Origin of the sequence: Rhizobium sp. NLR16a, assembly GCF_017948245.1 — a bacterium.
GTDB lineage: Bacteria > Pseudomonadota > Alphaproteobacteria > Rhizobiales > Rhizobiaceae > Rhizobium.
Map to the genome: position 1 here is coordinate 1,082,261 of NZ_CP072865.1, position 447,343 is coordinate 1,529,603.

General features: G+C 61.5%; 446 protein-coding genes, 1 tRNA gene, 19 pseudogenes and 3 riboswitches (2 of these 469 cut by a window edge). Of the genes and pseudogenes, 255 read left to right on the forward strand and 211 right to left on the reverse strand.

What is annotated here, in order from left to right:
• Positions 1–255: the 5' portion of an SDR family oxidoreductase gene (locus tag J7U39_RS04980; protein WP_210630671.1), read on the reverse strand. 1,017 nt of this gene lie to the left of the window's left edge; only the first 255 of its 1,272 coding nucleotides appear in the window; it begins with the start codon at positions 253–255; its stop codon lies beyond the left edge, outside the window.
• Positions 256–463: 208 nt separating this feature from the next.
• Here J7U39_RS04980 and nthA point away from each other — a divergent pair, with 208 nt between their 5' ends.
• From nthA to J7U39_RS04995, 3 genes are read left to right on the forward strand one after another with little or no spacing between them, the layout of a single operon-like run.
• Positions 464–1,111 carry a nitrile hydratase subunit alpha gene (gene nthA / locus J7U39_RS04985; protein WP_210630672.1) on the forward strand — a complete coding sequence of 216 codons (648 nt, stop codon included), beginning with the start codon at positions 464–466 and terminating at the stop codon, positions 1,109–1,111.
• Positions 1,108–1,767, forward strand: a complete 660-nt coding sequence (gene nthB, locus J7U39_RS04990) for a nitrile hydratase subunit beta (RefSeq protein WP_210630673.1) — start codon at positions 1,108–1,110, stop codon at positions 1,765–1,767. Before nthA ends, nthB begins: the two co-directional genes overlap by 4 nt.
• Positions 1,754–2,125 carry a nitrile hydratase accessory protein gene (locus tag J7U39_RS04995; protein ID WP_210630674.1) on the forward strand — a complete coding sequence of 124 codons (372 nt, stop codon included), beginning with the start codon at positions 1,754–1,756 and terminating at the stop codon, positions 2,123–2,125. Before nthB ends, J7U39_RS04995 begins: the two co-directional genes overlap by 14 nt.
• A gap of 3 nt (positions 2,126–2,128) precedes the next feature.
• Here the strand turns inward: J7U39_RS04995 and J7U39_RS05000 are convergent, their stop codons facing one another.
• From J7U39_RS05000 to J7U39_RS05010, 3 genes are read right to left on the reverse strand one after another with little or no spacing between them, the layout of a single operon-like run.
• Positions 2,129–2,911: an anti-sigma factor gene (locus tag J7U39_RS05000; RefSeq protein ID WP_210630676.1), complete on the reverse strand. Its 783-nt coding sequence runs from the start codon at positions 2,909–2,911 to the stop codon at positions 2,129–2,131.
• On the reverse strand, positions 2,908–3,423 hold the full coding sequence (locus tag J7U39_RS05005; protein WP_210630677.1) for an RNA polymerase sigma factor: 516 nt from the start codon (positions 3,421–3,423) through the stop codon (positions 2,908–2,910). Before J7U39_RS05005 ends, J7U39_RS05000 begins: the two co-directional genes overlap by 4 nt.
• Positions 3,424–3,454: 31 nt before the next feature.
• Positions 3,455–3,835 carry a hypothetical protein gene (locus J7U39_RS05010; RefSeq protein WP_210630679.1) on the reverse strand — a complete coding sequence of 127 codons (381 nt, stop codon included), beginning with the start codon at positions 3,833–3,835 and terminating at the stop codon, positions 3,455–3,457.
• Positions 3,836–4,071: 236 nt separating this feature from the next.
• Between J7U39_RS05010 and J7U39_RS05015 the strand changes: the two genes are divergently transcribed.
• A complete protein-coding gene (locus tag J7U39_RS05015) occupies positions 4,072–4,560 on the forward strand; it encodes an Rrf2 family transcriptional regulator (protein ID WP_210630681.1) in 489 nt (162 codons plus the stop codon).
• Here the strand turns inward: J7U39_RS05015 and J7U39_RS05020 are convergent, their stop codons facing one another.
• The 4 genes from J7U39_RS05020 to J7U39_RS05035 all read right to left on the reverse strand — a co-directional run bounded on the left by J7U39_RS05020 (position 4,561) and on the right by J7U39_RS05035 (position 7,922).
• Complete coding sequence (locus tag J7U39_RS05020) at positions 4,561–6,042, reverse strand: cyclic nucleotide-binding domain-containing protein (protein ID WP_210630683.1); 1,482 nt, start codon at positions 6,040–6,042, stop codon at positions 4,561–4,563.
• A 95-nt stretch (positions 6,043–6,137) separates the two neighbouring features.
• Complete coding sequence (locus J7U39_RS05025) at positions 6,138–6,554, reverse strand: cupin domain-containing protein (protein WP_210630685.1); 417 nt, start codon at positions 6,552–6,554, stop codon at positions 6,138–6,140.
• 66 nt (positions 6,555–6,620) lie between these two features.
• Positions 6,621–7,376: an SDR family oxidoreductase gene (locus tag J7U39_RS05030; RefSeq protein ID WP_210630687.1), complete on the reverse strand. Its 756-nt coding sequence runs from the start codon at positions 7,374–7,376 to the stop codon at positions 6,621–6,623.
• 66 nt (positions 7,377–7,442) lie between these two features.
• On the reverse strand, positions 7,443–7,922 hold the full coding sequence (locus J7U39_RS05035) for a carboxymuconolactone decarboxylase family protein (protein ID WP_210630689.1): 480 nt from the start codon (positions 7,920–7,922) through the stop codon (positions 7,443–7,445).
• 131 nt (positions 7,923–8,053) lie between these two features.
• On the opposite strand from J7U39_RS05035, the gene J7U39_RS05040 reads away from it, so the two are divergent.
• Together J7U39_RS05040 and J7U39_RS05045 are read left to right on the forward strand one after the other, a co-directional pair.
• Entirely contained in the window at positions 8,054–8,980 is a 927-nt protein-coding gene (locus tag J7U39_RS05040; protein ID WP_210630691.1) for a LysR family transcriptional regulator, read from the forward strand.
• An 84-nt stretch (positions 8,981–9,064) separates the two neighbouring features.
• A complete protein-coding gene (locus J7U39_RS05045) occupies positions 9,065–10,192 on the forward strand; it encodes an ATP-dependent RecD-like DNA helicase (protein WP_210630692.1) in 1,128 nt (375 codons plus the stop codon).
• A 53-nt stretch (positions 10,193–10,245) separates the two neighbouring features.
• Here J7U39_RS05045 and J7U39_RS05050 read toward each other — a convergent pair whose 3' ends face one another.
• Positions 10,246–10,938, reverse strand: a complete 693-nt coding sequence (locus J7U39_RS05050; protein WP_210630694.1) for a MerR family transcriptional regulator — start codon at positions 10,936–10,938, stop codon at positions 10,246–10,248.
• Positions 10,939–11,368: 430 nt separating this feature from the next.
• Between J7U39_RS05050 and J7U39_RS05055 the strand changes: the two genes are divergently transcribed.
• Complete coding sequence (locus tag J7U39_RS05055; protein WP_210630696.1) at positions 11,369–12,121, forward strand: pyridoxine 5'-phosphate synthase; 753 nt, start codon at positions 11,369–11,371, stop codon at positions 12,119–12,121.
• A 349-nt stretch (positions 12,122–12,470) separates the two neighbouring features.
• Here the strand turns inward: J7U39_RS05055 and J7U39_RS05060 are convergent, their stop codons facing one another.
• On the reverse strand, positions 12,471–13,376 hold the full coding sequence (locus tag J7U39_RS05060; protein WP_210630697.1) for an SDR family oxidoreductase: 906 nt from the start codon (positions 13,374–13,376) through the stop codon (positions 12,471–12,473).
• A 122-nt stretch (positions 13,377–13,498) separates the two neighbouring features.
• Between J7U39_RS05060 and J7U39_RS05065 the strand changes: the two genes are divergently transcribed.
• Positions 13,499–13,915 (forward strand): helix-turn-helix domain-containing protein, encoded by a 417-nt coding sequence (locus J7U39_RS05065; RefSeq protein ID WP_210630699.1) that lies wholly within the window; start codon positions 13,499–13,501, stop codon positions 13,913–13,915.
• Positions 13,916–14,014: 99 nt separating this feature from the next.
• Here J7U39_RS05065 and J7U39_RS05070 read toward each other — a convergent pair whose 3' ends face one another.
• The 4 genes from J7U39_RS05070 to J7U39_RS05085 form a co-directional block, all read right to left on the reverse strand.
• On the reverse strand, positions 14,015–15,229 hold the full coding sequence (locus J7U39_RS05070; RefSeq protein WP_210630701.1) for an MFS transporter: 1,215 nt from the start codon (positions 15,227–15,229) through the stop codon (positions 14,015–14,017).
• Between the two features lie 108 nt (positions 15,230–15,337).
• The gene (locus J7U39_RS05075; RefSeq protein ID WP_210630703.1) at positions 15,338–15,961 is read right to left on the reverse strand and encodes a TetR/AcrR family transcriptional regulator; all 624 of its coding nucleotides are present in this window, start codon (positions 15,959–15,961) and stop codon (positions 15,338–15,340) included.
• 61 nt (positions 15,962–16,022) lie between these two features.
• Positions 16,023–16,940: a helix-turn-helix domain-containing GNAT family N-acetyltransferase gene (locus tag J7U39_RS05080; RefSeq protein ID WP_210630705.1), complete on the reverse strand. Its 918-nt coding sequence runs from the start codon at positions 16,938–16,940 to the stop codon at positions 16,023–16,025.
• A gap of 237 nt (positions 16,941–17,177) precedes the next feature.
• The gene (locus J7U39_RS05085; protein WP_210630706.1) at positions 17,178–17,897 is read right to left on the reverse strand and encodes an aspartate/glutamate racemase family protein; all 720 of its coding nucleotides are present in this window, start codon (positions 17,895–17,897) and stop codon (positions 17,178–17,180) included.
• A gap of 155 nt (positions 17,898–18,052) precedes the next feature.
• Here J7U39_RS05085 and J7U39_RS05090 point away from each other — a divergent pair, with 155 nt between their 5' ends.
• The 5 genes from J7U39_RS05090 to J7U39_RS32165 all read left to right on the forward strand — a co-directional run bounded on the left by J7U39_RS05090 (position 18,053) and on the right by J7U39_RS32165 (position 21,209).
• Positions 18,053–18,517, forward strand: a complete 465-nt coding sequence (locus J7U39_RS05090) for an Lrp/AsnC family transcriptional regulator (protein WP_210630708.1) — start codon at positions 18,053–18,055, stop codon at positions 18,515–18,517.
• A gap of 173 nt (positions 18,518–18,690) precedes the next feature.
• Positions 18,691–19,230: a BA14K family protein gene (locus tag J7U39_RS05095; protein ID WP_210630710.1), complete on the forward strand. Its 540-nt coding sequence runs from the start codon at positions 18,691–18,693 to the stop codon at positions 19,228–19,230.
• A 178-nt stretch (positions 19,231–19,408) separates the two neighbouring features.
• Positions 19,409–20,674, forward strand: coding sequence for an NAD(P)/FAD-dependent oxidoreductase (locus tag J7U39_RS05100; RefSeq protein ID WP_210631593.1), 1,266 nt, complete (start codon positions 19,409–19,411; stop codon positions 20,672–20,674).
• Entirely contained in the window at positions 20,602–21,033 is a 432-nt protein-coding gene (locus J7U39_RS32160) for a LysE family transporter (RefSeq protein WP_282615032.1), read from the forward strand. Before J7U39_RS05100 ends, J7U39_RS32160 begins: the two co-directional genes overlap by 73 nt.
• Positions 20,916–21,209: a LysE family transporter gene (locus J7U39_RS32165; RefSeq protein WP_282615061.1), complete on the forward strand. Its 294-nt coding sequence runs from the start codon at positions 20,916–20,918 to the stop codon at positions 21,207–21,209. Before J7U39_RS32160 ends, J7U39_RS32165 begins: the two co-directional genes overlap by 118 nt.
• Before the next feature lie 112 nt (positions 21,210–21,321).
• Here the strand turns inward: J7U39_RS32165 and J7U39_RS05110 are convergent, their stop codons facing one another.
• Positions 21,322–22,368: an NAD(P)-dependent alcohol dehydrogenase gene (locus J7U39_RS05110; RefSeq protein ID WP_210630712.1), complete on the reverse strand. Its 1,047-nt coding sequence runs from the start codon at positions 22,366–22,368 to the stop codon at positions 21,322–21,324.
• Positions 22,369–22,570: 202 nt separating this feature from the next.
• Here J7U39_RS05110 and J7U39_RS05115 point away from each other — a divergent pair, with 202 nt between their 5' ends.
• The 3 genes from J7U39_RS05115 to J7U39_RS05125 all read left to right on the forward strand — a co-directional run bounded on the left by J7U39_RS05115 (position 22,571) and on the right by J7U39_RS05125 (position 26,320).
• Positions 22,571–23,479, forward strand: coding sequence for an AraC family transcriptional regulator (locus tag J7U39_RS05115; RefSeq protein ID WP_210630714.1), 909 nt, complete (start codon positions 22,571–22,573; stop codon positions 23,477–23,479).
• A 100-nt stretch (positions 23,480–23,579) separates the two neighbouring features.
• The gene (locus J7U39_RS05120; protein ID WP_210630715.1) at positions 23,580–24,638 is read left to right on the forward strand and encodes a glycosyltransferase family 2 protein; all 1,059 of its coding nucleotides are present in this window, start codon (positions 23,580–23,582) and stop codon (positions 24,636–24,638) included.
• The gene (locus J7U39_RS05125; RefSeq protein WP_210630717.1) at positions 24,638–26,320 is read left to right on the forward strand and encodes a hypothetical protein; all 1,683 of its coding nucleotides are present in this window, start codon (positions 24,638–24,640) and stop codon (positions 26,318–26,320) included. The genes J7U39_RS05120 and J7U39_RS05125 overlap by 1 nt, the downstream gene beginning before the upstream one ends.
• 31 nt (positions 26,321–26,351) lie before the next feature.
• Here J7U39_RS05125 and J7U39_RS05130 read toward each other — a convergent pair whose 3' ends face one another.
• Together J7U39_RS05130 and ugpC are read right to left on the reverse strand one after the other, a co-directional pair.
• Entirely contained in the window at positions 26,352–27,356 is a 1,005-nt protein-coding gene (locus tag J7U39_RS05130; protein ID WP_210630719.1) for a sugar-binding transcriptional regulator, read from the reverse strand.
• 91 nt (positions 27,357–27,447) lie between these two features.
• Positions 27,448–28,482, reverse strand: coding sequence for a sn-glycerol-3-phosphate ABC transporter ATP-binding protein UgpC (gene ugpC / locus J7U39_RS05135; protein WP_210630721.1), 1,035 nt, complete (start codon positions 28,480–28,482; stop codon positions 27,448–27,450).
• A 150-nt stretch (positions 28,483–28,632) separates the two neighbouring features.
• Here ugpC and J7U39_RS05140 point away from each other — a divergent pair, with 150 nt between their 5' ends.
• From J7U39_RS05140 to J7U39_RS05165, 6 genes are all read left to right on the forward strand, one after another.
• Positions 28,633–29,991 carry an extracellular solute-binding protein gene (locus J7U39_RS05140; RefSeq protein WP_210630722.1) on the forward strand — a complete coding sequence of 453 codons (1,359 nt, stop codon included), beginning with the start codon at positions 28,633–28,635 and terminating at the stop codon, positions 29,989–29,991.
• Positions 29,992–30,004: 13 nt separating this feature from the next.
• A complete protein-coding gene (locus J7U39_RS05145; RefSeq protein ID WP_210631594.1) occupies positions 30,005–30,970 on the forward strand; it encodes an ABC transporter permease subunit in 966 nt (321 codons plus the stop codon).
• 2 nt (positions 30,971–30,972) lie between these two features.
• Entirely contained in the window at positions 30,973–31,893 is a 921-nt protein-coding gene (locus J7U39_RS05150; protein ID WP_210630724.1) for an ABC transporter permease subunit, read from the forward strand.
• 27 nt (positions 31,894–31,920) lie between these two features.
• Positions 31,921–32,649: a glycerophosphodiester phosphodiesterase family protein gene (locus J7U39_RS05155; RefSeq protein WP_210630726.1), complete on the forward strand. Its 729-nt coding sequence runs from the start codon at positions 31,921–31,923 to the stop codon at positions 32,647–32,649.
• A 3-nt stretch (positions 32,650–32,652) separates the two neighbouring features.
• Entirely contained in the window at positions 32,653–33,369 is a 717-nt protein-coding gene (locus J7U39_RS05160) for an HAD family hydrolase (protein WP_210630728.1), read from the forward strand.
• 166 nt (positions 33,370–33,535) lie between these two features.
• A complete protein-coding gene (locus J7U39_RS05165) occupies positions 33,536–35,167 on the forward strand; it encodes an FGGY-family carbohydrate kinase (RefSeq protein WP_210630730.1) in 1,632 nt (543 codons plus the stop codon).
• A gap of 26 nt (positions 35,168–35,193) precedes the next feature.
• On the opposite strand, the gene J7U39_RS05170 is transcribed toward J7U39_RS05165, so the two are convergent.
• Entirely contained in the window at positions 35,194–35,685 is a 492-nt protein-coding gene (locus J7U39_RS05170; RefSeq protein WP_210630732.1) for a hypothetical protein, read from the reverse strand.
• Positions 35,686–35,840: 155 nt separating this feature from the next.
• On the opposite strand from J7U39_RS05170, the gene J7U39_RS05175 reads away from it, so the two are divergent.
• The 4 genes from J7U39_RS05175 to J7U39_RS05190 all read left to right on the forward strand — a co-directional run bounded on the left by J7U39_RS05175 (position 35,841) and on the right by J7U39_RS05190 (position 40,235).
• Complete coding sequence (locus J7U39_RS05175) at positions 35,841–36,491, forward strand: TetR/AcrR family transcriptional regulator C-terminal domain-containing protein (RefSeq protein WP_210630733.1); 651 nt, start codon at positions 35,841–35,843, stop codon at positions 36,489–36,491.
• Between the two features lie 50 nt (positions 36,492–36,541).
• Positions 36,542–37,561 (forward strand): ketol-acid reductoisomerase, encoded by a 1,020-nt coding sequence (gene ilvC, locus J7U39_RS05180; protein WP_210630735.1) that lies wholly within the window; start codon positions 36,542–36,544, stop codon positions 37,559–37,561.
• A 195-nt stretch (positions 37,562–37,756) separates the two neighbouring features.
• The gene (locus tag J7U39_RS05185; protein ID WP_210630737.1) at positions 37,757–38,818 is read left to right on the forward strand and encodes a polysaccharide pyruvyl transferase family protein; all 1,062 of its coding nucleotides are present in this window, start codon (positions 37,757–37,759) and stop codon (positions 38,816–38,818) included.
• Positions 38,819–38,933: 115 nt separating this feature from the next.
• On the forward strand, positions 38,934–40,235 hold the full coding sequence (locus J7U39_RS05190; RefSeq protein ID WP_210630738.1) for a Coenzyme F420 hydrogenase/dehydrogenase, beta subunit C-terminal domain: 1,302 nt from the start codon (positions 38,934–38,936) through the stop codon (positions 40,233–40,235).
• Here J7U39_RS05190 and J7U39_RS05195 read toward each other — a convergent pair.
• Genes J7U39_RS05195 through J7U39_RS05205 form a run of 3 tightly spaced genes read right to left on the reverse strand, consistent with a single transcriptional unit; the run spans position 40,209 to position 42,915 of the window.
• Positions 40,209–41,183: a beta-xylosidase gene (locus J7U39_RS05195; protein ID WP_210630740.1), complete on the reverse strand. Its 975-nt coding sequence runs from the start codon at positions 41,181–41,183 to the stop codon at positions 40,209–40,211. The genes J7U39_RS05190 and J7U39_RS05195 overlap by 27 nt on opposite strands.
• Before the next feature lie 32 nt (positions 41,184–41,215).
• Positions 41,216–41,815 (reverse strand): histidine phosphatase family protein, encoded by a 600-nt coding sequence (locus J7U39_RS05200; protein WP_210630742.1) that lies wholly within the window; start codon positions 41,813–41,815, stop codon positions 41,216–41,218.
• On the reverse strand, positions 41,812–42,915 hold the full coding sequence (locus J7U39_RS05205; protein ID WP_210630743.1) for an inositol-3-phosphate synthase: 1,104 nt from the start codon (positions 42,913–42,915) through the stop codon (positions 41,812–41,814). Before J7U39_RS05205 ends, J7U39_RS05200 begins: the two co-directional genes overlap by 4 nt.
• A 142-nt stretch (positions 42,916–43,057) precedes the next feature.
• Between J7U39_RS05205 and J7U39_RS05210 the strand changes: the two genes are divergently transcribed.
• Complete coding sequence (locus tag J7U39_RS05210) at positions 43,058–44,809, forward strand: hypothetical protein (RefSeq protein WP_210630745.1); 1,752 nt, start codon at positions 43,058–43,060, stop codon at positions 44,807–44,809.
• Here the strand turns inward: J7U39_RS05210 and J7U39_RS05215 are convergent.
• The 9 genes from J7U39_RS05215 to J7U39_RS05255 form a co-directional block, all read right to left on the reverse strand.
• A complete protein-coding gene (locus J7U39_RS05215) occupies positions 44,773–45,573 on the reverse strand; it encodes a TIGR04290 family methyltransferase (protein ID WP_247241718.1) in 801 nt (266 codons plus the stop codon). The genes J7U39_RS05210 and J7U39_RS05215 overlap by 37 nt on opposite strands.
• Positions 45,574–45,598: 25 nt before the next feature.
• A complete protein-coding gene (locus tag J7U39_RS32170) occupies positions 45,599–45,862 on the reverse strand; it encodes a DNA-directed RNA polymerase subunit alpha C-terminal domain-containing protein (RefSeq protein WP_210630747.1) in 264 nt (87 codons plus the stop codon).
• A gap of 136 nt (positions 45,863–45,998) precedes the next feature.
• Complete coding sequence (locus J7U39_RS05225) at positions 45,999–46,322, reverse strand: hypothetical protein (RefSeq protein WP_210630749.1); 324 nt, start codon at positions 46,320–46,322, stop codon at positions 45,999–46,001.
• A 73-nt stretch (positions 46,323–46,395) separates the two neighbouring features.
• Complete coding sequence (locus J7U39_RS05230) at positions 46,396–47,967, reverse strand: sorbosone dehydrogenase family protein (protein WP_210630750.1); 1,572 nt, start codon at positions 47,965–47,967, stop codon at positions 46,396–46,398.
• Complete coding sequence (locus tag J7U39_RS05235) at positions 47,967–48,404, reverse strand: DUF2231 domain-containing protein (protein ID WP_210630752.1); 438 nt, start codon at positions 48,402–48,404, stop codon at positions 47,967–47,969. The genes J7U39_RS05230 and J7U39_RS05235 overlap by 1 nt, the downstream gene beginning before the upstream one ends.
• Before the next feature lie 278 nt (positions 48,405–48,682).
• Positions 48,683–49,270, reverse strand: coding sequence for a class I SAM-dependent methyltransferase (locus tag J7U39_RS05240; protein WP_210630754.1), 588 nt, complete (start codon positions 49,268–49,270; stop codon positions 48,683–48,685).
• Positions 49,260–49,595: a type II toxin-antitoxin system RelE/ParE family toxin gene (locus J7U39_RS05245; RefSeq protein ID WP_210630756.1), complete on the reverse strand. Its 336-nt coding sequence runs from the start codon at positions 49,593–49,595 to the stop codon at positions 49,260–49,262. Before J7U39_RS05245 ends, J7U39_RS05240 begins: the two co-directional genes overlap by 11 nt.
• Positions 49,579–49,830, reverse strand: a complete 252-nt coding sequence (locus J7U39_RS05250; protein WP_210630758.1) for a transcriptional regulator — start codon at positions 49,828–49,830, stop codon at positions 49,579–49,581. Before J7U39_RS05250 ends, J7U39_RS05245 begins: the two co-directional genes overlap by 17 nt.
• Positions 49,831–50,140: 310 nt before the next feature.
• Positions 50,141–51,241, reverse strand: a complete 1,101-nt coding sequence (locus J7U39_RS05255) for a branched-chain amino acid aminotransferase (protein ID WP_210630759.1) — start codon at positions 51,239–51,241, stop codon at positions 50,141–50,143.
• Positions 51,242–51,629: 388 nt separating this feature from the next.
• On the opposite strand from J7U39_RS05255, the gene J7U39_RS05260 reads away from it, so the two are divergent.
• Positions 51,630–52,850: a PLP-dependent aminotransferase family protein gene (locus tag J7U39_RS05260; protein ID WP_210630761.1), complete on the forward strand. Its 1,221-nt coding sequence runs from the start codon at positions 51,630–51,632 to the stop codon at positions 52,848–52,850.
• Positions 52,851–53,127: 277 nt separating this feature from the next.
• On the opposite strand, the gene J7U39_RS05265 is transcribed toward J7U39_RS05260, so the two are convergent.
• From J7U39_RS05265 to J7U39_RS05275, 3 genes are all read right to left on the reverse strand, one after another.
• Entirely contained in the window at positions 53,128–54,171 is a 1,044-nt protein-coding gene (locus tag J7U39_RS05265; RefSeq protein WP_210630763.1) for a DUF2278 family protein, read from the reverse strand.
• Between the two features lie 204 nt (positions 54,172–54,375).
• Positions 54,376–55,434 carry an aldo/keto reductase gene (locus J7U39_RS05270; RefSeq protein ID WP_210630764.1) on the reverse strand — a complete coding sequence of 353 codons (1,059 nt, stop codon included), beginning with the start codon at positions 55,432–55,434 and terminating at the stop codon, positions 54,376–54,378.
• A 220-nt stretch (positions 55,435–55,654) separates the two neighbouring features.
• Positions 55,655–56,125 carry a MarR family winged helix-turn-helix transcriptional regulator gene (locus J7U39_RS05275; protein ID WP_210630766.1) on the reverse strand — a complete coding sequence of 157 codons (471 nt, stop codon included), beginning with the start codon at positions 56,123–56,125 and terminating at the stop codon, positions 55,655–55,657.
• Positions 56,126–56,318: 193 nt separating this feature from the next.
• Here J7U39_RS05275 and J7U39_RS05280 point away from each other — a divergent pair, with 193 nt between their 5' ends.
• From J7U39_RS05280 to J7U39_RS05325, 10 genes are all read left to right on the forward strand, one after another.
• Entirely contained in the window at positions 56,319–57,086 is a 768-nt protein-coding gene (locus tag J7U39_RS05280) for an alpha/beta hydrolase (protein WP_210630768.1), read from the forward strand.
• A gap of 122 nt (positions 57,087–57,208) precedes the next feature.
• Entirely contained in the window at positions 57,209–58,186 is a 978-nt protein-coding gene (locus J7U39_RS05285) for an ABC transporter substrate-binding protein (protein ID WP_210630770.1), read from the forward strand.
• 7 nt (positions 58,187–58,193) lie between these two features.
• The gene (locus J7U39_RS05290) at positions 58,194–59,888 is read left to right on the forward strand and encodes an iron ABC transporter permease (RefSeq protein ID WP_210630772.1); all 1,695 of its coding nucleotides are present in this window, start codon (positions 58,194–58,196) and stop codon (positions 59,886–59,888) included.
• Positions 59,876–60,895 carry an ABC transporter ATP-binding protein gene (locus tag J7U39_RS05295; protein ID WP_210630774.1) on the forward strand — a complete coding sequence of 340 codons (1,020 nt, stop codon included), beginning with the start codon at positions 59,876–59,878 and terminating at the stop codon, positions 60,893–60,895. Before J7U39_RS05290 ends, J7U39_RS05295 begins: the two co-directional genes overlap by 13 nt.
• A gap of 117 nt (positions 60,896–61,012) precedes the next feature.
• Entirely contained in the window at positions 61,013–62,122 is a 1,110-nt protein-coding gene (locus J7U39_RS05300) for an endonuclease/exonuclease/phosphatase family protein (protein ID WP_210630775.1), read from the forward strand.
• Between the two features lie 8 nt (positions 62,123–62,130).
• Positions 62,131–62,901: an NUDIX hydrolase gene (locus tag J7U39_RS05305; protein WP_210630777.1), complete on the forward strand. Its 771-nt coding sequence runs from the start codon at positions 62,131–62,133 to the stop codon at positions 62,899–62,901.
• Between the two features lie 227 nt (positions 62,902–63,128).
• Positions 63,129–64,040, forward strand: a complete 912-nt coding sequence (locus J7U39_RS05310; RefSeq protein ID WP_210630779.1) for a PhzF family phenazine biosynthesis protein — start codon at positions 63,129–63,131, stop codon at positions 64,038–64,040.
• Between the two features lie 219 nt (positions 64,041–64,259).
• Positions 64,260–64,335: transfer RNA gene (locus J7U39_RS05315), tRNA-Lys, on the forward strand.
• 141 nt (positions 64,336–64,476) lie between these two features.
• Positions 64,477–64,773: a hypothetical protein gene (locus tag J7U39_RS05320; protein WP_210631595.1), complete on the forward strand. Its 297-nt coding sequence runs from the start codon at positions 64,477–64,479 to the stop codon at positions 64,771–64,773.
• 804 nt (positions 64,774–65,577) lie between these two features.
• Positions 65,578–65,880 carry an acid shock protein gene (locus J7U39_RS05325; protein ID WP_210630781.1) on the forward strand — a complete coding sequence of 101 codons (303 nt, stop codon included), beginning with the start codon at positions 65,578–65,580 and terminating at the stop codon, positions 65,878–65,880.
• Between the two features lie 513 nt (positions 65,881–66,393).
• Here J7U39_RS05325 and J7U39_RS05330 read toward each other — a convergent pair.
• A complete protein-coding gene (locus J7U39_RS05330) occupies positions 66,394–66,708 on the reverse strand; it encodes a hypothetical protein (RefSeq protein ID WP_210630783.1) in 315 nt (104 codons plus the stop codon).
• A 332-nt stretch (positions 66,709–67,040) separates the two neighbouring features.
• On the opposite strand from J7U39_RS05330, the gene J7U39_RS05335 reads away from it, so the two are divergent.
• Positions 67,041–67,856 carry a sulfurtransferase/chromate resistance protein gene (locus J7U39_RS05335; protein WP_210630785.1) on the forward strand — a complete coding sequence of 272 codons (816 nt, stop codon included), beginning with the start codon at positions 67,041–67,043 and terminating at the stop codon, positions 67,854–67,856.
• A 1-nt stretch (position 67,857) separates the two neighbouring features.
• Positions 67,858–69,279 carry a chromate efflux transporter gene (gene chrA, locus J7U39_RS05340; protein ID WP_210630786.1) on the forward strand — a complete coding sequence of 474 codons (1,422 nt, stop codon included), beginning with the start codon at positions 67,858–67,860 and terminating at the stop codon, positions 69,277–69,279.
• On the opposite strand, the gene J7U39_RS05345 is transcribed toward chrA, so the two are convergent.
• The 4 genes from J7U39_RS05345 to znuA all read right to left on the reverse strand — a co-directional run bounded on the left by J7U39_RS05345 (position 69,280) and on the right by znuA (position 73,996).
• Positions 69,280–70,611: a hemolysin family protein gene (locus J7U39_RS05345; RefSeq protein ID WP_210630788.1), complete on the reverse strand. Its 1,332-nt coding sequence runs from the start codon at positions 70,609–70,611 to the stop codon at positions 69,280–69,282.
• A gap of 93 nt (positions 70,612–70,704) precedes the next feature.
• On the reverse strand, positions 70,705–71,088 hold the full coding sequence (locus tag J7U39_RS05350; RefSeq protein ID WP_210630789.1) for a VOC family protein: 384 nt from the start codon (positions 71,086–71,088) through the stop codon (positions 70,705–70,707).
• 475 nt (positions 71,089–71,563) lie between these two features.
• Positions 71,564–72,769 carry a zinc metallochaperone GTPase ZigA gene (gene zigA, locus J7U39_RS05355; protein WP_210630791.1) on the reverse strand — a complete coding sequence of 402 codons (1,206 nt, stop codon included), beginning with the start codon at positions 72,767–72,769 and terminating at the stop codon, positions 71,564–71,566.
• Positions 72,770–72,913: 144 nt separating this feature from the next.
• Entirely contained in the window at positions 72,914–73,996 is a 1,083-nt protein-coding gene (znuA, locus tag J7U39_RS05360) for a zinc ABC transporter substrate-binding protein ZnuA (protein WP_210630793.1), read from the reverse strand.
• 101 nt (positions 73,997–74,097) lie between these two features.
• Here znuA and J7U39_RS05365 point away from each other — a divergent pair, with 101 nt between their 5' ends.
• The 3 genes from J7U39_RS05365 to J7U39_RS05375 are packed head-to-tail and all read left to right on the forward strand — an operon-like array spanning position 74,098 to position 76,248.
• On the forward strand, positions 74,098–75,048 hold the full coding sequence (locus tag J7U39_RS05365; RefSeq protein WP_210630810.1) for a metal ABC transporter ATP-binding protein: 951 nt from the start codon (positions 74,098–74,100) through the stop codon (positions 75,046–75,048).
• The gene (locus J7U39_RS05370) at positions 75,041–75,853 is read left to right on the forward strand and encodes an iron chelate uptake ABC transporter family permease subunit (protein ID WP_210630811.1); all 813 of its coding nucleotides are present in this window, start codon (positions 75,041–75,043) and stop codon (positions 75,851–75,853) included. The genes J7U39_RS05365 and J7U39_RS05370 overlap by 8 nt, the downstream gene beginning before the upstream one ends.
• A complete protein-coding gene (locus tag J7U39_RS05375; protein ID WP_210630812.1) occupies positions 75,850–76,248 on the forward strand; it encodes a Fur family transcriptional regulator in 399 nt (132 codons plus the stop codon). The genes J7U39_RS05370 and J7U39_RS05375 overlap by 4 nt, the downstream gene beginning before the upstream one ends.
• Positions 76,249–76,484: 236 nt before the next feature.
• On the opposite strand, the gene J7U39_RS05380 is transcribed toward J7U39_RS05375, so the two are convergent.
• The gene (locus tag J7U39_RS05380; RefSeq protein WP_210630813.1) at positions 76,485–77,870 is read right to left on the reverse strand and encodes a hypothetical protein; all 1,386 of its coding nucleotides are present in this window, start codon (positions 77,868–77,870) and stop codon (positions 76,485–76,487) included.
• 191 nt (positions 77,871–78,061) lie between these two features.
• Between J7U39_RS05380 and J7U39_RS05385 the strand changes: the two genes are divergently transcribed.
• Together J7U39_RS05385 and J7U39_RS05390 are read left to right on the forward strand one after the other, a co-directional pair.
• A complete protein-coding gene (locus tag J7U39_RS05385; RefSeq protein ID WP_210630814.1) occupies positions 78,062–78,637 on the forward strand; it encodes a transglutaminase-like cysteine peptidase in 576 nt (191 codons plus the stop codon).
• 68 nt (positions 78,638–78,705) lie between these two features.
• Positions 78,706–79,104: an ester cyclase gene (locus tag J7U39_RS05390; RefSeq protein ID WP_210630815.1), complete on the forward strand. Its 399-nt coding sequence runs from the start codon at positions 78,706–78,708 to the stop codon at positions 79,102–79,104.
• Positions 79,105–79,124: 20 nt separating this feature from the next.
• Here J7U39_RS05390 and J7U39_RS05395 read toward each other — a convergent pair whose 3' ends face one another.
• Positions 79,125–79,496 carry a hypothetical protein gene (locus tag J7U39_RS05395; protein WP_210630816.1) on the reverse strand — a complete coding sequence of 124 codons (372 nt, stop codon included), beginning with the start codon at positions 79,494–79,496 and terminating at the stop codon, positions 79,125–79,127.
• A 311-nt stretch (positions 79,497–79,807) separates the two neighbouring features.
• On the opposite strand from J7U39_RS05395, the gene J7U39_RS05400 reads away from it, so the two are divergent.
• On the forward strand, positions 79,808–80,209 hold the full coding sequence (locus J7U39_RS05400; protein ID WP_210630817.1) for a hypothetical protein: 402 nt from the start codon (positions 79,808–79,810) through the stop codon (positions 80,207–80,209).
• A 214-nt stretch (positions 80,210–80,423) separates the two neighbouring features.
• Entirely contained in the window at positions 80,424–81,131 is a 708-nt protein-coding gene (locus tag J7U39_RS05405; protein WP_210630818.1) for an isoprenylcysteine carboxylmethyltransferase family protein, read from the forward strand.
• Positions 81,132–81,309: 178 nt separating this feature from the next.
• On the opposite strand, the gene J7U39_RS05410 is transcribed toward J7U39_RS05405, so the two are convergent.
• Together J7U39_RS05410 and J7U39_RS05415 are read right to left on the reverse strand one after the other, a co-directional pair.
• Complete coding sequence (locus J7U39_RS05410; protein WP_210630819.1) at positions 81,310–81,840, reverse strand: gamma carbonic anhydrase family protein; 531 nt, start codon at positions 81,838–81,840, stop codon at positions 81,310–81,312.
• Between the two features lie 10 nt (positions 81,841–81,850).
• A complete protein-coding gene (locus J7U39_RS05415) occupies positions 81,851–82,546 on the reverse strand; it encodes a fumarylacetoacetate hydrolase family protein (protein ID WP_210630820.1) in 696 nt (231 codons plus the stop codon).
• Between the two features lie 272 nt (positions 82,547–82,818).
• On the opposite strand from J7U39_RS05415, the gene J7U39_RS05420 reads away from it, so the two are divergent.
• The gene (locus tag J7U39_RS05420; RefSeq protein ID WP_210630821.1) at positions 82,819–83,571 is read left to right on the forward strand and encodes a nucleotidyltransferase domain-containing protein; all 753 of its coding nucleotides are present in this window, start codon (positions 82,819–82,821) and stop codon (positions 83,569–83,571) included.
• Positions 83,572–84,137: 566 nt separating this feature from the next.
• On the opposite strand, the gene J7U39_RS05425 is transcribed toward J7U39_RS05420, so the two are convergent.
• From J7U39_RS05425 to J7U39_RS05440, 4 genes are all read right to left on the reverse strand, one after another.
• Positions 84,138–85,118, reverse strand: coding sequence for an SDR family oxidoreductase (locus J7U39_RS05425; RefSeq protein WP_210630822.1), 981 nt, complete (start codon positions 85,116–85,118; stop codon positions 84,138–84,140).
• Between the two features lie 171 nt (positions 85,119–85,289).
• Positions 85,290–85,847, reverse strand: a complete 558-nt coding sequence (locus tag J7U39_RS05430; protein WP_210630823.1) for a DUF308 domain-containing protein — start codon at positions 85,845–85,847, stop codon at positions 85,290–85,292.
• Positions 85,848–86,400: 553 nt separating this feature from the next.
• The gene (locus J7U39_RS05435) at positions 86,401–88,368 is read right to left on the reverse strand and encodes an adenylate/guanylate cyclase domain-containing protein (RefSeq protein ID WP_210630824.1); all 1,968 of its coding nucleotides are present in this window, start codon (positions 88,366–88,368) and stop codon (positions 86,401–86,403) included.
• Positions 88,368–92,084: a FecR domain-containing protein gene (locus J7U39_RS05440; RefSeq protein ID WP_210630825.1), complete on the reverse strand. Its 3,717-nt coding sequence runs from the start codon at positions 92,082–92,084 to the stop codon at positions 88,368–88,370. The genes J7U39_RS05435 and J7U39_RS05440 overlap by 1 nt, the downstream gene beginning before the upstream one ends.
• Before the next feature lie 130 nt (positions 92,085–92,214).
• Between J7U39_RS05440 and J7U39_RS05445 the strand changes: the two genes are divergently transcribed.
• Positions 92,215–92,754: a Pycsar system effector family protein gene (locus J7U39_RS05445; protein WP_210631596.1), complete on the forward strand. Its 540-nt coding sequence runs from the start codon at positions 92,215–92,217 to the stop codon at positions 92,752–92,754.
• A 54-nt stretch (positions 92,755–92,808) separates the two neighbouring features.
• Here the strand turns inward: J7U39_RS05445 and J7U39_RS05450 are convergent, their stop codons facing one another.
• Both J7U39_RS05450 and J7U39_RS05455 read right to left on the reverse strand, forming a co-directional pair.
• Positions 92,809–93,297, reverse strand: a complete 489-nt coding sequence (locus tag J7U39_RS05450; RefSeq protein ID WP_210630826.1) for a RidA family protein — start codon at positions 93,295–93,297, stop codon at positions 92,809–92,811.
• Positions 93,291–94,016 carry an SDR family oxidoreductase gene (locus J7U39_RS05455; protein ID WP_210630827.1) on the reverse strand — a complete coding sequence of 242 codons (726 nt, stop codon included), beginning with the start codon at positions 94,014–94,016 and terminating at the stop codon, positions 93,291–93,293. The genes J7U39_RS05450 and J7U39_RS05455 overlap by 7 nt, the downstream gene beginning before the upstream one ends.
• A 186-nt stretch (positions 94,017–94,202) precedes the next feature.
• Here J7U39_RS05455 and J7U39_RS05460 point away from each other — a divergent pair, with 186 nt between their 5' ends.
• Positions 94,203–95,105, forward strand: a complete 903-nt coding sequence (locus tag J7U39_RS05460) for a LysR family transcriptional regulator (RefSeq protein WP_210630828.1) — start codon at positions 94,203–94,205, stop codon at positions 95,103–95,105.
• A gap of 219 nt (positions 95,106–95,324) precedes the next feature.
• Positions 95,325–96,101, forward strand: a complete 777-nt coding sequence (locus J7U39_RS05465) for a DUF1194 domain-containing protein (RefSeq protein WP_210630829.1) — start codon at positions 95,325–95,327, stop codon at positions 96,099–96,101.
• 132 nt (positions 96,102–96,233) lie between these two features.
• Here the strand turns inward: J7U39_RS05465 and J7U39_RS05470 are convergent, their stop codons facing one another.
• Together J7U39_RS05470 and J7U39_RS05475 are read right to left on the reverse strand one after the other, a co-directional pair.
• Positions 96,234–96,923 (reverse strand): VOC family protein, encoded by a 690-nt coding sequence (locus tag J7U39_RS05470; protein ID WP_210630830.1) that lies wholly within the window; start codon positions 96,921–96,923, stop codon positions 96,234–96,236.
• A 300-nt stretch (positions 96,924–97,223) separates the two neighbouring features.
• Positions 97,224–97,658, reverse strand: a complete 435-nt coding sequence (locus J7U39_RS05475) for a 6,7-dimethyl-8-ribityllumazine synthase (RefSeq protein ID WP_210630831.1) — start codon at positions 97,656–97,658, stop codon at positions 97,224–97,226.
• Between the two features lie 79 nt (positions 97,659–97,737).
• Positions 97,738–97,880, reverse strand: a riboswitch (FMN riboswitch).
• Positions 97,881–98,343: 463 nt separating this feature from the next.
• Between J7U39_RS05475 and J7U39_RS05480 the strand changes: the two genes are divergently transcribed.
• Together J7U39_RS05480 and J7U39_RS05485 are read left to right on the forward strand one after the other, a co-directional pair.
• Positions 98,344–98,790, forward strand: coding sequence for an SRPBCC family protein (locus J7U39_RS05480; RefSeq protein WP_210630832.1), 447 nt, complete (start codon positions 98,344–98,346; stop codon positions 98,788–98,790).
• Positions 98,791–98,963: 173 nt separating this feature from the next.
• Entirely contained in the window at positions 98,964–99,272 is a 309-nt protein-coding gene (locus J7U39_RS05485; protein ID WP_210630833.1) for a hypothetical protein, read from the forward strand.
• Between the two features lie 80 nt (positions 99,273–99,352).
• Here J7U39_RS05485 and J7U39_RS05490 read toward each other — a convergent pair whose 3' ends face one another.
• A complete protein-coding gene (locus J7U39_RS05490) occupies positions 99,353–99,577 on the reverse strand; it encodes a hypothetical protein (RefSeq protein ID WP_210630834.1) in 225 nt (74 codons plus the stop codon).
• Positions 99,578–100,033: 456 nt separating this feature from the next.
• On the opposite strand from J7U39_RS05490, the gene J7U39_RS05495 reads away from it, so the two are divergent.
• The 3 genes from J7U39_RS05495 to J7U39_RS05505 all read left to right on the forward strand — a co-directional run bounded on the left by J7U39_RS05495 (position 100,034) and on the right by J7U39_RS05505 (position 103,197).
• Complete coding sequence (locus J7U39_RS05495; protein WP_210630835.1) at positions 100,034–101,131, forward strand: adenylate/guanylate cyclase domain-containing protein; 1,098 nt, start codon at positions 100,034–100,036, stop codon at positions 101,129–101,131.
• A gap of 186 nt (positions 101,132–101,317) precedes the next feature.
• Positions 101,318–101,968: a helix-turn-helix domain-containing protein gene (locus tag J7U39_RS05500; RefSeq protein ID WP_210630836.1), complete on the forward strand. Its 651-nt coding sequence runs from the start codon at positions 101,318–101,320 to the stop codon at positions 101,966–101,968.
• Complete coding sequence (locus J7U39_RS05505; RefSeq protein WP_210630837.1) at positions 101,965–103,197, forward strand: MFS transporter; 1,233 nt, start codon at positions 101,965–101,967, stop codon at positions 103,195–103,197. Before J7U39_RS05500 ends, J7U39_RS05505 begins: the two co-directional genes overlap by 4 nt.
• Before the next feature lie 14 nt (positions 103,198–103,211).
• Here the strand turns inward: J7U39_RS05505 and J7U39_RS05510 are convergent, their stop codons facing one another.
• The 4 genes from J7U39_RS05510 to J7U39_RS05525 form a co-directional block, all read right to left on the reverse strand.
• On the reverse strand, positions 103,212–104,117 hold the full coding sequence (locus J7U39_RS05510) for a LysR family transcriptional regulator (protein ID WP_210630838.1): 906 nt from the start codon (positions 104,115–104,117) through the stop codon (positions 103,212–103,214).
• A gap of 182 nt (positions 104,118–104,299) precedes the next feature.
• Complete coding sequence (locus tag J7U39_RS05515; protein WP_210630839.1) at positions 104,300–105,322, reverse strand: LLM class flavin-dependent oxidoreductase; 1,023 nt, start codon at positions 105,320–105,322, stop codon at positions 104,300–104,302.
• A 145-nt stretch (positions 105,323–105,467) separates the two neighbouring features.
• Complete coding sequence (locus J7U39_RS05520) at positions 105,468–105,803, reverse strand: hypothetical protein (protein WP_210630840.1); 336 nt, start codon at positions 105,801–105,803, stop codon at positions 105,468–105,470.
• Between the two features lie 5 nt (positions 105,804–105,808).
• Positions 105,809–106,606 carry a DUF899 family protein gene (locus tag J7U39_RS05525; RefSeq protein ID WP_210630841.1) on the reverse strand — a complete coding sequence of 266 codons (798 nt, stop codon included), beginning with the start codon at positions 106,604–106,606 and terminating at the stop codon, positions 105,809–105,811.
• Between the two features lie 115 nt (positions 106,607–106,721).
• Between J7U39_RS05525 and J7U39_RS05530 the strand changes: the two genes are divergently transcribed.
• The 4 genes from J7U39_RS05530 (at position 106,722) to J7U39_RS05545 (ending at position 110,921) form a co-directional block, all read left to right on the forward strand.
• Positions 106,722–107,942, forward strand: coding sequence for a helix-turn-helix domain-containing protein (locus J7U39_RS05530; protein ID WP_210630842.1), 1,221 nt, complete (start codon positions 106,722–106,724; stop codon positions 107,940–107,942).
• Between the two features lie 27 nt (positions 107,943–107,969).
• The gene (locus J7U39_RS05535) at positions 107,970–108,599 is read left to right on the forward strand and encodes a PQQ-binding-like beta-propeller repeat protein (protein ID WP_210630843.1); all 630 of its coding nucleotides are present in this window, start codon (positions 107,970–107,972) and stop codon (positions 108,597–108,599) included.
• Between the two features lie 167 nt (positions 108,600–108,766).
• Positions 108,767–110,509 carry an ATP-binding protein gene (locus J7U39_RS05540; RefSeq protein WP_210631597.1) on the forward strand — a complete coding sequence of 581 codons (1,743 nt, stop codon included), beginning with the start codon at positions 108,767–108,769 and terminating at the stop codon, positions 110,507–110,509.
• Between the two features lie 10 nt (positions 110,510–110,519).
• The gene (locus J7U39_RS05545) at positions 110,520–110,921 is read left to right on the forward strand and encodes a response regulator (protein WP_210630844.1); all 402 of its coding nucleotides are present in this window, start codon (positions 110,520–110,522) and stop codon (positions 110,919–110,921) included.
• A 131-nt stretch (positions 110,922–111,052) separates the two neighbouring features.
• Here J7U39_RS05545 and J7U39_RS05550 read toward each other — a convergent pair whose 3' ends face one another.
• Complete coding sequence (locus tag J7U39_RS05550; RefSeq protein WP_210630845.1) at positions 111,053–112,474, reverse strand: PLP-dependent aminotransferase family protein; 1,422 nt, start codon at positions 112,472–112,474, stop codon at positions 111,053–111,055.
• 181 nt (positions 112,475–112,655) lie between these two features.
• On the opposite strand from J7U39_RS05550, the gene J7U39_RS05555 reads away from it, so the two are divergent.
• Together J7U39_RS05555 and J7U39_RS05560 are read left to right on the forward strand one after the other, a co-directional pair.
• Positions 112,656–113,519, forward strand: coding sequence for a DMT family transporter (locus J7U39_RS05555; RefSeq protein ID WP_210631598.1), 864 nt, complete (start codon positions 112,656–112,658; stop codon positions 113,517–113,519).
• 174 nt (positions 113,520–113,693) lie between these two features.
• Positions 113,694–114,140 (forward strand): DUF4168 domain-containing protein, encoded by a 447-nt coding sequence (locus J7U39_RS05560; protein WP_210631599.1) that lies wholly within the window; start codon positions 113,694–113,696, stop codon positions 114,138–114,140.
• A gap of 72 nt (positions 114,141–114,212) precedes the next feature.
• Here the strand turns inward: J7U39_RS05560 and J7U39_RS05565 are convergent, their stop codons facing one another.
• The 3 genes from J7U39_RS05565 to J7U39_RS05575 all read right to left on the reverse strand — a co-directional run bounded on the left by J7U39_RS05565 (position 114,213) and on the right by J7U39_RS05575 (position 115,983).
• Positions 114,213–114,599: a cupin domain-containing protein gene (locus J7U39_RS05565; RefSeq protein WP_210630846.1), complete on the reverse strand. Its 387-nt coding sequence runs from the start codon at positions 114,597–114,599 to the stop codon at positions 114,213–114,215.
• A 154-nt stretch (positions 114,600–114,753) separates the two neighbouring features.
• Positions 114,754–115,020, reverse strand: a complete 267-nt coding sequence (locus J7U39_RS05570; protein ID WP_210631600.1) for a DUF2277 domain-containing protein — start codon at positions 115,018–115,020, stop codon at positions 114,754–114,756.
• A 360-nt stretch (positions 115,021–115,380) separates the two neighbouring features.
• Positions 115,381–115,983 carry a hypothetical protein gene (locus J7U39_RS05575; RefSeq protein ID WP_210630847.1) on the reverse strand — a complete coding sequence of 201 codons (603 nt, stop codon included), beginning with the start codon at positions 115,981–115,983 and terminating at the stop codon, positions 115,381–115,383.
• Between the two features lie 49 nt (positions 115,984–116,032).
• Between J7U39_RS05575 and J7U39_RS31680 the strand changes: the two are divergent.
• Positions 116,033–116,143 (forward strand): annotated as a pseudogene (locus J7U39_RS31680) (dihydrofolate reductase); the annotation flags it as partial.
• Here J7U39_RS31680 and J7U39_RS05580 read toward each other — a convergent pair.
• Both J7U39_RS05580 and J7U39_RS05585 read right to left on the reverse strand, forming a co-directional pair.
• Positions 116,143–116,592 carry a DUF6130 family protein gene (locus tag J7U39_RS05580; RefSeq protein WP_210630848.1) on the reverse strand — a complete coding sequence of 150 codons (450 nt, stop codon included), beginning with the start codon at positions 116,590–116,592 and terminating at the stop codon, positions 116,143–116,145. The pseudogene J7U39_RS31680 and the gene J7U39_RS05580 sit on opposite strands and share 1 nt — an antisense overlap.
• A gap of 75 nt (positions 116,593–116,667) precedes the next feature.
• Positions 116,668–117,078, reverse strand: a complete 411-nt coding sequence (locus J7U39_RS05585) for an organic hydroperoxide resistance protein (RefSeq protein ID WP_210630849.1) — start codon at positions 117,076–117,078, stop codon at positions 116,668–116,670.
• A 405-nt stretch (positions 117,079–117,483) separates the two neighbouring features.
• On the opposite strand from J7U39_RS05585, the gene J7U39_RS05590 reads away from it, so the two are divergent.
• Positions 117,484–117,705 (forward strand): DUF2798 domain-containing protein, encoded by a 222-nt coding sequence (locus J7U39_RS05590; RefSeq protein WP_210630850.1) that lies wholly within the window; start codon positions 117,484–117,486, stop codon positions 117,703–117,705.
• 95 nt (positions 117,706–117,800) lie between these two features.
• Here the strand turns inward: J7U39_RS05590 and J7U39_RS05595 are convergent, their stop codons facing one another.
• Positions 117,801–118,715, reverse strand: a complete 915-nt coding sequence (locus J7U39_RS05595; RefSeq protein WP_210630851.1) for a LysR family transcriptional regulator — start codon at positions 118,713–118,715, stop codon at positions 117,801–117,803.
• Positions 118,716–119,033: 318 nt separating this feature from the next.
• Between J7U39_RS05595 and J7U39_RS05600 the strand changes: the two genes are divergently transcribed.
• Positions 119,034–120,002 carry a DMT family transporter gene (locus tag J7U39_RS05600; RefSeq protein WP_210630852.1) on the forward strand — a complete coding sequence of 323 codons (969 nt, stop codon included), beginning with the start codon at positions 119,034–119,036 and terminating at the stop codon, positions 120,000–120,002.
• A gap of 330 nt (positions 120,003–120,332) precedes the next feature.
• On the opposite strand, the gene J7U39_RS05605 is transcribed toward J7U39_RS05600, so the two are convergent.
• From J7U39_RS05605 to J7U39_RS05665, 13 genes are all read right to left on the reverse strand, one after another.
• Positions 120,333–120,977: a hypothetical protein gene (locus J7U39_RS05605; RefSeq protein ID WP_210630853.1), complete on the reverse strand. Its 645-nt coding sequence runs from the start codon at positions 120,975–120,977 to the stop codon at positions 120,333–120,335.
• A 174-nt stretch (positions 120,978–121,151) separates the two neighbouring features.
• Positions 121,152–122,090 (reverse strand): sialate O-acetylesterase, encoded by a 939-nt coding sequence (locus J7U39_RS05610; protein ID WP_210630854.1) that lies wholly within the window; start codon positions 122,088–122,090, stop codon positions 121,152–121,154.
• A gap of 423 nt (positions 122,091–122,513) precedes the next feature.
• Positions 122,514–122,852: a hypothetical protein gene (locus J7U39_RS05615; protein ID WP_210630855.1), complete on the reverse strand. Its 339-nt coding sequence runs from the start codon at positions 122,850–122,852 to the stop codon at positions 122,514–122,516.
• 7 nt (positions 122,853–122,859) lie between these two features.
• On the reverse strand, positions 122,860–123,420 hold the full coding sequence (locus tag J7U39_RS05620) for a hypothetical protein (protein WP_210630856.1): 561 nt from the start codon (positions 123,418–123,420) through the stop codon (positions 122,860–122,862).
• A 3-nt stretch (positions 123,421–123,423) separates the two neighbouring features.
• Complete coding sequence (locus tag J7U39_RS05625; RefSeq protein WP_247241719.1) at positions 123,424–125,781, reverse strand: SpoIIE family protein phosphatase; 2,358 nt, start codon at positions 125,779–125,781, stop codon at positions 123,424–123,426.
• Positions 125,781–126,953: a class I SAM-dependent methyltransferase gene (locus J7U39_RS05630; RefSeq protein ID WP_210630858.1), complete on the reverse strand. Its 1,173-nt coding sequence runs from the start codon at positions 126,951–126,953 to the stop codon at positions 125,781–125,783. The genes J7U39_RS05625 and J7U39_RS05630 overlap by 1 nt, the downstream gene beginning before the upstream one ends.
• Complete coding sequence (locus tag J7U39_RS05635; protein ID WP_210630859.1) at positions 126,950–127,459, reverse strand: hypothetical protein; 510 nt, start codon at positions 127,457–127,459, stop codon at positions 126,950–126,952. The genes J7U39_RS05630 and J7U39_RS05635 overlap by 4 nt, the downstream gene beginning before the upstream one ends.
• A 72-nt stretch (positions 127,460–127,531) precedes the next feature.
• Positions 127,532–129,175: an EAL domain-containing protein gene (locus J7U39_RS05640; RefSeq protein ID WP_210630860.1), complete on the reverse strand. Its 1,644-nt coding sequence runs from the start codon at positions 129,173–129,175 to the stop codon at positions 127,532–127,534.
• A 239-nt stretch (positions 129,176–129,414) separates the two neighbouring features.
• The gene (locus J7U39_RS05645) at positions 129,415–130,248 is read right to left on the reverse strand and encodes a sugar phosphate isomerase/epimerase (RefSeq protein WP_210630861.1); all 834 of its coding nucleotides are present in this window, start codon (positions 130,246–130,248) and stop codon (positions 129,415–129,417) included.
• Positions 130,245–131,450: an FAD-dependent oxidoreductase gene (locus tag J7U39_RS05650; protein WP_210630862.1), complete on the reverse strand. Its 1,206-nt coding sequence runs from the start codon at positions 131,448–131,450 to the stop codon at positions 130,245–130,247. Before J7U39_RS05650 ends, J7U39_RS05645 begins: the two co-directional genes overlap by 4 nt.
• 101 nt (positions 131,451–131,551) lie before the next feature.
• Entirely contained in the window at positions 131,552–131,863 is a 312-nt protein-coding gene (locus tag J7U39_RS05655; RefSeq protein ID WP_210630863.1) for a MocE family 2Fe-2S type ferredoxin, read from the reverse strand.
• Entirely contained in the window at positions 131,860–132,894 is a 1,035-nt protein-coding gene (locus tag J7U39_RS05660; RefSeq protein ID WP_210630864.1) for a sterol desaturase family protein, read from the reverse strand. Before J7U39_RS05660 ends, J7U39_RS05655 begins: the two co-directional genes overlap by 4 nt.
• Positions 132,895–133,063: 169 nt before the next feature.
• On the reverse strand, positions 133,064–134,065 hold the full coding sequence (locus tag J7U39_RS05665) for a LacI family DNA-binding transcriptional regulator (protein WP_210630865.1): 1,002 nt from the start codon (positions 134,063–134,065) through the stop codon (positions 133,064–133,066).
• A gap of 268 nt (positions 134,066–134,333) precedes the next feature.
• On the opposite strand from J7U39_RS05665, the gene J7U39_RS05670 reads away from it, so the two are divergent.
• From J7U39_RS05670 to J7U39_RS05680, 3 genes are all read left to right on the forward strand, one after another.
• Positions 134,334–135,026, forward strand: coding sequence for a type 1 glutamine amidotransferase domain-containing protein (locus tag J7U39_RS05670; protein WP_210630866.1), 693 nt, complete (start codon positions 134,334–134,336; stop codon positions 135,024–135,026).
• 57 nt (positions 135,027–135,083) lie between these two features.
• Entirely contained in the window at positions 135,084–135,497 is a 414-nt protein-coding gene (locus J7U39_RS05675) for a GFA family protein (RefSeq protein WP_210630867.1), read from the forward strand.
• A 112-nt stretch (positions 135,498–135,609) separates the two neighbouring features.
• A complete protein-coding gene (locus J7U39_RS05680; protein WP_210630868.1) occupies positions 135,610–136,053 on the forward strand; it encodes an SRPBCC family protein in 444 nt (147 codons plus the stop codon).
• Between the two features lie 144 nt (positions 136,054–136,197).
• Here J7U39_RS05680 and J7U39_RS05685 read toward each other — a convergent pair whose 3' ends face one another.
• The 4 genes and pseudogenes from J7U39_RS05685 to J7U39_RS05700 form a co-directional block, all read right to left on the reverse strand.
• Positions 136,198–136,629, reverse strand: coding sequence for a hypothetical protein (locus J7U39_RS05685; RefSeq protein ID WP_247241751.1), 432 nt, complete (start codon positions 136,627–136,629; stop codon positions 136,198–136,200).
• Positions 136,606–137,190 (reverse strand): annotated as a pseudogene (locus J7U39_RS05690) (hypothetical protein); the annotation flags it as partial. The pseudogene J7U39_RS05690 and the gene J7U39_RS05685, both read right to left, overlap by 24 nt.
• Before the next feature lie 39 nt (positions 137,191–137,229).
• Complete coding sequence (locus tag J7U39_RS05695; RefSeq protein WP_097593426.1) at positions 137,230–137,403, reverse strand: hypothetical protein; 174 nt, start codon at positions 137,401–137,403, stop codon at positions 137,230–137,232.
• A 98-nt stretch (positions 137,404–137,501) separates the two neighbouring features.
• Positions 137,502–137,870, reverse strand: a complete 369-nt coding sequence (locus J7U39_RS05700) for a hypothetical protein (protein ID WP_210630869.1) — start codon at positions 137,868–137,870, stop codon at positions 137,502–137,504.
• Here J7U39_RS05700 and J7U39_RS05705 point away from each other — a divergent pair.
• Together J7U39_RS05705 and J7U39_RS05710 are read left to right on the forward strand one after the other, a co-directional pair.
• On the forward strand, positions 137,863–138,063 hold the full coding sequence (locus J7U39_RS05705) for a hypothetical protein (protein WP_210630870.1): 201 nt from the start codon (positions 137,863–137,865) through the stop codon (positions 138,061–138,063). The genes J7U39_RS05700 and J7U39_RS05705 overlap by 8 nt on opposite strands.
• 1 nt (position 138,064) lies before the next feature.
• Positions 138,065–138,274 carry a hypothetical protein gene (locus J7U39_RS05710; RefSeq protein WP_210630871.1) on the forward strand — a complete coding sequence of 70 codons (210 nt, stop codon included), beginning with the start codon at positions 138,065–138,067 and terminating at the stop codon, positions 138,272–138,274.
• 271 nt (positions 138,275–138,545) lie between these two features.
• On the opposite strand, the gene J7U39_RS05715 is transcribed toward J7U39_RS05710, so the two are convergent.
• A complete protein-coding gene (locus J7U39_RS05715; protein ID WP_210630872.1) occupies positions 138,546–139,436 on the reverse strand; it encodes an SDR family oxidoreductase in 891 nt (296 codons plus the stop codon).
• Between the two features lie 90 nt (positions 139,437–139,526).
• Here J7U39_RS05715 and J7U39_RS05720 point away from each other — a divergent pair, with 90 nt between their 5' ends.
• Positions 139,527–140,351, forward strand: a complete 825-nt coding sequence (locus J7U39_RS05720; RefSeq protein WP_210630873.1) for a helix-turn-helix transcriptional regulator — start codon at positions 139,527–139,529, stop codon at positions 140,349–140,351.
• 27 nt (positions 140,352–140,378) lie between these two features.
• On the opposite strand, the gene J7U39_RS05725 is transcribed toward J7U39_RS05720, so the two are convergent.
• Positions 140,379–140,858 (reverse strand): hypothetical protein, encoded by a 480-nt coding sequence (locus tag J7U39_RS05725; RefSeq protein ID WP_247241720.1) that lies wholly within the window; start codon positions 140,856–140,858, stop codon positions 140,379–140,381.
• Between the two features lie 122 nt (positions 140,859–140,980).
• Positions 140,981–142,003, reverse strand: coding sequence for a cell division protein FtsZ (ftsZ, locus tag J7U39_RS05730; RefSeq protein ID WP_210630874.1), 1,023 nt, complete (start codon positions 142,001–142,003; stop codon positions 140,981–140,983).
• A 318-nt stretch (positions 142,004–142,321) separates the two neighbouring features.
• Between ftsZ and J7U39_RS31685 the strand changes: the two genes are divergently transcribed.
• Entirely contained in the window at positions 142,322–142,717 is a 396-nt protein-coding gene (locus J7U39_RS31685) for a hypothetical protein (RefSeq protein WP_247241721.1), read from the forward strand.
• Positions 142,718–142,904: 187 nt separating this feature from the next.
• Here the strand turns inward: J7U39_RS31685 and J7U39_RS05740 are convergent, their stop codons facing one another.
• Entirely contained in the window at positions 142,905–143,312 is a 408-nt protein-coding gene (locus J7U39_RS05740; protein WP_349239622.1) for a 2'-5' RNA ligase family protein, read from the reverse strand.
• 33 nt (positions 143,313–143,345) lie between these two features.
• Here J7U39_RS05740 and J7U39_RS05745 point away from each other — a divergent pair.
• The 18 genes and pseudogenes from J7U39_RS05745 to J7U39_RS05830 all read left to right on the forward strand — a co-directional run.
• Positions 143,346–143,462 (forward strand): annotated as a pseudogene (locus J7U39_RS05745) (peroxiredoxin); the annotation flags it as partial.
• Positions 143,463–143,576: 114 nt separating this feature from the next.
• On the forward strand, positions 143,577–144,857 hold the full coding sequence (gene blh / locus J7U39_RS05750; RefSeq protein WP_210630876.1) for a bifunctional sulfur transferase/dioxygenase Blh: 1,281 nt from the start codon (positions 143,577–143,579) through the stop codon (positions 144,855–144,857).
• Between the two features lie 105 nt (positions 144,858–144,962).
• Entirely contained in the window at positions 144,963–145,526 is a 564-nt protein-coding gene (locus J7U39_RS05755; protein ID WP_210630877.1) for a hypothetical protein, read from the forward strand.
• Positions 145,527–145,681: 155 nt separating this feature from the next.
• On the forward strand, positions 145,682–146,605 hold the full coding sequence (locus J7U39_RS05760) for an MYG1 family protein (RefSeq protein WP_210630878.1): 924 nt from the start codon (positions 145,682–145,684) through the stop codon (positions 146,603–146,605).
• A gap of 232 nt (positions 146,606–146,837) precedes the next feature.
• Complete coding sequence (locus tag J7U39_RS05765; RefSeq protein ID WP_221153477.1) at positions 146,838–147,227, forward strand: cytochrome c family protein; 390 nt, start codon at positions 146,838–146,840, stop codon at positions 147,225–147,227.
• Positions 147,228–147,370: 143 nt separating this feature from the next.
• Positions 147,371–148,189, forward strand: a complete 819-nt coding sequence (locus J7U39_RS05770; RefSeq protein ID WP_210630880.1) for a cytochrome c oxidase subunit II — start codon at positions 147,371–147,373, stop codon at positions 148,187–148,189.
• A 51-nt stretch (positions 148,190–148,240) separates the two neighbouring features.
• The gene (ctaD, locus tag J7U39_RS05775) at positions 148,241–150,019 is read left to right on the forward strand and encodes a cytochrome c oxidase subunit I (RefSeq protein WP_210630881.1); all 1,779 of its coding nucleotides are present in this window, start codon (positions 148,241–148,243) and stop codon (positions 150,017–150,019) included.
• The gene (locus tag J7U39_RS05780) at positions 150,016–150,729 is read left to right on the forward strand and encodes a cytochrome c oxidase subunit 3 (protein ID WP_210630882.1); all 714 of its coding nucleotides are present in this window, start codon (positions 150,016–150,018) and stop codon (positions 150,727–150,729) included. Before ctaD ends, J7U39_RS05780 begins: the two co-directional genes overlap by 4 nt.
• A gap of 23 nt (positions 150,730–150,752) precedes the next feature.
• Positions 150,753–151,472 (forward strand): heme-copper oxidase subunit III family protein, encoded by a 720-nt coding sequence (locus J7U39_RS05785; RefSeq protein WP_210630883.1) that lies wholly within the window; start codon positions 150,753–150,755, stop codon positions 151,470–151,472.
• Positions 151,473–151,496: 24 nt separating this feature from the next.
• A complete protein-coding gene (locus J7U39_RS05790) occupies positions 151,497–151,862 on the forward strand; it encodes a cytochrome C oxidase subunit IV family protein (protein ID WP_210630884.1) in 366 nt (121 codons plus the stop codon).
• Between the two features lie 109 nt (positions 151,863–151,971).
• On the forward strand, positions 151,972–152,553 hold the full coding sequence (locus tag J7U39_RS05795) for a dienelactone hydrolase family protein (protein ID WP_210630885.1): 582 nt from the start codon (positions 151,972–151,974) through the stop codon (positions 152,551–152,553).
• Positions 152,554–152,696: 143 nt separating this feature from the next.
• Positions 152,697–153,704, forward strand: coding sequence for an AraC family transcriptional regulator (locus tag J7U39_RS05800; protein ID WP_210630886.1), 1,008 nt, complete (start codon positions 152,697–152,699; stop codon positions 153,702–153,704).
• 366 nt (positions 153,705–154,070) lie between these two features.
• Positions 154,071–155,249, forward strand: coding sequence for an efflux RND transporter periplasmic adaptor subunit (locus tag J7U39_RS05805; protein WP_247241723.1), 1,179 nt, complete (start codon positions 154,071–154,073; stop codon positions 155,247–155,249).
• Between the two features lie 56 nt (positions 155,250–155,305).
• The gene (locus J7U39_RS05810) at positions 155,306–156,010 is read left to right on the forward strand and encodes an ABC transporter ATP-binding protein (RefSeq protein WP_210630887.1); all 705 of its coding nucleotides are present in this window, start codon (positions 155,306–155,308) and stop codon (positions 156,008–156,010) included.
• Complete coding sequence (locus J7U39_RS05815) at positions 156,007–157,146, forward strand: ABC transporter permease (protein WP_210630888.1); 1,140 nt, start codon at positions 156,007–156,009, stop codon at positions 157,144–157,146. The genes J7U39_RS05810 and J7U39_RS05815 overlap by 4 nt, the downstream gene beginning before the upstream one ends.
• 4 nt (positions 157,147–157,150) lie before the next feature.
• Positions 157,151–158,371 carry an ABC transporter permease gene (locus tag J7U39_RS05820; protein WP_210630889.1) on the forward strand — a complete coding sequence of 407 codons (1,221 nt, stop codon included), beginning with the start codon at positions 157,151–157,153 and terminating at the stop codon, positions 158,369–158,371.
• Positions 158,372–158,756: 385 nt separating this feature from the next.
• On the forward strand, positions 158,757–160,247 hold the full coding sequence (locus tag J7U39_RS05825; protein WP_210630890.1) for a right-handed parallel beta-helix repeat-containing protein: 1,491 nt from the start codon (positions 158,757–158,759) through the stop codon (positions 160,245–160,247).
• 386 nt (positions 160,248–160,633) lie between these two features.
• Positions 160,634–162,103 (forward strand): right-handed parallel beta-helix repeat-containing protein, encoded by a 1,470-nt coding sequence (locus J7U39_RS05830; RefSeq protein WP_210630891.1) that lies wholly within the window; start codon positions 160,634–160,636, stop codon positions 162,101–162,103.
• Positions 162,104–162,154: 51 nt separating this feature from the next.
• Here J7U39_RS05830 and J7U39_RS31690 read toward each other — a convergent pair.
• The 3 genes and pseudogenes from J7U39_RS31690 to J7U39_RS05840 all read right to left on the reverse strand — a co-directional run bounded on the left by J7U39_RS31690 (position 162,155) and on the right by J7U39_RS05840 (position 165,345).
• Positions 162,155–162,434 (reverse strand): annotated as a pseudogene (locus J7U39_RS31690) (nodulation protein).
• Positions 162,435–162,548: 114 nt separating this feature from the next.
• Positions 162,549–163,321: pseudogene (locus J7U39_RS05835) on the reverse strand (protocatechuate 3,4-dioxygenase).
• 122 nt (positions 163,322–163,443) lie between these two features.
• Positions 163,444–165,345, reverse strand: coding sequence for a potassium transporter Kup (locus tag J7U39_RS05840; RefSeq protein ID WP_210630892.1), 1,902 nt, complete (start codon positions 165,343–165,345; stop codon positions 163,444–163,446).
• 213 nt (positions 165,346–165,558) lie between these two features.
• On the opposite strand from J7U39_RS05840, the gene J7U39_RS05845 reads away from it, so the two are divergent.
• From J7U39_RS05845 to J7U39_RS05855, 3 genes are all read left to right on the forward strand, one after another.
• Positions 165,559–167,142, forward strand: coding sequence for a Na+/H+ antiporter (locus J7U39_RS05845; RefSeq protein ID WP_210630893.1), 1,584 nt, complete (start codon positions 165,559–165,561; stop codon positions 167,140–167,142).
• A gap of 299 nt (positions 167,143–167,441) precedes the next feature.
• Positions 167,442–167,699: a hypothetical protein gene (locus J7U39_RS05850; protein WP_210630894.1), complete on the forward strand. Its 258-nt coding sequence runs from the start codon at positions 167,442–167,444 to the stop codon at positions 167,697–167,699.
• Between the two features lie 76 nt (positions 167,700–167,775).
• Positions 167,776–168,198, forward strand: a complete 423-nt coding sequence (locus J7U39_RS05855; RefSeq protein ID WP_210630895.1) for a TIGR02594 family protein — start codon at positions 167,776–167,778, stop codon at positions 168,196–168,198.
• Positions 168,199–168,434: 236 nt separating this feature from the next.
• On the opposite strand, the gene J7U39_RS05860 is transcribed toward J7U39_RS05855, so the two are convergent.
• The 3 genes from J7U39_RS05860 to J7U39_RS05870 all read right to left on the reverse strand — a co-directional run bounded on the left by J7U39_RS05860 (position 168,435) and on the right by J7U39_RS05870 (position 171,683).
• The gene (locus tag J7U39_RS05860; RefSeq protein ID WP_247241724.1) at positions 168,435–168,923 is read right to left on the reverse strand and encodes a hypothetical protein; all 489 of its coding nucleotides are present in this window, start codon (positions 168,921–168,923) and stop codon (positions 168,435–168,437) included.
• 276 nt (positions 168,924–169,199) lie between these two features.
• Complete coding sequence (locus J7U39_RS05865; RefSeq protein ID WP_210630896.1) at positions 169,200–170,603, reverse strand: pyridoxal-dependent decarboxylase; 1,404 nt, start codon at positions 170,601–170,603, stop codon at positions 169,200–169,202.
• Between the two features lie 165 nt (positions 170,604–170,768).
• On the reverse strand, positions 170,769–171,683 hold the full coding sequence (locus tag J7U39_RS05870; RefSeq protein WP_210630897.1) for a phytanoyl-CoA dioxygenase family protein: 915 nt from the start codon (positions 171,681–171,683) through the stop codon (positions 170,769–170,771).
• A 93-nt stretch (positions 171,684–171,776) separates the two neighbouring features.
• Here J7U39_RS05870 and J7U39_RS05875 point away from each other — a divergent pair, with 93 nt between their 5' ends.
• From J7U39_RS05875 to J7U39_RS05880, 3 genes and pseudogenes are all read left to right on the forward strand, one after another.
• The gene (locus J7U39_RS05875; protein WP_210630898.1) at positions 171,777–172,544 is read left to right on the forward strand and encodes an AraC family transcriptional regulator; all 768 of its coding nucleotides are present in this window, start codon (positions 171,777–171,779) and stop codon (positions 172,542–172,544) included.
• Positions 172,545–172,782: 238 nt separating this feature from the next.
• Positions 172,783–173,112 carry a hypothetical protein gene (locus tag J7U39_RS31695; RefSeq protein WP_311043516.1) on the forward strand — a complete coding sequence of 110 codons (330 nt, stop codon included), beginning with the start codon at positions 172,783–172,785 and terminating at the stop codon, positions 173,110–173,112.
• A 309-nt stretch (positions 173,113–173,421) separates the two neighbouring features.
• Positions 173,422–173,932: pseudogene (locus J7U39_RS05880) on the forward strand (GNAT family N-acetyltransferase).
• A 140-nt stretch (positions 173,933–174,072) separates the two neighbouring features.
• On the opposite strand, the gene dapB reads toward J7U39_RS05880, so the two are convergent.
• Positions 174,073–174,876, reverse strand: a complete 804-nt coding sequence (gene dapB / locus J7U39_RS05885; RefSeq protein ID WP_210630899.1) for a 4-hydroxy-tetrahydrodipicolinate reductase — start codon at positions 174,874–174,876, stop codon at positions 174,073–174,075.
• Between the two features lie 144 nt (positions 174,877–175,020).
• Positions 175,021–175,236, reverse strand: coding sequence for a hypothetical protein (locus J7U39_RS05890; protein WP_210630900.1), 216 nt, complete (start codon positions 175,234–175,236; stop codon positions 175,021–175,023).
• 306 nt (positions 175,237–175,542) lie between these two features.
• Between J7U39_RS05890 and J7U39_RS05895 the strand changes: the two genes are divergently transcribed.
• Complete coding sequence (locus J7U39_RS05895) at positions 175,543–176,016, forward strand: VOC family protein (RefSeq protein ID WP_210630901.1); 474 nt, start codon at positions 175,543–175,545, stop codon at positions 176,014–176,016.
• A 39-nt stretch (positions 176,017–176,055) separates the two neighbouring features.
• Here J7U39_RS05895 and J7U39_RS32240 read toward each other — a convergent pair.
• From J7U39_RS32240 to J7U39_RS05915, 6 genes and pseudogenes are all read right to left on the reverse strand, one after another.
• Positions 176,056–176,145: pseudogene (locus tag J7U39_RS32240) on the reverse strand (GFA family protein); the annotation flags it as partial.
• On the reverse strand, positions 176,146–176,922 hold the full coding sequence (locus J7U39_RS05900; protein WP_210630902.1) for a phosphodiester glycosidase family protein: 777 nt from the start codon (positions 176,920–176,922) through the stop codon (positions 176,146–176,148).
• Between the two features lie 22 nt (positions 176,923–176,944).
• A pseudogene (locus J7U39_RS31700) lies at positions 176,945–177,165 on the reverse strand (4-hydroxybenzoate octaprenyltransferase); the annotation flags it as partial.
• Between the two features lie 367 nt (positions 177,166–177,532).
• Entirely contained in the window at positions 177,533–177,706 is a 174-nt protein-coding gene (locus J7U39_RS05905) for a hypothetical protein (protein WP_210630903.1), read from the reverse strand.
• 513 nt (positions 177,707–178,219) lie between these two features.
• The gene (locus J7U39_RS05910) at positions 178,220–179,218 is read right to left on the reverse strand and encodes a DUF808 domain-containing protein (protein ID WP_210630904.1); all 999 of its coding nucleotides are present in this window, start codon (positions 179,216–179,218) and stop codon (positions 178,220–178,222) included.
• A gap of 171 nt (positions 179,219–179,389) precedes the next feature.
• A complete protein-coding gene (locus J7U39_RS05915; RefSeq protein WP_210630905.1) occupies positions 179,390–180,202 on the reverse strand; it encodes a hypothetical protein in 813 nt (270 codons plus the stop codon).
• Positions 180,203–180,356: 154 nt separating this feature from the next.
• Between J7U39_RS05915 and J7U39_RS05920 the strand changes: the two genes are divergently transcribed.
• A complete protein-coding gene (locus J7U39_RS05920) occupies positions 180,357–181,232 on the forward strand; it encodes a bifunctional helix-turn-helix transcriptional regulator/GNAT family N-acetyltransferase (RefSeq protein ID WP_210630906.1) in 876 nt (291 codons plus the stop codon).
• Between the two features lie 130 nt (positions 181,233–181,362).
• Here the strand turns inward: J7U39_RS05920 and J7U39_RS05925 are convergent, their stop codons facing one another.
• The gene (locus J7U39_RS05925) at positions 181,363–182,016 is read right to left on the reverse strand and encodes a class I SAM-dependent methyltransferase (RefSeq protein ID WP_210630907.1); all 654 of its coding nucleotides are present in this window, start codon (positions 182,014–182,016) and stop codon (positions 181,363–181,365) included.
• Between the two features lie 583 nt (positions 182,017–182,599).
• Between J7U39_RS05925 and J7U39_RS05930 the strand changes: the two genes are divergently transcribed.
• Together J7U39_RS05930 and J7U39_RS05935 are read left to right on the forward strand one after the other, a co-directional pair.
• Positions 182,600–184,045: an adenylate/guanylate cyclase domain-containing protein gene (locus tag J7U39_RS05930; protein ID WP_210630908.1), complete on the forward strand. Its 1,446-nt coding sequence runs from the start codon at positions 182,600–182,602 to the stop codon at positions 184,043–184,045.
• 17 nt (positions 184,046–184,062) lie between these two features.
• Complete coding sequence (locus tag J7U39_RS05935) at positions 184,063–184,422, forward strand: hypothetical protein (protein ID WP_247241725.1); 360 nt, start codon at positions 184,063–184,065, stop codon at positions 184,420–184,422.
• A 116-nt stretch (positions 184,423–184,538) separates the two neighbouring features.
• On the opposite strand, the gene J7U39_RS05940 is transcribed toward J7U39_RS05935, so the two are convergent.
• On the reverse strand, positions 184,539–185,180 hold the full coding sequence (locus J7U39_RS05940) for a dihydrofolate reductase family protein (RefSeq protein WP_210630909.1): 642 nt from the start codon (positions 185,178–185,180) through the stop codon (positions 184,539–184,541).
• 89 nt (positions 185,181–185,269) lie between these two features.
• Here J7U39_RS05940 and J7U39_RS05945 point away from each other — a divergent pair, with 89 nt between their 5' ends.
• Entirely contained in the window at positions 185,270–185,791 is a 522-nt protein-coding gene (locus J7U39_RS05945) for a helix-turn-helix domain-containing protein (RefSeq protein WP_210630910.1), read from the forward strand.
• Between the two features lie 13 nt (positions 185,792–185,804).
• Here the strand turns inward: J7U39_RS05945 and J7U39_RS05950 are convergent.
• Together J7U39_RS05950 and J7U39_RS05955 are read right to left on the reverse strand one after the other, a co-directional pair.
• Positions 185,805–186,092, reverse strand: a pseudogene (locus tag J7U39_RS05950) (GNAT family N-acetyltransferase); the annotation flags it as partial.
• 139 nt (positions 186,093–186,231) lie between these two features.
• A complete protein-coding gene (locus J7U39_RS05955) occupies positions 186,232–186,720 on the reverse strand; it encodes a BA14K family protein (RefSeq protein WP_210631606.1) in 489 nt (162 codons plus the stop codon).
• A gap of 386 nt (positions 186,721–187,106) precedes the next feature.
• On the opposite strand from J7U39_RS05955, the gene J7U39_RS05960 reads away from it, so the two are divergent.
• Positions 187,107–188,084 (forward strand): hypothetical protein, encoded by a 978-nt coding sequence (locus J7U39_RS05960; RefSeq protein ID WP_210630912.1) that lies wholly within the window; start codon positions 187,107–187,109, stop codon positions 188,082–188,084.
• A 143-nt stretch (positions 188,085–188,227) separates the two neighbouring features.
• Here the strand turns inward: J7U39_RS05960 and J7U39_RS05965 are convergent, their stop codons facing one another.
• Together J7U39_RS05965 and J7U39_RS05970 are read right to left on the reverse strand one after the other, a co-directional pair.
• Positions 188,228–188,443, reverse strand: a complete 216-nt coding sequence (locus J7U39_RS05965; protein WP_210630913.1) for a hypothetical protein — start codon at positions 188,441–188,443, stop codon at positions 188,228–188,230.
• A 470-nt stretch (positions 188,444–188,913) separates the two neighbouring features.
• Entirely contained in the window at positions 188,914–189,750 is an 837-nt protein-coding gene (locus J7U39_RS05970) for an alpha/beta hydrolase (protein WP_210630914.1), read from the reverse strand.
• 544 nt (positions 189,751–190,294) lie between these two features.
• Here J7U39_RS05970 and J7U39_RS05975 point away from each other — a divergent pair.
• A complete protein-coding gene (locus tag J7U39_RS05975) occupies positions 190,295–191,251 on the forward strand; it encodes a trypsin-like peptidase domain-containing protein (RefSeq protein ID WP_210630915.1) in 957 nt (318 codons plus the stop codon).
• 135 nt (positions 191,252–191,386) lie between these two features.
• On the opposite strand, the gene dusA is transcribed toward J7U39_RS05975, so the two are convergent.
• The 4 genes from dusA to J7U39_RS05995 all read right to left on the reverse strand — a co-directional run bounded on the left by dusA (position 191,387) and on the right by J7U39_RS05995 (position 194,425).
• A complete protein-coding gene (dusA, locus tag J7U39_RS05980) occupies positions 191,387–192,388 on the reverse strand; it encodes a tRNA dihydrouridine(20/20a) synthase DusA (protein ID WP_210630916.1) in 1,002 nt (333 codons plus the stop codon).
• A gap of 184 nt (positions 192,389–192,572) precedes the next feature.
• Entirely contained in the window at positions 192,573–192,785 is a 213-nt protein-coding gene (locus tag J7U39_RS05985) for a cold-shock protein (protein WP_003540801.1), read from the reverse strand.
• A gap of 667 nt (positions 192,786–193,452) precedes the next feature.
• A complete protein-coding gene (locus tag J7U39_RS05990) occupies positions 193,453–193,920 on the reverse strand; it encodes a DUF3828 domain-containing protein (RefSeq protein WP_210630917.1) in 468 nt (155 codons plus the stop codon).
• Between the two features lie 118 nt (positions 193,921–194,038).
• The gene (locus tag J7U39_RS05995) at positions 194,039–194,425 is read right to left on the reverse strand and encodes a GNAT family N-acetyltransferase (RefSeq protein ID WP_210630918.1); all 387 of its coding nucleotides are present in this window, start codon (positions 194,423–194,425) and stop codon (positions 194,039–194,041) included.
• Positions 194,426–194,821: 396 nt separating this feature from the next.
• On the opposite strand from J7U39_RS05995, the gene J7U39_RS06005 reads away from it, so the two are divergent.
• A complete protein-coding gene (locus J7U39_RS06005; RefSeq protein ID WP_210630919.1) occupies positions 194,822–195,514 on the forward strand; it encodes a hypothetical protein in 693 nt (230 codons plus the stop codon).
• 307 nt (positions 195,515–195,821) lie between these two features.
• Here J7U39_RS06005 and uvrB read toward each other — a convergent pair whose 3' ends face one another.
• Complete coding sequence (gene uvrB / locus J7U39_RS06010) at positions 195,822–198,833, reverse strand: excinuclease ABC subunit UvrB (RefSeq protein ID WP_210630920.1); 3,012 nt, start codon at positions 198,831–198,833, stop codon at positions 195,822–195,824.
• Between the two features lie 328 nt (positions 198,834–199,161).
• Between uvrB and J7U39_RS06015 the strand changes: the two genes are divergently transcribed.
• The 4 genes from J7U39_RS06015 (at position 199,162) to J7U39_RS06025 (ending at position 201,062) form a co-directional block, all read left to right on the forward strand.
• Positions 199,162–199,395, forward strand: coding sequence for a DUF982 domain-containing protein (locus tag J7U39_RS06015; RefSeq protein ID WP_246717823.1), 234 nt, complete (start codon positions 199,162–199,164; stop codon positions 199,393–199,395).
• 147 nt (positions 199,396–199,542) lie between these two features.
• Complete coding sequence (locus tag J7U39_RS06020; protein WP_210630921.1) at positions 199,543–199,932, forward strand: hypothetical protein; 390 nt, start codon at positions 199,543–199,545, stop codon at positions 199,930–199,932.
• Positions 199,933–200,008: 76 nt separating this feature from the next.
• Entirely contained in the window at positions 200,009–200,386 is a 378-nt protein-coding gene (locus J7U39_RS31705; protein ID WP_221153503.1) for a hypothetical protein, read from the forward strand.
• 334 nt (positions 200,387–200,720) lie between these two features.
• Positions 200,721–201,062 (forward strand): lipoprotein, encoded by a 342-nt coding sequence (locus tag J7U39_RS06025; RefSeq protein ID WP_210630922.1) that lies wholly within the window; start codon positions 200,721–200,723, stop codon positions 201,060–201,062.
• A 149-nt stretch (positions 201,063–201,211) separates the two neighbouring features.
• Here the strand turns inward: J7U39_RS06025 and J7U39_RS31710 are convergent.
• Both J7U39_RS31710 and J7U39_RS06030 read right to left on the reverse strand, forming a co-directional pair.
• Positions 201,212–201,378: pseudogene (locus J7U39_RS31710) on the reverse strand (DUF805 domain-containing protein); the annotation flags it as partial.
• Between the two features lie 80 nt (positions 201,379–201,458).
• Positions 201,459–202,229 carry an adenylate/guanylate cyclase domain-containing protein gene (locus J7U39_RS06030; protein WP_210630923.1) on the reverse strand — a complete coding sequence of 257 codons (771 nt, stop codon included), beginning with the start codon at positions 202,227–202,229 and terminating at the stop codon, positions 201,459–201,461.
• A 261-nt stretch (positions 202,230–202,490) separates the two neighbouring features.
• On the opposite strand from J7U39_RS06030, the gene J7U39_RS06035 reads away from it, so the two are divergent.
• The 5 genes from J7U39_RS06035 to J7U39_RS06055 all read left to right on the forward strand — a co-directional run bounded on the left by J7U39_RS06035 (position 202,491) and on the right by J7U39_RS06055 (position 205,286).
• Positions 202,491–203,279 (forward strand): DUF899 domain-containing protein, encoded by a 789-nt coding sequence (locus J7U39_RS06035; protein WP_210630924.1) that lies wholly within the window; start codon positions 202,491–202,493, stop codon positions 203,277–203,279.
• Between the two features lie 126 nt (positions 203,280–203,405).
• Entirely contained in the window at positions 203,406–203,774 is a 369-nt protein-coding gene (locus J7U39_RS06040) for a DUF4087 domain-containing protein (RefSeq protein WP_210630925.1), read from the forward strand.
• Between the two features lie 131 nt (positions 203,775–203,905).
• Complete coding sequence (locus tag J7U39_RS06045) at positions 203,906–204,466, forward strand: NADH-quinone oxidoreductase subunit B (protein WP_282615039.1); 561 nt, start codon at positions 203,906–203,908, stop codon at positions 204,464–204,466.
• A 139-nt stretch (positions 204,467–204,605) separates the two neighbouring features.
• On the forward strand, positions 204,606–204,983 hold the full coding sequence (locus tag J7U39_RS06050; RefSeq protein WP_210630926.1) for a response regulator: 378 nt from the start codon (positions 204,606–204,608) through the stop codon (positions 204,981–204,983).
• Positions 204,984–205,031: 48 nt separating this feature from the next.
• Positions 205,032–205,286 carry a hypothetical protein gene (locus J7U39_RS06055; RefSeq protein ID WP_210630927.1) on the forward strand — a complete coding sequence of 85 codons (255 nt, stop codon included), beginning with the start codon at positions 205,032–205,034 and terminating at the stop codon, positions 205,284–205,286.
• A gap of 30 nt (positions 205,287–205,316) precedes the next feature.
• On the opposite strand, the gene J7U39_RS06060 is transcribed toward J7U39_RS06055, so the two are convergent.
• Positions 205,317–206,240, reverse strand: a complete 924-nt coding sequence (locus tag J7U39_RS06060; protein WP_210631609.1) for a LysR family transcriptional regulator — start codon at positions 206,238–206,240, stop codon at positions 205,317–205,319.
• 100 nt (positions 206,241–206,340) lie between these two features.
• On the opposite strand from J7U39_RS06060, the gene J7U39_RS06065 reads away from it, so the two are divergent.
• From J7U39_RS06065 to J7U39_RS06080, 4 genes are all read left to right on the forward strand, one after another.
• Positions 206,341–207,222, forward strand: coding sequence for an NmrA/HSCARG family protein (locus J7U39_RS06065; RefSeq protein ID WP_210630928.1), 882 nt, complete (start codon positions 206,341–206,343; stop codon positions 207,220–207,222).
• A gap of 151 nt (positions 207,223–207,373) precedes the next feature.
• Positions 207,374–208,174: a class I SAM-dependent methyltransferase gene (locus tag J7U39_RS06070; protein ID WP_210630929.1), complete on the forward strand. Its 801-nt coding sequence runs from the start codon at positions 207,374–207,376 to the stop codon at positions 208,172–208,174.
• A gap of 472 nt (positions 208,175–208,646) precedes the next feature.
• Positions 208,647–210,158: a DUF1800 domain-containing protein gene (locus tag J7U39_RS06075; RefSeq protein WP_210630930.1), complete on the forward strand. Its 1,512-nt coding sequence runs from the start codon at positions 208,647–208,649 to the stop codon at positions 210,156–210,158.
• A 10-nt stretch (positions 210,159–210,168) separates the two neighbouring features.
• Positions 210,169–211,341 (forward strand): DUF1501 domain-containing protein, encoded by a 1,173-nt coding sequence (locus J7U39_RS06080; protein ID WP_210630931.1) that lies wholly within the window; start codon positions 210,169–210,171, stop codon positions 211,339–211,341.
• Between the two features lie 211 nt (positions 211,342–211,552).
• On the opposite strand, the gene J7U39_RS06085 is transcribed toward J7U39_RS06080, so the two are convergent.
• Positions 211,553–212,140 (reverse strand): hypothetical protein, encoded by a 588-nt coding sequence (locus J7U39_RS06085; RefSeq protein WP_210630932.1) that lies wholly within the window; start codon positions 212,138–212,140, stop codon positions 211,553–211,555.
• A gap of 18 nt (positions 212,141–212,158) precedes the next feature.
• On the reverse strand, positions 212,159–212,545 hold the full coding sequence (locus J7U39_RS06090; protein WP_064803309.1) for an acyl-CoA thioesterase: 387 nt from the start codon (positions 212,543–212,545) through the stop codon (positions 212,159–212,161).
• Positions 212,546–212,818: 273 nt separating this feature from the next.
• On the opposite strand from J7U39_RS06090, the gene J7U39_RS06095 reads away from it, so the two are divergent.
• The 3 genes from J7U39_RS06095 (at position 212,819) to J7U39_RS06105 (ending at position 216,600) form a co-directional block, all read left to right on the forward strand.
• Positions 212,819–214,639 (forward strand): methyl-accepting chemotaxis protein, encoded by a 1,821-nt coding sequence (locus J7U39_RS06095; RefSeq protein ID WP_210630933.1) that lies wholly within the window; start codon positions 212,819–212,821, stop codon positions 214,637–214,639.
• Between the two features lie 151 nt (positions 214,640–214,790).
• On the forward strand, positions 214,791–216,137 hold the full coding sequence (locus J7U39_RS06100; RefSeq protein WP_210630934.1) for an extensin family protein: 1,347 nt from the start codon (positions 214,791–214,793) through the stop codon (positions 216,135–216,137).
• A gap of 115 nt (positions 216,138–216,252) precedes the next feature.
• Positions 216,253–216,600, forward strand: coding sequence for a CAP-Gly domain protein (locus J7U39_RS06105; protein ID WP_210630935.1), 348 nt, complete (start codon positions 216,253–216,255; stop codon positions 216,598–216,600).
• A gap of 77 nt (positions 216,601–216,677) precedes the next feature.
• On the opposite strand, the pseudogene J7U39_RS31715 reads toward J7U39_RS06105, so the two are convergent.
• Positions 216,678–216,987 (reverse strand): annotated as a pseudogene (locus tag J7U39_RS31715) (DNA mismatch repair protein MutT).
• A 97-nt stretch (positions 216,988–217,084) separates the two neighbouring features.
• Complete coding sequence (locus J7U39_RS31720; protein WP_349239623.1) at positions 217,085–217,276, reverse strand: SIP domain-containing protein; 192 nt, start codon at positions 217,274–217,276, stop codon at positions 217,085–217,087.
• A 29-nt stretch (positions 217,277–217,305) separates the two neighbouring features.
• Here J7U39_RS31720 and J7U39_RS06110 point away from each other — a divergent pair, with 29 nt between their 5' ends.
• Positions 217,306–218,265 (forward strand): acetylxylan esterase, encoded by a 960-nt coding sequence (locus J7U39_RS06110; RefSeq protein WP_210630936.1) that lies wholly within the window; start codon positions 217,306–217,308, stop codon positions 218,263–218,265.
• Positions 218,262–218,988: pseudogene (locus J7U39_RS06115) on the forward strand (alpha/beta hydrolase-fold protein). Before J7U39_RS06110 ends, J7U39_RS06115 begins: the two are co-directional and overlap by 4 nt.
• Before the next feature lie 48 nt (positions 218,989–219,036).
• Here the strand turns inward: J7U39_RS06115 and J7U39_RS06120 are convergent.
• Both J7U39_RS06120 and J7U39_RS06125 read right to left on the reverse strand, forming a co-directional pair.
• Entirely contained in the window at positions 219,037–219,462 is a 426-nt protein-coding gene (locus tag J7U39_RS06120; protein WP_210630937.1) for a type II toxin-antitoxin system VapC family toxin, read from the reverse strand.
• A pseudogene (locus J7U39_RS06125) lies at positions 219,459–219,660 on the reverse strand (plasmid stability protein stbC). Before J7U39_RS06125 ends, J7U39_RS06120 begins: the two are co-directional and overlap by 4 nt.
• Positions 219,661–220,020: 360 nt before the next feature.
• Here J7U39_RS06125 and J7U39_RS06130 point away from each other — a divergent pair.
• The 5 genes from J7U39_RS06130 (at position 220,021) to J7U39_RS06150 (ending at position 226,448) form a co-directional block, all read left to right on the forward strand.
• A complete protein-coding gene (locus J7U39_RS06130) occupies positions 220,021–221,466 on the forward strand; it encodes an MFS transporter (RefSeq protein ID WP_210630938.1) in 1,446 nt (481 codons plus the stop codon).
• Positions 221,467–221,593: 127 nt separating this feature from the next.
• Positions 221,594–222,658, forward strand: a complete 1,065-nt coding sequence (locus J7U39_RS06135) for a histidine kinase dimerization/phosphoacceptor domain -containing protein (RefSeq protein ID WP_210630939.1) — start codon at positions 221,594–221,596, stop codon at positions 222,656–222,658.
• Positions 222,659–222,859: 201 nt separating this feature from the next.
• A complete protein-coding gene (locus J7U39_RS06140; RefSeq protein WP_210630940.1) occupies positions 222,860–223,411 on the forward strand; it encodes a DUF924 family protein in 552 nt (183 codons plus the stop codon).
• Between the two features lie 135 nt (positions 223,412–223,546).
• Positions 223,547–226,069: a mechanosensitive ion channel family protein gene (locus J7U39_RS06145; RefSeq protein ID WP_210630941.1), complete on the forward strand. Its 2,523-nt coding sequence runs from the start codon at positions 223,547–223,549 to the stop codon at positions 226,067–226,069.
• Positions 226,070–226,181: 112 nt separating this feature from the next.
• Positions 226,182–226,448, forward strand: a complete 267-nt coding sequence (locus J7U39_RS06150) for a hypothetical protein (RefSeq protein WP_210630942.1) — start codon at positions 226,182–226,184, stop codon at positions 226,446–226,448.
• 27 nt (positions 226,449–226,475) lie between these two features.
• Here the strand turns inward: J7U39_RS06150 and arsC are convergent, their stop codons facing one another.
• Genes arsC through J7U39_RS06170 form a run of 4 tightly spaced genes read right to left on the reverse strand, consistent with a single transcriptional unit; the run spans position 226,476 to position 228,473 of the window.
• A complete protein-coding gene (gene arsC, locus J7U39_RS06155) occupies positions 226,476–226,898 on the reverse strand; it encodes an arsenate reductase (glutaredoxin) (RefSeq protein WP_210630943.1) in 423 nt (140 codons plus the stop codon).
• On the reverse strand, positions 226,895–227,590 hold the full coding sequence (locus J7U39_RS06160) for an MIP/aquaporin family protein (protein WP_210630944.1): 696 nt from the start codon (positions 227,588–227,590) through the stop codon (positions 226,895–226,897). Before J7U39_RS06160 ends, arsC begins: the two co-directional genes overlap by 4 nt.
• Entirely contained in the window at positions 227,590–228,120 is a 531-nt protein-coding gene (locus J7U39_RS06165) for an arsenate reductase ArsC (protein WP_210630945.1), read from the reverse strand. Before J7U39_RS06165 ends, J7U39_RS06160 begins: the two co-directional genes overlap by 1 nt.
• The gene (locus tag J7U39_RS06170; RefSeq protein WP_210630946.1) at positions 228,117–228,473 is read right to left on the reverse strand and encodes a metalloregulator ArsR/SmtB family transcription factor; all 357 of its coding nucleotides are present in this window, start codon (positions 228,471–228,473) and stop codon (positions 228,117–228,119) included. Before J7U39_RS06170 ends, J7U39_RS06165 begins: the two co-directional genes overlap by 4 nt.
• A 351-nt stretch (positions 228,474–228,824) precedes the next feature.
• On the opposite strand from J7U39_RS06170, the gene J7U39_RS06175 reads away from it, so the two are divergent.
• From J7U39_RS06175 to J7U39_RS06185, 3 genes are all read left to right on the forward strand, one after another.
• The gene (locus tag J7U39_RS06175) at positions 228,825–229,061 is read left to right on the forward strand and encodes a hypothetical protein (protein ID WP_210630947.1); all 237 of its coding nucleotides are present in this window, start codon (positions 228,825–228,827) and stop codon (positions 229,059–229,061) included.
• Positions 229,049–229,879 carry a response regulator gene (locus tag J7U39_RS06180; protein WP_210630948.1) on the forward strand — a complete coding sequence of 277 codons (831 nt, stop codon included), beginning with the start codon at positions 229,049–229,051 and terminating at the stop codon, positions 229,877–229,879. The genes J7U39_RS06175 and J7U39_RS06180 overlap by 13 nt, the downstream gene beginning before the upstream one ends.
• A 186-nt stretch (positions 229,880–230,065) precedes the next feature.
• Positions 230,066–231,397, forward strand: coding sequence for a diguanylate cyclase (locus J7U39_RS06185; protein WP_210630949.1), 1,332 nt, complete (start codon positions 230,066–230,068; stop codon positions 231,395–231,397).
• A gap of 227 nt (positions 231,398–231,624) precedes the next feature.
• On the opposite strand, the gene J7U39_RS32245 is transcribed toward J7U39_RS06185, so the two are convergent.
• The 4 genes and pseudogenes from J7U39_RS32245 to J7U39_RS06205 form a co-directional block, all read right to left on the reverse strand.
• Positions 231,625–232,644, reverse strand: coding sequence for a GlxA family transcriptional regulator (locus tag J7U39_RS32245; RefSeq protein WP_041678677.1), 1,020 nt, complete (start codon positions 232,642–232,644; stop codon positions 231,625–231,627).
• 282 nt (positions 232,645–232,926) lie between these two features.
• Complete coding sequence (locus J7U39_RS06195) at positions 232,927–233,127, reverse strand: hypothetical protein (protein ID WP_064803254.1); 201 nt, start codon at positions 233,125–233,127, stop codon at positions 232,927–232,929.
• Between the two features lie 446 nt (positions 233,128–233,573).
• The gene (locus tag J7U39_RS06200) at positions 233,574–234,095 is read right to left on the reverse strand and encodes a TetR/AcrR family transcriptional regulator (protein WP_210630950.1); all 522 of its coding nucleotides are present in this window, start codon (positions 234,093–234,095) and stop codon (positions 233,574–233,576) included.
• Positions 234,058–234,663: pseudogene (locus J7U39_RS06205) on the reverse strand (alpha/beta hydrolase); the annotation flags it as partial. The pseudogene J7U39_RS06205 and the gene J7U39_RS06200, both read right to left, overlap by 38 nt.
• Positions 234,664–234,666: 3 nt before the next feature.
• Here J7U39_RS06205 and J7U39_RS06210 point away from each other — a divergent pair.
• The 7 genes from J7U39_RS06210 to J7U39_RS06240 all read left to right on the forward strand — a co-directional run bounded on the left by J7U39_RS06210 (position 234,667) and on the right by J7U39_RS06240 (position 239,165).
• Positions 234,667–235,065 (forward strand): TetR-like C-terminal domain-containing protein, encoded by a 399-nt coding sequence (locus J7U39_RS06210; RefSeq protein WP_247241726.1) that lies wholly within the window; start codon positions 234,667–234,669, stop codon positions 235,063–235,065.
• 115 nt (positions 235,066–235,180) lie between these two features.
• Entirely contained in the window at positions 235,181–235,627 is a 447-nt protein-coding gene (locus tag J7U39_RS06215; protein ID WP_210630951.1) for a DUF1184 domain-containing protein, read from the forward strand.
• Between the two features lie 304 nt (positions 235,628–235,931).
• On the forward strand, positions 235,932–237,326 hold the full coding sequence (locus J7U39_RS06220) for a selenium-binding family protein (RefSeq protein ID WP_210630952.1): 1,395 nt from the start codon (positions 235,932–235,934) through the stop codon (positions 237,324–237,326).
• A gap of 36 nt (positions 237,327–237,362) precedes the next feature.
• Positions 237,363–237,989, forward strand: coding sequence for a hypothetical protein (locus J7U39_RS06225; RefSeq protein WP_210630953.1), 627 nt, complete (start codon positions 237,363–237,365; stop codon positions 237,987–237,989).
• A gap of 460 nt (positions 237,990–238,449) precedes the next feature.
• Positions 238,450–238,683 carry a DUF2171 domain-containing protein gene (locus tag J7U39_RS06230; protein WP_210630954.1) on the forward strand — a complete coding sequence of 78 codons (234 nt, stop codon included), beginning with the start codon at positions 238,450–238,452 and terminating at the stop codon, positions 238,681–238,683.
• A 50-nt stretch (positions 238,684–238,733) separates the two neighbouring features.
• Complete coding sequence (locus J7U39_RS06235; protein WP_210630955.1) at positions 238,734–238,895, forward strand: DUF2945 domain-containing protein; 162 nt, start codon at positions 238,734–238,736, stop codon at positions 238,893–238,895.
• An 84-nt stretch (positions 238,896–238,979) separates the two neighbouring features.
• Positions 238,980–239,165 carry a DUF3008 family protein gene (locus J7U39_RS06240; protein WP_210630956.1) on the forward strand — a complete coding sequence of 62 codons (186 nt, stop codon included), beginning with the start codon at positions 238,980–238,982 and terminating at the stop codon, positions 239,163–239,165.
• 23 nt (positions 239,166–239,188) lie between these two features.
• Here the strand turns inward: J7U39_RS06240 and J7U39_RS06245 are convergent, their stop codons facing one another.
• On the reverse strand, positions 239,189–239,908 hold the full coding sequence (locus J7U39_RS06245; RefSeq protein WP_210630957.1) for an MgtC/SapB family protein: 720 nt from the start codon (positions 239,906–239,908) through the stop codon (positions 239,189–239,191).
• A 242-nt stretch (positions 239,909–240,150) separates the two neighbouring features.
• Between J7U39_RS06245 and greA the strand changes: the two genes are divergently transcribed.
• On the forward strand, positions 240,151–240,633 hold the full coding sequence (gene greA, locus J7U39_RS06250) for a transcription elongation factor GreA (RefSeq protein WP_210630958.1): 483 nt from the start codon (positions 240,151–240,153) through the stop codon (positions 240,631–240,633).
• A 137-nt stretch (positions 240,634–240,770) separates the two neighbouring features.
• Here greA and J7U39_RS06255 read toward each other — a convergent pair whose 3' ends face one another.
• Positions 240,771–241,664, reverse strand: a complete 894-nt coding sequence (locus J7U39_RS06255) for a LysR family transcriptional regulator ArgP (RefSeq protein WP_210630959.1) — start codon at positions 241,662–241,664, stop codon at positions 240,771–240,773.
• A 100-nt stretch (positions 241,665–241,764) separates the two neighbouring features.
• On the opposite strand from J7U39_RS06255, the gene J7U39_RS06260 reads away from it, so the two are divergent.
• Entirely contained in the window at positions 241,765–242,373 is a 609-nt protein-coding gene (locus J7U39_RS06260) for a LysE/ArgO family amino acid transporter (protein ID WP_210630960.1), read from the forward strand.
• Between the two features lie 100 nt (positions 242,374–242,473).
• On the opposite strand, the gene J7U39_RS06265 is transcribed toward J7U39_RS06260, so the two are convergent.
• On the reverse strand, positions 242,474–242,686 hold the full coding sequence (locus J7U39_RS06265) for a hypothetical protein (protein ID WP_210630961.1): 213 nt from the start codon (positions 242,684–242,686) through the stop codon (positions 242,474–242,476).
• 114 nt (positions 242,687–242,800) lie between these two features.
• Between J7U39_RS06265 and J7U39_RS06270 the strand changes: the two genes are divergently transcribed.
• Positions 242,801–243,700 carry a LysR family transcriptional regulator gene (locus J7U39_RS06270; RefSeq protein WP_210630962.1) on the forward strand — a complete coding sequence of 300 codons (900 nt, stop codon included), beginning with the start codon at positions 242,801–242,803 and terminating at the stop codon, positions 243,698–243,700.
• 99 nt (positions 243,701–243,799) lie between these two features.
• Positions 243,800–243,955 (forward strand): entericidin A/B family lipoprotein, encoded by a 156-nt coding sequence (locus J7U39_RS06275; protein ID WP_011425752.1) that lies wholly within the window; start codon positions 243,800–243,802, stop codon positions 243,953–243,955.
• A gap of 45 nt (positions 243,956–244,000) precedes the next feature.
• Here the strand turns inward: J7U39_RS06275 and J7U39_RS06280 are convergent, their stop codons facing one another.
• Together J7U39_RS06280 and J7U39_RS06285 are read right to left on the reverse strand one after the other, a co-directional pair.
• Entirely contained in the window at positions 244,001–244,348 is a 348-nt protein-coding gene (locus tag J7U39_RS06280) for a hypothetical protein (protein WP_210630963.1), read from the reverse strand.
• A gap of 32 nt (positions 244,349–244,380) precedes the next feature.
• Entirely contained in the window at positions 244,381–245,379 is a 999-nt protein-coding gene (locus J7U39_RS06285) for a glycine betaine ABC transporter substrate-binding protein (RefSeq protein ID WP_210630964.1), read from the reverse strand.
• Between the two features lie 645 nt (positions 245,380–246,024).
• Between J7U39_RS06285 and J7U39_RS06290 the strand changes: the two genes are divergently transcribed.
• Together J7U39_RS06290 and J7U39_RS06295 are read left to right on the forward strand one after the other, a co-directional pair.
• Positions 246,025–247,479, forward strand: a complete 1,455-nt coding sequence (locus tag J7U39_RS06290) for a cobyric acid synthase (protein ID WP_210630965.1) — start codon at positions 246,025–246,027, stop codon at positions 247,477–247,479.
• Positions 247,480–247,834: 355 nt separating this feature from the next.
• Entirely contained in the window at positions 247,835–248,923 is a 1,089-nt protein-coding gene (locus J7U39_RS06295; RefSeq protein WP_210631610.1) for an adenylate/guanylate cyclase domain-containing protein, read from the forward strand.
• 6 nt (positions 248,924–248,929) lie between these two features.
• Here the strand turns inward: J7U39_RS06295 and J7U39_RS06300 are convergent, their stop codons facing one another.
• A complete protein-coding gene (locus J7U39_RS06300; protein WP_210630966.1) occupies positions 248,930–250,720 on the reverse strand; it encodes a chloride channel protein in 1,791 nt (596 codons plus the stop codon).
• 226 nt (positions 250,721–250,946) lie between these two features.
• A riboswitch (cobalamin riboswitch) is annotated at positions 250,947–251,344 on the forward strand.
• Positions 251,345–251,675: 331 nt separating this feature from the next.
• On the opposite strand from J7U39_RS06300, the gene cobU reads away from it, so the two are divergent.
• Genes cobU through cobO form a run of 4 tightly spaced genes read left to right on the forward strand, consistent with a single transcriptional unit; the run spans position 251,676 to position 258,058 of the window.
• On the forward strand, positions 251,676–252,197 hold the full coding sequence (gene cobU / locus J7U39_RS06305; RefSeq protein WP_210630967.1) for a bifunctional adenosylcobinamide kinase/adenosylcobinamide-phosphate guanylyltransferase: 522 nt from the start codon (positions 251,676–251,678) through the stop codon (positions 252,195–252,197).
• Positions 252,198–252,203: 6 nt separating this feature from the next.
• On the forward strand, positions 252,204–253,259 hold the full coding sequence (gene cobW / locus J7U39_RS06310) for a cobalamin biosynthesis protein CobW (RefSeq protein ID WP_210630968.1): 1,056 nt from the start codon (positions 252,204–252,206) through the stop codon (positions 253,257–253,259).
• 3 nt (positions 253,260–253,262) lie between these two features.
• Positions 253,263–257,423: a cobaltochelatase subunit CobN gene (cobN, locus tag J7U39_RS06315; protein ID WP_210630969.1), complete on the forward strand. Its 4,161-nt coding sequence runs from the start codon at positions 253,263–253,265 to the stop codon at positions 257,421–257,423.
• A complete protein-coding gene (gene cobO / locus J7U39_RS06320; RefSeq protein ID WP_210630970.1) occupies positions 257,423–258,058 on the forward strand; it encodes a cob(I)yrinic acid a,c-diamide adenosyltransferase in 636 nt (211 codons plus the stop codon). The genes cobN and cobO overlap by 1 nt, the downstream gene beginning before the upstream one ends.
• A 5-nt stretch (positions 258,059–258,063) precedes the next feature.
• Here cobO and J7U39_RS06325 read toward each other — a convergent pair whose 3' ends face one another.
• The 3 genes from J7U39_RS06325 to J7U39_RS06335 form a co-directional block, all read right to left on the reverse strand.
• Entirely contained in the window at positions 258,064–258,858 is a 795-nt protein-coding gene (locus tag J7U39_RS06325) for a helix-turn-helix transcriptional regulator (protein WP_210630971.1), read from the reverse strand.
• Positions 258,858–259,223 carry a nuclear transport factor 2 family protein gene (locus tag J7U39_RS06330; protein WP_247241727.1) on the reverse strand — a complete coding sequence of 122 codons (366 nt, stop codon included), beginning with the start codon at positions 259,221–259,223 and terminating at the stop codon, positions 258,858–258,860. Before J7U39_RS06330 ends, J7U39_RS06325 begins: the two co-directional genes overlap by 1 nt.
• A 73-nt stretch (positions 259,224–259,296) precedes the next feature.
• The gene (locus J7U39_RS06335; protein ID WP_210630973.1) at positions 259,297–260,106 is read right to left on the reverse strand and encodes a TSUP family transporter; all 810 of its coding nucleotides are present in this window, start codon (positions 260,104–260,106) and stop codon (positions 259,297–259,299) included.
• A 99-nt stretch (positions 260,107–260,205) separates the two neighbouring features.
• Between J7U39_RS06335 and J7U39_RS06340 the strand changes: the two genes are divergently transcribed.
• Both J7U39_RS06340 and J7U39_RS06345 read left to right on the forward strand, forming a co-directional pair.
• Entirely contained in the window at positions 260,206–260,625 is a 420-nt protein-coding gene (locus tag J7U39_RS06340) for a cobalamin biosynthesis protein (protein ID WP_210630974.1), read from the forward strand.
• Between the two features lie 71 nt (positions 260,626–260,696).
• Positions 260,697–261,647 (forward strand): nucleoside hydrolase, encoded by a 951-nt coding sequence (locus J7U39_RS06345; protein WP_210630975.1) that lies wholly within the window; start codon positions 260,697–260,699, stop codon positions 261,645–261,647.
• Positions 261,648–261,761: 114 nt separating this feature from the next.
• Here the strand turns inward: J7U39_RS06345 and J7U39_RS06350 are convergent, their stop codons facing one another.
• On the reverse strand, positions 261,762–262,205 hold the full coding sequence (locus J7U39_RS06350; protein WP_210630976.1) for a DUF805 domain-containing protein: 444 nt from the start codon (positions 262,203–262,205) through the stop codon (positions 261,762–261,764).
• Between the two features lie 286 nt (positions 262,206–262,491).
• Here J7U39_RS06350 and cobA point away from each other — a divergent pair, with 286 nt between their 5' ends.
• The 6 genes from cobA (at position 262,492) to J7U39_RS06380 (ending at position 267,487) form a co-directional block, all read left to right on the forward strand.
• Complete coding sequence (gene cobA, locus J7U39_RS06355) at positions 262,492–263,331, forward strand: uroporphyrinogen-III C-methyltransferase (protein ID WP_210630977.1); 840 nt, start codon at positions 262,492–262,494, stop codon at positions 263,329–263,331.
• Complete coding sequence (locus J7U39_RS06360) at positions 263,328–264,635, forward strand: cobyrinate a,c-diamide synthase (protein ID WP_210630978.1); 1,308 nt, start codon at positions 263,328–263,330, stop codon at positions 264,633–264,635. The genes cobA and J7U39_RS06360 overlap by 4 nt, the downstream gene beginning before the upstream one ends.
• Complete coding sequence (gene cobD, locus J7U39_RS06365) at positions 264,632–265,639, forward strand: threonine-phosphate decarboxylase CobD (RefSeq protein WP_210630979.1); 1,008 nt, start codon at positions 264,632–264,634, stop codon at positions 265,637–265,639. Before J7U39_RS06360 ends, cobD begins: the two co-directional genes overlap by 4 nt.
• Positions 265,636–266,616 (forward strand): adenosylcobinamide-phosphate synthase CbiB, encoded by a 981-nt coding sequence (cbiB, locus tag J7U39_RS06370; RefSeq protein WP_210630980.1) that lies wholly within the window; start codon positions 265,636–265,638, stop codon positions 266,614–266,616. Before cobD ends, cbiB begins: the two co-directional genes overlap by 4 nt.
• A gap of 92 nt (positions 266,617–266,708) precedes the next feature.
• Positions 266,709–266,909 (forward strand): hypothetical protein, encoded by a 201-nt coding sequence (locus tag J7U39_RS06375; RefSeq protein ID WP_210630981.1) that lies wholly within the window; start codon positions 266,709–266,711, stop codon positions 266,907–266,909.
• A gap of 149 nt (positions 266,910–267,058) precedes the next feature.
• Positions 267,059–267,487, forward strand: a complete 429-nt coding sequence (locus J7U39_RS06380) for a L,D-transpeptidase (protein WP_210630982.1) — start codon at positions 267,059–267,061, stop codon at positions 267,485–267,487.
• 42 nt (positions 267,488–267,529) lie between these two features.
• On the opposite strand, the gene J7U39_RS06385 is transcribed toward J7U39_RS06380, so the two are convergent.
• Entirely contained in the window at positions 267,530–268,249 is a 720-nt protein-coding gene (locus J7U39_RS06385; RefSeq protein ID WP_210630983.1) for a Crp/Fnr family transcriptional regulator, read from the reverse strand.
• Between the two features lie 287 nt (positions 268,250–268,536).
• Here J7U39_RS06385 and J7U39_RS06390 point away from each other — a divergent pair, with 287 nt between their 5' ends.
• The 7 genes from J7U39_RS06390 (at position 268,537) to J7U39_RS06420 (ending at position 274,814) form a co-directional block, all read left to right on the forward strand.
• Positions 268,537–268,815: an acyl carrier protein gene (locus J7U39_RS06390; RefSeq protein WP_003540486.1), complete on the forward strand. Its 279-nt coding sequence runs from the start codon at positions 268,537–268,539 to the stop codon at positions 268,813–268,815.
• A 117-nt stretch (positions 268,816–268,932) separates the two neighbouring features.
• Complete coding sequence (locus J7U39_RS06395; protein ID WP_210630984.1) at positions 268,933–269,415, forward strand: 3-hydroxyacyl-ACP dehydratase FabZ family protein; 483 nt, start codon at positions 268,933–268,935, stop codon at positions 269,413–269,415.
• Positions 269,412–270,617, forward strand: coding sequence for a beta-ketoacyl-ACP synthase (locus J7U39_RS06400; RefSeq protein WP_210630985.1), 1,206 nt, complete (start codon positions 269,412–269,414; stop codon positions 270,615–270,617). The genes J7U39_RS06395 and J7U39_RS06400 overlap by 4 nt, the downstream gene beginning before the upstream one ends.
• Before the next feature lie 10 nt (positions 270,618–270,627).
• A complete protein-coding gene (locus J7U39_RS06405) occupies positions 270,628–271,914 on the forward strand; it encodes a beta-ketoacyl-ACP synthase (protein ID WP_210630986.1) in 1,287 nt (428 codons plus the stop codon).
• Between the two features lie 56 nt (positions 271,915–271,970).
• Positions 271,971–272,999, forward strand: coding sequence for a zinc-binding dehydrogenase (locus tag J7U39_RS06410; RefSeq protein WP_210630987.1), 1,029 nt, complete (start codon positions 271,971–271,973; stop codon positions 272,997–272,999).
• Between the two features lie 6 nt (positions 273,000–273,005).
• Positions 273,006–273,941: a lipid A biosynthesis lauroyl acyltransferase gene (locus J7U39_RS06415; RefSeq protein ID WP_210630988.1), complete on the forward strand. Its 936-nt coding sequence runs from the start codon at positions 273,006–273,008 to the stop codon at positions 273,939–273,941.
• 180 nt (positions 273,942–274,121) lie between these two features.
• Positions 274,122–274,814, forward strand: a complete 693-nt coding sequence (locus tag J7U39_RS06420; RefSeq protein WP_210630989.1) for a PAS domain-containing protein — start codon at positions 274,122–274,124, stop codon at positions 274,812–274,814.
• A gap of 108 nt (positions 274,815–274,922) precedes the next feature.
• Here J7U39_RS06420 and J7U39_RS06425 read toward each other — a convergent pair whose 3' ends face one another.
• From J7U39_RS06425 to J7U39_RS06435, 3 genes are all read right to left on the reverse strand, one after another.
• Complete coding sequence (locus J7U39_RS06425) at positions 274,923–275,282, reverse strand: VOC family protein (RefSeq protein ID WP_210630990.1); 360 nt, start codon at positions 275,280–275,282, stop codon at positions 274,923–274,925.
• Positions 275,283–275,681 (reverse strand): SRPBCC family protein, encoded by a 399-nt coding sequence (locus tag J7U39_RS06430; protein ID WP_210630991.1) that lies wholly within the window; start codon positions 275,679–275,681, stop codon positions 275,283–275,285.
• 69 nt (positions 275,682–275,750) lie between these two features.
• Positions 275,751–276,542: a helix-turn-helix domain-containing protein gene (locus J7U39_RS06435; RefSeq protein ID WP_210630992.1), complete on the reverse strand. Its 792-nt coding sequence runs from the start codon at positions 276,540–276,542 to the stop codon at positions 275,751–275,753.
• A gap of 204 nt (positions 276,543–276,746) precedes the next feature.
• Here J7U39_RS06435 and gndA point away from each other — a divergent pair, with 204 nt between their 5' ends.
• From gndA to J7U39_RS06455, 4 genes and pseudogenes are all read left to right on the forward strand, one after another.
• The gene (gene gndA / locus J7U39_RS06440) at positions 276,747–278,198 is read left to right on the forward strand and encodes an NADP-dependent phosphogluconate dehydrogenase (RefSeq protein ID WP_210630993.1); all 1,452 of its coding nucleotides are present in this window, start codon (positions 276,747–276,749) and stop codon (positions 278,196–278,198) included.
• A 181-nt stretch (positions 278,199–278,379) separates the two neighbouring features.
• Entirely contained in the window at positions 278,380–278,874 is a 495-nt protein-coding gene (locus J7U39_RS06445) for an N-acetyltransferase (RefSeq protein ID WP_210630994.1), read from the forward strand.
• A gap of 23 nt (positions 278,875–278,897) precedes the next feature.
• Positions 278,898–279,405 (forward strand): annotated as a pseudogene (locus tag J7U39_RS06450) (GNAT family N-acetyltransferase).
• A gap of 98 nt (positions 279,406–279,503) precedes the next feature.
• On the forward strand, positions 279,504–280,121 hold the full coding sequence (locus tag J7U39_RS06455) for a class I SAM-dependent methyltransferase (RefSeq protein WP_210630995.1): 618 nt from the start codon (positions 279,504–279,506) through the stop codon (positions 280,119–280,121).
• Between the two features lie 11 nt (positions 280,122–280,132).
• On the opposite strand, the gene J7U39_RS06460 is transcribed toward J7U39_RS06455, so the two are convergent.
• The 3 genes from J7U39_RS06460 to J7U39_RS06470 all read right to left on the reverse strand — a co-directional run bounded on the left by J7U39_RS06460 (position 280,133) and on the right by J7U39_RS06470 (position 283,436).
• Positions 280,133–281,209 carry a D-alanine--D-alanine ligase family protein gene (locus tag J7U39_RS06460; protein WP_210630996.1) on the reverse strand — a complete coding sequence of 359 codons (1,077 nt, stop codon included), beginning with the start codon at positions 281,207–281,209 and terminating at the stop codon, positions 280,133–280,135.
• Between the two features lie 33 nt (positions 281,210–281,242).
• Positions 281,243–281,857, reverse strand: coding sequence for a C39 family peptidase (locus J7U39_RS06465; RefSeq protein ID WP_210630997.1), 615 nt, complete (start codon positions 281,855–281,857; stop codon positions 281,243–281,245).
• A gap of 535 nt (positions 281,858–282,392) precedes the next feature.
• Positions 282,393–283,436, reverse strand: a complete 1,044-nt coding sequence (locus tag J7U39_RS06470; protein WP_210630998.1) for a LacI family transcriptional regulator — start codon at positions 283,434–283,436, stop codon at positions 282,393–282,395.
• Between the two features lie 453 nt (positions 283,437–283,889).
• Between J7U39_RS06470 and J7U39_RS06475 the strand changes: the two genes are divergently transcribed.
• From J7U39_RS06475 to J7U39_RS06530, 12 genes are all read left to right on the forward strand, one after another.
• Positions 283,890–285,122 carry an ABC transporter substrate-binding protein gene (locus J7U39_RS06475; protein WP_210630999.1) on the forward strand — a complete coding sequence of 411 codons (1,233 nt, stop codon included), beginning with the start codon at positions 283,890–283,892 and terminating at the stop codon, positions 285,120–285,122.
• A 149-nt stretch (positions 285,123–285,271) separates the two neighbouring features.
• On the forward strand, positions 285,272–286,177 hold the full coding sequence (locus J7U39_RS06480) for a sugar ABC transporter permease (protein ID WP_097599962.1): 906 nt from the start codon (positions 285,272–285,274) through the stop codon (positions 286,175–286,177).
• Complete coding sequence (locus J7U39_RS06485) at positions 286,170–287,114, forward strand: carbohydrate ABC transporter permease (protein WP_210631000.1); 945 nt, start codon at positions 286,170–286,172, stop codon at positions 287,112–287,114. Before J7U39_RS06480 ends, J7U39_RS06485 begins: the two co-directional genes overlap by 8 nt.
• Before the next feature lie 4 nt (positions 287,115–287,118).
• Positions 287,119–288,225 carry an ABC transporter ATP-binding protein gene (locus J7U39_RS06490; protein WP_210631001.1) on the forward strand — a complete coding sequence of 369 codons (1,107 nt, stop codon included), beginning with the start codon at positions 287,119–287,121 and terminating at the stop codon, positions 288,223–288,225.
• 326 nt (positions 288,226–288,551) lie between these two features.
• Entirely contained in the window at positions 288,552–291,011 is a 2,460-nt protein-coding gene (locus tag J7U39_RS06495; protein ID WP_210631002.1) for a glycoside hydrolase family 2 protein, read from the forward strand.
• Between the two features lie 39 nt (positions 291,012–291,050).
• A complete protein-coding gene (locus J7U39_RS06500) occupies positions 291,051–291,812 on the forward strand; it encodes a sugar phosphate isomerase/epimerase (protein WP_210631003.1) in 762 nt (253 codons plus the stop codon).
• An 8-nt stretch (positions 291,813–291,820) separates the two neighbouring features.
• The gene (locus tag J7U39_RS06505; RefSeq protein ID WP_210631004.1) at positions 291,821–292,954 is read left to right on the forward strand and encodes a Gfo/Idh/MocA family oxidoreductase; all 1,134 of its coding nucleotides are present in this window, start codon (positions 291,821–291,823) and stop codon (positions 292,952–292,954) included.
• A gap of 295 nt (positions 292,955–293,249) precedes the next feature.
• Positions 293,250–294,281 (forward strand): L-glyceraldehyde 3-phosphate reductase, encoded by a 1,032-nt coding sequence (gene mgrA, locus J7U39_RS06510; protein ID WP_210631005.1) that lies wholly within the window; start codon positions 293,250–293,252, stop codon positions 294,279–294,281.
• 228 nt (positions 294,282–294,509) lie between these two features.
• Positions 294,510–296,123 (forward strand): glycoside hydrolase family 43 protein, encoded by a 1,614-nt coding sequence (locus tag J7U39_RS06515; protein ID WP_210631006.1) that lies wholly within the window; start codon positions 294,510–294,512, stop codon positions 296,121–296,123.
• A 654-nt stretch (positions 296,124–296,777) separates the two neighbouring features.
• On the forward strand, positions 296,778–297,704 hold the full coding sequence (locus tag J7U39_RS06520; protein WP_210631007.1) for an ABC transporter ATP-binding protein: 927 nt from the start codon (positions 296,778–296,780) through the stop codon (positions 297,702–297,704).
• A complete protein-coding gene (locus tag J7U39_RS06525) occupies positions 297,701–298,462 on the forward strand; it encodes an ABC transporter permease (protein WP_210631008.1) in 762 nt (253 codons plus the stop codon). The genes J7U39_RS06520 and J7U39_RS06525 overlap by 4 nt, the downstream gene beginning before the upstream one ends.
• Positions 298,463–298,579: 117 nt before the next feature.
• Entirely contained in the window at positions 298,580–299,308 is a 729-nt protein-coding gene (locus tag J7U39_RS06530; protein ID WP_210631009.1) for an SDR family oxidoreductase, read from the forward strand.
• Here the strand turns inward: J7U39_RS06530 and J7U39_RS06535 are convergent.
• Together J7U39_RS06535 and J7U39_RS06540 are read right to left on the reverse strand one after the other, a co-directional pair.
• Positions 299,271–300,194 (reverse strand): LysR family transcriptional regulator, encoded by a 924-nt coding sequence (locus tag J7U39_RS06535; protein WP_210631010.1) that lies wholly within the window; start codon positions 300,192–300,194, stop codon positions 299,271–299,273. The genes J7U39_RS06530 and J7U39_RS06535 overlap by 38 nt on opposite strands.
• Before the next feature lie 63 nt (positions 300,195–300,257).
• Entirely contained in the window at positions 300,258–300,491 is a 234-nt protein-coding gene (locus J7U39_RS06540) for a hypothetical protein (protein ID WP_210631719.1), read from the reverse strand.
• Positions 300,492–300,718: 227 nt separating this feature from the next.
• Here J7U39_RS06540 and J7U39_RS06545 point away from each other — a divergent pair, with 227 nt between their 5' ends.
• The gene (locus J7U39_RS06545; RefSeq protein WP_210631011.1) at positions 300,719–302,002 is read left to right on the forward strand and encodes an MFS transporter; all 1,284 of its coding nucleotides are present in this window, start codon (positions 300,719–300,721) and stop codon (positions 302,000–302,002) included.
• A gap of 14 nt (positions 302,003–302,016) precedes the next feature.
• Here J7U39_RS06545 and J7U39_RS06550 read toward each other — a convergent pair whose 3' ends face one another.
• Genes J7U39_RS06550 through J7U39_RS06560 form a run of 3 tightly spaced genes read right to left on the reverse strand, consistent with a single transcriptional unit; the run spans position 302,017 to position 303,734 of the window.
• Positions 302,017–302,718 (reverse strand): TIGR02281 family clan AA aspartic protease, encoded by a 702-nt coding sequence (locus J7U39_RS06550; protein ID WP_210631012.1) that lies wholly within the window; start codon positions 302,716–302,718, stop codon positions 302,017–302,019.
• Positions 302,715–302,933 (reverse strand): DUF1289 domain-containing protein, encoded by a 219-nt coding sequence (locus J7U39_RS06555; protein ID WP_210631013.1) that lies wholly within the window; start codon positions 302,931–302,933, stop codon positions 302,715–302,717. Before J7U39_RS06555 ends, J7U39_RS06550 begins: the two co-directional genes overlap by 4 nt.
• Positions 302,934–302,951: 18 nt before the next feature.
• Positions 302,952–303,734, reverse strand: coding sequence for an adenosylcobinamide-GDP ribazoletransferase (locus tag J7U39_RS06560; RefSeq protein ID WP_210631014.1), 783 nt, complete (start codon positions 303,732–303,734; stop codon positions 302,952–302,954).
• A gap of 138 nt (positions 303,735–303,872) precedes the next feature.
• Between J7U39_RS06560 and cobT the strand changes: the two genes are divergently transcribed.
• Both cobT and J7U39_RS06570 read left to right on the forward strand, forming a co-directional pair.
• Complete coding sequence (gene cobT, locus J7U39_RS06565; RefSeq protein ID WP_210631015.1) at positions 303,873–304,889, forward strand: nicotinate-nucleotide--dimethylbenzimidazole phosphoribosyltransferase; 1,017 nt, start codon at positions 303,873–303,875, stop codon at positions 304,887–304,889.
• 114 nt (positions 304,890–305,003) lie between these two features.
• Positions 305,004–305,387, forward strand: a complete 384-nt coding sequence (locus J7U39_RS06570) for a diacylglycerol kinase (protein ID WP_210631016.1) — start codon at positions 305,004–305,006, stop codon at positions 305,385–305,387.
• A 104-nt stretch (positions 305,388–305,491) separates the two neighbouring features.
• Here J7U39_RS06570 and J7U39_RS06575 read toward each other — a convergent pair whose 3' ends face one another.
• Positions 305,492–307,027, reverse strand: a complete 1,536-nt coding sequence (locus tag J7U39_RS06575; protein ID WP_210631017.1) for a HAMP domain-containing sensor histidine kinase — start codon at positions 307,025–307,027, stop codon at positions 305,492–305,494.
• Between the two features lie 106 nt (positions 307,028–307,133).
• Between J7U39_RS06575 and J7U39_RS06580 the strand changes: the two genes are divergently transcribed.
• From J7U39_RS06580 to J7U39_RS06600, 5 genes and pseudogenes are all read left to right on the forward strand, one after another.
• Complete coding sequence (locus J7U39_RS06580; RefSeq protein ID WP_210631018.1) at positions 307,134–307,691, forward strand: thermonuclease family protein; 558 nt, start codon at positions 307,134–307,136, stop codon at positions 307,689–307,691.
• A gap of 4 nt (positions 307,692–307,695) precedes the next feature.
• A complete protein-coding gene (locus J7U39_RS06585; RefSeq protein ID WP_210631019.1) occupies positions 307,696–308,328 on the forward strand; it encodes a uracil-DNA glycosylase family protein in 633 nt (210 codons plus the stop codon).
• 69 nt (positions 308,329–308,397) lie between these two features.
• The gene (locus J7U39_RS06590; RefSeq protein ID WP_004678404.1) at positions 308,398–308,886 is read left to right on the forward strand and encodes an Lrp/AsnC family transcriptional regulator; all 489 of its coding nucleotides are present in this window, start codon (positions 308,398–308,400) and stop codon (positions 308,884–308,886) included.
• Between the two features lie 694 nt (positions 308,887–309,580).
• Entirely contained in the window at positions 309,581–310,603 is a 1,023-nt protein-coding gene (locus J7U39_RS06595) for a porin (RefSeq protein WP_210631020.1), read from the forward strand.
• A gap of 400 nt (positions 310,604–311,003) precedes the next feature.
• Positions 311,004–311,896 (forward strand): annotated as a pseudogene (locus J7U39_RS06600) (LysR substrate-binding domain-containing protein).
• A 36-nt stretch (positions 311,897–311,932) separates the two neighbouring features.
• Here J7U39_RS06600 and J7U39_RS06605 read toward each other — a convergent pair.
• Together J7U39_RS06605 and J7U39_RS06610 are read right to left on the reverse strand one after the other, a co-directional pair.
• On the reverse strand, positions 311,933–312,616 hold the full coding sequence (locus tag J7U39_RS06605; protein WP_210631021.1) for a DNA alkylation repair protein: 684 nt from the start codon (positions 312,614–312,616) through the stop codon (positions 311,933–311,935).
• On the reverse strand, positions 312,613–313,482 hold the full coding sequence (locus J7U39_RS06610; RefSeq protein ID WP_210631022.1) for an NAD(P)-dependent oxidoreductase: 870 nt from the start codon (positions 313,480–313,482) through the stop codon (positions 312,613–312,615). The genes J7U39_RS06605 and J7U39_RS06610 overlap by 4 nt, the downstream gene beginning before the upstream one ends.
• Positions 313,483–313,643: 161 nt before the next feature.
• On the opposite strand from J7U39_RS06610, the gene J7U39_RS06615 reads away from it, so the two are divergent.
• The 6 genes from J7U39_RS06615 to J7U39_RS06640 all read left to right on the forward strand — a co-directional run bounded on the left by J7U39_RS06615 (position 313,644) and on the right by J7U39_RS06640 (position 316,431).
• Positions 313,644–314,015: a hypothetical protein gene (locus tag J7U39_RS06615; protein WP_210631023.1), complete on the forward strand. Its 372-nt coding sequence runs from the start codon at positions 313,644–313,646 to the stop codon at positions 314,013–314,015.
• A 480-nt stretch (positions 314,016–314,495) separates the two neighbouring features.
• The gene (locus J7U39_RS06620; RefSeq protein ID WP_011425688.1) at positions 314,496–314,819 is read left to right on the forward strand and encodes a metalloregulator ArsR/SmtB family transcription factor; all 324 of its coding nucleotides are present in this window, start codon (positions 314,496–314,498) and stop codon (positions 314,817–314,819) included.
• Positions 314,816–315,226 (forward strand): SRPBCC domain-containing protein, encoded by a 411-nt coding sequence (locus tag J7U39_RS06625; RefSeq protein WP_210631024.1) that lies wholly within the window; start codon positions 314,816–314,818, stop codon positions 315,224–315,226. The genes J7U39_RS06620 and J7U39_RS06625 overlap by 4 nt, the downstream gene beginning before the upstream one ends.
• Positions 315,227–315,268: 42 nt before the next feature.
• Positions 315,269–315,463 carry a hypothetical protein gene (locus J7U39_RS06630; protein WP_210631025.1) on the forward strand — a complete coding sequence of 65 codons (195 nt, stop codon included), beginning with the start codon at positions 315,269–315,271 and terminating at the stop codon, positions 315,461–315,463.
• A gap of 10 nt (positions 315,464–315,473) precedes the next feature.
• Positions 315,474–315,941, forward strand: coding sequence for a DUF1801 domain-containing protein (locus tag J7U39_RS06635; RefSeq protein ID WP_210631026.1), 468 nt, complete (start codon positions 315,474–315,476; stop codon positions 315,939–315,941).
• 34 nt (positions 315,942–315,975) lie between these two features.
• Complete coding sequence (locus J7U39_RS06640) at positions 315,976–316,431, forward strand: DUF1801 domain-containing protein (RefSeq protein WP_210631611.1); 456 nt, start codon at positions 315,976–315,978, stop codon at positions 316,429–316,431.
• Between the two features lie 17 nt (positions 316,432–316,448).
• On the opposite strand, the gene J7U39_RS06645 is transcribed toward J7U39_RS06640, so the two are convergent.
• From J7U39_RS06645 to J7U39_RS06660, 4 genes are all read right to left on the reverse strand, one after another.
• Positions 316,449–316,925, reverse strand: coding sequence for an SRPBCC family protein (locus J7U39_RS06645; protein WP_210631027.1), 477 nt, complete (start codon positions 316,923–316,925; stop codon positions 316,449–316,451).
• On the reverse strand, positions 316,922–317,263 hold the full coding sequence (locus tag J7U39_RS06650) for a metalloregulator ArsR/SmtB family transcription factor (RefSeq protein WP_210631028.1): 342 nt from the start codon (positions 317,261–317,263) through the stop codon (positions 316,922–316,924). The genes J7U39_RS06645 and J7U39_RS06650 overlap by 4 nt, the downstream gene beginning before the upstream one ends.
• The gene (locus J7U39_RS06655; protein ID WP_210631029.1) at positions 317,260–317,946 is read right to left on the reverse strand and encodes a glutathione S-transferase family protein; all 687 of its coding nucleotides are present in this window, start codon (positions 317,944–317,946) and stop codon (positions 317,260–317,262) included. The genes J7U39_RS06650 and J7U39_RS06655 overlap by 4 nt, the downstream gene beginning before the upstream one ends.
• Positions 317,947–318,049: 103 nt before the next feature.
• Positions 318,050–318,868, reverse strand: coding sequence for a methyltransferase (locus J7U39_RS06660; protein WP_210631030.1), 819 nt, complete (start codon positions 318,866–318,868; stop codon positions 318,050–318,052).
• 113 nt (positions 318,869–318,981) lie between these two features.
• Between J7U39_RS06660 and J7U39_RS06665 the strand changes: the two genes are divergently transcribed.
• Complete coding sequence (locus tag J7U39_RS06665) at positions 318,982–319,707, forward strand: DUF2270 domain-containing protein (protein ID WP_210631031.1); 726 nt, start codon at positions 318,982–318,984, stop codon at positions 319,705–319,707.
• Here J7U39_RS06665 and J7U39_RS06670 read toward each other — a convergent pair whose 3' ends face one another.
• The 4 genes from J7U39_RS06670 to J7U39_RS06685 all read right to left on the reverse strand — a co-directional run bounded on the left by J7U39_RS06670 (position 319,708) and on the right by J7U39_RS06685 (position 322,699).
• A complete protein-coding gene (locus tag J7U39_RS06670; RefSeq protein ID WP_011425678.1) occupies positions 319,708–319,974 on the reverse strand; it encodes an usg protein in 267 nt (88 codons plus the stop codon).
• 204 nt (positions 319,975–320,178) lie between these two features.
• Positions 320,179–321,009, reverse strand: coding sequence for an ABC transporter permease (locus J7U39_RS06675; protein WP_210631032.1), 831 nt, complete (start codon positions 321,007–321,009; stop codon positions 320,179–320,181).
• Positions 321,006–321,812, reverse strand: a complete 807-nt coding sequence (locus tag J7U39_RS06680) for an ABC transporter permease (protein ID WP_210631033.1) — start codon at positions 321,810–321,812, stop codon at positions 321,006–321,008. Before J7U39_RS06680 ends, J7U39_RS06675 begins: the two co-directional genes overlap by 4 nt.
• Before the next feature lie 113 nt (positions 321,813–321,925).
• Entirely contained in the window at positions 321,926–322,699 is a 774-nt protein-coding gene (locus J7U39_RS06685; RefSeq protein ID WP_210631034.1) for a transporter substrate-binding domain-containing protein, read from the reverse strand.
• A 332-nt stretch (positions 322,700–323,031) separates the two neighbouring features.
• Between J7U39_RS06685 and J7U39_RS06690 the strand changes: the two genes are divergently transcribed.
• Positions 323,032–325,239 carry an OmpA family protein gene (locus tag J7U39_RS06690; protein WP_210631035.1) on the forward strand — a complete coding sequence of 736 codons (2,208 nt, stop codon included), beginning with the start codon at positions 323,032–323,034 and terminating at the stop codon, positions 325,237–325,239.
• Between the two features lie 90 nt (positions 325,240–325,329).
• On the opposite strand, the gene J7U39_RS06695 is transcribed toward J7U39_RS06690, so the two are convergent.
• Both J7U39_RS06695 and J7U39_RS06700 read right to left on the reverse strand, forming a co-directional pair.
• The gene (locus J7U39_RS06695; RefSeq protein ID WP_210631036.1) at positions 325,330–326,088 is read right to left on the reverse strand and encodes an alpha/beta hydrolase; all 759 of its coding nucleotides are present in this window, start codon (positions 326,086–326,088) and stop codon (positions 325,330–325,332) included.
• Between the two features lie 46 nt (positions 326,089–326,134).
• Positions 326,135–327,910 (reverse strand): cytochrome c biogenesis protein DipZ, encoded by a 1,776-nt coding sequence (locus J7U39_RS06700; RefSeq protein WP_210631037.1) that lies wholly within the window; start codon positions 327,908–327,910, stop codon positions 326,135–326,137.
• A gap of 356 nt (positions 327,911–328,266) precedes the next feature.
• On the opposite strand from J7U39_RS06700, the gene J7U39_RS06705 reads away from it, so the two are divergent.
• The 5 genes from J7U39_RS06705 to maiA all read left to right on the forward strand — a co-directional run bounded on the left by J7U39_RS06705 (position 328,267) and on the right by maiA (position 332,952).
• Positions 328,267–329,319, forward strand: a complete 1,053-nt coding sequence (locus J7U39_RS06705) for an alpha/beta hydrolase (RefSeq protein WP_210631038.1) — start codon at positions 328,267–328,269, stop codon at positions 329,317–329,319.
• Positions 329,320–329,430: 111 nt separating this feature from the next.
• Positions 329,431–330,171, forward strand: a complete 741-nt coding sequence (locus J7U39_RS06710) for a response regulator (RefSeq protein ID WP_210631039.1) — start codon at positions 329,431–329,433, stop codon at positions 330,169–330,171.
• The gene (locus tag J7U39_RS06715) at positions 330,168–331,490 is read left to right on the forward strand and encodes an ATP-binding protein (protein ID WP_210631040.1); all 1,323 of its coding nucleotides are present in this window, start codon (positions 330,168–330,170) and stop codon (positions 331,488–331,490) included. Before J7U39_RS06710 ends, J7U39_RS06715 begins: the two co-directional genes overlap by 4 nt.
• A 178-nt stretch (positions 331,491–331,668) precedes the next feature.
• Positions 331,669–332,085 (forward strand): organic hydroperoxide resistance protein, encoded by a 417-nt coding sequence (locus J7U39_RS06720; RefSeq protein ID WP_210631041.1) that lies wholly within the window; start codon positions 331,669–331,671, stop codon positions 332,083–332,085.
• A gap of 231 nt (positions 332,086–332,316) precedes the next feature.
• Positions 332,317–332,952 carry a maleylacetoacetate isomerase gene (gene maiA / locus J7U39_RS06725; protein ID WP_210631042.1) on the forward strand — a complete coding sequence of 212 codons (636 nt, stop codon included), beginning with the start codon at positions 332,317–332,319 and terminating at the stop codon, positions 332,950–332,952.
• A 144-nt stretch (positions 332,953–333,096) separates the two neighbouring features.
• Here maiA and J7U39_RS06730 read toward each other — a convergent pair.
• Both J7U39_RS06730 and J7U39_RS06735 read right to left on the reverse strand, forming a co-directional pair.
• Positions 333,097–333,450 (reverse strand): annotated as a pseudogene (locus tag J7U39_RS06730) (aldo/keto reductase); the annotation flags it as partial.
• The gene (locus J7U39_RS06735) at positions 333,437–333,859 is read right to left on the reverse strand and encodes a cupin domain-containing protein (protein WP_210631043.1); all 423 of its coding nucleotides are present in this window, start codon (positions 333,857–333,859) and stop codon (positions 333,437–333,439) included. The pseudogene J7U39_RS06730 and the gene J7U39_RS06735, both read right to left, overlap by 14 nt.
• A gap of 147 nt (positions 333,860–334,006) precedes the next feature.
• Here J7U39_RS06735 and J7U39_RS06740 point away from each other — a divergent pair, with 147 nt between their 5' ends.
• The 3 genes from J7U39_RS06740 to J7U39_RS06750 all read left to right on the forward strand — a co-directional run bounded on the left by J7U39_RS06740 (position 334,007) and on the right by J7U39_RS06750 (position 338,702).
• On the forward strand, positions 334,007–334,900 hold the full coding sequence (locus tag J7U39_RS06740; protein WP_210631044.1) for a LysR family transcriptional regulator: 894 nt from the start codon (positions 334,007–334,009) through the stop codon (positions 334,898–334,900).
• A 150-nt stretch (positions 334,901–335,050) separates the two neighbouring features.
• Complete coding sequence (locus J7U39_RS06745; RefSeq protein ID WP_210631045.1) at positions 335,051–336,562, forward strand: ATPase domain-containing protein; 1,512 nt, start codon at positions 335,051–335,053, stop codon at positions 336,560–336,562.
• Entirely contained in the window at positions 336,537–338,702 is a 2,166-nt protein-coding gene (locus J7U39_RS06750; RefSeq protein ID WP_210631612.1) for a hybrid sensor histidine kinase/response regulator, read from the forward strand. The genes J7U39_RS06745 and J7U39_RS06750 overlap by 26 nt, the downstream gene beginning before the upstream one ends.
• Here J7U39_RS06750 and mobB read toward each other — a convergent pair.
• From mobB to J7U39_RS06765, 3 genes are read right to left on the reverse strand one after another with little or no spacing between them, the layout of a single operon-like run.
• Positions 338,634–339,155 carry a molybdopterin-guanine dinucleotide biosynthesis protein B gene (mobB, locus tag J7U39_RS06755; RefSeq protein ID WP_210631046.1) on the reverse strand — a complete coding sequence of 174 codons (522 nt, stop codon included), beginning with the start codon at positions 339,153–339,155 and terminating at the stop codon, positions 338,634–338,636. The genes J7U39_RS06750 and mobB overlap by 69 nt on opposite strands.
• On the reverse strand, positions 339,152–339,781 hold the full coding sequence (gene mobA / locus J7U39_RS06760) for a molybdenum cofactor guanylyltransferase MobA (RefSeq protein WP_210631047.1): 630 nt from the start codon (positions 339,779–339,781) through the stop codon (positions 339,152–339,154). The genes mobB and mobA overlap by 4 nt, the downstream gene beginning before the upstream one ends.
• A 9-nt stretch (positions 339,782–339,790) precedes the next feature.
• Positions 339,791–340,699, reverse strand: a complete 909-nt coding sequence (locus J7U39_RS06765) for a DMT family transporter (protein ID WP_210631048.1) — start codon at positions 340,697–340,699, stop codon at positions 339,791–339,793.
• A 316-nt stretch (positions 340,700–341,015) separates the two neighbouring features.
• Here J7U39_RS06765 and J7U39_RS06770 point away from each other — a divergent pair, with 316 nt between their 5' ends.
• Positions 341,016–341,783 (forward strand): SDR family oxidoreductase, encoded by a 768-nt coding sequence (locus tag J7U39_RS06770; RefSeq protein ID WP_210631049.1) that lies wholly within the window; start codon positions 341,016–341,018, stop codon positions 341,781–341,783.
• Positions 341,784–342,071: 288 nt separating this feature from the next.
• Here the strand turns inward: J7U39_RS06770 and J7U39_RS06775 are convergent, their stop codons facing one another.
• The 6 genes from J7U39_RS06775 to J7U39_RS06800 all read right to left on the reverse strand — a co-directional run bounded on the left by J7U39_RS06775 (position 342,072) and on the right by J7U39_RS06800 (position 347,476).
• A complete protein-coding gene (locus tag J7U39_RS06775; RefSeq protein ID WP_210631050.1) occupies positions 342,072–342,854 on the reverse strand; it encodes a glucose 1-dehydrogenase in 783 nt (260 codons plus the stop codon).
• Positions 342,841–343,005, reverse strand: a complete 165-nt coding sequence (locus J7U39_RS06780) for a hypothetical protein (protein WP_210631720.1) — start codon at positions 343,003–343,005, stop codon at positions 342,841–342,843. The genes J7U39_RS06775 and J7U39_RS06780 overlap by 14 nt, the downstream gene beginning before the upstream one ends.
• Positions 343,006–343,031: 26 nt before the next feature.
• Positions 343,032–343,820 carry an SDR family oxidoreductase gene (locus J7U39_RS06785; protein WP_210631051.1) on the reverse strand — a complete coding sequence of 263 codons (789 nt, stop codon included), beginning with the start codon at positions 343,818–343,820 and terminating at the stop codon, positions 343,032–343,034.
• A gap of 124 nt (positions 343,821–343,944) precedes the next feature.
• Positions 343,945–345,423, reverse strand: coding sequence for a sugar ABC transporter ATP-binding protein (locus J7U39_RS06790; protein WP_210631052.1), 1,479 nt, complete (start codon positions 345,421–345,423; stop codon positions 343,945–343,947).
• A gap of 26 nt (positions 345,424–345,449) precedes the next feature.
• Positions 345,450–346,379 carry a sugar ABC transporter substrate-binding protein gene (locus tag J7U39_RS06795; protein WP_003540275.1) on the reverse strand — a complete coding sequence of 310 codons (930 nt, stop codon included), beginning with the start codon at positions 346,377–346,379 and terminating at the stop codon, positions 345,450–345,452.
• A 116-nt stretch (positions 346,380–346,495) separates the two neighbouring features.
• Positions 346,496–347,476 carry an ABC transporter permease gene (locus tag J7U39_RS06800; RefSeq protein WP_097612907.1) on the reverse strand — a complete coding sequence of 327 codons (981 nt, stop codon included), beginning with the start codon at positions 347,474–347,476 and terminating at the stop codon, positions 346,496–346,498.
• 211 nt (positions 347,477–347,687) lie between these two features.
• On the opposite strand from J7U39_RS06800, the gene J7U39_RS06805 reads away from it, so the two are divergent.
• The 4 genes from J7U39_RS06805 to J7U39_RS06820 all read left to right on the forward strand — a co-directional run bounded on the left by J7U39_RS06805 (position 347,688) and on the right by J7U39_RS06820 (position 351,958).
• On the forward strand, positions 347,688–348,497 hold the full coding sequence (locus J7U39_RS06805) for a transketolase (protein WP_210631053.1): 810 nt from the start codon (positions 347,688–347,690) through the stop codon (positions 348,495–348,497).
• Positions 348,497–349,453: a transketolase family protein gene (locus tag J7U39_RS06810; RefSeq protein ID WP_210631054.1), complete on the forward strand. Its 957-nt coding sequence runs from the start codon at positions 348,497–348,499 to the stop codon at positions 349,451–349,453. Before J7U39_RS06805 ends, J7U39_RS06810 begins: the two co-directional genes overlap by 1 nt.
• Before the next feature lie 66 nt (positions 349,454–349,519).
• A complete protein-coding gene (locus tag J7U39_RS06815) occupies positions 349,520–350,986 on the forward strand; it encodes an FGGY-family carbohydrate kinase (protein ID WP_210631055.1) in 1,467 nt (488 codons plus the stop codon).
• Between the two features lie 21 nt (positions 350,987–351,007).
• Complete coding sequence (locus J7U39_RS06820; protein ID WP_210631056.1) at positions 351,008–351,958, forward strand: sugar-binding transcriptional regulator; 951 nt, start codon at positions 351,008–351,010, stop codon at positions 351,956–351,958.
• 51 nt (positions 351,959–352,009) lie between these two features.
• Here J7U39_RS06820 and J7U39_RS06825 read toward each other — a convergent pair whose 3' ends face one another.
• Genes J7U39_RS06825 through J7U39_RS06835 form a run of 3 tightly spaced genes read right to left on the reverse strand, consistent with a single transcriptional unit; the run spans position 352,010 to position 354,969 of the window.
• Positions 352,010–352,762 carry an ABC transporter ATP-binding protein gene (locus tag J7U39_RS06825; protein WP_210631057.1) on the reverse strand — a complete coding sequence of 251 codons (753 nt, stop codon included), beginning with the start codon at positions 352,760–352,762 and terminating at the stop codon, positions 352,010–352,012.
• Positions 352,756–353,826, reverse strand: coding sequence for an iron ABC transporter permease (locus tag J7U39_RS06830; protein WP_210631058.1), 1,071 nt, complete (start codon positions 353,824–353,826; stop codon positions 352,756–352,758). The genes J7U39_RS06825 and J7U39_RS06830 overlap by 7 nt, the downstream gene beginning before the upstream one ends.
• A 6-nt stretch (positions 353,827–353,832) precedes the next feature.
• Positions 353,833–354,969, reverse strand: a complete 1,137-nt coding sequence (locus tag J7U39_RS06835; RefSeq protein WP_210631059.1) for an ABC transporter substrate-binding protein — start codon at positions 354,967–354,969, stop codon at positions 353,833–353,835.
• 115 nt (positions 354,970–355,084) lie between these two features.
• On the opposite strand from J7U39_RS06835, the gene J7U39_RS06840 reads away from it, so the two are divergent.
• The gene (locus tag J7U39_RS06840) at positions 355,085–355,870 is read left to right on the forward strand and encodes a methyltransferase domain-containing protein (protein ID WP_210631060.1); all 786 of its coding nucleotides are present in this window, start codon (positions 355,085–355,087) and stop codon (positions 355,868–355,870) included.
• A 142-nt stretch (positions 355,871–356,012) separates the two neighbouring features.
• Here J7U39_RS06840 and moaA read toward each other — a convergent pair whose 3' ends face one another.
• Entirely contained in the window at positions 356,013–357,059 is a 1,047-nt protein-coding gene (gene moaA, locus J7U39_RS06845) for a GTP 3',8-cyclase MoaA (RefSeq protein ID WP_210631061.1), read from the reverse strand.
• A gap of 181 nt (positions 357,060–357,240) precedes the next feature.
• On the opposite strand from moaA, the gene J7U39_RS06850 reads away from it, so the two are divergent.
• Both J7U39_RS06850 and J7U39_RS06855 read left to right on the forward strand, forming a co-directional pair.
• A complete protein-coding gene (locus J7U39_RS06850; protein WP_210631062.1) occupies positions 357,241–357,615 on the forward strand; it encodes a DUF971 domain-containing protein in 375 nt (124 codons plus the stop codon).
• A 28-nt stretch (positions 357,616–357,643) separates the two neighbouring features.
• The gene (locus J7U39_RS06855; protein WP_210631063.1) at positions 357,644–358,834 is read left to right on the forward strand and encodes a low temperature requirement protein A; all 1,191 of its coding nucleotides are present in this window, start codon (positions 357,644–357,646) and stop codon (positions 358,832–358,834) included.
• Between the two features lie 3 nt (positions 358,835–358,837).
• On the opposite strand, the gene J7U39_RS06860 is transcribed toward J7U39_RS06855, so the two are convergent.
• Positions 358,838–359,305: a MarR family transcriptional regulator gene (locus J7U39_RS06860; RefSeq protein ID WP_210631064.1), complete on the reverse strand. Its 468-nt coding sequence runs from the start codon at positions 359,303–359,305 to the stop codon at positions 358,838–358,840.
• Positions 359,306–359,352: 47 nt separating this feature from the next.
• Between J7U39_RS06860 and J7U39_RS06865 the strand changes: the two genes are divergently transcribed.
• Together J7U39_RS06865 and J7U39_RS06870 are read left to right on the forward strand one after the other, a co-directional pair.
• Entirely contained in the window at positions 359,353–360,327 is a 975-nt protein-coding gene (locus tag J7U39_RS06865) for an alpha/beta fold hydrolase (RefSeq protein WP_210631065.1), read from the forward strand.
• Positions 360,328–360,363: 36 nt separating this feature from the next.
• Entirely contained in the window at positions 360,364–360,975 is a 612-nt protein-coding gene (locus J7U39_RS06870) for a pyridoxamine 5'-phosphate oxidase family protein (protein WP_210631066.1), read from the forward strand.
• A 180-nt stretch (positions 360,976–361,155) separates the two neighbouring features.
• Here the strand turns inward: J7U39_RS06870 and J7U39_RS06875 are convergent, their stop codons facing one another.
• Both J7U39_RS06875 and J7U39_RS06880 read right to left on the reverse strand, forming a co-directional pair.
• Positions 361,156–362,223 (reverse strand): GGDEF domain-containing protein, encoded by a 1,068-nt coding sequence (locus J7U39_RS06875; RefSeq protein ID WP_210631067.1) that lies wholly within the window; start codon positions 362,221–362,223, stop codon positions 361,156–361,158.
• Between the two features lie 615 nt (positions 362,224–362,838).
• The gene (locus J7U39_RS06880) at positions 362,839–364,446 is read right to left on the reverse strand and encodes a fumarate hydratase (protein WP_210631068.1); all 1,608 of its coding nucleotides are present in this window, start codon (positions 364,444–364,446) and stop codon (positions 362,839–362,841) included.
• Between the two features lie 257 nt (positions 364,447–364,703).
• Between J7U39_RS06880 and J7U39_RS06885 the strand changes: the two genes are divergently transcribed.
• Positions 364,704–365,531 (forward strand): VCBS domain-containing protein, encoded by an 828-nt coding sequence (locus J7U39_RS06885; protein ID WP_210631613.1) that lies wholly within the window; start codon positions 364,704–364,706, stop codon positions 365,529–365,531.
• A 208-nt stretch (positions 365,532–365,739) separates the two neighbouring features.
• On the opposite strand, the gene fumC is transcribed toward J7U39_RS06885, so the two are convergent.
• Positions 365,740–367,131 carry a class II fumarate hydratase gene (gene fumC, locus J7U39_RS06890; RefSeq protein WP_210631069.1) on the reverse strand — a complete coding sequence of 464 codons (1,392 nt, stop codon included), beginning with the start codon at positions 367,129–367,131 and terminating at the stop codon, positions 365,740–365,742.
• On the opposite strand from fumC, the gene J7U39_RS06895 reads away from it, so the two are divergent.
• A complete protein-coding gene (locus tag J7U39_RS06895) occupies positions 367,130–367,459 on the forward strand; it encodes a hypothetical protein (RefSeq protein WP_210631721.1) in 330 nt (109 codons plus the stop codon). The genes fumC and J7U39_RS06895 overlap by 2 nt on opposite strands.
• Before the next feature lie 75 nt (positions 367,460–367,534).
• Entirely contained in the window at positions 367,535–369,436 is a 1,902-nt protein-coding gene (locus J7U39_RS06900; RefSeq protein WP_210631070.1) for a murein L,D-transpeptidase, read from the forward strand.
• Positions 369,437–369,754: 318 nt separating this feature from the next.
• On the opposite strand, the gene J7U39_RS06905 is transcribed toward J7U39_RS06900, so the two are convergent.
• Complete coding sequence (locus tag J7U39_RS06905; protein WP_210631071.1) at positions 369,755–370,459, reverse strand: HAD family hydrolase; 705 nt, start codon at positions 370,457–370,459, stop codon at positions 369,755–369,757.
• A 267-nt stretch (positions 370,460–370,726) separates the two neighbouring features.
• Here J7U39_RS06905 and rpiA point away from each other — a divergent pair, with 267 nt between their 5' ends.
• The 3 genes from rpiA (at position 370,727) to J7U39_RS06920 (ending at position 372,377) form a co-directional block, all read left to right on the forward strand.
• Positions 370,727–371,425 (forward strand): ribose-5-phosphate isomerase RpiA, encoded by a 699-nt coding sequence (gene rpiA, locus J7U39_RS06910; RefSeq protein WP_210631072.1) that lies wholly within the window; start codon positions 370,727–370,729, stop codon positions 371,423–371,425.
• Between the two features lie 15 nt (positions 371,426–371,440).
• A complete protein-coding gene (locus tag J7U39_RS06915; RefSeq protein ID WP_210631073.1) occupies positions 371,441–371,998 on the forward strand; it encodes a DUF2059 domain-containing protein in 558 nt (185 codons plus the stop codon).
• Positions 371,999–372,092: 94 nt separating this feature from the next.
• Positions 372,093–372,377, forward strand: a complete 285-nt coding sequence (locus J7U39_RS06920) for an acylphosphatase (protein WP_210631074.1) — start codon at positions 372,093–372,095, stop codon at positions 372,375–372,377.
• A 39-nt stretch (positions 372,378–372,416) separates the two neighbouring features.
• Here J7U39_RS06920 and J7U39_RS06925 read toward each other — a convergent pair whose 3' ends face one another.
• Entirely contained in the window at positions 372,417–372,650 is a 234-nt protein-coding gene (locus J7U39_RS06925; RefSeq protein ID WP_210631075.1) for a hypothetical protein, read from the reverse strand.
• Positions 372,651–372,837: 187 nt separating this feature from the next.
• On the opposite strand from J7U39_RS06925, the gene gor reads away from it, so the two are divergent.
• Complete coding sequence (gor, locus tag J7U39_RS06930; protein ID WP_210631076.1) at positions 372,838–374,223, forward strand: glutathione-disulfide reductase; 1,386 nt, start codon at positions 372,838–372,840, stop codon at positions 374,221–374,223.
• A 9-nt stretch (positions 374,224–374,232) separates the two neighbouring features.
• Here gor and J7U39_RS06935 read toward each other — a convergent pair whose 3' ends face one another.
• Positions 374,233–375,522, reverse strand: coding sequence for a VWA domain-containing protein (locus J7U39_RS06935; RefSeq protein WP_210631077.1), 1,290 nt, complete (start codon positions 375,520–375,522; stop codon positions 374,233–374,235).
• A gap of 188 nt (positions 375,523–375,710) precedes the next feature.
• Between J7U39_RS06935 and J7U39_RS06940 the strand changes: the two genes are divergently transcribed.
• The gene (locus J7U39_RS06940; protein WP_210631078.1) at positions 375,711–377,084 is read left to right on the forward strand and encodes a 3-deoxy-7-phosphoheptulonate synthase class II; all 1,374 of its coding nucleotides are present in this window, start codon (positions 375,711–375,713) and stop codon (positions 377,082–377,084) included.
• A 54-nt stretch (positions 377,085–377,138) separates the two neighbouring features.
• Here the strand turns inward: J7U39_RS06940 and J7U39_RS06945 are convergent, their stop codons facing one another.
• Positions 377,139–378,977: an ABC transporter ATP-binding protein gene (locus J7U39_RS06945; RefSeq protein WP_210631079.1), complete on the reverse strand. Its 1,839-nt coding sequence runs from the start codon at positions 378,975–378,977 to the stop codon at positions 377,139–377,141.
• Positions 378,978–379,283: 306 nt separating this feature from the next.
• Here J7U39_RS06945 and J7U39_RS06950 point away from each other — a divergent pair, with 306 nt between their 5' ends.
• Positions 379,284–379,685, forward strand: a complete 402-nt coding sequence (locus J7U39_RS06950) for a GFA family protein (protein WP_210631080.1) — start codon at positions 379,284–379,286, stop codon at positions 379,683–379,685.
• 17 nt (positions 379,686–379,702) lie between these two features.
• On the opposite strand, the gene J7U39_RS06955 is transcribed toward J7U39_RS06950, so the two are convergent.
• Complete coding sequence (locus J7U39_RS06955) at positions 379,703–380,233, reverse strand: DUF1003 domain-containing protein (protein WP_210631081.1); 531 nt, start codon at positions 380,231–380,233, stop codon at positions 379,703–379,705.
• Positions 380,234–380,422: 189 nt separating this feature from the next.
• On the opposite strand from J7U39_RS06955, the gene J7U39_RS06960 reads away from it, so the two are divergent.
• The 5 genes from J7U39_RS06960 to J7U39_RS06980 all read left to right on the forward strand — a co-directional run bounded on the left by J7U39_RS06960 (position 380,423) and on the right by J7U39_RS06980 (position 384,140).
• Positions 380,423–382,102: an NAD+ synthase gene (locus tag J7U39_RS06960; protein ID WP_210631082.1), complete on the forward strand. Its 1,680-nt coding sequence runs from the start codon at positions 380,423–380,425 to the stop codon at positions 382,100–382,102.
• A 26-nt stretch (positions 382,103–382,128) separates the two neighbouring features.
• Positions 382,129–382,959 (forward strand): PD40 domain-containing protein, encoded by an 831-nt coding sequence (locus tag J7U39_RS06965; protein ID WP_210631083.1) that lies wholly within the window; start codon positions 382,129–382,131, stop codon positions 382,957–382,959.
• A gap of 74 nt (positions 382,960–383,033) precedes the next feature.
• Positions 383,034–383,564, forward strand: a complete 531-nt coding sequence (locus tag J7U39_RS06970) for a hypothetical protein (protein ID WP_210631084.1) — start codon at positions 383,034–383,036, stop codon at positions 383,562–383,564.
• Between the two features lie 31 nt (positions 383,565–383,595).
• Positions 383,596–383,997: a hypothetical protein gene (locus tag J7U39_RS06975; protein ID WP_210631085.1), complete on the forward strand. Its 402-nt coding sequence runs from the start codon at positions 383,596–383,598 to the stop codon at positions 383,995–383,997.
• Complete coding sequence (locus J7U39_RS06980; protein WP_210631722.1) at positions 383,994–384,140, forward strand: hypothetical protein; 147 nt, start codon at positions 383,994–383,996, stop codon at positions 384,138–384,140. The genes J7U39_RS06975 and J7U39_RS06980 overlap by 4 nt, the downstream gene beginning before the upstream one ends.
• Positions 384,141–384,189: 49 nt before the next feature.
• Here J7U39_RS06980 and J7U39_RS06985 read toward each other — a convergent pair whose 3' ends face one another.
• The 3 genes from J7U39_RS06985 to J7U39_RS06995 form a co-directional block, all read right to left on the reverse strand.
• Complete coding sequence (locus tag J7U39_RS06985; RefSeq protein ID WP_210631086.1) at positions 384,190–385,257, reverse strand: 3-deoxy-7-phosphoheptulonate synthase; 1,068 nt, start codon at positions 385,255–385,257, stop codon at positions 384,190–384,192.
• A gap of 331 nt (positions 385,258–385,588) precedes the next feature.
• Positions 385,589–386,170, reverse strand: a complete 582-nt coding sequence (locus J7U39_RS06990) for a hypothetical protein (protein WP_210631087.1) — start codon at positions 386,168–386,170, stop codon at positions 385,589–385,591.
• A gap of 58 nt (positions 386,171–386,228) precedes the next feature.
• A complete protein-coding gene (locus J7U39_RS06995; protein ID WP_210631614.1) occupies positions 386,229–388,106 on the reverse strand; it encodes a HAMP domain-containing methyl-accepting chemotaxis protein in 1,878 nt (625 codons plus the stop codon).
• Positions 388,107–388,427: 321 nt separating this feature from the next.
• Positions 388,428–388,615: riboswitch (cobalamin riboswitch) on the forward strand.
• A gap of 41 nt (positions 388,616–388,656) precedes the next feature.
• On the opposite strand from J7U39_RS06995, the gene bluB reads away from it, so the two are divergent.
• The gene (bluB, locus tag J7U39_RS07000; RefSeq protein ID WP_210631088.1) at positions 388,657–389,346 is read left to right on the forward strand and encodes a 5,6-dimethylbenzimidazole synthase; all 690 of its coding nucleotides are present in this window, start codon (positions 388,657–388,659) and stop codon (positions 389,344–389,346) included.
• 3 nt (positions 389,347–389,349) lie between these two features.
• On the opposite strand, the gene J7U39_RS07005 is transcribed toward bluB, so the two are convergent.
• A complete protein-coding gene (locus J7U39_RS07005) occupies positions 389,350–390,447 on the reverse strand; it encodes a DUF2865 domain-containing protein (RefSeq protein WP_210631089.1) in 1,098 nt (365 codons plus the stop codon).
• Positions 390,448–390,706: 259 nt separating this feature from the next.
• On the opposite strand from J7U39_RS07005, the gene J7U39_RS07010 reads away from it, so the two are divergent.
• From J7U39_RS07010 to J7U39_RS07020, 3 genes are all read left to right on the forward strand, one after another.
• Complete coding sequence (locus J7U39_RS07010; protein WP_210631090.1) at positions 390,707–391,069, forward strand: YciI family protein; 363 nt, start codon at positions 390,707–390,709, stop codon at positions 391,067–391,069.
• Positions 391,066–392,301, forward strand: a complete 1,236-nt coding sequence (locus tag J7U39_RS07015) for a DUF6596 domain-containing protein (protein ID WP_210631091.1) — start codon at positions 391,066–391,068, stop codon at positions 392,299–392,301. The genes J7U39_RS07010 and J7U39_RS07015 overlap by 4 nt, the downstream gene beginning before the upstream one ends.
• Positions 392,302–392,380: 79 nt before the next feature.
• On the forward strand, positions 392,381–392,752 hold the full coding sequence (locus J7U39_RS07020; protein WP_210631092.1) for a VOC family protein: 372 nt from the start codon (positions 392,381–392,383) through the stop codon (positions 392,750–392,752).
• A 102-nt stretch (positions 392,753–392,854) separates the two neighbouring features.
• Here J7U39_RS07020 and J7U39_RS07025 read toward each other — a convergent pair whose 3' ends face one another.
• Positions 392,855–393,451, reverse strand: a complete 597-nt coding sequence (locus J7U39_RS07025) for a demethoxyubiquinone hydroxylase family protein (RefSeq protein ID WP_210631093.1) — start codon at positions 393,449–393,451, stop codon at positions 392,855–392,857.
• Between the two features lie 151 nt (positions 393,452–393,602).
• Between J7U39_RS07025 and J7U39_RS07030 the strand changes: the two genes are divergently transcribed.
• Positions 393,603–394,133 (forward strand): ribonuclease H, encoded by a 531-nt coding sequence (locus J7U39_RS07030; RefSeq protein WP_210631094.1) that lies wholly within the window; start codon positions 393,603–393,605, stop codon positions 394,131–394,133.
• Positions 394,134–394,304: 171 nt separating this feature from the next.
• On the opposite strand, the gene J7U39_RS07035 is transcribed toward J7U39_RS07030, so the two are convergent.
• Positions 394,305–394,946, reverse strand: a complete 642-nt coding sequence (locus J7U39_RS07035; RefSeq protein WP_210631095.1) for a GntR family transcriptional regulator — start codon at positions 394,944–394,946, stop codon at positions 394,305–394,307.
• 175 nt (positions 394,947–395,121) lie between these two features.
• Between J7U39_RS07035 and J7U39_RS07040 the strand changes: the two genes are divergently transcribed.
• From J7U39_RS07040 to J7U39_RS07065, 6 genes are read left to right on the forward strand one after another with little or no spacing between them, the layout of a single operon-like run.
• Entirely contained in the window at positions 395,122–396,546 is a 1,425-nt protein-coding gene (locus J7U39_RS07040) for a M20 family metallopeptidase (RefSeq protein WP_210631096.1), read from the forward strand.
• Positions 396,539–396,850 carry a hypothetical protein gene (locus J7U39_RS07045; protein WP_210631097.1) on the forward strand — a complete coding sequence of 104 codons (312 nt, stop codon included), beginning with the start codon at positions 396,539–396,541 and terminating at the stop codon, positions 396,848–396,850. The genes J7U39_RS07040 and J7U39_RS07045 overlap by 8 nt, the downstream gene beginning before the upstream one ends.
• Complete coding sequence (locus J7U39_RS07050) at positions 396,847–397,566, forward strand: ABC transporter permease subunit (protein ID WP_210631098.1); 720 nt, start codon at positions 396,847–396,849, stop codon at positions 397,564–397,566. The genes J7U39_RS07045 and J7U39_RS07050 overlap by 4 nt, the downstream gene beginning before the upstream one ends.
• Positions 397,566–398,306, forward strand: a complete 741-nt coding sequence (locus tag J7U39_RS07055; RefSeq protein WP_210631099.1) for an ABC transporter permease — start codon at positions 397,566–397,568, stop codon at positions 398,304–398,306. The genes J7U39_RS07050 and J7U39_RS07055 overlap by 1 nt, the downstream gene beginning before the upstream one ends.
• On the forward strand, positions 398,303–399,070 hold the full coding sequence (locus J7U39_RS07060; protein WP_210631100.1) for an ATP-binding cassette domain-containing protein: 768 nt from the start codon (positions 398,303–398,305) through the stop codon (positions 399,068–399,070). The genes J7U39_RS07055 and J7U39_RS07060 overlap by 4 nt, the downstream gene beginning before the upstream one ends.
• Positions 399,071–399,104: 34 nt before the next feature.
• Positions 399,105–399,962 carry a transporter substrate-binding domain-containing protein gene (locus tag J7U39_RS07065; protein WP_210631101.1) on the forward strand — a complete coding sequence of 286 codons (858 nt, stop codon included), beginning with the start codon at positions 399,105–399,107 and terminating at the stop codon, positions 399,960–399,962.
• A gap of 79 nt (positions 399,963–400,041) precedes the next feature.
• Here the strand turns inward: J7U39_RS07065 and J7U39_RS07070 are convergent, their stop codons facing one another.
• On the reverse strand, positions 400,042–402,354 hold the full coding sequence (locus tag J7U39_RS07070; protein ID WP_210631102.1) for an NADP-dependent malic enzyme: 2,313 nt from the start codon (positions 402,352–402,354) through the stop codon (positions 400,042–400,044).
• A 240-nt stretch (positions 402,355–402,594) separates the two neighbouring features.
• On the opposite strand from J7U39_RS07070, the gene J7U39_RS07075 reads away from it, so the two are divergent.
• Entirely contained in the window at positions 402,595–404,034 is a 1,440-nt protein-coding gene (locus J7U39_RS07075; RefSeq protein WP_210631103.1) for an FAD-binding oxidoreductase, read from the forward strand.
• A gap of 202 nt (positions 404,035–404,236) precedes the next feature.
• Here the strand turns inward: J7U39_RS07075 and J7U39_RS07080 are convergent, their stop codons facing one another.
• From J7U39_RS07080 to J7U39_RS07090, 3 genes are all read right to left on the reverse strand, one after another.
• On the reverse strand, positions 404,237–405,061 hold the full coding sequence (locus J7U39_RS07080) for an SAM-dependent methyltransferase (RefSeq protein ID WP_259671505.1): 825 nt from the start codon (positions 405,059–405,061) through the stop codon (positions 404,237–404,239).
• Between the two features lie 271 nt (positions 405,062–405,332).
• Positions 405,333–406,082: a phosphoglycerate mutase family protein gene (locus J7U39_RS07085; RefSeq protein WP_210631615.1), complete on the reverse strand. Its 750-nt coding sequence runs from the start codon at positions 406,080–406,082 to the stop codon at positions 405,333–405,335.
• 184 nt (positions 406,083–406,266) lie between these two features.
• Positions 406,267–406,599, reverse strand: coding sequence for a hypothetical protein (locus J7U39_RS07090; RefSeq protein WP_210631616.1), 333 nt, complete (start codon positions 406,597–406,599; stop codon positions 406,267–406,269).
• Between the two features lie 273 nt (positions 406,600–406,872).
• Here J7U39_RS07090 and J7U39_RS07095 point away from each other — a divergent pair, with 273 nt between their 5' ends.
• Entirely contained in the window at positions 406,873–407,685 is an 813-nt protein-coding gene (locus J7U39_RS07095) for a UDP-2,3-diacylglucosamine diphosphatase (protein ID WP_210631617.1), read from the forward strand.
• 164 nt (positions 407,686–407,849) lie between these two features.
• Positions 407,850–409,067 (forward strand): MFS transporter, encoded by a 1,218-nt coding sequence (locus J7U39_RS07100; RefSeq protein ID WP_210631105.1) that lies wholly within the window; start codon positions 407,850–407,852, stop codon positions 409,065–409,067.
• On the opposite strand, the gene dgcA is transcribed toward J7U39_RS07100, so the two are convergent.
• Entirely contained in the window at positions 409,019–410,002 is a 984-nt protein-coding gene (gene dgcA / locus J7U39_RS07105) for an N-acetyl-D-Glu racemase DgcA (protein ID WP_210631106.1), read from the reverse strand. The genes J7U39_RS07100 and dgcA overlap by 49 nt on opposite strands.
• A gap of 97 nt (positions 410,003–410,099) precedes the next feature.
• Between dgcA and J7U39_RS07110 the strand changes: the two genes are divergently transcribed.
• The 5 genes from J7U39_RS07110 (at position 410,100) to J7U39_RS07130 (ending at position 415,532) form a co-directional block, all read left to right on the forward strand.
• Positions 410,100–411,269 (forward strand): MlaE family lipid ABC transporter permease subunit, encoded by a 1,170-nt coding sequence (locus J7U39_RS07110; RefSeq protein WP_210631107.1) that lies wholly within the window; start codon positions 410,100–410,102, stop codon positions 411,267–411,269.
• Between the two features lies 1 nt (position 411,270).
• A complete protein-coding gene (locus tag J7U39_RS07115) occupies positions 411,271–412,116 on the forward strand; it encodes an ABC transporter ATP-binding protein (protein ID WP_210631108.1) in 846 nt (281 codons plus the stop codon).
• 8 nt (positions 412,117–412,124) lie between these two features.
• The gene (locus J7U39_RS07120) at positions 412,125–413,495 is read left to right on the forward strand and encodes an MlaD family protein (RefSeq protein ID WP_210631109.1); all 1,371 of its coding nucleotides are present in this window, start codon (positions 412,125–412,127) and stop codon (positions 413,493–413,495) included.
• A 25-nt stretch (positions 413,496–413,520) separates the two neighbouring features.
• A complete protein-coding gene (locus tag J7U39_RS07125; protein WP_210631110.1) occupies positions 413,521–414,132 on the forward strand; it encodes an ABC-type transport auxiliary lipoprotein family protein in 612 nt (203 codons plus the stop codon).
• Between the two features lie 146 nt (positions 414,133–414,278).
• Complete coding sequence (locus J7U39_RS07130) at positions 414,279–415,532, forward strand: sensor domain-containing diguanylate cyclase (protein ID WP_210631111.1); 1,254 nt, start codon at positions 414,279–414,281, stop codon at positions 415,530–415,532.
• A 37-nt stretch (positions 415,533–415,569) separates the two neighbouring features.
• On the opposite strand, the gene J7U39_RS07135 is transcribed toward J7U39_RS07130, so the two are convergent.
• The 3 genes from J7U39_RS07135 to J7U39_RS07145 all read right to left on the reverse strand — a co-directional run bounded on the left by J7U39_RS07135 (position 415,570) and on the right by J7U39_RS07145 (position 424,574).
• On the reverse strand, positions 415,570–416,445 hold the full coding sequence (locus J7U39_RS07135; RefSeq protein ID WP_210631112.1) for a D-alanyl-D-alanine carboxypeptidase family protein: 876 nt from the start codon (positions 416,443–416,445) through the stop codon (positions 415,570–415,572).
• A gap of 357 nt (positions 416,446–416,802) precedes the next feature.
• Positions 416,803–417,363: a cysteine hydrolase family protein gene (locus tag J7U39_RS07140; RefSeq protein WP_210631113.1), complete on the reverse strand. Its 561-nt coding sequence runs from the start codon at positions 417,361–417,363 to the stop codon at positions 416,803–416,805.
• 104 nt (positions 417,364–417,467) lie between these two features.
• Positions 417,468–424,574, reverse strand: coding sequence for a hypothetical protein (locus J7U39_RS07145; protein ID WP_210631114.1), 7,107 nt, complete (start codon positions 424,572–424,574; stop codon positions 417,468–417,470).
• A gap of 463 nt (positions 424,575–425,037) precedes the next feature.
• Here J7U39_RS07145 and J7U39_RS07150 point away from each other — a divergent pair, with 463 nt between their 5' ends.
• On the forward strand, positions 425,038–425,421 hold the full coding sequence (locus tag J7U39_RS07150; RefSeq protein ID WP_210631115.1) for an Hpt domain-containing protein: 384 nt from the start codon (positions 425,038–425,040) through the stop codon (positions 425,419–425,421).
• Positions 425,422–425,627: 206 nt separating this feature from the next.
• Complete coding sequence (locus J7U39_RS07155) at positions 425,628–425,948, forward strand: 2Fe-2S iron-sulfur cluster-binding protein (protein ID WP_011425597.1); 321 nt, start codon at positions 425,628–425,630, stop codon at positions 425,946–425,948.
• A 357-nt stretch (positions 425,949–426,305) separates the two neighbouring features.
• Here the strand turns inward: J7U39_RS07155 and J7U39_RS07160 are convergent, their stop codons facing one another.
• A complete protein-coding gene (locus J7U39_RS07160; protein WP_210631116.1) occupies positions 426,306–426,932 on the reverse strand; it encodes a DUF922 domain-containing protein in 627 nt (208 codons plus the stop codon).
• A gap of 102 nt (positions 426,933–427,034) precedes the next feature.
• Between J7U39_RS07160 and folP the strand changes: the two genes are divergently transcribed.
• From folP to folK, 3 genes are read left to right on the forward strand one after another with little or no spacing between them, the layout of a single operon-like run.
• Entirely contained in the window at positions 427,035–427,904 is an 870-nt protein-coding gene (folP, locus tag J7U39_RS07165) for a dihydropteroate synthase (protein ID WP_210631117.1), read from the forward strand.
• Entirely contained in the window at positions 427,901–428,266 is a 366-nt protein-coding gene (gene folB / locus J7U39_RS07170) for a dihydroneopterin aldolase (protein ID WP_008525873.1), read from the forward strand. Before folP ends, folB begins: the two co-directional genes overlap by 4 nt.
• Entirely contained in the window at positions 428,259–428,777 is a 519-nt protein-coding gene (gene folK / locus J7U39_RS07175; RefSeq protein WP_210631618.1) for a 2-amino-4-hydroxy-6-hydroxymethyldihydropteridine diphosphokinase, read from the forward strand. Before folB ends, folK begins: the two co-directional genes overlap by 8 nt.
• A 61-nt stretch (positions 428,778–428,838) precedes the next feature.
• On the opposite strand, the gene J7U39_RS07180 is transcribed toward folK, so the two are convergent.
• The 4 genes from J7U39_RS07180 to J7U39_RS07195 form a co-directional block, all read right to left on the reverse strand.
• Positions 428,839–429,390, reverse strand: coding sequence for a hypothetical protein (locus J7U39_RS07180; protein ID WP_011425593.1), 552 nt, complete (start codon positions 429,388–429,390; stop codon positions 428,839–428,841).
• 209 nt (positions 429,391–429,599) lie between these two features.
• Positions 429,600–430,679: a TIGR01620 family protein gene (locus J7U39_RS07185; protein ID WP_210631118.1), complete on the reverse strand. Its 1,080-nt coding sequence runs from the start codon at positions 430,677–430,679 to the stop codon at positions 429,600–429,602.
• Positions 430,676–432,151: a YcjX family protein gene (locus J7U39_RS07190; RefSeq protein WP_210631119.1), complete on the reverse strand. Its 1,476-nt coding sequence runs from the start codon at positions 432,149–432,151 to the stop codon at positions 430,676–430,678. The genes J7U39_RS07185 and J7U39_RS07190 overlap by 4 nt, the downstream gene beginning before the upstream one ends.
• A gap of 75 nt (positions 432,152–432,226) precedes the next feature.
• Complete coding sequence (locus J7U39_RS07195) at positions 432,227–432,721, reverse strand: histidine phosphatase family protein (protein ID WP_210631120.1); 495 nt, start codon at positions 432,719–432,721, stop codon at positions 432,227–432,229.
• A 275-nt stretch (positions 432,722–432,996) separates the two neighbouring features.
• On the opposite strand from J7U39_RS07195, the gene dksA reads away from it, so the two are divergent.
• Positions 432,997–433,416 (forward strand): RNA polymerase-binding protein DksA, encoded by a 420-nt coding sequence (dksA, locus tag J7U39_RS07200; protein WP_008525884.1) that lies wholly within the window; start codon positions 432,997–432,999, stop codon positions 433,414–433,416.
• Positions 433,417–433,507: 91 nt separating this feature from the next.
• Here the strand turns inward: dksA and J7U39_RS07205 are convergent, their stop codons facing one another.
• Positions 433,508–434,143: a DUF1062 domain-containing protein gene (locus tag J7U39_RS07205; RefSeq protein ID WP_210631121.1), complete on the reverse strand. Its 636-nt coding sequence runs from the start codon at positions 434,141–434,143 to the stop codon at positions 433,508–433,510.
• Positions 434,144–434,547: 404 nt separating this feature from the next.
• Positions 434,548–435,576: a flagellar biosynthetic protein FliO gene (locus tag J7U39_RS07210; RefSeq protein ID WP_210631122.1), complete on the reverse strand. Its 1,029-nt coding sequence runs from the start codon at positions 435,574–435,576 to the stop codon at positions 434,548–434,550.
• A gap of 305 nt (positions 435,577–435,881) precedes the next feature.
• Here J7U39_RS07210 and J7U39_RS07215 point away from each other — a divergent pair, with 305 nt between their 5' ends.
• Positions 435,882–438,482, forward strand: a complete 2,601-nt coding sequence (locus J7U39_RS07215; protein WP_210631123.1) for a cell cycle histidine kinase CckA — start codon at positions 435,882–435,884, stop codon at positions 438,480–438,482.
• A 262-nt stretch (positions 438,483–438,744) separates the two neighbouring features.
• Here J7U39_RS07215 and J7U39_RS07220 read toward each other — a convergent pair whose 3' ends face one another.
• Together J7U39_RS07220 and J7U39_RS07225 are read right to left on the reverse strand one after the other, a co-directional pair.
• The gene (locus J7U39_RS07220) at positions 438,745–439,671 is read right to left on the reverse strand and encodes a pseudouridine-5'-phosphate glycosidase (protein ID WP_064806159.1); all 927 of its coding nucleotides are present in this window, start codon (positions 439,669–439,671) and stop codon (positions 438,745–438,747) included.
• Between the two features lie 89 nt (positions 439,672–439,760).
• Positions 439,761–440,705 (reverse strand): carbohydrate kinase family protein, encoded by a 945-nt coding sequence (locus J7U39_RS07225; RefSeq protein ID WP_210631124.1) that lies wholly within the window; start codon positions 440,703–440,705, stop codon positions 439,761–439,763.
• A gap of 230 nt (positions 440,706–440,935) precedes the next feature.
• Here J7U39_RS07225 and recA point away from each other — a divergent pair, with 230 nt between their 5' ends.
• Positions 440,936–442,024 carry a recombinase RecA gene (gene recA / locus J7U39_RS07230; RefSeq protein ID WP_011425583.1) on the forward strand — a complete coding sequence of 363 codons (1,089 nt, stop codon included), beginning with the start codon at positions 440,936–440,938 and terminating at the stop codon, positions 442,022–442,024.
• Positions 442,025–442,179: 155 nt separating this feature from the next.
• Positions 442,180–444,834 (forward strand): alanine--tRNA ligase, encoded by a 2,655-nt coding sequence (alaS, locus tag J7U39_RS07235; protein WP_210631125.1) that lies wholly within the window; start codon positions 442,180–442,182, stop codon positions 444,832–444,834.
• A gap of 91 nt (positions 444,835–444,925) precedes the next feature.
• On the opposite strand, the pseudogene J7U39_RS31740 reads toward alaS, so the two are convergent.
• Positions 444,926–445,036, reverse strand: a pseudogene (locus tag J7U39_RS31740) (LysE family translocator); the annotation flags it as partial.
• Between the two features lies 1 nt (position 445,037).
• Between J7U39_RS31740 and J7U39_RS07240 the strand changes: the two are divergent.
• Positions 445,038–445,436 (forward strand): annotated as a pseudogene (locus J7U39_RS07240) (GyrI-like domain-containing protein); the annotation flags it as partial.
• Between the two features lie 49 nt (positions 445,437–445,485).
• On the opposite strand, the gene J7U39_RS07245 reads toward J7U39_RS07240, so the two are convergent.
• The 3 genes from J7U39_RS07245 to J7U39_RS07255 form a co-directional block, all read right to left on the reverse strand.
• On the reverse strand, positions 445,486–446,112 hold the full coding sequence (locus tag J7U39_RS07245) for a glutathione S-transferase family protein (RefSeq protein ID WP_210631126.1): 627 nt from the start codon (positions 446,110–446,112) through the stop codon (positions 445,486–445,488).
• A gap of 88 nt (positions 446,113–446,200) precedes the next feature.
• On the reverse strand, positions 446,201–446,647 hold the full coding sequence (locus tag J7U39_RS07250) for a GNAT family N-acetyltransferase (RefSeq protein WP_210631127.1): 447 nt from the start codon (positions 446,645–446,647) through the stop codon (positions 446,201–446,203).
• Between the two features lie 69 nt (positions 446,648–446,716).
• Positions 446,717–447,343, reverse strand: partial view of an NADP-dependent isocitrate dehydrogenase gene (locus tag J7U39_RS07255; protein ID WP_210631128.1) — the 3' portion only. 585 nt of this gene lie beyond the right edge of the window; the window shows 627 of its 1,212 coding nt (coding positions 586–1,212); its start codon lies off the right edge, out of view; it ends in the stop codon at positions 446,717–446,719.

The following is a 447,343-nucleotide window of genomic DNA, read 5'->3' on the forward strand; positions in this document are numbered from 1 at the left end:
CAGATCGTCCGATAGGCCGTCCTGCAGCGCGCCGGCGCAATTGACGACGACATGCTGGTCCTTAAGAATATCCTCCCAATCCTCAGCCTTCGTCATGCGCGAGAGATCAGCCCGCCGCCAGTTTATCGCCGGCTGCTTCAAGCGCGCTCGTGCGGGATTGCGGCCGAGCCCGGTCACGGCATCCCCATCAGCCGCAAGCCGGGCCGCGACGACGGAGCCTATGAAGCCGGTTGCGCCGAGAATCAGGATGTTCATGGCAGGAGATTAGCGGAAAAGTTCGAGGGGGATAGGAGGGCTTGGCGGGGTTTTGGGGTGTGATAGAAAGAGAAGAGATGTTTATGCGAGAATGCTTTGAGGAAGGGCCGGGCCTTGCCGCGAGTCCCCTTCTCCCCGCTGGGTGGAAGGGGTGTCCGGGCTACCGCCGAGATAAGAAACGGACGCTCCGTTCTGGGAGGACATTGCCTTGCACGACCATGACCACGACGATCTCCATCGTCATGCCCATGGGCATGACGGAGACAATCACTATTCCGACATGCAGGCGCGCGTCAAAGCGCTGGAGACGCTGCTGACGGAGAAGGGGTTGATCGATCCGGCGGCGATCGATGCGATTGTCGAGACTTATGAGACGAAGGTGGGGCCGCGAAATGGTGCGCGTGTCGTCGCCAAGGCCTGGAGCGATCCGGAATTCGCGGACTGGCTGAAGCGCGATGCGACGGCGGCGATTGCGAGCCTTGGGTTTACCGGCCGGCAGGGCGAGCATATGCGCGCCGTCTTCAATACGCCCGACACCCATAACCTCATCGTCTGCACGCTCTGCTCCTGTTATCCCTGGTCGGTGCTCGGCCTGCCGCCGGTCTGGTACAAGGCGCCGGCCTATCGCTCGCGCGCCGTCATCGATCCGCGCGGCGTGCTGGCCGAGTTCGGGCTGACGCTGCCTGAGGGGAAAAAGATCCGCGTCTGGGATTCGACGGCGGAGCTGCGTTATCTCGTCATCCCCGAGCGGCCCAAAGGTACGGAGGGCATGGACGAGGCCGCGTTGGCTGGTCTCGTCAGCCGCGATGCGATGATCGGGACGGCTGTTGCAGGCAGCCCGGAGGCTCTGTCATGAACGGACCGCACGATCTCGGCGGGCAGATGGGTTTCGGGCCGGTCGCGCCTGAAAAGGACGAGCCTTATTTCCATATGGAATGGGAAAAGCGGGCGCTCGGCATCACGCTTTCCTGCGGCGCTTTCGGGGCCTGGACGATCGATGAAAGCCGGCATGCGCGCGAAAACATTCCGCCGGCCGATTATCTCGCGGCGAGCTATTACGAGATCTGGATACGCGGCGTCGAGACCCTGCTCGAACGGCACGGTTTTGTGACGCGCGAGGAGCTGTTGTCCGGGCATAGGCTGCAGGATGGGGCGGCGCCCAAACGGGTGCTGAAGGCAGAGATGGTGCCGGCAGTTCTCGCGAAAGGCGGGCCATGCGATCGTCCTGTCGAGGCCGCGCCGATCTTTGCGGTCGGCGAGACGGTGCGGACGAGGAATTTCAATCCGGCGACCCATACGCGCCTGCCGCGTTATGCCAGGGCCAAGACCGGTATCGTCGAAGCGGTGCAGGGTTCCTTCGTCTTTCCCGACGACAATGCGCATGGCAGGGGCGAGAACCCGCAATGGCTTTATACCGTCGTCTTCGACGGCACTGAGGTCTGGGGCGAGGGCGCCGACCCGTCGCTCACGGTCTCGATCGATGCGTGGGAGAGCTATCTTGAGCGCGTGTGAAAACCCCTCTCAGCTCTCGCAATCTCCGGGCCTGCCGAAGTCGCCGGAGGGTGATCCCGTCTTCCCCGAACCCTGGGCGGCCGAAGCTTTCGCCATGACCGTGCATCTGCATGAGAAGGGGCTGTTTTCCTGGAGCGAGTGGGCGGCGGCTCTCTCAAACGAATTGCATCAGCCCGGCCGGGCCGAGGACGGCAGCGACTATTTCGACTGCTGGGTGGCGGCGCTTTCGGGCATGCTGGTCAGTCGTGGCGTGGTGGATGCCTCCGCCATCCTTGATCTGCAAAAGAGCTGGCAGCGGGCGGCGGAAGCGACGCCGCATGGCAAGCCGATCGAGCTTGGCAACGATCCGCTGCGCTGAGCGTCACGACGGAAACTGCCGGTAGCACTCCTCGGCCACCGCGCGCAGCGCTTCGCGCGAGATTTCGCCGGTGACCGCATAGCCGAGCTCTCCGTCGATCCAGTAAAAGGTTTCGAGATTACCTGACGAGGCGAAGCGGAAGCTGGTCGTGCGGTTTTCCCGATGGCGCCCGACCATGACGGTCAGGCGCTCGCCGGCCTGGTTCTCGTACATGAACATCGCCCCCGGCTTGCCGTCGACCGGCAGCAGGCGGCCGCCGACCAGCTTGAAGCCGAGCGGCTGCAGGTTCGGGATCTTGAGGTTTTCGATCGCCAGGCGCTTGCCGAGCCAGGTGGCGAGATGAGCCTCCTCGTCGGCGAAGACCTCGACGGGATGGCGGACCTCGGCGGCATAGACGGTAAAGGCGGTCTCGGCCTGTTTCGGAAAGGTTTCGGAGCCGGTAAGCTGCAGATCCGGCTTTTCCAGAAGGCCCGGGCCGTAATGGCCGCTGACGGCGCCGAGGACGAAGACGACGAGGGTTGCGGCGGCGAGTGCCCAGCGATTTCGCGTGGGCGAGACTGCGCGCGGGAGCGCGACCAGCAGAGGATCGGTCTTCCTGGCCTTCTCGTAGCCTGAAAACAGCGAGCGGATGCCGGCATTCTGCGCCTGCCATTCGGCGACCATCGCCGCTTCGTCCGAATTGTCGGCGAGGTAGGCTTCGATGCGCGCGCGGGCCATTTCAGGCAGTTGCCCGTCGGCATAGGCGTGGAGATCGGCTTCGGTGACGATCGGGTTGGTCTCGTTCATTTCGGCCTCCGAAGCGTAATGACGTTGTCGGCCTTCAGGTGCTCGGCGACGCGCCGGCGGGCGCGCGACAGGCGCGACATGACGGTGCCGATCGGGATATCGAGGGCGGCGGCGATCTCGCTGTAGCTATATCCCTCGATGACGACGAGCATCAGCACGGCGCGGTGCTCCTCCGAAAGGCTGTTCAGCGCATCGTTGAGCCGGGCGCGCTCCAGCGGATCGGCCGGCGGTTCGGGCGCTGCCATATCCTCCGCGGCATCAAGCTCGACCATGCCGGCGCGTGCCTTGCCGCGCCGGCCGTTGCGGTAGAGATTGGTCATGATGGTCAGGACCCAGCCGCGCAGATTGAGGCCGCGCCATTGGCCGCGGCGCGTCAGAATCTTCTCGACGCAATCCTGAAGCAGGTCCTCGCCATCGGCATCCGAGCGCGTCAGGCTGCGCGAATAGCGCCTGAGCGAGGGGAGGAGGGCCAGGATCTGGCCCTCGAATGTTTCGGGTGCGGGTGTCTTCACGCCGGTTCTCTTGTGATCAGGGCCTCTACGATCAAGGTTTGGCGAGATCCCAGTTGCCGCCGACGCCGTCGCCGGTGATGTCGCCGGCCTTCTTGTCCTTGACCCAGTAATAGAGCGGCATCCCGTCCTTGGCCCATTGCTTGGTGCCGTCCTTGCGTTCGATGATCGAATATGGACCATCGGCCTTGGCATCGGAAGCCGCCATCAGCGGAGGCCAGTTCTTGGCGCAATCGTCGTAGCAGTTGGAAACGCCCTTGGCGTCCTTCTTGAAGGTGTAGAGGGTCATGCCGTTTTCGCCGGCAAGCACCTTGCCCTTGGTGGATTCGACTTCCTTGACAGGAGGGGCGGCGAAAGTAGCACTCGCGGCAAGGGCGGCTGCCGCCGCGACGGACAGGAATTTCACGGATGTCATGATGTCTCTCCTCAGGTTGGGCTCGCAATGCTGCGATACCTGAGATGAGACACGGGACGACGCAAATTTATTCCCGGCTGAGCGAAAGTTTTTCGCGGAAAATGGCGGTTGCGGGACGATCTGCTCGGCGAAGGTGGATGTCTTCACTATCATCGCCGGTCATTTACATCATGCCCTCTTGCGGATATTCTATGTCCTTAATTTGGTTCGCGGAACCAGCCATTGCGAGTTGCTGAATGATCCTGAAAAGCCAGGTCGAGTGGGCGCTGCATTGCTGCGCCATTCTCGCGGGCCTGCCCGAGGGCAGGTATCTCTCCACCAAGGCGCTCGCCGAGCTTCATGGTCTGCCGAAGGAATATCTCTCCAAGGCGCTGCAAAGCCTTTCGCAAGCCTCGCTCGTCAATACCACGCTTGGCCCGAGCGGCGGCTACAGGCTTGCGAGATCCCCGTCCGAGATCAATTTCCTCGACATCGTCGAAGCGGTCGAGGGAAAGGCGCGCAGCTTCACCTGCACGAATATCCGGGAGAACAATCCGTGCCGGCCCGCCGGCTACTGCGACAGCAAGCCTTGCGCGGTCGCGCGCATCATGTGGGAAGCCGACGAGGCCTGGCGAAATACGCTGAGAGCCGTCCGGCTTTCCGATCTCGTCGGCACCTTATCCGAGGAGGTGCCGGCGGACATCTGGCAGAATACGTTTCAATGGGTCCTCCAGCGCGCCGGCTGATCATGCCCTGAAAATGGTTCTGATGGTGTTCAGGATGGCATGCGCGTTGCGGACCTGTTCCGGAGGCAGGGCGGCGCCGTCGCGCAAGCGTTCGGCGCGGCCTGCGAGGGCTTCGGCGATCTCTTCGGCCAAAGCGGGGCGTTCGGTGAGCAGCGGCGCGAAGGCCTCTTGGTCGATTTCATAGACCGTCACCGGGGTCAGGGCCTCCAAGGCGCAGATCTCCAGCATGCCGGCGAGCAGGCCGGTCTCGCCGAAGAAATCGCCCGGCGCAAACCGCCCGCGCTCTTCGCCTTCGCGCCGCGCCACGATGATGCCGGCGCGCACCATCATCAGCGCGGGCAGCATCTCGCCCTCCCGCACGATCACATCGCCCCTGCGGAACTGCCGGACAGCGGTGGTTTCGGCGAGTTTCTGCTTTTCATTTGATGTCAGCGTCGCAAAGACCGGAATGGCTTCGATCAGCGCAAGCGGTGTGACGCTCGGCGGCTTGGCGTTTTCTTCCGTGGGCAGGTCGGCCGCGAGGACATTGGCCGCGGGTGGGACGGCGAGAAGCAGGCCGGCGGATTTGCAATAGCGATAGACGAGATCGAGCACCTCGTTTCGCGCCGGCACGCGCTGGCTGGGGCTCGTCACCCGGAACTGCAGCTCGACTTCGAGCGCGGTGGCATCCAGCCCCTTCAACGCGACGACCGGCGGCGGCTCGCGCACGATCGTATTGCAGCTCGTGAGCGCGGAGAGCATGACCTGGCGGACCGATGCCGGCATCCGTGTCGGGGCGATGCGGATGGTGAGGATCAGGAGATGGGTCTCGTCCGGCCGACTCACATTGGTCAGGCCGAGTTTCGCGAGAAAGCTGTTCGGCAGGACGACGACATTGTTTGCGCCGGTCAGAATGTGCGTCGCGCGCCAGTTGCTTTCGGCGACGCGCCCTTCCGTGCCGTCGCTCAAAAGGATCCAGTCGCCGATGACATAGGGCCGTCCGAGCGTGAGCGCGATGCCGGAAAAGACGTCGGCGAGCGTGTTCTGGAGCGCCAGACCGAGAATGATGGCGACCACGCCCGACGTCGCGACGAGGGTGCCGATCGGCACCCCGAAGACGAAGGCGAGGATCGAGAGCGCCATGCCGATATAGACGACGCCGATGACGAGATCCTGAAGCAGCCGGGCCTCCCGCGGACTGCCCTCCAGCACCAGATAAAGCCTGATGAAACCGATGACGGCCCATGCCAGGTGGACCCACCAGAGCGATTTGGCGACGATGACGAGCAGGGCCTGCGGGTCTTCGGACTGATATCCCTGGAAACGGTGTGGTTCGATGCCGCTGCCGACGAGGATCAGCGTCATCACCGCAAAAAAGAGGATCTGCACCACCAGCCGCGTCGTCGGCCGCTGGCTGGAGAGGAAGTACCAGACGAAGATACCGGCAAAGCCGACCACGATCAGGGATATCAGCGGCTTGCCGAAGAGCGCGTCGTAGATCATCTCTGTCTGTCTCCGGAAGGGGCGGCGGCACCTGATTCAGCATGTCGGCCGCCCGCGCAAGCGCGGGATTTGCGCGGATAGCCAATGGCGGGTCGTCAGTTCTGCAGCGGGAAGGTCAATTCCTTCTGGTTGGTGTCGACGACGAAGACGGCGAGCAGGCGGGCGGGCTCGGTCTCGCTGCCGTTGGCGCTGACGCCATGGCGGTCGCCCGGCATTTCGGAAAAGCTCTCCCCGGCCTGATAGACCTTGGCCGGGCCGTCATTGACCTGGCTGCGGATCGATCCTTCGAGCACGGTGGCGTAGATGAAGGCCGAATCCGGGTGGGTATGGCCTTCGGAAAAGCCGCCCGGGCCGTATTCGACCAGCACGCCCTTGATGCTCTTGCCCGGCACGTTCGGCAGTTCGTGCTCATAGACGAGCGTCACCTTCGCGGATTTGCTGCTGTCGTGGGCGGCGGCACCGGTCGCGGCGAGAAAGGCGAGCGCGGCGGCGATGATTGATGCTCTGATCATGGGAATCTCCTTTGTTGCTGAGGTGGAGAGGACGCGTCCGAGCGGCCGCGTCCTGAGGCAGGCCAATCACTTCGACCGGGCTGATTTGGCGAACCACTCTTCGAAGGTGATCGTGCCGAGCCGCGGATTATCATCGGAGACGAGCGACTGATCGTTCAGCCTTGCGCCGAAATATCGCGCCTCTGCATCGGCCTCGACGGTCCTCGGGTCTTTCACCGCCGTCAGGTAGCGGGCGACGAGCTCGCTGAGGCGGGCGCGCTCGGGACCTGCGATCTCGACCGTCGCATTGGCCGGGGCTGAAAGCGCCACATCGGTCATGGCGTCGGCAACATCATCGGACGCGATCGGCTGCACATAGGCGGGCGACAGCCGAACCGTCTGGCCGACCGTGCCGGATTGGGCGATGCCGTTCAGGAATTCCATGAACTGCGTCGAATGCACAATGGTATAGGGAATGCCCGAGGACTCGATCAGCTTTTCCTGGGCGAGCTTGCCGCGGAAATAGCCGCTTTCCTGCAGGCGCTCGGTGCCCACGACCGAAAGGGCGATATGGTGCTTGACGCCTGCGGCCTTTTCGGCGGCGAGAAGATTGCGTCCCGAGGTCTCAAAGAATTCGAGCACGGCCTGGTCCTCGAAGGAGGGTGAATTTGCAAGGTCGAGCACGACCTGGGCGCCCGCAAGCGCTTCCGCCAGCCCTTCTCCGGAGATCGTGTTGACGCCTGAGTTCGGCGAGGCGGCAATCACCTCATGCCCGCGTTTGCGCAGGCGCTCGACAGTCTTCGAACCGATGAGGCCGGTCCCGCCGATGACGACGATTTTCATAAGGGATCTCCTTTCGCTGCCGCGGCGCGGCAGCGTCAAAATTGAATCTTCTATGAATTGCGAGGCTTAGTTCAGGCCTGCCTTATCGAGGCCATAGGCTTTGTCGGCCGTGCCGGGCACGGTCTTGAAGCCGACATTGACGCGGTTCCAGGCATTGATGGCCATGACAACGAAGGTCAGGTCGGAGATTTCCTTTTCGGAAAGCTGGCCGCGAACCCGCTCATAGATCTCGTCGGGCACGCCGCCCTCGGGAAGTTTCGTCAGCGCTTCGGTCCAGGCCAGCGCTGCGCGCTCGCGGGGAATGAACAGGTTCGATTCCCGCCAGATGGCGACGTGATAGATCCGCAGCTCGCTCTCGCCGAGGATTTTGGCCTGCTTCACATGCATGTCGAGGCAGAAGCCGCATCCGTTGATTTGCGAAGCGCGGATCTCGACCAGGGCCTGCAGCTTCTCGTTGATCACGCTGCTGCGGAGCGCCATGCTGAATTCCATGAATTTCTTGAAAAGTTCGGGGGACTGCTGGGCGTAGTTCAATCGCTGGGTCATGTCTTTTTCCTCTAATTAAGGATATTTTGCATCCTTATGGATAAACGATATCCTTAATTGCTGGACTGTAAAGCCATTCTCGCCTAGTCTGGCGGCATAAAGCCTATGCGCAAAAGTATGAGGGGGCTGTCATGGATATCGTTTCGGCATTGCAGAGCTTTCAACGCGTCGTGGAGACGGGCTCGTTTTCAGCGGCAGCACACGATCTCGACGTGACCCAGCCAGCGGTCTCGCGGCAGGTTGCCGCACTCGAAGGTCATTTCAACACGCGCCTCCTGCATCGCACGACGAGCGGCCTGTCACTGACGGCGGAAGGGGAACGGATGCTGCCGATGGCGCTCAGGATTCTCGAAGCGGTGGAGGAGCTCGGCGATGCCGCCGGATCGGATGGAGTGGTCGCTTCGGGCAAGGTCCGGCTGAGCGTTCCGGCACCGCTCGGCCTCTATCTCAGCGAGCGGCTGGGCGATCTTCTCGCCGCCCATCCGAAGCTGTTGGTCGAGCTGCTTTTCAGGGAGCAGAGCTCGGATATGATCGAGGAGCGCCTGGATCTCGAAGTGCGCCTTGGCCCGGTCGCCGACAGCAGCCTCGTCTGCCGGCGGATCGGCTGGACGACGGCTTTCCTCGTCGCTTCTCCCGCCTATCTCGCACGCAGGGCGGCGCCGCGCGCCCCGAAGGACATCAAGGACCATGAATGCCTGTGCTACAGCAGGGCAGGCGAGGCCAACATATGGTCCTTCTCGAATGGCTCGGAGGACATATCCGTCAGGATATCGCCGCGGCTGACGGCCTGTAACGCCGTCGCCATTCACAGGGCGGTCCTTGCCGGCGCGGGGCTTGCGGTGCTCTCCCACGTCATCGCCATGCCCGACATTGCCGCCGGGCGGCTGATCCCGGTGATGAAGGATTTTCAGCCGAGCCGGCTGCCGGTTACCGTCGTCTATCCCTCGCGACGCAACATGCCGCTGCGCGTCAAGACTGTTCTGGATTTTCTGATGGATGCGATGGCGCAGGACCCGTCGATGTGCGCAGGCGGCGTGGACCGGGGCTGGGACGGGTGATTTGGCAGGATCTGCCGCCATCGGCCATGCGGTGTCAGTTTCCGCCTTGCCTAATAGCGGCGAATCCTGCCAAGTCGTCCGATCATGCAATTTGCGCCGCAACAAGACGAAGCCCTGAAGGCTGTTTCGAAATGGCTGAACGAAGGGCGCTCGCCGCTCTTTCGCCTGTTCGGCTATGCCGGAACGGGCAAGACGACGCTTGCCCGGCATTTTGCCGAGAATGTCGACGGCGACGTGCTGTTTGCCGCCTTTACGGGCAAGGCCGCGCAGGTGCTGCGTTCGCGCGGCGCCTCCAACGCCAAGACCATTCATTCGCTGATCTATCGCCCGCGTGGCGAGGAGGCGGTGGAGGACGAGGAAACCGGCAAGACTTCGATTGCGCCGATGTTTGCGATCAACCGGCAGAGCCCGGTGGCGAAAGCGGCACTGATCATCGTCGACGAATGCTCGATGGTGGACGAGGCGCTCGGCAAGGACCTGATGAGCTTCGGCACGCCGATCCTGGTGCTTGGCGATCCCGGCCAGCTGCCGCCCGTCAGCGGCGGCGGCTACTTCACCAACCAGGACCCGGATTATCTTCTGACCGATATCCACCGGCAGGCGCGCGACAATCCGATCATCAAGCTCGCCATGCAGGTGCGCGAAGGCAATGAGATCATGTATGGCGACTACGGCACCGCCAAGGTGATTTCGAAGAATGAGGTGACGCAGCAGCTCGTGCTCGATGCCGACCAGGTGCTCGTCGGTACCAACCGCACGCGGCGGCGCTATAATCAGCGGCTGCGCGAATTGAAGGGTTTTTCCGCCGATTATCCGCAGACCGGCGACAAGCTCGTCTGCCTCCGGAACGATCCGGCCAAGGGCCTGCTCAACGGCTCGCTCTGGCAGGTGATGACCTCGTCGAAGGAAACGACGAAGCCCGGCATCAATCTGCTCGTCCGTCCCGAGGACGACGACATGGATCGCGGGGCGGCCAAGATCAAGCTGCTGAAACAAGCCTTCGAGGATGTCGAAGGCGAGATTCCTTGGAACACCCGCAAGCGCTATGACGAGTTCGACTACGGTTATGCCCTGACCGTCCACAAGGCGCAGGGCTCGCAATGGAATGACGTCGTGCTCTTCGATGAGAGCTGGGCTTTTCGCGATACGAGGGAACGCTGGCTCTATACCGCGATCACGCGCGCGGCGGAGACGCTGACGATCGTTCGCTGACAGCGCTCGGCCGGGGGAAGGGGACGGTGGCGAACGTCCGGGCACGACCCGGGCTAAGCTTGCACGATGCCGAGCAGGACCGCCTTGGCGATTGCCTGGAAGCGATTGTTGGCACGGAATTTCAGGATGATGCCGGCTTCGAGATCGCGGGTCTCGTCATGCTTCAGGTCGAGCGCCCGGGCGATGCGCTGGGTGGAATAGCCCTCTGCCATCAGTTCCAGGCAACGCAGTTCCTGCGCGGTCAGGCTGGAACTGTCCTGATTGTCGTTGAGCGGCGGCGTCTCCATGCCGTCGTCGAAATCCAGGAGATCGCCGACCTGTTGGAGCTGGCGGTGCAGCGTCGACATTTCGGCCGTCAGTTCGCGCTTGCGCACCTGCAAGGCCTCGCGAAACATCGCCTCGGCTGTTTCCTGCGAATCGGCCTTGCGAAGCTCGTCCATCAACTCCTGGATAACCGCGATCGGCATTCCTGTCTCGCGGCAGACTGTGATGACGGCCATGCGCATCACGTCGTCCTGGCCATAGACCCGCATCAGGCCGATGCGATTGGCCGAGATCAGTCCCTTTTCTTCGTAGAAATGCAATGTCCTGTGCGTAACGCCGAATGCGTCGGCCATATCGGCGATAGGCACCGGACCTCCCGGTAGATCCGGCGGCAGCGCGGCCGAAGGCAGGAACCGGTATTTCGACCGGGCCTCCGAAACGATACCGGCGGCAGCAAACAGGCGTTTGGAACCGTCTGGCATGAACCCTCCTAGGGCATCTTGTTGCACCTCATGCGGATTTGCCAGTTGCTTCCCGGTCGCGGCGAGTGGGGTTTCCTCTGAGCGTCTTACATGGGGAAAGAAGCAGTACGCGGCCTACGTTTACGCGACACAATGTCCACGTTATGCGTGAACGATCTTTTTTAGAAGTGCTAAAAATAATCTCTTTTAAATGGGATAGCAACGCGACGGCGTGCTTTGCAGGCTTTGCGCGAAGGTTCTGGCAAAACACGTGCCGCACCCGCCGCATCTTCGCAGCGGCGGGAACTGCTATTCCTGGTAGCTCCTCACTGTTGTAATGCCGATCCATCAATGATCGGCGTCGCATTCATCTGCGATTCTCGTTGGCCATCGCCGGACACTTGGCTTAAAAGCGGGGCCACCCGTTTCCGAGACCGATGGATATCCCGCCATGCCAGCCAAGCTCTCCGTGAACCTCAACGCTATTGCCATGCTGCGCAACCGGCGTGATCTGCCCTGGCCGAGTGTCGAAGTCCTGGGGCGCATAGCCCTTGCATCAGGCGCCAGCGGCCTGACGGTGCATCCGCGCCCCGATCAGCGGCATATCCGTTTTTCCGACCTGCCCGTTATCCGCAACCTGATCGACGATGAATTCCCCAAGGCCGAGTTCAACATCGAGGGATACCCGACTGACGAATTCCTCAATCTCTGCGCCGGCGCTGCACCCGAGCAGGTGACGTTGGTGCCCGACGATCCCTCCCAGGCGACCTCCGATCACGGCTGGGATTTCCGCAAACATCAGGCGTTCCTCACCGATGTCGTCGCCCGGCTGAAGAAGATGGGATGCCGGGTCTCGCTCTTTGCTGACGGCGACGGCGATGCGGAAGCGGTCAAGATCGCCAAGGCGGTCGGCGCCGACCGAATCGAACTCTATACCGGCCCCTATGGCGGCTGCTACGACGCGCCCGAACGGGCGGCTCCCATCCTCGAAGCGCTGGGAAAGACTGCAGACGCGGCGCTGGCGATCGGCCTTGGCGTCAATGCCGGGCACGATCTGACGGTCGCAAACCTGCCTGATCTGGTGAAGCGCATTCCAGCGCTTGCCGAGGTTTCCATTGGCCATGGACTGACTGCCGATGCGCTGGAATATGGCATGGCGGAAACGGTGAGGCGTTTTTGCAGGGCATGCGGGCAGAAGGTTTGAGGAAGGCCGTTGCCTCTGTGTTTTGACCGGAATCGAGTCATGACGTTTCTGGCGGCAGGCGCAGTGGGCGTATTGGGTCGTCAGCGCCCAAGGACTTGGGCGCACTGGATTCCTGCGACAAGCACAGGAATGAGGGAGATCAAAATAAGCGCTGTTGCCAGAATTTCCGGTCGTCATCGAGACAGCGGGTAACGGGAAGCGTTACCTTTCCGCCCCTCATTCCTGTGCTTGTCACAGGAATCCAGCCACGGCGCGTCCGCGCCGTGAATGACTCGTTTGCAGCAACGAGGTTTTCTCATTCAAAACCTGACCGCTCATCCTGCGACACGCGCAGGGATGAGCGGAATGTTCAATGGGCATCGGCGCCAGCAGCCGTCAACGCAGCCTTATGCGCCACGAAGAAATCCTTCAGCGGCTGCGGCTGTTTACCCGTCAGCTTGATGAAGTCTTCGGTCATGATCTCGAACTTGCCGGCGCGGATGTTGGCGTCGGCGGAGACCAGCATGTCGGCGATGAAGCCGGGGAGGCCGGCGCCGCGGATGCCCTGGCCGAGCTGCTCGTCATTGACGTCGACCACGTCGAGCGGCTTGCCGGCGGCCCCGGAGACGGTGGCGGCGACCTGCCGGTTGGTCAGCAGTTCAGTGCCGGTTAGGGTATAGGTGGCGCTTTCGGAGGTGCCGGAGGCAAGCGCTGCGGCGATCGCCAGGGCGCAGTCGTCGCGTGCAATAGTCGAGATCTTGCCGTCGCCCGTGGCGCTGTACCATTTGCCGCCTTGCAGGTTGTGCGGCATGCCGTGCAGGTAATTGTCGTGATACCAGGCGTTGCGGAAGATCGTATAGGCGATGCCGCTCGCCTTGATAGCGTTTTCGGTGCCGAGGTGGTCGGGTGCGAAGATGACGAGCGAATTGTCCGGGGACGGCATCGAAGTATAGGCAATGTGTTTGACGCCTGCCTTGGCGGCGGCAGCGACGGCAGCCTTGTGCTGGGTGAGGCGCTTGCCGGGGGTATCGAGCGCGTCGGTGCTGATGATCAGCAGCCGGTCGACGCCGGCGAAGGCCTTCTCCAGGCTGGCCGCATCATCGAAATCGGCCTTGTGGGTGGCGACGCCCTTGTTCGCCAGCTCAACGAGCTTTTCCGGGCTGCGCGTTGCCGCGACGATCCTGCCTGGGGCGACCTTGTAGGTGTCGATGAGGTGATGGATGACACGCTGGCCGAGCTGTCCGGCGGCGCCGGTGACCAGGATGGTTTCGCTCATACGTCATTTCCTTCTGCGTTTGATGACAGTCTCAAAAAGAGACTAACACTAGAATAGGAATTGACTTGGCGGTGTAAAGCAGGCAGTTTTTCGGCTCTACGTTACCAAAAGGGAACCAGCAGATGAGCGGCGAGGTCCTCAGTTTGAAGAACAGGATGCCGGAGATGCGGCGCGAGATCGATCTCGCTGGTCTCGATTTTTCCAACTGCCCAGTCAGGGACATGATGCAGCATATCGGCGGCAAATGGTCGACGTTGCTGCTTGAGATATTGGCGGCTCGGCCTTGCCGGTTTGGCGAGTTGCGGCGGATGCTCCCCGATATCTCACAGCGCATGCTGACGCAGACGCTGCGCGACCTGCAGAGGGACGGTTATGTCAATCGCGAAGTCTTCCCCACCAAGCCGCCGAGCGTCGAATATTCGATGACCGATCTCGGCCGTTCGCTCTACCAGCCGCTGTCGCAGCTCTTGAATTGGGCGGAAGCGAACCACGAAGCGGTTCGTGACGCTCGCTTGCGCTTCGATTCTGCAGAGAGCTAAAGCATGTCGCGATCTTTCAGATTCGCTATCATGCTTTAGGTCTTTGTTTTTCCGCATGTCTTAATCGCAAAACCGCTGCACGCTTTTGCGAGACATGCTCTAGGCTTTGTTGCCACGCCCTTCCGTCAGGAACAGCAGGAAGGCCAGCGCAGGGAAGGCGAAGCCGATCCACGACGTCATCGTCCAGCCGCCGGTCGCATAGGCCCAGCCGCCGAGCGCCGAGCCGAGCGCGCCGCCGCCAAAGAAGGTGGCCATGAAGAGGCCGTTCAGTCGGCTGCGATGTTCCGGGTTAAGGCCGTAAATGGCGCGCTGGCCGCAGACGAGATTGGTCGTGACGCCGAAATCGAGCATGATCGCGGCAACGGTGAGAAGGATCAGGGCGGCGAGCGAACCGTCGCTTGCGAAGTGGCTGATCAGGAAGGAGGCCATGCCGAGCAGCATGGCAATCGTCGAGGCGATTCTGGTCATGCCGCGGTCGGCAAGGCGGCCGGCGATTGGCGAGGCGACGGCGCCGGCGGCACCGGCAAGCGCAAAGAGGGCGATGCCGTTCTGCGTCAAGCCAAAAGCCGGGCTCGCGAGCAGCAGCGGCGTCGTCGTCCAGAACAGGCTGAAGGCGCCGAACATGCCGGCCTGGTAAAGGGCGCGGCGCTGCAGCACCCGCGAGGTCAGGGCCAGATGGGCCATGGAGGCCAGCAGTTCGCCATAGCCGAGCCTCGTCTTCGGCACACGGACCGGCAGGTTGGCGCGCAGCACGATGGCGAGCACGAGCATCAACGCTGCCGTGACGTAATAGACCATGTGCCAGGAGGAGGCCTCGGCGACGAAGCTCGCGAAGGGCCGCGCCAACATGATGCCGCAGAGCAGGCCGCTCATGACATTGCCGACGACCTGGCCGCGTGTGGCATCCGGCGCCATGTTCGCGGCAAAGGGTACGAGCACCTGGACGGCGACGGAGGCGAGGCCAATGGAGAGCGAGGCGGTGAGAAACATCGCAGGCGTCGTCGACAGGGCGGCGCCGATCAGTGCCACGGCAGAGACGGCGATCAGCAGCAGCACCAGCCGGCGGTTTTCCGTGAGGTCGCCGAGTGGCACGATCAGCAGCAGGCCGAGGCCGTAGCCGATCTGCGTCAGCGTGACGATCAGGCCGGTTGCGGCAGGGGAGAAGCCGAGATCGGCACTGATCGGGCCGGCAAGCGGCTGGCCGTAATAGAGATTGGCGGCGACCAGCCCGCAGGCGGCGGCGAAAAGGAAGGTGAGCCAGGGGGATAGTGCGCGTGGAATGGCTTTATCCGGCGTAGTGGCTGAAATGCTCATCAGAAACTCCGGTATTCAAAGATCGTGAAAGTTGAATGCAAAAATGCTGGCTGCGGCCACCCGATCCTTGAGCGGATGCCACTATTTCGATCGTCTGGACGTACCCGTTCAGGTCACGAGCTTCATCGCCGCTTCGGCTGCGGCAACCATCTCCTGCCTGCTGCGTCCTGTTTTGCCGATGACGCGCAAGCCCTTGGTAAAGCAGAGAAAGGCGAGGGCGGCGGCATCAGGGTCCACCGTCTGCGGGATGGTGTGGTCGGCCTGGCCGATGCGGATGAGATCGGCCATCAGCTTCTCGTCAGCGGCAAAGGCAGTGGCGACATGGGCGGCCGTTTCATCGTCGAGCAGGGCGAAGTCATTGGCACCGCCGACGACGAGGCAGCCTTTGCGGCCGGCCTCGCCATGGGAGAGCTCCGTATAATACATCACCATCTGGAAGACCTTTTCGCGGCTTGTTTCCGCAGACGCGATCATGGCTTCCAGGCGCCGCCGGCCGAGTTGGCGATAACGGGAAAAAGCGGCGACAAAGATACCGCGCTTGTCCTTGAACGCCTTGTAGATGCTGCCCGAGGCAAGGCCCATCCCCTCGGCCAGATCGCTGATGGAGGTGGCGTGATAGCCGCGTTCGGAAAAGACCCGCAGGGCCGCATCCAGGGCCGCGTCCATATCGAACTCCCGCGGACGGCCACGGCTGCGGGTTTTTTGATCTGATGTGAGGTCGGCGATGGTCATGGCCCCTAATTAGGGAACGATCATTTCCAAATCAAGCGGAATTTTCTGCTATGCAGCAAATTCAGAGATCGAGTACCCATGTCTGCCCGTTCGCCTCCGGGCCGAACATCCGATGTCTCTCCTCGGAGACAAGTCGGAAGCCGGCCTTGACGTAGATCGCGCGGGCCGTATCCAGCATGTCGTTCGTCCAGAGCGAAAGCTGGCGATAGCCCTTGTGTCTGGCGAATCGGATGCATTCCTCGACCAGTAGCTTGCCGAGCCCGAGCCCGCGGGCGGATTTGTCGACATAGAGCAGGCGCAGCTTGGCGATGCCGTCGCCGCCATTGGTGACGAGGACCGAGCCGATATTGACGCCGCCGCGCTCGGCGATCCAGCAATATTCCTTCTCGGGATCGAAATTGGCGAGGAATTTGCCGGCGACCTCGGCGATCAGCGCCTCGAAGCGCAGGTCCCAGCCATATTCGTCGGTATAGAAGCGGCTCTGGCTCTCGACGATCCAGCCGATATCGCCGGCGCGATGGGCACGGATGATCGCCGGCACGGGCTTTGCCGCCGGGTCGAGCAGGGCGCGGATCGTGTTCATGGCCGAGACGACCGCCTGCGGCTCGCTGGCTGCAAGCGTGTCGAAACGGGCGGCGATCTGCGCATTGGCGCGTCGGCCGAGTTCTTCGAACTCTTTGCGTCCCCGGTCGGTGATAGTGATGATCTGGCTGCGCAGATCGGCTGGATCGGCGCTGTTATCGATCAGCCCTTCGGCGCGGAAACGCTTGAGGATGCGGCTGAGATAGGCCGGATCGAGATGCAGGTCGCGGGCGAGTGCGGTGGCGCTGACGCCCGCATGCGAGCCGATCTCGAAAAGGATGCGGGCATCCGTCAGTGTGTAGGGCGAGTCGAGATAGGCCTTGTTCAGGAGGCCGAGGAAATTCGTGTAAAAGCGGTTGAAGTCGCGGGCGGTTTCGATGAGGGCGATGTCGGACATGGTGATCTCCAGGGGGAGATCTCGCCAGACTGCTGACAAGGCCCGCTCCTCGCTCGCCGTCATCCTCGGCCTTGTGCCGAGATCTGCTGGCCTATCGACCGGAAGCAGACGCTCGGGACAAGCCCGAGCATGTCGAAAGAAGGGTTGGCCGACTGAGTCAACACACTGACAATAGTCTCCGTATGACGACCATTGTCATGCATTTAGTTGACTGAGTCAACTACATGTCGACGCGCATCAAGCGGCTTCCTCTTCCACATCTTCCTCTGCGCCAAGGACGAATTCGACCGCAGCCCGGGCATGGATCGCCGTGGTGTCGAAGCCCGGCAGCGGCAGACGGTCGGGATCGAGGATCAGACAAATCTCGGTGCAGCCGAGGATGATACTGTCGGCGCCGTTTTCCACGGCGTGGTCGATGATATCGATGAGCTTCTCGCGCGAGCGGTCATGCACCTTGCCGGCGCACAGTTCGTTGAAGATGATGTCGTGCACAGTGGTGCGGTCGGCGGCGTTGGGCACCATGATGTCGATGCCAAGGTTCTTCATGCGGTCGGCGTAGAAGCCGTGCTCCATCGTGTAGCGGGTGGCAAGCAGCAGCGGGCGCTTGCGGCCGGCGGCATGCAGCGATTTCGCCGTTTCGTCGATGATGTGGATCAGCGGCACGGAAATCCTTGCCGCGACTTCCTCGGCGATCAGGTGCATGGTATTGGTGCAGATGAGGACGCAATTGGCGCCGGCGATCTGCAGGCGCAAGGCCACGTCGGCGAGGCGGCGGGCGGCTCCATCCCAGTTGCCGGCCTTCTGAAGCGCGACGATCTCTTCAAAATTGACGGAATGCATTATGACCTCGGCCGAGGCGAGGCCGCCCTTGCGGGTGCGCACCATCTCGTTGACCAGCCGGTAATAGACCGCCGAACTTTCGAAACTCATGCCGCCGATCAGGCCGATCGTTTCCATCTCTTCATGCTCCCATGCTTCAACTTTCGGAAATGATGCCGCAATGCCGGCGCGACGTGTTTGCGTTGTTTGTCCTGCGCGTCTAATGTGTGCTATTATTTTGCGCGGTTTGGAGGGGTGGCGCAAAATTAAGGCGGAGGGTTCACTTCTCACACATGCTGGATGATCGCGACAGACGTATTCTCGATATGCTGCAGAAGGATGCGGGCATCTCCGTAACCAACCTTGCCGAGCGCGTAGCGCTTTCGGTGTCGGCCTGCTCGCGGCGCATCCAGCGGCTGGAGGAAAGCGGCCATATCGCCCGGCGCATCGTCGTGCTCGACCGCGAAAGGATGGGCGTTCCGACGACGGTCTTCGCGCTGGTGAAGACGGCGCATCATTCCGATGAATGGACGGAAAGCTTCCGCCGGATCATCAGCGACATTCCCGAGATCGTCGAGGCCCACCGGTTGACCGGCAATCACGATTACATCCTGAAGATCGTCCTGCCGCGCGTCGAGCACTACGACGTGATCTACAAGCAGATCGTGCGCAAGCTGGAACTCTTCGACGTCTCGGCGTCGATCTCCATGGAAGAATTGAAACATGGAATGGCGATACCCGTGGGTTACGCCCGGTGAACCGTGCCATGCGGAAAAAATAAGGTCGGAATGCAGGAGGAGCCGATAATCCTCAGTGCCATCGGCAGCGATTAATTTGTCTCGATACGGAACGTTTTTCGTTATATTATGTTCACCTTTGGTTCAGGAGGAGGGGAGGATATTCCTCCTCTTGGAGGAAGAGGAGAACAGTCATGAGAAAGCTGGCAATCGTCACGTTGGCCTTGATCGTGGGTGCCCCCGGCGTCACGCCGGCTCAGGCGTTTCCGGCTATCAACCCACCCAGGATCGAAGCACAGCAGCAAATCGAGCAAGTGCAGTGGCGTGGCCACGGCGGTCATTGGGGTGGCGGTTATCATGGAGGCGGGTATCACGGCCATCATCACCACAATGGATCGGGCTGGGGCTGGGCCTTGGGCGGTCTGGCCGTTGGCACCATCATTGGCGGCGCGTTGGCGCAGCCCTATTACGGCTCGTACTACGGTTCACCCTACGGCTATTACGGTTCGCCTTACCGCTATTATGGCTCGCCCTACGGCTACTACCGCCGGCCTTTCGGGTATTACGGCGGCTATTATGGCCGGCCCTATCGGGCCTATGCGTCGTCTGCCTACTATGGAGGGGGCGGCAGCCACGAGAGCTGGTGCTATGCCCGGTATCGTTCGTACAGAGCGTATGACAATACCTTCCAGCCCTATTCTGGCCCCCGTCGTCAGTGCATTGGTCCCTATTGATCGGCACTGACGCCATCTGCGTTATGAACTGGTTTCAGGCCGCCCAACTTCTTCGGATCCGTCGGGCGGCCTTTTCGGCTGCGATCGGCGCAGGGGAGACATGCCGAAACGGCGGTTGGCAAGCTTTGCGCCGAGGCCCACATTGTCTTTCAGCGAAATGGCGCAAAAGGGGCAGGTCATGGGCGATCATCACGTCGTCGTTGTCGGCGGCGGATTCGGCGGGCTGCAGCTCGTCAACGGGTTGAGAGACGCAGGCGTGAAGATCACGCTCGTCGACCGGCGCAACCACCATCTCTTCCAGCCGCTGCTCTATCAGGTGGCGACGACCATTCTATCCACCTCGGAAATCGCCTGGCCGATTCGCCGCCTCTATGCCGATCGGCCCGACGTGACGGTGCTGCTCGGCGAAGTCACCGATGTCGACAGTGGCGCAAAGACGGTCTCGTTACGCAGCGGCATGACTCTGGGTTACGACACGCTGGTGCTGGCGACCGGGGCGACACATGCCTATTTCGGCCATGACGAATGGGAGCCGGTGGCGCCCGGCCTCAAGACGCTGGAGGACGCGACGACGATCCGCCGGCGGGTGCTGCTCGCCTTCGAGAAGGCGGAGATGGAGGCCGATCCGGCGATACGCGATGCGCTGCTGACCTTCACCATCGTCGGCGCCGGGCCAACCGGGGTCGAGCTTGCCGGCATTATCGCCGAGCTCGCGCATTTCACGCTGCCGGACGAATTCCGCAACATCGATACGCGCAAGACCCGCGTCGTGCTGGTCGAGGCCGGCCCGCGGGTGCTGCCGACCTTCGCCCAGGAGCTTTCGGCTTATGCACAAAAGGCGCTGGAGAAACTCGGGGTCGAGGTCCTCCTCGGCAAGCCGGTGACGGAGTGCGGCGCCGACGGCGTGCAGATCGGGGAGACCTTCATCCCTAGCCGGACGATCGTCTGGGCCGCCGGCGTTACGGCTTCGCCGGCCGCCCGGTGGCTTGACGTGCCGGCCGACCGGGCGGGGCGTGTGGTTGTCGAAAAGGATCTGAGCGCGCCCGGCCTGCCCGATGTCTTCGTCATCGGCGACACGGCCTCCGTGATGCGCGAGGACGGCAAACCGGTGCCGGGTATCGCACCCGCCGCCAAGCAACAGGGCGCTTATGTCGCCAAGGTCATCCGCGCGCGTCTTTCGGGCAAGCCGGCACCGGCGCCCTTCAAATACTGGCACCAGGGCAGTCTGGCGACGATCGGCAAGAGTGCCGCGATCATCGATTTCGGCCGGATCAAGCTCAAAGGCTGGATTGCCTGGTGGATCTGGGGCCTTGCCCATATCTACTTCCTGATCGGCACCCGCTCGCGCTTCTCCGTCGCCTGGAGCTGGCTGTGGATTTATCTGAGCGGCCAGCACAGCGCCCGGCTGATCACTCAGCGGGAGACGATGCGGGAGGAGGGGTAGGCTGCTTCTTGGGGCAAGTCACAACCGTCCTTGCCGGGGCCATCCAGGTCTCGTTGCTGATCCTGGGCGTTGCCTCGCTGCTTCAAGCCTCGCCGCTTGCTTTCGACATTCTGCGCTGGGCGGGAGCCGCCTATTTGGCCTGGCTGGGCGCCAACCTTATTGCGGAGCAGGCCGACACGGCGCCGGCGCAAGGGCGGCGGCGCGGTCCGTCTCGACTGCGGCAGCGCTTCGCGAGGGCACGATCAACAATCTCACCAATCCGAAGGCGCTCGTCTTTCTCTTTGCCTTCCTTCCGCAATTCGTCAATCCTGAGAGTTCCTGGCCGGTGGCGGTTCAGCTTCTTGTTTTCGGGGCGGTGACGAAACTTTCAAATTTCGTCATCCTCAGTTCCGTCGCATTCGGCGCGAGCACGCTCGGCGGCTGGCTCTCGCGCCGTCCGATGCCGATCGTATGGCAGGAGAGGTTCGCCGGTATCATGATGGTCCTCCTCGGCCTCCGGCTCGCCTTTTCAGGGGATGCCCGAGTTGCCCGATAGCCGTCATCTTCAGCAGACACGAAGACCGCCGCCGAAGTCGAGCTTTCCGACTTCGGCGGCTGCCGGCATGTCACATTGGCGCGGCTGTCGGAGCAGCCGCCTCCCCCTATCTTCAGGCCGCCAGCGAGGCGATGTCGATGACGAAGCGGTAGCGGACGTCGCTCTTCAGGACGCGTTCATAGGCTTCGTTGACCTGGTCGATGTCGATCTTCTCGATCTCGGAGACGATGTTGTGCTTGCCGCAGAAATCCAGCATTTCCTGGGTCTCCTTGATCGAGCCGATCATCGAGCCGGAGATACTCTTGCGGCCGGGGATAATCGAGAAGGCATGCACCGGGATCGGATTCTCCGGCGCCCCGACGACCACGAAGGAGCCGTCCACCTTGAGAAGGCCGAGATAGGCGTTCCAGTCGATCTCGGCGCTGACGGTGCAGATGATCAGATCGAACGTGCCGGCAAGCTTCTTGAAGGTTTCCGGGTCGTTGGTGGCGTAATATTCCTTGGCGCCGAGCTTCAGCCCGTCTTCCTTCTTGGAAAGGCTCTGGGAGAGAACGGTGATATCGGCGCCCATGGCCGAACCCAGTTTTACGCCCATATGGCCGAGGCCGCCCATGCCGACGATCGCGACCTTCTTGCCGGGGCCGGCATTCCAGTGGCGCAGCGGCGAATAGAGGGTGATGCCGGCGCAGAGCAGCGGCGCGGAGGCGTCGAGCGGCAGGTTGTCGGGGATGGACATGACATAGCCCTCCTTGACGACGATCGAGTCGGAGTAACCGCCCTGGGTGCGCGTCTTGCCGTCGGCTTCGAAGTCATTGTAGGTGCCGCTGAGACCCGGCATGTACTGTTCGCGATCGAGGTCGCGCTCGGCGCAGCCGATGCAGGAATCGACGAAGCAGCCGACGCCGACGCGGTCGCCGACCTTGAACTTGGTGACAGCGGAGCCGATGGCCGTGACGATGCCGGCGATCTCATGGCCGGGCACGATCGGATAGACGGCGTTCTTCCATTCGTTGCGGACGGTGTGGATGTCTGAATGGCAGATACCGGCAAACTTGATGTCGATGACGACATCATCTGGTCTGGGGTCGCGGCGCTCGAAGGTGAAAGGAGTCAGCGGCTTGGAAGCGTCGGTGGCGGCGTAGCCTCTTGCAATCGGCATGGGAACCTTCCTTTTCGTTTTGGGAGGGGTTGAATGGGATGGCGGACTATTGCCCGGAACGACGGGAGAGGGTTAGAGCGATCCTCTCAGCTTTTTGCACGATCCTGCAAAAGTGAGGCGCCTATCTGTTTGCGAAACGGCCGTGGCACTCTAGATAGAGACGGTATCGCCGGCTCAGACAGTTGACAGAAAGAGTTGCCGCATGACTTTGCCCTTCAGCCCCTATCAGGAAATCGTCGACATCGCGATGCGCTTTGCGCCCAGCGACGGCGAGTTCTCGACTGCCATCGGCAATCTTCATGTCAGTCGCCGGTCCAAGCCGAGCGATCCCTTGCACAGCAGTTATCGGCCCTGTTTCGCCTTCGTGCTGCAGGGCGCCAAGAGCCTGCAGCTTGGGACGGAGCAGATCAGCTACGGGACCGGCGATTATCTCCTGACCTCGCTCGACCTGCCGGTCGCTTGGCGGGTCACGGAGGCGAGCCCCGAGGTGCCGCATCTCTGTCTTGGGCTGGCAATCGATTCCGAGAAGCTGCTGGAGTTGCTCAGCCGCATCGACGTTCCGCGCCCGGCCGCCCATACCGATGGGCAGCGCGGGATGGTGGTGAACGTCGCGCCGCCGGAGCTGATGGATGCCGCCGTCCGCCTGCTGCGCTTGCTCGATCGTCCAGGTGACATTCCGGCCATGGCGCCGCTGATCGAGCAGGAAATCCTTTACCGGGTGCTGACCGGGCCGCACGGCGCGCGGCTGATCAACATCGCCACGGCAGACAGCCACAGCAACCGGATTGCGCGCGCCGTTGCCTGGCTGAAAGAGAATTTCGCGCGGCCGCTGCGCATCGAAGACCTTGCCGAGCGCGTCAATATGAGCGTGTCGTCCTTCCATCACCATTTCAAGTCGGTGACGGCGATGACGCCCGTCCAGTATCAGAAGCAGCTTCGTCTGCACGAGGCGCGCCGGCTGATGCTCGTCGAGCGGCTCGACGCGGGCACGGCTGGCCACCGCGTCGGTTATCAGAGCCCGTCGCAATTCAGCCGCGAATATAGCCGCCTCTATGGCGCGTCGCCGGCCCGCGATGTCGACGGCGTGCGCGAGATCATCGCGGCGGAATAGCGCTGAGGGGCGTCGGCGCGGCTGCCGGCCAGCCATTAAAGGATGTTTGACCTTTCCCGGCTAGGCTGGCGCCATCAAACAAGCAGGCACCGCCGTCCGCATGACGCAAGCACCGTTACTTTCCATCGTCGCGCCTTGTCATAACGAGGAAGACGGCCTGCGCGAATTCTGCCGCCGCGCCGCCGCCGCTGCGCAGAGCGTCGCCGGCGACGCCTTCGAGCTCATTTTGGTCGATGACGGCTCGTCGGACGGCACCTGGGAGATCATTTCGGATCTGGCGGCAAAAGTGCCGCAGGTGCTCGGCGTCCGTCTCCTGCGCAATCACGGCCATCAGCTGGCATCGACGGCCGGCCTTTCGGCGTCGCGGGGCGAGCGCGTGCTTTTGATCGACGCCGATCTTCAGGACCCGCCCGAACTGCTGTTGATGATGATGCCGATCATGGAGCGCGGCGCCGATGTCGTTTACGGCCAGCGCACGCGTCGCGAGGGCGAAACCTGGTTCAAGCTCGCCTCCGCGTCGCTCTTCTATCGCACGCTCTCGAGACTCGCTTCCGTGACCATTCCGCGTGACACCGGCGATTTCCGGCTGATGCGCCGGCGCGTCGTCGATATCCTGCTGGCGATGCCGGAGCGCGATCGTTTCATCCGCGGCATGGTCAGCTGGATCGGCGGCCGGCAGGTGGCTCTGCCTTACGAGCGGGACGCCCGTTTTGCCGGCACTACGAAATATCCACTGCGCAAGATGATCAATTTCGCGCTCGATGCGATCACCAGCTTTTCAACGACGCCGCTGCGCATCGCCACATGGCTCGGCATGATCAGCGCCGGTGTGGCGGTGGCGCTGCTCGTCTATACCCTTGTTCGCTGGCTGCAGGGCGAGACCGTCACCGGCTGGTCGTCGATCATGGCCGCCGTCAGCGTATTCAGCGCCATCCAGCTGATCTGCATCGGCATCATCGGCGAGTATCTTGGTCGTCTCGTCCAGGAGAGCAAGCGGCGGCCGATGTTCATCGTCGAGACGATCCTGCGGGGCAGCTACCATGCCGAACTGCCGACGGCTTTTTCGGAAATGAGCGCCGGCGACCGGCGCGCGGCGCTGGATTCGGCCTTCGCGCCGACAGAGCCGCCGCGGCCGCAAAGGAGCAACCGGACCAAATAATGAATCGAATTGCTGCGCCTATTCATGCCGCGGCCGGGCCGGAGGATTTGATCGCCCGGCAAGACTCCACCATAGCGATCGCCGTGTTCGTCACGCTTGCGGCTGCATTGGTCGGCCTGTTTCACTTCCCGCCGGTTCTCGACTACGCCAATCACTACGCCCGGATCTGGCTGCTTTCGGGCGGCATCGGCGAACAGCCGTTCCCTGAGATCTATGCGATCGATTGGAACCGCACCTTCACCAATGTCGGAATCGATCTTGTCGCCGTCTGGCTGGGGCCGCTCGTCGGCGCCGACAGGCTGGCGCGGGCATTGCTTTTTCTGGCGATCGTGTTGCCGCCGCTTGGTGCGATCGGGCTGCACCGCGCGCTGTTCGGCGGCCGGCACTACTGGCAGATCGCCATGCTCTCGTTTAGCTGGTGCGCCACGATGATCGGCGGCTTCATCAATTTTCAGATCGGCCTCGGCATGGCCTTGTTCTTCTCGTGCATCGATCTGCGGCTGCAGGGCGGAAATCCGGTCTGGATTTTTGCCTGGCGCCTCGCCGCCGCATTGCTGCTGACAGTGATGCACATCTTCTCGCTCGGGTTCTATATCGCCATCGTCTGCGGCCTCGAATTTTCCTGGCGCATCGACATATTGCGATCGAGGGTGGGGTTGGCAAGGCTTGCCGGCCGCTTGGCGCTCGTGGTCAGTGTCTGCGCCCTACCGCCGCTCGCTTTGTACCTCCGTACTGCTGCTTTACCGGATGCCGGCGGGAGCGGCCTTGGACTTGCCTGGAACGATGGCGTCATCCTGATCCTGATAAACATTGTCTCCGCCATCACGACTTATCTTCCGTTGGTTGACGTCGTGCTGATTCTGCCACTGATCCTCATCTGCACGCGGGCCGCACGGACGGGCGACATTCAGGTGCATGCAGGGCTCGCGGTCACCGCCTGCGGATTGTTGCTTCTTTCCTGTATTTCGCCGCGACACGCTCTCGGCACCGGCTGGATCAGCTGGCGCTTTCCGATCATGACAGCACTCGTGGCCATGGCGATGGTGTGCCCGTTTGCCAATTTGACGCGCCGGCAGGCGCTGTCGCTGGCGCTGATCATCAACCTTGCGGTCTTCGGCCGAGCCGCCTGGATCGGCTGGAATTGGTGGCTGGCGCAGAAAGATGTCGCGGCTGTCGAGACTGCGCTGAGAAAGATGCCTGCCGGCGCGGCCGTGCTGCCCCTGGGGCATGAACCGGAGACCGCCAGCAGCCTTGCCCATTCCAATCGGCACTTCGCCTGGGGATTGGATACCTTCCGGCATCTGCCGACGCTCGCCGTGCCGTTCTCGCATGCTTTCGTGCCGACGCTCTTCACGGCAAAAGGCAAGCAGCCGCTTTCCGTCCTGCCGCCATGGTCTCATATCGCGGTTCCCGAGGGCAATCTGGTGTCGATCGGCGTACTTTCATGCCCGGCAATGATGCGGGAGTATGAGGGCTTTACGCCCTATCTTTCGGATTGGCGCAGGCGTTTCGATTTCATCCTCGTCGCCAATGCCGATATCCCTGACCGCTACGTCGGTAACTCAATGCCGGCGGGGCTGACGCTTATCGAGGATGCCGGTTTCGCCAAGCTTTATGCGATCGACAAGGTAACGCCGGCGGAGCCTCTCTCGCTCCCGGCCGGTTGCGCCAGGGCGTCTTAGACTTAGCTGCCGATGCCGTGCATGTCCGGCTCTACGAACTGCCGCTCGTCCTGAGCTCGCCAGCAAGCTGTTGTGCCTGTCGTGCAGTGTCTTCATCGCAAATCAACACGTTGCCGAGGCCGGACAGCAGCACGGCTGCGATAGCCTGCGCCTTGTTCCAGCCGCCTGACGCGAAGACGACATTGGGAATGGAGCGCAGAGCTTCCAACTCGGGAGCGATCGCGCACCTGTTTATCGCATGGTCGATCGGCCGCCCGATCTTATCGACGAACTGGCCGAGCACGTCACCACAGGCACCGGCTGCGAGCAATTCCTCAATGTTGATGTTGCGCGGCAAGCCGTAGCGCATCAGCAGCGAACGCTCGGTCATGTCGCCGATGCTGAGCACGATGACGTCATTGGTCTCGATCTGTCGAAAGGCCGATTCAAAAACATCCTGTTGGATGATTGCCGTCCGCGATTCCGGGCTGCCGGCGTAGATCGGCGCAGCAAGATAGGAGCATTCGGCATTGAGCTGGCGAGCAAGGTCGCTCGCAATGTCAAAGGTATTGATTTCGATGCCGTGCGTCAGCCCGCCCATGACCGAATTGACGCAGATATCAGGCCGTTTGAGGGAGGGCATATGACGCACCATCTCGCGGAGCGTCGCTCCCCACCCGACGCCAACGCCGCGGATATTGCCGCCGTTCAGCAACTGGACGAGATAATCGGCGGCCGCCTGGCCGAGCAGGACGGGGATCAGTTCCGCATCCTCCGGCGTCGGTACGATAATTGCCCGATTGAGGTTGAATTCTGCCGCCAGCTGCTGCTCCAGGGCGATACAGGAGGTCAGCCGGGAATTGAGGGTGATCGTCACAAGGCCGGATCGGCGCGCCTCGGCGATGATCTTGTTGACGCGAAGCCTGTTGGTCGAAAGCGCTTCGGCGATTTCACCCTGGGTGCGTCCCTCCATGTAATAGAGCCAGACGACGCGCACCTGCATCTGCTCGTCCGGCAGCGCAACGGGCGCGGAAGAAGCACTTCTGTTCTGTGACATGCAATAATCTGCGCCTCCGTTCGACGCCATGGATCTCAAATCCCCGGCGCTTGTCAATCGCAGGGGCCCGTCGTCGGCCGCTTCACCGCGGTCAGTCGGTTCGCCGGCCGGTCGACTTGCTGAAGGGATGCAAACCTTCCATGCGTACATGGCACGAAATGCGGTCGTGTTCCTGCAGACGCCGATCGCTAGGCACGCTCGCGACGATGTGCTTCCGGCTGTCGTCGATGCGCAGATGCACGTTGTTCTCATCGCCAACGGTTTCGATCAATTCGACATAGGCGTCGAACCGGAGATCATGCGCCGATCCGACCCCGAGGTTGATCGAACCAGGTCTGACGCCGACGAGATCGGTGTCTTTCGGAAGCGCGATGTCGCTGAGGCCGAGTTCATCCAGTTCGATCAGATTCATCGGCGGCGAACCGATGAAGCCGGCAACGAAGACGGTTTCGGGACGGCGATACACCTCGATCGGTGTCCCGATCTGCTCGATTCGGCCGCCGTTCATGACGACGAGCCTGTCGGCGAGGGTCATCGCCTCGAGTTGGTCGTGCGTCACATAGAGGCTGGTCGTCTCGAGCTGCCGCTGCAACCTGCGGATTTCGACGCGCATTTGCACGCGAAGCTTCGCATCCAGATTGGACAACGGTTCGTCAAAGAGGAAGGCGGCTGGATCGCGGACGATGGCGCGGCCCATGGCAACGCGTTGGCGCTGTCCGCCTGAGAGCTGACGAGGGCGGCGCTCGAGGAATTCGCCGATTTCCAGAATGTCGGCGGCGTCAGCGATCCGCCGGTCGATCTCGTGGCGAGGAACGCGGCGGTTCTTGAGTCCATATTCGAGATTCTGCCGAACGGTCATATGAGGATAGAGCGCGTAGTTCTGGAAGACCATCGCAATGTTGCGGTCGGCCGGATCGACACGGCCAACGTCGTTGCCTGATATCCTGAGGTGCCCGGAGCTTATGGCTTCGAGCCCCGCGATCATCCGCAGCAAGGTCGATTTCCCACATCCTGATGGCCCGACCAATACGATCATTTCGCCGTCCGCGACGGTCAGATTGATCCCTTTTACCGCGGGAACCGGTCCGTAATTCTTCCTCAGGTCGATCAGTTCGATAGCGGCCATGGCATCCTTCCTCCTGGATCGTCATACATTTGTAACATGCTATTGACATTTGTAACAAGTGACCCCAACCTTGTTTTATCGCCACTCTGGGAGGGGTTGACCGACGCTCGACGCCCGGTCGGCGAACAAGGCAATGGAGAGGAAAACCAAATGACGGCAATGTCTTCGATAAGGTCCCGCATGGGGCTGACGATCCGGTCATTCGCGGCGGGCGCTGCACTGATGACGCTCGGATTGGCAAATGCGGGCGACGCCAGCGCAGCCGATCGCGTCAAGATCGAATGGTGGAATGCGGCAGGCGGCCGCCTGGCTGAAATCACCAATCAGTTGATTAAGGACTTCAACGCCTCGCAGGACAAATACGAGGTCGTCGGCATCGGCAAAGGCAATTATGAAGAGACCATGGCGGCAATGGTGGCAGCCTACCGCGTCCATCAGCAACCGGTGCTGATCCAGGCGGCCGAGCGCGGCTTTCTGACCATGTACAATTCCGGCGCGATCATTCCGGTGCCGGAGCTGATGGAGAAGGAAGACTACAAGATCGACTGGAACGATTTCGTCGCTCCGGTCGCCGGTTTTTATCTCGTCGACGGCAAGCCGGCGGCAATGCCCTTCAACAGCTCGACGCCGATCTTCTGGTACAATGCCGATCACTTCAAGGCAGCCGGGTTCGACAAGCCGGGCGAGACCTGGCAGGAGCTCGACAAGCAGCTGCGCGCCATCAAGGACAAAGGCGTTTCAAAATGCCAGATGGCGCTTGCGAACGACTTCTACTGGAGCCTGATCGAGAACTATGCCGCGATCCAGGATCAGCCTTACGGCACCAAGGCGAATGGTTTCGGCGGCCTCGACACCGAATTCATCTTCAACAAGAGCCCCTTGCTGGTGGGTCAGGTGACGCGCCTCAAGACGTGGATGGACGCCGGCATCCTGCAGATCGCGGGGCAGGGCCTCTCGCCAGACCAACTGTTCACCTCTGGAACCTGCTCGACCTATGTGGCCTCCACCGCGGCGCATGCCGCCGTCGAGAGCGGCGCGAAATTCAATTGGAGCGCAACGTTCCTGCCGCATGAGGAAGGCGTCGAGCCGAAAAACAGCACCATTGGCGGCGGTGCGCTCTGGGTTCTCAAAGGCAAGACCGAGGAAGAATACGCCGGCGCGGCCGCCTTCCTGAATTTCGTCGCCTCGCCGAAGACGCAGGTCTGGTGGAGCAAGCAGACAGGCTACGTCCCGGTTACGAATGCCGCCTATGAGCAGGCCAAGTCCGAGGGCTACTTCAAGGACCACCCGACCCGCGAGATCGCCATTCTCCAGCTCACGCGCGGCACCCCGACCGATAATTCGCGCGGCTTCCGCTTCGGCAATCATAATCAGGCGATGGCGCTTCTGGTGGAAGAGATCCAGGGTGTGTGGACCGGCCAGAAGACACCACAGCAGGCGCTGGATGCCGCGGCGGCCCGCGGAAACCAGATCCTCCGCCAGTATGAGCAGCTTCATGCAGCAAAGTAGAACCCTGGGAAAGATGGAAGGCGCCGCCCGGCGCCTTCGTATCCCCGATCTTCTGTCGACGGGCCGCTCGGTTGCGCAGCCGGCGGAGGCCGGGTTGAAGTCCGCCCACTTCAGCAAGCCGTGGCTCGCCTTCGGCCTGGTTGCGCCGCAACTGGTGATCCTGCTGTTCTTCTTTTTCATCCCATCCTACAAGGCGCTGTCGCTGGCTTTCGTTCAGGTCGATCCCTTCGGCGGCACGCAGATTTTCGTCGGGCTGGAAAATTTCCACAATCTGTTCACAAGCCCGGAATATCGCGCCAGCGCGCTGTTCACGCTCTGGTTCACCGTCGCACAGAACGCCGCAACGCTTCTGCTTGCCGGGCTCTTTGCCTTCGCGACCGATTTCGTGATCAGAGGTAGGGGGATCTACAAGAGCATCATCCTGCTTCCCTATGCGATCGCGCCTGTCATATCGGGCGTGATCTGGGCCTTCCTGTTCAATCCGGCGGTGGGGCCGATCGCGCAGCTTCTGCACGGGTTCGGCTTCGAATGGGATCCGAACCGGCGGCCTTTCGATGCGCAGCTTCTGGTGACCATCGCTTCCGTCTGGAAGAATGTCTGCTACGACTACATCTTTCTCGTCGCCGCATTGCTCGCCGTGCCGGTCTCGATTCTGGAAGCGGCAAAGCTCGACGGCGCAAGACCCGTCCGGCGCTTTTTCACGATTTCGCTTCCGCTGATCTCGCCGACGATCTTCTTCCTCGTGGTGATGAACTTCGTCTACGGCTTGTTTGAAACCTTCGGCATCATCGATGCCGTCACGCGCGGCGGCCCAGCGGGGGCGACGAACAGCCTGGTCTACAAGGTCTATCAGGACGGCTTCGTGCAACTGGATCTCGGCGCGTCGGCCGCCCAGTCGGTGCTTTTGATGCTGATCGCCGTCCTGTTCACCATCGTTCAATTCCGCGCCCTCGAGCGCAAGGTCAATTACCAGGTGTAGTCATGCCCGAACGTCATCTCGGTCTGTCGATCTTCTGCCACGCGATCTTGCTCGTCGGCGCGGTTTTCGTCTGCCTGCCTCTTTATTTTGCCTTCGTCGCCGGGTCGCTCACCTTGCAGGAGGTTCAGCAGGCGCCGTTCCCGGTGGTGCCGGGCAGGCATTTCTTTGAAAACCTGGCAGCGGCCTGGCAACAGGGCGAATTCTCCCAGCTGTTCCTGAATTCGATCATCGTCACCGCCGGCATCGTCATCGGCAAGCTGGCGATCTCGCTGATCGCCGCATTCGGCGTGACCTATTTCCGCTTCCCATTTCGCATGACGGCCTTCTGGCTCATCTTCGTGTCGCTGATGCTTCCGGTCGAGGTCCGCATCATTCCGACCTACGAGGCGGTCGCCGATGCCGCCGGCCCGATCCGCTGGCTGGTCGGGACCGTCGGGCTTTCCGGCGTCGTGGAACGGCTGACAGGATACAGCATCGAAGCCTCGTTGAAATGGAACATGGTCAACAGCTATGCCGGCCTGATCCTGCCGCTGATTGCCTCCGCCTCCGCAACATTCCTGTTCCGACAGTTCTTCCTGACAGTTCCGGATGAACTTTGCGAGGCGGCCAAGCTCGACGGCGCCGGTCCGCTGAAATTTTTCAAGGATATCCTTCTTCCGCTGTCGAGCGCCAACATCGCGGCCTTGTCGATCATCCTGTTCCTCTATGGCTGGAACCAGTATTTGTGGCCGCTGCTCTTCACCACGGACAAAGAGATGGGAACAGCGGTGCTCGGGCTGAAGCAACTCGTTCCGGTCTCCGACTCCGCACCCGCCTGGAACATTGCGATGAGTGCTGCGCTGCTCGTCATGCTTCCGCCGGCAGCCGTCATTCTCTTCATGCAACGCTGGTTCACCAAGGGGCTGGTGGACTCCGGGAAGTAAACGCCGAATCTCAAGGATATTCAGACGATGGTGCATATCATCGGCCACCGCGGTGGCCGCAATCTCTGGCCCGAGAACAGCCTCTCGGGCTTCCGTAAACTTGCGCAAATGCCGGTGGATGGCGTGGAATTCGACATCCACCTGACACGATCGGGAGAAATGCTGGTCATTCATGATCCGACGCTCGATCGCACGACCGATGCGCAGGGCATGGTCGCCGATCTCGGCCCCCGACAACATCGCGAAATCCGTCTCAAGGAAAGCGTTGGGGAAACGATCCCGGCGCTGGAAGAGGTCCTCGCCGTCTTCAAGAACACGCCCCTCGAGCTTCATATCGAGCTGAAGACCCAGGCCGATGGGACGCCTTACGAGGGGCTCGCCGCCACGGCATTTGCCGCCGTCGAGCGGCTTGGTCTTGTGGAGCGCTCGATCCTGACGAGCTTTCATCCCGATGTGCTTGCCGATATTCGCAAGGTCGCTCCTGGAATTCGCATCTTGTCGTCCTTCGACACCAAGTCCGCCGAACGCCTCGGCCTTGCGAGCGGCCTCAGCCTGATGAAGCGATGCTCGGATATCATCGCCGTCGAAAAATCTCTCCTGCAGGCGAAGTGGGACGAGATCACCCAAATTGTGCCGCTGGACCGCCTCGGCGCCTGGGTTCCGAACGAACTGAGCGATCTCGACTATTGGCTTGCCAAACCGATCCGGCAGATCACGACGGACCGTCCGGATCTCGCCTTGCAGGCGCGGGGTTGAGACATGCTCAATAGCCGCATCGATTATCCCGGCATCCCAGGCGCCGTGGACAGCATCGACCTCGTGATCTTCGATTGCGACGGCGTGCTGATCGACAGCGAGCCGATCGCCAGCCGCACACTGGCAGATACGCTCCAGGGCGCAGGCATTGCGATCACCGCAGCCGAGGCGCATGTCAAATTCACCGGAAATTCGGAAAGCATCATCGCCGAGATGTGCCGGCGTGAATACGGGATCATCGACGTCGCCGCGCTGTTCGAGAAATGGCATCTTCACCTGTTCGAGGAATTCGCGCGCTCGCTGACGCCCATTGCCGGCATCGCCGAGGTCGTCAACAGTCTCGACCGCCCTAAATGCGTCGCATCGAACAGCACGATGCGGCGGTTGCGCAACAGCCTGGGCAAACTCGATCTCTGGAGCGCCTTCGGCGAAGACGTGTTCAGCGCCGAATTCGTCTCCCGGCCGAAGCCGGCGCCCGATCTGCTGCTATATTGCGCCGAGCGTTTTCGGGCCCGGCCGGCGAGATGCATCATGATCGACGACAGCGTTCATGGTGTGACGGCGGCAATCGCCGCAGGCATGACGGCCATCGGATTCGTCGATCCGGCCGATCCGAGGCCCGGCCGCCGCGCCGTGCTCGATGCCGCCGGAGCCACCGCCGTTGCGACAGGGGCAGGGGAGCTTACCGCCATTCTGGAAAATGTCGGAGGGAGGCTGTGAGGCGCCCCGGGCGGTGGGCGCGCTCGGTGCCCAGCCTCCTTGCCATGTCGCCGTGACCGCGTAATGTCAGCCTCCCTGGAGGCGGGACTCTTTCCAGACAACAGACTTCGAAATTCGACCCCAGCCGCTAATCAACCCGATCCTTGGCGATCTGAAACGAGAGACCATGAGCGACACATCTCATACAGCGGAAGCCGGCGCTAAATATGTCATCGGCGTCGATGTCGGCACCGGCAGCGCTCGAGCCGGCCTGTTCGATATGGCCGGCCGCATGCTTGCCTCCGCCAAGCGAAATATCAGCCTGTTTCATGAAGCCGGTTCCATCGTCGAACAATCGAGCAGCGAAATCTGGAGCGCCGTTTGCGCGGCCGTGCGAGAGGCGGTTGCCGCAGCCGGCGTCGACCCGGCTTCCGTGGTCGGGCTCGGATTCGACGCCACCTGCTCGCTCGTCGTCCTCGGCGAAGGCGGCAAGTCGCTTCCCATCGGGCCTTCGGAAGATCCGGACCGGGACATCATCGTCTGGATGGACCATCGCGCCGTCTCGCAGGCGGAGCGCATCAATGCGTTTGGGCATGAGGTGCTGCGTTATGTCGGCGGTCGTATTTCGCCCGAAATGGAAACACCCAAACTTCTCTGGCTCAGGGAAAACCGCCCTGGCGTCTTTGATGCTGCCTGGCAGTTTTTCGATCTTGCGGATTTCCTTACCTGGCGGGCGACTGGCGATCTGTCGCGCTCGACCTGTACAGTCACCTGCAAATGGACCTATCTCGCTCATGAAAAGCGGTGGGACAGCGGTTATTTTCATCAGATCGGTCTCGGCGTGCTGGCAGACGAAGGGTTTGCCCGCATCGGAAAAGTCATTGTCGAGCCCGGTTCGGCACTCGGCCAAGGACTGACTGCGGCAGCGGCGAAGGAGCTCGGCCTGACGCCGGGCACGGCCGTAGCAGCCGGGCTGATCGATGCCCATGCCGGCGGTGTCGGAACCGTCGGTGCCGATCCGGAAGCAAATCTTGCTTATGTTTTCGGGACCTCTTCCTGCACGATGACGTCGACGGCAGAACCGTCTTTCGTGCCCGGTGTCTGGGGACCTTACTATTCGGCGATGGTGCCGGGCCTGTGGCTAAACGAAGGCGGCCAGAGTGCCGCCGGCGCGGCGATAGACCACCTCCTCTCCTTCCACCCGGCGGCCGGCGAGGCGAAGGAGCTTGCAAAGAGCGCCGGTATTGCTCTGCCGGTCTTGCTTGCCGACATGGCCGCCCGCAAGGCGGGGCGTTCTTCCGGCGCCGTCAAGCTGGTGGCCGGGCTGCACGTCGTACCCGAATTCCTCGGCAACCGTGCGCCCTTTGCTGATCCGCATGCCCGCGCGGTCATTGTCGGTCTCGGCATGGAGCGGGATGTCGACAACCTGGTCGCGCTTTATATCGCGGGGCTTTGCGGCATTGGCTACGGCCTCAGGCAGATCATCGAAACGCAGGGCGAGGCGGGGGTGACCATCGAGAACATCGTCATCAGCGGCGGGGCCGGCCAGCACGATTTCGTCCGCCAATTGCTCGCCGATGCGAGCGGCAAGCCGGTGGTGGCGACGAAGGCCGAGGAGCCGGTATTGCTGGGAGCGGCCATTCTCGGCGCCGTCGCCGGCCGGCAGTTTGCGGATGTCCGAGCAGCGATGAGCGAACTCACCCGGGCGGAAACACGGTTTCAGCCATCGGGGGGCGAAATTTCCAATCTCCACCGCAAGCGTTACCAGGCGTTCAAGGAGCTTCAGACGTTGGCGCGCAAGCTTCGCAGCGATGGCTGACATCGCTGTGCGACAAATGCCGCGGGCTAATTATTGATGGCGATGATCGCCCAATGGCTCTCCTCGCAGGCGTTGTCGTCACAGACTGCACCCATCCAGACGGCGCCATTTGCGAGCATCACTCCTTCGCTGCTGACGAAGAGATCCTCATACTGCTGGCGGCCGACAGCGCGGCGGGTCTCCTGGGTCACCAGATCGTCGAAATTCTCGATGAAATCCTCGGCGTTTTCGACATCATAGGTTTCGCCATCTGCCTTTACGCTCAGCGGATATTCGGCAAGGCCTGCGATGGTTTCTGCATCGCCGGCGCGCATCGCCTGGACGAGTTGGCGCAGCGGCCGGTCGAACCCGGCGGCATCGCCGTGCAATTCCTCGATGCGATTATAGACCTCACTATCCGACTGCGCGGCGGCGCGGCCGGTGAAGGACGTCGTTGCCAGGAGCATCGCTCCCGTCAGGAGAAGGGCGGCAGATGGACGCAACATGGAAGACTCCCGGCAAATGATTTTGCGCGGCATTATGCAATCTGCATCCGGTGTCCGCCTATCCAATTCTGGTGCAGCGCCGGCCTTTCCCGTATAAAAATCTGCCTGGACCTGCTTGACGGCCCGATCGGATTGTCGCATAAAGCTCGCGAACCGTACCGTACGGTACGTATAGGGGAGCCTTGACCGTGTCCGTCGATACTGCAGAGCCGAACGAATTTTCGTCGCGCCAGAACGCCGTTCTGGAGCAGGCGCTGCGGCTGCTCGTTGATGGCGGCGAGAAGGCGCTGACGACCTCCGGTGTTGCGCGCGCCGCCAATTGCTCCAAGGAAAGCCTCTACAAGTGGTTCGGCGATCGCGACGGCCTCTTGTCGGCGATGATCGCCTATCAGGCGAGCAAGGTGCGCACCTTCGAGCGCAACGGCGAACGGCTGACGGCGACGAGCCTGCACGATCATGTCGTCATCTTCGCGCGGGACCTGCTGGAGGTGCTCGCCGGCGACGTCTCGCTGGCGCTGAACCGGCTTGCCATTGGCCAGTCGCACCGCGACGGCTCGAAACTCGGCAAGCTTTTGCTCGAACGCGGCCGCCGCCAGATCGACCGGCGCGCCATGGCGCTGATCGACGCCGGAAAGAGGGCAGGGCTGCTGCGGTTTTCCGATGCGGACGAAGCCTATCATACGCTTTACGGCCTTGTCGTTTCCGACCTGCATGTGCGCATGCTGCTCGGCGAACCCGGCCTCAAGGATACCGCGCGCCAGGCGGAGAGGGCGGTCACCGCCTTCCTCCGGCTCTACGGCACGGACAAGGTTCTGGCGGAGATGCCGGCTCTCGGCTGATTTCGCCTTAATGACAGTCAACAGGACAAGCACAAGGGAAGGAACTTCAAATGCGCGTCTATTACGATCGTGATGCCGATCTCAACCTCATCAAGGCCAAGAAGGTCGCCGTCATCGGCTACGGCTCGCAGGGCCGCGCCCATGCGCTGAACCTCAAGGACAGCGGCGCCCAGAACCTCGCCATCGCGCTGAAGGCCGGTTCGCCCACGGTCAAGAAGGCCGAGGCCGATGGCTTCAAGGTCATGACCGTCGCAGAAGCCGCCGGCTGGGCCGACCTGATGATGATGGCAACGCCGGACGAACTGCAGGCCGACATCTACAAGTCGGACATCGCGCCGAACATCCGCGACGGCGCCGCCATCGCTTTCGCCCACGGCCTCAACGTTCACTTCGGCCTGATCGAGCCGAAGGCTTCGGTCGACGTCGTCATGATCGCCCCGAAGGGCCCGGGCCACACGGTTCGCGGCGAATACCAGAAGGGCGGCGGCGTTCCCTGCCTCGTCGCCGTTCATCAGAACGCCTCCGGCAACGCTCTTGAACTCGCTCTCTCCTACGCCTGCGGCGTCGGCGGCGGCCGTTCCGGCATCATCGAAACCAACTTCCGCGAAGAGTGTGAAACCGACCTCTTCGGCGAACAGGTCGTTCTCTGCGGCGGTCTCGTCGAGCTCATCCGCGCCGGTTTCGAAACGCTGGTTGAAGCCGGTTACGCGCCTGAAATGGCCTATTTCGAGTGCCTGCATGAAGTGAAGCTGATCGTCGACCTGATCTATGAAGGCGGCATCGCCAACATGAACTACTCGATCTCCAACACGGCCGAGTGGGGCGAATACGTCACCGGTCCCCGCATCATCACCGAAGAAACCAAGGCTGAGATGAAGCGCGTGCTCAAGGACATCCAGACCGGCAAGTTCACCTCCGAGTGGATGCAGGAATACCGGTCGGGCGCCGCCCGCTTCAAGGGCATCCGCCGCAACAACGACAGCCATCAGATCGAGGAAGTCGGCGCCAAGCTGCGCGGCATGATGCCCTGGATCGGCAAGAACAAGCTGGTCGACAAGTCGGTCAACTAAGCTGTTTCAGCAAGGCCGGAGTGAAAGCTTCAGCCTGCAAACTGCTGATAACCCCCGGCTGAGCTGGGGGTTATCTGATTCATTGCGACATGCTGAAGAAAGCTGCTCCCGAACCAGGAGCGAGCTGCGGTTTGTTGGGAACGGAACTGGAGTTGGTCGGTTAGTGGAATCTATTCGATCTGCTTCAGGGACCAGATGCCTAAGGCCGGAATTCTTACCTTTCATCGCTGCATAAATTACGGCTCCTATTGGCAGGCACGCTGTCTGGCCGAAGGCCTTGCGTCCATGGGAGTGGAAGCCGTTCTTCTGGAACATGTGTCCGATCGCGTGAACCGCGCGGAATGGCGATGCGCGCTGCAACCGCTGCTTCCTGCCGCAACGCCAAAGGAAGACTACCCGCTCTACAAAGCGAAGATCCGGAAATTCTTTCACTCGTTTGCCAGCCTACCTCTTTCATCGCCTTTTCCCTTGGAGAACCCAGCGGCGATGGACGACTATTCGCTCATCGTCGTCGGCAGCGACGAGGTGTGGAACCTTCGCCATCCCTGGTATGGCGGGTATCCGCTGTTTTATGGAGAGGGCCTGCGATGCGGGCGTCTTGTCTCCTATGCCGCGACGTTTGGAAGTCTGGCGTCGTCGGAGCGGCTGGAGGGTTGGGCGGAAAAGCTGCGTAAGTTCTCTCATATTTCGGTTCGGGACCTCCATTCGGACCGGATCATCCGCGAGACATTGGGACTGGAGCCCGAACTCGTTCTCGACCCGTGCCTGCAATTTCCGCAGACGATGAAGGCGAGCGGGGATGACGGGGAGGCGGCAGCGTATATAGCCGTCTACGGGCACAGTTTTCCCGTGTGGTTTCAGGATGCAGTGCGCCGATGGGCACGAGACCGGGGTCATCCGCTTGTCAGCATCGGCTATCGGAACGATTGGGCCGACGAACAATGGATTGATGCCGGCCCGGAGGACTTCGCCAGCTTCATTTCCAAAGCAAAGGCTGTCGTAACGAACTTCTTTCATGGATGCGTGTTCTCGCTCGTCAACGACAAGCCATTTGCATGTGTGCTCTCCGATTACCGCTCCAACAAGCTTCGCGATCTAACGCGGCTCGTCCGAGCCGAACATCATGTGCTGACCGAAGATACGACGCCCTCGCATCTGGATGTTATCCTCGGTAACCCACTTCCTATGGGCATTTCGCAGCGCATATCTTCGCTGCGCGATACATCCAACGTCTATCTCAGCCATGCCTTGCAATAGCTCCGCTCGACAGAATCGGCTCACGCCGGGCATCGCTCCCAAGGATATTGCAGGCGCCGGCTTCTGCATCGGCTGCGGCTCCTGTGCCGCAAGGTCAGCGCGACCTGATGTGCGCATGGAACTCGACCGGTACGGGCAGATGAAGCCGACAGGCCCGACGACTTGGTTGCGGGGCCGTGATGAAGAATTTGCGCGAATTTGCCCGTTTTCGCCGGTGGCCCGGGACGAGGACGAATTGGTAGCCGAATATTTTGCCGGTGCGAGAAACCGAGACCCTCTGCTGGGCCGTTTCGAGGCTGCCTTTGTCGGCCATGTCGAGGAAGGGGAATATCGTTCGAGTGGCAGTTCCGGCGGCATGGTCACCTGGGTGGCGGCGGAATTGCTGCGCCTGGGGCTTGTCGACGGTGTTGCTCACGTCAAGGCGAGCGATGATCCGCAATCGGAAGGGCGCCTGTTTCATTATTCGCTGTCACGTAATCTGCAGGAACTTCAGGCCGGCGCTAAATCCCGATATTATCCCGTCGAGCTTTCCGGCGTGCTTCAGTCCATTCGCGAGGCGCCCGGCCGGTACGCCGTGGTTGGCATTCCCTGTTTCATCAAGGCGGTGCGACTGGCCTGTGCCAATGACCCGATATTGAAGGAGCGAATTGCCTTCACGCTTGGGCTGTTTTGCGGCCATATGAAAAGCGCGCGCATGGCCGAGAGCTTCGCATGGCAGATGGGGCAGGACATCAGCAGGGTTAAACGGCTCGACTACAGGAAGAAAGCCCAGGATCGGCCTGCGAATTGGTATCGGGCTGAGTTGACCCTCGAAAACGGAGAGACGTGCGCCCAAGACTGGTGGCATCTGGCCGATGGGGACTGGGGCGCGGGCTTTTTTCAGAATTCCGCCTGCAATTTCTGCGACGACGTCGTTGCGGAAACGGCCGATATCGCTTTCGGGGATGCCTGGAAGGAGCCCTATTCCTCTGATGGAAGAGGAACGAACGTGATGATCGTCCGCTCAACAGCACTTCTGGATGCGATAGATGCGGGGATCGCTGACAAGAGGATCGTACTGTCTTCAGTGGATTCCGACTTCGTTATCGCCACCCAGGCCGCCGGATTCCGCCAGCGTCGCGAGGGCCTCGCATTCCGCTTGACCTGGCCTCGCATGGGTATGCGCCCGCGTAAACGCGTCCGTGCCGGCAGCCCGAACCTGTCTCGGCAGCGCATGGCGGTCTACATCATGCGCTATGGGATCAGTTTCTGGAGTCATCGCGTCTTTTCGATCGCCGTTTTCCTGCATAGCCCCAGACTTTACATTCTGTGGGCTCGTGCTGCCCTGGCATGCTATCAGGGCGTCGCTTATTCCCGGGGACCGATCGGCAGGATAGCCCAGAGCCTGGGTTTAGCCGGCTCCGAGGGACGCACGTGATTCAAGCCCCAGCAGTCGGGCTGCCGACTTGGCAACGCGCGACACATATCCGCTATCCCTGTGCGGCGCGTAACGGTCGACCATTTCTTCGCAGAAGCCGGCGAATTCTTCGGGCACCAGGGGTGCACTGGTATGGTGCGGCGCGATACCTCGATGCTCCGGAGTGAAGCAGAATGTCACCGTTACGTCAAAATCTTCGAGGGCCCGCATCTGTCGGTCGAACCAATCGAGGGCATTGGGCCGGAATCGGTCTGCCCAGGAAAGCCCGGTACGCACAGATTTCACGCCCAGCCGCCTCATCCAGGCAGCGGCCTCATCCAGCCGCGGATCTTCGAAATGGAACCATTGCACCAGTCCGAAATCCGGCGTGTGTTTGGCAAACTCCTCAAGCGCCGGTTTCGGCGTTCCGTCTTCGCGCAAAATGCCCATATAGTAGTGTCGATAGTAGGAGGAGCCTTCGGCTTCGCGATGACGCGTTGTTGCCTCCCATGATCGTGGGAGGTCGTAGAGGCTGTACCATTGGCAGCGCTCGACTTTGCCCTTGAGCAACTCGGCAGTTCGTTGGAGACCCCACAACTGCACTTCCTCCGCGCCGAAGGTCGAGACGCCCACTTCGCTGACCCAGATCGGCAGATCGGTGACGGCGCGTATTTCGTTGATTTTCTCCGGCCAGTCATGAATCTGCCAGAGGTTCCAGTCGAGCGGGAAACCATGCAGCGCGACGGCATCAAGGTGATCGAGCACACCGTAATTCTTCATGCGGCTGATGAAGAAGGGGTCTATCGGAGATATTCCGCCGAGCACCTTCGTCAGTTCCGGATTCTTGGCTGCGATAGCATCGGCCGCCAGGATTGCCATTTGCGCAAACAGGCTCCATTCGGGATCGATCTCAGGATCCCAGTGCGACTTGTTGTTCGGCTCGTTCCAGATCATTGCAGCTTCGATCATTTGACTTCCCCGGGCAGGATTTAACGAACGGGTTATAAGGTCACTTCGTTGAGCGTCATCACTTTTGCACCCCAGTCGCCGATCACAACCGTCGTGACGGAGGCGGGCGCGATATCAAATCTCGGCCAAGCATCGAGCGGCAGTCCCAGAACATGACAGACCGCCGCCTTGATCACATCGGCATGAGACACCAGAGCTATTCGCTTCCCATTCCCGCAGCTGGTAAGGCTCTCCATGAGGCTGAAAATCCGAGCCTGGATGTCCAGCATGGTCTCGCCTCCGGGCGTGCGGGTGAGGCTGCGTGTGGTATTCCAGCGGCGCCACAGGGGATCGTCGTTGAGAACGTCGAACGTCTTTCCGGACCAATTGCCGAAATTCACCTCGTCCAAAGCATCGTCCGTTTGCGGTAGAGACAGGCCACAGGCCGATGCGATACCTTCTGCCGTCTCCCGTGTTCGTTCGCGCGGGCTGGTGTAGATCTCATTGATGTCCTCGCGCCGCAGCCTCTGCCCGAGACGCTGAACTTGCGAGCGGCCGGCTTCGCCAAGCGAAATACCGGCTGTACGGCCCGCCAGGAAATTCCCGACATTGTCGTGCGCGGCGTGACGCACCAGGAAGAACGTTGCCGTCATTCCGCGGCTCCGCGCAGAACATCCTCCTGGTCATCGATGAAGTTCTGCGTTCGGCGGCGGGCCTCGTAATCGGTGAACTGCTGCGGCGGCGATTTCATGAAATAGCTCGACGGCCCTGTCAGAGCTCCGCCTAGGCCTCGGTCGAGGGCCAGTTTGGCGCAGCGTATTGCATCGATGACCACGCCGGCGGAATTGGGCGAGTCCCACACCTCAAGCTTGAGCTCTGCATTGAGCGGCACGCCCCCGAAAGTGGTACCCTCGAGCCGAATATAGGCCCATTTCCTATCGGTGAGCCACGGAACATGGTCACTCGGCCCGACATGTACATCGTCTGCAGGAAGCGGAATGTCCAATTGGCTGGTGACCGACTGGGTCTTGGAGATTTTCTTTGATTCCAGCCGCTCGCGCTCGAGCATATTGAGAAAATCGGTGTTTCCGCCGAAATTGAGCTGGTAGGTCCGATCTACACGGACGCCCCGTTCGCGGAAGAGATTGACGAGCATTCTGTGGACGATGGTCGCCCCCACCTGGCTCTTGATGTCGTCGCCGATGATCGGCAGCTTTCGGGCGGCGAACTTCTGCTGCCATTCCGGTTTGGAGGCTATGAAGACCGGAATGCAATTGATAAAGGCGCAACCTGCCGCGAGCGCCTGTTCGGCGTACCACTTCGTTGCTTCTTCCGAGCCAACGGGAAGATACGAAACCAGCACGTCCGTGCGGGTTTGCCTGAGGATTTCCGCCACGTCCGCTGAAGGCTCCGTCGATTCCTCGATCCGATCCTTAAGATATCTCCCTATCCCATCCATCGTTCTGCCGCGATTCACCTCGACCCCGAGCGGAGCGACATCTGCGAAACGTTGCGTGTTGTTTGGCTCGGCGTAGATCGCTTCCGCGACATCGCGCCCTACCTTTGAAGCCGCGACATCGAAGGCTGCGGATATCTCAATATCGTGCACGTGATATCCACCGAGATCAATGTGCATGAGGCCTGGAACCGGCTCGTTTTCCCGGGCGTTATCATAGTAGGTAAGTCCTTGAACCAATGACGAGGCGCAATTGCCAACTCCCACCAATCCAACGCGAATGGATTTCGAACGCATGGTTCCCTCCAGGGGCTGCTTGCCGAGGCATCTACAAAGCTAACAAGCGGGAGCCGCCACGGTTCCCGGCCCTCCCGATTATTTCAATCACGTCTGGCGGTCGTCGAGTTCGGGCAGGCATTGCCGCAAAGAGGAGGACCGGATGCTGGTCTATGGCGATGTCGAGCACATCGAGAACGCAGCTGCAGTCCGCGCATCGATTTCCAAAATGATGATGGCGTGCATCGACATGCAGCCGAGCCGGCAGCGCCACGAAGCCCTGGTTCGTGCATTCATCCTGACTGGGGAACTGGTTCAGGGACTGGCCGATCAGGAATTCGGGAGAAAGGGCGCGGACGATATGTCCGTGTCTCAGGACGCAGGCGCGAAACTTCTGCGCATGCAGGCACGGGCGATCATGCGATCGTGGCGAAACGGTTTTGCCGGCAGTCTGTTCTTTCCAGAGGATTGGCGAGCCAAACTCGATTGTCTTGCCAGTGCCGATCCGGTGCGGACGAAACGCGCAGAGGGCTACGCTTTTTATGCTGTGTATCCCGAGAGCTATATCGAGTCGGCTTCGATCTCCAATTTGACGCCTAAGACAGTCGTCATCGGGATACGAAGCATAGGAACCGGACTCGCGGCCCTGGTTTCTGCAGCCTTGGGTGCCGAGCCGGCTTATTCGTTGCGCCCGACTGGCCACCCCTTCGAGCGGCGTGTACGTGTCGCACCGGCTCTATCGAAGCGCATTCTTGCCGACCCTGAAACCGATTTTGCCATCGTCGATGAGGGGCCGGGGCTATCGGGGAGCTCGTTCGGTTGCGTTGCGGACTGGTTGCAGGAGAACGGCGTGGCGTCTGGCCGGCTTCATTTTTTCCCGAGCCACACGGGTGAACCGGGCCCGCATGCAAGCGAGCCCCATCGGACCCGTTGGCGAGATCGGCCACGCCATGTCGTCAGCTTCGACGATCTTGTCCTCAAGCCCCAAGATCCGAAACACCGTCTGCAGACATGGGCGGCCGATGTTGTCGGAGTTGCGCGTTCATCGTGGCGGGACCTGTCCGGTGGCGCTTGGCGCGGGGTTCGGTATCGCGATCCTTCACATTGGCCGCCGAGCTACATGCAGATGGAAAAACGCAAATTCCTGATGGAGGCCGAAGGACGGGCCTGGCATGTCAAGTTTGCCGGACTCTGCGGGAGCGACGTCGACAAGGCCAGAAGAGGCTCTTTGCTGAGCGAAGCCGGCTTTATCCCGAAGATTGCCGGCACCTGTTACGGATTTCTCATCGACGAGTGGCTGGATGGAACGCCCCTCGACCATAGCGGCGTCAGCAGGCGCGACATCGTGGATCACCTCGGACGTTATCTCGGTTTTCGTGCCCGTCACCTCCCGGCACGAAGCGGCGGCGCCTCGATCCAGAAACTGTATGAGATGGCCACTCACAATATTGCGGAAGCGGCAGGATCGGACACGGCAGAAAATTTGAGGTGCCTGACAGGCACGCCCGGGCGGCTAGCCGGACGATTGCGGCCGGTCGACACGGACAACCGGCTTCACCCCTGGGAATGGCTGACGACCACCGCCGGGCGGCGCATCGTGAAGACGGATGCGCTCGATCACAATGCGGCCCACGATCTGATCGGGTGCCAGGACATTGCCTGGGACGTCGTGGGTGCCTGCGTGGAATTCGAACTCTCGAGCAAGGAGCGTGATCGTCTTGTCGATCTCGTCGGTCGGGAAGCGGACTGCGATCTCAGCGACGACGTGCTCAGGTTTTTTGAGCCCTGCTATCTCGGTTTTCAGATAGGCCTGTGGTCGCAGGCCAGGGCCAGCGTCGATGGCGCGGAGGCAGAGCGCATTGAAAATACCATCAAACGTTACCTGGACCGCCTGCCGCCATTGATTGGACCATGACTGCGGCGATCTGGCAGTTTATCAGCAAATGACGGAGGCGGTTCCGCCATCGGGTGGCGAGTTCCATGTTCCACCAGATAAACTTCACGTTCCGGATTGGCACGAATGACAAACCCGGCGCTTCTCAGCATCGCTTCGACCGCCGCCTTGTTCGGAATGAACCAATTGGTCGGGTCGCCAGCGTAACGTTGTTCCACGAAATACACTTTGGGAAAGCCGCGCTGCTCAAATATTGTCGTGTTGAAGAAGTCGTAGTTTTCGCTGAGTGCCGCGACTTCCTCTTCACCGCGCTGCATGCATTGAAACAGCATCTGGCCGCCGACAACATGCTCATGCAGAAGGTCGAGCGCCAGCAGCGGATGCCGCAGGTGATAAAGGACACCCATGAAAAGGACCAGGTCAAATCTCTCCTTCAGTTTTTCCACCTCGTACACCGACATCAGCTTGAACTCGATATCCTCACCTGTCTGTCTGGCTGCGAACTCGGCTTGCCTGAGGTAATGCGGGTCGGAATCGATTCCGACGACCCGTCCGGCATTTCTTCTTTTCATTTCAAGTGAATAGAACCCGGCGTTGCAGCCGATGTCGAGAACGCTGCACCCCCGGAGATCTTCAGGCACAACCTGCTGAAAGTGGGCCCATTTGAAGGAGGGGTAGTCACCAAGGAAATGATCAGGTGCTGTCTGAACGCCGTTAATTCGCAGGTTGTGAAACCATGGCCTCAGGGCTGCGATGTCGCTTTCCAGTCGAGCCTTCTCGTTCATTCCGTGCTCCGATCCGCAGCGTCGATCATTGCTTCGACTGTGCCGCCGAGATGTGTGTTCGGTTACGTTTGAATTTTCTGATCGCCGACCGTATCTGCTCGACGGACCGGGGGCCGATCCCCGGGAGTTGGAGGAGTTCAGCGTTCTTCATATCTGCCAATTGGCTCATTCGGTGAATTCCGCTTCTGCCGAGCGAACGGGCGATCCATCCAGCGAGACAGGTGGTCAATAAGGGATCTTCGGTATCTCCCCCTCCAATCTTCGTCCGCTTTTGAGATACCTGCGGCATGTTCAGCTTTAGCCGGCTTCTTCAGATGTGGTCGAACCCTCTTGATGGTTTTCGGTTCCCGCTGAAGAAGAAAAACCCGTCAATTCTGTGCGACATTGTCCTTGTCGGCTCACACAAAGATTTCTGGACGGTGAAACTAATCATCAGAATTGTTCGACGGATTGGTGTTGGGCGGCATATCTCCCGGACGGATGATGCGCGAATAACCGGTGTCGGGCGCCGGCTCCACCATCTCGGCGTCGCCGACGGGAGGGGGCCTGAGTTCGCCGTTGCATTCGTCCAGTTTCTTGGAGAGATCTTGGTGGTCATCCGCTGAACCGCGGCTCTGGTTTGGCTGTGACGGGGCGACGCATTTGTCAGGCGGCGCCTGCGCGTTCGCCTGGAGCGGTAGGGGAAGGATCGCCACGGCGAGCGACAGCGCGCTTAGGAGTCGTTTGAACTCCCGGGATGTGGTCGGCATGCCTGAAACCTCCGTTTGTAGTTTCCCAGATGTCATCTCAGTCCTTCTTTCGAATTAGGCCTCCACCAAGTCCTTAGGGGCCGGCCGCAGGGGCAATCTGCATCGGCCCAGGCTGAAACTTGTCCGGCAGTCCGGAAAGTGGTTTTTGGCCGGTCAAGCGCTCGTCGACCGAGGCCTGGTGTCCCTGGGTTTGGGCGGTGGAATTCGTCGGTTCCGTTCCGATGCCGGGGTTCGAAGCGAAGGTCGGCGCTGTTTTCGAATTCGTCGAGCCTTGTGGATTCCCCGATAGCTGATCGGTGCCAATTGGCTGCGGCGTGACTTTGCCGTCGGATGAAGCGACGCGCCAAACGGTGTTGCCGGCATCATCTGCAACAAGCAGCGCTCCCGTCCCATCGATCCCCACTCCGACCGGCCGCCCCTTTGCCTGATCGCCCTGGATAAAGCCAGTGACGACGTCCTGGGCCTTGCCAGATGGCTTGCCATTCTGGAACGGTACGAAGACTACTTTGTAGCCATTGAAGCTATTCCGGTTCCAGCTGCCGTGCTCGCCGATGAAGGCGCCGTTGGCGTATGCGGCTGGCAGCGCGGAATTCATCGAGAAGGTCAATCCGAGCGCGGCAACATGGCTGGACAGGGCGTAGTCCGGTCGGATTGCCTTTTCGATCATATCGGTTCGGGGCGGATGAACGCGAGCGTCGACGTGATTGCCGTAGTAGCTCCACGGCCAGCCGTAGAAGGCGCCGTCCTCCACAGAGGTCATATAGTCGGGAACGAGGTTTGGGCCGAGCTCGTCACGCTCATTGACGACAACCCAGAGCGCCCCCGTTTCGGGATTGAAGGTGAGACCGTTCGGATTGCGCAGACCGGAGGCGAAAACGCGGGCGGCGCCGGTTTGCCGGTCGACCTGCCAGACCGCTGCACGGCCTTTCTCTGCCTCCAGCCCGTTCTCGACGATGTTGGAATTCGAACCGACCGAGACATAGAGCGTCAGGCCGTCGGGGCTGAGGGCCAGATCCTTTGTCCAATGATGATTGATCGGGCCGCCGGGAAGCGGCGTCAGGATTTTCGGCTGCGCGGTGATGTCGTTCCGGCCGAGTTCGTAAGGGTAGGCAAGGATGGCGCTCGTCGTGGCGACGTAAAGCGTATTGTTTATCCAGGCAAGGCCGAAGGGAGAATCGAGCTTCTTCAGCAGGTCATGGCGTTCATCGACGGTGCCGTCGCGATTGGTGTCACGCAGCAGCGTAATGATATTGCTCTCTTTCTGTTCACCGCTGCCGCCGTGGGCGATAGACATGATCCAGCCGCGGATGAGATCCTTCGGCCGCGAGGTCGGTTCGCCGGTCGGGCCGCGGGACTGGACGACGAGCACGTCGCCGTTGGGCAGGGTATGGACCGTGCGCGGATTGGCAAGGCCCTTCGCATAGGCAGTGACCTTCAAGCCATCGGGAACGGCAGGCGTCTCTCCTTCCTTCCAGTCGACCACTTCCGCGACCTTCAGATCAGATATCAGGGAGGAAGACGGCTCAGGCAGAATCGGGTTCGGGCCGATCTGCTGCGACAGATCGAATTCGGCCTCCTGCGCCGACGTGCCGAATCCGAAGAAAAGCAACAGAACCGACGGGCCGAGAATGAGGGACCTCATCATCATATCCTCCAGGCCAATCTGGCATATTTGCGGGCAGAAACAGCGACTGCCACCAGGCAAAGCGCTGATGTAACGGCCGAGAGCGTCAGCCCATAGGGAACCACGGCAGTCCATCCGTCGCCGGCATGGACAAGGCTGTTCAGGAAGGCGAGGACGAGGATGATCAGGTAGAGAAGCACAGACGGGAAAGCCGACCGCAGCGGACGGGTGCGGGGCCGCGCAAGGTCAATCAAGCCAGCCAGGATCGCAATCGCGCCGAACACCAGGCCGGCGCACAACAGCCAGGCGGAGAAGTTCTGCCACATGAGGTTGTTGCTCTGCCAGAAGGCGATATCGGTCGCGAGCGCAAGCGTGAAGCAGACGAAAGGGAACGGGACGAAGAGCGACTGTATCGGATAGGCGGTCGCGTCCCGATCGTTGGGGGAAAGTATAGCCATGGCATGCTCCGAGCGGCAAGAGCGCAGATATGCGATCCAACCGTGGAGGCAGCGGATAGTTCCGTTGCGGCGGCACCGGTTTGTCGATCGCCTCCTCGGCGAAATCGCGGAATTGCGGCGGCCGCCTTTCGCGTTGCACTACCGGAATGACAATGTTTGGAGGCCCCTCTGTCGGTCATGCCTGCGACAGGCGGAGGAATGAAGGAGGGGCAGCGTTTTCGCCTGAAAGGGCGACGGTGCCAAGACTGCCGCCGAACACGGGGACGAAGCGCCGACCTTTATCGTTGCGCACTCACGATGAGCCAGCGGGTCGGCTTGCCGTCATATCCGCCGCCGTCGCTTTCCTCGACGGCGAGGTTGCGCCAGCCGCCTGCCCTCAGAAGCGCCGACAGCCAATCGGCGGATGGATAGTTGTAATAGCGCCCGAAGCCATCATGCCCTTCGGCTTCTCCCGACTTGAAGCTTGCGTGGAGGATGCCGCCGGTTCTGAGCGCGCGGTGAATACGGGCGAAGATGTCGGGCAGGGCCGATCTCGGGACATGAAGGAGACTCGCTTCGGCCCAGACGCCGTCGAACGCGGCCTGGGCGTTGAGATCCTCAAACAGCATGACCTTGACCTTCCTGCCGATTCGCGCCTCGGCCTGTGCTGCGAGTTCGGGTGAGCCGTCGGTTGGCGTCACGTCAAAGCCTTGAGAGAGCATGTAGGCGCTGTCCTGGCCGCCGCCGCAGCCAAGTTCGAGGATCGCGGCTCCCGGCGCAAGTCGGGCAAGAAAGGCGTCGAGCTTCTGTTTCGGCAGGCTGCGCGCGCGGTTGGCGTATATCTCTGCGTTGTTGTCGTAGAAGGCGGAGGTGCTGTTATGGGGCATGGGGGGTGGCCGGTCGGGGTCGTCGGTTGGATTGGAGATGTCTTTCTGCAAGTCGGTCGGCGCCGATGATGTCGATGACGAGTATGCCGTCGGGTATTTCCCGGTAGAAGGCGACGTGGCGCATGTGGAGGAGGCGGCGAAGGCCGGCGCCGAGCGCGTCACACTCGTCGCCCATGGAGGGCACGCGCGAAAGAAGTATGAAAATCCGGTCCCAGTCGAGAAGGTAGGCATCCGCCTGCGCCTCGCCGAAATGCAGATTGGCATACTCGTCAATGCCTGACAGTACGGCGTCGGCCGTTCGGGTCAGCCTATAGGTTGATGTCACGCAGCTTCACCTTCGTTTCCAACAGGATATCGTGAATGCGCCGGTCGCTGATACCGCTCTCCTCGGCCTGCCTCAGGATCTCGCGCAGTTCGTCGTCGTCGAGCTTACGGTGGTCCTGGTCCTTCACGATCAGCTCCGCCACGAATGCGTCGGCGCTGTCGTATCTGCCGCTTGCGACACAGCGCGAGATGTAATCCGCCAGATTATTCGGAAGCGAGATCGTCATTTTCGCCATTGAATTCGCTGCCGTCCGTGCGTGCCGGTTCAGCCGTCCCTGATGCCCGTTACCATTCCCGACCGTTGATAGAAGCGTTGGCACCCGCAGTCGAGCGCTTGGGTCACATGATGGTCAGTCTTCTTAGCGCTGTAGACGGCGCGTTCGAGATCCTTGACACGGGCGTCGCAAGTCAGGATGCCGGCATCGTGGCGCTCGTGGTCGCGTAAACGATCGTATTGGCGTCAGCCCGACTGCTTTGAAGGCGAGGCCGAGAGCGGCGCCTATCATGCCAGTGTTGGCGCCGCCGTTCGCGTGGAAAGCCTGACGTTCAGACCGGGATGAGGCGCGTCCAGCCGTGCTCATCGTTCGTTACGCCCTTCTGCAGACTGACGAGCTGCTGGCGCAGTTCGCTGGTCAGCTTGCCGGTCTGTCCGTCTCCGACCAGAAACTCGCCGCCGGCATGTCGAACCAGGCCGATGCCCGCCAGGACTGCGGCAGTGCCGCAAGCGAAGGCTTCGACGAGCCTGCCACTGGCGGCATCCTCTTGCCATTCCGCGAAGGAGTAGGGACGCTGCTCCACGCGCAAGCCCCTTTCTTCGGCGAGCACGATGACGGAAGCCCGGGTGATGCCCGGCAGGATCGTGCCGCCAAGGGGCGGGGTCACCATCGATCCATCATTCATCACGAAGAAGACGTTCATGCCGCCGAGTTCTTCGACCCAGCGATGCTCCGCGGCATCGAGGAAGACGACCTGATCGCAACCCCTCTTCGCGGCTTCCGCTTGCGCCACCAGGCTGGCAGCGTAATTTCCGCCGCATTTTGCAGCGCCGGTGCCGCCGTTGGCTGCACGGGTGTATTCGGTCTCGACCCACAGGGAGACGGCCTTCGCGCCGCCCTTGAAGTAGGCGCCGACCGGAGAGGCGATGATGCAGAAGACATATTCCTGAGCCGGACGAACGCCGAGAAACGCCTCGTTGGCGAACATGAAGGGGCGGAGGTAAAGGCTGGCGTCGCCGGACGGAATCCAGGCCTTGTCGACGCGGACCAGTGCTTCGACCGCCTTCAAAAAGAGTTCTTCGGGCACAGGAGGCATCGCCATGCGGGTCGCCGACTGCGCGAAGCGGCATGCGTTCTCTTCAGGCCGAAAGAGCAGAATCCGGCCATCGTCTGCTTTGTAGGCTTTCATGCCCTCGAAGATTTCCTGCGCGTAGTGCAGCACGGCGCTCGCGGGATCGAGCTCCAAGGGCCGCCTGGGCGTAACCTTCGCGTCGTGCCAGCCCTTGTCGGCCGTCCATCGGGCCAGGACCATGTGATCCGTGAAGAGCTTCCCGAAGCCGGGCGTCTCCAGTGCCTGGATGCGGTCGGCATCCGAGACGGGAGACTTGTGGAGTTCGATTTTGATTTCAGGAGAGGCCGACGTCACGGTCATTGCTGGCACCTTGATAGCAAATAAAATGGTGGCGGCGACACTACCGCCGCGGAGCCGGTTTTGGAAAGGTCTGAAGCAGCCGGTTTCGGCTTTGATCAGAGGAATAATCGCTTGAGGTGGCTGACGTCGAGCAACAAATTTGGAACCGAGCGCCTTCGATCAGGGATGCGTCACCATCAAGTGAAACCGCGACATCAGCATTACCCGAAAGGCTTCGGTCGGTTCGGGAATTTCACTCCTATCGGGAATGACGTTCGCGAATTTTGCACCAAGGCCTTGGAATATGAGATCTTCGACTTGTCACCATGACAAGAAAATAGGTCAGCATTATTGACATAATTTCCGCCGCATGATTTGTCGGCGACATAGAAAATACGAGGAAACCTCCATGCTGAACTGGGACACCATGTTTGCGTCGCGATCGTCGCGCATGCGCGCATCCGAAATCCGCGAGCTCCTGAAGCTTCTCGACCAGCCTGACATCATTTCCTTTGCTGGCGGCATTCCGGATCCGGCGCTGTTTCCAGCCGACGAATTCCAGCGGGCCTATGCGGATATTTTCTCGGGTGCTGCGGTCAACTCGGCGCTGCAATATTCGGTCAGCGAAGGATACAAGCCGCTGCGCGAATGGCTGGCCGGGCAGATGGCGGCGCTCGGCATTCCCTGCGAACTCGACAACGTCTTCATCGTTTCCGGCTCGCAGCAGGGGCTCGATTATCTCGGCAAGCTCTTCCTGTCGCCCAATGATACCGCGCTCGTGACCTGGCCGACCTATCTTGGCGCCCTGCAGGCCTTCAACGCCTATGAACCGGCCTACGACCAACTGACGCTGAACGGCAACCGGACACCCGAATCCTATCGCGTTGCCGCGGCCGCTGCCGGCGGCAAGGTGAAGTTCGCCTATCTCTCGGCGGATTTTTCCAATCCGACCGGCGAAACGGTCGATCTCGATGGCCGCAAGAAGGTGTTGGCGCTTGCCGAAGAACTCGACGTCGCCGTCATCGAAGATGCTGCCTATCAGTCGCTGCGTTACGATGGCGATCCGATCCCGCCGATCCTGGCGCTCGAAATAGCCGAAAAGGGCCATATCAACGATACGCGCACGATCTATTGCGGCAGCTTCTCCAAGACCCTCGCGCCCGGCCTTCGCGTCGGCTTCATCGTCGCCAATGCGCCCGTCATCCGCAAGCTGGTGCTGATGAAGCAGGCGGCCGACCTGCATTCCTCGACGATCAACCAGATGGCGATATCGGATGTCGCCGTGCGCGGCTTCAACAAGCAGGTCGCCAAGATCAAAGCGGTCTACAGCCATCGCCGCGACTGCATGCTGGCAGCGCTCCAGAAGTACATGCCCGAGGGCACGGGCTGGACGAAACCGGAAGGCGGCATGTTCATCTGGATCACGCTGCCGGAAGGCATGGACGGCGCCAAGCTGCTGGCGAAATCGCTCGAAACGGCTAAGGTCGCCTTCGTGCCCGGCAACGCGTTCTTCGCCGACGGCTCCGGCGCCAACACCTTCCGCGTCAGCTTCTCCTGCGCGAATGAGCAGATGATCGAGGATGGGATTGGTCGGTTGGGTAGGTTGATCGCTGAGGAAATTGGTGGGTGATTGCTTGAGAGATGAGAAGACGCCGCGGCACTCACCGCCGTCCCTCATTCCTGTGCTCGTCACAGGAATGAGGGACGGCGCGTCCGCGCCGTGATGGACTCTTATTCGTGAAAGACTCTCTCGTGCCCAAGTCCTTGGGCACGCTGGATTCCTGTGACGAGCACAGCAACGAGGGAGGGGAGGGAACTACTTCCGCCTTCTTCTCTCAGAGGAAACGGGTAAGCGGTTTATCCTTCCATTGCCATGCTTTCGGCAAGCCAGCCAGGCGGAACAACAATCAAAAAATCGTCGTCCAGCCCTCGTTCGCCGTTTCGCTCTTGCCGTAGCCGACGCGGTCGGCGACCGCTCCGTCGGTGTTGCGCAGGATGATGTCGCCGCCCCGGTTGGCGAGCTGCGGGCCGCCGGCGGCTGCGTCGAGCGCGATGGTGCGGATCTCGCCTGCGGCAAGCGCTCCCGACAGCGTCTGCGTCCGGCCGTTTTCGTCCTCCAGCTTCCAGCCATCGAGCGATACCGATATGTCGGAACGGTTGATAATCGTCACCGTCTCATTCTCGATGCCGCCTGCGCCGTTCACCGGGTTGATCAGCGCGGCGATGATGCGCAGGGATGAGGCGACGACCGGCTGCGGCCGGCGGGTGCCTTCGCCGCGGCCCTGGCCGCCGCGATTTTCCGAAACCGGATGGCCGGTCGCCGCATCGGTGTTCCAGTTCTGCGACTGGAAGCAGAGGAAGATTGCCGCCCATTCGTCGGTATCGGTGAAATGGACGAGCAGCGCTCCGTCCTGGTTGGGCCCGTTGGTGGCCTTGAAACCGCCACTGTCTCCCTGGTTCATATGGATATCGTGGATGCCGTTGCCCGGCTCGAATTCGAAATATTGGTCGGGTTTGTTGCGCTCGGCCCCCCAGGCTTCGCCGAAGGCATAGAAATGGATGTCGGGATCGGCAATGCCTTCGTCGACGATCGGCTCGATGAACTCGCGAAGATCGTTCTTCGGGCCGGAGAGCTGGAAGGGCGCGACGTTCATGTCCTCGCGCTCGATCAGGCCGCTACGGACATAATCGATTGCAAGCTCCGGACGATCCCTGCGGATGTCGGTCAAGCCCATCGGCAGGGCTTCGAGCGCCTCCGTCAGCGTCCCGTGCTTGAAATCGACGACGTTGGCATAGAGCAGGTCGTGCGGCGATTCCTTGGAGCGGACATTCAGCGCGATGCGGTAGCTGACGCCGTTCGCCTCGATGCGGATTTCGAGATGGGGATCGTTGTCGTCATCAAGGGCGAGCGCGCTCGCGGTGCCTTTCAAGACCTTGTAATTCTTCAGCATGAGAACCTCGCGGGAATGGCGGGACCTCACGATAACACGGCGAAGGCGCATCTTTTGTGATGGCTAAATCGCAGCGCGATCCCTCAGATTCGGTGCCACGATTTAGCTTTTTAATTTCACGCATGTCGTCCCCGCGAAACCGCTGAACACTTTTGCGCGACATGCTTGTCTTTCGCCGTGCAATGGCTGACTTGCAGCTTGGTGCTATTGCTGCAGATGTGGGCCAAAAAGCTCGAGGTCGGCTTCCCCGAGCCTGTCGCTCGCCGTGTTCAGCTGGTGCCAGTAGGGATAGATCACCGGCGGCAGGCTGACGGCGTCGAGACGCTTGCGCTCCTCTCCGGTGAGCTTCAGCTCTGCGGCGGCGATGTTGTCGCGGAACTGGGCTTCGGTGCGCCCGCCGATGATGACCGAGGTGACGGCCTTGCGGCCGACCAGCCAGGCGAGCGCCACTTGAGCGGCCGAAACGCCGCGTTCCTCGCCGATCGCCACCAGCGTCTCGACGATGTTCCAGAGGCGGTTTTCGTCGCGGATCGGCGGTTCGGTCCAGCCGGCGAACTGGCGCGTGCCTTCGGGAGCGGCCTGGTTGCGGCGGTGTTTGCCGGAGAGCAGACCGCCGGCAAGCGGGCTCCAGACCAGCACGCCGAGGCCCTGGTCAATCGAAATCGGCAGCAGCTCGTATTCGGCGTCGCGGGCTTCGAGCGTATAATGGATCTGCTGACTCACGAAGCGTTGGTAGCGGTGTTCGTTGGCAATGCCGAGCGCCTTCATGATGTGCCAGCCGGAATAGTTCGAGCAGCCGACATAACGCACCTTGCCCTGCCGGATCAGCGTGTCGAGCGCTTCCATCGTCTCTTCGAGCGGCGTCTGGCCGTCCCATTCATGCACCTGATAGAGGTCGATGACATCGGTCTTCAGGCGCTTCAGGCTGGCCTCGCATTCGCGAATCAGGTGGTGGCGCGACAGGCCGCGGTCGTTCGGGCCGTCGCCCATGCCGAAGCGGGCTTTGGTGGCGAGCAGCACGCCCTGCGGCCGCTTGCCGGCGAGCGCCTCGCCGATGATATTTTCGCATTCGCCTGACGAATAGACGTTGGCGGTGTCGATCAGGTTGATGCCGGCATCGATGCAGATGTCGATCATCTTCTTCGCCTCGGAGACGCCGAGATCGCCGACCATCTTCGCCCAACCGACGCCGCCGAAGGTCATCGTGCCCATGGTCAAAGTCGAAATCTTCAAGCCGGAACGGCCGAGCAGACGATATTCCATTGAAACTCCTCCTTCATCGAAACGCGATTGACGTACCTCGACGCAATAGCATGAATGGCGGCATGTTCACGCCTGCGTGAGGGGTCGGCGAGATTGCGGGCGCCCGAGGCTAAGATCAATTGCGCGGCGCTGGGGCGCGGGCAGATCGTACAATATGTGATCGGCTTGTCGACGGAAATCGTTCTGGCGTGGAGACGACGCAACGGGGGGCTGCCGCGGATCAGGTCTCGTCCTTGTTCTTCTTGTGAATGTTGTCGCGGAGCGAAGCGATCGTATCGCGAATCTTGCTCACGGTCTCGGCGTCGAGACCGACGGCTTTGCCGATGCAGTCGAACACGTGGGTCGCGCGGCTCTTGAGGGACTGTCCCTTCTGCGTCAGGCGCAAAAGCACCTGGCGCTCGTCGGCGGGATTCCGGTTGCGAGTGACGAGATCGACATTTTCCAGTCGCTTCAAGAGCGGGGTGAGAGTGCTGGAATCGAGGAAAAGCGTCTCGCCGAGATCCTTCACCGTGCGGTCGTCGCGCGCCCACAAGGCGGTCATGACGAGGAATTGCGGATAGGTCAGATCCAACTCGTCGAGCAGGGGGCGGTAAAGCTGATTGAAGGCGTGGCCTGCCGAATAGATTGAAAAGCAAAGCAATTCATCGATCTTCGGCACGTCGGCAACACCATTCGATGGCGTGTCTTTCATCACGTTCTCCTCTGCGCTTAATATAATTTGCGCACGATCTGTTTGCAAGCTATTGACGACGTGAACGATGAGGGTTATTTATATCGCACACAAATAAATCGTCCACAAATTAGATTCCGATTTGGAAACTTGAAGGCACGCGAACGTACCAGTTCGGCTCCTTTGAACTTCAACCGACGAAAGGAAATGACCCATGTTCAAGTTTGCTGCAGTCGTCGCCCTGGCGGGCGCTCTTCTTTCCGGGGCTGCCGTCGCTCAGTCGGCCAAACCTACCGTCGTTCTCGTTCACGGCGCCTTTGCCGATTCATCCAGCTGGAACGGCGTGGTCGAGATCCTGCGCAAGGACGGTTTCCCGGTCGTTGCTGCCGCCAATCCGCTGCGTAGCGTTTCCGGCGACGCCGCCTATGTTTCCGATGTCGTCGGCAGCATTGCCGGCCCCGTCGTCTTGGTCGGCCATTCCTATGGAGGGCAGGTGATCTCGACCGCCGCGAACGGCCATGACAACGTCAAGTCCCTGGTCTATGTCGCGGCCTTCGCGCCGGAGGCAGGGGAATCGGTTGCGGATCTCGCCGGCAAGTTTCCCGGCGGTACGCTGAGCGGAGCGCTGGCGGTTCCGGTGAAGCTCAGTGCAGGCGGCGTCGATCTTTCCATAGACCAGACCAAGTTCCATGACCAGTTCGCCAGCGACGTGCCGGCTGAGCAGGCTGCCCTGATGGCGGCGGCCCAGCGGCCGATCACCGAAGCGGCCCTGACCGAAAAATCCGGCGAGCCTGCCTGGAAGAAACTGCCGTCATGGTTTGTCTACGGCACCAGCGACAAGAACATCCCGGCCGCAGCTCTTGGCTTCATGGCCGAGCGGGCAGGGTCCAAGCTGACCGTCGTGGTCGATGGCGCATCCCACGTCGTGATGGTTTCGCAGCCGCAGAAGGTGGCGGAGCTCATCGAAGAGGCCGCGAAGTAACGTCTCTCTGAAGGGTGACGGCAATTCAGCAGCACAGGGCGCAGCGCAGCCGCTGCGTCCTGTCACATACCTGTCAACGACCCCTAATAAGGGAGGGTGACGCAATCCCGAGGACCCCTCCCATGAAGACGATCGTTTCCGCCGCTGCTCTTCTCGCCGCGAGCTTTTTTGCCATTCCGACCTCGGCCGCAAACCTCGTTCTCTACACCAGCCAGCCGAACGAGGATGCGCAGGCGACGGTCGATGGCTTCATGGTCGCCAATCCCGATATCAAGGTCGACTGGGTGCGCGACGGCACGCCGAAGATCATCGCCAAGCTCCAGGCCGAGATCCAGGCCGGCAACCCGGTCGCCGACCTTCTGCTCATCGCCGACATGGTGACGCTGGAGCGCTTGAAGCAAGACGGCAAGCTGCTCGCCTACAAGTCGCCGGAAGCCGCGCAATACGACGCCAGTCTCTATGACGCCGACGGCTACTATTACTCGACCAAGCTGATCACGACAGGCATCATGTACAACACCTCGGCCGGCATGAAGCCCGCGGGCTGGAAGGACCTGACCAAGCCGGAGGCCAAGGGCCTCGTCACCATGCCGAGCCCGCTCGCCTCGGGTGCGGCGCTCATCCACGCCCAGACACTGGCTGCCGTTCCCGGCCTCGGCTGGGACTTTTACAAGGCGCTTCAGGCAAACGGCGCGATTGTCGCCGGCGGCAACGGCGCCGTGCTGAAGTCGGTCGCCTCGGGCGAAAAGGCTTACGGCATGGTCGTCGATTACCTGCCGATCCGCGAGAAGGCCAAGGGCGCGCCCGTCGAGTTCGTCTTCCCGAGCGAAGGCGTTTCCGCCGTCACCGAGCCGGTCGGCATTCTCGCCAGCACCAAGAATGCGGAGGCGGCGAAGAAATTCGTCGATTACGTGCTCTCGGAAAAGGGCCAGGAAGGCTTCCTCAAGCTCGGCTATATCCCGGCCCGCAACGACATGAAGCTGCCGGAGGGTTTCCCGGCGCGCGACGCCATCAAGGTGCTGCCGATCAAGGCGGAGGAAGCTCTGAAAAATACCGATCAGGATCTGAAGACCTTCTCGGGCATTTACGGTTCGAACTGATCCTTCCATGCATGGTTATGTGAGATCGGGAAACAGCCAGCCCGCCTGGCTGTTTCCTTTTATCGTCATATCAGTCCTGATCCTCAGCGTGCTGCCGCTCGCCCGCCTCGCCATGGTCGGCATTGCGGCCTTCGCCAACGGCGGCGTCATCGATGTGCTGAGCGAACCGTCGCTCTGGCAGGCCACCTATTACACCATCGTCACCGCGGTCTTGGGCACGATCATCTCGCTTCTCATCGGCTGCCTCTTCGCCTTCCTGCTGACGCTGACCGATCTTCCCGGCAAAGGGCCGCTCAGCTTCTTCTTCGTGCTGCCGATGATGATCCCGCCGCAGGTGACGGCGCTTGCCTGGGTGCAGATGTCGGGGCCGTCGAGCCCGTTGTTGAAGGCGCTCTCGCTTGCGCCGCCGCTGGGGTCGCCGCAGCCGCTCTATTCGGTGGGCGGCATCGCGCTGCTCTATGGCGTGCAGCATGCGCCGCTGGTCTATCTGGCGCTCAGGGCCGGGCTGATGACGCTGCCGCGCGACGGTGTCGAGGCCGCGCGGCTTTCCGGCGCCTCGAGCCTCAGGGTGTTCCGCGACATCATCCTGCCGCTGTCGCTGCCCGGCATCATCGCCGGGGCGGCAATCTCCTTCGTCTCCTGCACCGGCAATTTCGGCATTCCCGCCATTCTCGGCATCCCGGCCTCGATCTATACGCTGCCGACGCTCATCTTCACCAAATTCTCAGCCTTCACCAGCCGCACCTTCGGCGATGTCGCCGTGCTCTCGGGCATCATCGCGATGATCTCGGTCGCAGGGCTGATGATCCAGGACCGGGCGCTCAGAGGCCGGGACTATCGTGTCATCGGCCTGTCAGGGGCAAGTGCCGCTTTCCAGCTCGGCCGCTGGCGCTTCCTTGCCACGCCGCTTCTCTGGGCGATCCTGTTCTTCATGCTGGCCGCACCCTTCTCCGCGCTCGTCGCCGGCGCGCTGGTGCCGGCCTATGGCGTGCCGCTCACCTTCAAGACCATGTCGCTGCATGCCCTTCAGGAGATCCTATTCCGGCAGGCGGTCACGCGCACGGCCTTTGTCAATTCGCTGTCGCTTGCCGGCGCCACCGCGCTTGGTCTGCTCGTCGTAACGGTGCTTGCGGCTTATGTGCTGACGCGGCGCAGAGACCTGGCGTCGCGCATCGTCGCCAGCCTGATCGAGATACCCTATTCGCTGCCCGGCATCGTCTTGGCGGTCGCCTTCATCCTGGTCTTCGCCGCACCCGTCCCGGTCCTCAACATCTCGCTTTACGGCACGATCTGGATCATCCTGATCGCCTATTTCTCCTCCTTTTTCGCCGTCAGCCTAAAGCCGCTGATCACCGCCTTCCACCAGCTCGATCCAGCGCTGGAAGAGGCCGCACGGCTTTCCGGCGCCGGCTTCGTCCGCCGACTCTTCGATATCATCGTGCCGCTGATTGCGCCCGCCGTCGGCGCCTCGGTCATCCTCGTCTTCCTGATCGCCTGCAACGAGCTGACGATCTCGGCGCTGCTCTGGTCGGCCGGCACCCAGACGCTCGGCGTCGCGATCTACAATCTCGATGACAGCGGCAGTTCCGACCTTGCTTCGGCGCTCTCAGTGCTCGTCGTGCTCATGGTCGTCGTCATGATGCTGCTGCTCGAGCTTCTGGCCAAACGCCTTCCGAAAGGGGTGGTCCCATGGCGCAACTGACCCTCAATCAGGTGGCCAAGGATTTCGGCACCGGAAGGGCGGCCGTCAGCGGTTTTTCGCTCGATGTGCGCGAGGGCGGTTTCCTGGCGCTGCTCGGGCCTTCCGGCTGCGGCAAGACGACGGTGCTGCGGATGATCGCCGGTTTCGAGGCGCCTTCCGACGGCTCGATCCATCTCGGGGAGCGGCTGCTTGCCGATGCGGCGCAATCGCTGCCGCCGGAAAAGCGCAATATGGCGATGGTCTTCCAATCCTATGCGCTCTGGCCGCATATGAGCGTGGCCGACAATGTCGGCTATCCCCTCAAGGTGCACGGCATCTCGGGTGAGGCCTACCGGGCGAAAGTACAGGACGCGCTCTCCACCGTCCGGCTCGCCGATTACGCCGGGCGGCGGCCGGCCGATCTCTCCGGCGGCCAGCGCCAGCGAGTGGCGCTCGCCCGCTGCCTGGTGACGTCGCCTGACGTCGTGCTGCTCGATGAGCCGCTCGCCAATCTCGACCGGCACCTGAAGCAGGAGATGGAGGAGACCTTCCGCGAGTTCCACCAGCGCTCGGGCGCGACGATGATTTACGTCACCCACGATCAGAGCGAGGCGATGGCGCTCGCGACCGACGTCGCCGTCATGTCGGAGGGCCGGCTGCTGCAGGTGGCATCGCCGGCCGAAATCTATGCCCGGCCGGACGGCCGCATTGTCGGCGGGCTGATCGGGCGCGGCGCGATCCTGACGCTGCCTGTGATGGGCGGCGAACGCCATCTGGAGTGGGATGAGTTGCAGGATGCGCTGCAGGCGGCCAATATCGATGGCGCCGATATTCTGGTGCGGCCGGAGGATGTGATCATCGGCGGCGAGGGCGCTCCCGCGACCGTCGAATCCGTGCTTTTCGAGGGCGAGCGCTACGCCGTCAAACTGACGCTCGGCAACGGCCAGACGCTGCGCGCCTACAGCCGCGTCGTCGTCGAGGCCGGAGAAGCCGTGCGTGTCGTCATCCGCGCGGGGTGGCGGCTCTGATCGAGATAATCGCATCCGGGGGCGGCAAGAGGGGCGTTTGTCCGCAATTTTCTCGGCCCGCCACCTTTTCCTGCAGCGATTGCCGGATAAGGTACTGCGCGCAACCGGACTCATTCCATGTCGCTTCGCCTCGCCACTTTCAACGTCGAAAACCTGCTCACCCGTTTCGATTTTACGGGTTTTCGCAACCAGCTTCGCCAGGACCGCGTCATCAAGCTTTTCGAGGTGAACAGCGAGGGCGTCTATCAGCAGCTCGAGCAGGCGCGCGTGATCGCCGCCACCGATGATACGAGGCAGATGACGGCGCTGGCGATCGCCGATGCCGACGCCGATATCCTCTGCCTGCAGGAAATCGACAATATGGCCGCTCTTCAGGCGTTCGAATACGGCTATCTCTTCCGCATGGTCGGAAACGGCTATCGGCAGAAATTCCTGGTCGAGGGCAATGACAGCCGCGGAATCGATGTCGCCGTGCTGATGCGCGAGGAAACGCGCGATGGCCAGAAGATCGAACTCAGGGATATCAGAAGTCACGCGATGACGACCTATCGCGATTTCGATCTCTTCGACGAGGAACTGGCGCTTACCAACCGTATCGACGACAAGATCTTCAAGCGCGACTGCCTGGAGCTCGACCTCCTGATCGGCGGCAGGCCTTTCTCGCTCTATGTTGTGCATTTCAAGTCGATGGGCAATCCGCGCGACGGGCTGGACGGGCGGCAATCGACACTGCCGCTCCGTCGCGCCGAGGCGCGCGCCGTGCGTCGCATCATCGAGGACCGCTTCGGCGCCGGCCACACCGCCTCGAAGAGCTTTGCGATCTGCGGCGACATGAACGACTATCAGGAGCGCGTCGCCGTCGTTGGGCGGCGCGGCACCGGTTATCATTTCGAGCATCAGGCGGAGACCGAAAGCGCGCTCGACGTCTTCAGCCATGACAGTTTTGCGGAAAATGTCGTCCGCCGTCGTCAGCCCCTCGACCGCTGGACGCTTTATCATGCGCGCGGGCCGCAGGAGCAGCACCTCTGCCAGCTCGATTATATCTGGCTTTCGCCCGCACTTGCCGCCCATAATGCCGGCCGCCTGCCCGAGATCATCCGCAGCGGCCAACCCTACCGCACCATCTTCCCGCCGGGGCAGGAGGTGGAGCGTTATCCCCGTACCGGCTGGGACCGGCCGAAGGCCTCCGACCATTGCCCCGTCATCATGACACTGGATCTCCCCTGAAAGCGAACATGAAAACGAATTTGAGCAGAAATTTTCCGAACGCCGATTTTCCCGATGATTTCGCCGGCTGGCCGCCGGAGAACACGGTCTTCCCCATCGCCGGCGTTGATCTCCGCGTCCTGCCCGGCACTCATCCTTTCGTCGCCGCCGAGGAGACGGCGATCCGCGAGAATTGGGTGAGGGAGATCGCCGCCAACCCGGCGCTCTTCGATGGGCGGCTGATTTTCCAGCAGCGGCTGTCGCTCGGTAAGGAAGGAATTTCGGGTGAGGGCTACGTCACGCCCTTTTCCGCCTTCATGTACTGGCGCCGCCAGCCCCAACGCCAAGGCGGGCTGCACATCTTCGCCTATCCCGTGCTCGAAAGCTCCGACGGCGCGCTGGTTGCGATCCGCATGGGTGCGCACACCGCCAATCCCGGCCAGGTCTATTTCGCCGCCGGCTCGCTGGAACCCGAGGATATCTTCAACGGGCGCTGCGACATCGAAGCCAATATGCGCCGCGAGGTTCTCGAGGAAACCGGCCTCAATCTTTCCGATTCGGTGGCGGGGCAGCAGCTCTTTTCCAGCCACGCCAGGCGTACGGTGACGTTGCTGAGGCTCTTCCGTTTCGACCTGACGGCAGACGAGATGGTCGATCGGATCGAGGCCCACATGCTGGTCGCCGAAGACAAGGAGATCGCGGGTGCGGTGGCGATCCGTTCGGCTGATCGTGACGCGTATCCGTATAACATCTCCATGCTGCCGGTGATTGACTGGTATTTCGGGAAGAGTGGCGCATAGGGCGCGGCAATCGGAGGCCGCCCTCGTCCTTCGAGGCCCCTTTCGGGGGTACCACGCTCGTCAAGCGCTTCCGAGAAAAAATCGATTTTCATTAACGATCCCGCGCAAATTGCGGGCTGCCGACGTCTCGTGCCGGAGACGGGTTGTTCTTACCCGAGTTAGCGCCTTGCACTCGGTCGCATGGTCGGGCAGGTTGGCGGCGCGACGATCGATTCAAGGAGGCCGATGTGGCGCGAAGCTACAGCGTCTATGACGTGTTCACCGATCGAAAGCTTGCGGGCAATCCGCTGGCGGTGGTTTTCGACGGCGACAATCTCAGCGACGAGGCGATGCAGGCGATCACCCGGGAGATCAATCTCTCCGAAACGGTTTTCGTGCAGCCTTCAACCAATCCCGCCTACGCGGCGAAGCTCAGAATCTTCACGCCGGGCCGCGAGCTGCCCTTTGCCGGTCATCCCACAGTCGGCACGGCGGTGGCGCTGGCCGAGCGGGCTCATGGCGCAGCGGCGCTCGATCTCGTCATGGTGCTTGAGGAAAATGTCGGGCCGGTGCGTTGCGCCGTGCGGCTGAGGCAGGGCGAGGCGAGCTTTGCCGAATTTGACCTGCCGCGCAAATCGCAGCAGGCCGTCATGCCGCTCGACAAGCTCGGTATTGCCGATGCGCTGTCGTTGAAGGTCACCGAAATCGGCTTCGAAAACCACGTTCCGTCGGTCTGGAGCGCCGGCGTTCCGTTTCTGCTCATTCCGGTGCACGATGTCGGCACGGCGCAGCGGGTGGAATTCGATCCGCAGCTTTGGGAAAAGATCGTGCCCTTCGTCGATGGCGCGCTGGCCTCGGCCTATGTCTATTGCCGCGGCGGCGTCAACCACGTGGCGAAGTTCCATGCGCGCATGTTCGCCAGCGGCATGGGCATCGTCGAGGATCCGGCCACCGGGGCGGCGGCGGCCGCTCTCTCCGGCGCAATCCGCCATTTTGACCGGCTGACCGACGGGCACCACCCGATCATGATCGAGCAGGGCGTCGAGATGGGCCGTCCGTCCTTCATCCACCTGCATATCGATGTCGAAGGCGGGACGATTTCCAACGCGCGGATCGGCGGCCAGGCGGTGCGACTGGCGAGTGGCACACTCGATCTTTGAGTTTATGAGAGCGCCGCGCTCCGGCAGGCGGGACGCTCTATCACCTTGAATTGGCGCATCATCCCTCGCGGAGATCGTTTCCGATTTTTAGGATTGTGCGCCGCATTTCGGCGCTGCGGAAAAATCTTTGAGATTAACCAAAGAATTTTCGCTGATGCGCTGGACAAGCCTGCCGATCCTGTTTATACGCCCCGTCACACCGCGCAGCCAAGCGCGAACGGGTGATTAGCTCAGTTGGTAGAGCAGCTGACTCTTAATCAGCGGGTCGTAGGTTCGAGCCCTACATCACCCACCAATCTTCTTGAAAAGATCGAGATTTTTAAATTCGGACCGGGCTTCCGGTTTGATGGAAATCGTTCCAGAAACGGAAGATCTGGTTGATACTGGCTGCACCGACACGCTTGCCCTATGTTCTTCTCCGAAGCTGGAGGGTTTCATGAAAAGCGTCGTCTTTGCCGTTGCCTTGTCGCTGTCGTCGCCGGCTCTTGCTGGCGGCGTGATGGAAGTCAAAGCGAGCGCACATAGCTGCGGCGAGATTGCGCAGATCATCCGTCAGAATAAGAAGGTCTTCGTTCGAGTCGGTTTTGGCGGGCGCAGTTTTCGGTATCCGCCGGCGCAATGCAGCCTGGGCGACAAGCGCAGCACGGCGAGTTTCCGCGATGCTGAAGGGCGGCAGTGCGTCCTTGATTATGCCTGCGTCTATGATCCCGCCTCGCTTTACAATTTCCCCTGACAATGCGGCAACTGTCTTAACTCTTTGAGAACCATTGACAAATGGGAGCGAAACTCCTTGAACCCGGAGCCTCAATGCCAGGGAAATGTCATGTCAGAGCAGCCTGGCTTTAGCATCGGGGCCGCCGTAACCGGTTGGCCACCTTCAGAAGTGGATCTGGCTGCCCCTATTTTGCGAGCACATAAAAGCTATGCGCTCGCTACTATCGCAACCTGCTGGCCGACGCCAACTTCTTGAGAGATCAGCTCCTTATCGCCAGCAGTCTGATGTCGAAAAATATCGTGCGCCGCTTGAAGGCTCAGAAAGAGCGTCTTGTACCATGAAGCACCAGAAGGGCATCGACCTTGTCAGGTCTGGCGCCGACGCCGGCTACTCAGTCAACGAAGGCAGCCGACGAGGGGCTTCAGGACTGGGCTCGACCAAACCTGCGAGAAGGGCCACGGCCCATGGCGGGGATCAGCTGACATTGGCCGAGGTCAAGAAAGGGGAGAGCCTCAGCGCGAGGTGCGTGGCATGCTGTCACGAAGCCTGGATCGACCATTCGGAGCTCGCGCGACGGTTCGGCGCCAGTACGATGATCGGCATGCCGACGCCAAGGCTGCGGTGCGGATCGTGCGGCAATAAGGGTAACAACAGATGGATTGCGGATGGAGGGGCATCGCATCACCAGGCACCACACGTCAGGCGATGGTCGCTTTGAATGAGAGCGGGCGGGAATTCCTGCTCCGACGCGGTGCAGGCGAATTCCCTACTGGCCCTCTGGGCCGAGCGCCCTACTTCAGCCCTCCCATTCAGGAGTTACCCATGAAAAGTGTCGTCGTGGCCGTCGCGTTATCGCTGTCGTCGGCAGCCTTTGCCGCCGAGACGGTGGAAGTCAATGCCAGGGACCACAGCTGCGCGGAACTCCGACGCGTCATTCAGCAGGAAAAGCGGGTCTTCGTGCGCATGGGATTCGGCGGCCGCAGCTTTCGTTATCCGCCGGCGAGGTGCAATCTGGGGGACAAATACGACACTGCGCGAGTGAGAGACGCGGACGGCAAGATCTGCCTCCTCGACCATGAGTGCGTCTACGATCCTCAGTCTTTCTATAACAGAATCCCCAACTAGCCTTTGAATCCCAGCGTCGCTCGACCAATCGAGCCTGCGAAAGCGCCGGCCCGGTCCGGACCGATGGCGGCGATGTCGACACGATGGAGAGCCATTCCGGCGGCAGTTACAAGACCTCCGGTAGCCGAGACCGCTTTTCCAGACCGGCAGAGCCTTAAGGGTCCGACGGCAAGAAATCAATAAAGGCAGGTAGCCGGACTGGTTCGGAGTTGGTGACGAGAACAAGAAAAAAGGCCGGGCGAAACTCGCACCGACCTTCCTCGATCTGTCTCAATGACGGCTGCCAGTACATCCGTGGTCAGCCGTCAGAGACAAATTTAATAATCTCTAAATAAGTGCCGATTGCGGTTATTCAAGGGGCGGCCGCACAAAAGAAGCTCGTGCCCGCGCGTCACTCTGAGATTGCGGTCACCTTAGGATCATACGCATCTTCGATGCATAGATCCTCCTTGGCGTGTCCTGGCCGGACGCGCCAAGGAGGTATCTAGCGCGGCTCCTTTCGACCGGCAGCGGTTACTGCTGAGCAGGAGCGGCCGGCGGGGTAGCCGGTGCGGGTGCCGGAGCAGGCGTTGCGCTGTTATCGGTCGGAGCGATCGGCTTAGCCGGGGCCGGCTCGGACTGGGTCGTGGAGGCTGTCGTATCCGGCGAAGTGCCGGGAGGTGTGCTGCTCCACTGCGAATAGGCGAATGCAGCAACAGCGATCACGGCCAATGCAGCAACCCAAACAACCCACGTATTGCTGCTGCGCGTCGTCGGCGTCGTGCGCAGATCCAGGTTCGGGTTCAGCGGGCGGTTCGGATCGTTGGCATTATTGGGGTCGTACGACATGGTACTTTCTCCTCTTTCGGTGATGAAGTAATGGATCAGTGGGACTTTTGTTCCATTCTGGGGCCGAAGTGCCTGTGTTGGCGGGATTTTTGAGCCTGGAGCGGCTTCTTGAGCGGAAAGCAAAAGGCAATTGCGGGGATGACGCCTGAGGAGATCGTGCTGTCATACGCACAGCACAGCCGCCGTATAGACGGGCATAACCGCAGCGGAAGCGTCGTTCTTGACAGGACGGGGTGTCTTTGCCAATGCTTTGGATCTGGGGTCGCGATCACCCCACGAGGCGTCATGCTGAAGAATCGCGTCCGGTAAACCCGATCAACGGAGGACGCGTCATGCCGTCATTTCTCGAAATTTCTCCCGACAAGCTCAGCCGCCTCATTGGTACTCCTGGGGCGCCCTGCATCATCGACGTCCGCACGGACGAGGATTTCGGGCTCGATCCGCGCCTGGTGCCGGGCTCGATCCGGCGCGACCACGCCGAGGTTGCGTCCTGGGCTGATAGCATCAATGCCGATGCCGTCGTCGTGGTCTGCCACAGGGGCGCCAAACTCAGCCATGGTGTCGCCGCCTATCTCAGGCATGCCGGGATCGAGGCGGAAAGCCTCGAAGGCGGCTTCGAAGCCTGGGTCGCGGCGGGACCCGTCGTGCCCGAGGCGAAGCTGCCGCGTCGCGACGGGCAGGGACGCACCGTCTGGGTGACACGGGCGCGGCCAAAAATCGACCGCATTGCCTGTCCCTGGCTGATTCGGCGTTTCGTCGATCCGAATGCCGTCTTCCTGTTCGTGCCGGCGCCTGAAGTTGTCGCCGTCGGCGAGCGCTTCGGGGCTGCGCCCTTCGATATCGAGGACGTGTTCTGGAGCCATCGTGGCGAGCTCTGCACCTTCGACGTGATGGTCGAGGAGTTCGGCCTGGCCTCCGAACCGCTCTTGCGCCTGGCGCGGATCGTCAGGGCGGCGGATACGGCCAGGCTCGATCTCGCGCCCGAGGCATCCGGTCTGCTTGCCGCCTCGCTCGGCCTCTCGAGAATGTATTCCGACGATCTGGAGCAGCTCGAGGCCGGAATGCTTCTCTACGATGCCTTCTTCCGCTGGTGCCGCGATGCGACCGAAGAGACCCACAACTGGCCCGCGCCGAAAAAGAGAGTATGAGATGGTCGACATGACGGAGAATGCGCCCGCCGGACAGGCGGGCAAGAAGGACGCGGGCGAGGGGCATCACCACGGCGTTTCGTTTGGGGAGGCGTTCCGGGTGTGGCTGCGCGTCGCCGCCTTGAGCTTCGGCGGCCCGGCCGGCCAGATCGCCGTCATGCACCGCATTATCGTCGACGAGAAGCGATGGATCGGCGAGCACCGCTTTCTGCATGCGCTGAATTATTGCATGCTGCTTCCTGGCCCCGAGGCGCAGCAGCTCGCTGTCTATATCGGCTGGCTGATGCACCGCACATTGGGCGGTCTCGTTGCCGGCGTGCTCTTCGTGCTGCCGGGCTTCCTGTCGATCCTCGGCCTCAGCTACATCTACGCGGCCTATGGCAGCGTCGGCATCGTCGCCGGCCTGTTCTTCGGCCTGAAAGCGGCCGTCCTTGCCGTCGTCGTGCAGGCCGTCATCCGCATCGGCAGCCGGGCGCTGAGGAACCGCGTCATGCTTGCCGTGGCGGCCGCGGCCTTCGTCGCCATCTTCTTCCTCCACGTGCCGTTCCCGCTGATTGTGTTGGCCGCCGGAATCATCGGTTTCTTCGGCGGCAGGCTCGGTCTCGACGCCTTCAAGGCGGGCGGCGGCCATAAGGCCGCAAGCGGCGCGATGCTGTCGGATGCGGAATCGGCGCTAGGCGAGGGTATTCCGGCGCATGCGCGCGCCAACCTCGCCTGGTCGATGCGCATATCAGCTATACTGCTCGCCCTCTGGCTGGTGCCGGTCGCCACCCTTTACGCGTTCTTCGGCCCAGGTGACGTCTTCAGCCAGATCGGCCTGTTCTTCAGCAAGATGGCGGTCGTCACCTTCGGCGGCGCCTATGCCGCGCTCGGCTATGTCGCGCAGGAGGCCGTGCAGCATTTCGGCTGGCTGAAGCCGGGCGAGATGCTGGACGGTCTCGGCATGGCCGAGACGACGCCGGGGCCGCTGATCATGGTGCTCCAGTTCGTCGGCTTCATGGCCGCCTTTCGCAATCCCGGCTCGCTCGATCCGATGCTTGCCGCCACCCTTGCTGCGATCCTGACGACATGGGTAACCTTCGTGCCCTGTTTCCTCTGGATCTTCCTTGGTGCGCCCTTTATCGAAAAGTTGCGCGGCAATGTCGCGCTTGCCGGGGCAATGTCGGCGATCACGGCGGCGGTGGTCGGCGTCATTCTCAACCTCGCCATCTGGTTCGGCCTGCATACGCTGTTTGCCGAAGTCGCGCAGGTCAGTTTCGGAAACCTGCGGCTCGATATTCCACAGCTGCAATCTGCCGTACCGGCGGCGATCGCGCTCTCTGTCGCCGCCGCCATCGCACTTTTCCGCTTCAAGACCTCGGTTATCACGACGCTCTTCGGCTGTGCGATCGCTGGCATGCTCTGGACGCTGGCGATAAACTGATCAGGCCTCTGTTCCCTCGGCGGGAACGCGGGTTGCGAGCATCTTGTCGATGCGCATGCCGTCCATGTCGAGCACCTCAAAGCGCCAGTCTTCGAAGAGGAAGGTTTCGCCGGCTTCCGGGATATGCTGGAGCTGATGCAGCGCGAAGCCCGCCAGCGTATGAAAATCGGCGTCGGGGCGATCCTTGAGGCCCAGCCGTTCGAAGGCGTCGAAGGCCGGCATCATCGCGTCAATCAGCAGCGAACCGTCTTCCCGCACGACAATGTCGGGCTCCTCGTCGGCGCCCGGCAGATCGCCGGCGATGGCTTCGAGCAGGTCGGTCTGGGTGACGATGCCTTCGAGACTGCCATATTCGTCGACGACGATGGCGAGGCGAACGGGCGACGCCTTGAAGCTGTCGATGACGCGCACGACCTTGCTACCCTCGTGCAGCACCAGGGGCTGCTTGATCACCTCCAGCGGCCTGACCTTGCCGCCGTCGAGGACCTGATCGAGAAGATCCTTCTTCAACACCATGCCGATCGGTTCGTCGATCGAGCCGCGGGCGACCAGCAACTGCTCATGGCTGCACTCTCGGATCGTCTTCAGAATCTCCGCCTCGCTGTCGTCGGCATCAAACCATTCGATGTCGAGACGCGGGGTCATGATGTCGGAGATCGGCCGGTCGCCGATGTTGAATACCCGCTCGACGAGTTGCTGCTGCACCTGGTTCAGAAGACCGGCCTCCTGGCTCTCGGCGACCAGCAACTTTAACTCCTGCGGGGAGTGGAACGAGGATTCTCCGGTTCCGGCGCGAAGGCCGACCGCCCGCAGCACAAGGTTGCCCATACCGTTCAAGGTGAAGATCGCCGGCTTGAACAATAGCAGGAAGAGGCCGAGGGGACGCACGACGGCAAGCGAGGTCGCCTCGCTGCGCTGCAGCGCCAGGCTTTTCGGCGCAAGTTCGCCGAGCACGATGTGCAGCGCCGTGATGATGACGAAAGCGATGACGATGGAGACGGTATGGGCGCCGGTTGTCGCCCACGGTTCAGGCAGCCAGGAGAGCAGCGGTTCGATCAGATGGGCGAGCGCCGGCTCGCCTACCCAGCCCAGAGCCAGCGACGAGATGGTGATGCCGAGCTGGGTTGCGGCGAGATTAGCATCGAGATTGTCGATGGCGCGCTGGAGAGCGGAGGCGTTCATGCGACCGGCCGCGACAAGCTCGGTAACACGGCTGCGCCTCATCGAAACCAGTGCGAATTCTGCGGCGACGAAGAAGCCATTGGCAGCGACGAGAAAGAACACGGCTAGTATCCCGACAAAGTCGAAGAGCCCGCCCGCGGATTCGGACATATTTTGCTTACCCCTGAATTGATGCGAGTCCGAAACTACACGCTCGCACAGAGCTGGCAAGGCGCGGCCGCCATTCTTGCGATGCCGCGGCGCTTATCGCTTCGGCGCTTCGAAGAGCTCGACAGGGTTTCCGGCCGGGTCTTCCAGCAGGATCTGCTTGCCGCCGATGCCCTGGACTATGTCGTTGCGAAAATGCGCGCCCGCCTGGCGCAGCTTAGTGACTTCGGCTTCGAGGTCGGCGACTTCGATCTGGATGCGGTTCCATCCACCGGGCTCCGGCCATCGTCCGTCCGGCATCGCCTGGGAGGCTCCGCCCGGTCCGGTTGTGCCGCTGACGAGCAGACGAAAACCGTCCCTCGTCAGAATGGCGAAGCTCGGGGCCGGGTGAAGCGCGACCGAAAAGCCGAGATGCCGCGTGTAGAATTCCAACGCGGCGTCGACGTCGTCAACGATATAACGCATGCTGATGCCGGGCATGATTTCCTCCATCATCTTTAAGGCGAGCGATCCCGGACGACGGATCCAATGGCCCCAGGCGCTCGATCGAAGGTGCGGAGCAGCGCTCCGTTATTTGAATCTGCGCCCAATTCCGCACAAAATCGAATCCGATCTTCGGGACTATGCGTCGATCGCGTCGTGTCGGGAAGAACGGCAGTTCACTGGAGTGTGTAAAATTAAACTAAAACGCCGATTGGGAATGGATGAGGGCGGTGAAGGGATAAGCACAGTCGCTCTCCCCGCCTTCCTCATTCCTGTGCTCGTCACAGGGATGAGGGTGGGTGAGGTGACGCCTGCCCTAAACCTTCCGGCGCACAGCGGCGATGATGCCAAGCAGTCTCTTCGGCATCAACCTTCACATCGCCCTCATGCGTCGACGGATGCAGCCCCTCGACCGGCGGCAACGGATCGCATTCCTCGCAGACGCAGCGATATCGTTTGATCGCTGTCGCCTTCATGCCGCCTGCCGGCTCCAGCTGGCGAAGGGGTCGGGCAGGTTGCGCCAGCGTTCAGGTGTGAAGGCATCACTTTCCACCAGACAGGCGTCGAGTTCGCTGCTGATCCACGCGTCGTCCATCGGGTCGGCGCCGATGAAGACGATTTCCTGGCGACGGTCGCCCCATACGGGGTCGAGATAGGGGCCGATGGCGCTGAGGAAACCGGGCGCGTCGGGCCATTGTTCGCGCGGCACGGAAGCCCACCACAGGCCCATCTTGCCGGTGCGCACGATCGCGCCGGCCTGACTGATCTCGCCGACATGGTGCGGTCGGGTCGCCAGCCAGAAGAAGCCCTTGGCGCGCACCACGCCCGGCCATGTCCGATCGAAAAAAGCCTGCAATCTTGCCGGATGGAAGGGCCGCTTCTCGCGATATACGAAGGAGCGAATGCCGTATTCCTCGGTCTCCGGCACGTGATCCCTGAAGCCGTGCAGTTCCTTGTACCAGAGCGGATGGGTCTCGGCCCTCTCGATGTCGAAACGGCCGGTGCCAAGCACCTCCGCGAGCGGCACCTTGCCGAAATCCGCCTCGATCAGCTTCGCATCCGGATTGAGGCCGATGATGATCTTGCGTGCGGCGTCGCGCTGCTCGTCGCTTGCCGTGCCGATCTTGTTCAGCACCACGACATCGGCGAATTCGATCTGCTCGACCAGCAGGTCGACGATCATCCTGTTGTCGCCGTCGCCTGCGGTTTCGCCGCGGTCGGCGAGGAGATCGGCCGAGGCATAGTCGGCCAGCAGATTGGCGGCATCGACGACGGTCACCATCGTATCAAGCCTTGCGACATCGGACAGGCTTTCACCGTTCTCGTCGCTGAATTCGAAGGTGGTGGCGACGGGCAGGGGTTCGGCGATACCTGTGGATTCGATCAGCAGGTAATCAAAGCGGCCCTGATCTGCGAGCTGACGCACCTCCTTCAGCAGGTCGTCGCGCAGAGTGCAGCAGATGCAGCCGTTGGTCATCTCGACCAGCTGTTCCTCCGTGCGAGAGAGATTGGCGCCGCCATCGCGCACCAGTGCGGCGTCGATGTTCACCTCGCTCATGTCGTTGACGATCACGGCGACGCGCAGGCCCTCGCGATTGGCGAGCACATGGTTGAGCAGGGTCGTCTTGCCGGCGCCGAGAAAGCCGGAGAGTACCGTGACCGGAAGTCTGTTGTCCATGGGAACCTCATCGGATCGATATTTGATGTTATATCATTACATCTGTGGCGACGAAAAAAGGCGGAACGGGGTCATCCGCCTCTTTCCGCCTCAGCTCTCCCCGGGAGGCCTTTTATCAAGGCGCTCCCGCGCGTCGCATGAATGTCATGCGCTGGAGAGGCAGGCCTTCATGCTGTCGGCAATGCCGCGCATGAGGGTGAAGTAGAGATCGGGGCCGGCCTTGAGGGTCGCTGCTTCCGGATCGAGCACACCTGATTTGGCGCTCGTGCCTTCGATGACGACCTTGACGAGGCGCGGCTCGAATTGCGGTTCGGCAAAGACGCAGGTTGCGCCGAGTTCGCCGACCTTGCGGTGGATTTCCGACACGCGCTCGGCGCCGGGAATGGTTTCCGGGCTGACGGTGATCGAGCCGGCGACGCGGATGCCGTAACGGTTCTCGAAATATTGGTAGGCGTCGTGGAAGACGACGAAAGGCTTGTCCTTGACGGGGGCGACGGTGGCGGCGATCTCCTTGTCCAGCGCCGTCAGCTTATCGTCAAGCGCCTTGGCATTGGCCTGATAGGTCAGTGCATTGGCGGGGTCGGCGGCGACCAGTGTCGTGGTGATGACAGTCGCCATCGCCTTGGCATTCATCGGGTCGAGCCAGAGATGCGTGTCGAAGGCGCCGTGGCCGTGCTCATGCTCTTCATGATCATCGTGATGCGCGTGGCCACTGTCATGTCCGGGCTCAGCCGCATGATCGTGGCCATGGTCATCTTCGGCGGCATCCGCATGCTCGGGGGCGCTTTCGTGGTCCCCGTCGTCATGCGGCTCGAAGGCGCCGCCTTCGCGGAAGGGCAGCTTGGTTAGTCCTGGAGCGTTGTCGAGTTCGACGACACTGGCGTTCGAGCCCAGCGTCTCGAGCGGCTTTTCCAGGAAAGCCTCCAGGTTCGGGCCGACCCAGAAGACGACCTTCGCCTCCTGCAAGGTCCGCGCGTTCGAGGGCTTCATGCTGTAGGTGTGCGGGGAGGCGGCGCCATCGACGATCAGTTCCGGCTCGCGCACGCCCTGCATGATCGCCGCAACCAGTGAGTGGATCGGCTTGATCGATGTGACGACGACGGGCGCATCGGCAGCCCGCATTGTCCCGGCAAAGAGCAGGGCGGGGATCGCGAGGACCGGGATGGCGAGGGCAGCCGAAATTCTGAGGGCCAGGGTTTTCAGGGCAGGCCCCAAGGCGCGTTTCATCATCTGCTCCGCTTGAATTACAAATGTTATGTTATTACATCAATTGCGTTATGCTATAACGTGTGCAATAGCAGGATGCAACAGCGCTTTCGGAAAATTTGATGCTCTCTCCCGCAAATACCAAGGGCGAACGGCTGGTTTCGCTCGAAAATGTCGGCGTGTTGCGCGGCGGCCGCTGGCTGGTGCGCGGCGTGGAATTTTCCGTTTCGCGCGGCGAAATCGTCACGCTGATCGGGCCGAACGGCTCGGGCAAATCGACGAGCGCCAAGGCGGCGATCGGTGTGCTGAAGCCGGACGAGGGCAGGGTGGAGCGCCTCTCCGGCCTCAAGGTCGGCTATGTCCCGCAGAAGCTTTCGATCGACTGGACGCTGCCGCTGACGGTGCGCCGACTGATGACGCTGACCGGGCCGCTGCCGGAGCGCGACATACAGGCCGCACTCGAAGCCGCCGGCATTGCCCACATGATTGGCGCCGAGGTGCAGCACCTTTCCGGCGGTGAGTTCCAGCGGGCGCTGATGGCCCGGGCGATTGCCCGCAAGCCTGACCTGCTGGTGCTCGACGAGCCGGTGCAGGGGGTGGATTTCTCCGGCGAGATCGCGCTCTACGACCTCATCAAATCGATCCGCAACGCCAGCGGCTGCGGCGTCCTGCTGATCTCGCACGATCTCCATGTCGTCATGGCCGAGACCGATACGGTGATCTGCCTCAACGGCCATGTCTGCTGCCGCGGCACGCCCGAGGCCGTCAGCCGCAGCCCGGAATATGTGCGCCTGTTCGGCAGCCGGGCGGCTCAGACGCTCGCCGTCTACAGCCATCATCACGACCACACGCACCTGCCGGATGGTCGCGTGCTGCATGCGGACGGCTCAGTGACCGACCATTGCCATCCCGAAGATGGACATCACGCGCATGAGCACGCTCACGATTCCCGTGAGCATGCACATGGCCAAGATCATGGGCATGCGCATGCCCACGCTCATGGCGATCATCATGGGCACGATCATGCTCATGAACATGCCCATTCCCGCAGCGGGGAGGGCCGCCATGCTTGACGATTTCTTCGTGCGCGCCATCCTTGCCGGCGTCGGGCTGGCGCTGACGACCGGGCCGCTCGGCTGCTTCATCATCTGGCGGCGCATGGCCTATTTCGGCGATACGATCGCCCATTCGGCGCTGCTCGGCGTCGCGCTTTCGCTGCTCTTCGAATTCAACCTGACGCTAGCCGTCTTCGCTGTCGCCGCGCTCGTCTCGGTGCTGCTGCTCTTCCTGCAGAAGCGCCAGGCGCTGTCGGCCGATGCGCTGCTCGGCATCCTCTCGCATGCGACGCTGGCGATCGGCCTCGTCATGGTCGCCTTCATGAGTTGGGTCAGAATCGATCTCATCGCCTTCCTGTTCGGCGATATCCTCGCCGTGTCCACCACCGATATTGCGCTGATCTGGGGCGGCGGGCTGTTCGTGCTGGCGGCGATCGCCTGGCTCTGGCGGCCGCTGCTCGCGGCCACCGTCAATGCCGAGCTTGCCGAGGCCGAGGGGCTGAGACCCGAGCGGGCGCGGCTGTTCTTCATGCTGTTGATGGCCGTCGTCATCGCGATTGCCATGAAGATCGTCGGCATCATGCTGATCACCTCGCTGCTGATCATTCCGGCGGCGGCGGCGCGGCGCTTCTCGGTCACGCCGGAGATCATGGCTGTGCTGGCCTCGCTGATCGGAGCGGCCGCCGTCGTTGGCGGGCTGTTCGGCTCGCTGACCTACGACACGCCGTCCGGTCCTTCGATCGTGGTCGCGGCGCTGATCCTCTTCATTCTCAGCCTGCTTCCCGTCAGGCGCCGCGCGCTCGCGCAAGGACAAGGCTCATGACAACACCGCAACTCACCAAGAACCAGTCGCTGGTCTTCGAGGTGCTTGAGAAGGCCGAGGGGCCGCTCAGCGCCTATACCATCCTCGACAAGCTGCGCGACCATGGTTTTCGCGCGCCGCTGCAGGTCTACCGGGCGCTGGAGAAGCTGCTCGAATATGGTGTCGTGCATCGGCTCGAAAGCATCAATTCCTTCGTCGCCTGCGCCCATCCGGGCGACAATTGCCACAGCCACGGCATCGTCGCCTTTGCCATCTGCGAAAGCTGTGGCCAGGTGATGGAATTCCACGACCACGAGGTCGACCACCGGCTGATGAGCTGGGTGCGCGGGCAGAAGTTCAAGCCCGAGAAGACCACGATCGAGATTCGCGGATTGTGCGAGGCCTGCGGGGCGTAAGACGGGGAGCCGTCCCGTTGCAAACAACAGAGCGCTCAAAAGGATAAGGCCGGCAAACCGGCCCTCCACGTGCTGACAACCTTTTTCCGTCCGAGTCAGCCTCGCGCTGGCTTCGAGGATCTGCTTGGTGCGACCGCAGGGAGATGCTCGCGACAAGCGCGAGCATCAGGAAAGAGGGGTTGGCCCGCTCTGCCGGCCAGCGGACTGGCGCGGGCAGACCGCCTCAATCGTTCCGATCAGTTTTTGCCGGAACCGCCCTTGCCGGCGCCGTCATTGCCGCTGCTGCCCGCGCCGTCGTTGCCGCCCTTGCCGGCACCATCATTGCCGCTGCTGCCCGCGCCGTCGTTGCCGCCCTTGCCGGCGCCGTCATTGCCGCTGCTGCCCGCGCCGTCGTTGCCGCCCTTGCCGGCGCCGTCATTGCCGCTGCTGCCCGCGCCGTCGTTGCCGCCCTTGCCGGCACCGTCATTGCCGCTGCTGCCCGCGCCGTCGTTGCCGCCCTTGCCGGCGCCATCATTGCCGCTGCTGCCCGCGCCGTCGTTGCCGCCCTTGCCGGCACCGTCATTGCCGCTGCTGCTCGCGCCGTCGTTGCCGCCCTTGCCGTGGCCGTGATCTTCCCCGTCCTTGCTGCCGCCGTGATGGTCTTTTCCACCCTTACCGGGTTCGTCCTTGGCGTGGTCGTGATCCTTCCCGCCTTTGCCGCGGCCGTGATCATCGTGGTCCTTGCCGCCCTTGTCGCCTTTGTCGCCCTTGTCGCCCTTGCCGCCCTTGTCGCCTTTGCCGCCCTTGTCGCCTTTGCCGCCCTTGTCGCCTTTGCCGCCCTTGTCGCCTTTGTCGCCCTTGCCGCCCTTGTCGCCCTTGTCGCCTTTGCCGCCCTTGTCGCCCTTATCGCCCTTGCCGCCCTTGTCGCCCTTGTCGCCTTTGCCGCCCTTGTCGCCCTTATCGCCCTTGTCGCCCTGGTCGCCGCTGCCGCCCTGGTCACCGCTGCCGCCCTGATCACCGCTACCGCCCTGATCACCGCTACCGCCCTGATCGCCGCTACCGCCCTGATCGCCGCCACCGCCCTGATCGCCGCTGCCGCCCTGATCGCCGCCACCGCCCTGATCGCCGCTGCCGCCCTGATCGCTGCTGCCGCCCTGGTCGCCGCTGCCGCCCTGGTCGCCACTGCCGCCCTGGTCGCCGCTGCCGCCCTGATCACCGGTACCGCCCTGATCACCGCTACCGCCCTGATCGCCGGTACCGCCCTGATCTCCGCTACCGCCCTGGTCGCTGCTGCCGCCCTGATCGCCGCTGCCGCCTTGGTCGCCGCTGCCGCTTTGATCGCCGCTGCCGCCATTTTGGCCGACGTCTTTACTGTCCCCGCCATTGCCACCGTTGCCATTGATGGCGTGCGAGCTGGTGCTGGAAGTCTTCTTGCCACCGGCGTCATGGCTGCTGCGATCCTTATCGTTCGGACCGAATTTGCTGTCGGTCTGTACTGTCCGCGTGGGCATGCACAGCCTGTATTCGAGGGTGCCGCGGACTGCGGCCTTGCAGTTAACGACTGTGGGGGCTGCCGTCGCCAAGCTGCTGCTTGCCAGAAGGGACGCCACAGCGAGGCTGAATTTTGCTGCTCTGCTGATCATTTCACTCGTCTCCCAAGGTTAATTAACCGTTAATGGGGAGAAGACTTATACTAACAAGGGATTAACATGAAGAATAAACAATGGTTAATCTGTTTCTATCGCCAAATAGAGTTAAATTCGCAAGTATAAAATTTTAATAAATTTTTATACTGGTCGTGATATTTTCCCATTACGAACAGAAGGAATCGGCCATGAAGCGTCTCCTTTCTCTTGCGATATTTTTGGTAATTGTTCCGCATTTTCAGGCAGTTGCGGGATCATCGCTGCCCGTGACGCGAAGCATCGGCGCACCGGTGGGATTCGCTGCGGCCTGCGCCAAGTACAAGTGGCTGTGCGGCAGGACGGTGGCGCAACAGTTGGACGAGCAGGCGGGAATAGCGCTTCTTCAAAAGGTCAATCGTGCCGTAAACGGACGTATCGTTTCGGCGGAAGATCGCTCGTCATCCGGAAATGGGGATGTCTGGTCACTGCCAGCTGCCGGCCGTGGCGACTGCGAGGACTATGCGCTGCAGAAGATGAAGGACTTGATCGAGGCGGGTTTTCCATCGAACAGGCTGGCGCTTTCCGTGGTGATCGGACCGCATGATCAGAACCACGTCGTTCTGATTGCCCGCACGGCCGGCGGCGATTATGTGCTCGACAATCTGACCAGCACCGTGAAGCCCTGGCGCACGACGGGTTACACGTTTTTGGCCACCCAGGATTTCCAGTCGCGCACAGGCTGGCGCGTGACGCTTGCCGGTCCCCGCGCCGGCGAGTTCTCCTGAGCTGAAAGCCGCGAGTCGGCGCGTTCGCCGCCGCTGCCGAATGCTTCAGCCGAGCAAGGAATTCGTTCGTGACCAAAGCCGAACTTGCCGATCTTTACCGAGGCTACATCGCCTGCCTGAACCGGCAGGACTGGCCCGATCTCGGCCAGTTCGTCGACGAGGATGCGGTCCGTAATGGCCGGCGGCTTGGACTTGCGGGCTATGTCGCCATGCTGGTGCGGGATTTCGATCTGATTCCCGATCTTTCTTTCAATGTGCTAATGCTTCTTATAGATCCGCCTTACGTTGCCTGCCGTCTGGGCTTCGACTGTTCGCCGAAAGGAAAATTTCTCGGGCTGGATGTGAACGGCAGGCACCTTTCCTTTACCGAAAACGTGATCTACGAATTTCGCGGCGGAAAAATCATCGAAGTCTGGTCGGTCATCGACAAGGCGGCGATCGAAGCTCAGCTTGTGGACGGGCTGTGACACGGCGGAGCGGGACTTCGTCAGAGGATGGCGACGCGCTCGCCGAAAGGCGTATCGTCGTCGAAATTGCGGGTGCCGATCCGCTCGCTTTCACCAGACAGGAGCGGCTGTTCCGCGTCTTCGCCGGCCTCTTCCCCTTCGCCCGATCGCGCATGCCCATGCTGCTTTCGTGGATGCTCCTCGTGGTCGACAAGCAGATCCGCATGCGGAACAAGAGTGCCCGCACCATTCGTCTCCGCGGCTCCCTTGGATGCGTGCTGATCGGCCGTGATCTGCGACTGGCGGGCGGCAACCCAGGCATTGTCGGGTTCCGAGCCGATCGAGGTGCTGATGCCGACCTTGGTGGGCTCGGACGCGGCCGTGGAGGAGATGCGGTTGACGGCTTCGACCATGGGGCACTCCTGCTGGTGTGAACCGGCGGACCAGTTGAGCCGTCATCCGACGGCTGATTGGCCGATCCAGGTTTCATATATTGGGCCTCAACGGGAAAACGCAAGGCGGCTTGGCTGCCCGCTGGAAAAGGCGGAATCGGGTGCAAAGGCAGGAAATTCGACGATGGATTGCATGGCCAGCAAGCTGCCTGGCGCGTGCAAGATGTAAGAATCAGAAACACTTTGTGACTAAGCTACTACAAAAGCTGCACTTTTTGACTTGCGAGGCAAGTAGAGATGACGGATATTGCTCTCATGTTGAGGACGCTCTCATGATCCGAATGATAGAAGACCCTGCCGAACTGGCTGGCGAAGACATCACTGGCAAATATATTCTCCGGAAGCTGAATTATCATTGGTTCGCCTACGGCAAGGCGGCCATCGTGACCGCCTGTAAAGGCACGATCCTCCATCTCGATCGGGAGGAAACGGTGTATTCCGAGCGCTGGGGCCGTCGTGCCTACACGGGGACCGGTAAGCGTTATCCCGGCGGCATCTGTCCAATTTCGGCGGTTGCCTGTGTTTGCGATACCCCTGATGACGTCAATGCCGTCATTCAGCTGGATGTGGAAGCACAGGACGAATTCTATCAGCTGATTGCCAAGACGGAAGCCAAGGTTCGGGCGCTTGCCGCTTCGTCGGGCGAGAACCAGTTCTTGGAAGCGGCCGAATAGGCGTTTTTCAGCAATATCCAATCCTGCCGCAACGGCAGTCTCCGGCCACGCAACTGCGGAAACAATGACGCCTGTTATCGGGGCGGTTTCATTTGCCGTCTCGCCACGGGTTGTTGCGCGCGTTTCACTTCCTAAATCAGGCGTAGGACAGTCAGACTTTTGCGGCCGCTGCCGACAGCAGAAGGCGCTTGCCCGGTGGAACGGAAAAACGGTCATGACGCAGGAACACAGCCGGCCGCGTCGCTCGTTTGCGGCGGCGCCGTCGCTCGGATCGCTCGCGATAACCGTTGCAGTGATGATTGTCGCACTGTTCTGGCCCGCCGGCACGTTCGCCTGGCCGCGCGGCTGGATCTTTCTCGGCCTCTTCGTGGCGCTGACAGCAATCGCGCTCGTCTGGATCTGGCGGACGAATCCGGAGTTGTTTGCGGCGCGTAGCCGATATCAGAAGGGAACCAAGCGCTGGGACGCCGTGGTCGCGACGCTGACGATCATTCTCTTTGCCGCCATTCTTCCGGTCGGCGCGTTCGATGACGGCCGTTTCCACTGGGCGCCGCAACCCTGGTGGGTTGTTGTCCTCGGCTATCTCGTGATGAGCGCGGGCTATCTCGGCCTCACCTGGGCACAATCGGTCAACCGGCATTTCGAGCCGACGGTGCGCATCCAGACCGACCGCGACCACAAGGTGATCGACAGCGGCCCCTACGCCGTCATCCGCCACCCCGGCTATGCAACCGCCATTTTGCTCGCCGCCGGGACAGCGCTGTCACTCGCGTCGATCTATGCGTTGATCCCCGTGGGGCTGCTCGTCGTCGTGCTCTTTGGCCGGACGCTCGGAGAGGAGGCGGAGTTGCGCAAGGGGCTTGAAGGATATGCGGAGTATATGGAACGGGTGCGCTGGCGGTGGATTCCCGGTGTTTGGTGAGCAGTTTCAAGCGCCTGTGACCGGTCCTCGTCCTTCGAGGCTCCGGCCCTTTCGCCTGCGCATCCGAGGATGAGGGTTGATCAGTATGCCGTGTGGCCGGGCCTGCGCGAAGTCCGAGGTTGCCAGCCAGCCGCTAGGCTTGCTTTCCGATGAGGGCCGCGAGGGCTGCCACCGGCAATCACGCAATCAACCTGAGATCCCGCCCGAACCGCTGCCAATTCGCCACATAATTTTCCGCCGAGCGGCGAATACCCTCGACAGCCGCCTCGTCAAGCACCCGCACCACACGGGCGGGTGCGCCGACGATTAACGAGTTGTCAGGGAATTCCTTGCCCTCCGTCACCAGCGCATTGGCACCGACGAGGCAGTTGTTGCCGATCTTGGCGCCGTTGAGAATGGTCGCACCCATGCCGATCAGCACGTTGTCGCCGAGCGTGCAGCCGTGGAGGATGGCGTGGTGGCCGATGGTGCAGCCCTTGCCTGTCGTCAGCGGAAAGCCCATGTCGGTATGGGCCATCACCCCTTCCTGGATATTGGTGCCGGCGCCGATGGTGATTTTCTCATTATCGCCGCGCAGCACCGATCCGAACCAGATGCCGACATTCTCGCCGAGTTCGATATCGCCGATCACATGCGCATCCGGCGCGATCCAGTGGAGGCCGGCGGGCGGCAGTTTCGGCATCAGGCCGCCGAGGGCGTAGACGGGCATGGGTCTCTCCTCAGACAATGTCGACGGAGAGCATCGCGACGCCCTCGATGCCGCAGGTGATGCGGTCGCCCCTGGCAACCGCGCCGACACCGGCCGGCGTGCCGGTCATGATCACGTCTCCGGGCGCCAGTACGAAGAGCTTCGACAGTTCGGCGATGATCTCCGGCACCTTCCAGATCATCTGGTTGAGGTCGCCGTCCTGGGCGCGCCTGCCGTTCTGCTCCAGCCAGATCCGGCCGTCGGCGGGATGGCCGAGGCGGCTCGCCGGCACGATCGCCGAGAGGGGGGCGGAATGTTCGAAGGCCTTGGCGAGTTCCCAGGGACGGCCGAGCTTCTTGGCCTCGCCCTGCAGGTCGCGGCGGGTGAAATCGATGCCGACGGCATAGCCGTAGATGCAGTCAAGTGCATTCGCGGCCTGGATGTTCGCACCGCCCGATTTCAACGCCAGCACGCATTCCACCTCGTAATGCACGTCGTTCGACAGCGGCGGGTAGGGGAAGGCATTGCCAGGCGGCAGCAGATTATCGGCGTTCTTCTGGAAGAAGAAGGGCGGCTCGCGGCTCGGATCATGACCCATCTCGATCGCATGGTCGGCATAATTACGCCCGACGCAATAGACGCGGCGCACCGGAAAACGCTCGTCGCTGCCATCAACCGGCAGCAAAACCGGTGCGGGACGCGGAATGACGGTGGCGGGATGGGGCATGGCGGGGCTTCCTGTTCAACGAGTCTTAGGCTCATCTTAGACGGAAAACAGTGTCGCGGGGAAGCGTGCTTGGCGGATTGACGCTGTTGCCGGCGGGCGATAACTTACGTCCATGAGCAGGATTTTCGCAGTCTCCACGACGTCTACGACCACCGCTTGGCGGCGGGTGGCAGACGCGTGAACTGAATTCCGTTCATCGCAGAAGACACCAACCCGCCGGAAACGAGCGGGTTTTTTGTTGCCGCTCGTCTCCCGCATTCGAGGACGAGAACATGGACGATATCGGGAAACAAATTGTTGCCGAGCGGACGCTTGCCGCCGCCTGCCGCTCTCTGGCCAGCCGTTATGCCGGGGCCGCCTTCGCCTATGTTTCCGGTTCCATCATGCGCGGTGAGGGGACCGAGTTTTCGGACATCGATCTCGTCGTTGTATTTCCGTCGCTCGAGCGGGCCTGGCGGGAATCCTTCACCGAAGACCGTTTTCCGGTCGAAGCCTTCGTCCATGATCCGCAGACGCTGGCGTTTTATCTCCATCAGGATGCGGAGGGCGGCTGTCCCATCATGGTCCATATGGTTGCGACGGGCAGCATCGTCGGGCCTGACATCGAGCGTGCGCGGTTCATCCAGGCGAAGGCGGCGAGCGTTCTTGCCGCAGGGCCGAAGCCTCTCGATGGCCCGAGCTACGATATGCTGCGCTATCAGGTCACCGATCTCGCCGATGACCTGCGCGGCCACCGCCCGCCTGAAGAGATTGCCGCCATCGCCGCGCTTCTCTATCAGAAGCTCGCCGATTTGATGCTGCGCGGGCGCGGCGCATGGGCTGGTCGCGGCAAGTGGGCGCCGCGGCTCCTGCGGGAGCTCGATGTGGAACTGGCAGCAGACTTCGATGCCGCGTTCAGACTGGCGGTGCAGGGTGACGGCGCCCGGTTCCTGGCTCTCGCCGATCGGGAAATTGCCCTGCATGGCGGGCGCTTTTTCGACTGCTTCAGGCAGGAGGCTCCTGTGGAGGCGCGGCGGGGAGAATAGGCGCGAGCGGTGCGCCGGTGTCGGATGTAGGCAAGAAGCAGGGTTGCGCCCTGTCTTCGGGCTCCGGCCTTTGGCCTGCGCGCCTTCAGGATGAGGGATGTTGGAGGATGCCGCGCCTGATAAAAAGCGTTGGAGAATGCCGCGCGTTAAAACAGACGTTGGGCTATCGCGTGACAGCCTTGGAAGCCGATGCCTTGAAAACAGGGATAGCTTTCTTGAGCGTATGTCCTGAATTAGCGCGGGGGCCTATCTGGTGGGAAGGAAGGTTGATTATTATATCAGACCCATCAAGGGCTTGGAGGATGATTTCTACCGTGACGAAAAAGAAGCAATGAGCTGTGGGCCGGTTGATGTCACTGGTGGCGATCGTGTGGAACATTTCGGTCACTGTTACAGCTACCGCAGCAGGTGCCTATTTCGGCTGGTAAAGTCACGGGCTTGTGGGAGCGTTGGCACTTGGTCTTGTAGGGGTCGTGGTGGGAGGCCTCCTCCGTTCGCCCTCGGCCCTTTTGGAGATGCTGACTTAAATTCTATCTGACCTTGAGCCTCAGCCCTAAAGAGCAGACCTAACCAAGAGCACTCTGCTCTGCGCAAATCCTATCAATCAACGCATCCAGCTCCCCCTTCGGCGGGCGGCTCTTCGCCAGGCGCTGCTTGAGGTGCATGATAGAGTCGGCCAGGATTTCGTCCAGGCTCTCGGCGCAGGTAAAGTCGCCAGCCACGCGCTTGACCTTCGAATTGTCGAAGATCGCAGTCCAAGCCTTGTCGCCGAGGAGGGGGCCGATCCAATCCGGATTGTACTTGATCAGCGTGTCCGTCGGCACGTGGACGATCTTGGCCTCCACGCCGAGCAATCTTGCGATGGTCTTCTGGATATCGTTCCAGATGTGGGCGCGGTCCGAGGTGATGTGGAAGATTTCACGGAGCGCCGCGCGATTGCCGAAAAGGCCGATGAAAGGCACCGCGAAATCGACTGAGCGGGTGAGTGTCCATGGAGTGTGGCCGTCGCCGGCCACGATGATGGGGTCGCCGTCCAGCATGCGCCTAGCCATGATGTCGCTGTCGCCCATCATGATCGGCAGGCCGGTGCGGACGGTGTGGCTGGGGCGGACGATCGTCCATGCAAGATCACCGGATTTCCTGAGCAGTTCCTCGCAGGCGATCTTGGCCTGGCTGTACGGCCAGTAAGGATTGATCGCCGGGGTCTTCTCGGTGATCACGTAATGACGCGGCGGTTTTTCGTAGACCGAGGCCGATGAGATGAAGATATATTGGCGGCAATTTCCGGCGAAGACCTCGATGTCACGTGCCACCTGATCTGGCGTGAAGGCGATGAACTGGCAGACGACATCATAGTTCGCTTTGGCGAGATTGGCATAGGCGCTCGATCCGAGTTCCCCGACGATCGGGGTTACCCCGTCAGGCAAGGCTGTGCTTCTCAGGCCGCGATTGAAGACGCTGACATGATGGCCCTCGGCAACGGCGCGTTCGACGCATGGATGGGAGATCTGGCCGGTGCCGCCAATGAAGAGGACTTTCAAAGCCATGGAGTGACCTCAGGGCCTGTGGGCGGGATATGCGGTCACTCTTAATAGCCGGAAAGATGGGGGGCGTCTCCCCCAATCTCGTGTGCTGCCGAGAGCATGGGAGTGGCTGGTGCCCGACCCCCGCCGGTGGCGATGGATGCCCCGAGATTGCCGCCGTGTGGCCGGGGCCGTTTATGCACGTGCCTTGCGACGGACTGCGACGACGAGCCAGACCGAGGACAGCAGGAAGTAGAAGGCGCCGAACCCGGCATAGGGCACGATATCGAGGATATTCGGCGCGGCGGCGGCAAAGGACTGGCTGATCATGAAGCCGCCGGCAAGGGCCGATTGCGCGCCGCTCATGATCATGACCCATTGGGCGCCGTAGATGCGCCAGCGCCTGACGCCGGTATAGAGCTGCAACAGGCCGGAAAGGATCGCCCAGGCCCCGAACACGGTCAGCACCGCGTAGGTGCTGTGGCCGAGCGCGATGACGACGGCGAGGGCCGTGACGGTGCTGACGGCGACATTCAACGTCTGAGACGGGTTGGCCTGCAGGCCGCCATTGACCCTGGTGTCGACCAGATTGGCCAGCGCATCCCACAGGGGATAGATCACCAGCAGAAAGGCCACGGCGCTTGGCTGCCGGGCAAGGAGAATGGCGGCGGCAATCCAGATCACGGAGAAGGCGGCACGGATGAAATAATAGGATCTCAGCCAGTCGGACTGGGGGGAAGATTGAGTTTGCATCGGCAAATTCCTTTGTAATTGCCTTCCTACTAGTAGGTAAATAAAAACGAGAGTCAACGTCTCGGCCGCACACCTTCTTGTGATGCCGCGATGCACCGAAAGACTTGACAATCTATCTACCAGAAGGGAGGCGTTATCTCCCCGACAAGGGTGGAGATTGGCAAGTGGCCTGACCGTCGCTCCTTCCCAGCCGGCAGCGACAATCATGGTGCTTTAGTTGTTTGGGGAAGCCGTTACGCCCAGCCCATCTCCCCTCCTTGCGGGGGAGATGTCCGGCAGGACAGAGGGGGTGCCACGCGGCACGCCCATCCACTCCCACCTGAAATAGGCATCCCAGTCGCACAACGCCACTATACAGCAACGGCAACGTACAAGGATGAGGAGCGCGTTGGAGGATGCCGCGCCGAAGCTCAAGAGAGCCTCATCCTGAGGTCCCCGCAGGGGCCTCGAAGGGCGAGGCGGGTGCGCCAAGGCTGGATGGATGCAAAGGAACAGCGTTGGGGAAAACGAGCGGTTCCTGGAGGAGCATCTGTGCACAACTGTCGCTGCGCGATTACTCCCCGCCTTCCGTCAGCGCATCCCTGACGATCGCATAATAACCGGCAAGCTCGGGAATATCGGCAGACAGCTTGTCGAAGACCGGGTCCGACGGGGCGAGCGTGGCGGAATATTTGGCGTCGATGAAGGCCTGGTGGGCGGCCAGCGCTTTGGCGTCGGCTTTGTGAACGACGGTGAAGACGGGTGAGGGGGCGGTGCGGCCCTTGACGATGATGCGGTCGAGTTCGACGACGATATAGGTGTCAGCGACCAGCCTGGCGGTTTCTTCTCCGAGCAGCAGCGCCACGCCGTAATTCTTCGATGCGCCTTCAAGGCGGGAGGCGAGGTTGACGCTGTCGCCGAGGCAGGAATAGTCGAAGCGGCGGGTCGAGCCCATGTTGCCGACGATGCATTCGCCGGTGTTGATGCCGACGCCCATCTTCAAAACATGCGGCTTGCGGCCGAGTGCAGCCGCCTCCCGCTCCAGCTGCCCGTTCAGCCGGGAAATCGCCGACTGCATGGCGAGCGAGGCGCGCACGGCGTGAAGCGCATGGTCGGGGTCGTCGAGCGGCGCATTCCAGAAGGCCATGATGCAGTCGCCCATATATTTGTCGATCGTGCCGCCGTGATCCATCACCACGTCTGAAAGCGGCGTCAGCAGACGGTTGATCAGGCCGGTCAGCTGCTCCGGATCGTCCTTCAGCGTCTCGGCGATCGTGGTGAAGCCGCGTACGTCCGAGAACAGCACCGAAAGCGTGCGCCGCTCGCCGCCGAGCCTCAGCTGCGACGGGTCACTCGACAGGCGCTTGACAAGATCAGGCGAGATGTATTGGGCGAAGGCGCGGGTGATCTGACGCTTGTTGCGGCGCTCCTCGGCGAAATCGAAGGCGGCCTGGGCGAAGACGACGGAGATATAGGCGACGGTCGGGCCGAGCGGTGAAACGAAGACATGGGTAAGTCGGATGCCGGCGGCACTGACGGCCGCGAAGGCGAGGAGCGCCGCCGCACTGTTCACCACCGTCAGCCAGCCCGTTGAGCGCCAGACGGTGGCGGCGGCAAGCAGCACCGATACCAGGATGCAGGCGGCAACCGTCGGCAGCCGGCCCTCGGCGATCGATAGGCCGCCGCGGATATTGTCGTAGATCGTCGCCTGGATTTCGACGCCGGAGACCAGCTTGCCGGTGTGAACTGTATAGGGTGTGGCGAAGGCATCGACACCGCCCTTGTCGATGGCAGGTGCGTTCTGCAGGCTTAAGCCGACGAGCACGACGCGGTCCTTGAAGTAGCCCGGCGGCAACAGGTTCTTCGGGTCAAGCGCCTGGTAATAGGAGACTGTGGGATAGCTGCGGGCCGGGCCGAAGGATTGGATAAGCCGGCCAGCCGGCAGCGCTTCGGGCGCCACGCCCGAGACCTTTGCTAGCATCGCCGCGAAGCCATCCTCATAGCCCGGGATGCGCCGGAAGATGCCGTCGCCGCTCAGATCGATCGAGGCGATGCCGGTGACGGCGCCCGCTTCGATCATTTGCGGCAGGGGTGTCGCGCGGATCAGTTGCGAGGCCTGCGGCGTCTCGATCAGTGTCTCGTCGCCGGCCAGCACCACATCGGGGCCGACCGCCCTGGTGATCGCCGCGTCATTATCAGATGTAGAGGGTTCGGCCATGATGATATCGAGGCCGATCACGCGGGCGCCGGCGGCGCGCAGTTGGCTGATGAGCTCGGCATGCAGGCTGCGCGGCCAGGGCCACTGCGCATTGATATCGGCAAGCGAGGGTTCGTCGATCGCCACTATGACGGGTCCGCCGGGTGGCGGACGGGGGTCGTCGACGGTCGAGAGATAGTCGAAGCTTCTGAGCTCCAGCAGCAACCAGGCGGGCAGGCGCGACAGGAGCAAGATGGCGATCAGCGTGGTCAGCGATAGCACCAGCAGCCTGAGATGGCGGCTCCTGGTCTGCCTGGCCTGCAGGGGCTTGTCCCGCACCCGCATCAGAAGCGGACTTTGAGGGTGCCCTTGAACGCGCGGCCCCAGCCGGGCACGCCGGGCGTGATCTCGAAGTCCTCGTCGAGCAGATTATAGGCGGCCGCTTCCAGCTCCATGCGCTTGTCGAAGGGCTCCCAGACCAAGTGGGCGTCGAGGCTCCAATAATCGTCGAGTTTGGTGCCGAACCGATCGCCGTCGCGCTCGCCGATATAGTTGGCGGCAACCGTCGCCTTGACCTTGGCTTCGTTGACCCAGGTCAGCGCAATCTGTCCTGAATTCTGCGGTATGAAGGGAAGGGGGCCGCCGTAGATCGGTTCGAGCGGATCCCTGTTTTCCGAATCCATGTAGGCGTAGGTGGCGGAAAGGCCGAAACCATGGCCGAGCACGACGTTGGCGGTGACGGCAGCGCGATCGATGCGGCCGCGCGAGATCGGCAGACTCGTATCCGAGGGCAGCGAGATGAGCGGAAAATCGATCGAGAAATCATGCAGTTCCTGATGCTGGTACTCCACTGACGTGAAGAAACGGTCGGTCCATTCGGCATCCCACTGGAGGGCGACCGTATCCGTATAGCCTTGCAGATTGTTCGAAAACTGGTTCGCCTGCAGCCCAAGTACGCCGATCGGGGAAAGAGTCGGCACGGTGGTATCAAAGCTCTGACGCATGAAGGCAGCACGCAGCCAATGGTTTTCAACCGGCGCCCAGGCGAGACCGAAGCGCGGCTCCAGCCGGCTGATATCAATGCCGTCCCCCTCCATGCGCGTGGCGAACAAGGCGTATTCGCCCTTGAGATCGGGCGTGATCTCATGCAGCACATCGACATAGGCGCGGCCGATATCGATGGTATTCTCGGTACGATCGGGAGGAGCTGTCAAGCCCAGGAGCGTCGTATCGACGCTGCTGCTGGCATCCATCCAGCCGCCTTCGATGCCGTAGCGAAATGTCAAAGGTCCGGCACCTATGGAATGGCTCAAAGCGCCGATATAGGTATGAGATTCGATCTCCTGAGTGACGTTGGTAAAGGGAATGACGAAGGGAACCCCTGCGCCGATAAACACCGGGTCCACGTCGACATCAAGCGCGCTGTTCGTGGTCGATTTGCTTCCTGAATAAAGCAACGCTCCATTCAACACGTTTTCATAGGCAAACGTATGGCTCCAGCCGATGCCGGCATATGTGGTTTCTCGTGCGGTCTGCTCTGTTGTGTAGAGAGGCAGCGCGATAGGGACACGGAACAGGAGTTCCATGAACCCGGTGTTTGAGGACAACGCATTCAGGGTTCCATCGTTCTTGCCATGGTTGACGAAGGCTACTACGCGATCGTCAGGCGTGACTGTTGCCGTCAGATAACCGTTGGCGCCCAGCAGCTTGTTATCCGTCTGGACACCGCCGAAATCCCGGTAGTCGCGGTCGAGCGCCAGTTCTTCCCAGGTCAGATTGCCGTAGAAGCTGATCGGGATCGTCGCGTTTGAATAGCCTTGGATATCGGCTTCGCCGATGCGCCTTGTATGGCCGTCGACACTGTTGATGCCGCCGCCGAGCGAGCCTTCGATGAAGGGCACGTCGAATAGGGTTGCCGAGCGCGAGCGGCCGGAGAGCATGTGCGGAGAGATCAGCAGGCCCTGGATGAAGGATGAGTAGCTCGACGCGTTGCCGCGGTTCTGGATGATATTGTCGTCGCTGAAGTTCGTCGCGTTGACGAAAGGAAAGATGCTGCCCTTGATCGACTGATCGATATAGCCGCTGCCTTGGAAGGGATCGAAAACCGCATCGCCGTAATAGCGGCCCCAGGCATCCAGCCCCTGGAGCCGGAAGGCGTCGTTCAGCGTCGAGCCGGCGCTCGCATTGGCGCCGAGGCCGCTGTAATCGCCGCCGCGGGCGCGCGAGCGGCGCAGGAACTCCTGCGCGTTGCGGATCGCGCCGTCGGCGTCGTAATCGTCGATATCGACGGCAGTGCGGAATGCCGAGATAGCCGGATCGTTCTTGTCGAGGCGGTCGGCATTGTCGAGTGCCTGCTGGGATGGAATGCGGTCGCCCTTTTCGTAATGGGCGGCAGCGAGCATCAACTGCGACTGCGAATGCGCCGGATTGGCCGTGCTGGCGGCAAGCAGATCTTGCAATGCTTTGTCGCGCTCGCCGGTCTGCAGGTAATAGCGGCCGCGGGCGAGCAGGACGAGATCGAAGGATGGATCGAGGGCGATTGCCGTATCGATCTCGCGCTTGGCCTCCTTCATCCGCCCCTGGTCGAGATAGAGGATTGCCAAGTTCGCGTGCAGCAGCGGGTCCTGCGGATCGAGCTCGATCGCCTTCTTGAAGGCCTTTTCCGCTTCGCCATTGGCGTCGCGCGAACTCTCCAGCAGGCCGAGCGAATTCAGCGTGCCTGATGCGCCGGGGGCAAGTGCTATGGCGCGGTTCAGATCGGCAAGCGCGCCGTTGATGTCGCTCTGATAAACCACCTTGTAGCTCGCGCGAGCGGAGAGCGCCATCGGATGGTCGGGGTCGAGCGCCAGCGAGCGTTCGATCGCCTCCTTCATTTGTTCGCGGTCGTCGGTGAGCTGCGCCAGCTGGGCGCGGACCGCCGGCAGGGTCGGATCGTCGGGATAGCGCTGTTCGGCTTTCTTGATGATCTCGAGAGCTGCGCGCGGGTTTTGCAGGAAGCCGGCCGTATAGGCCTGCATGATGGCGCCGTAGGGGCCGGTGGTATTGGCCGGCGGCGGTTCGGCATGCTTCGGATCGGCAAGCGAGCGGGCGAAATAGGCGCCATATTGCGCCATGTTGCGGCGTGTCGGATCGAGATGCGGCAGGGCCCTCTGGAAGAGCTTGGCGGCATCGCCATAGCGCTTTTCAGAGCCGGCGATGGTGGCGTCGATCAGGTCGATGCGGGCCTGCTGGGCTGCCGTCAGCTTGCGGCCGCGGATATTCTCTAGTGTTGCGGCTGCGGCCTGGCGTCCGTCGAAGGCGCTCTGCACTTCGGCGAGTTCCAGCCAGTCTTCGGTGGTGCGGCGCTCCGGCGGCAGCGCCAGCAGGCGGCGGCGCTCCGTCGCCATGCGGTCGGCCCGCAATGGCGAGGTCGGCATCAGGTCGAAGCCGTCGCGCAGGTCCAGATAGAAGAGCATCTGCTCGCGGTCGTCGGGATTGACGCTGATGATCTTGTGCGGCGCCTGGCCGATGGTGGCGACTGCCCCTTCACCCTCGCTGACCTCGACGCTGCCCTGCGGGTTGGAGAGCGCCACGCGGCCTTCGAGCACGATCATCGAGGTCTTGGCGCCCTCGACAGTCATCGTCCAGTCGGTGCCGCGGATCGCGGCGGCGGCGGCCGGTGTTTCCACGGTCAGGCCCTGGCCGCCGCGCTCTGCGCGTGCCCAGATGGTGCCGGATTGGAGATTGAGCACCGTATCGCCGCTTGCGGCCATCTTCTTGACTTGCAGGGAGGAATTGCGGCCGAGTCGCACCTGCGTATGATCGGAAAAGACGATGGCGAGCTGGCCATTGGCATTGGTGCGCAGCACGTCGCCAGTCAACAGATCCTGGTTGATGTCAACGACGCGCCAGTCCGACACGTCGATGAATCGCACTTCCTCGCCGGTCTTTCGGGCGATCACCGAGCCGGCGACCGGCGTGGCGCGCGGCACGGGATCAGCCATCGCCGGCAGCCCGAAACCGGGCACGGCAAACGCAAGCGCCATCCCGATGCGACAGATGTTACTGGAATAACCCCGCATGTCCTCGACCCCATACCCCGCTTCCCCTTTGTCCGCGTAGAGTGGAAAAGTCAAGCATGTTGCACACGTGTTCTTGCTTTCGCCGAGGAGTGTAATATCAGGGAAACACTTTGGGGTATGGAGTATTCAGGTGAGCGAGTTTGAAAATGCCACTGAGGTAATGCTGAGCAATCCCTCAAGCGGGGACGTCAGCACCGAGTATTTCGATCATATCAAGAAAATCAACGACATATTTTATGATCAGATCAAGATATCCGATCAGAAGGCCGCCTATATCTTTACTTTCATGCTTGCCTTTCTGGTGAGTTCCAGCGAGGTGCGGGCCGTCTTCAGCCTGGGGCGCTACACAGGCGGCACGCCGGGCAGCATACTGTTTTCCGGCCTGCTTGCCGCAGCCTCGGTCTTCTCCATCCTGTCGGCGATTCTTGTCGTGCTGCCGCGGCGTCTCGGCGCCTCCACCTCGCTGTTCTGGGGCTCTTGGCCCAAGCATCGCGACATGTTCTTCGAGGCCGCTGTTCGCCGTGACGAGCGCTACCTCTTCGACCAATATTTTGAAAACGCCAACATCCTCTCTGCCATCGCCTGCAACAAATATCGCTGCGTCACCTTCGCCTTTCGTGGCTTGATGGTGAGCGTGATCGCCTATGTCTTGCTTTTGATTGCCGGGTGAGGGTGAGGCGGCGATGCCAGGGATGCGGGGCGCGCCGAGGCGCGCCCTGATCATTCAATCTTCGACTTCGAGGACGAACTCGATCTCGATCGGCACACCTAAGGGCAGGCTGGCGACGCCGAGGACGACGCGGCCGGAGAGTCTTTCCTCGCCGAAGACCTGGAGCAGCATTTCGGATGCTCCATCAGCGACCTTCGGGTGGTCGCGGAAATCGCCTTCGGTGGCGATATAGACGCCGAGCTTGACGACCCTGACGACCCTGTCCAGCGAGCCGAGGTACTCTCTGGCGGCGGCGAGGGCGCTGAGCGTCGCCGTTTCGGCTGCCTTCCTGCCGTCTTCGGCCGTCAGCGTACCGCCGACGCGGCCGATATAGCGCGGTTTGCGGTCGATGACCGGCAGCATGCCGCTGAAGAAGACCAGCTTGCCTGTCCGGATCGCCTCGACATAGGCCCCGAAGGGCGTCGGCGGCGGGGGAAGCGTGATGCCGAGGTCCTGCAGCCGCCGTTCCGCGCTGGCTGCCTGCACTTTTCGATGGTTTACCATTTGCCCAGATGTGCTCCGCCGTCGACGTGCAGCACCTCCCCGGTGATACGCGGGGCTTCCGTCAGGAAGAGGACCGCTTCGACGATCTCATCGACATTTGAAATGCCAGCTATCGGCGACAGCGTGCTCAGGAAATCCTTCGGATTGTCCTTGTGCAGCGGCGTGTCCACGACACCGGGAGCCACGATATTGAAGCGAATTTTCTCGTTCGCATATTCCATCGCCAAGTTCTTGGAGATCGCGTTGATGCCGCCTTTCGTCATCATCGACACCGAAGCGGAGAAGCCGGCGATCGGATGATCGGTCAATGGCGTCGTGATGCTGACGACGCTGCCGCCTGACTTCTGTGCGCGCATCTGTCTGACGGCCAGTTGGGTCAGATGGATGAAACCTTCGAGATTGGTCGAAGACAACGTCCTGAAATCCGTCATCGTGAAATCGACAAACGGCTTGGCCAAGAAGATGCCGGCATTGTTGACGAGCGCGTCGATCGAGCCGAAACGGTCGATCGCGGTTTTGGCCACGTGGGCCGCAGTCTCGGGATCGCCGATGTCGCCGTCGACGAGGGCCAGCCTGTCGGAAGCCGTGAGAGAATCCGACGCGCTGACCTGGCGGGAGGTGGCGACGACGTTGTAGCCGCGTTCGACGAAGGCATTGACGAGGCCTGCTCCGATACCCTGGGAGGCCCCGGTAATGATGACTGTCTTTTGCTTGGTCATGTTGAACTCCATTAATCTGGTTCGGGCAACACGAGCCTTGCGAGGGCGGGTCGCTCGAGATGGGCCGGCGCCTTAGCGCCGGCCATCGGTTGGTGTGTTTTCGCAAGGTGAATATGGCGAAAACCCTATTGCTCGATTAGATGGAAATATCTGGATTCTCTTTTGCAATGATGCAAAAGTGAAGGCATGGCGGACCTCAACGACATCGCTGTTTTCGTAAAGGTGGCGCAGTACGGGAGTTTCAGCCGTGCGGCCCATTCCCTCGGCATGCCCGTTTCAACCGTCAGTCGGAAGGTGACATCGTTAGAAGAACAGCTCGGTGTGACGCTCATCCAGCGCACGACGCGTAAGCTCAGTCTTACCGCGCAGGGGCAGGCCTATTACAATAGGTGCAGCGAGCCGCTCGCTCATCTCGTGGACGCCGAGCAGGCTCTTACGAAAACGCAAAGAAAGCCGGAGGGATTGTTGAAGATCTCCGTTCCGGTGATCTTCGGGCAGGAACCCTTCTACGAATTCGTCTCCTGTTTTCTGAAGATCTATCCCGATATTCAAATCGATCTTTTCGTCACCAATCTGTTTCTTGATCTGATCGCCGAAAATATCGACCTCGCCATCCGTTTCGGCGAGCTGAAGGACTCCTCCATCGTCGCGCAACGGCTCGGCAAGAGCGTCCGATATCTCGTCGCCGCACCCAGCTATTTCGAAGGCCGGGCGCTTCCTTCGAAGCCGGAGGACCTTAGGGATCATGATTGCGTGCTCCTGAACGGCCGCAACGGCGAAGGGGAGTGGCATCTGGTCAGCGGTCGGCGAGCGATCGACGTCCGTGTTAAGGGGCCGGTCTCCAGCCGGGATTTTGATGCAGTCAGCGCCTTTACCTATCGCGGCCACGGAATCGGGCTGCTGCCCTCGACCTATTGCGACGACGAAATCCGGAGAGGTGAGCTCATCCGCCTGCTGCCCGACTGGTCGTCGGAGGAAATCTTCGTACATGCCGTATACCCCACCCGGCGCTTCCTGCCCTTGCGCCTTCAGGTCTTTCTGGAAGCGCTGAAGACATGGAAAAGCCCATTGTGGTTGCCGCTCCACTGAATGCGGGATGGCATAAGGGACAGATGTCCCATAGCAGGCCTGACATAAGGCCCGGGAATACGCCAAACGAGCACTCACAGGCGCCACGATTTCGACACCCTCAATTTGGCGCGCCTGGCGCTTTGTCATCACTGAAAATTGAAACCGCCGGCGCGTCCGAGCACCCGCACCTCCGCAAGCTGTGTTACAGTTTCTTCGCTTCCTGACGAGGATTTGCCGATGCTGACGACACTTGCTGTGCTCATGGCTATTACCGGCGTCGCGCCGGCAGCTGGGGCGGGCGGAAACGAGGTCGACGTGACGCTTGTGCTTGCCGTCGACACCTCGCGGTCCATGGATTTCGAGGAGATCGACATTCAGCGCGACGGTTATGTCGAGGCGCTGAAGCATAAGGAATTCATCGATGCGGTCAAGGGCGGTCTCACCGGCCGCATTGCCATCAGCTATTTCGAATGGGCTGGCTATGTCGTCCAGGATTCGATGATCGACTGGCAGGTGATCGAGACGGAAGCGGATGCGATCGCTTTCGCCGACAAGCTCGATGCCCGGCCGATCGCCACGCAACGACGCACCTCGATCTCCACCGCCATCGATCAGGGCGCCAGCATGATCATCACCGGTCCCTTTCGCGGCAGGCGCGAGGTGATCGACATTTCCGGCGACGGCCCCAACAATTCCGGCGATCCTGTCACACCCGCCCGCGACAAGGCGGTGGCATCAGGCATGATCATCAACGGGCTGACCATCATGCTGCGTCCTTCCGATGCACCCGGCGGGCTCGACAAATATTATGCCGATTGCGTGATCGGCGGCCCCGGCAGCTTCGTGCTGCCGGTCAACAAGATCGAGGATTTCGCCATCGCCGTGCGCCGAAAGCTGGTGCTCGAGATCAGCGGCATTTCCCCGTCGCCTGGGGTGGAGAGGATCGCCGCCGACGCGCCGACGACGGATTGTCTGATCGGCGAGAAGCAGTGGCGGGATATATTTGATCGATGAGGTGCGGGCTATGGCGCGCGACTTGGGACGAGCAGAGACGGGGGTGCCGCATGGCACCCCTAGAAAGGAAAGAAGCCTCGCCCTGAGGGGCTCGAAGGCGAAGCGGGTACTCCCAGCGTCTGTCGCCGCAACCTACAACGGCAGCTGCCTGCCGGCCTGCTCGCTGACCATGTATTCGGCGTACCAGTCCGGCCAGTTCTCGTCATGCTTGCCGCCGTTGCGTTTCTCGTGTTCGCCGTGGGCTTGGGCGGCGCGGCGGAGTGCCGCCGCAAGGTCGCTCGATGTCGAGAAGGCCGTCTCATCGGCGTCGATGCGTCCCGGCAGGCGGGTGGTGACTTCCTGAAACAACCAGCCGTTGCCATCCGGATCCTTGAAGGAGGCGAAGGAACGGTAGCTGCGGTGCTCGGGGTCGCGGCCGGCGACGCGCAGGCGGCCGAAGAGATAGGGCTCGTCCGTGCCGGCATAGACGCCCGATGCGTCGTGGAAGACCTCGCTCACCTCGACGCCGCGGGCGATGAGATCGCGCCGCGCGGCCTCGATGTCGGAGACGATCAGGTAGAGCCCTTGCGCTGAGCCGGGGGCGGCGGCCGTGACGTTCCTGCCGAAGATGATGGCGCAGCCGGAGCCCGGCGGGGTGAACTGAATCACCCGGAAATCGACATCATTGGCAAAGTCGGCGTCGAGCCTCCAGCCCAGGTTCTCATAAAAGCGTTTGGCGCGGTCGACGTCGGAAACGGGGATGACGACCACTTCGAGCTTGGTGTCGATCGGCCGTGTTTCTGGAATTTCGATGGGGGTTTCACTGCGCATTGCATTGCTCATCTTCAGCTCCCTTGAGGTTTGGACGCATTAAGAATGGCGATACATGTCGGGATCGAGTGGACCACAGCGTGGGGTGGGCGTCGAATCAATTATTCTGCTGTTGGAGAAGACGGCGGGCTTCTCCCGCCGTCAGTTTGTCGACAAGCCCGTCCTCTATTTGGCGTCGTCCTCGGCCTTGGCCGATGATCTGCTGCACCTGATGTAGATGCTCGGGACAAACCCGAGCATGACGAAAGAGCGGTTGGCCGACTTCGTCAGTTGGGGGATAGCGGACCGATCCTGCGCCTGTCGCGCGGGCTTCTATGCCGCAAGGGCGGCGCGCGTTTTGCCGATCATCAGGGCGGCGCGTGCCGCCTCGCGGCCTTTCTCGACGAAGTGCGCGCGATAGATCTGGGTATGGTGTTCCGTCTCCTGATACTGGTGCGGTGTCAGCGAAACGGATAGCACCGGCACGCCCGTATCCATGCCGGCACGCATCAGGCCGTCGACGACGGCCTGGGCGACGAATTCGTGGCGGTAGATCCCGCCGTCGACGACGAAGGCAGCGGCGATGACGGCGGCGTAACGTCCGGTCGCGGCAAGATCGCGCGACAAAAGCGGCATTTCGAAAGCGCCGGGGACATCGAATATGTCGATCTGTTCGGCGGGAACAAGCTGTTGGAAGCCTTCAAGCGCACGGTCGACGATATCGGCGTGCCAGCCGGCTTTGACGAAGGCATAACGGGTGGGTGTCATGGTAATCTCCTTTGGCGTACAGACACATCACCCAAGGCGATCACGAGCATCCGCCGCCAGCCCGGAGGGCAGCAGCAGCGCACGTTCTCTTTCATCCGGACTATGACCGTCGGCTCAGGCATCTCACCTGATCTGCTGACCCTTCCGAGGAAGGCGCTCGCGGGCTCGCAATCGAAACTGCATACCGCCGGTAGGGACTTTCACCCCGCCCTGAGAACGGCGCGGACAATAGGGGCAAGGCGGCGGGCTGGCAATAGGGTAAGATGGTTTCCGGATGGGTGCGTTGGTGTGTCCTCTAATATGGCCATTTGCCTTTCGCTGCAGCTCAAGGCGTTCATCGCTTTCGCTCCCCGCCCCTCATCTGCCTGCCGGGCTTCTTTTCCCCGCTGGGGAGAAGGGGAATCGCGGCGGGCGCCTCGCTCCATTTGAGATGTTTGCGGTAGGTATGGTCACCGTGAGGCTTGCTTCCCCTTCGCCCCGGCGGGGAAAAGAAGCCCGTCAGGGCAGATGAGGGGGTGAGCGACGATGGGAGCGAATGCGCTGAGCGTCAGCGAAGGGCACATGCTCCACCACCCTTGTTGAGCACGCCCTTCCGCCTACATGCTTCTGCTGAGGAATATCCATGTCGAAAAAGCATGCTGCTCCGCCTCACTGAGGGGTAGAGCAGCAACCATGGGAGAGAGCGATGCCAGAATCTTTCGTCGTGCGCCGCGAGACGCATCTTGCAGCGCCGCCGGCGGCGGTGTTTGCGCTGATGACCGATCCGGAGAAGATCCTGCGCTGGATGGGGACGGAGGCCGAGGTCGAGCCGGAGCCCGGCGGGCTCTATCTCGTCAACGTCACCGGCGCCCGTTTTGCGCGCGGCTCGTTTCGCGAGGTGGTGCCGGTGCATCGGCTTGCCTACAGCTTCGGCTGGGACGGCAGCGAGGTGGTGCCGCCCGGGTCGAGTCTGGTCGAGATCGACCTGATCGAACAGGGAGGCGGGACGCTTTTGCGGCTCACCCATAGCGGCCTGCCGAGTGCGGAGCAGTGCGCTGGCCACGAGGAAGGCTGGGCGCATTACCTCGGACGGCTCACCGAGGTCGCCGCCGGGCGCAACCCCGGTCCAGATCCATTTTACGGCAGGAGATGAACGGTTTTCGGCAGGCGGCGGGACGCCCCTCAAGCGCTTGACGCTACGGGAAGAACGGTTTGCCGCGGTCAAAAAAGTGCTGCTTTTTCGTCCGCAAACATGAACGTGCAGTTCATCTCCAGTTCAATTTGGCGGTCCTAAGGTGATTGCGGCTGGATGAAATGGAGTTTTCGATGAAGGCACTTTCTATCGCGGCTGCCTTGCTCGCTGGCAGCCTCTCGATCGGCACGGCTCAGGCGATGCCGATCGGGGCAATCAAGGTTGAGAGCACTGTCACAAAGGTCGACTACGCCTGTGGTCGCGGTTGGCACCTGACCCGCTGGGGCGAATGCCGGCGCAACTGGCACCGCCCGCCGCCTGTAGCTTTCTATGGCGGTCCGCCCCGCTGGGGCTGGGAGCGGCGTCATCGCGATTGGGATGGCCCGCGCTGGGGCTATGAGCGGCGCTGGGACCGCGAACGCCGCTGGCGGGATGACTACTAAAAAGCCTTTGACAGAGGCAGACAAACGAGGGCCGGTGCGATGTTTCGCCCGGCCTTTATCCGTTGAAATAACGAATGCGCTCAAATGCGGCTGACGAGCCAGTGCTTTCCGTCGATCAGCTCTTCAAGCTCGGCCGGATCCTTGACGCCGAACTCGAACCATTCCACGAGTTCCTTCGCCTTCCGCTTGCTTTCCTCGGCTGTAAAGTCGATCCCATAGCGCTCGCACCAGCGTCGAAGGATCGACGTCAGCAGCGTCATGTCATTCCCGTCAAGCGGGTCTTTCGGCCAGTATGTCGTGCCCATCGCAACCCCTCAATCGCTAATGACAGGCTGGCACATAATCGAATCAATGTCGCGCAATTTAAAAGTGTTTATTGGGTTGTTTTCCACCGTGGTGAATGGTTTTCCACAGAGTTGTTGGACGGTGAGGTTGACAGGGGTGCGGAGGGACCCGGCTGGCGCAAGTGCCGAAAGGAAATCCCCCGGACACCTGAGGTGTCCTCAGTTGCCGACAAAGTCTCCTCCGTCATGCCCGGCCTTGTGCCGAGTATCTGACCAGGGCAGTTGTTTGAACGAAAACCGTTTATTTTCAGATGCATAATTGGATCGTCGCAGATCCTCGGCACAAGGACGAGGATGACGTCGGGGGTTTTGGTTGCCAACAGGCGGATACCGGAGACCACCTCAGAGGCCGCGGGAGTGTCCGTGGGCTGATGTCTCGGGGTTGCCCACGTCCTGTTGCAATGCCAATGTTAACCCATGGATCTGCCTTCCTCTCTTGCCTGGCTGATTGACGAGGCTGCGGCTTCGCCCGGTCCCGAACGGTTTCTGGCCGAGCTCGGGCGCCGGCTGCTGGCCGATGGCCTGGCGCTTTCCGGCGGCGCGCTGACACTTTCGGTGCCGCATCCGATCATCGCGCGCCGTACCTGGCTGTGGCGAGCCGAAACCGGAGCCGTCATCGAGGCGTTGGGTTTTGCCGCCCCACCTCAAAGCGATGCCGGGCGCGAATGGCTGGCCGGGCTTGGGCCGGTTTGGGAGGAGAGCATTGGAGCTTCGCGGGACGGCGCTGTGCTCGGCTGGGCGGGCGTCGGCAGGAGGACGGGGGCGGACGAATTTTCTCCTGATGAAGCCGCGCGGCTGCAGGAGATCGCGCGTTTTGCCGCCGCGCCGCTTGCGGCCCTTGCGGCGCGGGAGGCGCGGGCGGCACTGCTTGAAGCCTATCTCGGCCGGCGCAGTGCGGCTCGGGTTCAGTCCGGTGCACTTGCCCGCGGCACCGGCGAAACCATTCGCGCCGCTCTTCTCTGCGCCGATTTGCGGGATTTCACCGCACTTTCCCAGGTGACGGAGCCGCAGGCGATGATATCAGCGCTCGACGCCTATTTCGACCGCGTCGCCGGCGCCGTGCACGCCTTCGGCGGCGAGGTGCTGAAATTCATCGGCGACGGCGTGCTGGCGATCTTTCCCGTCACCGCCGCTTCCGGTGACGAGGCCCGGGCTGATCGAGAAGCCTGCGAGGCGGCGCTTCGGGCCGTCGCCGCCAGCCGCGCCGGCATGATCCATCTCGATCGGATGCGCGAGGCTGAGGGGCTGGCGCCGCTGCCCTTCGGCGCCGCCCTGCATTTCGGCGAAATCCTCTGGGGCAATATCGGCGCCGCCGACCGGCTTGACTTCACCGCCATCGGCCCGGCGGTCAATCTGGTCAGCCGGCTGGAAGGGCTCTGCAAGCCGCTCGGCCACAGCGTTCTGATCTCAGGTGCCGTGGCGGCGAATACCGAGGCCGCGCTGACGCCGCTCGGCGAGCATGCCCTGCGCGGCATCGCCGAGCCCTGCGCCATCTTCACTTTGGCTGGGGTTTGAACCCTGAGATCGGGCTGTCCGCCTTCACCTGCCATGGCATGTTTTCCCACAAACCGCGCAGAAGAATCATTCTCGTAGGCGTGTGATCAAGCCTGGCCATCGCTGAAGATCGTTTTCGAATCTCCTTCGGAAAAGGTCTGCAAAGAAATATTTGCAAAGATATGTTTGCGATTGTATCCTTGGGTCATGAATGAGTACAATCCCCGACCCTCCCCAGATGCCGCCATCTCCCGGACCGTCAGCCGGGTCGTGCCCGAACCCACCGCACTGAAGGCGCTGGCGCACCCCGTCCGCCTGCGCATGCTCGGCATGCTGAGGATCGACGGCCCCGCCACGGCGACGCAGCTCGCCGCGCGGCTCGGCCTGAACAGCGGCGCGACCAGCTATCATCTGCGCCAGCTTGCCCAATATGGCTTCATCGAGGAGGCGCCGCATGGCTCACGACGCGACCGTTGGTGGCGCGCGCGCCATGAGCTGACCTCGGTGCCCGCAAGCGAGACGCAGGGGGAGGCGCTCGATCTCGATGTCGCCTTCAATCAGGCGGCGCTCTCGCTGCAGGTTGGCCAGATGCAGCAGGCGCTTGAGGAATATGCGGAGCTGCCGGCCAAATGGCGCAAGGCGACGGCCGCCGACGACATCATCATCCCGATGACCGCTGAAAAGGCCGAAGCCCTGACGAAACGGCTGAGCGATATCATTCTCGAAGCGATGCGGGAGGCCCCGCCGTTGGGGGAGGCGGCGTCTCGCAATCCTGACATCGTTCCCTTCTATGTCATGTTGCACGCCTTCCCCTATCCAGGCCGTGTTCCGCACCGCGAGCGGGATAACGAGCCGTGAGAAGGGGCAAGCCGTTTCTCGCGCTCGCCGCCGCCGAGACGCTATCGCTGTCCGGCACCCGGCTTTCGACTGTCGCCGTTCCCTGGCTGGTGCTGAGCGCCACCGGCAGCCCGGTGCTGACCGGGTTGACGGCGATGATGGAGATGCTGCCTTACGTGCTCGCCAAAGCGCTCGGCGGGCCGCTGATCGACCGGGTCGGCGCCAAGCGCATCGCCATCATCTGCGACGCCGCTTCCATGGCTGTGGTGGGTCTCGTTCCGCTTCTCGATCTCTTCGGCGTGTTGACGGTGCCGATGCTGCTGCCTCTTGTCTTTGCCATGGGTGTGCTGCGTGGTCCCTCCGACGCCGCCAAGCAGGCGATGGTTCCCGATATCGCCGCTCTCGCCGATGTGCCGCTCGAACGGGTGACCGGCGTCTCCAGCGCCATCGAGCGGCTGGCCTCGACGATGGGCGCGGCCGGCGCCGGCTTGCTGATCGGGCTGATCGGCCCGGGGCAGGCGCTCATCGTCAACGCCGCCACCTTTGCCGCGGCCACCGTAATCATTGCGACTGGCATACCGGGCATCCGCCGCACTCCTGCGATCCTCGCCGCGTCCGACGCGCGGCCAGCGTCATCCTATCTCGACGATCTCCGGGGAGGCTGGCGCTTTCTGCGCAGCGATGCCGTGCTCGTCAGTATTGTCACCATGGTGGCGATCACCAATCTGCTCGATCAAGCCTATCACGCCGTGCTGCTGCCCGTCTGGACGAAGAACGCCGGTCATGGGCCGGAGCTGCTCGGAGCGATGTTCGCCGCCTTCTGCGGCGCTTCCGTCGCGGGGGCGGCGATTGCCGCTGTTATTGGCGAGCGCATGCCGCGTCTGATCGTCTATACCGTGGCTTTCCTCCTGACCGGATGTCCACGCTTTCTGGTGCTCGCGGTGGATGCGCCGCTCGGCTCCGTCTTTGCGACGCTCGCAATCGCAGGCTTTGCCTCCGGTTTCCTCAACCCTATCCTGTCGGCGGTGATCTTCGAGCGCATCCCCAAACCGCTGACCGGCCGCGTCACGGCGATGAATACCGCTCTCTGCTTTGCCCTCATCCCCTTCGGCGGCCTCGTCGGTGGCGCGCTGATCAGCACGATCGGGCTTGGCGCGGCGTTGCTCCTTTGCGGCCTCGCTTACCTCGCTGCGACCCTCTTTCCGCTGGCGCTCAAGAGCTTTCGCGGTTTTGACAAGGCCGTGGCATGAGCCCCGCGCAGGCCCTAGCCTTGCCCTCCGATTTCCTCGAACAACAGATCGATGAAGCAGCGCACTCGCGGCTCCAGCATGCCTTTGTCGGGATAGAGCGCCACGATCTTCGTGTCGTCGGTTTCGAGGTCAGACAGGACCTGCCGGAGACGACCGGCGGTCAACTCGGCGGCGACAACGAAGTGCGGAAGAAGGGCGATTCCGAGGCCGGCCATGCAGGCGTCACGAACGGCTTCTCCGCTGTCGAGCCTCAGGCGGCTGCGCCCCTGCGCCTTGATCCAGCCGCCACCACTGCGAAAGCGCCAGCCCTGCCTTTGGCCGCGGCTGGTGAAGAACAGGCAGTCATGGGCCGCCAGATCCCCTATATCGCGAGGCATGCCGCGTTCGGAGAGGTAGGAGGGCGAGGCACAGAGCCGCGCCTTGTCACTGGAGATCACGCGCGCGATCAACCGGCTGTCGGCCGCCGATGGCGTCGCGCCAATCTCGATCGCCAGATCGAAGCCATCTTCGACGTTGTCGGCCGGGCGATCGGTGAAGTTCACTTCGACCTGCATGTCGGGCCAGGTGCGAAGATATTTTTCGAGTAAGGGAAGGACGACGAGCCGTCCGAAGAGACCGGGAACGGCAAGCCTGAGAACGCCTCGCGGCGTGCCGCTTTGCCCCGCAATGCTCGCCTCCGCCTCGTCGACCGATGCCAGGATCTGCAGCCCGTGCTCGTAGAACAGTCGTCCTTCGTCGGTCAGGCTCAGTGTTCTCGTTGTCCGGTTGAGCAGGCGCGCCCCGAGCCGCTCTTCCAGGCGGGTGACGGCCTTTCCCGCTGCCGAACGGGAGAGGCCCATGGCCTGGCCGCCGGCGATAAAGCTTCCGGCATCGACGACGGCCATGAAGATCAGGATATCGTTCAGGTTCGTGCGCGGCATTAGGCAACTCGAGCGATTTGACTGCAGCCTTAAGTCGGTCGCGATGTGACAGATTCAAGGCTCGCATCATCAACGTCGACCGCGCCAGTTAGGTCACGGGTGCATCGAAATGATGGCGGCCGACGACAGCTGCCGTTTCTCATCACCACCGCTTCTATTGAAGGCTCGCGCAAGCCTCGCTGTCAGCGCCAGCCGAGCGCCGGAGCGACGTGGGTGAGGATCGCTTCGATGACGTGGGCGTTGTAGGCGACGCCGAGCTGGTTTGGCACGGTGAGCAGCAGCGTGTCGGCCTCGGCAATCGCCTCGTCTTCCGCAAGCTGCTTGATGAGCACGTCAGGTTCGGCGGCGTAGCTGCGGCCGAAGATCGCCCGGGTCTTCTCGTCGATGAAGCCGATCTTGTCGCCTTCGTCGCCGCCAAAGCCGAAATAGGCGCGGTCACGTTCGTCGACGAGCGCGAAGATGCTGCGGCTGACCGAAACGCGCGGTTCGCGTGTATGGCCGGCCGCCTTCCAGGCTTCACGATAGGCGCGGATCTGGTCGGCCTGCTGGACGTGGAACGGCTCGCCGGTTTCGTCGTCCTTCAGTGTTGAGCTCTGCAGGTTCATGCCGAGCTTGGCGGCCCAGACGGCGGTGGCGTTGGAGCTCGCCCCCCACCAGATACGCTCGCGCAGGCCTTCCGAATGCGGCTCGAGACGCAGGAGGCCGGGTGGATTCGGAAACATCGGCCGCGGGTTCGGTTTGGCGAAGCCTTCGCCGCGCAGCACCTCAAGGAAGACTTCGGCATGATGCCTGGCCATGTCGGCCTCGCTCTGACCTTCCGGCGGCGCATAGCCGAAATGGCGCCAGCCGTCGATCACCTGTTCGGGCGAGCCCCGGCTGATGCCGAGTTGCAGCCGCCCCCCGGCGATGAGATCGGCAGCACCGGCATCCTCGGCCATATAGAGCGGGTTCTCGTAGCGCATGTCGATCACGGCCGTGCCGATTTCGATCCGGTTGGTCCTGGCGCCGACGGCCGCCAGCAGCGGAAAAGGCGCTGCGAGCTGCCTGGCGAAATGGTGCACGCGGAAATAGGCACCATCGGCGCCGAGCTCCTCGGCCGCCACGGCAAGGTCGATCGACTGCAGCAGCGCATCGCCCGCCGAGCGCGTCTGCGATTGAAGCGAGGGCGTCCAGTGCCCGAACGAGAGAAAACCGATCTTCTTCATGTCGCACCTTTATCCGTTGCGTCATAGTGGATCGGTCATGGCATAGTTTCGGTGCGTAAGACAATCACAACCAGAGAGAACGGCGCGCTTTCCCGGAGGCGTTTGCTCAAGCGGGACGCGAAGCAATGTCAGAGGCGCCGAACCGTCATCTGCACCCCAGCCCCAGCCTGCTGGCAAGCCCCAGCCAGGGAGCCAGGTGAAAGGCGCTCATCAGCAGGTACATCGGCACCATCCCGCCGATCGGGAAGGCATCCGATGTAGTCGTGCAGATCGTGTCGGCGCTGCCGGTTACTGCCGTCAGCAGCGCCATGATCGCAAATGTTGGGGCGGCGGCGAGAGACAGAAAATCGGCGGCGGCGAGAGCGGGCTTGACCGGCTCGTCGGCGGGTCCGTCAGCGGCGGCGATCGACAGCCAACTCGCGGTGCCGAGGGAGGGGCTGACGTCGTCAGCCCGTTTTGAGGCGTGAGCGAAGAGCGCCATTGTTGTCACTCCTTGCCGTAGCGGTCGTGGTGGCGCCACCAGATGCCGGTTTCGTTGCGGCCCTTCGGCGCGCGGTCCAGCCATTGGTACACGCCCCAGAGCCCGTCGAGTCCGCGCGCATAACTGGAATAGCTGTGGTAGACGCCGCCATCGATGAGTTCGAAAGCGCTGACGCCGGGGCGGTCGCGGGTGTAGGTGGGAACGTCGGTGCCGGTCATGGACGCGATCTGGACGATGGGTTCGTCGCTGCCGCGCGACTGCCAGTCCGGCACGGTCTTGCCCGCCGGCGGTTCGGGGGCGGGCGGTTCGCGACGGTAGTTGTATTCGATCTCGCCGAGACGCTGCTGCTCCGGGCTGAACCAGACGCTGAAATCGGCGTTGAAATCGCTGCCGGCTGACGAGGCCCAGGGAAAGCTCCAGTCCATGCGCCGCTTGAAGGCCTCAAGCTTTGCAAGCGGCGCGCGCGAGACCGCCCAGAAGGCGACGTCGTGATTTTCCAGGTGGACGAAGAAACCGTTGAAGCCGTCGGCGATCGAGGAGCAGGAGGGGCATCCGGCGCTGTAATCCGGCCCGAACATGAAATGATAGATCAGGAGCTGCGAACGCCCGCCGAAGAGATCCTTCAGCGAAGCACCGCCGCCTTCGGTGTCGAAGTGGTAGTCCTTGCCGATCCTCACACGGGGCAATTGCTGGCGTTTGGCCGCCAGCGCATCGCTTCGCCGGGTCAGTTCCTTTTCCTCCTCGAGCAGATCAAGTCTCGCCGCCAGCCATTGCTCGCGAGTTGCGTTTAGCATTGCCGTCATGGGTCTTCTCCTTTGCCTGTCTCTCGTCGTAGCATCCGGCGCGCTTGCCTGCCGTTGAAAGAAGATTACGGCGGGAGGGACAAATGCCGGGAGTGACAAGTGTGACGGGATTTGAATGGACTCGCTGATTACGGCCGCGGCGCAGGCGCTGGCATCGGGCGATACGCTTGGCGCGCTGAAACGGGTGGCGCTGCGCGACGATGCGCCTGCGCTGGCGCTGCGCGGCATCGCCATGGCGCAGCTCGGTGACCTCATCCGCGCCAAGGCGCTGCTGAAGAGCGCTGCGCGCGCATTCGGACCGCGGGAGGCGGTGGCCCGCGCCCGCTGTGTCGTCGCCGAGGCCGAGATCGCGCTCGTATCGCGCGATCTCACCTGGCCGCCGAAGGTGCTGGAGGGGGCGCGCAAGGTTCTGGAAGCGCATGGCGACCGGGTCAACGCCGCCCATGCCGGCAATATCGCCATTCGCCTGATGGTGCTGATCGGCCGGCTCGACGAGGCCGAGCAGGCGCTGGCCGCGCTCGACCCGACGCCGCTGCCGCCGGCCTTGCTGGCCGCCCATGAGCTTGTCGCGGCTGGGATCGCGGTCCGGCGCTTGCGGACGCAGCCGGCGCGCGCGGCGCTCGAACGGGCAAGGCTTGCGGCGCGGCGGGCCGACATGCCCGTGCTCACGGCGGAGGTCGAGACCGCTGGACATGTGCTCGATCTGCCGGCGGCGCGCCTGGTTTCGCGTGGGCATGAACGGCCGCTGCTGCTTGCCGAGGTGGAGGCGCTCTTTTCAAATGGCACGCTCGTCGTCGATGCCTGCCGCCATGTCGTGCGCGCGGGCAGTGCGGTGGTGCCGCTGGCGAGCCGGCCGGTGCTTTTCGCCCTCGCTCGTGCGCTTGCCGAAGCCTGGCCGGCGGATGTGTCGCGCGGGGCGCTGATCGCACGCGCCTTCCGCGGCAAGCATGCCGATGAATCGCATCGCGCCCGGCTGCGCGTCGAGATCGGCCGGCTGCGGACGGAATTAGCCGGGCTGGCGGAAGTCTCGGCTACCGAGCGCGGTTTTACCCTTTCCCCTGCCGGCGCCGCTGAGGTTGCAGTGCTTGCCCCGCTCGTCGAAGGGCCGCATGCGGCGGTGCTCGCCTTGCTCGCCGATGGCGAAACGTGGTCGAGTTCGGCGTTGGCAATCGCGCTCGGCACCAGTCCGCGCACCGTGCAGCGGGCGCTGGATGCGCTCGCCGGCGAGGAGAAGGTGCAAGCGATCGGACGCGGGCGGGCGCGCCGCTGGATGAGCCCGCCGCTCTCCTCTTTCCCGACGATCTTGTTACTCCCGGGACCGCTGCCGAGCGACTAGTATGGGTCAACCGACAAGGAGGAAGACATGAAGACATCGGCTGCGACCATTCTGCGTGAATATGGACCCTTTCCGGGTGCGGAGCGCGTTCACGGCGTCACCTTCGACGGCCGGCATGTCTGGTTCGCCTCGGGCGACAGGCTGAACGCACTCGATCCCGACAGCGGCGAAGTGGTGCGGTCGATCGAAGTCGCCTCTCACGCCGGCACGGCTTTCGACGGCGAGTTCCTCTATCAGATTGCCGAGGACGTCATTCACAAGATCGACCCGAAGACCGGCCAGATTCTTTCCACCATCCCGGCCCCCGGCAATGGCGGCGATTCCGGCCTTGCCTGGGCCGAGGGCACGCTCTGGGTCGGCCAGCATCGCGGCCGCAGGATCCATCAGATCGATCCTGAGACCGGCAAGATCCTGCGCACGATCGAATCCAACCGCGTCGTGACAGGCGTCACCTGGGTCGACGGCCAGCTCTGGCACGGCACCTGGGAGGGCGACGACAGCGATGTCAGGCGCATCGACCCCGAGTCCGGCGAGGTGCTGGAGCGGCTCGACATGCCCGAAGGCACTGGCGTCTCCGGCCTCGAATCCGACGGCGGCGGCTGCTTCTTCTGTGGCGGAGGCAATAGCGGCAAGATCCGCGCTGTGCGCCGGCCGTGAGGGCTGCGCCGCCAGGGTGGGGCTGCTCATTGTAAGAAGCCGGCGTCAGCGCACCCGCCTCGCCCTTCGGCGCCCCTTGCGGGGCACCTCAGGCTTAGGCTCTCGTGGGTGCCGGCGGCTCCGGCCACGCAAATACCTGCGGGGAGCAATTCACCGTCCGTCAACTTTTGCGTGTCAATTTCGAGGGAAGGGGCGCCATCAAAAGGTTGCAAGTATTGAAGGTCAGGCTCACATCGCACATCACGCTCGTCCTGGTGGCGCTCACCTGTGCGGCGGCCGTATTGCTGTGCGGATTCGCATGGATTGCCGCCGTGAACGTCGATGATCTCTACTTGCGCCGCCAGGCCGACTTTGTGCGACAAGGATTGGATGAGCAGTTCAAGGCGCTTCCCCGGGAACAGGAAAGCGTCACGAAATGGGACGACGCCTTTCTTTATTCCAAGCAGCGGAACCATGAATGGTTGCTTGACAATGTCGGCCGCTGGACGAGCCAATATTTCGGACACGATAGAACCTACATCTTCGACACTACCAATCGCCTGCTGTTTGCGTTCCGCGACGGAACGGACACCATGCCGCCGCGCCTCGGCAGCGACGACGGCGAGGAAATGACGGCGCTGGCCGGCGAGACGCGGGCGGCTCTCGTCGAGCGCAAAAGAAGCGGTGGCGAACCGCTTGGCCAGCTGGCCAGGGTACGCACGATCATGATCGGCAACAGACCGGCGATAACAAGCGCGCGCCCTGTTATGCCGAGTTCGACAAGGATGCAGATCGAAGCGGGTCAGGAGTTCATCGCCGTCTCGGTCAAGTTCATCGACGGAAAAGCGGCTGAAAGCATTGCCCATTATGCGCGGCTCGAAGGATTGCATTTTTCCCTTTCGAAGGGAGACGACGAGCGGGCGCAAGTGCCTGTCTCGTCCTATAACGGCGGGGTGATCGGCTATCTCGTGTGGCAGCCGATCCGCCCGGGCTTCATGCTGCTCCAGCAGATCGCGCCGGCAGGGCTCGGCTGTCTGGCTCTGTTGATCGCCGCGGTGTTCTGGCTCGGACGAGGACTGCATCGCACCTCGCTGACCCTGCTGGACAGCCAGGCCGAACTCACCCACCACCGCCACCATCTGGAAGAGATGGTGGCGGACCGAACAGCCAAAATCGAAAGACAAAGGCAGGAGCTGGACCGCCTGCTGGTGCACGAACGCCAGGTGAATGCGCTGCAGCGCCAGTTCGTTGCTATGGCCTCGCACGAATTTCGAACGCCGCTTGCCATCATCGATGCGGCCGCCCAGCGGCTCTGCCGCTCGACGACCAACGTCAGCGGCGAGTATGTTCACGAAAAAGCCGGAGTGATCCGCAGCGCGGTGGTGCGCATGGTCGATCTCATGGAGAGCATCCTTGCGAGCGGCCGGCTCGAAGCCGGACAGATCATACTGAAGAGGAGCGAAGGTGATCTGAAAGCCTTGCTCGTCGCCTGCTGTGATCGGCAGCGCGAACTCAGCCCTTCGCATGTCTTCCATCTCGATCTCGAACTCATACCTGACGTATTGACCTTCGATCGAAGCGCGATGGAACAGGTCTTCATCAATCTGATGTCGAACGCCGTCAGATATTCGCCCGATCAGCCTGACATTTATGTTCACGCTCGGGTTGAAGAGAAAATGGTGGAAATCGCCGTTGCCGATAGCGGCATCGGCATGGATGCGGATGATCTGCCGAAACTGTTTCAACCTTATTATCGCGCCCGCAGCGCGACGGGTATTGCCGGAACCGGCATTGGCCTGAACGTCGTCAAGCAGGTCATCGAGCTGCACGGCGGCACCGTCGAGGTGACGAGTGAGCTTGGCAAAGGCACAACATTCACCATCTCTCTGCCAATAGAGTTTCTATTGTCGGATCAACAAGTTGCAGCTTAAGGAAGAGCTTATGGTTACAGTCCTGTGCATAGAAGACGAAGTCGAGATCCGGAATCTCCTCGTCGAAGAGTTGAGCGAAGCCGGCTACAGGACGCTCCAGGCCTCGAACGGCGCAGAGGGCCTGGAAATGATCCTGTCGAAATGGCCTGATATCGTCATCAGCGACATTTCCATGCCTGTTATGGATGGGCATCAGCTTCTGGCGGAAATCCAGATCAATCACCCGGAGCTCTCCAACATTCCCTTCATCATGCTGACGGCGCTGACAGACCGGGAAAACACGCTCGCCGGCCTGCGGGCCGGTGCTGCGGATTATCTGACGAAGCCGCTCGACTTCGACCTGCTGCTCGCCAAGCTGGAGGGCTGCGTGACGCGGCTGGAGAACGATAAGGCGCTCAATCGGTCGTTTTGATTGGGTGGGGTGAGACCAGCGCGTCCGAAATCGTTGGCTGATTCTACCGGCAGGCCAGAGGGGGTGTCTCACGCATGACCTTTCGGTCGCTCTGATGTCTTCGCGGTTTTTCCGAGGGATGTGCTGTAGCTTTATCGCGCGGCCTTTCCCAACACATCCCCCAATACCGCAAATACTCTCTCATCCAGCGTCTGCGACACATTGAAGCGCATGAAATTCGTCGCCGATTGCGACAGGCTGAACGCATTGCCCGGCGCCAGCACGATCCGCTTTTCCAACGCCGCTCGCGCCACATCAGCTGCGTCGATATCATCGGGCAGGCGGCACCAGAGGAACATGCCGGCCTGGGGCTCCAGCCAGGGTTTTATCCCGAAGCCCTTCAGACGAGCGGTGACCTCGGTCATGGCGCGCGCCAGCCGCTGCCTGAGCATTTCCATGTGTTTGCGGTAACCGCCGTCGCTCAAGACCTTGAGCACCAGCTCGGCCGTCATCCGGGCGCCGCCGAAGGAGGTGGCGATCTTGAGGTCGGTGAGGCCCTCGATCCATTCGGGCCTGGCGACGATGAAGCCGCAGCGGGCAGAGGCCGAAAGCGTCTTCGAAAAGCTGCCGATATGGATGACGCGCTCGAGCCCGTCAAAGGCGGCGAGGCGAGGCGCGACCGAATATTCGAAATCTGCGAAGATATCGTCCTCGATGATGGTGAGATCGAACTGGTCGGCGAGTTTCAGGACCCGGTGGGCTGTGACGGGGGAGAGTGTCGCGCCGGTCGGATTGTGGATGGCCGAGTTGGTGATGTAGAGCCGCGGCCGATGTTCGGCGAGCGTCTGCGCGAAGAGTTCGACATCGGGGCCTGACGATGTGTAGGGCACACCGACGATCTTCGCCCGGTGGGCGCGCAGCAATGCGTGGAAGTTGAAGTAGCAGGGATCGTCGACCAGCACCGTGTCGCCGGGTTCGAGCAGGAAACGGCAGAGCAAGTCGATCGCCTGCGTGCTGGACTCGGCGAGCAGGATCTGAGCCGGCGAAGCCTCGATGCCGCGCTCGCCCATGCGCCGCGAAATCAGCTGGCGCAGCGGCCGCAGGCCGAGCGGCGAGCCGTAATCGGCAAGGGCCGGCCCCTCGGCGCGCGCAAGCGTTCGGAGCGCCCGGCGCATGCCCTCGCCAGGCAGCCAGGAGGACGGCAGCCAGCCACAGCCGGGTTTGAGATCGGCTTCATCGGACTCCAGCGATTGCCGCGAAATCCACAAGGGATCGACGGCGCGGTCGAGTTTCGGCCCGGCCTCGGCCAGTGCGAAGGGGGCCGCCTGGTTGGCGACATAGAAGCCGGAACCCGGCCGTGAGATGATCGCGCCCTCGGCGGCCAGGCGCTCATAGGCGTCGACGACGGTCGAAGTCGAGAGCTTCATGCTGGACGCCAGGCTCCGCACCGAAGGCAGCCTTGCCCCCGGCGTCAGGCTGCGCCCGGCGATGCGCTGCCGGATCGTCGCCATCACCATCTCGACGCGGGTGCGTCCCGCTATCTTTTCGTTCATCCGTACTGCCTTTTGAACCATAACAGTTTTGCGAAACCGTATCAGACCGTCACTGTCGTGGCTATCGGTTTTGGCGGATAAGGCTGGACGGCCCGTTCTTGTGAATTCGATTCAGCTAACGCGCCTCAGGTTATTGTTTATGCATGCCGTTCTCTCAAGGCCGCAGGGTTTCGACGACATGCATCTGGGAAGGGAACGCATGATGGAGCGCATGACGGCAGGATGGGTCAATGGTTTGATTGGTGTGGTGATCTTCAGCGGCTCGCTGCCGGCGACGCGCGTGGCGGTGGCGCAGTTCGATCCGGTCTTCCTGACTGTTGCGCGCGCGGCGATCGCCGGGGTGCTGGCGCTCTGCCTGCTGATCGTCTTTCGTGAGAAGCGGCCGGCCGGGCGCGATATCATCTCGCTTGCCGTGGTCGCGCTTGGCGTCGTGGCGGGCTTTCCACTGCTGACGGCGCTGGCGCTGCAGCATGTGACGTCAGCCCATTCGATCGTCTTCGTCGGTCTGCTGCCGCTGGCAACGGCGACCTTCGGCGTCATCCGCGGCGGCGAACGGCCGAAGCCGGCCTTCTGGCTGTTCTCCATCCTCGGCAGCGCGCTGGTGGCGGGCTTTGCCCTGACGCAAGGTCTGACGGCCTCGCCGGTCGGCGACCTGCTGATGCTCGCGGCAATCGTCGCCTGCGGCCTCGGTTATGCCGAGGGCGGCCGGCTGTCGCGCACGCTCGGCGGCTGGCAGGTGATTTCCTGGGCGCTGGTCCTTTCGCTGCCAATCATGATTGCAGTCGCGTTCGTCTACCGGCCGGAAAGTTTCGCCGGCATTGGAACGCCGGCGCTCATCGGCCTTGCCTATGTCTCGCTGTTCTCGATGCTGATCGGTTTCATCTTCTGGTATCGCGGCCTCTCGCAAGGCGGCATCGCCGCCGTCGGCCAACTGCAACTGCTCCAGCCCTTCTTCGGCCTGGCGCTCGCCGCCACGCTGCTGCACGAACCGGTCACCTGGGCGATGCTCGCGGTGACGGTGGCTGTCATTTTCTGCGTAATGGGGGCGCGCAGGTTCGCGCGGTAATAGTTGAGCTGGGGCCACAAAGCTGCCGCTCAATCGTCAGAAAATGGCCCCTTTACCGCCGCACCGAGCCCTTTTCCGGGCTTCATCGTCGTGACCTCGCCAGCCTTTCCAGCGGCTGAGCGATCGACCGAGGCGGTCTTTGCTGCCGTCCAAATCACCGGAAAAGGAATGAAAATGATCACTCGTTACACATCCCTCGCAACGATGACAGCCGCGGTGTTCAGTCTGCTTGCTCTCAGCCCGGCATCCGCGACCGAGCTTGCCCAGGCGCAACAGCAGCCGCCGGCACAGGGGCAGGCGCCGATGCAAGGACAGGGTGGTACCGGTGCGGCTGCCCCTGTCAGTGATCAGAAACTCGAGGCCTTTGCCGTTGCCTACGTGCAGGTCGACAAGGTCAGGCAGGAATATTCGGCCAAGATCGACGCGACCAAGGACCAAGCTGCGAAGCAAAAGCTGCAGGAAGAAGCCAAGAAGCAGATGGTCGACACCGTCCAGGCCTCCAACGACATCTCCGTCGAGGAATATTCGTCGATCCTGACGGCAGCGCAGAGCGACCCGGCGCTCGCTAAGAAGGTTCTGGACAAGATCGGCACCCCGCCGCCGGCGCAGCCGCAGCAATAGGCTTAAACTGGAGCCAAGGCGCGGGTCCACGCGGCGAGTGCTTCCCGCGCCCGCCCCAATCCTCACGCGGCCTCAGTTGGCGGGCACGACCAGCGCTTCGCCCTTACGGACGATGTAGGTCGCCAGCTCCGAAGCCTTGCCGCTGCCGACGTTTCTGGCCGAATGCACGACGCCGGAGGGAATGAACAGCGATTGGCCGGCCTTCAGCGTTACCGGCTCCTGCCCGTCGAGCCGATATTCCAGCGTGCCCTCGATAACGAAGGCGATTTCTTCGCCCGGATGCGCATGCTTCGGCGCGAGAACGCCGGGGGCGAAATCGACGCGCACCTGAACGGCCTCGTGGCCGGGTACATCGATATCGCTTCTGACGAGGTCGGTGCGCTGCAGCGGCTGTTCCGCATGCGCTATCGCCGCGCCGCCAAGGAGAAGGGCGAGCGGTATCGCCTGGATCATTTTCATCGTGTCATCCTTCCTGAATTGACCATTGCAGCGAATCGGCCGCATCGCCATTTCAGTCGATGATTGAACCGGGCATGTGTCGGGAAACCGGCATTTTTGTAAGCGAATGTATCCGCAGCCCGGCTGAGGCTTCCCGTAAGAACGGGACCCTTTTTTACGCGAACCGCATCGCGGATTTCGCACGCGCCTTCGCCGCTACTTCCTCGCGATCGCGAGGCGGCTGAGACGTCTCCAACGAATCGAGCAATTCACGGGCGCAAGCTGCGATCGAACTGACCGCGCGTTCGAACGCGGCCTCATTGCGCTTCGACGGCTTGGTCGCTCCGCTGAGCTTGCGCACGAACTGGAGCGCGGCATCATGAATCTCTTCGTCCGTTGCAGGCGGATCGAAGTTGAACAGTGGTTTTATGTTTCGGCACATGGCTTGCTCGCGTGATGTTCTCTTTGCCACTGGGGAAAGTGGCCTCGCACGAAAGGTAGTCGCGTGAGCGCGAATTGCAACGAGGCGTGGGAGATGGCGCGCCGATCTGAACGAGTTCAGGGATCCACGACCGGACGCCGCTTGAGTGCCGCCACTTGTGATGGAGTGGGAGGAGGCTCCGGGCCTCCGCATCGAAACTCTCCGTCGATGACGAGATGTTCGGAGTGAGGACAATTCGACCAAACTGCCGGATAGGGAAAGGCACAGCCGCCAGTCGCCATCGACTCGCGACGACGGAGTGATAGGCAGGGAGAGTGCGCCCAGCGGGCTTTCTGGGAAGATAGAGGGGACACGATATCTCTAGTTGCCCCAGCCGATTTGGAACCGATCAAATCGAACCTCGCTCAACGGTTGGTTGGAGGGGCTCAGCCTCACCGAACGAAGAACGAGATGAAGCTCGGGGGAATAGTATTGTTCGAAAATGATCGGAGGCAATTCCGTCAGTTTCAGACGGCTGTTAATGGCCCAAACTTTGTAGGAACAAGATGCAATTGTTTCCTCTCCCAAGCCGTCGAACCGTATAAAAGTCGTGCCCGAATCAGTTTTTTTGCCATTGATGAAAAGCGTGGTGCCGGATTGCCATGCCTTCTTCTGTGGTAGATCGTCCAACGCAATCGCGTTCGCGTATTTCAGCTCATGCGTGCCGCTGGCACTCACTCTCTTTTCGACGAGCAAGGGGTGCACATATACGGCCGACACCGGCTGCAGTGAGCCGTCGCGCTCCATCAGCCGCTGTTCGGTGAGACCCGGGCCGTCGGGCTTGTAGAATACGGAATAGAAAGGCGCTTCTCTGGTCAGCAGCACGCCCTGTTTGGTCTCACTGGCGGTTAAGCAATCGCCAAAGGCTGGCACCGCCAATGTTATTCCAACCAGTAACGACAAACTTCTTAGCAAGATCGACATCCCAGATTCCGCTCATCCAAGTCCGTTACCACCGTGCTTGGGTGAAATTGGGGAGATCGACGTCGCTGGCCCGGAGTTCGTCCACATCCTGACCGAACTTGGTCTGATCGACGAATATCGGATCTACTTGCACCCGGCCGTGGTGGGGCCGGGCGAGCCCTAATGTTGCGCGCCGCCGACCGGCGGTACGGTAAATTTCACAGGCTTTCCGCCCAGCACTTCGTGCACTGGAGTGGCAAGTTCGATGAGCACCTTGTGTTCGCCCGGCGGCAGGCCGGTCAGGACGATGGCGCCGGTGCCGCTCGCATCGGCCCACCGCCATGGCAGGTCGTCGATGCTGACATGAAGGTGTCCGGCCCGAGGCGAGACATCGGTCGCGCTGGCGCCGAAAATGGGCAGGATGCGGAAGTTCTCGGTTCTATAGGGAATGATGGCCACGCCTCTGGTGGCCAGCGGTTCTGCAAGGGGCTGATCCACGAAGAGCTTGGGCGCGGCTTCGTTCTTGATCGGAAGGAACTGCGTCGCCGCCTGATGCGGCGCCTGTGCGTGGAGGGATGTGCCGGCGAGCAGGAAGGCTGCTGTTGCGAGGGCTCTTGCGACCGTGGTCATGACATAATCCTTTGTAGACGCGCCTGTCGTGACCGACATCGTCGGGACACCGGCGCGACGCTGAGTTGAGGCCGATCAGGCGGCGGTGAGTTCGACGGCGATGTTGCCGCGTGTGGCCTTGGAGTAGGGGCAGAGCTGGTGAGCGCGCTCGACCAGGGACTTGGCGATGTCAGTCTCGATGCCCGGCAACTTCGCGTTCAGTCGCGCCTGCAGGACATAGCCGCCGTCATCGTTCGAGACGAGGTCGATCTCGGCATTGACGGCAGCATCGGCGGGGATGCGAAGCTGGCGTTCGGCAGCCGCTCTTCCGATCGCACCGAGGAAACAGGCGGACCAGGCGGCGGCGAAGAGCTGTTCGGGATTGGTGCCTGGAGCCGAGGAACCGGGCGGGGAGAGTTTCACATCGAGGCGACCGTCGGAAGTGCGGGATGCGCCGTCGCGTCCGCCGGTGGTGTTGGTGGTGCCGGTGTAGATGACTTTCGACATTTGGATGCTCCTTGTTCGATTTCAGCCGGTGGGACAGCACACTGCTGGTGTCTCAGGCGCCGCCACGGCCCAGCAGGGTCCCGGGCGGCGATGACGGGAATATGAGCTCGGCAAGACTTGCCCGGTAGCGAGCAGGCGTGAGAGCAAGCCTCTCGTTTTCGCTCAGTCCTGCACCAGGTTGCGAAGCCGCAGCGCTGTGGAGGATGTCGAAAGCAGCGCGTTGCGAGGGCATATCGCTTCCAACCGCCGAGGGTTCGCCGTCGTTCGGAACTTGCCGAACTCAAGAGGCTGCCTCTCAGGTTTCCCCGCTACCGCCGGTGCCGGCATTGCGCGATCTTCGAAGTGCTAACCGGGATTGAGACCTGCCGAGGCGGTCTTGATCTCTCATCCAGCCAGGAGACGGACATGAACACGCTTTTCAAACGCAAGGTCGCCTTCGCCCTGTCGATGGGCATCGTAACGACAGGGATCATCTCTTTCACACTGCTCGCGCTCAATCTGGGTTTTTCCGAGGAATTCGTGCTGACGTGGCTGCGCTCGTGGAGCATCGCCTATCTCATCGTCATTCCCGCCATCCTGCTGATTGGCCCACACCTTCAGGCGCAGGTGGACCGCATCGTTCGCTGACGAATTGAGTCTCAGCGACCGCCATGACAATGACCATGCTTGGCGATTATCGGCACCTCCAGGATCGGGCGCGGACGGTCGGGGAAGTGCGCACTTCATTCCGGTGACGGCGCATCGCCATATCTGCTGCAGGCCGCGCGAAGCCGCGGCAGAATCCAGTCGATGAAGGCGCGCAGCTTGAGGGCAAGCAGGCCCTGACGGGAATAAACGATGTGGATCGGCTTGGGCCCGCCGTCATAGTCCTTCAAGATCTGCACGAGCATTCCCGAAGACAGCTCCTCGGGAACTTGATAGTCGAAGAGGCGGGCGATCCCGGCTCCATTGCACGCGGCGGCGACGCAGTTGGCCGCGGTGTTCACCTCGATCCGGCTCCGTGGCATCGCCTCGACCGGCTTCCCCTCGATCTCGAAATTCCAGAAGAAGGACCTGTCGTTGAACATGATGCCGTCGTGATCGGTGAGCTCGGTCGGATGCTGGGGCGTGCCATGCCGCTCCAGGTAGGCCGGGCTTGCGCAGGTCAACAGGCGGAACTCGCCGGCCTTGACCGCATAGAGCGAACTGTCGGCCAACTCGCCAAGTCGGATCGCGACGTCGACCTGTTCGTTGACCAGATGAACAGAGCGGTCGAGGGACAGAAGGCTCAAGGTCACTTCGGGATGCTTGTTCATGAAATCGAGCGCGATCGGCAGAACGTAGCGGTGGCCAAACTCGATCGGCATCGTGATGGTCAGCAGTCCCCGCGGCGTCTGATATTCGCCTGAGGCCCTGCGTTCGACCTCCTCGAGATCGGCAATGATCCTGCGCGCCGCATCGACATAGTCGCGACCGGCATCGGTGAGCTGCAGGTTGCGGCTTGTCCGGATGATGAGGTTTGCGCCGAGATATCGCTCCAGATCGGCAACCTTGCGGCTGACGCTCGGCAGCGGCGCGTTCAGCTTCCGGCTGCCCGCCGACAAGCTGCCGGCGTCAACCACTGCAAGCAGAACCCGCATTGCATCAAGCCGATCCATAACACCCCGACGAGTGAAAGCCTCGATCTTGAGGATATGGGAAATCGGTTCTGATGAACAGCAATGGCCGCGGGCGCACCCCTCATCATCACCCGGGTAGCCTCTTGTCGTTCAAACGGTCTCGCCGATGCGGAACCGCTTCACGATCCGGTGGATGAGCATTGAGAAGGTGGTTCTCAATTTCACCGGCTGCCGGCCAGGGCTCCCGGCCAGTACATTTCTCCCATCCGATCAAGGGTTTCGCTGACTGCCGATAGACACCGTCGGTGTCACGGAGATCAACGGCTCGGTGACGCAACTTCAGAAGGAGTAATCGTCATGGACAGAATCTTCTATGTTGGCGTGTCGGCCGCTCTCTTTGCGGCTTTTGCCTTTTCGCTCAACTTCATCGTGCCCTTGATCATCGGCGACTATTCCACCTTTGATTTCGCCCTCGTCCGTCATGGTGTCTCGGCGCTGGTCGGACTTTACATCCTGTTTTCCGAGAAGGGTGTCCTGCGCCACCTGACACCTCGCAACTGGCTGAATGCAATCTGGCTCGCTTTCATCGGATATGTCGGCTACTTCCTGACTGTGACGGGCGCGGCCGTCTTTGCCGGTCCGGTCATCGCTCCTGCCTTTCTCGGCCTGGTGCCGATCGTATTGATGGTCGTTGGTAACAAGCGTCAGGGATCATTGCCATGGCGATCTCTCATGATGCCTCTGGCGCTGGTGCTGGCCGGCCTTGCTCTCGTCAACGGCACGGCACTTACGACCGAAGGATTGAATTCGGTGCGATCATTTTGGGTTGGCGTGCCACTGGCGCTGGCCGCCGTGGGACTTTGGGTCTGGTTCGCTCTTGCCAATCAGGCTGCACTGGCGGCCCGGCCGGAAATGCCCTCCGGTGTGTGGGCTGCGTTGATATTGGTGGGAGGTGGCATCCTGATGCTGGCCTTCTACCCCTTCGGCGCCGCGCTGGACCTCTTCCGGCTTCCAACGCTGGGATTCGGTTGGAGTGCCGCCGGCAGCTTGTATGTTTGGGGCGCTTCTTTCGCGCTGCTGGCAACCGTAGGCGGCGTCTGGGCCTGGAACATTGCGTCGCGGAGCCTGCCGGTTGCCTTGGCTGCGCAATTGATCGTCTCGGAAACGGCCTTCGGTGTGATCGGTGGACTTGTCGTACATGCTCGTTGGCCGACCCCGATCGAAAGCGCTGGGATTGTCGTCCTCATCGCGGGCGTTGTTCTATCCGTGCGAATTTTCTGTGAATTTCGGTGTACATCAGGAAGGACATTGCTTGCGCAAGAGTGACATGCCGCACGCAAGACAAGTGATGGTCTAGGTCGTCCGGCGCTCGGGCCCGCTATCCGGGTGGGCTGGCGAACAGTAAGATGCTGAACTTGTGTGGCGCAGGATCATATCGGCGGAAGTGCAGGGGTGGGGTCCATCTCGGACTATGCGAACCATGTCTTCGCAGATCTGGCGGCAGACGCGGAATGACTGATAAGGAAGGCTTGGGCCGCCGGAAAATTGGCAAAAAAATAGAGCATTTCCGGACGCAAACAGAAACGGAAATGCTCTCGTAGTTCGGTGCGAAACTTACCAGAGTCGGCTTCGCACCTCTCACATCTCGCCATGTGGCTATTCGTCTGGCGCCGCCGACGCGGCGTTTTCCAGCGAGGTGCGGATTTGATCAATCTTGCCGTCGGCATCGCCAACCCCGAGAATGGTCTTGGCTTGATCCAGGACCGCCGGGCTGACCTGACCGGTTTTCGTTGCGGAAGCCAAAGCGTCCTCCAGCGCCTGATCGCCCAGCAGGGGATCGTCGGCCGCGGGCTCGATACCGTTGTCGATTTCATACTGGGCATAAGCCACGGCGTAGGCCGAGATGGCGGCCATGCGCGGGTCCGATGTGTTCATCAGCGCCCTGTAATTCCGTTTCAAGGAATTCAGGCCCGCAAGCTGTGCTGAAAGGTTCTTCTCCTTCTTGTTGGTGGCTGCGGTATCTGACTTGCCCGATTTGGACTTGCCCGATGCCTCTGACGATTTGCCTCTCACGGCTGACGAGTTGGAGTTGCCATGGTTTGAACCGCTGTCGTGGCCGCCACCGTTTCCGTGGCCGCCGCCATTACCGCCGCCGTTGCCACCACCATTGCCACCACCATTGCCGCCGCCGTTTCCGCCGTCCTTCGCCAGCGCGCTCATGTCGAGCCCCGCAATCGTTACCGGGCTTGCTGCAAGCGTCAGCGAAAGCACGGCCAGGGACGCTAAGGTTGCTTTCCGCATCGTTTTCCTCCGAATGAGACCACCAGATGGCGTGCAACTGCACGTCGAGATCTGACTTGAAGGATAGATTGCTATCGCGCGCTGCACATCGGACTGAGGTCCGGCGAAAGGCCCCGGCTATGGTCCTAAGGAAACATCCAAGCTCGCGAAGGCGCGCAAACGGTTCAGGGAAGATTATCGCGAGCTTTCCAGGTGGCTCTCGCCACGCAAAAGGTTCAGCCAGGCCTGCGACACTTTCTCCGCGCCTGAGCCCCCGATATGGCAATCGTCGTAGCGGTCGTCTCCATCGAGCAAGGCGTCAGAATTCGCGCCCTCTCGGATACCGTGGCCGCTTTTTGACAAGGCCAGTTGCGCCCGTACAATAGGATTGTCTGGAATATGTTCCTTGAAGCCGCCGTTGCTCGGTTCGAGGCATTTCGATGCGATCGAAATGTAAACGGGGGCTTCGACGCCGTGCTGACGCAATGTGTCAACCATCGACATGAAATGTTTCTGATAGGCCTCCGAAGTGGTGCCCAGAACGAGGTCCGCCTCTCCTTGCACCCAGAGGACGCTCGTTATTCTATAACCGGAATCCTGAAGCTGTTTCATTGTATCGATCAGCACAGGATTGAGGTCACCGCCTGTCGCCCATCGAGCGACCTCCGATCCGGAATATGCGAGTGGTGCGAGAATGACGCTGTCATTTTGTCCCGACCCGATCAATTTGTTCCCAAGAAGCGTCCAGTACTCCCCCTTGGTATTGGTCGATCCAAGAAGTGGCGACGCAGCGATGAAGCACCGTTTGTCAAAGGCGTTTACAACGCGAGCGCCATAATCCGACCGGTGCCGTTGTCCACCGTAGTTGGCCGCGTTCGATTGGCCAAGAATGAGTAGGACGGCAGTCCGATCAGTTTGAGTCGGGCAGGTCACAGCGGTTTTTGATTCATCTGCGATGAGTCGTTCCTTGTCGTCGAAAGTATAACGGCTTGAAGCCGCCGCCTTCTCTCCGGCAATCGTTTTCTTCAGCGCGGAAAGTTGTGGCCAGGGAAAGATCTCATGTCTCGCGCTCATGCCGCCGAGAACATAGATGGCGATCACGGCAACCAGGCCGATGGCCATTGTTTTGCGCATGTCGTTACCCTTTAAAGATCATCCGACGACATGGAGCCTACGGACCGACCAAGGCTGCTCCAGCCATGACGGTTCCTTTACACCAGCCGCATCTGCTTGCTCGGGCATGCTCTTCAAAAAGAGTTCGTCGCGAAGATCGAGCCCCAATCGATGACTATTTCGATGGAGTTGCCGAAAACCTGCCCTAGACTATAGTTCGGACCAGTGATTGCAATCATCCGGATGGGTGAAAGATCGTGCTATGCGGCATGAATTCCATGGAGCAAGTTCCCTTTGCTCGGCCATGGAAGGGTGGTCACAGATTGGCGCGGTGAGGTCAAACGTGGAGCGGAGCACCGGTCGTCATCCGAGATGCGGCATGCGGGCCTGCCGAGTTTGGCGAGACGCCAACCCCAATCTCCGTCGTCCTCGGCTCAAGGTCGATCACGCCAGGCGCAAGTCGAGCAGCGGGTGCAGCTTCTTCAGATTCGGGAGGGATTTTGCCTGCCACGGATGTTGATTGGTGCCTTTGACGATAAGCAGGAGGTCGCCCATCTTTCTGGCTTCGATGGTGAGCTTCGCCAGGAGGTTGATGCCCGAGGAATTCAGAAATTCGAGGCCCGTCAGGTTGAACGTCACCTGTTTGTGCCCTTCATGGAGAAGGCCTGTTATCATTGAATAGATCGGCGCATAGGCGTCCGGGCCTGCCAGGCGGAAGACGCCGTCGAAATACACCTCGTTTTTTTCCGCCCATACGCGGAAGTTTTCGTCGCTGATTTCCATTCTTCGCTCACAGATTGGAGGAGGGCGGCATCGCCACAGCTGCAGTCGTCGTCAGTATGATATGCTCGTCCTTATTCTCTTCGAATGTCCATGCCATTCTCGCATCGTAATCGCTCAAAAGGGTGAGCAGGCCCAAACCGGAACCGCTTTCCGGCGATATGGCGTTGGTTTCGATTTGCTCAAGAAGGAGTACGCCGGGTTCCTTCGATTGAAGGCGATGCAGGAGCTGCTGGAAGCGCGACGACGTCGCGCTGTCGATGGCATTCTTCACCCTGAGCAGAAAGCTTCCTTCGATTATGCCGGCTTCGATGAGGATCTCGCCAGGCTGTCGGAATTTGACTGCATTTTCGATCAGCTCGTTGCTGAGGTATCCAATATCATGATGCGCCTGCAGATAATCTTTCCTCGACCGGGAATAGGGCAGCGCCATGATCTTCGCTAGGAAGTCCGAAGTCATTCCCGAATGCTTCCATCTAAGCTGAAGCGGCCCATCGCTCAATGTCAGGCGAGCGCCAGAACCCAGGCTGATGTCCGCCAGAGATTCGATGCCATATATTTTGGGCGCCATGTCTCACCTATGCCGTACCGCGAGAAGCGTGATGTCGTCGTAGATTTTCTGCGATCCGATGAAGAGCATCAGCGCTGCAACAATTTCAGAAACGACTTTCTCAGCACTCTGACCTTTCAAGCGAAGTGCTTCCCTGCAGAGACGTTCGATGCCGAACAGCTCTCCCGCATCGTTTGCGGCTTCTGTCACGCCGTCGGTGTGCAGGAGTATGAGGTCGCCCTTCTCGAATGCTATTTCACGTGTTTTGATAAAGGTGGAAATATCGGCTTCCAATCCGATCGGTATACCGAGATCCATGGTGTCGATGCGTTGGATCTCACCGTTCGCCCGCACGATGACGACTTCCTCGTGCTGTCCCGACAAGATCATCTCCTTGCCGTCATAATCGAGAAAGGCCAGGGTGAGATGTTTGTCTATTCTGGTCCTGACTATGTTTTTGAATAGGGCACTGTTTAGATTCGCCAGAAATTTGACGGCGTCGGAGTTCCCCGCTTCCTGAAGAGCGCGGGCGACGGACTGGACCATCAGCATCAACACGCCGCTTTCGAGCCCGTGGCCGGTGACGTCGCCGATGCCGATCTTCAACCGTTTTCCGTTCTTCAAGACGTCGTAATAATCGCCGCCGACTTCTTCCGCAGGTCTCATATAGGCTGCGATCTCGATGTCCTGAAATTCCTCAAGCTCCTGTTGCAGCGGCAGAACCATCAGCTGGATTCTCTCGGCGACGGCGAGCTCCGTTCCCAGACGACGATTTTCCCGCTCGAGCTGCGCATTCAGCGTCGAAATCTCTTCCTTCTGATCTTCGATCTGGGCGGTTCGTTCTTCGACGAGTTGCTCGAGATTTTCGGTGTGATAGCTGATCTGCTCGGCCATCCGATTGAAAGCCTCACCGGCCGCGCCGACCTCGTCCTTGCTTGTTATTGCCACTCTGACTGAATAGTCCTGCGCCTGAATCCGCTTGGCGGCGCCGGCAAGTGCGCTGATCCCGCTCGTTATGCGTTTCGAAGCCGCAAACACCGCGATCGTCACGATGAGCAACGACATCAAGATCGCCAGGATCTGGTAGATCACGATGCGGTTGGTGGCCTCGGAAATCTTGGCCTGGGCGGCATAGAGGGAGGCGTCGATTTCCCGTTCCGGAACAACTACCCCAAGCAGCATTGCCTCCTGCCGAACCGGGCCGCTGGACCACAGGTTGGTCGCGGGCAGTTTCTTGACGATGACAATATAGGGAACCTGGTTGCCGTCCCGCTGCAGCAGCAGATGTTGAATGCCCTGTTCCCGGTCGAGAGCCAGTTTCGCTATCGCAGGCTGGGAGCTTCCTTTCAAGGAACGTTCCAGCCCGGTCACGCCGGTTCCGCTCGCATCGCTCGCGGAACGCAGACCGAGCGTCTCTTCGCCGGTGCTGTTGATCGCGACCACGTTTCCGTCGGACATTGCCAGAAATCCGAAGCCGGACTGGGCCACCTTCACGTTTTCAACCGTCTGGGCGAGCTGGTCGAGCGTGATATCGGCGCCGGCCGTCCCGGCGACATCCTTCCGATCGGCGGTCCAAAGCGGATGAAAGAAACTGACGATCAGCTTCCCGGTAATGGCATCGGTATAGGGAGCCGTTTGCGTGATGTCGTCCGCGACCGGTCGCGTCTTCATGTCCCTGGCCCAGCCTTGCCAGGACTCGTAAAGCCCGGGAAAAAAGAAGTTCCAGAAATCAGCCTCGTTGTGCCCGGGATAAAGGCGGTCGAAGGTCTGAGCCTGGTCGGTGTAGGGCGCTGTCCTGAAGATCGGTCGTTCCCTCGGTCCGATGTAATACATCTGCAGCTTTGACGCGCCGTGCTGCAGCAGGCTCGGCGCAACGAGATCGAGAACCGCGCTTGTCTCTATATCGCGCCTGATTTCGGATTTCGGCTGATGGTCCTGTCCGAGCAGGTAACCCCAGACGCTGACGACCGAAGCGGAGCCGGGCGCGTTCTGCGACCATTTCCCCTTCTCGTCGTAAGATAGACTGACGCTGTCCGGCGATGTGCGGGCGATTGCCGCGCCGACATCGGTATTGCGGGCGGGGTTGTCGATCTGCGCCTGCAGCACGCCTGCCAAAGTGTCGACGTCGTTGTGAACCTGGCGCAGGAGCAGGTTCACCTGGGCTGCGGTCGAATCGGCATAGGTGCGTATATATTCCTGGCTGGCGGCTTCGAGACCCTGGCCGACTTCGAGTGTCGCGTCACGCGACAGCCTCTGAACATTCCAAAGCGCCAGGCCACCGCTGACCAGCAAGTCGAAGAGAACGGCTCCACCGACGACCAGGATGAATTTCGCCCGAAACGAGGCCAGTCCTACCGTTCTTTTCGATAATCCTCCATCCATCACAGCGGCTTTCGACCAGAGGCTGCCCAGATCGGCCAGCCGGCATAACCTTTGGGGTGAAGAGCGGCAAAGACGTGATCCTTGAATCCTTGCCGGAATCTGCGAATGAAATCCGGCGAGTCGCCGCGGCGGACGGCCATCTCACCGGCATAGACATTTTCCCAGGCCTCGATGATGTCTGCGAAGTCCTGGGGATCGCCGTCAAGGTTCGTGACCATGAAGCAGTCGACCTGGATGTTATCGAATCCGGCGTTGAGCAGGAGGTGGCGGCTTTTCGGCCCCATCTCGACATCCATGTCGAAGTGCCTGAACAATTTCGCCACTTCCTCGTAGGTCCATCTGATCGAGTCGGCATGCGGCTCACCCAGACAATGCGAGTTCTTTTCGTTGGTGATGTAGACACGGCCGCCGGGCTTGCAGATGCGATAAAGCTCACGCAAGAGCATTTCGGGGCGGTCGAAAATCTGCAGCGAGTGCCGGCAGGTTACGAAATCGAATTGATTGTCTCGAAGCAGCATCTGAGACGCATCGCCATAGGTGTACTCGATGCCTTCCAGGCCGAACTCGGCAGCGACCTTGCGGGCATAATCGAGACTGCGCACCGAGTGGTCTAGTGCGACAAGGCGCGTCGGCTTGAATTCCCGTTGAACCAGAGCTGCGAAATCACCAATGCCGCAGCAGATATCGGCCATGGCGAGACTGCTGCGCAGACCGTGGCGCGGCAAGAGTTCGCGTTCGTGCCTCCATGTCATCTTCGTCTGCGTGCGCAGAATGGGAATGAAGCTCTCGTCCTCGACGAAGCTTTGCCCCGGATAGAATGCCGAATCATAGACCTCGACCGACAGGTTTGGCTGCGATGCTGCCAGCATCTCGAAGAGCGAGGCAGACCATGCCATCACGCTCGACGTAATAATCTTGATCTCCCGTTCCGGCCGAGCTCGGCAGCCTGCTGCCAGGACATCGGCCAGAGCGGCGAAGGCTGTCATGTTGATGTGGGTGAGGCGTTTGACGTTGAGATAAACGATGCCGCTATATCTTTCCAAACTCTGCCGCACCAGCTCGAGAGCTTCGCCAATCTCGGCGGCGCTTTCCGGCCGCATTTTGCCAGACAGCACGAGCTCCTGATTTGTCGGATCAGACCGTACTGTGAAGGGCAGGGGAAGAAGGTTCATTGGAAGTCCTCGGCCGAGGGGAAATCCGCAACGATTTCGATCCCATCGACATCATCTTTCTCGATGCGGATCGCGGCGCCGAATATTGTTGTCAAACTGTTGAGCAAAGCCGTTCTATCAGACCTTGCGACCAAGTGACCGGACCCGCTGTCGAGGGGCTGTGTTTTCCCTGATGATCTTGGCTTTGTGTGCTTGTGGGCAACTTCTTCCTCGTAAGGAAACGTAATTCTCAGCCGATTGAATGTCGCGCTGCGATAGAGGCTGAAACTTATCCTTCCCCGCTTGTCCGTCGCGCGGAAGGCAAATTCGATGAGCTCGTTCGCCGCGACCGAAAGAAAGTTGGAGTAGCGAGCGGGATCACTGTGGCCCTGGCCGAGAATGTCGGAGATATATTCCGCTATCTCATCGCAAAATTGCCATTGAGATTTGAACATCGCGATATTCATCTCAAGCGATACCATCGGCGAAAATGCCGGATCGTCGAAGCGGGATGCTTCCTCTTCCAATATACCCTCCAATCGTCCGTCTGGAGCGTCAGATCTGCGTGGTCTAAATGCACGGCGAAAATCGGCGCGTGGTCAAGCTTGCTTTTTGGATCCTTCTGCCCGGGTAATGAATTCCTCAATGGCCTCGACCGGAAGTGGCCTGCTCACCAAATAGCCCTGAAGCCTGTCGCAGCCCACGCTGCGCAACCATTCCGCCTGACCGGGCGTCTCAACCCCCTCGGCCGTCACCTGCATGTCGAGGTCATGTGCGAGGTTCACGACACAGCGGACGATTGCCTGACTTTTCACATCGGTTTCGAGATCGGTAATAAAGTACTTGTCGATTTTGATCGTGTCGAAAGGGAATGTCTTGAGATAGCTCAGGGAAGAATATTCCGTGCCGAAATCATCCAGTGAAATCCGCAGGCCCAACACGTTAAGGGTATTCAGAGTGTCGATGTTGTTGACGGTCCGCTCGAGCAGCACGCTTTCGGTTATTTCGAGCTCCAGACGCTCGGGCTGAAGTCCGACCAAGTCCAGCGTCTGGGAAATCCGGTCGGTGAGACCGCTTGTCAAGAATTCAGCCACCGACAAATTGACGGCGACTATGTAGTTATCAGGCCACTTCTTCGCCTCGCGGCATGCCTGCCCCAAAACCCACGCGCCTATCTCTGGCATCATTCCATCCGCCTCGGCCATCGGAATGAATGCCGCCGGTGGTATTTTTCCAAGCAGAGGGTGGTGCCACCGCAGCAATGCTTCGAAACCGACAATGCAGCCGTGCTCGGCGATGGGCTGGTATTCGACATAGAACTGCTGTTGGTCGAGCGCCGTGCGCAGGCTGCGGCGCAGCAGTTCCCGCTGCTCCAGCAATTCGAGCATTGTTGGGTCATAGGCTTTAGCCCGACCACGCCCTTCTTTCTTGGCGGCGTAGAGTGCGAGGTCGGAAGCCTTCATCAGCTGTTCCGGACTCGTGCCGTCCGGCGGAGCGGTGGATATGCCGATGCTGGTGCCGACAAAGACCGCAATGCCGTCTATCGCGAAGGGCTTTTTGAACGCAGCAACCAGATCTTCGGCCAGGCGATGGGCTTTGGCGGGATGTCCCCCGCCGACGGAAATCACCGTGAATTCGTCGCCGGCCAGTCGATAGGCTCTGTCATCGCTGGAGAGGCAGGCTTGAATACGCTTTGCAGCCGATTGAAGAAGCTTGTCGCCCGCGGCATGCCCGAGCGTGTCGTTGACGGGTTTGAAGTCGTCAAGGTCGAGTTGCATCAATGATAGAGTTTCGCTCGTGCCTGCGATCTCCTGCAACAGCGCGGTCAGGTCCTCGCTGAATTGGCGCCGGTTCGGCAGTCCAGTCAATGGATCGTGGGTGGCGAGATGCAAAAGGGTTGCGCGTTCGTCGTCAACCTGCTCCTCGGATCGGACCACGGCAAACAGATCACCGATCCGATAGATCGTCAGGTCATGTGATCCGCCGAGTGCGTCTGTTATTCGCAAAGGCTGGGCGCTGTCACCCAGTGAACGGAAAGCGAGCATGACTGCCGATTTGTCCAGCTCCGGAAAATGCTCCCAGAAGGAGGCGGCTGGTTTGACGGAAGCGGGCAGCGCATTGCCAAGCAAATTTTCAACGGGATTGAAATCGCGATCAAAGAACAAAAGCCGGTCGACCAGGCCCCCCGAATCGATTGTCTCCGGTTTTTCGAGGGCCAAGCTGGCAGCAGGAATTTTCCGCATGTCGGAGGCTCTCCCTGATTGAATGCCCTACCAGATATTATAGCAACTTAACTACCGCACAACTTGTGCACGTTAAGAAATACATTAGGCAATTCTGATTAACAATCCCCAACCTCCGCCAACGCGTTCACGGGCTGTGGACGCATCTGCAGTGTTCTGACCGGTTGTTTGCCGCCGCCTTGGAAGCGGTGCCTGGGGGCTGACGAAAGAACGACTTGCCGCGCGATTGTTCCGGCGGCTCAGGCAATGGCAGTCCACAGTTCGCGCACCATCTGGCGCAGCGCCAGTGATTCGGCCCATCTGTCCGTCGAGTCGTTGCCGTCTCTGCCGGTGATGGCATAGGGCTTGGGCCCTAATTCGCAGGTAAAGACCAGCTCGGCATCATCGGCTGCACGTGATCGCCAATGGCGAAAGCCGTAGTCCCACCACTGCAGGAAGAGATCAACCCACGGCCGGTGATGCGGGAAGGAAATTTCGATCTGCACCTGTTCGCGTGAAGCGACGCGGCCGTGAAATGCATGGGCATTCTGCAGGATGCGCCTGACATGCGCGTGATTTTCCTCATCGACCGGAAAGGCGAATTCGCGCCCGACCAGGAAATGCGAAAGATCGGCCAGCAACGGCAGATCGGGGCGTCGATCGAGCAGATCGAGCGTGAAGAACAGGTCCGTCGTCATCCTGTCGCGATGGGTTTCGATGAATACCGGGATACCCGCATCTTCGGCGAGCCGCATCCAGCCATCGAGAATCGGCAGGCAATCCTCGATCCGGCGGGGGCGGATATCGGGCTGCAGATTGATGTGGCTGACCGGAAAGGCCGCGGCAAGTTCCAGCGGCAGACGCAAATCCTCGACGCAGCGGGGGAAGCAGACTGCCTCGATCTTCAAGCCGGTGCCTCGGATGGCCTGGTTGAGGCGGATGACATCGCCGCGGTTTGTATAGTGCGCACTGATGCCGTCGAAGCCCGCCTCGCAGATCTCAGCGATATTGTCGTCGAGGCTGGGCTCGAACCCGTCCGTGTGCCGGCGCTCCATGGCCCAGAGCGACTGGAAGATCAGGAGCTTCTGCATCACGCGGCCCGCGCGCTTTTCAGAAGGGTCTTGAGGTTCACGCCCGGGTCGGCCAATGCCGCAGGTTCGGGACTGATACAAGCGGCGATCAGCATTTCGGCAAGTTTGATATGCTTGGCCAGGCCGTTGCCGATGCCGAGACCCGCGGCGGCTACCAATTGCCCGTCATCGAGATAGAATTCGAGCTCTCCCTCCGCTGCCGATCGCCGGACGCTCTGATGTCCGGGCAGCGGCTGCCCCGCCACCTGGAGGCCGAGATCGTACTGGTCGGACCAAAACCAGGGAATGGCGGCAAAAGTCTCGGCGGCGCCGACCATGTTCCTTGCTGCGGTCTCGGCCTGCATTCTGGCATTCCGCCAGCTTTCAAAGCGGATGTGTCCTCCGCCAGCTTGAGCCACCGCCGCGCAATCGCCCGCGGCAAATATGTTCGGCGCGCTGGTGCGAAGGCATGCGTCCGTCAGAATTCCGTTGCCCGTGGCCAGTCCCGATGCTTCCGCCAAGGTCATTTCAGGCTGGACCCCGATGGCGCTGACGACGAGGTCAGCGGACAGGATGGTGCCATCGCTCAAGACGACACTATCGTTACCGATTTCCGCAACGCTCCGATCAAAGTGGAAGCGCACGCCTTCGGTGGCATGCCGGGCATGCAGCTTGTCGGCAAAACGGGCAGGGACGGCGCGGCCCAAAGGTTTCGGCGCGGCCTCGATCACATCGACCGCAACGTCCTTTGCACGAAGGACCGATGCGAGTTCCATCCCGATCAGACCTGCGCCGATGATCGCGACGCGCCGGCCGGGCGCAACCTTGGAGAAGATCGCTTCGGCGTCGGCGTGGGTGCGAAAGTCGAGCGCGCGTTCTGCGCCGGCACAGGCAAGCCGCCTCGGCCGTGCGCCGGTGGTCAGCAGCAGTTTTTCGTAACCCAATAGCTGACCATGGCTCAAGCTTACGGTTGCGGCGACGGGATCCAGCTTGGAGACCGAGCAGCCCTTGAGATAGGTGATGCCGGCCGCCTCAAGCGCTTCTTTCGCGCAGATCAGCTTCATCTGCACCGTGTCGTCGACGATTTTCGACAGAGGTGGCCGTTCATAGGGCAGATGAGGCTCGGCTCCGACCAGCGTGACTGCTCCGCAATAACCCGCCTCGCGCAGGGCGAAGGCCGCCCGGGTTCCGGACTCGCCCGCACCAATGATGACCATACCGTTCATAGCATTCTCCGACAGCAAGAGCAGCCGGCGCTCGTGACGAGGAGACGCCGGCCGGCGAGGTTCAGTTCTTCTTGGCGTATTCCGCCATGTTCTTTGGCCACTTAACCGAGGGCCACGCGCACCTCTCCGTCGACCACCTCCGCCGGATAGGTCTTCAGATTCTCGCAAGCCGGCAGCCTCAGCGCTTCACCCGTGCGGTAGTCGAAGGCGCCGGAATGCTTCGGACATTCCACCTCGAAATCCAAGACCAGTCCGTCGGCGAGGTGAATCGCCTCGTGGGTGCAGAGCCCGGCGGTGCAGTAGACGCTGTCATCCGGGCCACGGTAGATCGCGTAGGTGCGTCCGCCATGGTCGAAACGGATGGCGCCTTCCTGTTCGATGTCGTCAAGTCTGCCAGCTGAAACCCAGGTCATTCGGCGGCTCCTTCGGCTTCCAGGCGAGCCTTGCGGGCTGCGAGCCTTTCCTTGCGCCTGCGGTAGCGTTCCTGCATCTGCACTTCGCCTTCGGGCGAGCCGTCGTGCCAGGTGCCGAACCACTTATCGAGCGGGATCAGGGCATCGCCGTAGTTCACCTCGAAATATTTGTGGTGGAGGTAATGCGCATAGGCGTGACTATCGATCAGCCTGTCCTTGCCGACCTCGACCTTGTCAAAGCCGACATGGCCGGGAATTGCCCCGAAGCCGGCATAGTGCAGTTGATAGAGCATGATGACCGGGTTGGAGGGCAGGATCAGGTGGTAAAACGCCGTTCCGAAATAGAGCAGATGCTCGACTGGGTGCATCGACAGCGACGACCAGGGGGAGGGGTTGACGGAATTGTGGTGGACCGAATGCACCCACTTATAGAGAAAGGGCGTGTGGATGAGCCGGTGAATGCAGAAGAAGTGGAACTCGTGAATGATCGGAACGACGAGCGCGACGAGCGCCAGCGTCCAGGGGTTTTCGGCAAGGCCGAGCCACGGCGCATAGCCGTTGGCATAGGCCCAGAGCATGCCGACCTCGATGGCGGTCCAGATCACGACGCCCGAAAGGAAAGTGCGCAGAATATTGTCAAGGTTCTGGCTTTGGAACCAGAAAGCATTGTTTTTCTGGTCGGCGGGGAACTTGCCATTGTACTTGAAGCGGTTTTCCTGGCGCTTCAGAACATAAAGATGCAGTTCAAAGGCTCCATAGAACAGGAATACGCAGATCGCATTCACGGCGAATAGCCACGCTATCCAGCCGAAGCTCAGCGTCTGCATCGTGGCGACCGGGGGAATGATCCAGGCCCAATAGGCGAGCGCAGACACCGCAAAAATCAGGTTCCAGGGAAGGAAGTAGTGCGGCAGCCATTTCAGGATTGCCGTCAGTTGCGGGGGGAAGACGAAAAGCGGCGCGGTTTCGACCGGGTGGTTCGGCGCCCAGTCGCCGCGCTTGTTACGCTTGCCGAAGTTCAGATCATCCATTGGCATCTCCTCCGGGCGCCTGATGTCTCCGTGCCCGCACTCTTTTTTGGTAAAGGAGAGCGCCCCGTGCGCCTTGATCCGATGCGGCTTCTTGCGCGCCGGATCTTCTCCTGACGCGAAAGTAGCAGGGGGCGTTACGAACACCGAAGCCTTCTTTGATCTAATTAGATCAAAGTCCTTCCTTAGTGATGGTGATGAAGCGGATCGGGGTCCGGTCCGGCTCGATATCGGTCAAGCCAATACGGCGCAGGATGTGGTCGAGCGCCCGCCGCGCTTGGGCTTCCGGCGCCTGATCCAGCACGACATCCATGATGCCGTCCTTCAGGGCCGCGCGGGTATAGTCCGTCAATTCATGTCCGACGAAGAACACGTTGCCGCCGCTCGGATGGCGGCGCAGCACTTCGATCAGGGCGGAATTGGCGCCGCCGGCATTGTAGAGGCCGGCAAGGCCGGGATACATCTCCAGAGCCGACCACAAGAGATCGGCGCTGGCGCGCTCTTCATCGCCGCCGAAGCCCAGCCATTCGAAATTGGAGGCGCCGGGATGGTCGCGAAAATAATCCGAAAAGCCGCGAATCCGGTCGCGGTGCACCTGATAGATGGGATGGCAGATCGCAACGACAGGGCCGGTTCGAAGGGCCATTCGGCTGATATAGAGCGCAGCCGTCCGGCCCGCGGCAGTATTGTCGATGCCGACGAACTCGCCGACGCGCTCGGAAGCGCGGGTGACGACGTGGACTACCGGCAGGCCTTGCGAATTTACCTTTTCCACCGCGGCGCTGATCAAGGGGCTGCTCGGCACGGCAAGGATCAAGCCGGCACGTGAAAGGTCGGTGGAGAGGATGCGCCGCGCAATCGCCTCCGGATTCATCTCGTCGGTGAAACTGCGGTGCACAACCACCAACGGATCAAGGGTCGCAGCAATCCTTTCGAAGGCGTGGGAAAGGCGACGATAGAAGCTCGTTTCCGGGCGAACCATCAGCACTTCTATCCTGAGCAGGCCGCGATGGGTGTCGGGAAGCTTGCGCGGATAGTCCAGGTGCCGCGCGGCGGATATGACCTTCTCGACCAGTTCCGGCCGAACGCCCCCGCGTCCGTTCAGGACCCGCTCGACCGTGGCCGTTCCAACGCCCGCGTGGCGGGCAATATCCCGATAATTCGGCTTGATCACTTTCCAGATCCTTCGGATGCCAATGCAGTGCGGCCGATCCTATGGGCGATTTGTCCTTCTTCATACACCCAGGCCCCGAAACGCACAGGCACGCTTTTGCGTGGCACGCTATCCGAGCGCCGGCAGCGCTGGCCGATGGCGGAAGGCTTGTGTCGCGGGTGCAGCCGATCTATGCTTTCTCTCATTCAGCATGAGATTGCAGGCAGTCATCACCGTTAAACCGGACGCGGGGAGCTTTGTCCGCCGGCCGGATCGAAGGAGCTGAGCAATGAAAATTCTCATGGTTCTCACATCACATGATCAGCTGGGAAATACCGGCAAGAAAACGGGCTTCTGGCTTGAGGAGCTCGCGGCCCCTTACTTCGTCTTCCGTGACGCCGGGGCGGAGGTCGTGCTCGCGTCGCCGAAAGGGGGCCAGCCTCCGCTCGATCCGAAGAGCAATGAGCCGGCGTTTCAGACGGACGACACGAGGCGATTTGAAAAGGACCCGACCGCGACGGCTGCGCTTGCCAACACGTTGAGGCTGTCCGACATCGATCAGGCCGATTATGACACTGTGTTCTTCCCCGGGGGCCATGGCCCGCTTTGGGACCTGACGAACGACCGCAATGCGCACACGCTGATCGAGGAGATGCTTGCGGCGGGAAAGCCGCTGGCGCTCGTCTGTCACGCACCGGGAATCCTGACCAATGTAACGGCGCCGGACGGCGGGCCGATCGCGAAGGGGCGCACGGTGACCGGCTTTACCAATTCCGAGGAGGCCGCCGTGCACCTCGTCGAGGTCGTGCCCTATCTGCTCGAAGACGTGCTGAGGGAGCAGGGGGCGAAGTTTTCGGCGACTGAGGACTGGGCCGTGCATGTCGTCCAGGACGGGCTGCTGATCACCGGACAGAACCCGGCCTCGTCGAAGCAGGCCGCACGGCTGCTGCTCAACGCGCTGGGCGAGCAGGCTGCAGCCTGAAACGCGGGAGGCGGGGGCGCGCCCGCCCATCTGCAACATCGGATGAAAGGGCCTGGTATGAGCAGGAAATATACGGGGAAATGTGCCTGCGGCGCGATACAGTTCGGCTTCGATACAGATCCGACCTTCGTTGCAGACTGCCATTGCCTGGATTGCAAGAAAGCCTCAGGCGGCGAGGCCGCCACTTTCTTTGCCGTGCCGCAGGACGATTTCGCCCTGACCGTCGGCAGTCCGAAAGCGTTTCATTACGTCGCCGATTCCGGCAGGGGCCTCGACCGTAACTTCTGCCCCGAATGCGGCGCGCGGTTGTTCAGCAGCAATCTCGAAAGTTTTCCCGGCCTCGTCTTCGTCACCCTTGGCAGCCTGGATCGGCCCGAACTGATACAGCCCGGCGTCGAGATGTTCACCAAACGCCGGCTGGCTTGGGCAACGCCCCTCCACCTTCCGCAGTTCGAAGGCATGCCGAGCTGATGGCCGCGCGACCGGGCATGATTTTTTGAAGAAAAGATCGAACCCGTGTCGGATGGGCGATGGTTTATCCGTCCTTAGCTCGTTCATTCCGTCCACCCAAAGGATCACGACCATGCCAAGCACCATACGCCTGCACCGCGTTTTCGCCACCAGCCCGGAGAAGGTCTATCGCGCCTTCGTCGAGGCCGATGCGCTCGCCAAATGGCTTCCGCCGAACGGGTTCCTCTGCACCGTGCATCACCTGGAACCAGCGGTCGGCGGCACCTTCAGAATGTCGTTCCGCAATTTCACGACCGGCAATAGCCACGCCTTTGGCGGTGAATTTCTTGAACTCGTCCCGGGCGAACGCGTTCGTTATACGGACAAGTTCGACGACCCGAACCTGCCGGGCGAGATGGAGGTCACCGTAACGCTTAAGAAAGTCTCGGTCGGCACCGAAGTGGACATCACCCAGGCCGGCGTGCCCGACGTCATCCCGCCCGAAGCCTGCTATCTCGGCTGGCAGGAGTCGTTACGCAATCTTGCCCGGGTCATCGAGCCTGACATCAACGAATAATGCAATTGCTGCTCGAGACTTGAAGAGCCGCGCCGCCGCTTGCCGCCTCTCCGCCCGTCATTCCGCAAATATTCTATGGAGCGGGGGCGGAAGGTGGAAGTTGCAGAGACTGTGGGGGCGGTCGGCCGCAATCGGCCGAAGTTGCTAACCGTAATCCGCGCTTTGCTTGATTGAGCCGATCGTCTCGCGTGCGGGAAGCAGCGAAGACAGCCAGAGGGAATAGGTCAGGGATATACCCGTCGACCACAGGACCATCGGCAGTGTCACCACCTCGGAGATCAGTTTGGCCAGTTCCGGCGGATCGATCTCCCAGGAGAACAACGCCACCCGCGGCTCCGGCTGACGGGTCTCCAGGCTTGCTTTCTGCATGTCTTCGAGCACGGACGCAGTGGCGGCTTGTTCGCCTGCTAACGGGTTCTGAACTGAAACGATGGCGGTCTTACCATTATTTTTGGCTTTGCCGGACATTTGGAGCTCCTTGTTTGGCTTCGTTGTAGAAAGCCGATCCGGAGCGAGAAGTTTCATGACATGTCGATGAAATGATCGGCTCTGAAGCCTGATCCCGCGCTTCGCCAGCGCTTGGCGCGCCGCCGTCGCTCCCCAGTCCTCGTCGGGGTTGCGGCCTTCGATCTCAGCTTCGGCGACCGGCGTCGCGCGGATCAGCGGCACGGAGCCGAAGGGCAAGCCGTCGATGCGGCTGGTGTCGCAGCTCAGGATGATGCGGGTCAGCGGCGCGTAATCCTCCGTCAGCCGGCAGAAGAGGATGGCGCCGTGCTTTTCGACGTCCCGGGCAACGCGGTGGCCGTCGGCGACGAGATCGCCGAGACTGATCAGGAGATTTGCCCAGTTTGCCGTTCCGGTTCAATTCAGCGTCGCAGGATCGAATTCCATGAAGAGCTCGCATTCGACACCATTCTCAGGCTCGGAAATGCCCGCCCAGGGAGTGGAGAGGCCGTCGGTAGCGAGGATGAGCTTTTCCGGCGCATCGACGGCGAGGACGCGGCGGTGCGGACCGAACCATTTCGTCTGGTTATGGACGTTGGCCGTTTCGCGTTCGGCAGCGAAGCCCTCCCGCATGCCGCCGCGGGTCTGCCAGAAGACGCGCCGCGCGGTTGCGGCCGCCTCATAGGCCGGGTCGCCGCGCCCACTGCAAACGCGAAGGAAAGGCGCCCCGTCTCAATTGCTCCCATCGTTCGGCCTTGCCTTGGCGCTGTCGTTGGTGGTGTCCGACGCTGTTTTTCCGTCTGGTTGCTGGCCGAAATAGGTGCCGCCGAGGTGGCCGCCGGCGCTGGTGTTCTTGACTTGCTGTTCGGCGCGTTTCTGAAGTTCACGAACGTTGGTCTTGCTCATGTTCGGCTCCTTTTTCGAGGTTCACGACCTTTCACCAACCGATGGGGGCCGACACAGTTCCATATTTTCCGGGAACCCTTCGTCCGGCCGCTGGTTCCTCAGACATGAGATTCCTTGCCGTCATCATTGGCGCCTGCCGCCCACCTTCTCTCGCTCCCAAACAAGATCGGGATGGGGAAGGCGATTATTATGTCGCTCAGCGGGCCTGTGCCGGATGGTGGATCGTCGGCCTCATGCTGCCGCTCGCTTTTCTCGCGAATATCGGCAATGCCGCGGCCCTCAGAGCCGATGGACCGGCCATGACGCTGTCGATCTCTGCCGCCGTGCTGATCGTGGTCAACATCGTCATCTTTATGATCTTCACCCGACCGGCCAATGCGGCGACGAAGAACTGGACGGTGCTGCCGGAACACCTCGCGATCTTTCCGGTTTTCCCTACTCAACCAAGGAGAAACGACGATGGGCATGACGACCCCCAAGGACGGCGCCCCCGGCACGACCGACCAATCCCCCCGCTGGGAAGGGCCGAAGGGCAATAGACCGCGCGGCTATCTCAAAGCCAAGGACGATCCGAACAAAAATCTCGACGCCAATGGCGAAAACAATCGCGATCCGGAAATGAACGACATTTCCGACGCGATGAAGCAGAAAGGCGAATGACATGGCCAATCCCGAAAAAGACGCAGCCGGCCAGTTCGCCAAATCCCGGGCCGACCGCAAAGCCAGCGGTGTGGTGAGCGCCAAGCCGACCGTAATCACCGGCTCCGAGGACGCCACGGTGAATAAGCGCCCGCCCGGCAAGAAGAAGCCCGAGAAGGACTGGGACATCAATTACGATCCCACCGACATGAACGAGGGGCGGATGCGCTGAGATGGTGGTGCGCCTGCCTCGTCCTTCGAAACCCTGCGGGGCGTCTCAGGATGAGGCTCTCTTGGGCGGCGCACTCTCTCTCCTGACGTGCATCCCCCAGCGCCGCGGCGTTCCCAACGCTCGTTATCCTGAGGTGCGTAGGCCGAAGGCCGGAGCCTCGAAGTACGCGCTCCAACATCGTTTCTTGCATCCATTCTCTGTCAGCGCACCCGGGTCACCTCAGGATGGCTCTCGTGGGCAGTTGGCGCGGTATCTCCCCCTCAGGTTGAAGCTACCTGCCGAAATAGGCCGAGTGGTCGATATCCGCAAGCAGGCCAGGCTCCCTCGGCTGCCAGCCGAGGAGGGCGCGGGTGTGAGCGCTGGAGGTCGGCACGTCGAAGCCGGCAAACATTGCGAACCAGCCGAAATGCTCCGCCGCCTCTTCCCGTGATAGCGAGACGGCCGGCACGCCGAGGTGGCGGCCGATGAGTTCGGCAATCTCCCGGAATGGTATGCCCTCTTCTGCTACTGCCAGAAAGGGGCCCCCCACGGCGCCGCGTTCCAGCGCCAGGCGGTAGACCCGGGCGGCATCGCGCCGGTGGACGGCTGGCCAGCGGTTGCCCCCATCGCCTATGTAGGCGGAGACGCCCGTCTGCCGGGCCGTCTCTATGAGAATCGGCACGAAGCCGTGATCGCCGTGACCATGTACCGACGGCGGCAGCCGGACGGTGGAGGCGCGCACGCCCCGGGCGACAAGCGATACTGCGGTGATTTCGGAGGCGCGGGGATAGGTCTGCGTCGTCGGCATCGGCGGGTCCTTCTCGGTGCCGATGCGGCCCGGCGCATGTCCGAGGCCGGCGGTGACGAGCAGCGGGCGCTCCGAGCCGCTGAGGGCTTCGCCGAGCGCCTCGATGGCGCGCCGGTCGACGGCGCAGTTTTCAGCGAATTTGGAGAAATCGTGGTTGAAGCCGGTGTGGATGACACCGTCGGCCTCGGCTGCGCCGCGCCTGAGGCCTTCCAGATCCTCCAGCATGCCGCGCTGAACGTCGGCGCCGGCGGCTGCCAGTTCCGCCGCCCCCTTGTCCGAACGGGCAAGTCCAAGCACGTGGTGGCCGGCGCCGATCAATTCGCTGACGACGGCCGAGCCGACCCAGCCGGTCGCTCCAGTGACGAATACACGCATGTCGATATCTCCTGATGTGACGGGACAGATATCGAGTAGGCTGCTATCATGGTAAAGTAGTGATATTATCATGGTATAAGAGCTAACTGGATGAACGAATTCATCAGCTCCGAAAATCGGCTGGGCGCTTACCTCAAAGATCGCCGCGCCAGGCTCGATCCCGCCGCCCTCGGCTTTGCCGGCGAGCGCCGCCGCACGCCCGGCCTGCGCCGCGAGGAGGTGGCGAGCCGCGCCAATATCAGTCCGACCTGGTACACTTGGTTGGAGCAGGGCCGCGGCGGCGCGCCGTCCGCCGACGTGCTTGACCGGATCTCACGGGCGCTGATGCTAACCGATGTCGAGCGCGAGCACCTCTTCCTGATCGGCCTCGGCCGCCCGCCAGAAGTGCGCTACCGCAGGCAAGAGGGTGTCACGCCGCGGCTGCAGGGCGTGCTCGACGCGCTCGACCCTTGCCCAGCGCTGATCCGCACCGCGATCTGGGATGTCGTCGCCTGGAACCGCGCGGCGACCGTGCTGCTTACCGATTATGGCGCGCTGGCGCCGGAAGAGCGCAACGTGCTGCGCTTCATCTTCCTCGATCCGCGGGTGCGCGCGGCCCAATATGACTGGGAAAGTGTCGCCCGCTTCGTCGTCGCCGCTTTTCGGGTGGATGCGGCGCGCGCCGGTGCTGCCGCCGAGGTGGAGCCGCTCGTCGACGAGCTCTGTCGCAAGAGCCCGGAATTCCGGGCCATGTGGCGCGACCACGATGTACGCACCCACGGCGAGGGCGCCAAACACATCAAGCACCCAGTGCTCGGGCTGCTCTCCTTCGAATATTCGGCGTTTCAGGTGGATGGCCGGCCGGATCTCAGCATGGTGGTGTACAATCCGGCGACGGCGCAGGATGTTGCGAAGATCAGGGCATTGGTCGGGTGAGGCAGCCGGCGCTGGCGGCAGATCCCTTCAGTCGACTACCTTCACGCTCAGCACACTTTCTTCAGTCTTCTTCTCTTCATATGGGGAGCGGATGACGAGCCGGTCGCTACCGGTGTAGCCCTTTTTAGCGGTATAATACCCGACGACGCCGTTGACCTTGACCGTCTGGCACTTTGAGGTTTTTCCCTCGAGCTTGGGGAAGAGGGGTTCGTGGACGATTTCAAGGCGCCCGTGTTTGGGTTTTTCGACAACATCCATGGCGGGATAGTCAATATGGCGGCAGTCGTCGTCGATATGCCAGTTCTTGGCCACCAGGGTTCTGACGCCGCTACGCACTGGGAAAGATAGGGACTGCTGTCGGAAGCCCTCCGAGCTTGTCGTGCAGCTCGAAAGGAGACCCGTCACCAGGGATAATGCGGCGAATATAAATAGGTTTTTCAAATTTTCTCCGTCGATCTCTGCGGAGGCTCTGATGAGCTTCGATGCGGCATTCCCGACCACCCTCATGCTGAGGCGCGCAGCCTGAAGGGCGGAGCCTCGAAGCATGCGCCGCCGCATTATTCTTGCGTTTGGGGAGTGATGTTTATCCGGCCGATGTCTGACAATCCGGCCGGTATATCTGTCACCGCTTACTGCAGCGTGCGCGTCTGAATGGGTTCGGCCGGCGCATGAGAAGGGGACGCGGACAGAGAGTTTCCTTCCAGGCCAGTCGCCACCACCGAGACGCGGAATTTGCCGTCGAGGCTGCGGTCGAAAATCGCGCCGACGACGATATCGGCATCGTCCTGCACTTCGTCGCGAATGCGGCTTGCCGCTTCATCCACCTCGAACAGGGTCATATCCGAGCCGCCGGAGATCGAGATCAGCACGCCCTTGGCGCCCTTCATCGAGATATCGTCCAGAAGCGGGTTGGCGATTGCCGCTTCCGCCGCCTTCATCGCCCGGCTTTCGCCGGCGGCTTCGCCGGTGCCCATCATCGCACGGCCCATGCCCTGCATGACCGACTTCACGTCGGCGAAATCGAGGTTGATCAGACCTTCCTTGACGATGAGATCGGTGATGCAGCCGACGCCGGCAAAGAGCACGCGGTCGGCCGTCATGAAGGCATCGGCGAAGGTAGTTTTCGCATCGGCGATGCGGAAAAGGTTTTGATTGGGAATGACGATCACGGTATCGGCCGCCTGACGAAGCGCCTCGATGCCAGCTTCCGCCGTCCGCATGCGGCGATTGCCCTCGAAGGTAAACGGCTTGGTGACGACACCAACGGTCAGGATGCCGGCCGCACGTGCGGCGCGCGCGATGACCGGGGCTGCGCCAGTGCCCGTTCCTCCGCCCATGCCGGCGGTGACGAAACACATGTGCGATCCTGCCAGGTGATCCATGATCTCGTCGAGCGACTCTTCTGCCGCCGCATGTCCGATTTCCGGCAGGGAACCGGCGCCGAGGCCCTCCGTCACATTCGCGCCGAGCTGAATGCGGCGCGATGCCTTGGATGTGGCGAGAACCTGGGCATCGGTGTTTGCGGCGACGAATTCGACGCCCGCCAGCTTTTCCGCGATCATATTGTTGATCGCATTGCCACCGCCGCCGCCGACGCCAACCACGGTGATTTGCGGCCGCAGCCCGGTAATGCCGCTCTTGGCGTCCGTCATCGTCTTCTCCTTTGGTATCTCGTTTCCGCACGCCCTCGTCGCGGACAGCGAATCGGCGTTGAGCATAGTCGCCCAACAAGGCAGAGGCGAGGCGAAAGAAGCCGTGTCGACTTGAGCGACACGAAGTTCTCGGCAGCTCTGCATCGGCAAATCCGAAGCGGCGGGCAAGCGCATGACGCTTCCTCTCGCAGCCGGGCGTGTTCGCAGGTGAAACGTCCCGGCCGCGCTGCTGATTTCGATTACAAGCGCCAACGGGGCGTGAACTAAAGCCGCGCCGCGGTGTTTACAGGCATGCGTCTTCTCTGAAAGGAACATACCATGCAAAGACTCTTACTATCCGGTCTTGCCCTTGCAGCGTCGGCCGCCGCCGCGTTTGCCCAACAACCGCCCGCCCCACCACCCGCCAGCGAGCCACCCGCAGCGAACGAGCCCGCATCGCCACCCCCGCCTGCGCCTGATGATGAGAGGGTGATGCGTCGCGGGCCGGATGAGCAGTCCCGAGACCGCCCCGACTACCGGTGGCATGGTTCGAGAGGCGACATGGGCTTCCGTGGTTACCACGGTCATCGCCTGCCGCCGCCGTCCAAGGCAGCCCGTTTTCAGATCGAGGATGGAAATACACGGATCGACCTGAAATGCGCCGAGGACGAGCCGACGAAGGTATGCGCCGATCTCTTGCTCCAGGTTATGGATCGCCTGCAGGGTCAGGATTGACTTCACACAGCCGCGCTTGTCACGCAAGGCTCGCGCCAGCTTCGATTGGCAGAAGGCAATCATTGATTCCTCCCAGGACTTAATGCCGACCGATTTTCAGCATGAGCAACCCCGTCAATGATTGGCGGGGTTTTTTGCTGGCAGGCAGGCGATGTCTGCGATCATCGCGACGCCAGCCTAACTTCGCTCAAGACCTGCACGGCGGAAATCGCACACAGTCCGCGGCATCGAACGTCACCGACAATTGCACCCGGTTCCGATTTGCCCAGTTGATCGCTGGCTGCGATTTTGCCTTCGGGATTTTGGTGGCGATCGTGCAATGCGGCACCCAGTTGCCGGGCCGATAGTGCTCGCGACAGTGGAATGGATCGACCTCCTGGTGAAGGGCCGCATGTAGCCGGATGAGCAGTTCGTCGTCGTTCGGCCGCGCCCATAAGACGAGGAATTCGTTTTCGAAGTAACTAATCTCTGAAAAACTTAACGTAACGGCAGGGTGGATGCGGAAAACACGCTCGGCTGCCTCGGCCATTCGGTCGACTGCAATCTCCTGATAAACGGCGAGGGTGATATGAGGCGGATAGTTCAAAGCCCGCATCGAAGCCGTCTCTTCGAATGCCGCGGCCTCATCCCCTGCGTCACCTCGCGCGGTTACGCGCAGGACGATCTCCTCGACGGCGTCGTCATCGTCGGCGCCAGCGCCATGCATGCGGAGATCAAGCAAGGGGCGGCGACGCTGTCGTTTTGACCAGCTGGGCGAGCGCGAGAACAGGCGCCTCTATTCTTGCGCTCGGCAATATACTTGTGAGATTGTACGGTTATACGTGCGATACTGCGTGGTCAGGGCGGCGCGGAGGCTTCGATGATGCCCGTGAGGGTCAATGAGCGGATATCGGTGGCGGGGCAGCCCGATCCAGCCGGTTTTGTCGATTTCGCCAAGGAGGGGTTCGCCGCCATTATCAACGCCAGACCCGATGGCGAGGAGCCGGGCCAGCCAGGCAATGCAGCAGAAAAGATTTCCGCTGCCGCCGCCGGGCTTTCCTACAGTTTCGTGCCGGTGAACGGCAAAGAGATTACCGAGGGCGATATCCGCGCCTTTCAGGCGGCGATGACTGAGGCGAAGGGACCGGTCTTCGCTCATTGCAAGAGCGGCACGCGGGCATTGACACTCTATGTGCTGGGCGAGGTGCTCGACGGGCGGATGAAGCCGGAGGACGTCCAGACCTTCGGCGAAGGCCTCGGTTTCGATCTTGCCGGCGCGCGCCGCTGGCTCGAAAAAGCGGCAAGCCAGCGGCTTCAGGTGAAGGCCTTTTTCGAGCCCCGCACCTGCAGCGTGCAATATGTCGCGTCAGATCGGGTGACGAAACGCTGTGCGATCATCGATCCGGTATTCGACTTCGACGAGATGTCGGGCGCGACGGGAACGGTGAGCGCCGACGCCATCCTTGCCTATATCGAGAGCGAGGGGATGACGGTCGAGTGGATACTCGACACACATCCGCATGCCGATCACTTCTCCGCCGCCCATTATCTCAAGGAAAAGACCGGCGCGCAGACGGCGATCGGCGTCCATATCACCGATGTGCAGAGGCTTTGGAAAGAGATCTATAACTGGCCGGCGCTAGCGACCAACGGCTCGCAGTGGGACCGGCTGTTTGCCGATGGCGACACGTTTGAAATCGGCGGCCTTACGGCCCGCGTGATGTTTTCGCCCGGCCATACGCTGGCATCGGTGACCTATGTGATCGGCGACGCCGCCTTTGTGCACGATACGATGTTCACGCCGGATTCAGGGACTGCGCGCGCGGATTTTCCGGGCGGCAGTGCGGCCGCTCTCTGGCACTCGATCCAGGCGATCCTGTCGCTGCCGGAGGAGACCCGCCTCTTTTCCGGCCATGATTACCAGCCGGGCGGTCGTCACCCGCGCTGGGAAAGCACGGTCGCAGCCCAAAAGCGCGCCAATCCGCATATTGCAGGCATGGATGAGGCCGGTTTCGTGGCGCTGCGTCAGGTGCGCGACCGTACGCTGCCCAAGCCGAAGCTGATGCTGCATGCGCTGCAGGTCAACATTCGCGGCGGTCGGCTGCCGGAACCAGAGGAGAATGGCCGCCGGTATCTGAAGATCCCGCTGGATGCCTTATGATGGAGGCGGCGAGGTGCCGACTGCCGGCATGAACTCGCTGGCCTTTTTCCCGGACTGGCCTATGATTTCCCAGAATGTATGCGCCTGGTCGAACGGAGTTTCGAAATGCTCGAACGAAATCAGCTTCCTTTGCGCCCGGCAGCTCCCGGTTTCGCCGTCGCCTGGGTCACGGTCATTGCCGGCGTCAGTGTCGCTCTCAGCCTGCTTTTCGCCTGCGTCACGCCTTTCGTTGCCCTGGCGGCAGTCTCGGCTGTCGTTCTTCCCCGGAAGATGGCGATAATGGCGGTGCTGCTCGCCTGGCTTGCCAACCAGACGGTCGGATATCTCATACTCGGCTATCCCCAGACCTTCGACAGTTTTGCTTGGGGGCTGACGATCGGTATCGCCGCATTTGCATCGCTCGTGGCATCACTCGGCGTGCTTCGCCTCAAGGCCGGCCCTGCCGCCACCATGGCCGGCGCCTTTATCGCCGGGTTCGTCGCGTATGAAGCTGTGCTCTTAGCCGCGACGGTAGTGCTTCCTTCCGGCGATGACGCGTTTTCGGCAGCGGTCGTCGCCGAGGTTCTTTTGATCAATTCTCTCGCTGTGATCGGACTGATCTGCCTGCATGCCGGTGCAGCGGCCGGCCGCGCGCTTGTTGCAGCACAGCCGGGACCGGCGCTGCCTTAGGCCTTTGCCTTCACGCATGTCGTTTCAAAGCTGCCCGGTGGCCTTCCGACGCTGCGCAGAATGTGTGAAGGCGGGTTGAGATAGCGGCCGCCAACGGCTATCTCGTTCAGACCCGCAAGCGGATCCTCCGCCAAACCACAAGGCGCATAGCTTCCATGAGCCCCGATTTCCTCGTTACCCATTCCGGTGGTTTCCATGCCGACGAACTGCTGTCGAGCGTCATCCTGACGCGGCTTTTCCCGCAGGCGCGTCTGATCCGCAGCCGGGCGCCGGAATGGATTACGCCAGCCCCGGACCGGATCATCTATGATGTCGGCGGAGCCTATGATCCTGCCGCGGGCATATTCGATCATCATCAGCGCGGCGCGCCGCTGCGCGACGATGGCCAGCCCTACAGCTCGTTCGGCCTGATCTGGAAGCATTATGGCCGCGAATATCTCGCAGCCTCCGGTCTTCCCGATCATTATGTCGAAGCCCTCCACGCCGCTTTCGACATTGGTTTCGTGCTGCCGATCGACCTGACCGACAATGGCGCGCTCAGCCCGTCGGGTCCTTTGGCGGGCCTGACGCTGCCGGCGCTGCTCGAGACCCTGAAACCGGTGTTCGATGAGGTGGAACCTGAGGCTGACGATCGTGCCTTCCATGCGGCGCTGGCCATTGCACGCCGTTTCATCGATGCCGGGATCGCCCAGAGGGCCGCAAAACTGCGGGCCGAGGCGATCGTGTATCGGGCGATCGGGGCTGCGGCGCAGGGGCGCATTCTGGAATTGCCGAGAGGGATGCCCTTCCGCCCAGCCATCGTCAAGGCCGGCGCCGACCAGCTGCTGTTCGTCGTCCACCCGCGCGAAAAGGATTGGTGCGTGACCGGCATTCGCCGCGCCGACGACGGGTTCGAGCTCCGGGCCGATCTGCCGGCAAGCTGGGCCGGCCTTACCAATGGTGAGCTGGAGGCGGTCTGCGGCATCGAGGGAGCGAGCTTCTGCCATAACGGCCGCTTCATCGCTGCCGCCAAGACCCGAGAGGCGGCGCTTGCCATGGCCGAATTGGCCGTTCAAGAGGCGCTTTCGATCGGAGCATAAGTCGGATGGCGCGGCGCCATTCTCCAGCAGATCATCGCGTGCTGACCGGATTTTGGACCGGCATTCGCGTCGGGCCACAGGGTATCGGATTGTGCCCAAGTGCCAGCAATCGTGGAAGCGATTGACTTGCATCCGCGATGGACTAACTTTAACCCCTAGCAACCACCACCCCCGCGCGAATGATGGCCGAGGGTGAGAGTGGCTGGCGACCTTGAGGAGGATGAGGTTTGCCGTGGATTACCGTGTTATTCTGCTGATCGCCGCATCCGTCATTGCCCTTTCCCCTCCCAACGCTGGAGCGCAGGAGGGGGACGCGACGGCCGGCGCCACCGTTTTCAAAAAATGCGCGACCTGTCATATCGTCGAGTCCGATACGAACAAGGTGGGTCCGTCACTGAACAAGCTGTTCGGCCGAAAGGCCGGAACGCATCCTGATTTTGCTTATTCTGCGGGAATGAAGGCGGCCGGCGAAGGTGGTCTCGTCTGGGACGAGACTACGTTGCGTGACTATCTGCACAATCCGAAAGCCAAGGTGAAGGGCACCAAAATGGCCTTTGCAGGGGTGAAGGATGACCAGGAGATCACCAATCTTATCGCCTATCTCAAACAATATTCCCAATGATGGGGAATACTTCCAAATGACGGGTTGCCGGCGGCGGCGCATGCCTAAATCGCCGTAATTGCCGACATTTTCTATTTGTGCGATAATAAACTCGACATTTGTGGAGTGCGGTTTCACGGTCGGTCGGCCCAGGAGGGGCGGAAATGGCTGTTGTACTGGTTCTCGTCCTGGTTGTTGTTGGCTCCGTGCTGTTCCATGTGCTGAGCCCGTGGTGGTGGACGCCGATTGCGTCCAACTGGAGTTATATCGACAACACGCTCGTCATCACCTTCTGGATCACCGGCATCGTCTTCGTGGCGGTGATTTCCTTCATGGCCTATTGCGTCTTCCGCTTCCGCCACAGACCGGGCAACCGGGCGCATTATGAGCCCGAAAATCGCAAGCTGGAATTGGTTCTGGCCTCGGGAACGGCGGTTGGCGTTGCGGCAATGCTGGCGCCCGGCCTGATCGTCTGGAACCAGTTCATCACAGTGCCTGCCGATGCCGCATCGGTCGAAGTCGTCAGCCAGCAGTGGCTGTGGAGCTTCCGCCTGCCGGGCGCGGACGGAAAGCTCGGCCGTGCCGAGACGCGTGACGTCACTTCCGACAATCCGCTCGGCCTCGACAAGAACGATGCGAACGGCCTCGACGACATCATCGTCGAAGGCGGCGAGCTTCATCTGCCGATCGGTAAGCCGGTGCATATCCTGCTGCGCTCCGTCGATGTGCTTCATGATTTCTACGTGCCGGAATTCCGCGCGAAGATGGACATGATCCCCGGTATGGTCACCTATTTCTGGCTGACACCGACGCGCACAGGCACGTTCGAGATTCTCTGCGCTGAACTCTGCGGCGTCGGTCATCCACAGATGCGCGGCACCGTCATCGTCGACAGCGAGGCAGACTATCAGACCTGGCTGGGGCAGCAGCAGACATTCACCCAGCTTACGGCGTCATCGGGAGAGCCGCCGCCGGCGAACTGAACCGGGACGACGGCCGGTTTGATCAACCAGCCGGGTATAGGAGGAGATATCATGGTCGAGATTCCGTCCGGCAGCGCAGGTGTCATCCCGCCCGCGGAAGTCGAGGATGTCGAGCTTTATCATCCGCACAGCTGGTGGACGAAATATGTGTTCAGCCAGGATGCCAAGATCATTGCCGTGCAATATTCGCTGACTGCCATCTCGATCGGCCTGGTGGCACTGGTGCTCTCCTGGCTAATGCGGATCCAGCTCGCCTTTCCCGGCTATTTCGCCTTCATCGATGCCGATCACTATTACCAGTTCATCACCATGCACGGCATGATCATGGTGATCTATCTGCTCACCGCGCTCTTTCTCGGCGGCTTCGGCAACTACCTCATCCCGCTGATGGTCGGCGCGCGCGACATGGTGTTTCCTTACGCGAACATGCTGAGCTACTGGATCTATCTCATCGCGGTGCTGATCCTGGCCGCCGGCTTTTTCGCCCCCGGCGGCCCGACAGGCGCGGGCTGGACGCTTTATCCGCCGCAATCCGTTCTATCGGGCACGCCGGGCGGTAAGGACTGGGGCATCCTGCTCATGCTCATCTCGCTGATCGTCTTTATCATCGGTTTCACCATGGGCGGCCTGAACTATGTGGTGACCGTGCTGCAGGGCCGCGCACGGGGCATGACGCTGATGCGGATGCCGCTCACCGTCTGGGGCATATTCACCGCGACGGTGATGGCGCTGCTTGCCTTTCCCGCGCTCTTCGTCGCCTGCGTCATGATGCTGTTCGATCGCCTGCTCGGCACCAGCTTCTTCATGCCCGCCATCGTCGAAATGGGCGAGCAGCTGAAACATGGCGGCGGCAGCCCGATCCTGTTCCAGCACCTCTTCTGGTTCTTCGGGCATCCAGAGGTCTATATCGTCGCACTTCCGGCCTTCGGCATCGTTTCGGATCTCATCAGCACGCATGCGCGCAAGAACATCTTCGGCTACCGCATGATGGTCTGGGCGATCGTCATCATCGGGGGCTTGAGCTTCGTCGTCTGGGCGCATCACATGTATGTCAGCGGCATGCACCCGGCCTTCGGCTTCTTCTTCGCCACCACGACGCTGATCATCGCCATCCCGACGGCGATCAAGGTCTACAACTGGGTGCTGACGCTCTGGCGCGGCGATATCCACCTGACGCTGCCGATGCTCTTCGCACTGGCCTTCATCGTCACCTTCGTCAATGGCGGGCTCACCGGCCTCTTCCTGGGCAACGTCGTCGTCGACGTGCCGCTGTCCGATACCATGTTCGTCGTTGCCCATTTCCACATGGTCATGGGGGTCGCGCCTATCCTCGTCATTTTCGGGGCGATCTATCACTGGTATCCGAAGGTGACGGGACGCATGCTGGACGAGACACTCGGCCACATCCACTTCTGGATCACCTTCCTCGGCACCTATGCGATCTTCTTTCCGATGCATTATCTCGGCCTGCTCGGCGTGCCGCGCCGTTATTTCGAGATGGGAGAAACGGCCTTCGTTCCACCTTCGGCCCATACGCTGAATATCTTCATCACCGTCATGGCGCTCGTCGTCGGCGCCGGACAGATGGTCTTCCTGTTCAATCTCGCCTGGAGCCTTTTCCGGGGCAGGGAGGCGGGCGGCAATCCATGGCGGGCGACGACGCTCGAATGGCAGACGCCTGAGACGCCGCCCGCGCACGGCAATTGGGGCAGAGACCTGCCCGTCGTCTACCGTTGGGCCTATGATTACAGCGTGCCTGGCGCGGCCGAGGATTTCATTCCGCAGAACGTGCCTGCAACGGGCGGCGCCACGCGGGAGATTCCGGCATGAACGTCATGCTGATCTTCCTCGCCGCTGTCGCCGCCATCATCATCTGGTGGCTCTCCGGCCAGAGGTTGGCCTCGAAGCCCTGGCTCGAAACTGGGTCGGTGGAGCTGCCGGCGCATGACGGCGCCGAACGGTCGCCGGTACCGGCAGTCAAGATCGGCCTCTTCGTGTTCCTGGGCGTCGTCGGCGCGCTCTTCAGCCTTGCCGTCAGCGCCTATTTCATGCGTGCGGCCTCCGCCGACTGGTGGGGGATGCCGGTTCCGCGCCTGCTCTGGGTAAATACCGCAGCCCTTGCGCTGAGCAGCGCGGCGCTGCAATGGGCCAAACGCGAAGCGCAGCATGGCCGCATGGAAAGCCTGCGGCCGGCGCTCGTCGCCGCATTTGCGCTTGCCGTCTTCTTTCTCGCCGGGCAGATCCAGGCATGGCGGGAGCTGACGGCGACCGGCTACGTGCTGGCCGACAATCCCGCCAATAGCTTCTTCTATATGCTGACCGGCCTGCACGGCCTGCATATTCTCGGCGGCCTTGCCGTGCTCGCCCACACGACGGTCAGGGCATGTTCAGCCGAAGTGCAGCCGGAGAGGCTGCGGCTCAGCGTCGATCTCTCGGCCATCTATTCGCATTTCATGCTGGCCGTCTGGCTCGCGCTCTTCGCGCTCTTTGCCGGCTGGGCCAACGATTTCGTCGATCTCTGCCGCACATTGATCAATTAGGAGCCGAACCAGGAGGTTTGGACATGATGCAGATTATCCAGACACATGGCGAGCAAGGCCTCAGGCCGGCGGGCCTGCGCGGCGTCGCGGCCGATTTCAGCTCGGATCAGCGCGCCTTCAAGACCGCCTCCTGGGGCAAGGCGATGATGTGGATCTTTCTGCTTAGTGACACCTTCGTCTTCGGCTGTTTCCTGATCGCCTATATGACCGCCCGCATGTCGACGCCCGTCGCCTGGCCCAATCCGAGCGAGGTCTTCGCGCTTCATATCGGCGGCCAGGATGTGCCGCTGATCCTGATCGCGATCATGACCTTCGTGCTGATCTCCAGCAGCGGCACCATGGCGATGGCGGTCAATTTCGGCTATCGCCGCAACCGCCGCGTGACGGCGATACTGATGCTGCTGACGGCACTTCTTGGCGCAACCTTCGTCGGCATGCAGGCTTTCGAATGGACGAAACTGATCACCGAAGGCGTGCGCCCTTGGGAGAACCCATGGGGAGCGGCGCAATTCGGATCGACCTTCTTCATGATCACGGGCTTTCACGGCACCCATGTCACGATCGGCGTGATCTTCCTGCTCATAATCGCCCGGAAGGTGTGGCGGGGCGATTTTGACATAGAGCGGCGTGGTTTTTTCACCAGCCGGCGAGGGCGCTATGAAGCAGTCGAAATCATGGGCCTCTATTGGCATTTCGTCGACCTGGTCTGGGTCTTCATCTTCGCGTTTTTTTATCTGTGGTAGGGCTCTAGCTATGGGGAGGTCGTCATGAGCGAGACAACGGCGCATGCCCAAAGCCAAACGGTGCATGCACAAGCACACACGGGACAGCAGCATCCGATCCGGCTCTATCTCTTCGTCTGGGGCCTGCTCTTCGTTCTCAGCGCCTTTTCCTACCTGGTCGATTATTTCGGCATTCAGGGCTATCTCCGATGGACGCTGATCCTTCTGTTCATGATGCTGAAGGCCGGGCTGATCGTTGCGGTCTTCATGCATATGGCCTGGGAGCGGCTGGCGCTCGTCTACGCCATCCTGATGCCGCCGGTGCTGGTGCTGGTCTTCGTGGCACTGATGGTATCGGAATCGCAATACACGATCTTTACGCGGCTCGCCTTTTTCGGCGCAGCCCCTTAAATACCGTCATCGTGGCCGAGCGCGACGCCGGAGATAACTGCCGCGGGCCAGTCTGAACTCCTTTGAACCTTGTCATCGAGCGGGCCAAAACCGCGACGGGAGGCGCCTTATGGCTGAGATCTTGCTGTTTCATCACGTACAAGGGCTGACCCCTGGAGTGCGTGCCTTCGCGGACGCCATCAGGGCGGCGGGCCACATCGTCCACACGCCCGATCTGTTCGACGGACGTACGTTCCATAGCATCGAGGAGGGGCTCGCCTATGTCGGCGAGATCGGATTCGATGCTACCAGGGAACACGGCGTCCGGCTCGCCGACGAACTGCCTCCCGACCTGGTCTATGCCGGCTTCTCATTTGGCGTGCTCCCAGCGCAGAAGCTGGCGCAAACACGGCCTGGAGCCCGCGGGGCTCTGCTTTTCCATTCCTGCCTGCCGATCAGCGGCGAGTGGGCCTTCGGACCTTGGCCGGACGGCGTCCCGGTCCAGATCCACGGCATGGACAAGGATCCGATCTTCGTCGGCGAGGGCGACGTCGATGCCGCCCGCGAGATCGTGGCGAAGGTCGCGGACGCGGAGCTTTTCCTCTATCCCGGCGACCAGCACTACTTCGCCGACAGCTCGCTTCCGTCATATGACGCAGACGCGACCGCACTCCTCACTGCCCGTGTGCTTGAGTTTCTGGGGCGTGTCTGATTCCGTCGTTCACGGCTCGCTCTAACCCGCGGCCGCCAATCCAAAAAATCCCAGATAAACGTGTCCTAAAACATGATGGAGGTCGCGCCGGGCGGCGGACTCGGCGATGATGGCGCCGTTCGCCATTCCGATCTTAGAGCCCCATGATCTTCATTCCTCTTCCCTTCGTCGCTGCCCTCCTGCTGCTCATCCTGTTCGTCGCCGTCCTCAGGCGCGACGAGGAGGCGGCGCCGAACCTGCCCTTCCTGGCGCTGATCCTGCTCTCGGCGCTGCAATCGGTGCTTTCCGGCCTGCGTTGGGGTTATGGCGTGCAGGCGGTGGGGCTGGTTGCGCCGGTGATGGCGGCGATGGTGCCGCCGCTTGCCTATGCCGGGGTTTCCCGGCTGGTGAGGACGAGCCGGCGGCCGCTTGCGGCGCGGATCGGGCTGCATGCCGTGCCCGCTATCCTCATCCTGCTGCTGGTGGCCTTCTGGCGGGACGCGATCGACATGGCGCTGGTGCTCGTCTTCATCGGTTATGCCCTGGCGATCCTGCTTTTGATGCGCCCGGGGGCGGACGCGCTGCGGCTCGCGCCCTTCGAAGGCGCCGCGCCGGCCTATCGGGCCATCATCTTCGCGGCCGGCGCATTGTGTCTCTCGGCCGCCGTCGATACTCTCGTCTTTCTCGATTTGACCTCGGCGCATGGTGAGCGGGCACTGGCGCTGATCAGCACCGGAAATCTCGTCGGCCTCGTCATCCTCGGCATTGCAGCGGCGGCCGCCAGCCGCAGCTCTGTCCCCTCCGAGCCGGCGGAGGCCGCGCCCAGGCCCGATGCCAGCGAAGACAAGGAGACGATTGCAGCGGTCGACGCGCTGATGGAAGCGAAGAAGCTCTATCGCGACGCCAATCTCAACCTGGACCGGCTCGCCCGCAAGGCCGGCATCCCGACCCGCCAGATCTCGGCGGCGATCAACCGGGCGATGGACAAGAACGTCTCGCAATATGTCAACGACTACAGGATCGGCGAGGCCTGCCGCCTGCTGTCCGCCACCAAAAAATCGGTGACCGAGGTGATGTTCGAGGTTGGCTTCCAGACGAAGTCGAACTTCAATCGGGAGTTCAAGCGCGTGACCAATATGACGCCGGTGGCTTGGCGGCAGCAGAGGGGGTGAGGTGCGGAGCCACCCGGCCACCAGTGTGCTATCAATAATTCGCGCAACGTGTGCACTCAGCCACATGCCCGTCCTTCGAGGTTCCGGCCTATGGTCGACGCATCTTAAGATGAGGGCTGGTCTTTATGCCGCATGGGGAGAGGCGGACCAGTGTGCTGTGTTGCTGAGGTTGTAAGCCACGCTCTGCCTCTGGCAAGCCAAGCGCCGCCCTCTCTCCAACCTCATCCTGGTGGCCCATAGGGGCCTCGAAGAACGAGGGCGGCCACGTCGCCTCTCTTTCCCGACACCGCGTACACAATCACGATCGAGGCATGCCTGAGACATGTTCGAGGTCGCGGTTTTTTCGCCGGCAGCCATTCTGTCGGCATGAACACAACATCGGAACATGAACGAAACCTTGCCGCCAGGATCAGATCGCTGTCGATCGAGCGCGCGGCCTTCGAGACGCAGCCGCCGGAGCGCCGAGTCCGGCGGCGGAGGTTCCCGACGAGGCTGGCCCTTGCGGGGGCAGTGTCGCTGGCGGCGTGTCTTCTTTATCGGCCGAATGCGCTGGAGCGGATCGAGACCGCGCTTGCAAGATTTATGGATGATGACGCAGGTGTATCGGCTGGTGGGGCGGCGTTGCCAGTCGCGGCTGAGAATGCGGCGGTTGACGAAGCCACGCCAACTCCGGGCACCGCCGCACCGAACCGGGGTGCGGGCGCGCCAAGCCGTGAGATCACAGGCTCCGGTTATGTCGTGGGGCCCGACATCGCCACCGTTTTTTCCAAATATGAGGGGCGAATCGTCGCCGTCGAGGTCGAGGCGGGCTATCGGGTAGCGGCCGGCCAGGTGCTCGTGCGGCTTGATGATGCGGGCGCACGCTTCGCCCTCCGGGGCGCTTATATAGCAGGGCGGATGGCGGAACTGGCGCTGGACGCGAGGAATATTGCGCTCGTCCAGGCGCGGTCTTCGCTGGATCGTGCAGAGCGGTTGGTTCAGCGTGACGCCATGTCGGCCGAGGCGCTGGAGGCAGCGCGCACCGCCTTCGCTACGGCCGGGAATGCCGTGGCACAGGCAAGACAGAATCTCGACAAGGCGAAGCTCGATATCGACAAGGCGCGCGAGCAGATGGAGGCGCTGACCGTGCGGGCGCCGATTTCCGGCACCGTGACGCGGCTTGATGCGCATGCCGGCGACACGGTGCTGTCGCGCGAAGATAGCGTGCGGGAGAACGAAAGCCTGCTTGCCATCACCGATACGGCAAGCCTGGTCATCGATGCCGATGTGGCCGAGGCCAATATGGCGCTGCTGCGACCGGGTCTCAAAGGCGAGGCGGTGCTCGACGGCTTCCCCGATAAACCGTTCGCGGTCGAAGTGGCGAAAGTTGCGCCGGTCATTTCCAAGGAAAAGGGCACTGTGACCTTGCGCCTGTCGCCCTCTTCGCCGCCACCGGGCATGCGACCTGCAATGGCGGCGCGCGTCCGGCTGGTGGTGGGCGAGGAGGCTCATCACCCGTCCTCGTCCTTCGAGGCTCCTCACGGGGGTCCTCAGGATGAGGGCTGATCGGTCGGCCGCGAACATTCGAGCCCATAAGCAGTCAACCACAAAGGAGCAGAACCATGACCTACACCACAGAACCTTATATCGCCCTTGCTGGCGTCAGGAAGTCCTTCCGAATCGGTGCGGAGACGATTTCGATTTTTTCGGGACTCGATCTCTCCATTCCGCGCGGCGATTTCGTCGCGGTCATGGGACCGTCTGGTTCCGGGAAATCGACATTGCTCAACATGCTCGGTGGTATCGACAGCCCGGATGCCGGCGAAATCAGGGTCGGCCGCAGCCATCTCGAGCAGATGGGCGAAGGGGCAAGGGCGGTCTGGCGGGCACATGCCATGGGCATCGTCTTCCAGTTTTACAATCTGCTGCCAATGCTGAATGCGGCGGAGAATATCGAGTTGCCGCTACTGTTGAAGCCGCTCGGCCGCAAGGAGCGGCGGGCTCGCGTCGATACGGCCATGGATCTCGTCGGGCTTGCGGGCCGGCAGCGGCAGTTTCCGTCGAGCATGTCGGGCGGGCAGCAGCAGCGCGTTGGCATTGCCCGCGCCATCGTCACCGATCCCGACCTCATTCTCTGCGATGAGCCGACCGGCGATCTGGATCGCAAATCCGCCGATGATATCCTGGAGATGCTGAGTTTTCTCAATCGCGAGCTTCAGAAGACCATCATCATGGTCACGCATGATCCCGAGGCCGCTTCCTTTGCCCGGCGCACGCTGCGTCTCAACAAGGGCGAATTCGTCAGCGAGGAAAGGGCGGGCCGATGACGTTCCTCCAGCTCATGCGGCGCAATGCCTGGCGCAAGCGGCTGCGCTCCATTTTGCTGATGTTTTCAGTCGGCATCGCCTTCCTGATCTACGGGCTTACGGCGAGCTTCGTCAGCGGCAGCCAAGGCGCGGCCGGCGCCAGCGATAATCTGCTCGGCGTCTTCAACAAGTCCAGCCGAGGGCTGCCGCTGCCGCTTGCTTACCTCAACCGGATCGCGGCTGACGTCGATGTCGCCGCGGTTGCCTATACCGCACGCATGCGGGGCTTCGTCGAGGTCGAAAAGAATGTGGTTGCCGTCAGCGCCGTCGATCCACAGGCGATCGCCGCGGCCAACGGCGACGAGCTCAAACTGACGCCGGAGCTGATCGCGGCATTGGAAGAGGCCGGTGATCGGGTGCTGGTCGGGAGGGCACTGGCGGAAGCCGAGGGCTGGTCGATCGGCCAGCGCATCGGCTTTACCGGGCAGCTTGCCAGGGCTGACGGCAACCGCAATTGGAGCTTCACGATCGCCGGTATTTTTGAGGGTGCGGATGCCAGAACCGATACCTATTTCATGCTCGCCCGCTACGACGCCCTCAATGCCGCTCGTGCGCGCAACAAGGATACGGTTGACGCCTTCGTGGTACGTCCGCGCCCGGGGGTGTCGCCAAGTGTGCTGGCGGCGCGGATCGATGCTCTATTCGCCAATTCGGCGGCGCAGACGAGGACGCAGTCGGAAAAGCAGTTTCTTGAAGCGTTTCTCCGGCAATTCGCTGACATCGGCCTGATCGTCAGCCTCGTCGTGGGTGCGGCCTTCGTCACCATCCTGATGATCGCGGTCAACACTATGCTCTTTGCGGTGAGGGAGCAGCGTTTCGAGATCGGCGTCTTGAAGGTGCTCGGCTTTTCCAGTCCGCGGATCCTCGCGCTCATTCTTGGCGAGACGTTGTTTATTTTTCTTGTCGGCGGCGCGGGCGGACTTGTTCTCGCCAAGCTTGCGACGCTTTCCATCGGACCGGAGTTCGGCCTCGTCTTCGGCGCGAGCGTGCTTGCGAAATCTCTCGCCATCATAGCGGGGCTCGGCCTGCTGACCGGGCTGTTGCCTGCCGTGACCGCCGTGCGCCTGCCCATCGCCATCGCCTTCAGAACGAGATAATCCAATGCCATCAACGCTCAAGCAGACCTTTCTTATGATCAGAGTCAACCTTGGCAGCCTGCCGCGACGGCTGTGGATCTCGTTGTCGATGGTGCTATCGGTCGCCCTTGTCGTGGCGGTGCTCTCAGGTTTCCTGGCGATGGCGCGTGGCTTCGAGGCCGTCCTCGCCAGCGCCGGCTCGCCTGATATCGCCGTTATTCTCGGCGGCGGCACCAACCAGGAGACTGGTTCGGAGGTGCCGGCCGAGGCGATTCGCAGTCTTGCGGCCATGAGCGCCGACACCGGGATCGCCCGCGACGGCGCAGGCGGGCCGGCATTGTCGCGTGAAACCGTCGTTCCCGTCGATGTGAGACAAGGCGAAGGCGTCGAGCAGACGCTGTCGCTCAGAGGCATGGATCCGGCAGGCCCGGGTCTGCGTGAACGCGCGCGGCTTTCGCGGGGGCGGCTGTTTTCGCCAGGAGCGCGCGAGATCGTCGTCGGCGCCCGCGTCGCCGACGCCTTTCCCGGCTTCGCGGTCGGCGAGACGATCCGGCTGGGCGCACTCGATTGGAGGATCATCGGGCATTTCACTTCGGGCGGCAGCGCCTTTGAATCGGAGATCTGGGCGGATCTGGAGGCGGTGCAATCGGCTTTCGACCGACAGGGGCAGGTGCAGAGCCTGCGTGTGCGGCTCGACGGCGGAGGCGATCCCGCAAGAGCACTGGCGGCGTTGCGTGACCGCCTGCCGGCTTTGCCCGGCATGCCGCTCGTGGCGGTTTCCGAGGCTGATCTTTACGCCGGCCAGGCCGAGCGCACCGAAAGCCTGATCCGCCTGTTCGGCTGGCCGATCGCGCTACTGATGGCGATTGGTGCGGCGGCGGGCGCCTTGAATACGATGATGAGTTCGGTTTCCGACCGCAGCGTCGAAATCGCGACGCTACGCCTCCTCGGCTTTGCCCGCCTGCCGGCCTTCGCCGCTACCTGGGTGGAGGCGGTGCTCCTGTCGGTGGCCGGCGCCGGCCTCGGTGTCTTCGCCTCCAAGCTCGGTTTCGACGGTTGGCAGGCAAGCACGATGGGCGCCAACAATACCAGGATGGCCTTTCAGCTCGACGTCACGCTGGACGCGGTCTTCACCGCCGGCCTGCTGGGCCTTGCCATCGGCATCCTCGGCGGCGCCCTGCCGGCGATTGCCGCCGCCCGGCTGCCGCTGACTTCGGCTTTGCAGGCGAGGGGGGAATGGCGCTGAGATGATCACCCACACCTGATTCGAGACGGCCCCTCGGGCGTTCTCACCATTGGGCTAATCGGCATGCGTGGCGCTTTGGCTTGAGCGTAAGCGAGAGCAGAATCACTACGGTGCAGCCTGAAGGAGAGATGTCTCCCGCCCCCGTTCCTTGATTTATTCCCCTTCAAGTCGCTGTTTTCTCGACTCTAGTTGCAGCTTTTCAGCGCCTTATCATAGCCGGCGCCATTGCCTGTGGAGTAAAGCCCGTAAACCGGTCCGCTGCCGCATTGCCAACATCTTCTCGCCTTCTTGCCGTGGACGGTTGCCCCCGCCGCAGGCGATTGGCCGATCCCCGCCGGTCTCAGTGGCGACATAGCGATCCGACGAACAGGGCAACATTGGTGATATGACAATCTACTATGTGAACTCAGCAACTGGCTCCGACCGCAACGCTGGGACGAACCAGAACTCGGCTTTTGCGACTTTGTCCAAAGTGGAATCCTTAGCGCTGAAACCAGGCGACAGCGTGCTCCTTGCCAAAGGGAGCGTATTCAACGAACAGTTTGATATCAAATATTCAGGCAGCGAGAGCGCGCCGATCAAAATCGGCAGTTACGGAACGGGGGCGGCACCCGTCATCCATAGCGGCGGTGACGGCATTCATAGCCTTTATGCGTCGAACATTGTTATCGAGAACCTTAAAATAACAAATAGCGGTGGTTCGGCCATCTCTGGCGGCAGCGTTTCGAACTGGACGGTTCGCCATGTCGAAGTCGACAAGGCGGGATTGTCGCGCGAAGTAGGTTCCGTGAATTTCCGCAATAGCAGGGACATCACGATCGAGAACAGCAAGATCTCGGCCGGGAAGGGCGACGGCTTCTGGATCGAAAAAGTCGAGGGCGTCAAGCTTCTCAACAATACCGTGACGAACAGCCACGGTGCCACGGCCGATGCCGTCCAGGTGAACGACAGCAGCAACATCGTGATCCGGGGCAATCATCTCGACCAGACGCATGCAGATAGCCCCAAAGGCGTCATCGTGCTCATCAGACCGGTGAACGCGGTGGTTGAGGACAATACTCTGAGCGGCGGCGGCTTCGGCATCAGCGCGCAAGCGGGCAAGAACGTCGCCATCCACGACAATGATATATCGGGATTTCACGGTTACGACTGGTCCTTCGCCATCGGTCTCGGTGATCAGGGCAACACGCGGGATTATGATATATCGGGAAATCACATCCATGACGGCGCATGGGGCGTGGTCATTACCGATCCCGCCGACAGCGCCAGCTATATCCGCACGAATATCCAAGTCCATGACAATGTCTTCGACGACCTCACGCAGGCGGCGCTGAAGGTCGACAGGCCAGCGTCCGGCTCCTTTTACAACAATACGATCGAGAGCGGCGTAGAGGCGACCAGCATATCGCCGGCCATCGCCGACGCGCACACCTTTTCCGTCAGCAACAACCATACGGTCACCAGTGTCGAGACGGTGCTGGCGAGTTCTGATGCCAGGTCCGCCGCAATGACGGATGCGAACGTGGATCCGGCGGTCGTCGCCGTCCATGACAATTTGAAGATCATCACCGATACCGGCGATGCCCATCACGGTAATCTCCTCAAAAACGACAGCTCGGACAACGGGACCCTGGCGCTCCGCCGCTTCGGTGACCAAAGCGTCGGCAAGCACGGTCTGACGCTGACCGGTGAATACGGCGTCATCCATGTGGACCGGGAGGGCAATTATGCCTATACGCTTGATGAGACGAAGCTCCCCGACCACGGCGGACACGTCAGCGAATCCTTCAGCTACGGGATCAATGACGGGACCTCGCATCACAGCGACGGGGATACGCTGACCGTCTTCGTCCATCTGGATGGTTTGCTGAGCTGATGTAAGGTGGCGGGCTGATCGCCCGTTCCTCGTCCTTCGACGCTTCGCACCTGATCTCAAGGTGCCCTAAGGCTTCGAAGGACGAGGGCGGCGGTTCGAATGAGGGCTGATCCACGCGGTAACCTCGCCCCTACCTCCGTGACAGCACGGCAGGTTACCGTTCATTCACCTTTTAGTCGCTGTTCTCTAGATTATTTTCTCGAAGGTTGTATTCTCCCAGGCGCAGCCTCCGCAAGGCGCCTCTCCGGAGCAAGGCAGGCCAGTCCCTGTCGACGCCGTAACGGCAATCGAAGGCCGTGTTGATATGGCCTTCAGTCCCTACCGCATCCGATCCACTCGTTGCAGCTGAGCCAGACGGTTGCGCGACAATGCGAGAACAAGGCGATATGACAATCTATTATGTGAATTCAGCGACGGGCTCCAACGCCAATGCCGGAACCAGTGCAGACGCGCCTTTTGCGTCGTTCTGGGCAGTGGAAAACCTGAAGCTGCAGCCGGGCGATAGCGTGCTGCTTGCGGCCGGCACCGTCTATAACGATCAGCTCGACCTGAAATATTCCGGCACCGTCGATGCCCCGATCACCATCGGCAGCTATGGGGTCGGCGACGCGCCTGTCATTCACAGCCCCAATGATGCCATTCACAGTCTCTATACGTCGAACATCGTCATCGAGAATATCAAGATCTCAGACACCGGCGGCGCAGCCATCTATGGTGGTTATGTCTCAAATTGGACCGTTCGTAATGTCGAGGTCGATCACACCGGATTGTCGAAATCCGGGTCCATCACCTTCCGGACCGGCTCCAACATCACCATCGAAAACAGTACGATCAATGACGTCAACGGCGACGGCATTTGGATTGAGAAGATCAACGGGGTCACTCTCCTCAACAACACCGTCACGAACGCCCACGGCACTGCGGCGGATGCCGTCCAGCTAAACGACAGCAGCAACATCGTCATCACCGGCAATTATCTCGATCAGACCGGTGCGGTGACGCCGAAGGGAGTACTGACGCTCATCCGGCCTGTGGACGCGGTGATCGAGGGGAACACCATCCTTGGCGGCAGCTTCGGGATCAGCGCGCAGGCCGGCACGGATATTGCTATCCATGACAACGATATATCCGGCTATGGCGGCTACAGCTGGTCTTACGCCATCGGTCTTGGCGATACGGGCGATACGCGCAACTACGATATATCAGGCAACTATATCCATGACGGCGTCTGGGGCGTGTCGGTCAGCTCCGCCGGCACGACGACCTATGTTCGCGAGGGCATCGATATTTACGGCAATCTCTTCGATGACCTGACCCAGGCAGCATTGAAGGTCGACCGGCCGGCATCCGGATCCTTCCATGACAATTTCATCGCGAGTGATGTCACGCCATATAGCATCTCCCCCTCGATCATCGCCGCAGGCACGTTTCCCGTCAGCGATAACACGATCATCGAAGAAGGTCCTACCACGCTTGCAAGCGCCGACAGCCTCGCCGCCGCGGATGCGAGCGTCAGCCTCGTATCGGACACCGGGGTCACATCCCACAATGACCTGAAACTTGCTGCCGACAAGATTGCTGCGGATAAGGTCGGCGCCCATCACGACAATCCCATCTGGGAAAACGGTGTATCGGATGAAACCCTGCTGCTTCGTCACTTCGGCAAGGCGGCTGTCGAAAAGCACGGGTTGACACTCGGCAACGGCGATCACGGCGTCACCATCGAAGCCGCTGATCTTGCTGGCCCGGAAAACGGCAGCGAAATTTCGCACCATGAGATCACGCCTCAGCCGTTGCATCATTCAGAAGCGGACCCGGTGATCGCCTCTATCCTTCATCACGGCGTGCTGCACTGAGGATAGCCGGACGCACGCCGCTACGGCGAGAAGCCGTGGCGGCAGGGACCATCAGAGGTCGCCGAGCAGCGTTCGCAAGACGTCGGCTTCTATTTCCGCGCAGATGATCTCGTATTCAGCGACGATCGCAGAATCGGCCGACAATCCTTGCGCATGCTGTCGAGGACGGAGCAGGCTTCGCCATAGGCGCCGCACAGCTCATAGAGATGGGGTTGGCCCGCTGCGGCGGCTCTGATCGTCGCCCGCGTGGCAGGCAGCCTCAGCATCAATCTCGCCAGCCCCTCCCGGTGGTATGCTTGGCTATATGGGCGATGCTTCCTTCTCTGACGATGCCACCATCCCTCGCGGTCTGTGTTCTGCCGTCGAGGGGAAATACGCAGAAATGCTGCCGTTGGTTTCATGATGCGTGTGGAAAGGGCTCACCCGTCGCTCCGCTGCTATCGGCTCAGGAAGAGAGGCCGATCGTAATCGTGGCGGAAAGCACGCCGCCACCCAGCTTTTCAAAATCGAAGATGTGATCGGTGGCATCCTGCGGAACGAGGCCGTCGTCGTTGCGCGTATCGCGGCGGGGGCGTCCACGATAATCGGGATGCTCACCATAGATGATGTCGCTCAAGGCATCGTCGAAATAGACCTGGCTGACGAGAAGCTCCTTGCCATCCACGAGGATGCGGCAATGAACATGCGGCGTGCGGCCACTATACCATCCCGGATAGGCGGTCAGAAAACTTGCCTGGCCGGTCATGTCAGTCAGCTGGCGACCGCGAAAGGCGAGCCCGCTTATCGCCTCGGCATCACCAAGCGTACACATCTTCGCAGCCTCTCGGCCGGAATAGATACCACGGTGATCGGTATGCCAGATTTCGATATCGGCGTTTTCGACCGGCAGGCAATCGGCTGCATGGACGATGCGGAGGGCCAGCCGCAACGGTAGTCCGGCTTCTCCTTCCGAGATGTCCTGGCGGGCCGGGACGTCGTTGACATGGCAGGGACCAAGGGTCTGGGCGATGGTCACGAGGCAATCGGGCGAGTGCGGAAGAGCAGCGCGGGCAGCTTTTCCAAGGCGACAGACTTGGTGCCGCCACTCAGGAAATCGGTGCCCTTCCAGGCGAATGTCCTGGCTGCCGCCACGACATGTCGCCGCGGCCAGATTGCCGCAGCAACGACCGACGATGCGGCAATCGCGGCGCCGCCAAGTACAAGAGTCCGCCTCTTCATATGCTCTCCTTTGTCTCGGGACTTGGCGTGTAAGGGGGATAGGCCGGGACTTCCAATTAAATCCCGGCAATGATCGACGGTGACGAGGCTGCCGCCGCGAAGCAGGGCGAGGCCATCAGACTTTATATGGCAACCTGTTCGCCAAGCTCGACGACGCGGTTGGACGGCAGGTTGAAATAGTCGGAGGGGTCGATGGCAAAGCCTTCCAGAGCCATGAATATGCGTTCCTGCCAGCCGGGCAGGCCGGTGTTCGGCGTCCTGACGAGGTTGCGGCGACCGAGATAGAAGGACGTTTTCATGATCTCGAACTTGAAGCCTCCCTCCCGGCAGAGAGCCAGCGCCCTGGTGACATCGGGCTCGTCCATGAAGCCGAAGGTGATATCGAGACGCACGAAACGCGGCGACAGCTGGCTGATTTTGGTGCGCCTGCTGTCGGGAACGTAAGGTTCATCCTCGGTCCAGACCGTCAGGATGACGTTCTGCTCGTGAAGCACGTGGTTATGCTTGAGATTGTGGAGCAGGACATTCGGCGTCCTGTCGGGGAGGCTCGTCAGGAAGACCGCCGTTCCCGGAACCGTAACCGGCGAATGATCGGACTTTCGCTCGATCGAGCGGATGAAGGAATCGAGCGGGATCTCGTTGTTCGCGCGCAGCCGCTTCAGATAGGCCTGCCCGCGTGTCCATGTCCACATCAGCATCATAATCACCAGTGCCAGGGCGACAGGAACCCAACCACCATCGTAGATCTTCAGCAGATTGGCCGCCAGGAAAACGACTTCGATGACCAAGAGCGGCAGCAGCACGCCGGCGGCGAGCACGAGAGAATAACCCCAGACGGCGCGGAGAAACTGGAAGGCCAGCATGGTTGTGATCACCATGGCCCCAGTCACCGAGATGCCGTAGGCCGTCGCCAGGGATTCCGAGTCGCCGAAGGAAAAAATCAGCATCAGCACGCCGATCAGCAGGAGAAGATTGACGCTCGGCACGTAAATCTGGCCGGTGTTGGTCTCCGAGGTGAACTTGATCCGCAGCCTTGGCAGAAAGCCGAGGTGAACCGCCTGGCGGGCCAACGAAAATGCGCCGGTGATCACGGCCTGGCTCGCGATGATTGTAGCGAGTGTCGCCAGGAGAACCACCGGCAGCAAGGCCCAGTCGGGATACATCAGAAAGAACGGATCGGCGATCGCAGCAGGTTGGCTGAGGACGAGAGCGCCCTGGCCGAGATAATTCAGCAGTAATGCCGGAAAGACGAGCACGAACCACGCCGTGTGAATCGGCCGCCGCCCGAAATGCCCGAGATCGGCATACAGCGCTTCGGCACCCGTCACCGTCAGAAAAACGGCGCCGAGCACAATGAGGCCGACGGTGCCGGCATGGGCGAGGAACGAGACTGCGTTGATGGGATTGATCGCGGCGAGAATTCTCCAGTCGTCGCCGATATGGATGACGCCGCCTGCCGCCATGGTAAGGAACCACAATACCGTTATCGGCCCGAAAAACATTGAAACAGCGGCGGTTCCGCGCGACTGCGCGGCAAACAGAGCGATCATGATTGCTGCCGACATTGGCGGAACATACTCGGCAAAGGTCGGCGTGACCAGCTTCAGGCCTTCGAGCGCTGACATGACCGAGAGGGCAGGCGTGATCATCGCATCGCCGATGAAGAGGGCTGCTCCGATCAGGCCCGCGAAGAACAGCACGGGCACGTTTCGTCCCATCTTTTTCATCAGGAGGGCAAGAAGCGAGAGGGTGCCACCTTCGCCGTCATTGTCCGCCCTGAGAAGGAACAGAACATATTTGAAGGTCACGATCACGGTTAGCGTCCAGACCATCAGCGAAATGAGACCAATTACCTCGAACTCGTGAACGCCATCGGCCGTGAACGGTCTGAGCGCCTCGCGAAAGGCGTAAAGCGGGCTGGTGCCGATATCACCATAGACGACGCCGACGGCGCCAACGACCAATCCGACAAAGCCGGTTCGGCTGACGGCATCACCGGTTTTGTCTGCATGTGTTGAAGTCATGTTTCCCCGCTCACGCCGCTTGCCTGCATGCAGAAACATATGCCGCATTGAAGAAGGGCAAGTAAATTCGTACCGGTGCAAACTTTTCGTGACGGCCAAGCGCAATTGTTGGCTGATATGGAAAACCGTGACAAGCGCGGGATGGGTAGATTTCGATCCGAGAGATTATGTTGTAGGCATTCGACGTCAGTTTCCAAGCCGGGGGCAGGGCAGATGGAACCAACTCAATTGTTCGAGCTTGTCATCGGGATGTTCCTTGCGATCATCGCGCTGCAATATGCCGCCCATAGGCTCGCACTGCCGCCATCCGTCGCACTGCTGGCCGGTGGTACGTTGCTTGCCTTCGTGCCGGGGCTGCCGGCAATCACCGTCGATCCCGAGTTGGTGCTCGTCATCTTTCTGCCGCCGCTCCTGATGGACGGCGCCTGGTCGATCCCCCTGGCGCGCCTACGGCGCCACATGATCGGCATCGCCTCCCTAGCCGTCGGTGCCGTGTTGTTCACCTGCGCGGTCGTGGCCGTGACTGCGCATCTTCTTTTTCCAGCACTTCCCTGGGCTGCCTGCGCGGCCTTCGGCGCGATCGTTTCGCCGCCGGACGCAGTGTCAGCCCGCGCGGTGCTGGAGCATGTCAGGCTGCCGCGGCGACTTCAAATTCTGTTGGAAGGCGAGAGTTTGCTCAACGACGCGAGCGGTCTGGTTCTCTTCCGTTTTGCCGTTGCCGCCGCCGCAACAGGAACTTTCAGCGTGATGGAAGCGGCCGGCAACTTCTTTGTGCTGGCGCTTGGCGGCGCCGTCGTCGGTTTCGTTATCGGAACGACATGGGTCAAACTTGTCCGGCGTCTCGGCGACGAGTATCTCATCATCGCCGCCACCGTGCTGCTCGCCTGGATTTCCTATCTGCTCGGCGAGTTGCTGCATGTTTCCGGCGTCATCGCCACCGTGACCACAGGGTTGATCGCATCCTGGCACCAGCACACCGTCTTTTCAGCCGCAACGCGGATGCGCGGCACGTCCTTCTGGACCGTGATGATCTTCCTGATGGAAGCTTCTGTTTTCACATTGATCGGGCTGTCTCTTCGGGACGTGGTCGAACGCGGCGGCGGCTTCGCCACCGTGCTCGCGACCATGGGTCTGCCGATGCTCGCGATCCTCTTTGCGCTGGTGATCGCGCGTTTTGCCTGGGTTTTCGCCTCCGATTTCGTCATCCGGTTCTGTGCTGTCCTCGGCTTCGAACGCGCCCGACCGTTGGGCGCCGGCGGCGCCGCCGTCCTCAGTTGGGCGGGCATACGCGGGGTGGTGACGCTCGCCTTGGCACTCAGCCTGCCCGAAGATTTCCCGGGCCGCGACCTCATCCTCGTAACGTCGTTCGCCGTTATTCTCGGAACCGTACTTGTGCAGGGCACGACGTTGGGGCGGGTGATTGCTTGGGCGCGGCTGGCGGGCCCCGAGTTGGAACGGGCGCGCCTTACCATGAGTGAGGCCGAAGCCGCCATGGCGCAGGCGCAGCTCGGGACGGTACAAAACCTGGCGTATGATGCAGAGGGGACTCTCATCCATCCTCAATTGCTGGAGCGATACCAGCGAAGGGCCACAGCGATCGTCGACTACGCCGCGAGAACGGAGCACTACGTGCCGGTTCTCCACGCTCACTTCGATGTCGTTCTCGAGGCTGTTGCAACGGGACGCCGGGAACTCATCCGACTCCACCGCGCCGGCGATATCGATGACGAAACGTTACGCGAGCTGGAGCGGGATCTCGATCTCGAGGAACTGAGTGCGATCTCGGCCAAGGCCTGATTTCGCAGCCCAACCGGAATCGACAATCCATCTTTCAAACCTCGTCGGCAAGCTCTCACAGCCCTCTTTCCGCGTCGATATCCTCAAACAAGGCTGCTTGGTACTCGCGGTTCAACGCTGCTCGGCACGTCGCACGGAGCTCGCGCGACCGTCATTGCCCGCCGGATCGGTTGTTCGTCAGCAAGGGGCCGAGGCAGTCCGATCCGGTTGGCGCAGTCAGGTGGGAGCTTAGCGCGAGGAGAATGTATTGCCCTTTGGGTCCAAGTATTCGTCGCGCCGCTGGGAATATATCTCGTTGAGTGGCCAAGCCGAGCTATGCAATGGTGTTGGGCTGCGGTGGGTATGATGATCGGGCCTTGGTGGGGGCTGGCCGGCTCATTAGGGGCGAAGGCGGCTTTCATCGCGACACTCTCCTTCTTCTGGTGTGCAATCAGCGCATTTCCGATCGTCGGACTGTCTGCTTTCAAGCCATGTCGTTCGCCCTCTTCCTCGTTGATCATTGGGTATTTTCGTGGAAATACGCGGCTAAATTGATTCTAATTGCTGCCATTATTTGAACATACGTTTCCGCCTGCGATTTTTTCTTCGCCACATTTCGGATGTTCCAAATTATCCAGACAATGGTGAGAAGCAATGAGAATTATTCTCGTCATAGCCCTCACGGTTTTTGCCGTACCGTGTGAGGCCGACATGCTGGTCACGGCTTCGAAATACGATCGCATGCATGAACGCTCCATTTCTTTTCTCGGCATCAATCCCCGGAGAACATCGTGGTGCGGAGCTTTCCTCGCCTTCGTCGCCAAACGATCGTCTCGCCAGCCTCCGGCCAATCCCAACATGGCGGTATCCTGGAAAAGCTTTGGCAAGCCGGTCTTCTTCCGCTCGGCGAAGCGGGGAGACGTCGTTGTCATCCGAAGCGGCAGGCGGTTCCATGTCAGCCTGTTCGATCATTTCGATCAGCGACGCCAATACGTCTACCTCTTTGGAGGCAATCAATCCAACCGGGTCCAGCTGTCGCGCTACCGCGCCAGCTCGGTCGTCGCCGTTCGGCGATGAAGCCGGAATTATGCCTTTCTGCTAGTTCCAGTAAATCCAATAGCTTCGTGGTGGCGGGCCTCGTCCTTCGAGGCCCCTGCGGGGGCGCCTCACGAGGAGGGCGGAGAGAGGGCGGCCTTGGTTCGTTGTCAGCCTCGGCGGCGCTTGGCCCGACGGTCAGCCCCCGTCCTGAGGTGCGGAGGCTTGAGCCTCGAACGATGAGGGGCGGCTTATCATCGGACTCACCACACAGACCGTCAATCAACCCCGTCCAACACACATATCACGTCGTCGGCGGGAATGGCCGCCAGCCTTTCGCGCTTGACGTCGAACCGCCAGGCTTTGACCACATTCTCGGATCGATAGGAGCCATCCGGTTGCTCCACCATCCTGCCGAGCGCAAAGACGGCGACGTCGGGAAACCGGCTGGATGAGCAATAGGCCGGCTGCAGAAGCTCGTGGCGGGGCGACGGCTTTGAGATCGTCACCTGGTCGATCACGGTCCAGACGGGAAGGGTTCCATTCCTGCCGGTCTGGCGTTGAAGCACCAGCGACAGCTTTGCGCCGCATTTGAGCTCGGCTGCCGCATAGGCCGAGCCCTCGGCTGTTCCCGACAGAGCAGTTCCGCTGACCTCCACGCAGTCCTTCGCCGGAGGAGGCGTGGATTTGCCACGTGCCTCGCTGGCATGGGAGGCGGCCGGCACCAGAGCGAGAAGAGCGGCAATCGCAGGGAGATATTGAGACATGGGAGGCCGTTGAGAACATGTGGCGAGGGAGGGGTGCTGGCTGAATCCTTAGTCCTGCACAGAGGACGGTAGCTTTGCTCGGAGATGAGTCAATAGCCGATCCGCTACGGTGTGCGGAACTTCGGCAGCGCCGGCGCGTGGACGCCCTCGTCCCGTGTTGTTGCGGTGCGCAGGCCAGAGGCCGGAGCCTCGAAGGAGGGCGGCGGGTGGCTGGGCACTTGGCAGCGCACGCAATATGCAATGGCGACTCTGACGCAATGTTAATTAGCACTGGCGTCAGCCGCAGCTGACGCTCCGGAAGGCAGCGATGATGCTGTCGGCGGCCAGCCGGGCTTCGTCCGCGGTCGTCTGGAAATTGGTGACGGAGAGGCGCAGGACGTCGTGGCCGCGCCATTTGGCGCCGCCGGCAAAGAGGGTGGCGTCGTCGCGGATCTTTGCGATGGTCTTGCGGGTGATGGCGTCGCTTTCATCGTCCGGGCGGTCGGCGGCGAAGCGGAGGATGAGCTGGTTCAGCGTGATCTCGTTCAAGATGGTGATGCCTGGTTCGCGCTGGAGGTGCTCGGCCAGCAGGCGGGCGGACGCGCAACATTGGTCGACGAGGGCGGCGATGCCATCGCGGCCGAGATGTTTCAGCATCGCCCAGGTGGCGAAGCCGCGGGCGCGCCGGGAAAGCTCCGGCACGTAATGGGAAGGATCGCGCTCGCCCTCGGCGGCGAGCGGCAGGTAGCTTGCGGCGATCGTCATGGCGCGGCGGTGGGCGAGTTCGTGGCGCACGATGGCATAGCCGCAGTCATAGGGCGTCTGCAGCCATTTGTGGCCGTCGGTTGCCCAGCTGTCGGCCGTCTCGACGCCACGGCTGAGATGGCTGAATTTCTCCGAAGCCTGCGCCCACAGGCCGAAGGCGCCGTCGACATGCACCCAGGCGCCTTTTTCCCGAAGGGCCGGGATCAAGCGGATGAACTCGTCGAAGCCGCCTGTATTGATCTGCCCGGCCTGGAGAATGGCGATGCAGGGGCCGCTGACCGGGGCAAGCGCGTCGCCGAGTGCGGCCGGATCGATCCGTCCCATCGGGTCGGTCGGCAGACGCAGCACGCGGTCATGGCCGAGACCGAGGAATTGAAGCGCCGAGAAGACCGTCGTGTGGGCGTCGTCGCCGATCAGCACGGTGATCTCGGGCGCGCCGAACAGGCCTTTGGCATCCGCATCCCAGCCGGCCTTGCGCAGCACCTCGCCGCGGGCGGCGGCAAGGCAGGTGAAGTTGGCGACCGTGGCTCCCGTGACGAAGCCGACGGAGCTTTCGGCCGGCAGCTTCAGGATGTCGAGAAGCCATCTCGCCGCGATGGTTTCGACGGCGGCCGCGGCCGGGGCGGCGACGTGGTTTCCGGCATTCTGGCCCCAGGCGCTGGTGAGGAAATCGGCCGCGACGCCGACCGGATGAGAGCCGCCGATGACCCAGCCAAAGAAGCGCGGGCCGGTGGTGAAATGCAGGCCGGGCTCGGCGTCCGCTGCGAGCTGTCTGATGACATCGCCCATCTCGGCGCCAGCGGCCGGCAGCGGCTCGTCGAAGGCGGCGAGCGAGGCGGCGTAATCGTGCCGGGGCACATGGCGTGCCGGCGCGCGCTCACGAAAGCCGGCTGCAAGCCGGGCGGCTTCCTGAAACAAAGATGCGATTGCCGACATGCGGGTTCCCCCTGCGCCGACGCCCGCCGCTCCTGGGGACCGCCTCCAAGCAAGCTGTCGGTGCCGGCAAGTCTAGCCGATATCGCCGTGGCTGTCTTGGTTCGCAAAGGATCGATCCCAGGCGGGTTTGGCTTCGGCTGAAGCATTGCGGCGCGGAGCAAAGCCTTACAGCATATCCCCCAGGCTCCAATGGTTGTTCCAGCGGACGTCGATTTCGTCGTCGACATTCTGGTAGCGGATATCGGTAGAGAGGCGGAGCCGCCGGGCGCGGTCCTCGTTGGTGGTGGCGGCGTGAATCATGTAGGGGGAGTGCAGCACGACGTCGCCAGCCTCGTAATCGGCGGCGAGCCAGCGGGTGTTAAAGCGATGGGCCATGTCGGGCAGATCCTTGGAGATCCAGCCGCCCTCGGCCATGTGGCTGTTATAGGCGCTGATCCGCTCTTCCGGCGAGAGATCACCGCTCTTTGCCTGGAATTCGGCCTCCATCCCGCGGCCGAGCGCATGCGAGCCTTCGAGATAGACGAGGCCGCCCATTTCGGCAGGAGTGTCGCCGATCGGGATCCAGGCGGTGACGAGCCGGCTGGTGCCGCCGCGGAGGTAGACGAGGTCGTAATGGGCGGGCGTGGCCACCGCCGTGCCGGGTTGGACATAGCGCATCAGCTTGCGTTTATGGAGATAGGAGATGCCCTGGAGAAAGATGTCCATGAAGTGCACGAGCCGCGGCTGGGCGCAGAAGCCTTCATAGGCAGCCGAGCGGACGATCGACATCAGGCGGCGGTTGGCAAGGTTCCAGTCGACGTCCCCGACGGCAGCGACGCCGAGGGCAAGATCATAGCCCGGCGCCAACAGGCCGGCTTCGGCGAGGTGGGTGAAGACCCAACGACGGAAATCAATCACTTCGGCGCGCGGCAGGAGGCCTTTCAGCCAGACATAACCATGCTCCTCATAGCGGTGGCGGATAGCCTCGGTGCCAATTCCGGGATCGGTCGGCGCGAGTGCGCCGAGCCTTGCAGCGGGGATCGTTTTGCCATGGGCGGCGAGGGGCGTTTGCATCTCGGCGGCATTCGCGACAATTGACATTTCATTCACCCCCGCTTTGACTTACCTGCCTTCAGCCTGCGGGCTGCGTGGGCTGGCCGCCATGGAGGAAAGCTGCAGCTGGATTTTTCGCTCATGACACAAGCCGAGGCCATCTATCGATCTCCCCTTGCCGCCGCCGGCGGGCTTGCCGTGGCCGGCAGCGGCAGGCAACATGCGCGCCATGCCGTCAAGGACAGGAAGCTGCCGAGTTTTGCAGCCGTGCTGGTGGAGCGCGGGCAGGGGTTTCTCGAAACCGCTGCAGGCGGGCGCCAGCCCGTGGAGGGGCCGGCGCTCTTCTGGCTGTTTCCGAACCGCCCGCACTCCTATGGGCCTGACGAAGGCGGATGGGATGAGCGCTGGGCGCTGTTTGAAGGTTCGTTCACGCGCGATTTCGTGCGGATGCGGCTGGTTGACGAGCGCCATCCCCTCGTGACTCTGCGCCATATCGAGGAGGTGGTGCGGCTCTTCGCGCAGTTGCATGCTGATCTCATCGACGACAGCCATCTCGGACAGGCCTCGGCGGCATTGGCGCTCCATCGCATCGTCATCACCGCTGCGCGGCAGGCGAGCGCTGCGGCAGGTCGCAAAGGCGAGGGCGCGACTGGCGATCTCGTCGACACGTTGCGGGGCAGGGCGCTGCAGCCGCTCGACCTTGCCTCGTTTGCCGCCGAGCATGGCATATCTCCCGCGACGCTGCGGCGGAAATTTATCGCCGAAACGGGCATGCCGCCCAAGGACTTCCAGCTTCGGGCGCGTATGGACCAGGCCAAGCAACTGCTCGCCACGTCAGACGAGAAGATCGAAACCGTCGCAGCCATGGTCGGCATCGAAGACCCGTTCTATTTTTCTCGCGTCTTTTGAGAGCGCGAGGGCTGCAGCCCCCGTGAATTCCGGATGCGGTTCAAGCGGGGTTGAGCTGTTGCAGCCATAGGTTCCTCGCCTTTGGCCGGGATGCTGAAGAAATCAAGCAATGCGTGAGGCATTGCGCGATTTTCTCCAATAAAGTTCTATTTCATGCTGTCTATTTTTGAAATTTTCCAGGAATTGCTAAAATCTATTGCCTTCTCTCTAAGTATCCATCAATGATGTGCGAAATATCATTCGCGCTGCTGTCAAGGCCGCTCTGTCGATCAGCGAGGGATGTGCACTGAAATATTTCATTCTCTATGCGCTCGTGTGCTCGGCGGTCGGGATAGTTCTTCTCGTCGTCATCCATCAGATTGCATCGTTTCAGATGGAGAGGCCTGGGGATCAGACGGCCTTCGAACCGGATGATCTGGTCGTGCGGTCGACCCGCGAACCGGCACCGGGGGCGAGCGGCCAGCAACCAACCCAAGGACCATCGGTCCGCACCGATCAATGGGATCTCCGCCCAACCGGCGAGCCGACTGTTCGCAAGGGTGGCAGGGTGGGAACTCCGGCGCAGTGATGGTGCTGTCGTTAGGTTTGTTGCATGGGGACGCTTGTCCTTTGGGCACCTTTGACGGACGCCACTTCCCCTCCCTCATCCCTGTCCTCGGGCCTGACCCGAGGACAGGGATGAGGGAATTGGGAGCAGCGTTCGCGCCCGGTTCTCCCAGCCTCGTTGGTGCGGTGCCCTCCAACCTCCCTCATGACGAGGTTCTCTCGAGCCTTGGCGTGCCGCGACGGGACAACAGAAGCCGAACCCGCCGCTTTCCCGATTGCATCCAATGCAGCCGGCTGCGATGACATATCTCCGATATTCCGGGAGGTGGCGATGGATGCAGGCGGCGTGACGATCAGGCTCATAGGTGGAGACGAGGTGGAGGCTTTTCGGCGTATCCGCCTGGAAGCGCTTCGCGCCGATCCGTCTTCCTTTGCCAGCCGCTACGAAGACTGGGAAAATCCTGTCTCAGCAGGAGTGGCGCGATCGGCTGAGCGAACCGGTTTTCATCGCCTTTCAGGAAGGCGAACCCGTCGGCATCATGGGCCTGTTTCGGCAGCGGCCGAGCAAGATGGCCCACCGCGCCACGATCGTCATGGTCTATGTCTGCGCCAAGCTTCGCGGAACGGGCCTTGCCGTCAAACTGCTGGAGACGATTTCCGATCACGCGCGCGATATCGGCATCCGTCAATTGGAACTCTTCGTCAGCGCCGAAAACTCGGCGGCGATGCGGTTCTACCAGCGGCAAGGTTTTGCCGAGATCGGCCGTATCCCCGGCGGCGTGCTGGAGGATGGCAGAGAGATCGACGACGTGATGATGGCGCGGCGGCTGGTGGGTGGTTAGGCCGGGGCCGCGCGGCGGGCCATCCGGCCTCTTGACCTCCAGCAGGATTGGGGTTGCAGGATGCCGCCTGAATCGGAGGTTGCCGTGATGAAAATCCTGATGGAGAGTGTGTCGGTGTAGATTTTGATTCAAGAAGGTGCTCAAGCCTCTTCACTCGGTCTATTCGCGCCTTCTGCCGTCAGGCCCAGCACATCCCGCATGCCATATTCGCCGGGTGCGCGCCCTGCGATCCAGCGGGCGGCGGCAAGCGCGCCGCGGGCGAACATGCCGCGATCGAGAGCCGAATGCGACAGCGTCACGACTTCATCGGCGGCGGCGAACAGGACGCTGTGTTCTCCGACGAGCCCGCCGGCGCGCACGACGGCAAAGCCGATCTCGCCGGGCGGTCGCTGGCCGGTGACGCCGTCACGCCCACGCCGCTCGACGGATGCGAGGGAAACGCCGCGGCCCTCAGCGGCTGCTTCGCCGAGCATCAGCGCCGTACCGGATGGTGCATCGATCTTTCTGTTGTGGTGGGCTTCGAGGATTTCGATGTCCCAGCCATGAGCGGGAAGAGCGCGCGCAGCCTGGGCGACGAGGCCGACCAGCATGTTGACGCCAATGGAGAAGTTGCCGGAGCGCAGGATCGGAATCGTTCGGGCGGCGGCTGCGATCCGTTGGATCTCATTCGGCTCGAAACCTGTCGCTCCGATCACCAGGGCCGGCCCGCCTGACGAGGCGCAGAGGCCGGCGAGTTCGGCGGCGGCATTTCCCGTCGTGAAATCCAGGATCACGTCGGCGGCTGCGATTGCGGCCGCACGGTCGATCAGCCCTTCACCGGCGGAGCCGGGACGGCCGATACCGCCGATGACCGCAAAAGCCGGATCGGCCGCGAGCAGCGGCAGTATGGTGCGACCCATGCGGCCGTTCGCGCCGGCGACGGCTATTTTGACAGGTGAGCTCACTTGTTTTCCTTGACTGGCATATTTCCGATGGAGCGGCCGCTTGCATCCGGCATTCGCGCCGGAACGGCATTCTGCACCTACCGCACTTGCGCTCCCGGCGCAAAGCAGGGGATTTGTTGCCACCGTCCCTGTGAACGCCTGGCCTTACCAGTTGCCGGGATCGGCGGTGTGATCGATGCTGGCGAATTCATCAGCCTTGTTCCGGTCGAGATTTATCTCCGTGGTCGCCTTCTTCTCGTCGGTGACCGAGTAGCGGTCAGGGACCGGTCCCTTCGAAAGTTCCTGATACAGGAGCAAGGCTGCCTCCTCGGCGGTATCGGCGTCGATCTCGCGGGTGAGGGTAACGGTGAACTTGTGCATTGGCTTCGTACCTTTCAATCGGCGCGCAGACGATGCGCAGCCTGCACAGTCTGACACGCTTTGCGGCCGGACACAGCAGGCGATGGTTCCAGATCTTTATGGATGTCGTGGCGCCGGAGCCGCCGTCAAGCCAGGCATCGATACGCATCCGCGATCTGCGCGTATCGCCTGCGCGGCGATCGCCTTCGCCGGGTGCGTGGATCAAGCCGAACAAGGCCCTCGCCGAAATAAGCTGTATGGGCTGGAGAAAGGCGGTTTCCCTCTTATTTGAACAGGAATTGCAAACCAAGAGGGAAGGACCGCATAATGGCAAAAAACACGATCTGCCTATGGTACAACAAAGACGCCGAGGATGCCGCCCGCTTTTATGCTGCGACTTTTCCCGACAGCGCGGTGGGTGCTGTCACTCGGGCGCCGGGAGATTATCCTGACGGCAAACAGGGAGACGTTTTGGTTGTTGAATTCACCGTCGCGGGTATTCCTTGCATCGGTCTGAACGGCGGCCCTGCATTCAAACACAGTGAAGCCTTCTCGTTTCAAATCGCCACGGAGGATCAGGAAGAAACCGATCGCTACTGGAACGCCATCGTCGGTAATGGCGGCCAGGAAAGCGAGTGTGGCTGGTGCAAGGACAAATGGGGTCTGTCCTGGCAGATCACCCCCCGCGTCCTCTCAGAAGCGCTCTCGGCGGGTGGTGATCAGGCAAAGCGTGCTTTTGACGCGATGATGACGATGAGAAAGATCGATGTCGCGGCGATCGAGGCGGCTCGGCGCGGTTGAGGCGCCATTGCCTGCCCGAGGCCGACAGGTGCCAGCCTGTCAGAACCAGAGATCGCGTACGCAGCGCCCGTCGGAGGGAAGGTATTTGAATGTGTCCAGCCCGTCGAAATGATCGATGGGGAGATCAGCTTATTCCACAAGTCCGAAAATGGGGCCGTAGCCGCCGTGCCAGGACCAGTCGTTGCGGCCCAATGCCGGATAGTAAAGCCCAACACCTCGTCCGCCATCGAGGAACAAGGCGTCGGCGCATTGCAGCCGGTCCCGGAAGAGCCGTGCGAAATCGTGGAAATTGACCCTGTCTTCACTGATTGCGAAGCGAACCACGCCGTCCGCGCAAACGCCGACCCCGCTCCGGCGGGTTCGATCTGTCGATGCGAAGATGAAGATCGGATTCAGCTTTCCCGCGATGACGAGCATCGGGCCGGACTGCGTGGCGAACCGCACTTTTAGGGCACGCGTCAGAAATTCATCGGTCGGAAGTATGCCGGCGCCTGCTTCACCGAGAAAGAACACGCCGCTCGGTTTCTTGTAGAAATTCGGGACCTGACCGGGGGCGCCTCCCGTCTCTGTGGTATTGGCGGGTTTCAATTCCGTGGCGTTTTCGACGTACAGCCCCATCGGCGAAAAATCGGCTCGGTACATTCCGGCATTGACGGCCAGTACCAGCGTTTTCCCCTCGGTGCGAAGGGCTTCGGCAAGGCTCGAAAAAGTGCGGTATGGCGCGCCATCGGCGCCCTTCCAGAACAGGCGCAGGTCGGCCTTTCCTCCTTCCAGCGTGCAGACGACATATTTTGCCGCTTCGAAGGTTTCCGGTTCGCATGGCTCGGCATACGCCTGATGTCCGGACGCCATCGTTGCTGCCAGCATCATGGCCGCGGCGAGCACGCCTTGTTTTAGATCGATCATTCGTATTTCGTCCTCGAACCGCTCACCATGTGCCCGCCAACGCGGTGCCGGCGAGCAGCACGCCGGTCAGGATATTGGCGAGGAACAGGCGAAATTCAGATCCGGGCGGGCAAGGTCTAACCGCCGCGTCTGCCAGAAAAAATGGGCGATCACCAGCATCCCGACCGCAGATGGCGGCGGCATCTCCAACAGCCAGCCCCCGAGCGACCACGCCCCAACCGCCAGAGCATAGAACAGGCCAATCTGCGCCAGCCGCGTGTATGGCCGCCACGCGGCCGGTAACCGGCGATCCCCCCAGTCGCCATGGTGGGATGTCGCCGAGATCCGGGCGGCCGAGAGTCGTCATGTTGTGGCCTGAAATTCCTATCGCAAACTCTGGAATGCCTCAGCTTTTCATCGCATCGGCGGCGACCAGAATAGGAATTTTTGCAGGTACGGCAACGTCTCGCCCCTCCGTGAGACCTCCGTTGCGAGAACGAAAGCTGCGCGGCTTACTCCTTTTCTCTCCGGCGGGGAGAGGCGCCTATCGGGCAGATAAGGGTGAAGAGTATTCGACGGGCGCCTTGAGCATAAGCGAAGGGCACAGACATCCCGAAATTCCGAGACATTCCTACCAGGCGGTGCGGGCGGTCCCGAGTGCTGTCGTGTGAGACGACGTGACGTATGCGACGTACGTCTTGAGCGACACGACGCAGTTTCCGGGATAGCTGAGTTTGTGCAACGTCAAGTGTTTCAGCAACGCATCGGCATTGCGCTTTTCGGTTAGCGGAAATGTCATCGTCATGCGAGTTCTCCAACGAACAGACCGAGCATCGGCAGAAGTAATGGTTAGATTCTTTTGCGTCGCAACAAGAAAGTTTTAATCACAAAATTAAAATCGATTAGCCCTGCGTCGGCGATTTTTAAAATCGTTTGAAATGGCATAGCCTTTCCATGGGAACCTTAGCTGTCCTGGGCGTGAGCGAGAATCCCGGAGTACGGCTCCCCCCCGGAAGCAGAGCCGAAACGCTGAAATGATGGAACTGACGGGGCGCAGCAAGGCGACAGGCTTGCTGATCGCTTCGGAGAGGATGGCGGCGGTTTCGGCACCCGCTCACTGGGCGGAGCAGAACATGGACGCAATCTTTGCGGCGCAGCATGCTTACGATGAAAGGGACACTGGTTGATGGTGCCGGCACTTCGAAGCATCTGGTTGCGCCGCGCCGCAGGGCTGGTTCGCGCCAAGGAGGATTTGCGAGCCATCATGGCCCCTTCTGCACAACGCGTGATGTCGCAAGCAACATCTGCTGTCACTCGCTTACGCGGTCCTCATCCTGCGCAGGCGTGCTGCGCACCACCGCCATGCAGGCGCAACGACGTAGCCGACGGCCGGGATGGCTGCAAGGCCGAGGAGGATGCCGACGAGACCTGAGCCGACAGCTTGGACCAGCCAGGAAACCACGCCGCCAACGGCCGGCATTGCATGCGCGGCGCCTTCTCCGGCATCGTGGAGCAGATGGCTCAGCCAGGCAAAGCCAAAGCCTTCGGCGCCGTGCACAATGATGCCGCCGCCGACCCAGATCATCGCCGCCGTCCCGATGAGACCCAGTACCTTGAGAAGATAGGGCATGCCCCGCACAAGGCCGCGCCCGAGCAAGCGCGGGAACGCGCCTGTCCGCGAGCGGGAAGAGCGCTGGGCAAGCCAGAGGCCGAAGTCGTCCGCCTTCACGATCAAGGCGACGACGCCGTAAACAGCGGCCGTGATCAGAGAGCCGACCAGCGCGAGGACCAGCGCCTGCATCGCCAGACCCGACTCCGACAGCGAGCCGAGGGTGATCGCCATGATCTCGGCCGAGAGGATGAAATCGGTTCTGATGGCGCTCGCGACCCTTTCGTCCTCGAAGGTTCTGGGGTCGACGCTGATCGTCTCGAGGGCGTTCTCGTGGGCATGGGCCGCGTGCGGCACGACGAGTTCGTAGACCTTTTCGGCGCCTTCGTAGCAAAGGTAGAGCCCACCGAGCATGAGCAGCGGCGTCACTGCCTGCGGCATGAGAAGGCTGAGGACGAGTGCGGCCGGCAGGAGGAACACCAGTTTGTTCTTGAGAGAACCAATGGCGATTTTTGCGATGATCGGCAGTTCGCGTGCCGCCGAGAGGCCGGTCACGTAACGCGGCGTGACGGCTGCGTCGTCGATCACGACGCCGGCGGCTTTGGCGCCGGCTCTGCCCGCCTGGGCGACTACGTCGTCCAGAGAAGCGGCGGCCGCCTTTGCAAGCACTGCGACATCATCAAGGAGGGCAATCAGGCCGACACTCACAAGCAAACCTCTCATTCAGGGACAATGGCTGGCAAGAATATCCAATCGGGCGACAGCCGGGAAGGGCGCCTCTTCCGATGGTTGGTGGTGCCTGATCAAAAGGTCAGGCATCACCCCGGCGGGACGGAGTACATGGCGTAGGGGATTTCCTGCCGTGTGCAAGCGAGCCGCTCATTCAATCTGGATATGCATATGGTCATCATGACGCGCGGCTCGGCAGCCCTGGAAGCGGACATGGGCATCGGTGATGCCAAGCGCATTCTTCAGATGCGGCTCGATGAAGATCTTCTGCAGGTCAAAGCGTGCGACGCCTACCGTCGTCAGCCAGGCGATCGCTGCCGCGGTGTGCTGCTCCTCGATCCCATAGACAGGGAAGAGAGGCTGCAGGGTATCAAAATCCCAACGCGTGGTGAGCCAATCGTGGCGACCCGCGCAGGGTAGTTCGTCGCCCGGGGCAGGCTCCTCGAAGGCAAAATAGCCGATCGGGGAGCGTGTGGCGCCGTTCAGGAAGGCGCCGTCGGCATCTTTGTAATAATAGGCGAAATCGAGCTTCTTGCCGTCGGCATGAGAGAGATGCGGCAGCAGCGGAAAACCGTTGACGAAGGGAAAGTTTGCATCCAGCGCGACGGTAACGGTACCGGGAAACTGCTTATCCATGTGGGCGGCGAGTGCCCCTGCCAGATCGCGCAGTTCAGGCGTCACGTAGTTGCGGTTGAGCGCGCAGTAGATTGGCGAGCGGATGACCAGCGGATCGGCAGTGCCGGCGAAGCAGGAAAGCGGAACCCGGCCGAATGTGGGTGCGGTGAGGTGCGCGACGAAGGTGGCGCCGGCGTAGAGAAGCAGAAAGAGCGCGAGGCTGGCCGCAAATCGGCGCAGGCGCAAGGCGCGTGCGACGGCAAGCGTTATCAAATAGGCGAGGCCGCCGATCTGGGTGAGCAGCGTCAGAATGATGACGATCAGAGCGTGGAGGATAAAGCGGAGCACGGGGCAGCCCTGTGGAGGGGAAGTTGCATTGCCATAGGTGAGGGAGTGAGGATGCGCAAGACGGTCGGCGCACCCGGCTGACACTTCGAGCACTTCGGGTCCATTTTGGCAGCCGGAATTGACAGCGGAATTTATCTGACTTAAGTCAGATAATATGGCTTGCGATCCTGTCGCCCGCGTCCGTCGCTTCAACCGCGCCGTCACCTCCGAAGTCGGCGCTCTGGATACGTCTTTCCTTGGACGCGGTCGTCCGCTCGGTGCTGCTCGCGTCCTCAATTCGATCGGTCGTGGCCAATCGGATGTTGCGGCAATCCGCGATTATCTCGGTCTTGACTCGGGCCTGATGAGCCGTCTGCTGCGCGGGCTGGAGGAGGAGGGGCTGATCGAGACCATCCCGAACGATCGCGATGCCCGTCGCCGCATCACCAGGTTGACCAGCACCGGCGAGTGCGAGTTTCAGGCTTATGAAGCACTTTCCAATGCCCAGGCCGAAGCGTTTCTGGCGCGTCATCGCCGCCCGGACGAACTCCTGCGCGCCATGGATATGGTCGCCTGCTCGCTTGGACGCGACCAGATCGTGCTGGAGGAGAAAGATCCTCGGCACGACGATGCCCGCTATTGCCTGAACGAATATTACGGCGAACTCGCACGCCGTTTCGACAAGGGTTTCGACGTCTCGCTTTCCCGCGATCCTGACGCCAAGGACATGATCCGCCCGCGCGGCGCGTTCCTGGTCGCGATGTCCGACGGCCTGCCGATCGGTTGTGTCGGGTTGAAGGGCAATGGCGGCAAGGTGGCGGAGATCAAGAGGCTCTGGGTCGCCCCTTCCGCGCGTGGCCTCGGGATGGCAAAACGGCTTATGTCGGCTGCCGAGACGATCGCCCGCGAGTTGTCCATCCGGCTCCTGCGTCTGGATACCAACAGCGTTCTTGCCGAGGCACAGCAGCTCTATCGCGGTACCGGCTGGACCGAGATCGAGCGGTTCAATGACGATCCATATCCGGATACGTTCTTCGAAAAAAGTCTTTGAGCGGGACCAGCTTTGTCCTGAGATGGCTGCGTTGGTGCTGTGCGACGCTTGTGCGCGGCGGCGCGGCCTCACCGTTGATGGCGTTGCGGGACATCCAAGGGTGAGGGCGCGGAGCCAGTTGCGAATATCCTCAGACGCGCATCGACAGCTCGATGTCCTCTTCGAACGGGACGGACAGATAGCCAGCGGCGGCGGAGCGAACGCGGGCGAGATATTCGGGACTGAGGTCGGCATTGTCAGCGACGATGAGGGCACCCGGTCGAAGTCGGTCTTCTACCAGCTCCAGGATGTCACGATAAAGGCCCTTGGCGCCGTCGAGAAACAGGAGGTCGATGGTATCAGGAAGATCGGTGCCGAGGGTGTGGAGGGCATCTCCCTCACGGGTTTCGACAAGGTCGATGAGGCCGCCAGCCGTCAAGTTTTCGCGCGCCCGCCTCAGTTTCGACGGTTCGAACTCGCTGGTGATCAGCCGGCCGCCGCCATTGTCGCGCAGTGCTGCAGCAAGGTGGAGGGTCGAGATGCCGAAGGATGTGCCGAACTCGATGATCGTTTGAGCACGGCAGCTGCGCGCCAGCATGTAGAGCAGCGTGCCGGCCTCGCGCGAGACAGGAAGCCAGAGATCCCTCAGGCGCCCGTAAAGGTCGAGATATTCCGTCTTGCTGCTGATCAGGCGCATCCTCTCCTCGCTGGAAAGCTCGGATATGGCGGGGCTCGTCGCCGCAGCGGCTTCTTCGAACAGGCGGTGGAGGAGAGGCGCGAGCGGCGCGGTGGTGAGTGTCGTCATTGGAGGGCTCCTTGGAATGATGAGGTTCTTGCGCTGGGTGAAAAATACGAATATTCCCTCGCGTTTTCCAATCGCATTGCGGAGCGCCGCCATGAGCGACCGGCCAAGTACCCGGATTTCTTCACGAAAGCAGCCTAAGCAGGCCCGCTCAGGGGGCAGCCCTGATGGACCGATTTCTGCTTTCTACTGATGGTCCAACTGCTTCGACAGTTCGACAAAAAGCCCGTCCTGGGCGATGTCCATCTGAACGAGATCGATGGCAACGGTGATGGCGCGGCGTCCTTTCTCTACGCTCATTCTGCAGCAATGCCACAGCTATTTGGACACGCTTGGTTGACGACAAGTCGAGAACAGGACTGCCGAGCGTTCTGGTCCGCTGACGCAGGTAGGATGTCGCAGACAGCGAATGCCGAGATTGGGCGATGTCGAGCGGGAAAAGCTTCTGAAACCCTGGCGTCGCCTTACCGGGCTAATCCGTAAGACTTCTGCTTGGCCAGGCTCCGTTTGATCCGCCCGGACGAGCGTCTGTTATAATCGCGGCGATCCCGGTCGCATGGACCGGCCGAACTTTGCGAGGCGTCAGATGACTGACGTTCAGGAACGGCTCCTTGAGAGCAAGATGACCGAGATCCGGCAGGCCCGGTCCTGGAGTCCGCGGGGCATCGCCAAATTCGAAAGCCTGATCCGCAGCGGTGACGATCTGTCCCTCTACCGCATCAACCCGCTGGCTTTCGCGCACGACGGCGCCATTTCGGAGGCGGAAAGCATCGATCTCTTTCTCCATGCGACGCGCAGCGGTTTGTTCGAGATGCGCTGGGACGTCGTGTGTCCCCAATCCGGAATGGTGCTCGACAGTTTCGGCGCCTTGAGAACGCTGAAGACGCACTATGTCTGCGGCCTGTGCGACGTCTCCGGCGAAACCGACCTCGACGATTTCATCGAGGTCACCTTCACAGTGTCGCCGCAACTGCGCCGGCTGTCTTTTCACGATCCCGGCTCGCTCTCGGTCGAGGATTTTCACTGGAAGGCACGGTTTCTCAGCGATGCGCGACTGCCCGGTCAGCAGGTCCGCTTTCTCGACGTGTTGAAAGGGCTGGTACGCGGCCTTTCCTTCCTGGCGCCGGGTTCAGTCACGACGATCAGGGCTGAACTCGGCCCAGGTGCGCTTGCCGGCCTCAATGTAGAGACCCAGGCGAGCTTTGCGCTACCGGTGGCAGGCGAGCCCGTTACGGCGCCGGCACTCCTCAGGATCGGGTACGACGGTCGGCATTTTTGCCGCTCGTCCTCAGCGGTTCGGCCCGGTCCGGTCATCGTCGAAGTCGAGAACTCGGCTGCCGTGCGTGGCTCGCTGCTTCTCATCAACTGGCCCCCCGAGATTCTGGCGCAGGCCATCAAGCCTGTTCTCGATTTCGATCCTTACATGTCGGGCGGAATGCTGCTTGCGCGCCAGACATTTCGGCGGCTGTTTCGCTCCGAATGCGTTGATGAAAGGGAGGGCCTCGGCATCCGTCAGGTGACGCTTCTGTTCACCGATCTCAAGGGTTCGACCGCGATGTACGAGCGGCTCGGCGATCTCAATGCCTATGCACTGGTGCGTGAACATTTCGCCCTGCTCGGCGCCACGGTGCAGGAGCATTCGGGCGCAATCGTCAAGACGATCGGAGACGCGGTGATGGCGGCCTTCTCCCGCCCGAGCGACGCCATCTCGGCTGCTCTGCATATGCTTGAAGAAATCGAGCGCTTCAACGGCGAGCATGGCGATCCCAGCATCATCCTGAAGATCGGGGCCCATTGCGGTCCGTCGATCGCCGTGACCTTGAACGACAACCTCGATTATTTCGGGCAGACCGTCAATGTCGCGGCACGGGTGCAATCATTGGCCGAGGCCGGCGAGATCTGTCTATCCGAAGCCCTGTTTTCGGCGCCTGACGTCAGCCGGCTGCTCTCCGGACACAGGGCGGTCGCCTTCGAGGCTCCGCTTCGGGGCGTGGAGGGGATGGCATGCGTCTACCGGGTGATGCCGGGCTAATCTCACGTCCTTGATTTATGCATGACTTCATCCCGCGCCGCGGCACCTTCTTGGGCACATGCATTTCACCATTTGCAACGGGCAATGCTGCCCAGAAGGAGGAGAATACGATGTTGAAACGCACAGCTGCAGCCATCGTTGTCGCCGCCGCATCCGCATTGCCTGTCCTTGCACAGGATGCGATGATGAAATGCGACGAGGCGTCGATGATGAAAATGGCGTCCGACATGGACGCCATGACCGATCCGGCCATGAAGGAAAAGAAGGAAATGGCCTCCAAGGAGATGATGATGGCCAAGGATTCCATGACGGCCAACAAGATGGACGACTGCAAGATGCACATGAAAAACGCCATGAAAAGTATGGGCAAAATGTGACGCTGATGACACCGGACGAGATGGCCTTGGACCGCCGCCTCGTCCAGGCGGCGGGATGAATGTGTATCCGGCGGCGCTCGCGCCGGAGAGATCGCCGGACTGAACCGGCGGCTCGGTTATTTCGCCAGCACGAGATGCGTGGCTTTTTCGCTGGCGACATGCTCGGTGACGCGGAAGCCCAGCGCAGGAAGATCGATGCCTGCAAACATTGCTTCGCCCTTGCCGAGCACGACGGGCGACACAGCGAAATGCAGTTCGTCGATCAGACCCGCCTGCAGATATTGGCGGACGGTCGCCACTCCGCCGCCGATCTTCACATCTTTATCGCCGGCCGCCGCCTTCGCCTGATCGAGCGCCTCATGAATGCCGCCGGTGACGAAGTGGAAGGTGGTGCCGCCCTCCATGACGAGCGGTTCGCGTGCATAATGGGTGAGGATATAGGTCGGCGCATGATAGGGCGGGTTCGGCCCCCACCAGCCTTTCCAGGCATCATCGGGCCATTCGCCGCGGATCGGGCCGAACATGTTGCGCCCGAGAATGAAGGCGCCGAAATTGGCCATGGCGCGGGACGCATAATCCTCGTCGATGCCGGAAGAACCGTCGTCCTTACCCATCATCGCGCGGAAGGTGCGCGTGTGGAAGAACCATTGAAACATTTCCGGCCCGCGCTTTCCGAGCGGATCATTCAGGCCCTGCTCCGGCCCGGCGCCGAAGCCATCCACGGAAACGGAAAAACCCGCGACGCGCACCTTGGACATGCTTTCCTCCATCTGATTGCGAATTGAAACTAGTTGTTATCTCGCACAAGTGATCCTATAATGCAACTGGTTTCTGCAGGAGATGCTTCGTGGATATAGAATTGCGGTCCGGCTGTCCGATCAACCTGACGATGGAGGTGCTGGGCGACCGATGGAGTCTGATTATCATCCGCGACATCATGTTCGGCAACCGCCGGCATTTCCGCGATCTGCTCAATCATTCGGAGGAGGGGATCGCCTCCAATATCCTGGCGGCGCGGCTGAAGCGGCTGCTCTCGCTCGGCTTCATCAGCAAGCGGGACGATCCGAGCCACAGCCAGAAAGCAATCTACAGCCTGACGGAGCCGGCGATCCAGCTCGTTCCCCTCTTCGCCATGATCGGCGCCTGGGGCAGGCGTCACCTGCCGGTGAGCGAGGATCTCAGCATCCGCGCCGAGTTGCTGGAAGAGGGCGGTCAGCCGCTCTGGGACGAATTCATGGAGGATCTCCGGCAGATCCACATCGTTGATCCGATCGGCGGGGCGAACGGGACAGTGACCTCGCCGGTGTTGACGCGATTGACGGCGGCGTTTCTGGAGGTGCGGGAGAAGATGGCGGCTGAGGTGGCGTGATTTAGGCGAAGGGCATGTTGCCGTAGAATTCGCCGTCCCAGATCCAGAAGAGAAGGACTGTCAGCAGCGGTCCCGACACAATGCGCGGTTTGCCGCCGACATTGAGATCGTCGAGGAATTTTGGTCGGTCCTGGCGCGGCCGCTGGAGTTCGCCGCGGATATAGGCTTGATCGCTGGCACGACGGGGATCTGAAGACCAGCCGGCGGCGAGCGCGGCTTCGAAGCCCGTGAGGTTATCCAGTTCGGGCGCAAGCAGGACGACGCGGCTGGCGGGCGGCGTCATGGCGTCTGCTGATGTCATAGATCACCTTGCAGATGCAGCCGTTCGGAAAGATCTTCGGGAAACAAGCACGACAGAGCGCTGATGCGAAGCGTTTCCGTGGCAGCAGAAAGCACCGCATCAACGGGCGGGGCCTTCTCTCAGTACCGGCTGACTGAATTTACTGGCACTGGCGGCGTGGGCCGTAGTTAGGCTGGTAGGTGTTGTCCGAGGCGCGGTACGACCGATAGCGGGCGTAGCAATATTCAGCATGCGAGCTGTAACCACGTGAACTGTAGGCGCCGGACTGCGAGGCGATTATGCCGCCGATGAGGGCGCCTGCCGCCAGGCCGCCGATGATGGCGCCGGTGTTGTCGTGGTGGTGCCAGTGGCGGTGATAACGGTGGTCCCAGCCGTAGCGGTCGTCACGATAGGCGTGACGACCACGGTAGTAACGTCGGTCGCCATAATATCTGGGGCGCTCGCCGTAGTGTGAACAGACGATCGAGAACCTGCTGCAACCGACAGTCATAATTCGAGCATCGGTAGTTGCCTGTGCCGGCTGCGCCGCCTGTTGTACCGGACTCGGCACGAAGTTTGGGCCTGCGGATGCCGGCATTCCGGAGAATGCCGTCCCTATCGACAGAGCAATGATGGCCAATCTTTTCATCTCACTCACCAGGACACATGGAAGGACAACGCGGATTGAGAAAATAAGTTTCATTTGGGAATTCTGAACAGCGACCTATGTGCGTATCCGCTAACGCAATGAGACTGGGCGGCTGTGCTATTGCGATCGTTACGGTGGTAGGGCCGCGCCTCTCTGAAAGCGCGCAACGGAGATTATCTCATTTGAGCGGACGCATCAGGTCTTCCAGGCGTCGAGGCGTGGGCGGGGAAATGGGATCTGCTAAGGGATAAGCCTCCCACTCTCGGCCAGGACGACCGGAATTCGCAGGAAGTTCAAATTGCAAGGAGATCTTAAACTGGTTCTTATGGAGCTGCTGCTTCAATACCTGACATGTAACGCGTCACCTTAATGTCAGAAAGACTACCATGCAGCTTTCCAGAATCATCGGCCTTCTCTGTCTATCCACCAGCCTTGCGCTTGCGCCTCTCAACATCGTCTTTACCGATACATCGCCCGCCTTCGCAAAAGGTGGTGGCGGTGGCGGCAACGGCGGTGGCGGTGGTGGTCACGGCGGGGGTGGTGGCGGTGGTGGTAACGGCGGCAGCGGTGGTGGCGGCGGCAGCCATGGCGGCGGCGGTGGAAGCAGCGGCAGCCACAGTGGCGGCAGCAGCAAGAGCGGCGGCGGAAAGGATAGCGCCAGCTCCAGCGGTAAGACGACCGGCAGCCGCAGTGCGAAAACTTCGGGCAAGTCGGTCCAAGCCGGCAAGACGAAAACGACCAAGCAGACCGTCAGCACGAAAGGCGCGGCCAAGAAGACGACTATCGCCGCAGCGCCTGCGACTCGGCCCGCGAAGAAGCCCACGGCGGAACTCGCGGGACTGAATTCGCTGAAGCGCAATTACCACGCGCTGATGAATACCGCAGACCCCAAGATGGCAGCGATTTCGGCCTATGCTACCGCCTATGCGCAATATGAATTGGCTAATGGCGTTGCGCCGCCCGCGGACGATCCTGTTCTCGGCGACGCCGCTCTGACGGCAGCACTGGCTTCGGCGACCAAGACGGGCACGCTCAGCCCCGAAGCTTTGGCTTGGGCCAAGGATACGCTCGGCATCGGCACGGCTGTCGGCACGATCGATCAGATGAGAGACGCGTTGGCGGCTGCGGCGCCGGTCGCGGAAGAACCGGTGGCGGAGACCCCGACGGAGACTCCGGCAACCGAGACTCCGACTGGCGAAACCGCCGAGGGGAGCGAGACGACAGATCCTAGCGCGACCGCAGAAACGCCGGAAGCCGAGACGGGCAGCACGGAAGAATTATCGGGAACGACCGAGTCGGCGCCGGCTGTCGATTCAACCGAAACCTCGGCCACAGCAACGAGTACCGAGGCGACCGGCCTCTAAATCACCGGAAATGGCTAGCGTATCGGCTCGAAATCGGAATAGATTTTCGAGCCGATACATAGATTCAGAGTGTTAGCGCGCCCTTTGTGCGTCTGAAGCGGGGATCATGGGCAGAGGTTTCGCGAGGAAACTGACGCGCGCGGTCAGACGCGCTTCCCACCAGCAAGCAGTCGAAGCTGGTCTTCATCATGCACACCCTGCCGATAAAGCTCGATGATCAGAGCTCCGAGACGATCGGCGTCCCCGCCTGATCTGTCAATATCGAGCCCGCTACACAGGGCTTCATGCACACGCCTGCAAATATCCAGATCTGCGGAGGCGAGTGGTTCGTCACGCGTGCTGAAAAGCTTGTCTGACATCGCAATCAGCCCTTTTGGGATGCCGTGAATCGCTATTGTGCAAAAAGATAATTTCGCAGCCTTTGCTCTGCAAGATGGGCGAACGTCCGAAATCAGAACAATATGGCAGCCACGGCAGGCGCGACGCCAAGGGATCAAGTTGAAATCAATCGGCGCCTCGACCTGATGGAATAGGCGGGGAGAAGATCTCTATTTGGCCGCGGGATCCTTACCGCCCTGCTGCGACAGGCGCAACTCTTTCAGGCGTTTGGTCTTTTCCCGGCGAGCCCGCTGCTCCGCCTCGATGGTTTCCTTTGCGGCTCGCTCGGTATTTTCGAAACGATCCTGACGGTAAGCCTTTGATGAGGGTTCACGTTCTCTTGTCATGGCGGCTAAACGCAAATCGACGAAAACGGTTTCATGATAAAACCGTTTTGCCGAAATGCGGCGCGGCCGGCGGACGCCTTCCCAGCGCCCGGCGACACGTCGGATCAGCCTTTGATGAAGGCGAGGATGTCGGGATTAATGATATCGGCATGGGTCGTGCACATGCCGTGCGGGAATTTCTCGTAGACCTTCAGCGTCGCATTCTGCAGAAGTTTCGACGAAAGCAACGCGGAGTCGGCGATCGGCACGATCTGGTCGTCGTCGCCATGCATGACGAGGGTCGGAACCGTGATGATCTTCAGGTCTTCGGTGAAGTCGGTTTCCGAGAAGGCCTTGATACCGTCGTAATGCGCCTTGGCGCCGCCGATCATGCCCTGGCGCCACCAATTGTTGATGACCGGTTCCGACACTTTCGCCCCCGGCCGATTGAAGCTGTAGAACGGGCCGGCGGGAAGGTCATGATAGAATTGGGCGCGGTTAGCAGCGAGCTGTCTGCGCAGGTCGTCGAAGACTTCGATCGGCAGGCCGCCGGGATTGGCATCGGTTTTTACCATGATCGGCGGAACGGCGCCGATAATGACGAGCTTGGCGACTCGGCCCTGTGGCTGGCCGTGGCGGGCGACATAGTGGGTCGCTTCGCCGCCGCCGGTGGAATGGCCGACATGGACGGTATTCCTGAGATCGAGATGATCGACGACGGCTGCGGCATCGGCAGCGTAATGATCCATATCGTGGCCGTCGGCCACCTGGGTGGAGCGGCCGTGGCCACGCCGATCATGGGCGATGACGCGGTAACCCTTGTCGAGGAAGAAGAGCATCTGCGCGTCCCAGTCGTCGGAGCACAGCGGCCAGCCGTGATGGAACATGATCGGCTGGGCGCTCTTCGGCCCCCAATCCTTGTAGAAAATCTCGACGCCGTCCTTCGTTGTAACTGTGCTCATCTCATGGCTCCTTGTGGTTGGATCTGACTAAACAGGCTGCTGCAGGCGGGATTGGCAGCGCCACGAGCGCCGTGACGCCAATGACAGGATAAGAAAGTCGCGCTGGGGGATGGAAGCGACAATATGATGATGTTCTTATTGAATGCCTCGTTTTACTCTATTGATATGACAGAAGTTTGCATGATCAGTTGCCAGAACCCTCAGAGCCCTGTTAACCGGTGACGGCGACGCAATAGGGCGGTCCTTACCCGACTGCTTTCGCGCCACGACATTCTTTGATCACGGTAGCTCGGCAGCGCAGTATAGGCGGCCGAGCTAACGGGCAATGTCCGCAATGAGCCACGTTATTCCGGTTCGTTCAATCTATACGTTCGGGTAGGTGTGTTCCGCCCACCATTACCTTGTGCCGGATGAAGCGCGCTGACGCTCACTTGAACAGGGATCGACGCCCAACCATCTAATCCCTCACAACAACGTCATGGCGACGATCGCATCCGCGATTGCTTTGCCGGCGGCGGGAAGTCTGCCGCCTGAGGATCAACACATGGGTTACATGGATAAGGATATAGTGCCCCAGAAAGACGGGGCGCTGATCGATGCCTATTCGCAGTCGATCGCAGGAGCAGTCGACATGGTCGGCCCGGCGGTCAGCCGGATCGAGCGGGTGGGAGGCCGGCAGGGACATGGGTCGGGCTTTGCCGTATCGCCCGACGGACTGATCATTACCAACAGCCATGTCGTCGACGACGCCAAGGTGGTTCGCATCACGACGCCTGACGGATTCGTCACCGAAGGCCGGGTGCTCGGTCGGGATATCGATACCGATATCGCGCTTATTCGGGCCAATGCCAGCACCGGCGCCTGGGCGAGACTCGGCGATTCCCAGCGTCTGCGCAGGGGCCATATCGCGATCGCGATCGGCAATCCGCTGGGCTTCGAATGGACCGTCACTGCCGGTATCGTCTCGGCGCTCGGTCGGTCGATGCGGGCGGCCAGCGGCCGGCTGATGGAGGATGTCATTCAGACCGATGCCGCGCTCAATCCCGGCAATTCCGGCGGGCCGCTGGTGTCTTCCGGCGGCGAGGTTATCGGCGTCAATACCGCCGTCATCCAGGGTGCACAGAGCATCGCCTTTGCCGTCGCATCGAACACGGCCAATTTCGTGGTGTCGGAGCTTCTTCGCTATGGCCAGGTCAGGCGCGCCTTTATCGGCATAGCAGGCGACACGATCGTGCTGCCGCGACGGGTCGCACTCGCGGCGGGTATGGTTCAAACGACATCCGTCCGCGTCCGCAGGGTCGAACCGGAGGGGCCGGCGGCAAAGGGCGGGCTGCAAGAGGGCGATTACATCCTCGCCATCGACAGCAGCCCGGTCGGCGTCGTCGACGATATCGTCAGGTTGATGGATGGCAGCAGGATCGGCAGGGAGACGGAGATTTTGGTTTTCTCGGTAGCCGGCCGGATTGAGAAGAAGACATTGCTGCCAATGCCGCGGTCATGATGACTGTTGCCACGGAACGTTGCCGGCAGCCGCAGCTTACCAAATGAGCGCGCGACCGCGACTGGCTCGTTGAGAAGGCGCGCTCCAGGCGCCAGCCATGACTTGCCGGTGAAAGAGAGACACCGTTCCGTCACGTCAGGCGCTGACCGCCTCCGTCTCCATGCCGGAAAAGTCCACTGCCGCGAAAGCCGCCGCCAAGACCTCCGGTCCGGCACCGCTTTTTGCCGCGTCGGTAGAGAGGATCTGGCGGTAGCGCCGTGCCCCGGGCAGGCCGGTGAAGAGGCCGACCATGTGGCGGGCCACCTGCTGCAGCCGGCCGCCGCCGGCGATATGGCGCTCGGCATAAGCCATCATCCGGTCGCACAGCGCCTGCCAGTCGGGCTCGGCCGCCGGCGCGCCGAAGAAACGCCGGTCGACGTCGGCGAGGATCGTCGCGTTCTGGTAGGCCGCCCGGCCGAGCATGACGCCGTCGACATGGGCGAGATGCTCGGCGGCCTCGTCGAGCGTGCGGATGCCGCCGTTGATGCCGATGAACACATCGGGCCAGCGCTGTTTCATCCGGTAGACGATCTCGTAGTCGAGCGGCGGGATCTCGCGATTCTCCTTAGGACTCAGGCCCTTCAGCCAGGCCTTGCGGGCATGGATCCAGATCGCGTCGGCGCCGGCATCGAGAACGCGCGTGATGAGTTCCGGCAGCGCCTCTTCCGGCGCCTGCTCGTCGACGCCGATCCGGCATTTCACCGTCACCGGCGCGGTGGCGACCGCCTTCATCGCCGCGACGCATTCGGCCACCGTCTCCGGCGTCAGCATCAGGCAGGCGCCGAAGGTGCCCGATTGCACGCGGTCGGACGGGCAGCCGACATTGAGGTTGATCTCGTCATAGCGATAGGGTTCGGCGATTTTCACCGCCTCGGCGAGTTTGAGCGGATCCGAGCCGCCAAGCTGCAGCGCCAGCGGATGCTCGGCGGCGTCATGGCCGAGCAACCGCTCGCGCGGACCATGGATGATGGCGTCGGCCACCACCATCTCGGTATAGAGCAGCGCCTGCCGGCTGATCTGGCGGTGGAAATAACGGCAATGCCGATCCGTCCAGTCGATCATCGGGGCGACCGCAAAAATCGGCCTCTTCTCAGTCATCGACGATCCATTGTTCCTTGTAGCCGCGGCGCCTCAATGTTGGCGCCCTGCATCGCCGCTCGGGCGAGATCATCATTAAGGGCGCATATAGCACCTGGCCTTGCGATCGACAAATCCAAGCGTGGCAAACAAAAACGGCGCCCTTTTCAGAGCGCCGTTCCTGCCGCCGAAGCGATGATCTAGCTTACGAAGCCGAGATGTTAACAGCCTTCGGGCCTTTGCCCATGCGGTCCGGCTCGGTGTCGAAGGTGACCTGCTGGCCTTCGCGCAGCGACTGGATGCCAGAAGCCTGCAGCGCAGAGATGTGGACGAAAACGTCCTTTGCGCCGCCGTCCGGCGTGATGAAACCAAAACCCTTGTCCTGGTTGAAGAATTTTACGGTGCCTTTGGTGGCCATTGGGATAGTCCTTTTCCCTTAGTCTGTCTAGTATCCGCGCCCCCGAGAGGAAGCGGACGGCTTTAGCTTTCGCCCCGATCGATTGGGACGAAGGGTCAGTCGGAGAAGTCACGTACGGGGAAAGAACGTCTACGCAGGCGGGTATTCCCGCGCCCCTTCCGTAACGGAAGAGTACCACATCAGTCCAGTCACCGGCATGCAAATGCCCGAGTAGGTGGATTGGTGCCATCATTTCGGTCAAAATGCAAGCGCCATTATTGTGGCATGTCCTTTCTCGTGACAGGAAATGCCGAAGATTCAGTTACTTGACGAAAAGTTAGCAGATCCTTGCACGCCTGTGCCATATCGGGATTTCGTCCCGAAACGGGATGAGGGTCGCTTCGGTGGCCGGCTATGGATTTTGCGGAGCGGCGGTCAGAGCGGCAGGCCTCAGGTGAAGAGGATCGCAGAGCCTGCCTCCGGTGTTCTTGGCCCCGTCTTTGCTCCGGCCCTCATCCTGACGTGCGTAGCCCGCAGGGCGAAGCCTCGAAGGACGGGGGCGGCCACCGGCGCCATTGCGTTCGATTCAGCATAGGGGCTTTGTGGAATGCAGGTAAGGAGTTGCACGTCCGCCCTCGTGGTTCGAGACGGCCCTCACCATGAGGGCTCTCTTTTGACGCCTGCGGTTTTACTGCGCATCCCCCAGCAATGCGCTCAGGCTCCAGGGATTGTCGCCCTGCTGATCGGCGATGTCATCGACCTTCCAGCCGCCATGCTCGCGCACCAGGCTGTAGAAAAGCGTTACCTCCTTGCCGTTGTCGAACTGCACCTCCACCTCGGCCTTGTCGTCCAACAGGATCGGCTGCCCGATCCTGACATTGCTTGCCTCGCCATCCTGGCCTGCAATGACGGGATCGAAATCGACCGCGCCGACATCGCCCTCGGGCGTGTTGTCGAGATCGGCTTGGAGAAGTTTGTTCAGATGGTCGGAAAAGAAGATCGAATAGGGCGAGGGCGCCTCGGCGTCGCTCCTGTCGGTGTCGTAGCTGTAAAGCGCCTTGAGCAGCGCCTTCGGCGTCTTGTAGGTCTCCGCCAAGGCGGGCAGGGCCGCGAACGCCGAGATGGCGAGGGCGAGGATGACGGTTGGCAGACGCATGCAGGCTCTCCTCCGATGAGCAGAGAATCATAGCCGAAACGAGCGTTGAGGTGGAGCGGCATTTTCTGAGATGCCGCGACGTGACAGCCGGCCTTGCAGACCGAAGGAGGGCGGCATGTCAGGCCAGCTTGATGAGGCCTGCCTCTGTCGGCCTGAATTCGCAGTTGCGATAGAAGGAGGCGAGGTGCGGTTCGAAATCGACGTGCAGCCATTCGGCGCCTCGCTCGCGGGCAATCGTTGTCGCTTCTCTGACCAGCCGCGTCGCAATGCCTTGCCGGCGCATGCCCGGGTGAACGCAGGTATCAAGGATAAAGGCATGAATGCCGCCATCCCAGGCGACATTGACGAAGCCGACGAGCCTGTCATCGTGATAGGCGCCAATGTGAGCGAGGCTGCGAGGCAGGATGCGGGAGAAGTCAGGTGCTTCCGGCGTGTTCCAGGCTGCGGACCAGAGGCTGGTGAGTTCGGCGGGCGGGGGAAAAGGGTCGATGCGCAGGTCTGGCATGGCTGCTCCCGTTCGCTCATGGCTTCAGTTGCCGGGGCTGTTATCCGACAATTTCGCCCGCTTCGCAACCGATCTGCCGGACGCGAAGCGTATTCCAGCAGCGCACAACTGACGCTTTGTTGACCGGATACTGTTCCGGAACATAATAAGAACATCTGAGATCTTTCCCGACCGAGCTGATGACGATGTGGAAGATCGGCCGAGGCCCCGGCTCGCCCAGGAATGACGGGCTCGAGATCATCGAGGAAGTCGAGGACGATCCGGAGCCGACGTTGATCTAGGGCAAGTCAGGCAAAGGCCGTGGCGGTTTTGCGTCCGGAATTGCTTTGATTTCACCGGCTCGGGCGGGAGCCATTCACGAAACCATGCGGCAAGACACGAGGAGAAGGACAACGCATGCCAGACGATGCCGGAACGCTGTTACGGTCATTCCTCAACAATGCCCTTCGCAGGCAGACGCAGCGCCGGATCCGGGATTTCGGCGGCTATGAGATCGGCAAGCGCCGGCAGCCTGGTGTCATCGATGCGATCGCAGACGAGGTAGCCGAATTCCTCTGCACCTATCTCGATATCAAGGCGAACGGCCGACCGGCGACCAGGGAAGGCGTGGTCTTCGCCATCGCCCTGGCACTGGGCAATGTGCCCGATGATCTCGCCTACAGGCTGACATCCCGCGACGACGATGGGTGGAGAACCGTCTGCGAGTCCGTCGCTGTTTTCCTGGAAGGCTGCATGACGTTCGACCAGAAGCACTATGACGGCTCTCTGACGGCGCGATCGAATTATAACGGCTGGAAGGACTGGGAGGTGATCGTCAGCGGCGAGAGACCGAGGGGCAAATGGCGCCACGCCTGGAAGGAAAAGCCGGGCGACGATTTCATCGGCTTTGACGGCGAAACCTGCATGGGGCGGATCTTCAAGATCGATTTCACCGGCTCCGACGAGCGCTGGTACTGGCTGATATCAGCCGACGGCAGCCCGCGCCACGGCTGGCCGGCTGCGGGGTACGAGGCGAGCGCCAGGAGTGCGGCCTGCCGGGTAGAGCGGATTTATTTTGCCTTGGCGAAGGGGGAGGCGAGAATTGTGTAGAGGTGAGGGTGGAGGCGGTACTTGGGTAGACTAGTTGGCTCTCTCCAGGTCGGGCGAGGGCGACTACTGCTCCTCCGTCATCCCAATAGTCTTGCATCAGAGAGATATTTCCTCGAGTAATGCGATACCCGAGCGCGTTATTTGGAGCGCCGGGGGAAAGTTCCCCGTTAAAAAAATTCGTCGCGATAAGGATGAGAATTTTTCCGTATCATTCCATTGCTGTAGGCCGATGCTCATTCAGGCAAGGCTTTGTTTTGCGGGCTCGAGACCGGCTCGGTACTTTACTGCACCAAAAGAGTCGGATTCATTACCGCCCTGGCCGCCCAGTCTTCCCCTTCGTGCGCCCCTTGCGCTTCTGCTCGCCTGGCTCCTCATAGCTCCCAGCGCCGACCCGGCCGCGCACTACCGGCCTGACACTGTCGTCGCGTTCCGGCTGACCTTCCGGCAACGGTGAAAACCGCTTCGTGCCCTTGGCGACGTCGGGCTTGTCAGGCACATGGCCGGTCACCGGTTTTTCCGTGCGGCCGACGGTCATTTCGTCGAGGGTGTTGCGGCGGAAGAGGCTCTTGCCATCGCCGGCGGGGGTGGCGACGTGGCGGCCCATTTCGTCGAGGTCGGGCTTGCGGAACAGCGGGGTGGCCGTGTCGGTGCCGGGGCCCATGTCGTCGAGCGTGGGTTTGGAGAAGTAGGAGGGTGTGGCCCCCTCATCCGTCCTGCCGGGCACCTTCTCCCCGGTGGGGAGAAGGGACTCGCGGTTGGCTTTTCCGTTCCTTTTGCCGCCTTCCTGGTTGCGGGCTTCTTCCCTCGCCATCGGGTCGTCCATCGCGGCGAGTTCCACGGCCTTGAGGCGTTTGATTTCGTCGCGGAGGCGGGCGGCTTTTTCGAAGTCGAGGTCGGCGGCGGCGTCGCGCATGCTCTTTTCGAGCGCGTTGAGATGGGCCTGGAGGTTGTTGCCGACGAGGTTGCCGCCGTCGGCGAAGCCCTTGCCCGAGACGCCCGAGATGTCGGCGCGGACATGGTCGCGTTCGTAGACGCTGTCGAGGATGTCGGAGATCTTCGCCTTGACCGATTCCGGCGTGATGCCGTTTTCGAGGTTATAGGCCATCTGCTTTTCGCGGCGGCGGGCGGTTTCATCCATGGCGCGCTGCATGGAGCCGGTGACGTTGTCGGCATAGAGGATGACCTTGCCGTCGACGTTACGCGCCGCACGACCAATGGTCTGAATCAGCGAGGTCTCGGAGCGCAGGAAGCCTTCCTTGTCGGCGTCGAGGATGGCGACGAAGCCGCATTCGGGGATGTCGAGGCCTTCGCGCAAAAGGTTGATGCCGACCAGCACGTCGAAAGCGCCGAGGCGGAGATCGCGGATGATCTCGATACGCTCCAGCGTGTCGATGTCGGAGTGCATGTAGCGCACGCGCACGCCCTGCTCGTGCAGATATTCGGTCAGGTCCTCGGCCATGCGCTTGGTCAGCACGGTGCAGAGCGTGCGGTAGCCCTTGGCCGCGGTCTCGCGAATTTCGCCGAGCACGTCGTCGACCTGGGTGCGCGCCGAGCGGACCTCGACCGGCGGATCGATCAGGCCTGTGGGGCGGATGACCTGTTCGGCGAAGACGCCGCCGGACTGTTCCATCTCCCAGGCGCCGGGGGTGGCCGAAACGGCGATCGTGTCGGGGCGCATGGCGTCCCATTCCTCGAAGCGCAGCGGCCGGTTGTCCATGCAGGAAGGCAGGCGGAAGCCGTATTCGGCCAGCGTCGCCTTGCGGCGGAAGTCGCCGCGATACATGCCGCCGATCTGCGGCACGGTGACATGGCTTTCGTCGATGAAGACGATGGCATTGTCGGGGATGTATTCGAACAGCGTCGGCGGTGGATCGCCGGGATCGCGACCGGTGAGGTAGCGCGAATAGTTCTCGATGCCCTGGCAGGAGCCGGTGGCTTCCAGCATCTCGATATCGTAGCGGGTGCGCTGCTCCAGGCGCTGGGCCTCCAGCAGGCGGCCGGCCTTTTCAAGCTCGGCGAGGCGCAGCCGCAGTTCCTCCTTTATCGCCTTGATGGCGCCGTTCAGCGTCGGGCGCGGCGTGACATAGTGCGAATTGGCGTAGATCTTCACCGATTTCAGGTCGCCGGTCTTCTGGCCGGTCAGCGGGTCGAACTCGGTGATGGCGTCGATCTCGTCGCCGAACATGCTTATGCGCCAGGCCGCGTCTTCCAAGTGGGCGGGGAAGATCTCAATGGTGTCACCGCGCACGCGAAAACTGCCGCGGGTGAAATCCATGTCGCGACGCTTGTATTGCTGGGCGACGAGATCGGCCAGCAGCTGGCGCTGGTCCAGCCGATCGCCGACATTCATCTGGAAGGTCATCGCGGTATAGGTCTCGACCGAACCAATACCATAAATGCAGGAGACCGAGGCGACAATGATGCAGTCGTCGCGTTCGAGCAGCGAGCGCGTCGCCGAGTGGCGCATGCGATCGATCTGCTCGTTGATCGAGCTTTCCTTCTCGATATAGGTGTCGGAGCGCGGCACATAGGCTTCCGGCTGGTAATAATCGTAGTAGGAAACGAAATATTCCACCGCATTGTCGGGGAAGAAGTTCTTGAACTCGGAATAGAGCTGGGCGGCCAGCGTCTTGTTCGGCGCCAGGATGACAGCCGGGCGCTGTGTCTCCTCGATCACCTTGGCCATGGTGAAGGTCTTGCCCGAGCCGGTGACGCCGAGCAGCACCTGGCTACGCTCGCCGCTCTGCAGGCCTTCGACGAGATCGCGGATTGCCGTCGGCTGGTCGCCGGCCGGCTTGTATTCGGAGTCCATGCGGATGGTGATGCCGCCCTCGGATTTGTCCGGGCGGGCAGGGCGGTGCGGCGTCCAGATCTTGCCGTTCTTGTGCAGCGGATTGCCGCTCTCGATCAGCTTAGACAGCGCCTCGACAGTGGCGGTGACGCCGCCAGGCGAGATGCTGCCGGCATCCTCGAGCGAAATGTCGAGACCCGCCACCGGGTTCAGGCCGGCGGCAGCGCGGGTCTTCGGATCGGAGGAACCACCGATCGAGACGCCGCGCGCAGTCTTGCTCACCGTCGCGTTCTTGTTGACGCTGACGGCTTCCGAATGCTTGCGCGCCTCATTCTCCACCTTCTTGCGGTGCTTGCCGGCTTTCGAGGCGATTTCGCGCTGGCTTTCGACGCCGGACGCTTCGGCGTCCGCCTCCAGCTGTTTCACCCAATCGGCGACGGAGCCGGAGAGAGGGGCTCCCTCGAAGGACGACTGCGGGGCTTCCTCGAAGCCATTCGGGGCGGGGGATTTCTTCGGAGATTTGGCCATGGCGCGAATATGGAGAGAGTCAGCGCGAAAGGGAAGAGGCAAAGAGTACAAAAGGGAAACGAATGAATCGTTCGGATTGGCTCAACAATCCCCCGGCTTGTGGCTGACCGCGGGAGCACCCGCCTCGTCCTTCGAGGCCCCGGAGGGGCGCCGTAGGATGGGCTCTCTTGGGCGGGGCACCGTTGCCATCCTCTCGCCCGCACTGGAACCGGTATCGGCCCTCGGCAGTTAGTTCCCTGTCAATTCAGCTGCAGGTGCGACTGCCATTAGCGACCATTCCGCCTTCTGGAAAAAACCGATCTCGATCGAACTTGATACCGGCGAACGGCTGGTTCTCCGCTCACCGCAGGATGCGCTTTACGCACTCGTCTCCGACTGGCCCGTCAATGGCGGCGTCCATCAGCAGAGGGCGATCGATTTCTGCCGCGCCTGGCTTGCGGGCCGCATGCCGGCGGAAACGGTGCGGCAGGCTTTTATCCTTGCGGCGCTGGAGGCTGGCGTGGCGATCAATGATGACGATGGGAATGGGACCACGAGTTCCGTTTCAAACCCACCTGTATAAATAGAGCGACGCAATCAAATTTACACGGAGCGCGATCAATGCGCAGCGTCAAATACTGTTTTTTTGTGTATTGCAAATATTATTCCCGCGATGTTTGTAGGAATACGCAGGGTTTATCACGATCCGATTCTTTGGAGATTCACCTGAATGAGAATAAAAGTCCTTGCTTGCGCTGCCCTGCTGATGTTGGCCGGCTGCAACGCCCCCGTATCGCAATCCGTTGCGGATTCCCAACGTGCTCCCTCCAGTGACGTCCGGCAGAACTTCATCAATATTGTATTCAAGAGGAGTTATAGACACGAAGCGGGCGAAGTGGTTTGGGCGCGGATTTCCAGTGTGGTGCTGCTTGAGCCCGAGAAAAAGATCTATGCCTACTGTGTGCGGGTCGTGCCCAAGCGCAGCTGGGGCGACTGGGCCTACCTCGGCGTCTCCTTCACGGATGGCCAAATCCTCGGCGCAACCGCGAATGACTATCGTTGCAAGGATAAGCGGCTTCACTACTACCCGTTTCCTGAGCTGACCGGCATGAAGACCTGACAGAGGGCAAAGGGCTTCGGACGGGTCATTGCCGTCTGCAGCCATGACCCCATCAACTTTGATACAGAGAATTCAAATGAAAATGAGAATACTTGCGAGCGCGGCTCTGCTGGCGCTGACCGGCTGCCAAACCGCTCTGCCTCAATCCGTTGCGGACTCGCAGCGTCCACCCTCCAGTGCCGTTCGACACGAGAATGTTGACGCTCTCCGCGGCGTCATAGAACCGGGAAACTTTCTGCGGGCTGAGATTTCCAGCGTCGTTCCGCTAAAACCTCAAGAGCAGACCTACGCCTACTGTACGCGGACCACGGAGCGTAGCAATCCAGACTGGTCTTACATCGGGTTTACTTTAAAACATAACATGATCGTGGGCGTGAAAAAAAACGAACTTCGTTGCCACGATAGGCGGCTGCGGTACTATGATTTTCCGGAACTGCGGAAAATGAAGTACTGAGGAGGAGCCGGGGCATCTGCCAGCCTCGCCGGTCCCTTCCGGAATCCTCGGAACCAGAGATCCCTTACGCCAGCGCCCATCGAGGAAGGTCGTCGAACGTGTCGAACCCATCGAATGGTCGAGGGGCGGGTAGGAGATGAGCTCCAGGCGCGAGCCGCACGCTAACGGCCGTGCGGCGGCGGCCGTCCCTTTTCAACGCACAGGGCGCGCGGCAGCCCATCGTGCGGCAACTGAATGCATGCCTGACAAATAAAAGTTCTGTGGTTGAAGGGGGTGTCCCCTCCCGCGATGCGCGCAGCAATGTTACAGCTGATGCGGGAATTGGGGATTCTTCATGAGAAAAATTTTCATTGCATTCGCGGCTGCCGCGGCGCTGGCCGGCTGCGCCAAGCGTCCTGACGCCATCGTTCAGGTCGATATTCCGATGGCGGCCTATACGAACCTCAGTTGCGGGGCGCTCGCCGCGGAATTGAGGAAAGAGAAGGCGAAGCTCGACGACCTGTCGAAGCAGCAGATCAGCGCGGCGAATGGCGATGCTTTCGGTGTCTTCCTCGTCGGCGTTCCGATCGGCAGTGTCGCTGGCGGAGACAAGGAAGGCGAAATTGCAGCATCCAAAGGCAAGGTCTCGGCTATACAGTCCGCCGGCATGAGCAAGGGCTGCAAGCTGCCCGGCTGATAGTGGTTCGTCAGGACCACTAAGAAGGCAGGCACCGGTTTACGGTCGGTGATACTTGGAAGCGGACTGCGCATCCCGCAATGCGCTCAGCGGATAGGCCGTGCCACGAAGGCAACACCTAACCCGCGAGGGCCATCCTCACACCTTGCTCAAGCGAAGACGGCCTCCCTGGAAGCATCTGCTGTCGACGCCCTGCAGTACCATACGAGCGCGACAGCCGATCCAATGGGAACTAATAGTCCAAGAAGCTGCCACCACCCGCTTCGGTTGATGTGTCGTGAAGGCGTCGGGCGGCCATGGCGATCGACGGAAGAAACTTGACCGGCGACGAGATCCGGCTGCAGCTCCCATGTTGGCGGCGGGATGATGCTTTGAGAAGACCGCAATCGCCGTCGCTCAACGCTTGACCAGAACGCGTGCCTGCACGGGCTGCTCGATGCCCTTCAGCGCCAGCATGCGCGTTTCGGCGTCTGCCGCGAATTCGGGAGCCTTCGCGGCCGTTTCGGCCGAGATCAGGATCTCGCCGGCTGCCGCTTGGGATTCGAGCCTTGCGGCCTGGTTGACAACGCCGCCGATCGCAGTGAAATCGCTGCGGAAGCTCGAGAATTCGCCGATCTGGACCTCGCCGGAATGGATGCCGACGCCGACGCCCAAGGTGCGGCCGGACAGGGCGTTGAGTGCCAGCCCGCTCAACGCCGCGGCGCAGTTGCGCTGGATCTCCTGGGCGGCGCTGATCGCGGCGCTGGCGTGATCCTTGCGGATAATCGGGAAATTGAAGATCGCCATCAGGCCGTCGCCCATTTGCTTGTTGACGATGCCGTCATGCGCCCAGATCGCCTGGGCGCAGCGATCCTGGAACAGGCTGACGATTTCGCTCAAGCGCACTGCCTCTATACGCTCGGAAAGATCGGTAAAGCCCCTGATATCGGCAAACAGGATGGTGGCGTCGACGGTGATCTGGCGCTGCTTCTTCACATATTGGAAGGAGCGCTCGCAAATCGTGCAGATATCGGGATTCATCTTGCTGCGGGTAATGCCGAAGGCGCGAAAGGGAAGCGCGAGCGGGCCGCCGATCGGGATCGGCATATGCATCTGATCCCAGCAGCCCCGGCAGAGCCTGGCGCTGCCATGCCGTGCCTGCTCCGTGAAGGTGGTTTCTGTCGTCATGTCACGTGATCCAATGGCCTTGGTGAAGCTTCCGTCAACATGTGGGTTTTGGCAACTGTTGTGTTGGTTGAGGAGGTATCGTCGGCCGCGGGCGGAGCCATTGCGTTGGCCTACGGACCAACTGCGTTGGCCGTGGGATAACAGACACAGTTGTTACTCCCACTGTTCGATGCCCGATGCGAAACTATCTGCGACCAATCGCGATGCACCGGCTCTCGGACAGGAGGCGCGGGAACTCGCCCCAAAGAGGAGATTGAAGCGATGACTGCAACAGTTCAGAATGGAAAGGGCGGACAGGCCATGCGGAGGCCGCCCGTCGTGTCGCAGGAGGACTGGGAGGCGGCTCACAGGCTGCTTCTCGTGAAGGAAAAGGCGCATACGCGTGCCCGTGACGCGCTTGCCGCCGAGCGGCGGCGCATGCCGTGGATGGCCGTCGAAAAGCAATATGCTTTCGAAGGACCGCGGGGCAGGATCAGCCTGCTTGACCTGTTCGAGGGCCGGCACCAGCTCATCGTCTACCGCGCCTTTTACGAGCCCGGCGTCTTCGGCTGGCCCGAGCATGCCTGCCGCGGCTGCTCGATGGTGGCCGATCAGGTCGCCCATGTCGCTCATCTCAACGCCCGCGACACGACGCTGGTCTTCGCCTCGCGCGCGCCGCAGGCCGACATAGAGCGCCTGAAGGAACGGATGGGCTGGACGGTGCCGTGGGTGACGATCACCGACGACTTCGACAAGGATTTCGGCGTCGACGAGTGGCACGGCACCAATGTCTTCTACCGTGACGGCGAGCGCATCTTCCGCACCTATTTCGTCAACAATCGCGGCGACGAGCAGATGGGCGGCACCTGGAATTATCTCGACATCACGCCGCTCGGGCGCCAGGAAGTCTGGGAGGATTCGCCTGCGGGCTATCCACAGACCCCGACCTACAAATGGTGGAACTGGCACGACAGTTACGTTGCCGACGCCGAGCCAGACAAGAAATGGGTTGAAGTGTCAGATGCCGGCGAGGCGGCGTTCAGGGAGGAAGCAGCAAAGGCGAAATCATAGGCCGGAGCCTCGAAGGGCAAGGGCGGGTGGATGACACCGATGGAGGTCGTCCCAGGCCAATTGGAAAACCCCAGTTGCCTTGCCGGGCACCGACCATGCATAGTGGGAGGTGACTTGGAGGGGCCGATGACCAGATTGCATGCGCTTGTTCTAATGGTGCTTCTCGCGCCCGCCGCGGCGCATGCCGAACGCCGCTGCGGCTGGCTGGACAATCCCTCGATGGCCAAATGGTTGCTCATGGACGCCGGCGGCGGCTGGACCATCATGGACAATGGCAGCGGCTACAAGGCGGCCGAGGGAATGGACAAGATCCCCGACCTGACGGCCGGCGAATTTGTCTACACCTATGCCGCGCATGGTTATGCCTGCGCCTGCATGGATGTTGACACGGACGGTGAGGAGGGGATCACCCGTATTCACTCCGTGCGGCAATTGCCGCTCTCGCGATGCCGCAACGACGCCGCGATCCGCGGGTTCCTCGATAAGGATCAGTGATCCCGGCTGCCGGTGCCGGCGTCGGACTTCCGAAAAACATAGGAAGCAAATGTTCGCTATTGTACCGGGGCGGATGCGGCAGAAACTTTGGCGTCTCCGCTTCGCTGGAGGTCGGCTCAGAGGAGAAGACGGTGCCGCCCTTTACGCAACCGCACCCGACTCCAGGCAATTTCCGGTTTCCCGGTGAACAGCGGCAGGGCGACCCGATGATGGGAAAGATCAATGCCGAGCTTGCCGACAAGGGTTTTCTCGTTACCAGCACCGACGAACTCATCACCTGGGCGCGCACCGGCTCACTGATGTGGATGACCTTCGGTCTTGCCTGCGGCGCCATCGAGATGATGCAGATGTCCATGCCGCGCTACGATATCGAGCGCTTCGGCGTCGCCCCGCGCGCAAGCCCAAGGCAGTCGGACCTGATGATCGTGGCAGGTACGCTGTGCAACAAGATGGCGCCGGCGCTGCGCAAGGTTTATGACCAGATGCCGGAACCGCGCTATGTCATCTCCATGGGCTCCTGCGCCAATGGCGGCGGCTATTACCATTATTCCTACTCCGTCGTGCGCGGCTGCGACCGGGTGGTGCCGGTCGACATCTATGTTCCCGGCTGCCCGCCGACGGCCGAAGCGTTGCTCTACGGCATCCTGCTCCTGCAGCGGAAGATCCGGCGCAACGGCAGCACCGAGCGGTAGCTCGCGATGGCCTTACGGGATTGCTTACCATTTTCCGCACGCCCATCCTTCGCTGCGGAAACTTTCGAGCGGGAGTTGCGTTAGGACGGTGACCGGGGATGTATCTACCGGCGAGCCTGCCATGGGAGGAGGATGATCCATGAAAGTCATGATCGTTGAAGACGAGGGTTTTATTGCCCTGGAACTCGAACGTATCGCGCAGGATGCCGGGCACCAGACGGTCGGGCCGGTTTCGACCATTGAGCAGGCTCTCGCTTATGCTCCGAAAAGCGATCTCGCACTCGTCGATCTCAGTCTCGCCGACGGGGTCAGCGGCGCGCAGCTCGCACGCCGGCTGATCGACCGCTACGGCGTCGACGTTATCTTCGTGACCGGCAGTCCGGAAAGCGTCGGAAACGGCATTGAGGGCGCGCTCGATGTGATCGCCAAACCTTTCACCGACGAGAGGATCACCGGCGCACTGGCGAGGGCGCAGGCGTTGCGCAGAGACTACGAAGGCAGAAACGCTGTTTTCTGAGTGAGCAAAGTTGTATTCTTCCGTTACCATTATCACCGGGAGGCCAGGATGAAGCACGCGCTCTTTGTCGTTTTCTTCGCCCTTACCGCGTGCGCCAGCACCGCCGGCGGACCGCAGCCTCTTCCGGATAGTCTCACCTATGGCGGAAAACTAGTGCGTTCACCTTATCGTCCGGGAACGGTGGTCCAGCACACTTTTCTCGGCGCCTTCGGCTACCGCGTCTTCGAGACCTATGTCGTTCAGCCGGACGGAACGCTCAAGCTGACCTCGCAGACGACCGGGCCGGATTTCCTCTGGCGGTAAAACAGGCAGCATTTTCACCGAGGCCAGGGCTTATTGCGATATGATCGCCGGCGCATTCAATGCGCCATAGCCGACGTTGAGCCGATCGATTGCCAATTGGACGAATGCCTTGACCAGCGGCGACAGGTGCTGACTGCTGGGATAGACGACATGCAGGCCGCCGGCTGGGGTCGTGTAGCCGTCGAGGACGCGTTGCAAACGGCCGTCGGCAATACAGGCTGCGGCGGCGCCGTGCGGCAGTTGCGCGATGCCGTAGCCGGCGATCGCGGCGGCCATGACCGCCTGCATCTCGTTGGCGGCGAAGCGTCCCGATACCGCTACGGTTTCCCGAATGTTCGCGCCCTCCAGCACCCAGTGCGCATTGGCCGCCGACGGACCGGCGATGACGCAATCGTGGCTGGCGAGGTCCGCCGGCCGATCCGGTGCGCCGCAGCGCGCGAGATAGTCGGGGCTGGCACAGAGAATCCGGTAGGTCGAGCCGAGCTTGCGGGCGATCAGCGTCGAATCCTCCATAATGCCGGTGCGGAAGGCGAGGTCGATGCCGTTCTCGATGAGGTTGAGCCGGTCGTCGGACAGGTGCAACTCCACCCTGGTTTTCGGGTAAGTCGCCAGGAAATCGAACATGGTGGCGGAGAGGAAATGACCGCTGAAGCCGACGGACGCGGAGATCCGGATCGTGCCGGCGGGCTCGGTCCGCGCCTCGGCCAGCCGAAGGTTCGCCTGCTCGAGGGTGCGAAGCGCCTCACTGCTCTCCTCGTAATAGAGGCGTCCCGCATCCGTCAGCCTGAGGCTGCGGGTGGTCCGCTGCAGGAGCCGTACACCGAACTCGCGCTCGAGCGCGGCGATACGACGGCTGACCGTCGTCTTTGGCATGGCAAGCAGGCGGGCGGCGGCGGTGAAGCTGCCGGCCTCGACCACGCGGGCGAAGACGACGATATCGTTGAGATCGAGCATTGTATTCACCAGTGGCACGATGTTTCTCATTCTTAGGCTATTATGGTTCAATGCGGCAAGCCTTACCTCTGGCTCATCGCCAACCACAAGGAGCAGAGACATGAGCAAGGAAAGAAGTGTACTGGTAACGGGCGCGACCGGACAGCAGGGCGGCGCGGTCGCACGCGCATTGCTGGCGCGGGGCCACCGCGTCAGGGCGATCTGCCGGAATCCGGAGAGCGACAGCGCCAGCCGCCTGGCCGCGGCGGGAGTCGAAGTCGTCGCCGGTGATCTCGACGATGCCGGGTCGGTGACGCAGGCTGCGAGCGGCGTGGATACGATGTTCCTGATGGGCAATAGCTACGAGGCGGGGACGGATGCGGAAACCCGCCAGGGCATCACCGCCGCGAATGCGGCGAAGGCTGCCGGTATCGGGCACTTGATTTATTCCTCCGTCGCTGACGCCGATAGAAAGACCGGCATTCCGCATTTCGACAGCAAGTTTCTGGTCGAGCAGCATATTGCCGGGCTCGGCGTTCCCTACACGATCAGCGCGCCCGTCGCCTTCATGGAAAACACCGTGGCGCCCTGGGCTCTCGACGGGCTGCGCCAGGGCGTCTACGCCGCGGCCCTGCCGTCCGGGCGCGTGCTGCAGCAGATCTGCCTTGCCGATATCGGCGCCTTCGTCGCGGCCTTGGCCGAACGGCGCGAACGGGTGTTCGGCAGGCGTTTCGACATCGCCGGCGACGAATTGTCCGGCGAGGAGCAGGTGAAGATCCTATCGGAAGTGCTCGGCCGCCCGATCGGCTATCAGGAATTGCCGATTGCCGCGATGCGGCAGCAGAGCGAGGATGCGGCGCGGATGTACGAATGGTTCGATCGCACCGGCTACGACGCCGACATCGCCTTCCTTCGCCGCGATTTTCCTGATGTCGGCTGGCACCGTTATGCCGATTGGGCACGCGGGTTTGATTGGAGCGTTCTGGATAAAGCTGGCGGCTGACGCGCTCCACGGCGGTTGACGGGTGGCAGATCCTCGGCGCAGGGCCGAGGATGCGGGAGAAGGAGGTCCGGCGGACCGACAGCGATTATCCGCTTGCGGCCGCCGATGGCGCGTTCATAATCAGCCATCGTCCTTGGGGGAGGAGGCTTTCATGCCGTCGAGTTTTCATGTCGAAAGTGCGGATGGGTACGAGCGGCTGATGGGCCGCTGGAGCCGGAAGCTGGCGCCGATGCTCATCGATTTTGCCGGGCTGGCGGATGGCGATCGCGTGCTCGACGTCGGCTGCGGCACCGGCAGCCTGGCGTTTACGCTTGCGCAAACGCCAGGCCTGCGGGAGATCGCCGCCATCGATTATTCTCCTGTCTTCGTCGAGGCGGCGAAACGGGCCAATACCGATCCACGCATATCGATCCAACAGGCGGATGCCTGCTCCTTGCCTTTCGAGGACGGCTGTTTCGACAGGGCGATGTCGCTGCTGATGCTGCATTTCGTGCCGGAGGCCGGCAAGGCGGTGGCCGAGATGGCCCGCGTCGTCCGCCCCGGCGGCGTGGTCGCCGCCGCCGTCTGGGACCATTACGGCGGTATGTCGAATATGCGAATGCTGTGGGATACGGCCGTCATGCTCGACGAGGACGCGCTGCCGCTGCGCCGCCGATATTGTTTCCAGCCGATGATGCGGCCGGGGGAAATGAAACAGACCTTCATCGCGCAAGGCCTTTCCGATGTCGAAGAAACCTCGCTCCTGGTGCGGATGGATTATCTTTCCTTCGACGATTATTGGCAGCCGATCGCGGCCGGCGAAGGGCCGCTCGGCAGGTACGTTGCGGGGCTCGAGCCGGACAAGAAAAAGGCCGTCGACGCCGCCATTCGGGCCGCCTATGAGGCCGGCGAGCCGGATGGGCCGCGATCGTTTGCTTCGGTGGCGTGGGCGTGCCGGGGCAGGGTGGCTTGAGACGGTCGGGCGGATGCGTCTGTTACGATGAAGAGGCGCAAGGGCATGCGCCAGCGCTCAAGAGCCTCATCCGCAGGTGCCTCGAAGGACGAGGCGGGTGTTGCGGCGGCGAAAAGTTGCAAAAAGCAAGGTTGAGGCGCGTGCTTCGAGTTCCGCCCTCGGGCCGCACACCTCAGCACGAGGAAAGCTGGAGGATGCCGCCAAAGGCCCGAGAGAGCCTCATCGTGAGGGGCGTTGGCGGGAGCCGCGTTCGAAAGTGCTCGCTGAATGAAATGCCAGAGCCGTCGGCGGGTTGAAACTGAAGCCGCCTACGGCAGTACATCGGAGCATCCTTCATTTTCCGCGCATGAAACCTGAGCGTTTTCAGTAGATTACAAATCGTCCATGTCGTGATATCGCCGCATTTCCTACAGATTCCCGTCGCAATCGGCTGTCAGCCTGTCACCATCAAGTGATCAGGAGGTGATCGGGCATGAGCCTCTCTTTCCCGACGATGGCGGCGATCCGTTTCGGTTATGGTTTCCGGCCGGGCGAGGTGGCGCCGCAAAGCAAGGACGAGCTGATCGGGCAATTGTCCAAAGGCGCGGCGGCAACGCCGGATTTTCCGCTCGGCGGCCCCGATATGCGTCACCGGGCGATCCTCAGCCTGCAGGCGCAGCTGAAGCAGATCCGCGAAGATGCCAAGACGGTCACCGACGATCCGACGCGGCGCGAGATGCGCAAGGCTGTGCAGCGCCAGGCGCAGCAACAATTCCAGCACGATGCAAACCTGCGGCTGATGCAGGCGGTGCTGTCGCCCTACGGCTTTTACGAGCGGCTTTCGACCTTCTGGACCGATCATTTCTCCACCAGCGCCAACAAGAGCCTGCCGATGCGCCTTATCGTGCCGCTCTACGAGGCCGAGGCAATCCGGCCGTTCATTTCGGGCAGGTTCGGCAATCTCCTGCGCAGCGCCACCGCTCATCCCGCCATGCTGATCTACCTCGACCAGGCGGATTCGCTCGGGCCGGATTCGGCGGGCGGCGTCAAGCGCAACAAGGGGCTGAACGAAAATCTCGGACGCGAACTCCTGGAACTGCACACGCTCGGGGCCGGCAGCGGCTATACCCAGGCGGATGTTACCGCCGCGGCCATGGTGCTGACGGGCCTCACCATCGACCGCAAGGAGATGGATATCGCCTTTCGGCCGACCATTTCGGAGCCCGGCACGCATGAGGTGCTCGGCGTCAGTTATGGCGGGCGCCGGCGCTCGCGCGAAGATTATCTCGACATGCTCGATGACCTCTCGGTCCATCCGAAGACGGCGGCGCATATCAGCCACAAGCTCGCGGTGCATTTCGTCTCCGACCAGCCAGACGAGGGGATGGTCTCTGACATGGCGGCGGCTTGGAGAAAGACAGATGGCGATCTCACCGCCGTCTACACCGCCATGCTCGACCATCCGGCCGCCTGGCAAAACGAGGGCGCCAAGGCGCGTCAGCCATTCGATTTTATCGTTGCCGGCCTGAGGGCGCTGAATGCGGGGCCGGTCAACGGCGTCGTCGGCAGCTTCCTGGCAGCCAATCAGCAGGGAACGGATGAGGGCGATATGGCTGCCAATACGCCCGGCATGGCGGGAGCGCCAGTGACGACGGACCCCGCCGGAGAGGCGAGGGACAAGCGGCTCAAGGCCTTTCGGGCGGCGCGGGCGTTGGGGCAGGGGGCGCTGAAGCGCATGGGCCAGCCGACCTGGCTGCCGCCGAGCCCTGCCGGTTTCGAGGAAGGCTTTTCCGCCTGGATCAGCGGCAGCCAGCTCGCCGAGCGCCTGGCCTGGGCAAGGCGGGCCGCGGCGCAGTTCGGCCGCGACGAGGATCCGCGCGAGTTCCTGAGATCGACGCTTGCCGATGCCGCCCGCGACGAGACGATCCGCGTGGTATCGCAGGCGCCGAACAAGATCAGCGGTTTGACGCTGGTGCTGGCATCGCCGGAATTCAACCGCCGATAGGAGGCTCTCAATGAACCGGATTTTGCTTTCCCGCCGCGGCTTTCTGACATCGGCCTGCTGTATTGCCGCCGCCCCCCTCTTCACGCCGGTCACCTTTGCGGCGATGCCGGGCGATAATCGTTTCGTCACCATCGTCCTGCGCGGCGCAATGGACGGACTCGACCTGGTGCAGCCTTACGGCGATGCCGGCTTTGCTGCGCTCAGGCCGACCCTGGCGCTGACGCCGGACAGCGGACTTCTCGATCTTGATGGGCATTTCGGCCTCAATCCCGCCGCCGCCGACCTGATGCCGCTCTGGAAGAGCCGAGAACTCGCCTTCGTCCATGCGGTGTCGACGCCCTATCGCGACCAGCGCAGCCATTTCGACGGGCAGGACATGCTTGAGTCTGGCGGCGAACATGTCGCCGAGGAAAAGACTGGCTGGCTGAACCGGGCGCTCGCCGTCATCCCGCGGTCGGATGCGCGCAAGGCGATCGACGTCAACACGTCGACGGAACTGATCCTCTCCGGGCCGAACAATGTCGACGTCTGGGCGTCGGATTCCAATCTGGCGCCGGCGCGTGACGAGATGCAGTTCCTGGCGCGGCTTTATGCCGGTGATCCGCCCTTCGCCCAGGCGCTTGCCGAGGCGACGCGAGCCGACAGCGCGGCGATGATGGTCGAGCCGGACGGCGAGCGCGGCGAAAAGATCGGCGACGTCGCGGCGCTCGCGGCCAACATGCTGAAGGGCGACTACCGCATCGCCAGCTTCTCGATCACCGGCTGGGACACCCATATCGGCCAGGCCGGCCAGTTCAAGCGGCCGGCCGGGGATCTCGCCCAGGCGATCAACACGCTGAAGGTGACGCTGGGCTCGGAGATCTGGTCAAAGACGGTGGTACTCGCCATGACCGAATTCGGGCGTACCGTCCGACAGAACGGCTCCGCCGGCACCGACCACGGAACCGGCGGCTGCGCCGTACTTGCCGGCGGCGCGATCGACGGCGGCCGTATCCTCGGCCGCTGGCCCGGGCTCGGCGACGGGCTACTGCTCGACGACCGCGACCTGATGCCGACCGCCGACGTGCGCGAGGTGGCGGCGGCGATGCTTTACCGGCAGTTCGATGTCGGCGTGGATGATCTGACGGGGAAGATATTTCCCGGGCTGGGGTTTGATAGGGGGTCGCAGTTTTTGAAGGTGTGAGAGGTGGTTTCGCATAGCGGGATCGATCGGCCGGTGAACCAATTGCAGGGCCGGACGCTCTGAGGGAGGTGATGCGTCGGGCGGCCGCCTGCTCTTGCCTGTGCTTCGCCAAGGGAGCAAGCCGCTGCCCGGCCCTTCGCTTTAGGCTCAGGGCGTTCGTCGCTGCAATCGGTTCACTGGATCGATTGCTCGGGCCGCGCCCGATCGCTCCTCACCCCAACACATCGTAAAGTCTGAAGATGAAGCTCACCTGGTAGAGCAGGTTGGCGATGACGAAGATGGTGTGGAAGCGGCGGTTCGCGGTCCAGGCGGCGATGGCGCAGAGCAGGATGTAGACGATATTGCGGGCGGGATATTCCCAGCCGAGCGAGAGGATACGCTCCGGACCTTTGATCGCCGTATCGAGGATATCGACGGCGTAGATCAGGCCGAGGATGCCGAAGAACCATTTGCGCCGTGAAATGAAATATTCCTCGTAGCCGCCATATTCCTCGAGGCTCGCCGGGAAGAGCAGGGCGCAGAGCAGGAAGAACAGGCTGCAGAAGCAGACGAGGAAGAGATAGATGCCGAAGCCGATGGCGGGCACGGCCTGCAGGCGATATTCCCACCACCAGATATGGATGATGAAGAGGAACAGCGACAGCGCCCAGCCGAGGTGAATTGGATAAACCTTCGCCTTGGCCGGATGCTGGACGATGCCGGCAACGCCAGTGAGCAGCCTTGCAAGCGAAAGGCTGATGACCATGCCCATCACCACCTTGATATGAAGGAAGACTTCCGGCGAGCTGACCGTTTCCATCGTGTCGATCCCGGCCTGTCACTCCTCGGGGACTTGCTTGGGCTTGCCCTCTTCGTCGAGCGCCACCATGATGAAGGTGGCGGCGGTGACCTTTTCCATCTTGGCATAACGCGAGCGGTGCGCCCACGCTTCGACGATCAGCGTAATCGATGTGCGCCCGACGCGGTCGATATCGGTATAGACCGACAGCGTATCGCCGATCTTGACCGGCAGTTCGAAGGCCATCTCCTTGACGGCGGCGGTGACGACGCGGCCCTTGGCGCGCTCGGCGGCACGAATACCGGAGGCAAGGTCCATCTGCGCCATGACCCAGCCGCCGAAAATATCGCCGGCCGGATTGGCATCGCCCGGCATGGCGAGCGTGCGCAGCGTCAGTTCGCCTCTCGGCTTGGCGGCATCGGTCATGGAAGGTTCCCTCAGGCTGGGTGTTACGATTCTGCAGCCACGTTAGGCGAACTCGTTGTGTCGACCAATCCCTTTCGGTGCCAGCGAAGGCGGCGGTGCAAATATCGCGACCGTCACCGAGCTGAAATCTCAATCGATTTCAGCTAGTTGAATTTTACAACCGACACTTCAGCTTGCGTTATTTAATTATCTTCTAATAAAACTTTACGCTCCAGTAATTGAGGTGGTTCACAATGAAAGCGGTCTCATATCCAAGAATCGCCGGGAACCCTCATGCGTAACGTCAAGATTTCCACCCGTCTTTACTGCCTCGTCGGCTTCACGCTTGCCGTGCTTGCGGCGACGATGGTCTTCTTTCTGAACTTTTCCTATTCCGAGCTGGAAGCGGAGCGGAAGGCGGGGCTGGAGAAGATGGAGGCCACGGCGCTCGGCATCTTCGACAAATATTACAAGATGGAACAGGCGGGCACGATGACCCGCGAGCAGGCGCAGGCGGCCGCCAAGGACGTGATCGGCGCCATGCGCTACGGCGCCGACGGCTATTTCTGGATCAACGACATGCGCCCCGCCATGGTGATGCACCCGATCAAACCGCAACTGAACGGCACCGATATCTCCCAGATGAAGGACCCGACCGGCAAGTTCCTGTTCGTCGAGTTCGTCAACAAGGTGAAGAAGGACGGCAAGGGCTTCGTTGATTATTACTGGCCGAAGCCGGGCGCCGATGAGCCGGTGCTGAAATATTCCTATGTCGCCGGTTTCGAACCCTGGGGCTGGATCGTCGGCACCGGCGTCTATGCCGATGACCTGGCGGCGCTCTATCGCCAAAATGCGATCTGGGCGGCAGTGCTCTGCCTGCTTGGTGCGGCCGCCACCATTGCGATCGCCTATGCCATCGTCCGCAGTGTAACGGCGCCGATTGCCCGGCTGAAGACGGCGATGAACGCGATTGCTGCCGAGGAAGCATCCGTCGAGATCGCCGGCAGCGAGTGCCGCGACGAGGTGGGACAAATGGCCAAAGTGCTGCTGGTGCTGCGTGACTCCGTCGACGAACGCAGGGCGCTACGCGGCCGTGAAGACGAGCGGCAGCGGCAGATCGAGGACGAGCGCCGCGGCAACGAAGCGAGCCTGCGCTCGGCTTCCGAGCGGCAAAACCGCGCCATGCAGGCGCTCGGCGTCGGCCTGGAGAAGCTTGCAAGCGGCGACCTCACCGTTGCAATCGGCGACATCGGTGAGGACTACGCCAAGCTCAGGAATGATTTCAACGCGGCCGTCGATGCGCTGAACGGCGTCATTCACGCGATTTCCGAATCAAGCCGGGTAGTCAACGACAGCGCATCCGACATCAGTGAGGCGACCGGTAACCTGTCGAAGCGCACCGAGCAGCAGGCGGCCGCACTCGAAGAAACGGCGGCAGCGCTCGACGAAATCACCGCGACGGTCAAGACCGCGTCCGAGCGGGCGAACGAGGCGCGCGAGATGGTGGCCGAAACCAAGGCGAGCGCCGGCCGCTCCGGCGACATCGTCCGCAACGCCGTGACCGCGATGGGCCGGATCGAGGAATCCTCCAGCCGCATTAACCAGATCATCTCTGTCATCGACGAGATCGCCTTCCAGACGAATCTGCTGGCGCTGAACGCCGGCGTCGAGGCTGCGCGGGCCGGCGAGGCTGGCCGCGGCTTCGCTGTCGTCGCCCAGGAAGTGCGCGAACTTGCGCAGCGTTCCGCCAATGCGGCCAAGGAGATCAAGGAACTGATCAGCCGCTCGGCTGCGGAAGTCGAAGGCGGGGTTGCGCTGGTGCGCTCGACAGGTGACGCGCTGCTGGAGATCGAGGCACTGGTCAACCAGGTGAACGATCATGTCGCCTCGATCGCGACGGCGGCGCGCGAGCAGTCTACGGGCCTCAACGAGATCAACAGCTCCGTCAATCACATGGACCAGATGACGCAGCAGAACGCTGCGATGGTCGAGGAGACGACGGCGGCCAGCCGCACGCTCGCCGACGAAAGCACGCAGCTGAAGACGCTGCTTTCGAATTTCCGCCTGCGCGAGGCGGGGCGGCGGGCCGAGACCCGATACACACGGGCAGCGTGAGAAACAGCAGAAATCAAAGGCCGGGCGACCGGCCTTTTTCATTTCCACCGCCTTCAGATTGTGCCGGTAAGTTTTCATTCACCGTTTTTAATTAAAATTGGACCGAGTTTTTTCGGTCACTCTGCGGCCGGCCCATGGAAGCGATAAGAGTATGGCGTTTGTTTCCTTTCCGCGGCGAGCCTTCCTGCCCGTTCTGCTCTCGGCGGCGCTGACCACCTGTTCGATCAGCGACGGGCTGGTGCCACCGGCCAATGTCGACAACGGCACCCGGGTCAGTTCGATTTCACCGTCTCGCGGTGCAGCGCGTATGGCGCCCGCCGTGCGTATGGCGCGGGCGGAGCGCCTTGCGCCTGCGGAAACTCAAGCCTCATATCCCGTTTCCGGCGGGCCTGTCGGCAGCAGCCAGGGCTCGGTCGATTATCTCGATACGCCGAACCTTGCCGGCACCGGGCACGCGGCGCAGGCGCCGCGGACGCTGACGGCGCCGGAATCCCAGAGCCGAAAGCTGCCGATGATCGACAGCGATGAGGCGCTGGCGGCAGGCCAGCCGAACGGCAACTGGGGCGGCACGCAGAACCTTGCTGTCCCGTCCGGCGGTGTCAACATGGACGAGGAGCTCGGGGCCGAACCGGTCGTCGGGCTGGCGCAGGAACAACAGCAGCAGATCGCCGAGGGCAACGCCAGCGAACCTGTCGTCGACGGCATCGGCAGCGACAACCCGGCTCAGATCAATCAGCCAGTGCGCCGGCCGGCGCCGCGGGCAATGCCGCAGCCGGCAGCCCAGGCTGAGATGAGCCGAGCCCCCGCCTGGAATGACGGCAGCCCTGTCTTGGAACCGACCCGCGTTCCCGAAGAGGACGAGAGCGAAGAAGTTGCGATGCTCCGGCCGAACAACCCGATGATGAGCCAGCCCGCAGCGCCGGTCGACCCGAGCGTCATGCCGGCTTCCGAGCTCGCCTGCCGGCGCGAACTGAAGCGTATGGGTGTGCTTTTCGACGAGAAGCCGCCGATCTCGCAGGGACCAGCCTGCCAGGTGCCCTATCCGGTGTCGTTGAAGGGGCTTTCCGGCAATATCGGCGTGAAGCCGGCCGTGACGCTGAACTGCCAGGTGACGCTTGCCTTCGCCAAGTGGGTGAAGAACGAGCTGGCGCCGTCGGCCCGCTACCGCTACTGGAGCGGCATCAGGACGATCCAGCCGCTCGGCGGCTATTCCTGCCGCCGCATGAACAACAGCCGGCAGAGATATAATCCGATGTCGGAACACGCCCGCGGCAATGCCATCGACGTCGGCAAGTTCGTGCTGAAGAACGGCCACGCGATCGACGTGCGTAAGAAGGGCCTGTTCTCCTATCGCGAGGGCCGGCTCTTGAAGGCGGTGCGCAGCGACAGCTGCCGCTATTTCAATACGGTGCTCGGACCGGGCAGCAACCCGGAACACTGGAACCACTTCCATTTCGATCTGCGCTCCCGCAAGAGCGGCAAGGTCTATTGCGACTAGGCGAGGGCGCGGCTGCAGCCGCGGCAATTAGGCCCTGTCCCAAGAAAAGGGTTCATCCCGGCCGCCGGACGCGCTATGGACCGGCGAGGCGGATTGCTATTGGAAAGTCTGATCCATGAGCTATGAATTCCATGTCGGCCAGAAGGTCGTCTGCATCAATGATACCTTCAAGCATGTCAGCATCGACCAGCTCATCCGCAAGGGCGAGATCTATACGATCCGCTGGGTCGGCGAATATACCCATTATGTCGATGGCACCTTCATCGGCGTGAAGCTTGCGGAAATCCATCGCGGCAATGATGACGGACCGGAGGGCTATGGTGCCGCCGATATGCCCTATCGCGCGACGCGCTTCCGGCCGCTGATGAAGGACAAGATCGCATCACTGCGCAAGCTTTTGGCGCCGACACCGGATGCGCCGGCGGAGCCGAAAGAAAAGACCAGAAAGAAAGAGAAGGTCTGAGCGCGGTTGTGTCAGCCCGTCTTCAGGCTGAGTGACAGCCCGGTTTGCCTGCTGAGCTCGAGAACGCCATCGCGCGCTCAATCTTTGCTGTTCCCCTGGATGGACAGACTCATAAGGATTTTACTGAGCTCAGGCAAAGCCAGCTCCGTTTCGCATTTGATTTCGGCGGCGCTAAACCATTTCAGCTTGGGGGCAGCCTCGCCACCGATCGATGCGATAGATATGGAACCTGGCGGATGTGGCGGATTGGCCTTGCCATCCGAACTTTGTCACAAATTGGCCGCCGGGAAGGCTCCAACGATCCGGATGCTGCCTGCGCCCGGGACTTCGCCTTGCGAGGAGAACGCTTCCATTCTCGATGAGGGCGCCCATCGCGATCTCAGGCATGTCGTCTTCTCCTTTATGTCGGCAAATGCCGGCGAGCCCGCGCTTTTTCCCGGCCGTCTTCCCGTGAGAGGGTGGCGGCCGGGTCGGCTGTTCCGGCCTAACCAAATTTCTCAGTCGCATCGGCGTTACCCTGTACCCAATAGCCGGATGCCTTGATCCAGGCGAGTGGGTAGCCCCGCTCCAGCAGATGGGCGCGAATGGTACGTGTCGTCGAAGCTTCCGCCGCGATCCGGTGGTGTTGTGGCGATGCTGATGGTCGCCCCGAGTAAGTACGCGGCAAAACTTGCATGGCCTGCCTGTTCGCGGGACAAAGCTCGAATGAGCATTCCCAAAAAACATCCCTTTGCCTTCGATCCGACCTACGGCATGCGGCTTCAGGAGCTTCTCGCAGTCGAGCCGCCGGAGGAGCCCGACGGCTTCGACTCATTCTGGGAGGCGCGGTACCGGAGGGCGCTGACGGTCGATCCGCGGCCGATGCTTTCGCGCAGCCCGCTCAGCCATCCGGATTGGCATGTGCTCGATCTCGTCTATCGCTCGACCGGTGATTTCAGGATCGGCGGCTGGCTGCTGCTGCCGCGTGAGGGGCAAGTGAAGCGCGGCCTCGTCGTCGGGCATGGTTACGGCGGGCGGGATCAGCCTGATTTCGATCTGCCGGTCAGAGAAACGGCGCTGATCCTTCCCTGCTGCCGTGGATTGTCGCTGAGCAGCCATCCGCCGATCTCTCAGAATCCGTCCTGGCATGTGTTGCACGATATCGACAATCGGGACTCCTATATCATCGGCGGCTGCGTCGAGGATATCTGGCTTGCCGTCTCCACACTTGTCGCGTTCTATCCTTGGCTCTTTGGCCATATCGGCTATAGCGGCATCAGCTTCGGCGGCGGTGTCGGGGCGATGGCGATCGCTTATGACGGGCGCATCGACCGCGGCCATCTGGCGCTGCCGAGCTTCGGCCACCAGCCGCTGCGGCTGAAGCTGCCGAGCGTCGGCAGCGCGCAAGGGGTGCAGGATTATCAGGCGGAACATCACAACGTGCTGGAGACGCTGCGCTTCTACGATGCGGCGACGGCGGCGCGGCGGATCGATGTGCCGATGCTGACGGCAGTGGCGCTTTTCGATCCCGCCGTCGCGCCGCCCTGCCAGTTCGCTGTCGCAAATGCGATACGGAAATATAATGAAATCTTCATCCTGGACGCCGGTCATTTCGATTACCCTGGAAGCGCAGAGCAAGAGGCGGTTCTCCGCGATAAGATCGGACAGTTCTTCAGGGTGACATGAACCGCGAATATCTCAGCTGGTATAGTCCGCGCCTGCATCGGGAGATGGAGATGTTGGTGTTCGGCCATGCCGGCGCCAAGGTGTTGGTGTTTCCGACGCGGGAAGGACGCTTCTTCGAATATGAACAGCTCGGCTTGATCGGAAGCCTTGCCGATAAGCTCTCCGCCGGCCATCTCCAGCTCTACTGCATCGAGGGACTGGCGGCCGACAGCCTCTACGGCTTCCACCATCATCCGGCCGAGCGCATCCGCCGGCATGCGGCGCTGGAGGATTATATCCTCCACGAGGTGCTGCCGCTGATGGCGGCGAAAAACCCGCATGATTGCACCGTCGTGCATGGATGTAGCCTCGGCGCCTTCCAGGCGGCGAGCCTTGTCTTCCGCCACCCGCATCTCTTCCGTAAGCTCGTCGCCTTTTCTGGGCGCTACGACCTGACGATGAAGGTGGACGTGTTCGGCGACCTGTTCGACGGCTATTATGACAACAGCATCTATTTCCACACGCCGACGCATTTTCTGCCCGGCCTCGGCGCCGACTGACGGCTCGAGCGGCTGCGCGAGATCGAGATCGCTGACCATCGGCGATGCCGATCCCTTCCTCGACAACAACCGCTATTTCAGCCGGCTCCTCGGCGAGAAGAACATCCGCCATCAACTGCATGTTTGGGACGGCCGCGCCCACCGCGCCGGCGCCTGGCGAAAGATGGCGCCACTCTACATCTGACCCCTGTGAGCCCGTCCGCTTTTTTCGCTCTGCCGGTCGCGGGAGATGTCAGCCGCGGTCCTCCCATGGATTGATCATGGGGATGCCGGCGGCTTCAAAGGGGCCGGCGTCGCGTGTGGCCACCACGAGGCCGTGTGCGGCGGCTGTGGCGGCGATGTAGTCGTCGACCTTGCCGTTTGCTTTGCCTGCGGGCTTGGCTTGCGCCATCAGGGCGGCATAGGCTTGTGCGGCGCCGAGGTCGAAGGGCAGCACGCGCCCCTCGAACAACGGCAGCACGTCGCCCTCCAGCCGGTCATGCAGAGTGGTGCGGCGCTTGCCGGCGGGCATGGCCGCAATGCCGAAACGCAGCTCAGCGACTGTGACGGCCGAGAGATAGAGGGTTTCGATAGCTTGGGCGTCTATCCACGCCAGCACACGCGGATCGGGCGTGAGCTTCCATGGTTCCGAAATCATGTTGGTATCGATGAGGATCATTCAAACCTCATCGGATCTGCCGGCGTCTTGTCGCGCAACTGGTCGAACAGTTCCGCCTCGGCATCGGTCAGCTCCGCTTCGCGAGCGATGGATGCCAGCAACGAACCGAGCTTCACCCGCTCGGGGGGGGCGGACGGCCGTCTCAAGAATGTCTCGAATTTCCGCCTCGGTGCTGCGGCCATGCGTGGCCGCCCGAATACGAAGCGCGCAAGGTCTCGCAGCTGAAACCTACGCCGATCCCTCAAATTTCGTTTGCAGGGCGTACCGCTACGGTGAAATCTGGCCTCGCTGGCGGATGGGCAGCAGGATATGGACCTCGACGTCGCTCCTGTTTTCCCGGGAGCGGATCAAACTTGGGCCTCGCTTCGGCGGGGCTTTTTTCTTGGCTAGGGCGGGGGAATATTCCCGCCCAGTGCTAGATTTAGCCTTTCCGGCGTGATGCAACGGGCGTATTCAGCCAATGTGTGGTTCACATCCACGCTCCCCGCGCGGCAGATCTCCGATCGGCTTCCTTCCCGCTCGCCTGTCGCGTCATCCGGAATTTTCATTGGCAGCTTCATGACAACGGTAGAGACGAGCGAGAACGGGCAAGAGGTGGCAACTGGCCGTCAGGCGAAGATCGTGGCTCTGGTCGTTGCCGTTTCCTTCTTCATGCAGATACTCGACGGCACCATCGTCGCCACCTCGCTGCCGCAGATGGCGGCAAGCTTCGGCGTGCAGCCGGTGTCGATGAGCATCGGCATCACCGTCTACATGCTGACGATGGCGGCCTTCATTCCATTGTCAGGCTGGCTCGGTGACCGCTTCGGCGCGCGCCGCGTCTTCCTGGTGTCGATCGGCGTCTTCACCGGCGCTTCGCTGTTCTGCGGGCTCTCCGGCAGCCTCACGGAATTCGTGCTGTGGCGTGCGCTGCAGGGGGCGGGCAGCGCGCTGATGACGCCGGTCGGTCGCATCATCGTGCTGAAAAACGCCCGCAAGTCTGAACTCGTGCAGGCAATCGCGCTGATCACCTGGCCGGCGCTGACGGCGCCCGTGGTCGGGCCCGTACTCGGCGGCTTCATCACCACCTATGCCAGTTGGCATTGGAATTTCCTGATCAACATCCCGATCGGCATCATTGGTATGGGGCTGGTGCTGCGCTTCGTGCCCGAACAGCGCGAGGCCAATCCCGGCCGGCTGGATATTCTCGGCTTTATCCTGAGCGCGGCCGGACTGACCCTGTTGCTCGCGGCCTTGGAGCTTTCGGTCAAATGGGAAGGCGGGCTTTGGCCCGTCATCTCATTGCTGGCGGCGGGCATGATGCTCTCTGTCATGGCGACGCGGCATTTCCTCGCCGTCGACAATCCGCTGCTCGACCTCTCGGCCTTCCGCGTCCAGACCTTCTCGATGTCGACGCTTTCGGCGGGCACGGCATGCCGGACGGCGATCAATGCGACGCCTTTCCTGCTGCCCCTTCTGTTCCAGCTTGGCTTCGGGCTGAGCTCGATTGCCGCCGGCACCTATCTGCTCGTCTATTTTCTCGGCAATTTCAGCATGAAGGCGGTGACGACGCCGCTCTTACGCTTCTTCGGCTTCCGCACCGTACTCGGGCTCAATGGGCTGATCGCGGCCCTTTCAATCGTTGCCTGCGGTTTCCTGACGCCTGACACGCCGCCGTTTTTCATGCATGCGCTGCTCTTTCTCGCCGGCCTGTCGCGGTCGATGGAGTTCACGGCGCTGAACACGCTCGCCTTTGCCGACATCGGCCCGGCGCAGCGAAGCTCGGCCTCGACGCTGTCGAGCATGCTGCAGCAGATGTCGATGCTGCTCGGCGTTGCGGTGGCCGCCGCCGTGCTCAACATTTCCTCTGCTCTCAGGGGTGCGGCCAATCCCGTCTTGGCCGATTTCCGCTGGGCCTTCGTCGTGATTGGCGCGATCGGCATCGTCTCGTCGCTGCGTTTCCTGCAATTGCCGAAGGAGGCTGGCGCCGAAGTCTCCGGCCACCGGAAATTCCAGAAGAGCTAACCACCTGCGACATGAGCGAGGGATCAGCGATGTTTACCTCAGGCGGTCAATGCAATACGACAGTGCCCATGCCGACGACTCGGACCCTTGCGGCCGTCGTTGCTTAGAGAGAACGCCGGGAGACCGAATGAGCAATTCTAGCGGCGATGCGGATGGCCTGATCCACATCCTCTATATCGACGACGACGAAGGGCTCGCCCTCCTGATGCAGAAGAACCTTGCGCGGCGCGGCTTTTCGGTCGAGTGGGCGCAGAATGGTGCTGCCGGCCTTGCGCGGATCGCCGAGGGCAGCATCGACGCCGTCGTGCTCGATCATCTCCTGAGCGGCGAGACCGGACTCGACATTCTGCCCTGCATCACGTCCGTGCCGGATCATCCGCCGGTCATTTATGCAACGGGGTCGGATGACACCAGCATCGCGGTCGCGGCGCTGAAGGCGGGCGCCGATGACTACATGCTGAAGGGGATTTCGGCCGATTATTTCGACCTGCTCGCCGCCGCCCTCGAACAGGCGCTGGAGCGGGCGCGCTTCCGCCGCGAGACGGCGCAGGCGCAGGAGGTGATCCGCCAGCAGCGCGACCATGCCGAGTTGCTGCTTGCCGAAGTCAATCACCGCATCGCCAACAGCCTCGGCCTGGTCGGCGCGCTGATCCGCATGCAATCTTCCATGACCAGGGACCAGGTGGCGATCGACGCGCTGCACGAGACGCAGATGCGCATCAACGCCATCGCCAGCGTGCATCGCCGGCTCTACACCAACCGGCAGGTCGGCTCGGTGCAGGTGGATGAATATCTGAACAGCCTGCTGACCGAACTCGAAGCTTCGATGCGCGACGACAAGCGGCCGCACCGTATCGTGCTGACCGCAAAACCGGTCAATCTGGCGACTGACAAGGTGATCACGCTCGGGTTGATCGTCAGTGAACTCGTCACCAATGCTTTCAAATATGCCTATCCCGAGAGCGTCTCGGGCGAGATCCGCGTTTTTGTCGACCAGACGGACGGAGAATTGCACGTCATCGTCGAGGATGATGGAGCGGGGTTCGATCCAGAGGGCTCAGCCAGGGGAACGGGGCTCGGAACACGCATTTTGACGGCGATGGCCGCGAGCTTGAAATCGGATTTCGCTTACGACCCCAGGCATGAAGGGACGAGGGCGATGCTAGTGTTCTCGTTGCATGAGGAGAAGTAGGTAGAGGTGGAAGGTCACGATGAAGGGTGTGCCCGCGGCCCCCTCATCCGCCTGCCGGCACCTTCTCCCCGAGGGGAGAAGAGATTCGCGGCAACGTCTCGACTCCCTCTTCTACCCAACGGGAGAAGGTGCCCCCTTGTCCTATTTTTACAAGAGCTTGCCGGCATAACATCATGAAACCTAACGCGACGGGAGGAAAGCATGACAACGATCCGTACACCTCGCGAAGTCTACGATTTCTGGTTCGTTCGATGCGGCCGCGAGCTATGGTTTCGCCCGCCGCCGGAACTCGATGTCGAGATCCGTGATATATTCCGCGATACGCATCTGGCGCTTGCCGCAGGCGTCGGCGACGAATGGCGGGCCGATCCGATGAGCCGGCTGGCGGCCGTCATCGTGCTCGATCAGTTTCCCCGCAACATCTATCGCGGCACTGGGCTTGCCGTTGCTACCGACGGGCTGGCGCTTCGGGAAGCCAAGCTTGCGCTTGCGGCCGGCGCCGACCAGGCGGTGGAACATGCATGCCGGACCTTCTTCTATCTGCCCTTCGAACATGCCGAGAACCTCGATGAGCAGGCGCGTTCGGTGGCACTGTTCACCGCGCTTGGCGACGAGGAATATCTCGATTATGCGATCCGCCACCATGAGATAATCGCCGCCTACGGGCGCTTTCCTCACCGCAATGCCATGCTCGGGCGGGAATCGACGGCAGCAGAACTCGACTATCTCTCCAAGCCTGGCGCGGGGTTCTGAGCTGTTTGGACGAACGTGCGCGGCATGGAACAGGCTCGGTGCAGGGCGCTTTAGGCATCTCCCGCCTTTCTGTCGCCTTTCTTTGCGATGAAAAGCGAGCATTCAATTTCGATGACAACCTTTCCGGAGGCCTTTTTGCGGCTGAGATCCATCCTGCTTCGCACCATTCTTCTCATGACGCTGGCGCTCGCCGGTGCGCATTTTGAGAGCGCAGCAGCCTTCGCGCAGGAACCGCAGCCGCAGGCGGCAGCAGAGACGCCGCCTGTCGATACGCCTTCCGCCCAGGCGGCGAAGGAGATCGAGAAGGCGAAGGTCCAGCTTGGTTCGCTGCAGGACAGCGTCAAGGAGAACGCCGATAATGACGATGCGCTGGTCGGGCTTGCGACCAAAGCCGACGAACTCAGCCGCGCCGTCATCACCATATCGGTCAACCTGAGGCCGCGTTTCGACCAGATCAAGAACCGGCTGACCGAGATCGGCGAGCCGCCGAAGGATGGGCAGCCGCCCGAGGCGCAGATCGTCACCGACGAGCGTAACGCGCTTGCCGCCGAGCGCGCGCAGATCAATGCGGTGACCGGTGACGCCGAAAACCTGTCGATCGCGGTGACGAAGCTCATGAACGAGATCATCGAGATGCGGCGGCAGCTTTTCGCCGATACGCTTTTCAGGCGCACCGAAATCTCGGTTTCCGTCCTTGACGATGCTGCGACTGCCTTCGTACGGGAGACTGGCGAATTTGCCACGGCGCTGTCGAGCTGGGCCACCTTCGTCTGGAAGTTCAAGCGCTTCCCGCTGTTCGCGGCGATCTTCCTGTCGCTCGCTTCGGCGCTCATTCTGCTTTCCGGCAGCTACCGACTGTTCGGCTCTTATCTGCGCCGGGACGAGGCGGTCGAGAACCCTTCTTATATCGGCCGGCTGTCGATCGCCTTCTGGTCGACGCTGATCCGCACGCTGGCGCTGGCGGTGCTGCTCGTCACCTCCTTCTTCTTCCTCAACAGTTTCAACGTGCTGCGGCCGGATATCGCGCCGGTCATCGGCGCGCTGTTCGGAACAATCGGACTCGTCTATTTTGTCGGTCGCTTCATCAATGCCATCTTTGCGCCGCACGAACCGCGCTGGCGGCTCGTCAAACTTTCCAACCTCGGCGCGCGCTCAATCGGTTATTGCCTGCTGGCGATGGCAGTCATCAACGGGCTCGACTATCTCTTCAGCAGCATCGGCGAAGCGATGGGCTCACCGCTGGTGCTGACGGTCGTCAGAAGTCTGATCGCCGCGCTCATCATCGGCATCATCCTGATCGCGGTCTCCTTCGGCAAGCCGATGTTGGCGAGAAGCGGCGATCCCGACGCGCCTGGCAGACATTGGCCGCGCGGCATGGCGATCATCCTGCGCGTCGTCGGTGCCGCTTTGATCGTTACGGCACTTGCCGGCTACGTCGGACTTGCCCGCTTCGTCGCCACGCAGCTCATCATCACCGGCGCAGTCGTCGCAACCATGTATGTCGGCCTGCTCTCCGGCAAGGCGATCTCGCGGCAGGAAAGCTTCGGCGACACCTTCTTCGCGCGCTTCCTGGCGCGGCGCTTCAACCTCGGGCCGGTGGCGATAGACCAGGTCGGCCTGCTCGTCGGCCTTGCCATGTATGCGGTGGCGCTGCTCGTCGGCATTCCGCTGATCCTGCTGCTCTGGGGCTTCCATGTACAGGATCTGCAGCTTATCGCCTTCCGGCTGTTCACTGAGGTCAAGCTCGGCGGCATCAGCATCTCGCTGCTCGGAATCTGCACCGGCGTCCTGCTCTTTGCCGGCGTCTACCTGCTGACGCGCTGGCTGCAGCGCTGGCTCGACGGCAATGTCATGGCGCGAAGCCATGTCGATCTCGGCGTGCGAAATTCGGTCAAGACAGGCATCGGTTATCTCGGCGTCGGCATTGCCGCGATCATCGGCGTTTCCGCCGCCGGCATCGATCTGTCGAGCTTCGCGCTTGTCGCCTCGGCGCTTTCGGTCGGTATCGGTTTCGGCCTGCAGAACATCGTCTCCAACTTCGTCTCCGGCCTGATCCTGCTGGTCGAGCGGCCGTTCAAGGTCGGCGATCACGTCGTCTCCGGTACGGCCGAAGGTATCGTCAAGCGGATCTCGGTGCGGGCCACCGAGATCGAGACTTTCCGCAAGCAGGCGATCATCGTGCCGAATTCGGAACTGATCAACGGCCTCGTCGGCAATTGGACGCATCGCAACAAGATCGGCCGTTCGGAAATCCCGGTCTCCGTCAGCTACGACGCCGATCCGCAGATGGTGATGGATATTCTCTTGGAGTTGACCGCGAAGATTCCGCTCGTCATGCGCAATCCCGAGCCGCATGTCGAATTCCTGCGCTTCGGCCCCTATTCGCTCGATTTCGAGCTTCGCTTCTTCCTCGCCGACATGGGCGACGGCCTGACGGTGCGCAACAATCTCCGGATCGAGATCCTCAAGCGCTTCAAGGCGGAAGGCATAGAAATCCCGCTGCCACAGAGCGACCTTACCATCCATCGGGAGGCTGCCCCCGTCTTTCCCAATGCGGTTAAGGAGCATACTGGCGGCGATGAGAATTCCAAGGATAGACCGGTGGAGGAAGAAGAGCGGCCGGTACGCCAACTGCGCGGGCGGGCAGCGGAGAGCTGAACAGCTTATTCAGCCATCATTCACAGGTCTATGTGCATGATCCCTTCCATCGGGATCGCTGCCGAGGGCAGCACCGATCTTTCGAGGGGAGGGCGCGTCAGCGCCGCCGCATATGATGGCAAGATTTGCCGCCGTTCTGCTTGTCCCGCTGCTTGCCGCGCCGGCGGTCAATGCGGCATCCATCACCAACACCGATCCAGCCGCCGTGGTGCTCATCATCACCGAGGGCGGCCAGCGCGTCGAAGTCGTGGTCGATGCCGGCGCTTCCGAAAGCCTCTGCTCCTCCGGCTGCTTCATGACGACACCCGACGGCGACCGGATCGGGCTCGATGGCGGCGAGACGATCGACATCATCAAAGGCTCGGCGGTCGTCAAATAGGGTTGCGGACCTGTCAGGCTGGACGGCTCAGATAATGCGCTTGCCCTCCGCATCCAGGACCTTCTCGCCGTCTTCCTTGGTGAAGGCACCCTTGTGCGTCTCCGGCAGGATTTCCAGGACCACCTCGGAAGGCCGCGACAGGCGTGTGCCAAGCGGTGTGATGACGAAGGGCCGGTTGATCAGGATCGGCTCCGCCAGCATGGCGTCGAGAAGCTGATCGTCGGTCAGATCAGGATTGTCGAGGCCGAGTTCGGCATAGAGCGTATCTTTGTCGCGAAGGGCCTGGCGCACGGTGAGGCCGGCATCGGCGATCATTCTTGCCAGTTCCTCACGCGATGGCGGGTTCCTCACATAGTCGATAATATCAGGTTCGATACCGGCGTTGCGGATGATCGCCAGCGTATTGCGCGACGTGCCGCACGCGGGATTGTGGTAGATGGTGACATTCATAGTTTTGCCTCTGACGATAGCGTTGACGAAGCGCCAGGCTGTAACAGCCAGGTGAACAGGAGAAGGGCTGCGACAGCACCGGATATTTCGGCGATCCAGAATCCGGGAAGATCGATTGGGCGGATGCCGGAGAAAGTGTCTGTCAGCGAGCGGGCCAAGGCGACCGCCGGATTGGCGAAGGAGGTCGAGGCGGTGAACCAATAGGCGGCGGTGATGTAGAGGCCGACCAGCCACGGCACCGCCTTCTGCTCGAACCTGATGCCGGCAAGGATGATGGCGACCAGACCGAAGGTCGCGACACCTTCGGAAAACCATTGCGCGTCGCCGGTGCGCACCTTGCTCGACAACTCGACGATCGGCAGGGCGAACATTAGATGAGCGATGACGGTTCCGACAATGCCGCCGACGATCTGCGCGGCGACATATCCAGAGAGATCGCGTTTCGCCAGCGTGCGCGACATGGCAAAGACGAGCGAGACGGCCGGATTGAAATGGGCGCCGGAGATGGGTCCGAGAACGGTGATCAGCACCACCAGCATGGCGCCGGTCGCCAGCGTGTTGCCGAGCAGGGCAAGTCCCGTATCCGCGGTCAGCGATGCCGCCATGATGGCGGATCCAACGACGGTTGCGACCAGCATGGCGGTGCCGAGGGCCTCTGCGACCAGCCGGCGCGGTAGATCGAACGACGCCATCAGCCGGCGCCCGCCGGTTTAGCGGTCGAGCCCTCCATCGCGCCGATCTGGCGCAGATGCTGCTCCAGCGCCAGCTTGTCGATCGACGACAAGGGCAGGCTGAGGAAGGCCATGATCCGGTTCTTGAGGAAGCGGGCGGCCTGCGCGAAGGCACGGCCCTTCTCGACCTCGCTGCCCTCGACGGCGGCCGGATCCTCGACGCCCCAGTGAGCGGTCATCGGATGGCCGATCCAGACAGGGCAGGCTTCACCGTGGGCGGTGTCGCAGACGGTGAAGATGAAATCCATCTCCGGTGCTTCAGGTTTGGCAAATTCGTCCCAGCTCTTCGAGCGAAAGCCGGCCGAGGGATAACCGAGTGCCGCAAGCTCCTTCAGCGCCAGAGGATTGACCTCGCCCCTCGGCTGGCTGCCGGCGGAATAGGCCTTGAATCGGCCCTTGCCCTCGGTCTTCAGAATGGATTCAGCCAAGATCGAGCGGGAAGAATTGGCGGTGCAGAGAAAGAGCACATTGTAAACGCGGTCTGTGGTCACTGCAGTTCCTCCTTGTTTGCAGGTGCGCAGCATGCGGCGACAGTGGCAGCGGGGGCGCAGATCTCTGCATTTGCGCTGCAGCAATCCTCCATTAGGAAGCGGATCAGGCCGCCGAGCGCTTCGTAATTGGCCGTGTAGATGATCGAGCGGGATTCGCGCTGTTGGCCAATAAGGCCGGCTCGTTCCAGCTCCTTCAAATGGAAGGAGATGTTGGACGGGGAAACCTCCGCCTTTACGGCGATGGCGCCTGCCGCCATTCCATCAGGACCCGATACGACAAGCATGCGAATGATGTGGAGGCGCGTTTCCTGTGAAAGCGCGCCAAATGCGGCGAGGGCTTGACGCTGATCCATATTTCAATAATCCTTGAATCATTGAAGCGATGATTAGCGCAAGTGAATGCCATCGACAACAGTAGAATTCAGGAGACCGATATCGATCTCGGTATGCTGCTCAGCGTGCTTGCCGGCGCCAGGGACTCTTCCCTGTTTTTTACCATGACGGCCGGCCGGTGAAGCCGGGCTATCATATCACCGAGGTCAAGGCGGGCCAGTTTTCGGCCCGCGAATTGCTGCACAAGATCGAGGCGCGCTCGCTGGGTTTGCCGTCTGTGTCTGATTAATGCCTGCGTATCTAGGCGACAAACGCGGAGAGATCGAATGATCCGGACGCCCGCTACCAGGCGTCAACATGATAGAAGCAGCATGCGCTACGTTCATCCAGGCTGCAATGATCAAGCTCATGACACGAAGGCTGGTCCGCTATCCCGCTTTCTCGATCAGACTCTTAATCATATCCGCAAAGAAATCGCAGGCGCACCATTGCGCCGCGTGTTCATTTCGCAGCGGCAGATGCTGATTAATAATTATTCAAATCAATTGATGTATCGAATTGGCTCGGGGACAGAATTTACATCAAAGGTTTGCTTATGGCGTTTCTAGGTATTTCGGGGATGCAATATTCCGGGGAAATGTTTGCCGGTGCGCGGATTATTGTCGCGGAAGATTCCAACGTATTCACCTCCATGATCAGCAAGCGCCTGAAGGAGCTGTTCGACATCGATGTCGAGATCTGCCGCAGCTTCGAGGATCTGCAGTTTTCCTACGACAAGTCTTCCGACCCGATCACGCTGGCGATCTCGAACATCAACCTGCCCGGCGCCGAAAACGGCGAGGCGCTGGAATATCTGGTCGATCTCTCCATACCGACCATTGTGTTTACCGGCACCTTCCATGAAGGCATGCGCGACAAACTGATCGCCAAGGACATTGTCGACTATATCCTCAAAGACAATATTTTCGCCGTCGACCTTCTGGCGGAGTCGATCTGCCGGTTTCTGACCAATCATCGCCATCACGTGCTGATCGTCGACGACAGCGCGACGGCGCGCGCCCTGCTGTCGAGCCGGCTGAAGCGCTATAATTTCCGAGTGAGCACCGCCGAAAACGGCGCCAAGGCGCTGGAGATCCTGAAGGCCAGTCGCGATATCGGCCTGATGATCACCGACTACAATATGCCCGATATAGACGGCTTTGAACTGACGCGGCGCATCCGGGCTCATATCGGCTCGCACGAATTGCGCATCATCGGTGTTTCCTCGTCCTCGAACCGGCTGCTTTCGGCGCGGTTTCTGAAGGCCGGCGGCAATGATTTCATGCTGCGTCCCTTCATCGACGAGGAGTTCTACTGCCGCGTCAACCAGAATCTCGACACGCTGCTGCAGATTCAGTCCATGCGCAAGGAGCGGGCGGTTGCCTGACGGCCCTTCCAGGATCTGGATCGCGAGGAAGCCGGGGGCGATCGGCGCTGCCGGGCGCTGGATTTTTGCAATTACAGGTAACCAGGATATTTGTCCCCTTCACGCGGATGAGCCTCTCGGTTATCGTCCGCCGCGCCGGGGGAAGGGCCGAGTCGAGCCCATAAGGCGCGAGGGGGAATAGGGGCTGTGGCTTTTCAGGCGGATTTTCAGCGAGATGGCATCGGGCTGCGTTCCGGCGGGCTAAAGATACTTCTGGTTGAAGATTCTCGAATGTTTTCCGCCGTGCTTTGCCATCGGTTCCAAACGGAACTTGGCCTTGCTGTCAAATCCTGCTCGTCGCTGAAGGCGCTTCGCAGGGAACTTGCCGAAGACGGTCACGGCTACACCATGGCGGTCGTCGATCTGAACCTGCCGGATTCGCCCTATGGCGAGGCGCTCGACTGCACGATCGAGCACGATATTCCAGCAATCGTCTTCACCGCCACGTTCGATCTCAATACGCGCAACAGGATCATGGAGCGCAATGTCATCGATTACGTGCTGAAGGACAATGAGTTCGCGCTCGACAATCTGGTCGCCACCGTCCGCCGTGCGATCTCCAACCGCAAGACGCGGGTGCTCGTCGTCGACGATGTCGTCTCGGTACGCCAGGTTCTCGTCGATCTCCTTAAGGCGCAGCAATATCTGGTCGTCGAGGCAAGCTCGGGGCTCGAGGCGCTGGCGGCGCTCGAAGCCTATAGCGATATCGAACTCGTCGTCACCGATCATCACATGCCGGATATGAGCGGCTACGAGCTGACGCGGCGCATCCGCCATCGCTTCGGTTCGGACCGGTTGCGCGTCATCGGCGTCTCCTCCTCCAATGATCGCATGCTGTCCGCGAGTTTCCTCAAAGCCGGCGCCAGCGATTTCGTCTACCGGCCCTTCGTGGCCGAGGAGCTGCAATGCCGCATCGCAAACAATGCGGAAACACTGGCGCAGATGCGCCAGTTGAGGGCCGCTGCGGCCTGCGACTATCTGACCGGCCTCTATAACCGCCGCTATTTCTATGACAATGGCCCGAAGCTGGTGAACGAGTGCTTGCGGTTGAAAGTGCCGAGCTCGGTCGCCATCCTCGATATTGACCACTTCAAGCGGCTGAACGACACATACGGCCACGAGATCGGCGACAAGGTGCTGAAAGCAGTTGCAAACAGGCTGTTCACGATCTTCGACGGCAGCGACAACCTGTTGTCGCGCCTCGGCGGCGAGGAGTTCGCCATCCTCTTTCCGCAGATGGACTCGGCCGCCGCCACCAAGCTCTGCGACGAGATCCGCTCGGATATTTCGCGGCTGAAGGTAACGGCCGACGACGAGGAACTCGGCGTCACCATCTCGATCGGCATCGCCGAAATCGGCAGCTATGAAACCTTCGAGAATTATCTCAACGCCGCCGACCAGTTCCTCTATATGGCCAAGCATCGCGGCCGTAACCAGGTCTATTCCGACGCCAGGATGACGGAAGAGGTGGCGCAGTAGGACTGCTTCCGGTAATTAGCCTCTCGCCACCGTCCGGTTTGCGCCAATGGCAGCCCCTCACCCTAACCCTCTCCCCGGTTAAACGGGGCGAGGGGGCATGCCAAATGCAGCGTTGAGGCTGAGGAAGCCGGTGCGGCGTATCCCCTTCGCCCCGCAAGCGGGGAGAAGGGGCCGGCAGGCGGATGAGGGGCCGACACGGTCCTATCACTCGGCGACCTTCCGATGCCTCAAGCCGCAACAGCCTGTCTTGCCGTCGCCATGGTCATCTTGCGCTCGGCGCGTTCCTGCTGCGGTGAGCGGTGGTAGAGTTCGCGATAACACTTGGAGAAATGCGAGGCCGAGACGAAGCCGCAGGCGACGGCGACCTCGACGACGGGCATCGAGGACTGAACCAGCAGGTGGCGCGCGCGGTCAAGGCGAATTTCCAGATAGTAGCGGGCCGGCGAACGGCCCATCTCCTGGCGGAACAGCCGTTCGATCTGGCGTCGGGAGAGGCCGGCGCCATCGGCGATCTCGATCAGCGACAGCGGCTCGGCGAGATTGCCTTCCATCAGCTCGATGATCGACAGAACCTTGGCGTTCTGCACGCCAAGACGGGCGCGCAGCGGCAGGCGCTGGCGGTCGTGCGGGTTGCGCACGCGGTCGGTCAGGTGCTGCTCGCAGATGCGGTTGACGAGGCTTTCGCCGAAATCCTCGCCAATCAGGTTTAGCATCATGTCGAGCGAGGCGGTGCCGCCGGCGCAGGTATAGAGATTGCCGTCGACCTCGTAGAGGTCGGCATAGACCTCCGCCTGCGGAAAGGCTTCGGAAAAGCCTGGCAGGTTCTCCCAATGGATGGCGCAGCGTTTGCCGTTCAGGAGGCCGGCCTGAGCCAGCACATGCGCGCCCGTACAGAGGCTGCCGACGGCGACGCCGCGATTGTAGCATTCGCGCAGCCAGGCATTGACGGATTTATTGTTGAATTCCTCGATATCGATGCCGGAACAGACGAGCACCATGCCGGGACGGTTTTCGCCGCCCAGATGCCGGCGTTCCTCGGCGAGCGAGGAATTTGCCTCGATGCCGATGCCGCACGAGGAATAGACCTTCTCTCCGTCGACCGAGGCGAGCCGCCAGGTATAGGCCTGATAGCCGAGCATGCGGTTGGCGATGCGCAAGGTGTCCACCGCTGCCGAAAAGGGCAGCATGGTGAATTGCGGTACCATAAAGAAGACCAGTGAGCGCTTCTTGATCTGCATCCTGTTCATAGCGAAATCCATGCTCGAGGGGCGATGACATATTCGTTGCGCGGAATGCGTCGCGCCGATGTCCTAAAAGCGACAGTGGCATGGAAAAATGCGGCCGGGAAGAGCAAATATGCGACATTGACCGGAATTTGACCGGTCAAATCGCCGATCGGGGCAGAAGACAGGCTCATACGCGACTGAAATTCGGGGCTGAAAACGGCTGGGAACGGCACAGCGGACAGGAAAAAGGCGGCGTTGCGCGAGGCAGACGCCGCCCTCATCTCAGGAGGAATGTCGCATTCATTACATGGTCCGGTGTTTGCTGTCGTCGGTGCTCGGCCAGCCGATATCCTTGCGGACGTCAAACGGCATGGCTTCGATTTCACGGGCGGTCCGCCAGCGCGTCCAGGCAAGCACGAGCTTGTGGGCGTAATGGCCCAGATCGAAGCGGCCTTCGCCGGAGGTGAGGGTCTTGCCACCACCCCGATAGGTGAGCGTGGTCATTATCCAGTTCCTTTCCTGGGTCAGGGACATGGTCGTCGATGGGAGGTTCGTCCATGTCCACGCTGTTAATATGGGCGTCGGGAACTCATCATTCAAACGAATAGAGCTTATGGATAGCATCAACGATATTGAATGATCTCGGCGCCTCCCGACAATGGACCTCGTGGCCTCTATTGTCGGTACCAAGCACTTTGAACCCTGCGAGCGGAAGTGGGCTCTGGATGCCGCTGGCGTCTCTCCAACAGACGGCAAGCTTTTTTCCCTTTGGAAATGGCAGTTGAGCAAGACCGTGCCGCGAAGGCCAATGCAGCGAGCTGAATTCTGTATGCGAGGGCGGAGTGATCAGTGCCGAGTGTCGAGATGGGGCAGCTCGTCGTCGAAATTCCCGTTGCTGCCGGCATCATAGGTGTTCACGCTTCGACCACCGCCTCGGGAACCGAACACCGTCAACTGCACCATGATGGCTCGTGCGCGTTCGACCGCAGCGTCATTGTCCGCGCCTGCAGCACCAGTCGGTGCTGTTCCAGATCGTTTCTTTCAAACGCTCCTGCACTGGCTTGGCCGCTTTCAGCAGACTGGGTAAAGCAGAAACGCTGCTCGAAGAAGCTCGCCGCCACGGCGTCCAGTACGGCAGCCTTAGTAGGGAAGACCTTGTACACGCTTGCCGGCGACTTTCCGATCAGTCGGGCAATATCGGTGACGTTCGTTTTCAATGGTCCGTATCGCCGGCACGCTGTGGTGGCAGCTTCGACAATGTGGGATCTCTCTTCTGCGCGTGACTCGATCGATGGATCAGGCGACTTTCCATTTGCGAGTCCTTTGGGCGTACGGCTTCGAATCCTATCGTCTCGAAGTGAAGCCCTGTCCGGCCGGTAAGTTGCCGGACAGGGGATTTCAGACGGATCCTCATCGCAGAATCCCGCTGAAGGCTCAGTACGAGATCTGCCCGTTGACGATCTTTCCATCATCGGAGGAAAGCTCCCGTTTCAGCGCATCGCGTGCCTCCGGACTGATGATGGCCACCGGAGCCGCAACGGCTACGCGCGCTGCCGAGCCGGCGAAGTTGGCCGCTGTCATCCCGATCTCATCGGCAACGCCTGCCTTTCCGCCCTCCAGGCTCTGCCCCGCCAGCCGCCGCCCGAGCATGCGCACGATCTCGGGACTGTCGGCGAAAGCGTTGTGGCCGAGCGGATCGCTGGTTGCGATGCCGCTCGTGTCGATCACGGAAACGCCGAGTTGGTCGAGAAGGGGTGCATAGGGTCTGAGATCGGTGCCGCCGACGCGGTTGACGCCACCCGACAGCCAGCCGGACACCTCCAGCGCCTTGTCGCGCGTCGATGTCAGGATCGCAAAGTGCGGCCTCTTCGGCCCCATTTCCGTGAACTGACGGCGAAACACGTCGATGTCGATGTCCGGGGATGCCAGGATGACATTCCTGACCTTGGACGGTATCGATTTCTCCCGCATGGCAACACCGCGCAGGGCCTCCGCTGCAAGCCAGCCTCCCATGGAGTGGGCCAGGATCGTCACGTCGCTGCCATGGCAGGCGCCTACGTCTGTGGCGGCGTTCATAATCCTGCGCTTTACAGATTGATGTTCGGCGGCTACCTGACGGGCCAGGATAGCGACCGTCCGGCGATAGAGAGGATCGCTGCCTACAGGATGAAAGCCCTGATCGTGGATGCGATGAGCGGCGGCGCCTTGGGGTGCGAGATTCCGAACACCGCCAAAAACGAAAGCAAACTCGACGGTGCCATCCTGGTGTTCTGGTCGCAGTTGCATGGCCTGACGCTCCTGTTGGTGGACCGTCTCGTGGGGCCAGCCGAAGCGTTACGCGAACTGACCGACAGTGTCTTGCAGGCGATGCTGAACGGATTGGCAAATTACATTCCGGCGATACCGCCAGGCGTGTGGGTGGGCCCTCCGCTCGCTGACTAGAGAGAATTCGCCACGCTCCCGACATGCCGACATCTGCCCGGTTTGCAGGATCGGCTGCTATAGCTTGGCATGGTGTCGTTACAGCCGTGCTAGCTTCCTTTGAGAGGACAAACTCTTGAGCGAATACCTATCTGCTCTGATGGGGCTCGCAGGCGTCGCGATCGGCAGCCTGACCTCCTTTGTTACCACTTGGACGACTCAGCGATCACAGGCCAGGGAAAAGCATCGCGACGCCGAGATGGCCAAGCGCGAAAAGCTTTTTTCCGATTTCATCGCTGAAGCCACACGGCTCTATGGTGACGCAATCAGCCACCAGAAGGACGACGTCTCCGATCTCGTCTTCTGTTACGCGTTAGTCGCACAGATGCGGCTCTTTTCCACGCGCCCGGTTGTAGACGCGGCCGAGTTGGTGATGGAGAGGATTGTCGAGACTTATCTGGCTCCCAACCGCTCCCTCTCTGAGATCAAGGGTATGGCTAGATCAGGCGCATTGAACGTTCTACTCGAATTCGGCGAGGCGCGCCGGCTCGAGCTATCGGCAGATCGCCGCTCTGGTGGATAGTTTCGCCGATGAGATCAGCTTGCGAGCATTTCCTTGCGCGGATTGCTCGCAACAGTCCGAATCCCTGTCGCGCGCTCTCCCCACCATACAGCGTATGAGGGAACGCTGTGACTGCGGCACGATCGGTTCGGGCCTGAGTGCGCTCGCTACGATCGTCGTGTATATCCAATTTTGGTGGTAAGGCGCTTCAAGCGTTCAATCGAAGAAATAAGGCCGATAGGCCGTATTTCCGACGCGTTTTTGCCGCATCAACAGAGCCTGCATCAGGATCCACGCATGGGGAATACCAGCAGGGAGAATGGAGATGGCGACGTGGCGACCCGATCCTTCCTTCTATCCATCACCGCGCATGGCGGCCAAGGCTCCAAAGGAAACGCTCGCCTATGTTGCAGCGTTCGACCCAGAGCGAAGGCGACCGGATGCAATCGCCGTCGTCGACGTCGACCCGGCGTCTTCAAGCTATTCGCAGATTGTCGGACAGGTCGAGATGCCGAACCTTGGCGACGAGCTTCACCATTTCGGCTGGAATGCCTGCTCGTCCTGTCTTTGCCCCAATGCGCCGCATCCGCATGTCGAGCGGCGGTATCTGGTGGTGCCGGGCTTGCGGTCCTCGCGTCTGCACATCATCGACACCAAGCCGGATCCGCGCAATCCGAAGATCATTCGCGTGATCGAGCCTTCGGAGATTGCCGAAAAGGCGAACTATTCCCGGTTGCACACGACCCACTGCGGACCCGAGGGGATTTACATCAATGCGCTCGCCGATCGCGACGGCAAGGCGCCAGGCGGCATCTTCCTCTTGGATCACCAGAGTTTCGACGTGCTCGGGCAGTGGGAAATGGATCGTGGGCCGCAGAAGCTTGCCTATGATTTCTGGTGGCATCTCGGTCACGATACGATGATCACCAGCGAATGGGGCACGCCGGATACATTCGAGAACGGGCTGGTTCCCGAGGTGTTGCTCGGCTCGAAATATGGCCGCCGATTGCATTTCTGGGATCTGCACAAGCGCAAGCACCTGCAAGAGATCGATTTCGGCGAGGAGCACCAGCTCGTCTTCGAGCTGCGCCCGGCTCATGATCCGACCAAGGCCTATGGTTTTGTCGGCTGTGTCATCAGCCTCAAGGACCTCTCGGCCTCGATCTGGACATGGTATCGCGATGGAGACCGGTGGGCTGTGAGGAAAGTGATCGAGATTCCGGCGGAGCCGGCGGACCCGGATTTGCTACCTCCCGTACTCAAGGGGTTCAGCGCCGTGGCGCCGCTCGTTACTGACATCGACCTGTCGATGGACGACCGTTTTCTCTACGTCTCGTGTTGGGGCACCGGCGATATGATCCAGTATGACGTTTCCGATCCCTTCGCGCCGAAAGAAACGGGCCGAGTGCGGATCGGCGGGATCGTTTCGCGTACCTCCCATCCGAAGGCTGTAAACGGAGCGCTGAACGGTGGGCCACAGATGGTGGAGATCAGCCGCGACGGCAAGCGGATCTATTTCACCAATTCGCTCTATGGCGCCATCGATCCGCAATTCTACCCTGACGGCATCGACGGATGGATGGTCAAACTCGATGTCGGCGATGGTGGCGGCATCGCCTTCGACGAGAACTTTTTCGTCGACTGGCCGAAGGGCCACCGCCCGCATCAGGTCCGCCTCGAAGGCGGCGACTGCTCGTCCGATTCCTATTGTTATCCATAGGGAGGAGGAGGCGACAGTGCGGTCTTCTCAGGGCGAATGACGACCGTCTGGCCATGGCTTTCGATTGTCGGTCTCGGCGCCTTTCACGGCATTAATCCGGCGATGGGCTGGCTCTTTGCGGTCGCCCTGGGGCTTCACCGCCAGAGCCGCCGGATCGTCTGGTTGTCGCTTGCTCCAATTGCCGTGGGTCATGCCATCTCCGCCGCTCTCACACTGGTGGTGGTCGTCACATTCGGCGCGGTATTAGAGCCGCACCATTTCAGGCTCGTCGCGGCACTGCTCATTCTCAGCGTCGCTGCCTACGGCGTGCTTTACGGGCACCGCCCCCGGGTGAGGGTCGGCATGCGCGCCGGCATGGCAGGCCTTGGCCTCTGGTCCTTCCTGATGGCAACGAGCCACGGGGCGGGCTTGATGCTGGTTCCCGCGGTACTCAGCCTATGCGTGGCGGATCGAGCGGGAGATCTTGCGACCGCGAGTTCGCTGCCGATCGCGCTTGCCGCCGTTGCCGTACATGGCGCGGCAATGCTGGCCGTCGTCGCGGTGGTGGCGATCGCCGTCTTCGAATGGCTCGGCCTTGCGGCACTCCGCTCGGCATGGATCAACTTTGATCGCCTCTGGACCGTGGCGCTGAGCGCGACCGGCATCGTGCTTCTCGTCCAATGAACCTGTGCTGTGACCGCGGTCGTGGGCGGGGACGCGCCCAATCTTGCGCCTTCACGTCGCTGATGTAACCGCGGACATCGGTGGCCGGCTCGGTGTAGGCATCGCCGAGCGTCTTTGTCCATGTTTGGGACGCAGGATCTTGGCGTCGTCCTCCTGGGGTAAGGCCGAGAAGCAATTGTCGATCGTGTAATGAAGAGTGCCCCAGGTAGCCGCGGGAAAACGGTTAGCGCAGCGCTCAGCCTTGCCCCTCACTCCAATGAGCCAAACTGAGCTGACATGCCGAACCACAGCCAACTGGAATTTTCCCGGCGCGATTTGCTATCTCGCCGGTCGCCGCACTCGTTGTCACGGGGGATGAAGCATTCAACTGCACCTTCGGTATGCGGCGACATGGCTTGGAACCAACTCCGTTCCCCATCGTTGCGACCAGGTAACTGCCAGTGACGCAAAGGAGGAAATGATGATTTCCGCAGACCAGATCCGTGAACATATGGAAGTTCTGACGGCTGACGGCACCCACGTCGGGACGGTGGATCATCTTGATGGTCCGACCCGCATCAAGTTGACGAAGTCCGACTCGGAGGACGGCAAACACCATCTGATCCCGATTGACTGGGTCGATCACGTCGATGCCCATGTCCACCTGTCGAAGAACGCCAGAGATGTCCGCAGCCAGTGGGCAACCATCAATTGAGGAGTGGCAGGCTGCGGCTCAGGTCGCAGCTTCCTCTCCACGGAGCCGCCATGACGCGACAATTGCAGAAGGGCGACAAAGTGAGCTGGGATACCAGCCAGGGAAGCGCCGAGGACAGAGTGATCAGTAAACAGACCAGCCAGACGAAGATCAAGTGCCATATGGTGAAGGCGTCGGCGGAAAGCCCGCGATATATCGTTCGAGAGCGATAAATCGGGAAGTGCGCCGCTCACAAGTCTGAGGAACTCAGGAAACATTGATGTCGGCATGCCTCGTCTGGACGAGAGGAGATTGAAATGCCAGCCAAATCCAAGGCCCAGCAGAAGGCGGCGGGAGCCGCACTTTCAGCCAAACGCGGAGAGACGCCCAAGAAAGAACTCAAGGGTGCTTCGAAGCAGATGGAAAAAAGCATGAGCGAAAAACAGCTCGAGGAATTCGCATCGACCAAGACAAAGGGCAAACCCCAGCATGTTTCCAAATGATCGTGCGACAGCCTGCGAGTTCGTTACGTCGAAGTCGAATGCATGGAAAATCCTGCGACATGATAGGACTCTGAAACAGCATCGAAAATCGCGCGGGCGGAGGCGTCGCGGTTTTTGGACATCCATCGCAGTTCGAACGTGACGCCAGGGCGGCCCTCGCTGGTCTGTCCAAAAGAAACGAACAGCGCAACGCAACCTAGCGGTCCAAGCACCTCCGATAATTCCGGCAGGTCGGCTTCGGAGCTGTGAATGACGAGTGTTGCCTTCTGTTCGCAACGCAGCCACATATCCAGCTGCTTCATTGGCGACAAGACGATGAAGGCGGCGGCGGTCGCCACCGTCCCGGTCAGGATCTGGCCACCGCCGAAGCAGAGACCGACGACGGTCATGAACCACATGGTAGCGGCCGTGGTGACGCCGGTCATCGTGTCGCCACGTCTCAGAATCGCGCCGCCGCCGATGAAGCCGACGCCCGTCAGCACGCCGAGGGGAAAGCGCAGGACGTCCATCTGCGTGAAATAACTAAAGGTTTTTCCGTAGGTCGATAGAAGGAGGTTTGCCTGGATCATCGCCAGGCAGGCGGCAAGAGCCACCAGGATAGTAGTCCTGAAGCCCGCCGGGTGACCGCCGCGCTCGCGATCGAGGCCAATCAGTCCGCCCGCGATCACCGTCAGTATGATCCGCAAGGCGATCTCCCACCAGCTTGGCGTCAGCGGCATCGCTTCCGTCAGGAATGAAGGCATGGTCTGATCCTGACTGTATCGCCGCTCTTTCGCTGCTGGCCGGGCATTCGTTCCTCCTGCGCTACAGTGCATCCGGTTGAGATAAACGCGGTGTCGGCCCGGACGTTCCCGGGGCGCCTCTGGGCCGTAGACGTTTGCAACAGGGCAAGATTGGCGGTTTGTCGGCCATCGGTGTATGGTTCCGGACTGGGACCATCCACACTAACCATAAGAGCGCGTAGCGTCTAAAATGGAGTCATTGATTGGCTGTTGCCTTCACCAAGGAAGAGAGTTTCGAAACCGCTTCGGAAACCCTGTTGCCGGACCGGGCAATTTCGCCGCATCCGAACCTCGTCACGGAAGCCGGGTTGAAGGCTCTCGAACTGCAGTTTCAGCAGGCGCGCGCGGCTTATGATGCGACGAGCGCCATCGAAGACGTAAACGAACGGCGGCGCCAAGCTGCCAATCCTTTGCGTGATCTACGATACTTATCGGCCAGACTTCGCACGGCCCAACTCATGCCTGACCCAACGTCAGCCGACGTGGTTGCCTTCGGCAGTACGGTCACTTTCAGCCGCGACGACGGACGCGTGCAGACCTATCGGCTCGTCGGCGAAGACGAAGCAGATCCCAAGGCCGGATCGATTTCCTACGTCTCTCCGGTGGCGCAGCTGCTGATGGGGAGGGCTGTCGGCGATGTGATGGAGACAAGCGGCCAGGAGCTGGAGATCATCGCCATCTCCTAGAGAAGCTCGTCAAAGCGAGCGGATCGGTACGAAGAATTTCGTCGAACCTCGGCAGCCGCACGGCCTACGTGTGATCGCTCCAATCGAAGAGTATCTCTGCCGCGGTGGAGCCTGAAGAAGAGGCATGCCTGACGGAATTAAAGACAGCGCTTCGCCACGGCGACGACTTCGCGCGTCAACTCCGCCAGGCGGTCGGCGGCGAGGCGGTTTATCTGCCAGTAGAGTGGGACGTCCAGCGGCGTGTCGGCAACAAGCTCGACCAGCCGTCCTGATGCGAAATGTTCGCGGGTGAGCTGGGTCGGATTCATTCCCCATCCCATGCCGGAAAGGGTGGCCTCGACGAAGCTTTGCGGCGAGGGCAGCCAATGTGTGGGGTAGTCCAGATCTTGGCCGAAAGTCTGCCTTACCCAGTTGCTCTGAAGCCTGTCCTTCTGGTTGAAGGTCAGGGCCGGAGTGTTTCGGATCGCCTCCGACGTCACGCCGTCCGGGAAGTGGCGGGCGACAAAATCGGGTGTCGCGGTGGCGTTGTAACGGAGAGTTCCAAGCGCGAAACGCCGGCACCCCCGGATCGGCTTCTCCAGGCTGGTGACGGCTGCGATCACCCGTCCTCGCTGCAGCCATTCGGCGGTGTGATCCTGGTCGTCGACGGCGACATTCAACAGATAGGACGAGGTTTTGGAGAAATTCGACATGGCCTCCACGAACCATGTGCCGAGGCTGTCGGCGTTGGTCGCGATCTGAAGCGTGACCCTTTGGCGTGGCTCGTCGGGATCGACAAGAGCCGGCAGCTGCCCGAAAAGCTCGGCCTCGAGCATGCCGACATTCTCGATGTGGCGACAGAGCCATTCACCCTTTTCGGTTGCGGTACAGGGGGTGCCTCTGGCGATCAGGATGACGCCGAGGCGTTCTTCGAGCTGCTTGACCCGCTGCGAGACCGCCGAAGGCGTCACGTTCAACAGGGTCGCCGCCCTTTCGAAGCTGCCGGTCTGGGCGACGGTTGCAACGGCGCGAAGAGCGGGATAGTCGAGCATGGATTAATTTCTCTTAATTGGGATAAGACAGATTAATTAGACTAAGCCAGTTTCAGGCGATACCGCAACTTCATCGAAGCTGAGACGTGTTGCTGAAACGATGAATTTTTCGATTTATGTTACAGGCCTGATGATGGGGCTCAGCCTGATCGTGGCGATCGGCGCGCAGAACGCCTTCATCCTTCGCCAGGGCCTGCGCCATGAACATGTCTTCGCCGTCTGCTTCACCTGCGCCTTATCCGACGCGGCACTGATCATGCTCGGCGTCACCAGCCTCCAGCAGATCGTCGGCTTCGTGCCCTGGCTCGATCCGGTCATGCGGTACGGGGGAGCCGCGTTTCTGGCCTGGTACGGAGCCAAGAGCCTCTATTCCGCCTTACGGTCGTCCGCTGTGCTGACAGCGGCGGAAGCCGAAACGACAGGCTTTTGCCGTACGCTTGCGACCTGCCTCGCGCTGACCTGGCTCAATCCGCATGTCTACCTCGACACGGTGGTGCTGCTCGGTACGATATCGACGCGGTATCCGGGGCAGCAGGCTTCGTTTGCCGCAGGCGCCGTGACCGGCTCCTTCCTGTTTTTCTTTGCGCTCGGATATGGCGCAATGTGGCTGCGGCCAATCTTCTCCAGGCCAGCCTCCTGGCGGATGCTCGAGACGCTCGTCGCGGCGACGATGTGGATTATAGCTTTCAAGCTGATAGGTGGGATATGAGCCGATCGCCGTGAGGCCATCGGCCCGGGCCCGTGTTGCCGAGTTCGACGGCAATGTCGTCCGAAGACCTGAGTGTCCTGATCCCATCCAGAGATCGGCATTATGCACGCGATTCCACGATCCTCAGAACCCGCTTCGGTCGAGCGACCGAGTTGAGGGGCGGCAATTCCATTTCACGCTGGCAATCAGCCAGCAGGTGCGACGGAAATCGCTTCAACTCCCGCAGCGCATGTTCGTGGTTCGCATCCCTGCGCCGATGCGACTTGAATGCTGAAAGGGCTTGTAGGATATTCCAGGTGCTTGATTGCGCCATGTCGAGCCTCCTTTGCTGCGCTAGTTGGCGACACGCTGACTATGGGGAGCGATTGACATTCAATCAAACAAAATGATATGCGGTTAAAGATCAGAAAAATTGAAAGATGCGACGATGAGCCTTCCCTTTCGCCGTCCCATTCCTTTGCTTGACAACGATGTGCTGCGTACCTTCGTCGCCATCGCCGAGACGGGCAATTTTTCCACTGCCGCCGAAGCGGTGTTCCGCACGCCGTCAGCAGTGTCGATGCAGATCAAGAAGCTCGAGGAACAGCTCGGCGCGACCCTGTTTTTGCGCGACGCCCGCTCGGTGACGCTGACACGCCACGGCGAGATGCTGCTTTCCTACGCCCGCAACATCCTCGCCCTGTCGAACGAGGCGGTGTCGCGCTTCATCATGCCGGAGCTCACCGGTGTCGTCAGGCTCGGCGCGCCTGAAGATATCGGCGAGCGGCTGCTGCCGAGGATCCTCAAGAGTTTTGCCGAAAGCTATCCCGGCATCATGGTCGACGTGACGATCGACATGAGCGTCGGGCTGAAGAAGCGCATGGAGGAGCAGCGGCTCGACCTGGCGCTGATCAACTGCGCGACGCGGCCGTTTCCGACCGGTGGCGAAGTGGTGTTTCGCGAGCGGCTGGTCTGGGCCGGCGCAAGGTGCGGTTCGGCGCATCGGCGCGATCCCCTGCCGATTTCGATCTGGGAGGACGGCTGCATCTGGCGCCAGGAGGCGCTATCGCAGCTCGAACGCAACAAGCGGCCGTATCGCGTCGCCTATCTCAGCGGCCACACGATGGCGCAACGCGCCGCCGTGCTTTCCGATCTCGCCATCGCGCCGCTGCCGCTCTCCTATGTCAGCGAGGACATGTCGATCCTCGGGCTGCAGGAAGGGCTGCCGGAGCTCGGCTCCTTCGATATCCGGCTGCTGACCGCCTCGCAGATGTCTGGACCGATCGAGACGGTGGCCGACAGCATCCGCAGTGCTTTCGCCGAGAGAGCGAAGGCGGTCGCCGCCTGAGGACGTCTTTCTCCCGCTGAACCTTTTGTTCCTTTGTGCGTTATCGGCGCGGATGGCACGAGTGCCGTTCGGGGTTGATTTCAAACAAGGATATTCGAAATGACGACAACGGCCAAAATTGCCGCAGCCTTCATGGTTCTTCTTGCTCTTTCCTCCTGCGGCAACACGATCCGCGGCATGGGGAAAGATACGGCGAACGCCGTCAACGCCACACAGGACGCCGGTCGCTCGGTCGACAGGGCTGCGAGGAAGTAATCGGCCGGCAGCTTTGCCGGGCTGAACGGGCCATCCGCGGCCGGATCAAGGCACCGGAGGATATGCCTTTTCGAGGCCGCCGGATCGGCTGAGACCGGTCCGGAAGGCTTGGTAGGCGGGATGCTGGCTCGAGCGAGCGGTTTCCATCAGTCGTATCTGCAGGCGATCCGGCGCCTGGGTCCCGAGCCATGATCCAAGGTTTTCAAGCTTCAGCGAGTTCAGGAAATGCGACTTCGCCGCAAGGTCGAGATGGCGCCGCAGGCCGTCGAGCAGGTTGTCGTCCTGGGCGGCATTTTCCATGAGCAAAGCCAGATATGATTTATCGGCTTCCGATAGCGCGGCGAGCTTTTCCGCAACGGTATCGCGGTCGGGAAAGGGAACGTTGCCTGTCATTCGAATCGTCCGATGGTAGGTGCCATCTGCCGTTATAGGCTCGCTTTGACTTTTTCGGCTACATCGGCGGGCACCCATTTCACCCACAAGTTCTCGTAATTGCGCAGGAAATAGATAGCGGCATCCTCATTGCTTTCGCGATTTTCATCCTGCCAGGCGAGCACCTGGTTGATCGTCTCATTGTCCCATTTGCGGGTCTTGAGATAGGTCGTGACAGGTCCGGCGCGGCTGGCGAAAGACCTGGTCATCAGCGTGAAGGCGCGCGAGACCGGATAGGAATTGAGCTCAGGCCTGATGCAGCCGGCAACCGCAGTGCAGCGATCCCATTCGGCCTTGTTGTGACTGACGCCGAAGCTCAGCCGCGTCATGTCGTACTTGCCGAGGATGGCGGTCGGCGCCCAGTAATAACCGAGCCAGCCGATCTTATTGTCGAAAGCCCGGGCGATCGAGGCATCGAGCCGCTGGGGACTGCCGGTCTCGACAAGTTCGAAGCCCTTTTTGTCGGCGGCCAGGGCCTTGAAGAGGTTGGTGGTCGATATCTGGCAGCTCCAGTCGGCGGGACAGTTGTAAACCGCGCCTTTCGACGGATCATCCTCGGCAGGAAAGAGCTCGGGGTGCTTCAGCGCGTCCTCGACCGAGCGAATATCGGGATTGGCGTCGGCAATGAATTTTGGGATAAACCAACCCTCGACCGCGCCATCGGCGAGTATCTCGGCGCCCTGCACCAGCCGGCCGGTATTGACGGCCTGATCGAGCAGAGCCCTGACGGAGTTGATCCAGTATTCCGATGCGATATCGGGGGTGCCTTTCTCATTCATCGAGGCGAAGGTCGGAAGGGTGTCGCCGTCGACGATGGTGACGGAACAGCCGTAGCCGTTTTCCAGGATAAACTTGTCGAAGTTTGCGGCAATGCCGGCCGAGGCCCATTTCATCTCGGCGATCGATACTTTGCCGCATTCGGCGGCTTCGGCCGGCACGATCGCGCTCAAAAGAGCCGCGGCAAAGACGGCCGAAATCAAAAGCGTCTTCATCGTCTTCCCCGAATTCTTCTTAGACAACGTGCTGCCGGGATTCACCTGGGGCGATCCCGCAACAGGCGTTTCCCGTTCACGGGCGCCGTCCCACCGGCTCCGGCAACTCGTCGCAGACCATGTTTAGCAATGGCTTATTTTGTCGAAGCCTACGCGTTCGCTCGGAGAAATCAACCGTCTTCTGCTCGTGGTTGCGGAACTAAATTATTGAATTCGAAGAATATAGTTCGCAGCTATTATTTCCCCAGATCGAAAATTGACGCCGTCTGGGAACGCCGGCGCAGTGGCGGCGGAAATTCCGCCGTGCAGATCAAAAAAAGTCAAAATTAACATTTGCGTAAGCCTTCAATAACTCTCCGGTAAGAATGTGCCGTTATCAGTTGGGATGTAGCGGCAACGACCGCTGCTTCTCCGGTTCAGGTAGTGCGTACCGGAGAAAGCGAGCTTCGCCGTGTAGGGGCGAAGACGCCTGAGTTTTCGGCAAACCGCGCAGAGCCAAGGCCATGCGCGGTTTTCGCGCTTTCGCGAGAATATCCGAAGTCTTGACCCGGGATCGGCGGCCATTGTAGGCCTCCGGCTAGTGCATCGGCCCGAAAATCTGAATCGATTTTCGGAAGCGCGGTGCCCTAGGGAAAGGCGGCCGCCATGGCAAGAGCGATCATGCTGCAGGGAACCGGCTCGGATGTCGGCAAGACGGTGTTGGTGGCGGGTCTCTGTCGGCTGGCGGCCAATGCCGGGCTCACCGTGCGGCCATTCAAGCCGCAGAATATGTCGAACAACGCGGCGGTCGCCGATGATGGAGGCGAGATCGGCCGGGCGCAATGGCTGCAGTCGCTCGCCGCCCGCACGCCGTCCTCGGTGCATATGAACCCGGTGCTGCTCAAGCCGCAATCGGAAAGCGGCAGCCAGATCATCGTGCAGGGCAGGGTGTTCGGGCAGGCGAAGGGGCGGGATTATCAGCGGCTGAAGCCGCAACTGCTCGGCGCCGTGCTCGAAAGCTTCGAAAAGGTGTCTGCCGGCGCCGATCTCGTCGTCGTCGAGGGTGCCGGCTCGCCGGCAGAAATCAATCTCAGAGCCGGCGACATCGCCAATATGGGCTTTGCGACGAAAGCGGGCGTGCCCGTCGTGCTCGTCGGCGATATTGATCGCGGCGGCGTCATCGCCTCGCTGGTCGGTACGCAGGCGATCCTCGATGAGGGCGATAGAGCGATGATCGCGGGCTATCTCATCAACAAGTTCCGCGGCGACGTCTCGCTCTTCGACGACGGCATCCGCGCCATCGAATGTTTCACCGGTTGGCCCTGCTTCGGCGTCGTGCCGTGGCTGCAGGCTGCCGCGCGCCTGCCAGCCGAGGATTCGGTTGTCCTCGAGCGACTGGCGAGGGGCGGTGCCGGGGCGCTGAAGATTGCCGTGCCGATGCTGCCGCGCATTGCCAATTTCGATGATCTCGATCCGCTGAAGGCGGAGGCGGATGTCGAGTTGGTATTCGTGCGCTCAGGCGAGCGGCTGCCTGCCGATGCGAGCCTCGTCATTCTTCCGGGCTCGAAATCGACGATAGCGGACCTCGCCGATCTCAGAATTCAAGGCTGGGACCGCGATCTTGCGGCGCATGTCCGGCGCGGCGGCCGGGTGATCGGCATCTGCGGCGGCTACCAGATGCTCGGACGCGCGGTCCGCGATCCGCTGGGAATCGAGGGCGGAACCTGCGAGGCGCCGGGGTTGGCGCTGCTCGACGTCGAGACCGAGATGGCGTCGGAGAAGACCGTGCGCAACAACCAGGCCCGCTCGACCGAATATGACGTGCCGCTTGCCGGCTACCAGATCCATCTCGGCGTCACCGGCGGCCCGGATTGTATCAGGCCTTCGGCGATCATCGACGGTGCGCCCGACGGGGCGCTTTCGGCCGACGGCCGGATCATGGGCACCTACCTGCACGGGCTCTTCGGCAGTGACGCCTACCGCACCCGACTGCTGGAAAGCTTTGGGTTATCGGGCGGGCGGACGAATTATCGTCAAGGCGTGGAGCAGGCGCTCGATGAGATCGCCGGGGAATTGCAACGTTGCCTCGACCCACACTGGCTGGCCGGGCTGATTGATTAGCCGCCACCCATCAAGGCTGCGCCTGCGGTTTCGCGTCTCAGGTGCGGCGCTTTGAAGAAGGTCGCGCAAGGAGCCATTTGAGAGTACCGGATTTCGCTGCCAATCAGAAAGGCCGAGAGAGGCCCGCTCGAAAACACGTTGGTCGGAGGTCGGAGTCTCAGGGGATAGGCGCATCTTCGGTCGTGCTGCATTACTTAATTCGCTCAAGAGTAGAATCGCGATGCGAAGCAGGCTAATAAAAGGTTGTTGATCCTCACGCGGAGGCTTGGAAATTAAAGATCATATCCAGTGGGTTATAGAGCAGGGAATCACCAGCGAGCATATCGGTGATCTCGTCGCCGGCCTGTGTGAACGGCTGATTGCGGACGGGTTTCCGATCTGGCGGGCAAGCATCCGCATGCCGTCCCTGCATCCGATGTATCGCGGCGTCGCGGCCAATTTCATGCGGGGCGGTGAGACTGTTCTCGAGAATGCGGAGCACGGCAGCGAGACCGAGCGCAACTTCGAGAAGACGCCGATATTCTATCTTCTGAACCGCGGTGAGAAGACGGGGCGGTGGAACCTGGCGAAAGGCGAGGGTCTCCACTATGGCGAGCTCTACGAATTTGCGCTTGCCGGTGGCACGGACCATGTGGTCAATCTTTTCGAGTTCCCGAAGGAAGTCGCGCTGCGCGGGCTCGGTTTCTCTCTGACGAGCGATTCTCCGGGCGGATTTTCAGATGATCAACTGGCGATTATCGATGAGCTTTTCCCAGCGCTGGGGCTTGCCGCTTACCGTGTCGCGGTTTCCAAGACCGCGACCGATATCCTCGCCGTCTATACCGGCGCCAGGACGAGCGCGCGCATCCTTGCCGGTGAAACCCGCAGGGGAATGGGCGGCTCCATCGATGCTGCCATCCTGCTTGCCGACCTCCGCAACTTCACGGCGCTGACCGAGGCCTATCAGCCGGGGGAGATCGTCGGCTTTCTCAACGAGCACTTCGAACTGATCGACCGGCACGTCGAGGAAAATTCCGGCGAGATCCTCAAGTTCATGGGCGATAGCGTGTTGGCAATCTTTCCGACGGACGCCGAGGATCCGCAAAGGGCTTGCAAGGCCGCATTGGCTTCGGCGCAGAACCTGCTGAGGGCAAACGAGGAGCTCAATCGCGAACGGACGCTGGATGGTGGCCCCGATATCGGTATTGATGTCGTCTTGCATCTCGGCGAGGTTTTTTACGGAAATGTCGGCGCCCAGGGCCGGCTGGACTTCACCGTGATCGGCAGGGCCGTCAACGAGGCGTCGCGGCTTGAAAAGCTGTGCGGAACGCTTGAGCAGCCCCTGCTGCTGTCAGAAAGCTTCGCAGCGACCTGCGCCGTGCCCTGCGACTATCTCGGCGCTTTCGATCTGCGCGGCGTTTCGAAGAGAGCCGACGTTTACAGGCTTGCCCGCGCCGCTTCTTAGGCTCGCTCAAATCTCGCCCGACACCTCGCGGCGGCGCCGGTCGAGTTCTTCGCTGTAGCGGCGCAGCGTGTGGCTTTCGCTGAGCTGCCCCACCACCTTGCGCTCGATCAGATTGTTGACGACGGCGAGCGCTTCGCTTTCGCTCCTGTCGAAGATCGCCGCCGCCTGCTTTGCATTCATCTGCGGCTGCAGGAAATCATTGCGGTAGCGGACGAAATCGGCAAGCCTCTGGCTCTCGTCCTGGGCGTCGGTCGGATTGGCGTAGATCTCGGGCACCAGCACGAGGCCAGCATATTTTTCGTTCTCCTCTACGAGAATGACGCGTTGGGTTGAGCCGATCGGGAAGGCCTTCTTGAAGTCTTCCAGCGAGATATCGGCCTTTGCCGTCTTAACGTCGGCGCGCATCAGCTTGTTCACCGTCAGATTGCGGATCCAGCCAACGTCGTGGGCGCTGCGGATGCTTTCGCCGCGCAGGTGGAAGCGCCATGTGGCGAAGGAGTAGCCGAAGGTCGAGCGCACGACGAGCGAGGAGGTGATGACGGCGGCAAGAACCAGTGCCGTGATCGGGAAATCGCCAGTGATTTCGAGCGCCAGAAAGGTCATCGTCAATGGCCCGCCAATGACGGCGACCGCCAGGGAACTCATCCCGACCACGGCATAAATGACCGGCGTCAATGTCGCATCGGCGAAATAGGGGCCGCAATAAGCAAAGAGCTTACCGAGCAGGGCGCCCATGAACAGCGAGGCGAAGAACAGCCCGCCTCTGAAACCGGAGCCGATCGAGATCGCCGAGGCAAGGGATTTCAGGAGGAAGAGACCGATCAGCGCCGGGATTGCCACGTCGCGGGAGAGGTTCAGATGCAGCGCGCCGTGGCCAGCCGAGAGCACCTGCGGCGAAATCATCGCCAGAAGCCCGACGATAATGCCGCCGAGCGCCGGGCGAAAGGGCGGGGCAATCGAGCTTTTGCGCGCCACCTCCTCGACGAAGGCCACGCCCTGCATGAGGAGAATGCCAACGCCGGCGCAGAAGACGCCGAGCAGCAGCGCCGGGATATAATCGGCCGGCACGACCGAGCCGAAGCTGCCGATATCGATGGTGAAATCGCCCTCGGCAAGCAACCTTGCGATGAGGGTTGAAACGAGGGCGGAGACGACGACCGGGGTCAACGACACGATGGTGTAGGTGCCGATGATCAGCTCGAAGGCGTAGAAGGCGCCCGTCAGCGGCGCGTTGAAAGCGGCGGCGATGGCGCCGGCCGCGCCGCAACCGACGAGTATGCGCAGGTCCGAGCGGCGCAGCTGCAGCTTGAGGCCGAATTTGGAGGCAATGCCGGCGGCGAGCTGGGTATAGCCGGCCTCCAGACCGACGGAGGCGCCGAAGCCGTTGGAGATCAGGTTCTGCACGGCAACGATGATGCTGTCGGTCAACGAGAGGCGGCCGCCATGCAGCGCATTCGCCTCGATCGGGTCGACCATCGGTTTCTTGCGCCGTTTGGCGAGGACCAGAAGCAGCAGGCCGAGCAGGGTACCGCCGATGACCGGGGCGGTAAGCAGCAGCATCTTGTCCTCGATGACCGACGCGCTCAACCTTTCGCTGTCGGCGATGCCGAAAACTAGCTGGTGCAACTCGTTGGAGACATAGCTCATGCCGGTCACGGCAAGACCCGAGGCGATGCCGACGATGGCGCCTGCCAGCGACAAGCCAACTTCGCTGCGGCGCGTCAGGGCGCGCAGCCGGCCCGGATCGAAGAAAACACGCAGCGTGCGCAGGCGGCGCCGATCCAATTTCATAAGCATGGCTAGACAACTAGGCGATGAGAGGCCGGGTCAAGGGCGGAGGTGCAGTCGCCTTGCAACGCAATTGCGGCGAAAAGCCGACGGTCGGGTCAAATATTTATGACGTAAGCCGCTGATAATAGACGATATTTCCGGTAGGGTCAGTGGTGTTGGCCGATCTTTTGCGCAGTCTGGAGCTGGAGCGGTTGCGAAGGTCGGTTGACTTCACCCCCCGGCTTGCCTAACCATCCCAGGGATAACGGATGGTTCCGGATCGGCATTTCGCCTTCCGGATGAAAAGGGAATGTGACGGGGCGGACCCACATCGGGCGCCTTCATCACAGCCGACCCCGCGACTGTAGAGCGGTCAGGGTCTTCCATCCGGCATCGAACCCTTTCGGCCGGCGGGCTGCAATCGTGCAGGCGGGCGGGGTGGGCGGCATGCCGGAAAAGCCACTGGAAATGCATGGTGATCAACCGGGGTCGGACGCCTCTATCTCTACGAATCGTCCACCTTTTCACCGAGGCAGCCGGGAAGGCGAGGCAGATCCGCTGGCACGATCAGGGGCGACCGGACTTCCGGTTCGCCCCGATCGCCGCCGATAACCGCGAGCCAGGAGACCTGCCTTCCGTGCCGGGCGAAAAGCCCAACCCTGGGCAAGAGACCCGCTGCCAGCACGGAGGTTGTTTTGGCTGAACGATTGAATTCAGCGCCGCCTCTGGTGGTGCGCTTGGAAGGTGACTTGCAGATGCCGCCGCCGTCCGGCACGGGGCCGCTGGGAAGGAGTTTCCTTTCCTCCCTCATTCCTGTGCTTGTCACAGGAATCCAGCGGGCCCAAGTCCTTGGGCACAGGAGAATCCCTTCACGGCAGCATAGAATTATTCACGGCGCCGACGCGCCGTGGCTGGATTCCTATGACAAGCACAGGAATGAGGTGGGGCGGGGTACCGCATCCGGTCATAGGACTGTCTGGGCATGACGGCTGCCCCCTCCCACACCCTCATCCTCGGCGGCGCCCGTTCCGGCAAATCCCGTTTTGCCGAAAATGTCGTTATGGCAAGCGGCGACGAGCGCCACTACCTCGCCACCGGCCGTGCCTGGGACGAGGAGATGCAGACGCGTATTGCCCAGCACAAGGCCGATCGCGGCCCTTCCTGGACGACGCATGAGGAGCCGCTCGATCTTCTCGGCGTGCTTGCCGCGATCGACGGCGAGGGGCGCATTGTGCTTGTCGATTGCCTGACTCTCTGGGTGACTAACCTGATGATGGCGGAGCGCGAGATGGCTGTGGAATTTGCCGCGCTCGCTGATTTCCTGCCTGGCGCCAAGGCGCGGCTGGTCTTCGTTTCCAACGAGGTTGGCCTCGGCATCGTGCCTGACAATCGGATGGCGCGCGATTTTCGCGATCATGCCGGACGGCTGCACCAAATAATCGCGGCGCAGGCCGACGAAGTCTATTTCATCGCGGCCGGTCTGCCGCTGAAAATGAAGGGTTGAAGTTCCATGATCCAGCAGAAAATCCCCGCAACCGTCATCACCGGCTTCCTTGGCGCCGGCAAGACGACGATGATCCGCAACCTGCTCACCAATGCCGGCGGCAAAAAGATTGCGCTTATCATCAACGAATTCGGCGATCTCGGTGTCGATGGCGAGGTGCTGAAGGGCTGCGGCGCGGAGAATTGCAGCGAGGACGACATTATCGAGCTCACCAATGGCTGCATCTGCTGCACCGTCGCCGACGATTTCATTCCAACGATGACGAAGCTCCTGGAGCGCGAACAGCGGCCTGACCATATCGTCATCGAAACCTCCGGCCTCGCCCTGCCGCAGCCGCTGGTCTCCGCCTTCAACTGGCCTGATATCCGCACCCAGGTGACCGTCGACGGCGTCATTACGGTTGTCGACAGTGCGGCCGTTGCCGCCGGCCGTTTCGCCGATGACCATGCTGCTGTCGAGGCGGCGCGCGTCGAGGACGACTCGCTCGATCATGAGAGCCCGATCGAGGAGCTGTTCGAAGACCAGCTCACATGCGCCGATCTCATCGTCCTCAACAAGACCGACCTGATCGATGGGGATGGCCTGGGCCGCGTGAAGAACGAAGTCGCCTCCCGCATCGCCCGCAAGCCGGTCATGATCGAGGCCAGGAATGGCGAGGTGCCGGCAGGCGTGTTGCTCGGCCTCGGCATCGGCGCGGAAGACGATATCGCCAACCGCAAATCCCATCACGAGCTGGAGCACGAGGATGGGGCGCCACACGACCACGACGAGTTCGACAGCTTCGTTGTCGAACTCGGCGCTGTTTCCGATCCGACAGTCTTTGTCGAGAAGCTGAAGGGCATCATCGCCGAGCATGATGTGCTGCGCCTCAAGGGCTTCATCGACGTCTCGGGCAAGCCCATGCGCCTGCAGCTGCAGGCCGTCGGCAGCCGCATCGACCAGTATTTCGACCGCGCCTGGGCAGCGGGCGAGGCGCGCCGCACGAGCCTTGTCGTCATCGGCTTGCACGAAATGAACCAGGGCGCGGTGCGCAAGGCGATTGAAGCGCTCGTTCAAGGATAATCGATGCATCTGCTTCTGGCCCAGCAGGGAACGATCAGCGACGGCGAAGAGGCAATCGACCTCGGCCAGTCGCCGGGCGATATGCTGTTCCTTTCGGCTGCCGACACCGAACTTGCCGCGGTCGCTACCGCCTATCGCGGGTGCGAGGGGATGCCGCATTCGCTGAGGCTCGCGAATCTGATGAGCCTCAAGCATCCGATGTCAGTCGATACCTATGTCGAGCGAACGGCCCGGCACGCCAAGCTGATCGTCGTGCGTGCGCTCGGCGGCGCCAGCTATTTCCATTATGCGCTGGAGGCGCTGCACGCCGTTGCCGCCCGCAACGGCGCACTGATTGCAGTATTGCCTGGCGATGCCAAGCCAGATGCGGGGCTGGTTCCTTTCTCCAATGTTGACCTCGACGATCTCAACGCGCTCTGGGTCTATCTGATCGAGGGCGGCGACGCCAATACGCGGAGCTTCCTTGCTTATGCCTCGGCGATGCTATCGGGCGCGGAGAAGCCGGCGCTGGCAGTGCCTTTGATGAAGGCGGGGATCTGGTGGCCGGGGCGAGGGGCGATCGGGGTCGAAGAGTGGCGGCGGGTCGTCGGTTCGCATGTCGCGCCAACGTCGTCCGTCAAGCGTGGGGCACCCCCCTCTGTCTTGCCGGACATCTCTCCCACAAGGGGGGAGATCAGCAAGTCGCTCGGACTTCCAACAAAAAAATTGCGTGAGAATGCCGCACTTTCGGCTGAAGAGATGGAGCGAAGCCTCGCATCCCCGATCTCCCCCCTTGTGGGGGAGATGTCCGGCAGGACAGAGGGGGGTACACCAAGCTCGACAGAAGAGGTGGAATTCGAACCCACGTCCCCCATCGTCGCCATCAGCTTCTACCGTGCCCTCGTCCAGAGCGGCGAGACCGGGCCGGTCGAGGCGCTGGTCGAGGCCCTGGCCGCACTTGGCCTGCGGCCGCTGCCGGTCTTTGCCTACAGCCTAAAGGATCCCGTTTCGACAGGCATTCTCGAGAGCGTGTTTTCGGCGTTGAAACCGGATGTCGTCATCAACACAACGGGCTTTGCGGTCTCCGCGCCGAGCGCGGACCGGCAACCGACTGTGCTGGAGACGGATGGCGCAGTCGTACTGCAGGCAATCCTGTCGGCTTCGTCGCGGGAGGCCTGGGTGACCTCGTCGCAGGGTCTGTCGGCGCGCGACCTCGGCATGAATGTGGCGCTGCCCGAAGTCGACGGGCGGGTGTTGGCGCGGGCGGTGTCCTTCAAGACGGCGGCGCGTTACGACGCGGCTGTCGAGGCGAACATCGTCGCAAGCCTGCCCGACGCCGGCCGGCTCCGCTATACGGCGGAGCTCGCCGCCAGTTGGGTGCGGCTGCGCCGGACGCCCGCCAATAGGAGGCGCATCGCCCTCATCATGGCGAATTATCCGAACCGCGACGGCCGACTCGGCAACGGCGTCGGACTCGACACGCCGGCCGGCAGCATCGAGGTGCTTCGGGCGATGGCGGGTGCGGGTTACCCGGTCGCCGATGTTCCGGCCGATGGCGACGCGCTGATCTGGCATCTGATGGAGGGGCCGACCAATTCCCGGCATGACGGCCGGGTCATCCGCGAGGCTCTTTCGCTCAGTCGCTACAAAAACTTCCTGGAATCTCTTCCCAAAAAGATTCAGGATGAGGTGAGGGCGCGCTGGGGCGAGCCAGAGAACGATCCCCATTTTCGCGACGGCGTCTTCGCCCTGCCTTTCGCCCGCTTCGGCGGCGTCCTGGTCGGCATCCAGCCGGCGCGCGGCTACAATATCGATCCGAAGGAGAGCTATCATTCGCCGGATCTCGTGCCGCCGCATGGCTATATTGCCTTCTATGCTTTCCTGCGGCGCGAATTTGGCGCCGACGCCGTCATCCACATGGGAAAGCATGGCAATCTCGAATGGCTGCCGGGCAAGGCGCTGGCGCTGTCTGAGACATGTTACCCGGAAGCGATCCTCGGGCCGCTGCCGCACCTTTATCCCTTTATCGTCAACGATCCCGGCGAGGGCACGCAGGCGAAGCGCCGCACCGCCGCCGTCATCATCGACCACCTGACGCCGCCGTTGACGCGGGCCGAAAGCTATGGACCGCTCAAGGATCTGGAGGCGCTGGTCGATGAATATTACGAAGCTTCGGGTGGCGATCCCCGCCGCATCCGGCTGCTCAGCCGCCAGATCCTCGATCTCGTCGCCGATATCGGGCTGGATCGGGATGCGGGGATTGCGAAAGGCGAGAGCGAAAGTGAGGCGCTGAAGAAGCTTGATGCCTATCTCTGCGATCTGAAGGAGATGCAGATCCGTGACGGGCTGCATGTGTTCGGCGTGTCGCCGGAGGGGCGGCTGCTGACGGACTTGACCGTGGCGTTGGCGCGGGTCCCGCGCGGGCTGGGAGAGGGCTGTGATGCGAGTTTGCAGCGGGCGATTGCTGCGGATGCTAGGTTGAGTTTCCCCCTTCTCCCCAGCGCGGAGAGGATGTCCGCCAGGACAGATGAGGGGGCGAGCGACGGCAGGAGCGGGCGGCTGAGCGCAAGCGAGGCCGAGTCTGTGGCCCCCTCATCTGACCCTTCGGCCCCCCTTCTCACCGCCGGGGAGAAGGTGAGTCGCGCGCTTCAGCGTCCTTTTGACCCACTCGACTGCGACATGGCGACTCTTTGGACGGGCCCGCGTCCGGCTATTCTCGCAGATGTCCTCGACGCCCCCTGGCGCAGCAACGGCGACACCGTCGAGCGCATCGAACTGCTCGCGGGCAAGCTCGTTTCCGGCGAAATGGGGTGCCCAACCCTCTGGTCCCAAACCAGAACGGTGCTCGACGAGATCGAATCCCGGCTCAAGCCTTCCATTCTCGCCTGCGGCCCGGCGGAGATCTCCGGCCTTCTGCGCGGCCTCGACGGCCGGTTCGTCGCCCCAGGCCCCTCCGGCGCGCCGACGCGCGGGCGGCCGGATGTGCTGCCGACGGGGCGGAATTTTTACTCCGTCGACAGCCGCGCCGTGCCAACGCCGGCCGCCTACGAGCTCGGCAGAAAATCCGCGGAACTGCTGGTGCGCCGCTATGTTCAGGATCATGGCGAGTGGCCGGTCTCCTTCGGGCTGACGGCCTGGGGCACGTCGAACATGCGCACGGGTGGTGACGATATCGCCCAAGCTTTGGCGCTGATCGGTGTCAAGCCGCTCTGGGACATGAGTTCGCGCCGCGTCACCGGCTATGAGATCATATCGCAAACAGTGCTCGGGCGGCCGCGCGTTGATGTGACGCTCCGGATTTCCGGCTTCTTCCGCGACGCCTTTCCCGAGCAGATCGCCCTGTTCGACATGGCGATCCGCGCCGTCGGGGCACTGGATGAGGATGCTGCCGACAACCCGATTGCCGGGCGCATGCGCGGCGAGGCGGCTCGGCTGGCCGCTGCCGGGCTCGATGAGAAGGCGGCGGTGAAGCGGGCGGGTTACCGCGTCTTCGGCTCTAAACCCGGCGCCTACGGCGCGGGACTGCAGGCACTGATCGATGAAAAGGGCTGGGAGCGGCGTGCCGATCTTGCCGAAGCCTATCTCGTCTGGGGAAGTTATGCCTATGGCGCCGGCGAGGAGGGCAGGGCCGAACGCGGCCTGTTCGAGGAGAGGCTGCGCTCGGTGCAGGCCGTCATTCAGAACCAGGACAATCGCGAGCATGACCTGCTCGATAGTGATGACTATTACCAGTTCGAGGGCGGCATGGCGGCTGCGGCCGAGCAGCTCGCCGGTACACGTCCAGCGATCTATCATAACGATCATTCCAGGCCCGAACGACCTTTGATCCGCTCGCTCGAGGAGGAAATCGGCCGCGTCGTGCGCGGGCGCGTGGTCAATCCGAAATGGATATCGGGCGTCATGCGCCATGGTTACAAGGGAGCCGCCGAGATCGCCGCCACCGTCGATTATCTCTTCGCCTTCGCTGCGACGACGGGCGCGGTCGGCGCGCATCATTTCGAGGCGGTCTATCAGGCCTTCGTCGCCGATCCGGACCTGCGCGGTTTCATGATCGAGAAAAACCCGGCGGCATTCGACGAGATGAAGGAGCGGCTGCGCGAGGCAATCGATCGCGGGCTCTGGACGCCGCGCAGCAATTCGGCCCGGTTCGACCTGGCTGCTACGAAACTGAATGAGGTGCACTGATGAGTGACGAGATCCCAGAAAACGAATCGACCAAGGACGATGCCCGCCACGCCGAGAGGATGGCGAAGAAGAAGGCTGCGCGCGACAAGATCATGGCGACCAAGACGGACGGCAAGGGCCTGATCATCGTCCATACCGGCAAGGGCAAGGGTAAGTCGTCAGCCGCCTTCGGGATGATCTTCCGCCACATCGCCCACAGCAAGCCGTCAGCCGTCGTGCAGTTCATCAAGGGAGCGATGTGGACCGGCGAGCGCGACCTGATCGAGAAGCATTTTTCCGATCTCTGCCAGTTCCACACGATGGGCGAGGGCTTCACCTGGGAAACGCAGGACCGGGCCCGCGACATCGCCGCCGCCTCGGCGGCCTGGGAAAAGGCCAAGGAACTGATCCGCGATGAGCGCAATTCCATGGTGCTGCTCGACGAGATCAACATCGCGCTGCGCTACGACTATCTCGACATCAACGAGGTCGTCGCCTTCCTGAAGAGCGAGAAGCCCCCTATGACCCATGTCGTGCTGACGGGGCGCAACGCCAAGGAAGAACTGATCGAGATCGCCGATCTGGTCACCGAGATGGAACTCGTCAAACATCCGTTCCGGTCGGGCATCAAGGGCCAGCCCGGCGTGGAGTTCTGAGCCACTCAGTTGAGTGCCAGGCTGCGCAGGATGGCGGCCGTTTCCTCATCCGCCGGAAAGAAGGATTCGACCGCGAGCTCCGACAGGGTGATATCGACAGGCGTGCCGAAGACCGTCGTTGTCGAGATCAGCGACAGCAACCCGGCTTTGTTCGCAAGCCGGAGGGGAACGGCGATACCGGCATAGTCGGCGTGGTTTTCGCCGGGCCGGTCCGACGCCGGATAGGACCGGAGCTCCTTCAACAGCTTTTCCAGAACAGGATCACCTGAGGCCGATATCTGCTGACGCAGCCTGTCGAGGAGGTGGCCGCGCCACTCACCGTGATTGACGATATGCGGCGCCAACCCCTGCGGATGCAGGCTGAGGCGCAGCACGTTGACGGGCGGCGCGAGCAGCGACTGATCGGCAACGCCTGACAGCAAGGGAGCGATCGCAGCGTTGGCGGCGACCAGGGTCCAGTGGCGGTCGACCGCCAGTGCCGGGAAGGGCTCGTGCCCTTTCAGCACCATGTCGACGGCGCGTCGCGCCGCCTCAAGGGCAGGATCATCAAGCTTGCGTTCGGCAAAGATTGGGGCGAAACCCGCCGCCAGCAGCAGCGGGTTGCGGTCGCGCAGGGGCACGCCGAGGCGTTCGGCAAGATGCAGCAGCATCTCGCGGCTCGGTGTCGCGCGCCCGCTCTCGATGAAGCTCAGATGCCGCTGCGAGATCTCCGCCTCCAGCGCCAGGTCGAGTTGGCTCATGCGGCGGCGCTGGCGCCACTCGCGCAGGTGATCTCCGAGGGAGCGGGCGGCCGGCGTCATCAGGTGGCTGCCGGCAGTTGGTCGATGAAGCCGCGCACGGATTTCAGCTTGCCGCCGTCGAGTTCGGCGAAATCCGTGCCCTTGATCAGCGCTTCGCCGTTTTCGGGCCCGAGCCTCCAGGAAAAGCGCAGGTTGTCGCCATAGCCGTCGGCCGCGCCGATCAGTTCGAAGCGGAAGCCGGGGAAACGGCTTTGCACGGCCTCGACCAGCGCATTGATCTGCTCGTGACCTTCGCCGCGCATCAGCGGATCGACATAGGTGGCCGCTTCCGCCCAGCTCTCGGCGATGAGAGCGCGGCGGCGAGCGCCATCCGTCTCGTTCCAGACGGCGAGGTAGCGCTCGGCTTTGGTCTTTGCGTCGTTCATCAGGTCATCTCCTTTTGATCGCCCGTCAGTTCCAGGCAGCGCGATCATGCGGGAAGGTGGCGCACCCTATCAATTACGCCTGAGGTAATGGGCGCTGGCAGATGCCAAGCCAGACACGCAGCGGATTTGCCGGATCGGCGAGCAGCTTCACCGCAAGGGCGACGCAGACGATGACGAGCAGCGGCTTGATGAGCTTTGCGCCGATGCGCATGGCGAGCCGTGAGCCCAATTGTGCGCCGAGGAACTGGCAGACGCCCATCAACAGGCCGATCTTCCAGAGGATTGCGCCGAAGCTTGCGAAGACGATCAGCGCACCGAGGTTCGAGCCGAAATTCAGAAGTTTGGTGTGCGCGGTGGCCTTAAGCACGCCGAAGCCGGCGAGGGTGACGAAGGCGAGCATGAAGAAGGAGCCGGTGCCGGGGCCGAAGACGCCGTCGTAGAAGCCGATGGCCGGCACCAGCGTCAGGCCGAAGGCGAAGGGCGTGATGAGACGGTGTTTGTCGAGGTCGTTGAGATTCGGTTTGACAGCAAAGAAGATCGCGATTGCCAGCAGCAGCACAGGCATGATCGCTTGAAGCACCTGTCCTGGTACGATCGTCGCAAGAGCGGCGCCGAGTGCCCCGCCCATGACGGACATCAGCGCCATCGGCAGCTGTTCGGAAAGCTCCACATGGCCCTTGCGGGCGTAGGCGAGCGTCGCGGAAGCGGCGCCGAAGATCGATTGCACCTTGTTGGTTCCGAGCGTCTGCAGCGGCGGGATGCCGGCGATCAGCATGGCAGGAACCGTAATCAGACCGCCGCCGCCGGCAATGGCATCGACGAAACCGGCGAAGAAGGCGGCCGCGCAGAGCAGCAGAAGCAGATCAAGGGCGATGTCAGGCAAGATGCTATTCCAGAAGGATCTTTCACGGGTCTTGTTGCATTTCCCCCTCCAAGCTGCAATGGCTGCAAGGACACAGCAGGGGTACATTCGGCTGCCTCCATGAGCGACATTTCTTTCGATGCGACAAGGCGCCATGTGCTCGGGCTCGGCTGCGAGCGCGGGACGCCGGTCGCCGAGGTGCAGGCGCTGGCCGTTGCGGCCCTGGCGGCGGCCGGTATCGGTGCGGAGGAACTCGCCGCTATTGCTTCTATCGACAGCCGCCGTAAGGAGGCGGCTATCCTCGCGGTCGCCAGGCATTTTGGCGTGCCGGCCGTATTCTTCGACGCGCCGCGGCTGGAGCGGGAAACGCCGCGGCTCAAAAATCCGTCGGCCGTCGTCTTTGCTCGGGTCGGCTGCCATGGGGTGGCGGAATCGGCAGCGCTTGCGGCGACCGGTGATAATGCCGAACTGATGCTTGGCAAAATCAAATCGGCGCATGCAACGGCGGCAGTTGCCCGTGGCGGGTTGCAGAAAGCCTGATGGTCGCTATGGTGGCGGCAATTCGCGGCGCCACCCGGCAGCCTCGCGATTCACATTCTAGAGGAAAAATCATGCACAAGGTCATTTATGACACTGACCCGGGCGTTGACGACGCCATGGCGCTTCTCTTCCTGCATCGGCATCCCGAAATCGACCTGATCGGCATCACCACCGTGTTCGGCAATGCCTCGGTCGAGACGACGACGCGCAATGCGCTCTTCCTCAAGCGTGAATGGAATATTCCTGCACCCGTCGCCAAAGGCGCCAGCGTCACCATCGATGCCTCGCGCGCGGCGCGGGAGTGGCCTTCCATGGTGCATGGCGACAACGGCCTCGGTGATATCGAGGTGCCAGCGTCGATCGACCTGCCGCTCGATCCGCGCCCGGCGCACCGCTTCATCATCGACACCGTGCGTGCCCATCCCGGCGAGGTGCGCCTGGTCGCGGTCGGGCGAATGACCAATCTGGCGCGGGCGTTGAAGGAAGACCCGGAGATTGCGACCCTGGTCAAGGACGTCGTCATCATGGGTGGCAATTTCTATGTGCCCGGCAATGTCTCGCCGGTCGCCGAGGCCAATATTCATGGCGATCCCGAGGCCGCCGACATCGTCATGACCGCGCCCTGGAAGGTCGCAGTCATCGGCCTTGACGTCACCTCGATCACCACCATGAGCCGCAGTTATCTCGGCAGGATGGCGGCCGAGGGAGATGGTGCCGTGAAACTGCTCGACGCACTCTCGCAATCCTACATCGACTTCTACAAGCATGCGGTCGAGGACGGCATGATGGTGCATGACAGCTGCGCCGCAGTCTACGTCGTGGCGCCGGAGCTGTTCTCGTCCATCTCAGGTGCGGTGCGCGTCGTCTGCGGCGGCATTGCCGACGGCCAGACGATCGTCAAGCCGGACAATCGCCGGTTCCCGCCCGGCGATTGGGATGATCGGCCGAGCCAGATCGTCACCACAGGGATCGAGTCGGAAAAGGTCCTGACGCTGATCCGCGATACGCTGCTTCGCGGCTGAGTGTCTTCAACGCCGATTGGAATGTATTTCACCACAGCAGGCGTCGCCTGGCGTCATCCTCGGCACAGGCCACAGCGATACGCCCGGATCTCCGCAACCTCTCGCGGCGGGCCATTATCCGCCCAGCAAACCTAAGCGGGCGCCGGCGGAGCCGGGCACTTCGCCAAACCTGTTGGGGTCCTTCGAGCCAGGAGTTAGGATGATTGCAAGATGGACCGCCAGCAGAAAGATGCTCATGAGAATTACTGCGGTCAGGGAGCCAACTGCTTCGTAATAGCCGTAGAGCAGGTGAAGCATGAAGACTGAAGCGGTCCACCAGCCGCTCTGATCGAAATCATGCAGTCGCATCACCATTAGGCAAAGGCAGGTGATGAGCGCCAGCGCATAGGTTAGGGCGATTAACTCCTTAACCCTTGAAATCGCTTCCCGAGTTCCGACCAGCGTCAGTAAGTGAGTGAGAGCGAATACCACGGCCGCGGCGACAGCAATGACTGCCACGTTGAACAGGAAATAGCGAAGACGACCAAGCCTGCCCCGTAACGAGAATATTCTGAGCATTGTCCCCTTACTCGCGCTCATAGTTAGACGGTTGCATTGAAGTAGCGTCAAACGGCAATTGAAAGACTATCGTAGTTCTTTTTTGGCGAGGAAGAAAGCGGAGTTGACCGACTCCATGCGCGGCCGGTCGCGAGGGTAATATCATAGTGTATTCATATTGCTGCATCGCTTTCCTGCGATATCGAATCCGCTCGTTTGCAAAGTGAGTCATTGTCATCTCAGCAACTTCAAGTGAGGTGGCGCAGGCGGCGTTGACCTTGGCTCTCGCTGGGCCTAGATCAACAAAATGTCGAATAGTTTATTCTCCCATTTGCCGGCGTTGGAGCCGGGCAGCGTCTGGCTCGTCGGGGCCGGTCCGGGTGATCCGGGCCTGCTGACGCTCTTGGCCGCCAGGGGGCTCGCCGAGGCTGATGTGATCGTCCACGACGCGTTGGTCAATGAGGACTGCCTGAGGCTCGCGCACCCCGGCGCCGAACTCGAATATGCCGGCAAACGCGGCGGCAAACCCTCGGCCAAGCAGCGGGATATTTCGTTGCGCCTGGTGGAACTGGCGCGCGCCGGCAAGCGGGTGCTGCGGCTGAAGGGGGGCGATCCCTTCGTCTTCGGGCGCGGCGGCGAGGAGGCGCTGACGCTGGTCGAGCACAATATTCCGTTCCGCATAGTGCCGGGCATCACTGCCGGTATCGGCGGGCTTGCCTATGCCGGCATTCCGGTGACGCATCGCGAGATCAATCATGCGGTGACGTTTCTGACCGGCCATGATTCCTCCGGCATCGTGCCGGACAGGATCGACTGGGAAGCGATCGGCAAGGGTTCGCCGGTGATCGTCATGTACATGGCGATGAAGCACATCGCCCAGATCAGCGCCAAACTCATTGCTTCGGGCCGCTCGCCATCCGAGCCCGTGGCTTTCGTCTGCAATGCGGCGACCGGCGCGCAGCAGGTGCTGGAGACGACGCTCGGGCAAGCGACCGAGGCTGTTACCGCCTCCCGGCTCGAGCCGCCGGCGGTGGTCGTCATCGGCGAGGTGGTGCGGCTCCGAGCCTCGCTCGATTGGCTCGGCGCTCTCGCCGGACGACGGCTGCAGCCGTATCCGTTCCGCCAGTCCGGCCAGGTGCTGGCATGAGCGGCCTCCTGATCGCAGCTCCTTCTTCCGGCGTCGGCAAGACGACGGTGACGCTCGGCCTGCTCAGAGCCTTGCGTCGGCGCGGCATCGCGATCGCGCCCGGCAAGGCCGGCCCCGACTATATTGATCCCGCCTTCCATGCGGCGGCAAGCGGCACGCCCTGCCTGAACTTCGACCCCTGGGCGATGCGGCCGGAGCTGATCTCGGCCAATGCGACGCTGCACCGCTCCGGCGACCGCATTCTCGTCGTTGAGGCGATGATGGGGCTGTTCGACGGAGCGGCCGACGGGAAGGGGACGGCAGCGGATCTGGCCGCCCAGCTCGGCCTTTCCGTGGTGCTGGTCATCGACGCTTCGCGCATGTCGCAATCGGTCGCGCCGCTAGTAGCGGGTTTTGCCGGTTTCCGCGCGGATGTTCGCGTTGCCGGCGTCATCCTCAACAAGGTCGGCAGCGAACGGCACGAGGCGATGCTGCGTCAGGCGCTCGAGGCGATTCGGATGCCGGTGATCGCCGTGATCGGCACCGACGAGGCGCTTGTCCTGCCGAATCGCCATCTCGGCCTTGTTCAGGCCGGTGAGCATGCAAGCCTCGAAGATTTCATCGAGCATGCGGCGGATGCCGTCTCCGAGGAATGCAATTTCGAGTTTCTGCTGCGCATCGCCAGGCAGGGCCTCAACCGGCCGTCGGCTGCCAATATCGATCGCCTGCCGCCACTCGGCAGTCGCATTGCGGTGGCCCGTGATATCGCTTTCGCCTTTTCCTATGAGCATATGCTGCTTGGCTGGCGGCGGCGGGGGGCTGCGATTTCCTTCTTCTCGCCGCTCGCCGACGAGGCGCCCGCTGCCGATGCTGATGCGATCTATCTGCCTGGCGGTTATCCCGAACTGCATGCCGGAACGCTCTCCCAGGCGTCGAATTTTCGCGCAGGCCTTCTCGATGCGGCGGCGCGCGGCATCCGGATCTATGGCGAGTGCGGCGGCTACATGGTGCTCGGCGATGGGCTGATCGACGCAGAGGGCATCCGTCACGAGATGCTCGGTCTGCTGCCCGTTGTCACCAGCTATGCCGCGCGAAAACGCCATCTCGGTTATCGCCACGTCATGCCGCTCGACGGCGCGATCTTTCAGCGAGCGATGACGGCGCATGAATTCCACTATTCCACCCTCATCTCCGAAGGCGAGGGCGAACGGCTGTTTCAGGTCCGAGATGCGCTCGGAACCGATCTTGGCCCGGCGGGGCTCCGGCGCGGGCAGGTGGCGGGTTCCTACATGCATCTGATCGATCTTGCCGGGATTGCCGCGTGAGCGCGCCGATCGTCCATGGTGGCGGAGTCACTGCCGCTGCTGCCGCCTTTGGCGGCAGGCCGGAGGACTGGCTCGACCTTTCCACCGGGATCAATCCGTGCCCGGCTGCCCTGCCGGAAATCCCTGCAAGGGCTTGGCACCGCCTGCCGGACAGCCATCTGGCCGAAGAGGCAAGGTGGGCGGCGCGCGATTACTATGGGAGCGGCGAGATCCTGCCGCTGCCGGTGCCCGGCACGCAATCGGTGATCCAACTTCTGCCGCGGTTGCTGACAAAGGATGAGGGCGCCAGGGTCGCCGTCGTGGCGCCGACCTATGGCGAGTATGCGCACGCTTTTAATTCAGCCGGTTTTGCCGTCGATACCGTCGGTCATGTCGCTGCGATCGGAGTTGAGCATCGGCTTGCGGTCGTTGTCAATCCGAACAATCCCGATGGGCTGACATGGCCCGTGGAAACGCTGATTGGCCTGCATGACAGGATGAAGGCGGTCAATGGACTTCTGGTTGTCGATGAAGCCTTCGGCGACGCCGATCCGGCACTCAGTCTCGCCGGCCACGCGCAGCGGCTCTCAAATCTGGTGATCTTCCGCTCCTTCGGCAAGTTTTTCGGGCTCGCCGGCCTTCGGCTCGGCTTTGCGATTGCGCGTGATGATATTCTCCAGCGTTTCGAGGGATGGCTCGGACCCTGGGCCGTGTCCGGGCCGGCGCTTTCGATAGCAGGCTCGCTGCTGCGTTCGGACGTTTCCCCCATCCGCCAGCTCATCGATGAACGCGGCGTCGGGCTTCATGCGGTGCTGACCGGGCTCGGGCTGCAGATCGCAGGGGGAACGGCGTTGTTTTCCCTTGTCGACGATGCCAGAGCGAGCGACATTTACACGCATCTCTGCCGGCATCATATTCTCGTCCGCAAGTTCGACTATGCGCCCGGATGGCTGCGTTTCGGGCTGACGCCTGATCCGGCGGCGGACCGGAGGCTTGGCGAAGTCCTTCAGAGATTTGAGCGATGACGATCGACCTAAACCTTCTCGTGCTGCTTCTGGCGCTGCTGCTCGACCGGATCGTCGGCGATCCGCAATGGCTCTGGTCGCGCGTGCCGCATCCCGTTGCGATTTTCGGAGCGGTGATCTCCTATGCCGACCAGCAGCTCAATCCTTCAAGCCTCACGGGCCATCAACGGCGGATGAACGGCGTCGCCGCCATCGTAGCGCTGCTGTTGCTGGCCCTGGCGGCAGGCTTCGTGTTCAACCGGTTTTTCGCGCTGTTCGGCCTCGCCGGCATCCTGTTGGAGACCGGATTGGTGGCGATCTTCCTGGCGCAGAAGAGCCTTGCCGACCATGTCGCCGCCGTTGCCGTCGCCCTGCGTGAGGAGGGGCTTGTCGGTGGACGGGCGGCCGTTGCCCGCATTGTCGGGCGCGATCCCGAGACGCTGGATGAGCCGGCCGTCTGCCGCGCGGCGATCGAAAGCCTTGCCGAGAACTTCTCCGATGGCGTCGTCGCGCCGGCGATTTGGTATGCCATTTTCGGCATGCCAGGGCTTTTCGCCTACAAGATGCTGAACACGGCCGATTCGATGATCGGCCATAGATCGGAAAAATACATCGATTTCGGCTGGGCGGCCGCTCGGCTCGACGATGTCGCCAACTGGCCGGCCGCGCGCCTCTCCATCCTGCTGATTGCTGCAGGCGCCTGGATCCGGCGCGGCACCAGCGCCTGCCGCGAGGCGATCCGGGTAGCGATGCGCGACGGCGGCTTGCACCGTTCGCCGAATTCCGGCCGTCCGGAAGCGGCAATGGCGGGTGCGCTGAATGTCCAGCTTGCCGGACCGCGCATCTACGGCGGCGTGCTCGTTACCGAACCGATGATCAACAATCCCGGGCGCGATGTCGCGACATCCGGCGACATCGAGGACGGTGTCTCCGTTTATCAGGCGAGTTGCATGGTGCTTGCCGGCATCACGTTCGGATTGTTTTTGTGCTTCCTGTGAGGGGCTTGCGCCATAGCTCACCCCCCGGTGGACAGTCACGCCGCAAACGTTTATGCGAAACGCCTCAAATCCATCAGACCGGAAGCAGAGCGATGACAGTTCAGGTTGAACTACCGTGCCCGAAGTGCAAAAGCACCAAAATGAAATTCGAGCGTCCCGAGATCCGGGAGACGGACATCATAAGCTGCGCGGCCTGCGGCCATAATCTCGGCACCATGGCCTCCATCCGCGAAAGGATGAACAAGGCCTATCAGCAACTCAAGCAGAGGCCGGCGGGGCGCAAGCTTCAGTGAGGGGAGCGGCCGTCCTGCGGCGCTTAAACCGGTCATTGCCCTGTTAGAATTGTGATTACCATTCGGGTTAAAGCTATGTAATCAAGTATCGTCGTAGTCTCTCTGTCGTGAGGGCGCAATCAAATGCGCGGGTGCGAAGAGGGATTATCATGAAGACGATTTTTGCCGCCGCGGCGGCAAGCTTATTACTGCAGTTTTCTCCGGCTGCGGCTGAGGCAGCAGCGCTGGTTGCCAATATCAGCATCGGCAAGCAGACGATGACCGTCACCGAGAACGGCTTCGTCAAATATCGCTGGAAGGTTTCCACCGCGCGCAATGGTTATGTCACGCCCACCGGCTCCTGGAACGCCAAATGGCTGTCGCGCGATCATCGCTCGCGCAAGTACGACAATGCGCCGATGCCTTACGCCGTATTTTTCAACGGCGGTTACGCCGTTCACGCCACCTTCGATCTGAAGCGTCTCGGCACACCGGCCTCGCATGGCTGCGTTCGCCTGCATCCTGACAATGCGGCCGAGTTCTTCTCATTGACGCGGCAGGCGGGTCTTGCCAATACCCGCGTCGTCATCACGCGCTGATCCCGGATCAGCGCCTGACTCCGAATGCGACGTCTGATCCTGTTACGCGCTGATTCTTTCCAGTTCATCCAGATCGGGAACGACGATATGTCTGGAGTTCTCGATCAGGATAACACCCCGCTTGCGCAGCCTGGTCATCTGCCGGCTGACGGTTTCGATCGTCAGCCCGAGAAAATCGGCGATCTCGGCGCGCGATAACGGCAGATCGAAGGCGGTGCTGATCGCGGTTTGCGGCTCGGCATGGGTCGCGATGAGGTGGAGCAGGCTTGCAACCTTCTCTTCCGCCGTGCGGCGGCCGAGCGTCAGCATCCATTCGCGCGCGGCGTCGAGCTCGTTGAGCGCCTGATCGTGCAGCCTGCGCTGCAGCTCCGGCGTCTCCGCGATCATGCGGTCGAGCAGGTTGCGCGGGAAGACACAAATTTCGGCGTCGGTTGCCGCCTCCGCCGACAGTGTGCTTTCGCGCACGAAGGGTCTGCCGACGAAATCGGGAGCGAACTGCAGGCCGACGATTTGCTGGCGTCCGTCCGGCATCATCTTGCAGAGCTTCACCACGCCGCGCATGATGTTCGAATAAAACGAACTTTCCGATCCTTGCGCAATGATCTCCGAGCCGGCCTCGATCTTGCGGCGCAGGGAGTGGCGGTTGAGCTCCTTCAACTGAGCGTTCGACAGGGCGCCGCAGACGACGCCGTGCCGCGCCTGACAGGAACGACATGCGACGGGCGTGCCTGTCTCGAAAATCTCGCTGCTGGCAACGTCCATCGTCGGGATCCTTCAAAAAGCCGGACACGTGGAACGCAATCGCAATTCCTTCCAGCGCGGCTTGATGATTATCAAATGCCAGCGCGCATAATTTGATTCAGATCAAAGACCGGTGCGGATGTTGGACAGCCGCATCCTGTTTTCGGCGCCTGCACTCACCGGTGTTCCATTGCTGTTTAGGCAACACCTTATTGTCAATTTGCCGTAACGCCCGGACGAAAGCATTGGCTTTTGAAAAGGATTTGCCTATGAGGGGGTTTAAATCGTCATTTCATGAGGTACAGCGCGTGACCGCTACATTCGATAAAGTTGCCGACATTATTGCAGAAACCAGCGAGATCGATCGCGCCACGATCACGCCGGAGAGCCATACGATCGACGACCTCGGTATCGACAGCCTCGATTTCCTCGACATCGTCTTTGCGATCGACAAGGAATTCGGCATCAAGATTCCGCTCGAAAAGTGGACGCAGGAGGTCAATGAAGGCAAGGTTTCTACGGAAGAATATTTCGTGCTGAAGAACCTCTGCGCCAAAATCGACGAGCTCAAAGCGGCCAAGGCCTGAGCGACACACCAGTCTTTTTTGAACGCCCTGCCGCCCTGAGTATGGCGGCCGGGCGGTTTCGTTCCTAATTAGGCGTCACCGGCGGGCGGATTTGGCCTGCCGGGCCGGAGGATCCGAATGCTGCTGGAATATTTCCAGATGATTGACCGCGTCGAAGCGGTGGACCTGAAGAAGGGGACGCTTGCGGCGCGTTCCGTCGTACCGGCCAAGAGCCCCGTCTTCGAGGGCCATTTTCCCGGTATGCCGCTCGTTCCCGGCGTGCTCCTGATCGAGACCATGGCGCAGGCTTCCGGCATGCTGGTGCTTGCCGTGACCGACTTTGCCGCCATGCCCTTCCTGATGTCGGTCGACGGTGCCAAGATGCGCACCTTCGTCGAGCCGGAAGCCGTGCTCGATATCGAGGCGGTGCTGGAGCATGACGGGTCGGGTTTCGCGGTCACCAAGGCCAAGATCACCAGCGGCGGCAAGAAGGTCTGCGATGCGCAGCTGAAACTGCGCACCATGCCCTTCAGCGAAGTTCCGCTCGGCGATATCGTTAAAAAACGCGCCGGCGAGGTCGGGCTTCTCAAAGCGATCGCAGCGCAGGGAGTGGTTGGATGAGCAAGGCTGCAAACGACGTCGTCATTTCAGGCGTCGGCATCGTTACCTGTCAGGGCGTCGGCAAGGAGGCGCATATCGCGCTGCTTTCGGCGGAGAGCGCGCCGAAGGCGATCGTCGAGACAGAGAAATTCAAACCCTATCCGGTGCATCCGCTGCCTGAGATCGACTGGTCGCAGCAGATCCCCAAGCGCGGCGACCAGCGCCAGATGGAGAACTGGCAGCGCATCGGCGTCTTCGCCGCGGGTCTTGCGCTCGACGATGCCGGCTTCAAGGACAATATTGAGGCCTGCGGCACGATGGACATGATCGTGGCGGCCGGCGGCGGCGAGCGCGACATCAACGTCGACACGCTGATCGTCGACGAGGGCTTGAAGCGCAACGACCGCGAACTGCTGCTCAATGAGAAGCTGACGACGGAACTCAGGCCGACGCTATTCCTGGCGCAGCTTTCCAATCTGCTTGCTGGCAATATTTCCATCGTTCACAAGGTCACCGGCTCCTCGCGGACCTTCATGGGCGAAGAAGCGTCGGGCGTTTCCGCCGTCGAGACGGCGTTCTGGCGCATTCGCTCCGGCGAATCCACCCATGCGCTGGTTGGCGGCGCCTTTGCTGCCGAGCGCCCGGATATGATCCTGCTTACCGAAGCGATCGGCGCGCACACGCGCGGCGAATGGGCGCCACTCTGGTCGCGCTCCGGCCTCGAGGGCGGCGGCATGATCACCGGTTCCGCCGGCGCCTTCCTGGTGCTGGAATCGCGCAAGCATGCGCAAGAACGCGGCGCGCATATTTATGCGACGATAAGCGCCGTTGAGGGCGATCGCGGCAATCGCGCTGCCGGCAATTTCGAAGTGCGGATGGAACGGCTGCTGAAGCCTGCCGCCGAGCTGCCGGCAGAGAGCATGGCGATCTTCTCCGGTTCGACCGGCATGCACGAGATCGCCGCCCGCGAAAAGGCGGTGCTGGAACATCAGCTTCCGGGTGCGGCGATCCGCGGCTTCGGCGGCGTTTCCGGTCACACGATCGAGGCGCAATTCCCGCTGGGGCTGGCGCTCGCAGCCCTGGCCATCGATGCCAACGCAAAGGTTCCACCCTTCGACGCTGCCCATGAAGCGCCGATGAAGGCGGGCACCAAGGCGGCCGTCGTAACGACGGTCGGACACCAGCGCGGCGAGGGCGTCGCCGTTCTTTCCGCAGAGGCGTGAGGAGAGAGATATGACAGCTTCCGCTTACAGGGATCACCTCGGTCGGCCGATCATCGCAGTGACCGGCATGGGCATCATCACTTCGCTCGGCCAGGGGCTGAAGGACAATTGGGCAGCTCTTTCCTCCGGCACCTCGGGCATCCATGCGATCAATCGCTTTCCCACAGAGGGTCTCTCGACACGGATTGCCGGCACTGTCGATTTCATAGACATTCCGGTGCCGAATGCCGTCGAGCGTTCCTATGCCTTTGCGCGCGAGACGACCATCGAGGCACTAGCCGATGCCGGTCTATCAGGCGATTTCAACGGCCCGCTGTTCCTTGCCGCGCCGCCGATCGAACCCGAATGGAGCGCCCGTTTCGAACTTGCAGACCGCTCGCCGGCCGCCGATCATCCGGGCGATGCCTATGAGCGCTTCCTGACGGCGCTGCGCCAGCGCCCGGACCCGGCCTTCCACGAGGCGGCCTTGTTCGGCGCGATTTCCGAGCGCCTTGCCGACCGGTTCGGCACGCGCGGCCTTCCCGTGACCTTGTCGACGGCCTGCGCCTCCGGTGTCACTGCGATTCAGCTCGGCATCGAGGCGATCCGCCAGGGCCGTACCGATCGCGCACTGACGGTTGCGACCGACGGGTCGCTCAGCGCCGAGGCGCTGATCCGCTTTTCGCTTCTGTCGGCTCTTTCGACGCAAAACGATCCGCCGACCAAGGCCTCCAAGCCGTTCAGCAAGGATCGCGACGGCTTCGTCATCGCCGAGGGTGCGGCGACGCTGGTGCTGGAATCGCTGGAAGCGGCGGTCGCCCGCGGCGCCAAGGTGCTCGGCATCATGAAGGGCGCCGGCGACAAGGCCGACAGCTTCCACCGCACCCGGTCTTCGCCCGACGGCGGTCCGGCGATCGCGACGATCCGCGCGGCCCTTGCCGACGCAGGCATCGACGAGAGCGGCATCGGCTACATCAATGCGCACGGCACCTCGACACCCGAGAACGACAAGATGGAATATGGCGCCATGTCGGCCGTCTTTGGCGAACGGCTCGTCGCCATTCCGGTGTCGTCGAACAAATCGATGATCGGCCATACGCTGACGGCGGCGGGCGCGGTCGAGGCGGTGTTCTCGCTGCAGACGATGCTGACGGGCACGCTGCCGCCAACGATCAACTACGCCAATCCCGACCCGTCGATCGTGCTCGATGTCGTGCCGAACAGGAAGCGGGAGGCCCAGGTTTCGGCCGTGCTTTCAAACTCCTTCGGCTTCGGCGGGCAGAATGCCAGCCTTGTCATGGCGCTCGAACCGGCTTAAGCGGTTCCCGACAATTTCAAGACGAGACGAACGCCTCCGAGGCGAGGGATTTTGCCATGCGCGCTTTGCAACTGATCGACGACCGCAAGCTTGAGATCACCGACCTGCCGGAACCGGAGGCACCTGCCGCCGGCGAGGTGACGCTGCGCGTCAAGGCGGTGGCGCTGAACCATATCGACGTCTGGGGCTGGCGCGGCATGGCTTTCGCCAAGCGCAAGATGCCGCTCGTCATCGGCGCGGAAGCCTCCGGCGTCATCGAAGCGATCGGTCCCGGGGTCGCCAATGTGCTGCCGGGCCAGCTGGTTTCGATCTATGGCGCGCGCACCTGCGGCCTCTGCCGGCCCTGCCGCGAAGGCCGAGACAATCTCTGCGAGCATGTTTCCGGCGTGCATGGTTTCCATCTCGATGGTTTCGCGCAGGAGAAGGTGAACCTGCCGGCGCGTCTGCTCGTTCCCGCACCTCCCGGTGTGGATGCGATCGGCGCCGCACTCGCTCCCGTCACCTTCGGCACGGTCGAGCACATGCTGTTCGACAACGCCAAGCTCGAGCCCGGCGAAACGATCCTCGTCCATGCCGGCGGCTCCGGCATCGGCACGGCGGCAATTCAACTGGCCAAGAAGATCGGCTGTACCGTGATTACCACGGTCGGTTCCGATGACAAGATCGACAAGGCCAAAGCTCTCGGCGCCGATCACGTCATCAACTACCGCACCGACCGCTTCGAAGGCGTGGTGCGCAAGCTCACCAAGAAGAAGGGTGTGGACGTCGTCTTCGAACACGTCGGCAAAGACACCTGGGCGGGTTCGATGCTCTGCATGAAGCGCGGCGGGCGTCTCGTCACCTGCGGCTCGACCTCCGGCGTTTCCACAGAGATGAACCTGATGATGCTGTTCCAGCAGCAGCTGAAGCTCTTCGGCTCGTTCGGCTGCCGCATGGAGAACATGGCCGATGCAATGCAGAAGATGGGCCGCGGGCTCGTCCATCCGGTCATCGACACCGAAGTCGGCTTCGACGATATCGACCGGGCGCTGGAGCGGATGGAAAGCCGCCAGATCTTCGGCAAGATCATTCTGAAGATGGACTGACCTCACGTGAAGCTGTTCATTACCCGGGTCGTTCTGGCGCTCAGAAATTTCCAGCAATGGCTGGTGGCGCAGGCGATGTTCGGCTTCCTGAACGTGCTGAAGCTGTTTCCGGCCGATGGCGCGATTCGCTTCGCCGACCGGATGATGCGCCGCCTCGGCCGGCGGACCCGCCGCCATAAGCTGATGCTCGTCAATCTGCGCAACGCTTTCCCTGAGAAGAGCGAGGCCGAGATCGAAGAGATCGCGCTCGGCAGCTGGGGAAATATGGGTCGGCTCGCGGCCGAATACGTCTTTCTCGACCAGCTCTTCGACTACGACCCCGAACGGCCGGAGCCGGGCAGAGTGGAGGTGTCGGGCATCCCCATTTTCCTCGACCTGCGTGACAATCCGCGCCCCTTCATCGTCTTTACCGGCCATACTGCCAATTTCGAGCTGCTGCCGGTGGCGGGCGCGGCCTTCGGGCTCACAGTCACCGTGCTTTTCCGGCCGCCGAACAATCCCTATGTCGCAAAGAAGGTATTCGACTTCCGCAGCGCCCGCATGGGCAAGCTGGTGCCTTCGCATGCCGGCTCCTCCTTCGCGCTCGCACGCCAGTTGGAGGCGGGCCAGGGGGTGGGCGTGCTCGTCGACCAGAAATTCGGTAAGGGGCTGAAGGGCACCTTCTTCGGGCTAGACGTGAAGACCAATCCGCTGCTGCCGAAGCTGGTGCGCCAGTTCGATTGCGAGGTCTATCCGGCACGCTGCATCCGCCTGCCAGGTAATCGCTATCGGCTGGAAATCGAGCCGCGGCTGGAGATGCCGCGCGACGCTAAAGGTTATCTCGACCTGCCGGCGGCCGCCCAGCTACTCAACGACAAGGTGGAGAGCTGGGTGCGGGAATATCCGGAACAATGGCTCTGGTATCACGACCGCTGGCAGATCAAGAAGACGCTCGCGCCTTGAAAATCAAACCCTGATTTATCAGCGGTGAAAAGCGGCAGGTGCTCTCGGATTGAAACCGAGTAAACTTCATGTTAGCCGTCACCACCAAGGCGCGAATAACAGCCACCTTAGGGCGCATTTGGGAAAGTGCTGCCACACAATTTGGACACGCCACTTGGGACAATGGGAGTGGGAGGCGTCTTGCTGGAGCTTTTTCGAGCCTTTTCCTTGCGCTGCGCGCAAATAGAGGAAGCCATACGTCTGGGCGATGATCAACGCGTCATGTTGCTCGACCGTCACGTCGAGCCGCTGGTCGAGGCTATCCTGGCCTGCCGGGCGGCCAATCTGCTCGAGGTCTATATGCAGCTACAGTTCGTCAGCCATCTTGTCGCTCGGGACGCGGACGACAGCGCCAGCGTCAGAGAACATGCGGCGGTGCTTTCCCATCTGCTCGACTGCTATTTCGGCACGCATGCGCCGGACTGGCGGGTGCCTTCGCCGCAGGATGTGCGCATCGAGCCGCCGGCAGCCTATGTGCCCGACACCGACAACGGCCAATTCCTCAACGCGGCGATCCTCGAAAGCCTGCCGGGCCGTGTCGCGGTGCTGACCAGGGACTACCGCTACCTCTATTCCAACGCGGCCAACAGCGTCCATCTCGACAGGAAGCCAATGGAACTGATCGGGCGTCACCTTTCCGAATTCATCGGCGAGGAGCGCTTCGCCGAATGCGCCAAGCACAGGCTGGACGCGTGTTTTGCCGGCGAGGAGATCGACTACACCTATGAGCGCCAGGCTGGCGGCGGCGCATCGCGGCAGATACGCTGTCGCATGTCGCCGCTGCGCGACGCGGGCGCGACGGTGATCGGCGCTCTGATCGTGATGGATCGGTAGTTTAGAGCAATTCTGTTTTTCTTCGAATCACGGAATTGTTCTATCGCTTGGTTTTCACGCAATTCCGGACGCAAAACCGCTGCACACTGTTGCTGGAATTGCTCTAACTTACGCCGTCGCCCAGACGGCGAGCTCGTAGCCGTCGCGGTCGAGGAAATGAAAGCGGCGGCCGCCGGGGAAATCGGTGATCGGCCGGCAGATCGTGCCGCCGGCGCGTTCGACCGAGGTCAGCACCTCTTCCAGATCCCTGGCGTAGACAACGACCAGCGGGCCGCCCGGCCGAACGGGGCCGAAATCGGTGAAGCCGCCCTTCAGCCGGCCATCATCAAATTCGCAGTAATTCGGGCCGTAATCGGTGAAGCGCCAGCCGAAGGCCGAGCCGTAAAAGGCTTTGGCGGCGGCGATGTCGGAGACGTTGAATTCGACATAATCGATGCGGCGATCGTTGTGTTCGGAGTTTTGAGCCATCTATCTCTCCATCAGGGCTTTCAGCATGACGAGATCCTTCTCGATATGCGCGGCATCGGCGGCAAATTGCGCGTCTGTCATGCCGGGCAGGCGCAGCAGCGTGAACATGACCTCGCAGCCATCGCCGTTCGGGACGATGCGCAGGGCATTATAAACCCTGAGTCCGGATTCGATCGTCACCGTATGGTCGATCACGCCGAATTCATTGGCGGGAACCAAGCTCACCTTGATGACGCCGAGGGGACCGTGGGCGATCCAGTCGGCGCCGTCGGGCTCGAAGCCGGTGGCAAGCCCGGAGGCCCAGAGCGGCATGTTTTCCGGCTTGCCGGCGAAGTCGTAGACATCCCGCCAGTCGCGCTCGATCGACTGGTGGATGATTTTTGCAGGCATTGTCGCCATGGTGCAGGTCCTTGTATTTTGGTTTCCCTGAAATAATAAGGCCGGCTGGCGGTGTCTTGAACAAAACGGTCAGCCCGACCTTTTCCGCCCGCCGAGTTGGTCGAGGATGATCGCGGGGGTCAGCGTCGAGAGTTCTTGGACCTCGCGGGTCATATGGGCCTGGTCGGCAAAGCCTGCTTCCAGCGCGAGGCCGGCTAGTGGCGTCGCACCCGCCCTGCGGCAGAGGTCGAGGAAACGTTGGAACCGGCGGATGCGTTCCAGAGTCTTGGCGCCATAGCCGAAATGATGGTGGCAGCGGCGGCGCAGCTGCCTTTCGCTTATGCCGAGCCGGTCCGGCAGGCCGGAGACCGGGCGGTTGCTGTCGGCGGCGGCGAAGATCATGGCGGCGTCGCGGGCGGGCTCCTCCTCGTCGCGCGTGGCCTCTTCAAGCAGACGGCCGAACAGCGTCGCGGCGGCCTCGGGTTCCGGGCAATCTTGCAGCCGCGCCTCGAAGTCGCTCGTGTCCTTCCGGCCGATGTCGGTAAGCGGCACCGAGAGGCCGACCAGCGCCGAGAGCGGCGTCTTCAGCCAGGATGCTGCGGCGCCCGGAGCAAAGCGCGCGCCGATAACGGTCGCGTCTGGCCTTATGACAGGGAAGGCTGCCGTCCTGTCGGGCCCGGCGACCTCAAGCCTTCCGTTAATCCAGAGGAGATCACAATAACCATCCGGCACGATCGCCACCCTCGCCGGCGGTCCATCGTTCAGCGTATGCGACCAGAGGCGGCTGAAATGGCGCCACAAGGCGGGCGGCGGCGCATATTCGCGGTAGCGGCCGGCGCGGGCCGCAAGCAGCGCCATGTCTTTTCGTCTTTTCGAAACCAAACGCTATCTCCCGAGGTCCGCATGATAACATGAGATAGGGCGGCACGGGCGATCGCGAAAATTTGCGGCTTCCGGATCGGCCGCAGATGAGAGGTTGTCGGACAAGTCAGGCGATCAAAGCCGCATTTCGTTGGCTTTTGCGAACCGATTAGACCCTCGCGAGACTTGCCGTTTGAGCGAGACAGTGCCACAACACCGGTCCAAATGACACATCGGAGGTTTGTCGTGGAAAAGGCAGAAATCGGACTGATCGGCCTTGCGGTCATGGGTTCCAACCTGGCGCTCAACATCGCGGAGAAAGGCAATAAAATCGCGGTCTTCAACCGCACGCCCGAGAAAACCGATGAATTCTATGAAAGCGCCGGCGATCTGAAGAAGCAGATCGTTCCCTGCAAGACCATCGAAGAGTTCGTCGATGCGATCCGGCCGCCGCGTCCGATCATCATCATGATCAAGGCCGGCGACGCCGTCGATCAGCAGATGGAGGCGCTGCGCCCGCATCTCACTAAGGGCGACATCATGATCGATGCCGGCAACGCCAATTTCCGCGACACCGTCGCCCGCTTCGACCGCCTCAAGGATACGGAGCTGACCTTCATCGGCATGGGGGTTTCCGGCGGCGAAGAAGGTGCGCGCCACGGCCCGTCGATCATGGTCGGCGGCACGGAAGAATCCTGGAAGCGTGTCGAGAAGGTGCTGACGTCGATTGCCGCCCGTTACAATGACGAGCCCTGCGTCGCCTGGCTCGGCAATGACGGCGCCGGCCATTTCGTCAAGACCATCCATAACGGCATCGAATATGCCGACATGCAGATGATCGCCGAAATCTACGGCATCCTGCGCGACGGTCTCGGCAAGAGCGCCTCCGAAATCTCCGGCATCTTCGGCGAATGGAACAAGGGCCGGCTGAACTCCTACCTGATCGAGATCTCCGAGAAGGTGCTTGCGGCGACCGATCCGGTTTCCGGCGGGCCGATGGTCGACATGATCCTCGACAAGGCAGGCCAGAAGGGCACCGGCAAGTGGTCGGCGATCGAGGCGCAGAACATGGGCATTCCGGCAACGGCGATCGAAGCCGCGGTCGCCGCTCGTAGCCTCTCCTCAATGAAGTCGCAGCGCGAAGCCGCCGAAAAGATCTTCGGCACGCAGGCCGTCTCCTTCCCGATCGCCTACGGCCCCGAGCTCAACAAGGATCTGGAACTGGCGCTGTTTGCCGCCAAGATCGGCGCCTATGCGCAGGGATTCGCTGTAATGGCGGAAGCTTCCAAGGAGTTCAACTGGTCGCTGCCGATGCCGACGATTGCAAAGATCTGGCGCGCCGGATGCATCATCCGCTCACAGTTCCTCGACGAGATCACCAAGGCTTTTACCGATGCGCCCGATGCGGCGAACCTCATCGTCACGCCGGCCTTCTCGTCCATGGTCAAGGAATCGATCCCAGCGCTTCGCCGCGTCGTGACCGCCGCTCTCGCCGCCGGCCTTCCGGTGCCGGCGCTGACCTCCGCGCTCACCTATTTCGACGCCTACCGCCAGGGCCGGGGCACCGCCAACCTCATCCAAGCCCAGCGCGACTTCTTCGGCGCCCACGGCTTCGACCGCCTGGACGGCAAGGATTTCCACCACGGTCCCTGGGGCAGCGGTGCGGCGACCTTCTGAGGTTTGCGTAGAAGCAATCAGGAAGCCCGACCATCGTGCCGGGCTTTTTCGTTAGGTGCATGGCGCGCTGCGCCGGCCGACGTGGCGCCGTAGCGCAGCTCCCGGTGGGGTAGTATGACTTGCTGATTTTCGACTTTCCCTTCATAGCATCTGCGGAACATTGCTCCTGAGGATTGTAGGGATGCTAATCCGATATGAGACGCCCGCAGATATCGATGCGATCCACGATTTGACGTCGATCGCCTTTGCGGCCATGCCCTACAGCGAAGGTATTGAGGCGGAGATCATCCGGAGGCTTCGCGCGAGCGGCGATCTCACGATCTCGCTGGTCCTCGAGGAAAAAGGCGAGATCCTGGGGCATGTCGCGTTTTCGCCGGTGGCGATCAACGGTGCGCATCGCGGCTGGTTCGGACTGGGTCCGATATCAGTCAAGCCGGGGAGACAGCGGCAAGGCATCGGCAAGGCGCTGATTGCAAAGGGGCTCGCTTTGCTGGAGGAGATGGGCGCCAGCGGATGCGCGCTGATCGGCAATCCCGATGTCTATCGCGGCGCTGGTTTCAGCAGCGACGGGAAACTCAGCTATCATGATCTCGACAAGCGGCTCGTCCAGCGCATTGTCCTTCGCGGGCCGGCGCCGAGCGGCACGCTCCGGTTCGCTCCGGCGTTCGAAAACTAGATCTTCAGCAGAAAGGCAATGACATGTCCGGAATGGGCGCGATCACCCTCCGAACCGCACGCCTTAGGCTCCATATGCCTGAGATCGATGACTTCGCCGCCTATGCGCGGCTGATGGCTTCGCCGCGGTCCACCGGAATGGGCGGCCCGTTCGACGCGCGCGCGGCATGGGGGATGTTCTGCACGACGTGGCTCTGTGGCGGCTTTTCGGGCACGGAGCGCTGATGATCGATCTCGTTGAAACCGGCGAATGTATCGGCCAGGTGGGGATCAACCACGGGCCACTCTTTCCGGAAAAGGAACCTGGATGGTTCGTTTATGGAGGGCATGAAGGCAGGGGCTATGCGACCGAGGCAGCCTTTGCGTTGCGCGGCTGGGCTTTTGAGACACTCAAGCTGCCGTCGCTTGTGAGCTATATCGCTCCCGGCAATGCGGCATCCGTGGCCGTTGCCGAGCGGCTGGGGCGCGTCTCAATCCCATAGCGCCCCGGAACGAGCCCAGCGATCTTGTTTACCGCCACATTCCTTCCTGAAGCGCGCATATGGTTGCGCGTGTGGGGCGGTTGGGGACGACGTCTCAATCCCTATATGTTGATGGATCAGGATCGGACGCTGCCAAAATGGATGTAGGATGACGAACGGCACACGTGAGCACTGGGACGAAGTCTATCGCACGAAGGGAGCCGACAGCGTCAGTTGGTATCAGCCGACGCCGGAACCTTCCCTCAAGGCGATTGATGCACTGCAGCTGCCGGCTACGGCTTCGCTGATCGATGTCGGCGGCGGCGCGTCGAGCCTCGTCGATCGTCTCATCGAACGCGGGTGGTCAGACCTTACCGTTCTCGATATCGCCGCACCGGCACTCGACGTCGCGAAGGTGCGGCTGGGCGACGACGCCATGCGGGTCACCTGGTTGGTGGCCGATGTCACCGTATGGAGATCCGGGCGCTACTACGACGTATGGCACGACCGCGCCGTCTTTCACTTTCTCACCGCGCCGGAGCAGCGGCTTGCCTATCGCCATGCGCTCGAAGCCGGCACGGCGCCGGGCAGCGTCGTGATCTTCGCGACTTTCGCGCCGGACGGGCCGGAACGGTGCAGCGGCTTGCCGGTCCAGCGTTACGACGCGGCCGCGCTGGAGGCGGAGTTCTCGACGGCCTTCACGCTGGAGCGCGACTGGCGCGAAGAGCACACGACCCCCGGCGGCGGCCGGCAGTCTTTCCAGTGGTGTATCTTTAGGCGGCGCTGAACGCTCTGCCTTCAGGCCGCGCGGCTGGCGCGCGCCATGCCGTGCGCCACGAGACGGTCGATGATCTCGGCATAGCTGACGCCGCTTGCCGCCATAGCCTTGGAATACATGCTGATATCGGTGAAGCCGGGAATGGTGTTGAGCTCATTGATAACGAAGCGCATGTCCGATGTCAGGAAGAAATCGACGCGCGCCATGCCGTCACAGCCGACGGCCCGGAAAGCCCTTGCGGCCGTGTCGCGCATGGCGGCCTCGATCTCCGCCGGCAGGTCGGCCGGGACTTTCAAGGCAGCGCCGTTCTCATCGATATATTTGGCGTTGTAATTGTAGAAGCCGTGGCTTTCCGCCGGCACGATCTCGCCCGGGCGGGAGACGAAGAGCTTGCCGTCGCTATCTTCCAGCACGCTGAATTCGATCTCGCGGCCGGCGACGAATTCCTCGGCAAGCAGGACGCTGTCATGACGGAAGGCCTGCTCGAGCGCTGCGGCGAATTCCTGGCTGGCATGGACCTTGGCGACGCCGACCGACGATCCCTGTCGTGCCGGTTTGATGAAGAGCGGCAGGCCGAGTTCGGCTTCGAGTGCGGAGAGTGAAGGGGCCGCACCCTCGTGGATCGTCACGGCGCGCGCCACCGGCAGGCCCGAGGCCCGCAGCAGACGCTTGGCGATATCCTTGTCGAGGGCTGCGGCTGAACCGAGGATGCCGCAGCCGGCGAGCGGCACGCGCGCCACTTCAGCTGCGCCCTGCACCGATCCGTCCTCACCATGAGGGCCGTGCAGCACGGGAAACAGGATGTCGATCCTTGGCAATTCATGCGGCGCGCCATGGGCTGACATGGCCAGCATGCGCCCGCGACCGCCCGGCACGAGGCAGATTTCCGTGCCTGACGAGGGTGTCGCCAGCCGGCCGTCCTCGAAGCTGCTCAGCAGCCATTGTCCCTCGCGGGTGACGAAGACGGGAAGGGCATCGTATTTCTCGGATTCCAGGGCAGCCATCACGTTGGTCGCCGAGAGGATGGAAACCTCGTGCTCGGCCGAACGGCCGCCGAAGAGCACGGCGATGCGCAGCCTGTTGGGGGAAGGGGTCATGAAAGCCTCCGAAGCGATGGGATGTCGGAAAGATCAGGCCTCGACCGATATGCCGCGATTGGCAAAGAAACGATCGAAGACGGCAAGTGGCAGCGTGACATCGGCTTGAATTGCCGCGTCATGGCCGGACGGATTGTGGAAATGGATCGTCTCCTGCGAGGCTGATGTCACCAGCACGAGATGACCGCCCTTTGCCGGCGGCTCGCGCTCCGGCCAGCGGATGGCCGAATGCACCGAGGCTATGAAGAACCGGCGTTTCGACAGAAGTTCCGGGATGGCTGAAGTTTCGACGTTGGTCATTGCCTCGGCGCTGAGACCGAAACGCTCGGCGGCGAAACGGACGAACGGGGCGTAGATCAACCCCTTGATCGAGGCATCGATCTCGTTGACGACATAACCGCCATATCTAGTGCAGGCGCGGGCAAGCTCGAGAGTAGGATGGATCTCGCCGCGCGCGGCCAGGATCATCTTCAGGCAGGCCATGCCGCAGACATTCACCGCCCAGCGCGCATATTCTTCGATGGTCGCGGCTCCCGACTGGCGCCAGAGCGGATCCCTGAGCAGCGCCTGCGAACCCTCGGCAAGCACCGGCAGCGTCATGCCGGGCGTTTCCCATTGGCTGAAATAAGGCACGCTGCTCTGCTTCATCCTGTCGACATCTCCGCGGTACGTTTCGTGAGATGGCGGCCAATCTTGGCTTTTTTCGAGCCGATGCCCACTTGCGAATCCGAGGGTAGGGCTCGTTTTTCTTCGGGCCACTAAAATAAGGATGGGATGATAGCATATCCTCAATGGTGACGTGGAACAGCCGGTTCCGTCCGGCTATTGCGCGGGCACCCAAGAAAGCCTCATCCTGAGAGCCTGTGAATCTATGATTTTGCATTTTTAGCTAGTTAAATCAATGACCTAATTCTCGCAAAACGGACGAGAATCCAAAAGATTCACAGACTCTGAGGCGCCCCGTAGGGGCCTCGAAGGACAGGGCGGGTGCTCGGCATGGCGGGAACATTGATGGAAGGAGGAGCGCTGCGGTGTGCCCTTCGAGGCTTCGGCATTCGGCCTGCGCGCCTTCAGGATGAGGGATGTTGGGGAATGCCGCGCTTAGGGATAGGGCGGGCGTTACATCATGTATGTTTTCGATGTTGGCATTGTTTCGCTAGTTGTCGTCCCGCTCGCCACTGCCCTATCTGTCACCCTCCGGCCAGATCGGCTGGCTGATGCTCTGGAGCAGTTCGGGTTCGACGCCGTCGATCCGGGCGATGACGGCCTTGGCCATTTCGCGCCCGGCCTGGCGCACGTCTTCCTGGACGGTGATGATTTCGGGACGGATCCAGTTGAGGATCGGCACCGACTGCTTGGAGACCATGTCGAGATCGCGGCCGAGCGCCTTGCCGGCGGCCTCGATGCCGGCATTGACGGCGATCGCGGCGCTGCCGGCCGAGCAGACGATCCCGTCAGGCGCGTTGGCCGAGCGCATCATCACTTCGATGATGTCGCGGATATCGGCGAGCGGCGCGTCGGTATTGACGCGCAGCGGCACTTCTTCGGCGCCGTAATCGTGCAGGCCGGTCTGGAAGCCGATGCGGATATGGGTGTAATAGGTGAGCTTGCTTGGCGGCTGCAGCAGGGCGATGCGGCGCCGACCTCGTTTGACGAGGCGTTCCACCGCCTGATGGGCGAAGGCCTCGTTGTCGAAATCGTGAAAGGGGTGGATGAGACCTGCATCGGTGCGCCCATGCGTGGCAAAGGGCATGCCGCGTTCGGACAAGAGCCGCACGCGCGGGTCGTCCGGCTCGATACGCGAGATGATGACGCCGTCGGCCGAGCCAGTCTCGAGGATATAGCGCACTGGCAGCATCGGATCCTTGCTGTGGGAATGCGGTGTCACGACGATATGATAAGGCGTGCCGGACAGCACTTCGGATATGCCGAAGACCATCTGGCTGGAGAAGCCCATGATCTCTTCATCGATGCTGAGGACGAGGGCGATAACGTTTGTCTTGCCGGTGCGCAGGCGCACACCCGCCCGGTTCGGCTGGTAGCCGAGCTGGCGGGCGACCATGCGCACCCGCTCCTTGGTTTCGGCACCGATATCCGGCGCGTCCTTCAGCGCACGCGATACCGTCGTCACGCCGAGGCCCGTCATGAAGGCGATCGTCTTCAACGTCGGGCGCTCGCGCGTCACCGCCGTCGATGTCGCCTGTCCGAAATTTCCCTTGTTTTCCATCCCTGTAGGCCGCCTTGCGCGAATTGGTCTCGCTTATAGAGGCTTTTTCAGGCGCCGTAAGCCCGCCGCCTGCCAAAATCGCGCCTCCCTGAAGAACTCAATCTGTAACGATACAGTAGAAATGTCGAGCAGTTTTTCTTGTGTGCGTCGCAATATCATTCGCACAGGTTGAATCGATTATTCCGACGAGATTTTTCTGCAGGTGCGAAAAAGGTAATGCGGAGTTCGAAACTGCAATTTGAAAATTATCGTTAAATTTCACCGTAATAATCTGAGGAAGCGCCTGCGGAAAACTCTGCCCGACTGCCGATTCACCGGGTGTGGGGCGGTCTTCCGAAACAGTCAGAAGTGGTAATCCTGATCTTTAAAGAAAAATTTACGGGCGGGCAGTTGCGTGGGGAAATCGATTGATCTAAGTTTTTCCGGCAACGTTTCAGTGAGGGAGGAGAACTCATGAAAATTCGTATGATGGCGGCCATGCTTGCCGCTTCCGCTGCGCTTCCGATCAGCGCCAGCGCCACCGATCTCGAAGTCACCCATTGGTGGACGTCTGGCGGCGAGTCCGCTGCTGTCGCCGAGTTGGCAAAGGCATTCGACGCCACCGGCAACCACTGGGTCGACGGCGCTATCGCCGGTTCCGGCGGCACGGCGCGCCCGATCATGATCAGCCGCATCACCGGCGGCGACCCGATGGGCGCCACCCAGTTCAACCACGGCCGCCAGGCCGAGGAACTGGTTCAGGCTGGCCTGATGCGCGACCTGACCGATGTCGCGACCGCAGAGCACTGGAAGGATATTATTCGTCCGTCGAGCCTGCTCGATTCCTGCACGATCGACGGCAAGATCTACTGCGCTCCGGTCAACATCCACTCCTGGCAGTGGCTGTGGCTTTCGAACGCCGCATTCAAGAAGGCCGGTGTCGAGGTTCCGAAGAACTGGGACGAATTCGTCGCTGCCGCTCCGGCTCTCGAAAAGGCCGGTATCATTCCGCTCGCTGTCGGCGGTCAGCCATGGCAGGCGACAGGCGCCTTCGACGTGCTGATGGTCGCGGTCGCCGGCAAGGACGTGTTCAACAAGGTCTTCAAGGACAAGGATGCAGAGGTCGCCGCCGGACCCGAGATCGCCAAGGTCTTCAAGGCTGCCGACGACGCCCGCCGCATGTCCAAGGGCAGTAACGTCCAGGATTGGAACCAGGCGACCAACCTCGTCATCACGGGCAAGGCCGGCGGTCAGATCATGGGTGACTGGGCGCAGGGCGAATTCGCGCTCGCCGGTCAGAAGGCCGGCACCGACTATACCTGCCTGCCGGGTCTCGGCGTCAACGAAATCATCTCGACGGGTGGTGACGCCTTCTATTTCCCGCTGTTGAAGGATGAGGAAAAGTCCAAGGCACAGGCCGTGCTCGCCAAAACCCTGCTCGACCCCAAGACCCAGGTTGCCTTCAACCTGAAGAAGGGCTCGCTGCCGGTTCGCGGCGACGTCGATCTTGCCGCCGCCAACGACTGCATGAAGAAGGGCCTCGACATCCTGGCGAAGGGTAACGTGATTCAGGGCACCGACCAGCTGCTTTCGGCCGACAGCCAGAAGCAGAAGGAAGATCTCTTCTCCGAATTCTTCGCCAACCCGTCGATGACGCCGGAAGACGCTCAGAAGCGTTTCGCCGAGATCATCGCTTCGGCTGACTGATCGGCAGGTTCGCTGCCCGTGCGATCCGGCTCCCCGGAGCCGGATCCTCCCGCAAGTTTCGATGGTCTTGCCGGCCATTCCGGCGGATCCCGCGGGCGGGGGTGAGAGCGGCCGCTACCGGCCGCAGCTGCGATTTGAGGAGAGGTTTCATGACGGGTCAAGCGCAAGCAGGCCGGCCAAACAAGTTACTGCGCAATCTGAACGCCAAGATTGCGTCCATTCCGATGATCCTGACAGCGCTGGTGATCTTTGTCGGCGGCACGTTCTGGACGGTCTTTTATTCCTTCACCAATTCCAAGCTCCTCCCGCGGTTGAGCTTCGTCGGCTTTGACCAGTATCACCGTCTCTGGGCGGCACCCCGCTGGGTTACTGCAATCGAAAATCTGGCGCTCTACGGCGTCCTCTCGCTGATCTTCAGCCTGGTCATCGGATTTGTGCTCGCCGCGCTCATGGATCAGAAGATCCGTTTCGAAAACACTTTTCGCACCATTTTTCTCTACCCCTTCGCGCTGTCCTTCATCGTGACCGGTCTCGTTTGGCAGTGGGTTCTGAACCCGGACTTCGGCGTCCAGTCGGTGGTGCGATCGCTCGGCTGGACAAGCTTCACCTTCAATCCGCTCTATACGCCCGAAATCGTCATCTACGGGATTCTGATTGCGGCGCTTTGGCAGGGAACGGGCCTCGTCATGTGTCTGATGCTTGCCGGCCTGCGCGGCATAGACGAGGATATCTGGAAAGCGGCCCGCGTCGACGGCATCCCGATGTGGAAGACCTACCTGCTCGTCGTCATTCCGATGATGCGGCCCGTATTCATCACGACGATCGTCATCATCGCCTCCGGCATCGTCAAAGTCTACGACCTCGTGGTGGCGCAGACTTCGGGCGGTCCCGGCATCTCATCGGAAGTGCCAGCCAAATATGTCTACGATTACATGTTCCAGGCGCAGAATCTGGGTCAGGGCTTCGCCGCATCGACGATGATGCTGGTCACGGTCGCGATCATCATCGTTCCGTGGGCCTATCTGGAGTTCGGAGGAGGGCGCAAGCGTGGCTGATATCGAAACTCTCAACACCACGGCTGCCGGCATCGACGCCGTCTCACAGAGGCTCGGCGACGGTCCGAGCGGTCCGAAGCCGCGCCCGACGCTGTCAGCGCGCAACATCATGCTGTATGGAACGCTGACAGTTGCAGCGCTCTATTATCTGCTGCCGCTCTATGTGATGGTCGTGACGTCACTGAAGGGTATGCCGGAAATTCGTCTCGGCAACATCTTCTCGCCGCCGATGGAGATCACCTTCGAACCCTGGGTCAAGGCCTGGGCGGAGGCCTGCACGGGCTTGAACTGCGATGGCCTGTCGCGCGGTTTCTGGAATTCGGTGCGCATCACGGTGCCGTCGGTGATCATCTCGATCGCGATCGCCTCGGTGAACGGCTATGCGCTGGCAAACTGGCGGTTCAAGGGTTCCGAGCTATTCTTCTCGATCCTCATCATCGGGGCCTTCATTCCCTATCAGGTGATGATCTATCCGATCGTCATCATCCTGCGTGAAATCGGCATCTACGGCACGCTGACCGGCCTCGTCATCGTGCATTCGATCTTCGGCATGCCGATCCTGACACTGCTCTTCCGCAACTACTTCGTGTCGCTGCCGGAGGAACTGTTCAAGGCGGCGCGTGTCGACGGGGCGGGCTTCTGGCAGATCTTCCTCAAGATCATGATGCCGATGTCGCTGCCGATCTTCGTCGTCGCCATGATCTTGCAGGTCACAGGCATCTGGAATGACTTCCTGTTCGGCGTGGTCTTCACCCGGCCGGATACCTATCCGATGACCGTGCAGCTCAACAACATCGTCAATTCCGTTCAGGGCGTGAAGGAATACAATGTCAACATGGCAGCGACGATCCTCACCGGCCTGGTGCCGCTGATCGTCTATTTCGTCTCCGGACGGCTTTTCGTTCGCGGCATTGCCGCAGGCGCAGTGAAGGGGTGATCACATGAACATGAATTCAACTGTCTCCAATTCGAGCGTCTCGATCAGGGATCTGTCGCTGAATTTCGGTGCCGTCAGTGTGCTGAAGGATCTCAACCTCGACATCAACGATGGCGAATTCCTGGTGCTGCTCGGATCGTCCGGCTGCGGCAAGTCGACCTTGCTCAATTGCATCGCCGGCCTGCTCGACGCTTCGGAAGGGCAGATCTTCATCAAGGGCAAGAACGTCACCTGGGAAGAGCCGAAGGACCGCGGCATCGGCATGGTCTTCCAGTCCTACGCGCTCTATCCGCAGATGACGGTCGAGAAGAACCTCTCCTTCGGCCTTCGCGTCGCCAAGGTGCCGCAGGCCGAGATCGACAAGCGCGTCGCGCGCGCGGCCGAGATCCTGCAGATCCAGCCGCTTTTGAAGCGCAAGCCGGCCGAACTATCCGGCGGCCAGCGCCAGCGCGTGGCAATCGGTCGGGCGCTGGTGCGCGATGTCGACGTCTTCCTGTTCGACGAGCCGCTGTCCAACCTCGACGCCAAGCTGCGTTCGGAACTGCGCGTCGAAATCAAGCGCCTGCACCAGTCGCTGCAGAATACGATGATCTATGTGACGCACGACCAGATCGAGGCGCTGACGCTGGCTGATCGCATCGCCATCATGAAGAGCGGCATCATCCAGCAGCTCGACGATCCGACGACGATCTACAACCGGCCGCGCAATCTCTTCGTCGCCGGCTTCATCGGTTCGCCGTCGATGAATTTCCTGCGCGGCGAACTGGTCAAAACAGGTGACGGCATCGCCTTTACCGCTAACGGCGTCAATTTCTCGCTCGCCGCCTACGACGCCAACGAGACGCTGCAGCCTGGCCGCAAGGTGGTGCTCGGCGTCCGCCCCGAACACATCAAGGTCAATGAGAATGCCGGCGGCGAAGAACATGACGCTACCGTCGATATCGAGGAACCGATGGGGGCGGACAATCTTCTGTGGCTGAAACATGCCGGTCACACGATGTCGGTCCGCGTCAACGGCGCACGCCGCTTTGATGTCGGGGCCAAGGTAAAGCTGAGCTTCGACATGGCGCTGGCTTCGGTGTTCGATGCCGAGAGTGAGCTGCGTCTTTAGGGAGATTTTCGCGGGCGGGGTCGGAGATGGTGCCGTCTGCTTTCTGTTTGGCTGCAAGGCTATTTGTATGAGTCCGACCAGTGCTCCATGCTCCCTCATTGCTGTGGCCTTCCGGCTTCGCCCAAGGGATGTCACAGGCTCTCTTTCGAGTGAAGTGTCTCCCGCGCCCAAAGACTTGGGCGCACTGGATTCCTGTGACATCCCTCGGGTCAAGCCCGAGGACAGGAATGAGGGAGGAGAGGTGAAGCGCCCCTTGCGAACGACAAGGCGGCAGGGCAGCGGCGCACGCGCCGCTTCTTCTAGAATCGTAAATCGGAAATAATATCGTGACGCAACAATCGACCCTCTCCAGAATCGACCTTTGCGGTTCGTGGCAGCTCACATCTGTTGATGGCGAGATCAAGAGCGCAATCACCTTGCCCGGCGACGTGCACACGGCGCTGCATAGGGCAGGGCTGATCCCCGATCCCTATTTCGGCCGGAACGAGGAGAAGGTGCAGTGGGTTGCCCAGCGTGAATGGGCGGTAGAGCGCAGCTTCACGCTGCAGGAGGTCGAGGGCGACTGGTATCTCGATATCGACTATCTCGACACGGTCGCCAGCGTCTATGTCAATGGCTTTCTGGTGCTCGAAGCCGACAACAGCTTCCGCCGCTACCGGCCTGATGTTTCCAGCATGCTGAAAGCGGGCGACAACTCGATCCGCATCGTCTTTGCCTCTAATCCCGGCGTCGGCGCCGAACGGCAGAAAAAGCAGCCCTTCTACATTCCCTACAGCACCGGCAATTCGCCGATCCCCGACGGCAACATGCTGCGCAAGCCGCAATGCCATTTCGGTTGGGACTGGAACATCGCCATCGCGCCGCTTGGGCTCTACGGCACGATCGCGCTGAAAAAGATCGAGACGGCGCGCATCGAACATGTCGTCACCCGCCAGATCCACAATAATGACGGCTCGGTCGACCTCATGGTGACGGCGAGCCTGTTTGCCAAGCATGCTGGCATCGCCCAGGTCTATTTCGATCTTGACGGCGAGCGCATCCGTCTCGATGTCGGTGTCAAGGGCGAGACGGATGTCCACCACCTCTTCCATATCGACAATCCGCGTCTCTGGTGGCCCTCCGGTAACGGCGAACAGGCGCTCTATACGCTCTCCGTCGAATTGTCCGACGAGGTGGTGACGAAGCAGCTCGGCCTTCGCACCATCGAACTGATCACCACGCCGGATGCGGCGGGCAGCCGTTTCGCTTTCAAGGTCAACGGCCGCGAGGTCTTCTGCCGGGGCGCCAACTGGATTCCGGCCGATGCGCTGTTCTCGCTGTCTTCGCCTGAAAAGACCGAGGACCTACTGCAATCGGCCAAAGCGGCCAACATGAACATGATCCGCGTCTGGGGCGGTGGTTTCTACGAGCAGGACTATTTCTACGATCTCTGCGACCGGCTGGGCCTCATGGTCTGGCAGGACTTCATGTTCGCCTGCAACCTCTATCCCTCGACCGAAGACTTCCTTGGCAATGTGGCGATCGAGGTGGATTACCAGGTGCGCCGGCTCTCTTCGCATCCTTCGATCGCGCTCTGGTGCGGCGATAACGAACTGGTGGGCGCGCTGACATGGTTCGAGGAATCGAGGAAGGACCGCGACCGCTACCTCGTCTCCTACGACCGCCTCAACCGGACGATCGAACAGGCGGTGAAGAAGGCGCTGCCGGGGGCGCTCTGGTGGCCGTCGAGCCCGGCATCAGGCTATCTCGATTTCGGCGATGCCTGGCATGCCGACGGCTCCGGCGACATGCATTACTGGTCGGTCTGGCACGAGAACAAATCGTTCGACAATTACCGTACGGTGCGGCCGCGCTTCTGCTCGGAATTCGGCTTCCAGTCCTATACCTCGCTGCCCGTCATCAGAACCTATGCCGAGGAGAAGGACATGAACGTCGCTTCCCCCGTCATGGAGCTGCACCAGAAGAATGCGGGCGGCAACGAGCGCATCGCCGGCACGATGTTCCGCTATTTCCGCTTCCCCAAGGATTTCCCGAACTTCGTCTATCTCAGCCAGATTCAACAGGGATTGGCGATCAAGACCGCGGTGGAATATTGGCGGTCGCTGAAGCCCCATTGCATGGGCACGATCTACTGGCAGCTTAACGATACCTGGCCTGTCGCCTCATGGTCGAGCCTCGACTATGGGGGGCGCTGGAAGGCGATGCACTATCTCGTCAAACGTTTCTTCCAGCCGGTCGCGGTCGCCGCCATTCCCGCCCAGGACGGCAAGACGATCCGCTTCTCGCTCGTTAACGACACGCTTTCAGATGTCAGCGTCGATCTGTCGATCTCGCTTCTGACGATGAAGGGCGAGCGGAAGCATTTGAAAGACGTGCAGGCCATGTGTTCGCCGGATGCGGCGGTGACGGCCGCGGCGATCGAGGTGTCCGAGATTGACCCGGGAACGCTGCTTGCTTGGCATTTCACCGCGTCGAACGGCATGGGCGGCGAGGGGCACCATGTCAACGGCACCTATAAGGCGCTGGAGCTGGAACCCTCGGGCCTGACCGTTACCCACGAATATGTCGAGAAGAGCGGCGCGATCGACATCAACGTCACCGCCAGGGGACTTGCACTCTTCGTGGTGATCGAGAGCGAGACGGACGGCAAATATTCCGACAACGCCTTCGACCTTGCAGCAGGCGAGAGCCGCCGTATCACCTTCACCCCGGCACATCAGCTAGAACGTGGCAAGCTGCCGGAATTCCGCTTCTACGACCTGCATTCCTGCCAATCGGCGGATTGATCCTTCCAAGAAATGGGCACGAGGCCCAAGGAGAATAAGATGACGAAACTCAGCTACCAGCTCTACAGTGCGCGCAACTTCCAGCCCTATTCTGTGATTTTCGAAAAGCTCGGCAAATCAGGCTATGCGGAGGTCGAGGGGTTCGGCGGCATCTATGCCGATCTCGACGATGCGGGACTGAAGAGCCTTCGCGCCGATCTCGACAAGAACGGCCTGGTGATGGCGAGCGGACACTTCAGTCCCGACTTTCTGGAGAAGGAAGTCCAGAAGTCGCTCAACATCGCTAGGATACTCGGCATGGATTCGATCTATGCCCCGCATCTGGCGGCCGACCAGCGCCCCTCGGACGGAGCCGGTTGGCTCGCCTTCGGCAAGCGTCTACAGGAAATGAGCAAGCCCTATAAGGATGCCGGCTACGAGTTCGGCTGGCACAATCATGATTTCGAATTCGTCAAGCTGGCTGACGGCTCGCTGCCGATCGAGCGCATCTTCGAAGGCGCGCCCGACATTTCCTGGGAAGCCGATATTGCCTGGGTTATCCGGGGCGGCGCCGATCCCTTTGCCTGGATCGACACGCTCGGCTCGCGCATTACCGCAGTCCACGTCAAGGACATCGCGCCGGCCGGTGAAGCGACGGATGAAGACGGCTGGGCCGATGTCGGCCACGGCAAGGTCGAATGGGCCAAGCTGATTGCCACACTGCGCGGCACCAAGGCGAAGCACTTCGTCGTCGAACATGACAATCCGAAAGACATCGACCGCAACATCAGCCGTTCGATTGCATCCTTCCAGACTTATTGAGGCAAATCATGACCAGGGAACTTGGCGTTGGCATCATCGGATGCGGCAACATCTCCACCACCTACTTCTCGCTGGCACCGCTCTTCAACGGGCTGAAGGTGCTGGCCTGCGCCGATATCAACGTGCAGGCCGCCGAGGCCCGCGCCAAGGAATATGGCGTCAAGGCACAGACGATCGACGAGCTTCTCGCCAATGACGAGATCGACGTCGTCGTCAACTTGACGATCCCGGATGCGCATTTTCCGGTGTCGAAGGCGATCCTCGAAGCCGGCAAACACGTCTATTCGGAAAAGCCGCTGGTGCTTTCGCTGGAGCAGGGCGAAGAGCTTCGCCGCATCGCCAAGGCGAAGAACCTTGCCGTCGGCTGCGCGCCGGACACTTTCCTCGGCGGCGCCCATCAGCTCGCCCGCAAGTTCATCGACGATGGCGGCATCGGCCGGGTGACCTCGGGAGCCTGCTATGTCATGAGCCCCGGTATGGAGATGTGGCATCCGAACCCGGATTTCTTCTTCCTGCCGGGCGGCGGCCCGATCCTGGATCTCGGTCCTTATTACATCGCCAATCTGATCAACCTGATCGGCCCAGTGAAGCGCGTCGGCGCCATGACCTCGATGGCATCGGCGACCCGGACGATTACCAGCCAGCCGCGCCACGGCGAAATCATCCCGGTCAAGACGCCGACGACGATCCAGGCGCTGCTCGAATTCGTCAGCGGCGCCACGGTGACGCTGTCGGCAAGCTGGGATGTGTGGTCGCATCGCCATGCGAATATGGAACTCTACGGCACCGACGGCTCTCTCTACGTGCCGGACCCGAACTTCTTCGGCGGCACCGTAGAGGCCAGCGGTCGCGACAAGGACATCAAGCCGCTCGAGCCCTGGGAGCACCCCTTCGGCAAGATCAACCAGGAAAGTCCGAGCGGCTCGCGGGCCAATTACCGCACGGCTGGCCTTGCCGATATGGCAATGTCGCTGATCGAAGGCCGCGACGCGCGCTGCTCGCTTGACCGCACTCTGCACGGCGTCGACGTCATGACCTCGATCCTGAAATCAGGCGAGGAGGATCGTTTTATCGAGCTGACGACGACTTGCACCCAGCCAGCGGCGCTTGGCATCGAAGAGGCGCAGGCGCTGTTGAGGTAGCGGAGAAAGCGCGCCTGCGCTTGCCGTATTGGCGCGCTTGCTCCATTTGTTTCATCATGTCGGCCTCACGATCCGGTTTTTGCCGATGGTTGCCCCTCACCCTAACCCTTTCCGCCTAAACGGGTGAGGGACGCGCCATGTGAGAGGTGGTGGGGAAGGACAGGCTGTGGCATTTCCCTTCTCTCCGCTCGCTGGGAGAAGGTGCCGGCAGGCAGACAGGGGGTAGGCGTCGGCGTTTTCGTGAGCCGAAGACGTTGCATGATGAGGACGCTGATATTCGATTAAGGAGACTTCCATGAGCTGGCAACCGGCAGCAGACCGTTATTCAAAAATGAAATATAACCGCACGGGCCGCTCCGGCCTGAAGCTGCCGGCCGTCTCTCTCGGCCTCTGGCACAATTTCGGCGGTGATACGCCGCATGACCGGAAGATCGACATGTGCCGCACGGCCTTCGACCTCGGCATCACCCATTTCGATCTCGCCAACAATTACGGCCCGCCTCCCGGCAGCGCAGAGGCCGCCTTCGGCGAGATCCTGCGCACCGAATTCTCCGGGCTTCGCGACGAGCTGATCATCTCCTCGAAGGCCGGCTACGATATGTGGCCTGGTCCCTATGGCGAATGGGGCAGCCGCAAGTACCTGGTCGCCTCCTGCGACCAGAGCCTGAAGCGCATGGGCCTCGACTATGTCGACATCTTCTATTCGCATCGCTTCGACCCGGAAACGCCGCTGGAAGAGACCTGCGGCGCGCTCGACCATATCGTCCGCTCCGGCCGGGCGCTCTATGTCGGGATCTCCTCCTATAATTCGCAGCGCACCCGCGAAGCAGCCGCCATCCTCAAGGACCTCGGCACGCCCTGCCTGATCCATCAGCCGAGTTATTCAATGCTCAACCGCTGGGTCGAGGATGACAGGCTGCTCGATACCCTCGATGACATCGGCATGGGTTCGATCGTGTTCTCGCCGCTCGCCCAGGGCATGCTGACGACGAAGTATCTCGGCGGTATTCCGGCCGACAGCCGGGCAGCTCAGAACCATTTCCTGAAGCGCGATTTCATCCGCCCCTCGATCATCGACAATATCAGCAGGCTCAACGAGATTGCCGAAAGGCGTGGCCAGACGCTGGCGCAGATGGCGATAGCCTGGGTGCTGCGCGGCGGACGCGTGACCTCGGCGCTGATCGGCGCCAGCCGCTCGTCGCAGATCGTCGATTGCGTCAAAGCGCTGGATAATATCGAATTCTCGGCCGAGGAGCTGAAGGAGATCGATGTCTATGCCAAGGAGGCCGATATCAACCTCTGGGCGAAGTCGGCGGAGCGGGAATGAAGGCAAGGAGCACATTTGTTGCTCCCTCATTCCTGTGCTCGTCACAGGAATCCAGACACCGCGCGTCTGCGCGGTGAGAAGGGTCTTTCCGGCCCAAGGACTTAGGCCGGCTGGATTTCTGTGACATCCCATGGGCAAAGCCCTAAGGGCACAGAGATGAGGGTGGGGAGGCGAGCTGAACCGCACCTTCTGACGTACGTACCGCAATAATCTAGGAGGAGGCCGTCCATGATCCGCAATCCCATCCTGCCCGGGTTCAATCCCGATCCGTCGATCTGCCGCGTCGGCGACGATTATTACATCGCCACCTCCACCTTCGAATGGTATCCGGGTGTGCAGATCCATCATTCGCGGGACCTGGTGAACTGGACGCTGGTGCGCCGGCCGCTGGAGCGTGCCTCGCAGCTCGACATGCGCGGCAATCCCGATAGTTGCGGCATCTGGGCGCCGTGTCTTTCCTATGCCGACGGGCAGTTCTGGCTTGTTTATACTGACGTCAAGCGCTTCGACGGCAATTTCAAGGATGCACATAATTACATCGTGACGTCGCCTTCGATCGAGGGCGAATGGTCCGAGCCGGTCTATGTGAATTCCTCCGGCTTCGATCCCTCGCTTTTCCACGACGATGACGGCCGCAAATGGTTCGTCAACATGCAGTGGAACCACCGAACCCAGAGCTTCGGCGGCTCGCCGAAATCGCCGGCTTTCGACGGCATCCTGCTGCAGGAATGGGATCCGGCGACCAAGGTGCTGAAGGGGCCGATCAAAAACATCTTCGCCGGCAGCCCGCTCGGCCTCGTGGAAGGGCCGCATCTCTTCAAGAAGAACGGCTGGTATTATCTGACGACCGCCGAGGGCGGCACCGGCTATGACCACGCCGTCACCATGGCGCGTTCGCGCCGCATCGAGGGGCCCTATGAGATGCATCCGAACATGCATCTCATCACCTCGAAGGATCATCCGGGCGCGGTGCTGCAGCGAGCAGGGCACGGCCAATATGTCGAGACGCCAGACGGCGAAGCCTATCACACCCATCTCTGCGGCCGGCCGCTGCCGCCGAAACGGCGCTGCACGCTGGGGCGCGAAACGTCCCTGCAGAAATGCGTCTGGCGCGACGATGATTGGCTCTATCTGGAAAACGGCACCTACGTGCCCGATGTCGATGTGCAGGGTCTCTTCGGCGCAGTGCCGGTGGAGAAGCCGATGCGCAGCGAGTACAGTTTCGATGGGGACAAGCTGCCGGCCGATTTCCAGTGGCTGCGCACGCCCGAACCCCAGCGCATCTTCAATCTGACGGACCGTCCCGGCCATCTCAGGCTGATCGGTCGCGAAAGCATAGGCTCCTGGTTCGAGCAGTCGCTGGTCGCGCGCCGGCAGGAACATCATAGTTTCCGCGCCGAGACCGTGATCGAATTTTCGCCCGACACCTATCAGCAGGTGGCGGGGCTGACGCATTACTACAATCGCCACAAGTTCCACGCGATTGCCGTGACGCTGCACGAAACGCTCGGCCGCTGCGTGACCATCCTCTCCTGCAACGGCGACTACCCGAACGGCCGCCTCAGCTTTCCCGCCGAAAGCGGAGTAACGATCCCGGCCGAGGGCCGTGTCCAGCTTGCGATGGAAATCCGCGAAAATGACCTGCAGTTCTTCTGGCAGACGGAAGGCAAGGGCGCATGGCAACGGATCGGCCCTCTCCTGGACGCCGGCGTGATTTCCGACGAGGGCGGTCGCGGTGAGCACGGCTCCTTTACCGGTGCTTTTGCCGGCGTCTTCGCCTTCGATACGTCGGGGCGTGGGAAGACGGCGGATTTTGATTGGTTCAATTATGATGAGTTGTGAGGGGGAGCATCCACTGCTTCCCACCCGCCCTCGTCCTCAGAGGCCTCGGCCTTTGGCCGACGCACCTCACGATGAGGGCTGATCGTTGTGCCGTCTCGCTGCTATGTCTTGCGACATGGCCGCGACCTCTCTCCGACCTGATCCTGGTGCCCCGCAGGGCCTCGAAGGACGAGGTCGGCCACCTGCTGCAACGACACATCAAAAAGAAAGCCGGCGCAGAGGCCGGCTGAGACGAACGCGGCTGCACAGGGATACTGGCCGGTTCCAAACGCTTGGTGACTGAACAATAACTTTCATTACGTGCCGAGGCAGCGGAAAAGGGCGCAACGAGAACGCCGGTAAGACGGCTCCGCAAAGGAATGGGCGGCGGGGCGGATGCCGGTGCTTGCCTCGGCTCTCTTATCGGGCATGAATATCACCGGATGATGACATCCGGAGCAGACCTCTGCCTTTCTTTCAGGGAGAATTGGCGGCGTGCGATGGCTATCGGAAGCCGACTATTCCAGGCTTGTCACCAATGGGTGATCGGCTTGACGAAAGTGACGGTGTTGGCGAGGCGTGAATGCAGTGTTCATGTTCCCGAAGGATGTCAAAGCGTCACAGAGGGACTATATAGCGGGCCGAAATACTTTCGAGCATCCGCAAGAGTCCTGCATGACCCCCATTATTTCCGTTCAGAACCTGACCAAGACTTATGCCAACGGGCTCGAGGCCCTGAAGGGCATCAACCTCGATGTCGAGAAGGGCGAGATCCTGGCTCTGCTCGGGCCGAACGGCGCCGGCAAGACGACCCTGATCTCAATCATCTGCGGCATCGCCAATCCGAGCGGCGGCCGCGTGCTGGTGGCCGGCCAGGACGTCGTAAAGGATTTCCGCGCGACCCGCTCGATGATCGGACTGGTGCCGCAGGAACTGACGACCGATCAGTTCGAGACAGTGTTCAACACAGTGAGCTTTTCTCGCGGGTTGCATGGCAAGAAGGCCAATCCAGCGCATATCGAGAAGGTGCTGCGGGCGCTTTCGCTTTGGGACAAGAAGGACAATATGCTGCGTCAGCTCTCCGGCGGCATGAAACGACGGGTGCTGATCGCCAAGGCGCTTTCGCATGAGCCGGATATTCTTTTCCTCGACGAGCCGACTGCCGGCGTCGACGTGACGCTGCGCAAGGACATGTGGCACGTCGTCGAAGAACTCCGGGCTTCGGGCGTCACCATCATCCTGACGACCCATTATATCGAAGAGGCCGAGGAAATCGCCGACCGCGTCGGCGTCATCAACGGCGGCGAGTTGCTGCTCGTCGAGGAAAAGGCGGCGTTGATGGCCAAGCTCGGCCGCAAGCAGCTCATTCTCGATCTGGCGGAACCGCTGAGCCGGCTGCCGGACTGCTTTGCCGGCAATGGCCTCACTCTCGAAGCGGACGGAAGCCGCCTGACTTATGATTTCGACGCCGATAACGAGCAGGAAAGCATCGCGACGCTGCTGACCCGGCTCGGCGAGAACAATATCCATTTCAAGGATCTCTCGACGCGGCAGAGTTCGCTCGAAGATATCTTCGTGGCGCTGGTGGGAGCGAGCAAATGAACTTCGAAGCGGTCAAATCGATCTATTTCTTCGAGATGGCGCGCACGCGCCGCACGCTGCTGCAGAGCGTCATCTCGCCTGTCATCTCGACCTCGCTTTATTTCATCGTCTTCGGGGCGGCAGTCGGTTCGCGCATCCAGGAAGTGGAGGGCGTATCCTATGGTGCTTTCATCACGCCGGGCCTCATCATGCTGACGCTGCTCGGCCAGTGCATCAGCAACGGCTCCTTCGGCATCTACTTCCCGAAATTCACCGGCACGATCTATGAGGTGCTGTCGGCGCCCGTGGCGATGACGGAGATCCTGCTCGGTTATGTCGGGGCGGCGGCGACCAAGGGCGTCATCATCGGCGTCATCATTCTCTTGACCGCCAATCTCTTCGTCGACGTCAGGATCCAACATCCCTTCATGATGATCCTGTTCTTCCTGCTGACCGCGGTCACTTTCAGCCTGTTCGGCTTCATGATCGGCATCTGGGCCGGCAATTTCGAGCAGCTGAACCTCATTCCCATGCTCGTGGTGCCGCCGCTGACCTTCCTCGGCGGCAGCTTCTATTCCGTCAGCATGCTGCCGCCTTTCTGGCAGGCGGTCAGCCACTTCAACCCGGTGCTTTACCTCGTCAGCGGCTTCCGCTGGAGCTTTTACGGCATCGCTGATGTCAACCCGGCGATCAGCTTGGCGATGATCACCGTGTTCCTGGCAATCTGCCTGGCAACGCTCGGCTGGATCTTCAAGACCGGATACCGACTGCGCAACTGACCGCTTGAACGTCGATGATCGGAGAAGCCGATTGTGCTATCGGCTTCTTCCGTTTTTCTTTCGCGTCCGGCGAAGGCATCTGCTGTCTCATCCCAATGGAGAGGCGAGACAGCTGTTATGAACATCGAAGGTCAGAAGGTGATAATTGTCGGCGGCAGTTCCGGCATGGGGCTTGCGCTTGCCCGGCGTCTGCTCGATGAGGGGGCGTCGGTGACGATTGCCGGGCGCGGTCAGGAGAAACTTGCGGCAGCTTGCCGTCATCTCGGCGACCACCCGAAACTCGGAACGCATATCGTCGACCTGGGCCAGGAGGAGGAGGTCGCGGCGCTGTTTCGGGAGAGCGGACCGGTCGATCATATCGTCAGCACGGCGGCGGAAATCGAAGGAGCCTATCAGCTGCTGTCGTCGCTCGAGCTGACGGCCGCGCAAAAGGTGGTCCAGAGCAAGTTCTACGGGCCGCTGCTGCTGGCGAAATATGGCGCCTCCCGACTGCCGTCCTCAGGTTCGATCACCTACACCTCAGGTATTGCCGCCTATCGGCCGCTCGCGCGCGGATCGGTGGTCGCGGCCGTCAACGCGGCACTCGAAGGCCTGGTCAGGGCGCTTGCCGTCGAACTGGCGCCGATCCGCGTCAATGCGGTCTCGCCCGGCTGGGTGGACACGCCGATCTGGAGCTTCGTTGCCGGTGACGCCAAGCAGGCGCGGCTGGATGCGATGGCGCAGCGCCTGCCGGCTGGGCGGGTTGGGCAGCCCGAGGATATCGCCGATGCGATCCGCTTCCTGATCGGCAATAGCTTCACCACGGGAACTACCCTGCATGTCGAAGGCGGGCATCGGCTGGTCTGATCGGCGAAAGATGTTCGCTGGCCGATTGCAGAAGGAAAGAGATCTGCGGCGGCTGGACGCGCCGGCGTCGCCACATCATCACCAGCGAGGCTGCCAGCGGTCGGCCGGGCCATGACAGTTCGACGACATCGCCGCGCGCAATGGACGGCCCCACCGCAAGGCTCGGGACTAGGCCGTGGCCGGCGCCTGATGCCACGAGCCGGATGATCGTTGCGATGCTGTCGGCCTCTGCGACAATGGCCGGCGCACCTAAACCCGCTTCGGCAAAGGCGGTATCGAGCAGGTGGCGATAGATGCAGCCGGCCGCGGTTGCGATGAACGGGGCGCTGCGTAGGGCTGCGAGGTTTTCCGGCGGCGGGGTTTGCGATCTGCCGGCGGCAATCAGCACCAGCGGCTCGCTGGCGATGCGGCGTGTCACGAAGCGCTCGTCCTGCTGGCCGCGATCGAAGGTGAAGACGATATCAACTGAGCCATGCTGTAATTTCGCATGCAACTCGCCACTGCCGCCGACCTTGAGCTTGAGACCGAGATCGGGATTTTGCCGGCGGAGGAGGGAGAGCCAGGGCGCCAGCCTTTCAGCGGCAATGGTTTCGAGCGTGCCCAGGGTGACAGAGGATTCGGAAATGTCGGCGGCAACGCGGACGGCCGTCTGCGCCTCGTCGTTCAGCGCCAGGATCTCTTCCGCATAGGCCTTCAGTGCCATGCCTGCCGGTGTGGGAGCGACGCCCTGCCGGGAGCGGAGGAAGAGTTCAACGCCCATCTCCTCTTCGAGCGCCTGGATCTGGTCACTGAGGCTCGACTGAGCGAGATTGACCTCTGCGGCGGCGCGCGTGAGGTTTCCGTGCCGCATTACGGCAAGGAAAGTCTTCAGTTGTCGTGGGGTCATGTCGGGCTCCGGCATTTGCGCGAAGGCAGGATATCAATAAAGGCGATCCAGCCGCAATTGCTGTCAGACACTGCTGACGAGCAGGGCGCCCGACAGGATGAAAACGATGCCGGCTGCGAGCCGCGCCATGTTGAGCTCGGAGGCTTCGCCGAGAAAGACTGCGCCGATCGCCAGCGTCACCAGCACGTTGCAGCTCCAGATCGGGGCGAGTTTTGAGACTGGGACGCCATAAGCAAAGAGCGTGAAAAGCCGCATCGCGCCGGCGCGGGCTCTTCGGCTTGCATCTTCAACGAGCATTGAAACCGCACGTTGACGATGTTGAAATTTCTGTCTAGCAGTAACGGCCATGAAGATCGCGATGGTTCTTGCGGTGGTGATAGGGCGCATGGGCAGGATGGTGTAACCATCCGGCGATCAGTCCCATGCGCGGTAAATCGAGCTCCTGACGGGGCTTTTTTTGTGCCCTGAATTTGCGCTGCGCCTCGTCAGATTCCCACAATCTCCCTCACACCATGGACGAGACCATGTCACGCGACAATTCTGCGCAGACTTCCGGTAGCCGCCTGACCGAAGAAGCGGCTGCGATTTCGACCGCGACGCCCCGACGTGCGATCCTTCTCCTGCTGACGGCGCTCTCGGTATTGCCGATCAATATATGTCTGCCGGCGCTGCCAAATATCGCCGCCACGTTCCAGGCCGACTTCGCGCTCGTCAATCTTTCGGTCGCGGGCTACGCGATCATCAATGCCCTGACGGAAATTGTCGCCGGCACGATGTCCGATCGCTATGGGCGCCGGCCGGTCGCGCTGATCGCCGTTTCCATTTTCATCGTCGCGTCGATCGGCTGCGCGCTGGCGCCCGATATCGCCATCTTCCTGTTGTTTCGTGTGATGCAGGCGTCGATCGCCGCCTGCTTCTGCGTTGCTCTCGTCGCCATCAAGGAGACGGCTGGCGAGCGCGGGGCCGCCAACAGGATCGGCTACGCCGCCATGGGATGGGCTATTGCGCCGATGCTCGGCCCGAGCGTCGGCGGCATTCTGGACGAAGCGTTCGGATGGCGGACGATCTTCGTCGCTCTTGCGCTGATAGGCGCAGCCATCCTCGCCATATCCATGCGCGAGCTGAAAGAAACAGCCGGGCTCGCGTCGAGACCGAAAGGCAATTACCTTGCGTCCTACCGGCAGCTTCTCGGTTCGGCGCGGTTTTGGGCCTATACGCTGTGCATGGCCTGCTCCACCGGCACTCTCTATATCTTTCTTGGGGGCGCATCCCTGGCCGTCAGTTCCTCGCTCGGCGGATCGAGCGCGAAACTGGGCTTCTTCATGGGAATGGTTCCGGCGGGATTCATTCTGGGCAGTTATCTCGCTGGCCGATTGACGAGGAAATCGCTCAGCACCACGCTCGTCATTGCGCGTTTATCGACGTGCATGGGGCTGCTGCTGGGGCTGGTCCTATCGATCTCGGGCGTCACGCATGTCCTGGGATTTTTCGGACCCTGTATATTCATCGGCATCGGCAATGGCTTGACCTTTCCGGCCGCCAATCTGGGCGTGATGTCGGTTCGCGGCCATTTCGCCGGCACCGCTGCGGGCCTTGCCGCTGCCATGTCGATCGCCGGCGCCGCCCTGATCGCTTCGATCGCCGGGCTGTTTCTCCGGGAGGCAGGCGCAGTGTCGACACTGTTCGCGTTGTTGCTGACATCGGCGTCACTTGCCTTATCGGCAGCGTTTTTTACAGCTTTTGTCGACCGGCGACTTGCGGTCGGTGTTCCCAATGGAGAGCCGGCCGAGAGCGGATCGGGGGTATGACTTGTTCTGCCGGATCAATCCCGCATGCGCAATTCGTCCGTCTGCATCTGCAAGGAGCCCAGCGTTTCCAGGAAGCTCATGCCGAGCAGGCTCTGGTCAAGCCGGCCGTCCTCGGCGACGCTGGCTGCGACATTGTTGCGGACGATCGGACCGATCGCCACCTGGTCGAGCGTGACGGGGGCGGCGCGGCTGCGACCGTTGGCGGTCATGACGGTCATGGAATAGGTGAGGCGGGAGAGGTCGATACCGATTCTTGCGGCATCTTCATGCGAGAGCGCCACCATGCTGGCGCCGGTATCGACGAGCATTTCGACGGTCTGGCCATTCACACCGACATCGGCTTCGAAATGGCCGTTCAGCAGCTTGTGCAGGATGACTTCCTGGCCGCCTTGGCTCGTCGTGACGACGACGGCACGGCCGGGAATGAGGCCGGCAAGCAGCCGGTTGCCGACGCCGAGCGCTTCCTGGCGATAGAGGTAGACGGTTGCGAGCGCCAGGATGATGACGAACCAGATCATCAACTGGCGCATGGTTTCACCGACATTTTGTCGGCTACCCCAAATGCCGGCCGACAGCATCAGCGCGATCGGCAGGAGATAGATGAAGCGGCCGAATTCATCGCTCTGCAGGCCGAGGATGCGGCCGCTGTCATTGTTGACGATCAGCACGGCGAGGCCAATGACGATGACGAGGAGCAAGAGGATGAAACGGATCATAAAGGCCGCTCCGGCCCGCCGGCGACGTTTGATCCCGCCCGGTTCAAAGCCGGGACGGTACCTGAAAGCCTTGCCACCAGCTGCGCCATGATCCCCCGTCGTTCGGCATCGGTATAGTTCATCCAGCCACCGATTTCCTGAAGAGTGCGGCCGCAGCCGGCGCAGAAACCGGTGGCTGAAACCATGGAGCAGACGTGAATGCAGGGTGCTTGCATGGCTGATATATCGGAGTTTCAAAGAGCTGCGGCAAGGGCGCAAAGGATGGCTATTTCGCAAATCTGCTGTGTCGCGCCCAGCGTATCGCCGGTGTGGCCGGCAAGCCTGCGGCGGATGATGGCGGTGAAGGCGAATCCTGCGAAACCGGTGGCGAGCAAGCTGGCGACGAGCGGTCGCAGGCCGAATGCCGGCCAGATCAGAAGTGCCGCAAGCAGACCGGCCGAGACGAGCGCAAAATGCATCGCCGCCTCATTCGGCTGGCCGGTCGAGGCGGCCACGCCATCGGCCTTTGCCGGCGGCAGCCGTTGCCAATGCCAGGCGATAGCGCCACGGCTGAGCGCTGCGACGGCGGCAACGGCAAGCGCTGCAGCGAGTGGCGAGGACTGGCGGACAATGGCGGCGAGTGCGGCCGCACGGAGCGCGAAGGAAAGAATCAGCGCTATCGCGCCATAGGTGCCGATCCGGCTGTCCTTCATGATGATGAGGCTCTGTTCGCGGCTCCTGCCGCCGCCGATACCGTCGGCCGTATCGGCCAAGCCGTCTTCGTGCAGCGCGCCGGTGGCAAGAGCCTGGACGGAAAGCGCGAGCAGCGCCGCCATCAGCGGGTCGGCGCGCGAGCCTGAAAGAAGCAAGAGGGCGAGCGCCGGGAAGAAGCCAATGATCAGGCCCGCGAGGGGAAAGGCGCGCACCAGGCGGCCGAGGCTGCCGTCATAGCCTTTGAACAGGGCTGGCGGCATCGGAAGGCGGCTCAGAAAGGCGACGGCGCGGGCGGTATCGACCGCATAATCCTTGATCTTCATTCTGTTTCGTTCTGCCGGAGGGGCTGCGGCGCTTTTGATGTTGTTCGCTTCGTCCGCCGGCTTTAAGAGAGAGCCACCGCAAAGAAGCTGATTTGCGTCAAAAAAACAAGAATAGCCGATTCATAGGAATACGCACCGATGAGCGTTTCAGGCCTGCCCTTCGACGATTTCCGTACCCTGCTCCGGGACCTGCCTGGGCCGGATGCCCGCGCACTGGTGACCGCACGCGAACGCGACGCGCAGCTGACCAAGCCGCCGGGCGCGCTCGGACGGCTTGAGGAGATTGCCTTCTGGCTTGCCGCCTGGACAGGTCGTCAACCTGCCGTCAACCGGCCGCTGGTGGCGATCTTCGCCGGCAATCACGGCGTCACCAGACAGGGCATCACACCCTTTCCGCCCGCGGTGACGCAGCAGATGGTCGAGAATTTTGCAGCAGGGGGAGCTGCGATCAACCAGATCTGCGTGGCCTATGATCTCGGGCTGAAAGTTTTCGATCTCGCGCTCGATTACCCCACGGGCGACATCACCGAGGAGGCGGCGCTTTCCGAGCGCGACTGCGCCGCGACCATGGCCTTCGGCATGGAGGCGATCGCCGGCGGCACCGACCTGCTCTGCATCGGCGAGATGGGAATCGGCAACACGACGATTGCGGCGGCGATCAACTATGCGCTCTACGGCGGGTCGGCGCGCGACTGGGTCGGACCCGGCACCGGTTCGGAAGGCGAGATGCTGGAGCGCAAGATCGCGGCGGTGGAAAAGGCGGTGGAACTGCATAGCGACCATCTCGACGATCCCCTGGAGATCATGCGCCGGCTTGGCGGCCGCGAGATCGCGGCGATGGCCGGTGCCATCCTTGCCGCCCGGATGGAGCGCATCCCGGTGCTGATCGACGGTTATGTCGCGACTGCCGCGGCGGCGATTCTGAGAGCCGCCAACCCCTCCGCGCTCGATCATTGCCTGATCGGCCATGTCTCCAGCGAGCCCGGCCACCTGCGCGCAATCGAGATGCTCGGCAAGACGCCGCTTCTGGCGCTCGGCATGCGGCTTGGCGAAGGCACTGGTGCGGCGCTTGCCGCCGGCATCGTCAAGGCCGCCGCTGCCTGCCATTCCGGCATGGCGACGTTTGCCCAGGCAGGCGTGAGCAACAAGCATTAAGCGCGTCGCGATCTTTCAGATTCGCTTGGCCCGCGCTTTAAATCCTTGTTTTACGCATGTCGTTATCGCAAAACCGCTGCACACTTCTGCGCGACATGCTCTGAGGGATCAATCTTGACAAAGCCCGCGGTGACGAAGCAGACCGGATTTCGACATTTCATCGCCGCGGCCAGCTATTCCTGGGCAGGTTTCCTGCGCGTGCTGAAAGAGGCGGCCTTCCGCCAGGAGCTCGGTTTCTTCCTCATTTCGCTGGCGGCACTGGTGCTGGTGGGCGCCACTTTCGGTGAGATCGTCGTCGCGGTGCTGCTGTTCCTCGGGCTGTTTTCGATGGAGGCGATGAATACCGCCGTCGAAGAAGTGATCGACCGGATTTCACCGGAGATTTCGATCGTCGGCAAACATGCCAAGGATCTCGGTTCCTTTGCGGTGACCTGCATGATCGCCGCCTGCTGCCTCTATCTCGGATTCGTTCTCGGCAAGCACCTGTTTTTCAGTTGAACTAAAGCGCGTCGCGTGAAACTTGATTCATGCGACGCGCTTTAGCTCCTTGTTTTATGCATGTCGTTATCCTGGAACCGCCGAAAACTTCCGGACTACATGCATTAGGCAAAACTCTTGCGCTTGCGCGTGACAGCCTGAGCCTCTTCGACGGCCGGCAGGCTCTGGAGCACGCGCTTGGCGGGCAGGATGGCGATGACCTCGGTGCCTTCACGCAGCCTCGATTTCAGCAGGAACTGTCCGTCATGCTTGGCAAGTATCGCCTGAACGATCGGCAGGCCGAGGCCGGTGCCTTGTTCGGCGCTCTTGATGGCGATCGAGCCCTGGCCGAAGGCCGAGAGGACGACGGGAATCTCTTCTTCGGGAATGCCGGGGCCGTTGTCCTTGATCGAGATGTATTGTCCGCCGCCGGCCGTCCAGCCTACCTTGACGTGGATTTCGCCGCCCTGCGGCGTGAATTTGACGGCATTGGAGAGTAGGTTGAGCACCACCTGGCGCATCGACTTCTCGTCGGCCCAGATAGCCGGCAACTGCCGCTCGAATTGATCCGAAATGGCAATGTTCTTGGCGCGGGCGCGCAGCTGGACCATGCCGATGCAATCCTCGGTGATATCGAGCAACGAGATCGCTTCCTCGCTCAGTTCGTATTTGCCGGCCTCGATGCGCGACAGGTCGAGGATTTCGTTGATGAGATCGAGCAGATGCTGGCCGGAGCGATGGATATCACCGGCATATTCCTTGTAGGTCGGATTGGCGAGTGGTCCCATGACTTCGGCCGACATCACCTCGGAGAAGCCGAGGATGGCATTGAGCGGAGTCCTGAGCTCGTGCGACATGGAGGCAAGGAAGCGGGACTTGGCGAGGTTTGCCTCTTCGGCGCGGCGGCGCGCCTCATCTGACATTGATTTCGCCACTTCCAGCTCGGCGATCAGGTCGTCCTTCTCCGACTGGTAGGAGAGGATCCTAAGGTTCGATTTGAAGAGCCGGTCGCTGATATAGTTGAAGAAGACGAGGGTGGTGGTGAAAAGCCCGGTCAGACTGATTTCGAGGAGGTCGCGCGACAGGCCGCTCTTGGCGCCAAGCGCCAGGACCGCTGGCGCGAAAGCGACCAGTACGGCCGGCGTCAGCATGAAGTTCGACATCGCCGTGACGGAAAGCGCAATCAGCAATGTTGCGCCCTTATAGAGAATGAAGCTCGACGGCTCGCAGGCGTCGCAGCCCTGCAGCGCGAAGACGGCCCAGCAGCAGCCGACCAGGAAATGGCCGGCGAGCAGCAGGCGGCGCCATTTGCGGGCGCTCTCGGAGGTGATCTCCTGTCGGCGCGCGCGCCGGGCGAGCAGGATGTTGCCGGTGTGACAGCTGAGCGTCAGCAGCGCCCAGAAGAGCAATTGGGTATCTTCAGTGAAATAGACGCCAAGGGCGGTGATGATGACGACGAAGAGCGGCATGATCGTCGCGCCCTGCAGCATCGACGCTATATACATCTTGAGTACGTCACGGTCGAAGGCGGAATTGGACGCATGACCGGACTGCAGGCGTTCGCGCGTTTGCCGCACGGCCTTGGAAACGGCCTTGTTGCGGTGGCTGCGCGACCTGTCGACGATAATCTTGTCGGTCGATGTGCTTACGCCGGTACTCATGTGCACGTTGAAACTTCACCCCTGGGTGGATAAGAGCTTAACCGGCAATTCTTAAGAAGATGTTTGCCATCTTTGCCAAGGATTTGTTTTTTAAGGAGGCGAAAGCGTGACACGTGGCCTGCGCCTGATTCGTGACGGCGTGACCGCTTTTGCCATGCTGGTGCTCCTGGCGCTGATTGCTGCCAAGATCAACGACAGAGCAACAATCAAGCGTGCAGGCGCCTTTCATGCTGCCGATGGCGACAGTCTGACATTGGGCGGAGAGCGCTTCCGCCTCGAAGGCATTGACGCGCCCGAGCTTAGCCAGAGCTGCGAACGGGCGGGAAAGGCCTGGGCTTGCGGGCGCGTGGCGCGGGAGGCGCTGCAGGAGATGGTGCTGGCATCGGGAACGCTTTGCCAGGGCGACCGGCGCGACCGCTACGACAGGCTGCTTGTCGTCTGTCGGAATGCGACGGGCGGCGACATCAATGCCGGCATGGTGCGCCGAGGCATGGCTGTTTCCTATGGTGGTTACGGCAAGGAAGAGATCGAGGCGAAACGGGCGAAAGCGGGGCTGTGGGCCGGGACTTTCGAGCGGCCGCGCGATGTGCGTGATCATGCCCGCCACGAATCCGGTTCCGGCGACGCGCTGCGCTTCATCGGGCGGATCGTTGGATGGGAGTAAAGCGATGACCGACGAAGCTGAGCTGGAAACTCTGCGGCGGGAAATTGCGGCCTGTCGCATCTGTCGCGATACCCCGGCGAAAGGTCCTGAGCACCGGCTGCCGCACGAACCCAGACCGGTGGCGGTGATCTCTTCGAGCGCGCGCATCCTGATCGCCGGGCAGGCGCCCGGCCTTCGGGTGCATGAGAGCGGTCTGCCGTTCGACGATGCATCGGGCGACCGGTTGCGATCATGGCTCGGCGTTGACAGAGCAAGCTTTTACGACCGCGCCCGGTTCGCCATTGTGCCGATGGGCTTCTGCTTTCCCGGCTACGACGACAAAGGCGCGGACCTGCCTCCACGCCGTGAATGCGCTCCGGTCTGGCGGCAAAGGGTGATTGCGGCAATGCCGCAGATCGAGCTGGTGCTGGTCATCGGCCAGTATGCGCAGTCCTGGCATATGGCTGACGACAGGCGAGGCAATATGAGCGAGACGGTGCGAGCGTGGCGCGACAGTCTGCTGTCTGGCCGGTCGCCGGCGGTGCTGCCGTTGCCGCATCCGAGCTGGCGCAACAGCGGCTGGCTGAAACGCAATTCCTGGTTCGAGCAAGAATTGCTTCCTATCCTGCGGGAGCGGGTGAAAACGCTGCTTTCCTGAAAAAAAATTCTTTTCGTTGTGCGGAATCGGGTTATACAAAGAAAATAATTCGAAAGGACTGACGTGCGCATGGACCGCCTCGACCGAAAAATACTGCGTCTGCTGCAAGAAGATTCGACCCTTGCCGTTGCCGACCTCGCCAAGAAGGTGGGGCTTTCGACGACGCCATGCTGGCGGCGCATTCAGAAAATGGAGGAAGATGGTGTCATCAAGCGTCGGGTCGCCATTCTCGATCCGGAGAAGGTCAATACCAAGGTCACGGTTTTCGTATCGATTCGCACCGCCACCCATTCGATCGAGTGGCTGCGCCGCTTTTCCGAGGTGGTTGCCGAATTTCCCGAAGTGGTCGAATTCTACAGAATGAGCGGTGACGTCGACTATCTCCTGCGAGTCGTCGTGCCCGATATCGCCGCCTACGACGCCTTCTATAAGCGGATGATCGCCAAGATCGAGATTCGCGACGTCTCCTCTGCCTTTGCGATGGAGCAGATCAAGTATTCGACGCAGCTGCCGCTCGACTACATGATTCTTGAGAACGCCAAATCCAACGAGGATTGAAATCGCCGATAGGTTGCGACGAGCCGCTGGCCGGCAGTCGCATATGCCGCGTGGTACTCGCCACGAATCGGGGGCCTTGACGCGATTCGCTCGCATGCGGGAATGCGGCGTTCGGAAGCGACTTTCGGAAGAAAGTGGCCCTCACTGCAAAAAAAAGCCGGAAAAATCGCGAAAAAACGCTCCAGTTTCACCAAAGTGGTGGAGAAACATATAGCCTGGTAACGATTGCAAGGCTATGATGTGTGGCATCAATAAGCGCCATGTCATCATTTTGACTCATTGGTATCGAAATCAGGACACCATGTTCTACACCGCTACCTTGTATAGGTTGAACAGTCGGCGGTAGAGTTTATGTGCTTCACCATTGTGTTCGGCGGGGGTCGAACGGTGGAGAATTTGACATTGGCGCATAGCGTTTGCGGCTTGCGAGGGAGGTTCCCTCGCGGGGCTGCTTTGTGCGTTTTTTTTCGCGTAATTTTTTGAAATTGTTGTATAAAAATCACGTCCGTAGCGAAAGTTGCTCTCGCCGACCCACCGCGCATGTATCTCGAATTGCTTGATTGAGGCTTCTATGTGATGACGGTTTGGCGGTTCGATCGATCCGCACGCCGAGATGGCTGTTCAAACTGGGCCGGCTTCGAATTGACTACCCGATGAGACGTCAGCCCCGATCGACAAAGGAATGGATTGGTAAATGAACATCAGAATGGTTTTGCTCGCATCAGCAGCAGCATTTGCTGCATCGACGCCGGTTCTTGCAGCTGACGCTATTGTTGCTGCCGAGCCGGAACCGGTTGAATATGTTCGCGTCTGCGACGCTTACGGCACCGGCTACTTCTACATCCCCGGCACCGAAACTTGCCTCAAGATCGAAGGCTACATCCGTTTCCAGGTCGACGTTGGTGATCAGCCGCTCAATGGCTCGGCCAGCAACGATTCGGATTGGGATGCCAAGACCCGCGGTCAGGTTCAGTTCACGGCCAAGAGCGACACCGAGTATGGTCCGCTGACCGGCGTCATCGTCATGCAGTTCAATGCTGACAATGCCTCCGACCAGGAAGCTATTCTCGACTCCGCTTACCTCGACGTGGCGGGCTTCCGGGCCGGTCTCTTCTACAGCTGGTGGGACGATGGTCTTTCGGGTGAAACCGACGACATCGGCTCGATCGTAACGCTGCACAACTCCATCCGCTATCAGTACGAAAGCGGCGACTTCTACGCTGGTCTCAGCGTCGACGAACTGGAAGATGGCTTCTACAAGTCTGGCGAAGGCCCGAACAACGTCGGCGTTGCCTTCGGTCTCGGCGGCAAGGCAGGTGCCTTCAGCTACCAGCTCACCGGCGGTTGGGACTTCGACAACGAAGACGGCGCTATCCGCGCAATGGGTACGGTTGACATCGGCCCCGGCACGCTCGGCCTCGCTGCCGTATATTCTTCCGGCCCGAACTCCTACTACTCCGCAGCTGAATGGGCTGTCGCTGCCGAATACGCTATCAAGGCAACCGACAAGCTCAAGATCACCCCCGGCGTCCAGTACTACGGCGACTACTATGTCTCCGGCGACGACTTCAGCGGTGGTGATGCCTGGAAGGTTGGTCTGACGGTTGATTACCAGATCGTCGACAACTTCTACGCCAAGGCTTCGGTTCAGTACCTCGATCCGGAAGACGCTGACGACTCTACCTCGGGCTACTTCCGCCTGCAGCGTTCGTTCTAATCCACTTGGTGAGTGTCCCCGGTCTTCAGACCGGGGACGCTTCAATCAGTTTCTGATCCGAGTGACCTCCGATCAGCTACGGGGACGGGTCCGGTCTTCCCTGCCGGACCGTCCTTGCAGCGTTTTTGAGACGCGCTCTTGTGGCTGTCTTTCCGGAGCGTCATCCAGGTAAGCCGAACCGGCATGTTGTGTATCGCACGTCGGCATCCTGTCGGCCTTGCTTAAGGCCATGCTTATTCTCAAGAGAGTTTGGATTGACCGTTGGCCATTGATTGGCGTTGCCGCGACGGGTCGTGGAAAGAAAATCCAATACCGACAATGTGATTACAGCTTTGGTGGAGAGAGGATACAGCCCTTTCGGGGGGCGGCATTCATTCCTACTCTCGGACAGCTTGTTCGTATGGACGATCTCAACGACTATTATTATTTGCAGCCGTCGTCTCCAGCGGTGGTTTTGCTTCTGCAAGTCGCAATCTCAAAATACCGCGCTCAAAATTGAGCAGGCGGGTCAGCCGACTTGAGGATGGGCTTGGCGCACGGCTCATAGAGCGTTCGACCCGTCACTTCCGGGTGACAGAGATCGGTCAAGCTTTTTACGAAAGATGCCAGACCATTCTGCAGGAGGCCGACCCCGCCAAATCGATCGTCACCGAGGGTCAATCCGACCCGCCGGGCGTGGTGCGGACGGGCTGCCCGCTAGGTCTGGTCGACATTTCGGTCGGAGGTATCCTGCCTGAATTCCTCGAACGCTTTCCGAAGATAAAGCTGCAGATTATCGGCTCCGACCGCCCCGCCGACCTCATCAACGAATCGATCTTGAGGTGAGGGCGACCAGCGAGCCGGAGACACAGACGAGCCGGACGATGCGCAAGCTCGACCGGGCGCGGCGCGTTCTGGTCGCAAGTCCGTAGCTCATCGAACGTATCGGCGGTTGAAAATTGCGTCGACGAGCTCGCCGACCTTCCGACGCTGGCGATGACCCCGTGGGTGTCGTTCCATACCTGGGAGCTCATCGCTCCGAATGACGACAAACGGGTAATCCGGCATCAGCCGAGGTTGACCTGCCGCAGCGTGACCGCCATTCTCGATGCAGCCCTCGCCGGCCTCGGCTTCGGACTTCTGCTCGAAAGCGCGTGTGAGGCGGATCTGCAGGCCGGCGGGCTGGTGCGGGTGCTGCCGGAATGGCAGTCGGAAGAAAGCCAGTTCCATATCGTCTTCACAACCGCCAAGTGCATGCCGCCGGCGGTCAGAGTGCTCATCGATTTTGTGGTGGAAAAATCCAAGCGTCATTGACGACGAGGCGACAGCCTCAGTCTGGGACGCATCGCGCTATTTCAGCCGTGCCAACAGCCTTTCACCGCTCAGCTCCCTGACCGCATCCCTGCCGATCCAGCGGGCGGTTTTATCTGGACGTTCAGCCAACAGCTTCGCCAACCCCAGTGCCGGTCCATGGCAGGCGCGATTGCGCTTGCCGATGCTGCGCAGTGCCCAATTGACCGCCTTGCGTACGAAGTTGCGGGAATCGCCGGAATGCGCCTCGATCACAGGCAGCCAGGAGAGGATGGCCGTATCGGTAGCGCCCTTTCGATGTACGGCGGCGCCCGCGATCATGGCGAAGGCGGCGCGACGAACAAATTCGCGCTCGTCTGCAGCGAATTCAGGAATGAGCTCGTCCAGGCCCGCCTCGACGAAGAGATCGGCGGCGCAGTCGACGACTTCCCAGGAGTCGAAATCATGAGCCCAGTTTCTGGCTTCTTCCGGCGTCAGCCGCTTCGGCTCGGCGGTATAGAGAGCGAGCAGCCGAGCCTCGCGAATATTGCTTCGCCAGAGCTGCATTGCCCTGAGGTGATTCCTCTTCGCCAATCTGGCGACCGCCCTGATATCAGCATTGGAAATTCCGAGGGCGCGGTCGGTGACGATGCCGAATCGCGCCATTCCAGCGGCATTTTCCTCCGAGCGCAGCGTTTCGAGATGCGCGATCAGTTCAGCCGGATCGGAAGAGCGACCGATCATTTCTCAAGCCGGGCGAGCAGCGAAGAAGTGTCCCAACGATTGCCGCCCATCGCCTGCACATCGCCGTAGAACTGGTCGACGAGGGCGGTGACCGGCAGCTTGGCGCCGTTGCTGCGGGCTTCGGCGAGCACGATGCCAAGGTCTTTCCGCATCCAGTCGACCGCGAAGCCGAAATCATATTTGCCGGCGTTCATGGTCTTGTGGCGATTTTCCATCTGCCAGGAGCCGGCCGCGCCTTTCGAGATTACCTCGACGACCTTTTCAATATCGAGGCCGGCGCGCTTGCCGAAGTGCAGCGCTTCTGAAAGCCCCTGGACGAGGCCAGCGATGCAGATCTGGTTGACCATCTTGGTAAGCTGTCCGGAGCCAGCTGGCCCCATCAGGCCGACCATACGCGCATAGGCGTCGATCACCGGCCGGGCTCTCTCGAAGACGGCTTCATCGCCGCCGCACATGACGGTCAGCACTCCGTTTTCGGCGCCGGCCTGGCCGCCAGAGACCGGAGCGTCGATGAAATCCACACCCTTTTCCTTTGCCGCGGCATAAAGCTCGCGGGCGACCTCGGCGCTGGCGGTGGTGTTATCGATCAGCACCGAACCCGGCTTCATGCCGTGCAGGGCGCCGTTTTCGCCTGAGGTGACCGAGCGGAGATCGTCGTCATTGCCGACGCAGACGAAGACGAAATCGACACCTTCCGCTGCCTCGGCCGGAGTGGGGGCGGATTTGCCGGAGAATTTCTCGGCCCAGGCAGCAGCTCTTTCGGCCGTGCGATTGTAGACGGTGACATCGTGGCCGCCCTTTGTCTTCAGATGACCGGCCATGGGGAAGCCCATGACGCCGAGACCGATGAACGCGACTTTAGCCATATGTTCCTATCCTTATCCAGAGTGAGAGGCCCTGAGGATTAACTGAAACGGCGCAAGCAGAAAAGCCGTGAAGACGGACTTCCTTTCGATTGCTTCTTTGAGGCTGGTCGCCGATCGGCCGAGCCCTAGATGGAACGAATCACAATGTTACTGGGGGTGACATGAGCGAAATTCCAAGAATCGAGCCGCGCCGCAAAGGCCGCAGCGGCACGCAGGCGATGCTTATTCCGTCTCAGAAGATGGTCGCAGAGCAGATTCGGTTGGCGCCTGAAGGTGTCCTTACCGAGGCTGGCGTTCTGCGCCGCCGTCTCGCTGCCCAATACGGAGCGGACGCCTGCTGTCCGGTGACGGTGCAGCGGCATTTGCGTGCGATTGCCGACCTGTCCGTCGGTGAACTGGAGAAGGGCGAACCACCTTCGATGGTGACGCCCTATTGGCGCATCGTCGATCCGGCGAGCCTGCTTGCGAAACGTCTTGCCGGCGGTCCCGCCGTCATTCACGAGCGGCTGGCCGCCGAACGCCGGGGGAAGTAGCGGGCAAGGCGAGGGCGAGGAACTGCTTCCAATAGCGGTTCCGGGCACCATTTCACCAGGCGCCGCTGCTATCTTTCTGGGCATCTGCGGGGTGGCGGCCATGTCAGGCGTGTGTCCGCTCGCCAAGAGCGGGCTTGCCAGGCTTTCAACAATAAATTCGGCCGCAAACAGATCTTCGCCGGCGCAGCAGCCATGGCGGCAACCTGAAAGTCGCCTCGGGCTCATGAACGCAGATGCATGTATCGCCGGATGCCGTCTGCGGCTTTCGGCGTTTCTGTGGTTAGCCTCGTGGCTGGCGAGTAGGGATTATTCATAGTGGATGGGCTATGATGGCCGTATTCGTAGTCCTTTCGATTGTTGTATCAATTGACGGGTTGGCAATACATTTTTCGTTCGATTGTCGCGTTCTGTTCGTCGCTTGACATAGGTATACCTCCATGGATATAGGTCTATTCATAGCTTTACGGGTATGGGTCTTCAATGTCGAACGTTCAGGACGTGCTCTTCAGGACGCTTGCGGATCCCACCCGGCGCGCGCTTTTCGAGCGGCTGTGCCGGGAAGGGGAGAAGACGGTCGGGGCGTTGACGGCGCAGGCCGGGGTCTCGCAGCCGGTCGTTTCGAAGCATCTCGGGCTGCTGAAGCAAGCCGGCCTGGTGCGCGACCGTCATGAAGGGCGGCAGACGCATTATAGCGCGCAGCTCGGAGCGCTTGCGCCGCTCGTCGACTGGACGAGCGAGATGGCCGGCTTCTGGCAAAGCCGCTTCAATGCGCTCGAAGATTTGTTGAAGAGGATGGATCAATGACAGACATATCGACCGAAACGCGTTCCGTCGTCATCGAGCGGGAAATGCCTTTTCCAGCGGAAAAGATCTGGCGGGCGCTGACCCAGCCGCACCTGATCCAAGAGTGGTTGATGAAAAGCGACTTCAGGCCGGTCGTCGACCATCACTTCAACTTCAACGCCGATTGGGGCGCCGTCGACTGCCGAGTTCTGGAAGTCGAACCACACAAGACCCTCGCTTACAGCTGGGGCGCCTATGGCCTCGAAACCGTCGTGACCTGGACGCTCACCCCAACGGGCGCGGGTACGCATCTGCGAATGGAGCAGTCGGGTTTTCGGGCGGATCAGCGGCAGGCCTATGGCGGCGCCAGGAGCGGGTGGCCGCAATTCTTCGACAAGCTGGAACAGGTGTTGACGCGGGTTGACTAATCCATTGGCGGCGGCCGGTCGGGCTCGTTCGAGGAGGCTTCATTGAACCGGAACAACTGGTGTCGGCAGGTCCACCGTTGGCTGTCGATTGCCTTTACGCTGATCGTCATCGTCAATATCATCGCCATGGTGCAGGAGAAGTCGGCGGTCTGGGTTGGGCTCTTGGCGTTGCTGCCGTTCGGCCTGTTTGTGCTGCCCTATGCCGCGAAACGGCGCGTGGGATGCATCGGCGGATAGGAGGTGATCCATGGCGGGCAAAACGTCGCAGGGTGCGGAGAAAGTCATGAAAGAGACTGCCAAACCGGCGGTCGCCGCGCCGAAGCTTCTGTCGGGCGGCAACCCGCAAATCCCCAAGGGTTACGGCGATGCGCCCGTGCAAGCCTATATCGCCGCCATGCCGGACTGGAAAAGTGAGATCGGGCGTCGCCTCGATGCGCTGATCAGCAGAACCGTGCCCGGCGTCTGCAAGGCGGTCAAGTGGAACTCGCCCTTTTACGGCATGGAAGGGCAAGGTTGGTTCCTCGGCGTCCATTGCTACGCCAGCTATGTCAAGGTGGCTTTCTTCAAGGGTGCGTCGCTGCATCCCCTACCGCCAGGCGAGTCCAAGCAGAAAGAGGTGCGCTACCTCGACATACGCGAGGACGACCCTTTCGACGAGGCGCAGATCGCCTCCTGGGTAGAGCAGGCGAGCCGTTTGCCGGGCGAACGGGTGTGAGGTTTTGATGCGCGGCGATGGGAGAACGATAAATATGAAGAAGACGACGGCCACCATGAAGAAAATCGATTCCGAGGAAGGGACCGGGCAAGCCTCTCCCTCTCAACTGATTGATGCGAGGATCGAGGAACTCAAGGATTGGCGCGGCGACGTGCTCGCGCGGGTCCGCGCGCTCATCAAGCAGGCCGAGCCCGAAGTGGTCGAGGAATGGAAATGGCGAGGCGTTCCGGTGTGGGAGCACGCCGGCATCATCTGCACCGGTGAGACCTATAAGAGCGTGGTCAAGCTTACCTTCGCCAAGGGAGCCTCGCTTGAGGATCCGAAAAGCCTTTTCAACTCCAGTCTCGACGGCAACACCCGGCGGGCCATCGACCTTCATGAAGGCGACGAGATCGACGAGGAGGCGCTGAAGGCGCTCATTCGAGCCGCCGCGGCGCTAAATGCGTCGGTGCGGGCGGCCGGTTCGCGGAAGAAATCAAGCAGCGTGTGACGCTTCATCCGGCCGCGTTAGTGAATTGGGCTTGCCTCGCGTTCGAGAAAGAGTTCGAGATTGGTGAGGCCGATTTCTGTGCCCTGAAGGCGGGCGCCGTTGTCGGCGTAGCCGTCGAGGAAAACCACTTGCTCGGTGAAGACCATTCTGGTTCCGCTGGCTTCGGTGTCGAAGGCGACGGTGACGAGCGAGGCTGAGATGCGGCTTTCCCCGAGCTTCATCTCATAGGCATAGATGATGCGAGTATCCGGGACGATATCGATGTAGTGGGCGTCATAGGCGTGCAGAAGCCCCTCGGTGTCGGCGGTATAGTTCCTCTCTGTACCGCCCGGCCTGAAATCGAGCGCGTATTTTATGGGTACCCATTCGCCGTGGCAGGCAAACCATTGCCGCTTGGACTCCGGCGTCGACCAGGCGCGGAAGACCCGGGCGACGGGTGCCGTCAGGCGGCGTTCTATGACGAAGGTGGCATGTTCGGCAGATCGTATCGTCATTCGGGGAGTGTCTCCGGCTCATCGGCGAGAAATTGATCCAGCCCGTCAAAGGCGGCGGTCCAACGGGTCTTTCGCTGTTCCACCCAGCGTTCGACAGCGGCGAGCGCATCCTGCTGCAGCCGGTAGGTCCGCACTCGGCCGGATTTTTCGGAGAGGACGAGCCCGCTCTCCTCCAGCACCTGCAGATGTTTCATCACCGTCGGCAGGGCGACGGCGAGCGGAGCGGCCAGTTCGGTGACCGAGGCCGGGCCGCGGCCGAGCCGGTCGATCATGCCGCGGCGGCTGCGGTCGGAAAGCGCGTGGAACATGCGGTCGAGATCCGCCTGGCTTTCGATCATTCCGCTTCATCCCGAAAGCGGGCGGGCAGTCTGTCGTGATAGGGATAGAACTTGAAATAGGGGCGGGCCTCTTCCAGCGCCCTGGCGAAGGACGGGCGCGCCAGCAGCCGCTCGTAATAGGCGCGAAGCTTCGGCTGATCTGATGAAAACGCAACCAGCGTCTCGGCGTAGAAGAGAGAGGGGGCTGCGGCGCAGTCGGCCATGGTGAACGCTTCGCCGGTTATCCAAGGGCTTTCGCCCAGTTGTTTTTCGATCATGGTATAGGCCGTGGCCAGCGTTGCCCGGGAAGCGGTCATCTCGATTTCGTCCGCCTTGCCTTCAGGGCGGCGGCGATTGCTGACCAGCGTCTGCATCGGCATCTGGACATAATGGTCGAAGAAGCGGTCCCAGAGACGGACCTGCAGTGCCCGGTCGATCTCCAGCGGCAGCAGGGGCACGGCGCCGGGATAATAGTGATCGAGATATTCGATGATAATCGAAGTCTCGGGGATGGTGCTGTCCCGGGCTTCGTCGCGGAGCAGCGGCATCTTGCCGATAGGCCAGAAGCGAAAGAGATCGGCGCATGAGGCCTCGTCGGACAGATCGACGATACGGTTCTCAAAGGGGGTCTCGTTTTCATAAAGCGCGATCAGCACCTTGTGGCAGAAGGAGGCGAGCGGATGCCCATAAAAGACGAGCGACATGCGGCGACCTTTCCTGTCTGGCTGAAAACTTTGCCGACTGACTAACTATCAGGTCCGCAGGCATCGCGCAACAGATAGTTCACCGATCGTGAAACTATTATCTTCAGCCGATGTATCTGGCGATCACCAGATGGCCCGGCGTCGGCTGTCCGTCTTCCATGCGCACGTTGATGTCGGATATCTCGACAAGCGCGAAACCGGTGGCCGTCAGCCGTTCTCTCACATAGGCGTCGGCATGGGCAAAGCGCTGGTGTGGTCCAACCATGTAGGGGCGGCCGGCAAGCAATTCGTCAGGCAGGGTCTCCGAGGAGAAAATGAACAGGCCGCCCGGCGTCAGATTTTCGGCGGCGCCGAAGAAGAGCGGTTCGAGCGCGCCGAGATAGGGCAGCACGTCTGTGGCGGTGATGAGGTCGAAAGCGTCCTCGTCATTGTCGTCGAGAAAATCCTCAACCTCGGCGACGAAGAGCGTCTCGTAAAGATCTTTTTCGTGGGCGATCTCGACCATCTTCTCCGATATGTCGATGCCGGTCATGTCCTCGCACAGCTCGCGCAGCGCGCCGCCTGTGAGACCGGTGCCGCAGCCGAGATCGAGCAAACGCTTGAACGGCCCGAGCTTTAATGCCTGCAGGCGCTGGCGCACCAGCATCGGCACGTGATAGCCGAGTTGCTCGACGAGCACGTCCTCGAAGACCTCGGCATGCTGATCGAACAGGGTCTCGACATAGGCGTCGGGCGCCTTGACCGGGGTTTCGCCGCGGCCCATCGCCGCGATGCGCACGGCGGCTCCGCCGTGGTCCTCGGGATCGATCGCCAAAACGTCCTCGTAGGCCGCTACGGCCGCCTCGACATCACCTGATTTCTCCAGCGCCAGTGCACGATTGTAGGCCTCGGCAAGGGCTTCTTCGTCGATCTTCTTTGCCATCGCGGTGCATGTCCTTCTGTTTCAGGCATGGCTCTACGGCGGCTTTCGAAGTTTTGCAATGGCGCGGCAACAGGCGCAGAATGGCCAAAAAGAAGACGATGGGAGGAAACGCCATGAAAGCGGAGCACGACAGGGTGCCACCGGCAAGGAAAGAAGGGGGCGAGCGCCCCTTGCTGCTGCCCACGACGCCGGGCGAGATCACCAATACGCTCAGCCATTATTACCGCGGCGAACTCGGGCGGATGACGAGCTGGCGCGACCGCATCGACCGGACGTCCAACTGGGCGATCACCGTGGTCGCGGCGCTGCTTTCGGTGTCGTTGTCGACACCAAGCTCGCATCACGGCGTGTTGTTGTTCGGCGTGATGCTGATTACGCTGCTTCTGATGATCGAGGCGCGGCGCTACCGCTTCTTTGATATCTACCGCGCCCGAATCCGGCAGGTCGAGCGCTGTTATTTCGCGCAGATCATGGCGCCGAACGCTGCGGCCGGCAGCGAATGGGCCGCGGTGATTGCCAACAGCCTGCGTCATCCGCGCTTTCTGCTCAGTTATGGAGAAGCGATGCATCGGCGGCTCAAACGCAATTACGGCTGGATGTATTTAATCCTGCTGCTTGCCTGGTGCCTGAAGATCTCGACGCCAAAACTGCAGACGGAGGGCGCGCCGGCGCTGCAGGCGCAGTCCTGGGCCTATGTCATCGACAATGCCGTGCTCGGGCCACTCCCCGGCCTTGCGGTCATTTCGATCGTCGTCACCTTTTACCTGGGCATGCTCTATTTCGCCCTGCGTCCAGACCGGGACGAAGGCGAATTCGGCCATGGCGAGGCGCATGTGTGATCAATGCAGGATGAACTCGCCCTTCAACGCCCGCCACTCTGTCGCCGAGATCAGCTTGCGGTGGACGTAGCGCACTGAATGCAGCGGCCCGTCGAGCTTCTCCTGCCAGAATTTAAGGAAGCCCCGCATCTCGGGAAAGTCGGGTGCCAGATCATAATCCTGCCAGACATAGGTCTGCAGGATCGTCGGGTGATCCGGGAGGTGGTAGAGGATCTGGGCGGTCGTCAGACCGTAACCCTGCAGTTGCTTTTCCATGTCCTTGTGCATCGTATTCAGCTTCTTCTCGTTCCCACTCGCGCTTTATTAGCGCCACGTGAAATGGAAGCACGCGAATGGTTAACGCAAGCTTAACAGATACGTTGCGAAGGAAGTATTGTTTTTTGTTTTCAACGGTTTGGCAGCATGATAATACGAGTGCTGCCACGCTTCTTTAGCAATCCCAAAACCGCGATACACTTTTGCCCTTCATGCTCAGCGCTTGAGATGCCGCGTCAGTCGACGCTCGATCCAGGCCCAGAGATGGCGTAGCGCCTCGACAATGGTGAGGTAGAAGATCGCTGCCCAGAGATAGGTCTGGTAGTCGAAGGTGCGGGAGAAGGCGTAACGGGTTTCGCCCATCAGATCGAGGACGGTGATGATGGCGACGACCGCCGAGCCTTTGATCAAAAGGATGATCTCGTTGCCGTAGGGGCGAAGCGCCACGATGAAGGCCTGCGGAAGGATGATCTTGCGGAAGGCGATGGTCTTATGGATGCCGAGGGCTGCTGCTGCTTCGCGCTGGCCATGCGGCACGCTTTCGATCGCGCCGCGCAGAATTTCCGCCTGATAGGCCGCCGTATTGATCGTCATGGCAAAGAGGCCGCAATACCAGGCTTCGCGGAAAAACCACCAGATGCCAACGGCTTCCAGCTGCGGGCGGAAGACGCCGAGGCCGTAATAGACCAGGAACAGCTGGGCAAGCAGCGGCGTGCCGCGGAAGAAATATATATAGCCATAGGCGAACCAGTTAAGAGCCCGGTTCTTCGACAGCCGGGCCATGGCGAGCGGCAGGGACAGGATGGCGCCGCAAACGACGGAGATGGCAACCAGACTGAGGGTTACCCAGAGTCCGTGCAGATAACGCGGTCCGTAGCGAGTGAATTTGTCCGGATCCCAGCCATTGATGACGGTGAAGATCAGCAGCGCGGCAAGCAGAGCCCAGACCGCAACGAAGACGTAGCCGCACAGGCGTGCCACTGTGACCGGCTTTGCCACCTCGCGGGGCGCAGGCTGCGGGGGGATCAATGTCTCAGCGTAGCTCATCGGCGGACATCCGAACGTTTGGCCCAGCGGTCGACATAGATAAGCAGGAAGGAGGAGAGAATGGCGAGCACCAGATAGAGACAGCAGGCAATGCCATAGAAGAAGAACGGCTCCTTGGTCACCCGCACTGCGACGCTCGTCTGGCGCAGGATATCGGCAAGGCTGATGATCGAGACGTAGGAGGTGTCCTTCAGGAGCACCATCCAGAGGTTCGTCAGACCGGGAAGGGCGATGCGAACGAGTTGCGGCAGGATGACGAGCCGTAGCGTGCGGCCGCGATGCAGGCCGAGCGCATCTCCTGCCTCATATTGGCCCTTGGGAATGGCGCGGAAAGCCGAAAGCAATACTTCCGAGCAATAGGCGGAGAAGACAACCGACAGAGCGATCACGCCGGCCAGGAAGGCGTTGATCTCGACCGGCGGCCCGACATAGCCGGCAAGCTCCAGAAGAGACTGGATGAGCATCTGCATGCCGTAATAGATGATGAAGAGCGTCAAAAGCTCCGGCAGGCCGCGGAAGATAGTCGTGTAAATGCCGGCCGCCAGCCGCAGCGATTTTTCTTCCGACTGCTGGCCGAGAGCCACGAGGAAGCCGATGACGAGGCCGATCGGCAGGGTGACGATCGCCACCGATACGGTGACCTGCAGGCCAAGGGCGATCTCGTCGCCCCAGCCGGTGTCGCCACAGGCTATGATCGTCGACGGACCCAACCAGGTGAAGATGCCGACGGGTCCGCATAGCGGATCGAAAATGTGCACAAGTGAGCTCCAGAAGGAGCCGAGCGCGGAAAACAATCCGCCCATGCGTGAATTCCCCTCACGGCTTTTGCCGTTTTGATCTTGCCACCTTTGTCAAACAAAAATGGCGGAAGAGCAAGCCTTCCGCCATTCGCTTGATCGGCCAGATACCGAATTTCTTATTCGCCGTAAACGTCGAAATCGAAGTACTTGTCCTGGATCTTCTTGTACTCACCGCTGGCGCGGATCGCAGCGATCGCGGTGTTGAGCTTTTCCTTCAGCGGGTCGCCCTTGCGGATGGCGATACCGGCGCCGTTGCCGTTGATTTCCTTGTCGACCGGCAGGGTCGTCAGGATCTTGCAGCAGGCACCGGCGTCGGACTTGACCCATTCGGAGAGAACGACGACGTCGTCGATGACAGCATCGACACGGCCGCTGGAAACGTCGAGCTTGTATTCGTCGGCCGTGGGGTAGAGCTTCAGCTCGGTGTCGGCGAGGTGCTTCTCGGCGTAGTTGGCATGCGTCGTGGAAGTCTGTGCGCCGATCACCTTGCCCTTGAGGCCGGCAACGTCAGTGATCTTCGAATCCTTCGGTACGGCGATGGCCGGAGGGGTGTTGTAGTACTTGTTGGAGAAGTCGACGAGCTTGAGGCGCTCGGGCGTGATCGACATGGAGGAGACGATCATGTCGAACTTCTTGGCGTTCAGCGCCGGAATGATGCCGTCCCAATCGGTGCTGACGAAGGAGCATTCGGCCTTCATCTCGGCACAGAGCGCCTTGGCGATATCGATGTCGAAGCCCTGGATGGTGCCGCTGGCATCGACAAATTCGAAGGGCGGATAGGTCGAATCGGTGCCGATCACGTATTTCTCGCCATCGGCCATGGCGGAGCCGGCAAAGAGCGACATTGCCGCGAGCGAGGCTGCCGCGAAGATACGGGTGGAGATATGCATGAGGATCCTCTCTGTTGGTAGCCATCGCGCTTTTTTCTCTTGGGCTGACGGCTGCTGTTCAACGGTGACGGGCACCGCCTTGCGGCGATAATCAGACTTTTTTTCATGGAAATGCAACAGAAATTCCCGGGCTATTCGCGGCGCAAACAGCAGGCGAGATGAACGGCGGCAGACCGCTACATTCACCTGAGGTTAATCCCCGGCTTCCTAGAACCGGAACAAATCGGCGGGTTGGCGCTTTGCCATTTCGCCGTTTCGCCTCAATGCGACGCTAGGGGCGGAACTAGGGCCTGTCGGCCTTCAGGAAGCTCAAACAGGATCGAGGAAACCCGATGGGCAAGAAATCAAGATTGTTCGCAAGCGCGGCTTTTCCGCTGCTTTCCCTCTCGCTGGCGCTGCAGCCGGTGTCGGCGATGGCCGCCGTGCGCGGCGCTGAGACGCAGGCAGCCGCCGCGCGGCAAGTCGAACAGGGGAGCTTCGAAGTGGCGCAGGATGCGCCCGAGGATGCACCTTCCGAAGAAGAGCTGCTGAAGAAGAAAAAGCACAAGGAGAAGCAGGAGGCCCCAGCCGAACAGGCGCCAGCCGCCGAGAAGCCAAAGGAAGCACCTGCGGAAAAGCCGAAGGCCGAAGCACCCAAGGAGGCTCCGGCGCCTGAACCCAAGGCCGCGCCCGAACCCAAGGCAGCACCCGAACCCAAGGCCGCGTCACCGAAAGCCGAGGCGCCGAAAGAGGCGCCGGCGGAACAGCCCGAAAGCAAGCCCGCGCGGAAAGCCAAACAGGAGGCTCAGCCCGAGGCAAAGCCGGAGGCCGCGCCGCAGCAAGAACAGCAGCCGGTAACGCAGGAAAAGCCGAAAAAACCCAAGAAGCCTGAGGCTCAGCAGGCCGAGCCCGAGGCGCAGCAGCCAGCCGCAAAGGAGGCCCAGCCGCAAACGGAGCAGGCTGCACCGGAGGCCAAGCCGGAAGGAAAGCAGCGCCCCCGCGATAAAGGCAAGAGCAAGGCCGAGACAGCCGCTCCCGAGGCGGTGACGCCGACCGAAGAACAGGCCAAGCCCGAAGCCAAGCCGGAGGCAAAACCCACAGCCGAAGCGCCGGCCGAAAAGAAGCCCGCAGCCGGCGAGACTGTGGCGCCCGCAGATAAAGCGAGCCAGGACAAGGCGACCCAAGACAAGGCGACCCAGGACAAGGCCGTTGCCCCGGAAGCCGCTCCGGCCGAAAAACCGAAGGAAGGCATGGCGGCGAAACCTGCAGGCGAACAGCCCGCCGGCGAACAGCCGGCAGCACCCGCCACCGGCGCGGCCCAGCCGCTGCCTGAAGCCAGCGGCGGTCAGCAGGCGGAGCAGGCCATTCCCGCGCCTGAAAAGGTTTCGCCGGAAGAGCTGCAGCGCCGCAAGAAGATTGCCGAAGATCCGGCCAAGAGCAACGAGACCGTTGTCCTGCCGGTTGAAAACGGTGCGGCCGTGCTCGACAGCGATAAGGATGCCGACCGCAGCAAGGGCAGGGAAGTCCGCCGCGACCGCGACAAGATGCGCGCCGAGAGCAAGGACTTCAAGGTGCCGACCTCTGATGCCGAGGCGCAGGCCGCCACCGCGGATAGGGCACCGACGGTCAAGCTCGAGGCGGTGACTAGCGAGAAAGGAACCAGACTCGACGCCCGGCCGCAATTCGTTCGCCCGGACGGGGCGCGTGTCGACGACCAGACTGACGACAATCGCGTGATCATTCAGTACAACAATCAGGTGATCGTGCGCAGCGACGACGACAGGCGGTTCCTGCGCGACGGCGAACGGCCGATCTACGAAGAGCTCCCGGGCGACCGTTACCGCGAGACGATTGCGCGACCGGAGGGTTACCGCATCGTCACGATCCGCAACCGCTACGGCGACATCATCCAGCGGTCGCGCGTCGATGCCCGCGGGCGTGAGGACGTTCTCTACTATTCGCCCGATCTCTATGAGGATCCGGACCGCGACTATTTCGAGGATGCGGGTGCCGACTTGCCGCCGATGCGGCTGCGCGTGCCACTCAACGAATACATCATCGATACTCGCAGCGATCCGGACAGGGACTATTACGAGTTCCTGAGCGAACCTCCCGTCGAGCCGGTGGAGCGTGTCTATTCGCTGAATGAGGTGAAGTATTCCGCTCGTATTCGCGACAAGGTCCGCCGAATCGATCTTGATACGATCACCTTTGCGACCGGCAGCGCGGAGATCCCGATGACTCAGGCGCGCACATTGCGTAAGGTCGCCGACGCGATCAGCCAGGTGCTGAAGAAAGATCCGAGCGAGACCTTCCTGATCGAGGGCCATACGGATGCTGTCGGTTCCGACCAGAGCAACCTGGTCCTCTCCGACCAGCGGGCGGAATCGGTCGCCAATGTGCTCTCCGACGTCTATGGCATTCCGCCGGAAAACATGGCGACGCAGGGCTACGGCGAACGTTACTTGAAGGTCAACACGTCGGGCCCCGAACAGGAAAACCGCCGCGTCACCATCCGCCGCGTCACTCCGTTGGTGCGTCCGGTCGCCGCCAACCAGTAGCTGCTTCCGCCCCTCCCCGGTCTCAGGGAGGGGCGCTGACCTCCTCTTCTCCCGCCGGGAGAAGGGGGCGCGCTCTTGTCTTACCCCTCTCTATCGGCCGGCTTTCGCAGCCGCCTTTTCAATGACGTCGGCGACTTTTTCCGGCTGGGATGCGAAGACGGCGTGGCTGGCCGTGATCTCGGTCACTTCGCTGCCAGCTCGTTTCGCCATGTCACGCTCCAGTTCGGGATTGATGGAGCGATCCTGGGTGGCGACGATCGTCCAGCTCGGCTTCGTTCGCCATGCCGGCTCTCCGATCTTGGTCGAGAAGGCCTGCTTGGCGGCGAAGACCTGCGATCTTGCCAGGAAATCGGCTTCGGCTTTCGGCAGGTCGGCCGCGAAAGCCGCGGCGAAGGCGCCGGGGTCGAGGTAAAGATATTTGCCGTCCTCAGTTTCCTTGATGTCCATACTGCCGGCCGGCTTCGAGCTGGCGAGGCTCAGCAGGCTTTCCCCCTTGTCTGGCTGGAAGGCGGCGACGTAGACGAGGCCCGCAACGCCTGGATTGTTGCCGGCTTCGGTGATGACCATGCCTCCATAGCTGTGGCCGACGAGCAGCGTCGGTCCTTCCTGGAGGTCGAGAATCCGCTTCGTTGCCGCCACATCGTCATCGAGCGATGTCAGAGGCTCCTGGACGATGGTGACGTTGAAGCCGCGCTTTTCGAGGATATCGGTCGCTTTTCGCCATCCAGAGCCATCGGCCAGCGCACCGTGGACGATCACGATGTTCTTGACCGCGGCAGCCTCGGCCGCAAAAGCGATTCCGGCGGTGGCAAAGGCCAGGCTTGCGATGAAAGTCAGATGCTTGTTCATGGGGTCACTCCTTGTGGTTGACGTTGCGGGGCGGGAATCTTGAGGTTCAGCCGAAGGTGAAGGCGTAGCCCTGGACGCCCGGATCGAGGAAGCGGATTTCGAAGGTGCGGGCTGCGACGGCGCCGGCCTGGCGAACGAGTTGGTAAAGCCGCGTTCCGGTGACCGTGCCGTTGCCGTCGGCATCGATGTCGGAGCCATGATCGGGTCCCGGCGCCTTGCCGTCGAGCCTCACCTGGAAACGGATCGGTTTGGCGTCGGCGCCGGGTCCGAGAACGAGATGCAGATCGCGGGCGCTGAAACGATAGGCGATGCCGCCGCCTGCCTCATCGAGCGTTGCCTGATCCTTACCGATGGTCCAGGTGCCGGACAGGCCCCATGCGTTAATGCCGGGCTCGGTGATCGAGTAGTTCTGCGGCATATCGGCTTGTAGCCCTTCGGGCGAGACAAAATTTTCGGCCTGCCCGTAGCCGAGGTAGGTCTCTCCGGACCGGATATTGGCGAGGTCGGGACCTGCCTCCACGCCCTTGGCAGCGGGCGCAACCGGTGCCGTTTCCGCCATCTGGCTGCCCGCTTCGCGCAGCAGATCCTGGATGGCTTTTTCGGTCCTGCCGTAATTGCCTTCGCCGAAATGGTGATAGCGGATCTGGCCTTTGGCATCGATCAGATAGGCGGCAGGCCAGTAGCTGTTTTCAAAGGCGCGCCAGATTTTGTAGTCATTGTCGATCGCAACCGGATAGCCGATCCGAAAGTCGCCGACAGCCTTCTTGACATTGTCGATCGTCTTCTCAAAGGCAAATTCCGGGGCGTGCACGCCGATGACGACCAGGCCCTGATCCGCATATTTTTCCGCCCAGGCACTGACATAGGGAATGGTGCGAATGCAGTTGATGCAGGAATAGGTCCAGAAGTCGACGAGAACCACCTTACCCCGCAGCTGCTCCTTGGTCAGAGGCTTCGAGTTCAGCCATTCGACCGCGCCGTCGAACGAAGGCGCATAAGCTTCGACGGGCAGATCACTGCGGAAAGGCTTGCTTCCATCGGCCGCGGGAATGATCTTGTCGTTGCTCGCCACCTCAGAGGGCGTGCCCCCCGCCGGCCTGGCATGCAGCCTGTCCAGAACGGCCTGTTCCAGCGAGGCAGTGCTGGCATAGGAAAGCCGCGCCAGCAGGCTGGTGTCGAGACCGAGCGCGATAACCGCCACGCCCGCCAACACGGCAGCGCCGACAGCCTGGCGGATTCGATCACCAAGGCCGAGCGAGCGCTTCATCGCGGCGAAGATTTTACCGCCGACCAGCAAGGCGACGGCAAGCGAGGTCGCAGCACCGGCGGCATAGGCGATCAAGAGGGCGGTTGTCTGCAGGTTGGCGCCCTGCAATGCCGCGCCCGTCAGCACGAGGCCGAGAATTGGTCCGGCGCAGGGCGCCCAGAGCAGGCCGGTGGCGACGCCGAGGATGAGCGCGCTCCTGACCGTCGGCGCAGTGCGTCCGCCGCCGCTGGCGTTCAGTAGATTGTTGCCGAGATCGACGATCGGGCGGGCAAGCGTGCTTGCGAAGCGGGGCGAAAGCAGGCTCACTCCGAAGAGCGCGAGCAGGACGATCGCGGCAAGCCGGCCATATTCATTGGCACGGATCGCCCAGCTGCCGCCGACCGCGGCAAGCGTCGCGACCAGCGCGAAAGTGGCGGCCATGCCCGCTAGCATCGGCAGCGTGCTCTTGAGGAAAGGCTGGCCGGAGCGGGCGAAGACGAAGGGGAGGATAGGGAGGATGCAAGGGCTGAGAATGGTCAGCACGCCTCCGAGATAGGCAATGATCAGAAGTGTCATCATCGTTTCCTTTGAAACCGTTTGATCGGGCTCTGGACGGCGATGGGCCCGAACCAGCAACGGCGGCGAGATAGCCGGGCGGAGGTATCTCCGATGTGTCTGGTTTGACGGGAAAATGTACCGAACTATTGCGCTGGAGCGCGGACGATACAAACGAATACAAACTGCCTATCCGCAGAGGCGGCGGCGAAAACTGCGACCGTCCGCCCATGCCCTGCCGAGGCGGCGCTTTTGTATCAGAATGTATCTCGGCAGGCGGAGGTTACACTCGCATTCAAAAACCGCAGCCTGTGACATATGGCCGATACAAGCCGAACGTCATCTCAGCGCCGTGATCCATTCGACAGGAGAGACCGATGTCAGAGCAAATCAATCATCATCGCCGCCGTTTCTTTGGCATGACGGCAATCGCGCTTGCAGCCGTCGAATTCGGCGTGGCCGGAGCGGCCGCAGCCCAACTGCCGCAGTCTTCCAGCGCCGCGCTGCCTGACGTAAAGGCCGGGACCAATGCGTCATTCGAAGCGCTGAAGCAGGTCAAGACCGATGTGCTCGATATCGGTTATGCCGAGGCCGGAAAGGCCGATGGTCCGGTCGTGCTGCTGCTGCACGGTTGGCCCTATGACATCCATAGCTTTGTCGACGTCGCGCCGCTGCTTGCCTCCGCCGGCTACAGAGTGATCGTGCCTTATCTGCGTGGCTACGGCACGACCCGCTTCCTCGATGACAAGACACCGCGCAACGGCCAGCCTTCGGCGCTTGCCGCCGACATGATCGCCCTGCTCGATGCGCTCAAGATCGGAAAGGCTGTCGTTGCCGGCTACGACTGGGGCGGGCGGACTGCCAATATCATGGCCGCGCTGTGGCCCGAGCGCTGCAAGGCGATGGTTTCGGTCAGCGGCTACCTGATCGGCAGCCAGGAGGCCAACAAGAAACCGCTTCCACCGAAGGCGGAACTTGCCTGGTGGTACCAGTTCTACTTCGCCACCGAACGCGGCCGCCTGGGCTATCGGAGCAACACTCACGATTTCGCAAGGCTCATCTGGCAGACGGCATCGCCGAAGTGGAATTTCGACGATGCGACTTTCGACAGATCGGCGGCCGCCTTCGACAATCCCGACCATGTGGATATCGTCATCCACAATTACCGCTGGCGCCTGGGGCTTGTCGAAGGCGAGGCGAAATATGATGCCTATGAGAAGAAGCTTGCCGCCCTGCCGCTGATCTCGGTGCCGACGATCACCATGGAAGGCGATGCAAACGGTGCGCCGCATCCCGAGCCCTCCGCCTATGCCGGAAAATTCTCCGGCAGGTACGAACACCGCACGATCGGCGGCGGCATCGGCCACAATCTGCCGCAGGAGGCGCCGCAGGCCTTCGCCCGGGCGGTCATCGACGTCGACCGCTTCTGATTGGCGGCAAAGCTTCGTTGCTCACGCGGGCGGAATATGCGTAGGTCGCGTCTGGCACTTCGACAAGAGCGAGGCGGCGGGCGCGGCCGCAATCGTTGAGGAATAGGCAATATGGATCATGTCGATCACATCCTGATCGTCGACGACGATCGTGAAATTCGCGAGCTGGTCTCGGGCTATCTGCAGAAGAACGGCCTCAGGACCAGTGTTGCCGCGGATGGGCGCCAGTTGCGCAGTTTTCTGGAAGCCAATGCCGTCGATCTGATCGTGCTCGATGTTATGATGCCCGGCGACGATGGACTGGTGCTGTGCCGGGAACTGCGCGCCGGCCGGCACAAGGCGATCCCGATTCTGATGCTGACGGCCCGCACCGACGATATGGACAGGATCCTCGGGCTGGAGTTGGGCGCCGACGACTATCTTGCCAAACCCTTTGCGGCGCGCGAGCTTCTTGCCCGCATCAAGGCGGTGCTGCGGCGTACGCGCATGCTGCCGCCCAACCTGCAGATCAGTGAGGCGGGTCAATTGCTGACCTTCGGCGACTGGCGGCTCGATACTGTCGCCCGTCATCTTCTCGACAAGGACGGGACCGCGATTGCGCTGAGCGGCGCCGAATACCGCCTGCTTCGTGTCTTCATCGACCATCCGCAACGGGTGCTTAACCGCGACCAGCTTCTGAGCCTGACGCAGGGCCGTGACGCCGAACTCTTCGACCGCTCGATCGATCTTCTCGTCAGCCGCCTGCGGCAGCGTCTCGGGGAAGATGCGCGCGAGCCGACCTATATCAAGACGGTTCGCAGCGAAGGTTATGTCTTCTCGGTTCCGGTCGAAATTTCGGAGCCGCGCCGATGAGGGCTGATATCCCCATGCTATCGGGCCTGATGTGGCCGAGAACGCTCAGATCGCGGATCTTCCTCATTCTTTTGGTGGGCCTGGCCTTCGCCTATGGGCTCTCCTTCAGCGTGCTCTACATGGAGCGCTACATGTCGGCCAAGGCGGTGATGCTCGGCACGCTGGAGAACGACGTCGCGACATCGATTGCCGTTCTCGACCGACTTCCGGCAAGTGAGCGCGGCGACCTGCTGGATTGGCTGAGCCGCGGCAACTACCGTTTCGAGCTCGGACCCGGCCTGGCCGGTGTGCCCGACAGCTCCAGCAAGGCGAGGGAGATCGCAGGAAAAATAGAGGCGGCCGCCGGGCATCGCTTTCCCATCCGCATCGAACGGATTCCGGGTGAGGTGAACCGGCTGCAGGCGCATCTGACGCTGAGCGACGGAACGCCTCTGACGATCGATGTCACGCCGAGAGGCGTCATGCCGATCGCCGCATGGCTGCCTTACGTCTTCGCAATCCAAATGGCGCTGCTCATTCTCTGCACCTGGTTTGCCGTCCGCCAGGCGATCCGGCCGCTCGGCGAACTCGCTGCTGCCGCCGATGCACTCGATCCTGATAAAGACGGTCAGGCTTTGAGTGAGGCCGGGCCTAGCGAGGTGGCGCATGCGGCAAGAGCATTCAATGCGATGCGGGAGAGGATCGCCCACTATCTCGAGGAACGGGTCCAGATACTGGCGGCGATCTCGCATGATCTGCAGACGCCGCTCACCCGGATGCGGCTGCGCGCCGACATGGCGGAGGATTCACCCGAGAAGGACAAGCTGGTGCATGATCTCGCCGAGATCCAGCGCCTCGTCCAGGACGGCATCGCCTATGCGCGCAGCGCACACGGCAACGGGGAAAAGAACACTCGCATCGATTTAGCATCGTTTATCGACAGCATAGCCTACGACTATCAGGACACAGGAAAGGCCGTGACGGTCGTCGGGCTGGTTGAAGGCGCCGCCTTCACCAGGCCGCACGCCCTTCGCCGCATCCTATCGAATTTCATCGACAATGCCTTGAAGTTTGCCGGCGCCGCCGAGCTCAGCGTCGAGCGCGGCGCTGACAATTCCGTCGTCATCAGCGTCATGGATCGCGGACCCGGCATCCCGGATGATATGCTCGAAGCCGCGATGCAGCCCTTTTTCCGGCTCGAGCAATCTCGCAACCGCGAGACCGGCGGCACAGGTCTCGGGCTGGCGATTGCCCAGCAGCTGACGGCGAAGATCGGCGGATCTCTGAAGCTCTACAATCGCTCGGGTGGCGGACTGGCGGCTGAAGTCACCATTCGGTGATGTCAAAACTATCAGAATGTTTTGTACGCGAAAATGTCGTGGACGCCGGATGCTACGTTTTGTGACATTTCGGCCGTTTCCGGAAACATGCCGGATATATCGATCCATCAAACCAACTCCGTCAACCCGGCCGCAGTAGCGGCCAGTCGCATGAAGCGACGCAACAAGGAGTGTTTCCATGACCAAGATCGACAAGGTTCTTTATACCGGCAGAACCCGCACCACCGGCGGGCGCGACGGCGCTTCGCAGAGCGATGACGGAGAGCTGGACATCAGGCTCTCGCCTCCCGGCAGCGCCCAGCCCGGCACCAATCCCGAACAGCTTTTCGCAGCCGGCTGGTCGGCCTGCTTCATCGGCGCGATCGGCATTGCCGCCGGCAAGTTGAAGGTCAAGGTGCCGGCAGAGACCGCCGTCAATGCCGAGGTCGATCTCGGCACAACCGATGGCGACTATTTCCTGCAGGCCCGCCTTAAGGTCAGCCTGCCTGGCATCGAAGCGGATGTCGCAAAGGCGCTCGTCGATGAGGCGCACCGGACCTGCCCCTATTCGAAGGCGACACGCGGCAATATCCAAGTCGAATTGAGCATTGCCTGACGGGCAGGAGCCGAAAGCACAAAGGGCGAGGCCAGTCGGGGCCTCGCCGACGGAGGATAAAATGAGATTGATGATCATCTGCGTGCTGGGGGCGGCAGTGTTTGCCGCACCCTGCATCTACGACATAAGCTCGCAGGAGCCTTCGCCGCTTGCAGGCCTGGTGAAAGCGGCATCGGCAGCTTCCGCGGCGCAAGGGCGGCCATTCATCCGAGGCCATGAGGGAGAAAGACAATGAAGCTCTATCAGAACGAAATCTCCTCGGCGACGTCGCGCGTCAGGATCGCGCTCGGCCTGAAGGGGCTGACGGCCGAGGCGTTGCCGGTCACCATTCTTGGCGAGGAAGCCGAGAGCCGGCAGGCCGGATACCGCAAGATCAATCCGCAGGGGCTGGTGCCGGCCTTGCTGACGGATAGCGGCATCCTCATCACCCAATCGCTGGCGATCATCGAGTATCTCGAGGAAATCGAGGCTGAGCCGCCGCTGTTGCCTGACACGGCGGAGGATAGGGCGCTGGCCCGCTCGATTGCACTTGCCATCGCAGCCGAGATCCATGCGCTGCTGCCGCCGCGGATCGGCCTGCATCTCAAAAGCACCTTCAACGCCGATGCCGATGCGGTCGCCGCATGGAGCCGTCACTGGGTCGGTGAGGGAATGGCGGCTGTGGAAACGATGATTGCCGGCCGCAGGCAAGGCGCCTTCGCCGTCGGCGACCGGCCAAGCATTGCCGATATCTTCCTTTTTCCGCAAGCGGTTAGCGCCCGGCGCATGGGATTCGATCTCGCCCGGTGGCCCAATATCTCGGCGATTGTCGCCAAGCTGGAGGCGATCCCGGCTTTCCAGGAGAACGCGCCGGCGCCGCGACGGTGATGCGGTCAATCAAGAAGCGGCCGTCAAAGAAGGTGGTCGTTTTTCTTTTGAGCGGTTGACCCTTGCCTGCAGATGCGCGGGATACCGGTCACCTTCCACCTTGATGGTGGCGAGCGCGCTTTCGATATCGGCGAGATCCTCGGCGATGACATCGGTCTTCAGACGCTTCAGCGCCTGATCGGTAACCGCGCGGATCTGTTCCGGCCGGCTGTTCATCCCACCCTGGCCGCCATTGGCATCGAAGTCGAAGCCGAATTTCGTGGCGATCACCACCTCGCTGCGGAAGAGAGCAAGCGCCTCTCCTAAAGCTCTTCGTGGCTATAGGGTCCCTAGGCCTCGGCAGTATCGAAGAAGGTCACGCCGCGTTCGAACGCCTTCCGGATCAGCGCGACCGCTTCCTGAATGTCTTTCCCCGGGTCATAAATACTTCAGCCCCATGCAGCAGAGACCGATCCCCGAGACTTCGAGACCGCTCCTTCCAAGTTCACGCTTCTCCATAGCCGTTTGCCTTCCAAGCCTGATACTCACTGTCGGTGACATGCTCCATCCAGTCGACGACCTTGCCATCGAGCTGTTCCTGGATGGCGATATGGGTCATTGCCGTCGTCGGCGATGCGCCATGCCAATGGCGTTCACCGGGGGAGAACCAGACGACGTCGCCAACGCCGATCTCCTCGATTGGCCCTCCTTCGCGCTGCACGCGGCCGCAGCCGGATGTGACGATCAGCGTCTGACCGAGAGGATGGGTGTGCCAGGCGGTCCGCGCGCCGGGCTCGAAAGTGACACTGGCGCCAGCCGCGCGTGCCGGGTGGGTCAGCTGAAAGAGAGGATCGAGGCGCACCGTGCCGGTGAACCAGTCCGCCGGTCCCTTGGCTGAAGGCTGCGAGCCGCTTCGCTTGATTTCCATGATCGTCCTTTCCTGTGTCTGAGCTTGTGGAACGGTTCGTCCACCCCGTGGCGCATGTCTTCGTCCTGCGATGACCGATATTTAGCGCGTGCCTTTGGTGGCGATTAGATGGTAGTCATGGCAAGGACCTATGAGAAAGTTTCATGAATGCCGCGTCCTGCCGTCAATGATCTGATCGTCTTCCTTGCCGTTGCCCGCGCACAGAGTTTCACGAAGGCGGCGGCGAGGCTGGGTGTGTCGCAGTCGGCGCTCAGCCATACTATCCGGGGGCTTGAGGAGCGGCTTGGTTTGCGATTGCTGACACGTACGACGCGCAGCGTCTCGCCGACGGAGGCCGGTGAAAGGCTGCTTCTCACCATTGGTCCGCGGCTCGACGAGATCGAGTTCGAGCTTGCCGCCCTGAGCGCATTTCGGGAGAAGCCGGCCGGCAGTATCCGCATCAACGCCGGCGAACATGCGGCGGATGCCATCCTCTGGCCCGCCCTGGAAAGGCTCCTACCTGATTATCCCGATATCAATGTCGAGATCATCGTCGATTACGGCCTGACCGACATTGTCGCGGAACGCTACGATGCGGGCGTGCGGTTGGGGGAGCAGGTGGCGAAAGACATGATTGCAGTGCGCATCGGTCCGGACATGCGCATGGCCGTGGTTGGTGCCCCCGCCTATTTCGAAGGGCGCCCAAAACCGCTGACGCCGCAGAATCTTACCGAGCACAATTGCATCAATCTCCGCCTGCCGACCTATGGCAGTGTTTATGCATGGGAATTCGAGCGGGCCGGGCACGAGTTGAAGGTTCGCGTCGAGGGACAATTGACCTTCAACAATATCGCGCTCAGGCTGAATGCGACGCTCGCCGGGCTAGGGCTGGCATATCTGCCGGAGGACGCCGTGCAGGCGCATCTAACGAATGGGCGGCTGGTGCGCGTGCTCGAAGACTGGTGTCCGCCGTTTCCCGGTTACCATCTCTATTATCCAAGCCGCCGGCACGCCTCGGCGGCTTTCGCTCTCATCGTCGATACGCTTCGCTATCGAGGATAGTTGGCGGATTCGGGTCCCCAACAAGCGGTTGTCCATGCTTGCTGTAACACTATGAGAGGCGTTTTGCCGGGGGTGAAAACCTGCAGTGCCGGCGATTTGACATTCCATCACTCCCCACTAATTCACACTTGAAAATGAAGGAAACAATGAATGAATACTGCGCTGCCTGCCGCGAAAGCCCGGACCGGAGTGTCCGGTTTGGATACAATTCTGGCGGGAGGGCTTTCGGCGGGCCATGTGTTCCTCCTCGAGGGAAATCCGGGAGCAGGCAAGACCACCATTGCGCTGCAGTTTCTGATCGAAGGCGCACGGCTTGGCGAACAGGGGCTCTACATCACCCTTTCCGAAACCGAGAGCGAATTACGGGCGGGTGCGGCGTCGCATGGCATGGTGATCGACGGCAATATCGAGGTCTTCGAAGTCGTGCCTCCAGAAAGCCTGCTGGACTCCGACCAGCAGCAGAGCCTGCTTTATTCGTCGGATCTCGAACTGGGCGAGACGACGAAGGAAATCTTCGCGGCTTTCGAGCGGGTAAAGCCACAGCGCGTCGTGCTCGACAGCCTGTCGGAAATCAGGCTGCTTGCGCAAAGCTCGCTCCGCTATCGCCGGCAGATCCTGGCGCTCAAACATTATTTTGCCCGGCAGGGAGCAACCGTCCTATTGCTCGACGACCTAACGTCTGACGTACTCGACAAGACGGTGCACAGCGTCGTGCACGGTGTCATCCATCTTGAGGAACTTGCGCCGAGCTACGGCTCCGAACGCCGCCGTCTGAGGGTCGTCAAATATCGTGGACAGGCCTTCCGAGGCGGTTATCACGATTTCATCATCCAGACCGGCGGCGTCATGGTGTTTCCGCGCCTGGTCGCCGCCGAACACAAATCGACTTACCTCCGCGATCGGATTTCCTGCAATATCCCGAAACTGGACCTTCTTTTAGGAGGCGGCCTGGAGCGAGGTTCCAGTACCCTCATCCTCGGTCCTGCCGGCACAGGAAAAAGCACTTTTTCGTTTCAGTTCCTGGCAGCAGCGGTTGCGCGCGGCGAGAAAGCGGCGGCCTTCATTTTCGACGAGGAGCTCAGTCTGCTCTTTGCCCGGCTGAAGGCATTTGGAATGGATCTCGAAGCGATGAGGGACGCGGGCCAGGTCCATATTGAACAGCTCGATGCCGCCGAACTGTCGCCGGGCGAATTCGCCCACCGCGTGCGGGACTGCGTCGACAAGTCGAATGCGAAAACTGTCATCATCGACAGCATTAACGGTTATCAGGCTTCGATGCCGGATGAGAATTCACTGATCCTTCACATGCATGAATTGCTGCAGTATTTGAACAGGCAAGGCGCCAACACCTTCCTCACCGTTGCCCAGCACGGGCTGGTCGGTGACATGAAGTCACCTGTCGACGTTACCTATCTCGCCGATACCGTCATTCTGCTGCGTTATTTCGAGGCTGCCGGAAAGGTGCGCCGCGCCGTCTCCGTGATCAAGAAGAGGACCGGCTTTCATGAGGATACCATCCGGGAGTATCGCATCGACAGTTCCGGCCTGACGTTCGGAGATCCTCTCGTCGGGTTCCAAGGCGTCCTTCGTGGCGTTCCCGAATTCATCGGAACGTCGGCGCCGCTCCTGTCGACCGATGGCGGGGATGGCGGCGATTCCTAATTCCGGCAAACCGAAAGCATTGATCTACACGCCCGCCGGCCGTGATGCCTGGGTGGCGGTTTCGCTGGTCGACGAGGCCGGACTGGCCTCGATCGCCGCCGCCGACCTTTCCATGTTTGCGTCGTCGCTCAGCGATGACATCGCGCTTGGTGTCCTGACGGAAGAGGCCGTTCGCTCGGGCGACCTCGAGCCGATCGCCGCCTGGGTTTCGGCCCAGCCGAGCTGGTCGGACCTGCCGTTCATCGTGCTCACCACCCGCGGCGGGGGGCCTGAGCGAAATCCATCCGCTGCCAGGCTTTCCGAGGTTCTCGGCAACGTCACCTTCCTGGAGCGGCCGTTCCATGCGACTTCCTTCATCAGCATCGCCCGTACCGCGTTGAAGGGGCGCCTGCGCCAATATGAGGCGCGCGCACGGCTCGAGGCTTTGAGCGAAAGTGAGCGGCGATTGCAGACGGCGCTCGCCGCCGGCCGTCTCGGGGCGTGGGAGCTCGAACTATCGTCGATGGCTTTGTCCGTCTCGGCGACGTGCAAAGCCATCTTCGGCCGAGAGCCGGATGAGGAGGTGACGTACGACGAGCTGATTGCAAGCATTCATCCCGGCGACAGGGATCTCGTGCAGGCGCGCCTGCGCCAGACGATAGACACCGGACGCGACTATTCGATCGCGCACCGGACGATCTGGCCGGATGGATCGCTGCATTGGACCGAGGTTCACGCGCAGCTCTATGCAGGCAAATATGGCTCCGCCAGGAAACTCGTAGGCGTCTGCTCCGATACCACCGCCCGCAAGGCGGCCGAGGAGAATCTGAGACGTCTCAACGAAAACCTCGAAGAACGCGTCAGGGAGCGGACCAGAGAGGTCAACGCCGCCCACCAGACACTGCTCGAAGAAGTCGCCCAGCGCGAGAGAGCCGAGGAGCAGCTTCGCCAATCCCAGAAAATGGAAGCGATCGGCCAGCTCACTGGTGGCGTCGCGCATGATTTCAACAATCTGCTGATGGTAGTTCTCGGAAATCTGGAGCTGCTCGGCAAGCACGTTGCGGGAGATGCCAAGGCCACACGTCTGGTGGAGGGTGCGCTCCAGGGTGCACGTCGGGGAGCGGCGCTGACGCAGCGCCTGCTGGCTTTCGCCAGGCAGCAGGATCTGCAGGTCAGGCCCGTCGATCTGACCGAGCTCGTCTCCGGGATGAACGACTTGCTACGGCGCTCGGTCGGACCCTCGGTCAGCATCGAGACCCTCCTGCCGAATGGGCTGCCGCCGGCGCTTGTTGACGCGAACCAACTCGAACTGGCGCTGCTCAACCTTGCGGTCAATGCCCGCGATGCGATGCCGGAGGGGGGAAGGCTGTCCATCTCGCTGCGCGAGGAAGAGGTCGTCGGCAATGGCGCCGATCTCGGCGAGGGGGCCTACCTCGTCTTGGCGGTGGCCGACAGCGGCACCGGCATGGACGCGGAGACGCTGAAGAAGGCCGTCGATCCGTTCTTCTCGACCAAGGAACTCGGAAAGGGCACGGGTCTGGGTCTATCGATGATCCACGGACTTGCCGTTCAGCTCAATGGCGCACTCCTTCTGAAAAGCGAGCTTGGGGTGGGAACGACCGCCGAGTTGTGGCTTCCGGCGACCGAACGGCGCCCCGTGCTGCTGGCCGAGGCGGAGCTCTCCGTCCCGCAGGCCGCGTCCAGACTGAAGATCCTTCTGGTCGATGATGATGCCTTGATCGCCATGAGTTCGGTCGACATGCTCGAAGATCTCGGCCACGAGGTCATCGAGGCAAATTCCGGCTCGCAGGCGCTTGATCTGATCAGGAGCGGCCAGCCTTTCGATCTGATGATCACCGATTATTCGATGCCCGGTATGACCGGCGCACAGCTCGCTGAAGCCGCGCGGGACATCCTGCCAGCGCTGCCAATCGTGCTGGCAACTGGCTATGCCGATCTACCCGCCGGCACCGATATCGATCTTCCGAGATTGGGAAAGCCCTATAATCAGGCGCAGCTTGCCAAGGAAATCAGCAAGGCGGTGACAGGCGAAGCGGCGCCGGGTCTCAGATGTGGCAGCGGCGCCGGTGCTTCAGGGCCTCGCCCGGCCAAGGCCGACGACCGCTGCGATGAAATCGGCGATGGCGCCCGTATCGTCTAGATCGAAGACGGGCAGGGCCGTATCCCCGACGGTATGATCGGCGGCGATGGCGCAGATATTGGGATCGCTCGGCGCCAACGCTTCACGATTGGCGGCCTCCAGGCGGCGAGCCTCGATCTTCGGGATCGGCTCGCGCTTGTAGCTTTCGATCAGCACGAGATCGCAGGGGGCGAGACGCGCGAGAATCTCCTCGAACGCGGGTTCGGGCGCGCCGCGCAGCTCATGCATGATGGCATAACGCGTGCCGGAGACGATGGTGACCTCGTGGGCGCCGGCCTGGCGGTGGCGGTAGCTGTCGGCTCCGACTTTGTCGATGTCGAAATCATGATGCGCATGCTTGATCGTCGAGATCCGGTAGCCGCGGCGGGTGAACTCCGTCACCAGCCGGACGGCAAGCCCTGTCTTGCCCGAGTTCTTCCAGCCGGCAATGCCGAAGATTTTCGGTGCGGTCATGTGCGCAGGGCCTCCAGCCAGCGTTGCGCCTCGATGAGATCGTCAGGCGTGTTGATGTTGAAGAAGGGGTCGAGCAGGCTGGCGCGGGTCGGATGCAGCGGAAAGTCCACTTCCGTAACGTCATGCCGCAACAGGAAGTCGCGCACGCGGCGTTTCTCGTCGGTAGCGATCCAGGCTTCCAGATCGGCTGCCAGTGTCACCGGCCAGAGACCGAAGACGGGATGATTGCGGCCCTCGGAGGCGGCAATGGCGATCTGCGACGGCCGCGCCAGGGCTGCGGCCAGGCGGGCGACGAGATCGGTGGGAAAGAACGGGCAATCCACCGAGACGGTGACGACATGGGTAATCGCGGGAAGGCCGGCGCCGTAGACCATGGCCGCGTGGATGCCGGCCATCGGCCCGGCCTTGCCAGGAATGCGGTCGGGAACCACCGGCACGTCCTCGGCGACTGCGTCGGCGTTAACGGCAACGGAGATGACCTGCTGCGAGAGACGGAGCAGTACATGGCGAAGCAGGCTCTCGGTTCCGAGCATCACCTCCGCCTTGTCGCGACCCATGCGTTGCGAGCGGCCGCCGGCCAGCACGACGCCTGCTATATCGGATCTGTCGAGCGGGAATTCAGTCATCATCCTGCCTCAAACCGGTGAGCGCGGCGCCGATTCCTGCGCGATCGGAGGCACGCGGCGCTTGGCTTCACGATAGAACGTATAGAGGCCGGAAGCGATGACGATTGCGGCACCGAGGAGCGTCCAGTTGTCAGGTACTTCGGCGAAGAAGAAAAAGCCGAGCAGCGAGGAGAAGATCAGGCTGGTATAGCGGAAGGGCGCGACGAAGGAAATTTCCCCGGTGCGCATGGCGAGGATCACCGACTGGTAACCGACGAGCACCAGCACCGAGGCAAGCAGGAGATGTCCAAGGGAGGTCGCGCTGACCGACTGCCAACTGCCAAGCACGGGAATGAGAAGCGCGCCGAAAAAGGAGATGGAGGTCGCGGTGATGACGGTGATCATCAGCGAGGGAATCTTCGGATCGATGGAGCGGGTAGCGAGATCGCGGCCGGCCGTCGTCAGTACCGCGCCGACGCAGAGCAGGGCGGCAGCGGTGAATCCTTCCGGTCCGGGGCGGATGATGATCATGACGCCGACAAGACCGACTGTTATCGCCGACCAGCGCCGCCAGCCGACGGGCTCGCGGAAGAAGAGCGCCGCACCGAAGGTGACGACCAGCGGCAGCGATTGCAGGATCGCCGAGGCATTGGCGATCGGCATCATGCCGAGTGCGGTGATATAGGTGACGGCGGACAACATCTCACAGATGATGCGCAGGATGATAACCGGCTGCAGCACGACACGCCAGGAGCGCAGAGCGCCCATTTTCCTGGCGATCAGATAGACGAGCAGGCTGGTGAAGAGGCCGCGCAGGAACATGATCTCGCCGGCATTCATATAGGCGACCACCGATTTGGAGAGGGCATCGCTCGCGGAAAAGCCGGCCATCGCCATGCTCATATAAATGGCGCCCTCAGTATTGCGTGACCGCGGCATGAAGAGATTCCCTTACCTGTGCGCCCTTTCTTAGTCGGGAAGATACATGAAGGGAATCGGATGAATGTCACACCTGGGATAAATCGATGGTGCGCTGCACAAAGCTGCTGACGTAACGGCAGGCGCTTATGTGGAAACTACAGCAAGCGGCGGTTTTGTCTGGTGAAACCGGCATGTCGGATGCGGCGATCCCGACGAAACTGATCTGACCGAGACGATATGCCATCGGGGCCTTTGTTGTTGCGCGCAGGAACCGGGTGGCTGCAGCGCCGAATGTCTGAGATCTGGGATGCCTCAACAATCGAGGAGAACCGACATGACACTTCTGAACGGAAAAACCGCAATCGTCACCGGCGCAAGCTCGGGCATCGGCCGCGCGGCTGCCAAGGTCTTTGCACGGGAAGGTGCGAAGCTGGTGATCAACGGCCGGCGGCAGGATGCACTCGACGCCGTTGTCGCCGAAATCGAAGCGGAGGGTGGAGAAGCCGTCGCCGTTGCCGGCGATGTCAGGGACGAGGTGCTGCAGGCAAGGCTTACCGACATGGCGGTCTCGCGCTTCGGCGGGCTCGACATCGCCTTCAACAATGCCGGCGGTCTCGGCGAGATGGGGCCGGTTGCCGGATTGTCGCTGGAGGGCTGGCGCGAGACGATCGAGACCAATCTCACCGCCGCTTTCCTCGGCGCGAAGCACCAGTCGGCGGCGATGGGTGAGGGTGGCGGTTCGTTGATCTTCACCTCCACCTTCGTCGGCCACACTGCCGGCATGCCCGGCATGGCCGCCTATGCGGCGAGCAAGGCGGGGCTGATCGGCCTCGTGCAGGTGCTCGCCGCCGAACTCGGGCAGCAGAATATCCGCGTCAATGCCCTCCTTCCCGGCGGCACCGATACGCCCGCCAGCATCACCAATGCACCGGATGCAACGCCTGATCTGCTCGCCTTCGTCGAAGGATTGCATGCGCTGAAGCGCATGGCGCAGCCTGAAGAGATCGCCAATGCGGCGTTGTTCCTGGCGTCGGATCTGTCGAGCTTCGTGACGGGGACGGCGATGCTGGCGGATGGTGGGGTTTCGATCAGCCGGACGTAGGATGGGTGAGGGGGCATTTTGCCCAGGCAATGAAAGATGTGCCATGTGCCGTGCGCCCCCTCATCTGCCTGCCGGCATCTTCTCCCCGCTGGGGAGAAGCGGAATCGCGGCGGCGCCTCGCTCCATTTGAGACGTCGCGATAGGTGTGGCCACCGTGTGTTGCTCCCCCTTCGCCCCAGCGGAGAGAAGATGCCCGTAGGGCGGATAAGGGGGGTGAGGAGCGTCAGCGACGACGCCTTGAGCGGGAAGCCAAAGGCAGTGGCTGCTTCAATGCCGCCCCAAGGCCACCTAAGACATAATCAACCCGCCGTCGACATTGATCGTCTGGCCGGTGATGTAGGCGGCGTCGTCGCTGGCGAGGAAAGTGACCAGGCCGGCGACGTCCTCGCCGGAGCCGGCGCGTTTCATCGGGATGCCTTCGACCCATTCCTTCATCAGTTCGCCGGGGGCATAGTTGCCGAGCAGTTTGCCCCAAGCCTGGTCATTATAGGCCCACATATCGGTTTCAATGATGCCGGGGCAGAAGGCGTTGACGGTGATGTTTTCGGTCGCGACTTCCTTGGCCAGGCTCTGGGTGATGCCGACGACGCCCATTTTCGAGGCGGCGTAATGCGGGGTGTAGATGAAGCCGTCGCGGGCCTGGCCGGAGGCGGTGTTGATAATGCGGCCGCCGCGCTTTTGCTTGCGCATTCTTGCAATGGCCTCCTGGGCGCAGAGGAAGACGCCCTTGGTGTTGACGGCCATGACCTTGTCCCACTCATTTTCGGTCAGGTCCTCGACACGGGCGATGGTGATGACGCCGGCATTCTGGATCGAGACGTCGACAGTGCCGAATTCCTTTTCGGCCGCATCGTAGAGCGCTACGACGCTCGCCTTGTCGGTGACATCGCCCACGAAAGAGATCGCCTTACCGCCTTCGGTTCTGATGTGCTCGGCGACACCGTGGACCAGATCTTCATTGGCCGAGACGACGAGATTGGCGCCTTCGCGCGCAAAGCGCCTGGCGATCGCGGCGCCGATACCGCGGCTGCCCCCGGTAATGACGACAGTCTTTTGCTCAAAGCGTTTCATGGCTTTCCTCGCATCCTTCAATAGACGGCAAATGGGCGCGGCAGCGGCTGTCCGGCGTGAAGGGCGGGCAGACGACGATATCGCACGTCATCATGCCCGTTAGTCCCTTCAGCGCCTCGATCTCAGCCAGGGAGGGAGCGAGACCGTTCATATTCCAACTGCCGGCTTCTGATCGCATCACCAGCAGCAGAAACCGCCGTCGACGAGAAGATCGACGCCGGTTACAAAACTTGCTGCATTCGACAGCAGGAACACCGCCGGACCCACCATCTCGTCGACCGTTGCCATGCGCTGCATTGGCGTCTGCTCTTCGAAGAGCTTGGTCTGGTGGACCATTTCCGGACGGGTGTTCATCGGCGTTGCCGTGTATCCGGGGGAGATTGTGTTGACGCGAATGCCGCGGTCGACCCATTCCATCGCCAGGGATTTCGACATGTGGATGACGCCCGCCTTGGAGGCGTTGTAATGCGCCTGGCTCAGGCCGCGGTTGACGATCACACCGGACATGGAGGCGATGTTGACGATGGAGCCGCGTCCATTCTTCAACATGGCACGGGCCTCGGCCTGGCAGGAGAGGAATATGCCCTTGAGGTTGATATCCATCAGCGTCTGATATTGATCTTCCTCCATCTCTTCCGCCGGGTTGGCGTTGGCGATGCCGGCAGCATTGACGGCAAGCGTCAGAGCGCCGAGATCGGCTTCGGTGCGTGCGACCGAATCTGCAAGGGAGGATTTGTTGGTAACGTCAGCCGCGATCTGGATCGAGCGGCAGCCGGCAGCGCGGATATGTTCAGCCGTCCTGGCCAGTCCGTCATCGGTCCGGCGGTCCAGCAGAGCCACGTTGGCGCCGCATTGCGCAAGGCCGATAGCAATTCGCTGCCCAATGCCGCTCCCGGCGCCGGTAACGATGGCAACCTGACCGCTGAGATCGAAAAGCTTAGGGGCGTTCAGAGTGATGTCGGACACCGCTCTTCCTTTCTCTGTCTGTTCAGAGCATTTCCGTTTTTCTTCGAATCTCGAAAAAGCTCTATCTCTTTTTTTTCACACAGTTCCCAACGCAAAACCGCTGCACACTTTTGCTGGAATTGCTTTAGATGGTAGCCAGTTCCATGACCGAAACGTCATTGGCCTGGTCACGATTGAGGATCCCCGCCTGCTTGCCTTGTGCAAGCACGAGAATGCGATTGGAGACGCCGAGAACTTCCTCGAGGTCCGAGCTTACGACGATGACCGCCACGCCCTGTTTGGCAAGATTGACGATGATGTCGTAAATGCCGGCGCGAGCGCCGACATCGATGCCTCTGGTCGGTTCGTCAAGCACGACGACCTTGGGATCGCGCATGAGCCACTTGGCGATCACGACCTTCTGTTGGTTGCCGCCTGAAAGGTCCGAGGCGTATTGCTCGGCACGGCCCTTGACGCCGAACTTGGCCACCGCCTTTTCCGCAAAGGAGCGCTTGAGGCGCGGTGTGATCCAGCCACCGCCCAGCTTGTCGAGATTGGCGTAGATAATGTTCTCGCTGATCCGGTGCCCGACAATCAGGCCTTGCTCCTTGCGGTCTTCCGGAACCATCACGATCCCCTTGGCGATCGCGTCCGCCGGGTCGCGCAGCCTGAGTTCCTCGCCTTCCAGCTTGATCGAACCGGCACTGATCGGATCGGCGCCCGAAATTGCGCGCACCAGTTCGGTGCGGCCGGCGCCGACCAAGCCGGCGATGCCGAGAATTTCACCGGCCCGCACCTCGAAGGTGACGTTACGGAAGGAGTCGTCCGGCGAGCTCAACCCGGAGACTTGAAGCACCGGACGATCTGTCGGAACGGGCAGGGTGGGGAACAAGCGGTCGAGCGGGCGTCCGACCATGCTCTCAACGATCGTTCGCACCGGGGTCGCGCTGTCGGAGAATTCCTGCACGCGCTCGCCGTCACGAAGAACGACGATGCGGTCGGTGATCTGCTTGATCTCTTCCATGCGGTGGGAAATATAGACGATGCCGACGCCTTCCGAGCGAAGCTTGCGAACCTGTTCGAACAGAGCTTCCGTCTCTGCGCCGCCAAGGGCGGCTGTCGGCTCATCGAGGATCAGCAGCTTTGCGTTGAGAGCCAGCGCCTTGGCGATCTCGATAAGTTGCTGATTTGCGGTGGAGAGGCCGGCGACCGTCCGCGTCGCGGGTATGTGAAGGTTCAAGCGGGCGAGCTGGTCTTGGGCCCGGCGAACCATCTGGGCACGGTCGACGGCGCCGTTCTTCATCGGCCAGCGTCCGATGAAGACGTTTTCTGCGATCGACAGCTGCGGCAGAAGCTGCAGCTCCTGGTGGATCAGGACAACGCCCTTGTCGATCGCTTCCCTCGGGGTGGCCGGGGCATAAGGTTGCCCCAGCCATGTCATCGATCCTTCGGAGGGCGTGCGGGATCCGGCAATGATGCCCGACAGCGTCGACTTGCCCGCTCCGTTTTCACCGAGAAGTGCAACCACTTCGCCCGGATAGACGTCCAAGCTGACATCCTTCAGAACTTGGAGCGGCCCATACCACTTGGATATGCCCCTCAGGGAAAGAACGGGATCAGTCACGGCACACCTCCTCAAGACCTACTTTATCAGGGATGGTTGGCGATGAAGCCTGCCACGTTTTCCTTGGTTGTCAGCGTGGCATCCAGGAGCTGGACCGGCGGCACCTTTTCTCCGGCGACAAGCTTGGCGGCATTTTCAACCGCATCGCGGCCCATCTTCTGCGTCTGCTGCGTCGCAGTCACGTTGAAGACACCTTTGCTGAGGGCTTCGAGCGCTGCGGTGTCGCCATCGAAGCCGCCGACCACGATCTTCTGCGACGGATTGGCGACCTTGATCGCCTGGGCGGCGCCAAGGGCGAGACCGTCAGCCTGTGCGAACACGATCGAAACGTCCGGATTTGCCTGCAGCATATTCTGCATGATCTGGAAGCCTTCGTCCTGGCTCCAGATGTTGGAGAACTGCTCGGCGACGACCTTGACATCAGGATATGCCTTCAGGGATTCAGCGCAGCCCTTCGAGCGATCAACTTCCGGCGTCGTGCCCTTCTGGCCATGGATGATGACCATCTTACCCTTGCCGCCGGCTTCCTTCAGAATGTAGTCGCAGACGGCCTTGGCAGAGGCGACGGAGTCCGTCGCAAGGAATGTATCGCCCGGTGCTCCCTCGGCGTTGCGGTCAACGTTTACGACCGGGATGCCGGCGCTCTTTGCGAGCTTGACCGGAACGGTCGCAGCCGCCGCACCGGCCGGAATGTAGATCAGAGCGTCGATTTTCTGGGTCAGAAGATCCTGGATCTGGTTGACCTGTGTCGGCCCGTCGCCCTTTGCGTCGACCGTGATGACTTCGATGCCGCGCTTCTTGGCTTCGGCCTCGACCGATTGCTTGATCTGGTTGAAGAAGTTTGCCTGAAGGTTGGCAACGGCGAGGCCGAGCTTCTTCAGTTCCGCCGCGTGTACGGGGCCAAGCATGAGGCCGAGCAGTGCAGCAGACGCGAGCATGGTGCGCGCTATTTTCATTGTATTTCCTCCGTTGTTTGATGGAACCCTCGGGTATGTCCTCCCCCTCGGGGTATTGATCCGTCCCGAAGCCCGGGGCGGAATTCCGGGTCCGCCAACGCGGCGGACCCCGCTCGTCAGGCGCGACGCCGCCGAATGGTCTCCGCGCCGACCGCAAGCACGATGACGATTCCGATGATCACTTGCTGAAGAAACGGTGAGACGTTGAGAAGGTTGAGACCGTTGCGCAGGACACCGATGATCAGAACGCCGATCAGCGTTCCGCCGATGCCGCCGGCGCCGCCGGAGAGCGAAGTGCCGCCAATGACGACCGCAGCGATGGTGTCCAGCTCATAGCCCAGACCACTGGACGGCTGGACGGAATCCAGCCGGGCGGCGAGCACGACGCCGGCAAGCCCCGCAAGGACGGCACTCATGACATAGACGCCGATCGTCACCAGCGGAACGTTGATGCCGGCGAGGCGCGCGACTTCGGCGTTGCCGCCCACCGCATAGAGCATCCGGCCTTCGGACCGAAAGTGCAGGAAAAGCCAGGCCGCAAGAACCACCGCCAGCATCAGAAAGACCGTGGCTGTCATGACGCCGAAATGGCGATCGATCGCCAGCATCATGAACCAGTCGGGGAAGCCGACGATCTGCTGGCCATCGGTGATCATGTTTGCAACGCCGCGGGCGGCCGACATCATTGCCAGAGTGGCGATAAAGGCCGGAACCCTGAATTGCGTCACCAGCAGTCCGACGATCAGGCCCGATACCGCCGAGGCGATCAGCGCAAAGGCGATCCCGACCGGCAGCGGCAGGCCGGCGACGTTGGCAGTCCAGCCCATGACCATCATCGCCAAAGCGAGTGCCGAGCCGACGGAGAGATCGATGCCGCCGATCAGGATGACGAAGGTCATTCCGACCGCCATGATGCCGAGAACGGTGATCTGGTCGAGGATGTTGAGGCCGTTTCGAACCGAAAGAAACGTGTCTGTGCTGACGCTCAGAAAGACGCACAGCACGAGCAGCCCGACGAGTGGGCCGGTCGCTCCCTTGAGCTTGCTCAACCACGCACCGGACGAAAGCCTGTGTTCATTGATATCGAGCGCCACCATTGCTCCTCCCTCTGCGTAGGCCTGTATCCGATATTTGTTCAGGCTAGAATAATTATTCACTCCTGCTGGAAAATTCATTAACAACTTGCTTTCCAGCTGTCAACAGGATTTCGTCGGGTGGATGTCTGTGGTACTTGGTACAAGGGGGTTGACTAATCAGAGTCTTGTGCAAAAATATTGATTAGTGAATATTTATGCACGCGAGGAATCGATGGATACGACAGAACTTGAGCGCATCGCCCGCGAGATCCGATTGCGCGATCTTCAGGCGGTCTTTGAAGCGGGCGCCGGCCATATTGGCGGGGAAATGTCAGTGATCGACATTTTGACGGCGCTCTATTTTCGTGTGCTGAAAGTCTGGCCAGATCAGCCGAGACATCCCGACCGCGACAGGTTCGTTCTCTCAAAGGGACATACGGCATGCGCCCTCTATGTGACACTCGCAAAACGCGGTTTCATCCCGGAGGAGGAGATTTCCACCTTCCTGCAGCCGCATTCGAGGCTGAACGGACATCCGAACTGCAACAAGGTTCCGGGCGTCGAAACGAATACCGGCCCGCTCGGCCACGGTCTCCCGGTCGCAGTCGGAATGGCGAAAGCGGCCAAGCTCTCGGGTGCGAAATTTCACACCTACGTTGTCACCGGTGACGGCGAGATGCAGGAGGGCTCCAACTGGGAAGCGATCATGGCGGCAGCCCAGTTCAAGCTCGACAACTTGACGCTGGTCATCGACCACAACAGGTTCCAGCAGGGCGCGGCGCTGGCCGAAACCAACGATATCTCGCCGCTTCGTCCGAAGCTTGAAGCCTTCGATTGGGAAGTCACCGAGATCAACGGCAACACGATGAGCGAAATCGTTCCTGCTCTCGAACACCGGGGGGCGAGACCGCATTGTATTGTCGCCCATACCAACAAGGGCCATGGAATCTCGTTCATGCAGGACCGGGTTGACTGGCACCACAAGGTGCCGAGCAAAGAACAATACGAAATCGCATTGGCAGAATTGTCGGAGGCACTGTAATGAACGCGCCAATCAACCCTCCCAAGCTCTATGATTGCCGCGACGCATTCGCCGCCACGCTTGAGCGGCTGGCCGCTGAAAACGAAACGATCGTTGCCGTCTGCAACGACTCTGTCGGTTCGTCCAAGCTCGGCGGCTTCAAGTCCAAATTTCCCGAACGCCTCGTCAATGTCGGCATCGCAGAGCAGAATATGGTCGGCGTCGGCGCAGGGCTCGCCAATGGCGGACGGCTTCCGTTCGTCTGCGCCGCCGCTCCATTTCTCACCGGGCGGTCGCTCGAGCAGATCAAGGCCGACATTTCCTACTCGAACGCCAACGTCAAGCTGGTCGGCATCTCCTCCGGCATGGCCTATGGCGAGCTCGGCCCGACCCATCACTCGATCGAAGATTTCGCCTGGACACGGGTCCTGCCCAATCTTCCGGTCATTGCGCCTTGTGACCGCATCGAAACCGCTGCTGCCGTTGCCTGGGCCGCGACCTATGACGGGCCTTGTTTCCTGCGTCTGTCACGGGTCGGCGTGCCCGACCTGCTTCCGGAAGGCCATAAGTTCGAACTTGGCAAGGCAAATCTCCTTCGCCAGGGTTCCAACGTCACCCTGATCGCCAACGGCACTTTGACCCATCGCATTCTCAAGGCGGCCGAAATCCTCGCTGAGCGCGGCATCAATGCCAGAGTACTCAACCTTGCAACGGTTCGTCCCATCGACGAGGAGGCTATCATCACTGCTGCCAGGGAGACCGGGGCGATCGTCACAGCCGAAGAGCATTCGATCTTTGGCGGGCTCGGCTCCGCCGTCGCCGAAGTGGTGGTCGACAATGCGCCGGTGCCGATGAAGCGTCTCGGCGTTCCCGGCGTCTACGCCCCGACCGGATCGGCAGAATTCCTGCTCGACGAATTCGGGATGGCGCCTTTCGCAATCGCCGACGCCGCGCAAGCGCTGATCAAGCGCAAGTAATAGGATCCAGCGACCGGCCGAAACGTTTTTGCCGTTTCGGCCGTCACTTGATCCGGGGAGGATAGAATGCGGGCAATTCTGGCAATCGACCAGGGCACGACCAATTCGAAGGCGGTTCTGGTTTCCGAGAACGGAGAAATCGTCGGCAGAGGTTCGGCGCCGGTCGGCATCTCCTATCCGAAGCCGGGCTGGGTCGAACAAGACCCACGCCGGCTCTACGCCTCGGTCTGCGAGGCGGTCGACGCCTGCCTGACGGCCGGTCGCGATGTGACGATCGAGGCCGTGGCCGTTTCCAACCAGCGCGAGTCCGTCACTGCCTGGGACGCCGATACTGGAGAGGCTCTTGGGCCGGTGGTCAGCTGGCAGTGCCGCCGAACGGCGCAGGATTGCGAACGTCTGATTGCCGAAGGCCAGCTTGACCGGGTGCAGGCGCTCACCGGCCTGCCATTGGATGCGATGTTCCCAGGTTCGAAATTCCGCTGGCTGCTCGACCGGGTTCCGGCTGGGCGATCGGTGCGGCTGGGAACGATCGACAGCTGGCTCGTCCACTGCCTGACGGGCGGGCGCCGGCATGCCTGCGACGCGTCGAATGCCGCCAGGAGCCAGTTGTTCGATCTGAAGGAGCAGAGATGGAGCGAGGAACTCGGCGAGATTTTCGGCGTCGATATCGCGCTGCTGCCCGAGGTGCTCGACAGCTCGGCCGATTTCGGCAGAACGCAAGGGTTGCCGGGTGTGCCGGACGGCACCCCCATCATGGCCGCGATCGGAGACAGCCACGCCGCCCTGTTCGGTCATGGGGCATTCAAGCCGGGCGACGGCAAGGTGACCTTCGGGACCGGCTCGTCGGTCATGACGACGCTTCCGCACTTCATTCCCCCGCGTAACGGCGTGACAACAACCGTCGCGTGGCGTATCGGGGGGAGGCCGACTTTCGCCTTCGAAGGCAATATTCTCGTTTGCGCCGCCAGTCTTCCCTGGATGGCCGATATTCTCGGCCTTGCGGATGTGGCGGCGCTCGTCGAACTTGCAGCGAGCGCCGAGCCGGGCGGGCCTGGCTTCGTGCCGGCATTCGTGGGACTGGGGGCACCTTACTGGAATGCCGACGCCCGAGCCCTGTTCTCCCAGATCAACTTCAATACGACACGCGCGCAAATGGCCCGGTCGGTGACCGACTCCATCGCCCTGCAGGTGCATGACGTGATCGCGGCCATGCGGACGCAGAGCGGCGGCGCGCTTGGCGCGCTCTATGTGGATGGCGGCCCGAGCCGGAACCGCTTCCTGATGCAGTGCGTCGCCAACCTTATCGAACATCCGGTGATCCAATGCGAGGCACCCGAGGCGTCGGCGTTGGGCGCGGCCTATCTGGCGGGGCTGTCACTCGGTCTGTGGGGCGATCTTCAGATTGTCGCGGAGCTGCCGCGAAACACCGAGATTATCGAGCCGCAATCCCTCGATCGGGCGGGACTTCTCGATCGCTGGAATGATGCGCTCGTCCGCTCGACGTTCCGCGAAACAAAGGCTAAAGGTGAATAAAAATTCAATCTGGGATTAGCGATGACTCGCCTCAACGAACTCCGCCTCATTTCAAGGGTCGCCCAGATGTACCATATCGAGGGACGGCGACAGGCGGAGATCGCGGAGCACCTTCGCTTGTCGCAGGCGACGGTGTCGCGCATGCTGAAGCGCGCCGAGGCTGAAGATATCGTCAGAACCAGTGTGATCCCTCCCGTCGGCACCTATAGCGAGCTCGAGGCGGCGCTTCGCGAGAAATACGATCTGCCGGAGGCGATCGTCGTCGAGTGCACGGAAGATCGGGACGGCGCCATCATGGCCCGTATCGGCGAGGCAGCGGCTCATCTCCTGGAGGTGACGCTTGCGCCGGGTGAGATCATCGGCGTTTCGAGCTGGAGCCAGACCATTTTCAAGATGGTCGAGAACATTCATCCTCAGAAAAGCGCCCAGGCGAAATACGTCGTCCAGACCCTTGGAGGCATGGGAGATCCTTCGGTGCAGACGCATGCGACGCAGCTGACCACGCGGCTTGCACGGCTGACCGGGGCCGAGCCGAAACTGCTTCCCGTGCAGGGCGTGACGACGTCAAGGGAGGCAAAACTTCTGATGCAGTCCGATCCGTACGTCCGCGAGACGATGGACCTCTTCGGCAGCATAACGCTTGCGATCGTCGGCATCGGCGCCGTCGAACCATCCGAACTTCTTGCGCGTTCCGGCAACATTTTTTCGGCCCGCGAACTCTCCGATCTCGCGGAAGCGGGAGCCGTCGGCGATATTTCGCTTCGCTTCTTCGATAGGAACGGCAAGCCGGTCAAGACACCGCTTGATGATCGGGTGATAGGGCTTCCGCTTGAGGATCTCGAACGGGTGGACCGGGTCATTGCCCTTGCCGGTGGCGCCAAGAAGACCGAGGCGATCGCCGGCGCGCTGCGCGTCGGGGTGATCGATATGCTTGTGACTGACAAGTTTACCGCGCAGCGACTGACCGATTGATGGGGTAGGGCGGAAGGCCCGCCTCGTCCTTCAAGGCTTCGCTCCCCTGAGTCAATGCGCCGTCCCATCGACGATGACATGGTCGTGGTCCAGCGAGCATTTCTCGATCCGGGCTTCGACCCTGTAAATCTCCCGCAGCATCTCCGCAGTGACCACATCTCTCGGCGCGCCGCAGGCGCGCATGCGGCCGTTGGCGATGACCATCACCTTGTCGGCGAAGCGCAGCGCCTGGTTGAGGTCGTGGATGGCGATCAGGACGAGCATGCCTTTGGCACGCGCCCGGCGGCGCATGAAATCGAGGACTTCGATCTGGCGGTGCAGGTCGAGGGCGCTTGTGGGTTCGTCCATCAGCATGATTTCGGGCTCGCGCACCAGCGCCTGGGCGATCGAGACGAGCTGGCGCTGGCCGCCGGAGAGCGCGCCGAGATCGCGGAAGGCGAGCAAAGTGATATCGAGCGCTGCCATGATCTCGTCGATGAAGCGCAGGTCGCCATCGCCGATGGCCCAGGACTGGCCCTGCTTGCGGGCGAGCAGGATGGATTCGTAGACGGTCAGCACCGCATTGGCGGAGGTATCCTGCGGCATGTAGCTGATGGCGTTTTTCGCCCTTGAGCCTTCGACGACGACACGGCCCGGGCCCTTGAGCAGGCCGGTGATGCGCTTGAAGAGCGTCGACTTGCCGGCGGCGTTCGGGCCGATCACCGCGATCAACTCGCCCGATGTCATCACCGGCGTCGTCACATCTTCGACAAAAAGCTTGCGGCCGTGATAGGCGCCGACCGACTGCAAATGAAGCGCTACCATGATCGGCTCCTGTTCGAGAGGATGAGCGAAAAGAAGAAGGGCACGCCGACGAGTGCGGTGATGATGCCGATCGGGAAGACGACGCCTGGGATGATCGATTTCGAGACGATCGAGGTCAGCGACAGCAGCAGTGCGCCCGAAAGGATCGAGCCCGGCAGGAAGAAGCGCTGGTCCTCGCCGAGGATCATGCGGGCGATGTGCGGCCCGACGAGGCCGACGAAGCCGATGGTGCCGACGAAGCTGACCGGCACGGCGGCAAGCAGCGAGACGACGAGCATGGTTTCCAGCCGGATGCGGCGGACATTGACGCCGAAGCTTGCGGCCTTGTCCTCGCCGAGGCGGATGGCGGTCAGCGCCCAGGCATTGCGGGCAAAGAGCGGAAGGGCAGCCAGCAGTACGGCGAGCGTCACCCAGATCTTCGGCCACGTCGCCTTAGTGAGGCTGCCCATCGTCCAGAAGACGACCGCCGACAGTGCCTGTTCGGAAGCGAGATATTGCAGGAAGGCGAGGGCGGCGTTGAAGGTGAAGACCAGGGCGATGCCGAGCAGCACCACCGTCTGTACCGAGACCCCGCGGGCCTGCGAGACGAAATGTATGAACAGCGTGGCGATCAGCGCCATGATGAAGGCATTGACCGGCACCAGCAGGCCGGCAGCAACGGGCAGAAGCGGAACGCTGGTGACGATCGCCAGGGCCGCGCCGAAGCTTGCCGCCGCCGAAATGCCCAAGGTGAACGGGCTGGCGAGCGGATTGGCGAGGATCGTCTGCATCTGCGCGCCGGCGACGGAGAGCGACGCGCCGACGACGATCGCCATGATGGCAACCGGCATGCGGATGCCCCAGACGACGGCGCGGATCTGATCGGAAACGGAGGCGGGGTCGAGGAGGGCGGAGACGACGTCGCCGAGACTGTAGCGAGCCGGCCCCCAGGCGAGATCGACGGCGAAGGACAGGCAGAGCGCTGCCGTCATGGCGAAAAGGATCAGCAGCTTGCGCCGGGCGAGAGCGCGGTAGCGCTCCCTCCCTGCTTCCACGTCGATCGAATGTGCGGCAATCTCGGCCATAGCGATTTACTGTCCGATCCTGGCGTCGAGCCAGTAACCCGGCTGATAGGCGACCGGCAGGAATTTTTCGTGGAATTCCTTGAAGGTGGCATCGGGATCGAGATCGGCAAAGAGGTTCGGGTGGAGCCATTTGGCCAGTTGCTGGACGGCGACGAACTGGTAGGGGCTGGTATAGAACTGGTGCCAGATCGCATGAACATTGCCGCCGGCCACCGCCCTGGAGCCGGTGAAAGCGGGGTTTTCCATCAGCGTGATCAGCGCCTTGCGGCTGTCGCCGATGGTGGCTGTGGCATTCGGGCCGACATTGACATAATCCTTGGCATTCTTGGTCTGGCTCCAGTTGGAGCCGGTGACGACGATGACCTCGGGATTGGAGGCGACGACCTGTTCGGCATTGATGGAGCCGGTATAACCGGGCAGGAAATCGGAGCCGAGATTGTGGCCGCCGGCCAAATCGACCATCAGGCCGAAATTATCCGGGCCGAATGTGCCGCAGCATTCCACCAGGCCGGCGGCGCGATACATGAAAACACCAGGCTTCGGCGGATTGGCCGCCTTCAGCCTGTCGGTGACGCGCGCCATCTGTTCCTTCCAGAAGCTGGCGACAGCCTCGGCACGGTCCTCATGGCCGAAGAGCTTGCCGAGAATCTTCAGGCTCGGCTCGGTGTTGGCGAGAATATGCTCGCGGAAATCGATGTAGACGATCTTCACTCCGATGCCGGAGAGCATCTCCTCGAGCTTCACTTCGTCAGCCGCCGTCTTGTTGCCGATCGGCAGAAGCAGCACGTCCGGGTGAAGCTTGACGACCGCTTCGGTCTGCAGCGTGCCGTCGGTCAGGTTCCCGAGGAAGGGCAGGTCCTTGCCCTTGGGAAACTTCTCGACATAGGCGGTGAAGCCGTCCTTGTCGGTGGTCCAGAGATCGTTGCGCCAGCCGACGATCTTGGCGAAGGGATCTTCCTTCTCGATCGGCGCGACGGCGTAGAGCATGCGGCCTTCTCCAAGGATCACACGTTCGACAGGCTTGTCGAAGCTGACTTCGCGGCCAGCCACATCCTTGATGGTAAAGGACTGGGCGGGCGCCGAAAGCGGCATCAAGCCGGCAATCGCAGCTGCGGAAACTGCGAGCATTTTCACGAAATTCATCTGGAAATTCCCCTGACGTCTGAATAATGTCCGCAGGCATAAGAAATATGACTTTGTGAATCAAGTTATATGTTTTAGAGCATTTCCAAACTGATACGACCCGGGGGTGCCTGCGATGAATTCCATGAACACGAACTACACGATCCGCGATGAAATCCGCGATTTCTGGTCGGAAAGAGCGGCGACCTTCGATCAAAGCGTCGGCCATGAAATCTTTTCCGAAGCGGAACGGAAGGGCTGGCGGCGGCTGATCCGAAAGCATCTCGGCGAGGGGCAGGGGCGCGCGGCGCTCGACCTTGCCTGCGGCACGGCCGTCATTTCGCATCTGATGAATGATGCCGGCTTCAAGGTGACGGGGCTCGACTGGTCGGATGCGATGCTGGCGCAGGCGCGCGCCAAGGCGAAGAAGCGCGGTACCGATATCCGCTTCGTCTCCGGCGACGCTGAAAACACCATGGAGCCGAAGGATAGCTACGACGCCATCACCAACCGCCATCTCGTCTGGACGCTGGTGGACCCGGCTTCGGCCTTCAAGGAATGGTTTTCAGTGCTGAAGCCGGGCGGCAAGGTGCTGATCGTCGACGGCAATATGGGCCGGGAAACCTGGGTGAAGAGCCTGCAGAAGTTTTGGACAAAGGTGACGGGCAAACCGGCGGCAAGCCACATGTCACCGGAGATGATGGCACGGCACCAGAGTATCCGCTCCCGCGTGCACTTTTCCCACGAGATGCCGGCCGAAGCGATCGTCGATCTTCTCAGCAAGGCCGGCTTCGTGGAGATTGTGGTCGACCGCAAGCTTGGCGATATTCATTGGGCGCAGGCGCGCAAGATGCCGTTCCTGCGCGGGCTGGAGCGGATGATGCAGGAGCGGTTTGCGATTTGTGCGCGTAAGCCTGGGTGATGTGGAGGGCGCTGAGCGCCGCCAGCCGTGAATGACCCCTATCACAGGAAGGGACTCTCTCGCGCCCAAAGACTTGGGCGCATTGGATTCCTGTGACAGGCACAGGAATGAGGGTGGATGGGGTGGGCTTTCTCGTCAAACATCACCCGCCAGTGACACTCATATGCCGGGCCACAGCGGGACGATTATGAGTCCGGTCGATAATGAAGTCGTGGCCTTTGGGCTTGCGGGTGATGGCTTCGTCGATGGCGGCGTGGAGGAGGGCGTCGTCTTCGGTGGCGCGGAGTGCGGCGCGGAAATCCGCGGCGTCGTTCTGGCCGAGGCACATATAGAGCGTGCCGGTGCAGGTGAGCCGGACGCGGTTGCAGCTTTCGCAGAAATTATGGGTCATCGGTGTGATGAAGCCGAGACGGCCGCCGGTCTCGGCAACCCTGGCGTAACGCGCCGGGCCGCCGGTCTGGTAATCTATGTCAGTTAGCGTGAACTGACGTTCGAGATCGGCGCGCAGCTCGGAGAGCGGCAGGTATTGATCGGTGCGGTCCTCTTCGATCTCGCCCATCGGCATGGTTTCGATGACGGTGAGGTCCATGCCGCGGCCATGGGCGAAGCGCAAGAGATCGGGAACCTCGGCATCGTTAAAATTCTTCAGCGCCACGGCATTGAGCTTGATCTTCAGACCGGTTTTCTGCGCCGCGTCGATGCCTTCCATGACTTTGTCGAAATCGCCCCAGCGGGTGATCTTACGGAATTTGTCGGGATCGAGCGTATCGAGCGAGACGTTGATGCGGCGCACGCCGCAATCATAAAGTTCGGCGGCATGGCGGGAAAGCTGCGAGCCGTTGGTCGTCAGCGTCAGTTCGTCGAGGCCGGAACCGATCTTTTCGCCGAGCTTGCGCACCAGATACATGATGTTCTTGCGCACCAGCGGCTCGCCGCCGGTCAGCCTGATCTTGCTGACACCCTTGGCGATGAAGGCGGAACAGAGACGGTCGAGCTCTTCGAGCGTCAAGAGATCCTTCTTCGGCAGAAAGGTCATATTCTCCGCCATGCAATAGGTGCAGCGGAAGTCGCAGCGGTCCGTGACGGAGACGCGGAGATAGGTGACCGTCCGGCCGAAAGGATCGATCATCGGATGTGCATCTGCCTTGAGCGGCGATGCGCTGCCTATCGTTCCCACTCTCGTATTCACCAATTCCTCCGCGGCGCGATTGTAGCGCGCCAAGCCGAACCCCGGCCGTTTTCAAGCGACATGTTTCTATTTGTGCATATGTGATTGCCCCGTCAAGGGAAACGGATTTCGCACACGCTAATTTGCGCTTGCCTCGAAAAAGCCGAACGCCTACTTCTCCAAGGGAAAGAGGGTGATAGAGATGAACGATATCTGGCCGAGCGAACTTCGCGTTTCAAAGGACCGGCAGCGGCTGGTGGTGACCTTCAACGACGGCCAGAGATTCGATCTTTCGGCCGAACTCCTGCGCGTTCTGTCACCGTCTGCCGAGGTGCAGGGCCACGGGCCGGGACAGAAGGTGACGGTGCCGGGCAAACGCAATGTCGCGATCATCTCGATGACGCCGACCGGCAATTATGCGGTTCGAATCGGTTTCGACGACATGCACGATACCGGCATCTACACTTGGACCTACCTGCGCGAACTGGGCGAACGGGGGGCAGAGCTGTTTTCGGCCTATGAGGACGAGCTTCGGGAAAAGGGCATGAACCGCGACACGGCGGAAAAGCCGCGCTGAATTTCAATACATGGCTACCGGGGGACACATGGCGAAAACGAATAGGAAGAACTGGCTGCGCGCCAAGGGCAGCGCCGCCGGCAGCAAGGTGACCTTCCTTGAACTGTTCTTCGACCTGGTCTTCGTCTTTTCGATCTCGCAGCTTTCGCATGCGCTCGCCGCTCATTATACGCCGCTCGGCGCCGTCGAAGCGGCGCTGATGACCTTCGCCGTCTGGTGGGTGTGGATCTTCACCGCCTGGGTGACGAATTGGCTCGATCCCGACAGGATGCCGGTGCGTGGCATGCTGGTGGTGCTGATGATGCTCGGGCTGGTGCTTTCCGCCTCCATCCCCGAGGCCTTCGGAGGCAAGGGATTGCTCTTTGCCGGGGCCTATGCGGCGATGCAGGTCGGACGCTCATTGTTTACGACCTATGCGATGACCCGCGTCGACCGGGCCAATACGCTGAATTTCGTGCGCATCACAAGCTGGCTAGCGGCGGCCGGCGTCTTCTGGATCGCCGGTGGCTTGCTCGAGCATGAAGCCAGGTTGATTGTCTGGATGATTGCGCTTGCTATTGAATATGCCGGGCCAGCCGCAGGCTTTGCAGTGCCGGGGCTCGGCCGTTCGGTTCCAAGCGACTGGGACGTGTCCGGCGCGCACATGGCGGAGCGCTGCGCGCTCTTCGTTATCATCTGCCTCGGCGAAGCGATCCTCGTTTCCGGCCGTACCTTTTCCGAGTTGCCGATCTCAGGACTGACGAGCATCGTCTTCGTCACCGGCTTTGTTGGCACCGTCACCATGTGGTGGCTCTATTTCCGCTTCGGCCACGGGCGCGCCGCTCATCGCATTGAGCATGAGGAAACGCCGGGTGCCTTGGCCCGGCAGGCCTTCACCTATGGGCATATTCCGATTCTGGCCGGCATCATCGTGCATGCGGTGGCGGTCGAATTCATGTTCTCGCATCCGCACGAGACGGGCGATTTCGGCGTCGCCGCGGCGGTGCTCGGCGGCTCCGGCCTGTTCCTCGTCGGCAATCTCTGGTTCAAGGGCGCGACTAGCGGTCAGATACCGCTGTCGCATCTTGCGGGCCTCGTGCTTGTGGTCCTGCTGGCCTTCGTGGCCCCCTTCATCGAGATCTATCTGCTGGGCATTCTGGCGACGCTGGTGCTGATCATCGTCGCCGCCTGGGAGTACCGATCGCTGAGCGGCGCGTCGACGGCACCGTCGCTGCATTGATCATCACCCGTCGTCGCGCAGATCTTTCAGCAGCACGGCGATGATGCGCTCCATCGAGGTGGCGGTCGCCGTGCATTGCTCGATCGGCTCGTCGGAGAGCGTGCGCTCGATGAGATCGGTCTGGATCGCCATCGCTGCCTCGGTTACTTTGCGGCCTTCTCCGGTGAGATAAAGGCGCAGCACCCGCTTGTCACGCTCGTCGCCGCGCCGCTCGATCAGCCCGCGCCTTTCCATCTGCGGTAAGAGCATGCTCATATTGGAGCGGCCGACGAGGAGCTTGCGCGCCAGTTCCTGCTGCGAGATGGCCTCGAAACGGTAGAGATTCACGAGGATATCGAGATGCGGCGGCTTGATGTCGAGATCGGCAAGCGAGCGCGCCAGGGACTGTTGCATGAGCTGACAGGCGCGCGCCACCGCAATCCAGCTGCGAAAACGCGGATGATCCCAGGGAAGGGATTGATTTTTGTTCATCGTTGTACTTTATTGTTCAGTGTTGAACAGTCTTTTGGATTCCCACTATGGCAAATTTCGCGCTTAAGGTCACCCGCCTCGGATTCCGGCTTCTGCAGACGATTTCGCCGCGGCTGGCGGGCAGGGCGGCATTCCTGCTGTTCTGCCGCACACCATCGCGACGGCCGACGGGCGAAAAGGCGAAGGCAGCGTATGCTGCTGGTGCGGCGCGGCTTGCCGGCGCGGAACGTTTCGTGCTCAGGCTCGCCGGCGGCGCCAAGGCGCATGCTTATCGCCTGAACGGCGGGCCAATCGGCCAGCGCAAGCGCTACCTCGTCACACATGGCTGGGGCTCGAGCGCCGTCTATATGACAGATCTCGTTTCGGTGCTGGCGGCGACGGGCGCCGAGGTGGTGGCGCTCGATTTTCCCGGTCACGGGCGGGCGGGCGGGCGCTTCCTACATATGGGACTTGCTGTCCAGGCAGTCGCAGCGGCAGGAGAGCGGTTCGGTGCATTCGACGCTGCAATCGGCCATTCCTTCGGGGGCGCAGTACTGATGGTCTCGGCGGCAGGCCTGATTCCCGATGCGGCGCCGGCCATCTGCGAGCGACTGGTGCTGATCGGCGCGCCGAGCGACATGGCCTGGCTCTTTACCGATTTCGGCCGGATGATCGGGCTTCACCCGGCTGCGCAGGCTGCGCTGGAGAATGAAGTCCATCGTGTCACTGGGCGGAGACTCGAGGATTTCGAGGCTAGCGAGACGGCCGGCATGCTTGGTTGGCCTGTGCTCGTCATCCACGCCGAGGACGACAAAGAGGTGTCGCCGGCCCACGCCAGGCGTTATGACGCGGCGGGCGAGACTGTGCGGCTGTTCTGGGCGAACGGCTTCGGTCACCGGCGCATCGTCGGCGCGGCTCCCGTGCTCGGTGCGATCGCGGCTTTTCTTAAAGGCGACGCGGACGAGGACGCCGGCGAAAGCATCAAAAAAGATGCAGAGATCATTCCGTTTTTTGAGCTTCCGGCGAGGCGCGCAGCATTGTAGCGTCCGTGGCAAAGATCAGCCGCGGCGGGACGCTTCATGAAAATCATCAGCAGCATCGAAGAGCTCAATACGATCTATGGCGCCGGGCTGTCGCAGGCCTCGGTCGACAAGGTGACCCAGCGGCTGACGCCGCTCTATCGCCAGATGATCGAAAGCTCGCCGTTTGCGGCACTGGCGACCGTAGGCCCGGAAGGGCTCGATTGTTCGCCACGCGGCGATCTCGGTGGCGTAGTTCGCGTTGTCGACGACGAGACGCTGCATCTGCCGGATTGGCGCGGCAACAATCGCGTGGATTCGCTCTCCAACATCGTGCGCGACCCTCGGCTTGCGCTGATGTTTCTGATCCCCGGCTCGAACACGACGATGCGTATCAATGGCCGCGGTGTCGTTTCAAATGACGAGATACTGCTTTCGAGTTTCGAAATGGACGGCAAACATCCACGCACCGTCGTCGTCATCTCGATCGACGAGGTCTATTTCCAGTGCGCGCGAGCGGTGATGCGGGCCGAACTGTGGAACGCTGCGCATTTCACCGATCCGGCGAACTTGCCGACGCCGGGCCAGATGCTGAAGGCCGCCGTCAGCGATTTCGATCAGGAAACCTACGACCGGGAATGGCCGGGACGGGCGGCGAAGACGATGTGGTAAACACTGTCATCTCATTGCGACGGTGCAGTTTTGACAAAGCTCGCCCTTTAATCGACGTCATCCTTGGCCTTTGCCGAGGAGCTGCTGCACTGGCGGCAGATGCTCGAGACAAGCCCGAGCATGACGAAAGAAGGGTTGTCACCTAGTGGCGACAGCGTGCCCTATCATGAGGGTTCAGCGTCAAGCCTTGTAGATCAGCCAGCTCTTGCTGAAGTCCTTCTGCATGCCATCCTGATAGAGGACGATGCAGTTGCGGCCGGCGTGCTTGGCGCCGTACAGCGCGATGTCGGTCTTGCTGTAGAGTTCGCCGGCATCCTCGGCATTCGAGGCCATGCAGATGCCGATCGAAACAGTGATCGGGCCGTAATTCACCCGGGTCCGGGAATTCTTGAACGGCGTGGTTTCCAACGTGCGGCGGATGCGTTCGGCGATCGCCGTCACTTCCTCGGCCGTGTTGCCCTCGATGATCAGGGCAAATTCCTCGCCGCCGGCACGGGCGACAAAGACATCTCGCCGGACATTGCTGCGGATGACGGAAGCGACGGTGGCCAGGATCTTGTCGCCGACAGGATGGCCGTAGGTGTCGTTTATCTTCTTGAAATTGTCGATGTCGGCGAGCAGCAGGGCCGTTATCGGCCGCATGCCGGGATTGTTGAAGACCGCTGCCAGCCGGTCGTCGAAGGCGCGACGGTTGGAAAGGCGCGTCAGCGAATCGGTGTTGGCAATGCGCTTGTATTCGTCGAGTTCCTTGCGGACCTGGTCCATCTCCTGCGAGCGCTGGACAACGTCCTCGACGGTACGTTCGCCATGCGCCATGGTATCGCCGGTCGCCTGGCTCAAAAGTTCGATAGCGCTTTCGATCAGCTCGACGCTGGCATTGCTTTTGGAGGTGATGCGCTTATGAGTCTCGCCGAGCAGCCTTGTATAGCTTTCGAGCGAACTTTGCTCCTGCCTCAGTATCCGCAGCAGGCCGTCGAGTTCGCCTGATATGCGCGTATGGGCATCGTCGAAAACGCGTACGGGGGTGCTGGTGAAATACTGCGCGCCCAGCGCATCGAGTTCGGCCTGTGTCGCCTGGCTGCCGAGAGCTGCGAGTTCGCGGGTGAGGGCCGGATTGGAGCCGATATAGGCTTCGTAGAAGAGTTCGTAATTGCGGGGTATCGGCGCAACGCCCATCGAGCGCATGGCATAGGTGATCTGGCCCGCTACGTCGGGAACCTGCACCTTGGGCGCGACAGCCGTATTCATCCGGCAAACTCCTCATTTTTTCGAAGGCAATATTTATTTGTTAGCTTAAATTTCTTGGGAAAAGATTAAAGCGATATATACCAAAGATTACATATGAAAACTTCGCAGTGGGTCTGTACTTCAGGCAGGTCTCTGATTCTTCATGGAAAAATGCATCTTCATCGGGACAGTGTATACCCGTTGCGCGGGAGGCGTATTTAAAAAACTTACGCATCTTTTCTGGTTGAAGATCGTATTCATCTTGTCGACAGCAAGTTTGGTTGTCTCCTATTTCGTATGCATATTGCGGAATGACAATTTTCACCGGCAAACCCGAAATACTGCCAGAAAATCAGGACGTGAGATTATGGAAAGGTCCCGCGCCATTTCTTCGCCATCCTCGTTTTCACCGTCTTCGCAGGGGGCGCCGTGCTGCTGGAGCACACCGATCTCGCCTTGCGCATTCGGACGGAGATCCTGGGGTGGGTGATGATGGAGATGTGACAAGCGCTGGAGATATTCAGTGAGCGCGCAAATATCTGAAAGGCGTGCGGCACCTTCTCCGGCGGGCGGACAGGGGCTTAACGGCAAGCCGTCAGTTGCCCTTCACCTGCCTTCGAAGACCACACCAGACGATTATCCCAAATTCAATTCCTGGAAGAAATCATTGCCCTTATCGTCGATGACGATGAAGGCGGGGAAATCTTCCACCTCGATCTTCCAGACTGCTTCCATGCCGAGCTCGGGATATTCCAGCACTTCGACCTTGCGGATGCAGTCCTTGGCGAGACGGGCGGCGGGGCCGCCGATCGAACCCAGGTAGAAGCCGCCATGTTTCTTGCAGGCTTCGCGCACGGCGCGCGATCGGTTGCCCTTGGCGAGCATCACCAGCGAGCCGCCGAAGGACTGGAACTGGTCGACGTAGCTGTCCATGCGGCCGGCCGTCGTTGGGCCGAAGGAGCCGGAGGCATAGCCGGCCGGTGTCTTGGCGGGACCGGCATAGTAGACCGGGTGATTTTTCAGGTAATCGGGCATGCCATCGCCCTTTTCCAGGCGATCGCGGATCTTGGCATGAGCGAGGTCGCGGGCGACGATAATGGTGCCGGTCAGCGAAAGGCGCGTCTTGACCGGATGCCTGGAGAGTTCGGTGAGCACTTCGGCCATCGGCTTGTTGAGGTCGATATGCACGGTCGATTCCGACAGTTTCGCCTCGTCGATCTCGGGCATGTATTTCGACGGATCGGTTTCGAGCTGCTCCACGAAAATGCCGTCGCGCGTGATCTTGCCCTTGGCCTGGCGATCGGCGGAACAGGAGACGCCGAGGCCGATCGGCAGCGAGGCGCCGTGGCGGGGCAGGCGGATGACACGCACGTCATGACAGAAATACTTGCCGCCGAACTGGGCGCCGACGCCCATCTGCTGCGTCAGCTTGTGGATTTCCTTTTCCATTTCGACGTCGCGGAAGGCATGCCCGCTCTCGGAGCCTTCGGTCGGCAGCGCGTCGAGATAACGGGTCGAGGCGAGCTTGACCGTCTTCAGGTTCATCTCGGCCGAGGTGCCGCCGATGACGATCGCCAAATGGTAGGGGGGACAGGCTGCCGTCCCCAACGTCAGGATCTTCTCCTTAAGGAAGTCGATCATCCGGTCATGGGTCAGGAGCGAGGGCGTGCCCTGATAGAGGAATGTCTTGTTGGCCGAACCGCCACCTTTGGCGACGAAGAGGAAGTCGTAAGAGTCGGTGCCTTCCTGATAAATATCGATCTGAGCCGGCAGGTTGTTCCTGGTGTTCTTCTCTTCGAACATCTTGATCGGCGCGAGCTGCGAATAACGCAGGTTCTTCTTTTCATAAGCGTCGAGCACGCCTTTCGAAAGCGCCGCCGCATCACCGCCCTCCGTCCAGACCCTGCGGCCCTTCTTGCCCATGATGATCGCCGTGCCGGTGTCCTGGCACATCGGAAGCACGCCGCCGGCGGCGATATTGGCGTTCTTCAGCAGATCGTAGGCGACGAAACGATCATTGTCGGTCGCTTCAGGGTCGTCGAGGATGGCGGCAAGCTGCTTCAGATGCGTGGGGCGCAGCAGGTGGTTGATGTCGGCAAAGGCGGTTTCGGCAAGCAGCCGGATGCCCTCGGGATCGACCGTCAGAATTTCCTGACCCTTGAAGCTGTCGGCCGAGACGTAGTCGCTGCTGATCTTGCGGTAGGGGGTGGCATCCTCGCCGAGGGGGAAGAGATCGTCAGCCATCCAAGTGACCTTTCTGGTGGGCGTGCGTCGCTGAAATTGGAACCGGTCTAAATCTGCTGCGATGCAAATGCAATTGGGAACGGCGGAGTGTGGAGTTGGAGCCATGTCGTGCCACGTTTTGCAACCCGCCCGTTGCACGCAATAAGCGAGTGAAACAATGGCGAACTCGACATTTGTCGCGAAACAACCGACTTCAGGTTGCCTTCAATTCAAGCCCAGTTCATATTCTCGGCAGCGTTAACCTGCCGGGGCTTCCAATGACAAATGCAAAGCCAACTGCTGTCGACGACCTTCTGGTTTTTTTCGAACATGACTGGATCAGGGGCGATCTGCTGCGCCTCGCCAGCGATCCCGAAGGTGCGGACATGTATGTTCGCTTCGTCAATGGCGTCCGTATCGACGCCAAACATGGGCCTGACCACGAAACGATCATTCAGGGCAAGTACGGAACCTTCAAGGTGAAGCCTGACGGTCACTTCACATATGAGCTGGATACCACGCTGGATGTGGTGAAGAATTTAGGGAAGTCCGATCAGCTCATCGAAAAACTGAGTTACAAGATGTCCGACGGCTCGGGGGGCACGGACCTCGGCGTGTTGACCCTTGCGATCGACGGCGTCAACGAAGGCGAAAAATACCACGAAGTCCTGGATTTCGATGATATGGGCGTCTTATCGAGGGCGGATAATTTCTCTCTCCCCAATTATCGGGGCTTTGCGCTCTCCGTGAACGGCAGCCACGATGTGACGCTTCTGAACGGCATTGTCTACGATACCATTCCGGGCGTCGACGCCATCACCGAAGACGGTTTCAGCGACACCGTTTTATCCCCCGGCTCGGCGCCCGTAAGCTTGAAAATGGTCGATGGCGGGGAGTTCACCTTTCAGAGCGTCTCGATCGCCGAACTGTCGGCATCGCCCTTTCATCTGACGCTCACTGCCCTGAACGACGGCCAGATCGTCTATCAACAGGAGCTCGAGGTTACCGGGCCCAATCTCGAGGTCAATCTCGAAGACATCGAAGAAATCCGCTTCGACTTCATGGGCAATTCTGTGGTGATGGACAATTTTTCGCTGTTGGTTTGAGGCTTGTCTGATGTCGTGCGGGGTTCCCCGTCCGATGCCAGCAGGGGGCGACCGCAATGGCAAGAAATATGGGGGCGCTTACTCACCCCCTCATTCCTGTGCTCGTCACAGGAATGAGGGAGCAAGTGCCAAGCTTGCCCGCTCCCTCTTGCTTCGACCATGGAGAAGAAGGAACGAGTGGAGAAGAGGAGCAGACCTCCTTAACCGATTACTTCGGCCCGATCATCGTCTCCGGACGCACGATCGCGTCATATTCTTCCGATGTCACCAGTCCGCTGGCAAGTGCCTCTTCCTTCAGCGTCGTGCCGTTCTTGTGCGCCGTTTTGGCGATCTTGGCGGCGGCGTCGTAGCCGATCTTGGGGGCGAGGGCGGTGACCAGCATCAGTGAGCGTTCGAGGCCGGCCTTGATGTTGTCCTCGCGCGCCTCGATGCCGACGACGCAGTTGTCGGTGAAGGAGACGGCGGCGTCTGCGAGCAGCTGCACCGACTGCAGGAAGTTATAGGCCATCATCGGATTGTAGACGTTGAGCTCGAAATGGCCCTGGCTGTCGGCGAAGGTCAGTGCGGCGTGGTTGCCGAAGATGTGGATGCAGACCTGCGTCAGGGCTTCGCATTGGGTGGGGTTCACCTTGCCGGGCATGATCGAGGAGCCGGGCTCGTTTTCCGGCAGCGCCAGCTCCCCCAGGCCGGCGCGCGGGCCGGAGCCAAGCAGGCGGATGTCGTTGGCGATCTTGAAGAGAGCGGCAGCCGCCGCATTGATGGCGCCGTGGCTGAACACCATGCTGTCATGGGAGGCGAGCGCCTCGAATTTGTTCGGCGCGCTAACGAAGGGCATGCCGGTGATATCGGCGATCTCCTCGGCGACTTTCTCGGCAAAGCCGACCGGCGCGTTGAGGCCGGTGCCGACGGCGGTGCCGCCCTGGGCGAGTTCGCAGAGGCCGGGCAGGGTCATCTCGATGCGCTTGATGGCCGAGCCGAGCTGGGCGGCGTAGCCGGAAAATTCCTGGCCGAGCGTCAGTGGTGTGGCATCCTGAGTATGGGTGCGGCCGATCTTGATGATATGGCTGAACTCGGTGACCTTCATGTCGAGGGCGGCATGCAGGTGCTTCAGTGAGGGCAGCAGGTGGTGAGCGATCCGCTCGGCGCAGGCGATGTGCATGGCCGTCGGGTAGGTGTCGTTCGACGACTGGCTCATATTAACGTGATCGTTCGGGTGCACGGGCTTTTTGGAACCCATGACTCCGCCGAGCATTTCTATGGCACGATTGGAGATGACTTCATTGGCGTTCATGTTGGATTGCGTGCCGGAGCCGGTCTGCCAGACGACCAGCGGAAAATGGTCGTCGAGCTTGCCGTCGATCACTTCCTGGGCGGCATCGACGATGGCGTTGCCCAGCGCCGGATCGAGCTGGCCGAGCGACATGTTGGCGCGGGCGGCCGCCTGTTTGACGATGCCGAGCGCGCGAAGGATCGACAGCGGCTGCTTTTCCCAGCCGATCTTGAAATTGCCGAGCGAACGCTGCGCCTGGGCGCCCCAATATCGGTCGGCGGCGACTTCGATGGGGCCAAAAGTATCGGTTTCGGTGCGGGTTGCGGTCATGAGCCTTGCCTTCCTGTCACATGCTGTTTTCTGGCATCTTCGAAAGATGTGGTCTTATAGGTTGGAAACCAGAGCAAGAAAACCGAATGCCGTGCGAAATATTGATGATCACAGTCATGTTTGTGCCTGCCGGGCGGCGTGCTTTTTCGGCCACGTTGGAAATTTTATGCATCGGCGCGTTTTTGCCACACTGGTCCGGCGGCGAAAATTCGGTAAAAAATTAACTAATAATTTCATAATTTTGTGTGAACTGCTGTGCGGCGCCGCGCAGGATTCCTCTCACATGAAATTGAGTCCGCCGGCGCTGGCGGCGAAGGCCGGTTTCTGATCAATGAGGCCCTACGCTGCTTGAGTTTCGCGGGATTTGAGCTGAGAACAGCATGACATCGGGACTGGAATATATATGACGTTCGTTTTGAAAAGCGCGGTATCCGCATTGGCAGTTTCCTGCGGTCTGGCAATGATGGCCGCTCCCGCGCATGCCTATACGCTGATGGATATGCTTCGCGGCGACAGGCAGCGGACCCAGAGCACCATTTTCATGGATCAGATGCCGCCCGGGCGTGTGGCGCCGCGTGGCGGCGAAGGTGGATCGCTTGGCGGACTTGACCCGGAGGCGCCGCTGCCGAAGGTGAGCGGTCCGCGTTATTATACCTACAAGACCGAAGCCCTGCAGTTCGTCGATACCAGCAAGTTCGCCGATCCGATCGTCACTGGTGCGGTTGCTGAGGTTTCGCCGGCGGGCGATTCCGAACCGGTGGTGCAGCGCCGTTTCCTGGCGCAGGCCAAGGTTCGCGCCAATTCCGACGTCGCCAAGGCACTCGAAACCTATTACAGCGATAGCCGTAATCCGCTCGTCTGGGTCGACGGCAACCAGATCAGCGAACGCGCCCAGTCGGCAATGGCGGCGCTGGCCGATGCGGCTTCCGTGGGCCTCGACCCTGCCGATTACGCCGTGCAGGCGCCGGCGGTCGATCCGGCCAATCCTGATCCTGCCGCGCGTGACCGGGCGCTGACGCAATTCGAGCTGGAACTTTCGGCCAAGGTGCTTGCCTTCGTGCAGGACACGGTCCGCGGCCGCATCGATCCGAACAAGATTTCGGGTTATCACGATTTCCAGCGCAAGGCGGTCAATCTGGCGCCGGTGCTGAAGCTTGCCCGCATGAGCCCGAATGCCGGCGCCTATATCGCCAGCCGGTCGCCCGATAGCCCGCAGTTCGAGGCGCTGAAGGCGGAGCTCGCCAAGCTTCGCGCCGCTGATAGCAATGAGGAGCAGGTCGTCATTTCGCTCCAAGGGCTGCTCAGACCCGGCGACAGCTCGTCCGAGATCGCCAATATCGTCAAGGCGCTGCAGAAGCACGGGTCCGAGACGCTGAAGGCTGATCACGCGGCGACGTTTGCAGCCTACGCCGGCGGCAGCGACTATTCGCCCGACATCGTCTCGCTGGTCGAGGACTTCCAGAAAGAGCACGGTCTGAAGCCAGATGGCGTCATCGGCCAGGCGACGGTGCGCGCCATGACCGGCGGCGACACCAATGCCTCGAAGATCGACAAGCTCGTCGTTGCCATGGAACAGGTGCGCTGGCTGCCGGAAGATCTTGGTTCCCGCTACGTCATGATCAATCAGCCGGCCTACATGGCCTATTACCATAATGACGGCAAGGAGCAGCTGTCGATGCGCGTGGTGGTCGGCGGCAAGAACAACCAGACCTATTTCTTCAACGACGAGATCGAGACGGTGGAGTTCAACCCGTTCTGGGGCGTGCCGCAGTCGATCATCATCAACGAAATGCTGCCGAAGCTGCGCTCGGACCCCAACTACCTCGATCAGCTCGGTTATGAGGTTGAGGTGAATGGCCATGCTGTCGCCTCGTCCAGCGTCGACTGGTACGGCTCGACCGCGAATGTTTCGGTGCGCCAGCCGCCAAGCGGCGATAACGCCCTCGGCGAACTGAAGATCCTGTTCCCGAACAGCCACGCGATCTATATGCACGATACGCCCTCGAAGAGCTTCTTCAAGCGCGACATGCGAGCGCTGAGCCACGGCTGCGTGCGCCTTGCCAATCCGCGCGCGATGGCAGCCGCCGTGCTCGGCACGACGGCGGACGATGTCGCCAAGCAGATCGCGAGCGGCCAGAATCATGCGGTGAAGGTGCCGCAGAAGATCCCGGTCTACGTCTCCTATTTCACCGCCTGGCCGAACAAGGATGGCGTGGTGGAGTATTTCGACGACGTCTACGGCCGTGACGCCTATGTCGACAAGGCTTTCGATGCGACGACCAAGGCGCGTGGGGCGCAGATCTGACGCCTAATTTTGTCATGGTTTGACGGGCGGTTTTCGGGCCGCCCGTTTTGTTTTTGAGGTTGTGAGTAGTGAGCCTTGGCAGATTGGCGCCACAAACTCGTCCCTCATTCCTATGCTTGTCACAGGAATCCAGCAGACGCGTTTCCACGCGGCGGAAGAATCGCAGCCTGTCGGTACATGGTTCCGCTGCTGCCAGCGATCTCCCCAGCAAGTCGCGCGTATTGTTCCCGACTCTAAAGTCTTATCGGCTTGCGGACGGAAGCCGGCTGGATTCCTTTGACAAGCACAGGAATGAGGGAGGATAGGCGAGCGGAGAACTCAAACAGCAATCTTCTCCGCAAACTCCCGCAGCAATCTCTCCACCAGTTCCGGCGTCAGTTCATCGTAGTGGGTGATGATGACATCCGGATCGAGGCTTGAGACCGGTACATCCGAATAGCCGAAAGGCACGGCGATCGACGGCACGGCGGCGTTTCTGGCCACGGCGATATCGTTGATGCTGTCGCCGATCATCACGGTTCGGGAAATATCGCCGCCGGCGCGCTCGATGGTGCCGGTGAGATGGCGGGCGTCGGGTTTGCGGTATTGGAAGGTGTCGCCGCCGGTGACTGCTTCGAAATAGCTGTGGAGGTCGAGCTTGTCGAGTAGGCCGAGCGCGAGGCTCTCCATCTTGTTGGTGCAGACGGCGAGGCGGTAGCCAGCGGATTTCAGGCGGTTCATGGCGGCGACCAGACCGGGATAGGGTTCCGTATGGCCGGGCATGTTGCCTGCATAATGGGCGACGAAGCGTTCCACCAGCAGCGGCAGGTCGTCTCCAGCGAGCGAATGGCCGCGCAGCCGGCAGGCGCGCTCGATCATAACCCGCGCGCCCTGGCCGACGAGATGGGTAAGATCGTCATAACTGACCGGGTCGAGGCCGAGGGCTGCGACCGTATGATTCAGGCTTTCGACCAGATCGGCATGGGTGTCGAGAAGGGTGCCGTCGAGATCGAAGACGACGAGCGGAGCGGGGGCAGGGGTCAAGGGTTTGCCTCTTTGTGCGATGGGCGTCTTGCGAGCGGCGTTCGATCGACGAGGTGTCATTCCTGGGAAAGACGCGTCATTCCCGAGAACGATGATATTGCTCCTGAGGTAGGCGATCGCGCGACGGAAAGCAACGGCCTGAGGATTAGCGGGAAGGCCGCAGGCGTTTGTTTCGGCTTTTCATTTTCCGTGATGATTTTGACTTTCGTTTGCCAGGCGAGCCGTGTAAACAGCACATCCAACGCAATAATTCGGAGCTGGCGGCGCATGGATGCCCGCGAAATGAAGATCAAGGCCGCCGAGGCCGCGCTCGCCCATGTCGAAAGCGGGATGCGTCTCGGCATTGGAACCGGGAGTACGGCGGAAGAATTCGTCCGCCTGCTGGCGGAGAAGGTCGCAGGCGGCTTCCACGTCGAAGGTGTTCCGACGTCCGAACGAACGGCGCGCCTCTGTGTCGAGCTCGGTGTTCCGCTAAAGTCGCTTGACGAGCTGCCGGCTCTCGATATGACGGTCGACGGCGCCGATGAGATCGATCCGGCGCTCAGGCTGATCAAGGGCGGCGGCGGCGCGCTGCTGCGCGAGAAGATCGTCGCTGCGGCTTCGCAGAGGATGATCGTCATCGCTGACGAGAGCAAGCTGGTCGAGACACTCGGCGCCTTTGCGCTGCCGATCGAGGTCAATCCGTTCGGCCTCGTCTCGACGCGGATGGCAATCGAAAAAGTTGCGGCCCGGCTCGGCCTTTCCGGCGAACTCAGCCTGCGCCAATCCGGTGACGGAGAGTTTACCACGGACGGCGGCCATCACATCATCGATGCATTTTTTGGCCGCATTCCTGATGCAGAGGCGCTGTCGAGCGAGCTGAATTCCATACCCGGCGTCGTCGAACACGGGCTCTTCATCAATATGGCGGCACTTGCGATCATTGCCGGTCCTGCGGGTGCGCGCACGCTGCAGGCAAACAGATAACAGGAGCATACACTCATGATGAACATTGCAGGTCTTGGCCGTCTTGCCGCTGCGACCGTGGTTCTTTCCGGTCTTGCCTTCGGCTCCGCCGTCAAGGCGCAGGAAGTTTCCGAAGAGCAGCTGAAGGCTGCGCGCGCGGCGATCGACGCGATCGGTGCTACGGCCCAGTTCGACAATATCCTGCCCGGTCTTGCCGAACGCCTGAAGGCCGGCCTGATCCAGGATTCGCCGAACTACCAGGACATCATCTCGTCGACCGTTGATGCGCAGGCGCTGGCACTGGCGCCGCGCCGCGGCGATCTCGAGAAGGAAGCAGCACTTACATACGCCAAGGCCTTCACGGTCGATGAGCTGAAGGCGATCGCCGCCTTCTACACGTCCGACGTCGGCAAGAAGCTGCTGAAGGACGGCCCGGTCGCCTCGCGCGAGACAGCCAAGGCCGCGGATATCTGGGCCCAGGGCATTTCGCGCGACCTGGAAAAGCAGAGCAACGCCGAGCTGTCCAAGGTCATCAAGGCACCGCCACCGGCGACCGACAGCCCGGTTGCTCCGGCTCCCGCTGCCCAGCAGTAAGGCCTGCCTCATCGAATTTGCAAAAGCCCGGCATCGCCCGGGCTTTTTTGTTATGATGGATCCGGCAATAGCGGCGAGCTCTTGGTGAGGCTACATGTCCGATCATTACGAGGCTGTGCGAGTGCGGATATCGGGCAGAGTCCAAGGTGTCGGTTTTCGCATGTGGACACGCGATCAGGCCTTGCAGCTCGGAGTAACGGGTTGGGTGCGCAATGAAGCGGACGGATCCGTCACCGCTCTGATCGCCGGAGCCGGTAGCGCGATCTCGACGATGTTGGAGTGCTTGAAGCGTGGTCCTGCAGGGGCATCGGTCTCAAGCATAGAGACGGAAACGGCTGAACTTGAGGATATGCTGACGGGTTTCCGCGTTACCGGCTGACGGCCGCAAATCCCCGAGAGCCAAACACGCTGCTGGCGATCAGCCCCAATCCTTGGAACTCTTGGCCAATCGCCACATGCCAGTCTCATCCGGCTCCACGCGTTTGTTGCCGCGGTAGAAGATCGGCAGTCCGGTTTTCTTGTCCATGGCAAAGCGGCTCGGCGTAAATTTCTCGTTCTCGTGGCCCTGGATGGCGAGGTTCAGCGCTTCCTTGAATTTGCCGGCCTTGCACAGGTTGGCGAAGAGAGTTTGATCCATCTTTTGCTCCGGCATCCTTTCAGTCTCGTGCATTGCCTGCCAGCCTCCGTCGACGGGGTCAACCGTAAACGGTGACCGGGTCAGATTCCGGCCAATATTCGGCAATGGAGTACAGGAAGACGCGGGAGCGGGGCTTTTGTTTTCGTGACGATCGCCCCTATATCAGGAACGTCCTTCCTGCGATTCCCTTCCGGAGCTTCTTATGTCTTCCTATGATTACGACCTTTTCGTCATCGGCGGTGGTTCCGGAGGCGTGCGCGCTGCGCGCGTTGCCGCCTCGCTCGGCAAGAAGGTGGCGATCGCCGAGGAATACCGCTATGGCGGCACCTGCGTCATCCGCGGCTGCGTGCCGAAGAAACTCTTCGTCTATGCTTCGCAGTTCCACGAGCACTTCGAGGATGCAGCGGGTTTCGGCTGGACGGTCGGCCGAAGCAGCTTCGATTGGAAGAAGCTGGTCGCCGCCAAGGATGCGGAAATCGCGCGGTTGGAAGGCCTCTACAAGAAGGGGCTCGCCGGCGCCAATGCCGAGATCCTGGAAACGCGCGCCGAACTCGTCGATGCCCATACGCTGCGGCTCGTGAAAACAGGGCAGACGGTGACGGCCAAGACGATCGTGATCGCGACCGGCGGACGCCCGAACCCGCATGTCGCGCTTCCCGGACACGAGCTTTGCATTTCCTCCAATGACGCCTTTCATCTCGAGGAACTGCCAAAATCGATCGTGATCGCAGGCGGCGGTTACATCGCCGTCGAATTCGCCAATATCTTCCATGGTCTCGGCGTGGCGACGACACTGATCTATCGTGGCGCCGAAATCCTGTCTCGCTTCGACGAGGATCTGAGGCGGGGCCTGCACGAGGCAATGGTCGCCAAGGGCATCCGCATCCTCTGCCACGATACGCTGCGGCAGGTTTCCAAGGCCGACGATGGACTGGTGCTGGAGACGCTGAACAGCGGCACGCTGCAGGCCGATGTCGTCATGCTGGCCCTCGGGCGCGATCCGAATACGGAAGGTCTCGGTCTCGAGGCAGCCGGCGTAGCCGTCGACGAGCGCGGCGCCATCATCGTCGACGATTATTCCCGTACCAATGTCGAAAATATCTATGCTCTCGGTGATGTCACCAATCGAGTACAACTGACGCCGGTGGCGATTCACGAAGCGATGTGCTTCATCGAGACCGAGTACAAGAACAATCCGACCCGGCCGGACCATGAACTCATCCCCACCGCCGTCTTCTCACAGCCCGAGATTGGCACCGTCGGCCTGTCGGAAGAAGAGGCGGGCAAGTGGCACAGTGAGCTCGAAGTATACCGCGCGCAGTTCCGACCACTGAAAGCGACGCTTTCCGGCCGGCCCGAGCGGATGATCATGAAACTGATCGTCGATTCTGCGAGCCGAAAGGTTGTGGGGGCTCATATCCTCGGGCACGATGCCGGCGAGATGGCGCAGTTGCTCGGCGTCACGCTCAAGGCCGGCTGCACCAAGGACGATTTCGACCGGACGATGGCGCTGCACCCGACAGCGGCCGAAGAGCTCGTCACCATGTATGCGCCGAGCTATCGAATCCGCGACGGAAAGCGCTTCTAGGCAAGACTCTCAACTGGTGATGCGCGGCGCACGGATGACTTTAAGGAAAAGAGCCTTCATAGCATCGGCGATGCCTTCGGTCGGCGTCACCTCGAAATAGAGGCCCGGCGAGGCGCATTCCTGCATCTTGGTCGGGATCTGGCTCTGGAAGGGGCTGATCCAGGTATTGTACCAGCTGTTTTTCGGGAGAGGCAGGTAGGTCGTGTAAAGTACCGCGATCCTTATGCCCTTATCCTTCAGCGGCTTGCAGAAGGAGGTGTCGATCGGTTCCTGGCAACGCTTGCCGGTGAGTTTCTTGGTGCAGCCCTTCGGCTTCTCGCTGTCACCGACCCCATCCGAGACAAAGAACAGGATCTTCTGCGGCGTCGTTGAGGTGCTGCCGTCTCCGGGGGTAGTAATGATGTCTTTCATCTGTGTCAGCGCGTTGTCAAAGCTCGTCTGCTGGTCGTTGTTGTAGCCCTGATATGGAATGGTCATCAGGTCGACGGCGTCGGTGTAGGTGCGCACCTTGTCGAGATCATCCGTCGGCTCGGATATGGTCGTGAGCTTCGCATCTTCGGCCTTGGTGCCGAAAGTATAGACGCCCATTTGGAATTGATTGGAGGAAACCCGCGTCGCTTTTGCGGTCTGCGTCAATTCCTTGGTCGCCTGGCGCACGACGTCGATACGCATGCTGACGCCGAGCTTCTTGGCAAGATTGTAGTAGTTGTTTTTGTTTTGAGTTTCGTGGCAGGCGAAGGCGCAGCTGTCACTGGTGTTCTTTTCCATCGTCGAGACGTCTTTGGCGGTGGCGCCGACGCCCATCGACGGCGTGTTGTCCAGCAGGATGTAGAAATCCATGAAAGAAGCCGTCTGATACTCGGCTGTCGCCGTGCCCGAGATTGTGATCGAATCCCGGCCGAGAACGCGCATGAAGGTGGTCGGCACGTTCGCCGTAAAAGAAACCTGAGAGTTCAGCTTGTTTGCGGCCTTGGTGACGTCGATGCCGAGATCGACTTGAATGCCGGTCAGCTCGCCTGACATCTGGGACATGAATATGTTACGGGCGTCGGTGCTGCCAAGCGATATCGTGCCGTTGCCGCTCATCGTCATCGCGGCGGCGACCGCGCCCGATTTTTCGGCGATCGAACCGACGGCAGCGGCATCGGCGGCGGCGTAGAGCTGCGTCCTCAGACTCAGTGCGTGGGCCACATCCACCGCCATGCCGGCCGCACCCACGAGCGGCACCATAAGCAATGCGGTCATGATGCCGAAATTGCCCGAGCGGTCCAAAATGAAGCCGGGCGGAAGGATCGCCATGACATGTCCCCAATGTTGAAACTCCTTCGGGTTCTACATGCAAAATCTGAAATATGGGGAAATCGACATGGTATATGCTGGTTTAAAGCGGCCGGTGATTGGCCTTTGCAAGCTTGATCTAAAGGTCTATAAGCCGCCGGATATTAAGACAGGGCATCCGAGGATTGGATGTGAGTGAGGTTAGTAAGATGGCAGAGAACTGGACCCCGAGCAGCTGGCGGCAAAAACCGATCCTGCAGGTTCCCGAATATCCCGATGCAGCCGCTTTGGCGGCAACAGAGGCCACTCTCGCCAGCTATCCGCCGCTCGTCTTCGCAGGCGAAGCGCGCCGCCTGAAGAAGCATCTCGCCAATGTCGCTGAGGGCAATGGATTCCTGCTGCAGGGTGGCGACTGCGCCGAGAGCTTCGCCGAACACGGCGCCGACAACATCCGCGACTTCTTCCGCGCTTTCCTGCAGATGGCCGTCGTGCTGACCTTCGGGGCGCAGCTGCCGGTCGTCAAGGTTGGCCGCATCGCCGGTCAGTTCGCCAAGCCGCGCTCCTCGAATGTCGAGAAGCAGGGTGACGTGACGCTGCCGGCCTATCGCGGCGACATCATCAACGGCATCGAGTTTACCGAGGAGTCGCGGATTCCGAACCCCGAACGCCAGGCCATGGCCTACCGCCAGTCGGCCGCGACGCTGAATCTTCTGCGCGCCTTCGCGATGGGCGGCTACGCCAATCTCGAAAACGTGCATCAGTGGATGCTCGGCTTCGTCAAGGACAGCCCGCAGGGCGAGCGTTACCGCAAACTTGCCGACCGCATCAGCGAAACCATGGATTTCATGAAGGCGATCGGCATCACTTCGGAAAATCACCCGAGCCTGCGCGAGACCGATTTCTTCACCAGCCATGAGGCGCTGCTGCTCGGCTACGAGGAGGCGCTGACCCGCGTCGATTCCACCTCGGGCGACTGGTATGCCACATCGGGCCACATGATCTGGATCGGCGACCGCACGCGCCAGGCCGACCATGCGCATGTCGAATATTGCCGCGGGATCAAGAACCCAATCGGACTGAAATGCGGCCCGTCGCTGCAGGCCGACGATCTGCTGCAACTGATCGACATTCTGAACCCCTCGAACGAGGCCGGGCGTCTGACGCTGATCTGCCGCTTCGGACACGAAAAGGTCGCCGAAAACCTGCCGCGCCTCATCCGCGCCGTCGAGCGCGAGGGCCGCAAGGTCGTCTGGTCGTGCGATCCGATGCACGGCAACACGATCACGCTTAACAACTACAAGACACGTCCCTTCGAGCGGATCCTGTCGGAAGTCGAAAGCTTCTTCCAGATCCACCGCGCCGAAGGCACGCATCCCGGCGGCATCCATGTCGAGATGACCGGCAAGGACGTGACGGAATGCACCGGCGGTGCCCGCGCCGTCACCGCCGACGATCTGCAGGACCGCTACCACACGCATTGCGATCCGCGCCTCAACTCCGACCAGGCGCTCGAACTCGCCTTCCTGCTTGCCGAGCGCATGAAGGGCGGCCGAGATGAGAAGCGCATGGTTGCAAACGGCTAAGCCAGCCGGAAACGTGATAAAAAACCCGGCGCGATGCCGGGTTTTTTATTGCCTTCAGATGCTCGCCTGAATGCTGTGCAGGTTGGCATAGACACCGCCCTGCGCCATCAGATCATCATGCGTGCCCTGTTCGACGATGCCGTCACCGGTCAGGACCAGGATGCGGTCGGCATGTCGCACTGTCGACAGCCGGTGGGCGATGACCAGGATGGTGCGGCCGTTCGCCAGAGTGAGCAGCGCCTGCTGCACCGCCCGTTCGCTCTCGTTGTCGAGGGCGCTGGTCGCCTCGTCGAAGATCAGGATTTCCGGATCTTTCAGGAAGGCGCGGGCGATCGTGATGCGCTGGCGCTGGCCTCCTGACAGTTTGACGCCGCGCTGGCCGATATCGGTATCATAGCCATTGGGCAGGGCCATGATGAAGTCGTGCGCATTGGCGGCGCGGGCAGCCGCCTCCAGCTCGGCATCGGTCGCATCCGGCCTGCCGTAGCGGAGGTTTTCCGCGACGGTGCCGGCAAAGAGATAGACGTCCTGCTGCACCACGCCGACATGGCGCCGGAGCGAGGCCAGCGTCACGTCGCGGATATCGATTCCGTCGATGCGGATCGCTCCGGCGTCGATATCGTAGAAGCGCGGTATGAGCGCGCAGAGCGTGCTCTTGCCGACCCCCGAAGGCCCGACCAGGGCGACGAATTCTCCGGGGGCGATGGTGAGGGAAAGCCGCTCCAGCACCCTGGGACCATCGGCTTCGTAGCCGAAGGCGACGTCGGAAAAACTGATCTCGCCCCTCGGCGCCGGCATCGGACGGGCGTTCGGCCGGTCGGTGATATCGGGATCGATCTCCAGGATTTCCATGGCTCTGATGAAGCCGGTATAGCCTTCCTGCCAGAGGCGCACGAAATTGGCGAGCCGCTGCACGGGATCAACCAGCACGCCGACGCAGAGCAGGAAGGTCAGCATATCCGGGACGATCAGGTCCGCCGCCAGGATGCGCAAGCCTCCTGCGATGATTACCAATATGGTAACGAGCTGGGCGAAGGTTTCGGTGCCGACCGAAAACCACGCCTCGCTGCGGTAGCCTTCGGCGCGGCTTTGCAGAAAACGCTGGTTTTGCGCGGCGAAGCGCTGCCGTTCCAGAGCCTCGTTGGCGAAGGACTGGACGACACGGATGCCGGCGAGCGCATCTTCGACACGCTCGTTGACGGCGGCGATCTGCCGCTTGCTGGCTTCGAGCGCACGGTTCATGCGCCGGTTGAAATAGAGCGCATAGACCACTGCCACCGGAGTGAGCAGCAGGATGAGAGTCGCCAGCAGCGGATCGATGAAGAACAAGACCAGCATGGCCCCGCCATATTTCAGAACGGCAATGGAGAGATCCTCCGGGCCGTGGTGAAAGAGCTCGCCCAGCCAGAGGGAGTCATTGGTGATGCGGCTCATTAGCTGGCCGGTGCGCTGGCGGTCGTAGAAGCTGAACGAGAGTTTCTGGCAATGCTCGAAGAGTTCCTGCCGCACTGTCGCTTCGATGCGGGCGCCCATGACATGGCCGCGATAATCGACGAAGAAGATCGCCGCTATCTGGACCGCGAGAACGGCCAGCATCACACCGCCCATCGCAAGGATCTGAGCGAAGGCCTGCGGGGTGTCCGGTAGAGCAAGAAGCCGGCTCGTGACGATGTTGGCGCAGAGCGGCAAGGCAACCGCCGTGCCGGCGACGAGGATGGCGCAAAGCAGATCCGCAAGTAGCAACGGCAGATGCGGACGGTAATAGGAGATGAATTTGCGCATTCGCGACCGGCGCCGCTCGCGGTCGGCGGCTTTCCAATCGCCCCGGAAGAGGTTCAGAAAGAGGTTATGGCGTCGCGAGCTTTTCCTCGCGCGGGAGAACGGAGTATGCATGAAGCAGAATGTCCTTGTGGGCGATGTTTCCTTTCTGTTTGGACAGGGTCGCTCTCATTTCAGTCTCCCGGCGGTTGAATAAATCGAGGCTATAGTATCACCGAGAACGGCGTCCGGTTCAACGCGGTGACGATAGGAGATGGGCCGGTGTGGTCGATGGGCAACAGCGAGGGGTCGCCAGCCATGCTTGGGCGAGTGCCGCTTTTGGCGTGCACCTTCAAGATTTCTGATCGCTCGTTCAGGGGAATGGATTTGACGGCAGGGCCGAGTGGCCGCACTTTCTCCAGGAGCGAGGAGAGAACGATCATGCGCGAACAAAACACAGGCGGCTGCCTTTGCGGCGCCGTGCGATATTCAATCGCGGCGAAGCCAGGACCGGTGGTTGGCTGCCATTGCTCGCAATGCCGCCGGCAGACGGGATTTTACTATGCCGCGGTCAACGTGCCGCGCGCCTCTCTTTCGATCGAGGGAGCAGAAGCCATCCGCTGGTATCGGTCCAGCGAAGAGGCGCAGCGCGGCTTCTGCTCGAATTGCGGCTCGGCATTGTTCTGGCAGGGTGACGGACGATCGGAAGTCTCGGTGATGGCAGGCACTTTCGACGAACCGAGCGGCCTCACCTTCAGCCACCATATCTACTGCGCCGACAAGGGCGATTTTTACGAGATATCAGACGGTCTGCCGCAATATGACAGGTATCCGCCTGGTTGATGTGAGGATGCCTCGCGTCAGGTCTTGGTCGCGAGCGCGGCAGTGAGACGCGCGACGTCTTCGCGCAGCGCCGTCAGTTCGGTCAGCACGCTCATGTCGATCTTCTGATGCAGCGAGAGCACTTCGAGTTCGGCCTTGAGGTTGACTTCGTAATCCTTGGCGGCCTCGAAGCGGTCGCGCTCGGCCTGGCGGTTCTGCGACATCATGATGATGGGCGCCTGGATGGCGGCGAGCATTGACAGGATCAGGTTCAGGAAGACGAAGGGGTAGGGGTCGAAAGCGCCACTCGCCAAAACGATGGTATTGATCACCGTCCAGACGACGAGGAAGGCCAGGAAGCCGAGGATGAATGACCATGAGCCGCCGACACGGGCGATGCTGTCGGCGACACGTTCTCCAAACGAGGCCTCGGCAGAAAGGGCGGCGTTGACGTCGGTCGAGATGATCTTGCGCTCGTGCGCTTTCGCCAGCACGCGCTTTTCGGTGTCGCCGAGTTCTTCGGCCGGTTTGTCGAAATGATGGTGCACGAAATTCGAGAGATTATTCATGGCCTGTTTCCGATGACCGTTATCGATGTTGCCGCTTTCGCGCGTCAGTATTCCGCTCCGCCGGTAAATTGCAATGCATCGGTGCCGTAAGCCTTCAGCGCGCCTGTTCACAAAAAATTCGTGAGCCCGATGCAACGCTTTGGCCGCGAACGTGTTGCGGTAACGGGAGCCGCAGGCTAAACAGATGACATGACACAGGAAAACGCTCTCTCCGATATCTTCCGCATCGCGATCGGCCAGCTCAATCCAACGGTCGGCGATGTCGCCGGTAATCTTGCCAAGGCACGTGAAGCGCGCGCCGAGGCAACCCGAGAGGGCGCGCACCTACTCGCGTTGACCGAGCTTTTCATCTCCGGCTATCCGCCGGAGGACCTGGTGCTGAAGCCGGCCTTCATCCGCGCCTGCTGGAACGCGGTGGAAAGCCTTGCGGCCGACACCGCCGATGGCGGGCCGGGCGTCATCATCGGATTCCCCAGGCAGGACGAGACGGGGCGCTATAATTCTGTTGCCGTGCTCGACGGCGGCAAGGTCGTCGCGGTGCGCGACAAGGTCGATCTGCCGAATTACGGCGAGTTCGACGAGAAGCGGGTCTTCGTGCAGGGGGCCATGCCGGGGCCGGTGAATTTCCGCGGCGTGCGGCTCGGCATTCCGATCTGTGAAGATATTTGGGGCGAACTCGGCGTTTGCGAGACGCTTGCCGAAAGCGGGGCGGAGATACTGCTGTCGCCCAATGGTTCTCCCTATTATCGAGGCAAGGTGGATATCCGGCATCAGGTGGTGCTGAAGCAGGTGCTGGAGACCGGCCTGCCGCTGATCTATGCCGCCCAGCTCGGAGGCCAGGACGAGCTCGTGTTCGATGGGGCGAGCTTCGCCTTCAACGCCGACAAATCGCTCGCCTTCCAGATGAGCCAGTTCGAGACGGCGCTTGCAGTGACGACCTGGAAACGTCGGGAAGCAGGTTGGCACTGCGCCGAAGGGCCGATGGCGCGTATCCCCGAAGGCGAGGAGGCCGATTACCGCGCCTGCCTGCTCGGCTTCCGCGACTACGTCAACAAGAACGGCTTCAAAACCGTCGTTCTCGGCCTTTCCGGCGGCATCGACTCGGCGATCTGCACAGCGATCGCGGTCGATGCTCTCGGAGAGGAGCGGGTGCGAACGGTCATGCTGCCCTATCGCTACACCTCGGAAGATTCACTGAAGGATGCAGCCGACTGCGCCAAGGCGCTCGGTTGCCGTTATGACATCGTACCGATCGAGCAGCCAGTAACCGGATTCAGCAGCGCGCTGTCCAACCTCTTCGAGGGTACAGAGAGTGGTATCACCGAGGAGAACTTGCAGAGCCGCGCGCGCGGCGTCATCCTGATGGCGATCTCCAACAAGTTCGGCGCGATGGTGGTGACGACGGGCAACAAATCGGAAATGTCAGTCGGCTACGCCACGCTCTATGGTGACATGAACGGTGGCTTCAATCCGATCAAGGACCTCTACAAGATGCAGGTCTATGCGCTGGCGCGCTGGCGCAACGAGAATGTGCCGCCGACTGCGCTGGGGCCGTCGGGCGAGGTAATCCCGCAGAATATCATCGACAAGGCGCCATCGGCCGAGCTGCGTCCCGATCAGAAGGACCAGGACTCGCTGCCTCCTTATCCCGTTCTCGACGATATTCTCGAGTGCCTGGTGGAGAAGGAGATGGCGGTTGAGGAGATCGTCGCGCGCGGCCATGACGTCGCGACCGTTCACCGGGTAGAGCACCTGCTCTATCTCGCCGAATACAAGCGCCGGCAATCGGCGCCGGGCGTGAAGATCACCAAGAAGAACTTCGGCCGCGACCGGCGCTATCCGATCACCAACCGATTCCGCGATCGCTGACGTAATCGACATATCGGGGAGGCAATATGCGAAGCTCGGTCGAGATCTACAATGTCAGGACGGGCAGGGCTCGCGAGGTCTGGCAGACGGACAGGCTGGTGGAAGCGCCGAACTTCTCGCCCGATGGTTCCTATCTCCTGCTCAACGGCGACGGGCTGCTCTTCCGGCTGCCGCTCAATGGCGGCGAGGTAGTCAAGGTCGATACCGGCTTTGCCGTCAACTGCAACAATGACCATGGTATCTCGCCTGATGGCACCGAGATCGTCATCTCCGACAAGACCGAATTCGGCAAGTCAGCGATCTATATCCTGCCGATCGAAGGCGGCACGCCGCGGCTCGTCACTCAAAACCAGCCATCCTACTGGCACGGCTGGTCGCCGGACGGGCGTCAGCTGGCCTATTGCGGCATTCGCGACCACCTCTTCGATATCTATACGATTTCCGTCGATGGCGGCGTCGAGACGCGGCTGACCCATGGCGAGGGCCGTAACGACGGGCCGGATTATTCCGCCGACGGGCAATGGATCTATTTCAACTCCAGCCGCACCGGGCTGATGCAGATCTGGCGCATCCACCCCGATGGCACGGGTCTCCAACAGGTGACTTCGGATGATCAAGGGAACTGGTTCGCCCATCCGTCACCCAGCAATGACAAGGTGCTGATCCTGTCCTACGACCCATCGGTTTTCGACCATCCGCGCGACCTCGACGTGCGGCTGCGGCTGATGGATATGGACGGCGGCAATCTGAAGACGCTGTTCGAGCTTTTCGGCGGGCAGGGCACGATCAACGTGCCCTGCTGGTCACCGGATGGTGATGAGTTTGCCTATGTCAGGTATTTTCCGGTGAGATCTTGAAAGCGGCGCACCGCCATTTGATGATGGGGCGGTGGTGGCCTTAAGCCGGTGACGCAACCCTTCTGGAATAGGCATTGGCCGCGCTGGAGAAACACGACGATGCCTTCAACATTAGCCACATGGCTGCGCCTGCAGATAATTCTTGTCCTGATCCTTGCTTCCCAGGTATGGCAGCGGCAACGGCTCCGTGCCGTGACAACACGTTGGCGAAAGCCAAGGTCGTGGTCGAGGCACGTGTGAAATCGCTCGCGATCGGAGATCCCGGATTGCTGCTACCGAAAGATTATCCGAAACGGGTGATCCGGGTCGACCTAGAGATCGAGAAGGTCATTAAAGGCAACTTCATCGGCAAGGAGGCGACATTGTATGGTATCGCGTATCCCCCTCCAGAAAGGCTCCTTGAGCTATTAATGTCTTTGGCAACTGGTACGGGTGGACAAGACACCTTCGAGTGGGAGCTTTCGCTCAAAATTCCCCATCGACATTTCACGGTGGCAGCAGCCTTGATGCGCCAGCATGCCACAAGGCGTCAGATAATGATGGGGCGGTGGGGACAGGTTGTTCTCTATAGGGCTTCGCCATCTGATATTGTAATGAGCAGATAGGTCCCGCCAATGAGATTAAAGGAAGTCGATCGTGCGCGCTGCATTGTTCGGGACATTAGCCATCATAACCTGCTGTCCTATTTTACTCTTTGCCGCGTTTCCGGTGGAATACCTACGGTTGTTCGGAAAATACCAAGAGTCTCAAAATCTAAATCAGATGGCGGTTCCCATCGCCAAATTCTATATTCAGAACGATATAAGATATGCTTGCGGTAATGAGACGTACTTCAGGAATTATAATGCCATGAGCTTTTTCGATGACCTGCCGCTTTCGCCGGAAGAGGAGCTTATGCTCCAGTCACAGGACAAGATTGCGCTCTTGTTTTTAAGTGACGTCGTTTATGACCAGAATGAATATCTCGACTCTATCCGAACCGTGACCGCTTATAATATGGTCGTCGCCTCTAAGTGCCTGCACAGGCGCACGTCGTGAAAGGTCGAAACGAGCTGGTTCACAAGTCCATGAGTGCCGGCGAAGGCGCGGTCGAAGTGCTGGCTTCCTATGGTCTGGTCAAACCGGAACCATGGGGCGGCTTCTGGACCGATGAGGGCCAGCGTCTTTTGGACGAAGATTGACCTGTGAATGGGCGGCGGGATATCTGCCCGCCGCGCTTGATGCTGTCTGTCAGGCTGCGACGGCTGCCTTGCGCCGCTCGCGGGCGGATTGCGCCAGGTCTTCCAGCGTCGTCACCGACATATCCCAGTCGATGCAGCCGTCGGTGATCGACTGGCCGTAGACTAGCGGTTTGCCGGGCACGAGATCCTGGCGGCCGGCGATGAGGTTGCTTTCGATCATCATGCCCTTGATGTGGCGATTGCCGGCGGCGATCTGTCCGGCGACGTCCTTGACCACCCGTGGCTGGTTCATCGGGTCCTTGCTGCTGTTGGCATGGCTGGCGTCGATGAGGATGCGGGGATCGACGCCAAGCTTGACGGCTTCGCCGACAACCGCTTCGACATCAGCCGCCTCATAATTCGGGCGCCTGCCGCCGCGCAGGATGATGTGGCAGTCCTCGTTGCCCTTTGTCGAAGCGATGGCCGCCTGGCCGTCCTTGGTGACGGCCGGGAAGTGATGCGGCTGTGAAGCGGCCAGGATCGCGTCGAGCGCGACGCGTGCGCCGCCGTCGGTGCCGTTCTTGAAGCCGATCGGACAGGAGAGGCCGGAGGCGAGCTGGCGGTGGATCTGGCTCTCGGTCGTGCGCGCGCCAATCGCGCCCCAGCTGACGAGGTCGGCAATGTATTGCGGCGTGATCGTCTCAAGGAATTCGACGCCGGCGGGAAGGCCCATCGCGTTGGTGTCGAGCAGCAGGCGTCTCGCTATTCTCAGCCCTTCCTCGATACGGTAGCTGCCGTCGAGATGCGGGTCGTTCATCAAGCCTTTCCAGCCCACGGTGGTGCGGGGCTTTTCGAAATAGACGCGCATGACGATTTCCAGATCGCTTGAGAAGCGCTGTCGCTGCTCGGTCAGCCGCGAGGCATATTCGCGCGCGGCAACCGGATCGTGGATGGAGCAGGGGCCGATGACGACGATCAGGCGGTCGTCTTCACCCTTGAGAATCTGGTGGATGGCATTGCGATTGCTGGTCACCGTCTCGCTGACTGAAGCGGTTCGGGGGATTTCCGCAATGATATCGGCGGGTTTGGTCAGCGGAGTGATCTCGAGGATACGCAGATCATCGATGGTATCGGACACGGCATGGCTCCTGTTTGGTCATACCGTGCGGACAAAAAAGCCGCCAGGTAGACTAGCGGCTGTTCGGGTGGTCGTCGCGTCGAATTCAGTTACGCACGGACCCGCATCCGCTGAGAGCAGCGGTACGAATAAAATCGCGAGGCGTAGATTGAAGTCGTGGACATGGCGCGTATGTAGCGTCGCCGCCGTCCATTGTCACGCAAAATTTGCAAGCTGAAATCACCGTTCAAGGGAGCGGCTTCCTGGTTCGGGAGGCAAAGCCTATGGCCCGGAAGCGTCCACTTCCGGGCCATATGGTCTATAATTCGCGCGAAAAATGCGCATGCCGCAATCAGAGGGCGTCGACGTTCACGCCGACGGTGACCGCGCCGATCGGCGTTCCCGCTTCGTCCGAGATCGTGATGCTTGCCTGCGACTGCAGTGTCTGGGTCGATTCGTCCTTTTCGATCTCGTCGACAAAGACGGCATCCTTGCCGGCGCCGAAGGACTTCTGGAATTTCGCCTCGTCGCCCTGCCAGTAGTCGGAGGTGACGTCGCTTTGACCGACATTCAGCCCTTTTGCGTCCATGACAAAGATCTCGGTAATCTTGCCGCCAGACGCTTCTTTCTTCGCCTGAAGGAATTTCGACAGCTGATTGCCAAGCACGCCATCGATCATGGAATGGTCGGAACCGTCGACCTCGCCACGCCATTTCTTGTCGAGAGCGTCGATGTCGGCTTCGCTCAGCTTGGCGTTCGCAGTGTCCTGCGCCTTGATGGCCTCGATGATGGCGGGATCGTTCAGCCAGGGCTTCACGTCGCTCTTCACGTAGTCGGCGATAGGGGCAAGCTTGGCATCCTCAGCCATCGATACGCTCATGGGCGCGACGATAGCGGCAGAGGTGAAAAGCAATGCGGTCACAACTCTCTTCATAACTGTTCCCTTCCTGTGATCAGTTGCTGAAAAATAAAGTCTCGTCGGGGGGGCGGCGTCAGAACTCCTCCCAGGCACCGGGAGAAGCGGCAACGGCTGCATTTCCTGCAAGCCGCGGCACGACGGTTCTGGTTTCCGGACGAGATTGACTGGCGCTCGGCTGGACCGGCCTGGGCTGACTCGCCAAGGATGCGCCGACGAGGAACCGGCCGGCCGAATCCTGCAGCCGGCGTCCCTGCGACAGCAGCTCTTGGCAGGCCGCGTTCGTTTCTTCGACCATGGCCGCGTTCTGCTGCGTCGCATGATCCATCTGGTTGATCGCGCCGTTGATTTCCTGCAGACCGGTCGCCTGCTCGCGATAGGACTGAACGAGGGTAGCGATGCTGTCGCTGATGCGGTTGATCTGCTCCTCGATCTTCAGGAGAGCGTCGCCAGTCTCGTTCACCAGCCCGACGCCGGCAGCAACCTCTTGGCCGGAAACGTTGATCAGGTTCTTGATTTCCTTTGCCGCATTTGCCGAGCGCTGGGCGAGTTCACGAACCTCCTGTGCGACAACCGCAAATCCCTTGCCGGCCTCGCCGGCGCGTGCGGCCTCGACGCCGGCATTCAGCGCCAGCAGATTCGTCTGGAATGCGATTTCGTCGATGACGCCGATGATGCGGCCGATCTGACTGGAGGAGGTTTGGATCCGGTCCATCGCGCCGATCGCGTCGCGCACCACCGTCGCCGAGACGTGAGCACCTCGCTTGGTTTCCTCGACCAATTGTCCAGCATTTTCAGCCCGCTGCGACGATGTTTTGACTGTCGTCGTCACTTCATCTAGTGCCGCAGCGGTCTGTTCCAGTGCTGCCGCCTGCTGTTCGGTCCGTTTGGCCAGCTGATCTGCGGAGGAAGCCAGCTCGCTCGATCCGCCCTCAACCGCGACGGAAGCGATCTTTATCTCTGTCAGCGCGGCTGCGACGGCCTGGACCATGTTGTTGAAGTCCTGCCGCAATTTATCGAATTCAGGGCCGAGATCGGCAAGCTGGATCGAGAAGTCGCCGGCGGCCAGTCTTTCCAATGCGTTCGCAAGAGTGGTCATCACCAGCCGTTGCCTGTTGCCGGCTTCTTCCGTCAGCAATGCGTTGCGGGCCCGTTCGGCGTCGAACGAGGCGGTCTGCTCGGCAGTGACTTGCTCTCTTTCGACCTTTGCGATCGCCTCGTGACGGAAGACCTCCAGCGCACGGGCGAGGAAGCCGATTTCGTCGCCATTCTCCTTGTAGGCAACGGAGGAGGCGAGGTCGCCATTCTGCAGCGCGCCAATTCGTTTGCTGAGGATCCTGAGCGGCCTGCCAACGAGGCTGCGCATGGCGAGGAGGAAAGCGATGACGGCGAGAACGGTGATGGCGGACTGCGTGAGCAGCGAAACGAGGACCTTCTGGCGGACTTCGGAAGTGATTTTTTCGACAGACCAGTTCGTGACGATGTAGCCGGTTGTCTTGCCCGACTTGTCCAGCGGCAGCGGCGCGATAATCGTGACCAAACCGGCGGACATTCCGCTGTCATTGATCGTCGTTTTGTCGGGTTTTGCGCTGAGGCGGGTCGCCAGGTCGGCCGGCGTTGGCAAACCGGAAACGCCGTCGCGGGTCCAGCTGTCGACGGCAGCGAGCTCTGCGTTGAATGCGGCAAATTGCACAAGATCGAGCGAGGGATCGTCACGATACAGCGAATAAGCCTCGCGAACGGCGTTCGCCTTGCCCCATTTGACGCCGCCGGCGGCCAGAGATGCAAACTGCTCCGCATCCTTGGACCAATTTGCGTGGGCGCCATCAACCAGCGCCCGGGTTTCATACATCCATGTATAGGTGGCCAAGGCGGAAATGCCGCAGAGATTGACGGCAACGATAATCGCCGCCAGCTTGGCTGTCAGGGGCATCGTTTTCAAGAATTGGAACATCCGTGGAGCCTGGAATTGCGGCTCGGTCGACCATCTTCGCGACCGGCACATCAGCGCGGCATCGACGCTGACGGTCACATCACGAGCGCTCATGCCCATGTCGGAGTTTGCGACCCAAAACGCGCAAAGGCAGTGTGGATTTGATGTGTGAATAAATCATAAAGTAGAGGAGGATGGGCGGGCACACAGAGGCTGTTTCCTCCTGCGACCAAAAGATCGCCGAGGAGGGGGGTGTCTGCCCGGTGATCCGCCCCTCGATCAGCCATATGCAGCCTGGTTTCAGGTTCGGTCTGCGTGCACTTGCCGCCGCGTCGTTTTCCTGAAATAGATGCGGCGTCAGGTGCCCGCCGTCCAGGCGGGAGAATCGGGAATCCGGTGCAAGGCCGGAACGTGCCCAACGCTGTAAGGCCGACGTCTGCCGCTTCATCGCGCCACTGGCTTTTGCCGGGAAGGCTGCGGCAGATGGATGAAGCCAAGTCAGAAGACCGGCCTGGCGAGATAGACCCAACCCGCGCGGACGGCGGGCGGTTGCGTTGTTGGGGATTTGACGATGCGACCCTTTGCTGCGGATGCCCTTTCGGCGGCGTCCGGTTTTTCGCTGGCCGAGCGCGAAGCCGTGTATCACGCGATCATGACGCGGCGTGACGTGCGCAGCCAGTTCCTGCCCGATCCGTTGCCCGACGACGTCGTGGCGCGGCTCCTGACAGCCGCCCATCATGCGCCGTCGGTCGGCTTCATGCAGCCATGGAATTTCATTCTGGTGAATAGTCCAGCTGTCCGTGCGCGCGTGCGCGACGCCTTTGCCAAGGCCAACGAAGAGGCGGCGTCGATGTTCGAAGGCGAGCGGCGGCAGGCCTATCGGTCCCTCAAGCTCGAAGGCATCGTGGAGGCGCCGCTCGGCATATGCGTGACCTGCGATCCCACTCGCGGCGGCAGCGTGGTGCTGGGACGGACGCACAATCCGCGGATGGATTCCTATTCGACCGTTTGCGCCATCCAGAACCTCTGGCTTGCGGCCCGCGCCGAAGGGGTCGGCATCGGCTGGGTCAGCATCTTTCGTGAAGGCGACCTGAAATCAATTCTCGGCATACCCGAGCATATCGAGGTGGTCGCCTGGCTATGCGCCGGCTTTGTCGATCGGCTTTATGATGAACCGGAACTCTCGGTCAAAGGCTGGCGGCAGCGGCTGCCGCTCGAGGAACTGGTTTTCCACGACGGATGGGGACGCAACGACCCTTAGCAATTACTGCTGTTGTGGTTGCGGGCCCGGCGTCGCCGGATTGGCAAGGTCGATCGAGCCCTGGTCGCCAGCAAGGAATTGCGGGCCGACCTGACGGACCTTGTTCTGCGTGGGGTCGTAGGGACGTTCGGGAACGGATGGCTGCGGCGGGACTGCTGCTGCCGCAGTATCTTTCGCCGGCGGATTGGTGCGGACCGTCGTGATCGAGCCCTGCTGCGGCGGTTCGCCCAGGGTCTGCTTGCCGCGCATCTCCTCGTAATAGGCGGTCAGATTGCAGGCGCAGGTATTTTTCTCGCCGGGAGCGCGGTTCTTGTAGGCAAAGGCGTTCTTCATGGCGCTATAGGGCGCGCCTGTTGCGACCGAGATCATGTTCGAGGCTTCGGTGCTGGTCACGTCGCGATAGAAGAGCTCGGTCTCGATGCCGGGGCACATCTTGGCGCAGGTCTGCGCATCGCGGCCGAAATCGACCGAGGTGGTGTTCGAGCTGATCGGGAAGAAGCCGCCGTCGCAGCTGCGAACGCAAATGGTGCTGACCGGCGAAAACATTTCGGCCCTCGGCAGGCCGTAAAATGGATCGGCCTCTTCACCGCCGCCAAGCGGGATGAAGGTGTCGGTGCGCATCGCCTGTTCCTCGACGCTTGGGGCAGGATCGCTGGCGCTGCGCTCGGTCGGGGCATAGAAATTGTCGCTGCTGCAACCATTGCGTTCGAGGGCCGCCGTCAATTCCCGGCGCGCGTCGTCATCGCCGGCCTGGCTGCGCAACTCGTCGCGCTGATCCTGGAGATAACGGATATTGTCGACCATCCGGGCTTCGGCATCAGAAAGCTCGGCGCAAAAATCGGCATTCTCGCCGCCGATCACCACCATGCTACCCGAGGTGCAGCCATAGCTGCGCAGATCGTTGCGGACCTTGCGCAGCTCGAGGTTCTGCTCGGCGATTGCGCTGGCATATTGGCGCGCTTCCTGCCCGTTATTGTTGCCGATCGATCGTGGTAGGTCGGCCAGGCGACCACGCAGGTCGTTGCAGACGGCGCTGCTCTGTGCGGCAGCCGGCGATGCCAGCGCAAGCACAAGAGCAAGAGACAGGTTTCGGCGTTTCACGGCATCGTCCGGAAGTGAGAAAGTGTCGATCGGTCAAAGGTGGCGTCCATTCGCCGTACCTTGTCTCTTAAGGTATTTCTCTTAATAAGCTTGGATCAATTCCTAGCGCATTTTCGGGATTTTATCCAGAAGATGCGGGCAACAGCGTTGCCCCGGCGACGGACACTGCAGCCGTTAACAGCAGTTCCCTTCTTCATCCGAATTGTTATTCTCCCAGCTCGCTCCTGCTGGGGATTGGTTTTCACTGGGGATAAAGCAAATGCGCTACATGCTGATGCTGCATGCGGACGAAGCTGCCGGGAAGTCCATAGCGCCCGAGGACATGGCGCGCTTCATGGGCCAGATGTATGCCTATCAGCAAGCGCTGGAGAAAGCGGCAGCATTCGTCTCCAGCAATGCCCTGGTCGGTTCCTCTGAGGCGAGTGTCGTTCGCGTTCAAGGGAATGACGTCAGTGTTCTGGACGGCCCTTATGCGGATGTTCGCGAACAGTTCGGTGGGTACTTTATCATAGACGTTGCCGATATGGACGAAGCCAACAAATGGGCGGCGCGCTGCCCTGCTGCGTCCTGGGGAACGGTTGAGGTTCGTCGCATCAGGGATGCGTCGGAACATGCAGGATGACGGTTTCGGGTTCCACCGTTGCCCGAGGTGTAGCAGAGCGAGTGGCGCGCGAGAGCTATGGTCGCCTCGTCGCCTATCTTGGCGCGCGCTTGGGTGATATCGCGTCCGCCGAGGATGCGCTCGCGACTGCGTTCCTCACGGCTCTCGAAAAATGGCCTGTCGATGGCGTGCCCGATAACCCCGGTGCCTGGCTGTTGACGATCGCGCGCAGGCGCGAGCTCGACGACTGGCGCAAGGACAAAGTGAAGGCGAAGAGCGCCGATCGTCTTACCCTCATCGCCGAGGAACTCTCGGCAGCGGCGGAAATGGATGAGGAAATTGCGGACAGGCGACTGGCGCTCATGTTTGCCTGCGCACATCCTGGCATCGATGCCTCCGCGCGAACGCCGCTGATCCTCCAGACCGTGCTGGGCCTGACCGCTGCAGACATCGCCGCGCGGTTTCTCGTCTCTCCGAGGGCCATGGGCCAGAGGCTCGTAAGAGCCAAGGCGAGGATCAGGGATGGGAAAATTCCGTTCCTCGTGCCGGAAAAGGAGGAACTATCGCACCGGCTGCCGCCGATACTCGCCTCCATCTACGCCGCCTATACCAGCGGGTGGATGGACATCGACAGGGCGGAAGCGCTTGGACAAGAGGCAATCTGGCTTGCAAGCGTGGTTGTATCCCTGCTTCCGCATGAGCCGGAGCCGAAAGGTCTTCTTGCGCTGATGCTTTATACGGAGGCGCGGCGATCATCCCGCAGGGCCCCCGACGGTGCATTCGTACCGCTGGATAGCCAGGATGTCGGACTTTGGGATCACGATCAATTGCGCCTCGCCGAGGGTCTCCTGCGAGAAGCCAACGCAAAGGGTCCGACTGGCCGCTACCAGATAGAGGCGGCCATCCAATCTGCCCATGTCGCGCGCCGTTTGAGCGGCATCTCAAACTGGCAGGACGTCGTTTCCCTCTATGACGTGCTGGGCAGGATTGCTCCGTCGCCCGTCGTGACGCTCAATCGGTCCGTGGCTCTCGTGCGGATAGGGCAGGCAGACGCGGCTCTTGGTGACATACATGCGCTTGCCGGCGATCCGCGAATGGCCGACTACCTGCCGTACTGGACGGCCCGCGCGCAGATTTGCGCCGAGCTAGGCAGGCATGTCGAGGCGGCGGAAGCTTTCACGGTCGCTATCGGATTGTGTTGGTCGGAGGCAGAACGGCGCCACCTCGAAGAACAGCGCTCAAAAGTTTTGTGATGACCGCAAGCTTTTTTGCGCGGCCTGTCGAAATCGAGAACTCCTGCACGACATCCATTTGTCCAACAAGGAGTACAACATGACCACCACTTCAATAACTGTCCAGAGCATCTTCGCCTCCGCCACCGTTTCCAACTTTGACGAGGCGCTCATCTGGTATGAAAAGCTCATGGGACGCCCCGCAGATAGCAAACCGATAGCGGGCATGGCTCAGTGGCGTAACATGGGCGGGGCCGGCCTGCAGGTCTGGAAGGATGACAAACGCGCCGGCAACGGGATCATAACGATCGTCGTCCGCGAGCTCGAGGTTGAGCTCGAAAGGCTTTCGCGTCAGGGCTTGCAACTCGCCAACAAAATCGAAGGCGACTTTGGGCTCGTGGCTCAGATATTCGACGGTGAGGGCAACCGGATCAACCTGGCCGAGCCTCCCAAGCCACCTGCGAAGAACTGACTTCGCCGTCTCCAGACCATTGAGCCCTTTGGCCCAGAGCAATGCCTGCTTTGGGCCAAGACCGGTGATGACTGAATGGCGCCAGAAGCGGCTGCCAGACCATCAAACACCCTTGGAGCGGGCTATTTCGGCACGCATCCAGCTTGAGTCTCCCCATGTCGAGAGCCAGATCATCAGGTCCGTGAGCGCGGCGATGACTGGCAGAAGCAGGGCGCGGCCGATGCCGCGTTTCGTCTGGTTCCTCTCGGCCTCCCTGAGATGCGCCAACTCCTCTTCTTGGATCGAAGCGATGAGGCCGTGAAGCTGTGGATCGCGGCTCTTGAGGAAGATCAATTGATCTTCGAGATGGCGGTGAACTGTGCTTTCAACCGCCTCGGTGCAGACCCAGACCATGTTACGCCCGCCGAGGGCCGTCAGGAAACCGAGCAGATAACCGCCGAGGCTCCAGAATGCCATGACGCGACATGGCTTGGCATTCCTGGATGGCATCGCGTCGCGAAACAGGCGGCAATGCTCGATCTCGTCGTCCCGCATTTCGCGAAGTGCGGGCCCGATCTCAGGAAACAGCCGACGGGCCATCCAGATCTGTGCCCCGTAGATGCGAATTGCGCCGAATTCGCCGGCGTGATTGACCTTGAGAATACGGCGAACGGTTACGGCATGATCCCGCTTGCCGGCCCTGCTCAACGGATTGTCCATGGCGCTGCCCCTCACAGTTTCCAATCGGCAGTAGGCGCTGTCGGCCCCACGGTCGTCAATAGTTGACACAAGGGAACGTTCAATTCCAATGTCGGCTTCGGGTGGCCGTCGCAAATCGCGCCGGTCCGGGCGGGGCGCAGCGAAGGCGAAAATGGCGGGCATTTCCAATGAGCTAGGCTCCCCCACAACGACGGCCGGAATACCGAATAGCCACGGTCTCCACGTCTTTGTGGACGGTTGTTATGACCCCGGTTCCGGGCACGGAGGCTGGGCCTTCGTCGCCTATCGCGAGGCTGCGGAAATCGCGTCCAGCTTCGGCGGTATGCGTGATTCCGCCAATAATTCGATGGTATTGACCGCCGTCTTGAAGGCAATCATGTGGATCAATAGCGAAGCAACGGGCGAAGCCGCGACCATCTGGTCGGATTCGATCTATGCCGTCAAAGGCTGCAACGACAGGCGGCACATTTGGAAGAATAACGGCTGGAAGAAAAGCAGTCCGAATGGGAACGCCCGAAGCCGGACGATCGCTAATGCGGAACTCTGGAAAGCGGTCGATCTTCAATTCTCGCAGAACGCCCTGGTGACCATTGCCTGGTGCAAGGGCCATTCCGGCATAGCCGGCAACGAACGCGCGGATGAGCTTGCGTATGGAGGGCGGCTGTCGGTACGAGGTGCATGATATGGGGATATCAACTGGCTGCGGATGGTTGAGATGGCACGGCGCCAAAACTCCAGGCGGTTCCATTGCATAAAAGCCACGAGGTCATGCCGGAGGTGGCGAAAAATGCACCCTCCAGCGATTTCCGGTTATCCCAAGTCCCAGCAACAGCTGCCGCGTCATCGAGGCCGATCAAGCTTGAAGAATGTGCCTGCGCGTCAGCTCCATCAGACCATCGGTGTCGCGTCTCTCTATCGCATCGACCATCTGCTGATGTTCGCGACCGGATTGCTCGATGCGGGCGCGCGTTCGCCACTGCGACACCGGCGCAGAGGATGTCCGCTGCCGAATCTCCGTGATCAGTTCCACGAGTTCCTGGTTGCCTGCGAGAGCAAGCAGATGGCGGTGGAAGGCGAGATTGGCTTCGTAAAGTTCAAGCATGGTGCCGTTCAGCACCAGATCGTCGAAGCGTGAAGCTAGAACCCGCAAGTTCGCAATATCCGTCTCGCTCGCATTCGCGATGATGCGGTCGCTGACGGCGACTTCGAGGATGACGCGAATGTCGCTGACCTCCTGGGCGCGGCGCCCGTCTTGCTCATGGACATGATAACCTCGATTGGGGACATGCTCCACCAGTCGCTTCTGCACCAATCTGTCGAGAGCTCTGCGGACCTCGGGTCGCGTACAGTTATACCGCCTTTCGAGATCGATCTGCTTCAACCAGGTTCCAGGCGGGAGACGGCCGGCAAGGATATCCTGGAGAATGAGTTCGGTCACATCGGAGGTTTGCAGCTCTTGTGCTTGCGCCATCGCTCCGCTTTCCAGCGAATTCATGCAGTTCTCCCCAGCCCGATTTCGGCGATGACTATCATAGCTCTCCCCCGGCCAACAACGAGGCCGATTGACAGCGTCGAAAAATATTCCTGCTCATGGCTTGCGTGTCCGACTCAATTGGAGCATAAAATTGGCGCCAATTTGATTACCATTATACGAGGCGGGTTGTAAATCCATGCAGAACTCCGATGCGGTTTGGGAAATAGTCGAGAGAAAGAGCGCGTCGTTCTTCGAGTTGAGTGATCGCATCTGGGATATTCCCGAGACCAATTACCTCGAATATCAGTCCGCCGAAGAGCACGCCCGCATGCTGGAAAGGGAAGGCTTTCGTGTCGAGCGCGGCATTGCCGGTCTGCCGACAGCAGTCATGGGAGAGGCAGGCGAGGGTGGCCCGGTCATTGCAATTCTTGGCGAGTTCGACGCGCTGCCGGGACTGAGCCAGGAGGCCGGTATTGCCGAGCAGCGCCCCTTGGTCGACGGCGGCAATGGTCATGGCTGTGGCCATAACATGCTCGGAGCCGGATCCATGCTCGCTGCCGCCGCGGTCAAGGATTTCCTGGCCGAAAGCGGCTTGAAGGGAAGGGTGCGCTATTACGGATGCCCGGCCGAGGAAGGCGGCTCTTCGAAGGGCTTCATGGTGCGCGCCGGCGTTTTCAACGACGTCGATATCGCGATCTCCTGGCATCCGGCAGCCTTTGCCGGGGTCAATAACCCCATTTCGCTCGCCTGCAATGAGATCAATTTCCATTTTTCGGGCCGCGCATCGCATGCCTCCGCCACACCGCATCTCGGCCGTAGCGCTCTCGATGCGGTGGAGCTTATGAATGTCGGCGTCAACTATATGCGCGAGCACATGCCTTCGACCGCGCGCATCCACTATGCTATCACTGATGCGGGCGGCGGGGCGCCTAACGTCGTGCAGGCGCGCGCGACGGTACGCTATCTCGTCCGCGCGAGGACCTTGCCGGAACTCCTGTCTCTGGTCGCCCGCGTCAAGAAGGTTGCCGAAGGTGCGGCTCTGATGACCGAGACGGCCGTCCGCAGTGAAATCGTCAGCGGCGACGCCAACCTCGTCGGCAATACACCACTCGAAGAATGCATGTTCTCGCATCTGCAGCGCCTTGGCCCGCCCGTGTTCGATGACGCGGATCGAGAAATGGCCCGCAAGTTCCAGCAGACCTTCAATGCAGAGGATATCGCAGCGTCCTATGGTCGTTTCGCGCTGAAACCGAAGGAGGACCAGCCGCTCTGCGAGGAGATTTTTCCGTTGAATGCCGGTGACGGCACATTGGTCGGTTCCACCGATGTCGGGACCGTCAGCTGGGTGGTGCCGACCGTGCAGATGCGAGGAGCTACCTATGCTGTCGGAACGCCAGGACATTCCTGGCAGCTGGTTGCGCAAGGGAAGCTGCCGGCTGCCCACAAGGGAACCGAACACGCGGCCAAGGTGATGGCGAGCACGGCCGCCGATCTCATCGGTAACCCCGGATTGATCGAAGCTGCCAAGGCCGATCACAGGGCGCGTCTGGAGCGTACGCCTTTCATCAATCCGATCCCGGATGACGTTGAGCCGCCATTGCCGGAGCAGGCTGATGCCTAACCAGGACTTGCAGCCCGATCGTGAACGCCTGACAGCGCTTATCCGCGAGTTTGCCCGTCGGGTGAAATTGTCCGGAACGCGGGAGGAGCTCGAGAGCTTTCTGCATCTGAAGGACCGGCCGGTGTCTCCTCTGCCGATGCTCGGCGAACGGCCGAATTTGAACGACAAGTCCAAGGCCGATCCGGTGATTGCCGGAATCGGCGAAGCCCTCAAAGGCAAGACGGTCGGCGTCGTTCAGTCGACCAGCCACGCTATGACAATGTCAGTTCCTGCAAAAACATGCTCTTCCGGGGCAGCAACATGAGCCAGCCTGGTTTTTTCGAGCTTGCCGGCTTCGGTCCGGATGGCTGGGGCCATGCTCTTCTAGCCGGAGCGTGGATGACCATCCTTGTTGCAATCGCCGGCTATGCCGTCGGCGCCTGTATTGGGACGCTTGGGGCATGGGCCAAGATTGCAGGTAACGGCTTTGCTCGCGCAGTCGCCGACGCTTATACAACGGTGCTGCGGGGCATTCCCGATCTGCTGGTCATCTATCTCTTCTATTTCGGCGGTAGCGCCGTGGTTACGGCGGTGGGCCGGCTTTTCGGCGCCGAAGGTTTCCTCGGCTTTCCGGGCTTTCTTGCCGGCTCCCTCGCCGTGGGCGTCACCTCCGGCGCTCAGTTCACGGAAGTGCTGCGAGGTGGTTTCAAGGCGGTCCATCCGGGTGAGATCGAGGCGGCTATCGCCTGCGGCATGCCGCGCTGGCTTCGTCTGCGGCGGATCGTTGCGCCGCTGACCCTACGTCACGCGCTTCCCGGTCTCGGCAATGTCTGGCAGGTCGTCCTGAAGGAGTCGGCACTGGTATCGATCACCGGTGTTGCCGAGCTCCTGCGCCAGGCCCAGGTCGGCGCGGGGTCGACCGGGCTTCCATTCGATTTCTACCTGATGGCCGGCGCGATCTACCTGATGATCTCGACAGTTTCGAGCCTCGTCATCCGGCAGGCGGAGCGGCGCCTGTCGCGCGGCGTGAGGAGGGCGTGATGGACTGGCCCTTTCTCCAGGAAACATTTCTGAGCCTGGTCTTCGCAATTCCGCTGACGCTCGAGCTTGCCGTGACGTCGATCTGCCTTGGGGCCATTCTGGCGATGCTGCTGGCGCTTGCCCGCCTCTCCTGTGTGGCAGCGCTGGACTGGTTCGCGCGGCTCTATGTCTTTGTCTTCCGCGGCACGCCGCTCTTGGTGCAGATATTTCTCATCTATTATGGTCTCGGTCAGTTTCCAGCCATACGGCACAGCGTCTTCTGGCCGTTTCTCCGCGATCCTTACTGGTGCGCGGTTCTGGCGCTGACCTTGAATACCGCGGCCTACGCCAGCGAGATCATTCGCGGCGGCATGCTCTCGGTACCGCACGGTCAAGTCGAGGCTGCCCGCGCCTGCGGCATGAACCGTTTTCTGATGTTTCGCCGGATCGTCCTGCCGCTGGCAATCCGACAGGCATTGCCCGGATACGGCAACGAGATGATCTCGATGGTCAAGGCGACATCGCTTGCCTCGATCATTACGCTGATGGAGGTAACCGGAGTTGCCGCGAAGATCATCTCCGAGACCTACCGGGCAATCGAGGTCTTCGTTGTCTCCGGGGCCATCTATCTCGCCCTCAATTTCTTGCTGACGCGTCTCATTCAATTCGCCGAGTACAGGCTTAGCCCGCATTTGCGCGCGCCTCCTCCCGTCAACCGAGAGAATGCCGTTGTGGCGACCCCTGCAGGAGAACATCGATGACAACTACACCGATCGCCCTCAGCGTGCGCGACATGCACAAGAGCTTCGGGCCTGTACAAGTCATCAAGGGCATCTCCCTTGATGCTTTGGAAGGCGATGTCGTCTCCATTGTCGGTTCGTCCGGCTCCGGGAAATCGACGTTCCTGCGTTGCATCAATCTGCTGGAAACGCCGGATTCCGGTGAAGTGACCGTTGCCGGCGAAACGATCTCGATGCAGCGCAGTGCCGGAGGCGCACACCGGGCGACGGATCGATGGCAGGTCGACCGTATCCGCTCTCAGCTCGGCATGGTGTTCCAGAGTTTCAATCTCTGGTCTCACAAGACGGTCCTGGAAAACCTTATCGAGGCGCCGATCCATGTTCAGCGCCGTTCACGCGCCGAATGCATCGAGGAAGCTGAAGCTTTGCTCGCTAAAGTCGGCATCGCCGATAAACGCAATTGCTATCCCGCTCATCTTTCCGGCGGCCAGCAGCAGCGCGCCGCCATTGCCCGCGCGCTCGCCATGCATCCAAAGGTGATGCTCTTCGATGAGCCGACATCGGCGCTCGATCCGGAGCTTGTGGGAGAGGTTCTGCGCGTCATGCGCGCCTTGGCAGAGGAAGGGCGCACCATGCTGGTCGTCACACATGAGATGGGATTTGCGCGCGACGTCTCCAGCCGCGTTGTCTTTTTACACAAGGGTCTGGTCGAGGAAGAGGGCAAACCTCAGGATGTCTTCTCGAATTCGAAGTCGGAGCGCTTCCGCCAGTTCATCAATCAATAGTTCATCAGGCTCAATCAAGAAGGGGAACTCAAGTATGAAATACCTGACCGCAATCATGGCCGCGATCACTATGGTCGCCACCTTAGCCGTTTCCACGGCGGCACGCACCGAGGAGAAGAACTGGACACATGTGACGATTGCGACCGAGGGGGCGTTTCGGCCGTGGAACTTCACCAAGGCAGACGGTAGCCTGGATGGTTACGAAATCGAGCTGATCAAGTATTTTTGCGCCCATATGAAGGTCGAATGCACGACCGTGATCCAGCCTTTTGACGGTATGATCCCGGCCCTGAATGCCGGAAAGTTCGACGCAATCATTTCGGGGATGTCTGCAACCGCCAAGCGTGAGGAGGTCATTGCCTTCAGTGATTCCTACGGCACGACCGGGCAGACCTTTGCGACATTGAAAGACTCCCCGCTTGCCACTCTGCCTTTGAAGGGCAAGGTGTTTTCGCTCGCAACGGACGAGGCCGGCGCTGTCGCTGCGCTGAAGCAGCTCGAGCCGTTGCTCAAGGGCAAGACAATCGGCGTGCAGACTGCATCGATCGCCGCGACCTTCCTCGACAAATATTTGAAGGGCGTCGTCGATATCCGTGAGTACAAGACGACGGAACAGCACGATCTCGATCTGAAGGCCGGTCGTATCGACCTCGTCATGGCGTCGATGGCATATCTCTCGACAGCGGCGGCAAAGCCGGGCAACGAGGACTTGATCGTCACAGGCCCTCGTTTCCAGGGCGGCATGCTCGGGCGAGGCAGCTCGGTTGGTTTGCGTAAGGAGGATATCAAACTGAAAGCCATGTTCAATGACGCGATCGCAGCAGCCAAGGCGGACGGCACGATCGTCAAGCTATCGCAGAAGTGGTTCGGCTTTGACGTAACGCCGAGGTAAAACGCGGCAGGATGCCAGCACTTGCGAAATATCTCGGCGAGTGCTGGTTATCCGTGAATCTCCTGGTCGCAAAGCCGGCTTATGCCGGCTGCGATGCCTCGACGACGGCGAGTGCGGCCATGTTGACGACGCCGCGGGAAGTGACCGAGGGAGCAAGAATGTGAGCGGGCAGGGCGGCGCCGAGCAGGATCGGGCCGACATGCAGTCCGTCTGTCATCGACTTCACCACGCCGAAGGTAATGTTGGCGGCGTCGAGGTTCGGGAAGACGAGCAAGTTCGCCTCGTCATGCAGCGTCGTATCCGGCATGACCCGCTTGCGCAGCGCTTCGGTGATGGCGCTTTCGCCGTGCATTTCGCCGTCGACTTCAAGATCGGGCGCGGTTTCACGAATGAGTTGCAGGGCGTTGCGCATCTTGGTCGCACTTTCGGATTCGCGCGAGCCGAAATTGGAATGCGAGACGAGGGCGGCGCGCGGCGTGATGCCGAAGCGGCGAATTTCCTCGGCCGCCATCACCGTAGCCTCGGCGACCTCTTCTGCGCTCGGGTTGAAGGTCACGTAAGTGTCGGTGAAGAAGGTGGCGCCGCGCTGCGAGATCATCAAGCTGAGGGCCGAGAAATCGCGGACATTCTTGCGCTTGCCGATGATCTGGCGGACGTCGCGGAGGTGCTTTTCGTAGCGGCCTTCCAGGCCGCAGATCAGCGCATCGGCCTCGCCGCGCCTCAGCGCCAGCGCGCCAATGACGGTCGTGTTGGTGCGCACGATGGTGCGGGCGGCTTCCGGAATGACGCCGCGGCGGCCGACGAGCGAGAAATAGAGATCGACATATTCGCGGAAGCGCGGATCGTCTTCCGGGTTGATGACCTCGAAATCCTGCAGTGGCCGGATGCGCAGACCGTAGCGCTTGAGGCGTGTCTCGATGACCTGCGGGCGGCCGATCAGAATCGGTTTGGCCAAGCCTTCCTCAAGCAGCACCTGGGCGGCGCGCAGCACGCGCTCATCCTCGCCTTCGGAGAAGATGACGCGCTTGCGCTCGGCGGCCTTTGCCGCAGTGAAGATCGGCTTCATGACGAAGCCGGAGCGGAAGACGAAGCGGTTCAACTGATCGAGGTAGGCGTCGAAATCCTGGATCGGGCGGCGCGCGACGCCGCTCTGTTCGGCGGCCTTGGCGACGGCAGGGGCGATGCGCAGGATGAGGCGCGGATCGAAGGGGGAAGGGATCAGATAGTCGGGGCCGAAGACCGGGGTCTCGCCGGAATAGGCGCGAGCAGCGACATCGGAGGGTTCTTCGCGGGCAAGCGCTGCGATGGCGCGCACGGCGGCCATCTTCATTTCCTCGTTGATCGTCTCGGCGCCGCAATCGAGCGCGCCGCGGAAGATGTAGGGGAAGCAGAGGACGTTGTTGACCTGGTTGGCGAAGTCCGAGCGGCCGGTGCAGATCATTGCGTCGGGGCGGGCAGCGCGGGCGAGATCCGGCATGATCTCCGGCGTGGGATTGGCGAGCGCCATGATCAGCGGCTTGTCGGCCATCTGCGCCAGCAGCTCCGGCTTCAGGACGCCGGCGGCCGAGAGACCGAGGAAGACATCGGCGCCGCCGATATTTTCGGCGAGCGTGCGCGTGTCGCTCTTCTGGGCATAGACGGACTTCCATTCGTCCATCAGTTCGGTGCGGCCCTCATAGACGAGGCCTTCGATATCGTGGACCCAGATATTTTCGCGCTTGGCGCCGAGCGTCACCAGCAGATTGAGGCAAGCAAGGGCGGCCGCACCCGCGCCCGAGGCGACGATCTTGACGTTATCGATCGCCTTGCCGGCGAGTTCCAGCCCGTTCAGGATCGCGGCGGCAACGATGATCGCGGTGCCGTGCTGGTCGTCGTGGAAGACCGGGATTTTCATCTTCTCGCGCAGGCGCCGCTCGACCTCGAAACATTCCGGCGCCTTGATGTCTTCAAGGTTGATGCCGCCGAAGGTCGGCTCCAGCGAGGAAACGGTCGAGACCATCTGTTCGACGCTCGCGGCGTCGATCTCGATGTCGAAGACGTCGATACCGGCGAATTTCTTGAAGAGCACGGCCTTGCCCTCCATGACCGGCTTCGAAGCCAGCGGCCCGATATTGCCGAGTCCGAGCACGGCGGTGCCGTTGGAAATCACGGCGACGAGATTGGCGCGCGAGGTATATTCGGCTGCCATTTCCGGGTTGTCCCGGATGGCAAGGCAGGGGGCGGCGACACCCGGCGAATAGGCGAGCGCGAGATCGCGCTGGTTACCGAGCGGCTTGGTCGCCTGGATCTCCAGCTTGCCGGGGCGGGGATAGCGATGGAAGAAGAGCGCCTGCTCGTCGAGATCGCCGCCCGGCAGGTTCTTGTCCGTCTTGGATTTATCCTGGTGATCCATTGCCGCCTCCGTGCACGTCTTTTTCTGGAGTTCCCTCCATACATCAATCGGATACGGGCGACAGTATGGAAATGAGGGCTGGAAGAAGTTTTCGCGAGACGGGCGTGTCCCACGACGCCGCAGGCCGGCCGAGTATCGGCATCGCCAGTACTAATCCTTTTGGAAAACTTGTTTGACGCCCCCTGCGAGCGCAAGATGCTGGCCGCGACGGTGCGGGGCGCCGGTCGCATGGAGGAAATCATGGACAATTTGAACCTCACGACCCTGCAGCGGGGTCAGACGATGGTCAATGACGTGGCCATGGATGCGTTTGCCGCCGGTTTTCGCGGCAGTCTCCTGACCAGCAACGACGTGAATTACGGCGAGGCGCGGGCGATCTGGAATGCGATGATCGATCGCCGGCCGGGGCTGATTGCGCGCTGCGCAGGGGCAGCTGATGTCGTGCGCGCGGTGCGTCTTGCGCGCGATAACAATCTGCTCGTTTCGGTGCGCGGCGGCGGGCACGGCATTGCCGGCAATGCCGTCTGCGAGGGTGGTGTTGTCATCGACCTGTCGCCAATGAAGTCCGTGCGGGTCGATCCCGAGACGCGCCGCGCCAGGATCGAGCCGGGCGCTACGCTCGGCGACGTCGACAAGGAAACGATGGCTTTCGGGCTGGTGCTGCCGACCGGCATCAATTCCACGACCGGCATAGCCGGCCTGACGCTCGGCGGCGGTTTCGGCTGGCTCACCCGGAAATTCGGGCTAACCCTCGACAATCTGATTTCGGTGGATGTGGTGACGGCCGATGGCGAACTGGTGAAGGCGAGCGAGACCGAGCGGCCGGACCTGTTCTGGGCCCTGCGCGGCGGCGGCGGCAATTTCGGCGTCGTGACCTCCTTCGAATTCCAGCTCAACCCGCTCCATCCCGAAGTTTTCGCCGGACTGGTGGTGCATCCCTTCGCCGATGCGGAAAAAGTTCTCAGAGAGTATCGCGAGGCGCTGGAAACAGCACCCGACGAGCTGACCTGCTGGGTGGTGATGCGCCAGGCGCCGCCGCTGCCGTTCCTGCCGGCCGAATGGCACGGCAAGGAAATCGTGGTGCTCGCCATGTGTTATTGCGGGGACATGGCGGCGGGCGAAAAGGCGGCGGCGAGATTGCGTGGGATCGGAAAGCCGATCGCCGACATCGTCGGCCCGATGCCATTCATCGGCTGGCAGCAGGCATTCGACCCGCTTCTAACGCCCGGCGCCCGTAACTACTGGAAGAGCCAGGATTTCGCCTCCCTCTCCGATGCGGCGATCGAGGTTCTCACCAATGCCGTGCGGAAGTTGCCAGGGCCGGAATGCGAAATATTCATCGGCCATGTCGGCGGCGCCGCCGGCCGCGTGCCGACCGAAGCCACAGCATTTCCACAGCGCAGTTCGCATTTTGTCATGAATGTCCATGCACGCTGGCGGGAATCCGAGATGGACGGAAACTGCATCGGCTGGGCACGCGAACTCTTTGAGGCAACCAAACCGCATGCTGTGGGTACTGCCTACATCAACTTCATGCCGGAGGACGAGACCGATCGGGTCGAAATGGCTTACGGGGCCAATTATGCGCGCCTTTCCGAAATCAAGCTGCGCTACGATCCGAACAATCTGTTCCGGATGAACCAGAATGTGAAGCCGATGGCGGCCGTGCGGGCTGCGTGACGGGCCGCGACGCGCGTCGGCTCAAGCGGTCTGGTCAGGCACGAGTATTGGACCGATGGAGGCAGGTGATTGGCAAGCCACCAATGTCGACGCTGTACCTCAATTGGAACGCTTCTTGTCGCAGGAGACAGGCCTTTGCGACAGGTTTGCGAAATTAGGCTGCCGCACTTCAAGCGCTGGCAGCTTTTCGCGGAATTGCGAATTACGCGGCAACTGTGGTTGGAGCTGCGGAATTGTTGGAGAACCATACGTCGCGGAAGATCGCGACGGCGCTTTCGTCGGGTTTGCGATCTCTGGTGAGCCAGGCGGAGCGGATGGTTCGTGCGCCGGTGCGATCCGGGACTCTAAGGCTCTGGCGAGGGTCACTTGCGCCAATGCAGGGAATGAACCAAGCTGGCATTAATGGCTGCGCCGAGAATTCCGATTGACCTCGAGTGATGAGCATCGTGACGGCAACATCCTCGTTCGGGCGCCAAGGAAAGATCATACGACCGCCTGGACGCAATGATTCGAGCCAATGTGCTGGCGGGGCCACAACGCCGGCATTCACGTAGATCACGTCGGATGACGGCAGCGTCAGCACAGTAGCGTCACCATGAGTAACCGAAACCCCTTCGAAGGGAACGAGGTTCTCACGCGCACGCTCAGCAAGATTGTCATCGATTTCAAAGGCATGCACGCTGCCGTATGGGAGCGTCAACATCGAGAGCATTGCGGTGTAGTAGCCAGTGCCTGCTCCGATATGGGTCACCACTTCGCCGCGCTGTGGATTCACGCTCCCGAGCCAACCTGCATGCAACAGGGGCTCGCCGTTGTTGATGCCCTTCGTCCGATCAAGTGCGACCAGCACGTTCTGATTAACATGCACCGGATCGTCGCTCGGAGTTTCAATGTAGCGATGCCGGTAGGATTTCTTCCAAGGATGGACGGCGATATGCCACGGACCGGGACCAAGGAAGGCTTCGCGGGGTACAAGGTCGAAAATGCGTTCATACCGTTCATCCGGCGAGCCTGTGGCCGCGGCCATCATCCTTGCGTTTAGCCGACGGACTTCTTGCAGTACGAGACTTGATCTCCTCGTCATTTCGACATCTCTCCTTCATCGTCTCCGAACCGTCATGCGGATGGCAGTGTTGAAATAGAGCTTTCAGAATGTCTCACGAGCTATTTCGGGAAAATGAACCATCTGCAACTCTGTGCCGCAAGTGAATATGGCACCAATCTCTGCTTGAATTCACATTTGCCTGGGACTGGCCGAACCTCGTGCACATGGATGAGTGCGCGAACTCAGGAACGGTTTACCCACCGCACTTCGGCGTCATCGTCACGTCAGCGCCATAGGCATCGCGCAGTTTGTCCTCCTGTCCCGGCTGCCGGTCGGCGGCCTGGTGGAGCAGGATCGTGTCGTAGCCCTGCAAACGCGTTCCCTCGATCAGCGTGACGTCGGAATTCCCAGGATTGTCGGATCGCTCGAACCAGTCGACGGAGTGGTGCAGGAAATTCATTTCGACCGCGCGGTTGGTGACGCCATGGCCGACGATCGCGACATTGTGGTCGCCGGTCTCGGCTTCGCGCATGACGGTCTGGAGGAAGAGACGCACCCGCTGCGCCACGTCCGCCCGGCTTTCGCCGTCCGGCGGCCGTGCATAGAACTTGCCGCTGTTGTTGCGGAGCCTCGCCCATTTTTCGAATTCCTCGGGGAATTTCTGTTTCTGCTCGGCATGATCGTAGATTTCGGTGAAGAGGCCGAAATCCTGCTCGCGCAGAAGATAATCTTCCCTGACATCGCCGACGAAGTTTTCCGGCAGCACTTCGAGCAGCGCATCCTTGCTCTGGCGCGTGCGCAGGAACGGCGAATACCAGATATGCAGCTTCTGGAATCCCTCGCTCGGCAGCCCTCTCAGGTACGAGGCGATGACAGCGCCTGCCTCCGCCGCCTGGCGATAGCCCCACTCGGTCAACGGCACGTTATGATCGCCGAACTGACGGTAGGCCTGTTCGTTGATGTTGCCGAGGGATTCGCCGTGGCGAACGAGAAAGAGACGCATCGGCCATCCCCGCTTCATCGGATATGGAATCGTCGTCATCATGAACGCGCTCGATTGGCAGGGCAATATCGTCGGTCGGAAAAGGGGGCGAGCGTCTGGTCGCCGCTTGCCCCAATCCGCTTGGCCCGTCGATCTTGTTCACTCGGTTCCAAAATCAAGGAGCGAGGGAGGGTCTTCCGCGCTATCAGCGGCCCTGGAAGATCTTGACGAGCTTTGGCGTAAACCGGTGAGCCTTGATGTCGAGCAGATCCTGATACGTGGCCCGACCGGAGATCGCGGCCGCCAGATATCGCTGGCAGGCGACCCTCGGAGCGTCCTTGTCAGAGACGTTTGTCACGATCCCGGCGGTGCGACGCGCATTTGCATCGAAATCCTTTGCGCACACTTTGACGAACTCATTTCTCGCTCTGGTGCTGCCTTGCAGCAACGTGACGGTCGCATCATAATCCTGCTGCGTCGGTGCACAGCCTGCAAGTATTGCAATAGAAATCATTATCGTCGCGGTGCGGACATGCATCATCAACCCCCAAGGATACGCCAAATCGGCACCTGCTGTTAATTTGATTCTCGGCATGCGGGAAAGATCTAGAACCTCGCGGCACGAAATTATGGTGATCGGATTTCCGATTTCGGTTTTGCGACCTTCGTGACCGACGGGATCGGCGTTTACCATCCAGACGGTATGGGTCGGTCTGCAGGGCTTTTCCCCAGCTTGTCATCTTCCTGAAACACGAGTCTGGTTTTGGAGGGCTAGATGAAAGATGGGGCACGAGCACTGTTCGTGACAAACATGATGGAACCCAGACATTTCCGCACGCTCTTCATTTCCGATATTCATCTCGGCTCGAAGGCCGCGAAGGCTGATTTCCTGCTCGATTTCCTGCGCTACCACGAGGCAGACACCATCGTGCTCGTCGGCGATATCGTCGACGGCTGGCGTCTGAAACGCAGCTGGTACTGGCCGCAGGTCTGCAACGACGTCGTCCAGAAGCTGTTGCGCAAGGCGCGCAAGGGCACGCGCGTCGTTTATATCCCAGGCAATCACGACGAATTTCTGCGCGACTTCCCGGGCATGCATTTCGGCGGCATCGAGGTCGTCGAGCGTATGATGTATGACGGCGCGGACGGCAAGAGATACCTGATCCTGCACGGCGACGAGTTCGATGTCGTCGTCCGCAACGCCCGCCTGCTCGCCTATCTCGGCGACTGGGCCTATGATACGGCGATCCGCATCAACATCCTGCTCGCGGCCGTACGCCGCCGCCTCGGCATGCCTTATTGGTCGTTCTCCGCCTGGGCGAAGCTGCAGGTCAAGCACGCGGTCAATTTCATCGGCGAGTTCGAGCGCGTCGTCGCCGAAGAGGCCCGCAAGAGCGGCGCCGACGGCGTGATCTGCGGCCACATCCACCACGCCATGATCCAGGATATGGACGGCATTCGCTACATCAACACGGGTGACTGGGTGGAAAGCTGCACGGCGGTTGCCGAACATGCCGACGGCACCTTCGAACTGATCACCTGGCGGGCGCTTGCCACCGCCGTACCGGCGCTTACCGCCATCGAGAGTACCGAAGAGGCGGAACTCGCCCCGCAGGCGGCGTGATTTTACGGCCGTCGCTGTCGCGGCGGCTCGCCGGCAATTTAGCCGTTACCGCGAGGTAACAGGCCATATTTATTTTCTAAAACGTTTCCGGACGGCTATTTCTCGCAATAGTCGCCCCCCGGGTGGTGTGTTAGGAAAACATCCAGTTTCCTTCAGGTCCACAGATGATTCCCGCTCAACATTCCCCGGGTGAGGGAGCGCCGCCGCGCTTCCGGCTGCTCAGTGCGCTGTCTTATTGCGCGCCGCTGCTCGTCAATGGCGTCGTGCTGCCATTCTTCCCGGTATGGCTGGAAACCCATAGTTTCAGCGACCATGAAATCGGCATTATCCTCGCCATACCGATGGTGGTTCGAGTCTTGGTGGCGCCTGTCGTCGCCATGATCGCCGACCGCATGAAGGAGCGCGCCACCGTGCTGCTCTGGTCGGGGAGCCTGTCGCTGCTGACGGCGATCGCGCTTTACTGGTCGACCAGCTTCTGGCCGGTGACAATCGTCTTCGCGCTGCAGGGCGCCAGCTTTGCGCCCTATGTGCCCGTGGTCGAATCGATCGTCATTTCAGGCGTGCGGCGTTGGGGGCTCGATTATGGGTCGATGCGCGTGTGGGGCTCCATCGCCTTCATCGTCTCGACGCTGGTCGGCGGTCAGCTGATCAGCCGGTGGGGCGGCGGCATGGTGCTCATCGTCATGGTGTTCGGCTTCATGATGACGGTAGTGATGGCGATCTTCTGTCCGCGTATCGGGCCGACCCGGCGGCGCGGTCTGCCGATCGACCTTCCTGCCGCCACCGGCAGCGGCCTGCGCGAACCGCATTTGCTGCTGCTTCTGATCGGCGTCGCCATCCAGCAGTCGAGCCATGCCGTGCTCAATGCTTTCTCCTCGATCTATTGGCATCAGCTCGGCTTTTCCGGCACGCAAGTCGGCCTGCTCTGGAGCGCCGGCGTTGCCTCGGAGGTGACGGTGTTCTTTCTGTCGAAGCGGCTCAATCGGCGCTTCACTGCCTGGACCCTAATCCGCTTCGGCTGCGCCGTCAGCGTCTGCCGCTGGATCCTGTTTCCCATGAATGCCGGCTTTGCCGGCTTCTTTCTGCTGCAATGCTTCCACGGCTTCACCTATGCCTTCGTGCATACCGGCGTGCAGCGGCGGATCGTGGCGACAGTGCAGGAGACGCAGGAGGCCTCGGCGCAGGGCGCCTATTTCTTTTATGTCGGCATGGCGATGGGGTTAATGACCATCGCTTCGGGTTATCTCTACGCTTGGCTCGGTCTCGTCAGTTATTACGTCATGGCGCTCGTCGCTCTTACGGGCCTCGGGATCGTCATCTCAGCCTATTATCTTCAGCCCCAGAGGGCGCTTTCCGGCGGAAAGACCAGGGAAGCGGCGTAGCGCAGGCCGGGCTCGCGGTCGTGGGCAAGCAGCAGCGGGCCGTCGAGATCGACAAAATCGGCATTCTGCGCGAGCAGCACGGCCGGCGCCATGGCGAGCGAGGTGCCGACCATGCAGCCGATCATGATCGAAATGCCGAGTCTCTCGGCTTCGGTCTTCATTGCCAAGGCCTCGGTGAGGCCGCCTGTCTTGTCGAGCTTGATATTGATCGCATCATAGCGGTCGGCAAGGCTTGCGAGATCGCCGGTGTGGTGCACACTCTCGTCGGCGCAGACCAGCAGCGGGCGGCGGATTTCGGCAAGCAGCGCATCGCGGCCCGCTGGCAGCGGTTGCTCGACGAGGGCAACACCCGCCTCTGCGGCGATCTGCAGATGACGTTCCAGCACCGCCTCCGGCCAGCCCTCATTGGCGTCGAGAATGATCGCAGCTTCGGGTGCCGCCGCGCGGACGGCGCGGATGCGGCTTTCATCGTCGCCGGTTCCCACCTTGACCTTGAGCAGAGCGCGACCGGCATGTTCGCGCGCCTGCGCGGCCATTACGTCCGGCTCACCGAGCGAGATGGTGTAGGCTGTCGTGAGCGGTTTGAGCGATGTGAGGCCGAGGCGGGCGGCGACCGTTTGGCCCGTCCGTTTTGCTTCGAGATCCCAGAGAGCGCAATCAACCGCGTTGCGTGCCGCACCCGGCGGCATCGCCGACAAGAGATCGTCGCGCGAAATGCCGGATTCGATCAGCGGGCGCGCCGCCTCGATCTGGGCGAAGACGCTCTCCATGGTCTCACCGTAGCGGCGGTAGGGCACACATTCGCCGTGCCCTTGCGCGCCTTCTTCCGTGACTGTGCAGGTAATGACCTCGGCCTTCGTCTTCGCGCCGCGCGAGATGGTGAAGGTCCCGGCAATCGGAAAGGAATTCATCTGGATATCGAGGGTGCGCGGCATTATTGCTATCCTGCGAGCATGGAAATTGGACGTTGCTTCTGTATATTGACGCGCCGGCGGCGATCCGCTTCGCGAGTCGGCAATGTCGCCGTAAGCCTTGAAAGACACAAGTATCTTGAACGCCGAGAATCGCAACGCCGCCTCACTGCAAGTGGACGACCGGCCAGATGGTTCGGGGCAGCATGTTCGTCTCAGCGGCAATTGGCGCAGCGCCTATGTGCATCTTGTGCTGCGCGACTTCGATAAGCTTCGGCGAGAGAAGATCGGCAATCTGACGCTGGACCTTTCTGATGTATCGGACATCGATACTGCCGGTATCTGGCTTCTTTGCCGGCTAAAGAAGGAGGAGGAAGCGGCCGGGCGCACGGTGCGCTTCGTCGGCACCAATCCGCATATCGACGAAATGCTGGAGATGTTTTCGGAGGAGCCAGCCAAACCGGAGCCGGAACAGAAGGAGAAGGTCTCGCTTGCCGCGCGCATCTTGGCGCCGATCGGCAAGATGACTTACGACATCTGGGACAATCTCGCCGCCTCGATGTATATCCTCGGCTCGGCGGTGCGCGGCGCGCAAATGAAGCTCGGCCGCGGCAGCGGCGTCTCGCCGGCCTCGATCGTCAACCAGATCGATCACATGGGTGTGCGTGCCGTTCCGATCATTCTGCTGATGTCATTTCTGATCGGTGCGATCATCGCCCAGCAGGGTGCCTTCCAGCTGCGTTATTTCGGGGCGGAGGTGTTCGTTGTCGATCTGGTTGGAATTCTGCAGCTGCGCGAAATCGGCGTGCTGCTGACCTCGATCATGATTGCCGGTCGTTCCGGCAGCGCGATTACCGCCGAAATCGGCTCGATGAAGATGCGCGAGGAGATCGACGCGCTGAAGGTGATGGGGCTGAACCCGATCGGCGTGCTGATCTTCCCGCGGCTGGTGGCGCTGACCATTGCATTGCCGCTGCTGACGGTGTTGGCGAACTTCGCGTCGCTGGCGGGGGCTGCGGTCGTCGCCTGGGGCTATTCCGGCATCACTTTCGCCAATTTCCTGGCGCGGCTGCACGAGGCTATTACGCTGTCGACCGTGCTGTCGGGCATGATCAAGGCGCCGTTCATGGCGCTCGTCATCGGCATCGTCGCCGCCGTCGAGGGGCTGAAGGTCGGCGGCAGTGCGGAGTCGCTCGGTCAGCATGTGACGGCCTCGGTGGTGAAGGCGATTTTCGTCGTCATCCTGATGGACGGGCTTTTTGCGATGTTCTATGCAGCGATCGATTTCTAGCATGGCGGGCAGCGTGGACGAGCAACCGATAGAAAGCGAAGGACAGGGCAGGGATGTCGTGCTTTCGGCGCGCGACGTCACCGTCGCCTTTGGCTCCAAGGTGGTGCTCGACAAACTGAACCTCGATATCTATCGCGGCGAGATCCTCGGCTTCGTCGGCGCGTCGGGCACCGGCAAATCGGTGCTGATGCGCACGGTGCTGCGGCTGCTGCCGCGCCGCTCCGGCACGATCAAGATCCTCGGCCAGGACTTCGACGAGCTCAATGAGCCGCAGCGCAACGCGCTCGACATGCGGCTCGGCGTGCTCTTCCAGCAGGGCGCTTTGTTTTCGTCGCTGACCGTCAAGGAAAATATCCAGGTGCCGATGCGCGAATATCTCGACCTGCCGCGCTCGCTGATGGATGAGCTGGCGCACTTGAAGATCCGCATGGTGGGGCTTGCGGCCGACGCCGCCGACAAATATCCGTCCGAGCTTTCGGGCGGCATGATCAAGCGCGCCGCGCTTGCCCGCGCCCTGGCGCTCGATCCCGAGCTCGTCTTTCTGGACGAGCCGACTTCAGGTCTCGATCCGATCGGCGCGGCCGAGTTCGACGAACTCATCGCCAATCTGCGCGATAGTCTCGGACTGACCGTCTATATGGTGACGCACGATCTCGACAGCCTGTTTTCGGTTTGTGACCGTATTGCCGTGCTCGGAAAGAAGCGGGTAATGGTGGAAGGCACGATCGACGACATGCTGGCCTATGACGATCCGTGGGTGCAGGCCTATTTCAAAGGTAAACGGGCACGGTCGATCGTGCCGCAGGACAATGGCGCGCGGCACGGCAACGGCAGCGGCGGGAAGTGATCGGATAGATGGAAACCAAAGCCAATTATACGATTGTCGGTTTTTTCACGGTGCTGGTGATCGCGGCCGCCTTCGGCTTCGTCTACTGGATGGCCGAATATGGCCGCGGTGGCCCGATGACGGAGCTGATCGTGCGTATTCCCGGCTCGGCGAACGGGCTCAGCGTCGGCTCGCCCGTGCGCTTCAATGGTATCCAGGTGGGCTCGGTGCAGACGCTGTCGATCGATGCCGACGATCCGCAATATTCGCTGGCCTTCACCCAGGTGCGCGCGGACGCACCGATCTACCCCTCCACCAAGGCCGCCCTTGAAATTCAGGGCCTGACGGGGGCCGCCTATATCGAACTGTCGGGCGGCCGCAAGGGTGAGGAGAGTATCCTCAAACATGCGATCGAAAACGGCAAACGCGCCGTCATCGTGGCCGACCAGTCGAGCGTCACCAATCTTCTGGCGACCGCGGACAAGATCCTCGATCGCGCCAATGACGCGGTCGGCGAACTTCAGGGTTTCATCGAAGATTCGCGTGCTCCGCTGACCCAGACGTTCAAGAATGCCGAAACCTTCTCGGATGCGCTGGCCAAGAATTCCGACAATATCGACTCCTTCCTGCAGAGCGTCGGTGAGCTCTCCAATACGGTGAAGGCGGTTTCCGGGCGTCTCGATTCGACGCTCCAGGCTGTGGAATCGCTGGTCAAGGCGGTCGACGCTCAGAAGATCGACAATATCGTCTCCAATGCCGAGAAGATCACTGCCAATGTCGCCGATGCCTCGGGCGATCTCAAGGGCGCGATCCAGAAGTTCGACGAGACGGCCACCACCTTCAACGATTTCGGCAAGCAGGCGCAGGCGACGCTCGATCGCGTCGACACGCTCGTCGCCCAGATCGACCCGGCGAAGATCAAGGGTTCCGTCGACGATATCTCGCAGGCCACAAAGGATGCACGTGCGGCAGTCGCCTCGATCCGCGACGTCGCCAACACGGTTTCGTTGCGCCAGAAGGATATCGACCAGACAATTCAAGACGTGTCGCAGCTTGCCAACAAGCTGAATTCAGCCTCGACACGTATCGACGGCATTCTCATCAAGGTCGATGCGTTGCTCGGCACCGACAATACGCAATCTCTGTTTACCGAGGCGCGCGCGACGCTCGAATCGTTTAAGAAGGTCGCGGACAATCTGAATTCGCGCATCGGTCCGATCGCCGACAATCTACAGAAATTCTCGAGCGGCGGCTTGCGCGACGTGCAGACTCTCATCAATGACATGCGCGGAACCGTGAGCAATCTCAACGATACGATCAGCAACTTCGACCGCAATCCGCAACGCCTGATCTTCGGCGGGGACACGGTCAAGCAGTACGACGGCCGGACGCGGCGTTAACAGGGGAAGTCAGGGGTAGCCTAATATGGTCGCATCGCATCTGCTGTCGCGCCGTTCTTGGATCAGGGGAACGGCGATCGCGCTGCCGCTGACGGCGCTGATCCTTTCCGGGTGCGGTACCACTGCCAAGAACGACACCTATGACCTGTCGGGCGCCGTCGATGGCGATGGGCCCGCGGCCAAATCCCGCCAGATCCTGATTGCCACCCCGACGGCGCTGAGGGCGCTCGACAGCGACCAAATCGTCATCCGCGTCTCGTCCTCGGAAATCCAGAATCTGTCGCGAGCGCAGTGGGGCGACAAGCTGCCGCGCATGGTGCAATCGAAACTGGTCGAGGCCTTCGAGAATTCGGGCAAACTCGGCGGCGTCGGGATGCCGGGCCAGGGGCTTGCAATCGATTACCAGGTCGTCACCGACATCCGCTCATTCGAGATCGACGCTTCGAGCGGCACCCTGGCGGTGGTGGAAATCTCCGCCAAGATTCTGAACGACCGAAATGGCTCGGTGCACGCTCAGAAGGTGTTCCGCGCCACGGCCCCGGCGGGCGGCGACAATACGGGCTTTGTCAAAGGTCTCGACCGCGCCTTTTCGGCGGTAGTTTCGGAGATCGTAAGCTGGACCCTGCGTTCAATCTGAGAGGGCGTTTCGCGACTGCCGCGTCAACATCAAGGGTTGCGGGTTCCAAAAAAATTGGGCGCCACGAGGTTGAGGCGTTCGTCGTATTAAATTTCTTCACGAATTTGTGGAATGCCTCGTGTTAGCGCTGTCAGGAGGCATGCTGCATGGTGGTCGCACGAGTATTCGGAAAGTCGTCATCGGAAGCGCTTCAGCGAGAAAAGGACCGGCTGGCCGCGTTGCAGCAGCTCGATCTGCTCGACACGCCGAGGGACGAGGGATTCGAGCGGATCGTCCGCCTGATAAAGCAGATCTTTTCCGTCGACATCGGCATCGTGTCGCTGATCGATGCGCACCGGCAATGGTACAAGGCCTGTTCCGGCATGTCGGCCGACGAGGTGTCGCTGGAAGACACGTTCTGCCGCTGCGTAGTCGACTGTGATGAGCCCGTTATCGTTCCGGATGCCAGCAAGGATCTCCGCTTTGCAAGGCATCCAGCGGTCACGGGCGAGGACCATATCCGCTTTTATGCCGGCGTTCCGCTTAGAACGAAGGCTGGCCACATGATCGGAACCGTGTGCGCCATCGATCGCCGGCCGAGATCATTCGGCAGCAAGGACCTCGGTCTTCTCGAGGAATTGGCGGGAGCGGCGATGGACCGCATCGAGCTCGTGCAGTCTGCCGCCACCGACAGTCTGACCGAGGCGATGACGCGGCGTGCATTCAAGCAGGAAGCCGATCAGCTGATTTCGCTCGCGCTGCGGCGTCAGCACGACCTGTCATGCATCGTTTTCGATATCGATCACTTCAAGCAGGTGAACGATGGGCACGGGCATGCCACAGGAGACGCGGTTCTCAAGGCGGTCGCATCGATCTGCAGGTCGACGCTTCGCGCCGGTGATTTGTTTGGCCGTATCGGGGGCGAGGAATTCGCCGTCGTTCTGCCGCATGTCGATCGGGAAGGAGCGGCGGCCGTCGCCGAAAAACTCAGGGCCGCCATCGCCTCGCAGGTCATTTTCGGCCATCACGGCTCTCTGAACGTCACGGCAAGCCTCGGAACGTCGGCGCTTTCGATCGTCAGCAAAGACATCGAAACGCTGCTCGCTCAGGCGGATGCGGCGATGTATCAGGCAAAGCAGAGTGGGCGCAACCGCTGCGTCTCATCGAGTTCCATTCACGCCGACCACGCCATCGGCGCGCGGCGGCGCGTGCTGAAGGCAGGTGCGATCCTGTTCAACGACCGGCGCTCGACCATCGACTGCACGGTGAAATCGATCGGCGTGGAGAGCGCCGGCGTTTCGGTCTCCAGTACAGCGGGCATTCCTTTGGAATTCATTCTTGCCATCAAGGGCGAAGGTTTTGAAACCAATTGCCGGGTAATTGCGCAAGACCGGCAAAACCTGGAGGTGGCTTTCCGGTAGCGAAAGTGCGCCGCGCCCTTTCAGCTTGGCTTGCCGGTTATTTCGTCGGTTGCGCGTCGGTCATCGTCGCTGCAGGCTGGCTGCCTGGGGTGGTGGAGGCGGTGGCGGTTGGTGATGAGGGCAGGGTGCTGTCGAGGAGGCTCGCCATTTTGTCGTCGCGCAGGCTTGCAGTCTTTTCACCCATGACGACGCCGACGACGCGGCGGCCATCCTTCAACGCCGAGGTCACGACATTGTAGCCCGATGCATCGGTATAGCCTGTCTTGATGCCGTCGACACCGTCATAGCGATACATCAGATTGTTGTGGCCGCGCAGTTTCATGCCTCGGAACTGAAAGCCGCGCATCGAGAAGAGCTTGAATTCCTCGGGGAAGTCCCGCATCAGCGAAAGGCCGAGCGTGGCCATGTCACGCGCCGTGGTAACCTGCTCCGGATCGGGAAGGCCCGATGGGTTCTTGAAGACCGTGTCCTGCATCCCCAGCTGGCGCGCCTTGTCGGTCATCGCTCTGGCGAAAGCCTGTTCGGAGTCGCCGAGCTGTTCAGCGATTGCCACGGCGGAATCGTTGGCAGACAGCACGACGATGCTTTCGACCGCTTCACGCAGCGTCACCTTGCGGCCAGCGCCGACGGCAAGCTTGAAGGGTTCCTTGCTCTCGGCGTTTTCCGACATGGTGAGCTTCTGATCCCAGGTGAGGCGTCCATCATGCAGCGCCTCGAATGCGAGATAGAGCGTCATCATCTTGGTCAGCGACGCGGGATAGTTGAGATCGTCCTGGTTGGAAGCTTCAAGAACCTTGCCAGACTGCGCATCGATGACGAAGCTTGCCTGACCGGCTTCTGCCGGAATGAAAGCGCCCATCAGCAGGGTGGAGGAGAGCGCGATGGCAAGGAGCCGGGATGTCGTCGTGGTCATCGGTATTGCTGTCTCTTTCGTTGCACGGCCGAGGAGCCGTTGGCTTTAAACGCAAGCGGATCGAAAAAGTTTGTGACGGAATGAAGGAAGGCGGGCAAATAAAAAAGGCCCATCCACAGATGATACCTTTTGTCCCGGGCCCTGCGGTTTTGACAATCGCGCGCATGGCACGTCTAAATTCGTCATGAGCATGAAGCGCGCCTTTCACACGAATTTTCCGCTGCACTTCGAATTGCTGCAGGCGTGGGGGGGCGATCATGGTCGAAACGGCTGCAGGAGGCGCCAGGAGATCGACCAGGCGCTGATCGGACCGATTACCTGCTTCCGATTTGATGTCAGGCGTTGTTGCCAGAGCCTTTACGAAAAGGCAATGTCGACGGCGGGGCGGACCTCCACCGTCGCGTCACCCGCATCGAAACCATCAAGCGTTTCGTTGTGGTGGGCGACAATCTCGGAGAAACTGAAGGTCGCCGTGTCGCCGGTTGTGTGGCCGTCGGCAACCAAGGTCACGTCATAACCGAGCGAAACGGCACGCCTGACGGTCGTGTCGACGCAGAATTGCGACATGCAGCCGCCGACAACGAGGTGGGTAATCGAACGTTCTTGCAAGCGGTCGGCAAGATCGGTCCCGAAGAAGGAGTCGGCGCTCGTCTTGCGCACGACGACCTCACCTGTTTGCGGTGCAATTTCGCGGCGCAGCGCCCATCCTGGCGTGTCTACGGCCAATCGATGGCCGCTATCGCCATCATGTTGCACCAGCACGATCGGCACGCCAGCCTGTCGCGCCTTTTCCTTGAGCAATGCCAGTCGAGCAACGGTCTCATCAAGTGCGGAATCGACCTGTGGTTGGCGGTCCGGCATGGCCTTTCCCGAGAGAATTGCATTTTGCACGTCGATAATCAAAAGGGCCTTGGTCATTTCGTTCGAGGTTCCGGGCTGGGGAGCAGAGCATACCCCCGTCATCAGTGAAAGCCGCCTGACACATGTTCAGGCGGCTTCAGCTCCACGATATCGGCCAGACTCTATCTCAGCCTGCCCGCTGCATGGGCGAGCATGGTGTAAACCTTCCCCGTATCCGAGGTCAGATAGGACTGTGTGACTGTCTGGTTCGGGTCGGTTCGGGCGACGTCGGCGAGCAGCTTTTCGAAATCGCCGATATAGCGGTCGACAGCGGTGCGGAATTCCGGTTCGCGGTCGTATTTGCGCTTGATCTCGTCGAAGGTCTGCTGGCCCTTCAGCGTGTAGAGGCGGCGGGTGAAGACGTCGCGCTCACCGCGCTGGTAGCGGCGCCAGAGATCGACCGACGCATCGTGATCGATGGCCCGGGCGATATCGACGGAGAGCGAATTCAGCGATTCCACGACATGGCGCGGATTGCGGCTGTCGTTGCTGCGTGCGGCCGGTGCGGCGGTTTCCGCCGGGCGGGCGGGAGCACGGGTCGGCACTTGGTCCGCGGCCTCTTCACGGGATGCGCCCCGCAGAAGATCGCTGATCCAGCCGCCACTTTCCCGGGCCGGTTCCTGGCGGCCCAATTCCTGGCGAGTGGGAGCTGGCTGCTGAGCGGCCCGCTGAGGAGCGGCGGCCGGAGCGGACGGCGCAATCGTACCGCGCAGACCCGCCGCTTCGATCGGCGCAGGCGCTGACGGCTGCGGCGGCTGAGCTGCGATCGGCGGAGTCGGGCGCGGAGCCGGCTGCGCCTGGGCAAGCGAGCGGGCGGCAGGCTCGGAGATTTCCAGCTGCTGGCTGGAGCGGCCGACAAGCTGCGAGATATCCTGCAGGGCCTTGATCTGTTCGGCGACGGCGCGGCGCATGGCCGAGGCGCTTTCCTTGGCTTCCTCGGGCAGGTCGAAGGCGCCGCGCTTCAGTTCGGCGCGGGTGGCGTCGAGCTCGTTGCGGATGTCGGCAGCGGAGCGGCGGATGTCCTCGGTGGCGCCGGAGAAGCGGCCGACGGCATCCTCGATCGCCTCGCGCAGCGATTCCCGCATGTGCTGGGCGGCACCGTCGGAGGCGCGTCCGGCTTCGCCGAGCATGCGCTCGACTTCCGACAGCGAGGCGGTGAGGCCGCCGCGAATACGGTTGGAGAGATCACCGGAACGGCGCTCGACGTTGGCGAAGGTGCTGTCGATCGTCGTATTGGCCTCGTCGCCGGCGCGGGTGATCGCCTCGCGCATCGTCTCGGCGGCCTCCTGTGCGCGCTTCTCGGTTTCCGTCAGAACGCGGCCGATATCGGCGAAGGACGACTGCACGCCCTGGCGCAGATTGCCGGTGACCTGGTTGGAGCGCTGCTCGGCCCGCTCAAACACGGTTTCAATCATGCCGCCGAGGCCGCGCATGGTCTTTTCGATCTCGTCGGAGCGCTGGACCAGGCTGACGGAGAGGGCCTGCAGCGCACCTTCGCGCTCCTCGAGCGTCGAGGCGAGGTTGGATTGGGCAGCACCCAGAAGCTGTGAGGCCTGAGTCAGAACCTTGGAGTGTTCGTCGAAGCGGCCGATGATGCTGCCGACCTGGGCCAGCGTCTGGCCAGATATGTCGGATAGGCGGTCGACCTTGCCTTCGAGAAGCCTGGTCGAGGCATTGACCATTTCGGCAGCCTTGGTGGCGGAGTCGGCAAAGCGGGTCGTGGTTTCGCCGAGACGCCCGTCGACGCTCGTCAACTGTTCGGCGGCGCGGTTCATCATCATCGCCATCGCCGCGCTGCTTTCCGACATGCGCTGAACCAGGCCGTTGACGTTGCCGACCAGGCTGTTCTCGATGGCGCTGACGGCGTTGGCGACATTCTCGGTGCGGGCGGCAACGGCGCTGGCGAGCGCTTCGTTCTCGGCGCGCAGGCGGTCGGCACTGAGATTGGCTGCGGCGGTAATGCGGGCAGCGGCCTGCTCGCCGGCATCGGTGTAGCGATCGATGATCGGGCGGGCGGTTTCGTCGAGAATGCGGGTCAATTCGACAGAGCGGCCTGATAGCATCGAGTTGAGGTCGCGGGTGCGTTCCTCAAGCGTCGAGCGGATCGAGTTGCCACGCGCTTCGAGCGCCCGGTCGACGTCGGAGAGGGAAGTATCGATCTCGCGGACGCGCTCCTCGAGATTGGAGCGAATGGCGCTGCTGCGGGCTTCGAGCGCCCGCTCGACATCCGCCATGGTGGCGGAAATCTCGCTGCCGGCCCCGGACAGGGTCGTGCGGATGGCATTGCCGCGTGCCTCGAGCGACTGGCCGGCATCCGACAGGGCCTTGGAAATGGCATTGACCTGGGTGCCGACAACCGTCTCGGCCTCGGCGACCTTGTTGACGATTGCATTGCCGGCTTCCGAGAAGGTCTGGGCGACGGCAGCGGCCTGAGTTGCCAGGCGGTTCTGCGCTTCGGCAACCCGCGTGACGATCTGCGACGAGCGCTCATCCATGGTGCGGGTGAATTCGTCGCTTTTCGCATTGAGATCCTCGGCGAACTGCTGGCCGGTCTTGCCAAGCAGTTCCGTCGTTCTCGTCGCTTCGCCTTCCATTCCCTGGGCTGCTTCGGCCACCGCGCTGCGCAACGTCGAGGCGAGGCCGGCGGCCTTGCCCTCGATGGTGCGGTTGACGGCTTCGAGGCCGACGGTCAAGGCGCGATCCATGGTGGACAGGCGTTCCTCGATGCGTTCGTTGCCGCGGTCAAGGGTTTCGCCGAGACTTGCCGTGCGGCCCTCGATGGCGCCTGCAAGTGTGGTCGTGCGGCTGTCCAGCGTCTCGGCCAGACTGGCCGTGCGGCTGTCGATTGCCTGCGTAAGATTGGCGGCGCTGCCTTCGAGCGTCGTCGAGATGCGTTGAGTGGCGTCGTCACCGAGTGCGCCAAGTCGGGAAATGCCGTTGGCAAGCACGCCGGAGAGGTGGCTGCTGGCGGCTTCGATCTTTTCGGCAACGCCGCCGACGCCGTCGCGGATGCGGGTCTCGATCGCTGTAAGGCCGGATTCCATGCGAGAACCGGTTTCTTCAAGGCGTCCAGCAAGGTTCTCGACCGACTGGTCGAGATGGGTGGAGAGGTTCTGTGCGGAGCTCGAGATCGTGTTCGCCGCCTCCTGGAAGCGGCCGGCGATCTGGCCGGCGCCGGCGCGCATGCGATCTTCCAGCGTCTGGGCGCCGGCATCGATCGCCTGGCGGATCGAGGCTTCTCGGTCTTCCAGCGACATTTCGAGCATGCTGACGCTCGTCGCCACCGAAGTGCCGATGTTGGTCGCCTGTTCGGTGAGTGTATCGCTGATCTGCGCATGCGCCTGGCTCAGCGACAGCTCGATGGCATTGCCGCGGTCCTCGAGCGTCGTGCGGATCCGCTCATGGGCGGAAGCAAGCCCGCCTTCGATGCGTGCCGCGGCCTCCTCGGCCAGACCCCCAAGCCGCGCATGGGCGTCGCTGAGGCGGCCCTCGATGCGGCCGGTCAAGCCGCCGACGAGATCCTCAAAGCGGGCGCCGCCCGCATCGAGAATGCCCGAAAGAGCCGCGCTGTGCTCGGAGAGCGCCGATTCAAGCCGCCGCTGATTGTCGGCATAGGCGTTGTGGATGGCATCCGTCTTGTCGGCAAAGGCGCCGGCAACACGGGCCTCGGCACTGGTGACGGCCTCCATGATCGCATTGCTGCGGGCTTCGAGGGCGCTGTCGAATCGGCTCTGGTTGTCATCGAGCGAAATGGCGAGCGCCATGGTCTTTTCGTCGAGCCTATCGGTGAGCCGGTCATGGCTTGCCGTTACGGCACCGACAAGCGCGGCTGCGCGATGTCCCAGGGCTTCCTCGAGGCGGACCTGCCCTTCGTTCAGCGAGGCGGCCAACGCGCTGGCCTTCTGGTCGAGCACGCCATTCAGGCGTTCATGTGTGCCGGAGACCGCATTGGTGATCGCATCGGCGCCTGATGTCAGCGTCTCCTCGAGACGGCTCTGGCTCTCGTTCAGCGATATGGCAAGGGCCATCGCCCGATCGTCGAGCGTCTCGGACAGGCGGTCATGGGTGGTGGAAACCGCATTGAGGAAGGATTCCGAGCGGCTCTCCAGCGTGTCCTGCAGGCGGCTCTGGCCTTCGTTCAAGGAGGCGGTCAGTGCCGATGCCTTCTCGTCAAGGGTTTCGGCGATGCGCTCATGCGTACCGGAGACGGCCTTGAGGAAAGCTTCGGAGCGGGCTGCCAGCGTGTCTTCGATCCGCGTCTGATTCTCATTGAGCGAGATTGCGAGCGCCATCGCTTTCTCGTCCAGCGTTTCCGACAGGCGATCATGGGTGCCGGAGACTGCATTCAGCAGCGCTGCCGACCGGGTCTGCAGGGTGTCCTCGATGCGGGCCTGGCCTTCGGTCAGTGACATGGCAAGCGCCATCGCCTTTTCGTCGAGCGTCTCGGCGAGGCGCTCATGAGTGCCGGATACAGCATCCAGCAGGGCCGCGGAGCGGCTTTGGAGCGTATTTTCGATGCGTGACTGGGTCTCGCTCAGCGAGTTGGCAAAAGCTGCCGCCTTACCTTCCAGCGTCTCGGCAAACAGGTCATGAGTGCCGGAAACGGCGTTCAGCAGGCCCGCCGAACCGGTTGCGAGCGTTTGCTCGATGCGGGTCTGGCTCTCGTTCAAGGAAATGGCAAGCGCCATCGCCTTTTCATCAAGGGTTTCGGCAAGCCGGTCGCTCGTGCCGGACACACTGTTCAACAATGCTTCGGCGCGGGTTCCAAGCGCGTCTTCGATGCGGGCATGGCGCTCGTCGAGCGAAGCCGTCAGGGCTGCTGCCTTGGTATCCAGCGTTTCCGACAGCCGATCATGCGTGCCTGAGACGGCGTTGAGGAAAGCCGCGGAACGGGTCTCCAGCGTGTCTTCGATGCGGCTCTGGCTTTCGTTCAAGGAGATTGCGAGCGCCATCGCCTTTTCATCAAGGGTTTCGGAGAGGCGGTCATGGGTGCCGGAAACGGCGGTGAGCAGCGCCTCGGAGCGGGTTTCGAGCGTATCCTCGATGCGGGCCTGGCTCTCGTTCAGGGAAATGGCAAGTGCCATCGCCTTTTCGTCAAGCGTTTCCGCAAGACGGTCATGGGTGCCGGAAACGGCGTTGATGATAGCGTCGGAGCGGGTCGTCAGCGCTTCCTCGAAGCGGCCGTGATGGGTGGTTAGCGCGTCGATCAGCGCTCCGCCGCGCTCCGACATGACGCTGTCAATACGCTCATGGGCTGTGCCAACCGCGTCCCGGATTTCTGCTGCGCGCGCTGTCAATACGCTGGTGAGTTCCTCTGCGCGGCCGCCGAAGGCCGTCGTGACCTGCTCGGTGCCGGCGGCAACGGCGGCGGTCAAATCGGTAGTGGTTGTGCGCAGCGTATCGCGGAATTCGGCCGAGCGGGCCTGAAGATTGTTCTGCAGATCGGAGGTGCCTGATGCAAGCGCCAGCGCGATGTCCGACGTGGCGCTCTGCAGCGCCGAGGTCAGCTCGCCGGTGCGGCTGGTGAGTGCGGTGGTGATTTCTTCCGTGCGGCTGTTGAGCGTGCTCTCCAGCACTTCATGACCGGTTGCGAGCGCAGTCGCGAGCGCCAGCGACTGGTCGGTCATCGAGGAGCCGAGCCGGTCGATGCTGGAAGTCAAAATGCCCTCGATCGAATCCGAACCGCCGGTCAGGGTTTCGTTGATGCGGGCAAGGCTCTCCATCAGCTTGGTGTCGAGCGAGCCGGTGCGCTTGTCGAAAGCGCTGGTGAATTCGGCGACACGCTCGTCGAAGGCGGTCGACAGCTGGGCAACGGTCGTCTGCAGGCGTTCTTCGAAGAAGCCCGAGCGCAGGTCGAGATCCATGACGGCGTCGTCGGCGGTGCTCTGCAGGCTCTGGCGGAAGCTTGCGCCCTTCTCATCGAGCGCGCTGTTCAGCTTGGACAGCACGTCGTCCAGCGTCCCGCCGATGGTGCGTTCGCCCGATGTCAGGCTCTCGTTGATCTCGCGGGTGCGGGCGATCAGGATCTCGTTCAGCTGATGCGTGCGCTCGTTCAGCGCCGCGTTCAGCTTCTCGGTGCTGCTGTCCATGGTCGAGGCGCGCGTCTCGAACTGGCTGAGCAGTCTTTCGCCGTGTTCGTTGAGGTTGACGGAGAGCGCCTCGAGGCGGTTATCGAATTCGGTGGCGAGCGCAAAACCGGAGGCGTTCAGTGTCTGGAGGAGGCTGTCGGTCTTGGCGGCAAGCAGGCTGCCCATCGACTGCAGGGCGCTGTCCGATTTTTCCAGGATCGTCGCTGCGCGCGTGTCGATCAGCGAGGCAAAGGCTTCACCCGATGTGGCGAGCCGCACGGCGATCTCTTCGGTCGCCAGCGACAGTTCTTCCTTCAGCTGGTCGTGGACGCTGCCGATCGAGGTGCGGATGCGGTCGGCATGATTGACGATCGCCTCCCGCTCCGAGCCGAGTTCATGGACAAGACCGCGCACGCGCAGCTCGTTGTCCGCATAGGAGCGTTCCAGCGCGTTGACTTCGGAATGGACCAGCGTTTCCAGCTCGGAAGCGCGCGCGATGGTGCGCTCGATGCCTTCGTTCATGGCCGAGACCTCGCGGCGCACCGCCTGGCCAACGGTCATGATGCGTTCGGAGGCGATTGTTTCCGGCTCCGCCAGGCGCAATGCCACCTCTGCCATGGAGCGGGCGGCGTTGCGCATGTCCTGGGCGCGGGAGATCATGATGGCGAAAGCATAGAACAACATCACCGGAATGATGATGCCGACCAGGCCGGCAATGACGCCGGGCAGGGCGACGAGATCGGCGATCGAGCGGATCTGCCAGATCTGCGGCGCATAAAGCAGCGACATCAGGCCGAGGCCCGCCATGACCCAAAGCACGGAAAACAGGGTAGCGGTGCGCATGGCCGAGCGGCTGGAAGCGCCGTCGAAGGACTTCAGGATCGAGGCGGGCGTATTGCGGCTGGCATCATTGGCGGGCGCGAAGGCCGAAGCCCTGGAAGCCTGCTCGGCCCCGGCGCCGCGGCGGCTGCGGCGCCGCGCTTCTTCCTGGGCCTGCTGATTGCGCGCATTCGATGGATCAGACACATTACCCTCCGGCGCCTGGGGCGCGTCGCCGTGGCGAGACGGCACATTGTCCTTGCCAAAGTCGATCTGGAGCGCCTCGTCCAATGCCTTGAACGCCTTGTCCTCGATCGACTCATTATATTTGTTATTCGCCATTCGGTTACGCCTCGTTACTGTCGGCCGGCCCGGCAGCGCACCCCCGGCTTCCGCCTGCCCGGGAACAACTTTGCCGTTGCGGCCCTCCATCCCAACCGCGGACGGATAAGCATGTCATTTCAGAGTAGATAGCCGCTTTTTCAAACGGAAGGTATCAAAACACTACCATTATCCACTCACTCGGCAAAGGCGCGTGCCATAAACCCGCTCCACCAGTATCGTAGTGACACATCTGGGCTCTGCACACAATTAATGAAGGCTTGAGATTCATGGCTCGTTAACCCGTTGTTAACACCTTTGAATCCGAGGCCCTGCTTAAAAACCAATAATTTAGTGATATTTAACGGATGTTAACCATATGGTGAGATTTTCGCGCCCGATGTGCCGGAATTTAACGCGATGGCCACCCTCCCGACGCAGAACTGTAGCAAGTGCGGACGACCTGAGACGGGAGAAATGGCAAATGGCGGCCCAGCTGGCAGCATTGAAGATCGTATTCGAGGCGCCTGATAATGCAAAGGGGCCGTGCCCCTCGAAGGTCCGGCCGATCGATCTCGTCCATCTCGCAAAGCAGACGATGGGCGACAAGTCTCTGGAAATCGAAGTCCTTCAGATGTTTGCGCGCCAGGCGCGGGCGTGCCTCCAGGATATGGCGAGCGGTGAGACCGTGCGTGTCGGCGCGGCCGCGCATCGGCTGAAAGGTGCGGCGAGTTCGGTCGGCGCATTCCACGTGTCGCAGACGGCTGAAGTCGTCGAGGAGACCGGCGGCGATGCCAGCGCGATGGCGGCGCTCGGCGCTGCCGTTCTCGATGCCGAGAATTTCATTCTCAAGCTCTGCCGCGGCTGACCTCCAACTTTTCTTTCGTTGATCGAACGAGGCCCGTTGTTTCATTGCGGAACCACGGGTCTTTTTGCGACGCCCCAGATGACGCTTTGAAGACGGCGGGCGAGGGCCGGATCTGCGAGGTTAGGGCGGATTTCCGAATGTTGACTGACGCGTCGAATTGTCGGAAGAAACTCCGCCCACCCATTTGAAGACCGGAAATAGTCCTGATGCCCAAACTTACCATCGTCGCCTTCGACGGCACGCGCTTCGACCTCGACGTCGACCAAGGCTCCACCGTGATGGAGAATGCCGTGCGCAATTCGGTGCCCGGCATCGAGGCCGAATGCGGCGGCGCCTGCGCCTGCGCCACCTGTCACGTCTATGTCGACGAGGAATGGACGGAAAAGGTCGGCCAGCCGGAAGCGATGGAAGAGGATATGCTCGACTTCGCCTTCGACGTGCGCCCGACCTCGCGGCTCTCCTGTCAGATCCGGATGAAGGCCGCTTATGACGGGCTCGTCGTGCACGTGCCCGAACGCCAGGCCTGAGGCGCTCTGCGTTTCGCGCCAGCGCATCGGCCCGAAAATCGGAATCGATTTTCGGAGGCGAATATCCGACATCATCACCACAAAAAAGACGCCTCGCGCGCTGGTGCGAGCGAGGCGAGGCGGGCGCATTACCAACGGATGAGGGAGGAACATCCGCGGCTTCGGAACGCGCCAGGAGAACCCAACGAGGAAAGTCCAGATGCCGTACCTGAACTTTCGAATGTGTTCATATTAACGCGTTCCGGTTGAGTCTGCCAGAATGAAAAATGACCATTAAAACGCTGGGGAAGGGGTAAGTTTCGCACAAGTTTCGTTGCGCAGCTAAGTTTTTCCGCTCGTCACCAGCTCGAAAAGGCCTTAATTTCCGCCGGCTCGACCATTGATTCGATTTTTCAGCAATCTCAGCATGCGCTTCTGGAAGTTGACCGCCTCAACCCGGTCGAATCGCGCCTGCAGCCGATCGTGCTCCTCTATGCCGCGAGTTGATTCGTTGGAGACGAGCTCCTGCATGGCCTCGCAGTTGCGCTGCTGCGGCAATGCGCGGATGGCGCGCTCCATGGCGCGGGCCTGGTCTCTGGCGATTTCGGCATGACGCTCCTCATGGCGCTTGATGTCGCTCGACAGTGCGTCCCATATCATCGACAGCTCCTTGCTGGCGCCTCTGCGGCTGTTCCAGCGCGGCAGTATGACCTGGGTGTGAACGGTGACCTTGACATTGCCGACGCGGCATCGGCCATTATCCTGGATATAGGTGGCCTCGCCGCCGAAGCGTATCTTGGTGGCGCCGGGATGGCGTGCCGACGAACCGCTCGCCGTCGGGCCGCGCCGGCTGAGCTCCCGGTCGAGCTCATCGGCGGTTTTGCCGCGGATGTCGAAATAGGAATAACTTTTCGATGCGATCACTTCGGCTGCCGCTGGACTGCTGACGGAAAGAGCAATGGAAAAGGCGACAGGAAGGCACATATAACGCATTGCAAGCGGCATTCTGAACGCAACCCATGTTGAAATCGGCAGGAGCTTGGGGCATAGCCACCGTAAGCGCAATATCGGATGGCGGCTTTTTTCGTCATCAATAGGACAAGTCTGGTGACAGGGCTCGAAGGCAGTTTCTGGCGTGTCGGCCATGGCCGGGAAATCGAACTCGGCGGTCGTTCGGCGATCATGGCGATCATCAATGTTACGCCGGACTCCTTCTCCGACGGCGGACGTTTTGAAACCGTCGATGCCGCCGTCGAACATGCATTGCAGGCGGTCAGCGATGGTGCTGCGATCATTGACATCGGTGGCGAATCGACCCGGCCTGGTGCGTTGTCGGTCAGCCCTTCGGAAGAGCAGGCGCGGGTGTTGCCCGTCATCGAGGCGCTGCGCGGTCGCACCGAGGCGCTGATCTCGATCGATACCTATCGTGCCGAGACGGCGCGGCTTGCCGTCGGCGCCGGGGCCCATATCGTCAACGACGTCTTCGGACTGCAGAAAGATGCAGGTATTGCGGATGTGGCCGCGGCCACCGGCGCGGGGCTCTGCATCATGCATACCGGCCGTGACAGGGTTAAACTTGCCGATGTGATCGCGGACCAGGCGCATTTCCTCGAACGGTCGCTGGCGATCGCCGCCGCGGCCGGAGTCAACATCGACCAGATCGTGCTCGATCCGGGTTTCGGCTTCGCCAAGGAGATGGCTGAGGAGAACCTGGAACTGATGGCGCGGTTTTCCGAACTGTCGCGCTTCGGCCTGCCGCTGCTTGCCGGCACGTCACGCAAGCGCTTCCTTGGCGCGGTGACGGGGCGCGAGGCGCTGGAGAGGGATGTGGCGACAGCCGCATCAAGCGCGCTGCTCAGGCTTCAGGGGGCTGCGGTTTTCCGGGTGCACAATGTCGCAATCAACAGGGATGCGCTTGCTGTCGCCGATGCTATGCTCAATGCGCGCCAGGAATTCGAGAGGAAGCGGCCGACATGACCACCTACACGATCACGCTGCAGAACTGCGCCTTCTTCGCGCGCCACGGCGTGCATGACGAGGAGGAATTCCTCGGCCAGCGCTTCTTCGTCGACGCGGAGCTCGATGTGGTTGCCGGCGAAGCGCTGGAAAGCGATTCGATCAACGACACCGTCAATTACGGCATTGCCTTCACGGTGATCGAGGAGATCGTCACTGGCAAGCGCCGCTACCTCATCGAAGCCCTGGCGCTCGATATCGCCAAGGGCCTCTGTCAGACATTCCCGCAGGTGCGCCGGGCGAAGATCACGGTGCGCAAGCCGAATGCGCCAGTGCCAGGCGTGCTCGATTTCGTGCAGGTGAGTGTTGAACATTTTGCCTGAGGCTGAATCACAATCGGCCACACTCGGCCTCGGCGGCAATATCGGCGATCCGGTAAAGGCGATGGCCGCGGCGCTGCAGAGGCTGGACGGGCGCGACGACTGTCGTGTCACCGCCGTATCGCGGCTCTATCGCACGCCGCCTTGGGGCAAAACGGACCAATCGTTCTTCTTCAACGCCTGCGCAGCCGTCGAAACCCGGCTCCCTCCGGAGGCGTTGCTCGATGTCTGTCTTTCGATAGAGCGTGAGATGAAACGCGAGCGTATCGAGCGCTGGGGACCGCGCACGCTCGATATCGACGTGCTGACCTATGGCAATGTCGTCCAGCAGGCGCCGCGGCTGGAGCTGCCGCATCCCCGTATGACCGACCGCGGTTTCGTCCTGATGCCGCTTGCCGATATCGCCCCGGGCCTTCTCGTCAAGGGCAGGACAGTCAGTGAGTGGCTGCAGGAGGCCGATGTGGCCGGCATCGAGGTCGCCGATGATAGCGGCGACTGGTGGCGCAGCGCCTGAGGCTCTGAAACGCGAACGGCGGGAAACCCGCCGCTTCAGGAAAACCCGTCATCCAGTCGGTCTACTGGATGGAGCCGACGGCCATTTCGTCGACCTGACGAGTCAATGTCAGGCCGATAACCGGGATCATCTGGCTTTCGACCTTGACCGACACGGTAACGTTCATCGTCTTGTCGTCACGCACGCGGGCGATCATCGCGCCATTCAGCTTGGCGCGGTTAATGCCGACCACGACCGTATCCTCGGTGACGGCGCCGGAGACGACGTCAAGACCCTTGCCGGCGGCGCCGTCGAGGAACTTGCCCTTGTAGGTGGAGCCCGACTGCGAGATGACGGCGCTCATCGGCTGCTTGAAGACGCCGACGCGGCAGGTTCCATCGAGCTTGATGCCGGCAGTGCTGTCGCCGGTGGGTTCACCGGTCAGGTTGCAGGTGAATTTCGTGCCCTTGTACTTGCCGGCGACGATCTCGCCCGGGCCCTTCCAAGAGCCGGTGACGGATTCGAAGAAGGCCTTGTCGCGGGTTGCGGCAGTGGCTGCCGGAGCGACGTCTGCGACAGGAGACAATGCCGCGGCGGCGAGGCCGCATAAGAAGAGAAACTGGCGCGAATACATGGATTTTCCTTGGCAAACACCACTCACGAACTGGTGCCAAGTTTTGCCGAAGAATGGTTAATCCTTCCTTTCGATTGTGCCGAAATGCGAGTGATTGGATTTCTGTCGTGCCGCGCGGATTTTAGGATCCGGCGGCTACAGTGTTGAATCTGCTTAACTTCGCCAACTTCACCTACGGGAAGGTGAGAGCTGCGGAATCGCCTCGTCGCTTAAGGATTGTTGCCGCGCGGCGACATTGAAGGTGTGAGGTCGCCGATAAAATCGCCGATTCCCGGTCGCTTCACCGCACGAAAGGCAAGCGGGCGACAGAGATCCATCGCCGCGATTCCGATGCGAGCGGTCATCAGGCCGTTGATCACGCCTTCGCCGAGTCGAGCCGATAGCTTCGAGGCCAGCCCATGGCCGAGCACCTGCTGGACGAGACTGTCGCCGACAGCGATCGAGCCGGTGACGGCGAGATGGGCCAGCACGTCACGCAGGAGGCGGCACATGCCGAGCGTGCCGGGGCGGCCTCCGTAAAGCTCGGCCATGGCGCGGATGAGGCGCACGGACTCGTAGAGCACATAAAGCAGATCGACGATCGCGCGCGGGCTGACGGCGGTAACGATCGAGACGCGCTTGGAGGCGTTGACGATGAGCGCCCGCGCTTTGCGGTCGAGTGGGGCCAGGAGTTCGCGTTCGGCCAAGGCGATCAGATGCGGGGGGTCGATGACCTCGCCCTCGGTCGCCTTCAGCGTCGCGCGGCCCTTCGATGTCTCGGGGCTGGCCGCAAGAAGCGTGGTGAGGCGCGCAACGACGGCGCGCGCTTTCGCCGGCCGTGTTTCGAGGATCGCCGCCTCTGCTTCCGCCTTGATCGCTTGAACAGCGGCAAGGCGCATCATGCCCGCGGTCTCGCGGATGACGAGGGCAAGAACGGCGAGAATGCCGATCGCCAGCACGCCAAGAGCTGCATAACCCAGCCAGTCGGCGCGGGTGAAGAGATTGCGGATCAGCCGGTCGGTCCAGAGGCCGATGCCGAGCGATAGCAGGATCCCGAAAGCGCCTAGTGCGATCTTGCCGAAGGAGGTGCGCCGCTTGCGTGGCGTCGCCACCGGCACTGCGCTCGCATCCCTGTCGGGATTGATGAAGGGATCCTCCTCGTCAGGCGTCAAGACGATGTCTTCCGAGAAGCTTTCCGGTCTGCGTCGGCCTTGCTGTTGCCGACCATTGTCGCGCGGCACGGCAGCCTCATCCTCATAGGCGAAGGCGGCGGGTGGCCGTTGCGGCAAATCGGAGGGGGGCTTACTCATGCGAGACGGTCTCCGAACAGGAACTGCATGGCGCGGTCAAGGCGGATATGCGGCACCGACAGCTTGATGCCGCCGCCGGTCTCCTCGAGATGCGGCGGGCGGAATCGGACGACGTTAACGTCGGGCAGGGTATCGGCGGTCTCGCCGGAAGCGATGCGGTCGAACAGGCTTTCCGGATCCAGCGGCAGGTCTCCGGGGAAGATCGCGGTCTTTTTCTGGCCGTCGAATCGCTCGCCGGCAATGGTTTCACCCTCCATCGGCGTGCCGACGATGACAGGCAGTTCATGGCCGTCGCGTTTGACCGATGCCTCGCGCGTGGCGCGCACGGAAGCGAGCGCCATCACGTCGATTCCGGCTCCGGCCATGCCGATGCGGGCGATGGCGCGATCGACGAGGCGGCGGGTCAGCGCATCGAGCCGATCATGGCTCTCATGATGGAGATGGTCGGCCTTGGTGGCGGCGACCAGCACACGGTCGATACGGCGCCCCAGCAGCGACGAGAGCAGCGAGTTGGTGCCGGGGCGGAAGCAGGCGAGCACGTCGGTCAGCGCGCGCTCCAGATCCTGGACGGCTTCGGGGCCGCGGTTCATGGCCTGCAGCGCGTCGACCAGCACGATCTGCCGGTCGAGCCGGGCGAAATGCTCGCGGAAGAACGGTTTGACGACCACGGATTTATAGGCCTCGTAACGCCGCTCCATCATCGTCCAGAGCGAGCCGCGATGGGGACGCGCGCCCGGCGGCAGGACGAGCGGGGCGAAAGTCAGTGCCGGCGAGCCGTCGAGATCGCCGGGCAGAAGCAGACGCCCGGGCGGCAAAGTGGAGAGTGAGCGTTCGTCGGCCTTGCAGGCCTTGAGGTAATCGGCAAAGGCGGTGGCAAGCGCGCGGGCTGCCATCTCGTCGGCGCCGGCATTTATATCGGCGGCACGTGTCAGAGCCAACCATTCCCGCGACAGTTCGGAGCGCACGCCGTTTTGCGCAAGCGCAATCGTTTCCTCGCTGAACGTGCGGTAATCCTTGCCGAGCAGCGGCAGGTCGAGCAACCATTCGCCTGGATAATCGACGATATCGATTGACAGCCTGCCAGGCGAGAACAGGCGGTTCCACCCGCTGGCGCTCTGATAATCGACCGTAATGCGCAGTTCGGAAATGGCGCGCGTGGAATCCGGCCAGACGCGGTCCTTCACCAGCGCCCGGATATGATCCTCATATTGGAAACGGGGCACGGCATCATCGGGCTGAGGCTCCAGCCGCACGGCCGAAACGCGTCCCGACTGCACCGGCTCGAACAGCGGCAGCCGGCCGCCATGCAGGAGATTGTGGACAAGCGAGGAGATGAAGACCGTCTTACCGGAGCGGGAGAGGCCGGTGACGCCGAGCCGCACGGTCGGATTGACGAGGCCGCTTGCCCTGTCAGCGAGATTATCAAACGCGATGCGGGCGTCGTCGGCGAGGGATGTCAGGCGTGGCGGCAAGGCGCAATTCCGGTTGATGACTGCCGGCAATATAGGAAGACTGCACCGCCCGAAAAAGAAGCGGAGCGAAAGACTTCAGACGACGAGAAAATCGATCAGGCGCCAGCCGCTGGCGGAAGCATCGAAATCGACAACGGCAAGACCTGCCGTTGGAAAGCCGGCGGGAAGGGCGTTTACCATGGCCTCGCGGCCGATCAGCGCCTCGAGCGCCTGCTCGATCGTCGGGTTGTGGCCGACCAGCATGACGGCGGCATTATCCTGCGCATCGACGATTTCGACATAGGTATCGACCGTGGCGTTGTAGAGCGCGTCGATGTAACTCACGTCGAGTGTCAAACCCATTGCCCGATGGACGGCGTCGGCGGTGTCGCGGCAGCGAAGCGCCGTCGAACTGATCAGAAGATCGGGACGGTAGCCCTTGGCGGCGGCTTTGTCGGCGATAACCTCGGCATCGCCGTAGCCTTTTTCGTTGAGCGGGCGGTCGAAATCGCGCTGTCCGGGTTCGGCCCAGGCGGCCTCGGCGTGACGCAGGAGATAGATGCGATTGGGCGGAGGCAGGGGTACGGTCATGGGTAAATCCGGGATCGGCGGGTCTTTTCAGTAGCGGTTGCGATCATCCGCCGTCAACCGCCAGCCATGCCGCAACGGCCCAAAACGTGGGCGACCACAAGGCGTTTTGAAGACGAGACGAAAATTGCGAACGCGAATAATCATGAGAAAATAATCCCTTAGCCAAAAATTGTAACAGATTTAAAAATCTGTTTAGCTGTCGTATTTGGCTTGAATCGCGGCTAGCGCTTGGGATATACACCCGCCCAGATGAGATGTTCTTCAGGAGAATCGCGTTGAGTGAGAAGATCGATCTTAGCAATTACGTTCCCTCGGAAGAGGAAGAATTCATGAACGTAAACCAGCGTGCCTACTTCAGGGCAAAGCTGGTCGCCTGGAAAAACGATATCCTTAGAGAAGCGCGCGAAACACTCGACCATCTGGCCGAGGAAAGCGCAAACCATCCCGATCTCGCCGACAGGGCGTCGTCGGAAACCGACAGGGCGATCGAACTTCGCGCCCGCGATCGGCAGAGAAAACTGATCTCCAAGATCGACGCGGCGCTGCAGCGCATCGAAGACGGCACCTACGGGTATTGCGAGGAAACCGGCGAACCGATCGGTCTCAAGCGTCTCGACGCCCGTCCGATCGCGACGCTGTCGATCGAGGCGCAGGAGCGCCACGAACGTCGCGAAAAGGTCTACCGCGACGAATGACCATTCCCATGCAGAGATGAGACACATTCAGCGCCGCGATCCGATCGCGGCGCTTTTTGTTGAGCCATCTCCCGATGTGTCGAAGAGGCGGTTACGGGAAAGCGTCCGTCGCCAGAGCTTTCCAGAATGGTTCCCGCTCCGCCTCCGTGGCGAGATCGATTGTGACGAGGGTGCCATTCTTGATCCGCCGCCGCATGATGTCGGCCCGCTCGGGCTCTGTTCGACAGAGGCCCCGATCGTGAAGAGCCTGCAGGCGGGAGCGTGATATCTTCAACTCGCCGGCCAGCAGCCGATCCAGGCGTATGCTTGCTGGAAACGGAGCCGCCAGTTCGATTTCCAGCCTCGTCCAGCCTGGGGTCTCGTGCCGGATCTCCTTGGCGATGTCGAATTCGGCGAACTCGTCCACACGCTGTGACTTGCGCCGCAGCGAATCAAGATTGAAGGTTTCCGCCCGAATCCAGCTCGGGTCGTTGGACTGCAGCGCGTCGAGAATCATCGGATCGACGTCTCGAATATTTCGGCGTTCGAAGATCGGGCGGTTCCATGTCCTTTCGCAGATCAGGCATTTGTAGATCAGCCAGGCGTCGAGCTTGCGACCGTTTGCATTAAGCCGGATCTTGCCGCTGGATCGGAAAGCTCTGAGGCCCCCGCATCCACCGCAGGCAATCCATGGCTGCGGCGCCGTTTTGGGAGTGATGGTCCATCGGACCCGAAGTGTCTTGCACATATCGTCTTGGTCTTCCGTTCGGAAGTCCACCAAGATGGTGCATGAGAAAACCCTTGCGGGCGCGGTATGGCGATGTTGTGGGCGGCTGAAGAGCTGAGACAGCAGAGCTGCACATGGCACATTGTAACAATGCCAAACCGGTCTCTCGCCACCACCCGATGAACATGTTCGCATGCCGTCAGCGCGTCGCTCACGGCTACACGGGTGAAACTGGGGTGAGACCGGTATTTACTTAGGCAAAGTCTACCTCGGATGCGCCAATGCTCTTCAACCTGATCGATAGCAAATGATCGGCATGATAGGGAGTCCCCGAGGTGTTGGCGAGGTGAAAGCCGCAGCATTGCGGCTTTTATGCAACTTCATGACGAAGCTAACGGATGACAACCGAGATGTAAGCGTTTGTCTTACTTGTCGCGGTTGACGCTCATTTCGCCGAAGATGCGGGCGACTTCTTTCTGCAGGTCGGTGTCGGCACCGGTGATGGGGGCAAGCTCGGGATCACGGCGCGGCTGGTTGGCCGGCTGCGGCGCGGCCTGACGAGGGCCCTGATTTGCCGGGGCCGGCACGATGCGCTCGGCCGTCAAATTGTTTGACATTTCCTCTTCCAGCACCCGTTGGAAATCACGGCGGATCGCCGCTGCCGATTGCACAGCCGCATCGTCCTCGGCCGTAGCGGCAGCGGCGCGCGGCGCCGGCATATCCGGGGCGGAGACCTCGGGCTCGATGCGCTGCTGAGGCAGCACGCGCTGGCGGGCGGCATCCAGGATTTCGGCGGCGCTTGCGGTATCGCGGAACGATGCCGGCTGCGCGCCGGCGGCAGCAGAGGGGCGCTCCGGGGTGCGCGCTTGGGGCGGGACAGCGCGTAGGGATTGGTCGCGTTCGGTCGATAGAGGTGCCGTCGCCGGTTCTGGCGGAAGAGGGCCGGTGGCCACCGGCGGCGGCATGGTGGGCGCGGCCGATGGTTCGGGGCGCGGCCGCGGCTCCGATGCGGTGGGCGCAGCGAAGGGGTGGGCGGCGGCCGGCTCGGCGCGGGGTGTGACCGGCGCACGGGCGGCGGAAACAGGCGGTGTTTCCGGCCGCGGGACTGCAATCGGCCGATCGGCGGCAGGCTCCGGGCGTGAGAGGCTTTCCGGCTGCTCGGTCGTCTGCGGCAGGATCCGGCTTTCAATGACGATATCGGTCGGGCCACCGATCATGATAAGATGCTCGACATCATCTCGGCGCACCAGCACCAGCCGGCGGCGGGCGTCGACGGCTGCCGCGTCCAGCACCTGCAGGCGGGGCTGACGGTTGCGACCGCCGCGTACAAAGGGCGACGGGGCGCGGCCTCGCATCAGCCAGAGTGCCAGAATGAGCAGGAGGAGCGCCAGGCCAACGCCACCGGCCGCAAGCAGGAAACGGCTGCCATAGGCTGCGACAAGATCATCGAACATAGTCACTCACTCCATTTCACATTCGGCACATATTGACGACTTTTCCGTCCCTTAGGCAAGGGCAGCCGGCCCTGTCCAGCCATGCACGAATGCGATTTCGTGTTATGCCGAATTGCAGCTGCCGGCGTCGCGCGCAGGCAGCTGCCGCAGGCATCAGCCGCAGATGGCGCTCTTGCCTGTGAATTCAAGCGGTCTTGCCGGCGACCGGTGTTTTTGCCGGCTTGGCAAATTGCTAAGAAGGAAAGAGCGCCTGATTCCCGCTTCTTATTCGTGCTACGAGGTGGGGGGGCATATGCGAGGAATATATGACGAAACCGCGTCAGGTCGACGACTATAACGCACCGCTTGTGGATCGTGGGGGGCGTTCTGGCACGGTTTTGCGCATTCTTCTCCTGGCGCTCGTGCTGATCGCGGCCGCCGGGGCTTTTGTCGTCTTCAAGCGATCGCTCGACAACGAGATGGTGCTCGGCGGTCTAGGCGTTCTCGCCATGGTCGGCATCTTCTTCCTGGTATCTTCCGTCATCGGCTTCATCGAAGTGATGCCGCAGCGCCAGTCCGACAGCCTGGCGCGCGCCTTCCTCAACAGCCACCCGGATGGCACGCTGATCACCGACGAAAAGGGCCGTATCATCTATGCCAACGCCGCCTATGGCGCGCTCACCGGCGCGCGCAAGGCAACAGAAGTGCAGACGCTGGAAACGCTGCTGTCGCGGCATCGCGAATCCAACGAGGCGCTCTACCGGCTTGTCAACGGTCTGCGCGAGGGCAAGGAGGGCCGGGAGGAATTCCGCCTGCTGCGCGCCGTCGGGCCCGGCAGCAACAGCTCGGGCGCGCATTGGTACCGGCTGAAGGTGCGGCTGCTGCAGCCGGAGGATGATGGCGGCAAGCCGCTTCAGATCTGGCAGATCACCGACATTACCGCCGAACGCGACGATCAGGAGCGCTTCTTCAAGGAGCTGCAGAATGCGATCGACTATCTCGATCACGCTCCGGCCGGTTTCTTCTCCGCCGGCAGGAAGGGCGAAATCTTCTACCTGAACGCGACACTTGCCGAGTGGCTGGGCCTCGACCTGACCAAGTTCCTGCCCGGCTCGATGTCGATTGGCGATCTGGTGGCGGGCGAGGGGCTGGCGCTGATCCAGTCGGTGCAGGCCGAGCCCGGCCTGAAAAAAACCGTGACGCTGGATCTCGATCTGCGCAAGACCAACGGCCAGAGCCTGCCGGTGCAGATCATCCACAGCGTCACCTCGATGCGCGACGGCGCTCCAGGCGAAAGCCGGACGATCGTGCTGGCGCGCGGAAAGAGCAGCGAGAGCGGCCAGTCCGCTTCGGCCGCCGCCATGCGCTTCACCCGCTTCTTCAACAATACGCCGATGGCGATCGCCTCGGTCGACGGCGATGGACGCATCCTGCGCACCAACGCTCCGTTCCTGAAGCTGTTCTCCGGCATCGTCTCGCGCGACGACCTGGAAAAGGCGCCGTATCTCGAAACCATCGTGCAGGAGAGCGACCGGCCGCAACTGGCCGCGGCGCTGACGGCCGCCAAGGACCGGCAGGGTGACATCCCGCCGCTCGACACCCGCACGCCGACCGACGAGGCGCGCTATTTCCGCTTCTATGTCAACGCCGTCATCGACCAGAGCGACGAGGCGCCGGAAGAAGCGGCGATCGTCTATGCCGTCGAGGTGACCGAGCAGAAGGCGCTGGAAGCGCAAATGGCGCAGACGCAAAAGATGAACGCTGTCGGAACGCTCGCCGGTGGTATTGCACATGACTTCAACAACGTCCTGACGGCGATCCTGCTTTCTTCCGATCACCTGCTGCTGCAGGCGCGTCCTTCCGATGCAAGCTTCGCCGATCTGATGGAAATCAAGCGCAACGCCAACCGCGCCGCGGTGCTGGTGCGCCAGTTGCTCGCCTTCTCACGTAAGCAGACGATGCGGCCCTCGGTGCTGAACCTCACTGATGTCGTCGGCGACCTGCGCATGCTGGTCGACCGGCTGCTCTCCGGCACCAATGTCAAGCTCGATGTGCAATATGGCCGCGATCTCTGGCCCGTCAAAACGGACCTTTCGCAATTCGAGCAGGTGCTAATCAATCTCTGCGTCAATGCGCGCGACGCAATGCCCGACGGCGGCACGCTGACGCTGCGCACCCGTAATCTGACTGCAGCCGACGTCGCGGCCTTCAACTATTCCTACATGCCGGCCGAGGACATGGTGCTGGTCGAAGTCGCCGATACCGGTACAGGCATCGCGCCCGAGATCATGGACAAGATTTTCGAGCCCTTCTTCACCACCAAGGATGTCGGCAAGGGCACCGGGCTTGGTCTCGCCATGGTCTACGGCATCGTCAAGCAGTCCGGCGGCTACATCCAGCCAGAATCCGAAGTCGGCAAAGGCACGACCTTCCGGGTCTTCCTGCCGCGCCACATCCCGGAGCCGGCGATTGCCGCGGAGGCGGGTTCGATCGACAGTGCCATCAATGAAGTCCCAGCCGCGCCCGCGGTGACCGCGCAGCAGCCGGAGGACCTGACCGGCTCGGCCGTCGTCCTTCTCGTCGAAGACGAGGAAGCGGTGCGCCGCGGCGGCAAGCGCATGCTGGAAACGCGCGGCTACACCGTGCATGAGGCGGGCTCGGGCGTCGAGGCGCTGAGCATCATGGAGGAGCTCGAGGGCAAGGTCGACATTGTCGTTTCCGACGTGGTCATGCCCGAAATGGACGGCCCGACGCTGCTGCGCGAGTTGCGAAAGAATTACCCCGACCTGAAATTCATCTTCGTCTCCGGCTATGCCGAGGACGCCTTTGCCCGCAATCTGCCCCCGGATGCGAAATTCGGATTTTTGCCCAAGCCGTTCTCGCTGAAGCAGCTTGCCGTGGTGGTGAAGGAAACGTTGGATAGCTAATTACGGCTTGATGGTTTCCGGAGAGAGCACACTGTGTGGCACCCGCTCTGTCCTGCCGGACATCTCCCCCACAAGGGGGAGATCGATGAGCGGCTTAGCCGTCCCACACAGCCACCGCTTTGCCGAGCTACAACGCCTATTGTTTTGGTAAACCTTGGGTCCAGCCAATCTCCCCACCTGTGGGGGAGATGCCCGGCAGAGCAGAGGGGCGGCTCAACGGCACTATCTATCTGTATGGCGGGACCGGCCCGGCCGTCAAAAATTACTCACCCAAAGCCACGGCAATCTCCGCCGCAAGCCTTGCATTGTTCTCCACCAGAGCGATGTTCGTCTTCAGGCTCTGACCATCCGTCAGGTCGAAGATGGTCGAGAGCAGATAAGGCGTCACCGCCTTGCCGGTCACTTCGTCGCGCTCGGCGCTATCAAGTGCCCGCTCGATATAGATTTCCATCTCTTCACGCGCGATTTCGTCGGCTTCCGGCACCGGATTGGCGACGAGCATGCCGCCGTCGATGCCGAGCTGTTCGCGCACCGTCTGGAAATTGGCGATGGCCGCCGGGCTGTTCAGCGAGAGCGGGCTGCGGATACCTGATGAACGCGACCAGAAGGCTGGGAATTCTTCGCTCTCATAGGTGACCACGGGCACGCCGCGCGTCTCCAGCACTTCAAGCGTCTTTGGAATGTCGAGGATTGCCTTGGCGCCGGCGCAGACGACGATAACGCCGGTGCGCGCGAGCTCTTCGAGATCGGCTGATATATCGAAGCTTTCCTCGGCGCCGCGATGCACGCCGCCGATGCCGCCTGTGGCGAAGACACGAATGCCGGCGCGGGCCGCCGCGATCATCGTCGCCGCGACCGTGGTGGCGCCGGTGCGGCGCTCGGCGATCGCGAAGGCGAGATCGGCCCGCGACACCTTCATCACCTCAGTTGCCTTGGCAAGCTGCTCCAGTTGCGCAGCTTCAAGGCCGATATGCAGCGTGCCGTGGATGACCGCGATCGTTGCCGGCACGGCGCCCTGTTCGCGAATGATCGTCTCGACGCTGCGCGCCATTTCGATATTGCCGGGATAGGGCATGCCGTGCGTGATGATGGTCGATTCCAGCGCCACCAGCGGTGCGCCGCGCTGCTTGGCGCTGGCGACCTCCTTCGAATAGGCGATCGGCAGAAGAGGGGAGATGGGCTTGGTCATGATCTTGTCCTGTGATCGGCGGAGCATGAAACCGAAAAGCGTGGGCGGTTTTCGAACGGCATCATGCTCAACTCTTTAATTCAGTCGCTTCAATGTAGAATTCTGACCTCGGGAACAAGGGCAAGTGCCTCGTTCAAGAGATCCGGCGTCAGATTTTCGTTGACGGCGTGCCGGGACTGCACCGTGAGCGCTGCCGCCGCCGCGCCGTGGCGAATGGCCTCCTCAAGCGGCAGGCCAAATATCAAGGCGGCGAGCGTGCCGGCGGCAAGGGAATCGCCGGCGCCCGTGACATCGGCGACGGTGTCGGCGATTGGCGGCTGCAGCGCCACGGCGCGGTCTTTGCAAATCGCAACAAGCTCACGCCGGCCGCGGGTGACCACGGCGTTTCTGATGCCGATCTCGTTCAGGAGCGGCGGCCAACCGCCCAAATCCTCCGGCTGCACGCCGGTAACGGCAGCGGCTTCGGCCTCGTTCAGGAACAGATAGTCGATATCCGCGATGCAGGGTTTCAGCCGGACCACCTTGGCCGGCGAGATTGCGATGGCCGCGACGGGTTTGGCCAGGGAGTTCGCCTTGGCGACGATCGCCGCGATCGTCTCTTCCGGCAGATTGGCGTCGACGAGAATGAAATCATGCGCGGCGAAGGCCTCGCGCACCCAGCGGATGGACAGGCGCCGCGGCACGAAGAAGCGGTAGAGATCCATATCGGCAAGGGCGATCACGAGGTCGCCGTTCTTCTCGATGATCGCTGTGTAGCTCGGCGTCTTGCGGTCGAGGAAGACGAAGGGCCGATCGTCGATGCCGGCGAAATCGGCGGCTTCGCCGACCATTTCGCCGAAGGGATCGCCGCCGCGCGGCGAGATCATCGTCACGTGAAAGCCCAGTCTTGCAAGGTTGCGCGCCGCATTGAAACCGCCGCCGCCCGGCTCCTCGAACCAGGTGCCGGGGTTGCTGGCCCCTGGCGCCGTTTCGCCGGAGATGCGGCCACGCCTGTCGATATGGGCGCCGCCGAGAGCGAGAATCTTTTTCATCAACTCACCCGCTTCTCATAACCCGGGAAAGGCGAATCGAAGCGGTCCGCCTGGCTGCGACAAAGCCGGCTCATAAGGCCTAAGCCGTTGCTTTGCATTGATAAAACAAATGTAGAACACGGGCCGTTTTACCTTTTTCTTTCAAATGTTTGTACGCCTATTGCGGGAATGGAACAAATAGGGTACAAACTCGACATTGCTTGAGCGGCTTCAATAACCTAAAGGTGGATCGGATGTCTCAGAATTCATTGCGGCTGGTAGAGGACAAATCGGTGGACAAAAGCAAGGCGCTTGAAGCGGCACTCTCACAGATAGAGCGGTCGTTCGGCAAGGGCTCGATTATGAAACTCGGTTCCAACGAGAACGTTGTCGAGATCGAGACGGTTTCGACGGGCTCGCTTGGTCTTGATATCGCGCTCGGCATCGGCGGTCTGCCGAAGGGCCGTATCATTGAAATCTATGGGCCGGAAAGCTCGGGCAAAACAACGCTTGCGCTGCAAACCATTGCGGAATCGCAGAAGAAGGGCGGCATCTGCGCTTTCGTCGATGCTGAACACGCGCTCGACCCGGTCTATGCCCGCAAGCTTGGCGTCGATCTGCAGAACCTTCTGATCTCGCAGCCAGACACCGGCGAGCAGGCGCTCGAAATCACCGACACGCTGGTGCGCTCCGGCGCCGTCGACGTTCTCGTCGTCGACTCGGTCGCCGCGCTGACGCCGCGCGCCGAAATCGAAGGCGAGATGGGCGACAGCCTGCCGGGCATGCAAGCCCGCCTGATGAGCCAGGCGCTGCGCAAGCTGACCGCTTCGATCTCCAAGTCGAACTGCATGGTGATCTTCATCAACCAGATCCGCATGAAGATCGGCGTCATGTTCGGTTCGCCGGAGACAACGACGGGCGGCAATGCGCTGAAATTCTATGCGTCCGTGCGCCTCGACATTCGCCGCATCGGCTCGGTCAAGGAGCGCGAAGAGGTGGTCGGCAACCAGACCCGCGTCAAAGTCGTCAAGAACAAGATGGCGCCTCCCTTCAAGCAGGTCGAGTTCGACATCATGTATGGCGAAGGCGTGTCGAAGACAGGCGAACTCGTCGATCTCGGCGTCAAGGCCGGTATCGTCGAGAAGTCGGGCGCCTGGTTCTCCTATAACAGCCAGCGTCTCGGCCAGGGCCGCGAAAACGCCAAAACCTTCCTGCGCGACAATCCGGATCTCGCTCGGGAGATCGAGCTGGCGCTGCGCCAGAATGCCGGCCTGATCGCCGATCGTTTCCTGCAGAATGGCGGTCCGGATGCCGATGACGGCGATGCCGCCGCGGAAATGTAATTTTCGCGCTTGAACTTGATCTGATATCTCAGCCGGCTGCATTCCCTTATCAGAATGCGGCCGGTTTTGTTTGTCGGCTGGACAGTGGCGGAGGCGAACGTTAAAAGCCGATGGATTTGTATTTACCGGCCTCGGGCAGCATTGAAGGGCATAGAATGAGCGGCGTGAACGATATCCGGTCGACCTTCCTCGACTATTTCAAGAAGAACGGCCACGAGATCGTTCCGTCCAGTCCGCTCGTGCCGCGCAACGACCCGACGCTGATGTTCACCAATGCCGGCATGGTGCAATTCAAGAACGTCTTCACCGGCCTGGAAAAACGTCCTTATGCGACGGCGACAACCTCGCAGAAGTGCGTGCGCGCCGGCGGCAAGCATAATGACCTCGACAATGTCGGCTATACCGCGCGTCACCTGACCTTCTTCGAAATGCTCGGCAATTTCTCCTTCGGCGACTATTTCAAGGAGAATGCGATCGAGCTTGCCTGGAAGCTGGTGACCGAAGGGTTCGGCCTGCCGAAGCATCGTCTGCTGGTGACCGTCTATTCCGAAGACGAGGAAGCTGCGGCTTTGTGGAAGAAGATCGCCGGTTTCTCCGACGACAAGATCATCCGCATCCCGACCTCCGACAACTTCTGGCAGATGGGCGATACCGGCCCCTGCGGCCCGTGCTCGGAAATCTTCATTGACCAGGGCGAGAATGTCTGGGGCGGCCCTCCCGGTTCGCCCGAGGAAGACGGTGACCGGTTCCTGGAATTCTGGAACCTGGTTTTCATGCAGTTCGAGCAGACCGAGCCGGGGGTTCGCAATCCGCTGCCGCGTCCGTCGATCGACACCGGCATGGGTCTGGAGCGCATGGCCTGCATCCTCCAGGGCGTTCAGAGCGTCTTCGATACCGATCTTTTCCGCATGCTGACCGGCACCATCGAGGACACGATAGGAGTCAAGGCGGAAGGCAGTGCCAGCCACCGCGTCATCGCCGACCATCTGCGCTCCTCGGCCTTCCTGATCGCCGACGGCGTGCTGCCGTCGAATGAGGGCCGAGGCTATGTGCTGCGCCGTATCATGCGTCGCGCCATGCGGCACGCCCAGCTTCTCGGCGCCAAGGAGCCGCTGATGTACAAGCTGCTGCCGACGCTGGTGCAGGAGATGGGCCGCGCTTATCCGGAACTCGTGCGCGCCGAGGCGCTGATCTCAGAGACGCTGAAGCTTGAAGAAGGCCGCTTCCGCAAGACGCTGGAGCGTGGCCTGTCGCTGCTGTCGGATGCGACCACAGATCTCGGCAAGGGCGACATGCTGGATGGCGAGACCGCCTTCAAGCTTTACGACACCTACGGCTTCCCGCTCGACCTGACGCAAGACGCCCTGCGCGCTCGCGAGATCGGCGTCGACATCGCGGGCTTCACCGATGCCATGGAGCGCCAGAAGGCCGAAGCCCGCTCGCATTGGGCCGGCTCCGGCGAGAAGGCAACCGAAACCGTCTGGTTCGAGCTTAAGGAAAAGCATGGCGCAACCGAGTTCCTCGGTTACGACACAGAGAGCGCTGAAGGCGTGGTGCAGGCGATCGTCAAAGACAGCGCCGTTGCCGACGAAGCCAAGGCCGGCGACAAGGTGCAGATCGTCGTCAACCAGACGCCGTTCTATGGAGAATCCGGCGGTCAGATGGGCGATACCGGCGTCATCTCCTCGGACCACGGCAAGATCGAGATATCGGACACGCAGAAGAAGGGCGAGGGCCTCTTCGTGCATACCGGCACCGTCGTCCAAGGTGCCTTCAAGACCGGCGATGCTGTCGTTCTGACTGTCGACCATGCACGCCGTTCGCGTCTGCGCGCCAACCATTCGGCAACCCACCTGCTGCACGAGGCGCTGCGCGAAGTGCTCGGAACCCACGTTGCCCAGAAGGGCTCGCTGGTTGCGCCCGAGCGCCTGCGTTTCGACGTTTCGCATCCCAAGCCGATGTCGGCCGAGGAGTTGAAGGTGGTCGAGGACATGGCAAACGAGATCGTGCTGCAGAATGCGCCCGTCACGACCCGCCTGATGAGCGTCGACGACGCGATCGCCGAAGGCGCGATGGCGCTCTTCGGCGAGAAATACGGCGATGAGGTGCGCGTCGTTTCGATGGGCACGGGTCTGCACGGCGCAAAAAGCAACAGGCCTTACTCGGTCGAACTTTGTGGTGGCACGCATGTGTCGGCGACCGGTCAGATCGGCCTCGTGCACATCCTCGGCGAAAGCGCCGTCGGCGCCGGTGTTCGCCGTATCGAAGCGGTGACCGGTGAATCGGCGCGCGAATATCTCGCCGAGCAGGATGATCGCGTGAAGACGCTCGCTGCCTCGCTGAAGGTGCAGCCTTCGGAAGTTCTGTCGCGCGTCGAAGCGCTGATGGACGAGCGCCGCAAGCTCGAAAAGGAACTGGCCGACGCCAAGCGCAAGCTCGCCATGGGCGGCGGGCAGGGCGGCTCTGCCGATGCGGTGCGCGAGGTCGCTGGAGTGAAATTCCTCGGTAAGGCCGTGGCCGGCGTCGATCCGAAGGACCTGAAGGGTCTTGCCGATGACGGCAAGGCCAGCATCGGTTCCGGCATCGTGACGCTGATCGGTGTATCCGAAGATGGCAAGGCGAGCGCCGTCGTTGCGGTGACGCCGGATCTCGTTGAGCGTTTCAGTGCTGTCGATCTGGTGCGTGTCGCCTCGGCCGCCCTCGGCGGCAAAGGCGGCGGCGGACGTCCCGACATGGCGCAGGCCGGCGGTCCGAACGGCGCCAAGGCTGATGAGGCGCTCGAGGCTGTTGCAGCGGCACTTGCAGGCTGATCGTCGAGCGTGAGAACTGTTTGAAAGAGCAGCCGGCTGCGAGATCTTGGATTTCGCAGCCGGTTTTGTTTTCGCTGCGCGGCGGCGGCGGTCAGTTTCTCGTCTGCAGTGCGAAACGGCACGCGAGCCCGGTAAAGACTGTTGCGAGCATATATTGCGGCAGTTTCGGGAAACGGCGCATCGAGCCAAGTCGTGAACGGATCTACATGCAGATCGGCAAAGCCTTCGAGACGTTGTTCGGCACACTTTACGCCCGCGGCCTTGGCAGACCCGCTATGCGGATGATCGGCGTCTATGTCGATGACCCGGACATCGTGCCGGCTGAGAAGCTGCGCTCGATCGCCTGCGTCACGAGTGGTTCGGACGTTCCAGCCGAGGCGCCGTTCGAGCGGCGCAGTTTCGACGGTGGCGACTATGCCGTGCTACGCCACAAAGGTCCCTATGCCGACATGTATAAGGCCTATCAGTGGCTCTACGCGGAGTGGCTGCCAAAGTCAGGACGGCAGCTGAAGGACAGCATCATGTTCGAGGAGTATCTGAACAACCCGCGCGAGGTGCCGCCGACCGAACTGATGACGGATATTCACATGCCGCTCGCCTGACGGCGGACATCCCCGACGCGGCGGCTTGGCCGTCGCGCCGGATTGAACGTCAGGCGGCCTGCATCGTCTTGCCGGCCTCGTCGTCCAGGTCATTGGCGCGTTTGTAGGCTTCCCGCTCGCTGATGCGGCCGAAATAATCGATGAAGGCCTGGCGCTTTTCAATGCTGCCGAAACCGAGGCCCCAGCCGATATGGGCGCCGACATAGACGTCGGCGGCGGTGAAGCGTTCGCCGGTGACATAGGTCGAGCCGGAGACGGCCATTTCGAGCGTGTTCATGACGTCGCCGAAACCGCCGCAGCCGGCCATGCGCAGGCGTTCGGCGGGAATTTCGAAGCCGAGCGCTTTCATCGTTACCGCCGATTCAAGAGGGCCGGCGGCAAAGAACAACCAGCGGTAATAGGCGGCGCGCTCCTCCGGCCTCGGCGCCAGACCCTTTTCCGGAAAGGTTTCGGCAAGATAGGCGCAGATCGCTGCGCATTCGGTGACGATGGTGTTGCCGTGACGGATCGCCGGCACCTTGCCCATCGGATTGACCTTGAGATATTCCGGCGCCTTCATGGTTTCACCGAAGGTCAGGAGTTCGGTGCGATAGGGCTGCCCGATCTCCTCCAGCATCCAGCGCGCGATGCGTCCGCGCGACATCGGGTTGGTATAGAATACCAGTTCTTCGGTCATGACATCCTCATCGTGTAGCGATTATTTCAGGCGTTTCCCGCTCGGCAGAATCAATAGAGCGGCAAGATCCTTGTGCAACCCCCGGCGTTCAAAGCGCCTTGCGGTACTGGATGAACCCCGAGCGTTCGGCGATCCTGTCGTAGAGGCGCCGGGCGGTGACATTGCCTTCATGGGTCATCCAGTAGAGCCGGCCGGCACCGTTTTGCCGTGCCAGCCCGGCGACAGCCTCGATCAGCGCGGCTCCGCTGCCGAGCCCGCGTTGGCTGTCCTCGACATAAAGGTCCTGCAGATAGCAGGTCCATTGCGGCAGCCAGCAGGAGCGATGGAAGATCGCGTGGGCGATGCCGACGAGGCGGCCGTCTTCGTCGAAGGCGCCGAGCGCGTGCATCGGTTCGTCGGGATCGTGGAAGCGGCCCCAGGTGAGGTCCGTGGTTTCAGGCGGGATGACTACTTCGTAGAAACGCTGGTAAGCCGCCCATAAGGGCTCCCAGGCGGCGCGGTCAGAGGGTTGGAGCGGGCGCACGGTCGCCGTCATTTTCAATTCTCCCAAAACGAAAAACGGCGGGGAAATCCCCGCCGTCAATGCTATTCCGAAAAGACCTGATTACGCCATGGCCTTCTGCAGGTTCTGGTCGATCTTGTCGAGGAAGGCGGTGGTCGAGAGCCACGGCTGGTCGGGGCCGATGAGCAGCGCCAGGTCCTTGGTCATGAAGCCGGATTCGACGGTATCGACGCAGACCTTTTCCAGCGTCGAGGCGAATTTGGCGAGTTCGGCATTGTCGTCGAGCTTGGCGCGGTGCGCGAGGCCGCGGGTCCAGGCGAAGATCGAGGCGATCGAGTTCGTCGAGGTTTCCTGGCCCTTCTGGTGCTGGCGGTAATGGCGGGTCACCGTGCCGTGAGCGGCTTCGGCTTCAACCGTCTTGCCGTCGGGCGTCAGCAGAACCGAGGTCATCAGGCCGAGCGAGCCGAAGCCCTGCGCAACCGTGTCGGACTGGACGTCGCCGTCATAGTTTTTGCAGGCCCAGACGTAGCCGCCAGACCACTTCAGGGCCGAAGCGACCATGTCGTCGATCAGGCGGTGTTCATAGGTGATGCCGACTTCCTTGAACTGGTCCTTGAATTCGGTCTCGTAGACTTCTTCGAAAATGTCCTTGAAGCGGCCGTCATAGGCCTTGAGGATGGTGTTCTTGGTCGACAGGTAGACCGGCCACTTGCGCATCAGGCCGTACAT

Bases quoted from the DNA above. Each gene is read 5' to 3' on its own strand.
- nthB (WP_210630673.1), top strand. From the start codon at position 1,108: ATGAACGGACCGCACGATCTCGGCGGGCAGATGGGTTTCGGGCCGGTC.
- J7U39_RS05000 (WP_210630676.1), bottom strand. From the start codon at position 2,911: ATGAACGAGACCAACCCGATCGTCACCGAAGCCGATCTCCACGCCTAT.
- J7U39_RS05010 (WP_210630679.1), bottom strand. From the start codon at position 3,835: ATGACATCCGTGAAATTCCTGTCCGTCGCGGCGGCAGCCGCCCTTGCC.
- J7U39_RS05015 (WP_210630681.1), top strand. From the start codon at position 4,072: ATGATCCTGAAAAGCCAGGTCGAGTGGGCGCTGCATTGCTGCGCCATT.
- J7U39_RS05020 (WP_210630683.1), bottom strand. From the start codon at position 6,042: ATGATCTACGACGCGCTCTTCGGCAAGCCGCTGATATCCCTGATCGTG.
- J7U39_RS05025 (WP_210630685.1), bottom strand. From the start codon at position 6,554: ATGATCAGAGCATCAATCATCGCCGCCGCGCTCGCCTTTCTCGCCGCG.
- J7U39_RS05030 (WP_210630687.1), bottom strand. From the start codon at position 7,376: ATGAAAATCGTCGTCATCGGCGGGACCGGCCTCATCGGTTCGAAGACT.
- J7U39_RS05035 (WP_210630689.1), bottom strand. From the start codon at position 7,922: ATGACCCAGCGATTGAACTACGCCCAGCAGTCCCCCGAACTTTTCAAG.
- J7U39_RS05040 (WP_210630691.1), top strand. From the start codon at position 8,054: ATGGATATCGTTTCGGCATTGCAGAGCTTTCAACGCGTCGTGGAGACG.
- J7U39_RS05045 (WP_210630692.1), top strand. From the start codon at position 9,065: ATGCAATTTGCGCCGCAACAAGACGAAGCCCTGAAGGCTGTTTCGAAA.
- J7U39_RS05050 (WP_210630694.1), bottom strand. From the start codon at position 10,938: ATGCCAGACGGTTCCAAACGCCTGTTTGCTGCCGCCGGTATCGTTTCG.
- J7U39_RS05055 (WP_210630696.1), top strand. From the start codon at position 11,369: ATGCCAGCCAAGCTCTCCGTGAACCTCAACGCTATTGCCATGCTGCGC.
- J7U39_RS05060 (WP_210630697.1), bottom strand. From the start codon at position 13,376: ATGAGCGAAACCATCCTGGTCACCGGCGCCGCCGGACAGCTCGGCCAG.
- J7U39_RS05065 (WP_210630699.1), top strand. From the start codon at position 13,499: ATGAGCGGCGAGGTCCTCAGTTTGAAGAACAGGATGCCGGAGATGCGG.
- J7U39_RS05070 (WP_210630701.1), bottom strand. From the start codon at position 15,229: ATGAGCATTTCAGCCACTACGCCGGATAAAGCCATTCCACGCGCACTA.
- J7U39_RS05075 (WP_210630703.1), bottom strand. From the start codon at position 15,961: ATGACCATCGCCGACCTCACATCAGATCAAAAAACCCGCAGCCGTGGC.
- J7U39_RS05080 (WP_210630705.1), bottom strand. From the start codon at position 16,940: ATGTCCGACATCGCCCTCATCGAAACCGCCCGCGACTTCAACCGCTTT.
- J7U39_RS05085 (WP_210630706.1), bottom strand. From the start codon at position 17,897: ATGGAAACGATCGGCCTGATCGGCGGCATGAGTTTCGAAAGTTCGGCG.
- J7U39_RS05090 (WP_210630708.1), top strand. From the start codon at position 18,053: ATGCTGGATGATCGCGACAGACGTATTCTCGATATGCTGCAGAAGGAT.
- J7U39_RS05095 (WP_210630710.1), top strand. From the start codon at position 18,691: ATGAGAAAGCTGGCAATCGTCACGTTGGCCTTGATCGTGGGTGCCCCC.
- J7U39_RS05100 (WP_210631593.1), top strand. From the start codon at position 19,409: ATGGGCGATCATCACGTCGTCGTTGTCGGCGGCGGATTCGGCGGGCTG.
- J7U39_RS05110 (WP_210630712.1), bottom strand. From the start codon at position 22,368: ATGCCGATTGCAAGAGGCTACGCCGCCACCGACGCTTCCAAGCCGCTG.
- J7U39_RS05115 (WP_210630714.1), top strand. From the start codon at position 22,571: ATGACTTTGCCCTTCAGCCCCTATCAGGAAATCGTCGACATCGCGATG.
- J7U39_RS05120 (WP_210630715.1), top strand. From the start codon at position 23,580: ATGACGCAAGCACCGTTACTTTCCATCGTCGCGCCTTGTCATAACGAG.
- J7U39_RS05125 (WP_210630717.1), top strand. From the start codon at position 24,638: ATGAATCGAATTGCTGCGCCTATTCATGCCGCGGCCGGGCCGGAGGAT.
- J7U39_RS05130 (WP_210630719.1), bottom strand. From the start codon at position 27,356: ATGTCACAGAACAGAAGTGCTTCTTCCGCGCCCGTTGCGCTGCCGGAC.
- ugpC (WP_210630721.1), bottom strand. From the start codon at position 28,482: ATGGCCGCTATCGAACTGATCGACCTGAGGAAGAATTACGGACCGGTT.
- J7U39_RS05140 (WP_210630722.1), top strand. From the start codon at position 28,633: ATGACGGCAATGTCTTCGATAAGGTCCCGCATGGGGCTGACGATCCGG.
- J7U39_RS05145 (WP_210631594.1), top strand. From the start codon at position 30,005: ATGGAAGGCGCCGCCCGGCGCCTTCGTATCCCCGATCTTCTGTCGACG.
- J7U39_RS05150 (WP_210630724.1), top strand. From the start codon at position 30,973: ATGCCCGAACGTCATCTCGGTCTGTCGATCTTCTGCCACGCGATCTTG.
- J7U39_RS05155 (WP_210630726.1), top strand. From the start codon at position 31,921: ATGGTGCATATCATCGGCCACCGCGGTGGCCGCAATCTCTGGCCCGAG.
- J7U39_RS05160 (WP_210630728.1), top strand. From the start codon at position 32,653: ATGCTCAATAGCCGCATCGATTATCCCGGCATCCCAGGCGCCGTGGAC.
- J7U39_RS05165 (WP_210630730.1), top strand. From the start codon at position 33,536: ATGAGCGACACATCTCATACAGCGGAAGCCGGCGCTAAATATGTCATC.
- J7U39_RS05170 (WP_210630732.1), bottom strand. From the start codon at position 35,685: ATGCCGCGCAAAATCATTTGCCGGGAGTCTTCCATGTTGCGTCCATCT.
- ilvC (WP_210630735.1), top strand. From the start codon at position 36,542: ATGCGCGTCTATTACGATCGTGATGCCGATCTCAACCTCATCAAGGCC.
- J7U39_RS05185 (WP_210630737.1), top strand. From the start codon at position 37,757: ATGCCTAAGGCCGGAATTCTTACCTTTCATCGCTGCATAAATTACGGC.
- J7U39_RS05190 (WP_210630738.1), top strand. From the start codon at position 38,934: ATGGAACTCGACCGGTACGGGCAGATGAAGCCGACAGGCCCGACGACT.
- J7U39_RS05195 (WP_210630740.1), bottom strand. From the start codon at position 41,183: ATGATCGAAGCTGCAATGATCTGGAACGAGCCGAACAACAAGTCGCAC.
- J7U39_RS05200 (WP_210630742.1), bottom strand. From the start codon at position 41,815: ATGACGGCAACGTTCTTCCTGGTGCGTCACGCCGCGCACGACAATGTC.
- J7U39_RS05205 (WP_210630743.1), bottom strand. From the start codon at position 42,915: ATGCGTTCGAAATCCATTCGCGTTGGATTGGTGGGAGTTGGCAATTGC.
- J7U39_RS05210 (WP_210630745.1), top strand. From the start codon at position 43,058: ATGCTGGTCTATGGCGATGTCGAGCACATCGAGAACGCAGCTGCAGTC.
- J7U39_RS05215 (WP_247241718.1), bottom strand. From the start codon at position 45,573: ATGAACGAGAAGGCTCGACTGGAAAGCGACATCGCAGCCCTGAGGCCA.
- J7U39_RS32170 (WP_210630747.1), bottom strand. From the start codon at position 45,862: ATGCCGCAGGTATCTCAAAAGCGGACGAAGATTGGAGGGGGAGATACC.
- J7U39_RS05225 (WP_210630749.1), bottom strand. From the start codon at position 46,322: ATGCCGACCACATCCCGGGAGTTCAAACGACTCCTAAGCGCGCTGTCG.
- J7U39_RS05230 (WP_210630750.1), bottom strand. From the start codon at position 47,967: ATGATGAGGTCCCTCATTCTCGGCCCGTCGGTTCTGTTGCTTTTCTTC.
- J7U39_RS05235 (WP_210630752.1), bottom strand. From the start codon at position 48,404: ATGGCTATACTTTCCCCCAACGATCGGGACGCGACCGCCTATCCGATA.
- J7U39_RS05240 (WP_210630754.1), bottom strand. From the start codon at position 49,270: ATGCCCCATAACAGCACCTCCGCCTTCTACGACAACAACGCAGAGATA.
- J7U39_RS05250 (WP_210630758.1), bottom strand. From the start codon at position 49,830: ATGGCGAAAATGACGATCTCGCTTCCGAATAATCTGGCGGATTACATC.
- J7U39_RS05255 (WP_210630759.1), bottom strand. From the start codon at position 51,241: ATGACCGTGACGTCGGCCTCTCCTGAAATCAAAATCGAACTCCACAAG.
- J7U39_RS05260 (WP_210630761.1), top strand. From the start codon at position 51,630: ATGCTGAACTGGGACACCATGTTTGCGTCGCGATCGTCGCGCATGCGC.
- J7U39_RS05265 (WP_210630763.1), bottom strand. From the start codon at position 54,171: ATGCTGAAGAATTACAAGGTCTTGAAAGGCACCGCGAGCGCGCTCGCC.
- J7U39_RS05270 (WP_210630764.1), bottom strand. From the start codon at position 55,434: ATGGAATATCGTCTGCTCGGCCGTTCCGGCTTGAAGATTTCGACTTTG.
- J7U39_RS05275 (WP_210630766.1), bottom strand. From the start codon at position 56,125: ATGAAAGACACGCCATCGAATGGTGTTGCCGACGTGCCGAAGATCGAT.
- J7U39_RS05280 (WP_210630768.1), top strand. From the start codon at position 56,319: ATGTTCAAGTTTGCTGCAGTCGTCGCCCTGGCGGGCGCTCTTCTTTCC.
- J7U39_RS05285 (WP_210630770.1), top strand. From the start codon at position 57,209: ATGAAGACGATCGTTTCCGCCGCTGCTCTTCTCGCCGCGAGCTTTTTT.
- J7U39_RS05290 (WP_210630772.1), top strand. From the start codon at position 58,194: ATGCATGGTTATGTGAGATCGGGAAACAGCCAGCCCGCCTGGCTGTTT.
- J7U39_RS05295 (WP_210630774.1), top strand. From the start codon at position 59,876: ATGGCGCAACTGACCCTCAATCAGGTGGCCAAGGATTTCGGCACCGGA.
- J7U39_RS05300 (WP_210630775.1), top strand. From the start codon at position 61,013: ATGTCGCTTCGCCTCGCCACTTTCAACGTCGAAAACCTGCTCACCCGT.
- J7U39_RS05305 (WP_210630777.1), top strand. From the start codon at position 62,131: ATGAAAACGAATTTGAGCAGAAATTTTCCGAACGCCGATTTTCCCGAT.
- J7U39_RS05320 (WP_210631595.1), top strand. From the start codon at position 64,477: ATGAAAAGCGTCGTCTTTGCCGTTGCCTTGTCGCTGTCGTCGCCGGCT.
- J7U39_RS05325 (WP_210630781.1), top strand. From the start codon at position 65,578: ATGAAAAGTGTCGTCGTGGCCGTCGCGTTATCGCTGTCGTCGGCAGCC.
- J7U39_RS05330 (WP_210630783.1), bottom strand. From the start codon at position 66,708: ATGTCGTACGACCCCAATAATGCCAACGATCCGAACCGCCCGCTGAAC.
- J7U39_RS05335 (WP_210630785.1), top strand. From the start codon at position 67,041: ATGCCGTCATTTCTCGAAATTTCTCCCGACAAGCTCAGCCGCCTCATT.
- chrA (WP_210630786.1), top strand. From the start codon at position 67,858: ATGGTCGACATGACGGAGAATGCGCCCGCCGGACAGGCGGGCAAGAAG.
- J7U39_RS05345 (WP_210630788.1), bottom strand. From the start codon at position 70,611: ATGTCCGAATCCGCGGGCGGGCTCTTCGACTTTGTCGGGATACTAGCC.
- J7U39_RS05350 (WP_210630789.1), bottom strand. From the start codon at position 71,088: ATGCCCGGCATCAGCATGCGTTATATCGTTGACGACGTCGACGCCGCG.
- zigA (WP_210630791.1), bottom strand. From the start codon at position 72,769: ATGGACAACAGACTTCCGGTCACGGTACTCTCCGGCTTTCTCGGCGCC.
- znuA (WP_210630793.1), bottom strand. From the start codon at position 73,996: ATGAAACGCGCCTTGGGGCCTGCCCTGAAAACCCTGGCCCTCAGAATT.
- J7U39_RS05365 (WP_210630810.1), top strand. From the start codon at position 74,098: ATGCTCTCTCCCGCAAATACCAAGGGCGAACGGCTGGTTTCGCTCGAA.
- J7U39_RS05370 (WP_210630811.1), top strand. From the start codon at position 75,041: ATGCTTGACGATTTCTTCGTGCGCGCCATCCTTGCCGGCGTCGGGCTG.
- J7U39_RS05375 (WP_210630812.1), top strand. From the start codon at position 75,850: ATGACAACACCGCAACTCACCAAGAACCAGTCGCTGGTCTTCGAGGTG.
- J7U39_RS05380 (WP_210630813.1), bottom strand. From the start codon at position 77,870: ATGATCAGCAGAGCAGCAAAATTCAGCCTCGCTGTGGCGTCCCTTCTG.
- J7U39_RS05385 (WP_210630814.1), top strand. From the start codon at position 78,062: ATGAAGCGTCTCCTTTCTCTTGCGATATTTTTGGTAATTGTTCCGCAT.
- J7U39_RS05395 (WP_210630816.1), bottom strand. From the start codon at position 79,496: ATGGTCGAAGCCGTCAACCGCATCTCCTCCACGGCCGCGTCCGAGCCC.
- J7U39_RS05400 (WP_210630817.1), top strand. From the start codon at position 79,808: ATGATCCGAATGATAGAAGACCCTGCCGAACTGGCTGGCGAAGACATC.
- J7U39_RS05405 (WP_210630818.1), top strand. From the start codon at position 80,424: ATGACGCAGGAACACAGCCGGCCGCGTCGCTCGTTTGCGGCGGCGCCG.
- J7U39_RS05410 (WP_210630819.1), bottom strand. From the start codon at position 81,840: ATGCCCGTCTACGCCCTCGGCGGCCTGATGCCGAAACTGCCGCCCGCC.
- J7U39_RS05415 (WP_210630820.1), bottom strand. From the start codon at position 82,546: ATGCCCCATCCCGCCACCGTCATTCCGCGTCCCGCACCGGTTTTGCTG.
- J7U39_RS05420 (WP_210630821.1), top strand. From the start codon at position 82,819: ATGGACGATATCGGGAAACAAATTGTTGCCGAGCGGACGCTTGCCGCC.
- J7U39_RS05425 (WP_210630822.1), bottom strand. From the start codon at position 85,118: ATGGCTTTGAAAGTCCTCTTCATTGGCGGCACCGGCCAGATCTCCCAT.
- J7U39_RS05430 (WP_210630823.1), bottom strand. From the start codon at position 85,847: ATGCAAACTCAATCTTCCCCCCAGTCCGACTGGCTGAGATCCTATTAT.
- J7U39_RS05435 (WP_210630824.1), bottom strand. From the start codon at position 88,368: ATGCGGGTGCGGGACAAGCCCCTGCAGGCCAGGCAGACCAGGAGCCGC.
- J7U39_RS05440 (WP_210630825.1), bottom strand. From the start codon at position 92,084: ATGCGGGGTTATTCCAGTAACATCTGTCGCATCGGGATGGCGCTTGCG.
- J7U39_RS05450 (WP_210630826.1), bottom strand. From the start codon at position 93,297: ATGGTAAACCATCGAAAAGTGCAGGCAGCCAGCGCGGAACGGCGGCTG.
- J7U39_RS05455 (WP_210630827.1), bottom strand. From the start codon at position 94,016: ATGACCAAGCAAAAGACAGTCATCATTACCGGGGCCTCCCAGGGTATC.
- J7U39_RS05460 (WP_210630828.1), top strand. From the start codon at position 94,203: ATGGCGGACCTCAACGACATCGCTGTTTTCGTAAAGGTGGCGCAGTAC.
- J7U39_RS05465 (WP_210630829.1), top strand. From the start codon at position 95,325: ATGCTGACGACACTTGCTGTGCTCATGGCTATTACCGGCGTCGCGCCG.
- J7U39_RS05470 (WP_210630830.1), bottom strand. From the start codon at position 96,923: ATGAGCAATGCAATGCGCAGTGAAACCCCCATCGAAATTCCAGAAACA.
- J7U39_RS05475 (WP_210630831.1), bottom strand. From the start codon at position 97,658: ATGACACCCACCCGTTATGCCTTCGTCAAAGCCGGCTGGCACGCCGAT.
- J7U39_RS05480 (WP_210630832.1), top strand. From the start codon at position 98,344: ATGCCAGAATCTTTCGTCGTGCGCCGCGAGACGCATCTTGCAGCGCCG.
- J7U39_RS05485 (WP_210630833.1), top strand. From the start codon at position 98,964: ATGAAGGCACTTTCTATCGCGGCTGCCTTGCTCGCTGGCAGCCTCTCG.
- J7U39_RS05490 (WP_210630834.1), bottom strand. From the start codon at position 99,577: ATGGGCACGACATACTGGCCGAAAGACCCGCTTGACGGGAATGACATG.
- J7U39_RS05495 (WP_210630835.1), top strand. From the start codon at position 100,034: ATGGATCTGCCTTCCTCTCTTGCCTGGCTGATTGACGAGGCTGCGGCT.
- J7U39_RS05500 (WP_210630836.1), top strand. From the start codon at position 101,318: ATGAATGAGTACAATCCCCGACCCTCCCCAGATGCCGCCATCTCCCGG.
- J7U39_RS05510 (WP_210630838.1), bottom strand. From the start codon at position 104,117: ATGCCGCGCACGAACCTGAACGATATCCTGATCTTCATGGCCGTCGTC.
- J7U39_RS05515 (WP_210630839.1), bottom strand. From the start codon at position 105,322: ATGAAGAAGATCGGTTTTCTCTCGTTCGGGCACTGGACGCCCTCGCTT.
- J7U39_RS05520 (WP_210630840.1), bottom strand. From the start codon at position 105,803: ATGGCGCTCTTCGCTCACGCCTCAAAACGGGCTGACGACGTCAGCCCC.
- J7U39_RS05525 (WP_210630841.1), bottom strand. From the start codon at position 106,606: ATGACGGCAATGCTAAACGCAACTCGCGAGCAATGGCTGGCGGCGAGA.
- J7U39_RS05530 (WP_210630842.1), top strand. From the start codon at position 106,722: ATGGACTCGCTGATTACGGCCGCGGCGCAGGCGCTGGCATCGGGCGAT.
- J7U39_RS05535 (WP_210630843.1), top strand. From the start codon at position 107,970: ATGAAGACATCGGCTGCGACCATTCTGCGTGAATATGGACCCTTTCCG.
- J7U39_RS05545 (WP_210630844.1), top strand. From the start codon at position 110,520: ATGGTTACAGTCCTGTGCATAGAAGACGAAGTCGAGATCCGGAATCTC.
- J7U39_RS05550 (WP_210630845.1), bottom strand. From the start codon at position 112,474: ATGGTTCAAAAGGCAGTACGGATGAACGAAAAGATAGCGGGACGCACC.
- J7U39_RS05555 (WP_210631598.1), top strand. From the start codon at position 112,656: ATGGAGCGCATGACGGCAGGATGGGTCAATGGTTTGATTGGTGTGGTG.
- J7U39_RS05560 (WP_210631599.1), top strand. From the start codon at position 113,694: ATGATCACTCGTTACACATCCCTCGCAACGATGACAGCCGCGGTGTTC.
- J7U39_RS05565 (WP_210630846.1), bottom strand. From the start codon at position 114,599: ATGAAAATGATCCAGGCGATACCGCTCGCCCTTCTCCTTGGCGGCGCG.
- J7U39_RS05570 (WP_210631600.1), bottom strand. From the start codon at position 115,020: ATGTGCCGAAACATAAAACCACTGTTCAACTTCGATCCGCCTGCAACG.
- J7U39_RS05575 (WP_210630847.1), bottom strand. From the start codon at position 115,983: ATGTCGATCTTGCTAAGAAGTTTGTCGTTACTGGTTGGAATAACATTG.
- J7U39_RS05580 (WP_210630848.1), bottom strand. From the start codon at position 116,592: ATGACCACGGTCGCAAGAGCCCTCGCAACAGCAGCCTTCCTGCTCGCC.
- J7U39_RS05585 (WP_210630849.1), bottom strand. From the start codon at position 117,078: ATGTCGAAAGTCATCTACACCGGCACCACCAACACCACCGGCGGACGC.
- J7U39_RS05590 (WP_210630850.1), top strand. From the start codon at position 117,484: ATGAACACGCTTTTCAAACGCAAGGTCGCCTTCGCCCTGTCGATGGGC.
- J7U39_RS05595 (WP_210630851.1), bottom strand. From the start codon at position 118,715: ATGGATCGGCTTGATGCAATGCGGGTTCTGCTTGCAGTGGTTGACGCC.
- J7U39_RS05600 (WP_210630852.1), top strand. From the start codon at position 119,034: ATGGACAGAATCTTCTATGTTGGCGTGTCGGCCGCTCTCTTTGCGGCT.
- J7U39_RS05605 (WP_210630853.1), bottom strand. From the start codon at position 120,977: ATGCGGAAAGCAACCTTAGCGTCCCTGGCCGTGCTTTCGCTGACGCTT.
- J7U39_RS05610 (WP_210630854.1), bottom strand. From the start codon at position 122,090: ATGCGCAAAACAATGGCCATCGGCCTGGTTGCCGTGATCGCCATCTAT.
- J7U39_RS05615 (WP_210630855.1), bottom strand. From the start codon at position 122,852: ATGGAAATCAGCGACGAAAACTTCCGCGTATGGGCGGAAAAAAACGAG.
- J7U39_RS05620 (WP_210630856.1), bottom strand. From the start codon at position 123,420: ATGGCGCCCAAAATATATGGCATCGAATCTCTGGCGGACATCAGCCTG.
- J7U39_RS05625 (WP_247241719.1), bottom strand. From the start codon at position 125,781: ATGGATGGAGGATTATCGAAAAGAACGGTAGGACTGGCCTCGTTTCGG.
- J7U39_RS05630 (WP_210630858.1), bottom strand. From the start codon at position 126,953: ATGAACCTTCTTCCCCTGCCCTTCACAGTACGGTCTGATCCGACAAAT.
- J7U39_RS05640 (WP_210630860.1), bottom strand. From the start codon at position 129,175: ATGCGGAAAATTCCTGCTGCCAGCTTGGCCCTCGAAAAACCGGAGACA.
- J7U39_RS05650 (WP_210630862.1), bottom strand. From the start codon at position 131,450: ATGAACGGTATGGTCATCATTGGTGCGGGCGAGTCCGGAACCCGGGCG.
- J7U39_RS05655 (WP_210630863.1), bottom strand. From the start codon at position 131,863: ATGACCTGGGTTTCAGCTGGCAGACTTGACGACATCGAACAGGAAGGC.
- J7U39_RS05660 (WP_210630864.1), bottom strand. From the start codon at position 132,894: ATGGATGATCTGAACTTCGGCAAGCGTAACAAGCGCGGCGACTGGGCG.
- J7U39_RS05670 (WP_210630866.1), top strand. From the start codon at position 134,334: ATGAAAATTCTCATGGTTCTCACATCACATGATCAGCTGGGAAATACC.
- J7U39_RS05675 (WP_210630867.1), top strand. From the start codon at position 135,084: ATGAGCAGGAAATATACGGGGAAATGTGCCTGCGGCGCGATACAGTTC.
- J7U39_RS05680 (WP_210630868.1), top strand. From the start codon at position 135,610: ATGCCAAGCACCATACGCCTGCACCGCGTTTTCGCCACCAGCCCGGAG.
- J7U39_RS05695 (WP_097593426.1), bottom strand. From the start codon at position 137,403: ATGAGCAAGACCAACGTTCGTGAACTTCAGAAACGCGCCGAACAGCAA.
- J7U39_RS05705 (WP_210630870.1), top strand. From the start codon at position 137,863: ATGGGCATGACGACCCCCAAGGACGGCGCCCCCGGCACGACCGACCAA.
- J7U39_RS05700 (WP_210630869.1), bottom strand. From the start codon at position 137,870: ATGCCCATCGTCGTTTCTCCTTGGTTGAGTAGGGAAAACCGGAAAGAT.
- J7U39_RS05710 (WP_210630871.1), top strand. From the start codon at position 138,065: ATGGCCAATCCCGAAAAAGACGCAGCCGGCCAGTTCGCCAAATCCCGG.
- J7U39_RS05715 (WP_210630872.1), bottom strand. From the start codon at position 139,436: ATGCGTGTATTCGTCACTGGAGCGACCGGCTGGGTCGGCTCGGCCGTC.
- J7U39_RS05720 (WP_210630873.1), top strand. From the start codon at position 139,527: ATGAACGAATTCATCAGCTCCGAAAATCGGCTGGGCGCTTACCTCAAA.
- J7U39_RS05725 (WP_247241720.1), bottom strand. From the start codon at position 140,858: ATGAGGGTGGTCGGGAATGCCGCATCGAAGCTCATCAGAGCCTCCGCA.
- ftsZ (WP_210630874.1), bottom strand. From the start codon at position 142,003: ATGACGGACGCCAAGAGCGGCATTACCGGGCTGCGGCCGCAAATCACC.
- J7U39_RS31685 (WP_247241721.1), top strand. From the start codon at position 142,322: ATGCAAAGACTCTTACTATCCGGTCTTGCCCTTGCAGCGTCGGCCGCC.
- J7U39_RS05740 (WP_349239622.1), bottom strand. From the start codon at position 143,312: ATGCGGGCTTTGAACTATCCGCCTCATATCACCCTCGCCGTTTATCAG.
- blh (WP_210630876.1), top strand. From the start codon at position 143,577: ATGATGCCCGTGAGGGTCAATGAGCGGATATCGGTGGCGGGGCAGCCC.
- J7U39_RS05755 (WP_210630877.1), top strand. From the start codon at position 144,963: ATGCTCGAACGAAATCAGCTTCCTTTGCGCCCGGCAGCTCCCGGTTTC.
- J7U39_RS05760 (WP_210630878.1), top strand. From the start codon at position 145,682: ATGAGCCCCGATTTCCTCGTTACCCATTCCGGTGGTTTCCATGCCGAC.
- J7U39_RS05770 (WP_210630880.1), top strand. From the start codon at position 147,371: ATGGCTGTTGTACTGGTTCTCGTCCTGGTTGTTGTTGGCTCCGTGCTG.
- ctaD (WP_210630881.1), top strand. From the start codon at position 148,241: ATGGTCGAGATTCCGTCCGGCAGCGCAGGTGTCATCCCGCCCGCGGAA.
- J7U39_RS05780 (WP_210630882.1), top strand. From the start codon at position 150,016: ATGAACGTCATGCTGATCTTCCTCGCCGCTGTCGCCGCCATCATCATC.
- J7U39_RS05785 (WP_210630883.1), top strand. From the start codon at position 150,753: ATGATGCAGATTATCCAGACACATGGCGAGCAAGGCCTCAGGCCGGCG.
- J7U39_RS05790 (WP_210630884.1), top strand. From the start codon at position 151,497: ATGAGCGAGACAACGGCGCATGCCCAAAGCCAAACGGTGCATGCACAA.
- J7U39_RS05795 (WP_210630885.1), top strand. From the start codon at position 151,972: ATGGCTGAGATCTTGCTGTTTCATCACGTACAAGGGCTGACCCCTGGA.
- J7U39_RS05800 (WP_210630886.1), top strand. From the start codon at position 152,697: ATGATCTTCATTCCTCTTCCCTTCGTCGCTGCCCTCCTGCTGCTCATC.
- J7U39_RS05805 (WP_247241723.1), top strand. From the start codon at position 154,071: ATGAACACAACATCGGAACATGAACGAAACCTTGCCGCCAGGATCAGA.
- J7U39_RS05810 (WP_210630887.1), top strand. From the start codon at position 155,306: ATGACCTACACCACAGAACCTTATATCGCCCTTGCTGGCGTCAGGAAG.
- J7U39_RS05815 (WP_210630888.1), top strand. From the start codon at position 156,007: ATGACGTTCCTCCAGCTCATGCGGCGCAATGCCTGGCGCAAGCGGCTG.
- J7U39_RS05820 (WP_210630889.1), top strand. From the start codon at position 157,151: ATGCCATCAACGCTCAAGCAGACCTTTCTTATGATCAGAGTCAACCTT.
- J7U39_RS05825 (WP_210630890.1), top strand. From the start codon at position 158,757: ATGACAATCTACTATGTGAACTCAGCAACTGGCTCCGACCGCAACGCT.
- J7U39_RS05830 (WP_210630891.1), top strand. From the start codon at position 160,634: ATGACAATCTATTATGTGAATTCAGCGACGGGCTCCAACGCCAATGCC.
- J7U39_RS05840 (WP_210630892.1), bottom strand. From the start codon at position 165,345: ATGACTTCAACACATGCAGACAAAACCGGTGATGCCGTCAGCCGAACC.
- J7U39_RS05845 (WP_210630893.1), top strand. From the start codon at position 165,559: ATGGAACCAACTCAATTGTTCGAGCTTGTCATCGGGATGTTCCTTGCG.
- J7U39_RS05855 (WP_210630895.1), top strand. From the start codon at position 167,776: ATGAGAATTATTCTCGTCATAGCCCTCACGGTTTTTGCCGTACCGTGT.
- J7U39_RS05860 (WP_247241724.1), bottom strand. From the start codon at position 168,923: ATGTCTCAATATCTCCCTGCGATTGCCGCTCTTCTCGCTCTGGTGCCG.
- J7U39_RS05865 (WP_210630896.1), bottom strand. From the start codon at position 170,603: ATGTCGGCAATCGCATCTTTGTTTCAGGAAGCCGCCCGGCTTGCAGCC.
- J7U39_RS05870 (WP_210630897.1), bottom strand. From the start codon at position 171,683: ATGTCAATTGTCGCGAATGCCGCCGAGATGCAAACGCCCCTCGCCGCC.
- J7U39_RS05875 (WP_210630898.1), top strand. From the start codon at position 171,777: ATGACACAAGCCGAGGCCATCTATCGATCTCCCCTTGCCGCCGCCGGC.
- J7U39_RS05890 (WP_210630900.1), bottom strand. From the start codon at position 175,236: ATGCACAAGTTCACCGTTACCCTCACCCGCGAGATCGACGCCGATACC.
- J7U39_RS05895 (WP_210630901.1), top strand. From the start codon at position 175,543: ATGGCAAAAAACACGATCTGCCTATGGTACAACAAAGACGCCGAGGAT.
- J7U39_RS05900 (WP_210630902.1), bottom strand. From the start codon at position 176,922: ATGATCGATCTAAAACAAGGCGTGCTCGCCGCGGCCATGATGCTGGCA.
- J7U39_RS05905 (WP_210630903.1), bottom strand. From the start codon at position 177,706: ATGACGATGACATTTCCGCTAACCGAAAAGCGCAATGCCGATGCGTTG.
- J7U39_RS05920 (WP_210630906.1), top strand. From the start codon at position 180,357: ATGGCTTGCGATCCTGTCGCCCGCGTCCGTCGCTTCAACCGCGCCGTC.
- J7U39_RS05925 (WP_210630907.1), bottom strand. From the start codon at position 182,016: ATGACGACACTCACCACCGCGCCGCTCGCGCCTCTCCTCCACCGCCTG.
- J7U39_RS05930 (WP_210630908.1), top strand. From the start codon at position 182,600: ATGACTGACGTTCAGGAACGGCTCCTTGAGAGCAAGATGACCGAGATC.
- J7U39_RS05935 (WP_247241725.1), top strand. From the start codon at position 184,063: ATGCATGACTTCATCCCGCGCCGCGGCACCTTCTTGGGCACATGCATT.
- J7U39_RS05940 (WP_210630909.1), bottom strand. From the start codon at position 185,180: ATGTCCAAGGTGCGCGTCGCGGGTTTTTCCGTTTCCGTGGATGGCTTC.
- J7U39_RS05955 (WP_210631606.1), bottom strand. From the start codon at position 186,720: ATGAAAAGATTGGCCATCATTGCTCTGTCGATAGGGACGGCATTCTCC.
- J7U39_RS05960 (WP_210630912.1), top strand. From the start codon at position 187,107: ATGCAGCTTTCCAGAATCATCGGCCTTCTCTGTCTATCCACCAGCCTT.
- J7U39_RS05965 (WP_210630913.1), bottom strand. From the start codon at position 188,443: ATGTCAGACAAGCTTTTCAGCACGCGTGACGAACCACTCGCCTCCGCA.
- J7U39_RS05970 (WP_210630914.1), bottom strand. From the start codon at position 189,750: ATGAGCACAGTTACAACGAAGGACGGCGTCGAGATTTTCTACAAGGAT.
- J7U39_RS05975 (WP_210630915.1), top strand. From the start codon at position 190,295: ATGGGTTACATGGATAAGGATATAGTGCCCCAGAAAGACGGGGCGCTG.
- dusA (WP_210630916.1), bottom strand. From the start codon at position 192,388: ATGACTGAGAAGAGGCCGATTTTTGCGGTCGCCCCGATGATCGACTGG.
- J7U39_RS05985 (WP_003540801.1), bottom strand. From the start codon at position 192,785: ATGGCCACCAAAGGCACCGTAAAATTCTTCAACCAGGACAAGGGTTTT.
- J7U39_RS05990 (WP_210630917.1), bottom strand. From the start codon at position 193,920: ATGCGTCTGCCAACCGTCATCCTCGCCCTCGCCATCTCGGCGTTCGCG.
- J7U39_RS05995 (WP_210630918.1), bottom strand. From the start codon at position 194,425: ATGCCAGACCTGCGCATCGACCCTTTTCCCCCGCCCGCCGAACTCACC.
- J7U39_RS06005 (WP_210630919.1), top strand. From the start codon at position 194,822: ATGCCAGACGATGCCGGAACGCTGTTACGGTCATTCCTCAACAATGCC.
- uvrB (WP_210630920.1), bottom strand. From the start codon at position 198,833: ATGGCCAAATCTCCGAAGAAATCCCCCGCCCCGAATGGCTTCGAGGAA.
- J7U39_RS06020 (WP_210630921.1), top strand. From the start codon at position 199,543: ATGAGAATAAAAGTCCTTGCTTGCGCTGCCCTGCTGATGTTGGCCGGC.
- J7U39_RS31705 (WP_221153503.1), top strand. From the start codon at position 200,009: ATGAAAATGAGAATACTTGCGAGCGCGGCTCTGCTGGCGCTGACCGGC.
- J7U39_RS06025 (WP_210630922.1), top strand. From the start codon at position 200,721: ATGAGAAAAATTTTCATTGCATTCGCGGCTGCCGCGGCGCTGGCCGGC.
- J7U39_RS06030 (WP_210630923.1), bottom strand. From the start codon at position 202,229: ATGACGACAGAAACCACCTTCACGGAGCAGGCACGGCATGGCAGCGCC.
- J7U39_RS06035 (WP_210630924.1), top strand. From the start codon at position 202,491: ATGACTGCAACAGTTCAGAATGGAAAGGGCGGACAGGCCATGCGGAGG.
- J7U39_RS06040 (WP_210630925.1), top strand. From the start codon at position 203,406: ATGACCAGATTGCATGCGCTTGTTCTAATGGTGCTTCTCGCGCCCGCC.
- J7U39_RS06050 (WP_210630926.1), top strand. From the start codon at position 204,606: ATGAAAGTCATGATCGTTGAAGACGAGGGTTTTATTGCCCTGGAACTC.
- J7U39_RS06055 (WP_210630927.1), top strand. From the start codon at position 205,032: ATGAAGCACGCGCTCTTTGTCGTTTTCTTCGCCCTTACCGCGTGCGCC.
- J7U39_RS06060 (WP_210631609.1), bottom strand. From the start codon at position 206,240: ATGCTCGATCTCAACGATATCGTCGTCTTCGCCCGCGTGGTCGAGGCC.
- J7U39_RS06065 (WP_210630928.1), top strand. From the start codon at position 206,341: ATGAGCAAGGAAAGAAGTGTACTGGTAACGGGCGCGACCGGACAGCAG.
- J7U39_RS06070 (WP_210630929.1), top strand. From the start codon at position 207,374: ATGCCGTCGAGTTTTCATGTCGAAAGTGCGGATGGGTACGAGCGGCTG.
- J7U39_RS06075 (WP_210630930.1), top strand. From the start codon at position 208,647: ATGAGCCTCTCTTTCCCGACGATGGCGGCGATCCGTTTCGGTTATGGT.
- J7U39_RS06080 (WP_210630931.1), top strand. From the start codon at position 210,169: ATGAACCGGATTTTGCTTTCCCGCCGCGGCTTTCTGACATCGGCCTGC.
- J7U39_RS06085 (WP_210630932.1), bottom strand. From the start codon at position 212,140: ATGGAAACGGTCAGCTCGCCGGAAGTCTTCCTTCATATCAAGGTGGTG.
- J7U39_RS06090 (WP_064803309.1), bottom strand. From the start codon at position 212,545: ATGACCGATGCCGCCAAGCCGAGAGGCGAACTGACGCTGCGCACGCTC.
- J7U39_RS06095 (WP_210630933.1), top strand. From the start codon at position 212,819: ATGCGTAACGTCAAGATTTCCACCCGTCTTTACTGCCTCGTCGGCTTC.
- J7U39_RS06100 (WP_210630934.1), top strand. From the start codon at position 214,791: ATGGCGTTTGTTTCCTTTCCGCGGCGAGCCTTCCTGCCCGTTCTGCTC.
- J7U39_RS06105 (WP_210630935.1), top strand. From the start codon at position 216,253: ATGAGCTATGAATTCCATGTCGGCCAGAAGGTCGTCTGCATCAATGAT.
- J7U39_RS31720 (WP_349239623.1), bottom strand. From the start codon at position 217,276: ATGCAAGTTTTGCCGCGTACTTACTCGGGGCGACCATCAGCATCGCCA.
- J7U39_RS06110 (WP_210630936.1), top strand. From the start codon at position 217,306: ATGAGCATTCCCAAAAAACATCCCTTTGCCTTCGATCCGACCTACGGC.
- J7U39_RS06120 (WP_210630937.1), bottom strand. From the start codon at position 219,462: ATGATCCTCATCGATACCAACATGATTTCGGAACCATGGAAGCTCACG.
- J7U39_RS06130 (WP_210630938.1), top strand. From the start codon at position 220,021: ATGACAACGGTAGAGACGAGCGAGAACGGGCAAGAGGTGGCAACTGGC.
- J7U39_RS06135 (WP_210630939.1), top strand. From the start codon at position 221,594: ATGAGCAATTCTAGCGGCGATGCGGATGGCCTGATCCACATCCTCTAT.
- J7U39_RS06140 (WP_210630940.1), top strand. From the start codon at position 222,860: ATGACAACGATCCGTACACCTCGCGAAGTCTACGATTTCTGGTTCGTT.
- J7U39_RS06150 (WP_210630942.1), top strand. From the start codon at position 226,182: ATGATGGCAAGATTTGCCGCCGTTCTGCTTGTCCCGCTGCTTGCCGCG.
- arsC (WP_210630943.1), bottom strand. From the start codon at position 226,898: ATGAATGTCACCATCTACCACAATCCCGCGTGCGGCACGTCGCGCAAT.
- J7U39_RS06160 (WP_210630944.1), bottom strand. From the start codon at position 227,590: ATGGCGTCGTTCGATCTACCGCGCCGGCTGGTCGCAGAGGCCCTCGGC.
- J7U39_RS06170 (WP_210630946.1), bottom strand. From the start codon at position 228,473: ATGGATCAGCGTCAAGCCCTCGCCGCATTTGGCGCGCTTTCACAGGAA.
- J7U39_RS06175 (WP_210630947.1), top strand. From the start codon at position 228,825: ATGCGCTACGTTCATCCAGGCTGCAATGATCAAGCTCATGACACGAAG.
- J7U39_RS06180 (WP_210630948.1), top strand. From the start codon at position 229,049: ATGGCGTTTCTAGGTATTTCGGGGATGCAATATTCCGGGGAAATGTTT.
- J7U39_RS32245 (WP_041678677.1), bottom strand. From the start codon at position 232,644: ATGAACAGGATGCAGATCAAGAAGCGCTCACTGGTCTTCTTTATGGTA.
- J7U39_RS06195 (WP_064803254.1), bottom strand. From the start codon at position 233,127: ATGACCACGCTCACCTATCGGGGTGGTGGCAAGACCCTCACCTCCGGC.
- J7U39_RS06200 (WP_210630950.1), bottom strand. From the start codon at position 234,095: ATGATGGAAAGATCGTCAACGGGCAGATCTCGTACTGAGCCTTCAGCG.
- J7U39_RS06210 (WP_247241726.1), top strand. From the start codon at position 234,667: ATGGCAGGCGCCTACGTCTGTGGCGGCGTTCATAATCCTGCGCTTTAC.
- J7U39_RS06220 (WP_210630952.1), top strand. From the start codon at position 235,932: ATGGCGACGTGGCGACCCGATCCTTCCTTCTATCCATCACCGCGCATG.
- J7U39_RS06225 (WP_210630953.1), top strand. From the start codon at position 237,363: ATGACGACCGTCTGGCCATGGCTTTCGATTGTCGGTCTCGGCGCCTTT.
- J7U39_RS06230 (WP_210630954.1), top strand. From the start codon at position 238,450: ATGATTTCCGCAGACCAGATCCGTGAACATATGGAAGTTCTGACGGCT.
- J7U39_RS06235 (WP_210630955.1), top strand. From the start codon at position 238,734: ATGACGCGACAATTGCAGAAGGGCGACAAAGTGAGCTGGGATACCAGC.
- J7U39_RS06240 (WP_210630956.1), top strand. From the start codon at position 238,980: ATGCCAGCCAAATCCAAGGCCCAGCAGAAGGCGGCGGGAGCCGCACTT.
- J7U39_RS06245 (WP_210630957.1), bottom strand. From the start codon at position 239,908: ATGCCTTCATTCCTGACGGAAGCGATGCCGCTGACGCCAAGCTGGTGG.
- J7U39_RS06255 (WP_210630959.1), bottom strand. From the start codon at position 241,664: ATGCTCGACTATCCCGCTCTTCGCGCCGTTGCAACCGTCGCCCAGACC.
- J7U39_RS06260 (WP_210630960.1), top strand. From the start codon at position 241,765: ATGAATTTTTCGATTTATGTTACAGGCCTGATGATGGGGCTCAGCCTG.
- J7U39_RS06265 (WP_210630961.1), bottom strand. From the start codon at position 242,686: ATGGCGCAATCAAGCACCTGGAATATCCTACAAGCCCTTTCAGCATTC.
- J7U39_RS06270 (WP_210630962.1), top strand. From the start codon at position 242,801: ATGAGCCTTCCCTTTCGCCGTCCCATTCCTTTGCTTGACAACGATGTG.
- J7U39_RS06275 (WP_011425752.1), top strand. From the start codon at position 243,800: ATGACGACAACGGCCAAAATTGCCGCAGCCTTCATGGTTCTTCTTGCT.
- J7U39_RS06280 (WP_210630963.1), bottom strand. From the start codon at position 244,348: ATGACAGGCAACGTTCCCTTTCCCGACCGCGATACCGTTGCGGAAAAG.
- J7U39_RS06285 (WP_210630964.1), bottom strand. From the start codon at position 245,379: ATGAAGACGCTTTTGATTTCGGCCGTCTTTGCCGCGGCTCTTTTGAGC.
- J7U39_RS06290 (WP_210630965.1), top strand. From the start codon at position 246,025: ATGGCAAGAGCGATCATGCTGCAGGGAACCGGCTCGGATGTCGGCAAG.
- J7U39_RS06300 (WP_210630966.1), bottom strand. From the start codon at position 250,720: ATGCTTATGAAATTGGATCGGCGCCGCCTGCGCACGCTGCGTGTTTTC.
- cobU (WP_210630967.1), top strand. From the start codon at position 251,676: ATGACGGCTGCCCCCTCCCACACCCTCATCCTCGGCGGCGCCCGTTCC.
- cobW (WP_210630968.1), top strand. From the start codon at position 252,204: ATGATCCAGCAGAAAATCCCCGCAACCGTCATCACCGGCTTCCTTGGC.
- cobN (WP_210630969.1), top strand. From the start codon at position 253,263: ATGCATCTGCTTCTGGCCCAGCAGGGAACGATCAGCGACGGCGAAGAG.
- cobO (WP_210630970.1), top strand. From the start codon at position 257,423: ATGAGTGACGAGATCCCAGAAAACGAATCGACCAAGGACGATGCCCGC.
- J7U39_RS06325 (WP_210630971.1), bottom strand. From the start codon at position 258,858: ATGACGCCGGCCGCCCGCTCCCTCGGAGATCACCTGCGCGAGTGGCGC.
- J7U39_RS06330 (WP_247241727.1), bottom strand. From the start codon at position 259,223: ATGAACGACGCAAAGACCAAAGCCGAGCGCTACCTCGCCGTCTGGAAC.
- J7U39_RS06340 (WP_210630974.1), top strand. From the start codon at position 260,206: ATGAGCGACATTTCTTTCGATGCGACAAGGCGCCATGTGCTCGGGCTC.
- J7U39_RS06345 (WP_210630975.1), top strand. From the start codon at position 260,697: ATGCACAAGGTCATTTATGACACTGACCCGGGCGTTGACGACGCCATG.
- J7U39_RS06350 (WP_210630976.1), bottom strand. From the start codon at position 262,205: ATGCTCAGAATATTCTCGTTACGGGGCAGGCTTGGTCGTCTTCGCTAT.
- cobA (WP_210630977.1), top strand. From the start codon at position 262,492: ATGTCGAATAGTTTATTCTCCCATTTGCCGGCGTTGGAGCCGGGCAGC.
- J7U39_RS06360 (WP_210630978.1), top strand. From the start codon at position 263,328: ATGAGCGGCCTCCTGATCGCAGCTCCTTCTTCCGGCGTCGGCAAGACG.
- cbiB (WP_210630980.1), top strand. From the start codon at position 265,636: ATGACGATCGACCTAAACCTTCTCGTGCTGCTTCTGGCGCTGCTGCTC.
- J7U39_RS06375 (WP_210630981.1), top strand. From the start codon at position 266,709: ATGACAGTTCAGGTTGAACTACCGTGCCCGAAGTGCAAAAGCACCAAA.
- J7U39_RS06380 (WP_210630982.1), top strand. From the start codon at position 267,059: ATGAAGACGATTTTTGCCGCCGCGGCGGCAAGCTTATTACTGCAGTTT.
- J7U39_RS06385 (WP_210630983.1), bottom strand. From the start codon at position 268,249: ATGGACGTTGCCAGCAGCGAGATTTTCGAGACAGGCACGCCCGTCGCA.
- J7U39_RS06395 (WP_210630984.1), top strand. From the start codon at position 268,933: ATGCTGCTGGAATATTTCCAGATGATTGACCGCGTCGAAGCGGTGGAC.
- J7U39_RS06400 (WP_210630985.1), top strand. From the start codon at position 269,412: ATGAGCAAGGCTGCAAACGACGTCGTCATTTCAGGCGTCGGCATCGTT.
- J7U39_RS06405 (WP_210630986.1), top strand. From the start codon at position 270,628: ATGACAGCTTCCGCTTACAGGGATCACCTCGGTCGGCCGATCATCGCA.
- J7U39_RS06410 (WP_210630987.1), top strand. From the start codon at position 271,971: ATGCGCGCTTTGCAACTGATCGACGACCGCAAGCTTGAGATCACCGAC.
- J7U39_RS06425 (WP_210630990.1), bottom strand. From the start codon at position 275,282: ATGGCTCAAAACTCCGAACACAACGATCGCCGCATCGATTATGTCGAA.
- J7U39_RS06430 (WP_210630991.1), bottom strand. From the start codon at position 275,681: ATGGCGACAATGCCTGCAAAAATCATCCACCAGTCGATCGAGCGCGAC.
- gndA (WP_210630993.1), top strand. From the start codon at position 276,747: ATGACACATCGGAGGTTTGTCGTGGAAAAGGCAGAAATCGGACTGATC.
- J7U39_RS06445 (WP_210630994.1), top strand. From the start codon at position 278,380: ATGCTAATCCGATATGAGACGCCCGCAGATATCGATGCGATCCACGAT.
- J7U39_RS06455 (WP_210630995.1), top strand. From the start codon at position 279,504: ATGACGAACGGCACACGTGAGCACTGGGACGAAGTCTATCGCACGAAG.
- J7U39_RS06460 (WP_210630996.1), bottom strand. From the start codon at position 281,209: ATGACCCCTTCCCCCAACAGGCTGCGCATCGCCGTGCTCTTCGGCGGC.
- J7U39_RS06465 (WP_210630997.1), bottom strand. From the start codon at position 281,857: ATGAAGCAGAGCAGCGTGCCTTATTTCAGCCAATGGGAAACGCCCGGC.
- J7U39_RS06470 (WP_210630998.1), bottom strand. From the start codon at position 283,436: ATGGAAAACAAGGGAAATTTCGGACAGGCGACATCGACGGCGGTGACG.
- J7U39_RS06475 (WP_210630999.1), top strand. From the start codon at position 283,890: ATGAAAATTCGTATGATGGCGGCCATGCTTGCCGCTTCCGCTGCGCTT.
- J7U39_RS06480 (WP_097599962.1), top strand. From the start codon at position 285,272: ATGACGGGTCAAGCGCAAGCAGGCCGGCCAAACAAGTTACTGCGCAAT.
- J7U39_RS06490 (WP_210631001.1), top strand. From the start codon at position 287,119: ATGAACATGAATTCAACTGTCTCCAATTCGAGCGTCTCGATCAGGGAT.
- J7U39_RS06500 (WP_210631003.1), top strand. From the start codon at position 291,051: ATGACGAAACTCAGCTACCAGCTCTACAGTGCGCGCAACTTCCAGCCC.
- J7U39_RS06505 (WP_210631004.1), top strand. From the start codon at position 291,821: ATGACCAGGGAACTTGGCGTTGGCATCATCGGATGCGGCAACATCTCC.
- mgrA (WP_210631005.1), top strand. From the start codon at position 293,250: ATGAGCTGGCAACCGGCAGCAGACCGTTATTCAAAAATGAAATATAAC.
- J7U39_RS06515 (WP_210631006.1), top strand. From the start codon at position 294,510: ATGATCCGCAATCCCATCCTGCCCGGGTTCAATCCCGATCCGTCGATC.
- J7U39_RS06520 (WP_210631007.1), top strand. From the start codon at position 296,778: ATGACCCCCATTATTTCCGTTCAGAACCTGACCAAGACTTATGCCAAC.
- J7U39_RS06525 (WP_210631008.1), top strand. From the start codon at position 297,701: ATGAACTTCGAAGCGGTCAAATCGATCTATTTCTTCGAGATGGCGCGC.
- J7U39_RS06530 (WP_210631009.1), top strand. From the start codon at position 298,580: ATGAACATCGAAGGTCAGAAGGTGATAATTGTCGGCGGCAGTTCCGGC.
- J7U39_RS06535 (WP_210631010.1), bottom strand. From the start codon at position 300,194: ATGACCCCACGACAACTGAAGACTTTCCTTGCCGTAATGCGGCACGGA.
- J7U39_RS06540 (WP_210631719.1), bottom strand. From the start codon at position 300,491: ATGCTCGTTGAAGATGCAAGCCGAAGAGCCCGCGCCGGCGCGATGCGG.
- J7U39_RS06545 (WP_210631011.1), top strand. From the start codon at position 300,719: ATGTCACGCGACAATTCTGCGCAGACTTCCGGTAGCCGCCTGACCGAA.
- J7U39_RS06550 (WP_210631012.1), bottom strand. From the start codon at position 302,718: ATGATCCGTTTCATCCTCTTGCTCCTCGTCATCGTCATTGGCCTCGCC.
- J7U39_RS06555 (WP_210631013.1), bottom strand. From the start codon at position 302,933: ATGCAAGCACCCTGCATTCACGTCTGCTCCATGGTTTCAGCCACCGGT.
- J7U39_RS06560 (WP_210631014.1), bottom strand. From the start codon at position 303,734: ATGAAGATCAAGGATTATGCGGTCGATACCGCCCGCGCCGTCGCCTTT.
- cobT (WP_210631015.1), top strand. From the start codon at position 303,873: ATGAGCGTTTCAGGCCTGCCCTTCGACGATTTCCGTACCCTGCTCCGG.
- J7U39_RS06575 (WP_210631017.1), bottom strand. From the start codon at position 307,027: ATGAGTACCGGCGTAAGCACATCGACCGACAAGATTATCGTCGACAGG.
- J7U39_RS06585 (WP_210631019.1), top strand. From the start codon at position 307,696: ATGACCGACGAAGCTGAGCTGGAAACTCTGCGGCGGGAAATTGCGGCC.
- J7U39_RS06590 (WP_004678404.1), top strand. From the start codon at position 308,398: ATGGACCGCCTCGACCGAAAAATACTGCGTCTGCTGCAAGAAGATTCG.
- J7U39_RS06595 (WP_210631020.1), top strand. From the start codon at position 309,581: ATGAACATCAGAATGGTTTTGCTCGCATCAGCAGCAGCATTTGCTGCA.
- J7U39_RS06605 (WP_210631021.1), bottom strand. From the start codon at position 312,616: ATGATCGGTCGCTCTTCCGATCCGGCTGAACTGATCGCGCATCTCGAA.
- J7U39_RS06610 (WP_210631022.1), bottom strand. From the start codon at position 313,482: ATGGCTAAAGTCGCGTTCATCGGTCTCGGCGTCATGGGCTTCCCCATG.
- J7U39_RS06615 (WP_210631023.1), top strand. From the start codon at position 313,644: ATGAGCGAAATTCCAAGAATCGAGCCGCGCCGCAAAGGCCGCAGCGGC.
- J7U39_RS06620 (WP_011425688.1), top strand. From the start codon at position 314,496: ATGTCGAACGTTCAGGACGTGCTCTTCAGGACGCTTGCGGATCCCACC.
- J7U39_RS06625 (WP_210631024.1), top strand. From the start codon at position 314,816: ATGACAGACATATCGACCGAAACGCGTTCCGTCGTCATCGAGCGGGAA.
- J7U39_RS06635 (WP_210631026.1), top strand. From the start codon at position 315,474: ATGGCGGGCAAAACGTCGCAGGGTGCGGAGAAAGTCATGAAAGAGACT.
- J7U39_RS06640 (WP_210631611.1), top strand. From the start codon at position 315,976: ATGAAGAAGACGACGGCCACCATGAAGAAAATCGATTCCGAGGAAGGG.
- J7U39_RS06645 (WP_210631027.1), bottom strand. From the start codon at position 316,925: ATGACGATACGATCTGCCGAACATGCCACCTTCGTCATAGAACGCCGC.
- J7U39_RS06650 (WP_210631028.1), bottom strand. From the start codon at position 317,263: ATGATCGAAAGCCAGGCGGATCTCGACCGCATGTTCCACGCGCTTTCC.
- J7U39_RS06655 (WP_210631029.1), bottom strand. From the start codon at position 317,946: ATGTCGCTCGTCTTTTATGGGCATCCGCTCGCCTCCTTCTGCCACAAG.
- J7U39_RS06660 (WP_210631030.1), bottom strand. From the start codon at position 318,868: ATGGCAAAGAAGATCGACGAAGAAGCCCTTGCCGAGGCCTACAATCGT.
- J7U39_RS06665 (WP_210631031.1), top strand. From the start codon at position 318,982: ATGAAAGCGGAGCACGACAGGGTGCCACCGGCAAGGAAAGAAGGGGGC.
- J7U39_RS06670 (WP_011425678.1), bottom strand. From the start codon at position 319,974: ATGCACAAGGACATGGAAAAGCAACTGCAGGGTTACGGTCTGACGACC.
- J7U39_RS06675 (WP_210631032.1), bottom strand. From the start codon at position 321,009: ATGAGCTACGCTGAGACATTGATCCCCCCGCAGCCTGCGCCCCGCGAG.
- J7U39_RS06680 (WP_210631033.1), bottom strand. From the start codon at position 321,812: ATGGGCGGATTGTTTTCCGCGCTCGGCTCCTTCTGGAGCTCACTTGTG.
- J7U39_RS06685 (WP_210631034.1), bottom strand. From the start codon at position 322,699: ATGCATATCTCCACCCGTATCTTCGCGGCAGCCTCGCTCGCGGCAATG.
- J7U39_RS06690 (WP_210631035.1), top strand. From the start codon at position 323,032: ATGGGCAAGAAATCAAGATTGTTCGCAAGCGCGGCTTTTCCGCTGCTT.
- J7U39_RS06695 (WP_210631036.1), bottom strand. From the start codon at position 326,088: ATGAACAAGCATCTGACTTTCATCGCAAGCCTGGCCTTTGCCACCGCC.
- J7U39_RS06700 (WP_210631037.1), bottom strand. From the start codon at position 327,910: ATGACACTTCTGATCATTGCCTATCTCGGAGGCGTGCTGACCATTCTC.
- J7U39_RS06705 (WP_210631038.1), top strand. From the start codon at position 328,267: ATGTCAGAGCAAATCAATCATCATCGCCGCCGTTTCTTTGGCATGACG.
- J7U39_RS06710 (WP_210631039.1), top strand. From the start codon at position 329,431: ATGGATCATGTCGATCACATCCTGATCGTCGACGACGATCGTGAAATT.
- J7U39_RS06715 (WP_210631040.1), top strand. From the start codon at position 330,168: ATGAGGGCTGATATCCCCATGCTATCGGGCCTGATGTGGCCGAGAACG.
- J7U39_RS06720 (WP_210631041.1), top strand. From the start codon at position 331,669: ATGACCAAGATCGACAAGGTTCTTTATACCGGCAGAACCCGCACCACC.
- maiA (WP_210631042.1), top strand. From the start codon at position 332,317: ATGAAGCTCTATCAGAACGAAATCTCCTCGGCGACGTCGCGCGTCAGG.
- J7U39_RS06735 (WP_210631043.1), bottom strand. From the start codon at position 333,859: ATGGAAATCAAGCGAAGCGGCTCGCAGCCTTCAGCCAAGGGACCGGCG.
- J7U39_RS06740 (WP_210631044.1), top strand. From the start codon at position 334,007: ATGCCGCGTCCTGCCGTCAATGATCTGATCGTCTTCCTTGCCGTTGCC.
- J7U39_RS06745 (WP_210631045.1), top strand. From the start codon at position 335,051: ATGAATACTGCGCTGCCTGCCGCGAAAGCCCGGACCGGAGTGTCCGGT.
- J7U39_RS06750 (WP_210631612.1), top strand. From the start codon at position 336,537: ATGGCGGGGATGGCGGCGATTCCTAATTCCGGCAAACCGAAAGCATTG.
- mobB (WP_210631046.1), bottom strand. From the start codon at position 339,155: ATGACCGCACCGAAAATCTTCGGCATTGCCGGCTGGAAGAACTCGGGC.
- mobA (WP_210631047.1), bottom strand. From the start codon at position 339,781: ATGACTGAATTCCCGCTCGACAGATCCGATATAGCAGGCGTCGTGCTG.
- J7U39_RS06765 (WP_210631048.1), bottom strand. From the start codon at position 340,699: ATGCCGCGGTCACGCAATACTGAGGGCGCCATTTATATGAGCATGGCG.
- J7U39_RS06770 (WP_210631049.1), top strand. From the start codon at position 341,016: ATGACACTTCTGAACGGAAAAACCGCAATCGTCACCGGCGCAAGCTCG.
- J7U39_RS06775 (WP_210631050.1), bottom strand. From the start codon at position 342,854: ATGAAACGCTTTGAGCAAAAGACTGTCGTCATTACCGGGGGCAGCCGC.
- J7U39_RS06780 (WP_210631720.1), bottom strand. From the start codon at position 343,005: ATGAACGGTCTCGCTCCCTCCCTGGCTGAGATCGAGGCGCTGAAGGGA.
- J7U39_RS06795 (WP_003540275.1), bottom strand. From the start codon at position 346,379: ATGAAAATAGCGCGCACCATGCTCGCGTCTGCTGCACTGCTCGGCCTC.
- J7U39_RS06800 (WP_097612907.1), bottom strand. From the start codon at position 347,476: ATGGTGGCGCTCGATATCAATGAACACAGGCTTTCGTCCGGTGCGTGG.
- J7U39_RS06805 (WP_210631053.1), top strand. From the start codon at position 347,688: ATGGATACGACAGAACTTGAGCGCATCGCCCGCGAGATCCGATTGCGC.
- J7U39_RS06810 (WP_210631054.1), top strand. From the start codon at position 348,497: ATGAACGCGCCAATCAACCCTCCCAAGCTCTATGATTGCCGCGACGCA.
- J7U39_RS06815 (WP_210631055.1), top strand. From the start codon at position 349,520: ATGCGGGCAATTCTGGCAATCGACCAGGGCACGACCAATTCGAAGGCG.
- J7U39_RS06820 (WP_210631056.1), top strand. From the start codon at position 351,008: ATGACTCGCCTCAACGAACTCCGCCTCATTTCAAGGGTCGCCCAGATG.
- J7U39_RS06825 (WP_210631057.1), bottom strand. From the start codon at position 352,762: ATGGTAGCGCTTCATTTGCAGTCGGTCGGCGCCTATCACGGCCGCAAG.
- J7U39_RS06830 (WP_210631058.1), bottom strand. From the start codon at position 353,826: ATGGCCGAGATTGCCGCACATTCGATCGACGTGGAAGCAGGGAGGGAG.
- J7U39_RS06835 (WP_210631059.1), bottom strand. From the start codon at position 354,969: ATGAATTTCGTGAAAATGCTCGCAGTTTCCGCAGCTGCGATTGCCGGC.
- J7U39_RS06840 (WP_210631060.1), top strand. From the start codon at position 355,085: ATGAATTCCATGAACACGAACTACACGATCCGCGATGAAATCCGCGAT.
- J7U39_RS06850 (WP_210631062.1), top strand. From the start codon at position 357,241: ATGAACGATATCTGGCCGAGCGAACTTCGCGTTTCAAAGGACCGGCAG.
- J7U39_RS06855 (WP_210631063.1), top strand. From the start codon at position 357,644: ATGGCGAAAACGAATAGGAAGAACTGGCTGCGCGCCAAGGGCAGCGCC.
- J7U39_RS06860 (WP_210631064.1), bottom strand. From the start codon at position 359,305: ATGAACAAAAATCAATCCCTTCCCTGGGATCATCCGCGTTTTCGCAGC.
- J7U39_RS06865 (WP_210631065.1), top strand. From the start codon at position 359,353: ATGGCAAATTTCGCGCTTAAGGTCACCCGCCTCGGATTCCGGCTTCTG.
- J7U39_RS06870 (WP_210631066.1), top strand. From the start codon at position 360,364: ATGAAAATCATCAGCAGCATCGAAGAGCTCAATACGATCTATGGCGCC.
- J7U39_RS06875 (WP_210631067.1), bottom strand. From the start codon at position 362,223: ATGAATACGGCTGTCGCGCCCAAGGTGCAGGTTCCCGACGTAGCGGGC.
- J7U39_RS06880 (WP_210631068.1), bottom strand. From the start codon at position 364,446: ATGGCTGACGATCTCTTCCCCCTCGGCGAGGATGCCACCCCCTACCGC.
- J7U39_RS06885 (WP_210631613.1), top strand. From the start codon at position 364,704: ATGACAAATGCAAAGCCAACTGCTGTCGACGACCTTCTGGTTTTTTTC.
- J7U39_RS06895 (WP_210631721.1), top strand. From the start codon at position 367,130: ATGAGCCTTGCCTTCCTGTCACATGCTGTTTTCTGGCATCTTCGAAAG.
- fumC (WP_210631069.1), bottom strand. From the start codon at position 367,131: ATGACCGCAACCCGCACCGAAACCGATACTTTTGGCCCCATCGAAGTC.
- J7U39_RS06900 (WP_210631070.1), top strand. From the start codon at position 367,535: ATGACGTTCGTTTTGAAAAGCGCGGTATCCGCATTGGCAGTTTCCTGC.
- rpiA (WP_210631072.1), top strand. From the start codon at position 370,727: ATGGATGCCCGCGAAATGAAGATCAAGGCCGCCGAGGCCGCGCTCGCC.
- J7U39_RS06915 (WP_210631073.1), top strand. From the start codon at position 371,441: ATGATGAACATTGCAGGTCTTGGCCGTCTTGCCGCTGCGACCGTGGTT.
- J7U39_RS06920 (WP_210631074.1), top strand. From the start codon at position 372,093: ATGTCCGATCATTACGAGGCTGTGCGAGTGCGGATATCGGGCAGAGTC.
- J7U39_RS06925 (WP_210631075.1), bottom strand. From the start codon at position 372,650: ATGCCGGAGCAAAAGATGGATCAAACTCTCTTCGCCAACCTGTGCAAG.
- gor (WP_210631076.1), top strand. From the start codon at position 372,838: ATGTCTTCCTATGATTACGACCTTTTCGTCATCGGCGGTGGTTCCGGA.
- J7U39_RS06935 (WP_210631077.1), bottom strand. From the start codon at position 375,522: ATGGCGATCCTTCCGCCCGGCTTCATTTTGGACCGCTCGGGCAATTTC.
- J7U39_RS06940 (WP_210631078.1), top strand. From the start codon at position 375,711: ATGGCAGAGAACTGGACCCCGAGCAGCTGGCGGCAAAAACCGATCCTG.
- J7U39_RS06945 (WP_210631079.1), bottom strand. From the start codon at position 378,977: ATGCATACTCCGTTCTCCCGCGCGAGGAAAAGCTCGCGACGCCATAAC.
- J7U39_RS06950 (WP_210631080.1), top strand. From the start codon at position 379,284: ATGCGCGAACAAAACACAGGCGGCTGCCTTTGCGGCGCCGTGCGATAT.
- J7U39_RS06955 (WP_210631081.1), bottom strand. From the start codon at position 380,233: ATGAATAATCTCTCGAATTTCGTGCACCATCATTTCGACAAACCGGCC.
- J7U39_RS06960 (WP_210631082.1), top strand. From the start codon at position 380,423: ATGACACAGGAAAACGCTCTCTCCGATATCTTCCGCATCGCGATCGGC.
- J7U39_RS06965 (WP_210631083.1), top strand. From the start codon at position 382,129: ATGCGAAGCTCGGTCGAGATCTACAATGTCAGGACGGGCAGGGCTCGC.
- J7U39_RS06990 (WP_210631087.1), bottom strand. From the start codon at position 386,170: ATGAAGAGAGTTGTGACCGCATTGCTTTTCACCTCTGCCGCTATCGTC.
- J7U39_RS06995 (WP_210631614.1), bottom strand. From the start codon at position 388,106: ATGTTCCAATTCTTGAAAACGATGCCCCTGACAGCCAAGCTGGCGGCG.
- bluB (WP_210631088.1), top strand. From the start codon at position 388,657: ATGCGACCCTTTGCTGCGGATGCCCTTTCGGCGGCGTCCGGTTTTTCG.
- J7U39_RS07010 (WP_210631090.1), top strand. From the start codon at position 390,707: ATGCGCTACATGCTGATGCTGCATGCGGACGAAGCTGCCGGGAAGTCC.
- J7U39_RS07015 (WP_210631091.1), top strand. From the start codon at position 391,066: ATGACGGTTTCGGGTTCCACCGTTGCCCGAGGTGTAGCAGAGCGAGTG.
- J7U39_RS07020 (WP_210631092.1), top strand. From the start codon at position 392,381: ATGACCACCACTTCAATAACTGTCCAGAGCATCTTCGCCTCCGCCACC.
- J7U39_RS07025 (WP_210631093.1), bottom strand. From the start codon at position 393,451: ATGGACAATCCGTTGAGCAGGGCCGGCAAGCGGGATCATGCCGTAACC.
- J7U39_RS07030 (WP_210631094.1), top strand. From the start codon at position 393,603: ATGGCGGGCATTTCCAATGAGCTAGGCTCCCCCACAACGACGGCCGGA.
- J7U39_RS07035 (WP_210631095.1), bottom strand. From the start codon at position 394,946: ATGAATTCGCTGGAAAGCGGAGCGATGGCGCAAGCACAAGAGCTGCAA.
- J7U39_RS07040 (WP_210631096.1), top strand. From the start codon at position 395,122: ATGCAGAACTCCGATGCGGTTTGGGAAATAGTCGAGAGAAAGAGCGCG.
- J7U39_RS07045 (WP_210631097.1), top strand. From the start codon at position 396,539: ATGCCTAACCAGGACTTGCAGCCCGATCGTGAACGCCTGACAGCGCTT.
- J7U39_RS07050 (WP_210631098.1), top strand. From the start codon at position 396,847: ATGAGCCAGCCTGGTTTTTTCGAGCTTGCCGGCTTCGGTCCGGATGGC.
- J7U39_RS07055 (WP_210631099.1), top strand. From the start codon at position 397,566: ATGGACTGGCCCTTTCTCCAGGAAACATTTCTGAGCCTGGTCTTCGCA.
- J7U39_RS07060 (WP_210631100.1), top strand. From the start codon at position 398,303: ATGACAACTACACCGATCGCCCTCAGCGTGCGCGACATGCACAAGAGC.
- J7U39_RS07065 (WP_210631101.1), top strand. From the start codon at position 399,105: ATGAAATACCTGACCGCAATCATGGCCGCGATCACTATGGTCGCCACC.
- J7U39_RS07070 (WP_210631102.1), bottom strand. From the start codon at position 402,354: ATGGATCACCAGGATAAATCCAAGACGGACAAGAACCTGCCGGGCGGC.
- J7U39_RS07075 (WP_210631103.1), top strand. From the start codon at position 402,595: ATGGACAATTTGAACCTCACGACCCTGCAGCGGGGTCAGACGATGGTC.
- J7U39_RS07080 (WP_259671505.1), bottom strand. From the start codon at position 405,061: ATGGCCGCGGCCACAGGCTCGCCGGATGAACGGTATGAACGCATTTTC.
- J7U39_RS07085 (WP_210631615.1), bottom strand. From the start codon at position 406,082: ATGCGTCTCTTTCTCGTTCGCCACGGCGAATCCCTCGGCAACATCAAC.
- J7U39_RS07090 (WP_210631616.1), bottom strand. From the start codon at position 406,599: ATGCATGTCCGCACCGCGACGATAATGATTTCTATTGCAATACTTGCA.
- J7U39_RS07095 (WP_210631617.1), top strand. From the start codon at position 406,873: ATGATGGAACCCAGACATTTCCGCACGCTCTTCATTTCCGATATTCAT.
- J7U39_RS07100 (WP_210631105.1), top strand. From the start codon at position 407,850: ATGATTCCCGCTCAACATTCCCCGGGTGAGGGAGCGCCGCCGCGCTTC.
- dgcA (WP_210631106.1), bottom strand. From the start codon at position 410,002: ATGCCGCGCACCCTCGATATCCAGATGAATTCCTTTCCGATTGCCGGG.
- J7U39_RS07115 (WP_210631108.1), top strand. From the start codon at position 411,271: ATGGCGGGCAGCGTGGACGAGCAACCGATAGAAAGCGAAGGACAGGGC.
- J7U39_RS07120 (WP_210631109.1), top strand. From the start codon at position 412,125: ATGGAAACCAAAGCCAATTATACGATTGTCGGTTTTTTCACGGTGCTG.
- J7U39_RS07125 (WP_210631110.1), top strand. From the start codon at position 413,521: ATGGTCGCATCGCATCTGCTGTCGCGCCGTTCTTGGATCAGGGGAACG.
- J7U39_RS07130 (WP_210631111.1), top strand. From the start codon at position 414,279: ATGGTGGTCGCACGAGTATTCGGAAAGTCGTCATCGGAAGCGCTTCAG.
- J7U39_RS07135 (WP_210631112.1), bottom strand. From the start codon at position 416,445: ATGACCACGACGACATCCCGGCTCCTTGCCATCGCGCTCTCCTCCACC.
- J7U39_RS07140 (WP_210631113.1), bottom strand. From the start codon at position 417,363: ATGACCAAGGCCCTTTTGATTATCGACGTGCAAAATGCAATTCTCTCG.
- J7U39_RS07145 (WP_210631114.1), bottom strand. From the start codon at position 424,574: ATGGCGAATAACAAATATAATGAGTCGATCGAGGACAAGGCGTTCAAG.
- J7U39_RS07150 (WP_210631115.1), top strand. From the start codon at position 425,038: ATGGCGGCCCAGCTGGCAGCATTGAAGATCGTATTCGAGGCGCCTGAT.
- J7U39_RS07155 (WP_011425597.1), top strand. From the start codon at position 425,628: ATGCCCAAACTTACCATCGTCGCCTTCGACGGCACGCGCTTCGACCTC.
- J7U39_RS07160 (WP_210631116.1), bottom strand. From the start codon at position 426,932: ATGCCGCTTGCAATGCGTTATATGTGCCTTCCTGTCGCCTTTTCCATT.
- folB (WP_008525873.1), top strand. From the start codon at position 427,901: ATGACCACCTACACGATCACGCTGCAGAACTGCGCCTTCTTCGCGCGC.
- J7U39_RS07180 (WP_011425593.1), bottom strand. From the start codon at position 429,390: ATGTATTCGCGCCAGTTTCTCTTCTTATGCGGCCTCGCCGCCGCGGCA.
- J7U39_RS07185 (WP_210631118.1), bottom strand. From the start codon at position 430,679: ATGAGTAAGCCCCCCTCCGATTTGCCGCAACGGCCACCCGCCGCCTTC.
- J7U39_RS07195 (WP_210631120.1), bottom strand. From the start codon at position 432,721: ATGACCGTACCCCTGCCTCCGCCCAATCGCATCTATCTCCTGCGTCAC.
- J7U39_RS07205 (WP_210631121.1), bottom strand. From the start codon at position 434,143: ATGTGCAAGACACTTCGGGTCCGATGGACCATCACTCCCAAAACGGCG.
- J7U39_RS07210 (WP_210631122.1), bottom strand. From the start codon at position 435,576: ATGTTCGATGATCTTGTCGCAGCCTATGGCAGCCGTTTCCTGCTTGCG.
- J7U39_RS07215 (WP_210631123.1), top strand. From the start codon at position 435,882: ATGACGAAACCGCGTCAGGTCGACGACTATAACGCACCGCTTGTGGAT.
- J7U39_RS07220 (WP_064806159.1), bottom strand. From the start codon at position 439,671: ATGACCAAGCCCATCTCCCCTCTTCTGCCGATCGCCTATTCGAAGGAG.
- recA (WP_011425583.1), top strand. From the start codon at position 440,936: ATGTCTCAGAATTCATTGCGGCTGGTAGAGGACAAATCGGTGGACAAA.
- alaS (WP_210631125.1), top strand. From the start codon at position 442,180: ATGAGCGGCGTGAACGATATCCGGTCGACCTTCCTCGACTATTTCAAG.
- J7U39_RS07245 (WP_210631126.1), bottom strand. From the start codon at position 446,112: ATGACCGAAGAACTGGTATTCTATACCAACCCGATGTCGCGCGGACGC.
- J7U39_RS07250 (WP_210631127.1), bottom strand. From the start codon at position 446,647: ATGACGGCGACCGTGCGCCCGCTCCAACCCTCTGACCGCGCCGCCTGG.